This is a genomic window from Vescimonas fastidiosa (assembly GCF_018326305.1).
GTDB classification, from domain to species: Bacteria; Bacillota; Clostridia; order Oscillospirales; family Oscillospiraceae; genus Vescimonas; species Vescimonas fastidiosa.
In genome coordinates, this window is the sequence record NZ_AP023415.1 from 516,764 (window position 1) to 974,913 (window position 458,150).

General features: G+C 54.8%; 457 protein-coding genes, 10 tRNA genes, 1 other RNA gene, 2 pseudogenes, 1 CRISPR repeat array, 3 riboswitches and 3 other annotated features (2 of these 477 running past the window's edge). Of the genes and pseudogenes, 210 read left to right on the top strand and 260 right to left on the bottom strand.

Translation table 11 applies throughout. The features are described 5' to 3' along the window. Together KI236_RS02465 and KI236_RS02470 are read left to right on the top strand one after the other, a co-directional pair. A protein-coding gene (locus tag KI236_RS02465) for a cell wall hydrolase (protein WP_212820596.1) crosses the window boundary here: on the top strand, positions 1–127 show its final stretch. The gene continues 314 nt to the left of window position 1, outside the view; the window shows 127 of its 441 coding nt (coding positions 315–441); its start codon lies beyond the left edge, outside the window; its stop codon occupies positions 125–127. Positions 128–141: 14 nt separating this feature from the next. Beyond that, on the top strand, positions 142–660 hold the full coding sequence (locus KI236_RS02470; RefSeq protein ID WP_212818993.1) for a hypothetical protein: 519 nt from the start codon (positions 142–144) through the stop codon (positions 658–660). Between the two features lie 121 nt (positions 661–781). On the opposite strand, the gene KI236_RS02475 is transcribed toward KI236_RS02470, so the two are convergent. Beyond that, entirely contained in the window at positions 782–1,462 is a 681-nt protein-coding gene (locus KI236_RS02475; RefSeq protein WP_212818995.1) for an RluA family pseudouridine synthase, read from the bottom strand. 60 nt (positions 1,463–1,522) lie between these two features. Continuing rightward, positions 1,523–2,884 carry a D-alanyl-D-alanine carboxypeptidase family protein gene (locus KI236_RS02480; protein WP_212818997.1) on the bottom strand — a complete coding sequence of 454 codons (1,362 nt, stop codon included), beginning with the start codon at positions 2,882–2,884 and terminating at the stop codon, positions 1,523–1,525. A 97-nt stretch (positions 2,885–2,981) separates the two neighbouring features. Here KI236_RS02480 and KI236_RS02485 point away from each other — a divergent pair, with 97 nt between their 5' ends. Genes KI236_RS02485 through KI236_RS02500 form a run of 4 tightly spaced genes read left to right on the top strand, consistent with a single transcriptional unit; the run spans position 2,982 to position 6,310 of the window. Continuing rightward, positions 2,982–3,341 (top strand): ComEA family DNA-binding protein, encoded by a 360-nt coding sequence (locus KI236_RS02485; protein ID WP_212818999.1) that lies wholly within the window; start codon positions 2,982–2,984, stop codon positions 3,339–3,341. Continuing rightward, on the top strand, positions 3,338–4,039 hold the full coding sequence (locus KI236_RS02490; RefSeq protein ID WP_212819001.1) for a response regulator transcription factor: 702 nt from the start codon (positions 3,338–3,340) through the stop codon (positions 4,037–4,039). The genes KI236_RS02485 and KI236_RS02490 overlap by 4 nt, the downstream gene beginning before the upstream one ends. Beyond that, positions 4,017–5,420, top strand: coding sequence for a sensor histidine kinase (locus tag KI236_RS02495; protein WP_212819003.1), 1,404 nt, complete (start codon positions 4,017–4,019; stop codon positions 5,418–5,420). Before KI236_RS02490 ends, KI236_RS02495 begins: the two co-directional genes overlap by 23 nt. Further along, positions 5,417–6,310, top strand: coding sequence for a GerMN domain-containing protein (locus KI236_RS02500; RefSeq protein WP_212819005.1), 894 nt, complete (start codon positions 5,417–5,419; stop codon positions 6,308–6,310). Before KI236_RS02495 ends, KI236_RS02500 begins: the two co-directional genes overlap by 4 nt. A gap of 100 nt (positions 6,311–6,410) precedes the next feature. On the opposite strand, the gene KI236_RS02505 is transcribed toward KI236_RS02500, so the two are convergent. After that, positions 6,411–6,584 carry a DUF6472 family protein gene (locus KI236_RS02505; RefSeq protein ID WP_212819007.1) on the bottom strand — a complete coding sequence of 58 codons (174 nt, stop codon included), beginning with the start codon at positions 6,582–6,584 and terminating at the stop codon, positions 6,411–6,413. Positions 6,585–6,765: 181 nt separating this feature from the next. Here KI236_RS02505 and KI236_RS02510 point away from each other — a divergent pair, with 181 nt between their 5' ends. Next, positions 6,766–7,635 carry a rhomboid family intramembrane serine protease gene (locus KI236_RS02510; RefSeq protein ID WP_228738109.1) on the top strand — a complete coding sequence of 290 codons (870 nt, stop codon included), beginning with the start codon at positions 6,766–6,768 and terminating at the stop codon, positions 7,633–7,635. A gap of 53 nt (positions 7,636–7,688) precedes the next feature. Further along, positions 7,689–8,969 (top strand): GTPase ObgE, encoded by a 1,281-nt coding sequence (gene obgE, locus KI236_RS02515; protein WP_212819009.1) that lies wholly within the window; start codon positions 7,689–7,691, stop codon positions 8,967–8,969. 51 nt (positions 8,970–9,020) lie between these two features. Here obgE and KI236_RS02520 read toward each other — a convergent pair whose 3' ends face one another. After that, positions 9,021–9,638, bottom strand: coding sequence for a single-stranded DNA-binding protein (locus KI236_RS02520; protein ID WP_212819011.1), 618 nt, complete (start codon positions 9,636–9,638; stop codon positions 9,021–9,023). A 136-nt stretch (positions 9,639–9,774) separates the two neighbouring features. Here KI236_RS02520 and KI236_RS02525 point away from each other — a divergent pair, with 136 nt between their 5' ends. Then, the gene (locus tag KI236_RS02525; protein ID WP_212819014.1) at positions 9,775–10,641 is read left to right on the top strand and encodes a radical SAM protein; all 867 of its coding nucleotides are present in this window, start codon (positions 9,775–9,777) and stop codon (positions 10,639–10,641) included. 165 nt (positions 10,642–10,806) lie between these two features. Here KI236_RS02525 and KI236_RS02530 read toward each other — a convergent pair whose 3' ends face one another. Further along, positions 10,807–11,007 (bottom strand): hypothetical protein, encoded by a 201-nt coding sequence (locus KI236_RS02530; RefSeq protein WP_212819016.1) that lies wholly within the window; start codon positions 11,005–11,007, stop codon positions 10,807–10,809. Between the two features lie 381 nt (positions 11,008–11,388). Here KI236_RS02530 and KI236_RS02535 point away from each other — a divergent pair, with 381 nt between their 5' ends. From KI236_RS02535 to rsgA, 31 genes are all read left to right on the top strand, one after another. After that, a complete protein-coding gene (locus KI236_RS02535) occupies positions 11,389–12,045 on the top strand; it encodes a site-2 protease family protein (RefSeq protein WP_228738072.1) in 657 nt (218 codons plus the stop codon). 14 nt (positions 12,046–12,059) lie between these two features. After that, positions 12,060–12,833, top strand: coding sequence for a segregation and condensation protein A (locus KI236_RS02540; protein ID WP_212819018.1), 774 nt, complete (start codon positions 12,060–12,062; stop codon positions 12,831–12,833). A 12-nt stretch (positions 12,834–12,845) separates the two neighbouring features. After that, positions 12,846–13,427 (top strand): SMC-Scp complex subunit ScpB, encoded by a 582-nt coding sequence (scpB, locus tag KI236_RS02545; RefSeq protein ID WP_408059040.1) that lies wholly within the window; start codon positions 12,846–12,848, stop codon positions 13,425–13,427. Between the two features lie 17 nt (positions 13,428–13,444). After that, positions 13,445–14,167, top strand: a complete 723-nt coding sequence (locus tag KI236_RS02550) for a DUF2953 domain-containing protein (protein ID WP_212819020.1) — start codon at positions 13,445–13,447, stop codon at positions 14,165–14,167. Next, positions 14,091–14,483 (top strand): GerW family sporulation protein, encoded by a 393-nt coding sequence (locus KI236_RS02555; RefSeq protein ID WP_212819022.1) that lies wholly within the window; start codon positions 14,091–14,093, stop codon positions 14,481–14,483. Before KI236_RS02550 ends, KI236_RS02555 begins: the two co-directional genes overlap by 77 nt. Positions 14,484–14,526: 43 nt before the next feature. Continuing rightward, positions 14,527–15,348, top strand: coding sequence for a D-alanyl-D-alanine carboxypeptidase family protein (locus KI236_RS02560; RefSeq protein WP_212819024.1), 822 nt, complete (start codon positions 14,527–14,529; stop codon positions 15,346–15,348). Then, positions 15,339–16,079 (top strand): pseudouridine synthase, encoded by a 741-nt coding sequence (locus KI236_RS02565; RefSeq protein ID WP_329958959.1) that lies wholly within the window; start codon positions 15,339–15,341, stop codon positions 16,077–16,079. The genes KI236_RS02560 and KI236_RS02565 overlap by 10 nt, the downstream gene beginning before the upstream one ends. Further along, positions 16,076–16,939 (top strand): MurR/RpiR family transcriptional regulator, encoded by an 864-nt coding sequence (locus KI236_RS02570; RefSeq protein WP_212819026.1) that lies wholly within the window; start codon positions 16,076–16,078, stop codon positions 16,937–16,939. The genes KI236_RS02565 and KI236_RS02570 overlap by 4 nt, the downstream gene beginning before the upstream one ends. Then, a complete protein-coding gene (locus KI236_RS02575) occupies positions 16,923–18,176 on the top strand; it encodes a BaiN/RdsA family NAD(P)/FAD-dependent oxidoreductase (RefSeq protein ID WP_329958960.1) in 1,254 nt (417 codons plus the stop codon). Before KI236_RS02570 ends, KI236_RS02575 begins: the two co-directional genes overlap by 17 nt. A gap of 2 nt (positions 18,177–18,178) precedes the next feature. Beyond that, a complete protein-coding gene (cmk, locus tag KI236_RS02580; protein WP_228738073.1) occupies positions 18,179–18,859 on the top strand; it encodes a (d)CMP kinase in 681 nt (226 codons plus the stop codon). Beyond that, positions 18,856–19,461, top strand: a complete 606-nt coding sequence (locus KI236_RS02585) for a lysophospholipid acyltransferase family protein (protein WP_212819030.1) — start codon at positions 18,856–18,858, stop codon at positions 19,459–19,461. Before cmk ends, KI236_RS02585 begins: the two co-directional genes overlap by 4 nt. Next, complete coding sequence (locus KI236_RS02590) at positions 19,452–21,410, top strand: bifunctional 4-hydroxy-3-methylbut-2-enyl diphosphate reductase/30S ribosomal protein S1 (RefSeq protein WP_212819033.1); 1,959 nt, start codon at positions 19,452–19,454, stop codon at positions 21,408–21,410. The genes KI236_RS02585 and KI236_RS02590 overlap by 10 nt, the downstream gene beginning before the upstream one ends. Positions 21,411–21,526: 116 nt before the next feature. After that, positions 21,527–21,778: a DUF3343 domain-containing protein gene (locus KI236_RS02595; RefSeq protein WP_212819035.1), complete on the top strand. Its 252-nt coding sequence runs from the start codon at positions 21,527–21,529 to the stop codon at positions 21,776–21,778. Beyond that, on the top strand, positions 21,775–22,923 hold the full coding sequence (locus tag KI236_RS02600) for an aminotransferase class V-fold PLP-dependent enzyme (protein ID WP_212819037.1): 1,149 nt from the start codon (positions 21,775–21,777) through the stop codon (positions 22,921–22,923). The genes KI236_RS02595 and KI236_RS02600 overlap by 4 nt, the downstream gene beginning before the upstream one ends. Positions 22,924–23,055: 132 nt before the next feature. Next, the gene (gene cdaA / locus KI236_RS02605) at positions 23,056–23,943 is read left to right on the top strand and encodes a diadenylate cyclase CdaA (RefSeq protein ID WP_228738074.1); all 888 of its coding nucleotides are present in this window, start codon (positions 23,056–23,058) and stop codon (positions 23,941–23,943) included. Continuing rightward, entirely contained in the window at positions 23,936–25,177 is a 1,242-nt protein-coding gene (locus KI236_RS02610; RefSeq protein ID WP_212819041.1) for a CdaR family protein, read from the top strand. The genes cdaA and KI236_RS02610 overlap by 8 nt, the downstream gene beginning before the upstream one ends. Positions 25,178–25,192: 15 nt before the next feature. Continuing rightward, positions 25,193–25,597 carry a SoxR reducing system RseC family protein gene (locus KI236_RS02615; RefSeq protein WP_212819043.1) on the top strand — a complete coding sequence of 135 codons (405 nt, stop codon included), beginning with the start codon at positions 25,193–25,195 and terminating at the stop codon, positions 25,595–25,597. Continuing rightward, positions 25,597–26,502, top strand: coding sequence for a DUF5685 family protein (locus KI236_RS02620; RefSeq protein WP_212819045.1), 906 nt, complete (start codon positions 25,597–25,599; stop codon positions 26,500–26,502). Before KI236_RS02615 ends, KI236_RS02620 begins: the two co-directional genes overlap by 1 nt. Then, positions 26,492–27,166: a J domain-containing protein gene (locus tag KI236_RS12290; protein ID WP_329958961.1), complete on the top strand. Its 675-nt coding sequence runs from the start codon at positions 26,492–26,494 to the stop codon at positions 27,164–27,166. The genes KI236_RS02620 and KI236_RS12290 overlap by 11 nt, the downstream gene beginning before the upstream one ends. A gap of 22 nt (positions 27,167–27,188) precedes the next feature. Next, positions 27,189–28,067: a YicC/YloC family endoribonuclease gene (locus tag KI236_RS02630; RefSeq protein ID WP_212819046.1), complete on the top strand. Its 879-nt coding sequence runs from the start codon at positions 27,189–27,191 to the stop codon at positions 28,065–28,067. Between the two features lie 10 nt (positions 28,068–28,077). Beyond that, positions 28,078–28,344, top strand: a complete 267-nt coding sequence (locus KI236_RS02635; RefSeq protein WP_408059041.1) for a DUF370 domain-containing protein — start codon at positions 28,078–28,080, stop codon at positions 28,342–28,344. Continuing rightward, positions 28,341–28,937 (top strand): guanylate kinase, encoded by a 597-nt coding sequence (gene gmk, locus KI236_RS02640; RefSeq protein WP_212819050.1) that lies wholly within the window; start codon positions 28,341–28,343, stop codon positions 28,935–28,937. The genes KI236_RS02635 and gmk overlap by 4 nt, the downstream gene beginning before the upstream one ends. Before the next feature lie 78 nt (positions 28,938–29,015). After that, positions 29,016–29,240, top strand: a complete 225-nt coding sequence (gene rpoZ, locus KI236_RS02645) for a DNA-directed RNA polymerase subunit omega (protein WP_212819052.1) — start codon at positions 29,016–29,018, stop codon at positions 29,238–29,240. Between the two features lie 26 nt (positions 29,241–29,266). Continuing rightward, a complete protein-coding gene (gene priA, locus KI236_RS02650) occupies positions 29,267–31,690 on the top strand; it encodes a replication restart helicase PriA (protein WP_212819055.1) in 2,424 nt (807 codons plus the stop codon). A gap of 19 nt (positions 31,691–31,709) precedes the next feature. Then, positions 31,710–32,210 carry a peptide deformylase gene (def, locus tag KI236_RS02655; protein WP_212819057.1) on the top strand — a complete coding sequence of 167 codons (501 nt, stop codon included), beginning with the start codon at positions 31,710–31,712 and terminating at the stop codon, positions 32,208–32,210. Further along, a complete protein-coding gene (gene fmt, locus KI236_RS02660) occupies positions 32,210–33,130 on the top strand; it encodes a methionyl-tRNA formyltransferase (RefSeq protein WP_212819059.1) in 921 nt (306 codons plus the stop codon). Before def ends, fmt begins: the two co-directional genes overlap by 1 nt. Next, complete coding sequence (gene rsmB / locus KI236_RS02665; protein WP_212819062.1) at positions 33,127–34,467, top strand: 16S rRNA (cytosine(967)-C(5))-methyltransferase RsmB; 1,341 nt, start codon at positions 33,127–33,129, stop codon at positions 34,465–34,467. Before fmt ends, rsmB begins: the two co-directional genes overlap by 4 nt. A 45-nt stretch (positions 34,468–34,512) precedes the next feature. Continuing rightward, positions 34,513–35,535 (top strand): 23S rRNA (adenine(2503)-C(2))-methyltransferase RlmN, encoded by a 1,023-nt coding sequence (rlmN, locus tag KI236_RS02670; protein WP_212820610.1) that lies wholly within the window; start codon positions 34,513–34,515, stop codon positions 35,533–35,535. Beyond that, positions 35,532–36,263, top strand: coding sequence for a Stp1/IreP family PP2C-type Ser/Thr phosphatase (locus KI236_RS02675; RefSeq protein ID WP_212819064.1), 732 nt, complete (start codon positions 35,532–35,534; stop codon positions 36,261–36,263). The genes rlmN and KI236_RS02675 overlap by 4 nt, the downstream gene beginning before the upstream one ends. Positions 36,264–36,278: 15 nt before the next feature. Next, positions 36,279–38,246, top strand: coding sequence for a Stk1 family PASTA domain-containing Ser/Thr kinase (gene pknB, locus KI236_RS02680; RefSeq protein WP_212819067.1), 1,968 nt, complete (start codon positions 36,279–36,281; stop codon positions 38,244–38,246). Then, entirely contained in the window at positions 38,243–39,121 is an 879-nt protein-coding gene (gene rsgA / locus KI236_RS02685; RefSeq protein ID WP_212819069.1) for a ribosome small subunit-dependent GTPase A, read from the top strand. Before pknB ends, rsgA begins: the two co-directional genes overlap by 4 nt. A 187-nt stretch (positions 39,122–39,308) precedes the next feature. On the opposite strand, the gene KI236_RS02690 is transcribed toward rsgA, so the two are convergent. Next, positions 39,309–40,379 (bottom strand): endonuclease/exonuclease/phosphatase family protein, encoded by a 1,071-nt coding sequence (locus KI236_RS02690; RefSeq protein ID WP_212819071.1) that lies wholly within the window; start codon positions 40,377–40,379, stop codon positions 39,309–39,311. A gap of 79 nt (positions 40,380–40,458) precedes the next feature. Here KI236_RS02690 and KI236_RS02695 point away from each other — a divergent pair, with 79 nt between their 5' ends. Genes KI236_RS02695 through KI236_RS02705 form a run of 3 tightly spaced genes read left to right on the top strand, consistent with a single transcriptional unit; the run spans position 40,459 to position 43,189 of the window. Next, a complete protein-coding gene (locus KI236_RS02695) occupies positions 40,459–41,031 on the top strand; it encodes a rhomboid family intramembrane serine protease (RefSeq protein ID WP_228738075.1) in 573 nt (190 codons plus the stop codon). 16 nt (positions 41,032–41,047) lie between these two features. Beyond that, positions 41,048–41,449, top strand: a complete 402-nt coding sequence (locus KI236_RS02700; protein ID WP_212819074.1) for a Mini-ribonuclease 3 — start codon at positions 41,048–41,050, stop codon at positions 41,447–41,449. Between the two features lie 3 nt (positions 41,450–41,452). Then, positions 41,453–43,189 carry an Rqc2 family fibronectin-binding protein gene (locus KI236_RS02705; RefSeq protein WP_212819076.1) on the top strand — a complete coding sequence of 579 codons (1,737 nt, stop codon included), beginning with the start codon at positions 41,453–41,455 and terminating at the stop codon, positions 43,187–43,189. Between the two features lie 169 nt (positions 43,190–43,358). Here KI236_RS02705 and KI236_RS02710 read toward each other — a convergent pair whose 3' ends face one another. Beyond that, positions 43,359–43,559, bottom strand: a complete 201-nt coding sequence (locus KI236_RS02710) for a DUF378 domain-containing protein (protein WP_212820613.1) — start codon at positions 43,557–43,559, stop codon at positions 43,359–43,361. Between the two features lie 213 nt (positions 43,560–43,772). Here KI236_RS02710 and KI236_RS02715 point away from each other — a divergent pair, with 213 nt between their 5' ends. The 8 genes from KI236_RS02715 to KI236_RS02750 all read left to right on the top strand — a co-directional run bounded on the left by KI236_RS02715 (position 43,773) and on the right by KI236_RS02750 (position 52,484). After that, positions 43,773–45,056 carry a DUF1015 domain-containing protein gene (locus KI236_RS02715; protein ID WP_212819078.1) on the top strand — a complete coding sequence of 428 codons (1,284 nt, stop codon included), beginning with the start codon at positions 43,773–43,775 and terminating at the stop codon, positions 45,054–45,056. 88 nt (positions 45,057–45,144) lie between these two features. Further along, positions 45,145–45,507: a hypothetical protein gene (locus KI236_RS02720; RefSeq protein ID WP_212819080.1), complete on the top strand. Its 363-nt coding sequence runs from the start codon at positions 45,145–45,147 to the stop codon at positions 45,505–45,507. Beyond that, positions 45,504–46,355: a 4-(cytidine 5'-diphospho)-2-C-methyl-D-erythritol kinase gene (gene ispE / locus KI236_RS02725; RefSeq protein ID WP_212819082.1), complete on the top strand. Its 852-nt coding sequence runs from the start codon at positions 45,504–45,506 to the stop codon at positions 46,353–46,355. Before KI236_RS02720 ends, ispE begins: the two co-directional genes overlap by 4 nt. 55 nt (positions 46,356–46,410) lie before the next feature. Further along, positions 46,411–47,043 (top strand): stage II sporulation protein R, encoded by a 633-nt coding sequence (gene spoIIR / locus KI236_RS02730; RefSeq protein ID WP_212819084.1) that lies wholly within the window; start codon positions 46,411–46,413, stop codon positions 47,041–47,043. 138 nt (positions 47,044–47,181) lie between these two features. Continuing rightward, a complete protein-coding gene (locus KI236_RS02735) occupies positions 47,182–49,092 on the top strand; it encodes a nucleoside-diphosphate sugar epimerase/dehydratase (protein ID WP_212819086.1) in 1,911 nt (636 codons plus the stop codon). Between the two features lie 146 nt (positions 49,093–49,238). Further along, positions 49,239–49,326 (top strand) — tRNA-Ser (locus KI236_RS02740). Between the two features lie 17 nt (positions 49,327–49,343). After that, positions 49,344–49,437: transfer RNA gene (locus KI236_RS02745), tRNA-Ser, on the top strand. Between the two features lie 130 nt (positions 49,438–49,567). Then, positions 49,568–49,786 (top strand) — a binding site (T-box leader). Between the two features lie 64 nt (positions 49,787–49,850). After that, positions 49,851–52,484: a valine--tRNA ligase gene (locus KI236_RS02750; protein WP_212819088.1), complete on the top strand. Its 2,634-nt coding sequence runs from the start codon at positions 49,851–49,853 to the stop codon at positions 52,482–52,484. A 154-nt stretch (positions 52,485–52,638) separates the two neighbouring features. On the opposite strand, the gene KI236_RS02755 is transcribed toward KI236_RS02750, so the two are convergent. After that, a complete protein-coding gene (locus KI236_RS02755) occupies positions 52,639–52,863 on the bottom strand; it encodes a hypothetical protein (RefSeq protein WP_212819090.1) in 225 nt (74 codons plus the stop codon). Positions 52,864–53,127: 264 nt separating this feature from the next. On the opposite strand from KI236_RS02755, the gene KI236_RS02760 reads away from it, so the two are divergent. From KI236_RS02760 to KI236_RS02770, 3 genes are read left to right on the top strand one after another with little or no spacing between them, the layout of a single operon-like run. Continuing rightward, entirely contained in the window at positions 53,128–53,448 is a 321-nt protein-coding gene (locus KI236_RS02760) for an STAS domain-containing protein (RefSeq protein WP_212819092.1), read from the top strand. Next, positions 53,438–53,881, top strand: a complete 444-nt coding sequence (spoIIAB, locus tag KI236_RS02765; protein ID WP_212819094.1) for an anti-sigma F factor — start codon at positions 53,438–53,440, stop codon at positions 53,879–53,881. The genes KI236_RS02760 and spoIIAB overlap by 11 nt, the downstream gene beginning before the upstream one ends. Continuing rightward, positions 53,878–54,585 (top strand): sigma-70 family RNA polymerase sigma factor, encoded by a 708-nt coding sequence (locus tag KI236_RS02770; protein WP_212819096.1) that lies wholly within the window; start codon positions 53,878–53,880, stop codon positions 54,583–54,585. Before spoIIAB ends, KI236_RS02770 begins: the two co-directional genes overlap by 4 nt. Here the strand turns inward: KI236_RS02770 and KI236_RS02775 are convergent. Both KI236_RS02775 and KI236_RS02780 read right to left on the bottom strand, forming a co-directional pair. Continuing rightward, positions 54,473–55,339: a TIGR03915 family putative DNA repair protein gene (locus KI236_RS02775; RefSeq protein WP_212819098.1), complete on the bottom strand. Its 867-nt coding sequence runs from the start codon at positions 55,337–55,339 to the stop codon at positions 54,473–54,475. The two genes, KI236_RS02770 and KI236_RS02775, sit on opposite strands and share 113 nt — an antisense overlap. A 4-nt stretch (positions 55,340–55,343) precedes the next feature. Further along, complete coding sequence (locus KI236_RS02780; protein WP_212819100.1) at positions 55,344–56,612, bottom strand: putative DNA modification/repair radical SAM protein; 1,269 nt, start codon at positions 56,610–56,612, stop codon at positions 55,344–55,346. 279 nt (positions 56,613–56,891) lie between these two features. Here KI236_RS02780 and KI236_RS02785 point away from each other — a divergent pair, with 279 nt between their 5' ends. The 13 genes from KI236_RS02785 to KI236_RS02845 all read left to right on the top strand — a co-directional run bounded on the left by KI236_RS02785 (position 56,892) and on the right by KI236_RS02845 (position 72,838). Continuing rightward, positions 56,892–59,345: an ATP-dependent helicase gene (locus KI236_RS02785; RefSeq protein ID WP_212819102.1), complete on the top strand. Its 2,454-nt coding sequence runs from the start codon at positions 56,892–56,894 to the stop codon at positions 59,343–59,345. Between the two features lie 13 nt (positions 59,346–59,358). Next, positions 59,359–60,225, top strand: coding sequence for a ribosome biogenesis GTPase YlqF (ylqF, locus tag KI236_RS02790; protein ID WP_212819104.1), 867 nt, complete (start codon positions 59,359–59,361; stop codon positions 60,223–60,225). Next, complete coding sequence (locus KI236_RS02795; protein ID WP_212819106.1) at positions 60,226–60,861, top strand: ribonuclease HII; 636 nt, start codon at positions 60,226–60,228, stop codon at positions 60,859–60,861. Continuing rightward, entirely contained in the window at positions 60,858–61,223 is a 366-nt protein-coding gene (locus tag KI236_RS02800) for a YraN family protein (RefSeq protein WP_212819108.1), read from the top strand. The genes KI236_RS02795 and KI236_RS02800 overlap by 4 nt, the downstream gene beginning before the upstream one ends. Beyond that, entirely contained in the window at positions 61,220–62,209 is a 990-nt protein-coding gene (locus KI236_RS02805) for a dipeptidase (protein ID WP_212819110.1), read from the top strand. The genes KI236_RS02800 and KI236_RS02805 overlap by 4 nt, the downstream gene beginning before the upstream one ends. A 37-nt stretch (positions 62,210–62,246) precedes the next feature. Continuing rightward, a complete protein-coding gene (locus KI236_RS02810) occupies positions 62,247–62,939 on the top strand; it encodes a metallophosphoesterase (protein WP_212819112.1) in 693 nt (230 codons plus the stop codon). Between the two features lie 91 nt (positions 62,940–63,030). Next, a complete protein-coding gene (tig, locus tag KI236_RS02815) occupies positions 63,031–64,356 on the top strand; it encodes a trigger factor (protein WP_212819114.1) in 1,326 nt (441 codons plus the stop codon). A gap of 88 nt (positions 64,357–64,444) precedes the next feature. Continuing rightward, positions 64,445–65,026: an ATP-dependent Clp endopeptidase proteolytic subunit ClpP gene (gene clpP, locus KI236_RS02820; protein ID WP_212819117.1), complete on the top strand. Its 582-nt coding sequence runs from the start codon at positions 64,445–64,447 to the stop codon at positions 65,024–65,026. Positions 65,027–65,028: 2 nt separating this feature from the next. After that, on the top strand, positions 65,029–66,321 hold the full coding sequence (gene clpX, locus KI236_RS02825) for an ATP-dependent Clp protease ATP-binding subunit ClpX (protein WP_212819119.1): 1,293 nt from the start codon (positions 65,029–65,031) through the stop codon (positions 66,319–66,321). 81 nt (positions 66,322–66,402) lie between these two features. After that, positions 66,403–68,799: an endopeptidase La gene (gene lon, locus KI236_RS02830; protein ID WP_212819121.1), complete on the top strand. Its 2,397-nt coding sequence runs from the start codon at positions 66,403–66,405 to the stop codon at positions 68,797–68,799. Positions 68,800–68,810: 11 nt separating this feature from the next. Continuing rightward, a complete protein-coding gene (gene yihA, locus KI236_RS02835) occupies positions 68,811–69,398 on the top strand; it encodes a ribosome biogenesis GTP-binding protein YihA/YsxC (protein WP_212819123.1) in 588 nt (195 codons plus the stop codon). A gap of 198 nt (positions 69,399–69,596) precedes the next feature. Then, positions 69,597–72,287 carry a selenium-dependent xanthine dehydrogenase gene (gene xdh / locus KI236_RS02840; RefSeq protein WP_212819125.1) on the top strand — a complete coding sequence of 897 codons (2,691 nt, stop codon included), beginning with the start codon at positions 69,597–69,599 and terminating at the stop codon, positions 72,285–72,287. Between the two features lie 14 nt (positions 72,288–72,301). Beyond that, on the top strand, positions 72,302–72,838 hold the full coding sequence (locus KI236_RS02845; RefSeq protein WP_212819127.1) for a nucleoside-triphosphatase: 537 nt from the start codon (positions 72,302–72,304) through the stop codon (positions 72,836–72,838). Between the two features lie 102 nt (positions 72,839–72,940). Here the strand turns inward: KI236_RS02845 and rpmB are convergent, their stop codons facing one another. Further along, positions 72,941–73,129, bottom strand: coding sequence for a 50S ribosomal protein L28 (gene rpmB, locus KI236_RS02850; RefSeq protein ID WP_212819129.1), 189 nt, complete (start codon positions 73,127–73,129; stop codon positions 72,941–72,943). Between the two features lie 238 nt (positions 73,130–73,367). Between rpmB and hprK the strand changes: the two genes are divergently transcribed. Genes hprK through KI236_RS02890 form a run of 8 tightly spaced genes read left to right on the top strand, consistent with a single transcriptional unit; the run spans position 73,368 to position 82,987 of the window. Next, complete coding sequence (gene hprK, locus KI236_RS02855) at positions 73,368–74,330, top strand: HPr(Ser) kinase/phosphatase (RefSeq protein WP_212819131.1); 963 nt, start codon at positions 73,368–73,370, stop codon at positions 74,328–74,330. Beyond that, positions 74,327–75,289 (top strand): ROK family protein, encoded by a 963-nt coding sequence (locus KI236_RS02860; protein ID WP_212819133.1) that lies wholly within the window; start codon positions 74,327–74,329, stop codon positions 75,287–75,289. The genes hprK and KI236_RS02860 overlap by 4 nt, the downstream gene beginning before the upstream one ends. A 10-nt stretch (positions 75,290–75,299) precedes the next feature. Continuing rightward, entirely contained in the window at positions 75,300–76,214 is a 915-nt protein-coding gene (murB, locus tag KI236_RS02865; RefSeq protein WP_212819135.1) for a UDP-N-acetylmuramate dehydrogenase, read from the top strand. Between the two features lie 12 nt (positions 76,215–76,226). Beyond that, positions 76,227–77,084: an RNase adapter RapZ gene (rapZ, locus tag KI236_RS02870; RefSeq protein ID WP_212819137.1), complete on the top strand. Its 858-nt coding sequence runs from the start codon at positions 76,227–76,229 to the stop codon at positions 77,082–77,084. Between the two features lie 12 nt (positions 77,085–77,096). Then, positions 77,097–78,143 (top strand): gluconeogenesis factor YvcK family protein, encoded by a 1,047-nt coding sequence (locus tag KI236_RS02875; protein WP_212819139.1) that lies wholly within the window; start codon positions 77,097–77,099, stop codon positions 78,141–78,143. 8 nt (positions 78,144–78,151) lie between these two features. Beyond that, positions 78,152–79,060, top strand: a complete 909-nt coding sequence (gene whiA / locus KI236_RS02880) for a DNA-binding protein WhiA (RefSeq protein ID WP_212819141.1) — start codon at positions 78,152–78,154, stop codon at positions 79,058–79,060. Further along, positions 79,057–79,506 (top strand): C-GCAxxG-C-C family protein, encoded by a 450-nt coding sequence (locus KI236_RS02885; RefSeq protein ID WP_212819143.1) that lies wholly within the window; start codon positions 79,057–79,059, stop codon positions 79,504–79,506. The genes whiA and KI236_RS02885 overlap by 4 nt, the downstream gene beginning before the upstream one ends. Position 79,507: 1 nt before the next feature. Next, on the top strand, positions 79,508–82,987 hold the full coding sequence (locus KI236_RS02890) for a DNA polymerase III subunit alpha (RefSeq protein ID WP_212819145.1): 3,480 nt from the start codon (positions 79,508–79,510) through the stop codon (positions 82,985–82,987). 62 nt (positions 82,988–83,049) lie between these two features. Here KI236_RS02890 and KI236_RS02895 read toward each other — a convergent pair whose 3' ends face one another. The 3 genes from KI236_RS02895 to KI236_RS02905 all read right to left on the bottom strand — a co-directional run bounded on the left by KI236_RS02895 (position 83,050) and on the right by KI236_RS02905 (position 84,561). Then, positions 83,050–83,238: a ferredoxin gene (locus KI236_RS02895; protein WP_212819147.1), complete on the bottom strand. Its 189-nt coding sequence runs from the start codon at positions 83,236–83,238 to the stop codon at positions 83,050–83,052. Positions 83,239–83,249: 11 nt separating this feature from the next. Further along, the gene (locus tag KI236_RS02900; protein WP_212819154.1) at positions 83,250–83,573 is read right to left on the bottom strand and encodes a cupin domain-containing protein; all 324 of its coding nucleotides are present in this window, start codon (positions 83,571–83,573) and stop codon (positions 83,250–83,252) included. Positions 83,574–83,733: 160 nt separating this feature from the next. Beyond that, the gene (locus KI236_RS02905; protein WP_212819156.1) at positions 83,734–84,561 is read right to left on the bottom strand and encodes a hypothetical protein; all 828 of its coding nucleotides are present in this window, start codon (positions 84,559–84,561) and stop codon (positions 83,734–83,736) included. A 154-nt stretch (positions 84,562–84,715) separates the two neighbouring features. On the opposite strand from KI236_RS02905, the gene KI236_RS02910 reads away from it, so the two are divergent. From KI236_RS02910 to xerD, 27 genes are all read left to right on the top strand, one after another. Further along, positions 84,716–85,240 carry a DUF4364 family protein gene (locus KI236_RS02910; protein WP_212819158.1) on the top strand — a complete coding sequence of 175 codons (525 nt, stop codon included), beginning with the start codon at positions 84,716–84,718 and terminating at the stop codon, positions 85,238–85,240. 106 nt (positions 85,241–85,346) lie between these two features. Beyond that, entirely contained in the window at positions 85,347–86,270 is a 924-nt protein-coding gene (locus KI236_RS02915; RefSeq protein WP_228738076.1) for an ATPase, T2SS/T4P/T4SS family, read from the top strand. Further along, complete coding sequence (locus KI236_RS02920) at positions 86,267–86,752, top strand: hypothetical protein (protein WP_212819160.1); 486 nt, start codon at positions 86,267–86,269, stop codon at positions 86,750–86,752. The genes KI236_RS02915 and KI236_RS02920 overlap by 4 nt, the downstream gene beginning before the upstream one ends. 9 nt (positions 86,753–86,761) lie before the next feature. Continuing rightward, entirely contained in the window at positions 86,762–86,956 is a 195-nt protein-coding gene (gene spoIIIAC / locus KI236_RS02925; protein ID WP_212819162.1) for a stage III sporulation protein AC, read from the top strand. 11 nt (positions 86,957–86,967) lie between these two features. Then, positions 86,968–87,345, top strand: coding sequence for a SpoIIIAC/SpoIIIAD family protein (locus tag KI236_RS02930; RefSeq protein ID WP_212819164.1), 378 nt, complete (start codon positions 86,968–86,970; stop codon positions 87,343–87,345). Beyond that, positions 87,345–88,424 carry a stage III sporulation protein AE gene (locus KI236_RS02935; protein WP_212819166.1) on the top strand — a complete coding sequence of 360 codons (1,080 nt, stop codon included), beginning with the start codon at positions 87,345–87,347 and terminating at the stop codon, positions 88,422–88,424. The genes KI236_RS02930 and KI236_RS02935 overlap by 1 nt, the downstream gene beginning before the upstream one ends. Continuing rightward, a complete protein-coding gene (locus tag KI236_RS02940; RefSeq protein WP_212819168.1) occupies positions 88,421–88,900 on the top strand; it encodes a stage III sporulation protein AF in 480 nt (159 codons plus the stop codon). Before KI236_RS02935 ends, KI236_RS02940 begins: the two co-directional genes overlap by 4 nt. A gap of 5 nt (positions 88,901–88,905) precedes the next feature. Then, a complete protein-coding gene (locus tag KI236_RS02945; RefSeq protein ID WP_212819170.1) occupies positions 88,906–89,400 on the top strand; it encodes a stage III sporulation protein AG in 495 nt (164 codons plus the stop codon). A gap of 14 nt (positions 89,401–89,414) precedes the next feature. Beyond that, positions 89,415–89,960, top strand: coding sequence for a SpoIIIAH-like family protein (locus tag KI236_RS02950; protein WP_212819172.1), 546 nt, complete (start codon positions 89,415–89,417; stop codon positions 89,958–89,960). Positions 89,961–90,056: 96 nt separating this feature from the next. Next, positions 90,057–90,416 (top strand): Asp23/Gls24 family envelope stress response protein, encoded by a 360-nt coding sequence (locus tag KI236_RS02955; protein ID WP_212819174.1) that lies wholly within the window; start codon positions 90,057–90,059, stop codon positions 90,414–90,416. A gap of 25 nt (positions 90,417–90,441) precedes the next feature. Further along, the gene (gene nusB / locus KI236_RS02960; RefSeq protein WP_212819176.1) at positions 90,442–90,891 is read left to right on the top strand and encodes a transcription antitermination factor NusB; all 450 of its coding nucleotides are present in this window, start codon (positions 90,442–90,444) and stop codon (positions 90,889–90,891) included. A gap of 6 nt (positions 90,892–90,897) precedes the next feature. Further along, positions 90,898–92,157, top strand: coding sequence for an exodeoxyribonuclease VII large subunit (gene xseA / locus KI236_RS02965; protein WP_212819178.1), 1,260 nt, complete (start codon positions 90,898–90,900; stop codon positions 92,155–92,157). Further along, the gene (gene xseB / locus KI236_RS02970) at positions 92,154–92,387 is read left to right on the top strand and encodes an exodeoxyribonuclease VII small subunit (protein WP_212819181.1); all 234 of its coding nucleotides are present in this window, start codon (positions 92,154–92,156) and stop codon (positions 92,385–92,387) included. The genes xseA and xseB overlap by 4 nt, the downstream gene beginning before the upstream one ends. Further along, positions 92,387–93,259 (top strand): polyprenyl synthetase family protein, encoded by an 873-nt coding sequence (locus tag KI236_RS02975; protein ID WP_212819182.1) that lies wholly within the window; start codon positions 92,387–92,389, stop codon positions 93,257–93,259. Before xseB ends, KI236_RS02975 begins: the two co-directional genes overlap by 1 nt. A gap of 1,630 nt (positions 93,260–94,889) precedes the next feature. Beyond that, on the top strand, positions 94,890–95,435 hold the full coding sequence (locus KI236_RS02980) for a hypothetical protein (RefSeq protein ID WP_228738077.1): 546 nt from the start codon (positions 94,890–94,892) through the stop codon (positions 95,433–95,435). Positions 95,436–95,450: 15 nt separating this feature from the next. Then, positions 95,451–97,310, top strand: a complete 1,860-nt coding sequence (dxs, locus tag KI236_RS02985) for a 1-deoxy-D-xylulose-5-phosphate synthase (protein ID WP_212819184.1) — start codon at positions 95,451–95,453, stop codon at positions 97,308–97,310. Further along, positions 97,300–98,103, top strand: coding sequence for a TlyA family RNA methyltransferase (locus tag KI236_RS02990; protein WP_212819186.1), 804 nt, complete (start codon positions 97,300–97,302; stop codon positions 98,101–98,103). Before dxs ends, KI236_RS02990 begins: the two co-directional genes overlap by 11 nt. 6 nt (positions 98,104–98,109) lie before the next feature. Continuing rightward, positions 98,110–98,997 carry an NAD(+)/NADH kinase gene (locus KI236_RS02995; protein ID WP_212819188.1) on the top strand — a complete coding sequence of 296 codons (888 nt, stop codon included), beginning with the start codon at positions 98,110–98,112 and terminating at the stop codon, positions 98,995–98,997. After that, positions 98,987–99,439 (top strand): arginine repressor, encoded by a 453-nt coding sequence (argR, locus tag KI236_RS03000; protein WP_212819190.1) that lies wholly within the window; start codon positions 98,987–98,989, stop codon positions 99,437–99,439. Before KI236_RS02995 ends, argR begins: the two co-directional genes overlap by 11 nt. A gap of 17 nt (positions 99,440–99,456) precedes the next feature. Beyond that, positions 99,457–101,127, top strand: coding sequence for a DNA repair protein RecN (gene recN, locus KI236_RS03005; RefSeq protein ID WP_212819192.1), 1,671 nt, complete (start codon positions 99,457–99,459; stop codon positions 101,125–101,127). Positions 101,128–101,180: 53 nt separating this feature from the next. Then, positions 101,181–101,429: a binding site (T-box leader), on the top strand. 67 nt (positions 101,430–101,496) lie between these two features. Then, positions 101,497–102,720 carry a tyrosine--tRNA ligase gene (tyrS, locus tag KI236_RS03010; protein ID WP_212819194.1) on the top strand — a complete coding sequence of 408 codons (1,224 nt, stop codon included), beginning with the start codon at positions 101,497–101,499 and terminating at the stop codon, positions 102,718–102,720. A gap of 118 nt (positions 102,721–102,838) precedes the next feature. Further along, the gene (queA, locus tag KI236_RS03015; RefSeq protein ID WP_212819196.1) at positions 102,839–103,864 is read left to right on the top strand and encodes a tRNA preQ1(34) S-adenosylmethionine ribosyltransferase-isomerase QueA; all 1,026 of its coding nucleotides are present in this window, start codon (positions 102,839–102,841) and stop codon (positions 103,862–103,864) included. 24 nt (positions 103,865–103,888) lie between these two features. Beyond that, on the top strand, positions 103,889–105,022 hold the full coding sequence (gene tgt / locus KI236_RS03020; protein ID WP_212819198.1) for a tRNA guanosine(34) transglycosylase Tgt: 1,134 nt from the start codon (positions 103,889–103,891) through the stop codon (positions 105,020–105,022). 91 nt (positions 105,023–105,113) lie between these two features. Beyond that, positions 105,114–105,572 carry a preprotein translocase subunit YajC gene (gene yajC, locus KI236_RS03025; protein WP_228738078.1) on the top strand — a complete coding sequence of 153 codons (459 nt, stop codon included), beginning with the start codon at positions 105,114–105,116 and terminating at the stop codon, positions 105,570–105,572. A gap of 126 nt (positions 105,573–105,698) precedes the next feature. Further along, entirely contained in the window at positions 105,699–106,124 is a 426-nt protein-coding gene (locus KI236_RS03030; RefSeq protein ID WP_212819200.1) for a hypothetical protein, read from the top strand. Between the two features lie 324 nt (positions 106,125–106,448). Further along, a complete protein-coding gene (locus KI236_RS03035; protein ID WP_212819202.1) occupies positions 106,449–107,069 on the top strand; it encodes a hypothetical protein in 621 nt (206 codons plus the stop codon). A gap of 21 nt (positions 107,070–107,090) precedes the next feature. After that, a complete protein-coding gene (xerD, locus tag KI236_RS03040; protein WP_212819204.1) occupies positions 107,091–107,972 on the top strand; it encodes a site-specific tyrosine recombinase XerD in 882 nt (293 codons plus the stop codon). Positions 107,973–108,046: 74 nt separating this feature from the next. Here the strand turns inward: xerD and KI236_RS03045 are convergent, their stop codons facing one another. The 3 genes from KI236_RS03045 to KI236_RS03055 form a co-directional block, all read right to left on the bottom strand. After that, positions 108,047–108,973: a transketolase family protein gene (locus KI236_RS03045; protein WP_212819206.1), complete on the bottom strand. Its 927-nt coding sequence runs from the start codon at positions 108,971–108,973 to the stop codon at positions 108,047–108,049. A 4-nt stretch (positions 108,974–108,977) separates the two neighbouring features. After that, positions 108,978–109,787 carry a transketolase gene (locus tag KI236_RS03050; RefSeq protein ID WP_212819208.1) on the bottom strand — a complete coding sequence of 270 codons (810 nt, stop codon included), beginning with the start codon at positions 109,785–109,787 and terminating at the stop codon, positions 108,978–108,980. A 146-nt stretch (positions 109,788–109,933) separates the two neighbouring features. Continuing rightward, entirely contained in the window at positions 109,934–110,950 is a 1,017-nt protein-coding gene (locus KI236_RS03055) for a tyrosine recombinase XerC (protein ID WP_329958962.1), read from the bottom strand. A gap of 567 nt (positions 110,951–111,517) precedes the next feature. Between KI236_RS03055 and KI236_RS03060 the strand changes: the two genes are divergently transcribed. Next, positions 111,518–112,846 (top strand): amidase domain-containing protein, encoded by a 1,329-nt coding sequence (locus KI236_RS03060; protein WP_212819210.1) that lies wholly within the window; start codon positions 111,518–111,520, stop codon positions 112,844–112,846. 75 nt (positions 112,847–112,921) lie between these two features. On the opposite strand, the gene KI236_RS03065 is transcribed toward KI236_RS03060, so the two are convergent. Continuing rightward, positions 112,922–113,827 carry a phosphate acyltransferase gene (locus KI236_RS03065; protein ID WP_212819212.1) on the bottom strand — a complete coding sequence of 302 codons (906 nt, stop codon included), beginning with the start codon at positions 113,825–113,827 and terminating at the stop codon, positions 112,922–112,924. A 161-nt stretch (positions 113,828–113,988) separates the two neighbouring features. Here KI236_RS03065 and KI236_RS03070 point away from each other — a divergent pair, with 161 nt between their 5' ends. Continuing rightward, positions 113,989–114,282 (top strand): hypothetical protein, encoded by a 294-nt coding sequence (locus KI236_RS03070; RefSeq protein WP_212819214.1) that lies wholly within the window; start codon positions 113,989–113,991, stop codon positions 114,280–114,282. A 40-nt stretch (positions 114,283–114,322) separates the two neighbouring features. On the opposite strand, the gene radA is transcribed toward KI236_RS03070, so the two are convergent. After that, positions 114,323–115,693: a DNA repair protein RadA gene (gene radA, locus KI236_RS03075; RefSeq protein ID WP_212819216.1), complete on the bottom strand. Its 1,371-nt coding sequence runs from the start codon at positions 115,691–115,693 to the stop codon at positions 114,323–114,325. Positions 115,694–115,695: 2 nt separating this feature from the next. Further along, the gene (locus KI236_RS03080; RefSeq protein WP_212819218.1) at positions 115,696–116,415 is read right to left on the bottom strand and encodes an N-acetylmuramoyl-L-alanine amidase; all 720 of its coding nucleotides are present in this window, start codon (positions 116,413–116,415) and stop codon (positions 115,696–115,698) included. A 153-nt stretch (positions 116,416–116,568) separates the two neighbouring features. Between KI236_RS03080 and KI236_RS03085 the strand changes: the two genes are divergently transcribed. Together KI236_RS03085 and KI236_RS03090 are read left to right on the top strand one after the other, a co-directional pair. After that, positions 116,569–117,039 carry a spore coat protein CotJB gene (locus tag KI236_RS03085; protein WP_228738079.1) on the top strand — a complete coding sequence of 157 codons (471 nt, stop codon included), beginning with the start codon at positions 116,569–116,571 and terminating at the stop codon, positions 117,037–117,039. Next, complete coding sequence (locus tag KI236_RS03090) at positions 117,039–117,635, top strand: manganese catalase family protein (protein ID WP_212819220.1); 597 nt, start codon at positions 117,039–117,041, stop codon at positions 117,633–117,635. The genes KI236_RS03085 and KI236_RS03090 overlap by 1 nt, the downstream gene beginning before the upstream one ends. Before the next feature lie 57 nt (positions 117,636–117,692). Here KI236_RS03090 and KI236_RS03095 read toward each other — a convergent pair whose 3' ends face one another. The 11 genes from KI236_RS03095 to KI236_RS03150 all read right to left on the bottom strand — a co-directional run bounded on the left by KI236_RS03095 (position 117,693) and on the right by KI236_RS03150 (position 129,031). Further along, positions 117,693–118,493 carry a MerR family transcriptional regulator gene (locus tag KI236_RS03095; RefSeq protein ID WP_212819222.1) on the bottom strand — a complete coding sequence of 267 codons (801 nt, stop codon included), beginning with the start codon at positions 118,491–118,493 and terminating at the stop codon, positions 117,693–117,695. Positions 118,494–118,631: 138 nt separating this feature from the next. Continuing rightward, positions 118,632–119,204: a CRISPR direct-repeat array (repeat unit 33 nt; unit sequence ATTTCAATCCACGCACCCCTTGCGGGGTGCGAC). A 263-nt stretch (positions 119,205–119,467) separates the two neighbouring features. After that, positions 119,468–120,358, bottom strand: a complete 891-nt coding sequence (gene cas7c, locus KI236_RS03105; RefSeq protein ID WP_212819224.1) for a type I-C CRISPR-associated protein Cas7/Csd2 — start codon at positions 120,356–120,358, stop codon at positions 119,468–119,470. Continuing rightward, entirely contained in the window at positions 120,351–122,093 is a 1,743-nt protein-coding gene (gene cas8c / locus KI236_RS03110; protein WP_212819226.1) for a type I-C CRISPR-associated protein Cas8c/Csd1, read from the bottom strand. The genes cas7c and cas8c overlap by 8 nt, the downstream gene beginning before the upstream one ends. Beyond that, positions 122,090–122,752 carry a type I-C CRISPR-associated protein Cas5c gene (gene cas5c / locus KI236_RS03115; protein WP_212819228.1) on the bottom strand — a complete coding sequence of 221 codons (663 nt, stop codon included), beginning with the start codon at positions 122,750–122,752 and terminating at the stop codon, positions 122,090–122,092. The genes cas8c and cas5c overlap by 4 nt, the downstream gene beginning before the upstream one ends. 73 nt (positions 122,753–122,825) lie before the next feature. Beyond that, positions 122,826–124,982: a CRISPR-associated helicase Cas3' gene (gene cas3 / locus KI236_RS03120; RefSeq protein WP_212819230.1), complete on the bottom strand. Its 2,157-nt coding sequence runs from the start codon at positions 124,980–124,982 to the stop codon at positions 122,826–122,828. Positions 124,983–125,286: 304 nt separating this feature from the next. After that, entirely contained in the window at positions 125,287–125,475 is a 189-nt protein-coding gene (locus KI236_RS03125; RefSeq protein ID WP_329958963.1) for a PspC domain-containing protein, read from the bottom strand. Between the two features lie 233 nt (positions 125,476–125,708). Continuing rightward, a complete protein-coding gene (locus tag KI236_RS03130; RefSeq protein WP_212819234.1) occupies positions 125,709–126,404 on the bottom strand; it encodes an ATP-binding protein in 696 nt (231 codons plus the stop codon). A 15-nt stretch (positions 126,405–126,419) separates the two neighbouring features. Then, the gene (locus KI236_RS03135; protein ID WP_212819236.1) at positions 126,420–126,953 is read right to left on the bottom strand and encodes a 2-oxoacid:acceptor oxidoreductase family protein; all 534 of its coding nucleotides are present in this window, start codon (positions 126,951–126,953) and stop codon (positions 126,420–126,422) included. After that, on the bottom strand, positions 126,954–127,709 hold the full coding sequence (locus KI236_RS03140; protein ID WP_212819238.1) for a thiamine pyrophosphate-dependent enzyme: 756 nt from the start codon (positions 127,707–127,709) through the stop codon (positions 126,954–126,956). A gap of 1 nt (position 127,710) precedes the next feature. Further along, positions 127,711–128,790 (bottom strand): 3-methyl-2-oxobutanoate dehydrogenase subunit VorB, encoded by a 1,080-nt coding sequence (vorB, locus tag KI236_RS03145; protein ID WP_212819241.1) that lies wholly within the window; start codon positions 128,788–128,790, stop codon positions 127,711–127,713. Positions 128,791–128,809: 19 nt separating this feature from the next. Beyond that, positions 128,810–129,031 carry a 4Fe-4S dicluster domain-containing protein gene (locus KI236_RS03150; protein WP_212819243.1) on the bottom strand — a complete coding sequence of 74 codons (222 nt, stop codon included), beginning with the start codon at positions 129,029–129,031 and terminating at the stop codon, positions 128,810–128,812. 280 nt (positions 129,032–129,311) lie between these two features. Between KI236_RS03150 and KI236_RS03155 the strand changes: the two genes are divergently transcribed. Continuing rightward, positions 129,312–130,043: a helix-turn-helix domain-containing protein gene (locus KI236_RS03155; protein ID WP_212819246.1), complete on the top strand. Its 732-nt coding sequence runs from the start codon at positions 129,312–129,314 to the stop codon at positions 130,041–130,043. 53 nt (positions 130,044–130,096) lie between these two features. On the opposite strand, the gene sigE is transcribed toward KI236_RS03155, so the two are convergent. The 3 genes from sigE to fba all read right to left on the bottom strand — a co-directional run bounded on the left by sigE (position 130,097) and on the right by fba (position 132,736). Further along, positions 130,097–130,801, bottom strand: coding sequence for an RNA polymerase sporulation sigma factor SigE (gene sigE / locus KI236_RS03160; RefSeq protein WP_212820625.1), 705 nt, complete (start codon positions 130,799–130,801; stop codon positions 130,097–130,099). Next, a complete protein-coding gene (locus tag KI236_RS03165) occupies positions 130,743–131,669 on the bottom strand; it encodes a sigma-E processing peptidase SpoIIGA (protein WP_212819248.1) in 927 nt (308 codons plus the stop codon). The genes sigE and KI236_RS03165 overlap by 59 nt, the downstream gene beginning before the upstream one ends. A 128-nt stretch (positions 131,670–131,797) precedes the next feature. Continuing rightward, the gene (fba, locus tag KI236_RS03170) at positions 131,798–132,736 is read right to left on the bottom strand and encodes a class II fructose-1,6-bisphosphate aldolase (RefSeq protein WP_212819250.1); all 939 of its coding nucleotides are present in this window, start codon (positions 132,734–132,736) and stop codon (positions 131,798–131,800) included. Positions 132,737–132,922: 186 nt separating this feature from the next. On the opposite strand from fba, the gene KI236_RS03175 reads away from it, so the two are divergent. Together KI236_RS03175 and KI236_RS03180 are read left to right on the top strand one after the other, a co-directional pair. Further along, a complete protein-coding gene (locus tag KI236_RS03175) occupies positions 132,923–134,161 on the top strand; it encodes a 6-phosphofructokinase (RefSeq protein WP_212819252.1) in 1,239 nt (412 codons plus the stop codon). Between the two features lie 14 nt (positions 134,162–134,175). Beyond that, positions 134,176–134,703, top strand: a complete 528-nt coding sequence (locus KI236_RS03180) for a YcxB family protein (RefSeq protein WP_212819254.1) — start codon at positions 134,176–134,178, stop codon at positions 134,701–134,703. 50 nt (positions 134,704–134,753) lie between these two features. On the opposite strand, the gene KI236_RS03185 is transcribed toward KI236_RS03180, so the two are convergent. The 12 genes from KI236_RS03185 to ruvC form a co-directional block, all read right to left on the bottom strand. Continuing rightward, the gene (locus KI236_RS03185; protein WP_212819256.1) at positions 134,754–135,533 is read right to left on the bottom strand and encodes a type III pantothenate kinase; all 780 of its coding nucleotides are present in this window, start codon (positions 135,531–135,533) and stop codon (positions 134,754–134,756) included. A 104-nt stretch (positions 135,534–135,637) separates the two neighbouring features. After that, complete coding sequence (spoIVA, locus tag KI236_RS03190; RefSeq protein ID WP_212820627.1) at positions 135,638–137,122, bottom strand: stage IV sporulation protein A; 1,485 nt, start codon at positions 137,120–137,122, stop codon at positions 135,638–135,640. Between the two features lie 350 nt (positions 137,123–137,472). Then, entirely contained in the window at positions 137,473–138,207 is a 735-nt protein-coding gene (locus KI236_RS03195; RefSeq protein WP_212819258.1) for a YebC/PmpR family DNA-binding transcriptional regulator, read from the bottom strand. A 13-nt stretch (positions 138,208–138,220) separates the two neighbouring features. Beyond that, positions 138,221–138,997: a Nif3-like dinuclear metal center hexameric protein gene (locus KI236_RS03200; protein WP_212819260.1), complete on the bottom strand. Its 777-nt coding sequence runs from the start codon at positions 138,995–138,997 to the stop codon at positions 138,221–138,223. Then, positions 138,994–139,689, bottom strand: coding sequence for a tRNA (adenine(22)-N(1))-methyltransferase (locus KI236_RS03205; protein ID WP_212819262.1), 696 nt, complete (start codon positions 139,687–139,689; stop codon positions 138,994–138,996). Before KI236_RS03205 ends, KI236_RS03200 begins: the two co-directional genes overlap by 4 nt. Positions 139,690–139,791: 102 nt before the next feature. Then, positions 139,792–139,992: a DUF1858 domain-containing protein gene (locus KI236_RS03210; protein ID WP_212819264.1), complete on the bottom strand. Its 201-nt coding sequence runs from the start codon at positions 139,990–139,992 to the stop codon at positions 139,792–139,794. Positions 139,993–140,128: 136 nt separating this feature from the next. Next, on the bottom strand, positions 140,129–140,407 hold the full coding sequence (locus KI236_RS03215; protein ID WP_212819266.1) for a zinc-ribbon domain containing protein: 279 nt from the start codon (positions 140,405–140,407) through the stop codon (positions 140,129–140,131). 34 nt (positions 140,408–140,441) lie between these two features. After that, complete coding sequence (locus KI236_RS03220; RefSeq protein WP_212819268.1) at positions 140,442–141,053, bottom strand: sigma-70 family RNA polymerase sigma factor; 612 nt, start codon at positions 141,051–141,053, stop codon at positions 140,442–140,444. Between the two features lie 83 nt (positions 141,054–141,136). Continuing rightward, positions 141,137–142,486, bottom strand: a complete 1,350-nt coding sequence (gene glmM / locus KI236_RS03225; protein ID WP_212819270.1) for a phosphoglucosamine mutase — start codon at positions 142,484–142,486, stop codon at positions 141,137–141,139. A 22-nt stretch (positions 142,487–142,508) separates the two neighbouring features. Then, positions 142,509–143,549 carry a Holliday junction branch migration DNA helicase RuvB gene (gene ruvB / locus KI236_RS03230; RefSeq protein WP_212819272.1) on the bottom strand — a complete coding sequence of 347 codons (1,041 nt, stop codon included), beginning with the start codon at positions 143,547–143,549 and terminating at the stop codon, positions 142,509–142,511. 27 nt (positions 143,550–143,576) lie between these two features. Next, the gene (gene ruvA / locus KI236_RS03235) at positions 143,577–144,170 is read right to left on the bottom strand and encodes a Holliday junction branch migration protein RuvA (RefSeq protein ID WP_212819274.1); all 594 of its coding nucleotides are present in this window, start codon (positions 144,168–144,170) and stop codon (positions 143,577–143,579) included. 16 nt (positions 144,171–144,186) lie between these two features. Beyond that, positions 144,187–144,699 carry a crossover junction endodeoxyribonuclease RuvC gene (gene ruvC, locus KI236_RS03240; RefSeq protein ID WP_212819276.1) on the bottom strand — a complete coding sequence of 171 codons (513 nt, stop codon included), beginning with the start codon at positions 144,697–144,699 and terminating at the stop codon, positions 144,187–144,189. A 179-nt stretch (positions 144,700–144,878) separates the two neighbouring features. Here ruvC and KI236_RS03245 point away from each other — a divergent pair, with 179 nt between their 5' ends. Both KI236_RS03245 and KI236_RS03250 read left to right on the top strand, forming a co-directional pair. Continuing rightward, the gene (locus KI236_RS03245) at positions 144,879–146,057 is read left to right on the top strand and encodes a Coenzyme F420 hydrogenase/dehydrogenase, beta subunit C-terminal domain (RefSeq protein WP_212819278.1); all 1,179 of its coding nucleotides are present in this window, start codon (positions 144,879–144,881) and stop codon (positions 146,055–146,057) included. Next, positions 146,054–146,632 (top strand): epoxyqueuosine reductase QueH, encoded by a 579-nt coding sequence (locus KI236_RS03250; RefSeq protein WP_212819280.1) that lies wholly within the window; start codon positions 146,054–146,056, stop codon positions 146,630–146,632. Before KI236_RS03245 ends, KI236_RS03250 begins: the two co-directional genes overlap by 4 nt. Positions 146,633–146,680: 48 nt before the next feature. Here the strand turns inward: KI236_RS03250 and KI236_RS03255 are convergent, their stop codons facing one another. Beyond that, complete coding sequence (locus KI236_RS03255) at positions 146,681–147,118, bottom strand: ACT domain-containing protein (protein ID WP_212819282.1); 438 nt, start codon at positions 147,116–147,118, stop codon at positions 146,681–146,683. A 92-nt stretch (positions 147,119–147,210) separates the two neighbouring features. Here KI236_RS03255 and ytvI point away from each other — a divergent pair, with 92 nt between their 5' ends. Next, positions 147,211–148,281 (top strand): sporulation integral membrane protein YtvI, encoded by a 1,071-nt coding sequence (ytvI, locus tag KI236_RS03260; protein WP_212819284.1) that lies wholly within the window; start codon positions 147,211–147,213, stop codon positions 148,279–148,281. Here ytvI and KI236_RS03265 read toward each other — a convergent pair. After that, entirely contained in the window at positions 148,267–149,592 is a 1,326-nt protein-coding gene (locus KI236_RS03265; RefSeq protein ID WP_212819286.1) for a CCA tRNA nucleotidyltransferase, read from the bottom strand. The genes ytvI and KI236_RS03265 overlap by 15 nt on opposite strands. Positions 149,593–149,716: 124 nt before the next feature. Here KI236_RS03265 and murC point away from each other — a divergent pair, with 124 nt between their 5' ends. The 5 genes from murC (at position 149,717) to KI236_RS03290 (ending at position 155,753) form a co-directional block, all read left to right on the top strand. Beyond that, positions 149,717–151,102, top strand: coding sequence for a UDP-N-acetylmuramate--L-alanine ligase (gene murC / locus KI236_RS03270; protein ID WP_212819289.1), 1,386 nt, complete (start codon positions 149,717–149,719; stop codon positions 151,100–151,102). Between the two features lie 3 nt (positions 151,103–151,105). Next, a complete protein-coding gene (locus KI236_RS03275; RefSeq protein ID WP_212819291.1) occupies positions 151,106–151,642 on the top strand; it encodes a prolyl-tRNA synthetase associated domain-containing protein in 537 nt (178 codons plus the stop codon). A 229-nt stretch (positions 151,643–151,871) separates the two neighbouring features. Continuing rightward, complete coding sequence (gene dnaG, locus KI236_RS03280; RefSeq protein WP_212819292.1) at positions 151,872–153,656, top strand: DNA primase; 1,785 nt, start codon at positions 151,872–151,874, stop codon at positions 153,654–153,656. A 35-nt stretch (positions 153,657–153,691) separates the two neighbouring features. Next, positions 153,692–155,080, top strand: coding sequence for an RNA polymerase sigma factor RpoD (rpoD, locus tag KI236_RS03285; protein ID WP_408059053.1), 1,389 nt, complete (start codon positions 153,692–153,694; stop codon positions 155,078–155,080). Between the two features lie 136 nt (positions 155,081–155,216). After that, on the top strand, positions 155,217–155,753 hold the full coding sequence (locus tag KI236_RS03290) for a hypothetical protein (RefSeq protein ID WP_212819296.1): 537 nt from the start codon (positions 155,217–155,219) through the stop codon (positions 155,751–155,753). Positions 155,754–155,807: 54 nt separating this feature from the next. Here KI236_RS03290 and KI236_RS03295 read toward each other — a convergent pair whose 3' ends face one another. The 5 genes from KI236_RS03295 to murD all read right to left on the bottom strand — a co-directional run bounded on the left by KI236_RS03295 (position 155,808) and on the right by murD (position 165,161). Further along, the gene (locus KI236_RS03295; protein ID WP_212819298.1) at positions 155,808–157,157 is read right to left on the bottom strand and encodes an acetyl-CoA hydrolase/transferase family protein; all 1,350 of its coding nucleotides are present in this window, start codon (positions 157,155–157,157) and stop codon (positions 155,808–155,810) included. Between the two features lie 144 nt (positions 157,158–157,301). Continuing rightward, positions 157,302–160,814 carry a pyruvate:ferredoxin (flavodoxin) oxidoreductase gene (gene nifJ / locus KI236_RS03300; RefSeq protein WP_212819300.1) on the bottom strand — a complete coding sequence of 1,171 codons (3,513 nt, stop codon included), beginning with the start codon at positions 160,812–160,814 and terminating at the stop codon, positions 157,302–157,304. 221 nt (positions 160,815–161,035) lie between these two features. Continuing rightward, positions 161,036–163,006 (bottom strand): NAD-dependent DNA ligase LigA, encoded by a 1,971-nt coding sequence (ligA, locus tag KI236_RS03305; RefSeq protein ID WP_212819302.1) that lies wholly within the window; start codon positions 163,004–163,006, stop codon positions 161,036–161,038. Positions 163,007–163,020: 14 nt separating this feature from the next. Continuing rightward, positions 163,021–163,716, bottom strand: a complete 696-nt coding sequence (yunB, locus tag KI236_RS03310; protein ID WP_228738080.1) for a sporulation protein YunB — start codon at positions 163,714–163,716, stop codon at positions 163,021–163,023. A 59-nt stretch (positions 163,717–163,775) separates the two neighbouring features. Next, a complete protein-coding gene (murD, locus tag KI236_RS03315; protein ID WP_212819306.1) occupies positions 163,776–165,161 on the bottom strand; it encodes a UDP-N-acetylmuramoyl-L-alanine--D-glutamate ligase in 1,386 nt (461 codons plus the stop codon). 132 nt (positions 165,162–165,293) lie between these two features. On the opposite strand from murD, the gene rnpB reads away from it, so the two are divergent. The 4 genes from rnpB to KI236_RS03335 all read left to right on the top strand — a co-directional run bounded on the left by rnpB (position 165,294) and on the right by KI236_RS03335 (position 168,270). Further along, an RNA gene (rnpB, locus tag KI236_RS03320) (RNase P RNA component class A) lies at positions 165,294–165,640 on the top strand. A gap of 286 nt (positions 165,641–165,926) precedes the next feature. Beyond that, positions 165,927–166,739, top strand: coding sequence for a transporter substrate-binding domain-containing protein (locus tag KI236_RS03325; protein WP_212819308.1), 813 nt, complete (start codon positions 165,927–165,929; stop codon positions 166,737–166,739). Positions 166,740–166,836: 97 nt separating this feature from the next. Further along, positions 166,837–167,487 carry an amino acid ABC transporter permease gene (locus KI236_RS03330; protein ID WP_212819310.1) on the top strand — a complete coding sequence of 217 codons (651 nt, stop codon included), beginning with the start codon at positions 166,837–166,839 and terminating at the stop codon, positions 167,485–167,487. Positions 167,488–167,499: 12 nt separating this feature from the next. Continuing rightward, positions 167,500–168,270 (top strand): amino acid ABC transporter ATP-binding protein, encoded by a 771-nt coding sequence (locus tag KI236_RS03335; protein WP_329958964.1) that lies wholly within the window; start codon positions 167,500–167,502, stop codon positions 168,268–168,270. Between the two features lie 317 nt (positions 168,271–168,587). Here the strand turns inward: KI236_RS03335 and KI236_RS03340 are convergent, their stop codons facing one another. From KI236_RS03340 to KI236_RS03365, 6 genes are all read right to left on the bottom strand, one after another. Next, positions 168,588–170,075, bottom strand: a complete 1,488-nt coding sequence (locus tag KI236_RS03340; RefSeq protein ID WP_212819312.1) for a DUF3794 and LysM peptidoglycan-binding domain-containing protein — start codon at positions 170,073–170,075, stop codon at positions 168,588–168,590. A 145-nt stretch (positions 170,076–170,220) separates the two neighbouring features. After that, positions 170,221–170,373, bottom strand: coding sequence for a hypothetical protein (locus KI236_RS03345; RefSeq protein WP_212819314.1), 153 nt, complete (start codon positions 170,371–170,373; stop codon positions 170,221–170,223). A 186-nt stretch (positions 170,374–170,559) separates the two neighbouring features. Beyond that, positions 170,560–180,312 (bottom strand): beta strand repeat-containing protein, encoded by a 9,753-nt coding sequence (locus KI236_RS03350; RefSeq protein WP_212819316.1) that lies wholly within the window; start codon positions 180,310–180,312, stop codon positions 170,560–170,562. Between the two features lie 31 nt (positions 180,313–180,343). Further along, the gene (locus tag KI236_RS03355; RefSeq protein ID WP_212819318.1) at positions 180,344–181,276 is read right to left on the bottom strand and encodes a hypothetical protein; all 933 of its coding nucleotides are present in this window, start codon (positions 181,274–181,276) and stop codon (positions 180,344–180,346) included. A gap of 4 nt (positions 181,277–181,280) precedes the next feature. Beyond that, positions 181,281–181,979: a hypothetical protein gene (locus tag KI236_RS03360; protein WP_212819320.1), complete on the bottom strand. Its 699-nt coding sequence runs from the start codon at positions 181,977–181,979 to the stop codon at positions 181,281–181,283. Positions 181,980–181,985: 6 nt separating this feature from the next. Then, a complete protein-coding gene (locus KI236_RS03365; RefSeq protein ID WP_212819322.1) occupies positions 181,986–182,747 on the bottom strand; it encodes a hypothetical protein in 762 nt (253 codons plus the stop codon). Positions 182,748–182,817: 70 nt separating this feature from the next. Next, positions 182,818–182,898: riboswitch (cyclic di-GMP riboswitch) on the bottom strand. Between the two features lie 239 nt (positions 182,899–183,137). On the opposite strand from KI236_RS03365, the gene KI236_RS03370 reads away from it, so the two are divergent. The 4 genes from KI236_RS03370 to KI236_RS03380 all read left to right on the top strand — a co-directional run bounded on the left by KI236_RS03370 (position 183,138) and on the right by KI236_RS03380 (position 185,861). Next, positions 183,138–184,106, top strand: a complete 969-nt coding sequence (locus tag KI236_RS03370; RefSeq protein ID WP_212819324.1) for an XdhC family protein — start codon at positions 183,138–183,140, stop codon at positions 184,104–184,106. 179 nt (positions 184,107–184,285) lie between these two features. After that, positions 184,286–184,915 (top strand): redox-sensing transcriptional repressor Rex, encoded by a 630-nt coding sequence (locus KI236_RS03375; RefSeq protein WP_212819326.1) that lies wholly within the window; start codon positions 184,286–184,288, stop codon positions 184,913–184,915. A gap of 77 nt (positions 184,916–184,992) precedes the next feature. Next, the gene (locus KI236_RS12215) at positions 184,993–185,115 is read left to right on the top strand and encodes a hypothetical protein (protein ID WP_268978123.1); all 123 of its coding nucleotides are present in this window, start codon (positions 184,993–184,995) and stop codon (positions 185,113–185,115) included. A 128-nt stretch (positions 185,116–185,243) separates the two neighbouring features. Beyond that, positions 185,244–185,861 (top strand): NUDIX hydrolase, encoded by a 618-nt coding sequence (locus KI236_RS03380; RefSeq protein WP_212819328.1) that lies wholly within the window; start codon positions 185,244–185,246, stop codon positions 185,859–185,861. Here KI236_RS03380 and KI236_RS03385 read toward each other — a convergent pair. Next, the gene (locus tag KI236_RS03385) at positions 185,836–186,942 is read right to left on the bottom strand and encodes a YkvI family membrane protein (RefSeq protein WP_212819330.1); all 1,107 of its coding nucleotides are present in this window, start codon (positions 186,940–186,942) and stop codon (positions 185,836–185,838) included. The genes KI236_RS03380 and KI236_RS03385 overlap by 26 nt on opposite strands. Positions 186,943–187,121: 179 nt before the next feature. Here KI236_RS03385 and KI236_RS03390 point away from each other — a divergent pair, with 179 nt between their 5' ends. The 3 genes from KI236_RS03390 to asnA all read left to right on the top strand — a co-directional run bounded on the left by KI236_RS03390 (position 187,122) and on the right by asnA (position 190,384). Further along, positions 187,122–188,036: a phosphate acyltransferase gene (locus KI236_RS03390; protein ID WP_212819332.1), complete on the top strand. Its 915-nt coding sequence runs from the start codon at positions 187,122–187,124 to the stop codon at positions 188,034–188,036. Between the two features lie 21 nt (positions 188,037–188,057). Further along, on the top strand, positions 188,058–189,248 hold the full coding sequence (locus tag KI236_RS03395; RefSeq protein ID WP_212819333.1) for a pyridoxal phosphate-dependent aminotransferase: 1,191 nt from the start codon (positions 188,058–188,060) through the stop codon (positions 189,246–189,248). A 125-nt stretch (positions 189,249–189,373) separates the two neighbouring features. Continuing rightward, positions 189,374–190,384, top strand: coding sequence for an aspartate--ammonia ligase (gene asnA, locus KI236_RS03400; protein ID WP_212819335.1), 1,011 nt, complete (start codon positions 189,374–189,376; stop codon positions 190,382–190,384). A 56-nt stretch (positions 190,385–190,440) separates the two neighbouring features. Here asnA and sfsA read toward each other — a convergent pair whose 3' ends face one another. Then, positions 190,441–191,115, bottom strand: a complete 675-nt coding sequence (gene sfsA, locus KI236_RS03405) for a DNA/RNA nuclease SfsA (protein WP_212819337.1) — start codon at positions 191,113–191,115, stop codon at positions 190,441–190,443. Positions 191,116–191,324: 209 nt separating this feature from the next. On the opposite strand from sfsA, the gene KI236_RS03410 reads away from it, so the two are divergent. Genes KI236_RS03410 through KI236_RS03425 form a run of 4 tightly spaced genes read left to right on the top strand, consistent with a single transcriptional unit; the run spans position 191,325 to position 194,854 of the window. After that, entirely contained in the window at positions 191,325–191,594 is a 270-nt protein-coding gene (locus KI236_RS03410) for an OadG family protein (protein ID WP_212819339.1), read from the top strand. Between the two features lie 17 nt (positions 191,595–191,611). Then, entirely contained in the window at positions 191,612–191,962 is a 351-nt protein-coding gene (locus KI236_RS03415; RefSeq protein WP_212819341.1) for a biotin/lipoyl-containing protein, read from the top strand. Between the two features lie 15 nt (positions 191,963–191,977). Then, a complete protein-coding gene (locus KI236_RS03420; RefSeq protein WP_212819343.1) occupies positions 191,978–193,402 on the top strand; it encodes a sodium ion-translocating decarboxylase subunit beta in 1,425 nt (474 codons plus the stop codon). A gap of 15 nt (positions 193,403–193,417) precedes the next feature. Continuing rightward, a complete protein-coding gene (locus KI236_RS03425) occupies positions 193,418–194,854 on the top strand; it encodes an oxaloacetate decarboxylase subunit alpha (protein ID WP_212819345.1) in 1,437 nt (478 codons plus the stop codon). Positions 194,855–195,007: 153 nt separating this feature from the next. Here KI236_RS03425 and KI236_RS03430 read toward each other — a convergent pair whose 3' ends face one another. From KI236_RS03430 to KI236_RS03455, 6 genes are all read right to left on the bottom strand, one after another. Beyond that, a complete protein-coding gene (locus KI236_RS03430) occupies positions 195,008–195,232 on the bottom strand; it encodes a hypothetical protein (RefSeq protein WP_212819347.1) in 225 nt (74 codons plus the stop codon). A gap of 437 nt (positions 195,233–195,669) precedes the next feature. Beyond that, positions 195,670–196,011 (bottom strand): histidine triad nucleotide-binding protein, encoded by a 342-nt coding sequence (locus KI236_RS03435; protein ID WP_212819349.1) that lies wholly within the window; start codon positions 196,009–196,011, stop codon positions 195,670–195,672. Between the two features lie 15 nt (positions 196,012–196,026). Next, the gene (locus KI236_RS03440; RefSeq protein ID WP_212819351.1) at positions 196,027–196,200 is read right to left on the bottom strand and encodes a DUF4250 domain-containing protein; all 174 of its coding nucleotides are present in this window, start codon (positions 196,198–196,200) and stop codon (positions 196,027–196,029) included. Between the two features lies 1 nt (position 196,201). Further along, on the bottom strand, positions 196,202–198,841 hold the full coding sequence (gene alaS / locus KI236_RS03445; RefSeq protein WP_212819353.1) for an alanine--tRNA ligase: 2,640 nt from the start codon (positions 198,839–198,841) through the stop codon (positions 196,202–196,204). Positions 198,842–198,858: 17 nt separating this feature from the next. Continuing rightward, a complete protein-coding gene (locus KI236_RS03450) occupies positions 198,859–199,503 on the bottom strand; it encodes a CatA-like O-acetyltransferase (RefSeq protein ID WP_212819355.1) in 645 nt (214 codons plus the stop codon). 37 nt (positions 199,504–199,540) lie between these two features. Then, positions 199,541–199,744, bottom strand: a binding site (T-box leader). 40 nt (positions 199,745–199,784) lie between these two features. Further along, a complete protein-coding gene (locus KI236_RS03455; RefSeq protein WP_212819357.1) occupies positions 199,785–199,958 on the bottom strand; it encodes a hypothetical protein in 174 nt (57 codons plus the stop codon). A 133-nt stretch (positions 199,959–200,091) separates the two neighbouring features. On the opposite strand from KI236_RS03455, the gene nrdD reads away from it, so the two are divergent. After that, positions 200,092–202,290 carry an anaerobic ribonucleoside-triphosphate reductase gene (gene nrdD / locus KI236_RS03460; RefSeq protein WP_212819359.1) on the top strand — a complete coding sequence of 733 codons (2,199 nt, stop codon included), beginning with the start codon at positions 200,092–200,094 and terminating at the stop codon, positions 202,288–202,290. A 70-nt stretch (positions 202,291–202,360) separates the two neighbouring features. Next, entirely contained in the window at positions 202,361–202,894 is a 534-nt protein-coding gene (gene nrdG / locus KI236_RS03465; protein ID WP_212819361.1) for an anaerobic ribonucleoside-triphosphate reductase activating protein, read from the top strand. Between the two features lie 84 nt (positions 202,895–202,978). On the opposite strand, the gene KI236_RS03470 is transcribed toward nrdG, so the two are convergent. Both KI236_RS03470 and KI236_RS03475 read right to left on the bottom strand, forming a co-directional pair. After that, complete coding sequence (locus KI236_RS03470; RefSeq protein WP_212819363.1) at positions 202,979–203,545, bottom strand: PduL/EutD family phosphate acyltransferase; 567 nt, start codon at positions 203,543–203,545, stop codon at positions 202,979–202,981. A 4-nt stretch (positions 203,546–203,549) separates the two neighbouring features. Beyond that, positions 203,550–204,113, bottom strand: a complete 564-nt coding sequence (locus KI236_RS03475) for a hypothetical protein (protein WP_212819365.1) — start codon at positions 204,111–204,113, stop codon at positions 203,550–203,552. Positions 204,114–204,269: 156 nt separating this feature from the next. Between KI236_RS03475 and KI236_RS03480 the strand changes: the two genes are divergently transcribed. Next, on the top strand, positions 204,270–205,157 hold the full coding sequence (locus KI236_RS03480; RefSeq protein WP_212819367.1) for a LysR family transcriptional regulator: 888 nt from the start codon (positions 204,270–204,272) through the stop codon (positions 205,155–205,157). A 261-nt stretch (positions 205,158–205,418) separates the two neighbouring features. Here KI236_RS03480 and gdhA read toward each other — a convergent pair whose 3' ends face one another. Then, positions 205,419–206,771, bottom strand: coding sequence for an NADP-specific glutamate dehydrogenase (gene gdhA, locus KI236_RS03485; protein ID WP_212819369.1), 1,353 nt, complete (start codon positions 206,769–206,771; stop codon positions 205,419–205,421). 390 nt (positions 206,772–207,161) lie between these two features. Here gdhA and KI236_RS03490 point away from each other — a divergent pair, with 390 nt between their 5' ends. Both KI236_RS03490 and ade read left to right on the top strand, forming a co-directional pair. Then, positions 207,162–207,722: a phosphoribosyltransferase family protein gene (locus KI236_RS03490; protein ID WP_212819371.1), complete on the top strand. Its 561-nt coding sequence runs from the start codon at positions 207,162–207,164 to the stop codon at positions 207,720–207,722. A gap of 148 nt (positions 207,723–207,870) precedes the next feature. Then, positions 207,871–209,598, top strand: coding sequence for an adenine deaminase (ade, locus tag KI236_RS03495; RefSeq protein ID WP_212819373.1), 1,728 nt, complete (start codon positions 207,871–207,873; stop codon positions 209,596–209,598). 107 nt (positions 209,599–209,705) lie between these two features. Here the strand turns inward: ade and rplS are convergent, their stop codons facing one another. The 5 genes from rplS to KI236_RS03520 all read right to left on the bottom strand — a co-directional run bounded on the left by rplS (position 209,706) and on the right by KI236_RS03520 (position 214,039). Then, positions 209,706–210,047 carry a 50S ribosomal protein L19 gene (gene rplS / locus KI236_RS03500; protein WP_212819375.1) on the bottom strand — a complete coding sequence of 114 codons (342 nt, stop codon included), beginning with the start codon at positions 210,045–210,047 and terminating at the stop codon, positions 209,706–209,708. Positions 210,048–210,194: 147 nt separating this feature from the next. Continuing rightward, positions 210,195–210,857 carry a TIGR03936 family radical SAM-associated protein gene (locus tag KI236_RS03505; RefSeq protein ID WP_212819377.1) on the bottom strand — a complete coding sequence of 221 codons (663 nt, stop codon included), beginning with the start codon at positions 210,855–210,857 and terminating at the stop codon, positions 210,195–210,197. Next, positions 210,850–212,682 carry a TIGR03960 family B12-binding radical SAM protein gene (locus KI236_RS03510; protein WP_212819379.1) on the bottom strand — a complete coding sequence of 611 codons (1,833 nt, stop codon included), beginning with the start codon at positions 212,680–212,682 and terminating at the stop codon, positions 210,850–210,852. The genes KI236_RS03505 and KI236_RS03510 overlap by 8 nt, the downstream gene beginning before the upstream one ends. A gap of 36 nt (positions 212,683–212,718) precedes the next feature. Next, on the bottom strand, positions 212,719–213,315 hold the full coding sequence (locus KI236_RS03515) for a zinc metalloprotease (RefSeq protein WP_212819381.1): 597 nt from the start codon (positions 213,313–213,315) through the stop codon (positions 212,719–212,721). A gap of 7 nt (positions 213,316–213,322) precedes the next feature. After that, the gene (locus tag KI236_RS03520) at positions 213,323–214,039 is read right to left on the bottom strand and encodes a M23 family metallopeptidase (protein ID WP_212819383.1); all 717 of its coding nucleotides are present in this window, start codon (positions 214,037–214,039) and stop codon (positions 213,323–213,325) included. A 345-nt stretch (positions 214,040–214,384) separates the two neighbouring features. Here KI236_RS03520 and KI236_RS03525 point away from each other — a divergent pair, with 345 nt between their 5' ends. Beyond that, on the top strand, positions 214,385–215,569 hold the full coding sequence (locus KI236_RS03525) for an aminotransferase-like domain-containing protein (protein WP_212819385.1): 1,185 nt from the start codon (positions 214,385–214,387) through the stop codon (positions 215,567–215,569). Positions 215,570–216,071: 502 nt separating this feature from the next. On the opposite strand, the gene KI236_RS03530 is transcribed toward KI236_RS03525, so the two are convergent. The 3 genes from KI236_RS03530 to KI236_RS03540 are packed head-to-tail and all read right to left on the bottom strand — an operon-like array spanning position 216,072 to position 217,688. Then, the gene (locus KI236_RS03530; RefSeq protein ID WP_212819387.1) at positions 216,072–216,716 is read right to left on the bottom strand and encodes an ABC-2 transporter permease; all 645 of its coding nucleotides are present in this window, start codon (positions 216,714–216,716) and stop codon (positions 216,072–216,074) included. After that, on the bottom strand, positions 216,697–217,449 hold the full coding sequence (locus KI236_RS03535; RefSeq protein ID WP_212819389.1) for an ABC transporter ATP-binding protein: 753 nt from the start codon (positions 217,447–217,449) through the stop codon (positions 216,697–216,699). Before KI236_RS03535 ends, KI236_RS03530 begins: the two co-directional genes overlap by 20 nt. Further along, complete coding sequence (locus tag KI236_RS03540; RefSeq protein ID WP_212819391.1) at positions 217,446–217,688, bottom strand: AbrB/MazE/SpoVT family DNA-binding domain-containing protein; 243 nt, start codon at positions 217,686–217,688, stop codon at positions 217,446–217,448. Before KI236_RS03540 ends, KI236_RS03535 begins: the two co-directional genes overlap by 4 nt. Positions 217,689–217,825: 137 nt before the next feature. Between KI236_RS03540 and rsmA the strand changes: the two genes are divergently transcribed. Next, positions 217,826–218,689, top strand: a complete 864-nt coding sequence (gene rsmA / locus KI236_RS03545) for a 16S rRNA (adenine(1518)-N(6)/adenine(1519)-N(6))-dimethyltransferase RsmA (protein ID WP_212819393.1) — start codon at positions 217,826–217,828, stop codon at positions 218,687–218,689. Between the two features lie 61 nt (positions 218,690–218,750). Here rsmA and KI236_RS03550 read toward each other — a convergent pair whose 3' ends face one another. Together KI236_RS03550 and mltG are read right to left on the bottom strand one after the other, a co-directional pair. Then, the gene (locus KI236_RS03550) at positions 218,751–219,932 is read right to left on the bottom strand and encodes a peptidase U32 family protein (RefSeq protein WP_329958965.1); all 1,182 of its coding nucleotides are present in this window, start codon (positions 219,930–219,932) and stop codon (positions 218,751–218,753) included. A gap of 38 nt (positions 219,933–219,970) precedes the next feature. Continuing rightward, complete coding sequence (mltG, locus tag KI236_RS03555; RefSeq protein ID WP_212819397.1) at positions 219,971–221,146, bottom strand: endolytic transglycosylase MltG; 1,176 nt, start codon at positions 221,144–221,146, stop codon at positions 219,971–219,973. Positions 221,147–221,250: 104 nt separating this feature from the next. Here mltG and KI236_RS12220 point away from each other — a divergent pair, with 104 nt between their 5' ends. Next, complete coding sequence (locus KI236_RS12220; RefSeq protein WP_268978124.1) at positions 221,251–221,379, top strand: hypothetical protein; 129 nt, start codon at positions 221,251–221,253, stop codon at positions 221,377–221,379. A gap of 49 nt (positions 221,380–221,428) precedes the next feature. On the opposite strand, the gene KI236_RS03560 is transcribed toward KI236_RS12220, so the two are convergent. From KI236_RS03560 to KI236_RS03580, 5 genes are all read right to left on the bottom strand, one after another. Then, the gene (locus KI236_RS03560; protein ID WP_212819399.1) at positions 221,429–222,100 is read right to left on the bottom strand and encodes a dTMP kinase; all 672 of its coding nucleotides are present in this window, start codon (positions 222,098–222,100) and stop codon (positions 221,429–221,431) included. Between the two features lie 348 nt (positions 222,101–222,448). Next, positions 222,449–222,994 (bottom strand): phosphodiesterase, encoded by a 546-nt coding sequence (gene yfcE / locus KI236_RS03565; RefSeq protein ID WP_212819401.1) that lies wholly within the window; start codon positions 222,992–222,994, stop codon positions 222,449–222,451. After that, positions 222,991–224,265: an aminotransferase class I/II-fold pyridoxal phosphate-dependent enzyme gene (locus tag KI236_RS03570; RefSeq protein ID WP_212819403.1), complete on the bottom strand. Its 1,275-nt coding sequence runs from the start codon at positions 224,263–224,265 to the stop codon at positions 222,991–222,993. The genes yfcE and KI236_RS03570 overlap by 4 nt, the downstream gene beginning before the upstream one ends. Positions 224,266–224,326: 61 nt before the next feature. After that, positions 224,327–225,175 (bottom strand): carbon-nitrogen hydrolase family protein, encoded by an 849-nt coding sequence (locus KI236_RS03575; protein WP_212819406.1) that lies wholly within the window; start codon positions 225,173–225,175, stop codon positions 224,327–224,329. 10 nt (positions 225,176–225,185) lie between these two features. Beyond that, complete coding sequence (locus KI236_RS03580) at positions 225,186–225,431, bottom strand: Smr/MutS family protein (RefSeq protein ID WP_212820702.1); 246 nt, start codon at positions 225,429–225,431, stop codon at positions 225,186–225,188. Positions 225,432–225,801: 370 nt separating this feature from the next. On the opposite strand from KI236_RS03580, the gene KI236_RS03585 reads away from it, so the two are divergent. Together KI236_RS03585 and KI236_RS03590 are read left to right on the top strand one after the other, a co-directional pair. Then, positions 225,802–226,266, top strand: a complete 465-nt coding sequence (locus KI236_RS03585; RefSeq protein ID WP_212819408.1) for a metallophosphoesterase family protein — start codon at positions 225,802–225,804, stop codon at positions 226,264–226,266. A 13-nt stretch (positions 226,267–226,279) separates the two neighbouring features. Then, entirely contained in the window at positions 226,280–226,924 is a 645-nt protein-coding gene (locus KI236_RS03590) for a Pr6Pr family membrane protein (protein ID WP_212819410.1), read from the top strand. 78 nt (positions 226,925–227,002) lie between these two features. On the opposite strand, the gene KI236_RS03595 is transcribed toward KI236_RS03590, so the two are convergent. The 21 genes from KI236_RS03595 to KI236_RS03695 form a co-directional block, all read right to left on the bottom strand. Then, entirely contained in the window at positions 227,003–227,671 is a 669-nt protein-coding gene (locus KI236_RS03595) for a 3-oxoacid CoA-transferase subunit B (RefSeq protein WP_212819412.1), read from the bottom strand. Further along, a complete protein-coding gene (locus tag KI236_RS03600; RefSeq protein WP_212819414.1) occupies positions 227,671–228,363 on the bottom strand; it encodes a CoA transferase subunit A in 693 nt (230 codons plus the stop codon). Before KI236_RS03600 ends, KI236_RS03595 begins: the two co-directional genes overlap by 1 nt. 123 nt (positions 228,364–228,486) lie before the next feature. Beyond that, on the bottom strand, positions 228,487–229,017 hold the full coding sequence (locus tag KI236_RS03605) for a cob(I)yrinic acid a,c-diamide adenosyltransferase (RefSeq protein ID WP_212819416.1): 531 nt from the start codon (positions 229,015–229,017) through the stop codon (positions 228,487–228,489). 72 nt (positions 229,018–229,089) lie between these two features. Further along, positions 229,090–229,878 carry a lysine 5,6-aminomutase subunit beta gene (gene kamE / locus KI236_RS03610; RefSeq protein WP_212819418.1) on the bottom strand — a complete coding sequence of 263 codons (789 nt, stop codon included), beginning with the start codon at positions 229,876–229,878 and terminating at the stop codon, positions 229,090–229,092. After that, positions 229,875–231,437, bottom strand: coding sequence for a lysine 5,6-aminomutase subunit alpha (gene kamD / locus KI236_RS03615; RefSeq protein WP_212819420.1), 1,563 nt, complete (start codon positions 231,435–231,437; stop codon positions 229,875–229,877). Before kamD ends, kamE begins: the two co-directional genes overlap by 4 nt. Positions 231,438–231,454: 17 nt before the next feature. Next, positions 231,455–232,705: a lysine 2,3-aminomutase gene (gene kamA / locus KI236_RS03620; RefSeq protein ID WP_212819422.1), complete on the bottom strand. Its 1,251-nt coding sequence runs from the start codon at positions 232,703–232,705 to the stop codon at positions 231,455–231,457. Between the two features lie 96 nt (positions 232,706–232,801). Continuing rightward, on the bottom strand, positions 232,802–233,854 hold the full coding sequence (gene kdd / locus KI236_RS03625; RefSeq protein WP_212819424.1) for an L-erythro-3,5-diaminohexanoate dehydrogenase: 1,053 nt from the start codon (positions 233,852–233,854) through the stop codon (positions 232,802–232,804). A 42-nt stretch (positions 233,855–233,896) separates the two neighbouring features. Then, entirely contained in the window at positions 233,897–234,724 is an 828-nt protein-coding gene (gene kce / locus KI236_RS03630; RefSeq protein WP_212819426.1) for a 3-keto-5-aminohexanoate cleavage enzyme, read from the bottom strand. A gap of 12 nt (positions 234,725–234,736) precedes the next feature. Continuing rightward, a complete protein-coding gene (gene kal / locus KI236_RS03635) occupies positions 234,737–235,129 on the bottom strand; it encodes a 3-aminobutyryl-CoA ammonia lyase (protein WP_212820631.1) in 393 nt (130 codons plus the stop codon). A 103-nt stretch (positions 235,130–235,232) separates the two neighbouring features. Beyond that, a riboswitch (Lysine riboswitch) is annotated at positions 235,233–235,413 on the bottom strand. Positions 235,414–235,540: 127 nt separating this feature from the next. Next, a complete protein-coding gene (kamC, locus tag KI236_RS03640; RefSeq protein WP_212819428.1) occupies positions 235,541–237,001 on the bottom strand; it encodes a lysine 5,6-aminomutase reactivase ATPase KamC in 1,461 nt (486 codons plus the stop codon). Then, positions 236,998–237,933 (bottom strand): lysine 5,6-aminomutase reactivase subunit KamB, encoded by a 936-nt coding sequence (kamB, locus tag KI236_RS03645; RefSeq protein WP_212819430.1) that lies wholly within the window; start codon positions 237,931–237,933, stop codon positions 236,998–237,000. Before kamB ends, kamC begins: the two co-directional genes overlap by 4 nt. Positions 237,934–238,574: 641 nt before the next feature. Then, positions 238,575–240,098, bottom strand: coding sequence for an InlB B-repeat-containing protein (locus tag KI236_RS03650; protein ID WP_212819431.1), 1,524 nt, complete (start codon positions 240,096–240,098; stop codon positions 238,575–238,577). Between the two features lie 80 nt (positions 240,099–240,178). Further along, positions 240,179–242,533: an autotransporter outer membrane beta-barrel domain-containing protein gene (locus tag KI236_RS03655; RefSeq protein WP_212819433.1), complete on the bottom strand. Its 2,355-nt coding sequence runs from the start codon at positions 242,531–242,533 to the stop codon at positions 240,179–240,181. A gap of 93 nt (positions 242,534–242,626) precedes the next feature. Then, positions 242,627–242,998 (bottom strand): hypothetical protein, encoded by a 372-nt coding sequence (locus KI236_RS03660; RefSeq protein ID WP_212819435.1) that lies wholly within the window; start codon positions 242,996–242,998, stop codon positions 242,627–242,629. Between the two features lie 358 nt (positions 242,999–243,356). Next, positions 243,357–244,796, bottom strand: coding sequence for a helix-turn-helix domain-containing protein (locus KI236_RS03665; RefSeq protein WP_212819437.1), 1,440 nt, complete (start codon positions 244,794–244,796; stop codon positions 243,357–243,359). Positions 244,797–245,135: 339 nt separating this feature from the next. Continuing rightward, positions 245,136–245,651: a DUF1003 domain-containing protein gene (locus KI236_RS03670; protein ID WP_212819439.1), complete on the bottom strand. Its 516-nt coding sequence runs from the start codon at positions 245,649–245,651 to the stop codon at positions 245,136–245,138. Positions 245,652–245,784: 133 nt separating this feature from the next. Next, positions 245,785–245,872 (bottom strand) — tRNA-Leu (locus tag KI236_RS03675). A gap of 25 nt (positions 245,873–245,897) precedes the next feature. After that, positions 245,898–245,985 (bottom strand) — tRNA-Leu (locus KI236_RS03680). A gap of 34 nt (positions 245,986–246,019) precedes the next feature. Further along, a tRNA-Leu gene (locus KI236_RS03685) sits at positions 246,020–246,106 on the bottom strand. A 239-nt stretch (positions 246,107–246,345) separates the two neighbouring features. Continuing rightward, positions 246,346–247,716, bottom strand: coding sequence for a citrate synthase (locus KI236_RS03690; protein WP_212819441.1), 1,371 nt, complete (start codon positions 247,714–247,716; stop codon positions 246,346–246,348). A 175-nt stretch (positions 247,717–247,891) separates the two neighbouring features. Continuing rightward, positions 247,892–248,608, bottom strand: coding sequence for an NAD-dependent protein deacylase (locus KI236_RS03695; RefSeq protein ID WP_212819443.1), 717 nt, complete (start codon positions 248,606–248,608; stop codon positions 247,892–247,894). Between the two features lie 43 nt (positions 248,609–248,651). On the opposite strand from KI236_RS03695, the gene KI236_RS03700 reads away from it, so the two are divergent. Continuing rightward, positions 248,652–248,987: an arsenate reductase family protein gene (locus tag KI236_RS03700; RefSeq protein WP_212819445.1), complete on the top strand. Its 336-nt coding sequence runs from the start codon at positions 248,652–248,654 to the stop codon at positions 248,985–248,987. Positions 248,988–249,224: 237 nt separating this feature from the next. Here the strand turns inward: KI236_RS03700 and KI236_RS03705 are convergent, their stop codons facing one another. Both KI236_RS03705 and KI236_RS03710 read right to left on the bottom strand, forming a co-directional pair. Beyond that, positions 249,225–250,394: a cation diffusion facilitator family transporter gene (locus tag KI236_RS03705; RefSeq protein ID WP_212819447.1), complete on the bottom strand. Its 1,170-nt coding sequence runs from the start codon at positions 250,392–250,394 to the stop codon at positions 249,225–249,227. Positions 250,395–250,431: 37 nt separating this feature from the next. After that, on the bottom strand, positions 250,432–251,025 hold the full coding sequence (locus KI236_RS03710; RefSeq protein WP_212819449.1) for a hypothetical protein: 594 nt from the start codon (positions 251,023–251,025) through the stop codon (positions 250,432–250,434). A 150-nt stretch (positions 251,026–251,175) separates the two neighbouring features. Here KI236_RS03710 and KI236_RS03715 point away from each other — a divergent pair, with 150 nt between their 5' ends. The 5 genes from KI236_RS03715 (at position 251,176) to KI236_RS03735 (ending at position 255,807) form a co-directional block, all read left to right on the top strand. Continuing rightward, positions 251,176–251,790, top strand: a complete 615-nt coding sequence (locus KI236_RS03715; RefSeq protein WP_212819451.1) for a TetR/AcrR family transcriptional regulator — start codon at positions 251,176–251,178, stop codon at positions 251,788–251,790. A gap of 105 nt (positions 251,791–251,895) precedes the next feature. Then, positions 251,896–252,051, top strand: coding sequence for a hypothetical protein (locus KI236_RS03720; RefSeq protein WP_212819453.1), 156 nt, complete (start codon positions 251,896–251,898; stop codon positions 252,049–252,051). Positions 252,052–252,304: 253 nt separating this feature from the next. After that, the gene (buk, locus tag KI236_RS03725; RefSeq protein WP_212819455.1) at positions 252,305–253,360 is read left to right on the top strand and encodes a butyrate kinase; all 1,056 of its coding nucleotides are present in this window, start codon (positions 252,305–252,307) and stop codon (positions 253,358–253,360) included. A gap of 82 nt (positions 253,361–253,442) precedes the next feature. Beyond that, complete coding sequence (gene iorA, locus KI236_RS03730) at positions 253,443–255,218, top strand: indolepyruvate ferredoxin oxidoreductase subunit alpha (protein WP_212819457.1); 1,776 nt, start codon at positions 253,443–253,445, stop codon at positions 255,216–255,218. A 1-nt stretch (position 255,219) separates the two neighbouring features. Beyond that, positions 255,220–255,807: an indolepyruvate oxidoreductase subunit beta gene (locus KI236_RS03735; RefSeq protein WP_212819459.1), complete on the top strand. Its 588-nt coding sequence runs from the start codon at positions 255,220–255,222 to the stop codon at positions 255,805–255,807. Between the two features lie 381 nt (positions 255,808–256,188). Here the strand turns inward: KI236_RS03735 and KI236_RS03740 are convergent, their stop codons facing one another. Next, entirely contained in the window at positions 256,189–258,741 is a 2,553-nt protein-coding gene (locus KI236_RS03740) for a transglycosylase domain-containing protein (RefSeq protein ID WP_212819461.1), read from the bottom strand. A gap of 278 nt (positions 258,742–259,019) precedes the next feature. On the opposite strand from KI236_RS03740, the gene KI236_RS03745 reads away from it, so the two are divergent. The 4 genes from KI236_RS03745 to KI236_RS03760 all read left to right on the top strand — a co-directional run bounded on the left by KI236_RS03745 (position 259,020) and on the right by KI236_RS03760 (position 262,939). Then, positions 259,020–259,307 (top strand): DUF1292 domain-containing protein, encoded by a 288-nt coding sequence (locus KI236_RS03745; RefSeq protein WP_212819463.1) that lies wholly within the window; start codon positions 259,020–259,022, stop codon positions 259,305–259,307. 605 nt (positions 259,308–259,912) lie between these two features. Continuing rightward, complete coding sequence (locus KI236_RS03750) at positions 259,913–261,466, top strand: peptidylprolyl isomerase (RefSeq protein WP_212819465.1); 1,554 nt, start codon at positions 259,913–259,915, stop codon at positions 261,464–261,466. A 73-nt stretch (positions 261,467–261,539) separates the two neighbouring features. Then, a complete protein-coding gene (locus tag KI236_RS03755; RefSeq protein WP_212819467.1) occupies positions 261,540–262,265 on the top strand; it encodes a tRNA threonylcarbamoyladenosine dehydratase in 726 nt (241 codons plus the stop codon). Continuing rightward, positions 262,262–262,939 (top strand): DUF554 domain-containing protein, encoded by a 678-nt coding sequence (locus KI236_RS03760; protein WP_212819469.1) that lies wholly within the window; start codon positions 262,262–262,264, stop codon positions 262,937–262,939. The genes KI236_RS03755 and KI236_RS03760 overlap by 4 nt, the downstream gene beginning before the upstream one ends. A gap of 40 nt (positions 262,940–262,979) precedes the next feature. Here the strand turns inward: KI236_RS03760 and KI236_RS03765 are convergent, their stop codons facing one another. Next, a complete protein-coding gene (locus tag KI236_RS03765; RefSeq protein WP_212819471.1) occupies positions 262,980–263,723 on the bottom strand; it encodes a formate/nitrite transporter family protein in 744 nt (247 codons plus the stop codon). Between the two features lie 115 nt (positions 263,724–263,838). Between KI236_RS03765 and proC the strand changes: the two genes are divergently transcribed. Continuing rightward, positions 263,839–264,645 carry a pyrroline-5-carboxylate reductase gene (proC, locus tag KI236_RS03770; protein ID WP_212819473.1) on the top strand — a complete coding sequence of 269 codons (807 nt, stop codon included), beginning with the start codon at positions 263,839–263,841 and terminating at the stop codon, positions 264,643–264,645. A gap of 130 nt (positions 264,646–264,775) precedes the next feature. On the opposite strand, the gene KI236_RS03775 is transcribed toward proC, so the two are convergent. The 5 genes from KI236_RS03775 to KI236_RS03795 form a co-directional block, all read right to left on the bottom strand. Further along, the gene (locus KI236_RS03775; RefSeq protein WP_212819475.1) at positions 264,776–265,939 is read right to left on the bottom strand and encodes an Mbeg1-like protein; all 1,164 of its coding nucleotides are present in this window, start codon (positions 265,937–265,939) and stop codon (positions 264,776–264,778) included. Between the two features lie 170 nt (positions 265,940–266,109). Further along, a complete protein-coding gene (locus tag KI236_RS03780; RefSeq protein WP_212819477.1) occupies positions 266,110–266,526 on the bottom strand; it encodes a CD1247 N-terminal domain-containing protein in 417 nt (138 codons plus the stop codon). A 35-nt stretch (positions 266,527–266,561) separates the two neighbouring features. Next, the gene (gene efp / locus KI236_RS03785) at positions 266,562–267,128 is read right to left on the bottom strand and encodes an elongation factor P (RefSeq protein ID WP_212819479.1); all 567 of its coding nucleotides are present in this window, start codon (positions 267,126–267,128) and stop codon (positions 266,562–266,564) included. 151 nt (positions 267,129–267,279) lie between these two features. Further along, a complete protein-coding gene (locus KI236_RS03790) occupies positions 267,280–268,353 on the bottom strand; it encodes a M24 family metallopeptidase (protein ID WP_212819481.1) in 1,074 nt (357 codons plus the stop codon). A 4-nt stretch (positions 268,354–268,357) separates the two neighbouring features. Then, positions 268,358–268,858 carry a YqeG family HAD IIIA-type phosphatase gene (locus KI236_RS03795; RefSeq protein WP_212819482.1) on the bottom strand — a complete coding sequence of 167 codons (501 nt, stop codon included), beginning with the start codon at positions 268,856–268,858 and terminating at the stop codon, positions 268,358–268,360. A gap of 78 nt (positions 268,859–268,936) precedes the next feature. Between KI236_RS03795 and KI236_RS03800 the strand changes: the two genes are divergently transcribed. Next, entirely contained in the window at positions 268,937–269,689 is a 753-nt protein-coding gene (locus tag KI236_RS03800) for a hypothetical protein (protein ID WP_212819484.1), read from the top strand. 161 nt (positions 269,690–269,850) lie between these two features. Here the strand turns inward: KI236_RS03800 and rpsU are convergent, their stop codons facing one another. Beyond that, positions 269,851–270,036 (bottom strand): 30S ribosomal protein S21, encoded by a 186-nt coding sequence (gene rpsU, locus KI236_RS03805; RefSeq protein ID WP_021859008.1) that lies wholly within the window; start codon positions 270,034–270,036, stop codon positions 269,851–269,853. 435 nt (positions 270,037–270,471) lie between these two features. After that, positions 270,472–272,982: a leucine--tRNA ligase gene (gene leuS / locus KI236_RS03810; RefSeq protein ID WP_212819486.1), complete on the bottom strand. Its 2,511-nt coding sequence runs from the start codon at positions 272,980–272,982 to the stop codon at positions 270,472–270,474. Between the two features lie 1,316 nt (positions 272,983–274,298). On the opposite strand from leuS, the gene KI236_RS03815 reads away from it, so the two are divergent. Together KI236_RS03815 and guaA are read left to right on the top strand one after the other, a co-directional pair. Then, positions 274,299–274,880, top strand: a complete 582-nt coding sequence (locus KI236_RS03815; protein WP_212819488.1) for a xanthine phosphoribosyltransferase — start codon at positions 274,299–274,301, stop codon at positions 274,878–274,880. Continuing rightward, on the top strand, positions 274,877–276,409 hold the full coding sequence (guaA, locus tag KI236_RS03820) for a glutamine-hydrolyzing GMP synthase (RefSeq protein ID WP_212819490.1): 1,533 nt from the start codon (positions 274,877–274,879) through the stop codon (positions 276,407–276,409). Before KI236_RS03815 ends, guaA begins: the two co-directional genes overlap by 4 nt. 95 nt (positions 276,410–276,504) lie before the next feature. Here the strand turns inward: guaA and KI236_RS03825 are convergent, their stop codons facing one another. Together KI236_RS03825 and KI236_RS03830 are read right to left on the bottom strand one after the other, a co-directional pair. Further along, positions 276,505–277,563 carry a site-specific integrase gene (locus KI236_RS03825; RefSeq protein ID WP_212819493.1) on the bottom strand — a complete coding sequence of 353 codons (1,059 nt, stop codon included), beginning with the start codon at positions 277,561–277,563 and terminating at the stop codon, positions 276,505–276,507. A gap of 57 nt (positions 277,564–277,620) precedes the next feature. Next, positions 277,621–277,821, bottom strand: coding sequence for a helix-turn-helix transcriptional regulator (locus KI236_RS03830; protein WP_021858306.1), 201 nt, complete (start codon positions 277,819–277,821; stop codon positions 277,621–277,623). A 922-nt stretch (positions 277,822–278,743) separates the two neighbouring features. Between KI236_RS03830 and KI236_RS03835 the strand changes: the two genes are divergently transcribed. From KI236_RS03835 to KI236_RS03895, 13 genes are all read left to right on the top strand, one after another. Further along, a complete protein-coding gene (locus tag KI236_RS03835; protein WP_212819495.1) occupies positions 278,744–279,799 on the top strand; it encodes a YqaJ viral recombinase family nuclease in 1,056 nt (351 codons plus the stop codon). 67 nt (positions 279,800–279,866) lie between these two features. Continuing rightward, positions 279,867–282,113, top strand: coding sequence for an SF1B family DNA helicase RecD2 (gene recD2 / locus KI236_RS03840; RefSeq protein ID WP_212819497.1), 2,247 nt, complete (start codon positions 279,867–279,869; stop codon positions 282,111–282,113). Positions 282,114–282,178: 65 nt separating this feature from the next. Then, entirely contained in the window at positions 282,179–283,084 is a 906-nt protein-coding gene (locus KI236_RS03845; protein WP_212819499.1) for a hypothetical protein, read from the top strand. 36 nt (positions 283,085–283,120) lie between these two features. Further along, positions 283,121–284,797, top strand: a complete 1,677-nt coding sequence (locus KI236_RS03850; protein ID WP_212819501.1) for a YodL domain-containing protein — start codon at positions 283,121–283,123, stop codon at positions 284,795–284,797. A gap of 88 nt (positions 284,798–284,885) precedes the next feature. Beyond that, positions 284,886–285,641, top strand: a complete 756-nt coding sequence (locus KI236_RS03855) for a PcfK-like family protein (protein WP_212819503.1) — start codon at positions 284,886–284,888, stop codon at positions 285,639–285,641. Then, positions 285,638–287,650 (top strand): PcfJ domain-containing protein, encoded by a 2,013-nt coding sequence (locus KI236_RS03860; RefSeq protein WP_212819505.1) that lies wholly within the window; start codon positions 285,638–285,640, stop codon positions 287,648–287,650. The genes KI236_RS03855 and KI236_RS03860 overlap by 4 nt, the downstream gene beginning before the upstream one ends. A gap of 19 nt (positions 287,651–287,669) precedes the next feature. Beyond that, complete coding sequence (ligA, locus tag KI236_RS03865) at positions 287,670–289,685, top strand: NAD-dependent DNA ligase LigA (protein ID WP_212819507.1); 2,016 nt, start codon at positions 287,670–287,672, stop codon at positions 289,683–289,685. Between the two features lie 69 nt (positions 289,686–289,754). Continuing rightward, a complete protein-coding gene (locus KI236_RS03870; protein ID WP_212819509.1) occupies positions 289,755–289,928 on the top strand; it encodes a DpnD/PcfM family protein in 174 nt (57 codons plus the stop codon). A 16-nt stretch (positions 289,929–289,944) separates the two neighbouring features. Then, positions 289,945–291,288: a hypothetical protein gene (locus KI236_RS03875; protein WP_212819511.1), complete on the top strand. Its 1,344-nt coding sequence runs from the start codon at positions 289,945–289,947 to the stop codon at positions 291,286–291,288. Further along, positions 291,285–292,289, top strand: a complete 1,005-nt coding sequence (locus KI236_RS03880; protein ID WP_212819513.1) for a zinc-binding metallopeptidase family protein — start codon at positions 291,285–291,287, stop codon at positions 292,287–292,289. Before KI236_RS03875 ends, KI236_RS03880 begins: the two co-directional genes overlap by 4 nt. Positions 292,290–292,326: 37 nt before the next feature. Beyond that, entirely contained in the window at positions 292,327–292,560 is a 234-nt protein-coding gene (locus KI236_RS03885) for a hypothetical protein (RefSeq protein ID WP_022177423.1), read from the top strand. A 169-nt stretch (positions 292,561–292,729) separates the two neighbouring features. Next, positions 292,730–293,641: a ParM/StbA family protein gene (locus KI236_RS03890; protein WP_022177422.1), complete on the top strand. Its 912-nt coding sequence runs from the start codon at positions 292,730–292,732 to the stop codon at positions 293,639–293,641. Positions 293,642–293,646: 5 nt separating this feature from the next. After that, complete coding sequence (locus tag KI236_RS03895) at positions 293,647–294,024, top strand: hypothetical protein (protein WP_212819515.1); 378 nt, start codon at positions 293,647–293,649, stop codon at positions 294,022–294,024. 40 nt (positions 294,025–294,064) lie between these two features. On the opposite strand, the gene KI236_RS03900 is transcribed toward KI236_RS03895, so the two are convergent. Both KI236_RS03900 and KI236_RS03905 read right to left on the bottom strand, forming a co-directional pair. Further along, the gene (locus KI236_RS03900; protein WP_022177421.1) at positions 294,065–294,247 is read right to left on the bottom strand and encodes a helix-turn-helix domain-containing protein; all 183 of its coding nucleotides are present in this window, start codon (positions 294,245–294,247) and stop codon (positions 294,065–294,067) included. Next, complete coding sequence (locus tag KI236_RS03905) at positions 294,244–294,636, bottom strand: RNA polymerase sigma factor (protein ID WP_022177420.1); 393 nt, start codon at positions 294,634–294,636, stop codon at positions 294,244–294,246. The genes KI236_RS03900 and KI236_RS03905 overlap by 4 nt, the downstream gene beginning before the upstream one ends. Positions 294,637–295,088: 452 nt before the next feature. Between KI236_RS03905 and KI236_RS03910 the strand changes: the two genes are divergently transcribed. Further along, positions 295,089–295,418, top strand: coding sequence for a helix-turn-helix domain-containing protein (locus KI236_RS03910; protein ID WP_022177419.1), 330 nt, complete (start codon positions 295,089–295,091; stop codon positions 295,416–295,418). 153 nt (positions 295,419–295,571) lie between these two features. Here the strand turns inward: KI236_RS03910 and KI236_RS03915 are convergent, their stop codons facing one another. The 25 genes from KI236_RS03915 to KI236_RS04035 form a co-directional block, all read right to left on the bottom strand. Beyond that, positions 295,572–296,279: a response regulator transcription factor gene (locus tag KI236_RS03915; RefSeq protein ID WP_022177418.1), complete on the bottom strand. Its 708-nt coding sequence runs from the start codon at positions 296,277–296,279 to the stop codon at positions 295,572–295,574. A 26-nt stretch (positions 296,280–296,305) separates the two neighbouring features. Beyond that, positions 296,306–297,043, bottom strand: a complete 738-nt coding sequence (locus tag KI236_RS03920; RefSeq protein WP_212819517.1) for a zinc metallopeptidase — start codon at positions 297,041–297,043, stop codon at positions 296,306–296,308. Positions 297,044–297,065: 22 nt separating this feature from the next. After that, on the bottom strand, positions 297,066–297,755 hold the full coding sequence (locus tag KI236_RS03925; RefSeq protein WP_212819518.1) for a hypothetical protein: 690 nt from the start codon (positions 297,753–297,755) through the stop codon (positions 297,066–297,068). A gap of 1 nt (position 297,756) precedes the next feature. Further along, positions 297,757–299,280, bottom strand: coding sequence for a DUF1538 domain-containing protein (locus KI236_RS03930; RefSeq protein WP_022177415.1), 1,524 nt, complete (start codon positions 299,278–299,280; stop codon positions 297,757–297,759). A gap of 26 nt (positions 299,281–299,306) precedes the next feature. Next, on the bottom strand, positions 299,307–299,780 hold the full coding sequence (locus KI236_RS03935) for a DUF308 domain-containing protein (protein ID WP_022177414.1): 474 nt from the start codon (positions 299,778–299,780) through the stop codon (positions 299,307–299,309). Continuing rightward, positions 299,777–300,766, bottom strand: a complete 990-nt coding sequence (locus tag KI236_RS03940) for an alpha/beta hydrolase (protein WP_212819521.1) — start codon at positions 300,764–300,766, stop codon at positions 299,777–299,779. The genes KI236_RS03935 and KI236_RS03940 overlap by 4 nt, the downstream gene beginning before the upstream one ends. Positions 300,767–300,841: 75 nt before the next feature. Continuing rightward, positions 300,842–302,224 (bottom strand): phospholipase D-like domain-containing protein, encoded by a 1,383-nt coding sequence (locus tag KI236_RS03945; protein WP_022177412.1) that lies wholly within the window; start codon positions 302,222–302,224, stop codon positions 300,842–300,844. 183 nt (positions 302,225–302,407) lie between these two features. Beyond that, positions 302,408–303,541 carry an AI-2E family transporter gene (locus tag KI236_RS03950; RefSeq protein ID WP_212819523.1) on the bottom strand — a complete coding sequence of 378 codons (1,134 nt, stop codon included), beginning with the start codon at positions 303,539–303,541 and terminating at the stop codon, positions 302,408–302,410. A 2-nt stretch (positions 303,542–303,543) separates the two neighbouring features. Further along, positions 303,544–304,248 (bottom strand): phosphatase PAP2 family protein, encoded by a 705-nt coding sequence (locus KI236_RS03955; protein ID WP_022177410.1) that lies wholly within the window; start codon positions 304,246–304,248, stop codon positions 303,544–303,546. A 45-nt stretch (positions 304,249–304,293) separates the two neighbouring features. Further along, positions 304,294–304,809 (bottom strand): glycosyl-4,4'-diaponeurosporenoate acyltransferase CrtO family protein, encoded by a 516-nt coding sequence (locus KI236_RS03960; RefSeq protein WP_212819525.1) that lies wholly within the window; start codon positions 304,807–304,809, stop codon positions 304,294–304,296. A 48-nt stretch (positions 304,810–304,857) separates the two neighbouring features. Next, positions 304,858–305,460 carry a cytidylate kinase-like family protein gene (locus KI236_RS03965; protein ID WP_212819527.1) on the bottom strand — a complete coding sequence of 201 codons (603 nt, stop codon included), beginning with the start codon at positions 305,458–305,460 and terminating at the stop codon, positions 304,858–304,860. Between the two features lie 19 nt (positions 305,461–305,479). Next, positions 305,480–307,285 (bottom strand): ABC transporter ATP-binding protein, encoded by a 1,806-nt coding sequence (locus KI236_RS03970; protein ID WP_022177408.1) that lies wholly within the window; start codon positions 307,283–307,285, stop codon positions 305,480–305,482. Positions 307,286–307,300: 15 nt separating this feature from the next. Continuing rightward, on the bottom strand, positions 307,301–309,061 hold the full coding sequence (locus KI236_RS03975) for an ABC transporter ATP-binding protein (RefSeq protein WP_212819529.1): 1,761 nt from the start codon (positions 309,059–309,061) through the stop codon (positions 307,301–307,303). 39 nt (positions 309,062–309,100) lie between these two features. Next, positions 309,101–309,763: a beta/alpha barrel domain-containing protein gene (locus KI236_RS03980; protein WP_212820633.1), complete on the bottom strand. Its 663-nt coding sequence runs from the start codon at positions 309,761–309,763 to the stop codon at positions 309,101–309,103. A 24-nt stretch (positions 309,764–309,787) separates the two neighbouring features. Beyond that, positions 309,788–310,339, bottom strand: a complete 552-nt coding sequence (locus tag KI236_RS03985) for an HdeD family acid-resistance protein (RefSeq protein WP_212819531.1) — start codon at positions 310,337–310,339, stop codon at positions 309,788–309,790. After that, on the bottom strand, positions 310,336–312,165 hold the full coding sequence (gene ftsH, locus KI236_RS03990) for an ATP-dependent zinc metalloprotease FtsH (protein WP_212819533.1): 1,830 nt from the start codon (positions 312,163–312,165) through the stop codon (positions 310,336–310,338). Before ftsH ends, KI236_RS03985 begins: the two co-directional genes overlap by 4 nt. A 100-nt stretch (positions 312,166–312,265) precedes the next feature. Next, complete coding sequence (locus KI236_RS03995) at positions 312,266–316,507, bottom strand: 2-hydroxyacyl-CoA dehydratase (RefSeq protein ID WP_212819535.1); 4,242 nt, start codon at positions 316,505–316,507, stop codon at positions 312,266–312,268. A gap of 18 nt (positions 316,508–316,525) precedes the next feature. Further along, entirely contained in the window at positions 316,526–317,377 is an 852-nt protein-coding gene (locus KI236_RS04000; RefSeq protein WP_212820635.1) for a phosphatidate cytidylyltransferase, read from the bottom strand. Then, entirely contained in the window at positions 317,370–317,930 is a 561-nt protein-coding gene (locus KI236_RS04005; protein ID WP_212819537.1) for a lysophospholipid acyltransferase family protein, read from the bottom strand. The genes KI236_RS04000 and KI236_RS04005 overlap by 8 nt, the downstream gene beginning before the upstream one ends. A 2-nt stretch (positions 317,931–317,932) precedes the next feature. Then, complete coding sequence (locus KI236_RS04010; protein ID WP_022177400.1) at positions 317,933–318,091, bottom strand: hypothetical protein; 159 nt, start codon at positions 318,089–318,091, stop codon at positions 317,933–317,935. A 32-nt stretch (positions 318,092–318,123) separates the two neighbouring features. Further along, on the bottom strand, positions 318,124–318,708 hold the full coding sequence (locus tag KI236_RS04015) for a CDP-alcohol phosphatidyltransferase family protein (protein ID WP_329958966.1): 585 nt from the start codon (positions 318,706–318,708) through the stop codon (positions 318,124–318,126). Positions 318,709–318,731: 23 nt separating this feature from the next. Continuing rightward, positions 318,732–319,649: a diacylglycerol/lipid kinase family protein gene (locus KI236_RS04020; protein WP_022177398.1), complete on the bottom strand. Its 918-nt coding sequence runs from the start codon at positions 319,647–319,649 to the stop codon at positions 318,732–318,734. A 45-nt stretch (positions 319,650–319,694) separates the two neighbouring features. After that, a complete protein-coding gene (locus KI236_RS04025) occupies positions 319,695–320,093 on the bottom strand; it encodes a glycerol-3-phosphate acyltransferase (protein ID WP_212820637.1) in 399 nt (132 codons plus the stop codon). Continuing rightward, positions 320,051–320,305 carry a DegV family protein gene (locus KI236_RS04030; RefSeq protein ID WP_212819539.1) on the bottom strand — a complete coding sequence of 85 codons (255 nt, stop codon included), beginning with the start codon at positions 320,303–320,305 and terminating at the stop codon, positions 320,051–320,053. Before KI236_RS04030 ends, KI236_RS04025 begins: the two co-directional genes overlap by 43 nt. 49 nt (positions 320,306–320,354) lie before the next feature. Continuing rightward, positions 320,355–320,867 carry a flavodoxin family protein gene (locus KI236_RS04035; protein WP_022177396.1) on the bottom strand — a complete coding sequence of 171 codons (513 nt, stop codon included), beginning with the start codon at positions 320,865–320,867 and terminating at the stop codon, positions 320,355–320,357. Between the two features lie 138 nt (positions 320,868–321,005). Between KI236_RS04035 and KI236_RS04040 the strand changes: the two genes are divergently transcribed. The 4 genes from KI236_RS04040 to KI236_RS04055 all read left to right on the top strand — a co-directional run bounded on the left by KI236_RS04040 (position 321,006) and on the right by KI236_RS04055 (position 324,143). Next, complete coding sequence (locus tag KI236_RS04040) at positions 321,006–321,995, top strand: oleate hydratase (RefSeq protein WP_407701741.1); 990 nt, start codon at positions 321,006–321,008, stop codon at positions 321,993–321,995. 156 nt (positions 321,996–322,151) lie between these two features. Next, a complete protein-coding gene (locus KI236_RS04045) occupies positions 322,152–322,340 on the top strand; it encodes a helix-turn-helix domain-containing protein (protein WP_212819541.1) in 189 nt (62 codons plus the stop codon). A 64-nt stretch (positions 322,341–322,404) separates the two neighbouring features. Next, on the top strand, positions 322,405–323,079 hold the full coding sequence (locus KI236_RS04050; RefSeq protein ID WP_212819543.1) for a response regulator transcription factor: 675 nt from the start codon (positions 322,405–322,407) through the stop codon (positions 323,077–323,079). Beyond that, complete coding sequence (locus KI236_RS04055; RefSeq protein WP_212819545.1) at positions 323,076–324,143, top strand: sensor histidine kinase; 1,068 nt, start codon at positions 323,076–323,078, stop codon at positions 324,141–324,143. The genes KI236_RS04050 and KI236_RS04055 overlap by 4 nt, the downstream gene beginning before the upstream one ends. Before the next feature lie 132 nt (positions 324,144–324,275). Here the strand turns inward: KI236_RS04055 and KI236_RS04060 are convergent, their stop codons facing one another. The 25 genes and pseudogenes from KI236_RS04060 to KI236_RS04180 form a co-directional block, all read right to left on the bottom strand. Further along, a complete protein-coding gene (locus KI236_RS04060) occupies positions 324,276–325,049 on the bottom strand; it encodes an SDR family NAD(P)-dependent oxidoreductase (protein WP_212819547.1) in 774 nt (257 codons plus the stop codon). A gap of 128 nt (positions 325,050–325,177) precedes the next feature. After that, positions 325,178–325,918 carry an MBL fold metallo-hydrolase gene (locus tag KI236_RS04065; protein WP_212819548.1) on the bottom strand — a complete coding sequence of 247 codons (741 nt, stop codon included), beginning with the start codon at positions 325,916–325,918 and terminating at the stop codon, positions 325,178–325,180. A gap of 213 nt (positions 325,919–326,131) precedes the next feature. After that, positions 326,132–326,974 (bottom strand): annotated as a pseudogene (gene mobQ, locus KI236_RS04070) (MobQ family relaxase); the annotation flags it as partial. Next, positions 326,940–327,299 (bottom strand): DUF3847 domain-containing protein, encoded by a 360-nt coding sequence (locus KI236_RS04075; protein WP_015524579.1) that lies wholly within the window; start codon positions 327,297–327,299, stop codon positions 326,940–326,942. The pseudogene mobQ and the gene KI236_RS04075, both read right to left, overlap by 35 nt. Positions 327,300–327,343: 44 nt before the next feature. Further along, the gene (locus KI236_RS04080; RefSeq protein ID WP_005944784.1) at positions 327,344–327,529 is read right to left on the bottom strand and encodes a hypothetical protein; all 186 of its coding nucleotides are present in this window, start codon (positions 327,527–327,529) and stop codon (positions 327,344–327,346) included. A 99-nt stretch (positions 327,530–327,628) separates the two neighbouring features. Next, positions 327,629–329,161, bottom strand: a complete 1,533-nt coding sequence (locus tag KI236_RS04085; RefSeq protein WP_015573038.1) for a hypothetical protein — start codon at positions 329,159–329,161, stop codon at positions 327,629–327,631. Between the two features lie 131 nt (positions 329,162–329,292). Beyond that, entirely contained in the window at positions 329,293–329,577 is a 285-nt protein-coding gene (locus KI236_RS04090; RefSeq protein ID WP_005944778.1) for a DUF6809 family protein, read from the bottom strand. 13 nt (positions 329,578–329,590) lie between these two features. Beyond that, positions 329,591–329,965, bottom strand: a complete 375-nt coding sequence (locus KI236_RS04095; RefSeq protein ID WP_212820639.1) for a TnpV protein — start codon at positions 329,963–329,965, stop codon at positions 329,591–329,593. Positions 329,966–330,683: 718 nt separating this feature from the next. Continuing rightward, positions 330,684–331,649, bottom strand: coding sequence for a DUF5131 family protein (locus tag KI236_RS04100; protein ID WP_212819552.1), 966 nt, complete (start codon positions 331,647–331,649; stop codon positions 330,684–330,686). Between the two features lie 38 nt (positions 331,650–331,687). Next, positions 331,688–332,662, bottom strand: coding sequence for a TRM11 family methyltransferase (locus KI236_RS04105; RefSeq protein ID WP_212819554.1), 975 nt, complete (start codon positions 332,660–332,662; stop codon positions 331,688–331,690). 57 nt (positions 332,663–332,719) lie between these two features. After that, the gene (locus KI236_RS04110; RefSeq protein ID WP_212819556.1) at positions 332,720–333,379 is read right to left on the bottom strand and encodes a YkgJ family cysteine cluster protein; all 660 of its coding nucleotides are present in this window, start codon (positions 333,377–333,379) and stop codon (positions 332,720–332,722) included. Then, entirely contained in the window at positions 333,379–333,603 is a 225-nt protein-coding gene (locus KI236_RS04115) for a helix-turn-helix domain-containing protein (protein WP_212819558.1), read from the bottom strand. Before KI236_RS04115 ends, KI236_RS04110 begins: the two co-directional genes overlap by 1 nt. Beyond that, on the bottom strand, positions 333,604–333,780 hold the full coding sequence (locus tag KI236_RS04120) for a hypothetical protein (protein ID WP_212819560.1): 177 nt from the start codon (positions 333,778–333,780) through the stop codon (positions 333,604–333,606). A gap of 59 nt (positions 333,781–333,839) precedes the next feature. Beyond that, on the bottom strand, positions 333,840–334,070 hold the full coding sequence (locus tag KI236_RS04125) for a hypothetical protein (RefSeq protein ID WP_212819562.1): 231 nt from the start codon (positions 334,068–334,070) through the stop codon (positions 333,840–333,842). Between the two features lie 84 nt (positions 334,071–334,154). Continuing rightward, entirely contained in the window at positions 334,155–334,376 is a 222-nt protein-coding gene (locus KI236_RS04130) for a hypothetical protein (protein ID WP_212819564.1), read from the bottom strand. Between the two features lie 5 nt (positions 334,377–334,381). Further along, positions 334,382–334,921, bottom strand: coding sequence for a sigma-70 RNA polymerase sigma factor region 4 domain-containing protein (locus tag KI236_RS04135; protein WP_212819566.1), 540 nt, complete (start codon positions 334,919–334,921; stop codon positions 334,382–334,384). Positions 334,922–335,020: 99 nt separating this feature from the next. After that, positions 335,021–335,860, bottom strand: a complete 840-nt coding sequence (locus KI236_RS04140) for a hypothetical protein (RefSeq protein ID WP_212819568.1) — start codon at positions 335,858–335,860, stop codon at positions 335,021–335,023. Between the two features lie 46 nt (positions 335,861–335,906). Further along, complete coding sequence (locus tag KI236_RS04145; protein WP_212819570.1) at positions 335,907–336,980, bottom strand: DUF932 domain-containing protein; 1,074 nt, start codon at positions 336,978–336,980, stop codon at positions 335,907–335,909. Positions 336,981–337,014: 34 nt separating this feature from the next. Then, a complete protein-coding gene (locus KI236_RS04150) occupies positions 337,015–337,854 on the bottom strand; it encodes a hypothetical protein (RefSeq protein ID WP_212819572.1) in 840 nt (279 codons plus the stop codon). A 99-nt stretch (positions 337,855–337,953) separates the two neighbouring features. Beyond that, positions 337,954–338,370, bottom strand: a complete 417-nt coding sequence (locus KI236_RS04155; protein WP_212819574.1) for a single-stranded DNA-binding protein — start codon at positions 338,368–338,370, stop codon at positions 337,954–337,956. 369 nt (positions 338,371–338,739) lie between these two features. Beyond that, positions 338,740–340,440: an AAA family ATPase gene (locus KI236_RS04160; protein ID WP_228738081.1), complete on the bottom strand. Its 1,701-nt coding sequence runs from the start codon at positions 340,438–340,440 to the stop codon at positions 338,740–338,742. Between the two features lie 366 nt (positions 340,441–340,806). Continuing rightward, positions 340,807–341,184: a hypothetical protein gene (locus KI236_RS04165; protein WP_212819576.1), complete on the bottom strand. Its 378-nt coding sequence runs from the start codon at positions 341,182–341,184 to the stop codon at positions 340,807–340,809. A 647-nt stretch (positions 341,185–341,831) separates the two neighbouring features. Next, a complete protein-coding gene (locus KI236_RS04170; protein ID WP_147601177.1) occupies positions 341,832–342,575 on the bottom strand; it encodes a DUF6882 domain-containing protein in 744 nt (247 codons plus the stop codon). A 27-nt stretch (positions 342,576–342,602) separates the two neighbouring features. Next, on the bottom strand, positions 342,603–343,403 hold the full coding sequence (locus KI236_RS04175) for a helix-turn-helix domain-containing protein (protein WP_212819578.1): 801 nt from the start codon (positions 343,401–343,403) through the stop codon (positions 342,603–342,605). A gap of 34 nt (positions 343,404–343,437) precedes the next feature. Next, a complete protein-coding gene (locus KI236_RS04180; RefSeq protein ID WP_020225661.1) occupies positions 343,438–343,917 on the bottom strand; it encodes an imm68 putative immunity domain-containing protein in 480 nt (159 codons plus the stop codon). A gap of 375 nt (positions 343,918–344,292) precedes the next feature. Here KI236_RS04180 and KI236_RS04185 point away from each other — a divergent pair, with 375 nt between their 5' ends. From KI236_RS04185 to KI236_RS04205, 5 genes are all read left to right on the top strand, one after another. Beyond that, on the top strand, positions 344,293–344,706 hold the full coding sequence (locus KI236_RS04185; protein WP_212819579.1) for a cysteine-rich VLP domain-containing protein: 414 nt from the start codon (positions 344,293–344,295) through the stop codon (positions 344,704–344,706). A gap of 111 nt (positions 344,707–344,817) precedes the next feature. Further along, positions 344,818–345,213 (top strand): replication initiator protein A, encoded by a 396-nt coding sequence (locus tag KI236_RS04190; RefSeq protein WP_117532792.1) that lies wholly within the window; start codon positions 344,818–344,820, stop codon positions 345,211–345,213. A gap of 183 nt (positions 345,214–345,396) precedes the next feature. Beyond that, positions 345,397–346,338, top strand: coding sequence for a MobV family relaxase (gene mobV, locus KI236_RS04195; RefSeq protein ID WP_118299177.1), 942 nt, complete (start codon positions 345,397–345,399; stop codon positions 346,336–346,338). A 69-nt stretch (positions 346,339–346,407) separates the two neighbouring features. Then, the gene (locus KI236_RS04200; RefSeq protein WP_020225665.1) at positions 346,408–346,599 is read left to right on the top strand and encodes a hypothetical protein; all 192 of its coding nucleotides are present in this window, start codon (positions 346,408–346,410) and stop codon (positions 346,597–346,599) included. A gap of 94 nt (positions 346,600–346,693) precedes the next feature. Beyond that, on the top strand, positions 346,694–348,205 hold the full coding sequence (locus KI236_RS04205) for a recombinase family protein (RefSeq protein ID WP_212819581.1): 1,512 nt from the start codon (positions 346,694–346,696) through the stop codon (positions 348,203–348,205). A 57-nt stretch (positions 348,206–348,262) separates the two neighbouring features. Here KI236_RS04205 and KI236_RS04210 read toward each other — a convergent pair whose 3' ends face one another. From KI236_RS04210 to rimM, 25 genes are all read right to left on the bottom strand, one after another. Next, positions 348,263–348,952, bottom strand: coding sequence for a hypothetical protein (locus KI236_RS04210; protein ID WP_212819583.1), 690 nt, complete (start codon positions 348,950–348,952; stop codon positions 348,263–348,265). Between the two features lie 39 nt (positions 348,953–348,991). Next, complete coding sequence (locus KI236_RS04215) at positions 348,992–349,600, bottom strand: sigma-70 family RNA polymerase sigma factor (RefSeq protein WP_212819586.1); 609 nt, start codon at positions 349,598–349,600, stop codon at positions 348,992–348,994. A gap of 17 nt (positions 349,601–349,617) precedes the next feature. Beyond that, complete coding sequence (locus KI236_RS04220) at positions 349,618–350,022, bottom strand: zinc-finger-containing protein (RefSeq protein ID WP_212819588.1); 405 nt, start codon at positions 350,020–350,022, stop codon at positions 349,618–349,620. Positions 350,023–350,066: 44 nt separating this feature from the next. Further along, the gene (locus KI236_RS04225) at positions 350,067–350,396 is read right to left on the bottom strand and encodes a hypothetical protein (protein ID WP_212819590.1); all 330 of its coding nucleotides are present in this window, start codon (positions 350,394–350,396) and stop codon (positions 350,067–350,069) included. Positions 350,397–350,502: 106 nt separating this feature from the next. Next, positions 350,503–354,567, bottom strand: a complete 4,065-nt coding sequence (locus KI236_RS04230) for an MSCRAMM family protein (RefSeq protein WP_212819592.1) — start codon at positions 354,565–354,567, stop codon at positions 350,503–350,505. A gap of 78 nt (positions 354,568–354,645) precedes the next feature. Next, complete coding sequence (locus tag KI236_RS04235) at positions 354,646–355,455, bottom strand: CAP domain-containing protein (RefSeq protein WP_212819594.1); 810 nt, start codon at positions 355,453–355,455, stop codon at positions 354,646–354,648. Between the two features lie 74 nt (positions 355,456–355,529). Next, complete coding sequence (locus KI236_RS04240) at positions 355,530–356,726, bottom strand: S1 RNA-binding domain-containing protein (protein WP_212819596.1); 1,197 nt, start codon at positions 356,724–356,726, stop codon at positions 355,530–355,532. Positions 356,727–356,740: 14 nt separating this feature from the next. Then, positions 356,741–358,624 carry a VirD4-like conjugal transfer protein, CD1115 family gene (locus KI236_RS04245; protein WP_407701742.1) on the bottom strand — a complete coding sequence of 628 codons (1,884 nt, stop codon included), beginning with the start codon at positions 358,622–358,624 and terminating at the stop codon, positions 356,741–356,743. Next, complete coding sequence (locus KI236_RS04250; protein WP_228738082.1) at positions 358,617–359,738, bottom strand: hypothetical protein; 1,122 nt, start codon at positions 359,736–359,738, stop codon at positions 358,617–358,619. Before KI236_RS04250 ends, KI236_RS04245 begins: the two co-directional genes overlap by 8 nt. Positions 359,739–359,884: 146 nt before the next feature. Then, positions 359,885–360,547, bottom strand: a complete 663-nt coding sequence (locus KI236_RS04255) for a DUF6100 family protein (RefSeq protein WP_212819598.1) — start codon at positions 360,545–360,547, stop codon at positions 359,885–359,887. A gap of 10 nt (positions 360,548–360,557) precedes the next feature. Next, positions 360,558–361,082 carry a DUF5697 family protein gene (locus KI236_RS04260; protein ID WP_212819600.1) on the bottom strand — a complete coding sequence of 175 codons (525 nt, stop codon included), beginning with the start codon at positions 361,080–361,082 and terminating at the stop codon, positions 360,558–360,560. 84 nt (positions 361,083–361,166) lie between these two features. After that, positions 361,167–364,091 carry a VirB4 family type IV secretion system protein gene (locus KI236_RS04265; protein ID WP_212819602.1) on the bottom strand — a complete coding sequence of 975 codons (2,925 nt, stop codon included), beginning with the start codon at positions 364,089–364,091 and terminating at the stop codon, positions 361,167–361,169. Next, positions 364,075–364,230 (bottom strand): hypothetical protein, encoded by a 156-nt coding sequence (locus KI236_RS04270; protein ID WP_212819604.1) that lies wholly within the window; start codon positions 364,228–364,230, stop codon positions 364,075–364,077. The genes KI236_RS04265 and KI236_RS04270 overlap by 17 nt, the downstream gene beginning before the upstream one ends. 14 nt (positions 364,231–364,244) lie before the next feature. Further along, a complete protein-coding gene (locus KI236_RS04275; RefSeq protein WP_212819606.1) occupies positions 364,245–365,651 on the bottom strand; it encodes a C39 family peptidase in 1,407 nt (468 codons plus the stop codon). Beyond that, positions 365,651–366,562, bottom strand: a complete 912-nt coding sequence (locus KI236_RS04280) for a hypothetical protein (protein ID WP_212819608.1) — start codon at positions 366,560–366,562, stop codon at positions 365,651–365,653. Before KI236_RS04280 ends, KI236_RS04275 begins: the two co-directional genes overlap by 1 nt. Before the next feature lie 9 nt (positions 366,563–366,571). Beyond that, positions 366,572–367,282: a hypothetical protein gene (locus tag KI236_RS04285; RefSeq protein WP_212819610.1), complete on the bottom strand. Its 711-nt coding sequence runs from the start codon at positions 367,280–367,282 to the stop codon at positions 366,572–366,574. A 33-nt stretch (positions 367,283–367,315) separates the two neighbouring features. Next, positions 367,316–367,705, bottom strand: coding sequence for a fimbrial protein (locus KI236_RS04290; protein ID WP_456243474.1), 390 nt, complete (start codon positions 367,703–367,705; stop codon positions 367,316–367,318). Positions 367,706–367,932: 227 nt separating this feature from the next. Further along, positions 367,933–368,454 carry a hypothetical protein gene (locus tag KI236_RS04295; protein ID WP_212819612.1) on the bottom strand — a complete coding sequence of 174 codons (522 nt, stop codon included), beginning with the start codon at positions 368,452–368,454 and terminating at the stop codon, positions 367,933–367,935. A 3-nt stretch (positions 368,455–368,457) separates the two neighbouring features. Further along, entirely contained in the window at positions 368,458–369,579 is a 1,122-nt protein-coding gene (locus tag KI236_RS04300; RefSeq protein ID WP_212819614.1) for a MarR family transcriptional regulator, read from the bottom strand. A gap of 385 nt (positions 369,580–369,964) precedes the next feature. After that, a complete protein-coding gene (locus KI236_RS04305) occupies positions 369,965–370,195 on the bottom strand; it encodes a KH domain-containing protein (protein WP_212819616.1) in 231 nt (76 codons plus the stop codon). 15 nt (positions 370,196–370,210) lie between these two features. Continuing rightward, on the bottom strand, positions 370,211–370,450 hold the full coding sequence (rpsP, locus tag KI236_RS04310; protein WP_212819618.1) for a 30S ribosomal protein S16: 240 nt from the start codon (positions 370,448–370,450) through the stop codon (positions 370,211–370,213). A gap of 129 nt (positions 370,451–370,579) precedes the next feature. Continuing rightward, positions 370,580–371,965 (bottom strand): signal recognition particle protein, encoded by a 1,386-nt coding sequence (gene ffh, locus KI236_RS04315; protein WP_212819620.1) that lies wholly within the window; start codon positions 371,963–371,965, stop codon positions 370,580–370,582. A gap of 4 nt (positions 371,966–371,969) precedes the next feature. Further along, positions 371,970–372,335 (bottom strand): YlxM family DNA-binding protein, encoded by a 366-nt coding sequence (gene ylxM, locus KI236_RS04320; RefSeq protein ID WP_212819622.1) that lies wholly within the window; start codon positions 372,333–372,335, stop codon positions 371,970–371,972. A gap of 314 nt (positions 372,336–372,649) precedes the next feature. After that, on the bottom strand, positions 372,650–373,423 hold the full coding sequence (trmD, locus tag KI236_RS04325; protein ID WP_212819624.1) for a tRNA (guanosine(37)-N1)-methyltransferase TrmD: 774 nt from the start codon (positions 373,421–373,423) through the stop codon (positions 372,650–372,652). Then, a complete protein-coding gene (rimM, locus tag KI236_RS04330) occupies positions 373,413–373,919 on the bottom strand; it encodes a ribosome maturation factor RimM (protein ID WP_212819626.1) in 507 nt (168 codons plus the stop codon). Before rimM ends, trmD begins: the two co-directional genes overlap by 11 nt. Positions 373,920–374,283: 364 nt before the next feature. On the opposite strand from rimM, the gene KI236_RS04335 reads away from it, so the two are divergent. Then, positions 374,284–375,417, top strand: a complete 1,134-nt coding sequence (locus KI236_RS04335) for a G5 and 3D domain-containing protein (protein WP_212819628.1) — start codon at positions 374,284–374,286, stop codon at positions 375,415–375,417. A gap of 55 nt (positions 375,418–375,472) precedes the next feature. Here the strand turns inward: KI236_RS04335 and KI236_RS04340 are convergent, their stop codons facing one another. Further along, a complete protein-coding gene (locus KI236_RS04340; protein WP_212819630.1) occupies positions 375,473–376,405 on the bottom strand; it encodes a tRNA dihydrouridine synthase in 933 nt (310 codons plus the stop codon). Positions 376,406–376,504: 99 nt separating this feature from the next. On the opposite strand from KI236_RS04340, the gene KI236_RS04345 reads away from it, so the two are divergent. The 4 genes from KI236_RS04345 to KI236_RS04360 all read left to right on the top strand — a co-directional run bounded on the left by KI236_RS04345 (position 376,505) and on the right by KI236_RS04360 (position 380,072). Then, positions 376,505–377,260 carry a hypothetical protein gene (locus KI236_RS04345; protein ID WP_212819632.1) on the top strand — a complete coding sequence of 252 codons (756 nt, stop codon included), beginning with the start codon at positions 376,505–376,507 and terminating at the stop codon, positions 377,258–377,260. Positions 377,261–377,611: 351 nt separating this feature from the next. Further along, positions 377,612–377,854 carry an AbrB/MazE/SpoVT family DNA-binding domain-containing protein gene (locus KI236_RS04350; protein ID WP_212819634.1) on the top strand — a complete coding sequence of 81 codons (243 nt, stop codon included), beginning with the start codon at positions 377,612–377,614 and terminating at the stop codon, positions 377,852–377,854. Further along, positions 377,854–379,128 (top strand): methionine gamma-lyase family protein, encoded by a 1,275-nt coding sequence (locus tag KI236_RS04355; protein WP_212820648.1) that lies wholly within the window; start codon positions 377,854–377,856, stop codon positions 379,126–379,128. The genes KI236_RS04350 and KI236_RS04355 overlap by 1 nt, the downstream gene beginning before the upstream one ends. Positions 379,129–379,166: 38 nt before the next feature. Then, the gene (locus tag KI236_RS04360; RefSeq protein WP_212819636.1) at positions 379,167–380,072 is read left to right on the top strand and encodes a DMT family transporter; all 906 of its coding nucleotides are present in this window, start codon (positions 379,167–379,169) and stop codon (positions 380,070–380,072) included. 275 nt (positions 380,073–380,347) lie between these two features. Here the strand turns inward: KI236_RS04360 and KI236_RS04365 are convergent, their stop codons facing one another. From KI236_RS04365 to KI236_RS04380, 4 genes are all read right to left on the bottom strand, one after another. Next, positions 380,348–380,986, bottom strand: coding sequence for a trimeric intracellular cation channel family protein (locus tag KI236_RS04365; protein WP_212819638.1), 639 nt, complete (start codon positions 380,984–380,986; stop codon positions 380,348–380,350). A gap of 8 nt (positions 380,987–380,994) precedes the next feature. Further along, entirely contained in the window at positions 380,995–382,536 is a 1,542-nt protein-coding gene (locus KI236_RS04370) for a 4Fe-4S dicluster domain-containing protein (RefSeq protein ID WP_212819640.1), read from the bottom strand. A gap of 120 nt (positions 382,537–382,656) precedes the next feature. After that, entirely contained in the window at positions 382,657–383,349 is a 693-nt protein-coding gene (sigK, locus tag KI236_RS04375; RefSeq protein WP_212819642.1) for an RNA polymerase sporulation sigma factor SigK, read from the bottom strand. Positions 383,350–383,515: 166 nt separating this feature from the next. Beyond that, positions 383,516–383,770: a hypothetical protein gene (locus KI236_RS04380; RefSeq protein ID WP_212819644.1), complete on the bottom strand. Its 255-nt coding sequence runs from the start codon at positions 383,768–383,770 to the stop codon at positions 383,516–383,518. A gap of 134 nt (positions 383,771–383,904) precedes the next feature. Between KI236_RS04380 and KI236_RS04385 the strand changes: the two genes are divergently transcribed. Next, on the top strand, positions 383,905–384,789 hold the full coding sequence (locus tag KI236_RS04385; protein ID WP_212819646.1) for a LysR family transcriptional regulator: 885 nt from the start codon (positions 383,905–383,907) through the stop codon (positions 384,787–384,789). A gap of 192 nt (positions 384,790–384,981) precedes the next feature. Beyond that, a riboswitch (glycine riboswitch) is annotated at positions 384,982–385,075 on the top strand. A gap of 74 nt (positions 385,076–385,149) precedes the next feature. Then, positions 385,150–386,568 (top strand): alanine/glycine:cation symporter family protein, encoded by a 1,419-nt coding sequence (locus KI236_RS04390; RefSeq protein WP_212819648.1) that lies wholly within the window; start codon positions 385,150–385,152, stop codon positions 386,566–386,568. A gap of 337 nt (positions 386,569–386,905) precedes the next feature. Here the strand turns inward: KI236_RS04390 and KI236_RS04395 are convergent, their stop codons facing one another. The 5 genes from KI236_RS04395 to mtaB form a co-directional block, all read right to left on the bottom strand. Continuing rightward, positions 386,906–387,721, bottom strand: a complete 816-nt coding sequence (locus tag KI236_RS04395; RefSeq protein ID WP_228738084.1) for an HAD-IIA family hydrolase — start codon at positions 387,719–387,721, stop codon at positions 386,906–386,908. A 90-nt stretch (positions 387,722–387,811) separates the two neighbouring features. Next, positions 387,812–389,170: a PFL family protein gene (locus tag KI236_RS04400; protein ID WP_212819650.1), complete on the bottom strand. Its 1,359-nt coding sequence runs from the start codon at positions 389,168–389,170 to the stop codon at positions 387,812–387,814. Positions 389,171–389,182: 12 nt separating this feature from the next. Then, on the bottom strand, positions 389,183–389,452 hold the full coding sequence (locus tag KI236_RS04405) for an ACT domain-containing protein (RefSeq protein WP_212819652.1): 270 nt from the start codon (positions 389,450–389,452) through the stop codon (positions 389,183–389,185). Positions 389,453–389,459: 7 nt separating this feature from the next. Continuing rightward, on the bottom strand, positions 389,460–390,032 hold the full coding sequence (gene yfbR / locus KI236_RS04410) for a 5'-deoxynucleotidase (RefSeq protein WP_228738085.1): 573 nt from the start codon (positions 390,030–390,032) through the stop codon (positions 389,460–389,462). Beyond that, positions 390,029–391,318: a tRNA (N(6)-L-threonylcarbamoyladenosine(37)-C(2))-methylthiotransferase MtaB gene (gene mtaB / locus KI236_RS04415; RefSeq protein ID WP_212819654.1), complete on the bottom strand. Its 1,290-nt coding sequence runs from the start codon at positions 391,316–391,318 to the stop codon at positions 390,029–390,031. Before mtaB ends, yfbR begins: the two co-directional genes overlap by 4 nt. A gap of 112 nt (positions 391,319–391,430) precedes the next feature. Between mtaB and KI236_RS04420 the strand changes: the two genes are divergently transcribed. From KI236_RS04420 to KI236_RS04435, 4 genes are all read left to right on the top strand, one after another. Continuing rightward, positions 391,431–392,564, top strand: coding sequence for a cysteine desulfurase family protein (locus KI236_RS04420; RefSeq protein ID WP_212819656.1), 1,134 nt, complete (start codon positions 391,431–391,433; stop codon positions 392,562–392,564). Positions 392,565–392,844: 280 nt separating this feature from the next. Further along, a complete protein-coding gene (locus KI236_RS04425; protein ID WP_212819658.1) occupies positions 392,845–394,236 on the top strand; it encodes an MATE family efflux transporter in 1,392 nt (463 codons plus the stop codon). Next, positions 394,233–395,066, top strand: a complete 834-nt coding sequence (locus KI236_RS04430) for a putative RNA methyltransferase (RefSeq protein ID WP_212819660.1) — start codon at positions 394,233–394,235, stop codon at positions 395,064–395,066. The genes KI236_RS04425 and KI236_RS04430 overlap by 4 nt, the downstream gene beginning before the upstream one ends. Before the next feature lie 110 nt (positions 395,067–395,176). Beyond that, positions 395,177–396,487 (top strand): Na+/H+ antiporter NhaC family protein, encoded by a 1,311-nt coding sequence (locus KI236_RS04435; protein WP_212819662.1) that lies wholly within the window; start codon positions 395,177–395,179, stop codon positions 396,485–396,487. An 82-nt stretch (positions 396,488–396,569) separates the two neighbouring features. Here the strand turns inward: KI236_RS04435 and KI236_RS04440 are convergent, their stop codons facing one another. Then, positions 396,570–397,100 (bottom strand): ECF transporter S component, encoded by a 531-nt coding sequence (locus KI236_RS04440; protein ID WP_212819664.1) that lies wholly within the window; start codon positions 397,098–397,100, stop codon positions 396,570–396,572. Next, positions 397,097–397,678, bottom strand: a complete 582-nt coding sequence (locus tag KI236_RS04445; RefSeq protein WP_212819666.1) for a uridine kinase family protein — start codon at positions 397,676–397,678, stop codon at positions 397,097–397,099. The genes KI236_RS04440 and KI236_RS04445 overlap by 4 nt, the downstream gene beginning before the upstream one ends. A 343-nt stretch (positions 397,679–398,021) precedes the next feature. On the opposite strand from KI236_RS04445, the gene KI236_RS04450 reads away from it, so the two are divergent. Further along, positions 398,022–400,442, top strand: a complete 2,421-nt coding sequence (locus KI236_RS04450) for a diguanylate cyclase (RefSeq protein WP_212819669.1) — start codon at positions 398,022–398,024, stop codon at positions 400,440–400,442. Next, positions 400,439–400,786, top strand: coding sequence for an Hpt domain-containing protein (locus tag KI236_RS04455; protein WP_212819671.1), 348 nt, complete (start codon positions 400,439–400,441; stop codon positions 400,784–400,786). Before KI236_RS04450 ends, KI236_RS04455 begins: the two co-directional genes overlap by 4 nt. Before the next feature lie 180 nt (positions 400,787–400,966). On the opposite strand, the gene KI236_RS04460 is transcribed toward KI236_RS04455, so the two are convergent. Both KI236_RS04460 and KI236_RS04465 read right to left on the bottom strand, forming a co-directional pair. Next, entirely contained in the window at positions 400,967–404,407 is a 3,441-nt protein-coding gene (locus tag KI236_RS04460) for a pyruvate carboxylase (RefSeq protein WP_212819673.1), read from the bottom strand. 344 nt (positions 404,408–404,751) lie between these two features. Continuing rightward, positions 404,752–404,907: a YoaP domain-containing protein gene (locus tag KI236_RS04465; protein ID WP_228738112.1), complete on the bottom strand. Its 156-nt coding sequence runs from the start codon at positions 404,905–404,907 to the stop codon at positions 404,752–404,754. Between the two features lie 131 nt (positions 404,908–405,038). On the opposite strand from KI236_RS04465, the gene KI236_RS04470 reads away from it, so the two are divergent. The 3 genes and pseudogenes from KI236_RS04470 to KI236_RS12225 form a co-directional block, all read left to right on the top strand. Further along, the gene (locus tag KI236_RS04470; RefSeq protein ID WP_212819675.1) at positions 405,039–405,320 is read left to right on the top strand and encodes a hypothetical protein; all 282 of its coding nucleotides are present in this window, start codon (positions 405,039–405,041) and stop codon (positions 405,318–405,320) included. A 167-nt stretch (positions 405,321–405,487) separates the two neighbouring features. Beyond that, positions 405,488–405,940, top strand: a complete 453-nt coding sequence (locus tag KI236_RS04475) for a DUF5104 domain-containing protein (RefSeq protein WP_228738113.1) — start codon at positions 405,488–405,490, stop codon at positions 405,938–405,940. A 692-nt stretch (positions 405,941–406,632) separates the two neighbouring features. Beyond that, positions 406,633–406,779, top strand: a pseudogene (locus KI236_RS12225) (RHS repeat-associated core domain-containing protein); the annotation flags it as partial. A 92-nt stretch (positions 406,780–406,871) separates the two neighbouring features. Here the strand turns inward: KI236_RS12225 and KI236_RS04485 are convergent. The 11 genes from KI236_RS04485 to KI236_RS04520 form a co-directional block, all read right to left on the bottom strand. Then, entirely contained in the window at positions 406,872–408,968 is a 2,097-nt protein-coding gene (locus KI236_RS04485; RefSeq protein WP_212819679.1) for a heavy metal translocating P-type ATPase, read from the bottom strand. A 3-nt stretch (positions 408,969–408,971) separates the two neighbouring features. Then, entirely contained in the window at positions 408,972–409,241 is a 270-nt protein-coding gene (locus tag KI236_RS04490; RefSeq protein WP_177840668.1) for a DUF6110 family protein, read from the bottom strand. Positions 409,242–409,333: 92 nt separating this feature from the next. After that, positions 409,334–410,110 carry a ZIP family metal transporter gene (locus tag KI236_RS04495; protein WP_212819681.1) on the bottom strand — a complete coding sequence of 259 codons (777 nt, stop codon included), beginning with the start codon at positions 410,108–410,110 and terminating at the stop codon, positions 409,334–409,336. Positions 410,111–410,137: 27 nt separating this feature from the next. Further along, positions 410,138–410,839 (bottom strand): L-2-amino-thiazoline-4-carboxylic acid hydrolase, encoded by a 702-nt coding sequence (locus tag KI236_RS04500; protein WP_212819683.1) that lies wholly within the window; start codon positions 410,837–410,839, stop codon positions 410,138–410,140. Between the two features lie 15 nt (positions 410,840–410,854). Next, on the bottom strand, positions 410,855–411,460 hold the full coding sequence (locus tag KI236_RS04505) for a class I SAM-dependent methyltransferase (protein ID WP_212819685.1): 606 nt from the start codon (positions 411,458–411,460) through the stop codon (positions 410,855–410,857). Between the two features lies 1 nt (position 411,461). After that, positions 411,462–412,076, bottom strand: a complete 615-nt coding sequence (locus tag KI236_RS04510) for a class I SAM-dependent methyltransferase (RefSeq protein WP_212819687.1) — start codon at positions 412,074–412,076, stop codon at positions 411,462–411,464. A gap of 683 nt (positions 412,077–412,759) precedes the next feature. Next, positions 412,760–412,891: a hypothetical protein gene (locus KI236_RS12230; RefSeq protein ID WP_268978125.1), complete on the bottom strand. Its 132-nt coding sequence runs from the start codon at positions 412,889–412,891 to the stop codon at positions 412,760–412,762. After that, a complete protein-coding gene (locus KI236_RS12235) occupies positions 412,884–413,015 on the bottom strand; it encodes a hypothetical protein (RefSeq protein WP_268978126.1) in 132 nt (43 codons plus the stop codon). The genes KI236_RS12230 and KI236_RS12235 overlap by 8 nt, the downstream gene beginning before the upstream one ends. Continuing rightward, positions 413,012–413,584 (bottom strand): hypothetical protein, encoded by a 573-nt coding sequence (locus tag KI236_RS04515; RefSeq protein WP_212819690.1) that lies wholly within the window; start codon positions 413,582–413,584, stop codon positions 413,012–413,014. The genes KI236_RS12235 and KI236_RS04515 overlap by 4 nt, the downstream gene beginning before the upstream one ends. Positions 413,585–413,659: 75 nt before the next feature. Further along, positions 413,660–413,785: a hypothetical protein gene (locus tag KI236_RS12240; RefSeq protein ID WP_268978127.1), complete on the bottom strand. Its 126-nt coding sequence runs from the start codon at positions 413,783–413,785 to the stop codon at positions 413,660–413,662. Beyond that, complete coding sequence (locus KI236_RS04520; RefSeq protein ID WP_212819692.1) at positions 413,782–414,057, bottom strand: hypothetical protein; 276 nt, start codon at positions 414,055–414,057, stop codon at positions 413,782–413,784. The genes KI236_RS12240 and KI236_RS04520 overlap by 4 nt, the downstream gene beginning before the upstream one ends. A gap of 299 nt (positions 414,058–414,356) precedes the next feature. Here KI236_RS04520 and KI236_RS04525 point away from each other — a divergent pair, with 299 nt between their 5' ends. After that, complete coding sequence (locus KI236_RS04525; RefSeq protein ID WP_212819694.1) at positions 414,357–414,737, top strand: hypothetical protein; 381 nt, start codon at positions 414,357–414,359, stop codon at positions 414,735–414,737. Between the two features lie 338 nt (positions 414,738–415,075). Here KI236_RS04525 and KI236_RS12245 read toward each other — a convergent pair whose 3' ends face one another. From KI236_RS12245 to KI236_RS04575, 11 genes are all read right to left on the bottom strand, one after another. Continuing rightward, positions 415,076–415,198 carry a hypothetical protein gene (locus tag KI236_RS12245; RefSeq protein ID WP_268978128.1) on the bottom strand — a complete coding sequence of 41 codons (123 nt, stop codon included), beginning with the start codon at positions 415,196–415,198 and terminating at the stop codon, positions 415,076–415,078. 17 nt (positions 415,199–415,215) lie between these two features. Beyond that, positions 415,216–417,288, bottom strand: a complete 2,073-nt coding sequence (locus KI236_RS04530) for a phage tail protein (protein ID WP_212819696.1) — start codon at positions 417,286–417,288, stop codon at positions 415,216–415,218. Positions 417,289–417,299: 11 nt separating this feature from the next. Continuing rightward, positions 417,300–417,737, bottom strand: coding sequence for a hypothetical protein (locus KI236_RS04535; protein ID WP_212819698.1), 438 nt, complete (start codon positions 417,735–417,737; stop codon positions 417,300–417,302). A 57-nt stretch (positions 417,738–417,794) separates the two neighbouring features. Further along, positions 417,795–417,968, bottom strand: coding sequence for a hypothetical protein (locus KI236_RS04540; RefSeq protein WP_212819700.1), 174 nt, complete (start codon positions 417,966–417,968; stop codon positions 417,795–417,797). 29 nt (positions 417,969–417,997) lie between these two features. Beyond that, the gene (locus tag KI236_RS04545; protein ID WP_212819702.1) at positions 417,998–418,474 is read right to left on the bottom strand and encodes a hypothetical protein; all 477 of its coding nucleotides are present in this window, start codon (positions 418,472–418,474) and stop codon (positions 417,998–418,000) included. A gap of 21 nt (positions 418,475–418,495) precedes the next feature. Beyond that, entirely contained in the window at positions 418,496–418,798 is a 303-nt protein-coding gene (locus KI236_RS04550) for a hypothetical protein (protein ID WP_212819704.1), read from the bottom strand. After that, positions 418,773–419,048 carry a hypothetical protein gene (locus KI236_RS04555; RefSeq protein WP_212819706.1) on the bottom strand — a complete coding sequence of 92 codons (276 nt, stop codon included), beginning with the start codon at positions 419,046–419,048 and terminating at the stop codon, positions 418,773–418,775. Before KI236_RS04555 ends, KI236_RS04550 begins: the two co-directional genes overlap by 26 nt. Positions 419,049–419,197: 149 nt before the next feature. Then, positions 419,198–420,499, bottom strand: coding sequence for a replicative DNA helicase (locus KI236_RS04560; RefSeq protein WP_212819708.1), 1,302 nt, complete (start codon positions 420,497–420,499; stop codon positions 419,198–419,200). Then, on the bottom strand, positions 420,489–421,196 hold the full coding sequence (locus KI236_RS04565; RefSeq protein ID WP_212819710.1) for a hypothetical protein: 708 nt from the start codon (positions 421,194–421,196) through the stop codon (positions 420,489–420,491). The genes KI236_RS04560 and KI236_RS04565 overlap by 11 nt, the downstream gene beginning before the upstream one ends. 1 nt (position 421,197) lies before the next feature. Next, complete coding sequence (locus tag KI236_RS12350; RefSeq protein ID WP_212819712.1) at positions 421,198–421,377, bottom strand: helix-turn-helix transcriptional regulator; 180 nt, start codon at positions 421,375–421,377, stop codon at positions 421,198–421,200. Continuing rightward, complete coding sequence (locus KI236_RS04575) at positions 421,377–421,556, bottom strand: helix-turn-helix domain-containing protein (protein ID WP_212819714.1); 180 nt, start codon at positions 421,554–421,556, stop codon at positions 421,377–421,379. The genes KI236_RS12350 and KI236_RS04575 overlap by 1 nt, the downstream gene beginning before the upstream one ends. A gap of 164 nt (positions 421,557–421,720) precedes the next feature. Here KI236_RS04575 and KI236_RS04580 point away from each other — a divergent pair, with 164 nt between their 5' ends. The 3 genes from KI236_RS04580 to KI236_RS04590 all read left to right on the top strand — a co-directional run bounded on the left by KI236_RS04580 (position 421,721) and on the right by KI236_RS04590 (position 424,186). Continuing rightward, entirely contained in the window at positions 421,721–422,404 is a 684-nt protein-coding gene (locus KI236_RS04580; protein ID WP_212819716.1) for a hypothetical protein, read from the top strand. Between the two features lie 60 nt (positions 422,405–422,464). After that, entirely contained in the window at positions 422,465–423,715 is a 1,251-nt protein-coding gene (locus KI236_RS04585) for a tyrosine-type recombinase/integrase (protein WP_212819718.1), read from the top strand. Between the two features lie 222 nt (positions 423,716–423,937). After that, positions 423,938–424,186 (top strand): DUF6061 family protein, encoded by a 249-nt coding sequence (locus KI236_RS04590; RefSeq protein WP_033121501.1) that lies wholly within the window; start codon positions 423,938–423,940, stop codon positions 424,184–424,186. Positions 424,187–424,235: 49 nt separating this feature from the next. Here the strand turns inward: KI236_RS04590 and KI236_RS04595 are convergent, their stop codons facing one another. From KI236_RS04595 to KI236_RS04625, 7 genes are all read right to left on the bottom strand, one after another. After that, positions 424,236–425,261 carry a sensor histidine kinase gene (locus tag KI236_RS04595; RefSeq protein ID WP_055228679.1) on the bottom strand — a complete coding sequence of 342 codons (1,026 nt, stop codon included), beginning with the start codon at positions 425,259–425,261 and terminating at the stop codon, positions 424,236–424,238. Beyond that, positions 425,258–425,935, bottom strand: coding sequence for a response regulator transcription factor (locus KI236_RS04600; RefSeq protein ID WP_055228678.1), 678 nt, complete (start codon positions 425,933–425,935; stop codon positions 425,258–425,260). The genes KI236_RS04595 and KI236_RS04600 overlap by 4 nt, the downstream gene beginning before the upstream one ends. A 19-nt stretch (positions 425,936–425,954) precedes the next feature. Further along, the gene (locus KI236_RS04605) at positions 425,955–428,027 is read right to left on the bottom strand and encodes an ABC transporter permease (protein ID WP_212819720.1); all 2,073 of its coding nucleotides are present in this window, start codon (positions 428,025–428,027) and stop codon (positions 425,955–425,957) included. Continuing rightward, positions 428,017–428,784: an ABC transporter ATP-binding protein gene (locus KI236_RS04610; protein ID WP_033121505.1), complete on the bottom strand. Its 768-nt coding sequence runs from the start codon at positions 428,782–428,784 to the stop codon at positions 428,017–428,019. Before KI236_RS04610 ends, KI236_RS04605 begins: the two co-directional genes overlap by 11 nt. 77 nt (positions 428,785–428,861) lie before the next feature. Continuing rightward, positions 428,862–430,049, bottom strand: a complete 1,188-nt coding sequence (locus tag KI236_RS04615; protein WP_033121506.1) for a sigma-70 family RNA polymerase sigma factor — start codon at positions 430,047–430,049, stop codon at positions 428,862–428,864. A gap of 35 nt (positions 430,050–430,084) precedes the next feature. Beyond that, positions 430,085–430,792: a hypothetical protein gene (locus KI236_RS04620; protein WP_055228676.1), complete on the bottom strand. Its 708-nt coding sequence runs from the start codon at positions 430,790–430,792 to the stop codon at positions 430,085–430,087. Positions 430,793–430,868: 76 nt separating this feature from the next. Next, positions 430,869–431,909: a DUF6076 domain-containing protein gene (locus tag KI236_RS04625; protein WP_212819722.1), complete on the bottom strand. Its 1,041-nt coding sequence runs from the start codon at positions 431,907–431,909 to the stop codon at positions 430,869–430,871. Positions 431,910–432,131: 222 nt separating this feature from the next. Here KI236_RS04625 and KI236_RS04630 point away from each other — a divergent pair, with 222 nt between their 5' ends. The 6 genes from KI236_RS04630 to KI236_RS04655 all read left to right on the top strand — a co-directional run bounded on the left by KI236_RS04630 (position 432,132) and on the right by KI236_RS04655 (position 438,400). Next, the gene (locus tag KI236_RS04630) at positions 432,132–432,752 is read left to right on the top strand and encodes a CHC2 zinc finger domain-containing protein (RefSeq protein WP_033121509.1); all 621 of its coding nucleotides are present in this window, start codon (positions 432,132–432,134) and stop codon (positions 432,750–432,752) included. 1 nt (position 432,753) lies between these two features. After that, positions 432,754–434,100 carry a DNA primase family protein gene (locus KI236_RS04635; RefSeq protein ID WP_117347204.1) on the top strand — a complete coding sequence of 449 codons (1,347 nt, stop codon included), beginning with the start codon at positions 432,754–432,756 and terminating at the stop codon, positions 434,098–434,100. Between the two features lie 394 nt (positions 434,101–434,494). Next, entirely contained in the window at positions 434,495–434,716 is a 222-nt protein-coding gene (locus KI236_RS04640) for a type 2 periplasmic-binding domain-containing protein (RefSeq protein WP_347003522.1), read from the top strand. Positions 434,717–435,062: 346 nt separating this feature from the next. Further along, positions 435,063–436,352, top strand: coding sequence for a plasmid recombination protein (locus tag KI236_RS04645; protein ID WP_033121833.1), 1,290 nt, complete (start codon positions 435,063–435,065; stop codon positions 436,350–436,352). An 18-nt stretch (positions 436,353–436,370) separates the two neighbouring features. After that, a complete protein-coding gene (locus KI236_RS04650) occupies positions 436,371–436,673 on the top strand; it encodes a hypothetical protein (protein WP_033121834.1) in 303 nt (100 codons plus the stop codon). Next, positions 436,673–438,400: a recombinase family protein gene (locus tag KI236_RS04655; protein WP_033121835.1), complete on the top strand. Its 1,728-nt coding sequence runs from the start codon at positions 436,673–436,675 to the stop codon at positions 438,398–438,400. Before KI236_RS04650 ends, KI236_RS04655 begins: the two co-directional genes overlap by 1 nt. Before the next feature lie 76 nt (positions 438,401–438,476). Here KI236_RS04655 and KI236_RS04660 read toward each other — a convergent pair. The 9 genes from KI236_RS04660 to KI236_RS04700 all read right to left on the bottom strand — a co-directional run bounded on the left by KI236_RS04660 (position 438,477) and on the right by KI236_RS04700 (position 441,390). Beyond that, positions 438,477–438,551: transfer RNA gene (locus KI236_RS04660), tRNA-Cys, on the bottom strand. Positions 438,552–438,585: 34 nt separating this feature from the next. Further along, positions 438,586–438,661 (bottom strand) — tRNA-Gly (locus KI236_RS04665). Between the two features lie 3 nt (positions 438,662–438,664). Further along, positions 438,665–438,740 (bottom strand) — tRNA-Phe (locus KI236_RS04670). A 3-nt stretch (positions 438,741–438,743) separates the two neighbouring features. Further along, positions 438,744–438,820: transfer RNA gene (locus KI236_RS04675), tRNA-Asp, on the bottom strand. Between the two features lie 7 nt (positions 438,821–438,827). Then, a tRNA-Val gene (locus KI236_RS04680) sits at positions 438,828–438,904 on the bottom strand. Positions 438,905–438,989: 85 nt separating this feature from the next. Then, entirely contained in the window at positions 438,990–439,883 is an 894-nt protein-coding gene (gene hslO, locus KI236_RS04685; protein WP_212819724.1) for an Hsp33 family molecular chaperone HslO, read from the bottom strand. Between the two features lie 18 nt (positions 439,884–439,901). Further along, a complete protein-coding gene (locus KI236_RS04690) occupies positions 439,902–440,321 on the bottom strand; it encodes an SMI1/KNR4 family protein (RefSeq protein ID WP_212819726.1) in 420 nt (139 codons plus the stop codon). Between the two features lie 17 nt (positions 440,322–440,338). Then, positions 440,339–441,079 (bottom strand): class I SAM-dependent DNA methyltransferase, encoded by a 741-nt coding sequence (locus KI236_RS04695; RefSeq protein ID WP_212819728.1) that lies wholly within the window; start codon positions 441,077–441,079, stop codon positions 440,339–440,341. After that, positions 441,076–441,390 (bottom strand): YerC/YecD family TrpR-related protein, encoded by a 315-nt coding sequence (locus KI236_RS04700; RefSeq protein WP_212819730.1) that lies wholly within the window; start codon positions 441,388–441,390, stop codon positions 441,076–441,078. Before KI236_RS04700 ends, KI236_RS04695 begins: the two co-directional genes overlap by 4 nt. Positions 441,391–441,570: 180 nt before the next feature. Between KI236_RS04700 and KI236_RS04705 the strand changes: the two genes are divergently transcribed. Next, positions 441,571–441,990 (top strand): hypothetical protein, encoded by a 420-nt coding sequence (locus KI236_RS04705; RefSeq protein WP_212819732.1) that lies wholly within the window; start codon positions 441,571–441,573, stop codon positions 441,988–441,990. A 238-nt stretch (positions 441,991–442,228) separates the two neighbouring features. Here the strand turns inward: KI236_RS04705 and KI236_RS04710 are convergent, their stop codons facing one another. From KI236_RS04710 to KI236_RS04730, 5 genes are all read right to left on the bottom strand, one after another. Then, the gene (locus KI236_RS04710; RefSeq protein WP_212819734.1) at positions 442,229–443,809 is read right to left on the bottom strand and encodes a peptide chain release factor 3; all 1,581 of its coding nucleotides are present in this window, start codon (positions 443,807–443,809) and stop codon (positions 442,229–442,231) included. A 153-nt stretch (positions 443,810–443,962) separates the two neighbouring features. Beyond that, positions 443,963–444,721, bottom strand: a complete 759-nt coding sequence (locus tag KI236_RS04715; RefSeq protein ID WP_212819736.1) for a histidinol-phosphatase — start codon at positions 444,719–444,721, stop codon at positions 443,963–443,965. Beyond that, positions 444,714–445,646, bottom strand: coding sequence for a 3'-5' exoribonuclease YhaM family protein (locus KI236_RS04720; protein WP_212819738.1), 933 nt, complete (start codon positions 445,644–445,646; stop codon positions 444,714–444,716). The genes KI236_RS04715 and KI236_RS04720 overlap by 8 nt, the downstream gene beginning before the upstream one ends. A gap of 17 nt (positions 445,647–445,663) precedes the next feature. Further along, on the bottom strand, positions 445,664–447,208 hold the full coding sequence (gene cls / locus KI236_RS04725) for a cardiolipin synthase (RefSeq protein ID WP_212819740.1): 1,545 nt from the start codon (positions 447,206–447,208) through the stop codon (positions 445,664–445,666). Between the two features lie 70 nt (positions 447,209–447,278). Next, positions 447,279–448,727, bottom strand: coding sequence for a nicotinate phosphoribosyltransferase (locus tag KI236_RS04730; protein WP_212819742.1), 1,449 nt, complete (start codon positions 448,725–448,727; stop codon positions 447,279–447,281). A gap of 373 nt (positions 448,728–449,100) precedes the next feature. On the opposite strand from KI236_RS04730, the gene KI236_RS04735 reads away from it, so the two are divergent. Beyond that, positions 449,101–449,646 carry a helix-turn-helix domain-containing protein gene (locus KI236_RS04735; RefSeq protein WP_228738086.1) on the top strand — a complete coding sequence of 182 codons (546 nt, stop codon included), beginning with the start codon at positions 449,101–449,103 and terminating at the stop codon, positions 449,644–449,646. A gap of 80 nt (positions 449,647–449,726) precedes the next feature. Here the strand turns inward: KI236_RS04735 and KI236_RS04740 are convergent, their stop codons facing one another. The 7 genes from KI236_RS04740 to KI236_RS04770 all read right to left on the bottom strand — a co-directional run bounded on the left by KI236_RS04740 (position 449,727) and on the right by KI236_RS04770 (position 455,929). Beyond that, positions 449,727–450,122, bottom strand: a complete 396-nt coding sequence (locus KI236_RS04740) for a hypothetical protein (RefSeq protein ID WP_212819744.1) — start codon at positions 450,120–450,122, stop codon at positions 449,727–449,729. Between the two features lie 19 nt (positions 450,123–450,141). Further along, positions 450,142–450,456, bottom strand: a complete 315-nt coding sequence (locus tag KI236_RS04745; protein WP_212819746.1) for a hypothetical protein — start codon at positions 450,454–450,456, stop codon at positions 450,142–450,144. Positions 450,457–450,786: 330 nt separating this feature from the next. Continuing rightward, on the bottom strand, positions 450,787–451,845 hold the full coding sequence (locus tag KI236_RS04750) for an ABC transporter substrate-binding protein (protein ID WP_212819748.1): 1,059 nt from the start codon (positions 451,843–451,845) through the stop codon (positions 450,787–450,789). After that, positions 451,845–452,693, bottom strand: a complete 849-nt coding sequence (locus tag KI236_RS04755; protein WP_212820656.1) for an ABC transporter permease — start codon at positions 452,691–452,693, stop codon at positions 451,845–451,847. The genes KI236_RS04750 and KI236_RS04755 overlap by 1 nt, the downstream gene beginning before the upstream one ends. Beyond that, positions 452,693–453,505 (bottom strand): ABC transporter permease, encoded by an 813-nt coding sequence (locus KI236_RS04760; protein WP_212819750.1) that lies wholly within the window; start codon positions 453,503–453,505, stop codon positions 452,693–452,695. The genes KI236_RS04755 and KI236_RS04760 overlap by 1 nt, the downstream gene beginning before the upstream one ends. Beyond that, complete coding sequence (gene potA / locus KI236_RS04765) at positions 453,495–454,640, bottom strand: spermidine/putrescine ABC transporter ATP-binding protein (RefSeq protein ID WP_212819752.1); 1,146 nt, start codon at positions 454,638–454,640, stop codon at positions 453,495–453,497. The genes KI236_RS04760 and potA overlap by 11 nt, the downstream gene beginning before the upstream one ends. A 332-nt stretch (positions 454,641–454,972) precedes the next feature. Next, positions 454,973–455,929, bottom strand: a complete 957-nt coding sequence (locus KI236_RS04770; RefSeq protein ID WP_212819754.1) for an RluA family pseudouridine synthase — start codon at positions 455,927–455,929, stop codon at positions 454,973–454,975. Positions 455,930–456,060: 131 nt separating this feature from the next. Here KI236_RS04770 and KI236_RS04775 point away from each other — a divergent pair, with 131 nt between their 5' ends. From KI236_RS04775 to KI236_RS04785, 3 genes are all read left to right on the top strand, one after another. Further along, positions 456,061–456,564: a YceD family protein gene (locus tag KI236_RS04775; RefSeq protein WP_212819756.1), complete on the top strand. Its 504-nt coding sequence runs from the start codon at positions 456,061–456,063 to the stop codon at positions 456,562–456,564. Positions 456,565–456,617: 53 nt separating this feature from the next. After that, the gene (rpmF, locus tag KI236_RS04780) at positions 456,618–456,815 is read left to right on the top strand and encodes a 50S ribosomal protein L32 (protein WP_212819757.1); all 198 of its coding nucleotides are present in this window, start codon (positions 456,618–456,620) and stop codon (positions 456,813–456,815) included. A gap of 492 nt (positions 456,816–457,307) precedes the next feature. Beyond that, positions 457,308–458,150 carry the 5' portion of a DUF512 domain-containing protein gene (locus KI236_RS04785; RefSeq protein ID WP_212819759.1) on the top strand. Its footprint extends 456 nt past the window's final position, so the window shows 843 of its 1,299 coding nt (coding positions 1–843); it begins with the start codon at positions 457,308–457,310; its stop codon lies beyond the right edge, outside the window.

The window sequence follows — 458,150 nt, forward strand, 5'->3', positions numbered from 1 at the left end:
GCTGTGGTTTTACAGCCCTTACGACAGACCCTGCCGAAGCTATTTTCCCTCCCGGGTGGGGCAGTTCGTGGAGCAGATCGGCGGACACTGCTTTTATGTTCCCACGGACGCATATTATGAAACTTGAGTGAGGTGTGACGGATGCTGCAAATACATACGGAGCCACAGGCAGAAGATATGGGCGGACTGTCCGGCGGCATGGCGGGTATGAGTCCCGACTCGCCCGACGGGAGCGGGATGATGGGCCCACGCACCGGGCAAAATGAGGGTGCAGAGACCGGGATGCCCACAGGGACTGGCAGCGGAAGCGTCTCCCTGATCCCCCAGCGCCCCGACCACATAATGCTGCGGCAGGGAGACACGGAGACCATTGAGGGACCGGCCGGCAGCCGGGCGGTGACCAACAGCTCCGTGCGGGGGCTGCTGGCGCGGAATTTGGGCTACTATGTGGTGGCCAGCTTCCTCATGGGTACCCAGCAGGCTGTCCAATGTGAGGGGATTTTGGCCAGCGTGGGGAATGACTATTTGGTCATCTATCAGCCGGACCAGAATCGGTTTGTCAGCGGAGACATTTATTCGCTGAAGTTTGTGGAGTTTCACGAGGACCAGTCTCCCTGCAGGCCGGGCTATCGGCGCAGGGATGCATTTCAGGGGTGGTAAGACCGGTATAAAAACCGACGAAATGTTTGTGCGGATTTTGAAAAAGCACTTCCCCGGGCAGCCGCCTGGGGAAGTGCTTTTTTAGCTGCAGGAAGTGCGAGCGTTATTAGGCAGAGGAAGATCAGTTTTCCAATTCGGGGGCGGTGAAGAGGGTCCAGGGGTATTGATGGGGAGGGGGCTGGGTAATATCGATTTCTTTATGGGTGAGGGGATGGGTCAGGGCCAGACGATAGGACCAGAGGGCGGCGGTGCAATGGGGGTCCTTGCTGCCGTAGCGGATGTCGCCCAGCAGGGGCAGACCCCGGGAGGAAAACTGCACCCGTATCTGGTGGGTACGACCGGTGTGGAGGCGGATGCGGACCAGTGACAAGTCCTCCGTTTCGGCTAAGACCCGGTAGGAGAGCTTCGCTTCCCGGACACCCTTGCGCATCCGCTTTACCACATAGCTTTTATTTTTGGCGGCGTCCCGGAACAGCAGATCCGTCAGCTCTCCCCGGGGGGCATCCGGATGCCCCCGGAGAACGGCCAGGTATTCCTTTTCCACCCGGTGCTCCGCCACGGCGGCGATGAGCTTACCGGTGGCGGCCTTGCTGCGGGAGAAGAGCATGAGACCGCCGGTGATCTTATCCAGGCGGTGGACGGTGGCGATATAGTCCGGCTGATGGAGGGACCGATAATGCGCCCGCAGAAGGGCGGGCATGGAGGCGGCGCTGTCGCTGTCCTCGGACAAGACGCCAACGGGCTTTACACACAGGACCAGGGAGCGGTCCTCATAAAGTACAGTTAAATCATTGTGGGGCATGGGATATCCTTTCTCTTACCGAAAAAAGGCAGACGCTTCGGCGCCTGCCTTGGGGAATTGTTATCTGCGTCTGCCGCGATAATTGCGGGTGCCGCGATTGCGTCTGCCGCGGGAACCGTAACGGCTCTTGGGGCGCAGCATACGCACCCAGACCACCACGGCCAGCACCAGCAGGATCACCACCACGGTGAGGATCTTCACCAGGGGCTTGGAGAAGAACTGAGAGAGGAGGTATTTGCCCTGGAGAAAACGGTTGACACTGACGCTGTCGGCGGCCAGGAGCTTGACGGTGGCATAATCATAGCCGTCGTAGGACAGGGTCATTTCCCCCAGCTCTTGGCCCGCTTCAATGGGGGCAAAGGCTGTGTCACCGTACACCGTGACCTTGCGCTCCAGCATATCCGTTGTAACATCGTTGGGCAGCAGAATATTCACATCCTCGGCGGTGTGGACCAGGACGGCATTGGTCTCCTTGCTCAAAAGCACGGGAATTTCCTGAATAAGGTCATCCTTGGTGAAAACGGTCTGGACGGTGAAATTGTTATAGCCCCAGTCCAGCAGGGTGGCGGAGTCTACAAAGTTCATAAGCCGGGTCTCGCCGTTTACTTCCTTGGTAGTGCAGCCCAAAACCACGGAGATGAGGCGGCGGCCGTCCTTGATGGCACTGGCCAGGAGGCAGCGGCCCGCTTCATCGGTATAGCCGGTCTTGAGGCCGTCGGCATAATCGTAGATATAGCCCAGGGTGCGCCAGTTGGAAATAAGGGCGTTGGTGGAGTGCAGCTCCCGGACATCGGACATATTGGTGGCGGGGACATCATAGGACTTGCTGCCGCAGATAGTCATAAACAGGTCGTGCTTCATGGCCTCCCGGGCGATAAGATAAATGTCCCAGGCGGTGGTGTAGTGCTGGGGGTCGTGGAGACCGTTGGTATTGGCAAAGTGGGTTCCCTCGCAGCCCAGCTCACCGGCGCGCTGGTTCATCAGCGCCACAAAGTCGGCAATAGAGCCGGACACGGCCTCGGCCAGAACATTGGCGGCCTCGTTGGCGGAGACGATCAGCAGGCAGTTGAGCAGCTGCTCTACCGTGAGCACCTCGCCGGCCTCAATGCCGGCGGTGCTGCTGTCCTCGTCGATACTGGTGACAGCCAGGTGGGAGGCGGTGATGGGCTGGGAGAGGGACAGATCACCCCGGTCTACGGCCTCCAGGGTCAGCAGGGCCGTCATGACCTTGGTGATGCTGGCAGGATAGGCCTTTTCCTTTTCATTATGACCATAGAGCATACGCCCGGCGGTCTCATCCATCAGCAGGGCGCACTTGGCATCCAAAACGGGACTGTCCAGTGCGGCTGCCTGGGGCACTAAAAAAAGCGCCGTCAGTAAGACGGAAAGCAAAAAAACAGATAAAAATCGGCGAATTTTCATGGTCGTTCCTCTCCAGTTATGCTATAATACAAAGTAGAACACAAAATAATTATGTGAACCGAATCAATTATAAGCAAAAATAAGGGTGTAGTCAACAGTGAAACACGGAATTCATCTGACAAAAACGGAAATAGCCGTTCTGGCACTGGCGGTGCTTTTTGCGGTGGGGATGCTCCTTTACCGGGCCGGACGCACCGGGGACGGGGCCTGGCAGGTCACCACGCAGAAAAATGCCGGGCAGGAGGAGACCATCACAGCGGTGAATGTGAACACCGCTACGGTGGAGGAGCTTATCGGAGTAGAGGGCATTGGCCCTACTCTGGCGGAGCGAATCGTGGAATACCGGGAGGAGCATGGGCCGTTTCAGTCTGTTGAGGAGCTGGACAATGTGAAGGGCATCGGGCCCAGCCTGATAGAGAACATTCGATTTTTGGTTTGCGTGGAGGACGAGCAATGAAGATACTGGTGGTTGACGACGAGAAGCTGCTTGTAAAGGGCATTACCTTTAACCTGCAGAACGAGGGCTATGAGGTGGAGGCGGCCTATGACGGTGCGACGGCGGTGGAGCTGGCGCGGCGGGGGGACTTTGACCTCATTATCCTTGACTGGATGATGCCCGAGAAGTCCGGCAGCGAGGCGTGCATGGAGATACGCACCTTTTCCGATGTGCCCATTATCATGCTTACCGCAAAAAGCGAGGACAGCGACAAGATCATGGGCTTTGCCTGCGGGGCGGACGACTATGTAACCAAGCCCTTTAACATTCTGGAGCTGAAGGCACGGATCCGGGCCCTACTGCGCCGGGCCTCCGGCAGCCGACGGCAGCAGAAGGAAAGCAGTCTCTTGGAGTGTCGGGGATTTACCCTGGATATGAGCCAGCGGGTGGCGCTGCGGGAAGGACGGGTCGTAGACCTGACGGCCAAGGAATATGAGCTTTTGGAGGTGCTGATGAAGAATCCTCGGCATGTATTCAGCCGGGAAAAGCTCATGGACCGGGTGTGGGGCTACACCTACGCAGGAGATTACCGCACCGTGGATGTACACATCCGGCGGCTGCGGGAAAAGCTGGAGCCGGACCCGGCTCAGCCTAAGTACATTCTGACCAAGTGGGGAGTGGGGTACTATTTTCAAGATGAAGAGCAGTCTGCAGTTTAAGATCGGCCTGAGCTATCTCTCCATTATTGTTATCGTGCTGGCGATTTTGAACACTTATCCGCTTATCGAGTCGCAGAACCTGGTATTTCGGTCCAAGGAATCCACGGTGAGCAGCTGCGTGAAGGTTATGGAGTCTGCCCTGTCGGGGCTCTCCGGCCTGACGGAGGGAAATGTGGAAAAGGCTCTGTCCGGCCTGGAGGAGACCGGCGTCAGCCGGGTGATGGTCACGGACACCGCCGGGCGGGTGCTTTATGACACCCGGCAGCAGGAGAACGCCCGGGGGCAGTATGCCTTTTACACGGAGATCGCCCAGGCACTGGAGGGGAACGATGCCTTTTACTGTACCTTTGACGGAGAGGCTTTTTTGAGCCGGGGAGCGGCTCCGGTAGTGTATCGGAGTCAGATCATCGGGGTGGTATACGCCTATCAGTATGACGCGCAGCAGGGGACGCTGCTGAAGGACCTGCAGAAGAATATTATGACCATTTCCGCGGTAGTGGCGGTGGCGGTTATCGGCATCAGTGTACTGCTGTCGCGGATGTTTACCCGGCGTATCAGCCAGCTTTTGCAGGCCATCGCCAAGGTGCGGGAGGGCTCGTACAGCCACCGGGCGGTGATGAAGGGCTCGGACGAGATTGCTCAGATCGCGGCGGAATTCAACAGCCTGACCGGACGGCTCCAGACAACGGAGGAGGCCCGGCGGCGCTTTGTGTCCGATGCCTCCCACGAGATGAAAACGCCCCTGGCGGGCATCAAGCTGCTGACGGATTCCATCCTACAGACGGAGAACATCGATCTCGAGACAACCCGGGAATTCGTGGCGGATATCGGAGACGAGGCGGCCCGCTTAGAGCGCATTACCGAGGACCTGCTGCGCCTGACGAGGCTGGACAGCGGCGCTATGGAGCCAGCGGTGAAGGTAGCTGTGGGCCCGGTGCTGGAGCGGGCTGTGCGGATGCTGCGGCCTGTGGCCCAGGAGCGGAACATCGACCTCTCCTGGCAGGCGGATCCGGCGGCCATCGTCCTGGCAACGGAGGGGGAGATCCATCAAATTCTCTACAATCTTATGGAAAACGCCGTAAAATATACGGCTCCGGGGGGCTTTGTCCACACGGAGGTGTGCGTGGACGGTGGACAGGTGGTGATGACCGTGGCGGATAACGGCATGGGCATTCCGGAAGAGGATATGAGCCATATTTTCGAGCGGTTTTACCGGGTGGACAAGGCCCGGTCCCGGGAGGTCGGCGGTACGGGCCTGGGCCTTAGTATTGTGGGAGACACCGTACACAGACGGGACGGCCAAATTACCGTTGCGGCCCGGGAGGGCGGCGGCACGGTCTTTACGGTGCGCTTTAAGAAGGTAAGCGGGGTGACGGCATGAGAAAAAAAGGACTGCTTTGCGCCTGCATTCTGCTGGCACTGCTGCTGACGGGGTGCGCCAAGGAAGGGCAGGAGACATTTCAGCTTCGGCTGTTTTATCCGGCGTCGGAGTTCGAGGCCGGCGGGGATGTGCTGCATTCCCAGGCGGTGGACTGGTCAAAGGAGGACAGCAAGGACACGGCGGAGCAGGTGGAAAAGGTGATAGAGCTGCTGCTGAATAATGACAAGGTGTTAGACTTTACATCGCCTATTCCACAAGGGACAAAGCTGTTAAACTGCAAGGTCTCCGGCGGGGAGGCAGTGGTGAATTTTTCGTCGAATTACGGGCGGCTGTCGGGCTTTGACCTGACGGTGGCCAACTACTGTATCACACTCTCGGCCTCCCAGATCCCCGGGGTGCGACGGATTCACATTTTGATAGATGGGGAGAGCCTCTCTGGACAGGATGACGCTCTGAGCACGGGAGATGTGCTGCTCACCAGCTCGGAGGATGTGGTGAAGGCGGTGCCGGTGGTACTGTATTTTCCGGACAGCACGGGCGAATTGCAGCCAGAGAAACGAGAGCTGCTCATTTATGAGGGCGAGAACCACTGCCAGCGGGTGCTGGAGGCACTGACGGAGGGGCCCAACACGGAGGGCCTGTACGCCCTGGTGCCGGAGGGTATCCACATCGCCGGAGTATGGATGGATGGGGACATTTGCTGCCTGAATTTTTCCCTTACGGATTACCGGGCCCTATGTGAAAGCACCGTGGACCAGGGTATGCTGGTGGAAGGACTGGTGAAGTCTCTGTGCAGCCTGAAGGGTGTGGAACGGGTGCAATTCATGGTGAATGGCGCGTACCGAACGAGGCTGGGTGTGGTGGATATTGAGAATCCGATTCGGCCTTGAGGGAAATAGAAGAAAAAGGGAGAGGGGCGCGGGCCTCTCTCCCTTGGTATATTGAGATTTTCGAAAAAACGGCGGGGTTTTCCGGCAAAAGTATTATGGGTTACTGCCTGCGGGCGGTACGGTAGTCATCACCGGGACGCCAATAGGGACAGGCATCGGCACGGGCGGAGAGAAAGCGAACCATTTCGTCCTCATCCAGGTCCATTTCGCAAATATAATCGTCGTATTCCTCGTCATAGGAATAGTACACGCAGGTTTCGCATTTGGTGCTCATGGGAGACCTCCTTTCCGGGCAGAAGCTGTCTGTGGGATCATTATACCCCGCGGCACAGTTGCCGTCAACGGGGGAGGTTTTTCGCAGACGGGAAAAAATTCAAAGAAAAGTAATGACTTTTGTCCGACATTCGGCTACAATAAGGTGAAAATGAAAATAGGAGGACTTCCTTTTGAAGAAAATGTATGATGCGGTGGAGCGATTTTGTGCGCGACATCCCCGGTTTGGCATCCCGAATTTGATGCGGTACATTGTTATCGGCAATGTGGTGGTGTATTTCCTGTCTATGCTCAGCCGCAATACCGATGCGGCGGCGCTGGACTTTTTGGCCTTTAATCTAAACGGTCTGCTTCACGGCGAGATCTGGCGGATCGCGACCTACATCTTTGTTCCGGGATACAGCAGCCCCTTTGCCCTGCTCATCGCTCTGTATTTTTACTACTGGATCGGCTCGACCCTGGAGCGGGAGTGGGGAACGCCTAAGTTTACCTTGTACTATTTGGGCGGTGCGGCCCTGACGGTGGTGGGCGTGATCCTCACCAGCCTTATCAGCGGCAACCACTATCTGACCCTGGCGGGGACGGGGTATGTGAACCTGTCTATGTTTTTGGCTTTTGCGGTGCTGTTTCCGGATATGACGGTGCTGCTGTTCTTCATCATTCCCATCAAAATCAAGTGGCTGGCCATTATCGACGGGGCGTTCTTTGCCATTGAGATCGTGGGAGCTATCCTGTCCGGAAATCTGGTGGGGGCCATCACCCCGGTGCTGGCCCTGCTGAACTTCGCCCTGTTTGCCACGCCCTATATTCACTATATACGCCGAAAGACCCAGTACCGCCACTCGGCGGGAGCCGTGAATTTCCGGCGGACGGTACACCAGGCGCAAAAGCAGCAGCAGAATGCGCCCTACCACCACAAATGCGCCGTGTGTGGTCGCACGGACACAGATTATCCCGATCTGCAGTTCCGCTATTGCAGCAAATGCGCCGGGTACCACTGCTTCTGTCAGGATCATATTTTCTCTCATGTGCATTTCACAGAGGAGCCTTGACGGATATGGCTTTTTTCGATAGAATAGGGTAAATTGTTCTGAGAGGTAGAGCTATGGCTAACGGATTTATTGACAAGGCACGCATCACCGTTCGGGCCGGAAACGGCGGCAACGGGGCGGTGGCCTTTCACAGAGAAAAATACATTGCGGCGGGAGGACCCGACGGCGGAGACGGCGGCAACGGGGGAAGCATCATCGTGCAGGTGGACGACAATATGTCCACCCTGATGGACTTCCGCTATAAGCGCAAATATGTGGCCGGAAACGGTGTGGACGGGCAGGGCGGCCGCAAGAGCGGCAAGGACGGTGAGAGTTTGACCATCCGGGTGCCTCGGGGAACCCTGATCCGGGACGCGGAGACCGGCGAAATTATCAAGGATATGTCGGACAAGGAGCCCTTTATCCTTTGCAAGGGCGGTCGGGGCGGCTGGGGTAACCAGCACTTTGCCACCCCTACCCGGCAGGTGCCGCGGTTTGCCAAGGCGGGACTCCCCGGTGAGAGCCATGATGTGATATTGGAGCTGAAGCTGCTGGCGGATGTGGGCCTGGTGGGCTTTCCCAATGTGGGGAAATCCACGCTACTCAGCGTTGTGAGCAAGGCACATCCGAAAATCGCCAACTACCACTTTACGACCCTTTATCCTAATCTGGGTGTGGTATATGTGGATGACGGGGTCAGCTTCGTCATGGCGGACATTCCTGGCATCATCGAGGGAGCCAGCGAAGGCGCGGGCCTGGGCCACGATTTTCTGCGGCACATTGATCGGTGTCGGCTGCTGGTCCACCTGGTGGATGTGTCCGGCAGCGAGGGTCGGGACCCGGTGGCAGACTTTGATGCTATCAATGACGAGCTGAAAAACTATTCTCCGGAGCTTGCCCGGCGGCCTCAGATCGTGGTGGGCAACAAGACGGACCTTTTGCAGGACCCGGAGCAGCTGGATGCGCTAAAAAAGCATGTGGAGGAGGCGGGCTACACCTTCCTGGAGATGTCCGCAGCTACCCACCAGGGGACCCGGGAGCTGGTACAGACCATTGGCCGGATGCTCTCGCAGCTGCCGCCGGTGGTGGTGTATGAGCCGGAGTATGTGCCCCGGCCTCCGGAGGTGGACACCTCCCAGCCGCTTACCATCCATGTGGAGGACAACACCTGGCTGGTGGAGGGGCCGTGGCTGCAGCGGCTCATGGCCAACATCAATTTCTCCGACTATGAAAGCCGGATGTATTTTGACAAGATGCTGCGCCAGAGCGGGCTGTTTGACCGGCTGGAGCAGATGGGCATTCAGGACGGGGACATTGTGTCCATGTACAATCTGGAATTTGAATATCAGCATTGATACCGTGAAAAAAGATGCGCAGGAGACAAAGCCCTACGCATCTTTTTTTTGCTATTCCGGAGGAAAATCCTCACGGTTTGCCATGTGCATGACAGAGACCTCATAGGCGGTGCGCTGCTGGGTTTCGCCGTCTACTACCTTTAAGTACACCCGGCTCTGGACCCGGCCCTCAGCGCAGAAGCTGTCGCCGGTGGTAAGCTCCGCCGCCTGCCGGGCCAGCAGGCCCCAGCAGATGACGGGCAGGTAATCGGAGCGACCGCAGCGGCGATTTACAGCCAGCAGCAGGTCACAAATCTCCCGGCCCAGAGGGGTGCTGCGCAGAACTGGGGGCTTACACACGGCGCCGCACAGACGAATGTGATTTTTTATCTCTGCGCCGGGGGATTTGACAAGACTGCGGGCAAAGACGGAGAGGACCAGACGCTGCCCGATACCGCTGCGGTTGTTGAAGGAGCGGAGCTGGCCCAGGAGCGTCACGGTGTCGCCGGGGGAGAGATCCGCGGGCAGGAGGCTCTCCCGTACCAGCACCGGCAGCTCGTCATTGAGGCCGGAAAGCCGGGGCACGGACAGCAGGAAGCGATAAAAGGATTCTCCGTGATTGGTGTGAGACGGCTCCGGGGCCGTGAGTACCCCGCCGCATAATTCGACATGATTATAGCAATCCTCCATGGCTTGACCATTCCTTTCGCTTTGACGGTAGATTTCCATGGGACACTATATGCGGCAAAAGAGAGAATATGCTCTTTTCAAGGGGCGCAGAATATTGTATAATAAACGCACTACCAAAACGAAAGGAACGAAAACCGTGCGATATAAAGGAAAGGTATACAGGCCGCCCAGTGAGGCGTACAGCCTTATTGTGCAGGTGACCTACGGGTGCAGCCACAACCGCTGCGCTTTTTGCGACATGTATGACGACAAGAACTTTGCCATGCGTCCTATGGAGGAGATTCGGGAGGATTTCGAGACGGCCCGGCGGCTCTATCGGCACGTGGAGCGGGTGTTTTTAGCAGACGGTGATGCGCTGATGCGCAGGACCGGAGATCTGGTGGAGATCCTGGGGCTGGTGTATGGTCTGTTTCCTGAGTGTGAGCGGGTGACCTGCTATGCTTCGCCCACCAGCATCCAAATTAAGTCCGAGGAGGAGCTGCGGCTGCTGCGGGAAAAGGGCCTGAAAATGGTATACATGGGCCTGGAATCCGGCTGTGATGCCGTGCTGGAGCGTATGGACAAGGGGCACACAGCGGCCCAAATCATCGAGGCCGGGCAGAAGGCCCGACGGTGCGGACTGCAGCTTTCCGTGACGGCTATCTCAGGGCTGGGAAGCCGGGAACTGTGGCGGGAGCATGCGGTGGAGACAGCCCGAGCCTTTAACGCAATGAACCCGGAATATATCGGACTGCTGACGCTGATGGTGGAGCCGGGGACACCGTTGGAAAAGTGGGTGCGGGAGGGCAGCTTCCATGTGCTGAGCCCGGTGGAGGTGATGCAGGAGATGGAGCTGTTTTTGCAGCACATTGACAGCCCCGGCAGCGTTTTTCGTATGAATCATGCGTCCAATTATTTGACGCTGAAGGGAACGCTGAACCAGGACCGGGAGAGACTTTTGCAGCAGGTGCGGCAAGGGCTGGCAGGTCAGGGACTGAAGGACGAATTTATGCGCGCGCTGTGAGGGCGCGTGTGCGGGACAAGAAGTGCCAGGGGCGGGGTAAAACCCCGCCCCTGCACAATTTACAGCGGGCGACCGCAAGGGTCGCCCCTACGAAATGCTGAGACAAATAGGATAAACCGCCGCAGGTGAGACTGCGACGGTTTTTATACTTTTTTATTGCTTTTCTTATGCGGCGGTGTGTTTTTGACCGAAGTAGAGGAGGCCGTAGGCCAGGCACAGGATCAGCACCAGAGCTGCCAGAGCCACAGTACCGATGGCGCACACCGTTCCCACACCGTGAGGCAGGAAGAAGGCAACGACAGCCAGGGCGAAGCAGATCGCCGTCAACAATACGATCAGGTTACGGATGGTTTTCATCTGTTTCATGCTACATTCCTCCTATTTTTATTTTAAAATTTATCAAGGATTAATGGTTTACAAGCGGGTAGGGAGAGCCTCTAAGGCCCGGGCAATTCGTATGAGGGAGTCATTCATTTCCTTGAGGGTACGCAGCAGGGCATCCAGCTCGGCCTGTGACATAGAGGACACTTCCTTTCATGCTTTTTTGATGATTCCATTATAGCAGAGAGAAGGACGGTTTTCCTTACAAGGCCGCAACAAATTGACACAATTTCGGAAACAAAAGTGTTACATTTTTCAAATTTTACTACGGAATTGTAACGAATGGGAAGGGTGACGGATTGCGCTTGAAATGGTGAGCGTTTTTTGCTATAATAAGCTTCTATATGAAGATGGGGGAGTGTTGGCTTGCACTATTTGAATAATTTGTGGGCGGCATTGGATTTCGGCTCACTGTGGGATATGCTGCTGCGGTTGGCGGCGGTGCTTCTGTGCCTGACGGTGCATGAGACCTGCCACGGCCTGGCGGCCTATGCTCTGGGCGACCCCACCGCCAGGCAGGCGCACAGGCTGAGCCTGAATCCCCTGCGGCATATTGACTGGTTCGGCCTGCTGATGATGTTTTTAGCGGGCTTTGGCTGGGCCAAGCCTGTGCCGGTGAACCCCAACTACTTCAAAAAGCCTAAGCAGGGCATGGCCCTGACGGCCCTGGCGGGGCCGATGAGCAACTTTCTATTGGCGCTTATCATGCTGCTGGGGGCCCGCATTTTTTGCGATGTAGCCTCGTATTCGGAGGCAAACCAGCGGATCTTGGATTTCATTTTGATGGTGGCTATCCTTTCCATCGGCTTGGGGCTTTTCAACCTGGTGCCCATCCCGCCGCTGGACGGGTCCAAGGTACTGTTTGCGGTACTGCCGGACCGGGCCTATGATCAGCTTATGCGCTATGAGCGGTATGGGATGCTGGTACTTTTTGCACTGGTGTTTTTCGATGTGGGCAGCAACGCTCTTTCTCAGGCTATTAGTTGGGTTTTTGATCTATTTTGCCGTGTGGTCGGCTTATAAGGGAGAAAAAAGTTTTGGACAATCCGATTTTCAAATTGGAAAAAGTGGTGCAGAGCAAGGCGGCAGAGCCTCTGGAGGATTTTGAGGGGCCCCTTGACCTGATCCTGTTCCTGCTGAGTAAAAATAAAATCGAGATTCAGGACATTCCCATTGCGCTGATCCTGGACCAGTACCTGGCGTACCTGGAAAAGCGGCAGCAGATGGACCTGGAGGTAGCCAGCGAATTTGTGACTATGGCGGCGCACCTGATGTACATTAAGACCCGTATGCTCCTCTCGATTGAGGACGAGGAGGCCCAGAGTGAGATGGACGCCCTGATCCAGTCCCTCCAGGAGCGGCAGCGAGGCGAGTGCTACCAGAAAATTCGCAGGCTTACGGAAAAGTTGGGGCCCATGGGCGAGTTCGGCCGGAATATTTTCACCAAAAATCCGGAGCCTGTGAAGCGGGGCAAGGTTTTTGAGTATGACCATGAGCCCGGGGAGTTGGCCATTGCCATGCAGGAAATGCTGGATCGCCGGGACATGGCCCGGCAGCCGCAGCTGACGGTATTTGAGGACATCGTGAAGCGAGAGCCGTACTCGGTGGAGGAGAAATCCGCTGAAATCGTGCGGCGTGTAAAGCTGGCAGGCATTACACGGTTTTTGCTTTTATTCAAGGGCAGCCGCAGCCGCAGTGAGCTGGTGGCCACCTTTATGGCGGTGCTGGAGCTATGCAGAAAGCATGTTCTGCGTCTGGCCGGTGGGCCGGAGGACTGCATGGTGTCTTGCGAGAAGGACAGCGAGGTGTAAGGGAGCGACTTTATGGAAATACTGGAAATGAATGAAATAGAGGCGGCGCTGGAGGGGATATTATTTGCCTCCGGCGAGCCGGTGCATATTGACCGCATCTGCCTGGCTCTGGACCTGGACCGGACCACGGCGGAGCTGGTGCTGCAAAAGCTGGCGGATTACTACAGCTTTGAGCGCCGGGGAATACGGCTTATCCGCATGGCGGACACCTGGCAGCTCTGCTCGGCGCCGGAGTATGCCGACTGCATACGCCGCGCCTTTGAGATACGCAAGCCTGCCAAGCTCTCCCAGCCGGCGCTGGAGGTGCTGACCATTGTGGCCTATTATCAGCCTACCACTCGCGCCTATATTGACCAAATTCGCGGGGTGGACAGCTCCTATACCGTGGGACTGCTGCTGGAGCGGCATATGATCGAGGAATGCGGCACCTTGCAGGTGCCGGGGCGGCCCCGTCTGTATCGCACAACGAAGGAATTTCTTCGGGCGTTCCATTTGAGCTCTCTGGAGGACCTGCCGGAGATGCCGGGTCTGGAAAACGACGGACAGCTGCGGCTGGAAAACGACGGAACCATCAGCGACGAGACCAACACCTGAGAGAGGGGGCGAGGCCATTGACGGCGCTGTGGATAGTGGGAATCGTGCTTTTCCTCTTGCTGGTCATCTTTTTGAGCCGGGTGGGCGCAGAGATGGTTTTCGGCGAGGAGACCGGGGTGACCCTTCGGCTGGGGCCTGTGCGGGTGCAGGTGTTGCCGAGGAAAGAAAAGGCGAAAAAGCCGAAAAAAGAAAAGCCTCCCAAGAAGAGAAAAGAGGAAAAGTCCAAAAAGAAGATGCCGAAGATCACGGGTCGGGCGATCCTGAGGGGGCTGCCGGAGCTATGGGGCATTGCGAAAAAGGGGCTAAGGATGACCTTTCGGCGCATCCGTATCTCACCTATGGAGATTTCGGCGGTCATCGGCGGGGAGGACCCGGCGGACACGGCCATTCTCTACGGAAAGCTCAACGCCGCCATGTGGACGGTGATGCCGGTACTTACGGAGCTGGTGCAGATGCCGGATGCGCACATACACCTGGAGCCGGACCTGCAGGGCGGCGAGACGAGGGTGCGGGGCAAAGTGGGCATTACAGCCCGGATATGGGACCTGACAGTCATGGGCTTTGCCTGCGGTATACCGCTTATTAAATGGTTTTTACGCTTGAGAAAACAGCCGCAGCCTGCGGCGAAGGGTACAGACAGCCTGCCAAGAAAGGATGAAAAAAATGGAAAACAAGAAAACCAACCTCAGCGAAATGATGGAGACCGCCATGAGCAAGGTGCGGGAGATGGTGAGCAGTGACACGGTCATCGGGCAGCCCATTACCACGCCGGACGGGGTGACCTTGGTACCTGTTTCCCGGCTGAGCTTTGGCTTTAGCTGCGGCGGCAGCGATTTCGGTAAGGTGACCGACGGGAAGAATTTTGCCGGCGGTACGGCGGCAGGCGTGAAGGTGGACCCGGTGGCGTTTTTGGTGGTGAAGGACGGTGTGACCCGGGTGATGCCGGTGGCTATTCCTGCCATGGGTACGGCGGACCGGGTCATTGAGATGATCCCTCAGGTTATGGACCGGGTGGAGAGCTTTATTGACAAAAAGAAGGAAACTACCGAATTTTAACAGCGTATACTGGCACCATCCACAATAAAAAGGGGGAGGGTGCATGAAGGGCAGGCGCGTGGCGGCGGCTGTGCTGGCGATGCTTTTTTTGCTGGCGCAGCGGGCCTGGGCTGTGGACATTTCGGCCACGGCGGCGGTACTGATGGACGCGGACACGGGGCGCATCCTGTACGAAAAGAATCCCGACAGGCGGATGCTGGTGGCCAGCACCACCAAGATCCTTACGGCATTGGTGGTGCTGGAGAGCTGCGAGCTGCGCAGTACGGTCAAGGTGACCCAAGAGCACATGGCAGAGGGGTCGTCTATGTACCTGAAGCCGGGGGAAGAGGTGACGGTGGAGTGCCTGCTCTACGGATTGCTCCTTGCCTCCGGCAATGATGCAGCCCTGGCACTGGCAGAGGCCTGCGGCGGGGTGGAGCCATGCGTTAGGGCCATGAATCGTCTGGCCGGACGCATTGGAATGACGGACAGTCATTTTGAAAATCCCAACGGGTTGGATGGGGAGGCGCACTACTCCACGGCCCGGGACATGGCAAAGCTGGCGTCCTATGCTTCGAAGCAGCCCACTTTTCTGCGCATTTGCTCTACGACGACGGCCCATGTGGGAGGCCGTACCATGACCAACCACAACCGGCTTCTCCGGGAAGTGGAGGGGTGTATGGGCATGAAAACCGGCTACACCAAGGCTGCCGGACGGACGCTGGTATCCTGCGTGGAGCGGGAGGGGCGGACGCTGGTGGCGGTGACCCTGCAGGACGGCAACGACTGGGCCGACCACAGGGCACTGTATGAATTCGGCTTTTCCCGGGCCGACGCGGCAGAGACGGCGGCGGCCTGTGGGAGAAAAGAACGATTTTGGATTTGAAAGCAGGTGACGCGGTGCGCCAGCGGGTGCAAAAGTTAATGGCCCAGGCAGGGCTTTGCTCTCGGCGCACGGCTGAGCAGTGGATGCTGGACGGGCGTGTGACGGTGAATGGTCTGCCGGCCCGGCCGGGAGAGCAGGCGGACCCGGAATGTGACTGCATTGAGGTGGACGGAAAGCCCCTGACAGGTGATGGAGAGAAAGTCTACCTGATGCTGAACAAGCCCCGGGGCTATGTGACTACCCTGAAAGATGAGCTTGGCCGCCGGACTGTCGCCGACCTGGTAGCGGACTGCGGGAAGCGGGTGTTTCCCGTGGGGCGGCTGGATAAGGACTCGGAGGGCCTGCTGCTTTTTACCAATGACGGAGATTTAATGCAGCGGCTCATCCACCCGAAATTTGAGGTGAGCAAGCTGTACCGGGTGACGGTGCAGGGAGACTGGCGGCGGGGCATTCCGCAGCTTCAGACCATGGATACCCTGGAGGGAGAGCCCATCGCCCCGGCGCAGGTGGAGCTGGACCGGGAGATGGGGGAGAGCGCCGTGCTGCTTATCACCATTCACCAGGGAAAAAACCGACAGATACGGCGGATGTGCCGCCAGGCAGGCCTTACGGTCACACGGCTGGAGCGCATCGCGGAGCATGGAATATATTTAGCAGACTTGCCCTGTGGCAAGTGGAGAGCCTTGACAGAGGAAGAACGAATGAGGCTAAAGGAGAGCGAGAAAAAATGAACGACAATGTGCTGCACAGGATCCGTAACGGTATGGATGGATTCTCCAAGGGGCAGAAGCGGATCGCAAACTACATACTCACAGACTGTGACAAGGCCTCCAATATGACGGCCTGCCGACTGGGGCAGATTACCCAGGTCAGCGAGTCCACGGTGGTGCGCTTTGCCTCCCAGCTGGGCTACGACGGGTATCCCGCTATGCAGAAGGCCTTGCAGGAGCTGGTGCGAGGAAAGCTCACCAGCCTCCAGCGCATTGAGGCCTCCGGCGATCAAATCAATAGCGGGGACATTGCCGGAAGCGTCATGCAGCAGGATATGGACACCCTCCGCAGCACCATCGACGGCATCGATCGGACGGAATTTGACCGGGTCGTGGGGAAGCTGGTGCGGGCTAAGCGCATTTATATCCTGGGTGTGCGGTCGTCCTCCTTTTTGGCCGGGTATTTAAATTTTTATTTCCATTTGATTTTTGAAAATGTGACGCTGGTGCAGAGCGCTGCGGGAGAGATCTTTGACCAAATGCTGCGCATCGGGCCCGGGGATGTGCTGCTGGCTATCGGCTTTCCCCGGTACTCTAAGCTGACCATGAGCGCAGTACATTTTGCCAGGGACAGAGGCGCAGAAGTCATAGCTATCACGGACAGTAAAATGTCTCCCCTTTACACCCTTTCAGTGGCCTCACTGCTGGTTCACTGCGAGATGATCTCCTTTGTGGACTCCATGGCGGCACCGGTGAGCCTGCTCAATGCGCTTATAGTTGCGGTGGGCAAGCAGAAGAGCGCGGAGACGGCGGAGACCTTTGCGGAGATGGAACGCGTGTGGTCCCGGTATGAGATTTTCGGGTATGAGGACGATGAGTAAGGATATTGCGGTCATAGGCGGCGGAGCAGCCGGCATGATGGCGGCTATCGCCGCGGCGGAGCAGGGGGCAAGGGTCTGCCTGCTGGAGCCCAACCAGCGGCTGGGCAAGAAGCTGAATATCACCGGGAAGGGACGGTGTAATGTGACCAATAACTGCTCTATGGAGGAGCTGATGGCCCACATTCCCCGAAACGGACGATTTCTATACAGTGCCTTTTCCCATTTCGGAAGCGGGGAGACCATGGCCTTTTTTGAAGGGCTGGGTGTGCCGCTGAAAACGGAGCGGGGAAACCGGGTGTTTCCCGTGTCAGACTGTGCCTTTGATGTGTCCGGGGCCCTGAAGCGGCGGCTGGAAAGGCTGGGCGTGCGCTGGGTGCATGACCGGGCGGTTTCGGTGCTGACGGCCGACGGTGCGGTGCAGGCCGTGGCGGGGGAAAAAGGCGAATATCCGTGCCGGGCGGCGGTCTTAGCCACTGGGGGCGTGTCCTATCCGGGGACAGGCTCCACCGGGGACGGCTACCGCATAGCCGGGGAGCTGGGACATACCATTGTTGCACCCCACGGGTCTCTGGTACCGCTGGTGAGTGATGATACCTGCTGCGGAATAATGCAGGGGTTGGCGCTGAAAAATGTGCAGCTCACGGCGGTGAATGAGAAGAAAAAGACGGTATTCAGTGAGTTCGGTGAAATGCTGTTTACCCATTTCGGTGTGTCGGGGCCGCTGGTGCTGTCGGCCAGCGCCCATTTGCGGGACTGGGACAAGCATACCTATTCGCTGTCTATTGACCTAAAACCGGCTCTTTCGGAGGAAAAGCTGGAGGAGCGGCTTTTGCGGGAGCTGCGGGAGCAGAGCAACCGCAACATGGAGAATGTTCTTTTGTCGCTGGTACCTACCAGCATGGTGCCGGTGCTTTGCACGCGGCTGCATATTGACCCGGAGCTAAAGGCAAACTCCTTTAAAAAGGAGCAGAGACGGGCTCTTTTACAGGAGCTGAAGCATTTCACCCTGTCCGTTTCGGGTCCCAGACCGGTGGCGGAGGCTATTGTTACCTCCGGCGGCGTGAAGGTGGGGGAGGTGAACCCCGGCACCATGGAGTCGAAGCTGATAACAGGGCTGTATTTTGCCGGAGAAATTCTGGATGTGGATGCATATACGGGCGGATTTAATTTGCAGATCGCCTGGTCTACAGGACGGGCGGCAGGATTGGCCGCCGCAGAGGAAGAAGGAGAGAGATGACCGTGAGCAATATTTATTCCGTGGCCGTGGACGGCCCCTCGGGTGCGGGAAAAAGCACCCTGAGCAAGGAGGTGGCCAAGGAGCTGGGCATCGTGTATGTGGATACCGGCGCCATCTACCGCACCATCGGATACTATATTTTTACCCAGGGTATCGACCCTAAGGACGAGAGGGCTGTGGCAGCGGTGCTGCCGGAGGTACAGGTGGATATGCGCTATGGAGCGGACGGCCTGCAAAGAATGTTTCTGGGCGGGACGGATGTGACGGAGAAGATCCGCCTGCCGGAGATTTCCATGTATGCCTCGGCAGTGTCGGCTATCCCGGCAGTGCGGGCTTTCCTGCTGGAGATGCAGCGGGACATGGCCCGGCGCAGCAGCGTTATCATGGATGGCCGGGACATCGGCACCGTGGTGCTGCCGAATGCCCAGGTAAAAATTTTCCTCTGTGCGGATGTACAGGTTCGGGCAAGACGGCGGACTCTGGAGCTGGAGCAGCGAGGAACGCCCAAGCCCTATGAGCAGGTTCTCGAGGAAATGGAGCAGCGGGATTGGGCGGACAGCCATCGCTCTGCCGCCCCTTTGCGTCCGGCCGAGGACGCGGTGGTGGTGGACACCACAAACATGGACTTTGCCCAGAGCAAGGATGCGATTTTGCAGGTTATCAGGAGGCGGACGCAGCCATGAGCAGCAAATTTTACGCCAAAGCTTATGATATTTTGGCCCCTATGGCCACCTTCCTGCACCCCATTGCGGTGGAGGGACTGGAGAATGTGCCTAAGGACGAGCCGGTGGTGCTGTGCCCCAACCACAGCAGCAACTGGGACCCTATTTTGCTTATTTGCGCCCTGGGGCGGGAGGTCAATTTGCGCATTATGGGGAAGAATCAGCTTTTTAAAATTCCCATTCTTCGTTCTTTCCTGCGGAAAATGGGCGTGTTCCCGGTGGACCGGGGCCACTCGGATATCGGTGCGGTGAAAAACTCCATTCAGACCCTAAAGGACGGGGCGATGCTTATGGTGTTTCCAGAGGGGACCCGGGTACGGGGAAAGAAGAATACCGTTCGCCCCAAGGGCGGCATCGCTATGATTGCCATTCGGTCCGGAGCTAAGCTGCTGCCGGTGTATATTGGCGTGAAAAAGCGGCTCTTTGCCAAGGTGCCTATTATTTTCGGCAAGCCCTTTGCCCCGGAGTATACCGGGAGAAAGGGTACGGCGGAGGAATACCAGGCCAACGCGGACGAGGTTATGCGCCGGGCCTATGCTCTGGGAGGTGCGCCATGCAGGTGATGATGGCTGAGAGCGCCGGATTTTGCTACGGCGTGAAGCGGGCCGTGGACATGGCCCGGGAGACGGCGAAAAAATGCCGGCACAGCGTAATGCTGGGAAGCATTATCCATAACGCCAATGTGGTGGCGGAGCTGGAGGCCCTGGGAATGCGCAAGGTGGATTCTTGGGATCAGGTGCGCCCCGGCGAGACGGTGGTTATCCGCTCCCACGGGGAGAGAAAAGAGGTTTTTGAGAGGCTGGCGGCTATAGGCGCGACGTGCGTCAACGCCACCTGCCCCAATGTACTGCGCATTCAGCAGCTGGTGGCGCAGGCCCAGGAGGAGGGGAGAACGCCCCTGATTATCGGGGAGATGCACCATCCGGAGGTGCTGGGGGCGGCCAGCTGGTCGGAGCGGTCGGTGATTCTGCCGGGGCCCCGGGAGCTGGAAAATTGGCTCAACGAGGAGCCTTCCCGCCGGAATATGCCCCTTACGGCGACGGCTCAAACCACCTGTGTACAGGGAATTTGGGAAAGTTCCAAAGAAATTTTAAAAAAACAGTGTACAAATGCAAAAATATTTGATACAATATGTAATGCTACGCATAGGCGTCAAACTGAGGCGGCCGAATTGGCGGCTCAGGTGGATGTCATGGTCGTTGTTGGAGACCGTAAAAGTGCCAATACCAAGCATTTAGCAGAGATTTGCAGGGAGAAATGCGGACGGGTCGTTCAAATTGAGCGGGCCGGTGAGCTCTCGTCAGAACTTTTTGAGGGATGTCTTGTGGCAGGTCTTACGGCCGGCGCGTCTACGCCAGCGGGCATCATTAAGGAGGTATATACAACGATGAGCGAAGAAATCAAGAACATGGAATCCAACGAGGAAAGCTTCGAGGAACTGCTGGAAAAATCTTTTAAGACTTTAAATACAGGAGAGAAGGTAACCGGTATCGTGACGGCTGTCGGCCCCACCGAGGTACAGGTGGATCTGGGCTGCAAGCAGGCGGGCTACATTTCCGTGGATGAGCTGAGTGCTGATCCCAATGTGAAGCCCGAGGATGTGGTGAAGGTAGGCGACGAGATCGAGACCTACATCATCCGCGTGAACGATGTGGAAGGCTACGCTATGCTCTCCAAGAAGCGTCTGGACGCTGTGAAGGTCTGGGAGGACATCGAGGTTGCCCGGGAGAACAAGACCACCCTGGAGGGCAAGGTCACCGAGGAGAACAAGGGCGGCATCGTCGTCAATGTGAAGGGCGTGCGCGTGTTCGTGCCCGCTTCCCAGAGCGGCCAGCCCCGGGGCGCTGACCTCAGCGAGATGATCGGTCAGACCGTTTCCCTGCGTATTACCGAGGTCAACCGTGCCCGCCGCCGCGTGGTTGGCTCCATCCGTGCCGTGCAGTTCGAGGCCCGTCAGGCTGCCCAGGCTGCTATTTGGGAGAGCATCGAGGTGGGTAAGCACTACACCGGCACCGTGAAGTCCATGACCAGCTATGGCGTGTTCGTGGATATCGGCGGTGTGGACGGCATGGTACATATCTCTGAGCTGTCCTGGTCCCGCATCAAGAACCCCGCTGAGGTGGTTTCTGTGGGCGACACCCTGGATGTGTATGTCATTTCCTTCGACCCCGAGAAGCACAAGATCTCTCTGGGTGTGAAGGATCGCTCCTGCAATCCCTGGGATAAGTTCATGGAGACTTATCATGTGGGTGATGTGGCCAATGTGCGCATCGTGAAGCTGATGACCTTCGGCGCTTTCGCTGAGGTAGTTCCCGGTGTGGATGGTCTGATCCACATTTCCCAGATCGCCGACCGCCGCATTGAGAAGCCCGGTGATGTTCTGTCCGAGGGCCAGATGGTGGATGCCAAGATCACCGCTATCGACGAGGAGAAGCAGAAGATTTCCCTGTCTATCCGCGCTCTGCTGGGCAGCCACGAGGACGAGGCCGACGAGGCTGAGGTCGAGGAGTAATTCCTGCATTTATAACGGATCCGGTACCTGATTACGGGTGCCGGATCTTTTGCGCTTTCCGGGGTGTCACCGTAAGCCTGGGATACATAAAATATGGCATGAGGAGGAATGGCACCATGGAATATGTGATCATCATAGCACGCTCTGTCACCCAGGCGCAGCGGATGATGCATCTGCTGGAAAACTGCGGCATTTGGGCGAAAATATTCCGCTCTCCCGTGGGACTGACGGAGTACGGATGCAGCTATGCGGTAAAAATAAGGCGCGAGAAGCTATGGCAGGCGATGGACTGCCTGCATCGGGGAGGTCTGACACCCCTTTCGGTCCACGAAAAACAGGGGGATGGCTACCGCGAGGTGAGGGTATGATCTATCTGGATAGCGGAGCCACAACCTTGGAAAAGCCTCCGGAGGTGGCCAGGGCTATGGCCCGGGCGGTGGGGACTATGTCGTCTCCGGGACGCGGGAATTATCCGGCCTCCCGGCGAGCGGAACAGACGGCCTTTGCCTGCCGGGAGGCGGCAGCGGGGCTGTTTCAGGTTCCGACACCGGACCAGGTGGTCTTTACCTCCAATGCTACCCACGGGCTGAACATTGCCATTCGAAGCCTGGTGCGGCCCGGCGGACGGGTGGCCATCAGCGGATATGAGCATAACGCCGTGACAAGGGTGCTGCACAGCATTCCGGGGGTGGAAATGATTGTGGCGGACGCGCCGCTATTTGCGCCGGAGAAGATACTGGATGGATTTCACAGAGCCCTGCGCCGGGGCGTGGATGCGGTGGTGTGCAACCATGTATCCAATGTGTTCGGGTGCGTGCAGCCGGTGGAGGCGATTGCGCAGCTGTGCAGGCGGTACAATACGCCGCTGATCGTGGATGCGTCCCAGTCCGCGGGGATACTCCCGGTGACGCTTTCGGACTGGGGAGCGGCCTTCGTGGCAATGCCGGGGCACAAAGGCCTTTACGGCCCCCAGGGAATGGGACTGCTGCTGTGCGGCGGGGAGGCAAGCCCCCTGCTTTTCGGCGGAACAGGGAGCGCCTCGAGAATGCAGACCATGCCCTCGGATCTGCCGGATCGGCTAGAGGCGGGGACCCACAATATGCCGGGAATTGCGGGGCTTTTAGAGGGACTTAGGTTCGTGACCCGGATGGGAACGGAGAACATCGCGGACCATGAAATCCGCCTGACCCGCCGGGCAGCCCGGGGTCTTGCGGCACTGCCGGGGGTGGAGGTTTTTACCGATGGGAAGGGGCGGTCACAGACAGGGGTGCTGTCGTTCCGGGTCCGGGGAATGGACAGCGAGCAGATTGGCGAGGAACTGGCACGAAGGCAGATCGCCGTGCGCTCGGGGCTGCACTGTGCGCCCTTGGCCCACCGAACTGCCGGGACCCTGGAAACGGGGACCGTGCGTCTGAGCCCTTCGATTTTCAACACGCCCCGGCACATCGACACTTTCCTGCGGGAGCTTACCGCTATTCTTCGAGAAAACGAAAGCAGTGGGAGCCGGTCCTGATCTTGGATGGTTTTTGGGATGTTTATTTCGATATAACAAAGAAAATCGGATAGTTTTTATTGCTTTTTTCCCGGGATTCTTATATAATAAGTATTACCTATGGAATTCTATTGTACAGGAAAGGAGCAGACTGTGGATTCTATCATTTCTGTGCTGGAAAATATATGGCGATACCTGACGCTGATCCGCATTACGGATGTGCTGGATATTTCCATTATGTCCTTTGCCATCTATAAGCTGCTGAGCCTGGTGCGCAGCACCCGGGCCGAGAATATCCTCAAGGGGATCGTGATTTTCATTTTGGCGCTGTGGCTGTCCTCTTTGCTGAATCTGCGGGGGATCAACTACATCCTCAGCTATGTAGTAGAGTGGGGCGTTTTGGCCCTGTTTGTGGTGTTTCAGCCGGAGCTGCGCAGGGGCCTGGAGCAGCTTGGCAGCAAGAATATCCGACTGCTGCGTTTCCTGACACCGGAGCAGCGGAGCACCGAGCTGGAAAAGGCCATCGACCAGACTGTGGTGGCCTGCACGGAGATGTCCCAGTCCCGTACGGGCGTGCTTATTGTGTTTGAGCGCAGCTTGGTGCTTAACGACATGCTTCGCAGCGGTACGGAGCTGGATGCAAGGGTGTCCAGTGAGCTGCTGAAAAATATTTTCTTCGTGAAGGCGCCTATGCACGACGGCGCGGTTATCATTCGCAACGGGCGTATTTTGGGCGCAGGCTGTATGCTGCCGCTGTCGAAAAATGTGAATTTGAGCCGGGATCTGGGTATGCGCCACCGGGCCGGTATCGGCATGAGCGAGAACTCCGATGCGGTGGTGGTGATCGTTTCCGAGGAGACGGGTTCCATTTCCGTGGCCATCGGCGGGATGCTCAAGCGGCACTTAATGCCCGAGACCCTGTCTAAGCTGCTGAAAAACGAGCTGATGCCCGCTCCGGAGCAGGAGACGGAAGCCCGAAAAGATCCGCCCTGGTTCTTGCGGCGTATCCGTCAGCAGAAGGGAGGCGACGAGGATGAGTAAGAAACGCAAAGTGGTGCGCATCGCTATATCCATTTTGGCCGCCATCGCCATTTGGCTGTATGTGGACCTCGTGCGCCAGCCCAGCGTGCCTATGAAGGTGAAGGACATCCCTGTGGAATTCTCCGGGGAGAGCACCACCTTGGCGGACAAGGGCCTGATGCTGCTGTCGGGCTATGACACCACCATCGACCTGACTCTCAAGGGTCCCCGCCGCCAGCTCTGGCAAATCGACAAGGATGACATTCGCATCGTGGTGGACACCAGTTCCATTACGGAGGTGGGCTCCCAAAGCCTGACCTATCAGGTGATTTATCCCGACGGGGTATCGAAAAACTCTATCACCGTAGACTGGGCCAGCGCATACCGAGTGACGGTGACGGTAGGGGAGCTGTACTCCACGGAGGTGCCGCTGGTGTGCGAGGTCACCGGCACGCCTAAGAAGGATTTTTACGCTGAGGATCCTATTTTGGATACGAATAAGATCCTGCTCCACGGTCAGCGGGATGACCTGATAAATATCAGCTATGCCAAGGTCACCGTAGATGTCACCGGCAGCGATAAGTCCTATGAGAATGCATTGGCCTTTAAGCTCTATGACTATAATAACATCGAGGTGGACAATGCCGCCATTCGGCCCACGGTGAAGCTGGTGCAGGTGCGTGTACCCATTAAGACCACCAAGGAGGTGCCGCTGGAGATGATCGTGCGGGAGTCGGCTGGCTCTACGCGGGATCAGGTGAGCTTCTCTATAGACCCCAAGTCCGTGACACTGGCGGGAGAAAAGGATGTGCTGGACGCCATTCAGAGTATTGCCCTGGATACGGTGTATTTGCAGGATATTTCCGAGACTCAGACCATGTATTATGAGATCCTGGCGCCGGAAAAAACGGAGATCGTGGGCGATAATCACAGCGCGACCGTTACCTTCACCGTGACCGGTGTGACGGAGAAAACCGTTACCGTCAGCCACTTCCAGGTGGAGCGGGTGCCTGATGGCTTTACGGGGATTTGCACCACAGAGAGCATCCAGGTGACCATTCGGGGCCTGGCGGCGGAAATAGAGGCTGTGACCGAGGACAATATCATTGCGGTCATCGACTTCTCCAGCCTTACCGCCGAGGGAGAGTACACCCTGCCGGTGAACATTGTGGTGAACGGATATAAAAATATAAGTGCAAAGGGCACCTATCAGGTGAATGTGAAGCTGGAGAGCGGCACATCCACGACTTATTAGCGAAAGGAACGGAACATGACGCAGATCGCAACAGTGGAAAAAAAATTGGAGCCGGGCTTTGTGGAGATTTCCGTACCCCGGAAGTCTGCCTGCGGACACGACTGTGAGGAGTGCGCCGGCTGTGGCATGACCGGGGCGGCCATCCACGCAAGGGCCAGCGACCCGGTGGGTGTGAATCCCGGGGACAAGGTGGTGGTCCAGAGTGAGACGAAGAAGCTCTTGGGCGTGGTGGCACTGGTGTATTTGCTGCCGGTGATTGCCTTCTTGCTGGGATACTTTCTGTCGGAGGGGCTGGCGGAGTCCACCCGCTATATCATCGCCATTGCTGCAGCCGCCGTGGCCTTTCTCCCCAGTATTTTCTATGACCGCTATGCCAAGCGCCACGAGATACTGACCTATACCGTTGTGCGCCTGTTCTGATGTTCGGATATGTTCATATTTCCCCGGACAAACTGACGGAGGAGGAATCGGCGCGGTACAGGGCCTGCTACTGCGGCCTGTGTCACACCTTGGGCCGGCGCTACGGCCTGGCGGCAAGGATGATTCTAAACTATGATCTGGTGTTTTTGGCTATGCTTCTGTCAGAGGGGAATGTACCCCGATGCGACGAGAAGCGATGCCTGGTTCACCCGATACGCCGTCGATGCTTCTGCCGGGAGACGGCGGCCCTGGATGCGGCGGCGGATGTGAGCGTCCTGCTCACCTGGTGGCAGCTTCGGGACGGCGTGGAGGATCATGGGCTCTTTCGGGGACTTAAATACAGGCTTTCGGCTCTGCTTCTGCGGCCGGCTTACCGAAAGGCACGGCAATTTCGCCCGGATTTGGACAAGCGGATGCAGGAGAGACTGCAATATTTATCCGCACTGGAAAGGGAAAAATGCCCTGTGCCGGACCGGGCGGCGGACGCTTTTGCCCTGCTGCTGCGAGATTTGGCAGACCTGGAGAGTAGTGCCGACAGGCGCCGGGTGCTGGAGGAGCTGCTGTATCATCTGGGGCGGTGGATCTATTTGGTCGATGCCCTGGACGACCTGAAGAAGGATAGCAGGAGCGGAAATTATAATCCTCTTCTGCTGCGCTACGGATCGGCGGACGGGCAGCTATCGGAGCAGGACAAGCAGCGTGTAGCCCAAACCCTGGATGCTTCCGTCCGAGCCATGGCCGCAGCCTTTGAGCTGGCGGACTTCGGCTGCTGGAGGGGCATAATAGAAAGCGTCCTATACGAGGGACTGTATGCGGTGGGAAGTGCCGTACTCAACGGAACCTATCGTAAAAAAGCAAAAAAGACAGAGAACGCAAAAGGAAAGGCAGGACCCGATGATGCGTGACCCCTATGAGGTGCTGGGTGTACCCCGTACCGCTACCGACGAAGAGATAAAGAAAGCTTACCGCAATTTGGCGCGAAAATATCACCCGGATAACTATCACGATTCGCCCCTGGCCGATGTGGCCCAGGAGAAGATGAAGGAGATCAACGAGGCCTACGAGCAGGTGCAGACCATGCGCAAAAACGGCACCGCCGGCGGCTCTTACAGTGGCACCTATGCAGGCAGAGGATACGCAAACCCTTACGGCAATCCCTATGGTAACGCCTATGGTGGCGCCTATGGTGGCGCCTATGGCGGCGACCCGGCTTTTTCCCGGGTACGCATGACCATTCAGCAGGGAAATCTGAACCTGGCCGAGGAGCTGCTCAATGCTATGAGTGACCACAACGCCGAGTGGAATTTCCTCAAGGGTGTCATCTGCTACCGTAAGGGATGGATGGATGAGGCTAAGCGCTACTATGAGACGGCGGTGCAGATGGCACCGAACAACCCGGAGTATCGCCGGGCGCTGGACATTATGGAGGGCCGGGGCAACACTTACCGCCCCCAGGGCTATGGCAACCGTACCACTGGCACATTCGGAAGCGACGAATGCACCAAGATCTGCGGTACACTGATTTGCGTAAACTGTTTGTGCGGAGGCGGAAGAGTGTTCTTCTGCTGACGGGATAGAGGAGGAATGGAAAATGGTCAAAAGCATGACCGGTTATGGACGCGCTCGTCAGGAGCGCAACGGAAGAAACATCACTGTGGAGGTCCGGTCGGTGAACAACCGGTATCTGGACTGCACCGTGAAAATGCCCCGGGCCTATATTTTCGCCGAGGACGCCATGAAGGCCTTGGTGCAAAAGTACATCTCCCGAGGTAAGGTGGATGTATTCGTCACCGTGGATGCCGTGACCGCCGACCAAACGGTGGTACAGGTGAATGAGCCACTGGCCCGGAGCTACTATCAGGCGCTGAGCCGTCTGCGGGAGATGTTCTCCCTGGAGGACGAGCTGAGCGCGGCTACCCTGGCCAGGTTCCCCGATGTGCTGGCTGTGACCAAGGCGGAGGAGGACCTGGAGATGATCTCCGCCGACATCTGCGCCGTGCTGGAGGAGGCCCTGACTGCCCACCGGCAGATGCGCAGTGTGGAAGGGGAGAAGCTGTTTAGCGATATTGCAGGCCGGGCCGACACCATTGAGAGTGTTGTGGCCAAGGTGGAAGAGCGTTCGCCCCAGACGGTCAGTGAATACCGGGCGCGACTGGAGGCGAAGATGCGGGAGGTGCTGCAATCCACAACCATCGACGAGAGTCGCATTTTGACCGAAGCCGCTATTTTTGCCGACAAGATCGCCGTGGATGAGGAGACCGTGCGCCTGCGCAGCCACCTGTCCCAGCTTCGCACCATGCTCTCCGGCGACGAGCCTGTGGGCCGGAAGCTGGATTTCCTCATTCAGGAGGTAAACCGGGAGTGCAACACCATCGGCTCTAAGTGCAATGACCTGACCATCGCTCGGGATGTGGTAAATATGAAGGCCGAGGTAGAAAAGATCCGCGAGCAGGTACAGAATATAGAGTGAGGTGGGAAAAGTGGATCTTATCAACATCGGATTCGGAAACCTTATCTCCGCTCAGCGGCTCATTGCCATCGTCAGCCCCGACTCCGCACCGGTGAAGCGGCTTATTCAGGAGTCCCGGGACAGCGGTATGCTCATTGATGCCACCTACGGCCGAAAAACCGCAGCGGTGCTGATTATGGATAGCGACCATGTGGTGCTGTCGGCCCTCTCTACGGAGAAAATGGCCCCCCGCTTGGGGATGAAGGTAGAAGACTTTACACGGGAGGAATTGCTTTGATTAAGGGTAAGACATTTATTATTTCCGGCCCTTCCGGCGTGGGCAAGAGCACGGTGCTTAACGCTCTGCTTCGGGAGTACCCGGATCTGTATTTTTCCGTATCCGCTACCACCCGGGCTCCCCGGGAAAACGAGCTGGACGGCGTACATTATCACTTCATCGCTCCGGAGGATTTTCATAAGATGATCGAGGAGGAGGCGTTTTTGGAGTACGCCGAGTATGTGGGCAATTTCTACGGAACACCCAAAAAATATGTGGATGCCGCCATGGATGAGGGCCGGGATGTGATACTGGACATTGAGATTCAGGGGGCCCAGCAGGTGTGCGCCAAGCGCCCGGAAACGGTGCGCATCTTCATTGCGCCGCCCTCCTGGTCGGAGCTGGAGCGCCGTCTCACCGAGCGCGGGACCGACGATGCAGATAAGGTGCAAAAGCGGCTCCTGCGTGCCAAGGTGGAGCTGAAAATGGCGGATGCCTACGACTATTTCGTTATCAACGACACGGTGGACAGCGCCGTGGAGCAGCTCAAGGCCATTCTCTTGGCGGAGCACTGTAAGTCCCCTCAGCGTATTGCAAAGCTGCTGGTGGAGTAAATCATTTGTTTGTAAGAAAATTCTAAAAGAATTTTTAACAGTATTTTTCGCCGAAAGGCAGATAGGAAGTTGATTATTATGATGCTGTATCCCGCAATGACGAAGCTCACGGAGCACATTCCCAATCGCTACATGATGGTGAATGTGGTGGCGCGCCGCGCCCGCCAGATCGCCCAGGAGGCCGAGGTAAACGGGGAGCCCCTGGAGGAAAAGCCCGTTACCTTGGCCATCGATGAGGTGGCGGAGGGCCTGTTCGATGCGTCCTCCATTGACACGGGTATCGACACGGACAATAAGAAATAAACCCAAACCCAATGCAGGAGGCGCCCATGGCACAGATCGCTAAAATTGCAATAGAGAATGCCGTCTATGCCATTGACAAGCCCTATGACTACCTGGTCCCTGAGGATATGACCGTATGCGCCGGAATGCGGGTGACCGTTCCCTTTGGCCGGGGTAACCGCCGGTCGGAGGGCATGGTGCTGTCTGTGCAGGAGGGGGCCATGGATCGGCCGCTGAAGGCGGTGGAGACGGTGCTGGACCGGGAGGCACAGCTATCGGCGGAGCAAATCCGTCTGGCGCTGTGGATGTGCCAGCGGTACTTCTGCACCTTTTACGATGCACTTCATGCAATACTGCCCATCGGACTTTGGTATCAGCATAAGGAGCTCTGGCACCTGAAACGGGAGCCGGAGGGTGAGCTGCCGGAAAAGGAGCAGGTCCTGGTGTCCCTTTTGCGGGAGAAGGATAGAGAGCTTTCCCAGCTTCTGGAGGCGCAGCCTAAGGCGAAGGCCATGCTGCAAAAGCTGGAACAGCAGGGAATCGTATCCTGCGCGCGCGCCTCTAACCGGCGCGTTTCAGACAAAACCGACTGGCGTGTGGCCTTTGCCATCACCTCCCAGGAGGCGGAGGAGCTGACCCGAGATAAGATGCGCAGAGCGCCCCGGCAGGGGGCGGCCCTAAGCTTTTTGCTGAAAAACGGAGAGACCTCGCTCCACGACCTCATTTATTACACCGGCGTACAGCGCAAGTGGGTAATGAAAATGGGGGAGGAGGGCGTTTTTTCCCTGTGTGAGCAGGAGATTTTTCGGGTACCCTTGCGCCCGGCGCAGGAAAAAGCGCCGCAGATTCAGCTCAATGATGAGCAGCAGGCTGCCTACAATGATATTTTGGCGCAGATCCACAGCGGAAAGCCCGGGGTAACGCTTTTGCAGGGGGTTACCGGCAGCGGCAAGACGGAGGTGTACATCACTCTGGCGCAAAAGCTGCTGCAAGAGGGCAGAACGGCTATGATCCTGGTGCCGGAAATTGCCCTGACACCCCAAATGATGCAGCGTTTTTCCCTGTATTTCGGCGAGGATGTGGCGCTGCTGCACAGCGGCCTGGGTATTGCCCAGCGGTATGACCAATATAAGCGCATCCGACAGGGGCTGGTGAAGATCGTTCTGGGTACCCGGTCGGCGGTGTTTGCTCCTATAGACAATCTGGGTATGATTGTGCTGGATGAGGAGCAGGAGGGGTCTTACGAGTCGGAGAAGTCGCCCTGCTATCATGCCCGGGATATAGCCAAATACCGCTGTGCCAAGGAGGGCGCCTGGCTGGTGCTGGGCTCTGCTACCCCGACGGTGGAAACGGCTTACCATGCCCGGGAGGGAAATTACCGGCTGACGCTGCTGCGCCGGCGGTTCAATCAAAATGCCCTGCCCGGGGTCTCCCTGGTGGATATGCGCCAGGAGCTGCGGCAGGGGAACTATACCTCTATCAGCCATCCGCTGTATGAGGAGATTCAAAAGAACCTGGAACTGGGTCAGCAGACGATCCTGTTTCTCAACCGTCGCGGAAACAGCCGTCAGGTCATTTGTCCCGGGTGTGGATATGTACCTCAGTGTCCCCGGTGCAGCGTCTCACTGACCTATCACTCAGCCAACAGGCGGATGATGTGCCACTACTGCGGCTATTCAGAGCGGTTTGAGGCGGACTGCCCTCAGTGCGGCGAGGCATTTCGCCCTGTGGGGTCCGGTACGCAGAGGGTGGAGCAGGAACTGCAGGAGCTGTTTCCCGGTGTGCCCATTTTACGGATGGACGCAGACTCTGTGGGCGTGCAGCATGAAAAAATGCTGCAAAAATTTGATAAGGAAAAAATTCCTATCCTTTTGGGGACGCAAATGGTGGCCAAGGGATTGGATTTTGATAATGTGACGCTGGTGGGGGTCCTGGCGGCGGATCAGTCGCTGTATGTGGACAACTACCGCGCCGCCGAACGCACCTTTGTACTTCTGACCCAGGTTGTGGGCCGAGCGGGCCGGGGTGACAAGCCCGGCCGGGCGCTGATACAGACCTACACCCCGGAAAATGAGGTGCTGCGGGATGCGGCCCGGCAGGACTACGAGAGCTTTTACCGACGGGAGATCGGGCTGCGGCATATGCGCCGGGAACCTCCCTTCACGGATGTGACGGTGCTTACCGTCAGCGGCAGCAACGAGGAATTCGTGCGCCGAAGCTGTATGCAGCTGCGGGACGGACTCTGTGCTGCCATGATGCAGCCGGAGTATCGGGATATGGGCTTGGAGGTGCTGGGCCCGGCTCCGGCTCCGGTGGTGAAGGTCAATGGCCGCTTCCGCTATCGCATTACGGTGGTGGGGCGGTGCAGCGGGCCTGTGCGTCGGCTGCTGGCGGCCTTTATGAAGGATTTCGCCCAGCGGAGCGAGAATCGGAATATGAGTATTTTTGCGGAGTATAACCGAATGAACTAAGGAGCAGGAGGAGAATAAAATGGCTCTGAGACGGATTGTTTTGCAGGGAGAGGATTGCCTGACCAAGGTGTGCCGTCCTGTGACGGATTTTGATAATCGCCTGCATATTTTGCTGAATGATATGGCGGACACACTTCTGGATTCCGGCGGCGTGGGCCTGGCGGCGCCCCAGGTGGGGATTTTGCGCCGGGTTTGCGTAGTGCAGAACGAGAACGATGAAATTATTGAGCTCATCAATCCGGAGATTGTCTACACCCAGGGGGAGCAGACGGGCCTGGAGGGCTGTTTGAGCGTGCCGGGAAAGTTCGGCGTGGTCACGCGGCCGGAGGTAGTGCGGGTCCGGGCCCAGGATCGGGACGGCAACTTCTTCGAAGTGGAGGACAGTGACCTTACGGCTCGGTGCTTTTGCCACGAGATCGAGCATCTGGACGGGCACCTGTTTGTAGAGCACACGGATCATCTGCTGACGGAGGAGGAGCTGCAGGAGTACATACGCCGGCAAGAGGAGGACGAGGCGTAATGCGGATTTTGTTTATGGGAACGCCGGAGTTTGCTGTAGAGCAGCTTCGGAGGCTGGTAGAGGACGGACACGATATCTGCGGCGTATTTACCCAGCCGGATAAGCCTAAAAACCGGGGCATGAAAATGACCTTCTCTCCTGTAAAGGAGTATGCCTTGTCACAGGGCCTGTCGGTTTATCAGCCCACGAAAATGCGCGACGGAACAGCCCTGACCCTGGTGCGGGAGCTGAAGCCGGAGCTGATCGTGGTGGCGGCCTACGGACGCATACTGCCGGAGGACATTCTGGCGGTGCCGGATAAGGGCTGCATCAATGTGCATTCCTCGATCTTGCCTAAATATCGCGGTGCGGCGCCTATCAACTGGGCTATTTTGGATGGCCTGAAGGAGACGGGCGTGACCATCATGTACATGGCTAAGGAGCTGGATGCGGGAGACATCATCTGCATCAAAAAGACGGAAATTTTGCCGGAGGAAAATGCCCGGGAGCTGACTGAGCGGCTGGCCCGTTTGGGTGCGGAGGCCTTAGCCGAGGCTGTGGAGCAGATTGGCCGCGGTACGGCGGCGCATATCCCCCAGGAGCATGGAGCATCCACCTATGCGCCCATGCTCAGTAAGGAGCTTTCCCCGATGGATTGGACCCGCCCGGCCCAGGCGCTGCATGACCAGGTTCGGGGCCTTATCCCCTGGCCCTGCGCCAGCACAGAGCTGGCAGGTAAGCGGGTGAAGGTGTTCAAGACGAAGCTGGGACATAAGACGGATGCCCGGCCCGGAGCTGTGCTTACTGCCGGGAAGCAGGGACTTGAGATTGCCTGCGGCGACGGACAGAGCCTGTGGATCCTGGAGCTGCAGGCCGAGGGAGGCAAACGAATGATGGCAGCGGATTATCTCCGGGGCCATCCTATGGATACGGAAAAATGATCGAGAACAGAAAATTTACCGCCCGGGACACGGCGCTGGAGGTTCTGATGCAGATTGAGCGGGCTAACGCCTGGTCCGACAGCAGCCTCAAGCGTACCATTGCCAAAAACGGGCTGGAGGGCCGTGAGGCGGCCTTGGCTACAAGGCTGGCCTACGGCGTGGTGCAAAACCGCACCCTTCTGGACTACTATATTACCTGCTACTGCGTGCAGAAGGCACATAGATTGGAGCCGGTGATCCGCAATATTCTGCGCATCGGCGGCTATCAAATTCTGTTTATGGATAAAATACCCCATCGGGCCGCCGTGAACGAGGCGGTGGAGATGTGCCGCCGAAACGGTCGTCCCAGGGCGGCGGGCATGGTCAATGCCGTGCTGCGGAAATTCGTTGCCAACTGGATGAATATGCCGCCCATTCCTCAGGGAAGTACGGCGGAATACCTCTCCGTTCGTTATAGTCACCCTCGGTGGCTGGTGGAGCGCCTGCTGGAGCTGCTTCCGGCGGAGGAGGCAGAGCAGTTTTTGCAGGGGGATAACGACATTGTTCCCACAACCATCCAAACGAATCTCCTGAAAACCGATGATGAGTCCCTGCTGCAGGAGCTTCGGCAGGCGGGTGTGGATATAGCGCGCCATGGGTGGCTGCCCCACTGCTTCACGGTGTCCGGTACCGGGAGCCTGGAGCGCTTGCCTGCCTTTGCGGAGGGGCGGTTTATGGTCCAGGATGCCGCCGCTCATTTGGTGACGGTGGTGGCCGGGCCCCAAAAAGGCGACCGGGTGCAGGATGTGTGCGCTGCCCCCGGCGGAAAATCCTTTGCCGCCGCCATTGCCATGGAGGGGGAGGGGCAGATCCTCTCCTGTGACATCCATCCCCACAAGCTGAAATTGATTGACTCCGGGGCCAAACGCCTGGGAATCTCCTGCCTGCGTACCATGCTGGCTGACGCACGGGAGCACCATGCAACCTGGGATAGAGCGGCGGATGTGGTCATAGCCGATGTACCCTGCTCGGGTCTGGGTATCATTCGTAAAAAGCCGGATATCCGATATAAGAACCCTGAGGAGCTGGCACAGCTTCCGATTATTCAGAGGGAAATTTTGGAAAATGTTTGCCGATATGTGCGCTCCGGCGGCGTGCTGGTTTACTCCACCTGCACCATCCTTCCGGAGGAAAACGAGCAGGTGACGGAGGCATTTTTGCAGGCGCACCCGGAGTTTGAGCGGACAGCCTTTACCCTGCCACTGCCCATAGGCTCCTGCGACGGGCAGCTGACGCTCTGGCCTCAGCGCCATGGAACAGACGGGTTTTATATCTGCCGTATGCGCAGAAAAGACTGAAAAATACGGAAGGAGGGACAGGCGCTCTTGCTTGACATTAAATCCATGACTATGGTGGAAATGGGAGACTATTTCCGCCAGTTGGGAGAGCCGGCCTTTCGGGCCAAGCAGGTGTTCACCTGGCTGCACCGGGGCGTAAAGAGCTTTGATGAAATGAGCAATCTCTCCAAGAGCCTGCGGCAAAAGCTGGCCCAAAGCTGTCATATTACCGTGCCCCGGGTGGCCAAAAAGCAGGAGTCCCGGCTGGATGGAACCGTTAAATACCTCTGGGAGCTGGAGGACGGCAACTGCATCGAGACCGTTCTTATGCAATATCATCACGGCAATACCGTGTGCATCTCCTCTCAGGTGGGCTGCCGCATGGGCTGCGCCTTCTGCGCGTCTACCGTTGCCGGGCGGGTCCGGGACCTGACGCCCTCGGAGCTGCTGGATCAGGTGCTTTTCACCCAGTTGGATTCCGGCCGGGAGATTTCCAATATCGTGCTTATGGGTATCGGAGAGCCTTTGGATAACCGAGGAAATGTCCTGAAATTCCTGGATCTGGTGAATCATCCCGACGGACTGAACATTGGGATGCGGCACATCAGCCTATCCACCTGCGGCATAGTGCCGGGCATTGATTATCTGGCGGGGCTGCATCTGCAGCTCACCCTCTCGGTGTCCCTCCATGCGCCGGACAGCGAGACACGATCGCGCATTATGCCCGTGAACAAAAAATATGATGTAGAGGAGCTTTTCGCTGCCTGTCATCGCTACTTTAAGACCACCGGGCGGCGCATATCCTTTGAATACGCCATGATTGACGGGGTGAACGACCACGACTGGCAGGCAGACCTTATTGCCAGGAAGCTTGCCGGTATGCCGGGACATGTGAACCTGATCCCCCTGAACGATGTGGTGGAGAGTCCCTTTAAGCCCAGTCATCGGTTATCCGCCTTTCAAAAAAGGCTGGAGTCTCACGGCGTCACCGCCACGGTGCGCCGGAGCCTGGGCGGAGATATAGATGCGTCTTGCGGTCAGCTTCGGCGCAAGGCTATGGAAGAAAAGGAGGATGTCAGCGGAAAATGAGGATATGGAGTATATCGGACATTGGCCTTGTGCGGCATGAGAACCAGGATGCCTGCGGGACTATGCTGATAGAAGACTACACCGCCGCCGTTGTGTGCGACGGGATGGGCGGCACGGCGGGCGGCGCGGTGGCCAGCAGGCTGGCTGTGCAGACCTACCGTCAGCAGCTGGAGAAAAATCTCCGGCGCCATATGACCGCGCAGCAGCTTAGGGAGGTATCCGGCTATGCCATTGCCGCTGCCAACCGGGCTATTCGCCAGAAGGCTCTGGAGGAGCCCTCCGTTCACAGCATGGGCACGACGCTGGTGGCGGCTATCGTCTCCGGAGAGAATGTGCTCATCAGCAATGTGGGCGACAGCCGTGCCTATCTGTTGGGCAGCGGCGGCATTCAGCAGATATCCAAGGACCATTCCCTGGTGGGGTCCATGGTGGAGCAAGGCAACATGACCGAGCAGGAGGCCCGGCGGCACCCTAACCGCAACCTGATCACAAGGGCGCTGGGGCCGGAGGAAAATGTCCTGGATGACGAATTTTCCTGCAAATGGAAACAGGGCGATTACCTGCTTCTGTGTACGGACGGACTGGTGAATACCGTCAGCGATCAGGAATTGCTTTTTGAGATCGTTCACACGGAGGACCCGGAACACTGTTTGAGGCGGCTGGTAGATATTTCCGTGAGCCGCGGCGCGCCGGATAATATAACGGCGATCCTGATGCAGAACATTTAAAGGAGATTTTGGAATATGGATAAATACATAGGAAAAATGCTGGATGGCCGTTACGAGATTATAGAGCTTATCGGCTCCGGCGGCATGGCCAATGTGTATAAGGCCAAGTGCCATCGCCTCAACCGCATGGTGGCCGTTAAGATCCTCAAGTCCGACATGGCGGAAAATGAAGAGATTCGCCGCCGCTTCCGGGACGAGAGCCGGGCCGTGGCACAGCTTTCTCACGCCAATATCGTGTCTGTGTACGATGTATCCAGCAGCGGCGATACGGAGTATATCGTCATGGAGCTTATTGACGGCATCACCCTCAAGCAGTATATGGAGCGGCGGGGACAGATGGATTGGCGGGAGTCCCTGCACTTCATCATTCAGATTATGCGTGCTTTGGAGCACGCCCACAGCCGCGGCATTATCCACCGGGACATTAAGCCGCAGAATATCATGGTCCTGCGGGATGGCAGCGTAAAGGTGGCCGATTTCGGCATTGCCTGCCTGCAGAATAACGCCCAGACCCTGACCCAGGATGCCCTGGGCTCCGTACATTATATTTCTCCCGAGCAGGCCCGGGGCGAGCATATCGACGCCCGGTCCGACATCTATTCCGCCGGTGTGGTGCTCTATGAGATGCTCACGGGTCGTCTGCCCTTTGAGGGTGACACCGCCGTGTCCGTGGCTATCCAGCACCTGAGCTCTGTTCCCTTGGCTCCCAGCGAGATCCGGGAGGATGTGCCGAAGGGCTTGGAGCTTATCTGCATGAAGGCTATGTGTGCCGACATTAATAAGCGCTATGCCTCCGCTACCGCCATGCTGGAGGATCTGGAGAGCTTCCGCAAGAATCCGGATATAGATATGGAGTATATCCGGGAGGAGCTGAAGGAAAAGGAGAACACCGAGGCCACCCGCTACATCAGCAAAAAGGAGCTGAGCGAGGCCGTCCGCAATAAGAAGGAAAAGGAAAAGGACGAGCTGGCTGCCGAAAAGCAGGAGAAAACCGGCATTGCCGGAACCAAGGACGAGAAAAAACGCATGGCCATCATCATCGGCGCCTTTGCCGGAGCCCTGCTGCTGATTTTCCTGATTTTCACGCTGATCTTCAACGGCTTTGGAGGCGGCGGTGACAGCAGCGGCCACAAGGTGCCGGATATTCGCGGTATGACCGTGGAGGAGGCTGAGAAGCTGGAGGGCATCAAGGGCATTTTCACCATTGAAGTGGTAGGCACCAAGGAAAACAGCAAGTATAATGATGGGGAGATCATTTCCCAGGATCCCAGCGAAGGAACTCTGCGCAAAAATAACCTGACCATTCAGGTGTATGTCTGCGCCAAGGTGGAGAAATCCTATATGCCCACGGTGCTGAATATGTCCGAGAGCGATGCAAAGTCCATTTTGAATAATATGAGCCTGGGCCTGAATATCCAGGTGCAGGATAAACCCTCTGACACCGTGGCCAAGGGCCTTGTCGTCGCCACCAGCCCGGCGGCCGGCGCAGAGATCCGTCAGGGCAACACCGTAATTATTTATATCAGCTCCGGTCGGGAGATCAAGCCCGTTACCGTGCCTAATTTCGTAGGTATGACCGAGGAAAAGGCCAATTTGGAGGCTCAGAAGCTGGGCCTGGTAGTGGGAGCAAGCTCCAGCGAGTACAGTGATAAGCCTGCGGGTACCGTCATCCGTCAGAGCATTTCCGCTACTACGGAGGCTAAGACCGGCGACAATATCTACTTTACCATCAGTCTGGGGCCCAACAACACGATGGTGGATGTGCCGGATGTGATCGGTAAATCTCTGAATGCCGCCAAGAGCGAGCTGGAGGCTGCCGGATTTACTGTGGCAGTGCAGTGGCAGGGTCAGGAAGGCGCCAATGAAATCGTTATCGGCTGCAATCCCGACGGCTCTGCGGAAAAGGGCAGCACAATTACCATTACCGTGACCTCAAAGGATGCACAGACTGAGCCCGATCAGCCCGGTCACACGAACGGATGAGAGGACGCATTGAAAAGGCTCTGAGCGGGTTCTACTATGTAAATGTAGGCGGGCAGGTCCTGCAGTGCCGGGCTCGCGGCAAGTTCCGCCGGGAGGGCACCAGTCCCCTGGTAGGGGACTGGGTGCAGGTTCGGGAGCTGGGCGGCGGCGAAGGTTTTGTGGAGGAGATAGAGCCTCGCAAAAGCTGCTTTGCCCGCCCCTCGGCGGCTAACATCGATCAGCTTGTGATCATCGCATCGGGGGCCATTCCGGTGACGGACCCGTATCTTATTGATCGCATCGCCTCCATTGCCGCCCTGAAGGGCTGCGGAGTTCTGGTTTGCCTGAATAAAAGCGACCTGGATCCGGCGGAGGAGCTGTATGCAATTTACGCCCATTCTGCCATTCCCGTGCTGCGCGTCAGTGCCAAAACCGGTGAAGGTATGGAGCAGCTTCGGTGTCATATTCGGGGAAAGCTCAGTGCATTTACGGGGAACTCCGGTGTTGGTAAATCCAGTATTCTCAACTGCCTGTGCCCGGACCTCTCCTTACAGGTAGGAGAGGTGAGCCAGGCCCTGGGCCGGGGCAGGCACACCACTCGACATGTGGAGATGTTTCCGGTGGAGGAGGATACCTGGGTCATTGATACACCGGGCTTTTCCTCCTTTGACACGGAAGAACTGAACCTGGAATTGCAGGCACATCTGCCGGAGACATTCCCGGAGTTTTTGCCTTACCTGGGTCAGTGCCGATTCGTGGGGTGCAAGCACATAAGGGAAAAGGGCTGTGCCGTACTGGAGGCTGTGCGGCGGGGCGATATTCCCTCCAGCCGGCACAGGAGCTATGTACGGCTGTGGGAGGAAGTGAAGGATCTGCGGCCCTGGGATAAAAAGTAGAATTAGCATCGATATGCTCCCTCCGTGACAGGCAGTGAGAAAGCAAGCTGCCTGTTATGGAGGGGGCATTGCTATGTCGGAAAAAAGCAGGCCTTGTACCCTTACAAAAATCCCGGCCGACAGCGTGTGGCTGTCGGCCGGAAAAATAACTATACAGGGGTGTATATTCTGCCATTAAATCCATTGCTTACGGTTGGAGGGTAAAGGTCATGGTGACCGGGTTATGGTCAGAGTAGGCAAAGCCGGTATCAATGACAGTGGCAGAGTTTACGGTCACATTGTCAGACACCAGGAAGCCGTCTACCGTTACCACATACTGGCCCTCGTGGTAAGGCGCATCGGCGTTGCGGCAGCTGGGTACGGGGTTCTCCGGATCCAGAGGCGGCACCAGTGTAATGTTTTTGTCACGGAACAGCTCCTCCGGCAGGGGCTGGGCCCAGGTGTAGTCCCCGGCACTGATGCCAAACACTTCCTCGGAATTACCCAGCAGGTCCTTGTTAAAGTCCCCGCCGCAGATGCAGTAGTTGCCCTTTTCGTACTCGCTCTGCATATCGCTCAGCAGCATTTCCGCCTGCTCATTGGCGATGACCCCGTCAGAGGTGTAGGCGGACAGATGCACAGCGTAGAGCACCAGCTCCTTGCCGTTTTCCATGGGCACCCGGCTGACGGTGTAGCAGCGGTCCAGGTCCACCAGCTTCATGACCCCCGTTTCAATGGGCAAACTCCGGCGCAGGGAGGAGGCGATAGGTGCCGAGGAGAAGGTCATCAGCCCCGACTCCGAGGCCCCGTGGGGCTGGGTCAGCGGCCAAAACAGGAACGGGGAGTCATAGTTCTGCCCCCACACGGAGCTGTACCCCGTGAGAGCCCCGCGCAGGATGTCCGCCTCATTTCTATGGTAGCTGCGGGTGGCATCGGTGTCCACCTCCTCCACGAAGTAAAAGGCCGCGTTCTGCTCCTTCAGAAGTTCCGCGATATTCTTGAGGTTTGTGTCCAGCCGCTCCTTGGACCAGGCCCAAGACTCGGTGCCGCCGTCCATAAAGAAGCTGTAATCCGACTCATAGGCCCCGAAGCCCATGTTGTAGGATACCACAGTGTAGGCAGTGCCGGCCTTGACCTCTCCGGCGGCAGCCCCCTCTGCCGTCAGGGGCAGATTATCCTCGATGCGGTGGTAGTCCAAAAACACATAGGCTACATAGCCTAAAACCAAAATCAGCAGGGCCAGCAGCACGATACCGGCGATCTTCAACGCTTTTTTCATACGGTTCTCCTTATTGGTTTACTTTTTCCTGATTCTATATTATAATTCATTTATACGCATTTGAAAAGAGGAATTTATTTTGAGAAAACTGGTGATTCGATTTAACGCCCCGGCTACGCTGACTTTTGCTCTGCTGGCCTTGGGTGCCCTGCTGCTGGGGCAGACTCTGGGCAGCGGCGTGACCATGAAATATTTCTGCGTGTACCGCTCGTCACTGGCGGACCCGCTGACCTATCTGCGCTTTTTCACCCATGTGCTGGGCCATGCGGACTATTCTCACTATATGGGCAATATGCTGCTGCTTTTGCTGGTGGGCCCGCCTCTGGAGGAGAAGTATGGCTGGAAGAAAATGGCGTGGTTTATGGCCGTTACTGCCCTGGTTACGGGGCTGGTACAGTTTATCTTCTTCCCGCATACCGCCCTTTTGGGGGCCAGCGGGATTGTATTTATGATGATCGTTTTGTCCTCCTTCACCGAGAGCCGGGGCGGCGGTATCCCCGTTACGCTGATTCTGGTGGTGATATTCTATCTGGGCGGGGAGATCGTCGACGGACTCAAGGGCGCGGACAGTGTTTCCCAGCTGACTCATGTGGTGGGCGGCGTGCTGGGTATGATCTTCGGATTTTTGTACCGGGGCAAGCGCCACAGATAGGGGAGAAGGACAGACAATGACAGACTATTTTTCCATAGCCTTGCCGGAGGACAATATCCGCGCCATCAGCAGCATCGGCCTGGCCCACATTGGCGACGGGGTGTATGAGCTGCTGGTGCGTACCTATCTCTGCGCCCACGGCAAGGCCACCGGCAAAGGACTCCACCGGGCCACGGTGGACCTGGTGCGGGCCCCGGAGCAGGCACGCCGGGCACAGAGGATCCTTCCCTTGCTCACGGAGGCGGAGCAGGAGGTTTTTCGCCGGGGCCGAAACGCCCATGTCCACTCCATTCCCCAGCATGCCAGCCGGGCAGAATACCAGCAGGCCACTGCCCTGGAGGCGCTGTTTGGCTGGCTGTATCTGCGGGGACAGCGGGCACGGATCAACGAGCTATTTGTGTGCATGATGGAGGAGTGAGCTATGGCACTGGACGCAATTTGCCTGCAAGCGGTGGTGGCAGAGGTCGCCCCGCAGGTGCAGGGCCTGAAAATTGAAAAAATCCAGCAGCCTACCCGGGATCAGGTGATTCTTCTGCTTCGGGGCAACCGGAGACTGCTTCTGTGCGCCAGCCCCAGCCAGCCCAGGCTGAATCTTACGGCCCTGCTGCGGGATAATCCCAGCCAGCCGCCCATGTTCTGTATGCTGCTGCGCAAGCACCTATCCGGCGGACGGATACTGTCCATGGAGCAGGCCCCCCTGGAGCGGGTGGTGACGCTGCGTATAGAGGCTGTAAACGAGATGGGGGAGATGGGAACATTTTCCCTGATTTTGGAGGCCGTAGGCCGCCATTCCAATTTAATATTGTGCGACAGCGAGGGCCGCATCCTCGACTGCCTGCGCCGGGTAGATTTTGAAATGAGCCGACAGCGACAGGTGCTGCCGGGCCTTTTCTACCACCTGCCGCCCAGGCAGGAAAAGCAGTCGCCCGTGGATATGGAAGAGACGATGTTCCGTGCCCTTATGCAGAAGGCCGGTCCGGAGGTACAGGCGGATAAGTTCCTGCTGGATACCTTCACGGCCCTGTCCCCCCTGTGGGCAAGGGAGCTTGCCTACCGGGCCGGAGGCAGCACCGATTGCCGCCTGGGTCGGGCACAGCGCCTGTGGGAGGTGTTTTCCGCCTGGCAGGCCCGGGTGCGGCAGGGAGAATTCCGCCCCACTGTCATAGAGCGGGGCGGTAAGCCCGCTGACTTTACATTTGACTCGGTGCTGCAATATGAAAATGCCGGGAAGATGCGCGTCTGTGAGAGCTTTTCGGCCATGCTGGACGATTTTTTCCGGGAGCGGGAGCAGGCGGACCGGGTGCGGCAAAAAGGGCAGGATCTGCTGAAAACGGCTACCAACGCGCGAGACCGCCTGTGCCGGAAGCTGGCTATGCAGGGCCGGGAGTACGAAAAAACCCAGGATCGGGACCACCTGCGCATCTGCGGCGAGCTGATTACCGCCAACCTCTACCGCATGGGCCGGGGTATGCGTACCCTGGAGGCGGAGAACTACTATGAGGAGGGCTGCCCCCGGGTGACCATCCCCTTGGATGTGCGCCTGTCGCCTCAGGAGAATGCGGCGAAGTATTTTAAGCAGTATAATAAGGCCAAAACGGCGGAGAAGATGCTCTCCCGGCTCATGGCTCAGGGCCGGGAGGAGCTTACCTATTTGGAGAGCGTGGTCCAGGAGATCGGTCAGGCGGAGTCGGAGCAAGATTTTGCGGACATCCGATTGGAGCTGACCGAGGGCGGCTATATCCGGGGCCGGGGCAAAAAGCAACCGGGCTTTCAGCGCAAGTCAGAGCCCCGTCGCTTCCGCACGGACAGCGGTCTGCTGGTCCTGGTGGGTCGCAGCAACCGGCAAAATGACAAGCTTACCGCTAAAACGGCAGAAAAAACCGACCTCTGGCTGCACACGCAGAAAATACACGGCAGCCATGTGATCCTCTGTACCCGGGGGGCAGAGCCGGATGAGCAGAGCATTCTCCAGGCGGCGAAGCTGGCGGCCTACTTCTCCCAGGGCCGGGGCAGCGGTAAAGTAGCCGTGGATTATACGCCGGTGAAATATGTGAAAAAGCCTGCCGGTTCCCGGCCCGGCATGGTAGTCTACACCACCTATCGCACCGTCCTGGTGGAGCCGGAGGAAGACCTCCCCCGCCGCCTGGCAATAAAATAAGCTAAAAAACTTGTCATTGCGAGACCGGCTCGCAAACTGGTCGTGGTAATCCGTTTTCCCAAAAGGGAGAACGCGGATTCCCACGGTCGCAGCGTTCCCTCGGAATGACAGAAGTGTTCTCAAACTTAAAGCGGGCATCCTATTGGACGCCCGCTTTTCTTCAGCATATTTAATTACTCTCCGAAGATTCACGGAACAGCATTGTGATACACCACAGACCGGCGATGCCTACCAGCGCATAGATGATGCGGCTGAGGGCGGCCAGCTGACCGCCGCAAATAAACGCAACGCAGTCAAAGGCAAACAGCCCTACGCCGCCCCAGTTCAGCGCGCCGATGATGACCAGAATCAGAGCGATGCGGTCAACGATCTTCACGATGGACCTCCTCCTTTTCCTAAAAAATACGCCGATATGTAGTCTGTCCCCGGCGGGCAGAATTATTCCGAAACAAAAAAATTGAGAGAGGCAGAAATATTTTCAGACTTTTGGCGGAAAGTGATTGAAATGGGCGGTGGACTTATGTATAATGCAGAATAGAAGCAAAACTGCTTGATGCAATGTATTTTGAATAGGAGGAAAAACATGAACAAGAAGTTTGAAAAGCTTGGCTTCTATCCTGCCGACATTCTTATGCCGAAGGATTGCGACATGACCAAGTGGGCTGTGGTGGCCTGCGACCAATTCACTTCCGAGCCGGAGTACTGGGAAGCGGTGGAAAAGCAGGTGGGTGACGCCCCTTCCACCCTGCGCCTGATCCTGCCTGAGGCAAATTTGAAGGCTCCCAATGTAGACGAGCTCATCGAGGATATCAACGCCTCTATGAAGAAGTATCTCGCTGACGGCGTGTTCAAGACCCTGTCCGACTCCCTGATCTATGTTGAGCGCGAGCAGTCCGACGGCAAGATCCGCCACGGCCTGGTGGGCATGGTAGACTTGGACGCTTACGACTTCACCCCCGGCTCCGGCGCCCTGATCCGCGCCACTGAGGCCACCGTTCAGGACCGTATTCCTCCCCGGGCCCGCGTGCGCCGCAACGCTCCCATTGAGTTGCCCCATGTGATGCTGCTCATCGACAACCCCGAAAAGACCGTCATTGAGCCTCTTACCGCTGCTGCTGACAGCATGGAGGTGGTCTATGACTTCGATCTGATGCAAAACGGCGGACATATCAAGGGCTATAAGCTCTCCGATGCGCAGATCAGCGCCGTGGCCGACGCCCTCACCGGTCTGTGCTCTGACGAGGCCCAGATGGCCAAGTACAACCTCTCCGGTGCGGCACCTTTGCTGTTCGCCGTGGGCGATGGCAACCATTCTCTGGCTACCGCTAAGGCCTGCTATGAGGAGCAGAAGAAGGGCAAGACCCCCGAGGAGTACCTGGCTCTGCCCGCTCGCTACGCTCTGGTGGAGGTGGTGAACAACCATGATGACGCCCTGCAGTTTGAGCCCATCCACCGGGTGCTTTTTGGTGTGAAGCCCGAGCATCTTATGGCCGAGCTGAAGAAGTTCTATCCTGACTGCTATGAGGGACAGGGCGAGGGCCATGTGTTTGCCTACAACTATGCGGACAAGTCCGGCTTTATCACCATTCCCCATCCCGAAAAGCAGCTGTGTGTTGCCTCTGTGCAGACTTTCCTGGACAAGTATCTCAAGGAGTTTGGCGGCGAGGTGGACTATATCCACGGCGACGAGGTGGTGGATGAGCTGGGCAGCAAGCCCGGCAACTTCGGTATCAAGCTGCCTGCCATGGGTAAGGAACAGCTCTTTAAGACCGTTATGGCCGACGGTGTGCTGCCCCGCAAGACCTTCTCTATGGGGCACGCCCAGGATAAGCGCTACTATATCGAGGCTCGCAAAATCGTAAAATAATCGTGGCATTTGCGCATAAACTGTGCTAAAATAGAGCCGCTGGGAGAGAAGTCCTCCCGGCGGCTTTACTCGATGGGAGGGAGAAGGAGTGCTTTGGATCTGGTGGCCGGGCTTTGTAGTCCCGGCATGTATGGTGCTGGGCGGCCTGGGCTGGAGGTGCATTCGGCAGCTGCCCTACCGCCGAAAAGAGGCGCTGAACCCGGAGCAGCTTCTCTATGCTCGGGAGACTTTTTGCCGCACCCTGTGGCAGTTGGGCCTGGCCCTTGGAGCGCTGATTTTCATGGTTATGCGCTCGGTGCGGCTGCTGGGTATTTTGCCTCAGGAGATTATGACAGGTGTGGCCATAGCGCTGGAGATTTTGTCCGCAAAACTGGTAGAGCCTGCGGTGCAGCGGGCTATGTGCGAAAAATTCGGCGATACATTGTTAAACGGAAAAGAGGATGAAAAATGAAACTGACGGAATTGGCCCCTGCCAAGCTGAATCTTACGCTGGAGGTAGGCGAAAAGCGCAGCGACGGATACCATGAGGTGCAGTCGGTGATGTCCTGCGCAGCCCTGTATGATGAGGTGACCCTGGAGAGCGGCACAAGCGGCGAGATCTCCATGACCTGCGATTGCCCGGGCCTGCCCTTGGACGACACAAATCTTTGTCTCCGGGCGGCAAAGCTGTTCTTCAAAAAGACAGGTATACCCTGCGATGGTCTGCATATTGAGCTTTCCAAGCGTATTCCCATGCAGTCGGGTCTGGGCGGCGGCAGTGCCGATGCGGCGGCAGTTCTGCGAGGCCTGCGCAAGCTCTATCGCCCGGAGATGATGATAAAGGACCTAGAGCGTATGGCCGCGGAGCTGGGCAGCGATGTGCCCTTCTGTGTGCGCAGCGTAACGGCTATGGTCCGGGGTAGGGGGGAGCAGCTTCTGAAGCTGCCTAAGCTGCCCTTATGCTGGTTCGTTATCTGCAAGCCGGAGTTTTCCTTCTCCACGGCGGAGATGTATGCCAAGCTGGATGAAAAAGAGCTGGTTTCTTCCATTGACACCCTGGGCCTGATTAAGGCACTGGAGTATCAGGATATGCAGGAAATCAGCGATCGTCTGGGTAACTGCTTTGAAGGGGTTTTAGAGGCGAGCAGCGAGATTTTTGCTATCAAAAATAGGCTGCTGGCGCTGGGCGCCCGAAATGCCTGCATGAGCGGCTCCGGCTCGGCGGTCTACGGCTTGTTCACCCGGGAGGACAAAGCCAAGGCTGCGGCGGCAGAGCTGCAAAAGATCTATCCCCAAACCTGGTTTGCCGAAAGCGTTTAAAAATCAGAAACACCGTCCATACTGTAAGAAATTCTACATAGGACGGTGTTTTTCTATGGGTAAAAAACAAAACAAAAGCAAGTGGAACGCACTGGAGTGCGCCCTGCTTATCATGCTGGCAGTATGCCTGCTGATGGGCGCAGCGGCTTTGGGTAGACAGGACCGACTTCAGCAAAAAATGATTCGCCTTCATGTGGTGGCAAACTCAGACAGCCAACGAGACCAGGCGCTGAAGCTGCAAGTGCGCGACAAGGTACTTGCCTTTACAGAGAATACCATGCGCACTGCTGCGGACAGACAGGAGGCCAACCGCACCCTTCGAGCGGCCCTGCCCACTATTCAGGCCATGGCGGAGGAGACCCTGCGGGAAAATGGCTGCGCTGACAGAGTGGAGACCCGCCTGGAGCCGGTTGAGTTCCCACTGAAAACCTACAGCGGTTTCCGCTTACCGGCAGGGGAATACCTGGCGCTGCGCGTACTGATCGGTGAGGCAGAGGGGCAGAACTGGTGGTGCGTAGTCTATCCGCCCCTGTGTATGACAGCAGCCGCGAATGTCCGGGAGACGGGTATAGCCTGCGGTATGGAGAGGGAGGATCTTGATTTCATGCAAGAGGAGGGGGAGGAATACCAGGTGAAGTTCCGCTGCGTGGAGCTGTGGGAGCAATTGCGCCAGTGGCTGCATAAGTAATTACCACCTTCATCGAAAATTTGGGAAAGAAATAGTGACAAGCCATACCTTTTGTGTTATAATTATAAAACTTGCAGCGGAAACACTGCATTTTCAAGAGGGTAAATTCCTCTGGCAATACAAAGGATTGGATCTGTCATGAAATTAAGTAAACGGAAAATTGAGCTGATGCTGGTAGACATTGCCATCATCATCTGTGTGTACTATATGACTGCGTTGGTCGGCATTTTGCGCCTGCATTCCATCGTCCTTAACGGGGAGCTGAACCTCATCCGTTTGACTGCCCTGGTGATTATGCTGATGACCGGGCGAATCCTCTGCGGTGTGTACCGAAATGTTTGGCGCTACGCCAATATCGAGACTTATTTGACCATTATGGTTTCGGATTTTATATCCAATTTGATTCTGATGCTCATCGGTCGGGTGTGGTTTGCGGTGAATCTAGGCATTGGCGTGCACATGATCGTGGCCATGGCTATTTTACTGGTGACACTGCTGTCCAGGTACTGCTATCAGCTCCTCTACGCCTACCGCTGCAAAAACGCAGATAAGACCATCGAGGGTAACTCCATAAACCAAATTTATAAAGCGGAAGTGGCCATCGTAGGCGCAGGGAATGTAGGCGCCACCCTGGCAGATGAATTTTTCCGCAACCCCCGATCTCGCTATGTGCCGGTGTGCTTCATTGATACAGACCCGGAGAAAATCGGTCAGACGGTCAACGGTGTGCCCATTTATTCCGAGGACGACAGCACAGCCAACCTTTTAAAGCGCATGAAGGTGCAGGAGATCATTATTGCTCTGCCGGACCTGACTGTGGAGCGCAAGCAGCGGCTATATGAGCGTTATCGCCGCACCGGGTGCTCCGTGAAAATATACGACTATCCCTCCGGAACGGAGGAAAAGTCTACGGCCAAGCGTACCCTGCGCGATTTTCGCATCGAGGACCTGCTGTTCCGGGATCCCATCGAGGTGGAGAATCCTGAGACGAAGGCTTTTTATGCCGGAAAAACCGTGCTGGTTACCGGCGGCGGTGGTTCTATCGGTTCGGAGCTTTGCCGTCAAATTGCGGCCCTGCAACCGAAGAAGCTGGTTATTTTAGATATTTATGAGAATAATGCCTACGATGTGCAGCAGGAGCTGATCCGTAAATACGGGGATAAGCTCAATCTGGAGGTCATCATCGCCTCTGTCCGGGATGTAGAGCGCTTGGAGCACATCTTCCGTGATCTGCGGCCCGAGATTGTGTTCCACGCCGCCGCTCACAAGCATGTGCCGCTGATGGAGCACTCCGGTGTGGAAGCACTGAAGAACAATGTGCTGGGTACATACAATGTGGCGGAGATGTCCGAAAAGTACGGCGTGGAAAAATTCCTGCTCATTTCCACCGACAAGGCTGTGAATCCCACCAATGTCATGGGTGCCAGTAAGCGTCTGTGTGAAATGGTCATCCAGTGCCGGGAAAACAGCAAAACGGAGTTTACGGCGGTGCGTTTTGGCAATGTATTGGGCAGTAACGGCTCGGTAATCCCCCTGTTTAAGCGCCAAATCGAAGCCGGCGGCCCGGTCACTCTTACGGATAAGCGTATCATCCGCTATTTTATGACCATTCCCGAGGCGGTGCAGTTGGTAATGGTCACCTGTGCCATGGCCCACAATGGGGAGCTGTTTGTGCTTGACATGGGTAAGCCTGTAAAAATTCTGGATCTGGCGGAAAATATGATCCGCCTGTCCGGCTTTACGCCCTATAAGGATATCGACATTGTGGAGATAGGCCTGCGTCCGGGCGAAAAGCTCTATGAGGAGCTGCTGATGAAGACAGAGGAGCTGGATAAGACCAGCAATGACATGATCTTCATTGAGCGGGATAAGGGCTTGCCCCGGGAGGAAGTAGAGCGCAAGCTGGACTTGGTGCGCCAGGCCATCGAGACGGAGGAGCAGTCCGCCGTGTTAGAGGTCATCCGCAAGACCGTGCCCACCTACCACGACCCGGCAGAAATTAACGGCAAGGCCGATCAGGCTCGGGAGACCGCTGCGGCTAACGAGTAAGTGTCCCTTTAGAAGCTCCTGCCCTCTGCACAGAAGGCAGGAGCTTCTTAAAAAAGAAGAGCTGAAACAATGAGTTTGTGGTTGACAAAGCAGCGACCCTATGATAAAATAAATCTTGCGTTTGGGTTGAGCGCACTTTCACACACGGAGAGATGGCTGAGTGGTCGAAAGCACCGGTCTTGAAAACCGGCGATGTGAAAGCATCCGTGGGTTCGAATCCCACTCTCTCCGCCAAACCGTTTATAAGGAATGCAGAAGTACCCAAGTGGCCGAAGGGGCTCCCCTGCTAAGGGAGTAGGCGGCTTAAAAACCCGCGCGAGGGTTCAAATCCCTCCTTCTGCGCCATCAAGAGACTACAAAAAAGTTGTAGCCTGCAAAAACCCCGATTTTATCGGGGTTTTTACTTTTTTCCGATTCCGTCGATGCCAAATAGACTTGACTTCCGTCGGAAGATACAGTAAAATAATCTCATATTGAAAAAACAGTGATGAAGAGTAGTACTTCCGGACGCTATGCAAAGAGAGGGAGCGGTAGGTGTGAGCTTCCGTGAGGGCCGGGAGGAAGTCGCTTCGGAGTTCTGCCGCCCAGCGTAAGTAAGCGGCAGCGGCCGCCGCCGTTATCGGCTTTTGAGTGCGAGGGCTTGACCCTCGAACACAGGTGGTACCACGGACTGTATTTATGGTTCGCCCTGTTTTGCTTTTGTGGCAAAACGGAGCGGGCCTTTTGTTTTGCCAAATACCGTGAAGGAGATTTTTACCATGCGAAAAGAATTGCCCAAGGTCTATGATCCCCGGGATGTGGAGCCGCGGATCTATAAAATGTGGATGGACGGTGGATGCTTCAAGGCCGAGCCCAATCCTGATAAAAAACCGTTTTCCATCGTAATGCCCCCTCCCAATGTTACGGGACAGCTTCACATGGGTCACGCGCTTGACTCCACGCTTCAGGACATCCTCACCCGCTTTAAGCGGATGCAGGGCTACGAGGCCCTGTGGCTTCCAGGCACCGACCATGCCGGCATTGCCACCCAAATCAAGGTGGAGGAGGCCCTGCGCAAGGAGGAAGGACTTACTCGCCACGATCTGGGCCGCGAAAAATTCCTGGAGCGGGTCTGGGACTGGAAGGAGAAATATGGCAATCGCATCGTGCAGCAGCAGATGAAAATGGGCGCCTCCTGCGACTGGGATCGCAGTCGCTTTACCATGGACGAGGGCTGTTCTCGGGCGGTGCGGGAGACCTTCTGCGAGTTGTATGATAAGGGCCTCATTTACAAGGGCAGCCGCATCATCAATTGGTGTCCTCACTGCTTGACGGCTCTGTCCGACGCCGAGGTGGAATACACCGATAAGCCCGGCAACCTCTGGTATGTGCGTTATCCCCTTACCGACGGCAGCGGTGACATCGTCATTGCCACCACCCGTCCCGAGACCATGATGGGTGACACGGGTGTGGCTGTAAACCCGGAGGACGAGAAGTTTAAGCACCTTATCGGCAAGACCTGTATCCTGCCCATTATGAACCGAGAAATACCCATCATTGGCGACGAATACTGTGAGATCGGCTTCGGTACCGGCGCCGTAAAGATGACGCCTGCTCACGATCCCAATGACTTCGAGGTGGGCCTGCGCCACAATCTGGAAGTCATCCGCGTTATCGCCGATGACGGCACCATCAACGAAAACGGCGGCCCCTACAACGGTATGGACCGGTACGAGTGCCGCAAGGCCATCGTGAAGGATCTGGAGGAGCAGGGTTACCTCATTAAGGCTGAGCCCTATTCGCACAATGTTGGCACCTGCTACCGCTGCCACAACGATGTGGAGCCCTTGATTTCCGCCCAGTGGTTCGTGAAGATGGCACCTCTGGCCAAGGAAGCCATTCGTGTGGTGGAGGACGGTACGATCAAGTTTGTGCCCGAGCGCTTCACCAAGACCTATATTAATTGGATGGAAAATGTCCATGACTGGTGCATTTCCCGTCAGCTTTGGTGGGGCCATCAGATCCCTGCCTGGTACTGTGATGACTGCGGTCACATCAATGTGAGCCGCCAGGATCCCACAAAGTGCGAGAAGTGCGGCAGCACACACCTGACCCGGGATGAGGATGTGCTGGACACCTGGTTCTCCTCGGCACTGTGGCCGTTTTCCACTTTAGGCTGGCCCGATACGGAGTCCGCTGACCTGAAATACTGGTATCCCACCTCCGTCATGGTTACCGGCTACGACATTATTTTCTTCTGGGTGGCCCGAATGATCTTCTCCGGCATGGAGCAGATGAAGAAAGAACCCTTCAAGACTGTGTTTATCCACGGCCTTGTTCGGGATGAAAAGGGCCGAAAGATGTCTAAGTCCCTGGGTAATGGCATCGATCCCCTGGATATGGCGGAGCAGTACGGTGCCGATGCTCTGCGCTTTAACCTGATTACCGGTAACAGCCCCGGCAACGATATGCGCTTCTTTGTGGAAAAATGCGAAGCTATGCGTAACTTTGCCAATAAGATCTGGAACGCGTCCCGCTTTGTGATGATGAATCTGACCATCGAAAAGGTAGAGCTGCCCGATAAGCTGGAGCTGGAGGACAAGTGGATCCTCAGTAAGCTCAACACCCTTATCCGTGAGATCACGGACAATATGGACGCCTACGAGTTGGGTGTGGCTTCCGCCAAGATTTACGACTTCATTTGGGATACCTACTGTGACTGGTATATCGAGCTGACCAAGACCCGTATGAATGGCGACGACCCGGCTGCCAAGCTGGCAGCCGAGAATGTACTGTGCTATGTGTTGCTGCGTATTCTTGAGCTGCTGCACCCCTTCATGCCGTTTATTACGGAGGAAATCTGGCAGGCTCTGCCCCACGAGGGTAAATATCTCATTTCCGCGCCTTGGCCCGTGTACCGCCCGGAGTTTGACTTCCGAGCGGAGGAGCAGGCCATGGAAGCGGTGAAGGATGCTATTTCCGCTGTTCGTGCCCGTCGGGCTGAGATGAATGTGCCTCCCAGCAAGAAGGCCCAAATGATCATTGCCTCGGACCACGCAGAGGATTACCGCATGGGGGAGCATTTCATTAAACGCATGGCTTACGCCAGTGACATCACCGTGACGGATACGGCGCCCACCGACCTGACGGGGCTTGTCACCGTGGTGACCCATGGGGCCAATGTCTATCTGCCCTTGGCGGAGCTGGTGGATTTCGAGAAAGAACTGGAGCGCATTGCCAAGGAGAGGGAGAAGGCTGCTGAAAATCTGGCCCGTATCGAGCAGAAGCTCAGCAATGAAAAGTTTGTCTCCAAGGCTCCGGAGGCTATTGTAAATGCCGAGCGAGAGAAGGCGGAGAAGGCCCGGGCACTCATTGCCAAGCTGGATGAGTCTGCCGCAGCCATGAGAGGTTAATCAAACAAAGGCTGAAAATAAAAACAGAGAGCGGTACGAAATCGTGCCGCTCTCTGTTTTGCGCAGGGATAGGGGAAAGGGAAAGAGGTCGACACGAACCGTGCCGACCTCTTTCCTGTATTGAATCTTGAGGAGAAAAAGAATGAAATCAAAATCAGACTGCGTGGTGTGCGGAGCGCTTCACACGATGCTCTTCGTAATCCAACTCCAGCAGACCGGCTTTAGTGGCAGCCCAGGTGCCGATAGCACCGAAGAACAGGGGCAGATACATGCCGGCCTGACGGATGGGTTCGTCAGGGGCGGTCATCAAGAAAGCGGTAGCTATGAGCAAAATCAGGGATACGATTGCGGTTGCAATATAAAAATTCATGTTTCTCATGCGGTATTCCTCCTAATTCATGGATGAATATGAAATCATTTCCTTGTTGTGATTGCATAGTAGTATAATTAACAAGAAAAGTAAAGCGATGGAACATTACAGTAAATATTAGAATCACTTACAGCGAGTTGGAGAAATAAGAATATTGAAAATTCGGATTTTTTAACAGAAGGAACGAAATTCGACAAAATATTACTACATAAAAAAGTATAATCACCGTAGAAGACAAGTCTGCGGTGATTTTTAACAGGAAGTGGTGAAAAAATGCAGGTCAAAGCAGAGAGTATCGATCGAAAACTGATCCTACACCTGCGGGGCGAGTTGGATCATCATGCGGCCAGACAACTTATGCAGCACATTGCCCGGGAGCTGGAGTACGCACTGCCGTTGGAGACAGAGCTGGATTTCTCCGGTGTAACATTTATGGACAGTTCCGGCATTGCCGTAGCATTGCACACGATGCAGCAGATGAAGCAACTAGGCGGAAAAATGCGCATAGGGTATCCATCGGCACAGGTGAAAAAAGTATTTACAGCCGCCGGATTGCAGCAACTCATTGAATTGGAGGAAGGACATGAAAAGTGAAAATCAGGTCGTACTGGAGTTCCCCAGCCGCAGCAGCAATGAATCCTTTGCGCGGGTGGCGGCGGCGGGGTTCGCTATGCAGCTGGACCCAACGCTGGAAGAACTGGGTGACATCAAGACCGCTGTCAGTGAAGCAGTAACCAACGCTATTATTCACGGTTATCCCGATTGTATCGGGCGCATCGTCATGAAGCTGCGCATTCGAGAGGGAAATGTGATGGAAATCATTGTAAAGGATTGGGGCGTGGGCATTGCCGATGTAGAGCAAGCACGAAAACCTATGTTTACCACCGGCAACGATGAGCGCAGCGGTATGGGCTTTACCATTATGGAAAGCTTCATGGACACCATAAGGGTGAAATCAGCTCCTCAAAAGGGCACTACGGTTACACTGAAAAAACGAATTTCTACCCGCATGGGTGAGCGAAAATGAGTGAAAACAGGCTGGCGCTGCTGGATAAAGCACAGTCGGGAGACAGCGATGCCTGCGGAAAAATGGTGGAGGAGAACAGCGGCCTGATCTGGGCCGTAGTGAGGCGCTACTATGGCTGCGGAGCGGACCCGGAGGATCTATATCAGCTCGGATGTATTGGATTCATAAAAGCTGTAAAGGGATTTGACATTACATATGGAACACAATTTTCCACCTATGCTGTGCCAAAAATTGCCGGAGAAATACGCCGGTTTCTGCGAGATGACGGGCCTGTGAAAGTGGGACGAACTCTACGAGAGAAGGGACAAAGCGTCTGGTCGGCCCGACAAAGATTGCGCGCTGCATTGGGAAGGGAGCCGAAGCTGTCAGAGCTGGCCGCAGAGACCGGCTGGAGCGCCGAGGAAATTGCCACGGCGGAGCTGGCCACCGCTGCACCGGAGTCGTTGCAGCAGGAGACGGCAGAGGGGCTGACACTGGAATCCACCTTGGGTACAGATGCGCCGGAGGAGTCGCTGGTGGAAAAAATTGCGCTGCGGGAGGCCATCCGGGACTTACCGGAGCGGGAGAGGGAAACCATCTATCTGCGTTTTTTTAAGTGCATGACCCAGGAGCAGGCGGCACGAGTATTGGGGGTGTCGCAGGTGCAGGTATCGCGTCTGGAGCGAAAGGGGGTAGCGCATCTGCGGGAGATGCTTCGGGAGTGACAACTGTCTCGGATTGGAACTCCGTCATGGTGCTGCGATAGCGCTTAGGTAAAAAGGTGTTTTGGCAGCGCTCATTGTGCCGCTCCCGGATTGCAATGGTATCAAAAAAGGTTTTCCACAGCTTTCGGTATTCTGCTTCCCGGGGGCTGGGCGGTGCCAAGGTCAGGGAATCCACGAAGATGATGCGAGAGCGGCCGTCCTTGTAGAGAAGCAGCTCACCATGAGTGCGGTCATAAAGGAAGAAAGCCTCCCCGGCGTATCGGCTGCAAAAATACTGCCGTAGAAAGGGAAGCACTCGATTCTTGGGCGTAATCTCGGCACCCATGATGCCGTCGTAGTCTGAAAAACGGACAAAACCCCGCAGCTTCTCCAACTCACCGGAGAGATGACGCACAGCCTTGTACAGAGGATAGCAGGCACTGTCCGATCGGCAGAGAAGAAACTGAGGGCCGTCGGCGTAGAGCTTTTTCACAAAAGCGTACAGGTATGCTTCTTTATTATCCATGCAGGTATAAAAAGCTCTGTAGAGCAGATGCGCAGCCTTAACGGAAAGGGACGATAGGCTGCGCTGAATACGGTCGCTGTGGTTCAAGTTCGTCTCCACGGCGCGAATAGAATAGAGGGAGAGAACAGGGAATTCCTCGTTGCTTACAAAGGCAATGGGGAATTCTTTGTTTACATAACTCTCGAATATACAGCAGAGAAAGCCCTCGTAGGTGCCGTCGTATTCATAAATCATATCGTTCCAAGACATTCTGTTACTCCGTTGCGTCAAAAAGGGATAGCTGAGGGGCGGCAGAGACAGGCAGAGCATTTTGTTCTACGGCCTGTAATTGTCGAGTTAGCGTTTCGGCAGTGAAGTGCAGACCCGGGCGCATCTGCCCGCCGCATAGGATAAAAAACTGCGCCCGCTTGAGCACAACGCCCATTTTTTGCAGGTCCTCAGAGTGAAGACATCCCGTACGCCGAGCTGATAGGATACGCCGAGCTCCGGTAGGACCGATGCCGGGAACACGCAGGAGGCGGTCCAGATCCGCGGACATGATCTCCACCGGAAACTGGTCCGGGTGAGTAATGGCCCAATAGCATTTAGGGTCCAGGGTAGGGTCGAAATTCGGATGTGCTTCATCCAGCAGTTCTTCGGCCCGGAAGCCATAAAAGCGCATAAGCCAATCCGCCTGATACAGTCGGTGCTCCCGTAGCAGAGGAGGCTTGGTGTGCAGGGCGGGGAGCAAAGAGTTCTCCACCACAGGCACATAGGCAGAATAGAATACACGCTTGAGTCGATAGCGCTGGTATAGGGATTGGGTCAAGTAGAGTATATGTCGATCGCTGTCTTGGGTTGCCCCCACAATTAGCTGGGTACTCTGCCCGGCAGGAGCAAAGGCGGGGGCGTGGCGATACTTCACCAGCTCTTCTTTATTTTCTCGACCTCTGTCGCGGATCAGCCGCATGGGGGAGAGAATAGCGGACTTGGTCTTATCCGGTGCCAGTGCAGCCAAACCCTCCTGAGAGGGCAGCTCAATATTTACGCTGAGACGGTCGGCCAGGTAGCCCAGCTGCTGCACCAGGGCCGGGTCCGTACCGGGAATGGCTTTGGCGTGGATATATCCGTTGAAGCCATAGTCCTGCCGCAAAAGACGCAGAGCTTCGATCATACGCTGGGTGGTGTAGTCCGGATTGCGCAGGACACCGCTGGAGAGGAAAAGCCCCTCAATATAATTGCGCCGGTAGAACTGAATCGTTAGCTCGGCCAGCTCCTTGGGCGTAAAGGCGGTGCGGCGGGTATCGTTGCTGCGGCGGTTGACGCAATACTTGCAGTCGTACACACAGCAGTTGGTCATGAGTACCTTTAGCAGCGAGATACATCGGCCGTCGGCGGAAAAGCTATGGCAGCAGCCGGCAATGGAAGAGGAAGTGTTTCCGATCTTCCCGGGTCTGGATTCACGCCGGACACCGCTGGAAGTGCAGGCGGCATCATACTTGGCCGCATCCGTGAGAACAGCCAGCTTATCCAGCAGGTCCATATCAAGCGGCTTTGCGTCTGCGTCGAGGCTGGTCGACCCGCTCTACCAAACGCATGAACTGCCCGGAAAGGGTAGCGATACCAATGAGAGTGATGATCCATCCGAAAGTAGTCATAGTTGCTTCCTCCAAGTAAAACTTTTGTTCTACTCGCATTATAAATCGAACAATCGTTCTTGTCAATAGAAAATCGAACAAATTTTCTAATTTTGCATTTCTCCGGTTGACCAACGGATGCATTTGTTATAGAATAGGAGTGAAAAACAGAGAGCGAGGATAGCATGAACGAATTAGAAAAACGATTTATAACCGCTCGGCGCGAGGCAATTGCGCTGGATTACAAACGACTCAATCCTATGCAGCGGGAGGGCGTGCTGACCACAGAGGGGCCGCTGCTGCTGCTGGCAGGGGCGGGCTCCGGCAAGACCACGGTGCTTATTAACCGGGTGGCAAACCTCCTGCGCTATGGCCGGGGCAGCGACACGGAAGAAATCACCATCCCCATTTCCGAGGACGAGGTGGCATTTCTGGAGCAATATATCCAGGATCCCCAGGAGGAGATGCGGCCTCTGATGCAGTACCTGTGTGCCGTGCAGCCGGCCCGGCCCTGGGAGGTGCTGGCTATCACCTTCACCAATAAGGCTGCCGGTGAACTGAAGGAGCGCTTGGAGCGGATGCTGGGAGAAGAGGCGCTGGATGTGTGGGCGGCCACCTTCCATGCTGCCTGCGTGCGCATTCTGCGCCGGGATATTGACAAATTGGGTTACGACCGCAACTTTACCATCTATGATACCGATGACTCCAAGCGGGTTATCAAGGACATTCTCAAGGATTTAGGCCTGGAGGAAAAGCAATTTCCCACACGGGAGCTGCTGTCAGTGATCTCCAACGCCAAGGGAGATATGCAGTCTCCGGAGGAGTTCTGCCAACTGTGGGAGCAGCGAGGAGATTGGCGGAAAATCAGGGTTGGTAAAGTATATAAACTTTACAATCAGAAACTCCGGGAGGCCAATGCCCTGGACTTTGACGACATCATTCTGCACACGGTTACGCTGCTGCAAAGCGACCGGGAGGTGCGTGCATACTATCAGAATAAGTTCCGCTACATACTCATTGACGAGTATCAGGATACCAACCACCTGCAGTTTCTCCTGGCGGGCCTGCTGACGGGCGGTCACGGGAATATCTGCGTGGTGGGTGATGATGACCAGAGCATCTATCGCTTCCGGGGAGCAGACATCACCAACATTCTCAGCTTCGAGCAGCGCTATAAGAACGCCCGGACCATCCGACTGGAGCAGAATTATCGCTCCACCCAGAATATTTTGGACGCAGCCAATGCGGTGATTCGCAACAATGAGGGACGCAAGGGCAAGACCCTGTGGACCCAAAACGGCGCCGGGGATCCGGTGACCATCAAGACCTGCTTCAATGAGAGCGATGAGGCAAACTTCGTGGTGGGCGACATTATGAACGGTTATAATCGGGGCGCCAACTGGAGGGATAATGCCATTCTTTACCGCATGAACGCCCAGTCCAACGCTCTGGAATATGCCTTCAAGCGCAACGGCGTACCTTATAAAATCGTAGGAGGCGTAAAGTTCTTCGACCGAGCGGAAGTGAAGGATATGCTGGCGTACCTATGCGTGGTGTGCAATCCGGCGGATGATCTGCGTCTGCGGCGGATCATCAATGTGCCCTCTCGGAAGATCGGCGGGACATCGGTGGAAAAGGCGCAGGCCATTGCGGCGGCAGAGGGGAAGTCTCTGTTTGAAGTCGTTTGCTCTGCCCGAAGCTACCCGGAGCTGAAGTCTGCCGCCGGGCGAATGGAAGAGTTCGGTCAGATGATCTCGGAGCTGCGCAGCCTGTGCGATGAACTGGAGCTGGTAGAATTCTACAGCCAGGTTTGTCAAAGGAGCGGCTATATGCAGATGCTCCGGGATAAGAATGACATGGAGAGCCGTGGCCGACTGGAAAATGTGCAGGAGCTGGCCTCCAGCATCAGCGCCTTTTTAGAAAATGACCCGGATGACCCGTCCCTGGCAGGATTTCTCAACGATGTGGCTCTGTATACCGATCTGGACGGCCAGTCCGACAGTGATAACTGTGTGACCCTGATGACCATGCACAGTGCCAAGGGGCTGGAATTTGACCATGTATATGTCACCGGCATGGACGAGGGTGTGTTCCCCGGAAACCGAGCTATGGGCGAGCAGGAGGAGATGGAGGAGGAGCGGCGGCTGTGCTATGTGGCCATGACCCGGGCCCGCAAGACCCTGACCATGACCAATGTTCGCCAGCGGATGCTCTTCGGTCAGACGGAGCCGAAAATGCCGTCACGATTCCTGGAGGAGATTCCGGCAGAGAATATGCGCTGGATTGGAAAGCCGGAGCCCCGAAAGGCACTTCAGTGGGACGAGGGGTGGAATGACAGCTGGTCCGGTGGCTGGGGAAGTACACCCCGCGGAACCTATAAAACACAGGAAATTAGGCAGCAGACAAGGCATGAGACTTTACAGCATTCTACCACGAACCGGCGGGCACCGTCGGCGGGGTCTACTCAGCTTATGCAATTAAAAGCCGGAGATCAGGTACGCCATAGCGCCTTTGGTCAGGGAATGGTGCTCAGCGTTCGGCCCATGGGTGGTGACGCGCTTATTGAGGTGGCCTTCGACAAGGTGGGCACCAAGAAGCTGATGCTGAAAGCCGCCGGAGTTCATTTGACCAAGCTGTAAGAGGGAGGTAGCCATGCAGATAGAAGGACTGTCCTGGTATCCGGGACACATGACGAAAACAAAGCGGATGATTGTGGCGGAAATGGGCCACATGGATGCCGTGTGCGAGATTCTGGATGCACGGATCCCCATTTCCAGCCGCAATCCTGATGTGGATGAAATGACGGCTGGAAAGCCCAGACTGGTAGTGCTGAATCGAGTGGATCAGGCTGACCCCAAGGAGACAGCCCGCTGGGCGGCGTATTTCCGGGGAAAAGGCTACGCTGTCCTGGAGTCCAATGCCAAAAACGGTGTGGGAACAGCTCAGTTTGCCGCCGCCGTGCGCGAGTTACTGAAGGACAAGCTTCAGTCCTATGCCGATAAAGGTCAGGTGGGCCGTGTGGTGCGGGTGATGGTGCTGGGCATCCCCAATGTAGGAAAATCTACCTTTATTAATAAGGTAGCCAAGCGCAAGACCGCCAAGGCCGAGGACCGCCCCGGCGTCACCCGCAGCAAGCAGTGGGTGCCGGTGGACAGCACCCTGGAGCTGCTGGACACGCCCGGTATGCTTTGGCCGAAATTCGAGGATGTGAATGTAGGGATGCATTTGGCTTACACCGGCGCCATCAAGGACGATGTGATGGACATTGAGGAGCTGGGTAGCTATCTCATGGAGTACCTGGGAAAGCACTACGCTGCGGTTATTCGGGAGCGATACAAGGTGGAGCCTCAGGAGGACGAAATGGGCTACGATTTGCTGACCCGAGCCGGGCGTAAACGGGGCTTTCTCATGCGGGGCGCCGAGGTTGACACCGAGCGTATGAGCCGAGTTCTGCTGGATGAATTCCGGGGTGGCAAGTTAGGGCGCTTTACACTGGAAACAGTGGAGGATGTGAAATAAATGACCGAAAATACAGATCTGTGGCAGATCGAGCGAGAGCTAACGGAGCAGGGGATGGGGATTATTTGCGGCTGTGATGAGGCAGGCGCCGGACCTTTGGCGGGGCCGGTGTATGCTGCCGCGGTGATTTTGCCCCTCTGCTGCCGAATCGAGGGTCTTAACGACAGTAAAAAGCTCACGGAAAAAAAGCGGGAGGCCTTGTACCAGGTCATCACCCAAAAGGCTGTCTGCTGGGCAGTTGCGCGGGTGGAGGCGTCGGAAATCGACGCCACGGACATTTTAAGCGCCCGAATGAAGGCGATGCAGCAGGCCATTGATGCCCTGGACATTCGGCCCGAGGTAGCCCTGGTTGATGGCAACCGTGATAAGGGTCGTAGTGCGGCTATCACCACGCCTCATAAGCTGGTGGTAGGGGGCGACGGTAAGAGTGCCAGCATCGCCGCAGCCTCTATTTTGGCCAAGGTGAGTCGGGACCGCTTTGTGTCTCGGGAGCTGAATGCACGCTACCCGGAGTATCGGTTTGCCATGCATAAGGGCTATGGCACTAAGCTGCACTACCAAATGCTGGACGCTTACGGCCCCTGCCCGGAGCATAGGCGCAGTTTCCTGAAGAAGTGGGAGGAAAAGCGCGCATGAGCCGCAGCGTAGGGACCTGGGGCGAGGCGCAGGTGGCAAATTACCTGCGGCAGAAAAAATTTCGCCTGGTGGCGCATAGCTACCGCTGCCGCTTTGGAGAGATCGATCTCATTGCCATGGACGGAAATACCCTCTGCTTCGTAGAGGTGAAAACCCGGAGCAATCTGTCCGTAGGTCTGCCCCGGGACTATGTTACTGCCGCCAAGCGGGAGCGCATTCGGAAAACGGCGCTGTTTTACCTCAGCGAGAAAAATCTGGACTGCCCGGTCCGCTTTGATGTGGCGGAGGTCTATCGGGGTGCTGACGGCGGCGTGGCACGCATAACCTATATGAAAAACGCATTTGAGGTGGAAGCAAATTGAAAATACCGTATTTTGACGCCCACTGTGACACCATTTATCGCTGCGAGGAGAATGGTGGAGTCGATACAGCTTTGGAGATGGATGCAGACCCGGCGAAGCAGCAGGCTTACTATGCCGCCTGCGGCTGTCTGCGGGAAAACGGTGGACACATTGACCTGGTGCGAGGACGGGATTTTGCCCGGTATGGGCAGTTTTTCGCCCTGTATTGGGATGCGAAAAACGCCCCGGCGGACGGGATGTTCGCCCAGTGCCAAAGACTGCACAAGCGCTTTCTGCGGGAAATGGATGAAAACCGGGACTGCATCACCCATTGCCGCACAGGCGCGGAGGTAGATGAAGCGGTACGCCGGGGAAAGATGGCGGCTCTTTTGAGCATTGAGGGAGCCGATCTGCTGGATTGCGAGGAGCGGAACCTGGAAACAGCCCGGTCTTGGGGTGTGCGGCTCCTGAACCCCGTTTGGAACCGGGCCAACAGCCTCTGCGGCACCAACTGTGAGGAGCCGGACCGGGGCCTGTCCCAAAAGGGAAAGCGTTTCGTGCGTCAAATGGAAGAAATGGATATTTACCCGGATATGTCCCACATCTCCGATGCCGGCTTTTGGGATGTGATAAAAACAGCCCACGGTCCTGTGGTAGCCTCTCACTCCAATGCCCGGGCCCTCTGCCCCCATCCGCGGAACCTGACCGACGACCAGTTCCGGGCTATCCGGGATAGCGGCGGTATAGTGGGGCTGAACCTCTACCGGGATTTTGTGGGCCCACAGGGGACCATGGAGGAGCTTACGGCCCATGTGGAGCATTTTTTGAATTTGGGCGGAGAAAAGACTCTGTGCCTGGGCGGTGACCTGGACGGCTGCGAGGCTCTGGCCACTGGGATGCAAGGGGTACAGGATGTGCCGAAGCTCTACGCAGCCTTGCAGGCCCGCGGCTACGGTGAGACTCTGTTGGAGGATATTTTTTGGAACAACCTGCGGCGTATATTATAATAATAAGGTATTTTTGATAATTCATTAAGGAGTAAGTATGGCGTTATATACCATAGGAGACCTGCACCTGTCGCTGGGCTCGGATAAGCCCATGGATATTTTCGGCGAGGGCTGGAGCAACTATGTAGAGCGGATCCGGGAGGGTTTTTCAGAGCTGGGCAGCGAGGATGTGACGGTACTGTGCGGAGACCTATCCTGGGGCATGAGCCTGGAGGAGTCCATGCAGGACCTGACATTCATCCACGAGCTGCCGGGGAAAAAGATTCTCATGAAGGGCAACCACGACTACTGGTGGAACACGGCGGCGAAAATGCAGCGTTTTTTTGACGAACACGGCTTGGACTCTCTGCAAATTCTCCACAACAACTGCATTTTCTACGGCGATATAGCCCTGTGCGGCACCAGGGGCTGGTTTTACGAGCTGGAGGAGCCTGGCGGCCACACGGAGAAAATGCGCAGCCGGGAAGCCGGACGGCTGGAGACCTCGCTGAAAGCAGCAGGGGAGAGGGAGAAGCTTTGCTTCTTACATTATCCGCCCCTCTACACCGGTTATCGCTGTGAAGAAATGCTGCGGCTTTTGCAGCAGTACGGGGTGAAAAAGTGCTGCTACGGACACCTGCACGGAGGCACAGCCCACGCCCGAGCGGTGCAGGGGGAGCGGGACGGAACAGACTTTTCCCTGGTTTCCGCCGACTATCTTCGGTTCAAACCGAAAAAAATTTTAGAATAGTGCAAAAAAGTGTGGAAATTGTAATTGTTTTCTGTTATCATATAAAATTGCATTGATTCAATTTATTAATGCTGAACGGAGGAAAAACAAAATGAGTGTAAAATCCTGTGAAAAACTGGAAAAAAGCAAGGTCGCATTGACCATCGAGGTCAGCGCCGAGGATTTTGAGGTTGCCATCAACAAGGCATACCTGAAGATGCGCGGCAAAATGAACATTCCCGGTTTCCGCCCCGGCAAGGCTCCCCGCAAGATCGTTGAGAGCATGTATGGCGCGGAGGTCTTTTATGAAGAGGCCGTGAATATCGTTCTGCCCGATGCCTATGAGAAGGCCGTCAGCGATGAGAAGCTGGAGGTCGTGGGCTATCCCGAGGTGGAGCTGGAGAACTGCGGCAAGGACGGCGTGACCTTTAAGGCTACCGTCGCTGTTTATCCCGAGGTGAAGCTGGGCCAGTACAAGGGCCTGGAGGCACCCAAGGCCAATGTGAAGGTCATGGCCGCCGATGTGAACGCCCGGCTGAAGGAAATGGCTGAGCGCAACAGCCGCATGGTGAGCGTGGAGCGCGCCGTAAAGAAGGGCGACATCGCCAACATTGACTTCGAGGGCTTCGACAACGGCGTGGCTTTCGACGGCGGCAAGGGTGAGAATTTTGACCTGGAGATCGGCTCCGGCAGCTTCGTACCCGGCTTTGAAGATCAGCTTATCGGCATGAAGGTAGGCCAGGAGAAGGACATCGATATCACCTTCCCCGAGGACTATACTCCGGAGCTTGCCGGCAAGCCCGTGGTGTTCCACGTGAAGGTCAACGAGGTCAAGGTGAAGGAAGTACCCGCCATTGACGACGAGTTTGCCAAGGATGTGTCCGAGTTTGACACCCTGAAGGATCTTAAGGCAGACCTGAAGAAGAAGATCACCGAGGATCGCAAGACCGCTGCCCAGCACGCCTTTGAGGATGCGCTGATGCAGAAGGTTGCCGACGGCATCGAGGCCGACATTCCCGAGGATATGGTGGTGCTGCAGTCCCAGAGAATGATGGAGAATTTCAAGCAGCAGCTGGCTGCCCAGGGCATCCCCTTCGACCAGTATGTGAAGATGACCGGCATGAGCGAGGACGCCATCCAGAAGGAGTCCATGGAGCCCGCTCTGAAGCAGGTGCGCATGGACCTGGCTGTGGCCGCCATTGTGAAGGCTGAAAACCTGGAGGCTTCCGACGAGGAAGTGGAGAATGAGATGAAGAACATCGCCGAGAAATACGGCATGGATCTGGAGTCCATTAAGAAGTATCTGCCCGCCTCCGAGGTGAAGGAGCAGGTCATCCGGGAGAAGGTCATCAAGACCGTAGCCGACAGCGCCGTGGCCGTGGAGCCCGAGGAAAAGGCTGAAGAGAAGGCCGAAGAGAAGAAAGAGGACAAAGAGTAATCAAGTCTGTTAAAATCACTTACGGGCGGGTATAATTTGTATTATGCCTTGCGATGCAGGGCCCCATTTGAACAGGAGGTATATTTTTATGAGTTTAGTCCCTTATGTTGTGGAACAGACCAATCGGGGGGAGCGTTCTTACGATATTTTTTCCCGTTTGCTCAACGACCGCATCGTCTTCCTGGGCGAAGAGGTGAACGATACAACTGCCAGCCTGGTGGTTGCCCAGCTTCTCTATCTGGAAGCGCAGGACCCCGACAAGGACATTCAGATGTACATTAATAGCCCCGGCGGCTCCGTGACGGCCGGCATGGCTATTTATGACACCATGCAGTATATCAAGTGCGATGTTTCTACCATCTGCATCGGCATGGCTGCCAGTATGGGCGCATTCCTGCTGTCCTCCGGCGCTAAGGGTAAGCGTATCGCCCTGCCCAACGCAGAGGTGATGATCCATCAGCCCTCCGCCGGCACCCAGGGCAAGGTCACCGATATGGAGATCGATGTGGAGCATTTCCTCAAGATCAAGCAGCGGATGAATCGCATCTTGGCTGAGAATACCGGCAAGACTCCCGAGCAGGTGAAGCTGGATTCTGAGCGCGACAACTGGATGATCGCCGAGGAGGCCAAGGAATACGGCCTGGTGGACAAGGTCATTTATAAGAGGTAACTATGTCGGAAAATAACAAAGAGCTGCGCTGCTCTTTCTGCGGCAAAAGCGAAAAGCAGGTACACCGCATGATTCAGGGCCCCGGTGTTCGGATCTGCGACGAGTGTATCCAGCTTTGCAACTCTATTTTAGAGGATGACTACCATGCCGCAGAGGCACAAATAGAAGCACCGGACCATCTGCCCACTCCCCGGGAGATCAAGGCGGTGCTGGACGAGTATGTCGTGGGTCAGGAGACGGCGAAAATCGCTCTGTCCGTCTCTGTTTATAACCACTATAAGCGTATCTTTTACGGTGGCGGCGAGGATGTTGAGCTACAAAAGAGCAACATCCTTATGATCGGGCCCACCGGCAGCGGCAAGACCCTGTTTGCCCAGACCCTGGCCCGGGTTCTGGAGGTGCCCTTCGCCATTGCTGATGCCACTACCCTCACCGAGGCCGGCTATGTGGGTGACGATGTAGAGAACATTCTCCTGCGTCTTTTGCAGGCGGCGGACTTCGATGTGGAGCTGGCGGAGCGGGGTATTATCTATGTGGATGAGATCGATAAAATCGCCCGCAAGAGCGAAAACACATCTATCACCCGCGATGTTTCCGGCGAGGGTGTACAGCAGGCTCTGCTGAAGATTCTGGAGGGTACCGTAGCCAATGTGCCCCCCCAGGGCGGGCGTAAGCATCCCCACCAGGAGTTCATCCAGTTGGATACGCACAATATTCTCTTTATCTGCGGAGGCGCTTTCGACGGCCTGGAGAAGATCATCGAAAAGCGAACGGACCGCAAGGGCATCGGCTTCGATGCCGTTGTGGAGAGTAAGGCTGAGCGGCAGACCGGGGCCCTTCTCAAGGAAGTGCAGCCCCACGACCTGCTGAAGTTCGGTATCATTCCCGAGCTGGTGGGTCGTCTGCCAGTCATCGCTGCGTTGGACGGTCTGACTCGGGCGGACCTGGTGCAGATCCTTACTAAGCCGAAAAACGCACTGGTCAAGCAGTATCAAAAGCTGTTCTCCTATGACAATGTGGAACTGACCTTCACAGAGGATGCCCTGGAGGCCGTGGCCGACAAGGCCATCGCCCGTAATATCGGCGCCCGGGGTCTCAGAGCTGTCATGGAGGGTATCCTGACCAATGTAATGTTCGACATTCCCTCAGACCCCACCATCGAGCGAGTGACCATCACCGCCGACTGCGTGGAGGGTAAGTCCCAGCCGCAGATACTACATGACGAGACCAATGTGCCTCGCAAGGCTAAACGAAAGACCGGCAAGGCAGACGACCTATCTGCACCGGCCTCTTAAATGAGCGATAGGGGAGAGGCGAGGAATCGTCCCTCCCCTTTTTTTCCATGCTGTCCCGTGCAGCCGAAAGGAGCGACCCCTATGGAACAAACAACTATGAATATTCCCGTCCTGGCCCTGCGCGGGCTGACGGTTTTCCCCGGCCAGAACGCCGGGTTTGATGTAGAGCGCGAGATCTCCATGCTGGCGCTGAACAACGCTATGGAGGAGGGCAAGGAGATCCTCCTGGTGACCCAGCGGGAGCTGGCTGTGACCTACCCGGATGAAGAGGATCTTTACACCCTGGGCACCATTGGCCGTGTGCTGCAAATCATAAAAACCTCCGATTCCTCCGTGCGTGTGCTGGTACACGGTCAAGACAAGGGCCGCATTCGCCGTCTTTGGCAGACCAGGCCCTTTCTCCAGGCCAATGTGGTGAAGGTGGAGGACGATTTTCCCGGCAAGATGACCCGCCGCATAGAGGCTATTATGCGCCAGACCTACGCCATTTTCGGCGAGTATCGGGAGATGGTGCCGGATCTGCCGGATGAGGTCATCGCCAAAGTGCTGGACTGTCAGGACCCCGGTGAGCTGGCTAACTACATCGGTTACAGCGTCAACCTTCGCCCCCAGGACCGCCAGCGCATTCTGGAGGAGCTGAATCCTGTGAAGCGCCTGAAGCTGGTGAATGAAATTCTTACCCACGAGCTGGATGTGATCTCCTTGGAAGTGGAGATGGAGAAAAAAGTCCGCGACCGTGTAGGCCGGGTGCAAAAGGACATGATTCTGCGGGAGCAGGTGAAGGTACTGCAGCATGAGCTGGGCGAGGACGGCGATGATGAAATTCAGGAGTATTCTGAAAAAGTTCAGAAGCTGAATGTTTCCGAGGAAATCAGAAAAAAGCTGATGAAGGAGGTTTCGCGCCTGGCAAAGCAGCCCTACGGCAGCGCTGAGGCGTCGGTGATCCGCAATTACCTGGACACCTGCCTGGAAATGCCCTGGGGCAAGGAGACCAAGGAGCGGGCGGATGTGGAAAAGGCTCGGGCCATGCTGGATAAGGACCACTACGGCCTGACCAAGGTGAAGGAGCGTATCCTGGAGTACATAGCCGTGCGCCAGATCCATCCCCAGGCCAAGGGCAAGATCATTTGTCTGGTGGGCCCTCCGGGCGTGGGCAAGACCTCCATCGCCATCTCCGTGGCTAAGGCCATGAATCGCAAGCTTTACCGCATCAGCCTGGGCGGCGTGCGGGATGAGGCGGACATCCGCGGTCACCGCAAGACTTACATAGGCGCTATGCCCGGCCGTATCATTGACGGCCTGATCCACAGCGGATCCATGAACCCCCTGCTGGTGCTGGATGAGATCGACAAGCTGGCCAGCGATATGCGTGGCGATCCTGCCTCCGCTCTGCTGGAGGTGCTGGATAGTGAGCAAAACAGCAGCTTTCGAGATCATTTCCTGGAGATTCCGGTGGATCTGAGCCGGGTCATGTTCATCACCACTGCCAATACCACCGATACCATTCCCCGCCCGCTGCTGGACCGCATGGAGGTTATCGAGCTGGGCAGCTATACCGATGAGGAAAAGGTGGAGATCGCCCGGCAGCATCTTATCCCCAAGCAGCTTAAAGAGCACGGCCTGCAAAAACGGCAGTTGAGCATTTCCGATGATGCTCTGCGCAGCATCATCAGCGGCTACACGAGGGAATCCGGTGTGCGCATTCTGGAGCGAAAAATTGCCGCTATCTGCCGCAAGGCCGCCATGAAAATTGCTACAGAGGGTGTAAAGAAGATTGCCGTTACACCTGCTGATATAAAAGAATTTTTGGGCGTTGTACAGTATACGGATTCTGAGCATATGCACCAAAACGAGGTGGGTGTGGTCAATGGCCTGGCCTGGACTCAGGTGGGTGGCGAAATTTTGGAAGTAGAGGTCAATGTCATGGACGGCACCGGCAAGCTGGAGCTTACCGGCAACCTGGGAACCGTTATGCAGGAGTCAGCCAAAACCGCCCTCAGCTGCCTGCGCAGCCGGGCCGGAGAGTTAGGCATTGAAAAGGACTTTTATAAGACCAAGGATATTCACATTCACTTCCCCGAGGGTGCTGTGCCCAAGGACGGTCCCTCTGCCGGCATTGCTATCACTACCGCCATGCTCTCGGCTCTCACCGGAAAAAAGGTGCGTAAGGATGTGGCCATGACCGGGGAAGTGACCCTCCGGGGGCGTGTGCTGCCCATCGGCGGTCTGAAGGAAAAAACCATGGCCGCCCTGCGTAACGGTATTGAAACGGTTATCATTCCCCGGGAAAATGAGAAGGACCTGGAGGAAATCGACCAGACTGTACGCCGTAAGCTGCGTTTCGTGCCCGTGAGCCGGGTAGAGGAGGTATTTTCCGAGGCCTTGGTAAGTGAGGGTAAAAAAACAGCCGCCCAGCCGGAGGAGATGCCGCTGCTGGCGGTGCAGTCCTGCACTGCCAGGCCCGATTTACGAGTATAAGGAGCGGAATTATGGGTATTAATTTCAATAAAGCGGAGTTTATTCTTTCCGCTGTGCAGCCCGGTGCATTTCTTCGGGACGGTCGTCCCCAGGTAGCTTTTGCCGGCCGCTCCAATGTAGGAAAGTCCTCTGTAATTAACCGCTTGCTGAATCGGAAAAACTTTGCCCGCGTAGGCGCTACTCCCGGCAAAACCACGCAGGTCAATTACTTTCTTATCGACGGAAGGATTTATTTCACCGACCTGCCCGGCTACGGCTATGCAAAGGTCTCTAAGGAGGAGCGGGATCGCTGGGGCCGTCTCATGGAGAATTATTTTCAAGAGCAGGGGCTTATCACCCTGGGCGTCCTCATTGTAGACGCCCGCCACAAGCCTACGGCGGATGATGTGACCATGTGTACCTGGTTCAAGGAGAGCGGCTGTCCGCTGATTGTGGTGGCCAACAAACTGGATAAGCTGAAAAAAAATGAAATTGAGCCCAATCTCCAGCGCATTTGGGACACCCTGGAGCTGCCTGATACGGCAGCGCTGATTCCCTTTTCTGCCGAAAAGGGAATCGGAAAAACGGAGCTTTTGTCCGCTATTGAGCAGCTTTGCTGAAAGATGAAAATAGGCAAAATGGTGTGAAGTGACTTCGCTTCACACCTTTTTTCGCGTATATCATAAAAAAGAAGAATGAAAAGTACTGCTTTTTCTTGCGAATATGGAAAGAATAAAGTATAATAATGATGGATAAATGGATGGACACAGACAGAATGTGTCCTTTACGAATCCTATAAACCGAAGGAGAACACAAAAATGGCTTCTTTTTTTGTCAACGGCCAGGCGGTCACAGCGGAAAAAAACCAAAAACTGCTTCGCTTTCTGCGCGATGAGCTGCGCCTCACCTCCGTAAAGGATGGCTGCAGTGAGGGCGCCTGCGGCACCTGCCATGTCTTGATCGACGGCAAGCCTACCAAGGCCTGCGTCCCTTCCACGGATAAGCTGGAGGGTCGCCATATTCTCACCATAGAGGGCCTGAGCGACACGGAAAAGGAGGTCTATACCTGGGCCTTTGCCAAGGCAGGGGCCGTGCAGTGCGGCTTTTGCATTCCGGGCATGGTCATTTCCGCCAAGGCTCTGTTGGATGTGAACCCGGACCCCACCCGGGAGGAGGCTGCTTTTGCCATCCGCAATAACATCTGCCGCTGCACGGGCTATAAGAAGATTATTGATGCCATTTTGCTGGCGGGCGAGATTTTCCGCAATGGCGGGGAGATTCCCCAGGAAAAGGATTGCGCCCGTGTGGGCCAGTCCATGCCCCGGGTGGACGCTCAGGAGAAGGTCTTGGGCACCGGCAAATATCCCGATGATATTTATCTGGACGGCATGATTTATGGCAGCGCCGTCCGCAGCAAATACCCCCGGGCCCGAGTCCTGGCCATCCACAAGGAAAAGGCTGAGGCTTTGCCGGGAGTGGTGGGTGTGTTTACCGCCGACGATATCCCCGGCAAGGTGAAGGTGGGCCACCTGATGCAGGACTGGGACACCATGATCCCCGTGGGCAAGATTACCCATTACCTGGGCGATGCCATCTGCCTGGTGGCAGCGGAGACCCCGGAAATTTTGGCAGAAGCCAAAAAGCTGGTGGAAGTGGAGTACGAGCCGCTGAAGCCGGTGTTCAGCCCCACCTACGCCGCGCAGCCCTTTGCACCCCAGGTGCATGAGTCCGGCAATCTTCTGTGCGAAAAGCATGTGTCCCGGGGTAACGCCGACCAGGCTATCCGTGATGCGGACTATGTGCTGATGTACCACTACGAAACCCCCTACACCGAGCACGCCTTTTTGGAGCCGGAGTGCGCCGTGGCCTATCGGGACGGGGACGGCGTTTCCATCCTGTCCACAGATCAGGGGACCTATGACACCGCCCGGGAAACCTCCATTATGCTGGGCATCCCCAAGGAAAAGGTCCATGTCACCAATATGCTGGTAGGCGGCGGCTTCGGCGGCAAGGAAGACATGACCGTTCAGCATCACGCAGCGCTTATTGCCTATCTTACGGGCCGTCCCGTGAAGGTGAAACTCACCCGCCAGGAGAGCATCCTCGTCCATCCCAAGCGTCACCCCATGAAGGTGACTATCACCATGGGCTGCAACCGCGATGGTCTTATCCAGGGCGTGAAAGCCGAGGTTATCGCCGACACCGGTGCCTATGCTTCCCTGGGTGGTCCGGTCTTGGAGCGGGCCTGCACCCATGCCGCCGGGCCCTATCACTATGAAAATTTCGAAATTACCGGTCGGGCATATTACACCAATAACCCACCCGCCGGTGCCTTCCGTGGCTTTGGCGTGACCCAGACCTGCTACGCTATGGAGATGACCCTGACGAAAATGGCCCATGAGCTGGGCATTTCGCCTTGGGAGATCCGCTATCGCAATGCCATTCGTCCCGGCCAGACCCTGCCCAACGGTCAAATTGCCCCGCCCTCCACAGGCCTGGTGGAGACGCTGGAGGCAGTAAAGGACATTTGTGAAAATAACAAATATGTAGGTATTGCCTGCGCTATGAAAAACGCAGGTGTGGGTGTTGGCATTCCCGACACGGGCCGCTGCATTGTGGCTGTAAAGGGGGGAAAGCTCCACATCCGCAGCGGAGCCTCCTGCATCGGCCAGGGCCTGGGCACCGTGCTGACGCAAATCGTCGGCACCATGCTCCACTGCGATAGGGAGGACATCGTCTACCAGGCGGCCAACACAGTGGATTCACCGGATTCCGGCACCACTTCCGGCTCCCGCCAAACCCTTGTTACCGGCGAAGCTTGCCGCCGCGCCTGTCAAAAGCTGCTGGCTGCTGCCGGGGCAGATGTAAAGGTATCTGACTATACAGGTATTGCTAATGCAGCAGATTTGAGAGATTTGCCCGGTGAAAATTGCGGCAATGGCCTCGTGGGTACGGAGCTGGCCGAGAATGAGCAGGTAGACTGGAAAAGGCTGGAGGGTCAGGAGTTTTACGGCGAGTATTTGGCAAAGACGGACCCTCTGGGCACCCAGGAAGTCGAGAATCCTGTCAGCCATGTTGCTTACGGCTATGCCACACAGGTCTGTGTGCTGAATGAGGATGGCACCATAAAGGAGATCGATGCCGCCCATTTCGTAGGCAAGGCCATTAACCCGCTGAATTGTGAGGGACAGATCGAGGGCGGCGTAGCCATGGCCTTGGGCTTCACCCTGACGGAACACTACCCTCTCTACGACTGTATCCCCAGTGCAAGGTTTGGCACCCTGGGCCTGTTCCGGGCGCATCAAATGCCGCAGATCAACAGCATTTTGGTGGAGAAGAGAGGCCAGGACATGGCCTGCGGCGCCATCGGTATTGGCGAGATCACCACCATTCCCACGGCTCCTGCCGTGGCCGGCGCCTATTTTGCGCTGGATGGCGAGATGCGCTGCAGCCTGCCGCTGATGAAAACCCCCTATGAGCGGCCTAAGATGCCCCGGTATTGGTGGTAAAAAAGAAGAGCGCTATGAAAAAACACATTTTGCTTCGAGGCGAACGCGGCGTAGGCAAGTCCACGCTGATCCGTCGCCTGCTGGAAGCGTCTGACCTGCAGCCGGGCGGATTTTATACAAAAATGGACAAAAACCCCGGGGAGCTTATGCATCCTATTTATATCTATCCAGCGACGCTGCCTGAAGCGGCGCGCAAGAGGGGAGAGGAGAACCTGGTGGGCCGCTGCGGTGAGCAGGGCCGCTTCAAGGAGATTTTCCCCCATGTGTTCGATACCCTGGGGAGCGCCTATCTGAAGGACACAGCCGCCTGCCGAGTGATCGTCATGGATGAGCTTGGCTTCCTGGAGTCGGAGGCCCAGGCCTTCCGGGCAGCGGTGCTGGGGGTTTTGGACGGAGAGGTGCCGGTCCTGGCTGCTGTAAAAGACCGCATGGATGTGCCCTTTCTGCACCAGGTATGCGCCCATCCCCGGGCGGAGGTGGTGCCGATCGACACGCAGAACCGCGATGCGCTGTTCCATAGGCTGCTGCCCATTGTGAAAAGCTGGAAATAAGCGGCGTAATACTCAGCAGCCATTGACGCGTGGCTATCAGGCATTTTGAAATGAAAAAAAGACCCCGCTCGCATTGAGCGGGGTCTTATGCTTGTCCTGAAATTAGATCGCTCTGGTTACTTTACCGGAACGCAGGCACCGGGTACAAACATATACATGGCGAGGCGTGCCGTTGATGATCGCCTTAACACGCTTAACATTGGGCTTCCAGGGACGATTGGAACGCCGGTGAGAGTGAGAAACCTTAATACCAAAAGTCACGCCCTTGTCGCAAAATTCGCACTTAGCCATCCGTTGCACCTCCTTGCTGTGTGTGACTTACTGCGTTGCTTTCGCAAGCATTTGATAGTTTAACAGATGTCACAGAAAAAAGCAAGTACTTTTGACAAAAAAATGAAAAAATTTCAAATCGAAGGAAACTGTTGCGAAAAAAGGGGCTTTGAGCTATAATATGTTATTAATATTAGTGAACCAGGGCAAAATTTTTGTGACCGCTGCACGACGCCGTTGCGGTCGGAAAGGATCAACCATGGAAAAGGTTAAGCGCACCCCGGCCAAGCTCCCGGAGCTGGTGGCGGAGTTTAACATGGAGGTGCTGAATAAGGCCCCTAATTTTAATATTCAAACCGTGACCATCTCCGATGTCAATCGTCCGGCGCTGCAGTTGGTGGGGTTTTATGAGTACTTCGAGCCCATCCGCCTGCAAATTTTGGGCAAGGCTGAGATGGTGTTCCTCCAGGGTATGACCACCGAGCGTCGCCGAAAAGTGCTGGAGGATCTGCTGCGCTGCGAGATACCTGCCCTCATCATCGCCAGGAATATGGAGGTGCCGCCGGAGCTGCTGGAGCTGGCGGAAAAGCATGGTCGTACCCTGCTGCGCATCGACCGCAAGACCGTGGATGCCACCAGCGAGATTATAGACTATCTCAATAAAAAGCTGGCTCCCCAGATTACCCGCCACGGCGTTCTTATGAATATCAATGGCCAGGGTGTTCTTCTGCTGGGTGACTCCGGTATCGGCAAAAGCGAAACGGCCATTGAGCTGCTCAAGCGCGGGCATCGCTTGGTGGCGGACGACGCCGTGGATATACGACGCATTTCCACCTCGCTTTACGGCACTGCCCCGGAGCTAATTCGCCACTACATTGAGATTCGCGGCGTGGGTGTCATCGATGTGCAGCAGCTCTTCGGTATGGGTGCGGTGCAGTTTGACACGGAGATCGACCTGGTGGTGCAGCTGGAGCAGTGGCAGGACGGCAAGTTCTACGACCGCCTGGGCCTGGGGGAGGAGACCTATGAAATACTGGGTGTGAAGCTGCCCTACATGACCGTCCCCGTTCGTCCGGGCCGAAACCTGGCCGGTATCGTGGAAATCGCCACTATGAAAAACCGCCAAATGAAATACGGCTACAACCCCGCCCGGGACTTTGTGACCCGGCTGGATCAGCACTATGACGCACTGAATGAGGCAAATCGGAGAAAGAGTAAATGAATTACATTGGCATTGACATTGGCGCAACAAACCTGAAGGCCGGACTGGTGGATGACCGGGGCCGCATCCTGGCCACTCAAAAGATGAAGATAGTGCAGATTGAGTCTCCGGATGCCCTGGCCCGGAACCTGGCCCGCATGACGCAGGAGCTGGCGGAGGAAGTGGGTGTTCCCATGGAGGAAATTTTCTCCATCGGTGTAGGCGTGCCCGGCGTGGTGGAAATACGCTCCGGCTCCCTGCAATATAGCTGCAACCTGCCCTTTCGCAGGGTTCCGCTGCGGCGGCTTTTCCACAAGTATCTTAATAAGCCGCTCTATCTGGAAAACGATGGTAACTGTGCCGCTGTTGGCGAGTATTATGCCGGAGCCGGCCGCAGCAGTAAGCGCTTTGTGACTATCACCCTGGGTACGGGCATCGGCGGCGGTATCATACACAACGGGAAAATTTACCATGGCTCTAACGGTATGGCCGGCGAGGTGGGGCACATGAGCATTGAGTATAACGGCCAAAGCTGCCCCTGTGGCCGGAAAGGGTGCTGGGAGCAGTATGCCTCTGCCTCGGCCCTGAAGCGCCTGACGAAGCGGATTATGGACGAGAATCCCGAGAGTGTCCTGCGTCAGGTGGTGGACGAAAATGACGGTCATGTCAGCGGTCAGTCCGCGTTCATCGCCGCCCGCCGGGGTGACCCCATCGGGCAATATGTCTGCAATGCCTACATAGACTATCTATGCGCCGGGATCGTAAACCTGGTGAATATCTTTCAGCCCGATACCCTGGCTATCGGCGGCGGCGTCAGTAACGAACAGGACGAGCAGCTTTTGTTCCCCGTGCGCCGCATCGTAGCGCAGCAGAGCATTCCCTGCGAGCCGGATAAGCGCACCCGCATCGTCAAGGCGGAGCTGGGCTCCAATGCGGGCATCATCGGCGCTGCATTGCTGGGAAAGAAGAAGCGTATTTAAGGAGCGGACTATGACTTGGTTTGAAAAGCTGGACGAAGTGATCGAAAAATATCTGCCGGATCTCCCAATGGAGCAGGATGTGCCCATGAGCCGTCTCACCTCCTTTCACATCGGCGGCCCGGCCCGACGGGTGGCCTATCCTAAAAACCGGGAGCAGCTGGTGATTTTACTTGGCCTGGCCGACGAGTGCGGCGCCCGCCCCTTTGTTATGGGAAACGGGACCAATCTCCTGGCTCCGGACAAGGGCCTGGAGCGTCTGGTGGTGCGCACGGCCGGAGAGATGAACGCCCTGCAGCTCGTAGACGAGACTACTATTGAGGCGGATGCAGGTGTTTCCCTGGCCCGGCTGGCTCTGTTTGCCAAGAATGCCGGCCTCTCGGGCCTGGAGTTTGCCCACGGCATCCCCGGGAGTCTGGGCGGCGCTGTGTATATGAACGCCGGAGCCTACGGCGGTGAGATGAAGCAGGTGGTTGAGGAGGTCACAGCCCTCACCGAGAGCGACATCCGCCGCATTCCCGCGCAAGAGTGTGATTTCGGTTACCGACACAGTGCCTTTTCTGACGGAAAGAGTGTAATTTTGGGTGCAAAGCTGCATCTTTCCAAGGGGAGCAGCTCGGAGATCGATGCAAAAATGGCCGAGCTTATGAATAGGCGGAAGAGCTCCCAGCCCTTGGAATATCCCAGTGCCGGCAGTACCTTTAAGCGTCCTACAGGCTATTTTGCCGGAACACTGATTCAGGAAACAGGCCTGAAGGGACTCACCGTGGGCGGCGCCCAGGTATCGGAGAAGCACGCGGGCTTCATTATCAACATCGGCGGGGCCACCTGCCGGGATGTTTGCACACTGATACAGCAGGTGCAGGAAAAAGTGCGGCAGGCCCACGGCGTCACGCTGGAGCCTGAGGTGAGGATTATAGAAAACTGAAAGGAGCAGGGCATGGAGATATTGGTCATTTCCGGCTTGTCCGGCAGCGGAAAAAGTAAGGCCGCGTCCTTTTTAGAGGACATCGGCTACTATATCGTGGATAATCTTCCGGCTGAGATGATGGTGGTGTTTGCGGAGTTTTGTGCGGCATCCAAGGGCCGATATGACCGGGTAGCGCTGGTGTATGATGTGCGTACCGGGGAGCCGGCTCAAAAGCTTATAGATGCCCTGGAGCAGATGAAGACCGCCGGCATCCACTGCCGTATGCTCTTTTTGGAGGCGGATAATCAGTCCATTATCAACCGTTATAAGGAGACCCGCCGTACTCACCCTTTGGCAGGGGGCGGTGTGAGCGTGGCCCAGGCTCTGCAAAAAGAGCGAGCTCTGCTGCAGCCTGTCCGAGACCATGCAGACTTTGTGCTCAATACCTCGGGCTTTTCCGCCTCTAAGCTCCACTCGGAGATTTTGAATCTCTTCAGTGACGCTTCTTTGGAGGACGGGATGCATGTAAATGTTCTGTCCTTCGGCTTTAAAAACGGCATCCCGGTGGAGGCCGACCTGGTGATGGATGTGCGTTTCATGCCTAATCCCTACTACATTGAAGAGCTCAAGCACAAAACCGGCCTGGACGACGGTGTCCGTGACTATGTATTCAGCTTCAGCCAGACCAGTGATTTTATGCGCCGTATGGAGGAAATGTTGTCCTTCCTCCTGCCCCTGTATAGCGAGGAGGGCAAGACCGTCTTGGTCTTGGCCATCGGCTGCACCGGCGGACACCACCGCTCCGTAGCTGTGGCCCACGCCCTGGCGGAATATATCCAAAATGCCGGCTATCCCGTCACCGAGACCCATCGAGACATCACCCGGTAAAAGGAGCGAACTATGGAAAGCGGCTATTATCATGTCGCCCCGGAAAAAGGCCCGAAGATTGTGGTCATTGGCGGCGGACACGGGCAGTCTACGCTTCTGCGCGGACTGAAGCTGTACAGTAAGAATCTCACCGCTATCGTAGCTGTCACAGACGATGGCGGCGGCTCCGGTGCCCTGCGGCGAGACCTGGATATGCCCCCACCCGGGGACATTCGCAACTGCATGGAGGCTCTGGCTAGTGCTGAGCCCATTATGACGCAGCTTATGAGCTATCGTTTCACCGAGGGCGTCCTGGCCGGGCAGAGCTTTGGCAATCTGCTTTTGGCTGCCCTCAACGGCATCATGCCCAGCTTTGACCAAGCCGTGGCGGGTCTGAGCCAAGTGCTGGCCATTACGGGCCGGGTTTTGCCTGTGACCAATGCCAATATCCGCCTGGAGGCCGAATTTGAAAACGGCAGCCGGGTAGCAGGGGAGTCCAGCATCTGTCGGCAGATGCAGCAGGAAAACTGTCGCCTGCGGTGCGTAAAGCTCCGCCCGGCGCACCCAAAGGCCCTGCCCGATGCGCTGCAGGCCATCCGGGAGGCGGACCTGATCGTCCTGGCCCCCGGCAGTCTCTACACCAGCATTATCCCGAATCTTTTGGTGGACGGCATTGTGGATGCCATCAAGGCCAGCGAAGCCATGAAGGTCTATATTTGTAATGTGATGACCGAGAGCGGCGAGACAGAGGGATATACCGTCAGCGACCATATCCGCGCCCTGTTCAGCCACGGCTGCTACGGGCTTTTTGGTCTGTGCATGGTGAACTCGGCGCCGCTCCCCCGCATCATTGCCCAGCGCTATGCCAAGGAGGGCAGCGCCCCGGTTTTCTGCGATGAAAAGGAATGTGCGCGTCTGGGCGTAGAGATCATTTCACGCCCCATCTGCGCCGTAGAAAACCAAGTCATTCGCCATAATCCCGGCCACCTGGCTGCGGAGCTGATAGCCCTTTACCGCCAGCGCACCATCCGGGTGGTGGAGGATAAGACCGGCCATGCACGAAACCGCATGGAAAAATAGGAGGAAGTATGCAGTCCTTTGCCTATCAGGTGAAAAGTGAATTGTGCCGGGTACCGGTGCAGCGTATTTGCTGCGCCCGGGCGGAGGCCTACGGCGTTTTGCTCTACTGCAACACCTTTAACGCCCGGGAGATCCGAATTATCACCGAAAATCCCGAGTTTGCAAAGCGCCTGCCCAAGCTGTTTCACCGGGCCTTTAGCCTCCGCTTTGACCGGCTGCCCCGGGAGCAGGAGGGCCGGGAAAAGCTCATTTTCCAAATCACCGACCCGGAGAAGCTGGAGCGGATCATCAGCCAGTTTGGCTATGAGGCCAAGCAGACCTTGGCCCTGCACATCAATTTCGGAGTGCTGGAGGAGGACTGTTGCCGCACCTCCTTCCTGCGGGGGGCTTTTCTCTCCGGCGGCAGTGTCACCGATCCGGAAAAGCGCTACCACCTGGAGCTCTCCGGCAACCACCGCCAGGCCAGCCGGGAGCTTTGCGCCCTGCTGACGGAGATGGGCTTTCTGCCTCGCATGGTGACCCGGGGGGCGGCCACGGTGATTTACTTTAAGCAGAGCGAGCACATCGAGGACCTGCTGACTAAGCTGGGCGCCCCGGTGGCCGCCATGGACATCATGACCACAAAAGTGGACAAGGCCATCCGCAACGGCGCCAACCGTGCCATGAATTGCGACATTGCCAATGTGAATAAGATTTTGGAGGCTGCCACGGAGCAGCAGTCCGCCATTGAAGCTTTGGCCAAAAGCGGTCAATTAGACCGTCTGCCGGAAAAGCTTCGGCAAACGGCCCAGCTTCGTCTGGAGCATCCGGAGCTGTCCCTTTCCCAGCTTGCGGAGCTGTGCGACCCGCCGGTCTCCAAATCCTGTATGAACCACCGCATGAGAAAGCTCAACGAGGAGGCAAAGAAACTGCTATGAACAAGATTGATAAATGCAAGGCAGCCCGGGACTATCACACCCACGGCTGCAACTGCGCCCAGAGTATCCTGGCGGCCTTCCACCAGGAAACGGGCCTCACCGAGGACCAGTGCATGGCCCTGGCCGGAGGCATGGGTGGAGGAATGCGCTGCGGCAGCATCTGCGGCGCCATCAGCGGAGGCATTCTGGTGCTGGGAATGCTCTTTCCCGCGAGGCCCGACGAGGGCCCCGATGCCAAGCGCCGCATTACCCGGCAGACCCAGGAGTATATCCGCCGCTTCCGGGCATGCTTCACGGACCGCGACTGCGCCGACCTGCTTAAACGCAAAGATTTGGTGCCCTCCCCGCAGGCCCAAGCCCTGGGCGTAGCGGACCATTGCGGCATTCTCATCGTCTCCGCCGTGGAGATCCTGTGCGACTATATTGCAGAGCTTAAAGGGGAATAATATGTCATTCGTACATCTTCATGTACATACAGAGTATAGCCTTTTGGACGGTGCCTGCCGCATCCGCGACCTGCCGGGGCGGCTCAAGGAGTTGGGCCAAACCGCCTGCGCCATCACCGACCACGGCGTCATGTACGGTGCCATTGATTTTTATCGGGCCTGCAAGGCAGAGGGCATTCATCCCATCATCGGCTGCGAGGTCTATGTGGCCGCCCGTACGCGGTTCGATAAGATCCACGAGTACGATGCCGAGTCCCGCCACCTGGTGCTTTTATGTAAAAATGAGACCGGCTACCGTAACCTCTCCTACATGGTCAGCCAGGCTTTTGTGGAGGGCTTTTATATAAAGCCCCGCATCGACCTGGATCTGCTGCGCACACATTCCGAGGGCCTCATTGCTCTCTCTGCGTGCCTAGCCGGCGAAATCCCCAAGCGCATCCTCCACCGCAACTATGACGGTGCCAAGGAATATGCCCTGCAAATGCAGGAAATATTCGGTCAGGATAATTTCTATCTGGAGCTTCAGGACCACGGTATTCCCGAGCAGACGGAGGTCAACCGCAGTCTGCTGAAAATACACCAGGAGACGGGCATCCCCCTGGTTTGCACCAACGACGCCCACTATCTCCGCCCGGAGGACGCCGAGAGCCACGACATCCTCCTGTGCATCCAAACCGGTAAGACCGTGGACGATGAAAACCGTATGCGCTATGAGCCCCGGAATTTCTATATTCGCTCCACTGAGGAGATGGAGGCTCTGTTTTCTGCCTATCCCGAGGCCGTGGAAAACACCCAGCGCATTGCCGATCGCTGCCAGCTGGACTTTACCTTCGGTAAGTATCACCTGCCGGAGTTCAAGCTGCCCCCGGGCTTCGATTCTCCCACCTACCTGCGCAAGCTCTGCGACGAGGGCTTTGCCCAGCGGTATGGGGTGGAGAAGGAGAGCTATCGCAAGCAGCTTATTTACGAGCTGGATATGATCGAGAAAATGGGCTTTACGGACTATTTTCTTATCGTCTCCGACTTTGTCCGCTATGCTAAGAGTGTGGGCATCCCCGTGGGTCCCGGCCGCGGCTCCGCCGCCGGAAGCATGGTGTCCTACTGCCTGCATATCACGGACATTGACCCCATGGAATATAACCTCTATTTTGAGCGTTTCCTGAACCCCGAGCGTGTGTCCATGCCCGATATTGACATGGACTTCGGAGACACCCGCCGCGAGGAAGTGGTGGACTATGTCCGCCGCAAGTATGGCGATGACCATGTGGCACAAATCGTTACCTTCGGCACCATGGCCGCCCGGGGCGCCATCCGTGATGTAGGCCGGGTGATGAAAATACCCTATAACGAGGTGGATGCGGTAGCTAAGCTTGTTCCCACCACTCTGCACATCACCCTGGATGATGCCCTGCGCCTATCCAAACAGCTTTCGGACCTCTATGCGTCCAATGAGCAGATACACCGCCTGATCGACACCGCCAAGGCCCTGGAGGGTATGCCCCGCCACGCCTCTACCCACGCCGCCGGTGTGGTCATTACCAAGCGCCCGGTATATGAATATGTTCCCCTGGCCCGAAACGATGAGTCTGTCGTCTGCCAGTACACCATGGTCACCTTAGAGGAGCTGGGTCTGCTGAAAATGGACTTTTTGGGCTTGAGAAACCTGACGGTGCTGGACGACGCCATTAAGATGCTGCCGGATAAAAACTTCGATCTGCAGAAGATACCTATGGATGATCCGGAGGTTTTTGGTATGCTAACCCAGGGCAAGACCTCCGGTGTGTTCCAGATGGAGTCCACGGGCATGACCGGCGTTTGCCTGGGCCTCAAGCCCCAGAGCATCGAGGATATCACCGCCATCATAGCCCTTTACCGCCCCGGCCCCATGGAGTCTATCCCCCGTTTTATCGCCTGTAAGCAGGACCCCTCGCTCATTTCCTATAAACATCCGTCTCTGGAACCGATTTTGTCCGTCACCTACGGCTGCATCGTATACCAGGAGCAAGTTATTCAGATTTTCCAGCAGTTAGGCGGCTATTCTCTGGGGCAGGCGGATATGGTGCGCCGGGCCATCTCTAAGAAAAAGGCCAAGGAGATCGAAAAGGAGCGGTATTCCTTCGTCCACGGCGATCCGGAGCGGCACATCAAGGGCTGCATCGCCGGCGGTATCCCCGAAGCCACCGCCGAAGCCATCTACGATGAAATTTACGACTTCGCCAACTATGCCTTCAATAAGGCCCACGCCGTCAGCTATGCGGTGGTTGCTTACCAAACGGCCTATTTCAAGTGCCATTATCCCAAGGAATATATGGCGGCCCTTCTGACCTCCGTGCTGAATAACTCAGATAAGGTAGCTGAGTATATCACCGAGTGCCGGGAGTGCAGCATCCCCGTTCTACCCCCGGACATCAACCACTCTTATGACGGCTTTACGGTAGAGGGGGAGAACATCCGCTTCGGCCTGGTGGCCATCAAGAATATTGGCCGCGGCTTTATCCAGACGCTTATTAAGCGCCGTGACAAGGACGGTCCCTTTACATCCTTCCAGGATTTCTGCCAGCGTATGAATGACGCGGCGGACATGAATAAGCGGGCCGTGGAGAACCTGATCCGCAGCGGCGCCTTTGATTCCCTGGGTGCCAAGCGCTCCCAGCTCATCAAGGTTTTCGAGTCCGTGATGGACAGTGTGGCCCTTTCCTACAGGCAGAACCTGGAGGGGCAAATAGATATGTTCAGCATGGGCCCGGCGATGTCCCAAAAGCTCCAGCATATCCACCTGCCGGACATCCCGGAGTTTTCCGCCATGGAGCTGATGACCATGGAAAAGGAGACCACGGGTCTTTTCCTCTCCGGCCACCCCATGCGTGACTATCGGGAGTTGGCCAAAGCTTCCGGCGCCGTGCCCATTCAAAAGATTTTGGCGGATTTTGAGCAGGAGCAGGGCCCTACCCGCTTTGCCGACGGTCAATCCATCTGCATAGCCGGGGTCGTCACCTCCAGCAAAACCCGCCCCACGAAAAATAATTCCATCATGGCCTATGTGACGGTGGAGGACGAAACCGGCTCCATTGAACTGCTGTGCTTCCAGCGCTCCATCGACCAGTTCGGCTCCTATATGCAGGTAAATCTTCCGGTTATCGTCACGGGCCGCCTGAGCGTGCGGGATGAAAAGCCGCCGCAGATTTTGTGCGATACCATCCAGCCTCTGGAGGGTCAAAAGAGCATCCTCTATCTGCAAGGCAAACGCGTTCCCGAGAAGCAGACCCAAGAGCTTATTCTCAAGGTCCCGGGCCTTGATAGCCGCGAGTTCCGGCATTTGCAGTTGGTTTTCACCATGTTCGAGGGGGATATGCCCGTAAAAATTCGTATGGCGGACACCGGCAAGCTCTTCGGCGCCACCTGCCTGAACCATCCCGCCCTCCTGGAGGAGTGCCAGGAGTGGCTGGGCAAGGAGAATGTGGTGCTTCGTGCCAAAAAATAAAAAAACTGCGGAGGCACACCCCAAAAATGTGTCTCCGCAGCTCTTTTTTCTGCTCCGAGCCGTCAATCCTCCGCCGAAATGGCCTGCACCGGGCAGGCATCTATGGCCTCCTGCACAGCGGCGCGGTTTTCGTCGGTGGTATGGCCGCAGGCCTCCGCTTTGCCGTCTGCGTTCACTTCAAATACCTCCGGCACCGTGCTGATGCACAGCCCGCAGCCGATGCAGGTGTCCTGGTTCACAATAGCTTTCATGGTCTATCCTCCTAAAAAATTACTACCAGCAGCATTTTAAACTGCTCCTTCCCATAAACGGCATGGGGATGCCGTGCGGGCATTACAATGGACTCCCCTTGGTGCAGCTCATACTCCACACCGTCAATGGTGATGCGGCCAACGCCGTCCAGACAGGTGACGAAGGCATCTCCGCCGGATTCATGGGTGCTGATTTCCTCATCCTTATCAAAGGAGAAAAGCGTCACGCTCACCGACTCGTTCTGCACCAGCGTGCGGCTCACCACCTGCCCCGGCTGGTATGCAATCTGTTCCCGCAGTGTCAGCACCTGGGAAAAAGGAATATTTTTCATCATCGTCTTGTCCTCCTGTCCGCATCCATCGGTTTCAGTATCTGCGTTTTTATAGATTTTCATTCCTATCATAAGGCAAAAAGCGATGGATTTATATGGCTTATGCAACAAATCAACAGAAAAAACCGATGGAAAGCTCCATCGGTTTTTCTGCTATATGAGCTCAGTGGCAGGCGCAGTAGTTGCGTGTGCCGTTATAATCGCTGGGCATTTCCACCGTGTTGGGCGGGAAGAATTCATTCACGGGAAAGCTTACATTTTTGAACAGCCCGCAGGGATCCTCCGGGTCGCCGCCGCTGCAGTCCGATTGGGGGATGCAATAGTCGTAGGCCGGGATAAGCAACTGCGTATCTCGCTCCAGCCGCACCAAGGAGAACTGTCCCAGGGTCACAAAATATCGGCGCGTGCCCACAGGCTCCAGCACAATGGGGCTTGCAAAGACCGCCTCGATAGCCGCCGGGATTTCCGATACATTGCCCTCGCATACCCCCGCTGCCGTGCAGTCCTCCACAATTCGGGTGTCCAGAACGATGGGGTCCACGGCCTCAACCACAGCGGTGGGCAATCCGGTCTGGGGTACGATGCTCTCCGGGGTAGTGTCAGAGGAGAAGCTCTTGGCGCTCCCCTCGCTGCCAAAGAGAATACAGCGTTTGTCAAACACGCACAGTCCCTCCACCTCGGTAGACCGGGGCGTGCCCGTGGCCACCTGCAGGGTCACGCGGTAGAAATACCGCATATCGATGGAGTAAAAACCCCGGTTAAAGGTGATCGGCTCCACATCGGTGTATACATACAGCAGCTCCGCGCAGCCACCTTTGATGATCTGCGTGCCGCTCAGCACCTCCTGTGCCGCCTGTGTGGGGTAGAATCGCAGGTCTTCCACGCAATCTTTGTCCCTACACCCGTCCAGGATCTTCTTCGTGTGGATACATACGGACTCTTTTACGCTGCTTAAATCGCAGACCGGGCCCGGCATTCCGTTTTCAGGCATCCAGATAACCTCCTATTAAGTACTGAAAGAAGCCTCTTTCACTCCAGTGTATGCAAAACCGCCGCCGGTGTGCGTCCTCCGCCGAACTGCCGCCAAATTTCGCTGTACAAATGTTTCTTTTTGCGGTATAATAATATAGAGGAGGCGATGGTATATGGACGCAGCATTTATCCATGATAATTTGGAGATCAAATTCCTTATTTTGTATATTGCCGCCCGGGTGTCCCGGCCCATCCCCGTAGAGGGGATGCAGGAGCTGACCCTGTGTGACAGCGGCATTGACTATTTCTCTTTCTCCCAGTGCCTCAATGACTTGGTGCGCACGGAGCATTTGACCCTTTCCGACGACGGCCTCTATGCAATCACGCCCAAGGGCCTGCGCAACAGCGAGATCTGCGAGAGCAGTTTACCTATGTCCGTCCGGCTTTTAACGGACCGCAATGTGGCCGCCTATAACCAAATGCTCCTGCGTAAGGAGCAGGTCCGTGCCCAGGTCACTCCCCGGAAAAACGGCACCTACACCGTCACCCTCCACTTCAGCGACGATGTGGACGAGCTGCTGCACCTGGAGCTTATGGCTGCCACCCGGGACCTGGCTCAGGGCCTGGCCGATCGGTTCCAAAAGAACCCGGAGCAGTTCTACACCCGACTTATGGACACACTGTTTCCCAAGGAATAATTCTATACCTTATTTGTGTGACTCCCACGCCGATCCATCGGCGTGGGATTTTTTTGCATAAAAGCGGACAGCCCCTCATACAGTAGACCAACAAAGAGAAGGAGGCGTGATCGCATTGGCAGAGTGCTACTCGATCAATCAATATGAGCAGGCGGCACACCTGCTGCCCATCCGTTTTCAGCGCATAGCCCTGCATCTACCCGACTGGCAGAAGGAGCAGGCAGAGGAGCTGCGTCTGCGGGCCGGCCACCCCATGACCGTTCTGCTGCCCCGGGGAGAGCAGAGCTTAGGGCCTGAAGCTCTTGTCACCCAGGGAGACCTGGAGCAGCTGTGCGACACCGTCACCGGCTACTCCCGCTATACAGCGGCGGAGACCATGTCCCGGGGCTACATAACCGCCAAGGGCGGATTTCGCATCGGGCTGTGCGGTACCGTGGTGCTGCAAGAGGGGAGAAGCATCAACCTCCGCAGTCTTTCCTCTGCCTGTATCCGTATCGCCCGGGAGATACCGGGTCTGGCGGATGGCTTGGTGGACCGGCTCTTTCAAAACGGCCGCTATTGCAGCACTCTCATCATCGCTCCGCCGGGCCTTGGCAAGACCACTCTCCTGCGTGACCTGGTGCGCTGCCTATCCGATGGCACCGACGCTCTTCCGGCCCACCGGGTCTCCTTGGTGGACGAGCGGGGGGAGGTGGCGGTGATGCTGGAGGGCCAGCCCCAAATGGAAGTGGGCTGCCACACGGATGTAATGGATTCCTGTCCCAAGTCGGTGGCTATCCCCATGCTCCTGCGCTCTGCCAATCCGCAGATCATTGCCGTTGACGAGATCACCCAGGCCCGGGACCTGGCCGCCATGGAGGAGGCCGCTTACTGCGGCGTCCGCTTTTTGGCCACCCTCCATGCTGACTCCGCCGATGACCTGCATAGGCGGCCCCTGCTGCAAAAGCTGCAAAAAATGCACTTGTTTGAAAAGGCGATCACCATACATATGGCGGATACACTCCGCCGCTATACAATCCGCGACCTATGATGGGAAAATTTCTGGGTGCGCTGCTGATTTGCGGCGCAGGAGCCTGGAGCCTTGGGCAGAAATGGCGGCAGGGTAGGGAGGAGGAGCGCTTTTATGCAGACATGGCGGCCTCCTTAGAGCAGGCGGAATCCTCCATCCGCTTCCGCCGTCTCCCCGTGCCGGACATCCTGCGGGAGCAAGCCCAAAGAGCCACTTGTGGATGGATATATTCCCAAGTAATACAGCGCATGAAAAGGGGAATACCTTTACAGGAGTCTTGGACAAGATCAGTAACCGATGTCCCCTATAAGTCCCCCAAAACCATCCTCCAGACCCTGGAATGGAGCGGCGATGAGGACCGTATCTGCCTAAACCTCCGCCGCACTGCCGCCCAGCTTCGGGAGACCCTGAGTCAACTCACCTCCCAGCGCAAGCAGACCCAAAAGCTGTCCCTGGCCCTCACGGCCTCCGCCTGCGGCCTGCTGGTGATTCTTTTACTATGAGGAGTACACATGGATGTTGATCTGATTTTCAAGATAGCTGCCGTAGGAATTTTGGTGGCAGTACTGAACCTGGTCCTGGCTCGCAGCGGACGAGAGGAGCAGGCCATGATGACTACCCTGGCGGGCCTGGTGGTGGTACTGATGATGCTGGTGCGGCAGATCAGCGATCTGTTCGACCTGATCAAGTCGCTTTTTTCCCTGTGATTATGAGTGAAGTGGGAAAGATTGTGGCCCTGTGCCTTATTGGCATCGTGCTGATCCTGCTGCTGCAAAAAAGTCACCCGGAGATTGCCATTCTCCTGGCGCTGTCCATATGCGGTGGAGTTCTGCTGTACAGTCTCAGCGGAATGAAAGCCATTTTGGCCCTGCTGGAGCAGATGTCCCTGGCCGGAGGTCTGTCGGAGGACCTGCTGCGTCCCTTGGTAAAGACCGTGGGCATCGCCCTCGTCAGCCGTGTCGGAGCCGAGCTATGTCGGGACGCAAACCAAGGAGCCTTGGCCACTGTGGTGGAAACCGCCGGGGCTTTCAGCGCCATCGTCGTGGCCATACCGCTTTTCACAGCGGTATGGGAGCTGCTGCGGGGGATGCTGTGATGCGGAAAATTTTCCTTCTGCTTGTGCTGCTCTGGTGCATCGTCCCCGCCTGCGCCAGTCAAATTCCCCGGGAGATTACCGACGCCATCCCCGACAGTGCCCGTCCATTCCTGGAGGATACTGACGAGGCTGATAACTTTACATCCTGGAATAGCGGTCTTTCCACTCTTTGGACTCGTACCTGCAAGCTCCTGGCCAGCACCGTGCAGGAAAGTCTGGGCGGTGTGATCCTGGTAATGTCAGCGGTTCTGCTCTGCTCCGTGGCGGAGGACTGCTTTCATCCCCTGGGCGACGGTAAGCTTCTGGACCCGGTTCCTCTGGTGGGAACTCTGGTCATTCTTCTGGCCGTGGGCAGCAACATGAAAAACCTCATGGGCCTGGGGGAGGAGACTATCCGGGAGCTGAATGTATTCTCCAAGGCTCTGCTGCCCACTCTCTCCGCCGCCACCGCCGCCGGAGGGGGCGCGGTGTCCGCCAGTGTACGCCAGGTAGCTACGGTGTTTTTCTCAGACCTCCTGATGAGCCTTATTCACGGTCTGCTTTTTCCCATGGTTTGGGTATTCGTGGCCTTGTCGGCGGCGGATGCCATCTTGCCGGCCGGTCGTCTGGGCGGCATTGCCCGAGGTTTGCAAAAAGCCGTCACCTGGCTCCTCTCCGGCGGTTTGCTCCTCTTTACCGGGTATCTGTCCCTTTCCGGGGCCTTTGCCACCTCCGCCGACGGCCTGGCTCTGCGTATGGCCCGCTCGGCTATCGGCACCGCCATTCCCGTGGTGGGCGGTATCATCTCCGATGCAGCCGACACCATCCTGGCCGGAGCCGGTGTGCTTCGCCAATCTGTGGGCGTGGTGGGTACTCTTACGGTGCTGGCCATCTGCGTGCTTCCCTTTTTGAAGCTGGGCATTCAATATCTTCTGCTGAAGCTGGCGGCCTTTTTCGCCGCCACCGTGGCCCCGGAGCCGTTGGTGCGGCTGGTCTCCTCCCTGAGTACCGCCTTTGGCCTGGTATTGGGCATGACCGGTGCCGCCGCGCTTTTGCTGCTCATTTCCGTGGCCTCGTCTGTGATGATGGTAAGTGTATGATAGAATCCTTTCGTGTATGGCTCATAGGCCTCCTATCCGTCTCCCTGATCCTTACGGTGCTATCCACACTCCTGCCGGAGGGAAGTGTGAAGAAGATCGCCGGGGTCACCGGTGGCCTGGTGCTTCTTTTGGTGGTCCTGCGCGGTATCGTGAGACTGGACCTGAGCAATATCCGGCTCTCCTACGACAGCTGCGCCCGGGAGATATCGCGTCAAATGGAGCGCTACCGGGAGAAAAACAGATCCCAACTGGAAGAACTCATAGCTCACCGCACCGCTGCATATATATCGGAACAGGCACAGTCCCTGGGTCTGTCCTGCACACCCCAGGTGCAAACGGCGTGGACGGAGGAGGATATTCCCGTCCCCACCGGCGTCATCCTGGACATTCCCTATCATGCAGAGCTGGGAGAGATCATAGAAAGGAACTTAGGAATCAAGGCCGAAAAACAGGTCTGGTCAACATCGGAAGGGTAAAAAAGATGGGAAAGGTAAGATGGAGCGAGCTATGGAAAAAGTACAAATTTGTTCTGCTGGTGGTGCTGGTGGGCGTATTACTGATGGTGCTGCCGGTATCCTCGGAGTCGAAAGAGACGGAGACAAGCGACCTGCAGACACCCCGGGAAACCTTCGACCTGGCGGAGACGGAGCAGCGTATGGAGGCGATATTAGGCAAGATCGATGGAGTTGGGAAGCTCCAACTGATGCTGACGCTGCAAAGCGGGACCCGCCTGACCCTGGCCGAGGACACCCAAAGCGACTCCGGCCGGACGACCCGGGAAACACTCACCCTGAACCGCGGCAGCGGCAGTCAGGAGGTGGTGGTTACAAATCGCTATTATCCCGTCTATCAGGGCGCGGTGGTGGTGTGTCAGGGCGCCGACAGCAGCGCCGTCCGTCTGGCCATCACCGAAACAGTGCAGGCCCTGACAGGTCTGGCCTCAGATCGGATCCAAGTGGTAAAATGGACATCGTAACGGGAGGACATGGAATGAAAAAAGTATGGAAAAAGCGAGCCGTGGTGGGAGCGGTGCTCCTGTTTGTCTGCGCTGCGGTCTATATGAACTGGCGCTACGCCGGATCTCTGGAGAATACCTCCAAGGTTCTGGGCGAGTCCACCCTGGTCAGCGGTGAAAATCAGCCGGGCGGCCAAACGGACGCCGCCCCCACCCAGGCCACCGCCGCCGAGGATGATTACTTCGCCACCGCCCGCCTCAGCCGCAAGCAGGCCCGGGACAATGCCATCAGTATGCTTAAGGATGCCTCCGTGGACGAAAACGCAGACCAGTCCGTGCTCAACGAGGCCTCCCAGACCCTTCAGGTCCTGGCGGCCTACACCGTGGCCGAGTCTCAAATTGAGAATCTGGTCACAGCCAAGGGCTATGCCGATTGCGTAGCCTTCATGGGCGCCGAGAGCATCAGCGTTGTGGTGGACGATGCCGACGGTCTGGACGCCAAGGATGTGGCCCGGATCGTTGACATCGTGGTCCAGGAGACCGGTTATACCCCCGATCAAATCAAGGTCATGGAGTCCTGACTGCCCCCTCATAAAAAAAGGTTGTATTTTCCCGCGGAGGATGGTATACTTCTATAGAATAGGAAAAAACCATACTTTGCAAGGAGCATAGATCTTATGGCTGAGAATAAAGAATATATCACCCAACAGGAAAATACCGGCTCCATTCTCATTTCCGAGGATGTAGTCGCCTCCATCGCCACAGCGGCCGCCCTGGAGACCGAGGGCGTCAGCGCCATGCTCAGCGCCGCCGGCGGCGACCTTAAGCCCTCCCGCAAGATGTCGGCCAAGGGCGTGGTTATCGAGCCGGAGGACGACGGCCTGCGCATCACGCTTTATGTGATGATCCGCTATGGCTATGTTTTGGCCGAGGTGGCCGGCAAGGTCCAAAAGACCGTCCTGGCCGCCCTGCAGGATATGACGGGCTTTACCATCCGCAGCGTCAATGTTATGATTGGCGGCATCTGCTTCGACTGAGTTCACAAAAGAGAGGAATATCCGTATGACACGAAACACAGCGAGAGAGATAGCCGTACATCTGGCCTACGAGTGGAGCTTTTCAGACCTCCCCGTGGAGGAGTTTCTGGATCAGCAGCTCAGCGCAGAAACTTTTTCCGATCTTGCACCGGAATATGAGCTCTATAACGAGATGCCCAATGAGAAGCAGCTGCTTTACATCCGCCGCCTTGTAAGCGGGGTCAGCGAACATGCTGCCGAGCTGGACTCTTACATTGAGAAATACGCCCAGGGCTGGCGTTTCGAGCGAATCAGTCTGGTGGCCTCGGCCATTATGCGTGTAGCCATGTTCGAGATGCTCTATATGCCCGATATTCCCCACGGCGTAGCCATCAACGAGGCCGTGATCATCGCCAAAAAATACGATACGCCTCAGGTGGCGAAATTCGTTAATGGCATTCTGGGCAGCTTCCTTCGCGAAGAGATCAAGGAATAAGCGTTTATGGCAGGCAGAGCAAATGCGCTCTGCCTGTTTTTGAGCAGAGGTGATGATTTGCAGCAGCATATATACCGCGTCAGCGAGGTCAACCAGCATATTAAGCAGCTTATCGATGCTGACCCCGGCCTAAATGCACTTTTGGTCCGTGGTGAGATTTCCAATTATAAGGTTTACCCCTCCGGCCACCACTATTTCACCCTCAAGGACGGAGAGAGTGCCCTGCGCTGCGTCATGTTTGCAGGTATGGCCAAATACCTCCGTTTCCGCCCTCAAAACGGCATGAAGGTGGTGGCCTCCGGCAAGATCAGCGTCTATCCTCGAGACGGCGGCTATCAGCTTTACTGTTCCCGATTGGTCTCTGACGGCCTGGGCGACCTGCACATCGCCTTCGAGCAGCTTAAGGAGCGCCTGTATGCCCAGGGTCTTTTTGATTCCGAGCATAAAAAGCCCCTTCCGGCCTACCCATGGCGCATCGGCGTGGTCACCAGTCCCGCAGGAGCGGCCGTTCATGATATGATCCGCATTCTCCGCCGCCGTTTTCCCCTGGCCAAGGTCCTGCTTCTTCCGGTCCGTGTGCAGGGGGAGGAGGCCGCCGGGGAAATTGCCGATGCCATTGCCTATGCAAACCGCTATCACCTGGCCGATGTCCTCATCGTGGGCCGGGGCGGCGGCTCTGTGGAGGACCTGTGGGCTTTTAATGAAGAAGTGGTCGCCCGTGCCATTTTCGATTCCCGCATCCCGGTCGTTTCCGCCGTAGGCCATGAACCGGATGTGACCATTTCCGACTATGTAGCAGACTGTCGGGCCGCCACGCCCTCCCATGCCGCGGAGATCGTCGTGCCGGATCAAATGGAGCTGCGCCGCAAGCTCCGCACCCTCTCTGTCCGCCTGGCCCAGAGCCAGCAGCACGCCATAGATATATGCACCCGTCAGCTCCGGCAAATGCAAGAAAAGCGTGTTCTTACAGACCCTATGGCCTTTTTGCAGGACCGGGCCGTGCAGCTCGACTATACCCGGGAGCGGCTTGCCTCCGCCCTGGAGCGCATTTTGGAAAAGCACACCCGCCGCTTCACCCATGCCGCCGCGTCCTTGGATGCCATGAGCCCTCTGCGGGTCCTGTCCCGGGGCTACTGCGTGGCTCAAAAGCAAGGGGGCACCGTTCTGCGCAGCAGCGACCAGGTGGAAATAGGGGAGGCCATCACGCTGCGCCTGGCCCGGGGCGGCCTGGAGTGTACCGTAACGAAAAGGGGAGAAGAGCCATGAAAAAACAGAGCTTTGAGGAAAATATGGATCGCCTGGAGGAGATCGTCTCTCTCCTGGAGCAGGGGGATGCTACCCTGGGCGAGTCCCTGACGCTATTTACCGAGGGCAGCAAGCTCCTGGCCGCCTGCCAAAAGGAGCTGGAAACCGCCCGGCAAAAGGTGGTCAAGCTCACCAAGGGTCCCGATGGCGCCCCTGTGGAAGAAAATTTCGTAATGGAGGACGAGGAATAATGGACTATCAGCAGCAATACAGCGCCTATCAGCAGGCTATTGAGACCTATTTAGACGGCATTTTTACCGCCGAGGGAAAGCCCTATGGACGGCTTCAGGAGTCTATCCGCTACAGCCTCCTGGCCGGCGGAAAGCGCATCCGCCCGGTGCTGACGCTGGAGTTTGCCCGTCTGGGCGGCATTGACTGGCATTTGGCCTTGCCCTATGCCTGCGCCCTGGAGCTTGTGCATAATTATTCGCTGATCCACGATGACCTGCCCTGCATGGACGACGACGATCTGCGCCGCGGAAAGCCCACCAACCATAAGGTCTACGGCGAAACCCTGGCTGTCCTGGCCGGGGATGCCATGCAGCCGGAGGCTTTCCGTCTCATTCTCCAGGCCCGTGGTCTTTCTGCCGACAACCGCATTGAGGCGGCCCTGCTTCTCGCCAAGGCCTGCGGCGCTGACGGCATGGTGGCCGGTCAGGTGCTGGACACTCTGTGCCATGTGGAGGACGAGGAGGGCCTCACCGGTTTGAACCGTCTCAAAACCGGTGTTATGATCTCCGCCGCCGCAGAGCTGGGCTGCGTTGCCTCCAATATGCCCGCCTATTGGCGCCAGCAGGCGGTAAAATATGCTGACCAGCTGGGCCTTGCCTTCCAAATTCGAGATGATATGCTGGATGTCATGGGTGATGAAGCCGTGTTTGGCAAGCCCATCGGCTCCGATAAGGACGAGGGAAAAATCACCTATGTAAATCTCAAGGGCCTGGACGGCTGTGCCCAAGAGGTTGAAAAGTGTACCGTCGCTGCCAAGGAAGCCATCCGCGACATCCCCGATCACGACTTCCTTTGGGAGCTGGCTGACCGTATGGTAGGCCGCAATAAATAAAGAAAGCCTTTTGAACGGACCCCCTGCTTCACACGCAGGGAGTCCATTTTTATACCCCACCGTAGGGGCCGGCGGTTGCCCACCGTCGCGCCAGCCGACTGACGGCCACTGTTGTGGCCGCCAATCGGGGCACTTCCTCGAAACCGGCTCGCTTCCTCTGCCACTGGCAGCGCTTCGCCGATTTCCCCGACGGCCCGTAAGCACTCCTTGCAAATTCCGTAGGGGGCGATGCCTACATCGCCCCGCACCCTGTACTACTTGTAACCCTCCGTAGGGGCGACCCTTGCGGTCGCCCGAGGGAGGGGCAGAGCCCTTCCCCTACGCACGCCACATGGAACCGACCACACTGGGCTGACAGAATCGTCCGCCCCTACAAGCCGTTCCGTAGGTGCCGATGCCTACATCGGCCCGAACCGGATTTTTCCCGCACCTGCGGCAGGGCACGCGGGCCCTGCCCTACAAAAAACTTGTAGGGCGGCACCCATGTGTGCCACCGACCACCGCACTTCTTGTAATATGTCATTGTGAAACCAGCGCGCACGCTGGTTGTGGCAATCCGCATCCCCCGTCCCCAAAGGCCCCCTCGCCTAAAGGGCCCTGGTACGGCGAAGCCGTGACTGGGGGATTCCACGCAGGCACTTTCTTGTCAAACCTCCGTAGGGGCCGATGATCCTGTTGCGGTGCCCAAAATTTTTGCGCTGCCTTACGGCGAACGCTTAAAATTTTGACCGCGGCCACTCGCTCACTTCGCTTCCTCTGCCACTGGCAGCGCTCAGTTCGCTCCCCACATCGGCCCGCCCATCGCACTACCAATAATCTCTCCGCAGGGCGTGGTGCCCTCCCTCCGTCTCCTACGCCCGCCTTTCCACTTGTCCTCTCCGTTCCGTTTCTGTTCAATTTGTATATTTCTATTGAAAACATGAATAAAGTGTGGTAAAATAATAAATCACTGAATGACGGTGCAGTATCCTAGTCAGATCTGCCGCCTTGTAAGAGGGGCCTAAAAATCCCTTTAAGGGCACAACTGTGAAGTCTCTGGTGCTTGCTTCTTACGCCCAGTTTGGGGTGGGTGCTGGAGGGAGGTGTGGCCAAATACCACACCTGCGGATTCAGGGCGCCTTCCAATGGCATGGAAGTCCCGACCCTGCTTTCGTGGAGACCTGCTCTTGTGCATAGGCGTACTCCCCTGGTGGTAAGCGACCTGTGTACGAAGCAGATTGAGAACCTGCAATGCGGTGCTACCCAGCCCTCGTGCTGTGAACGCTGTGTGCAGAGTAGCCTGCCTTGCGTGGAGTGGGTGAATGAGGGAGCCAAGCGGAAGCGTCCCCGGCCAGGGATGCTGTCCGATATTCCTCTGAAACCCCCTCTGCAAAAGAGGCTAAGAGACGGTTTGACTGCAGTGGAAATCACCTAGGCTGTCCCATAAAGGGCACCAGTGGGGTTGCAGTGCGGACTAAGTGGCAGTCGGGTCCTGCGGAGGGTAACACCGCAGCGCGGAGTTTAATGGGAAACCGCCTGATCGGCAACGAGAGGTAAGCCGCGGGGAAATCCAACCCGTACCTAAGCCGTAAGATTTACCATTGGTGCTACCGTCATTCAGCTTTTTATTCTTAATAAGTGAGGGATATTTTTGGCTGACCCAAATAAAAACAAAAAGTCCAAGGACCGGTGGCCCCTGCGCGTTTTTCTGATCGCGGTGGCCCTTTCTGCCGTTATGAGCTTTTGCTCCTCGGCGGTATTGGAGGACAGCGGCCTCTGGATTCCCATTCTGGTTCTTGTCATTTTCATTCTTCTCGGTATTGTTTTTGATATGATCGGCGTAGCCGTCACGGCGGCGGATCCCAAGCCCTTCCACTCCATGGCAGCCCACGGGGAGAAGGGTGGACGGGAGGCCATCCGCCTGCTGAATATGTCCAACCGTGTCTCCTCCCTCTGTAACGATGTGGTGGGTGATATCTGCGGCATCGTCAGCGGTTCTACGGCGGCGGTGATCGTGGTGGAGCTGCAGCAGAGCTTTAACCTCCGCAGCATTCTCGTCTCCATCGCTGTCACGGCACTGATTTCGGGCCTCACCATCGGCGGCAAGGCCGCCTGCAAGCCCATCGCCATCAACGACAGTACCAAGGTCGTATACCGTGTGGCGCGCATTATGAATGCGCTGCATCTGTTCCGTTAACGGGGGTAATTAGCCTTGATTTTAGAAAAGATCCGTGATCCGGAAGACATAAAACTATTGAATAGTGCCCAGGTGGACCGGCTTTGCCGGGAGCTTCGGGACTTTCTGGTGGAAAATGTGTCGAAAACCGGTGGTCATTTGGCCTCCAACCTGGGTGTTGTGGAGCTGACGGTGGCTATCCATCGGGTGTTTGACACCTCCAAGGACCGTCTGGTTTTTGATGTGGGACACCAGTGCTACTGCCATAAGATTTTGACCGGGCGACAGTCGCTGTTTCATACATTGCGGCAGTTGGGCGGTCTTTCGGGTTTTCCCAAGCCCTATGAGAGCGAGCATGATGCTTTCGTCGCAGGCCACGCTTCCAACTCCGTTTCTGTAGCCTTGGGTATGGCCCACGCCCGAACCTTGCTCCACGAGGATTACAGCGTTATCGCCCTGATCGGTGACGGTGCCATGACCGGCGGCCTCAGCTTCGAGGGGCTTAACGATGCCGGCGCCTCCGGGGAGCCCATGATCGTTATTCTCAATGACAACGGTATGTCTATCGACGCCAATGTGGGCGGTCTCAGCCGCCACCTGTCCCGCCTCCGCTCTGAGGAGGGATACAATAATTTCAAACGATGGTATAAGGATAAGCTTCAGGGAGACTCACCCGCCAAAAAGCATCTGTACAATGCCAGCTCCCATGTGAAGCACTGGCTCAAGAGCAATCTCCTGCCTGAAAGCACTATGTTTGAAAAAATGGGCTTTTCCTACATGGGCCCTGTAAACGGTCACGATGTGCAGAAGCTGACCCAGATGCTCACCTGGGCCAAGGAGAAAAACGGGCCCGTGCTGCTCCATGTGCTTACAGAGAAGGGTCGTGGCTACTCCTACGCCCGGCAGGACCCGGAGCGGTTCCACGGCACGCCGCCCTTTGACCCGGCAACCGGCAAGCCGCTGCGTCAGAGCAAGCCCTCTTTTTCCTCGGTTTTCGGCGAAGCCCTTGTGGAGCTGGCCCGGGAGGATAACCGCATTTGCGCTATTACCGCAGCCATGACCTCCGGCACGGGTCTGTCCCGATTTGCCAAGGAATTTCCCGATCGTTTTTTCGATGTGGGTATCGCAGAGGGACATGCGGTGGCTATGGCGGGCGGCATGGCCAAGCAGGGTCTGATCCCGGTTTTTGCTGTGTATTCCAGCTTTTTGCAGCGGGGCTTCGATATGCTCATTCACGATATTTCCCTGGATAATCTCCACGCGGTTTTCTGCGTGGACCGGGCCGGTTTGGTCGGTGCAGACGGGCAAACACACCATGGCTGCTTTGACCCGGCGTTCCTCTCCCAGGTACCGGGAATGACGGTTTTATGCCCCTCAAGCTTTAGCGAGCTAAAGGAAATGCTGCATTTTGCCCTATTTTCGGTGACAGGACCGGTGACAATTAGGTACCCTCGCGGTGCAGAATCGGTGTACAAAGGGTGCAGTTTGCCGGTGCAATTTACACCGCTCCGGGAGGGTTCGGATTTTACCGTTTTAACCTATGGCATTTTGGTAAATGAGGCACTGAAGGCGGCGGATATTTTGGAAAAATCCGGAATCTTCATACGGGTACTGAAGCTCAACCGCATTGCGCCCCTTTCGGCGGATGAAGTTTCCGCTATGCTGAAGGGGACCACCCGGCTTTTGGTGCTGGAGGACTGCCTTGACGCCGGGTGCGTTGGGCAGCGAGTTGCGGCTCTGGCTCTGGAGGCCGGGGTAAAGCTGGACAAGCTGATTTTGAGAAACTGCGGCTCGACTCTGCCCACCGAGGGCAGCGTAGAGCAGCTGTACAGCTCACGGAAGCTGGACGGGGTCGGTGTGGCCGCGTCTATTGAGGAGGCGCTGCATGAGCAATAAGACTCGGCTGGATGTTTTGCTGACGGAGAGGGGACTTCTGGATTCCCGGCAGAAGGCTCAGGCCACCATCATGAGCGGCATCGTGTTCGTGAATGGACAGAGAGTGGACAAGGTAGGTACGGCGGTTTCCAATGACGCCCTGATCGAGATTCGCGGCACCACCTTACCCTATGTGAGCCGGGGCGGTCTGAAGCTGGAAAAGGCTATGCAGACCTTTCCGCTGACTCTTACAGGCAAGATCTGCGCCGACATCGGTGCTTCCACCGGCGGCTTTACGGATTGTATGCTGCAAAACGGCGCAAAGAAGGTATATGCCGTGGATGTGGGCTACGGGCAGCTGGATTGGAAGCTGCGCAATGATGCGCGGGTGGTATGCATGGAGCGGACCAACGCCCGATACCTGACCCACGAGGAGATTCCGGAGGAACTGGACTTTGCCTCCGTTGATGTATCCTTTATCTCCCTGAAGCTGATTTTTCCCGCGCTGTATGGGCTTTTGCGGGAGGGGGGCGAAATCGCCTGCCTGATAAAGCCGCAGTTTGAGGCCGGCCGGGAAAAGGTGGGAAAAAAGGGTGTTGTCCGAGACCCCGCCGTGCATTTGGATGTGCTGGAGCACTTTCTGATCCATGCAAAGGAAAATCACTTTACAGTGCTTGGAATTACTTATTCTCCCATACGAGGGCCCGAGGGAAACATCGAATACCTGGGCTTTTTGCGCAAGAGTGAGGAGCCGGATGCGGCGGTGGATCTGCAGGCTATCGTGGAGGCATCTCACACAGCCCTGAAGGAGTAAACGAATATGAGTAAGCCGAAGAAAATCATCCTGTGCCCCAATCCTTACAGGGACAAGGATATGACGGTGGCCGCCCGGTCTAAGGAAATTCTGGACCAGGAGGGCTTTGAGACCGTGGTGTGCCTGCCCTTTCAAAAGGAGGGGTATGGCGCGGAGCTGGGTGTTCCCATCCAGCAGCTGGACCGGGAAATTAAGAGGGCAGACCTGCTCATTGCCTTCGGCGGCGACGGGACCATTCTGCACCTGGCCAAAACGCTGGCCATGAACCGGGTGCCGGTGCTGGGCATCAACCTGGGAAGCCTGGGCTTTATGTCTGAGCTGGAGCCGGACGAATTGGAGCGGCTAAGAGACCTGAAAAACTGGGATCTCTCCATTGAGAACCGCATGATGCTGGATGTATCCGTGGTGCGGGACGGTCGTACGGTGTATAATACCATTGCCCTGAACGACGCGGTCATCTCTAAGGGCTCCATCGCCCGGGTGGTGCGGCTGGAAATTTACACGGAGGAGGGCTTTCTGACCTGGGTGGGAGGCGACGGCGTCGTGATCTCTACGCCTACCGGCTCCACCGGCTACTCTATGGCCACCGGCGGCCCCATTGTGGAGCCTACGGCCCGGAACATTCTCATCAGCCCCATTTGCCCGCATTCCACCCGTTCCAGCAGCTATGTGCTGGATCCGTCCCATGTGATTCATGTGAAGGCCCCGGATGCCAACAGGAAATTCGTATACCTTTCCTCCGATGGCAGCAAGGCCTTTTCCCTGAAAAACAACGACACGGTGCAGGCAAAGCTCTCCAGCCACTCTATGAAGCTGGTGCGCCTGTCAAAAAAGAGCTTCTGCGAGATCCTGGATAAAAAAATGGCTATGGAGGCTGCAAAATATGAAAAATGACCGTCAAAAAACGATTCTTTCCATCATTGCCGAGGAAACGGTGGAGACCCAGGAGCAGCTTCTGTCGCTGCTGCTGGAACGGGGCATTGTGGCAACCCAGGCAACGATTTCCCGGGATATTAAGCAGCTCCACCTTGTCAAGGCTCCGGCAGGGCAGGGGAAGTACCGCTATGCGGTATCCGACCATGGGTCAAAAATCCATGTGGCGGATAAATTGCAGACCATTTTCCGAGAGAGCATTGTAAATGTGGATTACGCGCAAAACCTGGTGGTCATCCACACCATGTCGGGTCTGGCTAACGGGGCGGCGGCTGCCCTGGACGGCATGGAGATCGACCAGCTTATCGGCACCCTGGCCGGAGACGACACGGTGCTGATCATTATGCGTGACAATGAGAGCGCCGCGGAGCTGGCCACCAGCATCCGAACGATGCTGCACTGAGACGAAGGGAGCACAATATGCTTGATCTGCTGCATATTGAGAATATTGCCATCATTGAGCAGGCGGACATCGCCTTTCGGCCCGGATTCAACGCCCTGACGGGTGAGACGGGCGCGGGCAAGTCCATTGTCATTGACGCCCTCAGCGCTGTTTTGGGGCAGAGAGCATCCCGGGAGCTGATCCGCACCGGGGCGGATCATGCCTTTGTGAGCGCAGTGTTTTCCCATATCCCCGAGGGGTTGGGAGAGGACCTGGGCGTAGCGGACGCCCAGGAGTGGCTATTGCAGCGGGAGATCTACACAGACGGGAAAAATGTCTGCCGCTGCAACGGGCGGCCCATGACCGTGACCCAACTGCGCACCCTGGGCAGCCGCTTGCTGAACATCCACGGTCAGCACGACGGGCAGCAGCTTCTGGACGAAACGCAGCATATTGTATACCTGGATCAATACGGAAGGTATGAGCCTTTACAGTCGGCTTACTCTGCGCAGTTTTCTGTGCTGCAGGATATCCGAAGGAAGATATCCGACCTGGAGATGAATGAGGCGGAGAAGGAGCGGCGGATGGACTCGCTGCGGTTTCAAATTGCCGAGCTGGAGCGGGCTAAATTGCAGCCGGGTGAGGACGAGGAGCTCAGTGAGCGGCGAAATCTGCTGCGCAACAGCGAGAAATTCATCTCTGCCTTACAGGGGGCTGACTTTTGCCTGAATGGCGGAGACAACGATGCAGGAGCTCTGTCGCTGCTGCGACAGGCGCAGGAGCATCTGGCCTCGGTGCGGAACCTGAGTGATAGCTTTTCGGAGCTTCACGACCGCCTGGAGGGAATTTACAGTGACCTGTATGACATTGCCTACACGGTACAGGACAAAAAGGAAGAATTTGAGTTCACGCCCGGAGAGCTGGATGCCGTGGAGGGCCGATGCGACCTGCTGTACCGGCTGAAAAAGAAATACGGCGCTACAGTGGAGCAGATGCTGGAATACTTGGATAAGTGCCGGCAGGAGCTGGACGAGATGACCTGCGCCGACGACACCCTGGCGCACCTTAAAAAGCAGGAGGAAAAGGCCCGGAGGGAGGTCATGGCGGCGGCCGGTGAGCTGTCCCGACAGCGAAAGGCCGTAGCTAAGGAGCTGGAGCAGCGGATCTTAACGGAGCTGCGGGAGCTGAACATGGGCTCCATCCGGTTTGAGGTGGCCTTTGAGGAAAAGAAGCCGGATGCCAGCGGCATAGACGAGGTGCGGTTTTTGATGTCGGCCAATGTGGGCGAGGACCTGCGGCCCATTCAGAAGATCGCCTCCGGCGGCGAACTGGCCCGGATCATGCTGGCTATGAAGAATGTTTTTTCCAGTCAGGAGCGCATCGGAACCATGGTATTCGACGAGGTGGACACCGGCGTTTCCGGCCGGGCGGCCCAAAAGGTGGCGGAGAAAATGGCGCGCATCTCCCGGGAAAAGCAAGTGCTGTGCGTGACCCATCTGCCTCAGATCGCGGCCATGGCCGACACCCATTTCTCCGTGGAGAAGGGGGTAAGCGATGGGCGTACCTTTACAAAGGTGCAGGAGCTTTCCCGGCAGCAGCGCCGGGAGGAGCTGGCAAGGCTCACCGGCGGCGAGCAGCTCTCCCAGACCATGCTGGACGGGGCCGAGGAGCTGCTGGCAGCGGCGGAGAAGTTCAAAAAAACCGTGTGAGAAACGGTTGACAAATGCGAAACCGTTTAATATAATGGTAAATAATTTCATATACCACAGTGCTGATGGGAAGAAGTAGCGCTTTTTGACCCCTGCCAAGAGAGACTCCGGGCGGTGCGAGGAGGAGAGGGGAGAAGCGGTGAATACATCCCGGAGCTGCCTTCCAAACGGACAAAGATCTCAGTAGGAATGTGTCGGGTGCGCCCGTTACAGCGTTTGGGTGTCTGACACCCAGTGAGGCCGCTGACCGTGAGGCTGCGGCGAATATGAGGTGGTACCGCGATTTTTACATCGCCCTCTGTCTATGGAGACAGGGGGCGTTTTTTCTCCTGTCGGAACAAAATTCACAGAAGAAAGGAACAAAGAGACATGGGTATTTATGAGGAATTGGTTGGCCGGGGGCTCATCGCTCAAGTGACCAACGAGGACGAGATCCGTGAAATGGTGAACAACGGAAAGGCAACCTTCTACATTGGATTTGACTGCACAGCGGATTCGCTGCATGTGGGGCATTTTATGGCCCTGTGCCTGATGAAGCGGCTGCAGATGGCCGGAAACAAGCCCATCGCCTTGATCGGCGACGGCACCACCATGATCGGTGACCCCTCCGGGCGGACGGATATGCGCAAGATGCTGACGAGAGAGGACATTGTTCACAACGCTGAGTGCTTTAAGCGGCAGATGGAGAAGTTTATCGATTTCTCCGATGACAAGGCACTGATGCTGTATAACTCCGAGTGGCTGATGCCGCTGAACTACATTGAGCTGCTGCGGGAGGTAGGCGCGTGCTTCTCTGTGAACAATATGCTGCGGGCGGAGTGCTACAAGCAGCGCATGGAGAAGGGCTTGAGCTTCCTGGAGTTCAACTACATGATCATGCAAAGCTACGACTTCTACTACATGTTCCAGCACTATGGGTGCAATATGCAGTTCGGCGGAAACGACCAGTGGTCTAATATGCTGGGCGGCACAGAGCTGATTCGCCGTAAGCTGGGTAAGGACGCCCACGCCATGACCATTAACCTCTTGCTGAACTCCGAGGGCAAGAAGATGGGCAAGACCGCCTCCGGCGCCGTGTGGCTGGATCCTAACAAGACCAGCCCCTTTGAGTTCTATCAGTACTGGCGGAATGTGGATGACGCGGATGTTATTAAGTGCCTGCGGATGCTGACCTTCCTGCCGCTGGAGGAGATTGACGCTATGGCCGACTGGAAGGATGCCAAGCTCAACGAGGCCAAGGATATTCTGGCCTACGAGCTGACGAAGCTGGTACACAGCCAGGAGGAGGCAGACAAGGCCCGAGAGGCGTCTCGGGCACTGTTCTCCGGCAAGGGGGACGCCACGCATATGCCGGCTACCCAAATTGCGGCAGAGAAGCTGGCAGACGGCAAGATCGGCATTATGGCACTGCTGGTGGAGTGCGGACTGTGCGCGTCCAACAGCGAGGCCCGGCGCTTGGTGCAGCAGGGAGGAATCAGCGTGGACGAGACAAAGGTGGAGTCCATCGATGCAACCTTTGACGCAGAAGCTCTCAGCGGTGACGGCGTTATCATCAAAAAGGGAAAGAAAGTGTTCCACAGAGCATTTATCTGAGATTTGACTAAATCGGGCTCTTCGCCGCGGCGGGGAGCCCTTTTTCCTTGAAATTGAACACGGGATATAGTATAATGGCATGGAATAAATTCCATATGAGGAACCGGGATGAAACAATATGAAAACAAGTGATTTTAATTTTGAACTGCCCCAGGAGTTGATTGCACAGACGCCTATTGAAAAGCGGGATGCATCTCGTCTACTGGTGCTGGATAAAAACAGCGGTGCTTGGGAGCATCGGCATTTTTATGATCTGCCGGATTATCTGCACAAGGGAGACTGCCTGATTTTGAACGACTCCCGTGTGCTGCCGGCACGGCTTCTCGGGCAGCGGCTGCCGGGAGGCGGCGCCTGCGAGGTGCTGCTGCTTATTGACCGAGGTGATAAGACCTGGGAATGCTTGGTTCGGCCCGGGAAGCATCTGCGCCGGGGAGCCAGGCTCAGCTTCGGTGACGGAGAACTGACAGCGGAAGTGACCGAGGTTTTGGAGGGCGGAAACCGGCTGGTAAAGTTTAACTATGAGGGGATCTTTCTGGAGGTGCTGGACCGGCTGGGGAAAATGCCCTTGCCGCCTTACATCAAGGAAGAGCTCCAGGACCGGGAGCGGTATCAGACGGTATACTCTAAGGTAGTCGGCTCGGCGGCGGCACCTACGGCGGGGCTGCACTTTACGGAGGAACTGCTGCAAAAGGTGCAGAAGATGGGCGTGAAGGTAGGTTATGTAACGCTCCATGTGGGGCTGGGTACCTTTCGGCCTGTAAAGGAAGATGACATTACAGACCACCTGATGCATAGCGAATACTGCGTGATCCCCCAGGAAACTGCGGATCTGATCAATGAGACGAAGAAAAATGGGGGCAGGGTTATCTGCGTAGGAACCACCTCCTGCCGAACGGTGGAATCCTGGGCCGGAGAGGACGGTACCATGCGTGCCTCGGCAGGATGGACCAACATTTTCATCTATCCGGGATATAAGTTCAAGGTCTTGGATGCACTTATTACCAATTTTCATTTGCCGGAATCTACACTTATTATGCTGGTATCGGCTCTGGCGGGCCGCGAAAATGTATTGCGTGCTTATGAAGAGGCCGTACGGGAGAGGTATCGGTTTTTCTCCTTCGGCGATGCGATGTTTATTCACTGAATTCTGAATCAAGGAGTTTATTCCATGTTTAAGGTCATTAAAAAAGAGGGAAGTGCCCGGCGGGGCGAGTTTCAGTGCGCCCACGGGGGTGTAGTACAGACGCCGGTTTTTATGAATGTAGGCACCCAGGCGGCTATCAAGGGAGGGCTCAGTGCCTTTGATCTCAAGGACATCGGCTGCCAAATCGAGCTGTCCAACACCTATCATCTGCACCTGCGGCCCGGGGACGATGTGGTGCGACAGATGGGCGGACTGCACCGGTTTATGCGGTGGGACGGACCCATCCTGACAGATTCCGGCGGGTTTCAGGTGTTTTCCCTGGCCAGCCTGCGCAAAATCAAGGAGGAGGGCGTGACCTTTGCCTCCCATCTGGACGGACATCGCATTTTTATGGGACCGGAGGAGAGTATGCAGATCCAGTCCAACCTGGGCTCGGATATCGCTATGGCTTTTGATGAGTGCGTGGAAAATCCGGCGACCTACGAGTACGCCAAGGCCAGCTGTGAGCGGACGCTGCGGTGGCTGGAGCGGTGCAAAAAAGAGCATGACCGTCTCAACGGGCTGCCGGGCACCGTGAATCCGGGGCAGATGCTATTCGGCATTAACCAGGGGGCTACCTTCCCGGACCTGCGCATTTGGCATATGCAGGAGATCGCAAAGCTGGACTGCGACGGCTATGCAATCGGGGGTCTGGCTGTTGGTGAGCCTACGGAGACTATGTACGAGATCATTGAGGCGGTGGAGCCATATATGCCCGCAGACAAGCCCCGGTATCTTATGGGTGTGGGCACGCCCAGCAACATCATTGAGGGTGTGGCAAGGGGAGTAGATTTCTTTGACTGCGTGATGCCGGCTCGAAACGCTCGACACGGAAAGCTCTTTACCTGGCAGGGGACGCTGAACATCAAAAACGCCAAGTACAAGCTGGACGACGGCCCCATTGACCCGCAGTGCGACTGCCCGGTGTGCAGGCAGTTTAGCCGGGCTTATGTTCGGCATCTGTTTGCAGCGGAGGAGATACTGGCCATGCGTCTGGCGGTAATGCATAACCTGTATTTTTATAACAAGCTGACCCAAAAAATCCGGGATGCACTGGATGAGGGACGGTTTGCGGCATTCCGAGCGGAGTACAGCGAAAAGCTTTCACAAAAGATATGAAAAGAATCCGTGAACAGACCGAAAAGGTCTTGCAAAATTCCCGGTGATTCTGTATAATACAGTCATATTGTAAAAAAGGAGATTATGTCCCATGTTTGAAATCGCATATGCGTCCAGTTCCGGTACCGCCGCCGGTGGTAGCGGAATGACTTCCATCCTGATGATCGTTGTCATGCTGGCCATTTTCTATTTCCTGCTGATCCGTCCCGAGAATAAGCGCAAAAAGCAGGCTGAGGAAATGCGCAGCTCCCTGAAGAAGGGCGACTGGATCACTACCATTGGCGGTGTGTATGGCCGCGTGGTCACCATCACGGACCGCACTGTTGTTATTGAGACCAGCGAGGATCGGGTTCGTGTGGAGTTTTTGAAGTCCGCCATCGGTTCCGTGGGTACCCTGGATGAGCAGGCTGCCGCTGCCGCCGCTCCCCGCCGCGGTAAGAAGGCCGCTGAGCAAGTGGAGGAGGAGGCTCCCACTGCTGAAGTGGAAGCACCTGCCGAAGAGGAGACGACCGCTGAGGAAGCTGCTCCCGCCGAGGAAAACAAGGAATAATCCCAGCGTGTCGAAAAATTCTTTTCGCCTTGCTGCCTAAGTTTTTGAAACTTTGAAATAGCTTCAAACATAAATTAAAACCTCTCCCAATATGCTGAAACAGCATGAGTTGGGGGAGGTTTTTTTATGCGCATCGGGACATGGATCAACAAGAGGGTAGGGCTGGGTCTGCTGCTCAGTGTGTTGCTGTGCGTGGCGGGTGCGGCACTGGGGGCCCTGCTGGAGAGTAAAGAACTATTGCAGGAGAGCCAGGAAGGTGTGTGGATGTGCGTCACCTGGGCCGTGGCGGCCTTCGTAGGCTGCCGCTTTTCTCTGCAAAATACGGAGGGGAGGCTGGCTCACATCGCCGTGCAGGGCGCGCTGCTGTATCTTGCAGTGTGGTGCGGAGCGCTGGCCGCCGGAACCGATATGCAATTTAGAACGAACGGGTGGTATATTACAGCCTGTATATGGGGCGGGGCGGTGGTCTCTGCCATACTGCCGGAGGGAAAGAAAAAGAAAAGAAGAAGCAGAACGGCCGGAAAACACAGGGGCAGGAAGGGCCGTCAATAGACAAATCCTCCAAAAATACGCTTAGGACGATTATTTTTAAAGAGAGAGCCGTTATTCGACGGACTTCGATTGGCGGCGCAAGATGTTGTGCCGACGGGATGGAGGTGCGTCCATATTTGGATGGAAGCGGGTGCGAGAGAGGCGGTTTTTTGTCCGGTTTCGTTTGTTTACATAATTCAGTTTACATAACTTTTTGGCATAAATGGAGAAAAAAGAAAATATGCCGCAAAAGCCTTGCTCTTTTTGTTTTTTTGGCTTATAGTATAGATGTTTTCTTCTAAAAGGTGCGCTTGTCTCATAGGTATAGAGAGAGGTGAGCGCTACATGAGAGAGAACCGCTTAGCAAAACGAGTCGGTCGGACGAGGGGACGGCTTGCCCCGGAGCTGCTGCTATTAAGTGTGGCATATGGGCTGGGGCTGACCGCCGGGCACTTTATCGGGCGGGCTGCCGGAGCAGATGCGGAGATCCGCACCTATTTAGCTGCATATGCCCAGGCTCTCGAGTCCGGCAGCACCGTGACGGCGGCATCCCTTTTGGGCGTGGCTATGGCATACTATCGGATGCCGTGCGCTGTTTTTTTCTGCAGCTTTTTACGCAATGCAAATTATTTCTTTTGCGGGATATTTTTACTGGAGGGCTTTCTGCTGTCCTACGCCGTCGCGTGCTTTTCCGGTGCGCTGGGGCAGCAGGGAGTTTTGATTTCCCTGTGTACGCTGGGGATTCGGGCAATGTTCGTCCTCCCGGTATCGCTGTTTTTGGCTTTGCACAGGCGAAGGTCTGCGCCGGGAATTGCCGGACGGCGGGCGACCAAGCAGCTGTCTCTGCAGCCGGGTCGGGTGGGCCGATTCTTATTTTTGATCCCGGCGCTGCTGGCTTTGGGTGGGCTGTGCGAGTTGACCTTTGTACCGAAGCTGACGGCACTGGCACTGAAATTCATTGCATGATTATCGGAAAGGAGTGAGGGTGTGACGGATTATCTGGCGCTGTACTGCAGCTATTTGACAACGGAAAAGCATGTGTCCGCTAACACCATCAGCTCCTATATGCGGGATCTGACCCAGTACCAGCAGTGGCTGCAGCAGAAGAAATCAGACCTCAGGCGGGCGAAAAATGCAATGCTGCAGGAGTATTTGACAAGACTGGAGCAGCTGGGAAAATCGCAGGCTACCATGAGCCGGTTTATGGCGTCGTCCAAGTCCTTCTACGCCTATATGTTTGCCAAGGGTTACATAAAAACAAACCCCACCGCTGCCCTGAAAGCGAAAAAGGTGCAGCGAAAGTACCCGGAGATCCTCACCAACAAGGAAGTAGAATTGTTTTTGGAGCAGCCTAAGTGCGTGGATGAGAAGGGATTCCGGGACCACGCTATGCTGGAATTGCTGTATGCCACAGGCATCCGCGTCTCGGAGCTTATCAGCCTGGATGTGGACGACCTGAATTTGCCTGCCGGGCTGGTGGTCTGCCGCAGCAAGGGTAAGGAGCGGAGTATCCCGCTATATCCCGGTGCGGTGAAGGCACTCCAGGATTATGTCGCGCACATCCGGGAACGGATCGTAACCAGCGACGAGGAAAAGGCGCTGTTTGTGAACATGAACGGAGAGCGCATGACGCGGCAAGGCTTTTGGAAGATCATAAAGTATTATCAGGAGAAGGCAGAAATCAAAAAGGACATTACGCCCCATATGCTGCGCCACTCCTTTGCTGCGCATTTGCTGGAAAACGGGGCAGACCTGCACTCTATTCAGGAGATGCTGGGCCACGCAGACATTTCCTCCACACAGATCTACACACATATTGTAAAAAAGCAGCTGAAGGATGTTTACCAAAAGGCCCATCCTCGTGCATAAAAATACATTTTTATATACAAAAATCCCGACGGAAAAACTCCGCCGGGATTTGATTTTTAAAGAATAAATAGAGGTTACAGTGCGGATTTGATAGAGGCCGCGATCTGGTCGAAGGTGAGACCGTATTCCCTGAGAACATCCTGCGCCTTGCCGGACTGGCCGAACTGATCGTTCACACCGATCTTCTTGAACTTGCAATCGACCTCGCCCATGAGCACCTCGGCTACGGCGTCGCCCAAGCCGCCGATGACACTGTGCTCCTCCACAGTGACCACCTTGCCGCACTTCCGGGCGTACTCGGTGACGCAAGCAGCGTCAATAGGCTTGATGGTGTGTACATTGATGACAGCGGCATCGATTCCGTCGGCGGCCAGAAGCTTGGCGGCCTCCAGGGCCTCGGCAACCATCAGGCCGCAGGCAAACACAGCCACATCCTTACCCTCCCGGAGTACATTGGCCTTGCCGATCTCGAAGGGGTAATCCTCCTCGAACACGGGGGTGGCCAGGCGGGCGGTGCGCATATAGGCGGGACCCCGGAACTCAGCCAGGGCCAAGGTGGCCTTGCGGGCTTCCTTGGCATCGGCGGGGACAATGACCGTCATGCCGGGAATCAGGCGCATGAGGCCGATATCCTCCAGGCACTGGTGACTGCCGCCGTCTTCACCCACGGATACGCCGGCGTGGGAGCAGCAGATCTTCACATTGAACTTGGGATAGGCGATAGAGTTGCGGATCTGCTCATAGGCACGGCCTGCGCCGAACATGGCAAAGGTGGAGCAGAAGGGAATAAGGCCCATGGTGGAAAGGCCAGCGCCGATATCCATCATGTTGCACTCGGCAATACCGCAGTCGAAGAAGCGGTCGGGATAAGCGGCTTTGAAATGCTTGGTCATTGTGGCGCCGGCCAGGTCAGCATCCAGCACCACAACCTTATCATTGGCGGCACCCAGCTCTACCAGAGCCTTGCCGTATGCCTCGCGGGTCGCAATTTTTTCACTCATGGTCTCAGTCCTCCAATTCCTGCAAAGCCTGCTGACGCTGCTCGGCGTTGGGCGCCTTGCCGTGCCAGCCCACTTGATTCTCCATAAAGGAAACACCCTTGCCCTTGACGGTGTGGGCCAAAATACACTTGGGCACACCGGGGGTGTGGGGCGCAGCCAGAGCTTTTTCGATGGCATCCAGGTCATGGCCGTTGATCTCATACAGGTCGAAGCCGAAAGCCCTTACCTTGGCGGGCAGATCACCCAAAGACATGACCTCATCGTTGGTGCCATCGATCTGCAGGCCGTTGTTGTCGATAATAACAGTGAGATTATCCAGGTGATAGTGGGCGGCAGACATGAAAGCCTCCCAGATCTGCCCCTCCTGACATTCGCCATCGCCCAGGAGCGTGAACACCTGCGTATCCTTGCCCAGTTTCTTAGCACCCAGAGCCATACCTACGGCAATGGAGCAGCCCTGGCCCAGGGAGCCGGTGGAGGCGTCCACGCCGGGGACCTTCTTGCAGTCCGGGTGACCCTGGAGAATGCTGTGAAGCTGACGGAAGTTGGCGTACTCGCTGCGATCGATGAAGCCAAGACTGGCGAGGACAGCATAGTAGCAAGGAGCGCTGTGGCCCTTGCTCAGGACAAAACGGTCCCGATCCTCCCATTTAGGATTTTTAGGGTCCAGGCGCATATGATTATGGAAAACGCTGGTCATAAGCTCCACGGCTGACAGGGAGCCGCCGGGGTGGCCACTGCCGGCATTGGCCGTCATGTTGATGATGTCACGGCGAACCTGGCGACAGATTTTGGAAAGTTCGGCTGTATTCATATGAGACCTCCATTTAGTGAAATACACAGTCTTTATCGTACATCATTTGGTACATAAAGTCAAGAATCGGCAGGGATTTGGATCGCGAAAATCAAACAAAGGGCAGGGAAGGGAGTAGGGAGGAGGACATAAAAGAAATACCGGGATCAATCCTCAATTTTCCCTTGTATTTTAACCTTTGACAAGGGATTTGCCTTTGCAGCTACACGCAGAGATTCGTTATCAATATGCGTATAAATTTCGGTGGTATTCAAATGCTCGTGGCCCAAAACCTCCTGGACGGCCTTTACATCCACCCCGTTTTGCAGCATAAGGGTGGCGGCTGTATGGCGCAGCTTGTGGGCGGAGTATTTTGTGCTGTCCAGACCGGCATCGGACAGATGTTTTTTTACAAGATTATGGACTGTGGCGCGGCTGATACGCTGGCGGTTGCGGGAGACAAACAGCGCATCCTGATCTTTGCCGCCCACCACCGGACGAACCTGTAAATAGCGGTCTAAGGTGTCCTTGCAGGCTTGATTCAGGTAGACAATACGGACCTTATTGCCTTTGCCCAGAATACGGAGGGCATCATCCTGAATGTCGGAGCGGTTGAGTCCGATGAGCTCGGAGATGCGCAGACCGCAGTTGAGAAACAGGGTCAAAATGCAGAGATCGCGCTCACGGTTAGGGCCGCCGACACCTTGCAGGAGGCGGACACTCTCATCCAGCGTCAGGTAGCGAGGCAGAGTTTTCTTGATTTTGGGTGAGTCGATATCCTTAATGGGATTATCAGGCAGCAGATGGACCTTGTTACAAAGATAGTTAAAAAAAGAACGAAGTGTAGCCACTTTTCGGGCACGGGTAGAGGCAGAAAGTCCTTTCTCAGAATGATCGCTGTTAGGCCGGTTCAGACGATCTCGACTGAGGTAGGCCAAGTAGCTGTAGACATCCGTAAGGGTGATGGAGCCGATGAACTCGATGCCAATGTCGCGTATGTCGATCTCATCCAGAGGACAGTCCGCAAGAGCCGGATCTCGGAGCTGCTTCATATAGCGGAAGAAATTGCGCAAGTCCAGATAATATTCATCAACGGTTTTTTGAGAATGGGCTTTCACCGTTTCGTGGTAAGACAGAAACTCCAACAGGATCTTTGGTGAGTCCGCTCGGTAATTCATGGCCATGATATAGCACCTCACTTATAAATTCAAATATATCGCATATCAAAAGGATTCGCAAGAGCAGAAATGGGGGCCGAGAGGTATTTATAGCTGCGGACGGCAAAATCCGTCCACTCAATTAAACAAAATTTTTATTTTGTTTAATTGACAGTGTGAAAAGAAACAGGGGCTGCTGTGGCTCCCCCGGCTGGATTCAATTCTACCATGCAGCTTTCCAAGCGTCAACTAAGCAAAATAATTGTCTTGTTGAGTTTGTTATTTATTTATGGTGGCCTACGAACTCCGTGGGTCTACCGCAGCAGTTACGCATTGATGGTCAGATTCTATTGAAACCACCGTGTGTGCCTGTGTACACACACGCTGGTTTTCTTTACCGCACTCAGACTGCGCGAAAGGCACCTCTTTTTCCTCCCCCCCTCAACGAGCTCTTGGTGGGTTCAATAGGCAGCATTGTAAACTCCAACCTGGCAAATGATTCAAAAAAGCTTGCATTATAACCTGTAAATTGGTATAATTGTATAGGACAGTGCGAAAAATGGCAAATTTTGACAGAGGAAAGGATCAGAAATCATGAGACTGAGAAAAATAGCAGCGTTTCTCATGGCTGTGCTTATGGCGCTTTCACTGCTGGCTTGCGGATCGGAAAATGAAACAAATCCCGCCACTTCCAACGAAACATTTATCCCCGAGGAAATCGTCGAAAACACATCCGCAGGCGAGTCGGAGCACGAGGACAAGGAGAATGTTGACCGCTCCGACAGCGCTGCCGGGGCACCTACATCCGCACCCGCTTCTGAGCCTCAACAGGAAACCAAGGTTATTGAGACTTCGAAACCACAAAGCAAGCCAATGCCTAAAGACACCTCCGCCAAAAGAAGTGACGGCTTGACTGAAAATCAGTATAGCAAAATTACAGATTATCTTGATTCGTTTTATTCCTCTATCGGTGACTTTAGTGTTAGCGTAAAGCCCGACTTATTTGCTTCAGACAGTATTGAGAAGTTAGAAACGACAATTTGGAATAGCATGATCGCTGTTCGCGAAAGATCTCTCATTGACTTACATATAAATTATTACAATTTTAGCTTAAGAATAGCGGACATTCGTACTCTCTCTCCCTCAAAGGTCGAGATCGAAGTTTGGGAAAGCTGCGATCAGCAATATGCGGGACTGTCTGTGCTATCCAGAGAGTTTGATATTGAGCATCACTTTACCCTGGAGCTTGGGGATGACTCCATATGGCGGATCAGCAACCACAAATCTGAGTGCAACCCCTTTTATGTATTCAAATATGATGCGAGCAGTAACTCCGATGTTAAAATCGGTACTGTTTTAAGCAACATTGGAATGCGGAATGCACAATATGGCGGCGAAATCAAGGAGGAACCGGCCTGCGATCATCCGTACAACAGAGCCACTGCAGTGGAGTATGCCCGTCAATGGGTAAACGCAAGGAATCCAAACTACAAGGCATATGACGCGCTCGGTGGTAATTGCATGAATTTTGCGTCCCAGGTGCTGCACGCGGGTGGGATCCGGCAAACGGATGGTTGGTTTTTTGAAAGTCCAAAGAGATTTTACAGGTCGTGGATCAATGTGGATGGGTTTACAGCCTATGCCACATCGGCTTCGCCCGACAAGCTGCTTTGCGATGTAAATGCAAACTATTATTCCGGGCAGCCGGGGGATCTTATTTTGATGGGCATTGACAGCCCGACCAATCATGCCACGATTATTTGCGATGTTGTAAAAGACGGTGACGGCAGGACGGTGGATTATCTGCTGTGCTCTAACACATCGAATCTTGAAAACTTTCCGGCCAGCGCCTACTATTATACCAACCAACGATTGGTTCAGATTTTCGGCTGGAACGATGTGCCTGCAGAAAAATTGCCCTGACGCGAATGGGACTTCTCCCCTTTTTGCACAAAAATACCGGGAAGCGGCTTGCCTCCCGGTATTTTCATCTTAAATTCAGCAGCCCTTGATGCAGCGGAGGACAGCCATGAGGATGGAATAATACTTGCTGTCCGGGGTATCGGCACGGCTGGTGATGACCACCGGGCAGGAGGCACCGCAGATGGTGCTGGCCATGGTCTTACCGGCGATATAGGTACAGGCCTTATAAAGCACATTGCCGATCTCGATGAAGGGGACCAGCAGGATATCGGCCTGACCGGCTACGGGGTCGTGGATGGCCTTATGCTTCACAGACTCCATGGAAATAGCACCGTCCAAAGCCAGGGGGCCGGAGATGATGCAGCCCGGAACGCCGCGGCGGGCAATCTCGGCAGCGGTAACGGTGCTGGCCATCTTCTCGGTGACATTCTCCACAGCGGAAAGAACGGCCACCTTGGGGCAGTCGTTACCCAGGGCCTTTGCTACAGGCAGGGCATTTTCGACGATGCCGATCTGGGTGTCCACATCAGGATTGATATTGATGGCGGCGTCAGTGATCATGACAAAGCGGCCTTCATACTCGAAAATGCCGCACTGGCTCACCAGTCGGCGGCCACTGGCGGGGACAAGGCCGGTCTCACGGTTAAGAATGGCGCGGGCAAAGTTGGATGTCTGCAGGATGCCCTTCATGGGTATGTCGGCCTTCCCCTCCTTCACCAGCTTAATGGCGATCTTAGCGGACTCCAGCTCCTCGCCATCGAAGTCGATGATTTCATAGTCAGCCTCACTCTCACCCATGTCGTGGAGCATCTGAACGATCTCGGCCTTTTTCCCGATGAGGGTGCCCTCCACCACACCTCTGCGCTTGGCATTTACCACGGCGCTGAGGGCGGGCTCGTCATGGGCGTTGGCCAGAGCGATGCGCTTTTTCATATTCTGTGAGAGAACATAGGACTCGATTTCCTTAAAGGTTGTAAACATACTTATTCCTCCCTGTATGCAGGTTTAATACGGCTCTATTATACGCCCAATTTTTAGCAAAAACAACAGGAATTCTTCCCTTTTCGCGGGTTTTAAGATTTGCCTTGTAATTGGCGGCGCTATGCGGTATACTGAAGTTACTATTTGTGGAGGTATGGGGTATGTTTTGGACGATTCTTTTTTATGCGGTATGCGCTGTAGGCGCACTGCTGTTTGTGGGACTGCTTTATTACCGCATCGACTGGGCCCGGCATCCGGAAAAATATAAGGACCTAGAAAACGATGAAAAGAGCGAATACTGGGAGAAAAAGAAAAAGGATCAGCAGCTACGCGAAAAAAAGGCCAAGGACAAGGCAAAGGCCATGAAGCAGCAGCGGCGGTTGGACAAGGTCAACCACTATCGGGCTGTGGCCGGAAAGAAACCGCTGGATCAAAATTTGAAAGAGAAAAAGTAAAGGAAAAGTCCTCCGTGCAAAACGGAGGGCTTTTTTGATATTAAAGGTCGTCGTGAGCCAGAAGGCGCAGGACTTGTCCGATGTTTTTAACGGGTAGGAGGCGCAGGTCACCGGGAGCGCGGAGCTTATGGGCCTGCTGGGACGGGACGATACACTGGGTGAAGCCCAGGCGCTGCACCTCGGCTAAACGCTGCTCAATATGGTTGATGCTGCGCAGTTCACCGGAGAGGCCCACCTCCCCTACGGCGGCCAGCTTGGTGGGGACAGGCTTATCCAAATAGCTGGAGGCAATGGCGGTCAGAACGGCCAGATCGGAGGCGGGCTCGTCCAGAGTCAGGCCGCCGATGATGTTAAAATAGGCGTCGCACTGGGAGACCTTCAGGCCGCCGCGCTTTTCCAGCACCGCCAAGAGCATGGCGGCGCGGTTAGAATCCAGACCATTGCAGGTGCGGCGGGGATAATTGGCGTTGGACGGGGCTACTAGGGCCTGCACCTCGGCCAGGACCGGGCGGGCACCCTCCATCACACAGGTAACGCAGGAGCCGGGGGCATCCTCCGGACGGCCGGAGAGAAGCATCTCAGAGGGATTCTCTACCTCCCGCAGACCACTGTCCAGCATCTCAAATACGCCGATCTCGTTGGTAGCTCCGAAGCGGTTTTTGGCGGCGCGCAGGATGCGGTAAGTCATGTGCTGATCGCCCTCAAAGTAGAGCACACAGTCCACCATGTGTTCCAGGACCTTTGGCCCGGCTATAAAGCCCTCTTTATTCACATGGCCGATGACAAAAATGGTGATATTTCCCTCTTTAGCCAGCTGCATAAGCTTCATGGTGCAGTCCTTAACCTGACCGATACCGCCGGCGGGAGAATTGATCTCCTCGTTATACAGAGTCTGAATGGAGTCCACAATGAGAATGTCCGGCTGTTCGGTCTGAACGCACTCCAGCACATCGCCCAAATTCGTCTCCGAGAGGACGAAAAGATTTTCACTTTCTGCGTGCAAACGCTGCGCCCGGAGCTTGAGTTGGTGGACGGATTCTTCGCCGGAGACATAGAGAACCCGGAACTGCTCACCCAGTCTTTTACAGATTTGCAGCATGAGGGTGGACTTACCGATGCCGGGAGCTCCACCCACCAGCACTAGAGAGCCTTTCACCGCGCCGCCGCCTAAAACCCGATCCAGCTCACCCATACCGGTGGAAAATCGAATCTCCTGATCGGTGGACATATCTGTAATGGCACTTGCCTTTACAGGTCCTTTAATAGATGAACGAGTGCCCTTTTTAACAGACGCCCTTATATCCGGCTGCTCCACGATGGTGTTCCAGGCGCCGCAGGAAGGGCAGCGCCCCGCCCACTTAGGTGTTTCGTTGCCGCACTGGGTACAATAGAATAGAGTTTTGGCTTTCATGGCTATTCGTTCTCCGTTCTGCTTTGTAGATACCCGGACACGATGGCGGTAGACAGACGAAGCTGGTGGCTGTCCGTCTGAAGAATCTCCGCTTCTTCTGCGTGGGACAGAAATCCACACTCCACAAGGATGCCCGGGCGCTGAATATTATTCATTAAAAAGATGGATTCATCGATTTGCTTGGCATTTTTTCGGTTGTTACCGTTAATGCCGCTGTTAAGCGCCTGTTGCACGGAGACAGCGGCGTCTTTAGCGGGGGCTACAGCGTTATAAAACACCTGGGCGCCCTGGGCCTTGGTGCCCGGGAGACTATTTTGATGGATGCTGATCAGAAAGCCACGGGGTGTTTGATTTATCATCTCCACGCGGTTATTCAGATCAGAAATTTTTTTCTCCCGAAGGGTTTTGGCATCGCCGGAATAGATGGCGTCCGGGCCGGTGCGCGTGAGGGTAGTGCTCTCCCCTACAAAGGTGAAAAGCTGCTCCATCTTTTGCACGATCTGCAAATTGATATGACTCTCCGGCACTCCGGCTGCGGAGACCGCTCCGCCGTCCTCCCCACCGTGTCCGGCATCCAGGACCAGAATCTCTGCGGAGGGCATCGGCCTTACGGTGGACATGGCCGGCTTGTCCCGGGAAATATACAGGGCACACACCGCCCCAATAGCCAAGATTATGGCTCCGCAGACCGACAGCAGAGTCCTTTTTTTCAGCAACACCATCACGACGCCTCTCCCCTTTCGGGTCATTGTATGCGCCGTGTTCCCGATTCATTCTATCACATTTTACCGCAAATGAAAATCCCCTGTCCCCTTTTCTTTTTCCGCTGCATAAAATGGAGTGTTCCGTGCGGAACAAAACCCTATGAGGAGGAAATGAAATTGTATACGGAAAAATCTGCCGCGGGCATGGAGTCGGCGTCCTGCCCCACACAGCAGGGCTCACTGCCCGGCGTATGCGCACCGCTGGCTTTTCCTTATATTCCCATGCAGTGCAAGAACCCTAAACAGTATGACCGCCGGGAGGCGCTACAGCAGGGAACGCTATTTCCGGGGTTGGACCTGCCCTTTCAAAAAGAGCTGAAAAGTCGCTTTCCGGCCGTAAACAGCGCTCTATCCGAACTGATGGCCCTGGACTTCGCCGTGGATGAACTGGGGCTTTACCTGACCACCCATGCGGATGACCGGGAGGCTTTGGAGCTGTACTGGAGCTATATTGCCCTGGCCCAGGAGGGACGCAAGCGCTACCAGGAGACCTACGGCCCGATTCTGCAGACTGACACCACACCCGACGGCTACCGCTGGCTCAATGATCCGTGGCCTTGGGACGAAGGAGGAAATAGCTGATGTTTGTATATGAAAAAAAACTGCAATATCCCGTACGCATCGCCAACCCAAACCCGAAGCTGGCGGCGGTGATTATCAGTCAGTACGGTGGTCCGGACGGCGAATTAGGTGCATCCCTGCGGTATTTAAGTCAGAGGTACGCCATGCCCTATGCCGAGCTAAAGGGCTTACTGACGGACATCGGAACGGAGGAGCTGGGTCACCTGGAGATGATTGGCACCATTGTTCACCAGCTCACACGGAATCTTTCAGAAAAGGACATCAAAACGGCAGGCTTTGACGCCTACTTCGTGGATCACACCACAGGCGTATATCCGGCGGCAGCCTCCGGCTTTCCCTGGAATGCCGCATCTATAGCCGTAACGGGAGATGTGATCGCGGACTTAACCGAGGATCTGAGTGCCGAACAGAAAGCCCGGGTAACCTATGACAACATCCTGCGGCTTTCCGATGATCCGGATGTGAACGATGTCATTAAGTTTCTGCGGGCCCGGGAGGTTGTCCACTTCCAGAGATTCGGAGAAGGACTCCGCCTTGCTCGAGAGAAAATGGACCAAAAGAATGTGTACTTCACCAATCCTGCCTTTGACAAGTAAATAAAATCAGCCGCAGACCGAGGTTTGTCCGATCTGCGGCTGCATTATTGTAGCTTTTTATTCCTCCTCCACCGGCAAGACAAGGCGGGAGCAGTAGCGTTGGGCATTGATCTCCCGGCCTGTGTAGGGAGCTACAATGCCCAGTACACGGGGCGGGGCATTGGGCTTCAGACCCCGAGCCTTTACCTCTCTGCCCAGGGTCAGCCACGCCTCGTCCATGCCGCCGTATTCGCCGTAGTAGAGTACCGAGAGCGCCCGGCACTCCGGTAACACCACAGCCTCGGCCGGGGCTTTATCCGCCCGCAGCGGAACGCAGACATCAAAGGAAAAGGGATCCTTGCCGATATACCCCTCCAAAAAATCTTTTCGGTCTGAGATAGTAAAAAGCGGATCATCTGACAGTATATAGCCCTTTCGTATACACTCATGGTACAGGGCGTACATGGCGTTGTACTTTTCCTGGCCGGTGTGTCCCCAGTAGCGACGCATGATGCAGGTAACAGCAGGCAGCGTTATTACTTGTACGGACATACCGGCCTTTTCCCGTACCCGCAGACGAAGCTCCTCCACGCTGCGTTGAAAATCGTGCAAATGCTCCACCAGAGTTGCGAGTATATCGGTGGCTTCTCCGCCCCGGACGAAGTAGTTGATAATCTGCTCATTACTTATGCCCATGGACTTGAACTTCTCTATTTGCATGATACGGGCCACATTATGATTGTCGTAGTAGCGGCGGCCGCTGTCAGGCGCGATGTAGGCCGGGGTTAACAGTCCCTTTTCCTCCATGCGCAGGAGCGTGCTGCGGGAGAGACCGCAGGCCCGGGCAGCCTCCGTAATTTGGAAAAGTTCTTTTTCCATTCCCATTGCAAAAACCTCCAAAAAAGCGCTTGCTTCGTTCATAGGTGAACGGATTATAATACTATTATAGAAAATAGGTTTTGAGATTGTCAAGCTCTATTTTTTGCAGGCGGGGCGCGCTTGGGTGTTCCCGAGCCCATTTCAATCCGCGCACCCCTTACGGGGTGCGACCTCCGGTCAGCTCATCAAGATAGCGGCACTTCATATTTCAATCCACGCACCCCTCGCGGGGTGCGACTGCCATAGATTCACCTCACCCTCATGGCTTCGTCATTTCAATCCACGCACCCCTTACGGGGTGCGACCACCCGGCTCGATGCAGTAGCAGGCAGGGCCATCATTTCAATCCACGCACCCCTTGCGGGGTGCGACCCTGGTGACGCTGGTGACCTGTACGCCCTTTGGGGTATTTCAATCCACGCACCCCTTGCGGGGTGCGACGTTGCTCCTTTCCATGCCCGAGTCGGGCACACACATTTCAATCCACGCACCCCTTGCGGGGTGCGACAGCGGGAGCAGAACTTCTTGCGGTTCCTGGTCTCATTTCAATCCACGCGCCCCTCGCGGGGTGCGACTTCGTCAGCGGCGGCGTTCTGACCGTGCTGGGCATATTTCAATCCACGCACCCCTTGCGGGGTGCGATGGCTCCTCACCCAGCAGATCACTGACAGTGCATCCATTTCAATCCACGCACCCCTTGCGGGGTGCCCGTTTTTCCCCGGCGGAATTCCAACACATCGCAGGCGCCGGACACACCCAGTGTCCGGGAAAAATGCGCATATCCCGGGTGACGAGGAGGTCTCCCCGGCTCTCGGTAAATCCACCGTTGTGGGCGTTTTCGTGAAGGATCGCTCCATCGGTGGTGCGGAAATTTTCCGCCCACTGGTTCTCGATATAGATAAGCGCCCACTGGCGGCGGCAGAACTTGAAGTGCTGCAAACCGGAGAGTTGGAGGAAATCCTCCTCGGGATAAATCACCCCATCCGTGTGCAGATTACGCCCTCCGGCAGTTTCTCTTCGTCCACGGTGACGGCATAATCGTCATAGCATCTAGGCGTAGTCACACCGTCCTTTCGTGCCGCCTTCACCAGTTCAAAGAGCTTATGGGCAGGGGCACAGCCCAGCTCACAGTCATGCTTGAAAACGATCAGTTCCCGGACGGCCATCTTGCCCCGCGCGGCGGAGTGGTCATTTTCAAACATATTCAAAATGGCAGTCCACAGCAGGTCAAGATCCTCCTGAGAAAAGCCGGTGGTCTTACGGGCGAGGTTGGCGGAAACATAACCCTCCACGCGATACAGGCCGTAGGGTACGATGTACTTGCGGCCCATCTCCGTGCCCTTCTTCTCCGCGTCCGCCTCGGTAGTGATGGCCACGCGGGTGATGGTCACCTCCTGCGGCAAAATAGGATCGACGCTGCGGGCAAAGCCCAGCTGCACTGGTCCCCGCACCTGACCGCAGTTGAGGGCCCCCTTCACAAAGGTGGTCATCACCGCGCCGAAGGTGCGGATATCGTAGAAGTTGGAGCACATGAAGTCCCGGAGCTTTTCATCCAGATGCTCGTCCTTTTTCTTTGCATCCTTCAGCTTGTCCGGATCAACCCCTACATAGGCGCAGGCTTCCTTGTCGCTGGTGTTCAGAGGAACGCCGTCCTTGATATAGATGCGATAGCCGCTCTCCCCCTCCTTGGCGGTCTCCACATAGTTGCGGATCTTGCGCTTGAGGCACACATCCGTCACAAGGCCGTAGCCGGTCTCGGGGTCCACGCGGGGCATATTGCCCGCATCAGGGTCGCCGTTTGGATTACCGTTCTCCACATCGAACAGCACCACAAATTCATACCGGTTCTTGATGGGTTCAGACATTGTTCTCTTCCTCCTTTTTTGTAAATCGCTTCTGTGTTTGATGATAGTAACCGAGGTCAAAAGCCCCCTGCTGTGCCAGCGTCATGCGAGCAGGGTAGCTTTCACCTAAAATGCCCTTGAGCGCCATAACCTGCTTGTCATAGTAAACACGCTGTCCGCCCTCCAGCTTGCGCAGATGCTTCTGGTACAGGTTGTTCAGCACAGGGAAAATGCTGGCGGGCATCGCCGCCGCGGAGTTGAAATACTTATCCTTGATGGTCGCATTGATACCGGGATTCGCGGTCTGCTGTACCGCCTCGTAGACGGAAAACAGGCGGCCCAGCGTATAGGCAGTATTGGTACTTGCTTCATTGAGACTCACGGTCAAAACCTCCTTCGGACAGTCCTCGTGTGGATTTTTCAGATAATAGGCCTTGATGATCGCCGCCCGTCCCCATGTGATATGGCGCTCCGCCCGGATACGGAGCATCGTTGCCTCCAACAGAGAGGCGGTATAGCGTCCGCCGGAAAAAATGGCCCGGGCCGTCGCGCCGGCCATAATGGGAGAGGGCGCTTTATCGCGGGAATTCAAGTTCACCGTCTCCCGCAGCAGCGCCCACAACGGCAGATAAGTGAATTTTTCATAGGAAGGACGAACGATCTCCATACGCTCATAGTGGTCGTTGACATTCTTCATCAGCGCCCCGAAGCTGTCCCGCAGGAAAAAGCGGACGGAGAGCCGAGCCGCGTTGGGAGCCAGCCCCAAAATGTAGAACGGGCGGTTGGGGTCAATGCCCAGGTCGTCACAGGGTAAACCGTTTGCTAAGCGCTTGAGGGCTGCCCGAAGGTCATCGTCCGACAGCCCCTCTTTTCCACCGCCGAACAGCGCTGCCACGCCGAAGGTCTGGTAGATGTCCTCCGCACCCTCCGCCCAGCAGACTACGGTGGTATCGCCGATGGTCTGCACATTTTCCTTATCGGCAAGCAGATGGTTCAGTGCGGCGGTATAGGCAAAGGCGGCGTATTTCCCCACCGGGGCGTTGAAGCTCTGCTCGTGTCCGTAGGAACAGAACGCTGGAGCATTGAAGGATACAAGCGCCGCACCGCTGGACTGCGCGTCCCGAACACCCTTCACCGACGGATGTACGGCGGTGATCTCATCCTCCCTGCCTGTTACAAGGCACTGCATTCGCACCGCATCCGTACCGCCGCTCTCCCGATACCGCTGCCATGCCTCTCGGATGGCGGCATCCTCCTGCGGGTAGATCCCGGCAGCGCGGAACAGGAGATTTCCGCCTGATATTACCTCATCAAGCAGTCCGGCAAGGGCCGGGTGCTCCGCCGCATTTTCCGGTTTCCAGTTGTCGAAAAATGCCAGAATCGAGTGGGCCACAGGGGAATCAACACCGTCCAGAACCGCGTGGTGCAGCTTCGCTGCTGCGGCGAAACAGTTTCGGCTGCGCTCGGGCTTACCTTTTTGGTCGATACCGAACAGATAGGAAGAGTTGTCCCACAAGAAATTCGCGGCGATACCCACCGTGCGCTTCACAGCTGCAGGCAGCGCCATAGACTGCGGCTGTTGGACGGTTTTCTTTCCCTTCGTCACATCCTCCATTGTGGGAACGACCTGCGTCAGTCCGCCGTTTTCATCCAGATACAGTGCAAAGCTAATCTTCGCAGGGGCCCAGCCGGGAGCGTCGATCTTTCCCTGTGCAAGCAGATCCTCATAATACCGCGTCAGTGCCTGCAGAATCATCTCCTCACCTCCCCGCTATCCGGCGGCGGAACCGTCATCACGCCGTTGACCAACTCCGCCCGGAAGAATATAGGCGTGATGTTTTCGGGGTCACGATAGTCCATATCCCAGAGTATCCACCCCAAATCCTTTGCGCCCTTCAGCTCGTCGGGACAGGGCGGCAGAGCGGCACAGCGGCGGAAATGGGCGGGAAATTCCCGTGTACCGAGGTAGGGCATACTGTAACACTGTCCTCGTTCCAACCGCCGCTTGATAATGTCCTGAAATTTTCCGTGGTTGTCCCCCGGTGCGGCGGCAGGCGTCATCTCAAAGTGGGCATCGATGACATAATGGACATCCCGCAGCACCATAGCCGCCCGTTGCTGGATGCTCTCCGGGGTAGCCAGATACAGTTCTCCCACCCCGCCGTTCATCACTGCTTTCACTTTATTAGCGCTGATGATGTCCTTCACCTCGTTACGGCGGATATTGGTGAAGCGGATGGGACTGCACACATGGATGCGGTCGATCACCCATCTGAGACCAGGGTGCCAGTAAATGCTCTCCAACAGCCCTCGCGCTGCCGAAGGCGTCATCACATCATAACTGACGCGCTCCGTCTTCATCTCTGGCCGCGTGAAGCATGCGTAGTCACCCCAGACCTCCACTTGGATTGGCATTGGATCACTCCTCTCTTCCCTCTTACCTTGGTTTTAATATCAGTATAGGTGGTACTGTATCCTATAGGACACCTCATATTAAATCAGCTCTTCCTGTCTCTGGTTCCAGCGCAAGTCCCGTACGCTCGTCATATAATGTCAGATCGGCGAGAATGGCGCTGTCCTCGTCCAGAGCGGGAATGTCCCGCGCAGTCAGCAGCGCACCGGCGGCATACAGCGCCTTGAAATGCTGGTCATATACAGAAACGGCATACCGGCCCAGCTTGCGATAGAGGTTCTTGGAGCATTTTCCTTCCCTTAGTTGCTCAATGAGCGCTGCACCCTCGCCAACGGGCACATAGACCGTATATGTATTTTCATCGATGAAGTGAAAATGCTCTGCCACGGTGCGCAACGGCAGACTGTAGCCGCTGATGCCCATTTCAAGGGCTTTGACAACGCCATACTTGTCAAGCGTTTCCCCGCTCAAGGTCCGCAGTTCACGAAAATAGCGCTGCATGGTCTCCTGTGCGGCAGGGTCACGCCCGCCATCCAGTGCATGGCGCGTTGCGCCCACAGCCGTGCGGAACAAAAGCGGCGGAAGCTCCGTCCGCTCGAAGACCGTTACGATACTCTCATCTGCCGCCCGCTTTCCCTCCCGGTTGCAGCGCCCCGCCGCCTGCAGAATGGAATCCAGTCCAGCCAGCTCACGGTAGACTGTAGGAAAATCCACATCTACACCCGCCTCAATAAGAGATGTAGACACCACACGGCATGGTTCGCCGTCCTTCAATCTCTGCCGAATTTCCTCTAAAATTGCCTGTCTCTGCGTAGGGATCATCAGGGTAGAAAGATGGAAACATCCCTCTTTGGGCAGGCGGTCAAAAATCCGCTGCGCCGCCCTGCGGCTGTTGACCACGCAGAGTACCTGTCTGTGATTGCTCAATCGCTCCGTCAGCGCATCATCCTCCAAAACCCCGGCCTGCCGGAAGGTCACACGGCGAAAGCGATCATATATCTCCTCTGTTTGGGGGCACAGCTCCATCACGGTATGCCCTGGCGCATAGGTACGCAGTAAATCACTCAGGGACGGCTGCGTAGCGGTACACAGCACCAGGGTGGAGCCGACATACTCTGCCAGCGATGCCATTGCCGCCACACAGGGACGCAGGTGGCACAGGGGCAGCATTTGCGCTTCATCAAAAATGATGACGCTGTTTGCAAGGTTGTGAAGCTTGCGGCATTTGGAGGAGCGGTTGGCGTATAAGGAATCGAAAAACCGGGCCGCCGTTGTCACCACCACCGGCATATCCCAATTTTCCGATGCCAGCGCCCGGCGTATCTCCTCGGGCGACGCGCCATCGGAGAGGTCAAACTCAATGCCGGAGTGGTGCTCCAGCACATTGCCGCCGCCCAGAATATTCCGAAACACCTCCGCATTCTGCTCGATGATAGAGGTGTAGGGAATGATGTAGATCACTCGCTTCATGCCGTGAGTTACTGCGTGACGCAGGGCAAACGCCAGCGATGTAACCGTTTTTCCGCCGCCGGTCGGCACGGTAAGCGTGTAAATGCCTTTCGGTTTACACCCCGCCTCTATGCAGGTATTCAGCATTTTGCATCGGAGATGGTTCAGTTCCGTTTTCGGATTTTGCCACAGTGCGATATAGGCCTCCAACCGCTTGAGCAGCGTCGGCAGGTCGTCGTAACCGCCACGGCCCTGCTCTCCGTTCATAAACCGCTCCGTGTCCAAAAAATCCGCGTCCACCAAGCAGGAATAGAGCATTCGTGTCCGGAATGACAATTTCCACAGATCCCGCTCCGGCGTTTCCGGTGGGATCCGCGGTAGCGCTACACCACTCTCACCGCAGCGATCCAAATACCGCTCCTCCAAGCCCTTTTTGAGTCGTCCGTAAAGGGTTGCATCCCCTGCCTGATCGGTTCGTGGGTTTCCGAAATCAGGAAGTCCACTATGATGCCCCGCTACACAGGCAGCAGCACATGTGCGTAAAAGCCGTGCGCAGGCCACTGCACCGGCGGTGGCGTGATCCACAATGGGACCGCCCTCCAGTAAGCGTTTTTGGAAGCCATCGGTGCATTTGCCAATATCATGGGCAAGACCCATCAGCTCTCCCTCTGCCTCTGCTCCGAACTCGCCTGCGAATGAGCGGCATAGCGCAGCGGTTCCCGACAGATGCTCTGCTATCATCTGTCGGCGGCCATCGTCTGAAATGTGAGCATAATAGTCCATTTCATTTCCTCCAAAAGAAAAAAAATCAGCCCTGTAATTATTACAGGGCCAGTTCCAAAGACGGCCGAAAAACAGCCCTTACTCTGTCAATATAATACAATTCATTAGCAAATATCACAATGGCAAAATATCCGCCTGTACACCTATAATATAGCACATAAATCGTTTATTCGTCAACAGTTTTTTGAGTATTGCACTTAAAATGGGGCATATGAAACGGTTCTATCGGTTAAAAGATAGTGGCGGCTACCATTTCTGATAGCCGCCACAGATGCTGCCGTTAAGCGTATAGAGTGTGTCCCATTTATTCATCCATAGGTTTATTGGGGAAAATAAGGGTGCAAATAATATAAGCCAGGACGCCGCTGCCGCCCAAAGCGCAGAACAGCACCCAGGCCAGTCGAATCAGAGTTGGGTCAACAGAAAAATACTCCGCGATACCCGCACAAACACCGGCTAATATCTTGTTATCGGATTTATACAGCTTTTTCATGGTCAATTTCCTCCTTAATATCTCTTTTCTTTGCAATTTTACTGCCTAAAAGCGTTCCCAGCAGCATACTCCGGCCCGAAAGAATCCAGGGCAGCGCTGTCTACTCGGATTGACTTACGGGATATTCCCCCTTTTTCTGGGTCTATGATAGGCCTATATTTCACATTTGTCAATGAAAAAGCACACGAAAAAGGAGCCCCTGCCCTTGCAGGCAGAGGCTCCCACGAATTCGTTTACTTTCTATCCAGCCATGTGGGCCGCATATAGAGCTTGATGGGATAAATGACCATATCGTCCAGGCCCTGCTCGGCCTTGGCCTTTTCCAACTCCGGCACCAGCTTCTCAACGCAGGTGGTATAGGTGATGGGAATACCTGTCTCCCGGGAGATGTCCCGGCAGAGCTGATAACCCTTCAGAATATCCTCCACCTTAGTCTCACGAAGCAGATGTGTGTTGCTGATAAGGCCCTTCACCTTCAGTCCGGTCTCGGCCTGGATGGTCTGAATGTGATACAGTGCGCCCTCCAGGGTGTCCGTTTCCGGTCGGTTGGCATTCACCACGATAAGCATTTCGCAGTCCGACTCATCCACAAAGTACTTCTTGAACTGGTTCAGCACCCGTGCGCCGGCGTTATCGCCGCCCACATCGGCCACCACCATATAGTCTTTGTTTTCCAGCGGAGCTTTCATGCAGGCGGAAATGGCCGGTAGATCCTCGGTGATGTCGTAGCCAAAGGAATTGAAGTGAATGGCGATGCCCATATCCTCCAAAAACTCCTGCCGCTCTCTGCTGCGGAAGTAGGGGTTGGCAATGTCCATATCCAGGATGGCTACTTTATCGTACTGCTTCTTCAGGTTGATGACATGGTTCACGGAAAACTCTGTTTTGCCGCTGCCATAATGGCCTACTATAAGCGTAATTCGTTTCAAGGCAATTCTTCTTTCTTACTCTTTCCAAGCAGACAGAGCTGTCTTGTTGGCGGGGATGAGGGCGGCCTTCTTGCCGGTCATGGTCTTGGCCAGGACCTTGTCCATGATGTCCAGGCTCACCACGCCGGAAGCGCGGATGATGGCGCCCAGCATGACCATATTGGCGGTCTTGCCATTGCCCACTTCGTGCTCGGCAATATGAGTGCAGTCCACATAGTGAACATTTACATCGGTGCGGCGAGCCTTATAATTGATAACAGAAGCGTTCACAAACAGGTGGCCGCCGGGAACCAGCATATCCTCGAATTTATCCAGAGAAGGACCATTCATAGCCACCAGAACATCACAGGTAGTGACCAAGGGAGAGGCAATGGGCTTATCGGAAATGCAGACGGTGCAGTTAGCCGTACCGCCGCGCATCTCGGGGCCGTAGGAGGGCATCCAAGTGGCCTCTTTGCCCTCGTACATTGCAGCGTAGGCCAGCATCTGGCCGATCAAAAGCACACCCTGGCCGCCGAAGCCGGCCACAAAAACTTTTTTAGTAGCCATTTACTTTACCTCCTTGACTTCCTCGGGGCACTTGAACTGCTTCACAGGATAGTAAGGCATCATGTTCTCCCGCAGCCACTCCATAGCTTTAGGAGCGGTCAGGCCCCAGTTGGTGGGGCAGATGGACAGGAACTCAACAAATGCGAAGCCCAGCTTCAAATCCTGCACCTTAAAGGCACGGCGGATAGCGGACTTAGCCTTGCGCACATTGGCGGGGGAATCCAGAGAAACGCGCTCCACATACACGGCGCGATCCTGGCAGGAAATCAGCTCGCACATACGCATGGGCATACCGGCCTGCTCCACGGTACGGCCGTCCACGCAGGTGGTGGTCTTTTGGCCGATCAGAGTGGTGGGGGCCATCTGGCCGCCGGTCATACCATAGATGGCATTGTTGATGAAGAAGGTGCAGAACTTCTCGCCGCGCTCAGCAGCGTGAATGATCTCGTTGGTGCCGATGGAGGCCAGGTCACCATCGCCCTGGTAGGTAAACACAGGGGAGTTGGGATGCACGCGCTTGATGCCGGAGGCAACAGCGGGGGCACGACCGTGCGGAGACTCCATCATATCAACATTCATGTACTGGTGAGCCACAATGGAGCAGCCCACGGGGGAAACGGCGATGCAGTTACCCAGGTCACCGCGCTCCTCCAGCACTTCCATAATCAAGCGATGAGCAATACCGTGCGTGCAGCCGGGGCAGTAGTGCAGCTCGGTCTCACGCATACCTTTTGTATATTCAAATACGGGCTTCAACTTACTTCACCTCCATAATCTTCTTGGTCCGGTCAACGATCTCCTGGGGATCCAGCAGCATACCACCGACGCGGTTGATGAGGCTGACGGGCAGCTTGCACTCCACGGCCAGCTTCACATCGTAGATCATCTGACCCTGGGACAGCTCCACAGAGATGATGTGCTTGGTGGTGTTGAAGTCGATCTCCTTAAAGGCATTCACGGGGAAGGGCCAGAGGGACTTGGGACGGATCAGGCCGACCTTGATGCCCTCGTTTGCCAGCATCTCCATAGCCTCCATAGCGATACGAGAGGTGGAACCATAGGCCACAAACACGACCTCGGCGCCGGCAAGATTACGGGACTCCCAATCCTGCAGCTCGCGCTCGGCCTTTTCGTACTTGGGCCAATATTCATTGATGTAGTTCTCCAGCAGCTCCTGCTTGAGCCACACGGAGTTGATGGCGTGACGGTCTCTCTTATTCTTATGGCCGGTCAGCGCATAGGGCTTAGCCACGGGGATCTCGTCCTCCGTGAGAGCAGCCTTGGGCTCGGGCATCACAACAGGCTCCATCATCTGGCCCAACATACCGTCGGCGGCGATGATGACGGGGTTTCTGTATTCATCAGCCAGGTCAAAGGCCTTGCCGATCATATCGATGGCTTCCTGGATGGAGTTAGGAGCCAGAACGATGGTGTGATAGTCGCCGTTGGAGCCGCCGCGGGTGACCTGGTTATAGTCGGCCTGACCGGGCTGGATGGAACCGATGCCGGGGCCGCCGCGCATAACATTGATGATGACCACAGGCAGCTCTACGGAGCAGAGCAGACCGATGGACTCCTGCATCAGCGCGATACCGGGAGAAGAGGAGGTGATCAGCACACGACCGCCGGCAGCGGATGCGCCGTAGGCCATGTTGATGGCGCCCAGCTCAGACTCAGCCTGGATGAAGGCGCCGCCGTTCTTCTTCAGCTCTCTGGACATATACTCGGGAACCTCGCTCTGCGGGGTGATGGGGTAACCGAAATAGTATCTGCAGCCGGCGTTGATAGCGGCGGCAGCGAAGGCTTCGTTACCCTTCATTAATTTCTTTTCTGCCATTTCTTTGTTACCCTCCTACTTATTCCTCAACATAGACATTGATGATGCCGTCCGGACACATCAATGCGCAGCTGGCACAAGCAATACACTTGTCAGGATCCGTTATGCTGATGGGATGATAGCCCTTTCTATTCACGGCCTCATCATCAAGCTTCAGGATCTTCATAGGACAAGCGTTCACACACAGCTCGCAGCCCTTACAGCGGTCTGTTCTGAAAACCAATTTTCCTTTTTTTGCCACTTGACTCACTTCCTTTTCTGTTTTCCGGTGGAAAACCCACTTCCACCCGATAAATGTATTATAACGAAAAATGTTGCAATAGTCAACGGATTATGCCCGTTTACCATTGTTAAATTCTAGATTTCATCCATTTCATTAAAAATGCAGAGTAATTTTGTGCATATTTTTTTTGCGTTTATTTTGCTGAAAGTATAGAAAGAAACGGTTTCATTTTGTGAAACAAATTGTTGACTTTACGGGAAATAATTGGTATAATGAAGCGGCATAGGAGGTGTGTCGAATGAGTTCATTTGGTTACCATGTGGGCCAGCGCATAAAAAAATACAGAAAAAGCCGCGGATACACCATTGAGAAGTTCTCCGCCATGATCGGCAAGAGCAAGGCCACCGTGTCAAAATACGAAAACGGGACCATTACCATTGATATTGAGACCCTGTACGATATTGCACAGAAGCTGGATATTGATCTCAAGTGCTTCATTGACTATCATCCCCCGGTGATGCACTCGGAGCCGGTTCTGCCGAAGAATTATTACTTCAATCAGCCCAGGGCCTATATGTATTACTACGATGGACGCGTGCGGCAGATCGTCCGCTCTCTGCTGTGCTTCTCCCCTTCTACGGCAGGGGAGTCGGTGGATGTGATGCTCTATGTGGGCGTAGAGGATTTCTCGAATCCTGACCGCTGCCAGCACCTGTTTACCGGTGAAATGAAGGCTTACGACACCATTACCCACATGGTGCTCAACAACCAGATCAACGAGGCGGAAAAAATGTACATCTGTATGCTCAACCCCATGCAGACTCGGACGCCCGCCATCGGACTTCTCTCCGGCATCGGCAGCAGCCCCTTCTTCGCGCCCATTGCCGTGAAAACCCTGATCTCCAAGGAGCCTCTGGAGGAAAGCGACCGCCTGCTCAATACCATTAAACTGGATAAGGACGACTACCATCTGCTGAAATACTATAATATGATGGTAGTCAACCGTCCCGCAGCCCTGTTTTTGGAGTGAGGGCAGGGTACATATATCGTATAAAAATGCCGGATCACACGATCCGGCATTTTTTAGCTCATTTTAAGTATTTCACGCTTCAGACGCAGGATAATCCGCTTTTCAAGGCGGGAAATGTAGGACTGGGAGATGCCCATTCGGTCAGCCACCTCCTTTTGGGTCATTTCCTTTTTCCCTCCCAGGCCGAAGCGCAGGGTTATGATATCCTGCTCCCGGGAGGAGAGCTTACCCACCGCATCCCGGAGCAGCTTACGGTCCACATCCGCCTCAATGGGTCGCATCACCGTGTCACCATCCGTGCCCAGGACATCGCTGAGAAGCAGCTCCTTGCCGTCCCAGTCTGTGCTCAATGGCTCATCGAAGCTCACCTCTGTCCGCTGGGCGGCGTTTTTACGCAGATACATGAGAATTTCATTTTCGATGCACCGGGAGGCGTAGGTGGCCAGCTTGATATTTTTATCCGCTCGGAAGGTATTGATAGCCTTAATAAGACCGATGGTTCCGATGGAGATGAGGTCCTCCATGTTGATCCCTGTATTTTCAAAGCGTCGAGCCAAATATACAACCAATCGAAGATTGTGCTCAATAAGAGTCTGGCGCACGGCGAAGTCTCCTCGACCCATCCGGGCGATAAGCTCCGCCTCCCTTTCCCGGCTCAAAGGCTGCGGCAGCGTATCGCTGCCGCCTATGTACATGACCTTATCCGGCCTGGCCAGACGCAGAAGACTGCGCCAGATCCGCAGTATCAGCTTCTTCAGCGTTCTCCCCCCTTTCCATGGCGCCGCCCCACAGGGCACAATATCCTCCGCCGTCGCTTACCGGCCCCGGCGAAAGGGCTATGAGTGTTCGGGGCATCCGCCTGCGGTGCAGGGCTATATAGTCACTGCGCACAGCCAAAAGCAGCCCCGACTCCGTTCCCACGCTGCGAAAGGGCAGCAGGGTAAAATGGAGCCGGCTCCCTCCGTCATAAAGTCTCGCCATGGCCGCCTCTGGAGCAGAATTCTCCCGCAAAATAGCGGCATCCCGCTCCGGCAGCAGCTCCAGCACCGCCGCCTGTTCCGCCACCAACACCGGCCGCCCATTTACCGGGTCGCGCAGGGTGTTGCCCGTATCGTGCAGGGCGGTGAGTTTGCGCACATGGCCGCCTATGGCTACCTGAACTGTCATCAATTCCCCTCCTCCATGTCTTGCTCCCTGCCGAAACAGCAGGTGCAGCGCCGCACTCAGCGCCACCGTGCCGCCCAACAACAGCCTCCAGTCGATCTCAGCCCGATAGATCCGCCCCAGCAGCAGACCCGGCGCACCTACACAAAATCCCGCAGCCAGGATTATACCAGCCAGTGCCCCGGAGAGAAGGAAAAACAGGCCTATCAGCCTCCAGCGGCTGCGCTCCGGCGCAAACGCCGCCAGTGCCATGGCTGCACCGGAGACCACCTTGCCTACAGGATGTGCCAGCCAGCCAAGTCCCGGCAAAAACACAACCGCCGCGTACAGACCGCCTCCGGCGGCACACAACAGCAGCCGCAACCGCCGCAGCGGAATACCCGCCAGCCGCGCCGCTGCCAGCAGGAGCAGATAGTCCACTGCCAGGTTCAGCAAAAACACACGGTCGATATAAATACGCAACAGCCTCCCCCCTCTCCGCTATGATTATATCCCCACGGAGATGAGAATCCCGTCATATCCGGGCGCAAAAAAATGTACCCCGCCAAAAAGATGGGGTACATTTTTCGATACTTATTTGTGCTGAAAGCTTAGAACGCCTTGCCGTCGCAGCCCAGCACATCCACGATCTTATGGGCCACCATGTCATGGATGGCCTGACGGGCAGGCTTCAGATACTGACGGGGATCGAAGTGATCCGGATGCTCAGCCAGATACTCGCGGATAGAGGCAGTCATAGCCAGACGCAGGTCGGAGTCGATGTTGATCTTGCAGACGGCCATGGAGGCAGCCTTCCGGAGCTGATTCTCGGGTACGCCGATGGCACCGGGCATATTGCCGCCGAACTTATTGATTTTCTCCACGAATTCCTGGGGCACGGAGGAGGAGCCGTGCAGCACGATGGGAAAGCCCGGCAGCTTCTTCTCCACCTCCTCCAGCACATCAAAGCGCAGCTGGGGCTTGGTACCGGGCTTGAACTTATAAGCGCCGTGGCTGGTGCCGATGGCGATAGCCAGGGAATCGCAGCCTGTCTTTTCCACAAACTCCTGTACCTCCTCGGGGCGGGTGTAGGAGGAGTCCTCGGCGGAAACATTCACCTCGTCCTCAATGCCGGCCAAGGTGCCCAGCTCCGCCTCTACCACCACGCCGTGGTCGTGGGCATACTCCACCACCTGACGGGTCAGGGCGATGTTCTCGGCAAAGGGCTTGGAGGAGGCGTCGATCATCACGGAGGTGAAGCCATCGTCAATGCAGCTCTTGCACAGCTCAAAAGTGTCGCCGTGGTCCAGATGCAGACAGATGGGCAGGCCCGTGTCGATGACGGCGGCCTCTACCAGCTTCATCAGATAGGTGCGGTTGGCATAGGCCCGGGCGCCCTTGGACACCTGCAAAATAACCGGGGCCTTCAGGTCGGCGGCGGCGCCGGTGATGCCCTGAATGATCTCCATGTTGTTCACATTGAATGCGCCGATGGCATAGCCGCCCTTATAGGCCTTTTCAAACATTTCCTTCGATGTTACCAGAGGCATAGTTATGATCTCCTTTACATTATAAATTCAAACTCTATATCGAATGGCACTCTTGCCATAGATTTTACCACATAAATCGGAATTTGCAAGGGTTGGCCGTTTACTTTATGCAAATCTCATGGTAGAATAGGGTAGCTGATTCCGAAAAAATATTCCACATACATCATCGCAGGAGGTATTGATTCCATGAATGTACTGAAAGGCGCCTGTATCATCGGCCAGTCCGGCGGGCCTACATCCGTTATCAACGCCAGCGCCTACGGCGTTATCGACACAGCGCTGAAAAGCGGCGTTATCACCCGGGTGCTGGGCGCGGAGCACGGCATCAAGGGTGTGCTGAATGACAGGCTGTTCGACATGGGCCAGGAGGACCCCGAGGAGCTGCGTCTGCTGAAATACACCCCCTCCTCCGCCCTGGGCTCCTGCCGCTATAAGCTGGCCGACCCCGCCGTGGACGACACGGATTTCAAGCGCATCCTGGAGATTTTCAAGAAATACGATGTCCGCTACTTCTTCTATAACGGCGGCAACGACTCCATGGACACCTGCAACAAAATCAACCAGTACATGCAGTCTGTGGGCTATGAGTGCCGGGTCATGGGCGTGCCCAAGACCATCGACAACGACCTTTACGGCACGGACCACTGCCCCGGCTACGCCTCTGCCGCCAAGTACATTGCCACCTCCTTTATGGAGGTGTATCTGGACTCCCATGTGTATGACACCGGTATGGTGGTGATTATGGAGATCATGGGCCGCCATGCTGGCTGGCTGGCCGCCGCCTCCGCTTTGGCCAGTGAATACGGCGCCGGCCCGGACCTCATCTATTTGCCGGAGACGGACTTTGATATGCCGAAGTTTATTAACGATGTCAAGGGTGTCTACGCCAAAAAAGGCAACTGCCTGGTGGCAGTATCCGAGGGCATACACTACGCCGACGGCGGCTTTGTCTCCGAGGCCAAGGTGGAAAAGACCGATGGCTTCGGCCACGCTCAGATGGGCGGCCTGGCCTCTATCCTGGCAGAGGTCATCAAGGAGGAGATGGATGTAAAGGTCCGTGGCATCGAGCTGAATCTTCTGCAGCGCTGCGGTGCGCATCTGGCCTCCGAAACGGACATTGAGGAGTCCTTCATGGCCGGTAAGGCCGCGGTGGAAAACGCCATTGCCGGTATCAACGGACGCATGATCGCCTTTGAGCGGGGCATCCAGAACGGACGCTATGCCTGTAAGACCAAGCTGGTACCCCTGATGGAAGTAGCCAATGTGGAAAAAAAGATTCCCCGCTCCTGGATCAACGAGGATGGCACCGGCGTAAATCATCAGTTTATTGAGTATGCTCTGCCCCTGATCCAAGGTGAGCCGGACCTGCCCAAGCAGGACTCCCTCCCCCGCTTTGCCAAGCTGAAGAAAGTGCTGTCGAAGTAAAGGAGGTTTTCGTTATGGTCAGGTGCAGCATTGAGGTTGGAAAAAAAGAACAGGAAATTCTGAAGCAAATTGTCTTGGCCGGGAGCAAAAATGTAAAAAAACGAAAATTGGCCGCAGGCATTTCGGCAGTTACATCCTTTATCATGCTGGCGTATATCATTCTGATTTTCCCATATGGCCATATTGGACAAGTCGTGTTCGGTGTGCTGCTGTTTGCTTTCTTTCTGTGGCTTGCTATAAAAGGGGTGGCTGTCATTCAAAAAAAGGTGCTGGACATAGCACTGTCTAAGCTGGATGATAAACTGACCTCCGGAAAACGGGAGTACTGTTTTGACGTAGACGGAATTCAAATCAGCTCCGATTTCGGCAGTGGTACACATCTTTGGAACGCCTTTACATGCTGGGGAATCTTTCAGAATTACATATATATCCGAATGCTGAGGGATGAATTTATTCTTGTTGACCAAAACAGCTTATCAGAAAGTAGCAGAGATGAATTGAAACTTATTTTGACTCAGAATTTAAAACAAGAATCGCTTTGATCTTTTAACCTGAAAGGATCAGAGGCCCATGGGCCTCTGATCCTTTCAGATTATTTCTCTTTATTCTTCAGATAAATCAGCTGTAAGCCCTCCATGAGCAGGTACTTATCGTAAATGATCTGATTGCGGCAGTAACGCACGATGACAGGCGCGTTGCCGCCGGTGGCCACGATGGTAGGTTTTTCACCGGGGATGGTCTCTCTGATACGGTCGATGATACCGTCCAGCATTCCCGCCGAGCCGTAAACGATACCGTTGCGCATGCAGTCCTCGGTGTTTTTCCCTATGAGGTTCTTAGTGGGATGCTGCAGGGCCACATTTTGCAGCAGGGCCGAGTGCTCGGACAGCGCATCCAACGACAGCCGTACCCCCGGGAACATCATGCCGCCCTCATAGGTGCGCTGGCGGGAAATGTAGGAGATGGTGGTAGCCGTACCCATTTCAATCATAATAATGGGAGCGGGATATTTTTCCAATGCCGCCACGGCATTGGCCACCAGATCGGTGCCCAGTTGATTGTGTACCTCCATACGAATATTCAGTCCTGTCTTGATGCCCGGTCCCACTACCATGGGCTCTTTGCCCAGCAGACGGGTCAGTGCCTTGTGCATCATAAAGTTGATGCCCGGCACCACGCTGGAGAAAATAGCCCCGGTGACCTGGCGGATATCGTAGCCATAGAGAGCAAACAGATTCATCAGGTCAATGCTGATCTGGTCCGCGGTCTTACGACTGTCTGTGTCGATGGAGGCCAAGAATTTGAGATCCCGGCCCTCTCCAAAGAGGCCAACACTGATGTTGGAGTTCCCAATGTCAATAGCAAGCAGCATACCGGCTCTCCCTTCCGCTTTTTCTTTATCATAACACGCTTTTTTTCAAAAAACAAGACGGATGCTCTGCGCAACCGTCTTATTCTTTGTAATGGCATTCCCCTTTACAGAATTATGCAGATAAGGCCTCCGCTGCCTTCATTGATGATGCGCTCCAGAGCCTCACGCATTTTTTTCTGAGAAGGCTCCGGCATCCGTTTGAGCTTGGCCTGCAGGTCATCGCCTACGATCTCATTGAAGCTGCGGCCAAAAATATTGGACTGCCACAGTTTTTGCTTGTCGCCCTGGTACTGCTGGAGAAGGTAATTTACCATGTCCTCCGACTGCTTTTCGTCGCCGACTATGGGGGAAACGGTGGTCGCAATGTCTGCCCGGATCATATGAATGGATGGCGCACTGGCCTTCATTTTCAGACTGTACCGTCCCCCCTGCCGCACGATCTCCGGATCCTCCAGCTTCAGCTCTCCCAGCTCCGGCGTCACGATTCCATAGCCGGTGCTGTAGGCCGCCCGGAGGGCCGGGGCCACCTTATCATATTCCCGACGCACCTTAGAAAGATCCGTGAGTAGATCCATCAGGTCGCCGTCATCCTGCACTGTAAAGCCCGTTTCCTTGCCAACGGTTTCGTAAAACAGCGCCCTGGGCGGATCCATTTGCAGCGCAGCGCAGCCCAAGCCCAGGTCCATTTGCCGCAGCTTAACGCACTCGATCATGTCGCTCTGCTCCAGCTCCCGGGCCACGGCATCCATCTGCCGCATATGGGTCAGGCGCCCTCCCTCCCGGGCAACCAGCTCCACCATGGTTTTTTTGATGGGATGCTCCTCCGGCAAGACCTCCACCCAAGACGGGAAAAACACATCCAGCTCCTGCAAGGGAAACTCGTACAATAAGCTTTGGATGATCTCCTGTATCTCCCCCTCGCTCAGACGCAGGCAGTTCACCGGCAGGCATTTAGCATCATACTTTCTGCTCAGGCTTTCGGCGATCTCGGTCGCCTCGGCGCTATCGGGCTGGGCGCTGTTTACCAGAACCACAAAGGGCTTTCCGATGGCCTGCAGCTCCCGGATAGCCCGCTCCTCCGCCTCCAGATAATCCTCCCGGGGAATTTCCGTCACCGTACCGTCGGTGGTAATGACGATGCCTACGGTTGCATGCTCGGATATGACCTTGCGGGTACCGATTTCCGCCGCCTCTGCCAAAGGTATCTCATGATCCAGCCACGGAGTCATCACCATACGAGGGGCCAGGTCCTCAAACTGTCCCATAGCGCCCGGCACCAGGTATCCCACGCAGTCCACCAATCTTACGCCAAATTCTGCACCATTAGGCAGGCGTAGCTGCACCGCTTTCTCCGGGATAAATTTGGGCTCTGCGGTCATAATGGTGCGCCCGGAGCCGCTCTGAGGCAGCTCGTCAATGGCCCGGTCCCGGCTGAAGTCATCGTTCATCCGGGGCAGCACCTGGGTCTGCATAAAGCGCTTGATAAATGTGGATTTTCCCGTGCGCACAGGCCCCACCACGCCGATATAAATATTGCCGTCCGTTCGCTGGGCCATGCTCTCATAAATATCTGTGACCTGATTCGTCATTTCCAACCATTCCTTTCTCCTGCAAACGGCAAGGCCGTCACTGTCGTTTGCTCTACTGTATGAAAAGGCAGGCCGGTTTAGACGAAAAAAAAGCACCCCGAATGGGGTGCGTTGAGACTGTCGAAAAACCCTCTGGGTTTTTCCGACAAAAGGTTTGCGGTCTGCTGCGCGCATAATTTGTCCGTTTGTAACGGACAAATTCCACACTGGCAGCCTGAGAGGTATTTTCTCTCACGCACATGTCGCGAGAGAAAATGATTTCATTTCTTTGCCGCCTGCGGGCGGCAAACTCTGCGAGGCTTTTTTGACACACTGAAGCAACCCGGATGGGGCGCAAGATCAGCTAAAAATCAGTCCTGCTGCCAGTTGTGCCACACATTCTGGACATCCTCGTTGTCATCCAGCATATCCAGCAGCTTTTCCATGTTCTTTACATCGTCCTCACCGGTCATGGTGACATAGTTCTGGGGGACCATCTCAAGCTCGGCGCTCTCGAAAGTATAGCCCTTCTTCTCCAGCGCCGCTACCACATCGTTGAAGGCGTCGGGGTCCGTGGTAATTTCAAAGACAGGGCCATCGGCGGAGAAATCCTCTGCGCCGGAGTCCAAAGCGTCCATCATCACGGTATCCTCGTCCAGCTCCTCATCCTCGTTGCTGATGACGATGACGCCCTTGCGATCAAAGCTCCAGCTAACGCAGCCCTGAGCGCCCATACCCTTGCCGAACTTATCAAAATAGTGGCGAATTTCCGGGGCGGTGCGCTGACGGTTGTCGGTAAGGGCCTCCACAATGACGGCCACGCCGCAGGGACCATAGCCCTCGTAAGTAACGGACTCGTAGTTATCGGTGTTGCCTGCGCCCAGGGCCTTATCGATGGTGCGCTTGATGTTATCGTTGGGCATATTGGCAGCCTTGGCCTTGGCAATAACGGTGGCCAGGCGGGAGTTATTGGCAGGATCGCCGCTGCCCCCCTGCTTCACCGCCACAATGATCTCCTTGGCGATCTTAGTAAAGGCAGCGCTGCGCTTGGCGTCAGCCGCGCCCTTGGTTTTTTGAATATTGTGCCACTTGGAATGTCCTGACATAGTTTACTCTCCTTCAAATGCAGTATTGGATGACCTCGCTTTTATGCGAGATCGAAGTGGAAACGGAAACTGCGGAAAATGTTGCCTGCAGCCGCCGACATAACTCGGGAACAATGACCTGCTCCGTGGGGAAATGTCCGGCGTCAATGAGGTTCAGCTCTTTTGTATCCAGAAAATCGTGGTAACGAAGATCGGATGTCACAAAGGTATCGCAGCCCAATGCAATAGCCTGCGCAATATAGTCGCCGCAAGCGCCGCCGCCCACCGCCACGCGGTGTACGGCCTTGCCGCAGTCGGTAAAGCGCAATCCATTGCATCCTAATAATTCTACCACAAACCGGGTGAAGTCCACAAGGGGTAATTCACATTTTAATGTGCCCACCCGGCCAATTTTTTCCTCTGTAAGCGGTTGTGTGTCCAAAAGGCCCAGTTTTTCGGCCAAAACATCGTTCACGCCGCCCTCTGCCGCATCCAGATTGGTATGCATACAGATGGCAGAGATGCGATTTTCCACCAACCCGGTGAGAATGCGGCCCTGGCGGTCATCGGAGCGCAGCGTCTGAACCGGATGCCAGGCACAATTCATCACCGGATGATGCGAAACGATGAGATCAGCCCCGGTTTGCACGGCCTCCTCCACCACGGACTCGGTAATATCCAGGGTTGTGAGAATTTTTTTCACCTCCCGGACCGGATCGCCTACCAGCAGGCCCACATTGTCCCAACTCGCTGCCAGGCCGGCCGGGGCCCAGGTATAAAGGAAGCTTTCCACATCCCGCACGGTTATCATAGCTGTGCCCTCCTCTCCATAAGTACTTGCTTGATTCTTCCCAGCTCCCGGGCCCGTCGGCGGTTTTCATCTCCGCTGCTTTTCGCAAGTCCCTGCTCCGCCTGTTCCAATCGGCGGATACGCTGGGTAAGGTATTCCCCTGCCAGAGGGTCCACCTCAATATCTATACCCCCGTATATCTCCGCCACGGAAAGGGACGGCTGAGGTCCTCCGTAGACGGTGAAAATGGGGTATAAGTAGTCCTTGTCCTGCACCAGCCGCTCCGCGCACTGGGCATAGCCGTTTTCATTGAGCCAGCGGCGCAGAGGCTCCTGCTTAGTCATGGGCTGGAGCAGCAAAAGTGTTTCACCCGACCGAGTCCAGGGAGCTTGGGACAGGATACGGATGATCGTCTCACCGCCCATCCCGGCAATGACCACTGTGTCTGCATCCTCCGGGCTGATGCCGCAAAGGCCGTCGCAGCACAGAAAGCGCAGGCCGCACTCTACGCCGTATTGCTCCGCTGTGCGGCGGGCGTGATCCAGAGGCGCCCGGCCAATATCGGCGGCAATGGCGGAGGCGATGCGGCCCCGCTGCAGCAGATAGACCGGCAGATAACCGTGATCTGTCCCTATATCCGCCAGGCGGGCACCCTGGGGCACCAGATCAGCCAAAAGCCGTAAGCGCGGCTGCAATTGCAACTGTTCCGTCATTTTTTTACCTCCGGCAAGGATAAAAGGATCGTTCGACGCACTGCCTATTTATAGACAGACTGAAGCGCATACGGTCAGGGCCGTATGCGCTTACTGATTTGCTTACTTGTTGGCTTCTTCGTTTACCAGAGCCAGCAGCTTCTCGCAATCCACGCCATGCACCATGCAGGCCTCCTCCACGGTCTCGCCGCGAGAGGAAGGGCAGCCCAGGCAATGCATACCGATGGACAGGAAAATAGGAGCGGTCTGGGGCGCAACATCCAGAATATCACCGATAATGGTGTCTTTGGTAATTTCAATCATGGTAATTGACCTCCACTTAATCTTTGGTTTTCTTATTATAACCCGTTTACCGACTTTTTTCAACAACAATTTTTATTCCCATAGAAAAACCGGCGCAGCAAGCTGCACCGGTTTATTTCTATTATTCAGCAAAGAATCAGCCGTTCTCTCTCATCTTGGCGAAGCAGTCGCTGCAGTAAACAGGACGGTCGCTCTTGGGCTCAAAGGGAACCTTGGCCTCGCCGCCGCAGGCAGCGCAGGTAGCGGTGAAATACTCACGGGGACCGCGGGCAGCGTTCTTGCGGGCGTCACGGCAGGCCTTGCAGCGCTGGGGCTCATTCTGGAAGCCTCTCTCTGCATAGAACTCCTGCTCACCGGCGGTGAACACGAACTCGTTGCCACATTCTTTGCAAACTAAAGTCTTATCTTCGTACATGATTTTACCCTCTCTTTTGAGAAATATATTGCGCTCAGCCATTGCTGATATCGCCGGAAGAAATTTGCCGCGCTACCTTGCGGCGGATACGCTGAACGGCATTATCCACGGATTTATAGGGCTTGCCCACCGTGGCTGCAATCTCGCCGCAGCTACAGCCGTCCAGATACAGATCCAGAACCCGGATCTCCAAATCGGAAAGCTGACTGCGCACTCGATTCAGTAGCGCCGCAGCCTTTTCCCGGTCGATCAGCAGATCCTCGGGGTCTAATTGACTATACTGTGGCTGCGCATCAAGTAAAAATGCATTCAGGGGTACGGATTCGTTTAACGGACTATGCTTACCGGCCAGAGACGCCCGTATTACCGAATACAGCCGTCTGCGAATGCAGACCTCTGCAAAGGTTTGAAAGCTGGCTTCCCGGTCCGGCCTGAACTCGCGCATGGCCTTTACCAAGCCGAACATACACTCCTGCAGCAGATCCTCGCTGTCGCCCCCGGCTAAAAAATAGGGGTGGGTGCAGCTGCGGACCATTCTGCTGTAGCGATGGACCAGTATTTCCTCTGCATCGGCGTTGCCGCTCTGCAGTGCCTGGCATAGCTCCTCGTCTGAGAGCCGCTCCAGCTCACTATACTGTTTCTGCATATATCCGTCCATCCGTTATTATACCTTTTCTATGAATTAATTGTCAAGCAATCCGTAAAATTTTGTTAATACTATGCAAAACCTTATATGTTTTTTATGAAATCAGCCAAAGCCTGCGCCACGGTATGAGCCGTCTCGACAGTCTTCGCCTCAACCATGACCCGAATGAGGGCCTCCGTACCGGAGGGACGGACCAAAATACGGCCCTCTCCGTGCAGCGCATCCTCGTGCTTACGCACCTGCTCCCACAGGCGTTCATCGCCCATAATACGCTCCTTGGCCCCGCCCACGGCGGATACCGGCACATTAATGAGCTCCTGGGGGTACTGGGCGCAGCAGGATACCAGCTCGGACGCCGGGACTCCCGCCTCGCAGTAGGCCTGGATAAATTGCAGAGCCGTCAGCTCGCCGTCGCCGGTGGTAGCAAACTCCCGGAAGATCGTGTGGCCCGACTGCTCACCGCCGATCATGTAGCCGCACTCGATCATCTTCTCCAGCACATGGCGGTCTCCCACATCGGTGCAGACCAGCCGATAGTCTCCCTTGCGGCAAAACTCATGCAGACCCAGGTTGGACATAACCGTGGCTACAATGGCATCACCGTTGAGGATGCCCCGTCTGCGCATGGACCGACCGCACACGGCCAACACCTTGTCGCCATCAATGACGCTTCCCTTTTCGTCTACCAGCAGGCAGCGGTCGGCGTCGCCGTCAAAGGCGATACCCAAGTCGTACTTCCCTGCCACTACGCCCCGGCACAGAGTCTCCATATGGGTGGAGCCGCAGCCTCTGTTGATGTTTACACCGTCGGGTTTATCGAAAATAAAGTCCGCATGCAGGGGCAGCTTGCCAAACAGATCCGGCGCCGTGGCGGAGGATGCGCCGTTGGCACAGTCCACCAACACCCGCAGGCCCCGCATATCGCAGTCTACGGTGGAAAGAAGATGGCTGATATAATCCGATTTCATCTGGCGCATACCGTGCAGACGCATACCGATCTGGTCGTGGGTCTTAACGGGCAGTGTCTCCCCGGAGAGAACGATGTTCTCCACCTTTTCCTCCATCTCATCGGAGATCTTGTAGCCCTGGCCGCCGAAAATCTTAATGCCGTTATGCTCATAGGGATTATGGGAGGCGGAGATAACGATACCCGCATCCGCCTCCTCCTGCACCGTGAGAAATGCTACCGCCGGGGTAGGGATGGTGCCGAAGGGCATAACGCTGCCGCCCATGGAGCAGATGCCGGCCATCAGCGCAGACTCCAGCATGTCCGAGGAAATGCGCGTGTCCTTACCGATGCTGATGATGGGCGCGCCGCCCTTTTGCTCTGTTAAAACAATGGTGATGGCCTGGCCCACACGGTAGGCCAGCTCCGCTGTAAGTGTCTCCCCTACTACACCGCGAATGCCGTCGGTGCCGAAAAGTTTACCCATTTCAATTATTCCTCCAAAATTCTTATAGTGAAAGCTGCTCCTGGTCCAGGTAGGCAAGGTGCAGATGGTCGTATGCTTTTTTGGTGACGCAGCGCCCCCGGGGCGTACGGGTCAGAAAGCCAAGCTGCATCAGATATGGCTCGTACACATCCTCCAGGGTAACGGATTCTTCCCCGATGGTGGCTGCCAGGGTCTCCAATCCCACCGGACCGCCGCCGTAGTTTTCGATGATAGCCCGGAGCATGCGACGGTCCACCGGGTCCAGGCCCAGGTGGTCGATTTCCAGCGCCTGCAGCGCCTGATCTGCCACCGCATCGGTGATGACGCCGTCTGCCTTCACCTGGGCAAAGTCACGCACACGGCGGAGCATACGGTTGGCGATACGGGGTGTGCCCCGGGAACGCCGGGCGATCTCCATGGAGCCGGAGGGCTCAATAGGTACCCGCAGGATGCCCGCGCTGCGGGTAACGATCTGAGCCAGCTCCTGGGGGGAGTAAAGCTCCAGACGCAGTGTTACGCCGAAACGGTCGCGCAAGGGTGCAGAAAGCTGGCCGGCCCGGGTGGTAGCCCCGATAAGGGTAAAATGAGGCAGGTCCAGCCGGATAGAGTTAGCCGATGGTCCCTTGCCGATGATGATGTCGATGGCGTAGTCCTCCATGGCGGGATAGAGAATTTCTTCCACGGAGCGATTCAGGCGGTGAATTTCATCCACAAACAGGATGTCATTTTCCTGTAAATTGGTCAGCAGTGCCGCCAGGTCGCCGGGCTTTTCAATGGCCGGCCCGGAGGTAATGCGAATGTTTACGCCCATCTCTGCGGCAATAATACCCGCCAGGGTGGTCTTGCCCAGGCCGGGAGGGCCGTGGAGCAGCACATGATCCAGCGACTCAGCCCGGCGACGAGCCGCTTCGATAAAAATGGAAAGATTTTCCTTCGCTTTGCTTTGGCCGATATATTCGTTTAAGGTATGCGGGCGCAGGGAAACCTCCCCGCTGTCCTCGGGCTGAAGAGTGGTGGACACCAGGGAATCGTCAAATATATCGTTGCCGAAATCAATACTCACGCTTCATTCTCCTTTGTGCGCCGCACCTCAGCGGGCCATCTTTTTCAGGGCAATGCGGATCATTTCCTCCACAGGCAGTGCCGCATCCACGCCCTTAAGAGCAGCGGAAATCTCTTGGGACGAGTAGCCCAGCACCGCCAGCGCCGAAGCCGCCTCCTGGGTCTTGCCCCCGGCGGGAATCGGCGACAGGGGGCCCATCCTGGCGTCAAATCCGGTCTGCTCCTTGGCCAGCTTGTCTTTCAGCTCCAGAATGATGCGTTGGGCAATCTTTTTGCCGATGCCCGGAACACCCGTAAGGGACTTCTCATCTCCGGTAACGATGCTCAGAGCCAACTGGTCCGGCGTTCCCGAGGATAAAATAGCCAGCGCCGCCTTGGGTCCCACACCGGAGACCCCCAGCAGCATCTTAAAGCTGCTCAGCTCCGCCTGGGTAGAAAAGCCATACAGGTCAAAAATCTCCTCCCGCACATGGAGGTAGGTGTAAAGCTTGGCCTGCTCTCCCCTCTTGAGCTGGGCCAAGGTATAGTTGGTGGTAGCGCAGGCATAGCCAACCCCACCGCAGTCGATGACCGCCAGATTCGGGCCGATTTCTGCCACCGTTCCATTCACATAATAATACATAGATTCTTCTCTTTTCTTACACAGTCTCCTTCACGCCCGGGTCTGTACGCCGCAGCAGGCTGGTGGCACTGCGGGCATGACACAGAGCAATCGCCAAGGCATCAGCGGCGTCGTCGGGCCGGGGCACAGCCTTCAGCTTCAGCAGCCGACGGGTCATGTCCATCACCTGCTTCTTGTCCGCCAGTCCATACCCCACCACCGCCTGCTTCACCTGCATGGGCGTATACTCATAGATGGGCAGCTTGTGCTTTTCTGCCGCACAAAGGATGACCCCTCTGGCATGGGCCACGGCGATGCCCGTGGTGATATTTTTGGAAAAAAACAGCTCCTCAATAGACATTTCATCAGGCTGGAAAGATTGAATCAGCTCCTCCATGTCCCGGCTGATCTGCAAAAGACGCGCAGCAAGGGGCTGACCGGCGGGGGTTGTGATGGCGCCGTATTGCAGCATCCGCAGGCTACCCCGGTCAGACTCAATAAGCCCGAACCCCACAATAGCAACCCCCGGATCAATGCCCAGAATACGCATAGCAAACCTCCGCCAATTAATCCGTTTCAGTATAGCAGATTCTACTGCAAATGGCAAGTCTTACAGCCGATTCTTTCGGGAATTGTGCCGGAAAAAAGTTTCATTCGTTCAATAAAAAAGGGGCTGTTGCTTTACGCCCAGCGAGGTGGTATAATAGGGAAAAAATCGGAGGTACGGCCATGATCTCTACCGCGTCTGCCCATCTTGCACCCAAAGAGCACTGCACCGGCTGCAGCGCGTGCGCCAGCGGCTGCCCTCGGGGCGCTATCAAAATGGTTGCCGATAAGGAGGGGTTTCTCTATCCCCAGGTGACGGATGCCTGTGTCCACTGCGGTCACTGCACCCATATATGCCCGGCTTTGAAGCACCGGGAGCAGCGGCCTGAGCCCACAGTATTTGCTGTTTGGAATGAGGACGAGGCCCAGAGGCGGCTGTCCACCTCCGGCGGTGCGTTTGCCGCCATTGCCGGCTTTGTGCTGGAGTCCGGAGGCGTAGTATTCGGCGCGGCCATGGACGGAGATATGCGGGTGGTCCACACAGCTATCCAAAGCAAAGAGGATCTGCCGCGGCTCATGGGCACAAAGCTGGTCCAAAGCGACATGGGTGAGTGCTTCCAGCAGGTTCGCTATTATCTGGATCGTGGTACCTTTGTTTTCTTTACAGGCACGCCCTGTCAAGTTGATGGCCTTTACAGATATTTAGGGGAATCTCCGGAGCTTCTTCTCACGGCGGACACCCTTTGCAGCGGTGTTCCCTCCCCAGGGGTGTGGAGCAAGGTGGTGGATGCCATGCACTACATCAAGCAGCGTCGGGTCACCGCCGTGCAGTTCTGCAAAAAGCTCACAGGCAGCGAATCTCGCTTTGTGGTGGACTTTGAGGGCGGCGGCCAATATGACGCACCTCTGGGTAAATCTGACTACGGTCGGGGCCTGTTTCGGGGGTTATTTCTGCGCCCGGCCTGCTACCACTGCACCTGCTGCAGCACGAATCGCGTGGCCGACCTGACCTTTGGCTCCTTTAAGGGGCTGCCATCCGACTTTTATCCCCAGCAGCAGAAATTAGGCGTTTCCATGCTGCTTATCAACACCGTCAAGGGTGCGCACATCTTTGATATGATCCCCCTGCATCGTGAGAAACGGACTCTGGCGGAGGCGGTGGCCGGAAACCCGGCTCTCAGTCATCCTGCAGCCTTCCCCAAGGAGCGTGCCGCCTTCTTTGACGCCTTTATCAACCAGCCGTTCCACAAGGTCTATCACCGCTTTTTCTCTATATCCGATTGGTCGTACCGGGTGGCGAATGAGGGAAAGCTCCGCAATTTCATTCGCCGCATTCAATCCGGAAAGAAGGATGAGAAATGACCAAAACTCTGCTGCACACCTGCTGCGCCCCCTGCTCCGTCTCCTGTGTGGAGCAGCTGCGCACCGAGGGCATTGAACCGGTTTCCTACTGGTTTAATCCCAACATCCATCCCTATCAGGAGTATAAGGCCCGCCGGGACACCCTCATCGGCTATGCCAAACAGATAAATATGGAGCTGATCGTGCAGGAGGACTACGGCCTGCGAGAATTTACCTGCGCTGTGGCAGAGGATATTGACCATCGCTGCGGAACATGCTATGAAATGCGTTTGGACCGGGCCGCTGAATTCGCTGCGGAAAACGGGTTTGACTCCTTTACCTCCACGCTGTTCGTCAGTCCCTATCAGCAGCACGAGCGCATGGCCCAGATTGCCGAGCAAGCGGCCCGGAAATGGGGCGTTTCCTTCCTCTACCGGGACTTTCGTCCGGGATTTCGCAGCGGTCAGCAGCAGGCCCGAGAGCTCGGACTCTATATGCAAAAATACTGTGGCTGCATTTTCAGCGAAGAGGATCGCTACGCAAAGCAGATTCTTCGCGATCAGCAGGAGCCGCTGAAGCACTTTCAAAACCGATAATTTCAAAAAATTTTGGGAGCCTTTCGGCTCCCCTTTTTTTATTCGCATTTATCCCGCTAAAACCTCGAATTTCAGCACGCCGAAGGCGCCGGAAATACCGGCCATCATCTCCTCCAGCCCCTCCTTCATTTCGCTGGTCTCGGCAGAGATAGTCACGCCCGCGCAGCCATTGGTGGGGATAGTCTGATTAATGGTCAGTATATTTGCGCCGGAATTGGCAAAAATAGACAGGTAGTTGCTGAGCACACCGGGGTTGTCCTTCAGTAAGGCGTAAAAAGTAATGATACGTCCGGCCTTCATGTCCTGAAACGGCTGCACCGCATCCTTATACTTATAAAAGGCGCTGCGGCTGATGTTCATAAGCCGGGCGGCCTCACCAACATTCTTTGCCTCCCCCACCTGCAGCATCCGCTTAGCCTCGGCCACTTTAATAAAGATGTCCGGCAGCGCATCCTCGGACACAATGTAGTACTTCTTCTTGCTCATAGCCGCATCCCCCAAAGCCTATCGTTATTCACTGTTATTTTAGCATATATTAGTCCTGTATGCAAGGCAATTCAATCCGCCGGAGGTCCAGTATGTCGGATAAATACCGCAACTTCATAACCTTGGCACTGTACTGGGGTCTTTTGCTTCTGCTGTGCTGGATCGGGGTACGGTATGTGCTTTTGTGGCTGCTGCCGTTTCTTATCGCTCTGGGCGTGGCATACATCATGGAGCCCATGGTGTGCTATCTGCGGAAAAAGCTGCGCCTACGCCGCGGGTTTGTGTCGGCGGTACTCTCCTTCGTGCTGCTGGCACTGCTTTTGACGGCGCTTACCGTGCTGTGCCTGAATCTATTGCAGCAGTCCGTGCGGTTGTTTAAGGCGCTGCCCCAATATCTCGCAGAGCTGCCCGTATATTTTTCCGCCCTACAGGAGCGGCTGGAGCAGTTTTGCAGCTCCTGCCCCAAAAGCCTGCAGTCCTGGCTGCAGCAGGTCCTGTCGGACAGTTCTCGGGAATTATCCGCTTGGTTCGCCCGTTTTTCTGCCCAATGCGTCTCCACCGCCGCCGAAGCGCTGAAGGATATACCCTCCGTTTTCCTTTTTACAGCAACCACTGTACTGGCCGTATTCTTTACAGCGGCGCGGCTACCGGCCATCCTGGATTTTCTCCGCCGCCAGCTCCCGCCCCAAAGGCAGAAGCAGGTCGGCGGTGTGAAGGACAATCTTCTCAGCACCCTGAGCAAATGGTTCAAAGCTCAGTGTATACTCCTGGGCGTCACCTTCGCGGAGCTGCTGGCGGGGCTGCTGCTCATTCGTCAGCCCTACGCTCTGCTTTTGGCCGCCGCCATCGCCCTCATAGACGCTCTGCCGGTATTCGGCACAGGGACGGTACTGCTGCCCTGGGCGGCGGTGTGCCTGCTCTTGCAGCATACGCCCAAAGCCTTCTCCCTTGTGGCTATTTACGCAGTCATTACCCTGGTGCGCAGCTTCCTGGAGCCCAAGGTCATGGCGGCCCAGGTGGACCTGCCCCCACTGGCGGCGCTGATGGCCATGTACATCGGCTTTTGCACCTTCGGCGTGGGAGGAATGATCTTCTTCCCCCTGGCGCTCCTCTTCCTAAAGCAGCTCCATGACGCAGGCTATCTGCGGCTATGGAAGCAGTAAATTCTTTTTCGCCAGGGCAGCCAGCAGTGCATCCCGTTTATTATCCATTTCCCCGGCAATAACGCCCTCCAGCAGCCACTCTAAAGCCGCGCCGATCTCTCGCCCCTCATAGCCCAAAGCCAGCAGGTCGTTTCCGTTCACAGCCAGATCCTTCAGACACAGGCATTGCTTTTTTCGCAGAAGCTCCTCTAATATTTCCTCTGCACGGTCGACTTTTTGGCAGACCCAGCGATATTCCGGGGCCTGAGCCCGGTTGTCGGCCCGCTTTACCGCCAGCAGTCGCCGGAAATTCTCCTCACCCAGTGCCCGGACGGCAGATCCGATGCCCTTTTCCGTCACAGGAATGTCCCGATCATGCCAGGCAATCAGCGTCACAATATCCTCCCGGTCCTTTTTTCGCATCCGCAGGCGAGTGCAAATATCCTCCGCCATGGCGGCACTGACCTTGGGATGCCCGTAAAAATGCATCTGGCCCCGCTCATCTTCTGTAAAGGTGTTTACCTTGCCAATATCATGGAGCAGCATGGTCCAGCGCAAAACCGGCTCCGCCGCCACACTGTCTACCGACAGGACTGTGTGGGTGTATAAATCATAGCAATGATGGATATTTCGCTGGTCGAAGCCCACACAGGGCAGCAGCTCCGGCAGGAACACACCCAGCACATCCGGGTATGCAAGCAGAATTTCCCGGCAGCCTTTGCCGCAAAGGAGCTTATTCATCTCGGCCAAAATGCGCTCCGCTGCCACTCTTTCCAGCAGCCGTGCCTCCCGATGGATGGCGTCTGCTGTGGACGGCTCTATGGCAAAGCCCAGGGTTGCGGCAAAGCGCAGCGCCCGTAAAATGCGCAATGCATCCTCCTCAAAGCGTATCCGGGCATTCCTCACGCAGCGGATGGTTTCACCCTTTAGGTCGCTGATTCCGCCGTAGAGGTCAAGAATGCGCCCGCCTTTCTCCATGGCCATGGCGTTGATGGTGAAGTCCCGGCGGGCCAAGTCCTCCCGGATGCTCCCTGCAAAGGTCACCTGATCCGGGTGCCGTCCGTCGGAATACCGCCCGTCTGTGCGGAAGGTGGTTACCTCAAAGGCTTCCCCGCCGCTTTTCACTGTAACGGTTCCATGCTTACACCCGGTGGGCAGGGCATCTGCGCCGAAAAGTGCCATCACCTGCTCCGGCCTTGCAGCGGAGGCAATGTCCCAGTCCTCCGGCTCTCGGCCCAGCAGCGTGTCACGCACACATCCGCCAACAAAATAGGCCGGAAAGCCCGCTTTTTCCAGGATCTCAATGATTCTTGTCGCCTGCTCTCGGCCCATGTCCATCCCTCCGTCAAAATGAAAGTGCGTTTTCCCTGTTGCACTTCCGTCTGATTCGTATTATAATATAGGTTATAAAAAAATGCAATTCCAAGGCAAAACCGTCTTTAGGAGGCTACCTGAAATGATGCATCCCACTGTGGATTTCAAAGAATATCTGCGCCCCGGTGTCCGGGTCCATCTGTCCGGCATCGGCGGCGTTTCCATGTGTCCTCTGGCCGAGGTGCTGCTGGGCATGGGCCTGCGTGTGCAGGGGTCCGATATGTCCGAAAGCGACACCGTGCGCCATCTGCGTTCCCTGGGTATTCCCGTGGCTGTAGGCCATTCAGCAGACAATCTGCAAAACGCCCAGCTGGTTATTCGCACCGCCGCCATCCACGATGATAATCCCGAGGTCTCCGGCGCTATAGCCCGGGGTATCCCGGTCTATGAGCGGGCCCAGGCCTGGGGTGCCATCATGCAGCGGTATCAGAACGCTCTGTGTATCTCCGGCACCCACGGAAAGACCACCACCACCTCTATGGCCACCCATATCTTCATGGCGGCCCAGGCGGACCCTACGGTTATGATCGGCGGGACGCTCCCCATGCTCCACTCGGGCTACCGGGTGGGCCACGGTGACACCATCATTTTGGAGTCCTGCGAATATTGCAACTCCTTTTTGAATTTCTTCCCCACGGTAGCTGTAATTTTAAATGTGGAGGCCGATCACCTGGACTTTTTCAAGGATCTGTCGGATGTGGAGCATTCCTTCCACGCCTTTGCAGACCTGGTCCCCCAGCGGGGCTATGTTATCGTCAATGGTGACGACGCCGGGGCCATGGATTCCGTAAAGGGACTGTCCCACCCGGTGTTCACTTTTTCCGTACGGGACGGCGGCGCGGATTGTCGGGCCGACAATGTAGCATTTCACGATGGCTGCGGTGAGTTCGATGTGCTGATCCATGGCGAGTTTTATGCCCACATTGCCCTGGCCGTTGCCGGCAAGCACAACATTTCCAATGCCCTGGCGGCAGCCTCAGCGGCCTATGTGCTGGGTCTCAGCGGAAAGGCCGTGGAGGAAGGCCTGCGTACCTTCCACGGAGCCGGACGGCGGTTTGAATACAAGGGCAGCTATCACGGCGCTGCAGTGTTTGACGACTATGCCCATCATCCCGGTGAACTCCACGCGTTGCTCACCACCGCCCGTTCCATGCCCTATAAGCGCATCATCTGCGCCTTCCAGCCCCACACCTATACCCGCACCCAGGCGCTGTTTGAGGATTTTGTTCGGGAGCTGAAGTTGGCGGACATTGCTGTTCTGGCAGAGATTTACGCCGCCCGAGAGAATAATGACATCGGTATTTCCTCCAGTCAGCTGGCCAAGGAGATTCCCGGGGCCATCTACTGCTCTACCCTGGACCAGGTGGCCGATACCTTGGCCCGTATTGCCCGGCCGGACGACCTGATCCTCACCGTAGGCGCAGGCGATATTTTCCGTGCCGGAGAAAAACTGCTGGCAAAGGAGTAAGCTATGACTATTTCCCCCGTCTATTCCGGCCGTCCGGACACCCTGCGAGAGCCGGTGGAGCAGCGGGTCTATGAGCTGCTGGATGCTCTCCATATCCCCTACCAGCGCGTGGATCACGAGCCTGCCTATGACATGGACGCCTGTGCCGGGATCAGTGAGGCCTTGGGTATTACCATCTGCAAAAATTTGCTGCTCACACCTCGCAACCGCAGCGCCTTTTATCTGCTGGCCATGCCTGCGGACCTGCCTTTCCGGACCGCAGATTTTTCCAAAAAAATCGGATCTTCCCGCCTGAGCTTTGCTTCCCCCGAGGATCTGCAGGCACTTTTAGGCGTGCAGCCAGGCTCTGCCTCGGTGCTGGGGCTTATGAACGACACCGAGCATCGGGTCACTTTGGCTCTGGAGCGGCGTGTAGCCGAGGCGGAGTGGTTCGGCTGCCATCCCTGCCGCAACACCAGCTCTCTGCGTCTGAAAACAACGGACCTGCTCCATGTATTCCTGCCTCACATCGGTGTGGAGCCCATCATTGTAGACCTGTAAAAGCCCTATATAATTGGAATCAGTAGTTTTTAAAACCCCGAAGCGGTTTCAAGGTTTCAAAAACTTAGGCAGCGGGGCGAAAAAACCTTTTCGTCCCGCTGAATTATCCTGCCGCACCGGGCGGGATAATTTTTTTGCAGGAAAAAAGGAATTTCGATTTTTTATTCGTATAAAATAGTTGAAAGCATGTTGCACAGTGCTGTGCAAGGATGCGGAAAGGAGGGGGAAAATGGCATTTCCGCAGAGCTTTTTGGACGAGCTGGCCGCCCGAAACGACATTCTGGATGTAGTGGGGAGCTATGTGTCCCTGCAGCCCAAGGGCGGAAGCTACTGGGGCTGCTGTCCGTTTCATAATGAAAAAACACCCTCCTTCCATGTTTTGCAGGACAAGCAGTACTATCACTGCTTCGGCTGTAAGAAGGGCGGCGGCGTCATCAATTTTATTATGGACATTGAAAATTTGTCCTATCCCGATGCCGTGCGTTTTTTGGCCAAGCGGGTGAATATGCCCGTGCCGGAGGATCGGGAGTCCGATGGGGCCGACCGCCTGCGCCACCGTCTGCTGGACCTGAATAGAGACGCCGCTCGGTACTATTATGAGGTGCTCCAGTCTCCGGACGGGGCCGCCGTACAGGCGTACCTGAACCGGCGTCAGATTCGACGGGGCATCGCCGTGCGCTTTGGCATGGGCGCCGCCCGGGATGGGTGGGACCATCTCCTGCGGGCCATGACCGAAAAAGGTTATACCAAGCAGGAGCTTTTGAAGGCCGGACTTATCGTGCAGAATAAATCCGGCGGCTTTTACGATAAATTCCGCAACCGTCTTATTCTCCCGGTGGTGGATGTGCGTGGAGATGTCGTGGGATTCGGCAGCCGCGTAATCGACAAATCCGAGCCCAAGTATATGAACACCAGCGAAACACCGGTATACAGCAAGCGCAGGGTGCTCTATGGGCTGAATTTAGCCAAAAAAACCAAGCGTCCCAACATCATTCTCTGTGAGGGCAATCTGGATGTGGTAACGCTGCACCAGGCTGGTTTTGACAACGCCGTGGCCTCTATGGGAACGGCTCTCACCGTAGAGCAGACCCGACTTTTAAGCCGCTACACCAAGGAATTGATCCTTTGCTACGACAATGACAATGCCGGGCAGCTTGCCACCCAGCGGGCTTTGGACATTCTGAAAAATTCCGAGTTCACCGTGCGGGTCTTGCAGCTCCCCCGCCGCCTGGTAGACGGCAGCTACATAAAGCAAGACGCCGACGACTTCATTAAATTTCAGGGGCCCCAAGCCTTTGAGCGGCTCCTAAGCGGCAGTGAAAACGGTATCGAGTTTCGTATGTCCCAGATAGCTGCTAAATACGACCTAAAAAATGATGCCGACCGCATTGCCTATGCCGCCGAGATCAGTCAGGTCCTCTGCACTTTGGACAGTGCCGTGGAGCGTGAGATTTACACCGTGCGGGCCGCCGAGGTGGCCGGGCTCACCCCGGAGGCTATGCGCAATGAGGTCAGCCGCACTTACAGCAAGCAAAAGCGCAAGGAGCAGTGGGCTGAGACCCGCCGAGAGATGAACCCCGTGGCCACACTCCAGCCCCAGGCCCGAGCCTTCCGCTATGCCAATCTACGCAGTGCTATGGCCGAGGAGGGTGTCATTCGCCTGATGATGCGGGACGATGACCTCTACGATAAGCTCTGTGTCCTGCGCCCGGAGGAGTTTTCTTCCCCGCTGCTGGGAAAAATATACTCGCTTTTGTGTGCAGACCGGGAGGCGGGCCGTCCCCACAGCATGGCTGCCCTGGGAGGCATCCTCTCCCCGGAGGAAATGAGCCATTTCACGGCGATCCTGCAAAAGCCGGAATCTGTTTCCGGCGCAGAGCAGGCTCTGAGCGACTACATACGCATCATCCGAGAAGAAGCAGACCGGCAAATCGGCGGTGACGAGCTTGACCCGCTGCTGGCCGCACAGGAAAAATATAAATTCAAAAAGGGATACGGAGGAAAGAACCTATGACAGAGACAAAATACACCGAAAAACAACTGCAGGAAATGGCCGACGCTCTCCTGAAGGAGGCCGACCAGCAGCAGCGTGAAATTGAAGAGGAAGTCATCAAGAGCAACAAGGGACAGTTGGACGACAAGACCATCGCTTCCCTGCCTGCCGCTCAGCTGATTCAAAGCAACGAGCGTCTGAAGGAGCTTTTCATCAAGGGTAAGCGCCACGGCAAGCTGGAGAGCAGTGAACTCTCCGATGTGCTTGACGGCATGGATCTGGAGAGCGAGAAGCTGGATATGATCTATGATTCTCTGGAAAAACTTTCCATCGAGATTACCACCGAAGCCTTCCTGCCGGATGTCAACGCCGAAATCGACCCTCCTCTGGAGGAAATCGCCGAGATTGAGGAGGAGGAGCTGGTAGATCCCAATGCTCTGGTAGACAGCTTCAATATCGACGACCCCGTCCGCATGTACCTCAAGGAGATTGGCAAGGTCTCTCTGCTTTCCGCAGAGGGTGAGATAGAGCTGGCCTCCGCTATTTCCGCCGGGAACAAGGCCAAGGCCACACTCATTGCCTGGGAAAAGGCCAATGGCCAGGCTGTGGAGCCGGTGCTGGATGCCGAGGATCCCGTGGGTGAAATTGAGGTTCCCGAAGAGGAAGTGGCCAATCTCACCGAGAAGGATCTGGAAGAGCTGCGCAAAACCGTGAAGGCCGGTGAAAGCGCCAAGCAGAAGCTGGCTGAGGCTAACCTGCGTCTGGTGGTATCCATTGCCAAGCGTTATGCCGGTCGCGGAATGCTGTTTTTGGATCTGATCCAGGAGGGCAACCTGGGCCTTATCAAGGCTGTGGAGAAGTTCGACTACACCAAGGGTTATAAGTTCTCCACCTATGCCACCTGGTGGATCCGCCAGGCCATCACCCGCGCCATCGCTGACCAGGCCCGCACCATCCGCATCCCCGTCCACATGGTGGAGACTATTAATAAGGTCATCCGCGTTTCCCGTCAGCTTTTGCAGGAGCTGGGGCACGATCCCACCCCGGAGGAGATCTCCGCCCAGATGAATATGCCCGTGGATAAGGTCCGGGAGATTCTGAAAATTGCTCAGGAGCCTGTATCACTGGAGACCCCCATCGGCGAGGAAGAGGACTCCCACCTGGGCGACTTCATCCCTGATGAGGGCGCATCCGAGCCCTCCGAGGCCGCCAGCTTCACCCTGCTGAAGGAGCAACTGGTGGATGTGCTGAGTACCCTCACCCCCCGGGAGGAAAAGGTTCTGAAACTGCGCTTTGGCATTGAGGACGGACGCACCCGCACTTTGGAGGAAGTGGGCAAGGAGTTTAATGTCACCCGAGAGCGTATCCGTCAGATTGAGGCCAAGGCTCTGCGTAAGCTCCGTCACCCCTCCCGCAGCAAAAAGCTGAAGGATTTCCTCAACTGATCGTATGCCTGTTCTTGCAAACTTATTTCGCGATTTTCGTCGCACATCCAGCGATCTGCCCGGCCTGTTCAGCGGTGACTTTCATGTCATGCTTCTGCCGCTGTTGCCGCTTTTTCCTGCTGAGAAGCAGATTTGTGTGCCTGGCTATTACAGCGATCAAACCTATTACTGCACCCTGCGGAAAGAATATGCGGACCCCCTGGCCCCCTACCGCTGCAAAAAACAGCTGAAAGCCGGTCGCTGCATGATCCTGGAGGTCAATGGACTGGGTAGCTTCGTTTTCACCAACCACCGCCGCTCGAACTTATTTCTCAACCTGCAGCGGAAATTTCCCGGCGTTACCAGCTATGTGTTTGCCTCCGACGGCCCCGGCGGCTACTTCAAAATTCTGAAGGATGGCCGCATTCAGCGTAAGATCGCCAGTTACATGTGGTCCGAGGGCATAGGCAGCTATGCCGAGACCCGGGGTGCTCCCTGCACCTATGAACTGGAAACCGGGCACATTTTTAAGATCGATCCCAAAGCCCAACATCTTCGGGAAATGATGCCCGATTTCACAAAGCGGGAGGTTTTGGATCTGTTTGACTACTATGTGGGTCTGGATCGCTTCAAAAGCGCCAATCTCCGGCGCGTGTTGGTCTACGACCTGGAAAGACCCGCAGCGAAAAAGTAATACATAACCGCAAAAAAAGCCGCGACAGGTGTCGCGGCTTTTCAAAACATACATTTACCGTCTGTTGGAGCGGATCCAAATGCCCTGCTTCTCCGCCGCAGCGATAAGCTCATCCCGGAAGGCCGGATGCGCCACGGAGATCAGCCGCTCGGCCCGCTCCCAGGTGCTGCAGCCCACCAAGCTCACGCCGCCGTACTCGGTGACGATATAGTAGGCTAAGCTTCGGGGATCGGTGACCACATCACCGGTGACCAGGGTGGGATTGATGCGGGAAACCATCTCCCCCTTTTTATTGGTGAAGGAGGAGGTCAGGCAAATGAAGGCCTTGCCGCCACGGGATACCGCCGCCGCCTCCAGGAAGTCAAGCTGGCCGCCGGTGCCGCTGATCTGGCGGGTACCGGAGCTCTCGGCGCAGATTTGACCATACAGGTCCACGGAAATACAGTTGTTTATAGACACAAAGTTATCCAGCTTACCCACAACGGCTGCATCGTTGCAGTAGGAAATGGGGTAAGTGACCACACCCGGGTTCTCCCGGATCCAGTCGTACAGGTCCTGTGAACCCAGGGCCAGACCGAAAACACTCTTGTAGCGGTCGATGGCCTTCTTATTGTTGGTGATCTTTCCCGCCTTGTACATATCCAGGTAAGAGTCACACAGCATTTCCGTATGTATACCCAGGTCCTTCAGGTCGCTCTTGGCGATCATCTGGCCCACGGCGTTAGGCAGGGAGCCGATACCAAGCTGCAGGGTACAGCCATCTGTCATGTTCTGCACCACAAACTCCGCGATCTTCATCTCCGCCTCGGAGGCCTCTCCGGACTTTACATTGGGCAGCGGGCCATGCTCCCCCTCCACGATCATGTTCACATCACTGATATGGATGCACTCGTCCAAACCGCCATAGACCCAGGGCAGATTCTCATTTATCTCCAAAATAACGATATCCGCCTTGTCCAGCACAGCCCGGGCCGAGGCATTGCTGACGGAGAAATTAAAATACCCGTGCTCATTCATGGGTGTCACGCACATCATGGCCACATTCACCGTAAGGAACTGCGTGTAATACCAGCCCAGGTTCCGGAACACCATGGGGCTGAAGTTGCACAAGCCCCGGTCGCACAGCTTACGCTCATACCCGGACATATGCCAGCTGTTGTAAATAAAATGCTCCCGCGTGGGGTCGCACTCCACCATTTGGATGGGCTGAGAAATGAGGTATCCCCGCACCTTCACACCCCGCAGCTCATCCTTGCGGCGTGCAACGGCGGCGTCCATCAAGGACGGAAAGGCTCCGCCCATAGAGATGTCGATCCAGTCACCGCTCTTAACAACTCTCGCTGCCTCGTCCGGAGTGCAGAGCTTACGCTTATATTCGGCTGTATAATCAAACGGAATGGCCATAGCTTCCTCGCCTCTCTCTACTATTATTCCTTTGTTAATTTTATCACTTTTCTATAACTTTGTCAATGCTTTAACAGGAATTCTCAGGAAAAGCGGGCGGGGTTTTTGCGCCCCGCCCGCAGCGGTTTTATTATGCAGCGTCCGTTAGTCCTCAGACTTACGCTTATAGTACTCGTACTTCTCCTTGGCGGCCTCTTCCGCGTCGGCAAACAGTACCTTGGCATTCTCCGGGAAGCTCAGCTCCAGGGAAGCGTAGCGCACCTCGCCCTTCATGAAGTCATACAGAGGCATGGTGGGCTCCTTGGAATCCAGAGTGAACTTCTTGGTCTCGGGGCTGTAACGGTACAGGTTCCAGTAGCCGGAAGCCACCGCATTCTTCATCTCCTGCTGGACATTGTTCATACCCTTCTTGATGCCGTGATTGATACAGGGTGCATAGCAGATAACGATGGACGGGCCCTTATGTGCCTCGGCCTCCTTGATGGCCTTGATAAGCTGGTTGGGATTGGCGCCCATGGAGCACTGCGCCACATAGACATTGTCGTAGGTCATCAGCAGCAGGCCCAGGTCCTTCTTGCGGGTCTTCTTACCGCTGGCCTGGAACTGCGCCACGGCGCCCACAGGGGTGGCCTTGGAGGACTGACCGCCGGTGTTGGAATACACCTCGGTGTCCACCAGCAGCACATTCACATCCTCGCCCATGGCGAACACATGGTCCAGACCGCCGTAACCAATATCGTAGGCCCAGCCGTCGCCGCCGTACATCCACATGGTCTTTTTGGACATATCCTTCCGGCGCTTGAGGATCTCGCTAACCACAGCCTGCTCCTCGGCGCTGAACTGCGTGCTCTCCAGCACGGCCAGCAGCTCATCGGTAGCCACAGAGGAGGCATCCAGATCGTCGTAGACCTCCAGCCACTTGGCGATGGCTGCCTTCACAGCGGTGTCTTGGGTCATGCCGTCCAGCTGCTTTACAAATTCCGTCACGGCAGCGCGGAGCTGCTTTACAGCCAGGCACATACCGTAAGAGAACTCGGCATTGTTTTCAAACAGGGAGTTAGACCATGCCACGCCCTTGCCGGCCTTATTCTTGCAGTAGGGTACACAAGGCATAGCCGCGCCCCAGGCCTGGGTGCAACCGGTAGCGTTGGCCAGGTACATCTTGTCGCCGTAAAGCTGGGTCAGGAGCTTGATATAGGGTGTCTCGCCGCAGCCGGCACAGGCACCGTTAAATTCCACCAGGGGCTGGCGAAGCTGGCTGCCCTTGAGGGTGAACTTGTCGATGCGGTCGTTCTTCTCAGGCAGCGTCTGCAGGTACTTCCAGTTTGTCTGATCCAAAGATACCTCGTGGGTAGGAACCATCTTCAAGGCCTTCCCGCTCTTGGGGCAGGAGGAAACGCAGCTGCCGCAGCTGGTGCAGTCCAGGGTAGACACACCCATGGTGTACTTCAGGCCTTCCATCTTGGGGCCCTTCGCATCCACCAGGATCATCCCGGCAGGGGCATTGGCCGCTTCCTTCTCGTCCAGCAGATAGGGCCGAATCACGGCGTGGGGGCACACGAAGGAGCACATATTGCACTGGATGCACTCGTCTTGATTCCACACGGGCAGATGCGTGGCGATGCCGCGCTTTTCATACTGAGAGGTACCCAACGGCATGGTGCCGTCCTCCATTCCCTTGAAGGCAGAAACCGGCAGCAGGTCGCCCTTCTGGGCGTTGATGGGCACCAGGATGTTCTTAATGATGTCGGGAACATTGTCCGCAGCGGGCTGGATGGCGGCGCCGGAGAGATTCTTCCAGCTCTCCTTCACCTGCACCTGCTTCACAGCGTTGATGCCTGCATCCACGGCGGCAATATTCATATTCACGATCTTCTCGCCCTTGAGTCCGTAGGTCTTTTTCACCGCAGACTTCATATGCTCCACGGCATCCTCCACGGGGATGACCTTGGCCAGCTTGAAGAAGGCAGCCTGCAGCACCATGTTGGAGCGGTTACCGAGGCCCAGGGACTGGGATTCCTTATTGGCGTCGATGATATAGAACTTGATATCATTTTCCGCAATGTACTTCAGGATGTCGCCGGGCATCTTCTGCTCCAGCTCATCCTCGCTCCACTCGCAGTTGAGCAGGAAGCTGCCGTGGGGCTTCAGCTCGGAGATGATGTCGTACTTGGTCAGATAGGTCTGGTTATGGCAGGCCACAAAGTCAGCATTGCTCACATAATAGGTGGAGCTGATGGGCTTCTTGCCGAAGCGCAGGTGACTCTTGGTAATGCCGAAGGACTTCTTGGTGTCGTACTCAAAGTACGCCTGGCAATACATATCGGTGGTCTCGCCGATGATCTTAATGGAGTTTTTGTTGGCGCCCACGGTACCGTCGGAGCCCAGGCCCCAGAACTTGCAGGAGATGGTGCCCTCGGGCTCGCAGTTCAGGGCAGGACCCATGGGCAGAGACAGATTCGTCACATCATCCACGATGCCGATGGTGAAGTGATTCTTAGGCTCGGCCAGCAGCAGATTATCGTACACCGCCTTGATTTGGGCGGGAGTAGTGTCCTTGCTGGACAGGCCGTAACGGCCGGCAAAGATCTCGGGACGGTCCTTATCATTGATGTAAGCGGCGCAGATGTCCTCATACAGGGGCTCACCGATGGAGCCGATCTCCTTCACGCGGTCCAGGACAGCCACCTTTTTCACGGTCTTAGGCATAGCCGCCAGCAGGTGCTTGGCCGAGAAGGGACGGAACAGGTGTACCTGCAGGAAGCCCACCTTCTCGCCCCGGTCATTCAGGTACTTCACCGTCTCCTGAATGCAGCCGGTAACAGAGCCCATGGCCACGATGACCCGCTCCGCGTCGGGAGCACCATAATAATTAAAGAGGTGATACTCCCGGCCCGTCAGCTTGCTGATTTCGGCCATATAGTCCTCAACGATGTCGGGGAGCTTGTTATAGTCGCTGTTGTTGGCCTCGCGAAGCTGGAAATAAATGTCGGGGTTATCCACCAGAGAACGCATCCGGGGATCCTCGGGATTCAGCGCATTGGCGCGGAACCGGGCCAGTGCGTCATAGTCCACCAGCTTGGCCAGGTCGCTGTACTCCAGGGCCTCCACCTTCTGAATCTCATGGCTGGTGCGGAAGCCGTCAAAGAAATGCAGGAACGGGATGCGGGCCTTGATAGCGGACAGATGTGCCACACCGGCCAGGTCCATGATCTCCTGCACGCTGCCGGAGTTGAGCATAGCAAAGCCGGTCTGGCGGCAGTTCATCACATCAGAGTGATCGCCGAAAATAGAAAATGCGTGGGTACCCACCGTACGGGAAGCCACATGCAGTACGCCGGGCAGACGCTCACCGGAGATACGATGCATGGTGGGGATCATCAGCATCAGGCCCTGAGAGGCGGTGAAGCTGGTGGCCAATGCGCCGGCCTCCAATGCACCGTGGCAAGCGCCGCAGGCGCCGGCCTCCGACTGCATCTCCACCAGGCGGACAGGCTGATTAAAGATGTTCTTTCTTCCCTTTGCGGACCACTCATCCGTGTGCTCCGCCATGGGAGAAGACGGGGTGATGGGGTAAATCGCCGCCACCTCGGAAAAGGCATACGCCACATATGCCGCGGCTTCGTTACCATCGCAGATCTTCATGATCTTACTCATTATATTTCCTCCTCATTGCACTTTTTTGCTTGCAGGCTTGATCAGCCCATGATCCTAATCTGTTTCGCTACAATACAATTTATATTTTAGCACTTTCTTTTTCTGCGTCAATGTGAAGCCATAAAATTTGTAACTATTCATAACATCGCTTCTCATTTTTGTTGAAAAAAGATATAAAATTACCGTACCAAAACGGTACGGTAATTGTTGACTATAAAAAATTATATTAGTGCTAAAAATTCCTCCTCACTCAGCACCGAAACCCCTAGCTCCCCGGCCTTTTTCAGCTTCGATCCGGCATTCTCTCCGGCTACCACATAGGTGGTTTTTTTCGACACCGAGGAGGACACCTTGCCGCCCCGCAGCTCAATCATCTCTCCGGCCTCTTCCCGGGTAAATCGAGTCAAGGCTCCGGTGAGCACGAATGTCATTCCCGCAAAGCGTCGGTCCACCAGCTCCTGGTGACACTCCATGTTCACCCCGGCCTTCTGCAGCCGCGCCAGCAGATCCTCCGCCTGGTCGCTCTGCATCCAGTGGGTGATGTAGTCTGCCGTCACTGCGCCCACATCGTCAATCTCCGTCAGCTCCTCCGCCGTGGCCCGGCGGAGTCCATCCATGCTCCCGAAATGGGTCGCCAGTATCTTAGCTGCCTTGGCTCCCACCTGCCGGATACCCAAGGCGAAGATCAGCCGCCACAGATCGTTTTCCTTGGACCTGGCAATGGCATCTACTGCGTTTTGAGCGGACTTTTTCCCCATGCGGTCCAGTCCCTCCAGCTGCTCTGCTCGGAGGTCATATAGATCTGCCGGATTTGACACCAGCCCGCTCTCTATAAGCTGCTGCAGCACCGCCGGACCCACGCCGTCAATGTCCATGGCGTCCCGGGAGGCAAAGTGTATCATGTTGCGCAGAAGCTGGGCCGGACACTCCGCCCCGGTGCAGCGAACAGCCGCACCGTCCGGGTCACGCAGCACCGCCGCCCCGCACACCGGACACTTATCCGGCAGATGATAGGGCTTCGTACTCTCCGGTCTCTTTTCCTTCACCACCGACACGATCTCCGGGATGATTTCTCCCGCCTTCTGCACCACCACCGTGTCGCCGATTCGAATATCTTTTTCCGTGATATAATCCTGGTTGTGCAAGGTGGCATTGGTAACGGTGGTGCCTGCTAAGCGCACCGGCTCCAGCACAGCCTTAGGGGTCAGTACTCCCGTGCGCCCCACCTGCACGGCAATGTCTGCCACCCGGGACTCCTTCTGCTCCGGGGGGTACTTATACGCTACCGCCCACTTGGGGCATTTGGCCGTGCTGCCAAGGATAGAACGATCTGACAAGTCATTCAGCTTTACAACCGCACCATCAATATCGTAGGGGAAATCCATGCGGTTATCGCCTAGCTTTTGAATCTGCTCCAAGATTTCCTCCGGGTCACGCAGCACCGTGTGGGGAATCACCGGGAATCCCTGCTCCCGCAGGTAGTCCAGCGTCTCGGAGTGGGTGGCAAACGACCGTCCCTCCACCAGCTGCAGGTTGAACACCGCAATGTCCAGCTGCCGCTTGGCACACACCTTAGGATCCTTCTGCCGCAGGGAGCCCGCCGCCGCATTTCGGGGATTAGCCAGCAAGGGTTTCCCCTCCAGCTCCAGCTCCTCATTGATCCTATCAAATACGGATCGAGCCATGTACACCTCTCCCCGTACAATGAGCCTGGGAAGCTTCTCCGGCAGGTTCTTTGGGATAGAGCGGACCGTGCGCAGATTCCCCGTCACATCCTCTCCCACCCGGCCATCGCCGCGAGTGGCTCCCTGGTAAAAACGGCCGTCCCGATACTCCAAAGCAACAGACAGGCCATCCACCTTAGGCTCCACGCTGTATTCTGCCCGGGGCAGCGTCTCCAGCACCTTGGACAAAAAGCCCTTCACCTCGTCCCCGTCGAATACATCCTCCAGGCTCTCCAAGGGCACCGGATGTCTTACCTCGGCAAAGTCGTTGAGCACAGCGTCTCCCACCCGCTGGGTAGGTGAGTCGGGGGTGATCTCCTCCGGGTGGGCTGCCTCCAGCTCCTGCAGCCGGCGGTACAGCCGGTCATACTCATAGTCGGACATGGTAGATGCGTCCAGGGTATAGTAAAGCCGGGCATTCTCATTGAGTTTTTCCCGCAGCTCCTTGATTTCTCCGCGATAGTCCATAGTTGCGCTCCCTTTTATCCGTTGTTCATAATGTATTCGCTGGCATAATCCCCGATCTCATCATCGGCGGTACTAAGATAGGTATAGGTGTCCGGCACAGTGCCCACGATCACCGTCTCCGCCACGCACAGCTCATTGTTCACCTGCACTGAAGTGGCAAAGCCCGGCAGCAGAACCGTCACATATACCTCCACATCCAGCAAAACCTGGTGCTTGGTCTGGTTGATACCCGCCGCCGTCAGCGCGTTTCGCAGCTTGGCCGTGGCCGAGCCCACCGACTGGGTGCGCACATGAATATACGGCCCTCGGCCTGCCAGCAGGTTTGAACCCGTCAGAGTCCCCAGGGGGATGGCCAGATCCGAGGATGTCATCTGCGACAGTCTCGCCAGCACCGTATCCGAAATCAGGGATTGCAGCCGGTTAAACTCCGTCATGTTGCTGCGAAGGGCCGTCACCTGCCCGCTGCTGTCCTTTTCAAACAGAATCAGCGACGAGCAATCCACCTGTCCGCTGGCTACCGCATCGCTGACAGCATCGGCCACGATGCGGTTGACCCGGTTGGTGGTGCGGGACTCCGTGAGCCTTGTTACAATGGGCCGTATACGCACCACGAGCACCGCCGCAACCGCCAGCAGTAGGATCAGGATGATGCTCACCCATATTACAGCCTTTTGCCTGCCCGTCAGCCGAATATAACGAAGCCTGCCCACAGCACACACCCCCTTCATACCAGTGTATGCGTGGTGCGCGCAGGCGGTGCGTGTCCGTGTTATTCCTCCCAGCCGTTTACGATTGACTTAAAAGTTTTACCCCGTTCCATGAAGTTTTTAAACTGGTCAAAAGCCGCGCAGGCCGGAGAAAGGGTCACCACATCGCCGCTTTGGGCCCGGTCTCGGGCAAACTCCACCGCTTTTTCAAAGGGCGTCACCTCAACGATTTCAGGGCAGCCCACCCGGTAACCCGGCGCAGCCTCCACCGCAGCGCGTATCTTCCCTGCTGTGGCGCCGCAAAGCACCAGCAGCTTCACATGCGCGACCACCTCCGGGCCCAGCACATCGAAAGGAATATGCTTGTCGTATCCACCGGCAATGAGGATGACCTTCTCCTTAAAGGATCGCAGCCCCGCAATGGTCCGGGAGGGACTGCTGGCAATGGAGTCGTTGTAAAACCGCGCCCCGTGATAGGTCCGCACCAATTCGATGCGATGCTCCACACCGTTAAATTCCCGGGCGAATTTCTTAATGATCTCGTCCGGCACCAAGCCGTCCACCGCAGCGATGGCGGCCATGTAGTTTTCTACATTGTGCAGCCCCGGCAGCCGAATGTCCTCCGTGGTCATAATGACCCTTTCTCGGCCGTCCATGCGGCTTATAATATCCTGCCCCCGGAGGAAAACACCCTCTCCAGGCTCCTCCCGACGGCTGAAATACCGTACTTGCCCCGGAGCTCTGCCCCCCTGCTCCCGGGTGATATCATTGTCCAGGTTAAATACGGCCACATCCCCGGCGGATTGGTAGCGGAAAATATTCTCCTTGGCCGCCACATATTCCTCCATACTCTTGTGTATATCCAGATGGTTAGGGGCCAGATTCGTCACCACCGCAATATGGGGGCTCTGCTGCATGGTCATAAGCTGGAAGCTGGAGAGCTCCAGCACCGCATAGTCCCCTGCCTGCATTTCGTCTGCCTGACACAGCAGAGGATTGCCGATATTCCCGCCCACATGAACGGTGTTCCCGGCGGCCTTCAGGAGCTCTGCGATGATGGTTGTGGTGGTGGTCTTGCCGTCGGACCCCGTCACCGCAATCAGTGTACAGGGGCACACCTTAAAAAATACCTCCATCTCCGAGGTAATCTCACTGCCCCGCTCCGCAGCTGCCAGCAGCTCCGGTACATCGGGTCGCAGCCCCGGCGTGCGAAAGATCACATCCTGGTCCAGGCCCCGGAGATAGTCCTCCCCCAACTGCAAACGGCAGCCATCCTTTTCCAGCTCCTCCGCCAGCGCCCCCAGGGCGGCTCGATCCCGCTTGTCACAGGCCGTGACCCGGATCTTTTCCCGCAGCAGAAGCCGCAGCAGCGGTGTGTTGCTCACCCCAATGCCGATGACGGCCACAGTCTTATCTTTCAGCGAATCTAAATACTCCCTCAGTGTCATATCTTCAGCCTCCACGACATTTTTATCGATAGGCTCATTATATCCCATATTATGCCCCAGTTCAATTCTTTTTTCCAATGAAATCTTCCCGTCCCCGTTGACTTCCCCCGCAGAATACTATATTATATTGTGTGAGTAGGTCGGACGGTCGCGGGGACAAAGGCGAAAGCCTGTCCATGAGGAAAGTCCGGGCTCCGCAGGGCAAGGATAACGGGTAACGCCCGCCGAAGGCGACTTCAGGAAAAGTGCAACAGAGATATACCGCCTCGTTTTCGAGGTAAGGGTGGAAAGGCGAGGTAAGAGCTCACCCGGCGGCGTGTGAAAGCGTCCGCCGCTGTAAACTCTATTCGGAGCAACACCGGTATGGGAGCAATAGGCCGGCCCGGCTGCTCCCGAGGTGGCTGGAGCGCACCGGCAACGGTGCGCGTAGATAGATGACCGTATGACAACAGAACCCGGCTTATAGACCTGCTCACTCAATATGCAATCGGCTGCTTAAACTGCAGTCGATTGCTTTTTTACTGCACCATCGGTTGACAGGGGCAGAATCGCTTCCTTCCCACTGTTACTGGATGCCCATTTCGTTGTCAGTCTACCTATCTTGCGTATTCCTTGTGCATATCTTACAATCCAATTTCCTGAATTTGTGCATGATTTGTAATTTTTACTTCTTTACATTATCACGCTAAAGTGGTAGTATGATAGTGCAATAAGAAATCGGTCGGATGCACCGGCCCCATAAAAAGAAAAAAGGAGAACGAATCAATGAAAAACCTGAAGAAAGCTCTGTGCCTGCTGCTGGCAGTGCTGATGACCGTTTCCCTCCTGGCCGCCTGCGGCAAGAAGAACGATGACAACGCCGACGGCAAGAAAGTCTTTACCGTTGGCATCGATGCCGAGTATCCCCCCTTCAGCTATCTGGGCGATGACGGCAGCTACACCGGCTTCGACATTGAGGTAGCCCAGGCCGCCTGCGACCTGCTGGGTTGGGAGATGAAGGTCTTCCCCGTCAACTGGGATCAGAAGCTGACGCAGCTGGATGCTAAAGAGTGCGATTGCATCTGGTCCGGCATGACCATCCTCGACAGCATGAAGGAAGCCGGCTACACCCTCTCCGCCCCCTACTATGACAACACTCAGGTCATCATGGTCAAGGAAGGCAGCGACATCAAATCCTCTGCCGATCTGGCCGGTAAGGTCGTAGCCGTGCAGCTGGGCACCTCCGGTGACACCCTGCTCAGCGAGGGCGGTGATCTGGAGTCCCTGACCGCCACCTTTAAGTCCCTGATCCGCAGCGATAGCTTCCTCAAGTGCTTCACTGAGCTGAGCGGCGGCGCCGTGGATGCCGTCATCGTGGATAAGCCTGTTGCTACCGCCTATGCCGATAAGAACGCCGGCTTCACCATCCTCTCCGAGGAGCTGGGCGCCGAGCAGTACGGCATCGCCTTCCGCGCCGATGATAAGGAGCTGTGCGCCTCCATCGAGGGTGCCGTCAAGACTCTGGTGGATAACGGCACCTATGCCAAGATTGCCGAGAAGTATCCCGACATCGTCAACAACCTGCTGTTCCTGAACTAATAGGGTCCATCCCCTTGAAAAAGTAAAATCTACGCACCTCCCGGAGGCTCCCAAGGGGCTTCCGGGAGCGCGCGCCTAAAAAAATGAGGAGAAACCAATGACATTATCCACCATGATCCTGAAAATGAGCGAGGGTCTCGGCAATACCTGTGCCATTTTCTTTCTGACCCTGCTGTTTTCCCTGCCCCTGGGCATGATTTTCGCCCTTCTGCGCATGAGTAAGAGCAAGGCCGTGTCCTCTGTGATGCGCTTTATCATCTCCGTTCTGCGCGGCACGCCCCTGATGCTCCAGCTTTTGGCGGTCACCTATGGCCCGCACTATCTGTTTCCGGACATGGGCGTGGCCCGAAATAAGCTCATTCCCGTGGTCATCGCCTTTGCCATTAACTACGCCGCCTACTTCGCGGAAATTTACCGCGGCGGCATCGAGTCCATGCCCGTGGGGCAGTACGAGGCCGCCGGGGTCCTGGGCTATACCAAGGTTCAGACCTTTATGCGTATCATTTTGCCCCAAGTGGTCAAGCGCATTATGCCCAGCATCACCAACGAGGTGGTCACCCTGGTGAAGGACACCTCTATTGCCTTCTGCGTGTCCTATGAGGAGCTGTTCACCATCGGCAAGCAGATTGCCAACTCCCAGACCAGCTTCATGCCCTTCCTTATCGCAGGTGTGTTCTACTTCCTGTTCAACGGCATCGTGGATGTGGTCATGGGCCGCATCGAAAAACACATGGATTATTATCAATAAGGGGGCGCGGATATGAATATTTTGGAAATCAAAAATGTAAAAAAGAGCTTTAATGACTCCACGCTCCATGTCCTCAAGGACATCAGTCTCACCGTAGCCCAGGGCGAGGTGGTGGCCATCATCGGCCCCTCCGGCAGCGGAAAGTCCACCCTCCTGCGCTGCGCCACCCTACTTACGAAGATGGACAGCGGTGACCTGCTCTATTCCGGAGACTATGCCGCCAAAACCAATGAGCAGGGCGTGTCCGTCTATGCCGACAAGCAGCAGCTCAAGAAAATCCGCAGCCGCTTTGGTTTGGTTTTTCAAAACTTCAACCTCTTCCCCCACTTCTCCGTGCTGAAGAACCTCACCGACGCGCCCATTCAGGTGCTGGGCCGCAGTAAAGAGGAGGCGGAAAAGAAAGCCATGGCTTTGCTGGAAAAGATGGGCCTGGCGGATAAGGCCGATGCCTATCCCTGTCAGCTCTCCGGCGGTCAGCAGCAGCGGGTGGCCATTGCCCGAGCCCTGGCTATGGAGCCGGAAATTCTCTTCTTCGATGAGCCCACCTCCGCCTTGGACCCGGAGCTGACCGGTGAGATTCTCAAGGTCATACGCCAGTTGGCCGAAGAGCACATGACCATGGTTATCGTCACCCACGAAATGAGCTTTGCTCGGGATGTGGCAGACCGCGTCATCTTCATGGACGGCGGCGTCATCGTGGAGCAGGGCGACCCCAAGGAGGTCATCTCCAACCCCAAGGAGGAGCGCACCCGTCAATTTCTCTCCCGCTTTGCCCAAAACTGATTCATTCTTTCTTCTTTTTTCCATACCCCACGCCCGGCAGAAATCCCCGCCGGACGTGGGCTTTTTTATAACCAACCGTAGGGCGGGGTACCCTCACCCCGCCGCCCGGAATTGTACCGCACTGCTTATAAAAGGTGTCATTGCAAGACCGATTCGCAAACGGGTCTCGCAATCCGCGACCCACGTCCTCAAAAGCCTCCCCTGCGTAAGGTGCGATGCCGGAAGGGTCCTCTCCGCGTCATGCACTCCACCCCCATTTCCCTCACACGCAAAAACGGGCGGGGTCCACCCCGCCCGTCCTAATATGTAATCGATTCCTACTTTCGCAGCACCGGAATCAGCAGCATTCCCTCCGGCAAGCTGTCATCCTCCATGTGATTGTACTGCCGTATGGCTTCTTCGCTGCTGCCGTGCTGCTTGGCCATGTCCCACAGGCATTCACCGCACTTTGCCCGCCGCAGCACCAAAGAAGGCCTTGTCTCTTGGCTTTCCTCGGACTCCTTCACCGCCGTCACGGTTCGCAGCTCTGTTTCTTCCCCGGTCAGGCCGTAAAAGCATACCGGCACACGCACCTGGCAGGTCCCCGCGCTTCCCCGCAGCTCTGCAATGCCGCAGGAAAGCCATGCCGCGTCTGGGGTAGCCTCCACTGTAGTGCTCAATTCCCGGCTCCGCTCTGCCGTAACCGGTGCGCCGCTTTCGTCCTGGTAGAGAATTCGCATACGCACGGTAGTGGAAAGCTCTGTTCGCCCCCCGTCACACCGGGCAATGACTCCGCCGCAGTCAAAGGCCGTCACATAGGCAAACAGTGTCCCCCCTCCGGATTCAAGAAGCTCCTCCGCCCATTCCCGGGCACACACCGGGCTGCAGCGCCGGCTAAAGCGTACCGTCTCCGTCTCCGCTGTCAGAGCCTGACAGGTGCTATACAGGTCCGTTACATAGGAAATCTCCCGCTTCTGGTAGGCAAACACCCGGAAGGTGATCCGTGCCGTTAGACCCATGCGGCAGCCGCCCTCGCTGCGCACCAGCCGCAGGTCCCACTCTGCCGTCTCTGCCTCCACCTGCCAGGTGCCGTTCTCCACTGCGGTAAAGCCATCCAATATTTGGGAAAATGGCACCGTCTGCACCGTTTCCCGGAGCTTTCTGTCCGCCAGGCGCAGCATAGCCGACACGCACAGCTCTCCCTTCACCGCCAGCTTACTGCCGATCTGCTGGCAGCCGGTGATGCTGGGAACCATCCGGCTCAGAAGAATTTCCTCCACCTGGTCTGCCCCGCCGTCAAATTCCTGGGCCGTGGTGCAGCTTCTTTCCTCCGCCGCCGCCAGCAGGCAAAGCTCCTGCCCTCTTTTTCGCACCTGCAAGCCTTTTCCCCGGGCCTCACAGCAGAATCGGAGCTGCTTCTGCCCGAAGCCCAGGACCGTCAGCTCCGGGATCACACGCAGGTAGAGCCTTCGCCCGGTGATGGGTTTCGCCTCACATAAAAGCAGCCGGCTATGTACCTGCAGCATTTGGCACTCTCGCAGCTTAGGGTCGCTGAGCTCACAGGTAAAGGGTACCGCCACCGTCACGCTTTGCAGCCCCTCCGTCTCCTCAGAGAGATAAAGCACCGTCACCCGGGCTTCGCCCCGGACTATTCCCTCCGATGCCTGCTTTTCCCGCACCAAGAGTTGTCCCGCAGCCTCCAGTATCCTTGACGCCGTGGCGCAGTAGTCAGGCAGAGTTGTCTCCGTTGTCTCCTCGTGGGTCGTTACCGCCTTGGCCAGTAAGTCATAGCAAGAGATCTGCTCAAAATTCAGTTCCGTGTCCACTTCAATCACCCTCTCATATTGTGTCCTGTAAGCATTCTATGAGAGGGCGGTTTCCTCTATTCCTTTCCGCAGAATAAGCAGCGCAGAATGCCCCGCAAAAATGCCGGCGCTTTCCAAACGATGATGCGCATTTTCTTCCCTCCCTTCACTGCCGCAAGCAGCACAGCCCGCAGGCGATCAACAAAAATGCCACAATAAACATCAGGCATCCCACCGGAAAAATGGCGGCAATGAGGATGCCCACACCCAGGGCCAGCGCACAAATGCCCACGCCCCGCCCGCAATTCCACCGTCTCATAATAACCCTCCTCTACTGCAATATACGCACCTTTGCGTCCCGGTGTTCCGCCCGGATCCATTGCCGCGCCATAGGCATGACGCAAAAAAGTGCCGTCTCGGGATCACTCCCGAGACGACACTTTTTCATTGGGGTGCAGAAGGTATTTATCCCCTGTCTATTTAGGGGCACTCTGCGCCTATGCCTTTATGCGCCGATCTGGTTATCAATGTCGCACAGCAGGAACACGAAGTAGCTCTCCGCTGAATACGCCACGGGCCTACCGTTAGCGTCCAGGCCCGTCACCTTCGCCATAAGGCGATAATTGGACAGGATACCCTGGTAGTCCGTTTTCATTTGTTTCAGCACATAGTCCAGATTTACAGACAGCGTGTACTGCCCCGTTGCCTTCCAGTCCGTCGTCAGAGGCAGCACTGTTCTTCCGTCGACATCCACCGTTCCGAGGGTCCCCAGCAGATTTTTTTTGCTGTAAACATGCTTCCCGGAATCGGCATCATACTGCTTCTGATAGAGGAAAAACTCCACCTTGGCCGACTTAATATTCTCCCGATCCGTCACCGGCACGGCGCTGAAATCCGCCACCAGATCAAACAGAATTTTACCGCTGTCGGTGCTGTCTTTCACGCCGCCCATGTTGATAGCCTGGCTTTTACGGTCCACCGGGATCACCGTCAGCTTCACCGGCACAGCCGTTTTTGCCGTAAAACTGAGCGCTTGCCCCTCTATTTTGCTGCCGTTGGTGTAGTGAGCCCGATCGCTGGAGATGTAGAATTCATCCTGCAGCGTATAAAGGCCGCCATCGGCAAATACCCCGCTAAAATCCGCAGGCGACACCTCCGAGAAGTCCAGCGTAAGTACAAAATCATCCGTCAGGCTGTCGCCTGGGGCCAAGGACACTATGTTATCCAGCTCATAGCGCACCGTAGAGGTAGGCGTTGTGACGCGAGTAGCCAGCAAAGTCTTACCGTCCTTGCCCGTCAGGAGCGCCTTTGTCCCGGCAGGCAGAGAAACAGCCTTATTGCTCGCATCCATGATCCTAAACACATGGGTCCCGTAGATGTCCCGGTCATGCATGGCAGAGATATAGTTGCTGGGGAAATTCACCTGCACATGGGCATTCACCACCAGCTCCTTACCAACCACATTGGAAAAGGTCGTGGCAGGCGTTTCCAGTTTCATTTTGCCTGTGGCCTTGCCCCACACATTCACGGAGCATGCTTCCTTATGATCCCGAACAATGATGTTCTTGTCATTTTCCGCCACCGTAGCCCGCAGTGTGTACTGCATCAGCGACTCTGCCGTCTGAGGAATCACCATCAGGAGATACCGCTCCACATGGCCGTAGTTCGCATCCTTGCACAGGTGGTCTTTCTTTCCAAGCAGATTCTTCACCACCTCCGGCAAGAGCTTCACGGTAAAGGGTTCTCCTGCCTCACTCTGAAAGCTGCTGAAGTCCAATGTGTAGGTGTCTTTATCAGCGGTGTAGTAGTAGCTCTTATATCCATAGGCCCCGGGGCTATTCAGATCCACCAGCACGAATTTGGTCCCGGCGGTAAAGGCGTTCTTCTTGTCGCTGGAGCTGCCATCCGGGGTGCCGGACTCGATCCGCTTGTCAAAATTGAAGTTTTCGATCTTCTTAGCCGTGTCATTATACGCATACTCCACATACAGGGAGTATTTACTGCCGGCAGACACATTAATGAAGTTCTTCGGAGCCGTCAGGAAAGAGCTGAGCTGGTATACCTCGCCCTCCAAAGCGGATATATTGGACGTGTATTCCAAAATCTGCGGGTAATATACCACCACATTCATGGAGTAGGTCTGTGTGGGGACGGCACTGGACTGGAAAGTCAGTGTCAGCACCGTCAGGGACTTATTCTCCGACTCCAGATCATCGTACTTACCGGCGGTGAACTTCTGCCCGTCATACAGCACGCTCCCGTCCCCTTTTGCCTGCGGGGAAAGGGTACCGTCGTTTCCGAGGGTATAGCGGTCCGCCTGAACCGTAAGCGTATAGGCACTTCCCATAGCGCCGAACCCGCCGCCTGTAAGCAGATTCAGGAAAGAGGACATGGTCTGCTGGGTAGCCCCGTTGATGGAAAGCACGGGGAGGTCTGTATTCTGCGTGATTCTCAGCTTATCCGCTGTCAGGACAGACAGGGTTTTTATGCCCGTATCCTCCAGCTTCACGGTCTTGTCCTTCCAGGCCGCCCAGCCTTCCAGGTTGGCATTGAGATAGTCGGGCGTGGCACTGCCCTGCGTCTTAGTCACCGCGTCGCCGTTGAGCTTGCCCGCCGTCACAGGTGTTACGCCATGATCCGCCAGCGCCTGCGCCGGGGTGTAAGCCGTGTTGTTTTTGTCGAAATGCTCCGTCTCAAACACCGACGGCGCACCGTACCCGGCAAAGATCACCGTGGCCTTTCCGCTGCTCTCTGTAACAAACCTTTCCTGCTGATTGATATTTGTTCCGGCCTCGCTACTGAAAGCAAGGATATTAGCTGTCCCGGTATTCTTGTACCCGATCAATCCGACACTCTTGTAATCCGTCCCAGTCACACCGGAGGGCTTCGTGGTCGTCATCTTCAATATATCGGCAATCGTTTTCGCAGAACCGGTAAAGGCCATGTCATTGTTCTTCATCAGGATATTGCAGCCGTTCAGCACTCCTTTTTCGCTGATGGTATCCACGATGCCGCCTGCCTCTTTTTTATCTTTAAACCCGCTGCGGAGCATATTGTCCGCAAAATACAGGCCATCCAGCGACACAGGCTTCCCGACCGTGTTGAAGATTCCGGCCAGCGAGCTATTCGTCGATTGTATGTAATTGCCGAATACCTTTATGTTCTGTAGAGAAGTGGATGCGCCATTAAAGCCCCGAAGAACACCGGCCGCCCTACTCCCCGCAATGATGCAGTTGGAAACCTCTGCGTCTGTCACATCCACGGAAATCTGGTTCACATGCCCCAAAAGTCCGCTGGCAAACACATCGCCGCCTGAATTCTTGGTCGCCAAAATATACACCGGAGCAGACGCACTGCCGGACACCTTTACCCTCTTTGCAACGACAGCATTTGCGCTGTCGCCTTGCTCATGCCACGGGATCAGTCCCGCCGAGCAGGAGCGACCCATGATGTAAAGGGGATGATTCGTTGTCTGAACGCTGAGATTCGTGAAGCTGTAATTTGCTCCGCGCTTACCCTCGCCCACAACGCCGCCGCCATTGTTGTAGCCCAATATCGCTGTGGGTGCCGTGTCGGACTTTACCACGCAATTCGTGTATGTATTAGCCTGTGCGGTTACGCCCACAAATCCGCCCGCATTTCCGGCAGCATCCGTGCTGCTGCTGAGGGCATAGGCCAGCGCATTCTTCGTCCCGTCAGAGATACCGCTCACATCCACGGTCGATGTCGTATACTCCGTGGGATAGGTGTTCCCATTGTACCCGGAGCAGGACACCACCTCCGCCCCGTCCAGGGTGCAATTGCTAAAGGTCACGCTGGCCCTGCTTGTCCCAATAAAGCCGCCGGCGTTTCCGTTATACGAAGAGCTCGTCGTTTTTTTTGATACAAACTGCACGCTCGAGCCGCTGACCGACGAATCTGTAACCGAAATAGTCCCGTTCATAATACAGCCGATCAATCCACCCGTAGCCGCATTGTAAGTATCGTTGTTTGCGTCAGAGAATTCAGATACCTTTGTCTGGACCTGTGCATTCGTCACTTTCACATTGGAAAGCTGCGTGTTGCTGCCCGCCCGAAGGAAAGCGTACACCGCCCCGGTGCTCTGCAAGCCTTCCAGCTTCACACTGTCTATAACACATCCATTTACAGAAGAACCATTTTGATTGTGCTCACTGGCGACAAGACCACCGGCCCAACCGGGAGAGTGGATAGTCAAATCTTTCAGCGCCACATCCGTGAATTTTGCTCCACCGGAATAGCCCAAAAAGCCGCCCAAGCAGAACAGCGTTTCCTTATTATTGCTTCCATCCAGCTTCAACCAGTGGCTCATTTTCTTCGTCAGCTCTGTGTTATTGGCAATGTCATATACAGAAAGGGAAATTGTGCCGCTCACAGTTATATTAGAGATCAAGACCGGTCCACCGCCGGTGGGCTCCATCACCAAGGCCATATTGTGAACAGAGTCGGGCTCATATTTGCTGCTCGCCTGATAGCAATACTGTTTCAAAGACGCATTGAGTTTGACCAAAGTCCCAGTGGCTGCTCCATGTACCTCCAGCACATTGTAGCACTCCGTACCTAAATAGGGGCTGCCAAGTCCACGAAAGGCATTGCCGAACTGGCTCATATCATATTCTGCGCCTGTCAGGGTCGCGGTAATTTTCCCTTTTCTGCTTATCCCGGTTCCCGCCGGAATACCGAAATACCTCCGAATCAGGTTATCCCCGTCCGTCCGCGCATCCTCGGCATAGCGCCCGGCGGTAATGGTCACATCCGGGTGGTTCGTCTCACCCACATACGCATAATTCCCACTGCGGGATAATACATCTGCGCCATACGACAGTGAGTTCGTCTCGTCCGACAGGGCCCCACTGTACATGGAGTACCCCAGCATCATCAGGTCCGCCGCATTATCCAGCGTGAACGCGCCGCCCTGATCTCCCTGCGCTGTGAATGTCCCGGTGGTCTGCTTCGCCGCAATATAGGCGATGGAGGCATACTTCGGTGTATTTTTATATTCCTGATCATCCGAGATAGCATAGCCGCAGAACGCCTTGCCCACATAGGGCGCATAGTAAAAATACTGGGAATTCTCCGCAGTCTCGACCTTGTCAACGCCCGGGCCCAGGCTCCGCACCGTGACACCGCCGCCGGAAATCAAGCCCACATAGCCGCCGAAAACCGAGGTCTTATGCCCCGCCGTCAGGGAATTCACACGGACGGTCACATGGTCCAGCACATTGTCTCCGCCGACGATCCAGCCGATAGCGCCGCCGAAATGCGCCACACTCGTGGCAGCCCGCTTAGTCGAAAAGGCTCGGCTGGTCGGGCTGTCCCAGCTGCTAAAGCTCCCCGACAGTCCTACTTTTTCATAGCTCAGCTCCAGCCCGTACACCGCGCAGCCGTTGGCCACATTGATAAATCCACAGTAGCCCGTGTTGCCCACATTCGTGTTATCCGGCAGCTTAATAACGGTCCCATTGCCCGCAATGACCCCGTGGAAGGGATATTGCTCCGTTCCGATGCCCGTAAACTCGCTTGAGAGCTCCATAGGCGCAGAAATCTTGTAATACGCTCCCCGCAGATACTCCCGCAGCGTCTCCGCCTTCAGGGTCTTCGTCCCGCTCATCAGCTTGCCCGAGGCCGATGCGGTGTATACATCACAGTCGGTATAGTCCAAGGCGGTGCCGCTGGCCTTGGGATAGTTGATGATCCACTCCGACTGGAACGAGTACGAATCGATCATACTCACCAGCTTCGTCAGTTCCTCCAGCTGTGCGGCTCTTTCGATAATATAAGGATGCTCGTATGTGCCCCAACCAATGTCAAAATTCACACTCTTGCGGTTTACCCGCAGGCTGGTGCCGCCGTCCATGGTGGTAAGCACATAGGGCATATATCCGTTGGAAAACGCCGTGTTCGTGCCGCCATGTTGGGTCGGTTGCGTATTGGGGTCCACCAATATCTCCTGGTCGTAATACTCGTACTGCTTGGGGTTGGTAGAAATTTCCGTACCGTAGGTCACGGCGTTCTTGTGTCCGCCGTCCCAGTCCTCCGCCAGGTTGAAGTTATAGATGTATGCGCCCGTGCCGTTCACGCAGTTAATAGCCTCAAAGTAGCTGGCCTTGGTGAAGATGGACTTCCCTTTCTCCGCCGCAAAAACGATGTTTTTGAAAGTCACGGAGATGTTGGAGGAGGCCGTACTATTGTTTTCCTTAGCCACGCCGCCCCTGCCGATCAGCGCACTGGCCGCCTTAGCCGTGTAAGCGGTCGTCTTATTGACCTCCTCATAAGTGCCCTGTGTATACTGAGAAACGGAGGTCAGGGCTCCGGTGACATTGCTGCCAATGGTGTCTATCAGCAGCGGCGTGGCCGCGCCGTCCACCGTCAGCCCGTCAAAGAACACCTTTTCCACCTTGAAATTGGCGTCCGCCGTCACAGTGGCGGTCCGATTGCCCACCACCTTACCGCAGATGAACGCGCCGGAGCTACTGCTGTTATTGTTGTTTACCGGGAAAATTTTCCCGCTCAGGGTAATATTCGTAAGCGAAGCGGTGATACTTTCGTTTGTGGCGATCACATCGGACAAAATACCGCTCTGAATGCCGAACATCTGCCCTGTCTGGGGCAGGCCCGCCACAGTATAGCCAAAGGTCAGCTTCTTCCCGCTGAAGTCAAAGGTCACCCCCTCCTTCTTCGTGGGATAGAAGGAGTAATTGGTCATGTCGATGTCCTTGTCGGCCCCGGTGATGTCTGTGATGGCCGCGGGAAAGCTCTTCTCCCGCACATAGTCCGGCAGCGCCCCCTGCACATAGTCGTACACATGCCAGTAGATCACATCCGCCGGAGTCTTAGCTGTTGTGCTGGGCGTATAATCTCCGTCTGTATAATCCAGCTTGGCGATGTTGAAATAATATCTCGTATTGCTGTTTTGCCGGGCGGAGATCATGCTATACCAGCCGCTGGTGTCAGGAATTCTACCTATATCTGCATCCTCAGTTATCCCCGTCTCCACCGTCACCAGTCCGCCGGTGGCAGCAACGCCCATAGACGCACGGGAAGCAATATTCTTTCCCACAAACAGATCAAATCCGTCCGCCTTAACGGTCTGGAACCCCGACGGGTCGCAGTTGACCACAACAAACGCCTGGGTGCCCTCGGCCACCAAAATGCCCTTGGTTTCGCCTTTTGATGTAAAGGTAGAGCCATTTACAGAGAAGCCGCTATTTACCGTCAGCTTGCCGTCCAGGTCGTAAATAAGTCCGCCCACGGACGCATTGCCGCTGCTGACCGTACCCTGCCAGGCCCCATCCAGCACCAGCTTGCACTTCTGCACCGTGTGACCGATCAGGCCCCCGGCAGAGGCGCTGGACGCAGAGGTCACAGACGCATTGACCGCCTTGGTACCGGTCATGTCCACATTGATGTAGTTGTTGCATATCAGGTCGCCGAAGCACCCGCCCACATGAGCGTTGGTCGCATTCACATTTTGGGTAATTGACGCGCTGATTGTGTTGCCCGTAAACGCAATGTCCTTACTGGTATTGGTGCTCACTTTGCCCACCATACCCCCAAGATAAACGGCCTCAATGCCATAGCTCCCATTCAGCAAGCTGATCTTCGCTGTGGTAGTGCTGTCTGTGATGCTGATAGCAGTATTACTTTGGATGGAACCTAAAAAACCACCTATATAAATGCTCATGCGCGTGAAACCCTTACCTTTATCCAAGGTAATATTCAGATTCGTCGTGCAGTTTTGGATGGTGATAGAATTTCCCGAAACATACCCCCCAAAGCCACCGAGGAAAAAGCCCTTCGGCGCATCTGCATAGTGCATCACTTCACCGTCCACGGTGAGATTTTCCACCGACGCACCGGCTATTGCGGAAAAAGCGCCCATCCAGCAGCGATTATTGACCGAATTGACCGAAGAAATATCCGCCAGTACACCCACATTGGCAGATTCCGCTCCTTGCGTCCGGGCACTCTCACCGATAGAGAGGGTCAGCGTATGACCACCGCCCACTATCTTGCCGGAGAAAACGGTATAGGGATCATTGGATGGCGTAAACTGCTCCACGCCGCTGCCCCGCAGGTCAATATCCCCCGTTAGGGTAATGGTGACAGACGAAGAAAGCAGATTTTTATATTGATTGCCCTGAATGCCCTTTACCCCGCTGACCGCGCCGTGGGTGTGCAGCGTCAGGGCCAGCTTAGCCGCATCCGCCGCCGAGCTCAAGGTAATATTGGTCGAAAAAGTCAAAGGATTCTGCACAGACACTGTATGACTTGCGGCATCAAAGTTGAGAATATGCAGCTTATCATTGCGCAGAATCTGCCCGTAGTTGCCCACATCGTTGCTGGCAAGTGTCCCGGTGCGGGCAAAGGTGTAGTCGGTATCTGCGTACAGCAGCGATTGGTTCTGGGTGCGCACGATATGTCCGGAGCTGGCAGAGCTGTCCGTGATAGCCCCGGCCAGGCGCAGCACCGTCCCGACTCCGGTGGCGGAAACCAGAACCGATGCCTGCCCATTATTCGTATATGTGATGCGGCCTACATCCACAAGCGCTTTATCCGCAGCCTGCCCCACCAGGTCGCCGACGCCCGCCTGCAAAGCGGCGTTCATGGTGTTATTCAGCGTGAGGTTGTCCAGCTTGCAGTAAGCCCCCTGCTTCACGCAGCCCACAGCGCCGCCCAGGGAGCCGGAGAAGCCGCCGCTCGCAAAGGTATTCGTCACCGTCATGCCCCCGCCTACCGTCACAACGGAGTTAGCCTTCACCGTGCCGATAACGCCGCCATAACTGCCCGCCGTCAGGGAATTAAATGTAAAGGCAGAAGCCTTGCCATTTGTAAGCGTCACAGCATTTTTACCCGAAATCAGGCCGAAATAGCCGCCCACACTGTGGTCTGCCGCGCCGGTTCCGTTGAAGGTGGCGCCGGTCACGGTCACATCGGTGAAGTTCGCCGCTTTCTCGGCGGTAAAGCTGCCTATAAAGCCGCCTATATTACCACTTTTGTCAAATGTGTTCCCGGACAGGACAAAGCTGCCCACCGGAGCCGCCGTGGCCTGTCCCACCGCGCCCCCCAGCATCGGCAGGGTAGCCGCCGAAGTAAAGGTGCTGCCTGAAACGGTGCAGGTTTTCCCCGTTTCCACGGTGATCTTGCCGTCGGATTTGCCCGCTACGCCGCCTACATACGCGCCCGTAGCTGTAAAGGCGTTCACCGTTACACTCTTAGCAAAATTAACTGTTCCCGTATTCGCGTTCACGCCCACCAGGCCTGCGGCGTAGTCAGCCGCCGCCGTAGCGCTGCCTGTATAGGTGCTTTCGCTGCTCACGGTGAAAGTGCCCTTGTTTTCGCCCACCAGCAGACCGGCATTACCCGCACCGGCACTGGAAACCAGGATATTCAGGTTCCCTGTGGTCACGGAAACCGACGCATCTTTCTCAATCATGCCAAACAGACCGCCTGCGCTGCCGCCGGCCGTCTCCAAGGCGTACTGGGCTCCGTCCTTGAAGCAGGGACTCAGATCCACGGCGCAAGTGCCACTGCCCGTGACCTTACCCGCCACCAAGCCCGCCGTCTTATTCCCTTGCACTACACCCTTTACGCTTCCGTCACTCTGCACCTCTCTGGCCGCAAAGCGGAATGCGCTGATATCCAGGGCATGGCTATCCTTTGTAATGGTGAGCGTATCGCACAAAGCAAAGGGCGCATTAATATCCGCACACAAGTCAATTTTATCAGTTTCTTTGGTAATAGACGCCTCATTGGACAGATTGTTAAACAGCACATTCCACCCACTAATCTTCAGGTAGGTCGATCCGGGCACTTTGGCCATATAAATTTTGCCCTTAAAGGGATGTTCGTCGTTGCCGATACCGTAAAAACTTTTCTCCAAATCCCCCGCATCTACCGTCAATTCCCAAGTATCACTTGCAAAAATTTGGAAGGTATATCCCTCCAGGCTATTCGACTGAGACACTCGGGCCAGCGTAACGAAGCCCTGAGCCCCGGTAATGCCGAATTCCTTATCCCCATTGCGGGTAATACCCCCATAGGAGCCGTTGTCAGCAAGGTTCAAAATTTTGCTTGCATCCAGAGCATATCCGGCCGGTATCTCCGCCGCATAGGCCCGGCTCCACCAAGTCAAAGCGATCACCACCACCGCCGCCAAAGCTGTGAAAAGGCATACGGCGGACCGCACCGACAGTACGCCCGCTCTCCCCTTTTTATTTGTTTGCAATCTACTTTTCATACACATTCACCTGTTGTCTGTATGTGTGTCCTTATGGCAGCTGCTGCCACTTTACAAAGCTCTCCAGATCCGTCCAGTTATAGCTATTGTTCTTCCAGGGATTGTTCTTCTCATCTTCTATCCCCTGCACCCGCATGAAGGAGAGCCGGCCATAGTAGTCCGTCTCCTGGGGAATATAGATATATTTGTCGAATCCGTCCGTTGGATTTTCCACATTCCGCGCCTTGAAATCATTATGCTCCATCAGCGTCAGCCGGTCCGACCGCCACAGCACCCGCAAAACACCGTTCTTCGGCGGCTCACCTACCATGGAGATTCCATAGATAAACGCTGCGTAGTCCTCTATATCCACATTTCCTTCGGTTTTTTCAAACCCGCAGTCCACATGGAAGCCCTCTGACCGGGACGGCACGATGCACGCCCCCAGCATCCGGCTGGCCATATATCGGGGCGTATCAGGCACAGCCACCATCAGCAACTTAGGGAAGGTAGTCAGGTCTTCGTTTGCATTGGCGTTAAACTGCACCGTTATGGCCAGCTCCGAGGCCTTTTTTCCCTTGAGTGTGGCGGTAAATATCGGTGTATCATGGGTCGTGCTGTTCACCGTCTTACCCGTCGTAGTACCATAGGAAATGGTATAGGCCCGCCCGGTATCGTCCTTGTCCAGCCAGGCATACACGGAGAAGGTCACATCAAAGTCGTTATACTCCCCCGTAGAGCGGTCATAGTTATAAAAGCTGATGCTCTTGGCCGCCATACCCTGGGGCCGCACCACATTTTTATCCGCCTCCTCAAACCTGGAAACGCTGCTGAGCACATCGCTGGAAAAGGAGTGCTTCCGATTCACGAACACATCCTTAAAGTTGCCCTTGCCATAGTAGGCTGCCAGCACCAGCGTGGCCGACAATGCCAGCACCAGCACCGCCCATAGGGCCGCAGGGAGCTTCTTTTTTCTTAGTCTCATGCCGTCACGCCCCCCTCTTGGTGCCGCCCTGGGTCACGATGTACACCACATCCGTCTCTTTCTCCAGCTCCGCCTCGGAGATATTCTCCTTCCAGGTCACCTGCAGCACATAAAAGCGGTAGGCTTCCGTGTCGTTGAGCTTGGCATAGATGTCTGTTCCCTTGGCAGTATAATCCTTAAACTCGTCGCTGTATGTCTTATATACGCCCCGGTTCAGGTGCGTCTGGTCCTGCGTTTCATCGTCTACTCTATCCTTGGTATATTTGACCGTTGCTTTCCAGCTCGCATCCGAAGTGGTATAGTTAAAATAGCAGTCCTGCCCTTCCAAAGTCCGCTTCTCGTACTCGCTGCCTTTGGCCGCATCGGTGATGTTCTGCACCGGGTACAGGTTAATGACCATGCCGATGTTCTCCGTGTAGATCACGCCCAAATCAAAGTCCTTCACCGCCCCCTCATAGGCCGGAGCCACGCAGAACAGGGCGTTATAGGTCTTATTGATCTGCAGGCCGTCCAGATCGAAGGAGGTCATCTCCCGCAGATTGTCGTCCTTGATGTAAATGATGGGTGGCATTTCAATTTCCAAGTCCCCCGACCGGCTTCGGTTGGCCAGCGCAAACCAGGCAACGGCGGAGATCATCAGCACCCCCGCCATCACCAAGATCAGTAGCATTTTCTGTGAAATTTTCCGTTTCCCGGCTTGCATCGTCTTTTACTCCTCCTGCACGGTCAGGTCAAAGCACATATGCCGCAGCGTGGTGCCGATGATGTAGTCGGCCTTGTTGTAGCCGTCCCCGGACTTTTCGCCGCTTTCAAACATCTCTGACAGGTGTTCCTTGCTGCCGTAATATGCTGCAATATCCGCCCGGTCTTTCTCGGCAATGAGCGCGCCGCTCGCAAAAATATCGCTGTACCAGGGCACCCACACCCAGTACACCGTCACCGCCTGCTCCTGCGCAGTGGCTTTCACCTGCTCCGACTGCCCACCGGGTATCCACCCGGAGTAAGTACCGTCCGTATTTTTCTCCCGGAAGAACAGCAGATGTGCGTTGATGTGCTGCAAGGCCTCCTTCTGCATAGCCTCCGTTGTATCGGCGTAGAACCCTTTGTTCTTCGTATCGCCCGGAAAGAATTCGTTGTTCGTCACCGTCAGCACATAAGAGAAGGAAAAGTCCGCCCTGTCCGGATTGTACACATAAAAGGTGAAGCTCCCGGATTCCCCGGGCCGAATGCGTGTCAGGTTCGCACCGCCGAAGTGCTTCATATCAGCGGAGGGCTGCATCACGGCGATATTCGTCCCGTCGCTGACGGCTCGTATTTCCAGGCTTCCCTTGGCCGACACGCTCATGCCGGTGGCAGACGCCCCAACGCTGTTTGTAAACCAGCTAAAGCCGACACTAGCTGCGAAAATGGCAAAGGCGATCATGGCCGCTGCCAGCAGCAGGCCCACAAAGGCCGATGTTTTCTTTGACACAGGCGTCCCTCCTTTCCCCGTAGGCCGCACCGGTTTTTCTAAAAAAGACAAAACGCCGCAATATCCAGGATATTGCAGCGTGGCTGACTTTTCGAAAAAAGTCCCGATAGCTTTGCGTCACCGCCTCACGACGGTTTTGCCTAAATCATTCAGTTGAATCACCCCGTATGCTCGCCCCCTGGGTCAGCTCCGGCTATGGTAATTCGGTTTTGCCTGAAAATTGTAACACATTTCCATCCCTCTGTCAATGCTTTGTTCCCTATCGCAGCAGAATAATACTTTTTTCCTATTTCCTCCGCAGCTCACAGAGCTGCGTATTGCATTTTTCAGAATAACGGCGTAAAATGAAGCAAAATAGATTTCCCGAAAACATACAAAGGAGAATCGACCATGCAATCTATCTTTGCCAAGCTCCTCTATGAAATGGAAAAGCATCACGACACCGTCCTGGTCACCATCATCCGCGAGTCCGGCTCCACCCCTCGGGGGGAGGGCGCTCAGATGCTGGTAGGGGCACAGGGTCCTCTGAGCGGCACCATAGGCGGCGGGAATGTGGAAAATCTGTCCATTCTTCACGCCCGGGATCTAATCGCCCAACGCTGCAGTGACCTCCATGAATACCCGCTCCATCGCAGCGATACCGAGGACATCGGCATGGTCTGCGGTGGGGATGTCACGGCCCTATTCACCTTCATTCCCGGCACGGACGCCGCCTGGGCCGCCCTGGCCGCCGACCTGCTGCAGCATATTGCAGACCGCCGACCCGGTTACCTGGCTCTGCCCTTGGATGGCACGGTTGGCTTTCTTACGGACGATCCGGAAAAGGAAAGCTCCTTCACCATGCCTCTTTCCATAGGGGAGCGGGCCATACTTTTTGGTGCGGGTCACTGTTCCCTGGCCCTGACCCCGGTGCTGCGTTCCGTGGGCTTCCGCGTCACGGTGTTCGACGACCGGCCCGAACTGGTCACCCCAGAGCGTTTCCCTGCCGCCGAGCGCCTGATCTGCGGCGATTTCAGCCACATAGACCGCTACCTGAGCTGCAGCGCCGAGGACTATATCGTGGTGATGACCAGCGGCCACACCCATGACTTTATCGTCCAGGAGCAGATTCTCCGCCGAGACTTCGCCTATGTGGGCGTCATCGGCTCCCGGGCTAAAACCGCCTCCGTCAATGCCCGCCTCCGGGCCGCCGGAGTCCAGGAGACCGCCATTGCCAGTGTTCACACCCCCGTGGGCATAGCCATCAAGGCCGTCACCCCGGAGGAGATCGCCGTCTCCATCGCCGGCGAAATGATCTGTGAGCGTGCTCTGCGCCGGGAAAAAGACGGCCCCCGGCACCACGGCTGCCCCATGCACTGAGCAACGGCTGCACTAAAAATGGGGTTGGCCATTCCCGGTCCTAATGCACACCCAACATACTTATTTTAAATAATCTTATAGTTTTTTTTAAAAACATTGTTAAAAAAGTTGACAACTCATGTTTTCTGCGGTAAACTATTTCCTGAAATTAACGCCAATGAAAAGGACCGATCCTATACATGAAAAAGCAAAAAGTCTCCGACGCTGTCATCCACCGTCTCCCCCGTTACTACCGCTATTTAGACGACCTGTATAACAAGGGCGTTGTGCGCATCTCCTCCAACTCCCTGGGCAGCAAAATGGATATCACCGCCTCCCAGATCCGCCAGGATTTGAGCTGCTTCGGTGAGTTCGGTCAGCAGGGCTATGGCTACAATGTGGCCGAGCTTCGCTCCGAGATCGGGCATATCCTGGGCATCGACAAGGGCCACCGCCTTATCATCATCGGCGTAGGCCATTTGGGCCACGCTCTGCTGCAGAACTTCGACTTTGAAAAGGTCGGCTTCCATGTGGACACCGCCTTTGATGTCTCCCCCGACCTCATCGGCACCAGCATCCATGCTGTCACCATCCGCTCCATGGACGAGCTGGAGCAGTATATTGTCGACTATCGGCCCGATGTGGCGGTGCTTACCGTTCCCCAGCATGTGGCCCAGCCCATGGCCAGCCGCCTTATCGACCTGGGTATCAAGGGCTTTTGGAACTTCACCAATGTGGAGCTGAGCACGGATAAGCCCGATGTTTTCTTCGAGGATGTTCACTTTGTGGACACGCTCCTGACCCTAAGCTATCGCATTTCCCGACCCTGACGCACCTTTCCTCCCGCCGCGCATACTATGGATTGAGGCCAGCGACATGGCCGTAAATTTCATAGGGAGGTCACATTATGTGCAATCAGGGGAATAGCTGCTGGATCATCATCTGCGTCATCATCCTGTTCCTGTTCTGCGGCAACGGCTGCGGCTGCGGCTGCAACAACAACCAGAACGGCTGCGGCTGCGGCTGCTGACCGGCGAAACTCCACAGCTAAATAGCTAAATAGCTGAATTATCCCCTCATCCGTTACGGGTGAGGGGATTTCTTTCTTTTAAGTCCGTGCAAAATATGCTATACTTTCAGAAAATGGAGGGCTCGCCTATGGACATACACACACTCAAATCCTATTACAGCCATCATACCCCTACCCTGCAGGATGCCTCCGGTGCCTACGCCGTACTTGTTCCCCTGCTGGAGAAGGAGGATGGGCTTCACCTGCTCTACGAGGTCCGCGCTTCCTCCCTGCACCATCACCGCAGTGAGGTCTGCTTCCCCGGCGGACATATGGAGCCGGGAGAAACGCCCGCCCAGTGCGCCCTGCGGGAAACCAGCGAGGAGCTGGGCATCCCGCCGCACCGGATACAGCTTTTTGGCCCGGCGGACTTTCTCTACCTGCGCTCCGAGGCCCTCATGTACCCGGTGGTGGGTCTGCTTCCTCCCCGGTGCGAGGAAAATCTGACCCTGAATCCTCCGGAGGTCAGCACGGTTTTCACCGTGCCCGTCGCCTGGCTCCTGGAAAATCCCCCTCAGCTTTTCCGCTATCCGCTCCGCCCGGAGGTCGGGACGGATTTTCCCTACGATGCGGTACACACCCCGGCAGACTACGCCTGGGCCCCCGGCAGCATGGAGGTGCCCGTATACCGGGGCCTCCCCTATCCTCTCTGGGGCTTGACCGCCCGGATTACAAGGAAATTTATTGAGGTCTATCAGTCTCTGTAATGTTCTTTACTTTTACAACCTTTTTCCGCCGCAAGCACTGTGCATAGTGGATGCAGATACACACGATAATGCCGATGCCGATGTAGCCGAACACCGGGAACACCGTTCCCACCAGGTTGCCGAAGCCTGCCAGACTGGCCGCCCACACCAGCACCATCAGCACCGCCATGGTGCTCTTTCGGTGTGTATTCAGCACACGAATGTTGCTGTTCATGTACTCCATAAAGGCCACCAACGACGCCAGCGCATTGCTGAACATTCCGAATAGCAGCAGCATCCCGTACACGATGCCCAGAGCCGGGTTCAGCCGGGAGGCCAGGGCCACCATGGGCATCTGGGCCGCCGTGGCGTCCAGGTAGCCCGAGAGCGATGTCAGTACGCTCCCGGCCACCACCGCCAACAGCAGCCCGCCCAGGGCGATGCCGAAAATCGCGGTCTTTCTCCCCTTCAGATACTTTCCCAGGGGCGCCATAATGCCGATGGCCCCCAGCAGATTATAGGCCACATAGGTCAGCGCCGCCACGAACCAGGTGGGCATCAAGGGGTTATTATGCGCCTGCTCCGGCAGGGTCAATATCCCCTCCGTGCCGAACTCCACCCAGCTCATCACCGCGAAGCCCAGGGTAGCAATGACGATAATGGGCACCAGGGCGGAAAACACCTTCATCATGCCCGAAACGCCCAGCAGGGCCACCACGCCCAGCAGTACCACGAACACAGCCGACGCCAAAGCCGACGGCACGGACAAAAGCTGCTCCATGGCCGCGCCTACCCCGGCGGTCATGATGATGACCACACCCAGAAGGAATACATTCAGGATTACCCCGGAGAGCCGCCGCAGAATCGGCACATTCCACGGAATCATGACCTCCTCCACATTTTCCAGCCCCGAAAGCTGCAAAAGCCGCATCATCACAATGCCGAAAGCCACCAGCAGCCCGCAGGCTATCAGCAGCCCCACATATCCCTTCACACCGAATTCGCCGAAAAACTGCCATAACTCTTGGCCGGACACAAACCCGGCCCCCAAGAAACATCCCGCATAGGCCGTGGCCAGTGGGATGATTTTTATTTCCTTCATCTCTCTGCTCCTTAAACAAATTTTAACAGACATTGTATACTATAACAAAGCATTTCTCTTTCGTCAACCCACCTGCCCCGACACTTTCTTGACATATTTTTTACCAAATCATTCGGTAAAATTTATTGACGCCGTCCCTGAAATACTATATAATCGCCTTGATAAGGAGGCTGATTTTCATGATTAACACCATTCAGGGCATCGTAGACGCCGCCAAAGGCGGTGCCAGCGGTGTCATCGCCGTAGCGGCTGCCCACGATGAGCCCGTCATTGAGGCCGTGGTCGCCGCCCGCCGGGAGGGCATTGCCACTCCCATTTTGGTGGGCCATGCTGACGAGATTCGCCGTATGCTCCGGGAGCAGCACGAGGATCCCGATGCCTATCAGATTGTTCCTGCCGACTCGGATACCGACTGCGCCGCACAGGCCGTGTCTCTCTGCGCCCAAGGCAAGGCTAACTTCCTGATGAAGGGCATCCTGGGCACAGCGGACCTGATGCGCGCCGTATTCAATAAGGAACAGGGCCTGCGTACCTCCCACCTAACCACCCACTGTATGTTCTATGAAATTCCCGCCCTGGGCAAGATGCTCATTCTCACTGACGGTGGCGTGAACACCTTCCCCGACCTGGAGAAAAAAGCGGAGATTCTGGAAAATGCCGCCGCTGTGCTTCAGGCCCTGGGCTATACTTCCATCAACGCCGCCTGCATCTGCGGGGCGGAGCAGGTGAATCCCAAGGTCCAGTCCACCGTGGATGCCGATGCCCTGACCAAAATGACGGACCGCTGGGCCAAGTACAATATGCAGGTCTGCGGCCCTGTGGCCTTGGACCTGGCCGTAAGCAAGGAGGCCTGCAAGCATAAGCACTTTACAGCCCCCGGCGCAGGCGATGCCGACATCCTCCTGGTTCCCAACTATGAGGTGGGCAACGGCATTGGCAAGGCCGCCTCTCTCTTCGGCGGTGCCAAGAACGCAGGTATCATCCTGGGTGCGAAGGTCCCCATCGTTCTGGTCTCCCGCAGCGACAGTGCTGAGTCCAAGCTGGCCTCCATCGCCGCCGGCAGTGTGCTGGCTCAGCGGATGCACCTGGCTTAATTTTGAAAAAGGAGAATTCGCATGGTCAATCAAACCTTTTATAACTTGGGCACAGCTCCCTCTGTGATCCGTCAACTCTTCGCCTACGGCCTGGAGCAGGCAAAGCTGGTGGGCCCCGAGAATGTTTTCGATTATTCCCTGGGAAACCCCAGTATTCCCGCACCGAAGAAGGTCAACGCATCCATCCACAAAATCGTGGACGAGACCGATTCCATCCATCTCCACGGCTACTCCATGGCCCCCGGCTTTGAGGAGCCCCGCCAGGCCATCGCCGACGATCTCTCCCATCGCTTCGGCCTGCCTGTAAAGGCCAGTGAACTCTTTCTCACCTGCGGTGCAGCTCCGGCCCTCATTTCCGTCATCAAGGCCCTGGTGGTGGACGGTGACAGCGAGATCATGGTTATCGCCCCGTTTTTCCCGGAGTACGCTCCCTTCATCGCCGCCAACGGCGGTAAGATGGTGATGGTCCCGGCGGACACCGAGGCTTTCCAGGTACATTTGGACCAGGTGGAGCAGCGCATCACCCCCCACACCCAGGCCATCATTGTCAACTCCCCGAATAATCCCTCCGGCGTGGTCTATACCGAGGAGACTCTCCGGGGTCTGGCCGCCCTCTTAGAGCGCAAGAGCAGTCAATACGGCCACCCCATCTACATCATCGCCGATGAGCCCTACCGTGAGCTGGTCTACGGTGGTGTAAAGGTGCCCTTTATCCCCAATCTATATAAAAATACCATTGTCTGCTATTCTTACTCCAAGTCTCTGTCCCTCCCCGGTGAGCGCATCGGCTATGTCTATGTTCCCTCCTTCGCCGAGGACAGCGCTGCCGTTTACGCCACCGTCTCCGGTGCCGCCCGGGCCATAGGCCATGTATGCCCGCCCACGCTGATGCAGAAGGTTGTGGGTCTGTGCGCCCGGGAGCAGCCCGACCTGCAGGCCTACGATGAAAATCGCACCCTGCTGTATAACAGCCTCCGGGAAATGGGTTACGAATGTGCCAAGCCCGACGGTGCCTTTTACCTGTTTGTCAAGGCTCCCGGCGGCGACGCCAATGCCTTCTCCGAAAAAGCCAAGCGGGAGCATAATCTCCTGGTGGTTCCGGCCGACGGCTTCGGCTGCCCGGGCTATTTCCGCCTGAGCTACTGCGTCTCCAATGATATGATTCGCCGCTCCCTCCCGGCCTTCCGGGCCATGATGAAGGCCTACTGTTAAAACGAATAGGAAAAAACTGCCCGCATTCTGCGATTTCGGCACGAATTTGGGCAGTTTTTTCTTGCTTTTCCCGGCGGTACATATTATAATTAATCAGTTATTTTTATAGAAAGGTGATAACCAACATGAGCAAAATCGTTATTCCCGAAGGGTACAAAACACCGCTGTCCGTGTATGAAATGCAGCGCGCCATCGAGTTCATCAAGAGCAATTTCCAGGTCAACCTCGGTCAGGCACTGAATCTGCGCCGAGTGTCCGCCCCTCTGTTCGTCGATGAGAATTCGGGTCTGAACGATAACCTCAATGGTGTAGAGCGCCCCGTCTCTTTCGATATTCCCGATGTGGGCACCACGGCCCAGGTGGTACATTCCCTGGCCAAGTGGAAGCGTCTGGCGCTGAAGAAATATGAGTTCAATGTGGGCAAGGGCCTGTTTACGGATATGAACGCCATCCGCCGTGACGAAGAGGTGGACAACACCCACTCCATCTATGTGGACCAGTGGGACTGGGAAAAGGTCATCTCCCGGGAGGACCGTACCGAGGGTTATCTACGCCAGACCGTACGCGCTATCGTAGGTGCCGTGTGTGAGACCAACGACGCCCTGCAGATCGCCTTCCCCAGCCTGCACACCAAGCTGGACCGGGAGGTTTATTTCGTCACCACCCAGGAGCTGGAGGACCGCTGGCCCGATAAGACTCCCAAGGAGCGGGAGGACGCCATTTGCCGGGAGCATCACACCGTTTTCCTCATGCAGATCGGCGACAATCTTAAGCGCTCCGGCAAGCCCCACGATGGCCGCGCTCCCGACTATGACGACTGGGCTCTGAATGGCGACATCCTCATGTGGAACGATGTGCTTCAGCGCAGCTTTGAGATTTCCTCCATGGGCATCCGCGTAGACGAGGACTCTATGCGCTATCAGCTGAAAAAGCGCGGCTGTGAGGAGCGCAGTGCGCTGCCCTTCCACAAGCTGCTGCTTAGCGGCCAGCTCCCCCTGACCATCGGCGGCGGCATCGGCCAAAGCCGCCTGTGTATGCTGATGATCGGCACCTGCCACATCGGCGAGGTCCAGGCCAGTCAGTGGGATAAGGACACGGTAGACGCCTGCCAAAAAGCCGGCATTCTGCTGCTGTAATACTCTGTTAATTGTTGAGCGAGACGATGATTCTATCGTCTCGCTCATTTTTTATTCTATAAAATCACCGGTATCTCCCGATCTATCTCCATTTCCTCCGGTGTAACCCGGCAGCAAAAAGCCCGCACCTGCACTCCCGCCTTCGCCGCCTGGCGCAGAGCCTGGCCAAAAGCCGGATGCGTCTCGTCGTTGGGTGCAAAATCCAGCACATCCCCCATCTGCACCACGAAAAACACCGTCGCCCGGTATCCCTGCTCCACTGCCCGTATCAGTGTGTGCAAGTGCCGCACCCCCCGCTCCGTAGGCGCATCGGGAAAATACACATGTCCGCCGCTCTCCAATGTCACGCCCTTCACCTCTACATAGTGCTTTCCCCGCTCTGTCTCCAGCAAAAAATCCAGCCTGCTATCCTCAAAAAACACCTCCGGCCGCACGCTCACGATCCCCGGCTCCAGATTTCTCGCCCACTCGCCAAAGGCCCGATTGGGCGCCTGCGCATCCATGTTCACCAGCCGCTCGCCCTTCTGCACAGCGATGAGGTCCCAGGCCGTTTTCCGTTTGGCCCCTCTCCCCTTTTCCAACCAAACCTGCCCACCGGGTCGCAGAAGCTCCCGGCACCGGCCGGTGTTTTTCACATGGCAGACTACCTCCTGCCCCTGCAAAAGCACATGCGCAATAAATCGATTCGGCCGAGTCAAAAACACCGCCGACTGTACTTCTTCGTATCGCATTGGGAAAAAAACCTCCGTATTATTTGCATCTAATAGGGTCACTATAACATAAGATTCTTTAAAAGAAAAGACTTTGTTATTTTTCCAGCAATATCTAAAATTTTTTTAGCTATTCTGTTGAATTTTTAGTCTGTTTCTTTGCAGCTATTGAATTTGCACAAAATTTTTGCTACAATGGTCTCAAATTTCGATGTAGGAGGAAATTGCCCATGGACTATTCCAATCTTTTCGTATGCTTAATGGGCATCGGTACGGTGTTTGTCGGCCTGGTCTGCATCATTCTGCTGGTAACACTGATGAGCTATGTCTGCCGCAAATCCGACGCCAAGTCTGTCGCCCCGGCCCCCGTGGCCGTTCCGGCCGATGCGCCTAAGCCCGCCATCCGGCCGGAGCTGATTGCCGCTGTCTCCGCCGCTATCGCCGAGGATATGGGCACCGACATTTCAGCCATCCGTATTATCTCTATGAAACAAATCTGATTTGGAGGATATTATAAATGAAAAAGTACAGAGTGAATGTAAACGGCACCGTCTACGAAGTTGAGCTGGAGGAGATCACCGGCTCCACCGCGCCCATAGCAGCCCCCGCTGTCGCTCCCGCCCCTGCCGCGCCCGTTTCCTCTGCCCCCGCCGGCGGTGAGCAGATCACTTCCCCCATGCCCGGCAACATCCTCAGCGTGAATATCTCTGCCGGCGATACCGTGAAAAAGGGTCAGGTCCTGATGATCCTGGAGGCTATGAAAATGGAAAATGAGATCATGTCTCCCTGCGACGGCAAGGTAGTTTCCGTCAGCGTTTCCAAGGGCGCTGCCGTGGAGTCCGGAACGCTGCTGTGCGTCATCGGTTAAGCGGAGGTCCGCTGTATGGAAGCTATTGCCAATTTCCTCACCAGTACCGGATTTTTCCAATTTACCCAGGGAGATAACTGGAAATGCCTGGTTATGATTTGCATTTCCTGCGTTCTCCTGTTCTTTGGCATCAAAAAGAAATATGAGCCGCTGCTGCTGGTGCCCATTGCCATCGGGATGCTGGTGACCAATCTGCCCGGTTCGGGTATGTTCCACGAGATCCTCTTTGCCGGCGGCCATGTCCACTGGGATATTTTTCAGGGCGAGCCCATCACGGCCAGTTTCCTGTCCGAGATGCTGAGCAGCGGTGTTTCCGCCGATGTGCTGCAGCCCTATGTGGACTCCCTCTGGACCGCCGCTCAGAGCCTCTTTAATGCTGACACTTTGAGCCAGGCCGCCACTCAAATCGCCGCCTCTACCGGCGACGCGGTGACCTCCCTCTCCGTCCAGGTCCAGACCCTGGTGGCAGCGGAGCAGTTCGCCGCCGCCAGCGGTGTAACGCTCAGCAGCGTTACTGTCTCCGTGGGCCTCATTGATGTCCTGTACCTGGGCATCAAGCTGGGCATCTATCCCTGTCTCATCTTCATGGGCGTGGGTGCCATGACTGACTTCGGCCCCCTGATCGCCAATCCCAAGAGCCTGCTGCTGGGCGCAGCCGCGCAGCTGGGCATCTTCATCACCTTCATCGGCTGCCGTCTCCTGGGCTTCACCGGTGCGGAGGCCTCCTCTGTTGGCATCATCGGCGGTGCCGACGGCCCCACAGCTATCTTCGTCACCGCCATGCTGGCCCCGGCTCTACTGGGCCCCATCGCCGTGTCAGCCTATTCCTACATGGCCCTGGTCCCGGTGATCCAGCCCCCCATCATGAAGGCTCTGACCACGGAAAAAGAGCGGCAGATCGTTATGAAACCCCTGCGCCAGGTAAGCAAAAAGGAGAAGATTTTCTTCCCGGTAGTGGTCACCGTGTTTGTTGCGCTGCTGGTCCCCTCTGCCGCTCCCCTGATTGCCTGCCTGATGCTGGGCAATCTGGCTAAGGAGTGCGGCGTGCTGGACCGCCTCAGCAAGACCATGCAGAATGAGCTGATGAACATCGTCACCATTTTCCTGGGCATCTCTGTCGGCGCCACCGCCACCGCCGCCACCTTCCTCAGTCCTAAGACCCTGGGCATCCTGGGCATGGGCGTTGTGGCCTTCGCCTTCGGCACCGCAGGCGGCGTGCTGCTGGCTAAGTTTATGAACCTGTTCCTGAAGGAAAAGATCAACCCCCTTATCGGCTCCGCCGGTGTTTCCGCCGTCCCCATGGCCGCCCGTGTCTCCCAGAAGGTGGGCCAGCAGTATAACCCCGGCAACTTCCTCTTGATGCACGCCATGGGCCCCAATGTGGCCGGTGTCATCGGCTCGGCCATCGCTGCCGGCGTGCTGATCTCCCTGTACGGTTAAAGGAGGTAAATCACTATGGAATTTTTATCCAATAAGCCCCTGCTGATCACCGATACCATCCTCCGGGATGCCCATCAGTCCCAGGCGGCCACCCGCATGACCATTGAGGATATGCTGCCCGCCCTGGAGGTGCTGGATTCCATCGGCTATTACTCCCTGGAGTGCTGGGGCGGCGCCACCTTCGATGCGTGTATGCGTTTTCTCAACGAGGATCCCTGGCAGCGCCTGCGCACCCTAAAAAAGGGTCTGCCCCACACCAAGCTGCAAATGCTCTTCCGGGGCCAGAATATCCTGGGCTACAAGCACTATGCCGACGATGTGGTAGATGCCTTCTGTCGCAAATCCATTGAAAACGGCATCGACATCATCCGTATTTTCGACGCTCTGAACGATGTGCGCAACCTGGAGCAGGCCATAAAGTCCACAAAAAAATATGGCGGCCAGGTGGAGGCCACCCTGTCCTACACCATCTCCCCCATTCACAACGAGGCCTATTTCGTAAAGCTGGCCAAGGAGCTGGAGCAGATGGGCGCTGATGCCATCTGCATCAAGGATATGGCGAACCTTCTCCTGCCCATGGACGCCTATTCCCTGGTCAAGGCTCTGAAGGAAACCGTTTCCGTCCCCATCCACCTCCATACCCACAATACCTCCGGCACCGGCGATATGACGCTGCTGATGGCGGCCTACGCAGGCGTAGACATCGTGGATACGGCCCTCTCCCCCTTGGCTAACGGCACCAGCCAGCCCGCCACCGAGTCTTTGGTAGCCACGCTGAAGGGCACTGTCCGTGATACGGGCCTGGACCTGGGCAAGATGAGCGAAGCCGCTGTCCATTTCCGTAAGGTGGCCCAGCGTCTCCAGGATGCAGGTATCCTGGACCCCAAGGTCCTGCGGGTGGACACCAATACGCTGCTGTATCAGGTGCCCGGCGGTATGCTTTCCAACTTGATCTCCCAGCTGAAGCAGGCGGGCAAGGAGGATAAATATTACGATGTGCTGGCGGAAATTCCCCGGGTCCGTAAGGACTTCGGCTACCCGCCCCTGGTGACGCCCTCCTCCCAAATCGTGGGCACCCAGGCCGTTATGAATATCATCATGGGCGAGCGCTATAAGGTTTTCCCCAAGGAATCCAAGGCCATGCTTCGTGGCGAATACGGCAAGCTGCCCGGCCAGGTCAATGAAGAGGTCAGGGCTAAGGCAGGCATTGCCCCCGAGGATGTCATCACCTGCCGCCCGGCGGACCTACTGGAGCCGGAGCTGGAGAAATACAAAGAGGAGTACAAGGACATTGCCAAGAGCGAGGAGGATGTCCTGTCTCTGGCCCTCTTCCCTCAGGTGGCGCCCAAGTTCATCGCCAACCGCGATAAGCCCGCCGCCCCGGCCGCTCCCGCAGTCGTCCCCACAGACCCCAGCACCCCCCGGGAGCTGTATGTGGAGTATAAATTCTAAATCTCACTTCTTTCCAATTTTTCATCTTTCACCCCCCCAATAGCCCAAAGCCGACTTGAATTTTCAAGTCGGCTTTGGGCTTATATAAATAAAGAAACAGGAGCAAGGCACCGCCGCGCCCTGCTCCTGCTAATCGTTATATTTGAAATTCGCTTATACTTTTTTCCTAAAAATCCAGGGAAGCGCGCCGACTACAAGTGCAGCCACAGCCGACACCGCCGCTTTGAACCCGACCATGTGGGTAATGCATGCAATGAAATATTCTCTCGGCTCTGCGTCCAACTTAAGTCTCATTCCGGGGATCAAAAAACAAACGATCAGATATGTACCAATAAACACAACTAAAAACAACACAGCGGATAAAATCATTCTTTTCATATGATCACACTCCGTTTCCAAGTTTTCGTTTGATACGGACACTAAAAATACGGAATCTTCCAGTACATATATCGTACAGCATTTCCCCGTTTTTTGCAAGGGACAGCCGCATTTATACTGTAAACAGGCTGTAAATAATCCCCTAAAATTGCGTTCTCCGCACCATCAATCAACGCACCCGTAGGGGGCGGCGTCCCCGACGCCCCGCTTCCACGCACCATCATGTCATCCGTAGGAGCGGGGTTCTACCCCGCCCGGTCTTGCACCATGCATCTTGTCTCTATGTAGGGGTGGATGCCTCTGTCCGCCCGGTCTTGCACCGTACCATCAATCAACGCTTTCGTAGGGGCCGATGCCTACATCGGCCCGCCCCACCGCACCCCCACAAGAAAAGAGGACGGCCCGCAAGCCGTCCTCTTTCTATTCTCATCCACTTTTTAGCCCGGAGGCCAGGTCATATCCCGGCCGGACAGCACATGGAAGTGCAGATGATGCACGCTCTGGCCGGCCTGTTCACCAATGTTGGACACCACCCGGTAGCTCTCCAGTCCCAGCTCCTTGGTCACCTTGGCGATGACCTCAAAGATGTGGGCCACCACAGCGCTGTTATCTCCGCTGACCTCCGCCACGGAGCCGATGTGGCTCTTGGGAATCACCAGGAAATGGGTGGGCGCCTGGGGTGCAATGTCATAAAAGGCATAGCACAGGTCGTCCTCATACACTTTGTTGGACGGGATCTCCCCCGCCGCAATAGCGCAGAAAAGGCAATCGTTCTTCATAGGGTCTGCTCCTTTCTATTTAAATTGATTCGTTTTTTCGTTATACGCATAGCCCAGAGCCTTCAGCCGACGCTCCAGATCTTCCCGGCTCACATCCAGGGCACCGCATAACTCGTCCAGGTCGCTAAACTCATCCCGCAGCTTCATATTCACGAAGCTCAGCAGCATCACAGGGTCATTCGGTATCATCTCAGCCCAGCTTTTCCGACACAAAGTCATCTACCGCCGCCAGAGCATCGTCTACCTTCAGCGGGTCGTTGCCGCCGCCCATAGCGCTGTCGGGCTTACCGCCGCCCTTGCCGCCGCAGATGCCGGACACCATCTTCACCAGGTCTCCGGCCTTTACACCCTTCGCCACGGCCTCCTTACCACACACCGCCAGGAAGGTGATCTTCTCTCCGGAGATGCTGGCCAGCACGCCTACCACCGCAGGGTCTTTATCCCGCAGGAAGTCGCCCATCTTGCGCAGAGCATTGGCATCCAAGCCCTCTCGGGTAGCGGTAAGCACATGCAGGCCCTTCACCGTTTTAGCCGCCGCCAGGAACTGCTTGGCCTCCCCTAAGGACGCCTCCGCCTTGAATTTATCTACCGCCTGACGCAGCTGCTTCATCTCGCCGGCCTGCTGCTCCATGCGTTCCAGCAGTCCCGCAGGGGCGGTCTTGAGGAACTGGGCCGCCTTGGACAGCACGCTGTGGCTCTTTTCCATACTCTCCAGGCTCAGCCGCCCGCAGGTGGCCTCCATACGCCGCACACCGGAGGCAACGCTGCTCTCGGATTTGATGCGGAAGGGCCCTGCCTTGGCGGTGTTATCCAGGTGCGTGCCTCCGCAGAACTCCATGGAAAAGTCGCCCATCTCCACTACGCGCACGGTCTCGCCGTACTTCTCGCCGAACATAGCCACCGCGCCCTTTTTCTTCGCCTCCTCAATGGGTAACACCTCCGTTACCACGGGATAGCCCTCCAAAATGGCGTCGTTGACCATCCACTCTACCTGGCTCAGCTGCTCCGGCGTAATGGCCTCAAAATGGGTAAAGTCAAAGCGGAGTCGGTCCGGCTCCACCAAGGAGCCCGCCTGATGCACATGGTCGCCCAGCACTTTTTTAAGCGCCGCATCCAGCAGATGAGTGGTGGTGTGGGCCCGGCAGATGGCCTTGCGCCGCTGGCAGTCAATGGAAGCCTCCACGCTGTCGCCTACTGCCAGCTCACCCTCGGCCAGATGTCCATAGTGCATGAACTTTCCGCCCTTATTCTTTTGCACATCCGTAACTGTAAAGGTCATTCCCTTCGCAGTAATAACGCCGTGGTCTGCCACCTGGCCGCCCATTTCTGCGTAGAACGGAGACTGATCCAGCACCACAATGCCATCGCTTCCGGCCTCTATCCGGCCGCACAGCTCATCCTCACGCACCAGGGCCACCACCGTAGCCTCGCAGCTTGTCCGGTCATAGCCCACGAACTCCGTAGACGGCACATCCTTACCGAATTCCACACCGGCCCAGCCCAGATCGCCCAAAGCCTTCCGAGCCTCCCGGGCCCGCTCCTTCTGCTCCTGCATCAGTCGGCGGAAGGCATCCTCGTCCACCGTCAGCCCCTCGTCCGCAGCCATCTCGGCCGTCAGATCAATGGGGAAGCCAAAGGTATCATACAGCTTAAAAGCGTCTGCACCGGAGAATACCGTCTCCCCCTTGGCTTGGTGCTCGGCCAGCATCTCTGCAAAGATGCGCATACCGCCGTCGATGGTCCGGGCAAAGCTCTCCTCCTCGGTGCGGATGACCTTGGTGATATAGGTCTGCTTCTCCCGCAGATCACCGTACTGGCACTCGTTTTCATGGACCACCGTGTCCACGATCCGATACAGGAACGGCTCATTCACGCCCAAAAGCTTTCCGTGCCGGGCCGCCCGCCGCAGCAGCCGCCGCAGCACATAGCCCCGTCCCTCATTGGAGGGCAGGATGCCGTCACAGATCATAAAGGTAGCTGCCCGGATATGGTCTGTGATGACCCGAAGTGACACATCCCGCTTCTGGCTTTGGCCATAGAATGCCCCGGTAAGCTGGGAAACCTTGTTGGTAATGTTCATCACCGTATCCACATCAAACAGGGAGTCCACATCCTGGCACACCACTGCCAGCCGCTCCAGACCCATGCCGGTGTCGATATTCTTCTGCTTCAGCTCCGTGTAGTTGTTGTGTCCGTCGTTATCGAACTGAGAGAACACATTGTTCCAGATCTCGATATACCGGTCGCAGTCGCAGCCCACGGTACACCCGGGCTTACCGCAGCCGTATTTCTCCCCCCGGTCGTAGTAGATTTCCGAGCAGGGACCGCAGGGACCGGAACCATGCTCCCAGAAGTTATCCTCCTTGCCGAAGCGGAAGATTCTTTCCTTGGGAATACCGACCTCCTGATTCCAGATGTCAAAGGCCTCGTCGTCGCTCTCATATACGGAGGGATACAGCCGATCCTCCTCCAGCCCTACCACCTTGGTCAGAAACTCCCAGCTCCAGGCAATGGCCTCGTGCTTGAAGTAGTCGCCGAAGGAGAAGTTGCCCAGCATCTCAAAATAGGTGCCGTGCCGGGCTGTGTGGCCCACATTGTCGATGTCGCCGGTGCGAATGCACTTCTGGCAGGTGCAGACCCGGTGCCGGGGCGGCTCCTCCTCCCCCTTGAACCAGGGCTTCATGGGTGTCATACCGGCGTTAATGAGCAGGATAGACTTGTCGTTTTGGGGCACCAGCGAAAAGCTGGGCAGGCGCAGATGGCCCTTGCTCTCAAAGTAGCTCAGGAACATTTCCCGCAGCTCATTGAGGCCATGATAGGGATGACTCATAGTTTTTTGCTCCTTTATTATGAATTTTTAATTTGCTTAACAATTTCAGCGAGTTCTTGGTCCAAATTTTCATAAAACCGGGCTATGTGCAGTCCGTCCGCCAAAGCGTGATTCACGAAGATCGTCACCGGCATCGTTACCCGTCCGTTCATCTCCGTGAATTTCCCCCAGGAAAACCGCGGATTCGTATCCTCCGGCCCGGTCACAGGGTGCTTGAGCTGGGTGTAAGCCAGCCAGGGCACGCAGGAGACAAAGAAGTTGCTCAGCGGATCGCCGCTTTCTGCCAGCCCCTCCCCCTTCAGTGCCTCCGCCTGCCGCCGCTTGCCGTCGGCCAAAAAATCCTCATAGGGTAAAAGCCCGCTGTCTACCAGGCAGTATACATACACACCGCTGTCCTTCATGGCCGTGTAGGAGGGACAGCATCGGTCAAATTCCACCACCTGCCCGTCCAGCAGCCGCCGCCGCAGCTCCGGCACGGCGTTGGCCGCCCGGGTCAGGGCATAAAGGAAGCTGAGAAAAAAGGGTCTGCCGTCCAGGGCGGCGTGAAACTCCGTAATGTCCACCTCCACGGTAATGCCCGCCCAGGGGTCTGCCATAGCTCGGAAGTAGGCAAACTGTCCGCTGCGGGGGTCCTCCTCCATATTCACGATTCGATATGCCACTTGACCACCTCATAAAAAATAAAAACTCCGCCCCACACATAGGGGCGAAGTTAAACTCCACGGTACCACCCTAATTCGGCAGAAAGCTCTGCCCTCTTAGCCATCCTGTAACGGGGATGCACCGTCCGGCTCCTCACCGGCCGCTCCGAAGTGGCACACAAACGCCTGCATCCAACGGGCTTTCACCTACCCCCGTCTCGCTTCGGACCGGCTATTTGCTTTACTTCCTCTCAGCATTTTTTCTTATTTTATCACAAATTCCCCGCTTGTCAATACATTCTCTACCCTCTCTCCCCATTTTCTTCCTTGCCTTTTTCCATCTGATTCCCTCCGCTATATAAATCGGCCCCCCCTATGGCAGCACTCTTTTTCCGTTCCACCTTTTTCATACTATATTTTGTGTCTGATCCAGGCATATAATTACCACATTTTTTGCCTTTTGTTTGTTCCTCCAAAATTCACCTCTTAAATTTGGCACAGATTCTCCCCATATTTTGTGCATTGCACCCTTGCAAACCCACAATATATAGTGTACGATAAGTACACGCACAGAATATATATGCCCGGAGGGCAGAGGAGGATATAGAAATGAAGATCATCAAGCGCAACGGTTCCGAGGTGGCCTTCGACATCACGAAGATCATCGTTGCCATCACCAAGGCCAACGACTCCGTGGAGGAAGTGGACCGCATGACCCCCGTGCAGATCCAGCGCATTGCCGAGTCCGTGGAACTCCAGTGCCAGAAGATCGGCCGCGCCCCCACTGTGGAGGAAATCCAGGACATGGTGGAGCATTACATCATGGCCCACGGTGCCTTTGAGGTGGCCAAGCATTACATCACCTATCGCTATACCCGCTCCCTGGTACGCAAGTCCAACACAACCGACGACAAGATTCTCTCCCTCATCGAGTGCAATAACGAGGAGGCCAAGCAGGAGAATTCCAATAAAAACCCCGTTGTTAACTCCACCCAGCGGGACTACATGGCCGGTGAGGTCAGCCGCGACCTCAGCGAGCGCATTCTGCTGCCCCCGGAGATTGTCGAGGCCCATCGGGAGGGCATCATCCACTTCCACGACAGCGATTATTACGCCCAGCATATGCACAACTGCGACCTGGTGAATCTGGATGATATGCTGCAAAACGGCACTGTCATCACCGGTACCCTCATTGAGCGGCCCCACAGCTTTGCCACCGCCTGTAACATTGCCACCCAGATCGTGGCTCAGGTGGCCAGCAACCAGTACGGCGGCCAGTCCATCAGCCTCACCCATCTGGCTCCCTTTGTAGAGGTCAGCCGTCAGAAGATTCGCAAGATCGTCCAAGGGGAGATGGCTTCCATCGGTGTGGATCCCGGCGAGGAGAAGATCAGCGAGCTGGTAGAGACCCGTCTGCGGGAGGAGATCCGCCGCGGCGTTCAGACCATCCAGTACCAGGTGGTGACTCTCCTGACCACCAACGGCCAGGCCCCCTTCATCACCGTTTTCATGTATTTGAATGAGGCCCGCAATGAGCGGGAAAAGAAAGACCTGGCTATGATTATCGAGGAGATGCTCCTCCAGCGCTACCAGGGCGTGAAAAACGAAAAGGGCATCTGGGTCACGCCTGCCTTCCCCAAGCTTATTTACACTTTGGAGGAGGATAACATTCACGAGGACTCCCCCTACTGGTATCTCACAGAGCTGGCCGCCAAGTGTACCGCCCGCCGCATGGTGCCCGACTATATTTCCGAGAAGAAGATGAAGGAGCTCAAGGGCGATGTTTACACCTGCATGGGCTGCCGCTCCTTCCTGACCCCCGACCGCTTCACCGACGCCGGAGTGGGCAATATCGCCAATGCCGGTAACTATGAGCCCGGCAAGCACAAGTACTACGGCCGCTTTAACCAGGGCGTGGTCACCATCAACCTGCCGGATGTGGCCCTGTCCTCCGGCGGCAATATCGAGAAGTTCTGGAAAATTTTTGATGAGCGCCTGGAGCTGTGCCACCGCGCCCTCCGCTGCCGTCACGACCGGCTGAGGGGCACCACCTCTGATGCCGCCCCCATCCTCTGGCAGTACGGCGCCCTGGCAAGGCTAAAGAAGGGCGAGGTCATCGACAAGCTCCTTTACGGCGGCTACTCCACTATCTCCCTGGGCTACGCAGGTCTGTATGAATGCGTGAAATACATGACCGGCAAGAGCCACACGGACCCCGCCGCCACTCCTTTCGCCCTGTCCATTATGAAAAAGATGAACGAAAAATGCCTGGAGTGGAAGACCGCCGAAAATATCGACTATTCCCTCTACGGCACGCCCCTGGAGTCCACCACCTATAAGTTTGCCAAGTGCCTGCAAAAGCGCTTCGGCGTCATTGAGGGCATCACCGACAAGGGCTATATCACCAATAGCTACCATGTCCATGTCACCGAGCCCATCGACGCCTTTACCAAGCTGGAGTTCGAGGCCCAGTTCCAGCACCTGTCCCCCGGCGGCGCCATCAGCTATGTGGAGGTCCCGGATATGCAGAACAATATTCCCGCCGTGCTGGAGGTAATGAAGTTCATCTATGACCACATCATCTACGCCGAGCTGAACACCAAGAGCGACTACTGCCAGGTCTGCGGCTGGGACGGCGAGATCGAAGTGGTGGAGGAGGACGGCAAGCTCATCTGGAAGTGTCCCCAGTGCGGCAACACCGACCAGGACAAGATGAATGTGGCCCGCCGTACCTGCGGCTACATCGGCACCCAGTTCTGGAATCAAGGCCGCACCCAGGAGATCAAGGATCGGGTCCTGCATCTGTAATTCTCCCCTGTAAAAATCGGCGGGGCAGGCGCAGCCTGCCCCGCCTTCACAGAAATGAGGTTGAGAAACCATGTACTATGGTGAACTGAAAAAATGCGACATAGCCAACGGCGAGGGTGTCCGGGTCTCCCTGTTCGTCTCCGGCTGCCGCAACCGCTGCCGGGACTGCTTTCAGCCGGAGACCTGGGACTTTTGCTTCGGCCAGCCCTTTACCCAAGAGACGGCCCGGGAAATTTACGTCGAGCTGGAAAAGCCCTATATATCCGGGCTGACCCTCCTGGGCGGCGATCCTTTGGAACCGGAGAACCAGCGGGCCCTGCTCCCGCTACTGCACCGGGTCCGAAAAAGCTACCCCCAAAAAAGCATCTGGTGCTTCACCGGATATACACTGAAAGATCCCCAAACCTTCACCAAAATTCACCCCAATTGTGAGGTTACCGAGGACTTTCTCTCCTGCATAGATATTCTCATAGACGGGCCCTTTATCCCGGAGGAGAAGGATATTTCACTCCAATTTCGTGGCAGCCGTAACCAGCGTATTATCGACATGGACCGCAGCCGCCAGGCGGGAAAAATCGTTCTCTGGGATAAGCTCCGCAAATAAATGAAACATGATAAAAGGGCATCTTCATTACGGAAGATGCCCTTTATCTGTATTGCTATTGATTTTATTGATCTTCTCAGCAAATCAGCCGCGGAAGATCTCGCCCTCGGTGGGGGAACCGGCAGCCTGTGCCTCGTCGGTATCGATGTGCATGGTGGTAGCGCCGTCCTTGTTCACACGAACCACTACATCATCGAAGATCAGCTTGCGGCCCTCGCCGCCGCAGGCCACGCGAATAATCTCGCCGTTCTTAATGCCCATCTTTTCCGCATCGCTCTCCAGCACATGCAGGTGACGCTTGGCGATAATGACGCCCTCCTTCAGCTCCACCTCACCGGCAGGCCCAATGAGCTTGCAGGCGCCGGAGCCTTCCACATGGCCGCTCTCGCGGACAGGGGCATCAATGCCCAGAGCCCGGGCATCGGAGCCGGAGACCTCCACCTGGTCGGCCTTACGCACAGGGCCCAGGATAGAGACATTGGCCATTTCCTTCTTGGGACCCACCAGGGTGACCCGCTCATTGCAGGCAAACTGGCCGGGATAAGACAGGTCCTTGCGCTTGGTAAGCTGATAACCGGCACCAAACAGCTTCTCTACAGTTTCCTGCGTCAGATGAATGTGACGGGCAGATGTTTCAACCATGAATTTCATTTTGTTATTCCTCCTGTTTTGTATGATCTTCCGTTTTCGGTGCATCCGAAACGGTCAAATCCTCTTTATCGGTCGTCAGACGAATCTCCTCCACTGCATCAATGAAGAAGTACTGCCGGTGATTGGCATTGATAATACCGGTTGCGGCCAGCAGCTGTCCCTTTTTCCAGTTTTGCAGCTGCTCCGGGCGCACATGGATCATCAGTCCAAAGCCCGTGTCGATGTCGCCATTTTCATCCAAGCCGCAGTACGGGAAACGGACGATGACCTTTCTGCCGGCGTATTTTGACCGCTGTCCGTGGACATACTCCGCCTTCACCTGCTCAAAGGTCATCGGATAGATCTCGCCATCCGGCATATGGAAAAACAGCGCTCCGTATAACCGCCCCAAGCACTTGCGCCGGTTTCCGCTTCTGGCCACGACCAAGGCACAGATAATCAGCAGAAAAATCAATCCGAGGGATGCTTGCTTCATAAAAATAGACACAATGCACAGAATAAAGCCTGCCACCAGCAGAATCTGGTTCATCATGTCCTGTCTTTTCCAAATGCTTATGATCCTCTTCATAAAAAACTCCTTTTCAGAACTTTTTTTATGATACCACTTTCCCATCCATTATGCAAGGGTATAAAAGAAATGCTTGCAATTTTACGGAGAGCTGGTATAATTATTACAGATATTTTATTGAAGATCAATTATTAGCTCTAATATCGAGGTGACGAAATGGCTGTAAAACTGGAATTATACCGCGTTTTCAAGGAGGTTGCCGAGGCCGGCAACATCACCGCAGCGGCACAGAACCTATTCATTTCCCAATCCGCCGTGAGCCAATCTATCAAGCAATTGGAGTCTGACCTGCAGTCCCGGCTCTTTGCGCGCAATTCCCGAGGCGTGTCCCTGACCCCGGACGGCAAAATGCTCTATGAGTATGTCCGCAGCGCCATGGGTCTGCTGGAAACGGGGGAGGAAAAGCTGTCCCAGTCCCGGCAATTACAGGTGGGGCACCTGACCATCGGCGCCAGCGACACAGTAACCAGCCAGTTCCTCCTCCCCTATTTAGACCGCTTCCACCGCCAGTACCCAGGCGTACACATTCAAATCATATCCGGCCGCAGCCACAAGGTCCTGGGACTGCTGCAGTCGGGGAAGGTGGACATCGCCTTTGCCAGCACCCCCCAGGACGCCAGCTCTCTGAGCACCTTCCGCTGCTTTGATACCCACTCCATTTTTGTGGCGGCGGCAGACTACGACTGCAATTTTGACCACATCTACACCCTGGAGGAGATCATCCGATTCCCGCTGATCCTGTTGGAGCGTAAGGCTTCCAGCCGCCTGCATCTGGACAAATTCTTCCTGCAGAACGGACACCATCTGAACCCGGAGATCGAGCTGGGAGCCCGGAGTCTGCTGGTGGATCTGGCGGCCATTGGCTTCGGTGTAGCGGGGGTAACAGAGGAATTCGTAAAGAACGAATTGGCTTCCGGCAAGCTGCGCAAGCTGCAAACGGACTTTGCCATTCCGCCCCGGAGCGTAGACCTGTGCATCCTGCGGGATGTGCCCCAAACCTCCGCCGCGCAGAAATTCATGCAGTTTGTGCAGGCAAATTTGTGACTTGTAAATAGCGCAGAGCAGAACGAACGGGCGGGGTGAGGGCACCCCGCCCTACGCAATTATTAAAATCTTTGTAGGGCGGCACCCATGTGTGCCGCCGCATGAACACTGTACCAAATCGGCGGGCGGGATAGAACCCCGCCCCTACGGAGGCAAAATCGAATCGTTACGGGCACGGTGCGCCCTCGCAATGGCAGGTACGGGAAAAGGGGAGAAGCCTTTCGGCTTCTCCCCTTTCAGGTTTACAAGTTTTCAGCTTAATTAGAAGCAGCCCTGCTCCATCATAGCCTCAGCGACCTTCTTGAAGCCGGCGATGTTGGCGCCAGCCACCAGGTCATAACCCAGGCCGTACTCGGCAGCAGCCTCGGCAGACACCTTGTGGATGTTCTCCATCATCTTGTGCAGCTGATGGTCAACTTCCTCGGCGGTCCAGACCAGACGCTCGGAGTTCTGAGCCATTTCCAGAGCGGAAACGCCCACGCCACCGGCGTTAACAGCCTTGGAGGGAGCCACGATGATGTGCTTCTGCGCACGCAGATAGTTCAGAGCATCGTTGGTGGTGGGCATATTAGCGACCTCGATGTAGTACTTCACGCCGGAAGCAGCGATCTTCTCAGCGGACTCCATCTTAACATCGTTCTGCATGGCGGCGGGCATATACACATCCACATCCTTGACGCCCCAGCACTTCTCGCCGGCGACGAACTCGCAGCCGAACTTATCGGCATAGGGCTTGCAGTGCATAGGATCCTTGGCGCGCATCTCCAGGATGAAGTTCAGCTTCTCGTCGGTGATGACACCGTCGGGATCGTGAACATAACCGTCGGGACCGGCAAAGTAAGTGACCTTAGCGCCCAGCTGCGTAGCCTTCTTCATGATGCCCCAGCCCACATTGCCGTAGCCGGAGATAGCGATACGCTTGCCCTCGATGGTGTCGTTCTCGTGCTTCAGCACTTCCTGCAGATAGTACATAGCGCCGTAACCGGTGGCCTCGGGACGGATCAGGGAGCCGCCGTAGCTCAGGCCCTTACCGGTGAGCACGCCATTCTCCCACACGCCCTTCAGGCGGCGATACTGGCCGTACAGGTAGCCGATCTCACGGCCGCCCACGCCCATGTCACCGGCGGGAACATCGATATCGGGCCCAATATAACGATAGAGAGCAGTCATGAAGCTCTGGCAGAAGCGCATGACCTCGGCGTCGGACTTGCCGGCGGGATCGAAGTCGGAGCCGCCCTTGGCACCGCCGATGGGCAGGCCGGTCAGGCTGTTTTTGAAGGTCTGCTCGAAGCCCAGGAACTTGATAATGCCTTCATAGACATTCTTCTGGAAACGCAGGCCGCCCTTGTAGGGGCCGATAGCGCCGTTGAACTGGCAGCGCCAGCCGCGGTTGGTGTGCCACTGACCGTTATCATCGCACCACACAACACGGAAGGTGAACATACGCTCGGGCTCTACCATACGGCCCAGCAGGTCGACCTTCTCATACTCGGGGTGCTTCTCGATGACAGGCTCCAGAGAGGACAGAACTTCCTCAACGGTCTGCACGAACTCAGGCTCGTTGCCGTGCTTGGTCTTTACGCTCTCGAGCACGCTTGCCAGATAAGCATTCATAAAAATTGCCTCCTCAAATATGTTCCAATTTGGAATGTTTATATGACGGGCTCTCATGTCCCGTTCATAATGATGATAACACCAAACCCGGCTTTGCACAAGGGCTAACGGCGGAAAAAGTATTTGATTAACTGTAAAAAATAACTTGGCTTTTTTGTGCAAAGTGCAAATTATTTTTCAGTCGGCCATAAAAATTTTTGAAGCGCCGGTTCACCGGGGATTTAATATTGACTTTTGGGGATTCTGTACTATAATATGTAGGGAGGAATTTTTTCCCGCACACCTGATTAAAAAAACGCCTCATGCGATGATGCGCTCCTCTGCTGCCGCTCCCCTTTCCGGGTGGGCTTTTGTTATGTCGGGCGCTTTTGGGGCAAAAGGAGTTATTTTATGCATACATATTCGCTGAAAGTAGCCGGTTTGCAGCGGGAGCTGCCTATCTGCAAGGTAACAGACGATCTGCACATTGGCGCCTTTATCTGCTTTGGCGACGCTGAGTTGACTGTGGCCTGTGCCAAAGCCATGCTGGACCTGCTGGAGCCCGACAGCTACGACTATCTCTTCACTGCCGAAGCCAAGAGCATCCCCCTCATCCACGAAATGGCCCGCCAGTCCGGCGCAAAGAAGTATTTCATCGCTCGCAAAGGCCAGAAGGTCTATATGCCCAACCCCATCCATGTGGAGGATAAATCCATCACCACCGTTGGCACCCAGCGCCTGTTCCTGGGCAGCGACGACGCCGCCCTCATCCGTGGCAAGCGCATTGTGCTTATGGACGATGTGATCTCCACCGGCGGCTCCCTGCTGGCCATGGAGCATCTGGTAGAGCTGGCTGGCGGCACCGTGGTAGACCGCATCGCCGTTCTGGCCGAGGGCGCAGCTGCCCAGCGCAAGGATATCAAGTTCCTGGCCCCCCTGCCGGTGTTCAACGCCGACGGAACGATCAAGTAAAAATTTTTTTGAGATGGCTGCTGAAAAAGCGGCCATCTTTTTACATTTTTTTATGGACATTTGAGATAAGCTGTGATAATATGAGAAATTAATAAAACAAATAGCAATACGCCATTTTTGACCTATGAATGTGAAAGGAGACCTACATATGTCTGTGAAAGAAAGCTATGCCGGAAAAATCAACCGTAAGCTGAACAAGAAGCTCCATGTCATTGATGTGGCTGCCGGGCGTGTGCCCGCCGATCTGGTGCTGAAAAACGCCACCTATGTCAATGTCTTTTCCAATGAGCTGTGCAGCGGCGACATTGCTGTGGCCGAGGGGCTCATTGTGGGCATGGGTGAGTACCACGGCAAGGTGGAGCTGGATGTCACCGGCAAGATTGTGCTGCCCGGCTTCCTGGATGCCCACATCCATCTGGAGAGCTCCCTGGTGAGCCCCACGGAGTTTGCAAAGGCCGTTCTGCCTCACGGTACCACCACCGTCATCACCGACCCCCACGAGATCTCCAATGTCATGGGCACCGACGGCATTGAATATATGCTTCAGGCCACCGAGGATCTGCCTGTGGATGTGCGCTTTATGCTCCCCTCCTGCGTGCCCGCCACACCTCTGGATGAGTCCGGCGCCATTTTGGACTACCGGGCCATCGACTCCTTCTATGACCATCCCCGGGTCCAGGGCCTGGCTGAGATGATGAACTTCGTAGGCACCGTCAACGGCGACCCCCAGGTGGTGGAGAAGATCGTAGCCTCCCAAGCCCACCACAAGAAAATCGACGGGCATGCTCCGGGTCTCTCCGGCAATGACCTCAATGCCTACATCGCCGCCGGTGTATACTCCGACCACGAGTGCTCCGACCTGAACGACGCCCTGGCCAAGCTGGAGCGGGGCCAGTTCATTATGATCCGCGAGGGCACCGCCGCGCGGAATCTGGAGGCTCTGGTGCCGCTGCTGTGCAGCAAATATGTGGACCGCTGTATGTTCTGTACCGACGATAAGCACCCCAACGACCTGCTGGAAAAGGGCCACATCGACTACATCGTGAAGAAAGCCATCTCCCTGGGCGTAGACCCCATCATCGCCGTGAAGGCCGCCTGCCACACCGCCGCCCGATATTTCCTGCTCAACAACCGCGGCGCCATCGCCCCCGGCTACCTGGGTGACTTCGTCATCATCGATAACTTCAACGATTTCAATATCAAAATGGTCTTTAAGCGGGGCGAGCTGATGTATGACGGTCAGCTCCGCGACTTCCCCACGCCGGAAATCGATCCCTATCTGGTCAAGCGCGCCCACGACACCTTCCACCTGACCAAGCTGACGGCAGAGGACTTCAAGGATGGCCGTCCCCACGCCATCATCGGCCTGGTACCGGGTGAAATCATCTCCGAGGACGCCGGCTACATCGACCATATTGATGTGGAATATGATATTCTCAAGGTGGCCGTTATCGAGCGGCATAAGAATACCCATCACATCGGTCTGGGCTATATCAAGGGCTACGGTCTGAAGTCCGGCGCCGTGGCCACCAGCATCTCCCACGACTCCCACAACATCATCGTAGTGGGAACCAATGAGGAGGAGATGGCCGCTGCCGCCAACCGTATCGTGGAGAACCACGGCGGCATCACTGTGATGGAAAACGGCAATGTCTTGGGCGAGGTGACCCTGGCCATTGCGGGCATCATGAGCGACGATCCTTTGGTCATGGTCAACAGCGCTCTGGAAAGCGCCAAAGACGAGGCATTCCGTCTGGGTGTCTCTCGGGACATCGACCCGTTTATGACCCTGAGCTTCATGGCTCTGCCGGTGATCCCCACCCTGCGCATCACCACCCGGGGCGTGTTCGATGTGAATACCCAGCGGTATATCTGAATCTATGCACAAAGAGACAGCAGGCGCTTACCGTCTGCTGTCTCTTAATTTTTTAGATAGAAGAACCCGCCGACACGGAAAAATGTCGGCGGGTTTCGGATCGCTGCTTACAGCTTCTCTCTGACCTTGGCGGCCTTGCCGACGCGGTCACGCAGATAGTACAGCTTGGCACGGCGGACAAAACCGCTGCGCACGGTCTCGATCTTCTCAATGGAGGGGGAGTGAACGGGGAAAACCTTCTCCACGCCCACGCCGTAGGACAGGCGGCGGACGGTGATGGTTTCCTCGATGCCGCCGTGCTTCTTAGCAATGACGGTGCCCTCGAAGACCTGGATACGCTCACGGGAGCCTTCCTTGACCTTGACATGTACCTTGACGGTATCGCCAACATTGACCTGGGGCTTTTCAGCCTGCAGCTGCTTCTCGTTGAGAGCCTTGATAAGATCCATGGATAATTCCTCCTAAAATATAGGTGTTCATGCCGCCATTTTGCGGCGCCCGTCACACTTTCGGAGCGCCGGCGACAGAGGACCGCCCTTTTTACGCCATTATAGAATACCATATTTGTGCCTAAGACGCAAGTATTTTTTTCGTTTTCACCGGAAAATTTTTCCCTCCGCATCCAGCAGCTCCAGACGGCGGACCCGGGTAAAGTCCGGTGTCAGCTCCGGGGCATACCGCTCCACAGCCTTTTCCAGCAGCTGGGGGTTCAGCCCCGGGTTTTGGGCCTGGACCACGACGGTGCCCACCAGGGCGCACTTCTCCGCCCGCCAGTCCGTCCGCAGGATCATGGGGGCTATGTCCACATCCGCCAGGTCCTTGCGCTTGGTACGCTTTTGGATGATAAGCTCCCGGCGGCTCAGCAGCTCTTGCAGCCGTCCGGCGGCGTTTTCCGGCACGCCGCTGTCATATTCAAATGTGACCTCTGCCTGCAGCACAGCCAGCTCCCGCACCGGGCGCTTAGCCTCATAGCACTCCAGCACTCGCAGGCCCTCGGGCATCCCCTCATTGAGCTTTTCGGCGATGCCGCGGCCATCCGTATCCTGGGTCACCTCGAAATCCAGCAGCTCACACCGGCTGCTCTGCCCCACCGGCAGGGGCAGAACAATGGAGATGATGGGGTGCGGATGATACCCGTTGCTGTGCTTGATCTCCAGCTCCGTCCGGGGAAAGGCCCGCTGCACCGTGCGCAGCAAGTCCAGGTGGGAAATGTAGGCCGCCGGCCCCTCCTTGATGAATAGCAAACGCAGTTTAGACATGGCAAGTCCCTCCTACCATGTGATTGGCCCCGCAGCCGTTGCAGTGGGTACGGCAGTCCGGGGTAGTCACCCCCGCCTCGGCCCGCTGCAGCTCCCGCCAAAGGTATTCCTCCGTGACGCCGCTGGAGATGACGCTCCAGGGCATGATCTCATCCTTTTCCCGCTGGCGGTTGGCGTAAAAATGCGGGTCCAGGCCACACTCGGCAAAGGCTTCCAGCCAGCGGTCCAGGGAAAAATACTCCTCCCAGGCATCAAGCTTAGCGCCTTTACGCCATGCGGCCTCCAGGACCTTACACATTCTTCGGTCGCCTCGAGCCAGCACAGCCTCCAGGAAGCTGGTGTCAGCGTCGTGCCAGTTATAGGTAACGGTCTTGGTGGTGATAGCCTCCCGCAGGAGCTTCACACGGCGCTGATATTCCTCTTTAGAGATCTGGGGCTCCCACTGGAACGCCGTGTGGGGCTTAGGCACAAACCAGGAGGTAGAGACTGTGATGCGCACGCCCCGCTGCTTATTGGACGCACTCTCCCGCCAGGCGTGCATGACCCGGGCGGCCAGGTCGGCAATCCCCAGCACATCCTCGTCGGTTTCCGTGGGCAGGCCCAGCATAAAGTAGAGCTTCACAGCACTGTAACCTCCGGCAAAGGCCGTGCGGCAGGAGGCTAACAGCTCCTCCTGGGTCACATTTTTGTTGATAACATCCCGCAGGCGCTGGGTACCAGCCTCCGGGGCAAAGGTCAGGCCGGACTTGCGTCCCTTGGCCAGCCGCTGCATAAGGCTCATGGAAAAATTATCCGCCCGGAGGCTGGGGAGCGACAAATTCACATGGCGCGCCCGGCAGAATTCCTCCAGATCGTCGCACAGCTCTGTCAGCTGTGGATAGTCGCTGGTGCTGAGGGAGGAAAGGGTCACCTCCTGATAGCCGGAGTCATTGCAGGCCTCCTCGCCGTAGCGCACACACAGATCCTTGCTGCGGTTTCGCACCGGGCGGTACACATAGCCCGCCTGGCAAAACCGGCACCCCCGGATGCAGCCGCGAAACAGCTCCAGGGTCACCCGATCCTGAACGATCTCCGTGGAGGGAACGATGGTCTTCGCGGGGTAATAAGACTTGTCCATATCCTCCACAATGCGCTTGCGCACCACCCTGGGCGCGCCGTCTCGGGGAACGATCTCCTTTACGGTGCCATCAGGGTTATACGCCACCGTATACAGACTGGGCACATACAGACCCGGCACCCGGGCAGCTCTACGGAGGAATTCCTCTTTACTCCACCCTTCTCTCCTGGCCTTTCGGTGCAGCTCAATAAGCTCCACCGTCACATCCTCTCCCTCGCCCAGGCTGACGATGTCCACAAAGTCGGCAATGGGCTCCGGGTTATACATGGCGGTGCCGCCGGCTACGACCAGGGGCGTAAGGCCCGTGCGGTCTGCGCTGTGCAGGGGTATACCCGCCAGGTCCAGCATATTTAATAGGGAAGAGAACGCCATCTCGTAGCCCACGGAAAAAGCCACTATATCAAAATTCGTGATAGCCTCGCCGCTCTCCAGGGCGAACAGGGGTATCTGTGCTTTGCGCATCTCCTCCTCCATGTCGCCCCAGGGGGCAAACACCCGCTGACACCACACGCCGTCCATGTTGTTCATCACGCCGTATAAAATGCGCATACCCAGGTTGGACATACCGATCTCATAGGTATCCGGGAAGCAGAAAGCAATGCGCGTATCCACCTGCGCCGGATCTTTTTTTACCGCATTGTATTCACCGCCGGTGTACCGGGCCGGTTTCTGTACCCGGGGCAAAATGCGCTCTAATCTTTTATCCAATGTATACTCTCCCAATTATGTATAATTTCTTATATTCTACCCCCTATTGCCCTGATTGGCAAGCATAAATTCCCGTACCGTGCAGCAGGCCGCCCCCGCCACACCCACCAACAAAAATCCCGACCGATGCCGCAGCCACAGAACCACGCCCAGGGCTATCAGGGCCAGAAGCACCGCCAGGGTCACCGCCCGGCACGCCCTGTCCGCCAAAAAAGGGTCCGTTAAACAGGCTATCCCGATCCACAGAAGCCGTCCGCCGTCCAAAGCCGAGAGCGGCAGCAGGTTAAATGCGCCCAAAACAAGCTGCGCCCCGGCGAAGAGATAGGCACTCTCGCAGTAGGCTCCGGCCAAACTCAGAAGCCACCACAGGGCTGCGTTTACCAAAGGCCCCGCCAGTACGCACAGAGCCTCCCGGCCATAGGAAAGCCGCTGCCGGTCACGAATACGCATCTGTGCCCCGAACGCCGAGACGGACACCCCCTCCAGCCGACCACCGCACAGCCGCAGGGCCCCATAGTGCCCCAGCTCATGGCACAGGGCCGCCAGCAGTACCGCTCCCAGGCACAGAGGCGATGCCGCCGCTACAAACACCGCTATAAGCAGCAGCGCCGTAGGCGACACCCGAATCTCCACCCCCCTGCTACGCCACATAATAAATAGGATTAATGTACTCCCGGCCCCGGTGCAGCTCAAAGTGCAGGTGCGGCCCGGTGGCAGATCCGGTCTGCCCCACCTCCGCCAGCAGGTCGCCCTGGCGAACCGTCTGTCCGGCGGAAGCCGTAACGCTGCGGCAGTGGGCATAGAGGGTACTGAATCCTCCGGGATGGTCCACCGTCACATAGTTTCCCAGGGTGCTGCTCTGCCCCACTACAGCTACGGTGCCCCGGGCAAAGGCGTGGATGGCCGAGCCCTCAGGGGCATCCAGATCCACCCCATAGTGAAACAGATCCGTCTGCGAAATGGGATGGATGCGATAGCCAAACCCGGAGGTCACCGTCCCCTGTAAGGGTGCCCCATAGGCAAAGCCCAGCACCTGTTGCTCCAGCTTCACCTCCTCCGGCAGATTCTCCGGCCCATACACCCCCGAGAAGATCTGCGCCTCCGTCTGGGCCGGTGCTGCCGCCTCCTGGGGCTCCTTTTCTCCGAATACCGCCACATAGGCATCCTCCAGGGTGTCCCGTATGCCCCCCTGGCCGGAGAAAGCCCGCCCCACAGCGGAAAACGCCGCCACAAAGTCTGTATTCTCCCCCATAAGGTGCAGTATTTTTTCCCGGTACTGCCCCATTACATCCGGCATCAGCAGCTTCACGGCCACCACCAGCACCAGCAATACGCCGCTGACCGTCAACCGAAGCAATCGTCTCCGCTCCCGGCGAGTCATAGGCTTTTCCGTTTTGCGGGCTGGCTGGCGTCTAGTATTTTGATATTCCGTCACAGTTCCGCCCCCCTTTCAAAAAAATATATGCACCGCCGCCTCCCGATAGTCCGAATCAGGCAACAGTCAAAATGCCAAATGTTCCCCATACAATTTTAGTGATTCATCCAAAAATGCCGAATTCCTCGGCAAATAGGCTGTTTTTTTCATTTCATTTGTTTACTTTTGGGAAAATTTATGCTTAAATAGGAGAGGATCAAGTATACGGAGTTCGCTCCGCTTCTTGCAACTTAGGAAATGGAAAAGTAATTTAGGAGGAAAAGTTTTATGGTACAGTTTGCATCCAGAATGGACCTGTTGAAAGGCTCCGAGATCCGCGAGCTTCTGAAGCTCACCGCCCGGCCCGACATCATCTCTTTCGCCGGCGGTATGCCCGCCCCGGAGCTGTTCCCCGTGGAGCAGATGATGGAGGCCTCCGTAGCCGTTCTCAAGGAAAACGGTCGCGCCGCCCTGCAGTATTCCACCACCGAGGGCTTCCCCCGTCTGCGCGAGCAGATTGCCGAGCGTATGCTGGCTAAGAACAACATTCACACCGACGCCGACCACATCCTGATCACCTCCGGCTCTCAGGAGGGTCTGGATTTTTCCGCCCGCGTGTTCCTGAATCCCGGTGATGTCGTTCTGCTGGAAAGCCCCTCTTATCTGGGCGCTGTGAACGCTTTCAAGGCCTGCGAGCCCAAGTTTGTGGAAGTGCCCACCGATGACGGCGGCATGATCATGGAGGAGCTGGAGAAGATTCTGGCCACCACCGAGCGTGTGAAGATGATCTATGTCATCCCTGATTTCCAGAACCCCACCGGCCGCACCTGGGACCTGGAGCGTCGGCACAAGTTCATGGACATTGTGAATAAGTACGAGATTCCCGTGGTGGAGGATAACCCCTACGGCGAGCTGCGCTTTGAGGGCGAGTTCCTGCCCGCGCTGAAGAGCCTGGACACCAAGGGCCTGGTTATCTATCTGGGCACCTTCTCCAAGATCCTGGCTCCCGGCTACCGTCTGGGCTGGGTCTGCGCCGATGATGAGATTTTGGCTAAGTACAACTTCATGAAGCAGGCTGCTTCCCTGCAGGCTTCCACCATCGGCCAGATGGAGACCTCCAAGTGGATCGATATGTTCGACCTGGATAAGCATGTTGCCACCATCCGCGAGTGCTATCGCAAGCGCAGGGCCGTGATGCTGGAGACCCTGGCCAAGGAGCTGCCCGAGCCCTGCACCTTCACCCGTCCCGAGGGCGGTCTGTTCGCCTGGGTGGTCCTGCCCGAGTACATGGACGCCAAGGAGCTGCAGATGAAGTGCCTGGAGAAGAAAGTCGCTTTCGTTCCCGGCGGTTCCTTCTTCCCCAACGGCGGCCACGAGAACACCCTGCGTCTGAACTACTCCTGCATGCCCGAGGATAAGATCATTGAGGGTATTACTGCCCTGTGCCAGACCATCCGCGAGAACCTGCACTAATCCTCATAAGCTACATAAGGCACTGATTTGGTTCACGCACTGAACCGCTCCCTCTTAGAAGGGTACTGAAAAGATTATTGTTTTCCCGTCCGGCAGCCAAGCGCTGCCGGACGCTTTTCATTTGCCCAGGAATACTCTGCCTGATAATATAGCCGCTCCCTCTATGCCCGGCAGCTTTCCGCTGTCATCCATAGAGGGAGCCTATCGTCACGGGCACAAGGCCGTTTCATATTTTTTTCGCAATTTGTTCTTAGTTTGTTTTTATTATTTTTAGATTTCTTTAAGATTTCACCTGTATAGTAAGGACAAGCAAAAGGAAATCAAAGCTTTCCAAGGAAAGCCCCGGGTCGCTGCCCACCCGTTTCTCCAAGCGGCAGACTACCCGTCCAGCCGCAAGGCTTTTTCATAGATAACACACTTTCTTCTTTTTCATTCTTTTCTCTCTTTTCGGTAAAAGCGGAGCCCATCTAAGGCTCCGCTTTTACTGTATAGTTTTATTGCTTTACAGGTCTACTCTTTCATAAAGTCGGGCTGAACGGCGATAGGCCAGCATCGTCAGGACAGCAAACACCGCTATGCCGAAAAGCAGAATGGGTATTTGGCGCAAATTTGCCTGGGCATCCACCCGATTCAGCCACATGAGGGACGGAAAATGCGGCAATGCCTCGGCCAAAAGCATCATCGGCCACAGGGCCAGATTCGCTTTCAGATATGCTGCCCCCACCTTATAGCCGCTGCGGTACAGGCAGACGAAAAACACCAGGTTGAACACGCCGTAAAGCACAAAGCCCGCGCCCAGGAGCATGAGGTTGGCGTCCATACCCACGGCGTTATCCTTGCCGGGCTGCAGCTTTGCCGACAGCAGGCAAAACAATGCTGTGATGACCACCGACAGCAGCTCCACCAACACCGTGAACGCCACCGCAGCGCGCACCGTGTCCCGCTTGCGAAGGGGGAGCAGGGCCGAGTAATAGATGTCCTTTTGCTCCCGCATATTCAAAAATGTAAAGAAAAGGCCCAGGGTAACATAGAAAAATGCCACCGAATAAGGATAGTTGGGAATCAGCAGCATGATCCCGGATAGGCAGAACACCGGCGTCATAGGGTGGCACGCCAGCCGAAGCTGCTTATACAATAGCGTTTTCATCCAGGGGCCTCCTCTCTACGGCAACAATGATATCCTCCAATGTCATAGGCGCATCCCCCTGCCGAAGATAGGCGTAGTGCGCCCGGAAGCCGTCCATAGTGCCGGTATACTGGATCTGTCCGTCCTTAATAAAGGCAATGTGGCTGGCGCATTTTTCCAAGTCAGAGGTAATATGGGTGGAAAAAAGAACACTGCGTCGCCCATCGGCTGCGATCCTACCCAGCAGCTCCGTCAGTTCATCCCGAGATACCGGATCCAGGCCGCTGGTAGGTTCGTCCAGGATCAGGAGCGCAGCGTTGTGACTCAGCGCCAGGGCAATCATGTATTTCACCTGCATACCGCTGGAAAGCTGGTCCACCCGCTTCTCCTCATTGATGCCGAAAAGGTGCAGATAGTGGCGATATTTTTCCTGGTCCCAGTTGGTGTAAAAGCGGCGGGTCACATCCGTAAGGACGGCAATTTTTTTCTTGGGATAAAAGTCGATGCCGCCCAGAACCACGCCGATATTCTCCTTAATGCTTTTTTCCTCTGCGGAAAAACTTCGGCCCAGGATCTCCACCTCTCCGGCGTCGGGATGCACCAGACCCAGCATAGACTTGAGTGTGGTGCTTTTACCCGCACCGTTGCGGCCTATGAAGCCCATTACCGCCCCCTGAGGCACGGAAAAGGACACATCCTGCAGAGCAAAAGTCGGATATTTTTTGCAAAGGCCCCGGATATCTATGGCATTCATTCCTCTGCCTCCTCTGCTTCCTCTGCCTCCGTCTCCTCAAATACCCGGCGCATCATAGGGTTGAGCTTGTCCGTGGTTTGCAGGGCGATACCCTTTTTGCGATCTGCCAACAACACAAGCTGATCTCCGGCCTCCAGGCCGAACATCTCCCGAACGTCCTTGGGTATCACGATCTGACCCTTGGGTCCCAGGCGCACAGAGGCCATATAGTAGCGCTCGTTATTCTTTTTAAATCCCATTTTGTCCTCCTATTTTAGTATAACTTTTCTTACTTTTCCTATATGGTATATCTTTTCTCCGCATCTGTCAATAGGCTTTTTCCTTTACGGAGGGCGAAAACTATGGTATACTGAGAAAAAAATCAGGAGGTACAGGGATGGATCTGTGCAACCGAAATGACATACAGGCACTGCTGCTGCGGCACGGCTTTCGCTTCAGCAAGAGCATGGGGCAGAATTTTCTCATTGCGGACTGGGTGCCACGGAACACTGCGGAGGCCAGCGGCGCAGACAAAAACAGCGGTGTATTGGAGGTAGGCCCCGGCATTGGGCCGCTGACCCGAGAGCTGTGTCAGCGAGCCGGGAAGGTCGTCTCCGTGGAGCTGGACCACCGACTCTATCCGGTGCTGGCGGAGACACTGTCCGAGTATGACAATTTCACATTGGTGAAGGGGGACATTCTAAAGCAGGATCTTTCAACCCTGGTCGCGGAGCATTTTGCGGGGCTTCGGCCTATTTTGTGCGCCAATCTTCCCTATAACATCACCACGCCCCTTCTCACCGCCTGCGTAAAGGCAAAGTGCTTCACATCTATAACCGTACTGATTCAGAAGGAAGTCGCCCAGCGCATCTGCGCCCAGCCAGGAACAGCGGACTACGGCGCCTTTACCCTCCTGATGCAGTACTACACGGAGCCGGAGCTGCTGTTCACCGTACCCAACACCTGTTTTCTGCCCATGCCCAAGGTGACCTCAGCGGTGATACGGTGCATTACCCGGGAAAAGCCTCCGGTTGCGGTGCAGTCAGAAGCCATGCTTTGGCGAACGGTAAAGGCTGGGTTCGCCCTGCGGCGTAAAACCTTGGCCAACTCCCTGCAAACAGGCTTCCCCCTCTCTAAGCAGGAGCTGACGCAGATCATAGCGAGCTGCGGTCTCCCCGGGGATATCCGGGGCGAGCGGTTGTGTTTAGCGGACTACGCCAGACTGGCCGATGCGCTGTATGCCGCTACCGATGAAAACTGAAAAAGTGCAAAAAGGCAGCGTGTGCAAAGCTCGCACACGCTGCCTTTTTTCATGCTCAATTTTATTTTCCGCTCAGGTCCACCCCATGGCGGACAAAGCTCATGGGCGGCACCGGCCGAGGCAGACGCATCTTAAACTCCATTTGCGGCGTTCTTGGCTCCTCCAGGGGCAGCCCGTCGGTATCCTCCATCAGGGGGACAAGCATCTCAAATGGCTTTAGGTCCGGGCCCACAATCTCCACCCTATCCCCTGCCTTAAATTTATTGCGCAGACTTAAGGTGGCAAGGCCATCCGCTTCACAGCTTAAAACCACAGCGCAGATCTGCCACTCCCGGATATACCGGGAATTTTCAAAATACTGGCCCGGCTGTCCGTAGAAGAAACTGGTAGAGTAGTGCCGGTGGCTCACATGCTCCACCTCGTCTCGCCACACCGGATCTGCGGGCCGTCCGGCAGCTATGTCGTCCAGCACATGACGATAGGCCCCGGCCACAATGGCAGCATAGTATGCCGATTTGGCCCGTCCCTCAATCTTCAGGCAGTCCACCCCGGCGTCTATAAGGTCGGGAAGATGGTCTATCATGCACATATCCCGGGAGTTAAGGATGTATGTGCCCCGCTCATCCTCAAAAACAGGGAAATATTCACCGGGGCGCTTTTCCTCCATAAGAGTATACTGGTAGCGGCAGGGCTGGGCGCAGGCGCCCCGGTTGGAGTCGCGCCCGGTCATGTAGTTCGACAGTAGGCACCGCCCGGAATAGGACACGCACATAGCCCCGTGGCAAAAGACCTCCAGCTCCAGCTCCGGAGACACCCTCTCCCGTATGGCGCATATCTCCTCCAGGCTCAGCTCCCGGGCCAGGACCACACGGGTGGCCCCCAAGTCATACCAAGCCTGGGCGCAGATGTGGTTAGCCACAGACTGCTGGGTGCTGATGTGCCGCTGGCAATGGGGGGCGTACCTCCCTGCCAAGGTAAAAGCGCCTAAGTCCGCCAAAATCAGGGCATCCACCCCGGCATCGTCCAGCTGCTCCAGGTAGGCAGGCAGCTTTTCTGCCTCATTCCAACGCGGCATGGTGTTCACCGTGGCGTGGACAGCTACGCCGTGGTCATGGGCAAAGCGCACCGCTTTGGGCAGCTCCTCCGGCGTGAAATTCCCGGCAAAGGCGCGCATTCCGAAAGACGAGCCCGCCAAATATACCGCATCCGCCCCGTACAGCACAGCCATTTTCAGCTTTTCCATGTCCCCCGCCGGGACCAAAAGTTCAGGTTTCTTTTTCATCATCCCGGGGCATACATATCGCTGTTCACAAAGGACAGATGCTCGTTGAAGGTACGGAAGAAGTGGCTCACGCCGTCCTTTCCGTAGGCAAAGTAGTAGTAATCCGTGTCGTTGGGATTCACCGCAGCCCGGATAGAGGCCAAGCTGGGGTTACAAATGGGTCCCACAGGCAGGCCGCCGTGGAGATAGGTGTTGTAGGGGCTGTCCAGGTCGGTGGAGAAGTCCTTGTCCTCCAGGCCCATGAGGGCCATGGCGTAGTGGATGGTGGCATCGGACTGCAGGGCGTTGCCCACCTCACCGTTGTCCCCCTCCAGACGGTTGTGGAACACGGAGGAGATATTGGCCCGCTCCTCATAGTCGCCAATGGCTTCCTTTTCGATAATAGAGGCCAAAGTGACGATCTCCTTGAGGGAATAGTCGCTGTTTTGTATCTCCGCCAGCAGGTCGCCGCTGACGCGGTTATTGAAGTTGGTGAGCATGGTGTCTATGGCGTACACCGCTGATTTCTCCGTGGAAAACTCGTAGGTATCCGGGAAAAGGTAGCCCTCCAGGCGGTTGATTTGTCCGTTGAGACTACTGTCGATAAAGGGGTACTCCTCGCCAAAGTCAAAGTTGGATACGGCGTCGATGAGCTCCTCCTTAGTGGAGATCTTGTTCTCCGCCAGAAGATCTACGATCTGCTGAACCGTATAGCCCTCTGGAATCGTGAGAAGCACCAAGCCCTCCTGGGCCCGGCGACGGGCATCGGGGTCGTACATATTATTCACCAGGCTGCGATAGTCCATAGAGGTATTCAGCTCATAGGTGCCGGGGTCGATGTCTTTCTTTGCGCCGGTGAAAATTTCATACAGAACGAAAAATCCCTTCAGCTCGATCAGCCCCGCCTTTTTCAGCTTAGAGGCGATCTTAAAAACGCCGTCGTCCTCCTCGATGGTCACGGTGTAGGTGTCGTTGCCCTTGTCCAGGGCGCAGAGGTCATTAGCCAATATCCAGCCCAAGCCTGCCAACAGCATAGACCCCAGGACCACCGCCGCAATATAAATCTTCCAGTTGAATTTGCGGTGCTTTTTCTTTTTGGAGCCGGTCTCAGCGCCTGCATCCACCTCGCTTATGATCCGGCGGCGCACCGCCTCGGTATCCCAGCCCTGTGTATCGGGCCGCTTATTCTCACTCATGATTGTCTGTCCTTTCTGTATTTTCTCCGCAATATAAGCCGGACAAGTTACACTTTTCCTCATTCTCACATAGAATGTACCATCCGATAAGTGAGGTGAAAAAAATGTGCTTTGACAACAGCAACTGCTCCTGCATCTGGCTCATTGTGATCCTGCTTCTTCTGTTCTGCTGCTGTGGTAACGGCAACAGCCGCGGCTGCTCCTGCGGCGGCGACTCGTGCTGCTCCTGCTGAGAACATACGGGGGAAATCGGGGACCTGCGTCCCCCCTTTCTCGTCCTCTTTACGGGACAAGCAGGTCCTCCACCCGCTCCATAACCTCCCGGTGGATGTCCTCCGCCGCACGCATTTCGCCGCCCCGGCTGCAGTCGATCTTTTCCCAGCCGCACAAAGCGATGGTCAGCTCCGCGCTCTCCCGGCAGGCAGCCAAATAAGCCTCGTCCCGCTCATGGATGTCCGCCCGAGTGTGGGTCTGCTGCTCCCGGCGGCGCATCATCCGCTCAGAAATTTCCGTGGGGAGATCCAAATATAGCACCCGGTCCGGCTTTGGCAGTCCCAGGAGCCGATATTCAAAGTCAAATAGCCACTCCAGGTAGCCGCGACGCTCCTCCGGAGGGAGCTTTGGCGTCTGGTGAACGGCATTGGAGGTGGTGTAACGGTCCGCGATGACCAAGCCTCCCGCCTCGTAGTACGCACCCCAGTCCTGCCGATAGCTGGCAAAGCGGTCCACAGAATAAAAGGTGGCGGCAGCGTAGGCGTTCACATCATTGGGACGGCTGCCGAAGGCACCGGAGAGGTACAGCCGGATCAGCGCCGAGGACTCCTCCTTATACCGGGGGAACTCCAGGCGGCGGTAGGCAATGCCACGCCGGTCCAATTCCTGACACAGCAATGCGGTTTGCGTGGCCTTGCCGGAGCCGTCTGTCCCCTCAAACACGATGAGTCTGCCCTGCATAGCGTGCCCTCCTTTTATGCTGCACAAAAATTCATTTTATTATAGCACATCTGCGTCTGTTTGTCACGCAAAAGTAATGCGCGGTTCATTCCAAATAAATGGGAGAGAAACGGTTCTCCCTGCATTTTTTCTTAATTCCGCCAGTAAAGCAGGATTACTGCCAAACACGCCTGCGGCCGATGGGCGTTCCCTGCTCCGGCAAATATGCAAAAACAGCGGAGTTTTTACGCTCCGCTGTTTTTTCGACTGTTGAAAAAAGTATTTGAGGGTCTTTCCGGTAAAAACTTACCGTCTACTGCGCGCATAATTTTGGTGCAGAGCGCCAAAATTCCACACTGTCAGCCTTATTCAGAACATATACCGATGATATTCTGTGCCGTCCAGTTCCTTGAACACGGCTCCGGTATCGTCCAGCAGGATGTAGCCCTTGCGCTTCTGCTCATCCTTAGGCAGGGACACAGAGCCGGGATTCAGATATACAAAATCCGGATAGATGTCGCAGGCGGGCACATGGGTGTGACCTGTCAGCAGGATGCCCCCCTTGGCCAGGGGCGGTAAATGCTCCGGGTTATACATATCGCCGTGGGTGGCAAAGATGCGCCTGCCTCCCAGTTGCAGCAGCATATAATCCGCCATCACAGGGAATTGCAGCACCATTTGGTCCACCGCCGCCTCGCAGTTCCCCCGCACGGCGGCGATATGGTCCCGGTACTCATTAAGCATCTGCACGCACTGCTTAGGGTCGTGGCCCTCCGGCAGCGGGTTCCGAGGCCCGTGGTATAAAAGGTCGCCCAGCAGCAAAAGCCCGTCCGCCTTTTCCCGCACAAAAGCATCCAGCACACGGCGGCAGGCAGTGGCGCTGCCGTGGATATCAGACGCAACCAGCCATCTCATACGCCCAGCTTCTCCAGAGCAGCCAGCTTCACGCAGATGCAGAAGATGGCAATAGCCTGCTGCAGCTCCTCCACAGGAGGCAGCGAGGGCGCAATGCGGATGTTGCTGTCCCGGGGATCCTCGCCATAGGGGAAGGTTGCCCCGGCGCCGGTCATGGTGACACCCGCCTCCTTGCACAGGGCCAAAGCCCGCTTGGCAGTACCGGGCATGGCGTCATAGGAGACGAAATATCCGCCCATAGGCCGCTTCCAGGTGCCGATACCCAGCGGCGCGATCTCCCTGTCCAGAGCGTCCAGCACCGTGTGGAACTTAGGCCGCAGAATGGCAGCATGGCGCTGCATCAGGGCCAGCGTATGCTCCTTGTTTTTGAGATATTTCACATGGCGGAGCTGGTTGATCTTGTCATATCCGATGGTCTGGATGTTGATAATCGGCTTCAGATATGCCAGGTTCGCCTCACTGGTAGCCATAACACTCACGCCTGCACCGGGGAAGGTCACCTTGCTGGTAGAGGCAAACTCATAGACCATGTCGGCGTTGCCGTATTCGGCGCAGAGGGACAGAATATCCGCAAAGGGCACAAAGTCGCCCTCAAACTCGTGGATGCAGTAGGCATTGTCCCACATGAGCATAAAGTCCGGGGCTGCGGGCTTCATGGAGGCGATACGGCGGATAGTCTCGTCGGAATACACCACGCCCTCGGGGTTGGAGTACTTGGGTACATTCCACATACCCTTCACGGCGGGATCCTGAATAAGCTCCTCCACCCTATCCATGTCGGGTCCGTCAGCAGTCATGGGAACGGTAATAAGCTCTGCCCCGAAGGTCTGCGTCACCTTAAAATGCCGGTCATAGCCCGGTGCCGGGCACAGCCACTTCACCTTCTCCAGCTTGCTCCAGGGCTTCTCGGAGTGAAGCAGGCCGTGGGTATACGCCTTGGAAATGGCATCATACATAAGCTGCAGACTGGCATTGCCGCCCACGAAGCACTGCTCCGGCTTGCACCCTAAAATATCTGCAAAGAGGGCCTTGGCAGCAGGCAGACCGTCCACATTACCATAGTTGCGGCTGTCGATACCGTCAGAGACGAAGTCCTCGGGCTTGACCAGGACGCTGCACATATCCATAACCATGTTCAGCTGCTCCGTGCTGGGCTTGCCCCGGGCCATATTCAGCTTCAGCCCCAAAGCCTTCTGCTTTTCGTAGTCCGCCAGCACAGCGTCGTATTCCGCCTGGCGCTGCCGGGCGGTCATCTCGGTGTATTTCATCATATTTACTTCCTCCTCACAGAGTTTTATTGATTATAACATGGGAGAAAAAGTACCGCAAGAGCTAAATAGCACAGTCTTTTTTACCCTTTTGTCCTATGAAATAGACATCTTCACGCCGGGCGGATAAAATGGGCAGCTGCTGCCGCACCGCCTCCACCCGGGTAAGGTCCACCGTGGTGACGGCCACCTCCTCCCCCGCCCCGCACTGATGCAGCACCGTGCCCCAGGGATCGCAGACAATGGAGTGACCCCAGGCCACATAGGTCTCCTGTTCATTGCGGGCTGGGGAAGTGCCAAAGGTGAAAAGCTGATTATCCACCGCCCGCTGGCGAAACAGCAGCTCCCAGTGGGCGGGGCCGGTGGTCATGTTGAAGGCAGCCGGGACAAAAATAGCTCGGACTCCCTGCAAAGCCATTACCCTTGCCAGCTCTTCAAACCGCAGGTCAAAGCAGATGCAAAGCCCCAGCTTCCCCCAAGGGCTGTCAAACACCGTAATATCGTTGCCCGGAGACAGAGTATCGGACTCCCGAAAGCTCTGTCCTCCCTCCACACGGATGTCGAACAGGTGCATTTTGCGGTGTCGGGCCACCTGCTGCCCGCCCGGGTTGTAGACAAAGCAGGTATTATACACCCGCTCCCCCTCCAGCTCCGGCACGGACCCGCCCACGATCCAAATTTTCTTCTCCCCAGCCAGGGCAGAAAGGGCCTGCTGTGCCGGGCCGCCAAAGGTCTCGCCATAGGGACGGAAGGCGCTGTTTTCATAGGGGCAGCAGAACATCTCCGGCAACATAACCAGCTCCGCCCCCTGCGCAGCCGCCCGACGGATCAGGCGGCAGGCAGAGGCGATGTTTTCAGCCTTATTCCGCACAACCTGCATCTGCACCTGGGCCACGGTCAGTGTGTTTTTCATAGCCCCCTCCTTATAGCTCCCGCAGCACCAGATCGGTGGTGCCGCCGTTTATCCCTGCCTCCAATCGGATCACCCGGGGGTGCCGGGCGTACTCCCGGCGGATCATGTCCCGCAGCACCGTTCCGCCGTGGCAGCCGTGAATACAGCGGATGCGGTAGGTACCGCCCTTGGCTCGGCCCAGAGCCGCATCCAGCGTGACACGCGCCTGATATTCGTTTTTTCCGTGCAGATCAATTTCCATAATGCCCGCGTACATGGCCCACCCCCCTTTTCTCCTATTGTAACGGGAAAATATTGAATTTTCAACCTTTTCCTGCTATAATCGGAGCATACCATCGGTTGACAAGGGCAAACATGGTTTTGACGGGCAGAAATACGCCCATACCGCGTCAAGCCCCTTGGAAATACGGCAAGTATTCCCTGCGGGTCTTTCCTTGTCTGGACACATTTCTGCGCGGCAAAACTGCTTCGCACCTGCCAGCGATGGATTTCCGAGCGATTTTTGGCTTTTGAGCCGCAGGCGGGCTGGTGCCCGCCAAGGGGAGAAGGACAAAAAGCGCCGCAAAGGCGCGCTGGCAGACGTGTCTGCCCTTGTCAATCGATGGCACTATTTTTAGAGGTCACAAATGCGTATTTTGGTTTTATCGGATTCCCACGGAAATGTGGAAAATATGGCCCGCTGTGTGGAGCTGACCCAGCCGAATGCTATCTTGCACCTGGGCGACTGCCAGCGGGACGCCGAGGCTCTGCACAGGCTCTATCCAGCCATCCCTCTGCAGGGCGTCCCGGGCAACTGCGACTGGGGCGCTGTGGACAGCCCCGAGGTGCTCACGGAATACGGCGGGGTGCGTATCCTGCTGATGCACGGTCACACAAGGAGTGTAAAGGCCAGCACCCTATCAGCTATTTATACCGCCAAGGAGATGGGCGCGCAGATCCTGCTCTTCGGTCACACCCACCGTCCTTTGGTGGACTACGATGGCTCTCTGTGGGTGATGAATCCCGGCACCATTGGCCGTGGCAGCCCCTGCACCTACGGCATCATTACCATCTCGGGCGGCAAGGCGGACTGCTCCACCTATCGAATATAAGGGAGGTCGCAAAATGTCCGGCTTACAGCTCTCGGCGCTGTTTTTGTTTCTGCTGAATACCCTGGGCCTGCTGCTGCACTCCCAACTGATCCCCAGAGGACGCATCCGGGCGGGGATGTTCTGCTTCTATACCAACCAAAGTAACCTCTTGCTTACGGTTTATGAGCTGCTTCTCTTCTGCGCAGGCTTTTACCCCGGTGGAGGACTATGGGCGGCTCTTACGGATGTGCGTGTCTCCTGCGCCATGGCCCTTTGCATCTGGGTGACACACCTTATTTACCAGTTTGTCCTGGTGCCCTATGAAAAGCGTAAGGGTCTGAAATTCGCCGACTTCGGCGGCAATTTTGGCAATCTCTGTGTCCACTATTTTACGCCCCTGCTGGCGGTCATGCAGTGGCTTCTTTTCGCGCCAAAGGAAAACATATCCATTCTCTGTGCCGTGTGGTGGCTGATCCTGCCTCTGAGCTATACCGTCTTTGCCCTGCTCCGGGCCAGCGGGGGAAAGCCCATCGGCCACACGGGCCTGCTCTACCCCTACCCTTTCATGGACCTGCAACGCCTGGGCTGGGGAAAGCTCCTGCGCAACGCCGCAGTGCTTCTGATCCTATTCTTCCTCCTGGGCTGCGTGTTAGTAGGACTGGGATTCTTAGTCGGATAAATGATGACCTACACGAAGCCCCCGGGTGCAATGCACCCGGGGGCTGTGGTTCTATATTCTGATTACAGCGGGGTTAAATCAGTCGATCATGCTCTTGAGGTTCCCGGAAACGGTGATGGGGGCAGCGGTAGCAGCCTTCACCTGATCCACGGTGAACTCGGGGTTGATCTCGGTCATGAGCAGGCCCTCGGGGGTAACCTCCAGCACGCACATCTCGGTGATGATCTTGTTAACGCAGTGGGAGGCGGTCAGGGGCAGACGGCACTTCTCGAAGATCTTGGGGTTGCCTTTGGCGGTATGCTCCATGCAGATGATGCAGTGCTTGGCACCCACGCACAGGTCCATAGCGCCGCCCATACCGGGCATCTTCTTGCCGGGGATGATCCAGTTGGCCAGATTGCCCTGGGCATCCACTTCCAGAGCGCCCAGGAAGCAGGCGTCCACATGGCCGCCGCGGATCAGGCCGAAGTTGGTAGCGGAATCAATGAAGCCGCCGCCGAAAGCCACGCTGGCAACGCCGCCGCCGGCGTCGATGACGTGGTAGGGATCATAGTTAGCATCGCCCTCTTTGGGGGTAGCACCGGCAGAGACGATACCCAACTCAGCGTGGATGATCAGCTCAACGCCCTCGGGCAGGTAGGAGGGGATCATGGTGGGCAGGCCGATACCCAGATTGACGACATCGCCGTCCTTCAGCTCTTTTGCGCAGCGCTTGGCAATAAAGGCTTTGATTTCAGACTTTTCCATTACTTTCTGTCTCCTTCCACGATGTAGTCAACGCACATACCATAGGTATGAATGTTCTCGGGCTCGATATCGCCCACGGGGACGATGTACTCGCACTCGGCGATAACGGTGTCAGCGGCAGTGGCCATAACCACATTGAAGTTGCGCATGGTGCCCTTGTACCAGCAGTTACCGAACTCATCGCACTTATAGGTGCCCAGCAGAGCAAAGTCAGCATGGATGGGCTTCATCTTCAAATACTGCTTGCCGTCGATGGTCTCCTTGCCCATGCAGAAGGGGCTCTCCTCGATAAGGGTATCCACGCCCACGGGAGTCAGCACACCGCCCAGACCGGCACCGCCGGCACGGATGCACTCAGCCAGAGTGCCCTGGGGCAGCAGGTTCACTTCCAGGGTGCCCTCGGTGTTCTGCTGGCCCACCTCGGGGGTCATGCCCACATGGGTAGCGATGACGCGCTTGACCTGGTGGTTGTGGATCAGCTCGGCGATGCCGAAGAACTCCTCACCCTTGGGGCCGGTGGCGCGACCCATATCGTTGGCGATAAGAGTCAGGTCCTTGGTGCCCAGCTTCACCAGCTCCTTCACGATGGCACGGGCCTGGCCGCAAGCCAGGAAGCCGCCGCACATAATGGTGGCGCCATCGGGAATCATTTTTGCTGCCTCAGCGGCAGTCAGTACAGGTTTCTTTGCCATTTCTATTCCTCCTTATTAATGTAAGGGTCTTCAACAATGGATTAAAAATACGAACGGTTCATTATAGCATAGTCTGGGGGATGAATGCAAGGAAATCGGGGAGGCCCCGCCGTGTATCCGCAATCAGAATTCCACGCCTTGACGGGCATTGAGCCCCTTATCAAAGGGGTGGCGAACCTTCTGCATACGGGTGATATAGTCAGCCAAAGGATCGGTACAGGGTGTGGGGGCACGGCCCGTCATCACCACCTCCAGGTCCGCCGGCCGATTCCTCAAAAAGTCGGCCAGCTCTTCATCGCTGAGCATACCCATAGCCACTGCGTCCAGCACCTCGTCCAGCACCAGGAGCTTGGCGTGGTATTTCTCCACCGCCTCCACCGTGTCGGCAAAGTGCCGACGCACCTGACGGCCATAGTCGGCCTTTTCCTGCTCAGTCATCTGAAAAATGAACTTGCAGGTGGTCGTGGGGGCGGGGATATAATGATAGTCGGGCAAGGTGCGAAGAACATTCAGTTCTCCGCTGGTAGAGCCCTTCAAAAACTGGCTCAAAACCACCGGCCAACCCCGGCCGCAGGATCGCACGCTGAGGCCAATGGCCGCTGTGGTCTTTCCCTTTCCGTCGCCGCAGTAAATATGGACCTTTGCCTTTTCCATTTGCTTTTCTCCCTCTTTTGCAGATAAGACGGCCATGAAAGTCCTCTCTCATGGCCGTCTGCTTTCATGATCTTATTTCATGCCACGCTTGACCATCTCGGTCACAGCGAAGGACGCCACATCGTCAGCATACTTGCCAGCGCCGAAGCCGGCATCATAGCCCAGCTCCTTGGCCAGCTCATGGGTAATACGGGGACCGCCGCAGCAGACAACGAACTTGTCACGCAGGCCCTCGGCCTCCAGCAGCTCAATGAGGTTGGTGAGGTTCTGGATATGAACATCCTTCTGTGTAACGGTCTGAGAGACCAGCAGCACATCGGCGTGCAGCTCCAAAGCCTTCTTGATGAAGTCCTCATTGGGCACCTGAGAGCCCAGGTTATAGGCCTCGATCATCTCGTAGCGCTCCAGGCCATAGTGACCGGCGAAGCCCTTACGGTTCATGATGGCGTCGATACCCACGGTGTGGGCATCGGTGCCGGTGGAAGCACCCACCATAACGACCTTGCGGCCGATATGCTCACGGATATAGTCGTTGGTATCTTCCATGCTCATAACATCGGACTCCACGGTGATAACATGGATGTCCTCATAGTTCACGGAATGCACGCAGCTACCGTAAACCACATAGAAGGTAAACTCCTTATCCAGAGCGTGATGGTAGGCCACGTTAGGCTCTTCCAGACCCATCTTCTTGGCGATCTGACGGGCAGCCTCTTCGCCGCGCTCGTCATCCTTGATGGGCAGGGTGAAGCTGGTCTGCACCTTGCCGTCGTTCATGGTATCGCCATAAGGCTTCAGGCGGGTCAGATCCAGTGTGGTATCGAAATCGATCTTATGGGTATTATACAGTCCGCTACTCATTCTGCTGCCACCTTGCCTTTCATGACTTCAATGAAGGGATTGAAGTATTTGTCGTCCTTGACCACAACACCGGCCAGGCCCTTGCCGCCGTCCTTAGGACGCTTTACATCGGCGAAGATACCCTTCTCAATGGTGGTGAACAGGCCCAGCTTCTCGATCTCAGCCAGCAGGTCGGTGGCCTTGGTCAGCACCTCGTTGGCACGGTTGCGGATAATGCCGTTCTCTTTGTAGGTCAGCTCGCTGCCCAGATCCTTCATAGTACGGAAGATGTACTGTGCGTTTTCAATGGACAGAGCGCGGTCGGACATGAACGGCGTATGGATGGCCTCGGTCATCATGCCCAGCAGGCACAGCCGCTGGTTGGTGAGGATGGTGACCATGTTGAACAGAGCATCCTGGATGTGACCGCGGAAGATATTACCGGTCATGAACTTGGTGGGGGGCATATACTTCAGCGGCGCATTGGGGAAGATCTCCCGGGCCATCTGTGCCTGTGCCAGCTCATACAGGAAGGTATTCTCCACAGAGGGATCCATCTCGAAAGCGTGGCCCAGACCCATCTGCTCCTCGCGCATACCGGCATCCTTGGCAAAGGCCTCGTTCAGGAACTGGGAAGCCAGAACCGTGTGAGCGGCGGTAATAGCATCGTCGGTGGTGAGGTAGTTATCCTCGCCGGTGTTGATGATAACGCCGGCATAACCGTTGATAACACGGGAGAAGTACTGGTCAACGATGGTACGCTGCATATTGATGTCGCGGAACAGGATGCCGTAGAGAGCATCGTTCAGCATAACATCCAGGCGCTCCAGAGCGCCCATAGCGGCGATCTCGGGCATGCACAGGCCGGAGCAATAGTTGCACAGGCGGATGTAGCGGTGCTGCTCCTCGCCCACTTCGTCCAGAGCGGCGCGCATCAGGCGGAAATTCTCCTGGGTGGCGTAGGTGCCGCCGAAGCCCTCGGTGGTAGCGCCGTAAGGCACATAGTCCAGCAGCGACTGGCCGGTGGTACGAATCACAGCGATGATGTCGGCACCCTGCTTGGCGCCGGCCTTGGCCTGGATAATATCCTCATAGATATTACCGGTGGCCACGATGATGTACAGGTAGGGGCCTTCCTTGTCGCCCCACTCCTTGAGGTAAGCGTTGCGCTTGGCAACATTCTTGTTAATGCGCTCCACGGTGGCGTTCACCACGGGGGTGATGGCCGCGCGGATCTCACTGTCAGAATGGGCGGGGAGCTTAGAAAGATCCAGCTCGCCGCTGTCCACAGCCTCTGCCACGCCCTGGGGGTCCTTACCAGTCTCCACCATTGCGTTACCCACGGCCCAAGCGGCGCCGGCAGGCAGCAGAGAGTTTGCCAGCAGATGGTCCACCAGCACATTGGGCATGGGGACATCCATCTCATTCACGCCATCGATGCCCAGCAGACGGCAGACAGCGCGCTCCACGGTGACCGTGGTGTGCTGGTCAATAAAGCCCTGCACATCCGCTGCCACATTGGCAGCGGATGTACGAGCCTTTTCGACCAGATCAAAATTCAAGCCGAGTTTGCTTTCCATATTTTTACCTCTTTACCTTACTTCTTCACATGACGCTCGTTACGCAGCAGCTTGGTGGGCTCCAGATAACGCTGCTTGGTGCCCTCGGCGACCCATGCAACACCGGTCTTCTCCACCTTCTTCTTGCCCATGCAGACATCGCAGTGGCAGTTCTGCACATAGTGCTCAGGCTGGGTGTAAGAGGTGATGACACCCTCGAAGTTACGCAGGATAACCTTGCGGGGAGTCTCGGAAATCAGGTAGTTGGGCATGACGGGAGTCTTGCCGCCGCCGCCGGGGGCGTCCACCACGAAGGTGGGGATGCAGTAGCCGGAGGTATGGCCGCGCAGAGCTTCCATGATCTCGATACCCTTGGAAACAGGGGTACGGAAGTGGCTCAGGCCCAGGGAAGGATCGCAGGCATAGATGTAGTAGGGACGCACGCGCATCTGCACCAGGCCGTGAACCAGATCCATCATCACATGGATGCAGTCGTTCACGCCGGCCAGCAGCACGGACTGGTTGCCCAGGGGGATACCGGCATCAGCCAGCATAGCGCAGGCCTTGGCAGCCTCGGGGGAGAACTCCTTGGGGGTGTTGAAGTGGGTATTCAGCCAAATGGGATGATACTTCTTCAGCATTGCGCAGAGCTCCGGAGTGATACGCTGGGGGCACACCACGGGGGTGCGGGAGCCCAGACGAACGATCTCCACATGGGGGATGGCGCGCAGGCGCTTGATGATGTACTCCAGGTTCTCATCGGAGACCATCAGGCAGTCACCGCCGGACAGCAGAACATCGCGAACCTCGGGGTGAGCGGCCACATAGTCGATGCACTTGTCGATCTGAGCCATGGGCACTTCGCAGTCGTTCTGACCGGCGAAACGGCGACGGGTGCAGTGACGGCAGTACATGGAGCACTGGTCGGTGATGAGCAGCAGCACGCGGTCGGGATAGCGGTGAGTCAGGCCGGGGGTGGGAGAGTCAGTATCCTCGTGCAGGGGATCGGCGTCCTCATAGTCGGCATACTCCAGCTCCTCAGCCCGGGGAATAGCCATCTTGCGGATGGGATCAAAGGGATCGTCCAGGTCGATCAGGGACAGATAGTAGGGAGTCACTGCCATGCGCAGCTTGCCCAGGGTCTTGGCAACGCCAGCCTCCTCATCGGGAGTCAGGGTCATGTAGCGCTTCAGATCCTCAACCGTCTCAGCGCGATTGGCGACCTGCCAATGCCAGTCGTTCCACAGATTTTCGGGAACATCGGCAAACAGACCGTTACGAGTCTTCATATTTGTATCTCCTTTAATTCTGAATAGTAATTATTATTCGGGGATAGGCCGAAGGCAGGGGGCGCAAAAGCCCCCCTGCACTCGGCATTTATGAACTTAGCAATACTTCTCGTCGAACAGCTTGCGCAGCTTGGGATTCTCGCGCAGAACATCCAGGGTGATGTTGGCGTGGTTCTTGGTGTAGCCATTGCCGATGATCATGGTGACATCCTTGCCGATACCCTCAGCGCCCAGGGCAGCCTTGGTGAAGGAGGTAGCCATGGAGAAGAAGTACACCAGGCCGTCATCGTGGACGGGCAGGATGGCGGACATCTCGCAGGACTCGATGTTCACGCAGCAGATGGACAGATCGTACTCCTTGCCATCGTTGGCAGCCAGAGCAGCCTCCATAACCTCAACGGGCTTGGTGCAGTCGGCCACGATAACATCGGTGTAAACGCCCAGCTCCAGGAGGCCCGGAACCTGCTTGGGATTGCGGACAACGCCCACAACCTTGCCCTTGGGGCCGACCTTCTTCATAGCTTCCCAGCCGCACAGAACGCCGGACTTGCCGTTGGCGCCCAGGATCAGAACGCTGTCGCCCTCCTTGGGCAGCTTGCGGGCCTGAGCGGGTGCGCCGGCCACATCCAGAGCGGCCAGGGCCAGAGGCTCGGACATATCCTCGGGCATCTTGGCATACAGGGCGGACTCGAACAGGATGGCCTTACCCACGATGTCAACGCGGTCGATATCCTTGTGGATAGCCAGGATCTTATCGATCTTCAGGGGGGTCATGGACAGGGAGACCAGGGAGACGATCTTGTCGCCTTCCTTCAGGTCGAAGCCGGGCTTCTTCTTCAGGTCCTCGCCGATGTGAGCGACGACGCCCTTGAACATACCGCCGGAACCGGTGACAGGATTCTGCTGCTTGCCGCGCTCAGCGACGATGCCCAGGATCATTTCGCCGATCTTCTTCTCGTCGCCGCCGCAGGCCTCGGAGATCTGGGTGAAGGAAGCGGAGTCGATGTTCAGGGAAGTGACATCGCAGACGATCTCGTTGGAATAAACCTTGGTCATGTCGTTGTCGACCTTCCAAGCAGCCTGGGTCAGAACGCCCTTGGGCTCGATAACGCGGTGGGTACCGTACTTGTTGCCTTTCAGTTCAGCCATTGTAAAATTCCTCCTAAAAATTATGTAAATGTTTTTTTGCGATTACTTCAGGGGCTTGAGGCTCAGGATCTCGCGGGCCTCAGCGGGCGTTGCGATCTCGCGGCCCAGCTCCTTGGCGATACGGACGACCTTGGCCACCAGCTCACCGTTGGAAGCGGCCTTCTGGCCCTTGCCCAGGTAGATGTTGTCCTCAAAACCAACGCGGACATTGCCGCCCATGGCGATGGCCGCAGCGGCCATGGTCCAGGCAGCCCGGCCTACGCCGGTCACAGTCCAGGTGGAGCCTGCAGGGATCTTGCTGACGAAGAAGGCCAGGTTCTCCACGGAGGCGGGGGTGCAGCCGTGCACGCCCAGCACGAAGTTAAACTGCATGGGATAGGCGGGCACCTCACCCTTCTTGGCCATGCCAAGGACGGTGTCGATGTGGCCCAGCTCGAAGCACTCGTACTCGGGCTTGATGTTGTTCTCCAGCATACGCTTACCGAAGGCGCGCATGGTGGGCATGGTGTTGTCAAAGATCTCGTCGCCGAAGTTGCAGGTGCCGCAGTCCAGGGTAGCCATCTCGGGGAAGAGCTCGGTGGGCTGCAGACGCTCCTCGGGGCTCATGCCGGTGGCGCCGCCGGTAGAGGGGATCATAATGACATCGGGCAGCTCCTTGCGGATGGCATCCATAACGACCCGGAAACGCTCACGATCCTGGGTGGGGGTGCCGTCGTCCTCGCGAACATGGATGTGCAGGATAGCTGCGCCGGCATCATAGGCGGACTTGGCCTCGCGGACCATCTCCTCCACGGTATAGGGCACGGCAGCGTTCTGCTCCTTGGTGACCTCAGCGCCGCAGATAGCAGCGGTAATAATCAGCTTTTCCATATCCTCAGCTCCTTACTTCTCGATCTTGTTGCGCTGGCAATCCTTGGGAGTAACGCAGGTGCCGTGAGCGCGGCAGACCACAACAGGCTCGGCCAGAACATCGGCAGCGGAAGCGCTGATGTCGGGACGGGACACGATGACCTTGCGGGCCTCAAACTTCATGGTGCGGGAGGTGTTGCCGATCTTCTCGATCTCGCCGTAAGCCTCGATGTAATCGCCGGCATACACGGGAGCCAGGAACTCGACATTGTCATAAGCGCAGAACAGGCCTTCGTCACCGTCGCACTTGATCAGCAGCTCAGTGGCGACATCACCGAACAGATGCACCATATGGGCACCGTCCACCAGGTTTCCGCCGTAATGAGCATCCTTGGCGCTCATACGCAGACGCAGCAGAGAAGTCATCTTTTCCATGATAAAATTCCTCCTAAAATATTTTTACAGAGTTTCTTATAACGCCGGCCAAGCGGCGCCTTTGGGCATGAAAAAGGCGCTATTGGTCAAGTCGATGACCAATAGCGCTCCATGTCTGCAATACGACATGACAGTTGTGCAGCTTACACGGCACCCCCAGGAACGCGCCACAGGAGGAGCGCGCACCTTCGGCAAAAAACCCCTTCACCGACCTCCATCGAGCCCCCTGCAGCTCCGAAGTCGATTACCCTGTTTTTTGCACCTCTATTGTCTGTTATATGGAATTCTGCACTTCAAATTATAATACTTTTCAGCAGTTTGTCAAGCAACATTGTGACGAAAATGACAATAACTTTTTCGCAGTGCTGAAAAATTTTATTCTCGTTTCTCAGGGTGAAATTTTCAGTAGTTTTCTTCAATAAGATGCAGGATTTCCGGCTTCAGCGACAGCATCCGGCAGATGTTCAGCGCGTCTCGGGGACAGTCGGACCGACCCTCGACCCGGTACAGGCCGTAGTTCATGTGCCGGGCGATGACCCGGATGCCGTCCTCCCCGCTGACAGCCAGCTCCCGGCGGATAGCCTCCGGGTCAATGTCCCGCAGGCCGATGATCTGGTAGTGAGCCTTTCCGCAGTCAGCCACCTTGTCATAGTGGGTGGTGAGCAGGGAGATGGCGTTGACCCCGTTGAGGTATTTCGTCACCGCCTGGACGATCACCGCGCCCTCGTCAGGATTGGTGCCCCGGGCAAACTCGTCCAGCAGGAACAGGGAGTAGCCCTGCTCCACCTGTGCAAGGGCCTTCTGGAACTGTACGATCTCCGAGCCGAAGCCGGAAAGGCCCGACTGGATAGACTGCATATCCTCAAACAGCATGAGGACGCTCTCAAACAGCGGCATCTTCGCCTCCTTGGCGCACACCAGGAAGCCCGCCTGCATCAGCAGCACATTCAGTGCCACGGTTTTCATGGCTACGCTCTTGCCGCCCATGTTGGCGCCGGTAATGACCGTGGCGCCCCGGTCCAGGGAGATGGACACCGGCACAAAGCTGCGGCCCTGCTCGGAAAGCAGATCGCACAGCTCCGGGTTCACCATTTCCGTCAGCTCCAAGGTCCCATCGGTGATCTGGGGCATTACGCCGCCGTAGCGCACGGCAAACAGAGCCTTTTGGATAATGAAATCCAGCCGGCCTGCGCTCTCGGCGTCCGCCAGCATAGCCTCCGCCAGGGGAGCCAGACGGGCGCCCATGTCCCGGCGGATCTTCGTTTCCTCGCTCTCCTCCTCGGCGCAGATGCGGGTGCGCTGCAGACGCAGCTCGTCCTTCTGCGCATCGGTCTTGGCCTCGTGGAGTTTTTCCTCCAGCTCCTTCTTGCTCCGGCGGATCTGGCGGAGCTTTTCCGTCATGCTGTCGGGGATGTAAAAGCCTCGGGAGCGGGTGTTGTCCGGGTCCAAAATATCCAAGGCAGGCTTGGGATCGTGGAATGCAAGGCCCCGCAGCGGAGCCGTATCGCTTATCTGCTGGTACAGGGGCAGCAGGCTCTCCAGCCGCTGCAAATAGCCCTTTATTTCAAACAGCTCCACATGATCCGGCACCTCCCCGTCCCGGCAGCGGCGGATGGAATTGCGAATGTCCTTCATCTGGCACAGCAGAATGCAGATTTTATCGTATACACCCTTGAGCTCCTCCGCATGGTTGGCCGCCTGCTGCACATTGTATAGCTCCTCCTCCAGCTCTGCCCGCTCTGCCGGGGTATAAAACCGCAGGCGTCGGATCTTCTCCTGGCCAAAGGGGCTGCACCCGTGGAGCGTCTCCAGGGCGTACTGCAAGCCGATCTGCTGCTTTTCTTCAAACCGAATGGAAATCATGCCAGCTCCTCCTTCACATTGATGACCGGCACCTTCACACTCTGGCGCATCCGGTCGATAAACACATCCTTGTCAAATTTCCAGCCGTAGGCCGACACGGGATTCACCGTGACACACAGGGTCCGGGCAGCATCCTTGGTCTCCAGAGCCACCTCCCGCACCGATAGCTTATCCAGGGTGTCGGGCTTTAGGAGTACCTTACTGGGGTCGGCCACCACCAGGCGTCCCCCCCGCAGCAGGCCACTGCGCAGAAGCGGAATGACCATGCTGTCCGTCAGGGCCCCGGGGATATAGGCCTCCCCATGCTCCTTCAAACACTTCTCCAACCCATCCGCCGCCTCCGGGGGCAGGGTCTCGGCCTTGGGCAGGTCCATGAGGCGGCAGAAGTTAGCCGTGTCCTCAATGACCTTTTCCATGCTCATATTATAAGATGCGCCGGTACACAGCACGATGCCGTCAGCCACATTCCGGGCCCCCAGGGATTTGCGGCCCAGGGCGCCGTCGATGATAGACTGGGTGGCGCCCAGGTCAAAGAACATCCTCGATACCTCCCGAAGCTGTGCCGTGATGGACGGCCCGGCCAGCTGCACATAGCCGTCGCTGCGGGCGCGCATGATGATGACCTCGCCCAAGGGGGTGGGAATACCGGTGGTCATCAGAATTTCCAGCGTCACATCTCCCAGGCGCAGCATATCCTTGGCGGTGGCGATAAGCGTACCCGCCGGGACAAAGATGCTGGGCTTTTCCGTACCCGTGACCACATCGGTGCTCTCGCCGTCCCGGCCGATGGAGGTCAGGCCCAAAACCTGCCTGCGGCCCGTGTGGGCCAAAAGCCAGTTGAGCATGGTGGTCTTGCCGGCGTTTTTGCACATACCCACGATGGACATACTCTTCACCTGCTGTATCTGCTGAACCAACTCTGCTGTTGTCATATTCTCTCTCCTTCCAGGGAAAAATGCCGTTTATTTTTGATTATACCGCAAACGGAGCAAAAAAGAAAGGGGAAAGTTTTAGGGCTTGGTTGGGGCGCGGAAAGTGACCGGCAAAGGGGAAATCGGCCTTTTTTCCGCAAAGGGCCCCCGTTTTGGCAAAAATTCCCCGCTTTCCTCTACTGAAAGCGGGGATAAACGGTGAATATAGCAGAAATGCGATCCTTGGTTTACAAGGGGAAGCCACACCCACCGGTGGGCTTGCCGATTATATTCTAAATGCCGGAAGTGGTCTTTTTATCCTTTGCCGCCCTTTTTCCGCCGCAAAACCACTGCCAGAATGCCTACACCCATTACCGCTGCGGCGGCAACGGCTATGCCCCACCAGGGGAAGGCTGTCCCGGTGTCCTTTTCCGGAGACAGTGGCTCCACATCCTTTTGAATCGTATTTTTATCCCCGGTGCTCTTGTCCTTATCTGTCCCGGCACTATTATTGGTGCCATCGCTTTTTTCGGGGCTTGCGCTGTATTTTACCGACTCCGTCCTCGTTGCCTTGCACACAAGGCAGCTATAGTCAGATGTAACGGGAAGCGGCGTTTGTCCGCCGCTTCCCGCTTCTATAGCTTTATTGGCCTTTTTCCCTGTTATTGGGCGCTGTGGTCCTTTTTTCTGTTTTTGGAGATGCCAAACACGGTCAGAGCGCCGACACCGCTGATGCACAGAATCGCCAGCCACAAAACGGAGCTGCTGTCACCGGTCTGGGGAGTTGCTCCGCTGCCGGTGTTTGTCCCAACGATTCCGTACTGACTCAAATGGTTTGTCTCAAATACAATATAACCGTTTTCTACCGCAGCAGGCAAGGTCTCTTTAATTTCATCATTTACAATGTAAACGACTTCGTATTTGTCATACCCCTTCAAATCTTCCGGCAGAGCAATTCTGATCTTCATTTTGGTGTTGCTGATCTTCACAACATTGTTGTTTCCGTCCAGCACATTGATGTCCGCAACGAATTTCACATTCTTATCTGCCAATTCCTTCTTGACCTCGATGGACTTGATATCCAGCTTGTAATCCTTGCTGACCTCTGTTGCAAATTCGATTTTTGCCTTTGTCTCCCCCGTGCTTTGGAGTTCCTTCACCGTGTCCTTACCGGGATTTCCCGGCTCTCCGGAGGCTTTCGTCCAGGAGGCGTACAAGGTCACATTTTTATACCGCACATAACCGTTGTCTTCTGTAATCAAGGTATCCTTATCATATTTCTTATTGGTCTCCTCGTTATTGTCCCAAATTCTCCAATAAATATACGTCTCCATAGTACCGCTGCCGTCGCTTTTGGTGTTCCAGCCGTTAAAGGTATACCCCTCTCTTACGGGAACATAGGGCAAAAGTGACATTAATGCGCCGGAGTCTCTGCCGCCTACATAGTCGTATGTGTTAGACTCCTTACCGTTGAGCTGTCCGCCGTTAGCATTGAGAGTTACTACGATACCGTCGTTGTCAAAGGTGTTTTTGGTATAGGTTGCGAGAACCGTCACAGCATCCTTTTCTTTGAAGCAATCCGCCGGCACGGAGGTTACAAACTCGCCGTTCAAAGCCCAGCCGACAAAGGTATAGCCGTCTCTTACGGGGGTGTATTTCGTCAGGTCGACTGTCTGATAAGCACTGGAGCTGCTTGTCAGGGTCATTTCATACTTGCCGTTTACTTTGCCGCCGACGCCGTCAAGCGTCAGGTAATATGTGCCTGTTCCCTTTAACGGTTCCTCGGAGAAGGTCGCATAAATCGTAAGACCGTTGGTGTATGCCACCTCACCGTCCTTTGCCCAAAATGTACCCTCCGAATTGAAATCCGACAAAGGTATATCCTCTGCGACTTTTGTTTTGCCTGTCCAATCCGTTGCCCAATAGGCGAATTTGGTGCTGCCGTTGAACGGAAGAACGCCCGCAGTCAATTCGGATAAGCTTACCGTTGTGTCGCCGTCGGCAGCATCAAACTTTATTATTTTTGCATAATCGCCGTCGACCTTGCCGTCCATGCCGTTAAGGCCGCAGGTGAGTAGCAGCGTATATTTTCCGTCGTCCTTGACCGTGACGGCATTCGCAGTCACGATTCTGGAAACGCTCAACACCGTCACCAGCAGCATCAAAAGCACCCTTTTCAGTTTCATACTGACCTTCCCTCCTGACCTTCCGTTTTGGGTTTTTGCTGTTTTCATAAGAGCTCCTCCTTATTTATATTTGCCTGATTTCAAGGCATTTTTTTCTTGCCTGCAACGCCAAGCACGCCCAGCACACCGCTGATGCACAGAATCGCCAGCCACAAAACGGAGCTGCTGTCACCGGTCTGGGGAGAGCCGGTGCTGCCGGGCTTCGTGGGCTGACTGGCCGAGCCGCTTCCGGAACCGGTCGCGGGAATTTCAACAGTCGCTTTCTTATAACCGCAGACGGAGCATTCCTCGTGCTTAGAGCCCTTCTCGGTTGCGGTGGCTTCCTTGTCGGTAACCCACTTGAAGGTGTGCGCCGCCGTGTCTGCTTTGTCCCCGCAGGCACATTCATGCCAGTGATTTGTTCCGTCACACTTCCACGCCGTACCGTAACTATGCGTATGGGAAGCTGCCGTCGGCGTAATCGTTTTAACATTGGGGAGACTCAGGTATCCGTCTGTGCCGGGAACCGCTGTCACCGTGCTTCCGTTCACCGTAGCGGCGACTTCTCTGGCGAAGTCATAACCCCTTTCCGGCAGCAGCAAAATGGAATATACATATTTTTTCCCGCTTTCAAACGCAGTAATGGTCGGCAAGGTGCTGTATATCCCGTCGTCGGAATGCCATATGGCAACGGGCTCATCGTTTTCATTTAACTCTTGCCACCATTCATCGGCAATTCGGTATTTGCCCTGATCGGCGGCTGCTACGGCAGCCGTGGCCCGGGGCGCATCACCCGGCTGATAGTCGAGTTTCACATTCGCAACATCGACGGTCGTAATAGCGGTGCTTGCTGCCGCAGCCGCAATTTTTACGGGAGCGGTTCCCAACTGGTGGTGGCTGCTGTCGGCGCCGGTCTCTGCCATGCCATCACCGATGGTAAGTGTGCCCTTGATCAGCAGGGCGGTGTTCCCGGCCTTGCCGGTATCCAGGGTGGTAGTGCCGCCGGTGAAGGTGGCCGTACTGCCGCTTCCCGTCATCTCCACCAGGGAGTCGGCGTAGCCGTAGTAGGTATTTACAGGGAACACAATGGGCGTGAACTCACCCCAATCCCAGGCTGCATCCAAGGTGCCGCCGCTGACAGTGAGCGTATTCACATCCAAAGCGGGGCGGACCAGCAGATTGTCATAATTCGGGTTCTTGCGCACCGGTTCCCGAATGGTCAGTGAGCCTGCGGACAGAGTCAGTGCCTCCGCTTCGATACCCTGGGTCTGCATGGTGCCGCCGGAAATATCCAGCTTTTTAGGGCCGTACAACTGGCCTCTGTTCACGATGGTGCCGCCGGTAACGGTGAACAGGCTCTGATTCCCCGTGGCACCGATCGTGGACATACGGATATCGCCATTCACGGTTTCCAGCGTGCCGCCGCTGACGGTGATGCTGCCGGAATCGGCGACTTGTTTATTCAAATCCATATCCATATCAATGGCACAGCCGAGATTGCCATTGTCATCGGCCGTTTGGGTGCTTACTGCGGTGAGGCTGCCGCCGTCCAGCCGGAGGCTGCCGCCGGAAATATATGCGGCATAGGCACCAGCCACAGCTACCTCAGCGGAATTCGCCACGGTCAGGTTGCCCGCGGAAATATACAGGCCGTTGGACATGACGGTTGCTTCTGCCATCTCCCCCACACTCTCGGCGCGCAGCTTGCCGCTGCCGGACACGATGACATTGCCCCGGAACATCTCCACGCCACGGGAGAACGACGCTCTCTTGGTGCCGCCCTCCTCCAGCTCATACGCCTCGTCGGCGATGGCCGTGAGGGTGCCGCCGGTGACCAGCAGGGCCTTATTCTTGGTATCGCTATCCATCTTGACACCGAAGGAGAAGCAGCTGCCGTCGGACTCCGCACAGCCGCCACGGGCCGTGACCCGGCCGCCCTTCACGGTGAAGTCACCGTCTACGCTGATACCGGACGAATAAACCCAGCCATCGCCGCTGTTTTTAAGCTTGCCGGCGAAGACGCTCAGTGTGCCCGAGCCTGCGGTACCGCCCTGAATGGTGAGGCTGCCCACAGCGTCCAGAGCGTTGACATAGGCTTCATTCGAGTAGTCGCCGCTTACCCTCAAAGTAACCTCGCCGCTTTGAATGGTATTGGTTGTTCCGTCCTTGAGGACGATGGTGGACCCGGCGGGCAGCTTCACCGCCGTTTGGGCGGTAGTGGTGAAGTCAACGCCCCACAAAGTCAGAGTCTTGGCGGTATTATCCCAGAGGGACTCCGCCGTGCCGGTCTTGTACTGATTGAGCAGCGTTATGGCCTCTCGGCCTTGCCCGACGGTGAAGTCTGCTGTTTCTGTTGCCGGAGTTGCCGCAAATACCGACAGCGGCACCAGCGACAGTGCCAAACATAACGCCAGCAGGATTGCTGTCAGTTTTGATTTGTGCATTATGTTCTCCATATTCTCACATTCCTTTCTTATTTTCCGGTACATCGGTACCGTTTGTAACCGTATTTTTCCGCAAAAGGCCTCCCGGCTTTTCAGCGGTGGCGCTCACTCGGTCTCCGCTTCGGGGCAGCGATAGATTTTGCTTATCACAAGCTCGTTTTCCAGATGCTGCGCGATGCTGTCCGTCACGGCGGTTATGGCTCTCTTTATCCCCTCCTCCGAAATTCCCTCGCATGGCCGGGCCATGGTTACGCGCAGCTCCGTTTCCCCCTCTTGCTCCTTTACGGAGATGGAAAACCGGCTCAGATTCCCGTAAACCGCTATCTCCGCCGCAATAGTCGATGCATCTGCTTTTTCATATTCCGCGTTGTTTTTATCCAGCACCTCATAGACTGCCAGGAGCACATATTGCCGGTTGTACGGCAGCGTCCTTTTCCCCGTGTTGCCGTTCTGGGCAGTGGCATGCTGCGCCCTCATTTTCCGACCTCCCTTCCGCATTCTTTGTAAGCCCCTCTTGCACCGCCGCCGCGCTTCCCTGCGGCACGCCGTGGTTTGTTAAAATTATAGTGAAGAGTGTGCCGCCTTGTATATAAGGGAAGTCCGCCAATGTGGGGAAAACAGGGTGGCGGACATCCGCCATTTTTTTATGGCCGCCAAAATACCCCCCGTTTTTCAAAAAAATCGCAAAAAAATCCTCCCACACAGGTGGGAGGTTGTAGCGAGGCGAAAAATCTGTCATTGCGAGCCGGTCCGCAGACTGGCGTGGCAATCCGTTTCTAAAGCGCCTGATTTCCGCCTTTTTGCCCCGCTGCTCGGTACTCTCAACGGGTGCCCTTCACAGGGAGTTATAAAGAGATACCAGTCCTATACGGGATTTTGTGCCGGTTTTTTCATAGATGGCGGAGACATATCTCTCCAGCGTTCGTCTGGAGACATACAGCCGGTCGGCGATTACCTGCAGGCCGTCATCGGTATGCACCAGCAGTCCGATTACCTCGGCTTCCCGGGGTGTCAGTGAAAACTGCTCCGCCATCTTTTGCAGTCTTTCTCCGTCACGGAGCTTAGCATCGCTCTTTGCATTCAGTTTCTTAAAGAAGGCCTCTCTCTGATTCGTATAAACGAATGCGGCAACACTGGTAAGAACGAACAGCAGCAATTCAATAACCGTAATGGCAATCATATTGCCGGAATCCAGCAGCATAAGGGAGCCCCCTGTGATAGCCACGGCAACAAGATTATTGACGGCTCTGCCCAGCCCCGCCCACAGCTGCGGCGTCCGGGTATAGCGTGCGATTTCCATAAAGGAGGTGGTGAAGAAAACGGCGAAAAAGCCGGCGGAAAGATAAAATATAATCAGGCCCACCGTAAACGGCCCGGCAAATTGCAGCACAACCAGGCAGGTCGTAGACAGGATCATGATGCAGTACATGATCATGCTCATATATTTTCTGCCAGCCGTGTCAAACAAAAAGCCCGCCAAAACTCCGCTGAGCGCAAGCAGCACCCTTGCCCACTGTCCGATGTTCACCTCGCCGCTTGCGTGATATAGGGTCACCGCATTATCCAGCGTGCTGAAAATGCAGGTCATCATCGCCACAAAAAGGGCCAGAATGATCCCGATTTTCATGCTGCTTCTTCCGATTTTCTCGGTTTCCTCCTGCGGGGCATCCTTTGAAAAGGCGGGAACGATGCTGCTCTTCTCTGCGCGTATCAGCATCACAGCCAGCAGCAGAATAAAGGCCGATAGGATCACCGCTTCCAAAATATCCGTGTGGATCAGGTTATTATTTGCAATTTGGAGCAAGACCCCCAGCATATAGGAAATGCCCACCAGCCGCGCCGTGTAGGTGTTGTCCTCCAGCAGGCACAGGGCTTTATAGAACACGGCGCTCCCAAATGCCCCCAGGAGCAGAAACAGCACAAGCCCCATGCCCAGCGTCAGAGCGTAGGTGCTGTGGCGGCATATCAGAAAGAGGCATCCCACCGACACCATCGCCGCCCCCAGGGAAACCGCCGACTGCACCCTCCCCCTGCAAACCCGGCAAAAAAGAGGATACAGCACAAAGCCGACGGCACTGACCCCCAGCGCATAGTTTTGAGAGGCCACCGACTGATTGCCCGATACGGTACGGGAAACCATATTTACGAACAAAAACTCCGCCCCTAAAAAAGTGAAGGTAAACAGGCTCATCAGCACAATCGCCTTCACGAAAGGACCTCGATTTTCCTTATTAAAGGCATCGCTCAGCCTGATTTTTTTCAAAATGCCGTCCATGCTCTCATCCTCTTGCTCGCTATCGGGCCCGAATTTCAGAATGCCGCCGGGTGTGCAGCGTAATGCCGTGCAGATTTCCCCCACGGCCCCCGCCCTTGCCTATATGCCAGTAGCATAGCATATTTTCTGAAAAAACACAACGCCTTGCAGGGCGTTAGATTTATTCAGCGTGGCAAAAAACTTGCAGCGTTCGCTTTTCTCCACCCCCCCACAGGAAAGAAAAGACGGGCTGCTTTTTACAGCAGCCCGCTCTCAGTGAATTTTTCTTTGTGATTCCCTTTTGCATCCGCGTGTCAAAAAAGCCTCCCGGAGCCCCCGTATAGCGACCGCCCCGGGCGCTTACCGGGACCTTTCCGCATCCTTTTTACTCTCCGCCCGCAGCAGCTTTTCCAGCTCCGACTGCTTGGCCAGGATCGCATTCACCTTATCATATAGATCCTCGATCATGATCTCGGTTTTCAGGTTGACCTTATAATCGTTTTCGGCTCTGCGCCGGTCCTTCTCCTCCTGGCGATTCTGGCTCATCATGATAAGCGGTGCCTGGATCGCCGCCACGCAGGACAGCACCAGATTCAGCAGAATAAACGGATACGGGTCAAAGGCCTTGGACGCCAGCAGCGCATTCACCACCATCCACAGAATCAGCACGCCGGTAAAGGAAAAGATAAACGCCCAGCTTCCGGCAAATTTTGCAATAGCATCCGCCGCCCGCTGCCCCAGCGTATACTTATCCTTCTCCGTTTCGGGCTTTACGGAGATTTTGCTGTCAGCCAGCAGATTCAGCACCTCTTCATCGCTCATATCCCGGCGAATATCCTTGAGGACTTCCTTCAGCAGCTTTCTGTTTTCCTTCATAGGGGCTTCTCCTCTCTGCAAATAGGTGCCGTACCACACCGAGCCGCGACTCTGTCTCTGCATTTTTCCGTATAAAATGGCGAAAACCCCGATAAAATCAGGGTTTTCATCAGCTATATCTATAGCCTCTTGATGGTGCGCGAGGCGGGACTTGAACCCGCACGCCCGTAATGAGCACTAGAACCTGAATCTAGCGAGTCTGCCAATTCCACCACTCGCGCGCATTATAAAGTTGAGGAAAAGAAGTGGTGCGCGAGGCGGGACTTGAACCCGCACGCCCGTAATGAGCACTAGAACCTGAATCTAGCGAGTCTGCCAATTCCACCACTCGCGCATATCGTTCTTCTTTTCCGTCTCAAGAGAGAAACTGGTGCGAGTGATGGGACTTGAACCCACACGTCCAGTCGAACACAAGCACCTCAAGCTTGCCTGTCTGCCTATTCCAGCACACTCGCAAATGGATCTCTCAACCTGAGACTTGCTTATTATAGCACACAGGCAAAAAAAGTCAAGGGCTTTTTCCACCAAAATCCATCTTTTTTGCAGGGCACTTTGCGCGGCGAAAAAACCAACTCCAGAAGTCCATCCCTCCCCATCACGCAGACAGCCGCCGAGGAAATCCCCGGCGGCTGTCTGTGTGTTTTTGTGTTGTTTGTGTGTTTTTTTGTGTATTAGCAGCGGCTGTTCGCCGGTGTTATCTTTCGTTCATAGGCACATAGGGACGGCGCTTTTCAATGCACTTGCAGGCAGGGCGGATGATCTTGCTGCTCTCCACCAGCCCCTCCATGCGGTGAGCGCTCCACCCGGCCATACGGGCGATGGCAAACAGAGGGGTGTACAACTCATAGGGCAGGCCCAGCATTTTATACAGGAATCCGCTGTAGAAATCCACATTCACCGCCGTGGGTCTGCCGGAGTGCTGGGAAATCATCTCCGTAGCCACCTTTTCTACCGTCTGGTATATGTCCATCTCCTCCGTCAGGCCCTTTTCCTTGGAAATGCTCTGCACAAAGGTGCGCAGCACCTCGGCTCGGGGGTCCGACAGGGAGTACACCGCATGGCCCATGCCGTAGATGAGTCCCTTGCCGTCCAGGGCCTTCTTGTCCAGCACATTTTGCAGATACTCCCGCACCTGGCTCTCGTTGGTGGGATCGTCCACACTGGCCTTCAGGTCATCCATCATCTGCACCACCTTGATGTTAGCGCCGCCGTGGCGCGGCCCCTTCAGGGCGCACAGGGAGGCTGCGATAACGGAATATGTGTCGGTGCCGGAGGAGGAGACCACATGGTTGGTAAAGGTGGAGTTGTTGCTGCCGTGGTCGGCATGGAGGATCAGGGCGGCGTCCAGGGCCCGGGCCTCCAGCTCCGTGAAGCTCTTATCCTCCCGGAGCAGATAGAGAATGTTCTCCGCCATGGAAAGCTCCGGCTGCGGTCTGTGCAGATACAGTCCGTCGCCCCGTGCGCTGCGGTAGGCCAGGTAGCTGTAAATGGCAAGCTGCGGCGTATTTACCGTCAGCTGCAGGCACTGGCGCAGCACATTCTCCGGGCTGGTGTCGTTGGCCCGGTCATCGTAGCAGTACAGGGTCAGAATACTCCGGGCCAGGGTGTTCATCATGTCACTGGTGGGCACCTTCATCACCACATCCCGCACGAAGTTCTTGGGCAGGTGCCGGTACTCATTGAGCATTTCCCGGAACTCGTCCAGCTGCCCCCGGGTGGGGAGCTTGCCGAACAGCAGCAGATACACCGTCTCCTCAAAGCCAAACCGCTTCTCAGACAGCACACCCTTCACGATCTCCCGCACATCGTAGCCGCGGTAGTACAGCACACCCTCGCAGGGAATGGTATCGTTGTCGTCCACGGTGTAGCCCTTGACCTCGGAGATGCGGGTAAGGCTGGCCAGCACGCCACGGCCATTGGCATCCCGCAGGCCGCGCTTGACATCGTATTTCTGATACAGCGCCTTGTCTATGCTGGCGTTTTCGCTCCAAAGCTGGGTCAGCCGCTTAAGCTCGGGGTCGAGATGACTGTAATCGTTTACAGTGGAGGTAGTAATAGTAGCCATAGAGTCCTTTCTTCCTTTCTTTTCCTCGAATGCAATTATAGCACCTCAAACTTGCATATGCAATAGTATTTTCCATAAAATATCCGTCTTTTTTGAAAGTTGCCAGTGTAAATTATGCAAAATTATCGCGCAGCACCCGGCCTTGTGCTTCGGCGGGAGATGTGGTATACTCCCCTTAGAGCTGCCCCAGCACCTGGCCGATGGGGGCGCTGATGCAGAGCCTGGCGGCGCTGTCCATCCCCGTGGCATCCCGATTGATGACCACCAGCTTGTTTCCCCTATAATAGCGCACCAGTCCCGCCGCGGGATATACCACCAGCGAGGTGCCGCCGATAATAAGCACATCGGCCCCGGCGATGTAGTCCAGCGCCTTTTCCATCACCTGCTCGTCCAGGCTCTCCTCGTAGAGCACCACATCGGGCTTGATAACGCCGCCGCAGGTACACCGGGGAATGCCTGTGGATTCCGCCACAGCCTCCACGCCGTAGAATTTTCCGCACCGGAGGCAGTGGTTGCGCAGGACGCTGCCGTGGAGCTCCAGCACCTCCCGGCTGCCCGCCTTCTGGTGCAGGCCGTCGATGTTTTGGGTGATGACGGCCTTCAGCTTTCCCTCCCGCTCCCACTGGGCCAGCTTTTTGTGGGCGGCGTTGGGCTGGGCGTCCGGGGCCAGCATCTTGGTCCGGTAAAACTCGTAAAATTCCTCCGTGTGGCTCTCATAAAAGCTGTGGCTGAGTATGGTCTCCGGCGGATATTTGAACTTCTGGCGGTACAGGCCGTCCACACTGCGAAAGTCCTTGATCCCCGACTCCGTGCTCACTCCGGCCCCACCGAAAAACACGATGTTGTCGCTCTCGTCCACCAGCTTCTTCAGCTGCAAAATAGCATCGGTCATGATTTTATCCTCCGTTCTCATATTAAATATAAGGAGTGTTTCAATGAATATCCAAATCTTCGGCTCCAAAAAGAGCAACGACAGCAAGAAGGCCGAACGCTGGTTCAAGGAGCGGCGCATCCCATACCAGTATATCGACCTCTATGCCAAGGGTCTGTCCCTGGGAGAGTACCGCAGCGTCAAGGCGGCGGTGGGCTTCGACGCCCTCATAGACACCCGGTGCGACGCCTACGAGGACCTGGGCCTGCCATATGTGCCGCCCCAGGCGGTGGATGCCCGGATAGCCGACTGCCCGGCGGTGTTCATCGCCCCCATCGTCCGCAACGGCAAGCAGGCCACCGTGGGCTACCACCCCGAAATTTGGCAAGATTGGAAATAAACCTGGCGAAAAATCTTCGATTTTTCTGCCAAAAGGCTTGCAGTCTGCTGTGCGCATAATTTTGCCGCAAGCGCCAAAATTCCACACTGGCAGCCTGAGAGGTATTTTTCCCCACGCGCATGTCGCGGTGAAAAATGATTGGAGTTTTCGCGTCTGCGGACGCGAACTCTGCGAGGCTTTTTTATTCTATTTAAGTTTTTGCAAAATGCCCTCGGCCAAGTGACCGGGGGCATTTTTTCACAGTACATAGCTGTTGTCGATCTGCACCACGGCAAAATACTGCTCCCCCAGCTCCCGCACCAGCTCACCGATGCGTTTTTGCACCTGGACCCGATCCAGCTTCACCCCGTAGGGCACCACCGTGTCAAAGATCAGGTTGGTGTGGGTAGGACCGGGTACGATGCGAAAGTCGTGGATGGTCAGCTGCGGGTCAATGGTTTTCACCTTTTCTGCCACAGCCATACGCAGCCGCTGGGTCTCCGGATCGTCGGTAACAATGGGGTCCATGTGGATCACCGCCACACACCCCAGCTCCTTTTGCAGCCTGTGCTCGATGTTGTCGATAACATCATGAAGCTCCAGCAGGTTGCCGCTGGCAGACACCTCCGCGTGCAGGGAGATTATCACCCGCCCCGGGCCGTAGTCGTGTACGATCAGGTCGTGAACATTCTGCACCTCCGGGTACGACAGCACGATCTCCTGGATATGCTTCACGAATTCCGGGTCCGGCGTCTGTCCCAGCAAGGGCGAGAGGGTGTCCTGGGCGGACTTGTAGGCAGAGTACAGGATAAACAGCGCCACCAGTAGGCCCACCCAGCCGTCGATCATCAGCCCCGTAAACTGCCCCACCAGGGTTGCCACCAGCACGGCGGCGGTAGAGACGGCGTCGGAAAGGCTGTCCATTGCGGTGGCGCCCATAGCCGTGGAGTGGATCTTCTTCCCCACCGCCCGGTTATAATAGAACATATACAGCTTCACACCGATGGATATGGCCAGGATGGCCAGCACCAGCACAGAGGAGGTCACCTCCTCCGGATGCAGGATTTTCTCCAGGGACGATTTCCCCAGCTCCACGCCCATAAGCAGGATCAGCCCCGACACCACCAGACCGGATATGTACTCCATGCGCCCGTGTCCGAAGGGATGCTCCGGGTCCGGCTTGCGTCCCGCCAGGCGGAATCCCAGCAGCGTCACCAGCGAGGAGCCTGCGTCGGATAAGTTATTGAAGGCGTCGGCGGTGATGGCAATGGACCCGCTGACAGACCCGGCAAAAAACTTCACTGCAAACAGCAGCAGGTTCAGCCCGATCCCCACCGCGCCGCACAGCTGCCCATAGGCCTGCCGCAGCGCACTGGGGGACAGGCTCTCCCGTCCCCGGATAAACACCCGGGCTAAAAACTCGATCATAATTCTTTCTCCCTCTCCAAAGTCTCTTTCGCCGGTTTTACATTTTGTGTATAACCAATTTCATCTGACAGCAAAGCCTATCTAAATCCTCGTCCGTGGCGGCAGGCAGCCGAAGCCTCCCCCCGCAGTCCTTACAGATAAGGTCCACGGCCCCTCGGTGTACGGCAATGGAGTAGTCCTTACACCCGCAGGAGCAGCTTATGCCGCCCCGGGCCGCAATGTCCTTCAGCTCCGAAAGCACCTCATACATAATAACATTGTCCGTAAATGCCTCCGGCTCCTCGCAGCGGTCCTTTTCCGCCCGCAGCTCCAGCTCCCGGGCGGCCTTCTCCACCTCTGTCCGGTCCCCGGCATAGCAGCACAGCTGCCGGGTCTTGGGGCAGGCCAGGCCCACGCCCCGGCCCTCCAAAAGGGCCTGGTTACTCACCTCCGCCTGGTGGGTCTCCCCGCAAAGGCCGCAGGGCACCCACAGGCGAAACCGCATTCCGTCGGTCTCCGCCCGCAGCTCGGATTTTTCGCAGTCACATTCAATGCGTACGGCGGCGGCGCTGAGGGCAAAGCGTGTGCGCTGGGCCAGCACGATTTTTTTACAGTTGGGGCACAGGTAAGCAAAGCTGCGCATATCTTCCATGGGAAGGCTCCCCTTTCGGTTTATATTCAGCTTATTATACCAGCTTTCCGCGCAAAATGCCACCCCCCGGCGCAAGTTTTCCCCGCCCCCTTCTTGACATGCTTTTTCCAATCGGTTATGATGAAAAAAAATCAGTAAGGACCGATGACTATGAAAAAAGAACCCACCCCCCGCCAGCGGCAGGCGCTGGAAATGCGCGCCAAGATCCAGAGCGCCGCGCTGACCCTGTTCAACCGGGAGGGCTTTGAAAATGTATCCGTGGAGGAGATCGCCCAGACGGTGGGCTGCTCCGTGGGCAATATTTATCACTATTTCAAGAGCAAGGACGAGCTGGCCATCCGGGTCACCCAGATGGTGGACGAGGCCTACACCGACCTGGAGCAGAGCTATCTCGCCTCCGCCGTCCCCGGCCGGGAAAAGCTCCTGGACTTCGTGGGCCGCTCCCTGGAGATCAGCGCCCGGGACGAAATGCTCTATAAGGCCTTCATCCACGGCCTGCGCTACCCGGAGCAGGCGGTGCTGAAAAAGAATGATACGCGCGTATATTTCCGGCTTTTGCGGGAGCTGGTGGATATTTGTCAAAAGGAGGGGAGCATCCACCCGTCCTACGACCCGGATGCACTGGTGGAGGACCTGGTGGTGCTGCACCGGGGCACCCTCTTTGAGTGGCGCATCTATCAGGAGGGCTTCGATGTAGCGAAGCAGGGCCGCCGCATGGCCGCCGCCCTCCTCCGGGGCTGGCAGACCCCGCCCGCAGAAACCTAAACCTATAAAATGTGTCAAAACGCTCGAAATACCGGTGAAATTATGCTACAATTTAGTGCAGTATAACAAGAAAGAGCGAACAGAAAGCGTGAGGAGGTATTTTGTGTGGAAATTTTGCTGACGATCGTGTTCTTCTTTATCGGGTTCGTGGCCACCATATTTGGAGAGAGTGTGCATTTTCCGGAGATAGGTATTATAGCAGAAATGGCAGTTATCGGCGGCGTTATCCTGTGGAGAATGCGTAAGAATAATAAAAAATAAGACTCGTCCAGCGGATCGATAAAGGTCCGCTGTTTTTTTACCCTTATACCATCGATTAACAAGGGCAAACACGCCTGCCCTTGTCAATTGATAATAATTTCGTTAAAGATAAAAACCGGCGTAAAAAATCCGCCCGCAGCCATTGACAACCCCCTCTCCGGAGATTATAATAAAATCGTTCATTAAATTATTCGGTGAAACATTCGGTGTTTTTGCACCGACCAGCAAGAAAGAAGCAAGGGAGGATCAAGCTTTGAAGGTTCTTATCATCAACCCCGGCGCCACCTCCACCAAGATCGCCGTGTTCGACGAGGACAACCAGATCTTCAAAAAGGGCATCGACCATTCCGCCCAGGAGCTGGACCGGTTCGACCGGGTCATCGACCAGGCCGACTTCCGGCAAAAGGCCATTCTGGACGCTGTGGCCCAGGGTGGCTTCCGTCTCACGGATTTTGACGCCGTCTGCGGCCGGGGCGGGCTGTATCGGCCCATTCCCTCCGGCACCTACGCCGTCAGCGATGCGGTGATGCGGGATGTAGAGCAGGCCCCCTATGGCGAGCATCCCTCTAACCTGGGCGCTTACCTAGCCCGCCGCATCGGCGACATGGTGGGCATCCCCGCCTTTTTTGTGGACCCCGTCTGTGTGGACGAGATGACCGAGGTAGCCCACTACACGGGCTTTGCACCCTTCCGCCGCCTGTGTCAGTTCCACGCCCTGAATCAAAAGTCCATTGGCCGCAAGGCCGCCGGTCTCCTGGGCAAGAAATACGAGGAGACCAACCTGGTGGTCTGTCATCTGGGCGGCGGCGTATCCGTGGCCGCTCACGAGCAGGGGCGTGTGGTGGATGTGTTCAATGTGAAGGATGAGGGCTCCATGGGCCTGGACCGGGGCGGTGCGCTGCCGGTAAACGCCCTCATTAACTACTGCTTCAGCGGCAAGACCAAGGACGAGGTGAAAAAGACCCTGGGCCGCCAGTCCGGTATGTACTCCTACCTGGGCACCACGGATTTCCGGGTCATCTGCGCCAAGGTGGTGGAGGGCGATGCCAAATTCACCGAGGCCTACCGGGCCCTGGTCTACCAGCTCTCCAAGGACATCGGCGCCATGGCCGCCGTGCTGCACTTCGATGTGGATGCCATCGTCTACACCGGCGGCATGGCCTACGAGGAGTTCTTCTGTAACGATATAACCAAGTTCGTGGGCAAGATCGCCCCCGTCCTCCGTCTCCCCGGCGAGGAGGAAATGCGCTCCCTGGCCGAGGGTGCCCTCCGGGTCCTCCACGGTCAGCAGCAAGCCAGCGTATATTAAAAAGCCTCGCAAAAAGACTGCAAACTCTTTGTCGGAGAAAACGAAGTTTTCTCGACAGTTTATGTGAAAGGTGGAAAAAGCTATGAAGCATCTCATGTCCGGCAACGAGGCCACCGCCCGTGGCGTCTATGAAGCCGGTATCAAGGTCTGTTCCGCTTACCCCGGAACCCCCAGCACGGAGATCCTGGAAAACATGCCCCAGTACGGCGAAGATGTCTACTGCGAGTGGGCTCCCAATGAAAAGGTGGCCACTGAGGTGGCCTACGGCGCGTCCGTGGCCGGGTCCCGCTCCTTCTGCACCATGAAGATGGTGGGCCTCAATGTAGCCGCCGACCCCCTGTTCACCGCCGGCTACATGGGCGTGAACGGGGCCTATGTGGTGGTCACCGCCGACGATCCCTCCTGCCACTCCTCCCAAAATGAGCAGGATAACCGCCACTATGCCCGCGCCGCCAAGATCGCTATGGTGGAGCCCAGCGATGCCCAGGAGAGCAAGGACTTCGTGGCCCTGGCCTGTGATATTTCCGAGCAGTTCGACACCCCCGTCCTCTACCGCACCACCACCCGGGTCTGCCACAGCAAGGGCCTGGTGGAGTTCGGTGAGCGTACGGAGCACACCGCCCCGGCCTACGCCCGCAACACCCGCAAGTACATCTGCGCCCCGGCCAATGCCTACTTAAACCATCCCCTGGTGGAGGAGCGGCTTAAAAAGCTGGAGGAATACGGCTGCACCACCGCCCTGGAAAACGGCCTCAACAAGGTCGAGCTGGGCGACGGCCAGGTGGGCGTTATCACCGCCTCCATCAGCTACCAGTACGCCAAGGAGGTGTTCCCGGAGGGGACCTCCTTCCTGAAGCTGGGCCTGACCTATCCCCTGCCTATGAATTTGATCCGGGATTTCGCCTCCAAGGTGCAGAAGCTCTATGTTATCGAGGAGCTGGACCCCTTCATGGAGGAGCAGATCAAGGCCGCCGGTATCCACTGCGTGGGCAAGGAGCTCACGGGCAATATGTATGAGCTGAATACGGAGCTGGTCCGGGAGCGCGTATTGGGCGTTAAGACCGACTTCACCCCCATTACCGAGGTCCAGCCTGCCAAGCGGCCCCCGGCCCTGTGCCCCGGCTGCCCCCATCGCGGCTTCTTCTATACCCTTTCCAAAAATAAGAATTATGTGGTCACCGGCGACATCGGCTGCTATACCCTGGGCTTTGCCCCCCCGCTGAACTGCATGGATGTGTGCATCTGCATGGGTGGCGGCTTCTCCGCCGGCATGGGCATGGCCAAGAGCTTTGAGCGGGAGGGCGTCACCGATAAGGTGGTGTTCGGTGTCATGGGCGACTCCACCTTCTTCCACTCCGGCATGACCGGTGCCGCCGAGATCGTGTATAATAAGGGTCGTATGATCCCCTGCGTCCTGGATAACCGCATCACCGGCATGACCGGCCACCAGGATAACCCCGGCACCGGCTATACCCTCATGGGTCAGGAGACCAACATGATCAGCGTGGAAAAGGTCCTCTCCGCCTATGGCTTCGATCCCATCTTCACCGTAGATCCCCAGGATCTGGCCGCCATGAAAAAGGCCGTGGAGAGTGCTGTGGCCGCTCTGCAGGAGGGCCGTCAGCCCGCCATCGTCACCCGCCGTCCGTGCCTGCTCATCAAGCGTCAAAAGCCCCAGGTGGGCATGTGCGTAGTAAACGCCGATAAGTGCCGCAGCTGCAAGAGCTGCCTCAAGGTGGGCTGCCCCGCCATCTCCATGGAAAACGGCAAGGCCTTCATCGACCGCACCCAGTGCGTCGGCTGCACTGTCTGTGCCCAGGCCTGTCCCTTTGACGCCATCGAAAAGGAGGAGAAATAATATGTCCAATGTAAAAAGTGCGCTGCTGGTGGGTGTTGGCGGCCAGGGTGCCATCCTCATTTCCAAAATCATGTCGGGCGGCTTCATGCAGGCCGGCTACGATGTCAAGCAGAGCGAGGTCCACGGCATGGCCCAGCGGGGCGGCAGTGTTTCCACCCAGGTCCGTTGGGGCGATAAGGTCTATGGCCCCGTGTTTGGCCGGGGCGAGGCGGACATCATGGTGGCCCTGGAGAAGATGGAGGCCGTGCGTTATGCGGAGTTCCTGAAGCCCACCGGTGTGGCCGTCATCAACGACTATGCCATCAAGTCCACCACCATTGCCTCCGGGCAGGAGGCCTATCCCCAGGGCTGCATTGAGGCCATGGAGAAGCATTTCAGGACCATTGCCGTCCCCGCCAGCGATATAGCTCTGGAGCTGGGCAATGCCAAGTGCATGAATGTGGTCCTCTTCGGTGCCATGTGTGACAGTCTCGGCTGTCCCGAGATCGACTGGGAGCAGGTGGTAGCGGACACCGTTCCCGCCAAGGTCAGAGACCTGAATATCAAGGCCTTCCGCGCCGGTCGTGCCGCCGCTCAAGGAGCTAAATAAGAAAAAATAGACATACGGCAGGATGGAGCTATTCCGGCTCCACCCTGCCGTATCCGTTTTTTAGCCAAGCAGTAAATCCCCCTCCGACAGCAAGCCGGAGGGGATCAGCGTGTCAAAAAAGCCTCACAGAGTTTGCCGCCCGCAGGCGGCAAAGAAATAAAATCATTTTCTCTCGCGACATGTGCGTGAGAGAAAATACCTCTCAGGCTGCCAGTGTGGAATTTGTCCGTCTGCGACGGACAAATTATGCGCGCAGCAGACCGCAACCCTTTTGTCGGAAAAACCCGGAGGGTTTTTCGACAGTCTCGCCCCCCTCCGACATCAAGCCGGAGGGGGGCATAATTTTGATTTCTACTAATTCAATTCCCATTACAGGGCCGCTTACGGATGCAGCCACGAGCGAGGCTTCTCCGCGTCATCCAAGCTGCTCTCATTCTTCGGCTGCTGCGGTGTGTCCACGGTCACCGTGCCTCCATGCACCGGACACGGACCGCTGGACAGCACCTGCACCCGGTACGCATCGTCGGGCACCGTGATATCGTGAACGGTCTCCCGGGCATAGTCCAGGGCCGCCACCTGCATCACAGAGGACGCAGGGCAGCTTGCGGTAGCAATGTGCTTTCCGTCCTTGCAGTAGGACACCATCTTGTGCATCTCGCAGCTCTTGGTGGGTGCGGTATCTGCCGCCACCTGCACCGTCTTGACGCGGCTGCCCCGGAAGTCCGCCGCGCAGGCCTCGGTGGCCAGCTGGCCGCTGTCAGCACACACGGTCACATCCACCAGCCCATCACAGCTGTGGAAGCCCGGGTTCTCCAGGCCCTCGTGGATGCGGCTCATGACCCTGCGGAACATAGCCGAGCAGGGGTTGGTGTCGGAATACACCACCTCATTGGACTTGTAGCCGCTCCAGGCCGCCGCGCAATAATAGGGGGTAAAGCCCGCGAAGTAGCGGTCCCGTGCGTCATCCGTAGTACCGGTCTTGCCGCCGATGGACATACCGGAGAAGTATGCGCCGCCGCCGGAGCCCCGGGTCACCACATCCTGCAAAATGCTGCGCATCAGGTAAGCGGTGGTCTTTTTCATCGCCACATGGGACTCGGTATTGTTGTCAATGATCACATTGCCCTGGGAATCCTCCACCCGGGAATAGGTCCGGGGCGTTGTGTATACGCCGTCGTTGACAAAGGTGCTGTACGCCGCAGCCATCTCCAGGGTGGTCACACCGTTTTCGAAGCCGCCCAGGGCCATGTTACCCGCCTGGGTAGAGTCCGTCTCCGTCAGGGTGGTAAAGCCCAGCTTCTCGGTCATAAACTTGTAGGAGTTGTAGGTGCCGTACAGGATATTCGTGCGCACGGCGCAGGTGTTCAGTGACTGCACGATGGCCTCGCGGACACTGGTCAGGCCGCTGTAAATCCGGGTAACATTCCGGGGCCATGCGCTGCCGTTGAGATCGATGGGATAGTCGTCAATGATAGACGCGGCGGTGATGGTGCCGTTATCCATAGCCGGCGCATAGGTGCTGATAGGCTTCGCCGCCGAGCCGCAGGGCCGCACCTCCGTGGCCCAGTTCCAAGACCGGTCCGCCGTCTTAACACCTGTGCCGCCCACCATAGCCACCACATCGCCGGTGTAAGGGTCCATCACCGTCATGGCGATCTGCAGAGGCTGGTCGTAGGAGTCCGTCTGCTCCTGATAGTCCGTGGTCTCAAACTCCTCCTCGGCGATCTGCTGATAGGTAAGATTCTGGGTGGTATAGATCTTGTATCCGCCGCTGTACACCATGCCCACCGCCCGCTCATAGGCGCTGATGACATTGCCCTCGCTGTCGGGCTTGCTGTCCTGCAGCTCGTATATCTCCACAAATTTCCGGGCCACATCCTCAATGACCTGGTCGGTGAAATAGGAATTGTTGGCCTTGGTGACCTTTTCGCCGGTCTCCTCGGCATCCTCCGCCGGAGCCTCGTAGCCCTCCACCAACTCACCCAAACAGGTGTAGCCGTTGGTAAAGGTCACCTTCTCCTCGCAGGCAGCCTCGTAGGTCTCCTTCTCCTCAATAAGCCCCTGCTTGTACATGTTTTCCAGCACCCGAAGCTGCCGCGTGCGGTTGTTGGCCAGCGTCCAGTCGCTGATAAGGGGGTCATACATAGAGGGGTTGTTGGTAATGCCAATGAGGCTGGCACACTCGGCCAGAGTCAGATCCTGGGCATCCTTACCGAAATACATCCGTGACGCCGTCTGGGCGCCGTAGCAGGACTCGCCGAAATAGACGGTGTTCAAATAGGTGTTGAGTATCTGATCCTTGTCATACTGCTTTTCCAGCTGCAAGGCCCGGTAAATTTCCGTCACCTTGCGCTTGACGGTGGTTTCATCGTTTCCGGTGATGTTCTTGATAAGCTGCTGGGTGATGGTAGAGCCGCCCTGCACGCCGCCGCCGGTAACGGTGCTCATCACCGCCCGGAGCGTGCCCTTCCAGTCCACGCCCTTGTGCTTGTAAAAGCGCTTGTCCTCAATAGCCACAGCGGCCTTGCGCAGATTCTCCGGAATCTGGTCCGCCGTAAGGAGAATGCGGTTCTCGCCGTCGTAGAGGGTCTGGTACATCTTCCACTCGTCGCTTCCCTTTTCCTTGGCATACATCTCCGTAGCCTGGCTGAGGTCGTAGGCGTTCAGGTTCACCTCCACCTTGTTCTTCATGGTCCGGTTAATATACATAGCGAACAAAATGGAGAAAAAGATCATCGTCAGCACCAGCACCGCAAGGACGGTACCGATGATAAACCCTGCCTTGCGCCGCCGGGCCTGGATCTCCCGGGGACTGCGGCTGGCACGGGCCTCTTTTCGTTTCTGCAGCGCATTTTGTGCGCTCTTTTTTATAACATCCGCCTCGTGCTTCAGATTCTGCTCCAGGCGGCTTTCCTCGCGCTTGCCATTGCTCACAATATGCACCTTCCTTTCTTCCGTATTTTCAACGGGATCGGTCATAAACCACTAAAAACCCAATATAAGTTATATTTTACCATACTTGTCAACTCCAAAAAAGAAACTATTTTCTTCAAATCATTCGCAAATCTAATGTAAATCAAAAATTACCCGCATTTTAATGCCCTATTTGTTTCCGTTTTCCCGATTTTTGTCTCCAAACCCGCCTTGCAATCCGCTTCGAACTACTATATTATAGGGGCCAGAACAGAACATTCATAAGGAGGTAACCCCCCATGAGCGAAGAATTTGGCCCCAATTTCATTACCATCACCGACGAGGACGGCAATGACATTGAGCTGGAATATGTCGATGCCCTGGAGCACAACGGCACCACTTACATGGCTTTTTTCCCCACAGCCGACACCGAGGAGGAGGCTGAGAGCGCCCAGGATTTCGGCCTGGTGATTCTAAAGTCCGTTGTGGAAAACGGCGAGGAGTTTCTGGCCACCCCGGATACCGATGAAGAGCTCAACGAGATCTTCGATCTCTTCACCCAGCAGCTTCTGGAGGACGAGGAATAACGGGGTGTTCCAAAAAACCCCTTTCTTTTTTCCTTCCCATCTGTTACAATAAATTTGCGGGCCCTCCGAGGCCCCGTAGATCCCGCCCGGCGGGCAGCAGTCTGTTTATCCTCACATTTTGTTATAGGGGATGCCGGATCAATGTGTGGACCGCAGGCCTCCCGGCTGCCTTTTGCGGCTGGAAGTTGGAAGCAACGAAGCGTGTTGGAGGCAACCCACCTGCTGATTAGGTGCAGGTTATAACTTGGCTGCTGCCCCCTGGGCGGGATCATTTTATTTGCGATCTAAAATTTTCAACACCCTGTTGGAGCGGACAACGCTGTCCGCTCCTTTTTCATTCCCCCACCTACATTCATCCGCCCACCGTACCCATGTAAAACTCCCGTGTCCTTGCGAGGCCAGTTCTCACACTGGCTGTGGCAATCCGTCTCCCCCGTCCTCAAAAACACCTTCTCTTTTCACTCTTCACGCCTCCCTCTTCCCTCATTTTTCCCCTCATTTCCTTTTTCCTCTTGCAAAAGTCACGCAAAGCCTATATAATGGTCAGGAATGTTACTGTCATTGACCCGAACGGTATATCATCAAACGAGAGGAATGAACCATCCATGAGTGCATCCAGAGAAAAGAAAAACCGCCAGACCTTTGCCGCCAGCGGCGCCGTTGACCCCAAGGCCGTCCGTGCCGCCGAAGAGAAGGCCAAGCAGCGCAAGTCCAATATCCTCTATATTTCCGTGGCCGTGGCCTTTGTGCTGGTGGCCGCCTTCGTCCTGATTTGGAACTCCGCGGCCCTCCAGCGCAGCAAGACCGCCCTCACCATCGGCGAGACCAAGTATACCACCGCTCAGGTGCAGTATGCCTACCACGCCGCTTACAACGATGTCCGCTCCTCCAGCTATGTCAGCTATATGGGCCTGGACACCAGCAAGTCCCTCAGCAGCCAGACCCTGTCCGACACGGCCAAGGCTCTTCTGGGCGTTACCGACCAGGGCTCCCTCACCTGGAGCCAGTATCTGCTGAATAAGGCCAAGTCCGACCTTCAAGCCACCCAGTCTCTCCAGGCCGCCGCCGATAAGGAAAACTACACCTGGACCGACCATATGCAGGCCGAGTATGACAAGCTTGTAGACACCGTCAAGTCCTCCGCCAAGAACGCCGGCTATTCCTATAAGAATTATATTAAGGCCATGTACGGCAGCCTGGTCACCCCCGGCGTGTTCGAGGACATGACCAAGACCTCTATTCTCCTGTCCGACTATCAGAATGATTACAAGGACTCCCTCACCTACACCGACGAGGAGATCAGCCAGTATTACGAGGATCATAAGTCCACCTTCGATGTAGCCGCCTATGACTACATCCGCTTCACCGGCTCCGCCACCTCCACCAAGGATGCCAGCGGCAACACCGTTGAGCCCACCGACGAGCAGGCCCAGGCCGCCAAGGATACCGCTAAGGCCGCTGCCGACGCCGCCCTGGCCCGCTTCCAAAACGGCGAGGACCTGGAGACTATCTCCAAGGACTACGACATCGCCTCCTTTGTCACCCAGGACGAGGGCTCCAACGGTACCGACACCGTTTCCGCCTGGGTCTTTGACATCACCCGCACCCCCGGCGAAAGTGCTGTCATCGACGATGGCACCAACTATTATGTGGTCCACTTTAAGTCCATGAGCCGTCAGGAGTACAACACCATTGATGTCCGGCACATCCTGGCTCGTGTGGACTACTCCTCTCTGGACAAAAAATCCGACACCTATGAGCAGGATCTGGCCGATCTGAAGGCCCAGAAGAAGGCCGAAGCCGAGAAGATCTATCAGGAGTGGAAGGATGGCGACGCCACCGAGGAATCCTTCGCCGCCCTGGCCGATAAGTACTCCGCCGACTCTCCCGAGGGCGGCCTGTACACCCAGGTCTATCACAATATGATGGTCACCGAGTTTAATGACTGGTGCTTCGATGCCGCCCGTCAGCCCGGCGACACCGACATCGTAGAGACCACCTACGGCTACCACATCATGTATTTCGTAGGCCAGGACCTCCCCTACTGGAAGGTCCGCGTCACCAACACCCTCAAGACCAACGATTTTAACGACTGGTACAAGGGTCTGCAGCAGGATTACACCGTTACCGAAGGCTCCGGCATGAAGTTTGTCGGCTGAGCCGCTCCTCGTTTGCGAACCAACAACAGGTCGGCGAAGTGATTCGCCGGCCTGCTTTTTTGAGGTTTTTACTATGAATGATATTTTTCTTCGCACCCGTATGCTCTTAGGCGATGACGCCATGGACCGCCTGGCCAGCAGCCATGTGGCGGTGTTCGGTCTGGGCGGCGTGGGCAGCTATGCCGTGGAGGCCCTGGCCCGCTCCGGCGTAGGAGAGCTGACCCTGGTAGACCGGGACACCCTCAGCCCCTCCAACATCAACCGCCAGCTCTACGCCCTCCACTCCACCGTGGGGCAGCCCAAGGCGGAGGTAGCCGCCCGCCGCTGCCTGGACATCAACCCTGCCCTCCGGGTCCATACCCTCTGCGAAACCTACGATGCCGACCACCGGGAGGCGTTTTTCACCGCAAAATATGACTTCATCGTCGACGCCATCGACCTGGTCTCCTGTAAGCTGGACCTGATCTCCCAGGCCCTGGCCCGGGGCATCCCCATCATCAGCGCCCTGGGCACCGGCAATAAGCTGGACCCCTCCCTTCTGTGCGTATCCGACATTTCCAAGACCTCCGGCTGCCCCCTGGCCCGGGTCATGCGCCGGGAGCTGAAGGATCGGGGCATCCGCCACCTGCCTGTGGTGTTCAGCCCCGAGCAGCCCGCCGAGACCCGCCAGCTGGACACCCCCGACCCCGGCCGCCGCAGTGTCCCGGCCAGCGTCTCCTGGGTCCCCTCCTGCGCGGGGCTTATGCTGGGCGGCTATGTAGTCCGGCAGCTTTGCGCGGAAAAGGAGGCTGAAGTATGATCCTCTTAGGTGCCATTGTCAATAGTGCCGCCATCCTGGTCTGCGGCGCGGTGGGTCTGTTCGCCGGAAAGCTCCTCTCTCCCCGCATTCAAAAGGCCGTCACCAGTGCCCTGGCTCTGCTGGTCATGAGCGTAGCCATCCCCGGCATCGACGACTCTCAGAAGCCCCTGGTCCCTATTTTCTCCATGGTCCTGGGCGTGCTTATAGGCGAGCTGCTGGACCTGGATAAGGCCGTGAATCGCTTTGGAGACTGGCTCCAGCGCAAAACCGGTAGCCGGGGCCGCATTACCGAGGGCTTCGTCACCGGCACCATGGTCTTTGTCATCGGGGCCATGTCCATCATGGGCTCTCTCAGCAGCGGCCTCAGCGGCGACCATACCATTCTCTATTCCAAGTCGGTCCTGGACGGCGTGTCCGCTCTGATTTTTGCCTCCACCATGGGTGTAGGCGTCCTCCTTTCGTCGGTGCCGCTGTTTCTTTGGCAGGGTGGCATCGCCCTCCTGGCCGCCCTCCTCTCCCCCTACCTGGCCGCAGATGTGGTAGCGGAGATCAACGCCGTAGGCTCCCTGCTCATTATGGCCATCAGCCTGAATATGCTGGGCGTCACCAAAATTCGCGTGCTGAATCTGGTCCCGGCCATGCTCCTGCCTATTCTCCTGTGTCGTTTTCTCTAAAAAATTTTTGAGGACAGCCCCAACGGACTGTCCTCCTTTTTTATCTTCTTTTTTCGCCGTATAAATAATAAAGTATCACGCCCAAGCCGCAGCCGCCCACCATGTTTCCCAGGGTCACAGGCACCAGGTTTCGGAGGAAGCCGCCCCAATCCACCTGGCTCCCGCCGGAGAGGAAAATCCCCGCCGGGATATAGTACATATTGGCAATGCAATGCTCAAACCCGCACAAAACGAACAGGAAAATAGGCCCGTACAGGGAAACCACCTTCCCCCCGGCGGATTTGGCGCAAAAGGCCATCCACACCGCCAGGCATACCAGGAAGTTGCAGAGGACCCCCCGCAGAAAGGCTGTCCCGAAAGAAAGGCTCGCCTTCCCCGCCGCCGTGGCAATCGCCGCCTCTGCAATGCCGTCCAATACGCCGCACCCGGTCACCAAAAGCGCCACCGCAACCGCCCCGACCAGGTTTGCTAAATACACAGCGATCCAGCACCGAGCCGCGTCCAAAGCCCTGCATTTTCTCCCCAGCACAGGCAGGAGGAACAGGCAGTTTCCCGTAAATAATTCGCTGCCCCCCAGGATGACCATAGCCAGCCCCATAGGGAAAACCGCCGCCGTGGCCAGCTTGCCGCCCACCGTCCCGGCGATGGACGCCGCCACCCCCGCAAAGGCAATGAACGCCCCGGCCAAAACGCCCAAAACCAGCATTTTCCCCAGGCTCTGTCCCACTCTTTTTTCCACTCCCGCGCAGTATTCCGCCGCTGCCTCGGCAAATGTTCGCAGCATTTTTTCTCCCCCGTTTTCCGTGTTTTTTTCTTATTATAACAGAAGTCATACTCGGTTGCAATTCTCCCTTTTTCATGGTAGAATTTCCACTATAAAATAGAAGGAGGACTGTCCTATGAAATATGGATTTATCGGCACCGGCAACATGGGCGGCGCCCTGGCCACCGCCTGCGCCAAGGCTGTGGAGCCGGAGAGCATTCTGCTGTCCAACCGTAGCCCGGAAAAGGCCCGGGCCCTGGCGGAGAAACTGGGCGCGTCCTGCGCGGATAATGAGACCATCGCCCGGGACTGCGATGTGATCTTCCTGGGTGTGAAGCCCCAGACCATGTCCCGGATGCTTCAGCCTCTGCAGCCCATCCTGGCCGGGCGCCGGACGCCCTTCGTGCTGGTGTCCATGGCCGCAGGCGTGACCATAGAGGCTCTGCAGGCCATGGCCGGCGGATGCTATCCCGTCCTGCGTGTCATGCCCAACACCGCCTGCGCCGTGGGGGCGGGCATGACCACCTACACCTGCTCGCCGGAGGTGACAGACAGCCAGCGCCAGACCGTGCTGGACTCCCTCTCCGCCTCGGGGCTTTTGGAGGAGATCGAGGAGAATTTGATGGGCGCCGGCAGCGCCGTAGCCGGTTGCGGCGGCGCCTATGCCTGCCTGTTTATGGAGGGTCTGGCAGACGGCGGCGTGCTGTGCGGTCTGCCCCGGAAAAAGGCGCAGCGCATGGCCGCGCAGATGCTTTTGGGCATCGCCACCCAGGCTCTTTCCACCAATGAGCACACCGGCGCTCTGAAGGATGCCGTATGCTCCCCCGGCGGGTCCACCATCGCCGGCGTCCGCAAGCTGGAGTCCCTCTCCTTCCGCTCCGCCGCCATGGAGGCCGTCATCGCCGCTTGGGAGCGGGATAAGGAAATGCAGCGTCAAAAGTGATCCCCCGTCGGATCTTTACTTGCAAAAACCGCACCAACCTCTTAAAAAAATTTCACTGCAAATCCGTGACCGCTAAAACCACTCGCCCACTCCGCTTCATGCGGGGTGGGCGAGTTCGACACATTGGGCCTTATATATCCGATTTTTTTCGTCCTATATTTTTCAGGAATCCCTTGGCCTGCTTCAGTCCGTCCTGGGCAGAGGAGGCCATCTCCTCCCCAATATCCACGGCCAGGCGCTTGAACACCTCCGTTAAAATCCGTCGTGTCTTTTCGTCTGACACGGCAAATTCCTTCACCAGGGCCACCGCTCCGCTCAGGCCCATTTCCTGCACATCGTCCAGTGTCTTGGCTTTGCCGCCCATGCTGAGAATGTTGAAAAAGGCATCGGTGAACTCCTTCCGCTCCCGGGGCGTCATAGACCCGACCCAGTCCCGCAGCACATCGTCCGAGCGCCGGCCCAGGGCCGACCGCTCCTCCAGATGGATGAATCGATTCCGCTCCGTACACCACGACAGTGCCTCGTGCTGCATGATGGACTTGGCTGTGCTGGCGATGACCGTGTAATCCTCGCAGTGCTCCAGCAGCACGCCCACGATGGAGGACTCCGGGATGAAGGTGTGCATTTTCTCCCGGAGCAGCGCGTACTCCGGCAGCTCCGTCATGCTCCGGTTGAACCCCGGCCCGTCGTTGTTGTATACATCCATCAGCCGGTCATACACCTTGCGCGGCAGGTGCAGTCCCGCCCAGGCCGCCAGGTTTCCGCCCTTGGAGTGTCCGCCGATGCGCAGCTTGTGCCAGCGGCAGATCCGGGCGATCTCCGCCGTGTATTCCGCTGCCCGGACCTGGGCCGGCACCGCCTCCAGGTAGCTCATGTTAAAGTCCTCTTTCCAGCCCACCAGGGAGGTATCCGTGCCCCGGAACGCCACAAAAACCGACTTATCCGGCAGCAAAAAGGACACCGCCGCAAACTGCGTCTGCGCGTCGCTGCGGTCCTCAAAGGCAAACATTCTCGTCCCGGCAAACCGCTCACACACCGCCGCCTGCTGGGCCACGGGAATATAGCTGAGCTGGGAGAGTCCCAGCTGGTCATCCGCCTCCGTAAGCCGGGCGCAAATGTCCTCCAGGGCCGCCGCTTCCTTGGGATTGCGGGTCAGCAGCTCCGGAAACCGGCTAAAATCCAGATAGGAAATGATGCACAGCACCAGATTATCCACCTCGTTAAAGGGATCCACGGAAAAGGGGATGTCCCCCCGCCAGGTCAAATAATCCGTTACAGTGGTGGTATATTTCATGGTATCCTCCTCCGGGAACAAAAGATTTCTTGCATCTCGTGTCCGCCCCCCCGCGCAGGGATATGCGCGCAGCAGGCTGCAAGCCCTTTGGCATAAAATTCCAAAGGAATTTTATGCCGGGTCAGAAAAAAGGAGAGGCGCGGCAGCGTCTCCCCTTTTCATGCAGTCGGTCAGTCCTCGTCGTTGTAGTCGTCCTCGGCCTGGGCCAGATCGCTGAGGTCAAACTCCAGCTTCTCGCCGCAGTTGGGGCAGCGAATCTCGCCGCTGTCCAGGGTGTCCTCGTCAAAGACGATCTCCTCCTGGCAGACAGGGCAGGTGGTCTCGAAGTACTCGGCGTCGTCGTCCAGCTCCTCGTCGTCCTCGTCCATCTCGTAGAGGGCCTCCTCCACCTCGGACAGGTCATCGCTGACGGCATCCAGGCCGTCCTCCAGGTCCACCAGGTTGTCGTCGATGTCCTCAAAGCGGATGCTCATTTCGTCCAGCACATCAATGATGGCGGCAATGAGCTTGCCCTCCTTGGTCTCGGTGTCCAGAGCCAGGCCCTCGGCCAAACCCTTGAGATATGCGACCTTCTGGGAAATTTCCATGTTGCGCTCCTTTCTGAACCGCTAAAAGCTCCTGCTTACTTTGCCCGGGACAGGTATTCACCGGTGCGGGTGTCAATGGTGATCTTGTCGCCGATGTTGATGAACAGAGGCACCTTCACCTCCGCGCCGGTCTCCACGGTGGCGGGCTTGAGGGTGTTGGTAGCCGTGTTGCCGGCCAGGCCCGGCTCGGTCTCGGTGACCTCCAGGTCCATGAAGTTGGGGCACTCCAGGCCGAACACATTGCCCTTGTAGCTGAGGACCTTGCACACAGTGTTCTCCGTGATGAAGCGGAAAGCGTCGCCCAGCAGGTCCTTGCCCAGGGGGATCATGTCATAGGTCTCCTGATCCATGAAGTAGTACAGGTCGCCGTCGTTGTAGCTGTAGGCCATATCCTTGCGCTCCACGAAGGCTTCCTCGAACTTGGCAGTGGGGTTAAAGGAAGTTTCGGTGACGGCGCCGGTGACAATGTTCTTCATCTTGGTGCGCACGAAAGCAGCGCCCTTGCCGGGCTTCACATGCTGGAATTCCACCACCTGCATGATTTTGCCGTCCATCTCGAAAGTCTTACCGTTTCTGAAATCGCCTGCGGTAATAGTTGCCATAGTTTTTTCCTCCTATGTATGAGGAAATTTTCCTCTCATTTCCTCGAAATTATATTATGCGCCAAATAGGCCGTATATATTCTATATGAAAATCTCGGTTTTGGCAAGTGCTTTGTTGCATTTTTTCCGTTCTTTTCCCGAAAAAGGATGCTCACAGGCACAAAAGGGCCTTGTCCGCCTTGGTAATGTCCCGGCAGCCCCCCTCCTCCAGCACGATCACATCCTCAATGCGCACGCCGAAGCGCCCGGGCAGATAGATGCCCGGCTCGGCGGAGACCACCGCCCCGGCGGGCATAGGCTCGTGATTGCCGGGGCTGGCGTTGGGGCCCTCGTGGATCTCCACTCCCACGCTGTGCCCGAAGCTGTGGCCGAAGTAGTCGCCGTACCCGGCCCGGCGGATGACCTCCCGGGCCGCTCCGTCAATTTCCGCTCCGGTGACCCCGGCCCGGGCAGCAGCGATGCCCGCCAGCTGCGCCTTCAGCACCGTTTCGTACACCCGCTCCATCTCCTCCGTGGGCCTCCCCACGCATACGGTGCGGGTCATGTCGGAGCAGTAGCCCCCGTACACGCAGCCAAAGTCCATGGTCACAAACTCCCCGGACTGAATGGGCCGGTCGGTGGGTACCGCATGGGGCATGGACCCGTTGGGCCCACTGGCCACAATGGGGTCAAAGGACATCTTTTCCGCCCCGAAGCAGAGCATATGGTACTGAAGCCGGGCAGCGATTTCCTTTTCCGTCACCCCGGGCCGAATCTCCGTGAGGATCTGCTCCAGAGCCTTTTCCGCTATGCGCTGGGCCTGCTCCATCCGCTCCAGCTCCTCCGGGTCTTTCCGGGCCCGCAGAGCGTGCAGCAGGGCCGAGGCCGGCACCAGCTCCGCCTGCAGATTTTTCCGGTAGCGCTCATGGTCCGCCACGGTCATGGTCTCGTCCTCAAAGCCGATGCGCTTGGCTCCGGAAAGCTCCAGTGCCTCGTTGAGCCAGGCTATGTAGCCCTTGTCGCTTTCCGTCATGCCGATGGCCGCGTCCGAAACCTGCCGCTCCGCCGCCTCAATGTAGCGGCTGTCGGTAAAGTAAAAGTTACCCTTTGTGGTCACCAGGGCCACGCCGTCGCTGCCCATAGAGGCAAAGCCGCTGGCGTAAAATCGGTTATGCTCCCCCGTGAGCAAAACGCCGTCCAGCCCTGCCCCGGGCAGAGCCTCTGCGATTTTTTTGAAATGATTCATGCCCTTACTTCCTTTCTTTACACCGGGCCTTAAAGGGCTTCTGCAAGCCGTGGAGTATATGGTTCCACATCCCTTTCGGCCCGCCCATAGGCTCCACCATCACCGCCAGCACGCCGCTGCGGTTGGCCCCTAATACATCGGTGAGGAGCTTATCGCCCAGCATGGCGGTCTGCTGCGGCGTGACCCCGGCCTTTTCCATGGCCGCCCGAAATCCCTTGGATGAGGGCTTCCCGGCGTGTCCCACATAGTCAATGCCCAGATCCCGGCAAAACCGCTCCACCCGCACGGGGCTGCGGTTATTGGAGAGGATCATCACCCGGATACCCGCCTCTCCCATGGCCGCCAGCCACCGGTGCAGGGCCTCGTCCGGTCCCGGCACATATTTGGGCGCCAGGGTATAGTCCAGGTCGCACAGCAGCAGACGGATACCCCGCTCCCGGAGCATCTCCGGCGTCAGGCTTCCGTACCCGGGCAGCAGCATTTGCGGGATCAGGGAAAAGGACATATCCCATCGGCTCCTCTCATACAATAAATTAAAGTTGATTTTACCATTTTTCAAGCGGTAATGCAAGGGGGCACCACAATGGAACTGTATTTAGCCACCGACGGTCAGCGTCTGCAAACAGCCCTGCAAAGCACGGCTCAGCTTGCCCACATGAGCTATCGCATCGGTCCGGAGGGGACGCTGCTGTCCTCTCCCCTGCCCCCGGCCCTCCGGGGTGGCCTGCTGATGCTCTCGGATGAAGGCGGGCAGTACCCGGATGCGCCGCAGAGCCTGTGCCGGGCCCTGACCCGGGAGTGTCTGCACCGGCGCTACGCCGGGGTCATCGTGGACGGCACACCCCCGGAGAGCTTCTGCCGGGCCTTGGATGAGGCCCTGACCGGACAGGGCCGAAGGCTGTTTTTGCCCGAGGCGGCAGCGGAGCTTGCCCCCCACGCCCTGGCGGTGGTGTGTACGGCCCTGACCTCCGGCTCCCTGACCCAGCGGCTCACCCGGGCCGCAGAGCGTTGGGGTCCGGAGCGCTTGGCCCTGGATCTCCAGCGGATGATGGCGGACTTTCCCCTCTCCGGCCCCGGGGGTGGCATACCCCTCACCGTGTCTCGGCTCCGGGAGCTGGCCCAAGGTCGGGCCACCTATTTCAGCCGCCCCCTCTGTGCCCGCTATTTTACCTACCGGGACGGCGGCGACACCCGCTTCGTCCTCTTTGACGACGGCCAAACTCTGAAAAGCAAGGTGGAGGAGGCGGAGAAGCTGGGCATCGGCTTCGGCTTTTTCATGCTCCCGGAGGTGGAGGATTTGCTTACGGTGCTGTTTGCCCCGCAAGCTGCACCGTAAGTGTCCCCTTTTCTTCACCGAATCGGCACCGTTTTCTTCACCGAATCGGCACCGTTTGTCACCAAAAATACAGCCGAAAATTTAGTTTTTCAGGTCATAAAAAAACATGGTTTCGCATTACGGCGAAACCATGTTTTTTACGATTCTTTTTGCGGCAGAGATCAATAATATCTCTTGTTTCTGTTCTTGCGGGCCGCCTCGGACTTCTTGCGGCGCTTGACGCTGGGGCTCTCATAGCACTCGCGCTTACGCACCTCCGCCAGGACGCCGGCCTTCGCGCAGCTTCTCTTGAAACGCTTCAGAGCGCTGTCCAGGCTCTCGCCTTCCTTGACATGAACTTCGGACATCTATTTTCCCTCCCTCCGATGCACCCGGCTTCATCCAGGGTGCTCTTTAAGAGCCATTAACATGACTAACGGCTGTATTATACCCGGAACGGGATGGATTGTCAAGATGTTTTTATATAAAAGGCGAAATAGGGAGAATAAAAGCAAAAACCAGAATATTCGGAATATTATAGAAAAAGGGACGGCCTTGGCCGTCCCTTCAGTGTGTCAAAAAAGCCTCGCAGAGTTTGCCGCCCGCAGGCGGCAAAGAAATAAAATCATTTTCTCTCGCGACATGTGCGTGAGAGAAAATACCGCTCGGGCTGCCAGTGTGGAATTTGTCCGTCACAGACGGGCAAATTATGCGCGCAGCAGACCGCAAACCTTTTGTCGGAAATACCCGGAGGGTTTTTCGACAGTCTTAAAGGGACGGCCGGGGCCGTCCCTTTTGTGAGTTTACTTGGCGGGCTTGACGATCAAATTGACCAGTTTGTTCTTTACCAGGATGGTCTTGACCACCGTCATGCCTTCGGTGGATTTTTTCACTTTTTCCAGCTCCATAGCGGCGGCAACCACGGTCTGCTCGTCGGAGTCGGTGGGGACCACTACGGTGCCCTTGAGCTTGCCGTTTACCTGCACGGCCATTTCGGCGGTGGCATCGATGGTCTTGCTCTCATCGTAGCCGGGCCAAGGCATCTGCATACACATCTTGCCGTACTTTTGAGCGTAACCCATGAGCTCCCACATCTCCTCCACCATATGGGGAGCGAAGGGGCTCAGGAGCTTCAGCAGTGCCTCCAGGTCACCCTTGGAAAGACCCTTGGCATAGAAATCATTGACCAGGGCCATGAGGGCGGCGATGGCGGTGTTCATCTTCAGCTCGTCAATATCGTTTGTGACCTTTTTGATGGTCTTATGGACGGCGGCCATGTTCTGCTGGGAAATCTCAGGATCGTCCGTGACCCTATCCATCAGATTCCAGCAGCGATCCAAAAAGCGCTTGCTGCCCTTGACGGCCTCATCGGACCAGGAGGCGGTCTTTTCAAAGTCGCCGATGAACATGATATAAAGCCGCATGGTATCCGCACCGTAGGCCTTAATAACATCATCGGGATTGACCACATTGCCCAGAGACTTGGACATCTTCACCGCCGGACGCTCGGCCTGGGCGCCGTATTTCTCCCGCAGGGCCTGCTTCTCCTCCTCGGTCTTGGCGTTGCCCACATAGTGGGGGTTCTTACCCAGGATCATGCCGTGGCTGGTGCGCTTGGCATAGGGTTCCTTGGTGTGAACCACGCCGATGTCATAGAGGAACTTATGCCAGAAGCGGGAGTAGAGCAGGTGCAGCGTGGTATGCTCCATGCCGCCGTTATACCAGTCCACGGGGCCCCAGTACTCCTCGGCCTCCTTGCCCACCAGCTCCTTATCATTGTGGGGGTCCATATAGCGCAGGAAGTACCAGCTGGAGCCGGCCCACTGGGGCATGGTGTCGGTCTCGCGCTTGGCGGGGCCGCCGCAGCAGGGGCAGGTGGTATTGACCCAGTCGGTCATCTTGCTCAGGGGGCTTTCGCCGTCGTCGGTGGGCTCATAGCTCTCCACCTTGGGCAGCACCAGGGGCAGATCACTCTCGGGGATGGCCACCCAGCCGCACTTCTCGCAGTTGACCAGGGGGATGGGCTCGCCCCAATAGCGCTGGCGGGAGAACACCCAGTCACGGAGCTTGAAATTTACCTTTTCCTTGCCCCAGCCCTGCTCCACGGCGTACTTCTTCATGGCGGGGATGGCTTCCTTCACGGTCATGCCGTTGAGGAAACCGGAGTTGACCATGATGGCCTTATCGTCCTTGGCCACGAAGGCTTCCTTGGTCACATCGCCGCCCTTGACCACCTCCACGATGGGCAGACCGAACTTCTTGGCGAAGTCCCAGTCGCGCTGGTCGTGACCGGGCACGCCCATGACGATGCCGGTGCCGTAGCCCATGAGGACATAGTCGGACACGAACATGGGCAGCACGCCGCCGGTGACGGGGTTGATAACCTGCACACCCTCCAGGCGCACGCCGGTCTTGTCCTTATTCAGCTCCCCGCGCTCAAAGTCGGACTTGCGGGCAGCGGCAGCCTGATACTCCTCCACCTCGGCCCAGTTGGCGATCTGATCCTTCCACTTCTTCAGCAGGGGATGCTCGGGGGAAATGACCATATAAGTCGTACCGAAAAGGGTATCGGCACGGGTGGTGTAGACAGTGACATCATCGCCCATATTGGTCTTGAAGGTGACCTCGGTACCGGTGGAGCGGCCGATCCAGTTCTTCTGCTGGATCTTCACACGCTCGATGAAATCCAGATCGTCCAGATCGTCGATGAGGCGGTCGGCGTACTTGGTGATACGGAGCATCCACTGGCTCTTTTCCTTGCGGACCACCTCGCTGCCGCAGCGCTCGCACACGCCCTCCACCACTTCCTCATTGGCCAGGACGCACTTGCAGCTGGTACACCAGTTCACGGGCATGGTGGTCTTATAGGCCAGGCCGTGCTTAAAAAGCTGCAGGAAGATCCACTGGGTCCACTTATAATACTGGGGGTCGGTGGTGTCTACGCAGCGGTCCCAATCGAAGCCGTAGCCCAGCATCTTAAGCTGGCGGGTGAAGTTCTTGATGTTTTCCTGGGTGACCACGGCGGGGTGAACATGGTTTTTGATGGCGAAGTTCTCCGTGGGCAGGCCGAAGGCATCGAAGCCGATGGGGAAGAGGACATTATAGCCCTCCATGCGCTTTTTGCGGGTGACTACATCCAGCGCCGTGAAGGGGCGGGGATGACCCACATGGAGGCCCGCCGCGGAGGGGTAAGGGAACTCGATGAGGCCGTAAAACTTTTTACGGGTCTTGTCGCCGGTGACGGCGCGATAGGGCTTGGTTTTTTCCCAATTGTCCTGCCATTTTTTCTCAATGGCCGCAAAATCGTACTGCATACTGTTTCTCCTTTATCTGAATATCATTTTGCACATAATAAAACACCCCGGACCGCATGAAGCGGTCAGGGGCGTGAAAAAACGCTATACCACCCTGATTCGGCTGCGGATCGCTCCGCCGCCCTCAGCAGCTCCTCCTGCAAGGAGCGTCCTCTGTAACGGGAGGACCCGTCCTGCCCTACCCCAACGGAGGCTCAGGCAGGCAACTCCGAGGCCAGTACGGCAAGGCTCCCCCATCGGCTCGCACCGGCCGCCGACTCTCTTTGGGTGGGACTGTCCCCGCCTTTTCCCCATCGCTGTCTTTTGCTTGATGATGAAAAACTTACAGATATTTTAGGATTATTTTTCGGATTTGTCAAGTGTTTGTTTTTTAGTTGGACGGGGATGCGGATTGCGAAGCCGGTGTGCGCACCGACTTCGCAATGACAGAGTTTTTGTAAGGGGCACGGTAGAGCGGGCGGACAGGGTCGTCCGCCCCTACGGGTGGGTTGCAAGTAGTGTGGTAGGGCGGGACGATGTGGGGAGCGAACTGAGCGCTGCCGGTGGCAGAAGCAGCGAAGTGAGCGAGTGGCCGCGGTCAAAATTTCCAGCGTCCGCCGTAAGGCAGCGCAGAAATTTTGGGCACCGCAACAGGATCATCGTCCCCTACGCACCGTTTACCGACAGTATTTCGTAGGGTGCGATGCCCAGCGCCGCACGGTAGACATAGGGGGTCAGCCCGTTCGGACGGGCAGCACAAGCGCGGAACGCGTTGCGGTGGGCAGGCGCAGGGACAGTGCGAAAGCACGGGACAGGTTTGCACCGTTTAATTCGCGGGGGCAAAAGGTCCCGATGTTCACCGCACCACGCCCGCGCAAGGAATCCAAAACCATTGGTTTTGGCGGCGTTCTTTGGGTACTTTCTGTCGCTGGTGACAGAAAGTACCCCCGCCGGAGGCATTTATAGGCAGAAGGGGTGTGCTGGAAGGAATCCCCCAGTCACGGCTTTGCCGTGGCCTTGGGGACGGGAGTTACGGATTGCCGCGGGCGCTGCGCGCCCTCGCAATGACAAGGGTTTTGCAAGGAGTGCGGGTGCATTATTGATGGTGCGCCGGGTGGGCAACCGCAAGGGTCGCCCCAGCGGAAAATACGGGTGATTTTTCGGGATTTATTAAGGGGGCTTATTGCTGGGATAAGCCCGGATGGGGCGGTTGTGTAAAGAGTCTATAAATCCATGGGGAACAGTGGAAAATTCAGCATCTTTTTCTCTTGCTTTTTTCGGCGTTTTTCGGCAAAATAAGGTGCAGTATCTTTATTTTTATTAGGAGGATAGACAGGATGAAGCAGCTGCAGGATCGGATCCGTCGGGAGGGCCGCGTGCTGCCCGGCAATATCGTGAAGGTAGACGGGTTTTTGAATCATCGGGTGGACACAGCGCTGCTGGGCCAGATCGCCGACGAGTTCGCCCGTGTTTTTGACACGGAAAACATCACCCTGGTGCTGACGGCGGAGGCCAGCGGCATCGCCTTGGCCACCGTGTGCGCGGAGAAATACGGCGTTCCCATGATTTTTGCCAAGAAGGCCAAGAGCGACAACATCGAGGGCGGCCTGTATCAGAGCGAGATCTTCTCCTATACCTATAAGAAAAAAGTGACCCTGCTGGTGGCCCAGGAGTGGCTCAAGCCCGAGGATAAGGTCCTCATCATCGACGACTTTATGGCCAAGGGCTACGCCGTACACGGCCTTATCGACATCGTGGAAAAGGCCGGGGCTCAGCTCATGGGCATCGGTATCGCCGTGGAAAAGGGCTTCCAGCACGGAGGCGATGATCTGCGGGAAAAGGGCTACAATATCCATTCTCTGGCCATCATCGACAAGGCCGAGCCCGGGCACATCGTGTTCAGGGGGGAAGAGGAATGAAAAAGGTTCTGATTTTGGACTTCGGCGGGCAGTACAATCTGCTGGTGGCCCGCCGGGTACGCGAGTGCGGCGTGTACTGCGAGCTGAAATCCTTTCGCATTTCCATGGACGAGGTGCGCTCCTTTCAGCCGGATGCACTGATTTTTACCGGAGGACCTGCCACGGTATTTGAAGAGGGCGCCCCCACGGTGGATGCAGGGCTGTTTTCCATGGGTATTCCGGTTTTGGGCATCTGCTACGGAATGCAGCTTATGATGCACCTTTTGGGCGGCCAGTGCCGCAAGGCCATCACCCGGGAATACGGCAAAACGGAGCTGACGGTGAACACCGCCTCTCCCCTGTTTGCAGGGGTGCCGGAGAAGGCCGTTTACTGGATGAGCCACGGGGTGGAGGTGGAGACCGCCGCGCCGGGCTTCACGGCCATTGCCCACAGTGACGGCTGCCGCCACGCTGCGGTGGAGTGCCGGGAGAAGAAGCTCTACGGCGTGCAGTTCCACCCGGAGGTGGTACACACAGAGTACGGCACGAAGATCCTGGAGAATTTCCTCTACGGCATCTGCGGCTTCAGCCGGGAGTGGACCATGGAGTCCTATGTGGAGACCGCCCTCCGGGAGTGCCGGGAGAAAATTGGCGACAAGCGTGTGCTGCTGGCCCTCTCCGGCGGCGTGGACAGCGCCGTGGCCGCCGCCCTGCTGCAAAGAGCTGTAGGCGACCGCTTAACCTGCATTTTCGTGGACCACGGCCTGCTGCGGCTGAACGAGGGCGACGAAGTGGAGCGGGTGATGAAGGGCGAATTCCATGTGGATGTGCGGCGGGTAAACGCCCAGGACCTGTTCCTGTCTAAGCTGGCCGGGGTGACAGAGCCCGAGCGCAAGCGGAAGATCATCGGCGAGGAATTTATCCGGGTCTTTGAGGCCGAGGCCAAGAAGATCGGCAAGGTGGATTTCCTGGCACAGGGGACCATTTATCCCGATGTGGTGGAAAGTGGTCTGGGCGGCGAGAGCACCGTGGTGAAGAGCCACCACAATGTGGGCGGGCTGCCGGACTGTGTGGATTTCGAGGAGATCATCGAGCCGCTGCGCAGGCTCTTTAAAGACGAGGTGCGGCAGCTGGGACTTACCCTGGGTCTGCCGGAGAGCCTGGTGTGGCGTCAGCCCTTCCCGGGGCCGGGTCTGGCCATCCGTATTATCGGGGAGATCACCCGGGAGAAGCTGGATATTCTGCGCAAGGCCGACGCTATCTTCCGGGAGGAGATGGCCCTGGCGGGTCTGGACCGCACCGCCAACCAGTATTTTGCCGCCCTGACCAATATGCGCTCCGTGGGCATTATGGGCGACGAGCGGACCTACGACTATGCTATCGCCCTGCGGTCGGTGCAGACCCAGGACTTTATGACCGCCACCTGGTCAAGGCTTCCCTACGAGCTGCTGGACAAGGTCAGCGGACGGATCGTGGGCGAGGTGCCCCACATCAACCGGGTGCTGTACGATGTGACCTCTAAGCCCCCGGCGACGGTGGAGTGGGAGTAATCGCCACTTACCCGAAAACCCTTTATTTTCAAGGGTTTTCGGGTTTCTTTTTTGCTCCGGGTACATGAAAGGTACACGGCGGGTACACGAAAAATTTATGCGAAAGCCTCCAAGCGGTCTGCAACTTCCCCGTGTTTTGTCGGGTACAGGTGGGAATAAATCTCCAAAGTTGTCGTTACGCTCTCATGCCCGAGGCGTTCGCTGATCAGCAGCGGTGCAAAACCGAGTTCAATCAGCAAGCTGGCGTGGCTGTGACGAAGATCGTGCACCCGTATCTCCCGGAGTCCGGTCTTCTTGCAGCCCCTTTCCATTTCGTGCTTCAAATAATGCTTTGTTACTTCAAACAGTCTATCTGACGGATCGTAGCCGTACAATCTGTCGGCATAATCCTTTACCAAATCGCAAACGAATTGCGGCAAGGTAATTTTGCGATTGCTTTTTGGCGTCTTTGGGTCAAGGAATAAGTCCTCGCCGTCTATACGCGCATAGTTTTTTGTAATGGAAACCGTCCGTTCCTCAAAGTCGAAATCGTTCAGGGTCAAAGCTAGCATTTCTCCGGATCGCATTCCTGTCCAGTAAAGCAGATTAAAGATGACCTTGGACTGCAGCTTATCACTGACAGCATCAATAAAAATCTTGAATTCGTCCGCTGTCCAGATCTGTTCCAAGCCAGAATTCTTTTTACCGATAGTTCCGCTTTTTTGTACCGGATTGCTGCCGAGGCCGTAATACTTGACTGCAAAATTGAAAATCGCAGACAACTGGCTGTTCAGAGTTCTCAGATAGGTTGGCTTATAATTCTTCTGATTGTTCATCAGCTCGGTTTGCCAGCGACGCACATTCATCGGCTGGATCTCATTGACTTTCAAATTCTTGAAATACGGCATAATATGTACCGCAATGATGTCCTCTTTCCCTTTGTAGGTAGTCGGTCTGATTCTGGCTTTGCAGTCATCCATATAGATCTCTACCATATCACTAAAAAGCATATCGCAGGAATTTGATGTCTTGCTCAGAAAATCCAGTTCATACTGCTTGGCCTCTTTTTGCAGGCGAAAACCTTTCTTCTTTTTCTGCTTTTTGGTGCCTGTCCAATCTGTGTAAACAAATTTACAGTACCATAACCCTGTCTTTTCGTCTTTGTAGGTCGGCAATGATTTCACCTCCGATCTGTAAAAGTTTCATCGCCCGGATACGGTTTCCCTCGTCACTTACAGGTAGGTATTCTCGTAAAAATATTTGGCAGATACCTTGCCCGCCACAGTCAGCTTTCCGGCTTTTTCCAGTTCACTGTTAAGCCGCTTGATAATGCGGTATGCCGTACTGCGGGAAACACCGAGTAATTCGGCAACATCCGTTGCTGTCAAGTATCTTTTGCTCGTCTGTAATGCTGTCGGTTTGTATTCCGCCATGTTTTCCTCCTTTCTGACAGCCTGCAGCAATGGAGTATCCTTGCGATATTGTCATTATACTACTTTTCGCAAAAGATCCCGTGTGGGGCTGTCCGCATATATTTATATTTAGTTTGTGTTCAAATTAAAAACGCCTGTCCGCCGGGCCATTTCCTGCGCCCATTTCAGCCGCGTATTGGCAGGCTGCCGCTATACGGCAATTCTTCTGTGGGCACGCTCCGAATCGATCATCGTGGCATACTGTCCGCAGATCCTGTATAACTCCCGCCGGAAGGATATTCGGTTTTCAAGGTGCATAAGCGGATAGAGCTTCTTCCTCTATCCGTTCACTAATAAACACGGGGGTATACCCGCCTTTTCTGCAATCAAAATTCAAAAAAGCGAAATTTCCTTTTCCGTATTGCCACCCGCATAACTATATATAGTTTCTAAATTCTTGACAAACACGATATATTGTGCTATACTTCTTCTGTAATTGATTTTTGTGCGTTGTCCGTAAGGACCAGCAGTACGCTTCTGCATTGCACATATCGTTAAGTTTGCAGTATGTCAGTAGTATAACTGTGCCGTGAGGCCGGTTATGTACTGGCATTTTTTATTTTTTAAGGATATTTATATCCTCTGCGAGAATGACACCTGTTCGTAATTCATTACGGACATGAATGCCTGAAAAGGCATCGGCTGTTGTTCTCGCTTTTTTTATGCCCAAAAAGCCTTCGTGCTTTTGGAATACATTTTTAGAAAGGCGGAAATCGAATGAAAAGACGAACCCATCGGCACTCGCACAGAAGAGTGTCCAGACCTGCTGTGTTCAAGCAGCAGGTAAAAAGAAAGGAGGCAAGAAAGCTTGCAAAGTACCCGCTGAAAACGGTATATGTCTCTCGCACAAGGCTTTATCAGCCTCAGAATCGAGGTGCATAATATGCCGAACACAACGAGTACCTACGAACCGCTGGTTTTGGTTGACACGGCAGATCTGCCGGAGGAGGAATGGCTGGAATATCGCCGCAGAGGAATCGGCGGAAGTGACGCCGCTGCCATTTTAGGTGTGTCCCCATTTGCGACCGCCCGCGACCTCTACTACGACAAACTCAAAGTCGTATCGTATGAGGACGGCGAAAGCAACTGGGTGCAAAAGAAGGTCGGGCATTTGCTTGAGGATCTGGTCGCTGAGATTTTCCATGTGAAAACAGGTTTTGAGATCTATCAGGTGAAGAAGATGTTTTATCACCCGGTCTACACCTATATGCTGGCAGACATTGATTACTTCATCCGATTGCCAAACGGCAAAACGGCGATCCTTGAGATCAAGACCACAAACTACAACGCCAAGGATCATTGGTGGTGCGACGGACAGGAGATCGTTCCCGTCAACTACGAGATCCAGGGCCGCCATTATATGTGCGTGATGAATATGGATGAGGTGTACTTCTGCTGCCTTTACGGCAATAACGAAAATGAAGTCATCATCCGGCACATTGAGCGTGACCCGGATTACGAGGCGGAAATGATCGCTCTGGAGGGCAACTTCTGGAACTACCATGTTCTGACACAGACACCGCCGCCGTACACAGAGGACGGTGAGCTGACGCTTGAAAGCGTTCGGCGTCACTTCGGCCCTGCCGACGAAAACGCCCCTGAGATCGAGCTGAGTGTGCCGCTGGCAAGCAGTCTGGTGCGCTATACCGAGCTGCAGGCGGAAAAGTCGGAATTGAACCGTGAGGTCAAGCGGGTCGAAAACGAGATGAAACGGCTGCAAGGGCGCATTGTGGCGGAAATGGGACGAAGCTGCACGGCTACGGCAAACAGCGGCGGCGTTTCCTATTCCATCAGCTACAAGCCTACGAGAAAGCCCGACATCGGCAAGGAAAATCTGATACGGCTGAAAGCACAGCATCCCGATATTTATGAGGATTATGTGACGGTATCGGAAAGCCGCCGCTTCTATGTAAAGCGCAAATTTGACGAGGCGGCATAAACGGAAGAAAGGATGGTGCAGATGAAAAACGATGCACAGAAAGAAAACGAGAAAGGAGTGGTGAACCGTGGGGTATGTCGGGACTTATGACCGGACGATCTTCTATAATCCGAGCAATAAGTATTGCATTATCAGCGTGAAAACCTCCGACCAAAGCGTACCGCAGCAGGCACGAAGTGCTTACCATCACCGGGACAATATGATCCGGTTTATCGCCGTCGGGTATGAATTGCCTCAAACCGATAAGGTGAGCATGATCCTGGACGGCGAATGGGAGAACGGAAAACACGGTGTTCAGCTGCAGGTCGATAAGTGCGAGGAGATCGTGCCGCAGACCAAAGAGGGCGTATACGGTTATCTTTCCTCCCGGCTGATCAAAGGCGTCGGTGAAAAGACTGCCGCATTGATCGTAAACCGCTTCGGTGCCGACGCATTGCGTGTGCTGGAAAACGAGCCGGAGCGACTGCTGGAGATTCGAGGAATCACCCCGGATAAGCTGGAGGACATCAAAGCCTCCTATGCGGAAAGCCGGTGCGTGCGGGATCTGATGATCCTGCTGACCCCATTTAATGTCACGCCGGTAACGGCCATGAAGATTTATGAGCATTTCGGCTCCCGCAGCGTAGACATTCTGCAAAAGAACCCCTATGAATTGTGCCAGGTATCCGGATTCGGATTTAAGAGAGTCGATGCCATCGTCCGCAAGGGCGATCTGCCGCTGAATTCTCCTATGCGGATCCACGGCGCCGTATTTGCGGCATTGGATACGGGGCGCAACGAAAAAGGCCATCTTTTTCTGGAAGAAGATGCGCTTGCGAAAACGGGTGTGAAGCTGCTCAATGAGAATATTACCGATGGACAGGTCAAGGTCACGCCCGAGGAAGTGGACGCCGTTGTTCAGGATATGATCCTCAAGGGTGAGATCGTTTCAAGCAACGGCAACATCTATCAGAGCAATGTTTTCGTGCAGGAGGATGAAACCGCCCGGAAAATTGCGGAAATGCTGGCTGTACCGCCGGTCACGCTGGATATATCCGAATCACTCGAATATGTCCGCAAAAACCTCGGTCTTGCCCTTTCACAAAGGCAAAGCGAGGCGGTGTATATGGCTTTTCGCAGTAATCTGTCTATCATCACAGGCTCTCCCGGTACCGGTAAAACCACAGTCTTGCGGGCGATCATAGAGGTCTTTCAGATGCTCTACCCCAAAGGGAAGATCTTGCTTGCCGCTCCGACCGGACGAGCCAGCCGAAGAATGGCAGAAAGCACGGGTAGAAACGACGCCAAAACGCTGCACAGCCTTTTAGGGCTTCTGGGCGACAGTGGACCGATCCAAAAGGATAAGCAAAAAGAACCGCTTGACGCCGACCTCATCATCGTGGACGAAAGCTCCATGATCGATATGTGGCTGGCAAGGCAGTTCTTCAGCCGTGTCCGTATGGGTACGAGAGTTATCCTGGTCGGTGATGTGGACCAGCTGCAAAGCGTGGGTGCCGGTGATGTCTTCCGTGAGCTGATTGACAGCGGACTTATCCCCGTTACGGTGCTCAACGAGATCTTCCGTCAGAAAAAAGGAAGTCTCATTGCCTATAACGCAAAGCGCATCAATGAGGCAAATATCGACCTTCAGTACGGCGAAGATTTTCAGTTTGTAAAGTGCCAGACGCAGGAGGAAGCCGCTGACCTTATTTGCAGGATCTTCTGTGAACAGGTCGCTTTGCACGGAATTGAAAAGGTGCAGATACTCTCCCCGTTCCGTTCGGAAGGGCCGGCTTCGGTCGAGCAGCTTAACGCCGCCATCCGTGAGCTTGTCAATCCGGCGAGAGATGAGTTTGCCGATCTGAAGGTCGGCAGCCACTACTTCCGTGTGGGCGACAAGGTGATGCAGACGAAAAACAATGCGAAGGCGTCCAACGGTGACATCGGCTATATTCGCAAAATGGGGCGCAATGCAAAGAATGAAATGGACGTGACGATTGAATTTTCCGGCGACCGCATTGCCGAATACGGTATGGAAGAAATGAGCCATATGGAATTGGCTTATGCGACTACCGTGCATAAGGCGATGGGCTCGGAATTTGATATTGTAATCATGCCTATTCTTCGCAGCCATTACATTATGCTGAATCGGAACATCGTCTACACGGCGATCACCCGTGCGAAGGAGCAGGTCATCCCGGTCGGTCAGAAGAAAACGCTGATCATGGCGATTCTCAAAAAGGCCACCGGAAAACGAAATACGCAGCTTGGCGAGCGTATCGGCAAATATCTGAAAGCCTTTACCCGCCAAAATGAATTGAAAAAGGTCAGTTGATACGAAGCGGCTTGCAGAAAAGTGCAGGAGTGCTTCGTGTTTATTTATGAAAGGAGATTTCCCGTATGAATACAAATCAAAGTGCAACGATGTATGAATCTGTCCCTGTGGTTTCCGAACTGAACAAGGTGCAGGGCTTTGACCCGCTCAAATTTCTGCGCAGAACGACCAAGGGCGAAAAGGTTCTTGACCTCAAATACAAAAAGCTCTGGTTCCGCCTGAAATATCCGAACGGCAGGATCAAGCTGTCCTCCCTCAAGATTACGGATCAGCTGGCGATCATCGAGGCCCGTGTGTATTTCGACAAGAACGACGCACAGCCGAGATCCAGCTTCATTGCCCAAAGAGAGGCGAAAGCCACTCTGGGCGGTCTGTATATTGAGTCGGCGCAGCACGCTGCCATCGACCAGGCATTATCGGACGCTGGATTTGGCGTGCAGTTTTCTGCTGCCGCACCTGCAGTGAACGCAGAGAAAGCAGCCGAAACCGTCAAAGAGCAGACGACAGTAGCGGAAACCGCTACGACGGAGCAAGTCACCCCAGCAGCACCGGTTACGGTTGCTGAGGTAGCTACAGAAGTGAACAACGAGCCTGCGCAGGAAGCCCTGGCTGTTCAGGAAACCGTTGCAGAAGTTCCGACCGCAGAGGTCATGGAACCTTTGGCTCCGGTCACGGAAGAAGCCGAGGGTGAAGAAATTGAGGAAGAAACCGCCGATACCGATACGGCAGCGCCGACTTATTCTGCGGATATGCCGGTCGATGCGATCTGCTCCATGATGACCTACGAAGAAGCCGGCAATGTGATCGTGCCGCTTGGCACCTGCAAGGGCTGGGCAATGTCGCAAGTAGCTGACCGCCGCCCTGCGAGCCTGAAATGGTACATCAACGGCTATTCCGGCAATGATAACATTCTTCGTGCGGCAGCAACGATTATGCAGGCATCTTTGGATGAAATGCAGAGAGCAAGCTGACTTTCACCGATATTTCTTTAGAAAGGAGGCTTGTTCATGAGCCAGCCGCATGATTTTCCGTTCGACATAACGGATGTGGCGGAACTGCTTCACTTGCGGATACGGCGGCCGAGCCCGCAAGGGTTTTATGTGGATTGTCCTATCTGTAATGACAAGCGAGGGAAAATGCACATCAACACGCAGACCGATACCTGGCGGTGCAATTACTGCGATGAAAGCGGCGGTATGCTGGCTTTATACGCAAAGGTGCATAGCATCAGTACGAGCGCTGCCTATCGGGAAATCAGCGATGCGCTGCTCAACGGAGTAAACCTTTCGGATCATGCGGTCAAGTACCCGGATAAGCCGAAGGAAACGCCCGCCGAAGCTGCGCCTGTTGCCGATATTGCCGTGCGCCATAAAACCTATACCGCACTTCTTGCTATGCTGACGCTATCCAAGGAGCACCGTGCGCATCTGCAAACGGTCAGAGGCTTGCCGGACGAACAGATTGAGAGGTTGGGCTACAAGAGTATGCCTCCCTTCTATATGTGCCGTTCATTGGCAAACCGGCTTCTGCAAAACGGGCATCAGCTGGATGGCGTGCCGGGATTTTATCAAAAAGACGGTCAGTGGACGATTGCAAGCTCCACCTATACCGCCGGCATTATGATCCCAGCACGGACAAGGCAAGGTCTTATCAGCGGCTTTCAGATCCGTTTGGATGTGCCGCTGAAGAATGAGGATGATCCACCGGAAAAGGACGGAGCCAAATACATCTGGTTTTCGTCTGCCGGTAAGCCGAAAGGCACCTCCTCCGGAAGCCCTGCGCATTTTGTCGGTGATCCGAATGCAGGCGTGGTCTATGTGACGGAAGGACTTTTGAAATCCGACATTGCCCATTATCTGATGAACCGTTCCTTTGCCGCTACGGCCGGCGTCAACAATATGGCGCAGCTGGAGTTTCTGCTGAAAGAACTGGCGGAGAACGGTACGCATACGATTATTGAATCGGAGGATATGGACAAATATCGGAATGAAGCAGCCTGCAAGGGCGCCTTGAAGCTGCACGAATTGGCAAGGAAATACGGCATGGTGTGCCGTGGACTTAACTGGAATCCGAATTATAAGGGCGTTGACGACTGGCAGCTTGCCTTAAAGCGAAATGCCCACACAAAGGAGGATAGCAGGAAGAATTTCAGGCAAAGATTTATGTACGGTCTTTGTGACTTTGATGCGATCGACGATGATATTGCACAGTGGCACGAAAGCACGGAATGTGCGTGCGAACTGCATGAATATCTCGGACTGACGGAGGAAGAGTATTCTTTATTCGTCAGAAGCTCCGACGAGTTTGAAGGTCGGTTGCTGTCGCAAAGGCAGGAGCAACGGTTTCGGATATACCAGTTGGAGGTCAGTCTTTACAAGGTCATTCCCTTTGCCTTCGGCGGAATAAAAGAACTGCAAAAAGCAGGTCACGAATACCCGCCGGCGGCGCAATATAGTCTGATACATGACGGTATGCTGCATTGTGAGGAAACGGAGAGTGATACAGGGCGGCTCACACGCATTGCCGAGCTTTTCGGAGATGTTCTGCCGAAGGATTACCGTGGCAGGAGTGTCGCCCCATCCGATGTGATAGAACTGTATGACGACACGGGACGGCGTTATTTCTACCGTGACACAGACGGTTTTTGTCCGGTGAAGTTTTCTCCGATGCTCGCAAAGAAATAGGAACAGCCGGAAACGGCTATAGGTCAAGAATGGGATACAGCGTGGGTAAAACTGCGCTGTATCCCTATTTTTATAGGAGGAACATTTTATGAGTGTTGATACCAACAATACGGAATTGAAAAAAGGCGCCGATCTGGCGACTATCGCGGAACAAAGAGATGATCAGCGGCAGCAGGCGGAAGCCGAAGCTGCACAGGAAGTGCTTCAGCGAATGCAGGATACTGCAGCCGAGGACGAAAAGCGCCGTGCTCACGAGGAGGCCGAAGCCAAGCGCAAAGCCGAATGGGAGCAAAAACAGCGCAAAAAAGCCGAAGCTGAACAGGCTGCCTGGGAAAACGCCGTAGCTATGGGTGATGATGAGGTCATGATAGCTTCGATGAAGCGTGTCGGTGATGACGCCGAGCGACTGACCCGCCGCAATATGAAGCAATGCGTGACCGAGCATATTCAGACTAAGTGCCTCAGCGAACCGGAGTTTGCCCGGCAGGTCATGCACCCCCGCAAGAATATGATCCGTTGTTTCCGTTACATTACCCGCAAAGCCAAGGAGTTTGCCGAGCAGGAAATGAAGGACAACGACGAAAAGCCGATCGCAGGCGGTTATGGCTGTGATGTGCCAGATGATATGTGCTATCTCTGGGCCGAAGAATACTTTATGGATATGGACGCAGAGGAAGACAAGGAAAAGGAGGAAAAATTCGTTCCGAAGCCCTATCCCGGAAAGCCGGCTCCGAGATCCAATAAGAAAGCCGACAAGAAAAAGTCGGCTCCCCTAAAGGAGCCGCCGGCAGAGGATCACCCGAACGATAGCACGCAGATGAATTTGTTTGAGGTGGGCGCATGATGAATAAAAGAGTCTTGCGCAAATTTGCAATACCGAGCAACAGTCCTAACCCGAAAAACGGCATTTTCTGTGCCGATCAGGTGAAGTATGTGGTGCGCACGGCGATCAAAAACATCGACCATCAGCGCACGCTGGTACTGTATATCTACGCAAAGGAAAGTGTGCTGGCCGGAAATCATACCCCTCGTTGGACAATGTTTCAGCAGAAAGGCGGCTATATCACCTTATGCACCGATGATAAAGGCACACGCTGGCAGCAGTCTATGTTTGAGAACCTCGGAAAGGATTACTTTTTCAGGGACAAATGCTCTTTCTATTCCCAGGCCGACGAGAGACGGGTCACGAGATATTGTCAGTCCGAAAAGCAAAAAGGATTTGAAAGCCTCTGCCTGTTTCAGTTGGATCTGCTGCGGAAAAAGCAACGGGAAAATGAACTGAAAAAGCAGCGCAGGATTATCGAGCGGATGAAACCGGTAGGCGCATTACCCAGGGACATCAAAGGCTTTATGCACAGAGAGACCCTGCCGCATTATATCTTCTATGATTATGCCAAGGGAAAAGCGCCGAAAAACGCATACTGTACTGCCTGCAAGCATAATGTATCGGTCGCTGAAGCCAAGCACAACGGCGAAGGCGTTTGCCCACACTGCAAGAGGAAAATCACCTTTAAGAGCCGTGGGCGCCGCGGATATATAGTTGACCGTTCTACTGCACAGGTTATTCAGCGGCTGGGTAGCAACGAAATGATCATTCGTTTCGTAAAAGCCTATCGCCGTTATCCGAAAAGCGACACGTCGGAGTTTCATGTTTATGAAAACGCACGGTTGTTTCTTCAATGGGACGGCAGCAAGATCATAGCCAGTGAAAGCTACTATTACGGTTATTCCCGGGATCGCATTACACCGTGGCATCCGGGCGACAGGCCGGTATTCAGCCGGTGGTACTACAATTTTGAGGCAGACTGCTGCGGTTATCTCTATCATCGGAATCTGGACAGTGAACTGAAAGGAACGCCGTGGCAGTATTCCGCACTGAAGGAATATTATGCAGGAGATCCCACGCCTTTGTATGCCGGGCAGTATCTGCAGAAGTATTTACGCTATCCTATGCTGGAGTATTTGGTAAAGCTGAAGCTCTATCGTCTCGCAACCTATGTTGCTTACGGCGATATAGGCGGGGCTCGTTACTATGACGACAGCGTGCTCAACAGCAAGGGCAAAACCGTAACAGAGGTTTTGGGTGTCGGTAAAAAATATATACCGCTTTTGCAGACAATCGACCCCGGGCCGAACCAGCTTACGATGATCAAAGCATTTCTGCGGGATAATATCCGACCGGATCTGGAACTGATGAAATGGTGCAGCAAAAACGACATCGGAGAGGAAGCGTATATTACGGTTCCCTTGCGCTATATGACGCCCCATAAGCTGATGCGGTATGCTACGGAACAGTTTGCCACACACCGAAAGACCTCTTATTACGCCCCCGGTTATTATTCCATGCGTGAGATGATGTCCGACTATAAGGATTACCTTTGTATGTGCGAACTATTGGAGCACGATATGAAAAGCAGCTTTGTCCTGTTTCCGAATGATTTGAAGGCGGAGCATGACCGGGTAAATGATATGTCCCGAAATGATGTGTCGCAGGCGTATGATCGGAGAATTGCCAAAATGTTTGAGGGATTGCAGCACCGTTACGGATACACCCAAATGGGGTTTGTTGTTATTCCTCCGCATTCCGCAAAAGAGATCACACAGGAGGGCGATAAACTGCACCACTGTGTCGGACGCTATGTGAAAGATGTGGTAAAAAATAATACCACGATCCTTTTCATCCGAAAAGCGTCCGCACCGAAAAAGCCGTATTGTACGGTAGAGGTGAAGCATGGGGATGTCATTCAGGCAAGGATCCAGAACAACGTTGTCCCGCCGCCCAAGGTGAAGAGATTTATCGAAAGCTGGAAAGAAAATGTGCTATACGCACCTGCTCTTGAACGGGCAGCATAACGAGAAAGGATGATATAGAATGAAAGAAAGATTGATACGGCAGCGTGAACTGACCGCCCGGCTCAATACATATCGGGACGAGTATTACAACCAAAATGCTCCGTCAGTATCGGACGCTGTATATGACCGGCTCTTTGATGAGCTGACTGAACTGGAGGAAGAAACCGGCGTGGTGATGTCCAATTCACCGACGCAGACCGTGGGCTACCCCGTTGTGTCGAGGCTGCCGCAGGCAAAGCACGATATTCCGCTGTTATCGCTGGATAAGACAAAGCTGATAAGCGAGCTGCTTGCATTTCAGGACGGCCGCACAGTGGATTTCTCACTGAAGCTGGACGGACTGACGACCGAGATCATTTATGAGGGCGGCCTTCTGCAACGGCTCTCTACCCGGGGCGACGGCGACATCGGTGAGGATATTACCCACAACGCCGAAGCCATCGAAGGAATACCGGTGCAGATCCCGTACAAGGAAAGACTGGTCGTTGCCGGTGAGAGTTTTATTCACTGTAACGACTTTGAACGGCTGCGCCAAAAGCTGGTTGACAGTACGGGAAAGCCGTACCGAAACAGCCGCAATCTTGCCGCTGGCTCCGTCCGTGCTTACAATTCTGCGGTATGCGCCAAGCGGTGCGTCCACTTTTTGCCCTTTGCGGTCATAGAGGGACTGCCGGAGATCGAGGCCGAGACGGACAGCAAACGCATGAAGCTGGCAAAGCTCACTGAATTCGGCTTCGGCAGAGTGCGCTCTATTCAGTTTGCAACGGCAAATAACGATATGATGGATCTGCACATTAAGGTACTGCGGGACAAAGCGGCCGAGGAAGATCTGCCGATCGACGGACTGGTCATGACCTATGACTCCATTTCCTACTCCCGCACCTGCGGACGGACAGGGCACCATTTCAAGGATGGTCTTGCCTTTAAGTTTGAAGACGAGCTCTTTGAAACAAGGCTCGACCACATTGAGTGGACGCCGACCCGTTCCGGTGAGATCTCTCCGGTAGCTGTTTTTGACACGGTAGAGATCGACGGATGCGAGGTGTCCCGTGCAACGCTGCACAACCTCTCTTTTATTGAGGGGCTTGAGTTGATGCCGGGCAACCGCATTCTGGTGAGTAAGCGGAACATGATCATCCCTCAGGTCGAAGAAAACCTTGACCGTGGAGATTTTTCAATGGAAGTGCTGGTTCCGTCTCTCTGCCCCTGCTGTGGGTATCAGACGATGATCCATACTACACAGAAGCGGACCGACGGTGAGCAGAAGCTGACGAAAACACTATTCTGCCACAATCCGAATTGTGCATCGCAGAATCTGAGGAAATTCGTTCACTTCGTCGGAAAGAAAGCGATGGACATTGATGGGCTGTCAGAGGCGACGCTGGAGCAATTCATTGCCCGTGGCTGGCTTCAGGATTTTACGGATATTTACCGGCTGGATAATCACCGGGACGAGATCATCCGTATGGACGGTTTCGGAGAAAGGTCCTGGCAGCGGTTGTGGGATGCGATTCAAAAAAGCCGCAATACCACATTTGAACGCTATCTTATCGCAATGGATATTCCGATGATCGGCAACACAGCCAGCGCTGCGCTCGGTCGATGCTTCGATCAGAGTCTCCGTGCCTTTGAGGTAGCGGTCGATTCCGGCTATGATTTTACGCAGCTTCCCGATTTCGGAGAAACGCTGCATAACAACATTCACGAATGGTTTTCAGTTGAAGAAAACCGCATTTTATGGGAGGAATTAAAGCCTATGGTAAACATTGAAAAGAAAGAAACCGCTATGTCCGTCGTACAGGACAACCCCTTTGTGGGGAAAACGCTTGTGGTTACGGGCAAGGTCGAGCCGTACACCCGTGACGGCATCAATGCGAAGATATATTCTTTGGGTGCGAAAGCCGGAAGCTCCGTATCCAAGAATACCGACTACCTGATCTGCGGCGAAAATGCCGGCAGTAAGCTCGCCAAGGCGCAAGCGCTCGGCGTTGCCGTACTGTCTCCGGCAGAGTTTTTCCGTATGATCGGAGAGTAAATAATCAATAGAATGACGGGCGGAGAGGAAGTTTTTCTTCTCCGCCCTTGTCGGATCGGAGGAAATGCTATGGCAAAGAAATATAGGGTCACCATAACCGAAACGCTGAAACGAACGGTCGATGTGACGGCAGAAAGCAAAGAGGCCGCTGAGCAGATCGTCGGCGACGAATGGTACAGCGGCAAGCATATTCTGACTGCCGATGATTTTATCGGCGTTGAATTTGAAGCAAATACTATTTAGGAAAGGACTGAAACGAATGGAAGAATTAAAAAAGGCCTTTTACGAGGTCATGTATAAGTATGAAAAATCCTTTGGCGAAACCGGCGTTATGACAAATCTGAACTTATGGGCACAAGAAAAAGCAGGATTGCTCGAATTGCTGCGCCGCCATCCGAATTGGGATGAGGACGCAAAGGCAATCGTGTTTTCCTTTGACGAGGGACGCGGTATTCAGCGTGATGTCGTGGACGAGATTGCTTTTACTATGGAGGATCTTGCCGCCGAGCAGATCAATGAAGAACAGCGTTTGGAGGATTTCCGCATTGCTCTGCGTGCCGCTGTCAACGAGTACAGCAGCACGCTGTCCGAGCAAACGCTGGAGATCATCCGTACCCGTGGCGGTATAAAATGCGCCGAGGGACAGAAAACCAGCCGGATCATCGGCAAGCTGTGCCGCAGTTTCGGTGTGGACGGGCATGAGCGTTATAATGCGGTATTTGCCCAGCTTTCCGATTCTCTGAATCCTCTGCAAATGCTCAAAACGGCGCTGTTATCTCTGCACCCGTGTGATTTTCTCGAAATGTCTAACAAGGACAACACCTGGACTTCCTGCCACAATCTCGAAAGCGGCAGCTATCAGGCCGGTACGCTGTCCTATATGACTGACGATGTGAGCATGATCTTCTTCACGGTTGACCCGGAAGTGAAAGACCATTATTACCGTGCGCCGAGACGGTCACGGCAGATGTTTTTCTACAAGGATCAAACGCTGTTTCAATCAAGGCTCTATCCGAGCGATTTGTCGGAGCAAATGGATCTGTACCGCAGTATCGTACAGAAAGCGATTGCGACCTGCCTCGGTGTGCCAAATCGTTGGGTGCTGAAAAAGAAGCGTGAGGATGTGAACGAGTGCTGCACCAGCGGCGAAGGCAGCCGTCAATATCCCGACTATAATTACTACGGGAATCTGTCGATGCTAAAAACCGCTGCCGCACCCAGTCATTTCGTCATTGGAGGCCCATCACTCTGTGTTTGCTGCGGCCAAGCGTACCATTCGGGTCACTTGAAATGCCGATGCGAGGATACCGTTGTCTGCAAGGATTGCGGCAATACTGTTCCCAAGCAAAATGCAAGATATATTGAAGGAGTCTATCACTGCCATGCGTGCCTGCATATCTGCGGCTCGTGCGGTGAGATGATCCACGGAACAATGTATCCGGCATACGACCGCAGAGGCCGGTTGGTAGAGATATGCGAAGCCTGCTACCGGGCATCGCTTGAGCCGTGTGCGGCCTGCAGCGTTTGCAGCATCTGCCGCATCATCGGCAATGCGTTCTGCCACAGGACTTCGGTCACAGCTGCGGAAGGCGGTGCGAGATGATTCGATTTGATGATATTCTCCGTATGCGGCAAAAGGAACTGAAGCATTATCTGGCCGGTCACCTGAAGAAACTTGGCTATGAGACAGTCAAAAAGAAAGGCTTCCTCTATGCCGAGGGCACAGTGCCGGTGCTGTTGGTCGCCCATTTGGACACCGTACATAATGAGCTGCCGCATATCATCTGCCGATCCGAAGACGGGCGCTATATCATGTCCCCGCAAGGGATCGGCGGCGACGACCGGTGCGGCGTATATATGATCTTACAGATCATTAGCGAAGTACGCTGCCATGTGCTGTTCTGCGAGGATGAGGAAACCGGCGGACAGGGCGCCAAAGCGTTTGAACGGAGCGGGATCCAGATCGATGTGAATTACATTGTAGAGGTGGACCGCCGTGGGAACAACGACGCTGTGTTTTACAACTGCGACAACCCGAAGTTTTCTGAGTTTGTCTGCTCCTTCGGTTTCCGTGAGGCAATGGGCTCCTTCAGCGACATTTCCGTTGTTGCGCCATATCTCAAAACAGCAGCGGTAAATATTAGTGCCGGTTACTACAATGAGCACCGATTGCACGAAGTGATCGACTGGTCTGCCATGCAGAACAATGTCGAGCGCATCAAGCAGATGGTGCAGACGGAAACCGGCAAGTATCCTTACAGAAAGCGAAAGCTATATGCCGGCTCCTATTTCGGGCAGCAGACGCTGTTCGACATAGAGCCTGCCGGCAGAGATAAGGAAAAGCTGCTGATGGAGCTGCCGGAAGGAACGCGGCTTATGATGAACGGGTGCGAGGTCACACCTTCTTTTCCGTATCTTATGGATAACGAAGGCAATGTGTACGCCGGCATTCAGGAGCTTGACGCTGCAGTTTTATCGGAAAATTCCATTGCCTGCGACGAGAATGGGGAGCTTCTCTCCTTTTCGGTGTTTGACGCCAAGCGGATGAAAGTTCTCTCTATGGAGTCGGCAATGGAACAGTTAGGAATGGATATTGGGTGGTAGGCTCCTCTGCTCACCCAAGCATTAGAAAGGAGTTGCCATGAGAAAGATCACCGTTCTCGACTTTTGCAGTCGGATCGGAATTGCCAGCGATGAGATACCAGTCGTTGTAAAGGCCGGGATCAATATAGTAGGTCGCTACCGCAGTTTATATAAACTGACGGCACAGGCTATGCCCGACTTGCTGGAGGCTAAGGTGCAATCTGTAACCTCGACACGAGAAGAAGTCATCCTTCAAATTACTTTCAAGGACTTCAGCACGAAACGACCATAATCGTATATGAGCGAATAGCACCTCACGGGATTTTTCCCCGTGAGGTGCTTTGTCTTATCACTATTTTTTACTTGCGGGACTATTTTGCCCCTTTGCGGAAATCTGTTGAAATAACACGCATTAAAGTCGTAATTAAAGAGTATAAACCAAAAACAAAGGAGATTTTACCATGCTAATCAGTATCGACCACGGGAATAAACAAATCAAAACCAACCACAGGACCTTTGTGTCCGGGCTTCGGGAAAGCGACACAAAGCCGCCCTTCGGAAAGGATGTTCTGTTCTACAAGGGCAAGTATTATACCCTCACCGATCAGCGCATCCCGTATATGCGGGACAAGACGGCTGACGAACGGTATTTTATCCTCACGCTGTTTGCCGTTGCCTTTGAGCTTGCCGGAACCGAGTACCGCAAGGACGAGATCGTAGATGTGCAGCTTGCGGTAGGCCTGCCGCCTGCCCATTACGGAGCGCAATACGAACGGTTTGAAAACTATTTTCTGAACCGGGATATTATTGACTTCCAGCTCGACGGCAGACCGTACTCTGTATTCATCAGCACGGCGATTTGCTTTCCGCAGGCTTACGCTGCCATTATGCCGATCTATCAGCGGATCCATTCGTATTCAAAGGTTGCAGTGCTGGACATTGGCGGTTTTACTGCCGACTATCTGCTGGTGAAAAACGGCGAGGCGGATCTGTCTGCCTGCGACTCACTGGATAACGGCGTCATCACTCTTTACAATGGAATCAAATCCAAGGTCAATGCGGATTTTGACATCCTCCTGGACGAGTCGGACATTGATGCTATCTTGAAGGATACGCCTACCGATTTTGACGAAAGTGTGATCCGTATCGTGCAGGAGCAGGCGCAACAGTTTATCAACGATCTTTTCGGCAAGCTCAGAGAGCGGATGATTGATTTGCGCTCCGGCAAGGCTGTGTTTGTCGGCGGCGGTTCTATCCTACTGAAGAAACAAATCGAAGCGTCCGGCAAGGTCGGCGCACCGATTTTTGTCGATGAGATTTCCGCCAATACAAAGGGCTACGAGCTGTTGTTCAAGGCCGCTTGTATGGGGTGATGTGAATGGCGAAGAAAGATATTTACAAGTTCACTATTCAATTCAGCGGCGGAGATCCGCAGCATCAGCAGGTTGCGGAAATACTCAATCAGCAGGGGCGCCGGAAAGCACAGTTTCTTGTAAACACAGTTCTGCACTACATTCATTGCTCCGAAACGCCCGATATTCCTCAGCCGTCACCAGTTAATACCGACGCCATTGAAGCAATCGTGCGGCGCATTATGGAGGAATACTCAGAAAAGCCCACCCCAAAAGATGTCGGACAGGCGCCGGAGAAAAAGACGGTCAAATCCGAAGAGATCGCCTTTGATGACGCTGCCGAACTGCTGGGAGAGGATGGTATGGCGGCAATCAAAAATACTATGGCAAGTTTCAGAAGATGAGTAAGGGCGGCAGGAGCAAAACTCCTGCCGCCCTTTTATTTTATGGGTCAAAACGGTCTATGCAGCGCATAAACACAATGCAAAGCTCCTGGTACAGATCCTCGTCAAGAATTCCGTCTATAATTGATTCTTTCAGTAGCAAGGGCTGATATAGCATCAGTAATTCTGTTGTGGCTGTTCTGTCTCCGAATTTTGCTTGCAACAGTAACTCTTTGAAATTCATTTTGATTCACCTTCTTCCATAAATCGGCGGAGCTTCTTTATTGCACGGTAATACAGTGAGGCTACAGTCTTATAGGACATACCGAGTTCATCCGATAATTGCCCGAAGCTTTTTTCCTCAATGATTCTTTCAAGGACGATCCGCCGTTCGTTTTCCTTGATTGACCGAAGCGCTTGCCGCACGGTCTCATGATCCGTGATCTCCTGAATGATGTCCGTTGTATCGAACAGGAGATAGTCCAGGTCAAAAAGCGGTGTTTCAAAGCGAAACTTGCGGCTTTTCTCGGTCAAAAATTGAATTCTCCGATTATGGACTGCCTTTTTCACATAGGCCGAAAACTGGTTTTGCAATATTTCCTGCTCAGTTGAGCCATTATTCTTTTTATACATATAAAACCCTCCGTGTTTCTTGTCTGGCGTATGGGAGCAGACAAACACGGAGGAGAACGGCACCCGGGGCAATGACAGTTAAAACAAAAGAAAGCGCATTGACGGACATGAAAATCCGAAAATGCGCTTTCCTCTGCGTATATACAAGTGTCGTTATGATAATATGTGCCGGGCGGTGTGTCCCAAATAATTGAGAAAAGCAGTTGCAATACATAAGAAACGAGCTGCAACTCATATTCGTGAGTGCAACTCGTTTTAGGTGTCCAAGTATTATGCTCTAAGAGAAGTAAAAATAGACTTCGTCTTCCGCCGTTAGCTTAAATGAACCTCCTCATATGTACCATAGTGCTCCTTTCACACATAAAAAGCGAACCACAACTCACTAAATGCGAGCCGTAAGGATATTTATACGAACTGTAGCTCACACTAAAATATATATGAGGTGAACTACAGTGCAAAATGTATTAGATACCTTCGCTGCGGAAGTGCTCCGAAAGCGCAAGGCGATTGGCTACACACAGAGGCAGCTGGCGGATAAGCTCCATATGAGCATCCGTACTATTCAGGATCTGGAACACGGAATCAGCAATCCAAAAGCCGAAACCATCTTGCTTATTGCGAGAGAATTGGATATCAGTATTGATGCGATCCTGTTTCCCAATATTGTGCGAGGGCATATTTCAAAAACCGCTATGGATTTCTTCGCCGGAAAGAGTGAGGCAGAGGTTCAAAAGTATGTGTCCTTGTGTCAACAAGCAGATAAGCTGAAAACTGATAAATGAGCAGCCGTTTACAAAGATAAGCGGTTGCTTCTTTTTTCGATATATTGTTTGTCTTTTGACCTGCCACAACAAAAATCCCTATGTTCCTGCTATTCTAAGGATAGCAAAACATAGGGATTTTTTAGGGAATATATCGGGAAGAATTCGGTAGTTTTATTTTCTGTTGTAACAAAATCGGTAGCCGACACCCCAAACATTTTTTATCTGGACCGAATCGTCATCGGACAGTTTCTGCCGGAGTGATTTTATATGAGCTTTAACCACCTCATCAACATTATATGCAGTCTGCTCACTCCACAAGAGATCATAAAGCTGATCACAGGTAAATACTTTGTTTGGATTCTCGGCAAACAGAAGCAGCAGGTCAAATTCCTTTCGTGTCAGCATAATTTCCTTTTCGCCAAGGAACGCTTGCCGACTCTCCGGAGAAATACGCAGCCTTCCGGCCACTGTCATTTTGCATGAGCTATTTTCCTCTTTCCGTGTTTGCATGTGTGGCGAATACGCCTGTATGAGGGCTTGCGCTTGCGCAAAGCATTCTTCCATCGAATACGGCCGACACAGATATGCGTGCGCACCTGCCCGCAGAGAATTGAGGCGTTCTTCCGCATCCGCCGTATCGGACCCTAAAACTAAAATGGGAACGCCCTTTACTTTGCGTAGAGCATCCAGAAACCGGTGGTCGTCCTCTGCTGAAAGAGCGACATCTAAAATGGCTAAGCAAAAATCCCTGTGTACAACATGATAAAGTAAATCCGCTATGGTTTTCGGCCATATGACTGCATAACTTCTCGCTTCAAAATAGCTGCTTATCCTCTCTGCCTCGTCTATATTTCTATCCAACAGCAAAATATTGCTCATTCTATAATCACGCTTTCCTCCGCCGGTTACATCCTGTCGTTGCGTCTGCCGAATAAGGTTAAAACATAGAGGAAAAAGCGCAGAAAATAAACGAGAGAAGTCATAAGTGAAGCCAGGTAAGTGAGAGCAGCAGCGGACAGTACTTTCTTTGCTCCCGGCATCTCATCTGTCGTCAGTATTCCTTCCTGCAAAAGCATTTTTCCTGCACGGCGGCTTGCATTGATCTCTACCGGCAGCGTAACTAAAGTAAAAAGGAAGGATGTTCCGTACAAAATCACGCCGATCATTGCGATGTGAAATCCCATCTCAGGATCGGCACTGATCACAAAGGCGTCAAGCAAAAGCCCGATCAACACCAATGGCAATGCCAGCCTTGATCCGAAATTCACTACAGAAACCAGTGCTGTGCGGAATCTGTAAAACCAATAGCCTTCCTGTTTCTGCATGACATGTCCCATTTCGTGGGCAGCAACAGCTACGGATGCCACCGAGCTGTTGCCGTAAGTGCTTTCGGAAAGATTGACAACGCCTCTTCTCGGGTCATAGTGGTCGCTCAGGTTTCCTTTTACACGCCCGACGGATATTCCGTTTACCCGATTCGACCACAATAATTGGGCGACGGTATCATATCCGGTCTTTCCCGAACGGCACCGGACTTTAGAGTATTTTGAAAATGCCGAATGAACCTTTCCGCTTGCAATCGCAGAAAATAAGGTGCAAAACAGCATAGCGGTTATAAACCATATATAATCATTCCAGTACATAGCATTTCTCCGATCTGCGTACTTAAATGCCGGCGACGGAATCTATCGGCATGGACATGACAATCCCCTGCGCCTCACTGTGCATACCGCAGCTTTCTCCGATACACTTCATAAGCGCCACCTTGTTTGCGGACTCCGTCAGAATCAGAACGATTTCCTTTTCGTCCTGGACGCTCAAGCCCCAAAAGTTGGTCACATCCTCATTTCCGATGCGCCGACTGTGAATCACAGTGCCACCTTTGGCACCGGCACCACGAACGGTTTCCATCACATCACCGCTGAAGCCCCGGTTCACGATTGCCGCAACAAGAGAGTATTTTGTTTCAGACATACTGTTTTCTTCCTTTCCTCCGATATTCAATACTTCCTTTCCCGTATTCTGGGCAAGGATACGCAAAATCAGGTTGTTTGCTCCGTTCAGCGGGATCGTAAATGCAATACCGCTGTTTGCCATGTTTAACTGCAGCTCCGAGCGCAACTTATCCATCAGGACATCGGATAGTTCTTTCGGGATCATGCTGATCAAAACGCTTTTATCGATGCTGCCGAGACCGAGCATGTCCATGATCTCGCTGGAGGCGGTGCCTTCGGCATTGAAGCGATATTGCAGCGGCAGTGCACCCTTTTTGAACATTTCCGCTGCCTTCTCGGCAAGCTTTGGCGTGGTGATCAGCGTTAATAGCTGAAAAGATACTTTTTTCTCATAATCCATTTTACTCACCCTCCTCAAGGTCAACGATCGCATCGCAATCGTCGGCAATTTCAGCCGTTCCCGTCGATGTCCTCTTTTCAGTCTTCAGTTTATATACAAGACCCATAAGCTGAATGGCGATCAGCGGTGTCAAAGCAACCAGCGCAACCACGCCGAACGCATCAGTCATCAGATTTCCGCCAAGCGCCTCACAAACGCCGATGCTGAGAGGCAGCAGAAATGTCGAGGTCATCGGGCCGCTGGCGACGCCGCCGGAGTCAAATGCAATACCGATAAAAATATCCGGAACAAAACGGGACAGCACCAGAGCGATGAGGTATCCTGGGATCACAAACCATTGAATAGAGATCCCGGTAAGAACACGAAGCATTGCCAGCCCCACGCTCACGGCTACACCGATCGACATGCAGCGGTTCATCATTTTTACGGAGATAGCGCCGTTTGTAACAGTCTCTACCTGATGGTTCAGCACTTGGATGGCAGGTTCGGCCTTTACGATATAATAACCGATCAGCATACCGATGGGGATCAAAATCCAACGGAAGGACACCCCGGTCAGCTCTTTGCCGAGATAGGAGCCGAGCGGTGCAAAGCCGACATTGGCTCCGCAAAGGAACAGCACCAGACCGATGTATGTATACGCAAAGCCAACGGCAATGCGCTTGATCTGCCGCTTTTGGTAACGGCGGGTCATCATTTGGAAAATCAGAAACACCGCAATGATCGGCAGCAGCGATACAAGGACTTCTTTGGCATACAGCGGTAGACCTTGTGCAAACACACGGGCAACATCCTGGGTGGTGACGACAGTCGCCACATCGGTGAGCGTATACGCAGCCTCAGTCGGTTTGTAGAAACAACCGAGGATCAAAACGGCGAGAATCGGCCCGACACTGGAAAGCGCAACCAATCCGAAGCTGTCGCTGGCTGCATTTTTATCGCTCCGCACAGAGGCAAGCCCGACGCCCATTGCCATAATGAACGGTACGGTCATAGGACCGGTGGTAACGCCGCCCGAATCAAATGCCACAGCCAGAAACTCCTTCGGCACGAACAGCGATATAAGGATGAGCGCCGCATAGCAGATGATCAGCAGCAGGGGCAAGCTGATCTTATAGCGGATACGGACGATTGCCAGCGCAAGAAACAAGCCGACGCCGATTGCTACCGTCATAATCAGCACGGCATTGGGAACGGAGGGCACCTGACCGGCAAGGACCTGCAGATCCGGCTCGGATACGGTAATGATGACGCCCATAACAAAGCCGGTCAGCAAAACCGTTATAAGCTTTTTCATTTTCGAGATCTGCACGCCGACGCCTTCTCCGATCGGCGTCATCGCCATCTCTGCGCCGAGCTGGAAAAATCCCATTCCGACGATCAGCATGACCGCTCCGGTAAGGAACATAACAATGCTGCCAAGCTCCATCGGAACCAAGAAAATACTGAGCATCAGAACAATTCCGGTGATTGGAAGAACGGCGGAGAGTGACTCTTTGATTTTTTCTTTCAGTTTCAGATTCAATTTTGTGCTCTCCTTTTAACAGAGAGTTATTTTTTGCATTCCGCAAGCATCATAATGCCCTCAGCGATGAAAACAATACCGGTAAAGATGAACACCCAGGAGACGGTACCGCCTTGGTTCAGCAGGAGACAGATGCCGGCAGCAAGACCGATGACCGGCTTTGCATAGGTGCGAAGCTTTTGCACAGTACTCATGGAATAGCCATCTGTTTTCAAAGAGGAAACCAAATTCATCAGGCAATAGAGGATCATCAATGCCGCCACAATATAGAGCGTGATACTGACAAGCGTCCATCCGAGCAGCACGGTCACAAGGCCGGCGACAATTTTCACAGTGCCACTTTTACTGTCTTTTTTTGCGGCGTCCAGAATACCCATAACGATCAACGCTGCGCCGAGAACAGTAAATGCAATACTCAGCACGTCCCCTTTCAGCGCAATAAACAGGACACCCACAACGATTGCTGCGATTGCAGTAATCAGCTTATCATTGAATTTCATGCTTCGCACCTCGGTCTATCATATTTTGCCCAGAACGCCTTTACGGCATTTTCATACTTTTCCGGTTCCATAAAGTAGCTCATACCGTGATCGGCACCCGGAACAATCAGCAAATCCTTCGGTGCCGTACAGGCAGTGTAGTTCTCGTAGGTCATCTCTACCGGAACAAAATGGTCATCGGCGCCGTGGACAAGAATAACGGGAACATGGGTATGTTTAAGAGCTTCTACCGTCGAATGCTCCTTTGAGCCGACCTGTATTTTCCGACGACACATCCTGTCGGCAATCGCACTGCGTATGCCGAATCGAATGTGGAGGTTATCCTTAGCAATATGCTCCCATATCGCATTGGCCGATGTAAAACCGCAATCCGCCATGATCCCATGTACGTTGGGCGGCAGCTGCAGTCCGGCAGCCATCAGTACGGTGGTAGCCCCCATGGAAACACCGGCAAGGTAAACAGGAATATCGCTTCCGCAGCGTTCAATCTCCCAATTCAGCCAGTCCAGACAGTCAAAGCGTTCGGTAAGGCCGAAGCCCATATATTCGCCACTGCTGTTATTCTGCCCACGCTGCTCAACATAGAGCACGCTGCAGTTGTTTTTGTACCAGAAATCGGAGATCATCCCAAAATCCCGATGCCACGATGAACGCCATCCGTGGAAAGCAATAATCACTCTTTCCGGCTTTTCGCAGGGAAAATAATGTCCGACGAGCTTTTCTCCGTCATGAGCAATGATTTCAACCGTTTCATTCGGCTGTACGGCAAGGCTTTCAGAGGCACTCTCCATCCGGTTTGTGAACTCGTCGCTGCTTTTCTCTCCGGAGATACGCTTATCTGCTTTTTCCATCACCTTTGGCATTTCCCGATCAAGTGCTGTATCGATCAGGGCTTTTATTGTGACATATGCGTACAGCGATGCAACGGCAGCTGTTCCGGCTGCGATTCCTGCCGCTGTTACGATTTTCTTTGTATTCTTTTTCATACTACAACTTCCTTTCTGCTAAGGGATATCTTTAGTGCGCCGATTAAGACAGACGCACCTCCGGATTCGGATCATTCACAACAGATACCGGAAGAGGCCGGTGAGGAGTCGTAAAAGGAAATAACCGGCTTTCTTATAAAACGGCATTTCTCCTTGAAAATCCGGCCCTTCGTTCTCTGTTCCATCGGGCAGCACATGTCTGCTTTGCTCTGCCTTGACAGATGCGTTTTCCCGTAGGCATTGATTCAGCTCCGGGCAGTCGATCACCAGCATGAGCTCCGTGTCCAGATAGGTGCTTCTCAGGTCAAGATTATAGGAGCCGATCATACTGATGTGATCGTCCACCAAAATCGTTTTGGTATGCAGGGACTGCCCGCAGGACACTTCAAAGACCTCACTGCCGGTTGCAAGAATGTTTTTCTTCTCGTTCAGGTAGTCTGTGCAGCCAAAGGGGTTTGCTCCGCTTTCAATGGCATTGGTCATGATTTGGACCCGGCGACCGCCCTCACAGAAGCCTGCCAGTGTTTCATACATACCGTTATTGCAGATAATATAAGGAGTCTCAATCAAAATGCTTTCGCCGTTCTTCATGATGCCGCTCAATTGCTCCCAGAGTACAGGTGCTTTGTTTTCCGGCGAGGTTGGGTTGGAGAGAAGTGTGATACTTTTGGCTTCCAGCGTCTCTCTTTCCAAATCCACCGGCAAATAAGCCTCGGCATACGATCCCTGTAGTTCTGTATAATGCGTTCGGAGCGTTTCCTGTGCCTTTTGGAGGTTTCTCCGGTTGCCGGAGATTTCCTTGTTACAGGGCAAATCCCATATCTTCGCAAAATATGCTGTCAAGGCCTCGGTCGAGCTGTTCGTCCCATCAGAGCAGACCAAAACTTCTCTGTCAATGTTGCGGTCTTCCTTGTCCTTATATTCTCCGAGGAACAAATCGTTTGTGTTTCTTCCGCCTAATAGGTATTGCTTTCCATCCACGATCAGGTATTTGTCGTGCAGGCGGTAATTGATTTTCCAAGGAGTCATAAGATTGATGGGGTTATACAGCTTGATTTGTACATTCGTATTAGCCGCCAATGCACCGATCAGCCTGTTGCAGCGCAAATACATATCTCCGGAAATTCCGTCAACGAGTATTTTGATATTCACCCCACGCTCGGCAGCCTCATTCAAGGCCGCTATCATATCTTTCCCGCTGTTATCCACCCGAAAATCGAATGTTGACAGAATGATCTCGTTTTCGGCCCTGTCTATCAGTCGAAGACGCCAGATAAGCGCTTCACGGTTATCGTCAATACACAGAACCCGTTCTGTCACACCTGTACCGGCGAACTCGGCTCCTTCGAGCTCTATCGGTTCTTTTTGGAATATCGGCGGGACGATCAGGCTGATCAGTATGTAAAGCACAAACAGAATAGCCAAGGCCTTTATACCCTTAAAGATAACGTTTTTCATCAGCACCTTTCCTTTTATCCAGATTTGCAGAAATTATAATGTCCTTTTCTAAACTGAAACGAAACAAAAGGGAATTTGCTCAGGATCATAGTATTCCCGTTTGGATCTGAGAGAACGAGCATAATTAAAGAACGGCGCAGCCTTTTTTCGGCTGCGCCGTAACCATATCATTTGTTGAAGTGCTCAGTCAGATTTTTGGATGAGGTCGTTTTTCTTTAGCTTCCGCACAGCCAAACGGTGTTCAATATTCTCATGCAGTAATTGTGAGATCACCGCCATCAACGGGATAAAGAAGATGATACCTAAAACGCCAAACATCTTCCCGCCCAAAAGGACGGCGAGCAAGGTCCAAAACGGAGATAGCCCGACACTGCTTCCCACAACATGAGGGTAAATAAATTGGTTTTCAACGAACTGTGCCGCCTGATAGACGATCAGGCATAGGATCACCTTGTTTGGCTCAGCCAGCAAAGTCAGCAACATACCGATTGCACAGGACAAGAACGCTCCAATGTATGGTACAAAGGCAAAAGCTGCGGTCAAAACCGCCGTCAGCCCGGCATAAGGGATCCGGAATATAGAAAACGAAAGGAAAATCAGCGTACCAAGTATCAGCACCTCTACACATTGACCTGAAAGAAATTTGGCATAGGTATCGTGAGACAGCTTTGCGATATGGCAGACCTTATCTGCGACAGATTCTTTGCAATAAGCGTACAGCGCCCGTCTTGTTTGTTTGCCAAGTTCCTGCTTTCCAACCAGAACATAAAACATGATCACGAGCGAAACGGCTGCGTTGACAACAGTAGATATTGTAGAGCCGGCAACACTGACAACGGAGCCTATTACTACGCCTGCTCCGTTCATTGCCTTCTCGGCAATGGTTTTCCAATCCAACTTGTTGAGATATGCGCTGATCTCAGCGGTATCAAAGCCATAATTGCGCAGCACCGCTGCCCAGTCGGGCCACTTTTCTTTAATAAGAGAAATGATACTTTTTACGGAGGCTATGAGCTGAGGAATCGCAATGACACATAGTAGCACGATAATAGCGACTAAAAGCAACAATGTAATAATCAAACTTAAAACATTGATTGTGCGCTCGCTTGCTTTGGGCATAAGGCGAGAAAGACGCTTGCCGATCCCGCGCATCGGAACGCTCAGGATAAACGCCATGAGCAACCCTGCAAATACAGGGGTGAGCAATTCCGCACACACATGTAAAAAGTCCGAAATATAGTTCAAGTTGTTTAATGCTGTGAATAGAGCAACGCCGAAAGCAATCAAGCCAAGCTGTTGCTTAAATTTTTTATCCATATCTATTTCTCCACTGCAGAGGTCTGAGCTGATGCTTCTTTCTTTCCGTAACCCAGCCACCAGCCCAAAGCGCACACAGGCAATGCAGCTATGACATCCACAGCAGAATGTTGTTTCATAAAAACAGTCGAAAGGCTGATGCATACTGCGATGATGCCGAACACGATCTTCCATGCAACATTTTGAAAGCGTTTGCAATCCCACAGGGCAAACATAGCGGCAAACGAGCCGATAACATGGAGAGAAGGACAGACATTCGTGTTGGTGTCAAATGAATAAAACCCCGTTATAAAATCAGTAAGTATATTGGGTTCATCGAAATGCTCCGGTCGTAATTCCTGGCAGGTCGGAAATACGATGTAAATAAGCAATGTGATGCCGTATGTAACGATAACAAAGTGCATCATTCTTCGGAAGGCTCTTGTGTCAAAGAAAAAGGTATAGATAAGTGCTCCGATGAGAAAAACAAACCACAGAAGATACGGGATCAGCGCCCATTCCCAGAATGGGATCAAGTCGTCCAGCGCACAGTGTACAACGTAATAATGTCTTTCCGGCTGAAACCGTTCAAGAAACATAAACATCAATCCGAAAAACGGCCAAAACAGCAGCAACTTAACATGTGAAAACTCCGGCGTATTCATTTTTTTGAAACGAAACTGGCGGTAGTCCACCTCCGGTTTGATTTTTTTCGTGCTTCTTTGCATAACATTCCATCCATTCGTAACGTGCGGCAAAAGCGAGATAAGGGTTTACGGTGCTATCGTCGTTAGTAGCTGCTCCTCATATCGTGGTAAGTTCCGAATTTGCATATTGCGCTGTTGCTTTAAGAGTAATTTTTGTAAGCGAGGCCGGTTGAAACGCTGTACCACAATAAATGGCAAATTGCCGAGCAAAATGTAAACGGCCGTCATGCAAATACCTCCTATACCAGGCCAGAACCATAGCATTGCAAGCCCTGCAATCGATAAGATACCGTGTGTCCACTCTGCAACACAGGTTTCTTGGATCATTCTGGGCAAATCGGAAAGCGTTTGTCGCTTTAGCTTTTTTGCCGGCATGATATTTGTAAAAATACGGCTCATATCCGGCACCTTTGCCTGCCACTGCTTCACACGCAGCGCTTTCCATATTGCTTGTTCATATGAATAGCACCGCCACGGGAAATGATCCGCTTTGAACCAAGACTTTGGTACTAACCGTCCGACTACAAAAAACACAACACCCAAGGCCGCTATGTAAAGCAAGCAACGCAAAAAATGTTTCATAAGTTTGATACCTCTTTGATTTGCATAGCGGCCGTTGGAAATGCTGAATTACTTCTGTGGCTGGCCGCTTATCGCAGCAAGAAGCATTTGGGCACATGCCTCCGTGGACACGCCGGATGTATTCAGCAGAATATCGTAATTGCTCTTATCTGCCCACTCCTTCTGTGTCCAGAAGTGGAAATAGTTTTTCCGATCCCTATCCTTTTTCTGCATCAGATATTTTGCGTCAGTCTCCGAAACATTTTCCGTTCGGATAATGCGTTCCACCCTTTTCTCGGTATCGGATGAATAAATAAATGATTTCAGAACACGAGGGCTTTCCCCGAGGATCACCGTGGAGCATCTGCCAATAAAAACAGCAGGGCCTTTCAGCTCGATGTTTACCATTGTCCGACGAATTCCCTCGAACAGCTCATAGACTGTGTTCTTCCGGTTACGTGCGTAGTCCGAAAAAGCAGCAATGTCATACAGAAAGCTACCTGTACGCTGCTCGTCGTAGGTTTTCAGCAGTTCGATAGATACACCCTGGGCTTCAGCGGCTTTGATCAGCAACTCACCGTCATAGTAAGGTATTCCTGCCAATTCGGCAACACGCATACCGATCTCACGGCCGCCGCTTCCGAATTCTCTTTCGATTGCCAAGGATTTCATGGTTGTCTCTCCCTTCTGATTAAGATGCTTTGTCAAACTGGCTGTTGTATAGGTCAGCATAGAAACCGCCCTGTGCCAGCAGTTCCTCATGCGTGCCCTGTTCGATGATGTCGCCTTCCTTCATCACAAGGATCAGGTCAGCGTTTTTAATGGTAGAAAGCCGATGAGCGATCACGAAGCTGGTTCTGTGCTCTGTCAGCGTATCCATAGCCTTCTGCGTCATCAGCTCCGTCCGTGTATCGACCGAGCTGGTCGCTTCGTCCAGGATCATCATTGGGCTGTTTTTGATCATGGCACGAGCAATGGTAAAGAGCTGCTTTTGCCCTGCGGAAATGACCACATTTTCTCCAAGCACGGTATCAAAGCCATTCGGAAGCGTCTCGATAAAGTGATAGATCCCACACGCACGGCAGGCCTTTTCAAGTTCTTCGTCCGTAACCCCTGTTTTGTTGTAAACGAGATTTTCACGCACGGTTCCGTCAAACAGCCAGGTGTCCTGCAGCACCATGCCAAACAGCTCGTGGATGTTTTCTCGTGTCAAATCGGAGGTAGAAATACCGTCAATGCGGATATCGCCGCCGACCAGATCAAAGAACCGCATCAAAAGGTTGACCATTGTTGTCTTACCGGCACCTGTAGGACCGACGATAGCGACTTTCTGCCCCGGCTTGATGTGAGCAGAAAAATCTTTGATAATGATTTTGTCCGGATTATCCGGATAGCTGAAGCGAACATGGTCGAATTCGACCTCGCCATGCACCTCGGTCAATTTCTCGGTCTTATAGCTTTCATCCGAAAGTTCTTCCTCCTGCAGGAAGTCGAATATCCGATCTCCGGCGGCAGCTGCCGTCTGCATCTGCGTCATACCCTGTGCCAGTGTGCTGAGCGGGGAGGTAAACAAGCGGACAAACATGATAAATGCCGTGATTACGCCAAAGGTGATCTGCCCATCCATAACCAAAGCCGCACCGATCACACAGACCGCTACATAACCGAGATTGCCGATCACATTCATCAGCGGCTGCATAACGCCGGATAGAAACTGACTTTTCCGGTTTGCATCGTAAACCGCACGGTTCATCCCGGCAAAGTTCTTTTTGATCTCGTTGTTGGCACGGGAAATGCGTACAACATCATGGCCGGAGTACATTTCCTCCACATAGCCGTTGAGCTTACCGAGACTCTGCTGACGGGCGACGAAGTATTTTTGAGAACGGGACATGATTACCGCCATTACAACGAATCCAATCAGCGTAATGGCGATCGCTGCAAGCGCCATTCGCCACTCCGTCACAAGCATCATAATCAGGCAGCCTACGAATTGGGCAACTGCACTGATCATCGACGGAAGGCTGTTGGAAAGTGCCTGCTGAAGCGTGCTGACATCATTTGTCACACGGCTCAGAATATCGCCGTGCGAGATTTTCCCAAAGCACTTCATAGGGACCTTATTGATTTTATCGGAAAGATCCCGCCGCATTTTCTTGGACAGATCCAGCGTAACGGTAGCCATGATATATTGCTCAATATATCCGCACACTTCACCGATCAGATAGATCGCCAGCAGGACGCCTCCCACCTTTGCAACGGCAGAAAGGTCAATGCCGGTCATCAGTCCGTCTGAGATCAGATCCGTGATACGACTAAGCTGGTTTGGCCCGATGATCGTCAAGACAGCGCCGATCATGGAAAACACAAACGCAATGATCATTGGCAGCCGCAATTTTGAAGAATAGGTAAACAGTTCTTTCAGAACGCCCTTTATTCCTCGTTTACTTTTTTCGGGCACGCCTGTTCGGCGCCCCATCATTTGATTTCCGTTCATTTACAGAGCACCTCCTTATGCGCCCAGTTCTTCGGCGGACAACTGCGACATGGCAATTTCTCGATAGACAGCACAATTCTTTATCAGTTCCTCATGCGTACCGATCCCAACGGCCTTGCCTTCATCCAGAACGACGATCTTATCGGCGTTGCGGATCGTACCGATTCTCTGGGCAACGATCATGCAGGTAACGCCGCCGAGCTTTTCGGCAAGACCTTTTCGCAGCGCTGCATCGGTTTTGTAGTCCAATGCGGAGAAGGAGTCATCGAAAATCAAAATCTCGGGATTTCTCGCCAACGCACGGGCGATTGCCAAACGCTGCTTCTGTCCGCCGGAAACATTGGATCCGCCCTGTGAAATCGGTGCATCTAATTTGCCGGGCAGTTTTTCGACAAATTCACTTGCCTGGGCAAGTTCCAAGGCTTTCTGTGCGTTTTCGTCGGTAGGAACTGCGGCGCTTTCACCGAACAGCACATTATCCCGGATGTCACCGGCAAACAGAACCGCTTTCTGCGTTACATATCCGATACGGTCGTAAAGGGCGTCGAAGGTGTATTCTTTTATATCCTTTCCGTCGATCAGGACCGTGCCGGAGGTCGTGTCGTAAAAGCGAGCTGCCAGGCTGATGAGCGTTGTTTTACCGCTGCCGGTCGCACCGATAAATGCAATGGTTTCACCTTTATTCACCTTAAAGCTGATGTTTTCCAATACATCCTTATCCGAGGTGGGATAGTGGAAGGAAACATCCTTGAACTCGACTGTGCCCACTTCGGGAGCGTTGTCCGATTTTCCTTCCCGTAAGGTGATTTTTGCATTCAGCACCTCATTGATACGCCCGGCAGAAACCTGGGCCGAAGGGAAGAACATTACAATCATGACCATCATCATAATGGACATGATGACATAGGTTGCATAGGTGCCGAATACCATAATGTCACCGAATGTTGCGATCCTCGCTGCGACATCTGTAAGTGCGACCTTTTCCACGATAGATGCGCCTACCCAATAGACGGTCAATGCCAAAGTATTCATAGCGAACGAGACAGCCGGCATAAGCATCGCAAATCCGTGCTGATTGAACAGCTGCGTTCTCATCAATTCGTCGTTGGCCTGCTCAAATTTTTCCGCTTGATATTTCTCGGCATTATAAGCGTGCACCACATTGATGCCCGTCAGATTTTCACGGGATACACGGTTGATGTTATCCGTCAATTTCTGCACACGGCGGACACGCGGCACGATCACCGCAATGACGATTGCCATCATGGCAAGCAGCGCCACGACAAAGCCGGCGGTGATAACAGACAGCGTCCAGCTTTTGTTGATGATCTTTATGACCGCCCAAATCGCCATGATCGGAGATTTGATCATAATTTGCAGGCCCATTGCCACAAGCATCTGGATCTGCGTGATGTCATTCGTCGTGCGGTTGATCAGGCTCGGAACAGAAAACTGCTGCATTTCATACTGACCGAAATCCGCCACCTGATTAAACACCTTTTCACGGATTGTATAGCTGAAGCCTGCGGCAGTCTGCGCTGCCAAGTATCCGCAAATTACCGCAAGCAGAGCGCTTGCGAGCGTGCAGCCGAGCATTTCAAGCCCTGTTTGCCAGATGTCACTCATTGCGCTGCCAGGGGTCTTGATAAGTACTGTCAGGTCGCTCATATAGTCCGGCAGGCGCAGATCAAAATAGATCTGACCCAATACCAGAATGGCGCAAAGCCCGGCAGTCAGCCACTCCTTGCGTTTCATTTTCTTTAATAGCTCAAACATATTGGTTTGCTCCCATAATCTTTGTTGTTTATAATACCGTTAAGTTCGATACTTTGCCATCAGTTCCTTAAACAATTCCTGCGTCGAGGGCGGCGTATAGGTAATAGCGTTGGCCCCGGCCACGATTGTCTCATAGATGCTTTCGTTGGTTTTCCCACCGGATGCAACCAGCGGAACATTCGGAAACTCCGAGCGGATTTTTCGTACAACATTCGGAGTCTCTTTTCCGCAGGCGATATTTAAGATCGCAGCGCCATGCTGCAAACGGCTGGCAATGTCCGTGCCCTCATGCGTCACCGTGATAATCACCGGAATATCTACGGCGTTGCTTACAGCCAGAAGATTCAGATCGGAAATCGGTGCATTCAGCACAACTCCCATAGCACCTTGCGACTCCACGTCCTTCGCCAAGGATACCGTCCTTATTCCCTTGGTCGTCCCGCCACCAACGCCGCAGAACACCGGGATATAAGAGGAGCGAATGATTGCATCGCTGATCGCTTGCTGCGGAGTAAAGGGATAGACCGCAAACACGGCATCGGCGTCACAATTCCGAATAATTGCAAGATCGGTGGTAAAGACAAAGCTTTTGATCCTGCGTCCGTTGATGATAATTCCGCTGGCTTGGAAAACCGCCTCCGGGATCTTCAGAATATGCTGCCGCAAACGGCTGCCGATCTGAGGGATCTGCTCCTTTTTCATTTCTTCCATACTGCATCTCCTGTATTACCAGTCGGAGTTTCTGCGGGCAAAAGCCGCAATAATGCTTTCGATGCCGAACAGGATCAGATAGATTGCCACCATATAGCAGATCGCTCTGAGCGTTACAAAGGAAAGCGCCGGACTAAAGATCATCACAAATCCGAGCACAAGCCCGAGAATGTTCAGAATCAGTGAGAAATAGTAATAAAACGGATTTCCAATCAAACGAATCAGGTTTGTCCTTGTCAGCTCGGATATGCAGTGGGCGATAAACCAAATCGGGAGAAGAATCGTCAGTGCCCATTTCCCGACATTGGGATTGGCGATCAGCATCACGCCGCACATAACGCTTAAAATCCCAGAGATCAACGACAGCATCGGACCGAAGCTGATAAAGCGGGAAAGCCGGGCATATACCACGAGATCTTCAATGCCCATCACAATGGCGATCACGCCGTAAATAACGACCGCTCCCGTCAGCATGCTTTCCGGGCGGATAAAGGCAAAGATGCCAAGCAGGATCAGGAGCACGCCGACGATCAATTCGCTCCATCCAAAGCCGTTTTTTCTTTTCATACCGCATTCCCATCCTTTCTGTTCAAAATCGTCATGAATTCGCTGCCCGTAATGGTCTCTTTCTCGTAAAGATAGCTTGCAAGTTCATCCAACTTCTTGCGATTGTCTGCCAGCAGACGGCGAGCCTTTTCATGCTGCTTTTTGACAGTCTCCACGACCTTCTGATCGATTTCTTTTTGTGTATCCGCCGAGCAGGCAAGCGAGGTATCGCCGCCGAGGTACTGGTTGCTGACCGTCTCCATCGCAACCATATCGAATTCATCGGTCATACCGTAGCGGGTAATCATCGCACGGGCAAGTTTGGTTGCTTGCTCGATGTCATTAGAGGCACCGGTTGTAATCTGCCCGAATACGATCTCCTCCGCCGCACGGCCACCGGTCAGCGTGGCAATTTTGTTTTCCAGTTCTTCCTTGGTCATCAGAACCTTATCGTTCTGCTCGACCTGCATGGTGTAGCCCAGTGCGCCGGAGGTTCTGGGGATGATCGTGATCTTCTGCACCGGTGCGGAAGCCGTCTGCAAAGCAGCGACCAGCGCATGGCCAATCTCATGGTAGGCGACGACCTTCTTTTCATCATCGGTCATGATGGCGTTTTTCTTCTGATAGCCGGCGATGACGACCTCAATGCTTTCCTCCAGGTCTGCCTGCTCTACGACTGTGCGCCCACTGCGCACCGCACGGAGGGCAGCTTCGTTGATGATGTTCGCAAGCTCTGCGCCGGAGGTTCCGGAGGCCATACGGGCGATGGTATGGAAGTCCACATTGTCCGCCGTTTTGATCTTCTTCGCATGGACCTTGAGGATGGCTTCACGACCTGCGAGGTCAGGCAGCTCCACGGGAACACGGCGGTCAAAGCGGCCGGGGCGGGTCAGCGCCGGGTCAAGGGACTCCGGGCGGTTGGTCGCCGCCAGAATGATGACGCCGTTGTTGCCTTCAAAGCCGTCCATCTCGGTCAGAAGCTGGTTAAGCGTCTGTTCACGCTCATCGTTGCCGCCTATCTGACCATCGCGCTTTTTACCGATGGCATCGATCTCATCGATAAAGACGATACAGGGCGCTTTTTCCTTGGCCTGCTTGAACAGGTCACGCACTTTTGATGCACCCATACCGACGAACATCTCCACAAATTCCGAGCCGGACATGGAGAAAAACGGAACACCGGCTTCGCCTGCAACAGCCTTAGCCAGCATCGTTTTGCCGGTACCCGGAGGGCCTACAAGCAATACGCCCTTGGGCATAGATGCGCCGACATCGGAATACTTCTTGGGATTATGTAGGTAATCGACGATTTCGGCAAGATTTTCCTTTGCTTCATCCTCACCAGCGACATCGGCAAAACGGATGCCGTCCGTGGACGGAACGTAGACCTTGGCATTGCTTTTTCCCATACCGAACGCCATCGCATTTGGGCCGCCTGCCTGGGACATCATTTTCTTCGCCATATACTGTCCGAGGGCAGCAAAGATCAGGATCGGCAGAATAAATGTCAGGAAAAAGCTGAGCAGCGGAGACATGCCTTTTTCAATATTCCGTGTGAATTTAGCTCCCGATGCATACAGCCGCTCGGTCAGGGTGGGGTCGTTCATTTCGCCAGTCTTGTAGATCTGGGTATTGTCCTTGTCTGTGAATACGATCTCGGAATCGGCAACCTCTACGCTGCCGATATCTTTATCCTCGATCATCTTCATAAAGGTACCGTAATCAACCTCTTTCACTCTGGCATTTGCAAGCAACGGAGAGATGACCATGTTGAAAACCAGAATGACCAACAAAACAATGCCGTAATAATAGATCAGGGGTTTTCTCGGTGACTTAACTTCTTTCATACTTACCCGACTCCTTTTCGTTCATTGTGGTGAGTATACTGTCCATTTCTAAACTGAAACGAAACAAACCGGAGAAAAAACTCCGTTTTGCTTCATTTCGTCAGCCATCGAGACCTATGTTTTTCTTTGCTGTGGACAGCATAAGCTTGATGCGGTTCAGCTGATTGACCTCGCTGGCACCGGGGTCATAATCCACCGCAGCAATATTGCTTTGCGGGTATGCTTTTTTCAGCGCTTTGATCACGCCCTTGCCTACAACATGGTTTGGAAGACACGCAAACGGCTGAATACAAACTACATTCGGCGTGCCATGTGTGATCAGTTCGATCATTTCTCCGGCTAAGAACCACCCCTCACCGTATTGATTGCCCAAAGACAAAAAGGGTTTTGTCATTTCAGCAATCCGGTAAACAGACAATGGGGCCTCAAACCGTTTGCTTTCGTTCAGCGCATCAGTTGCCGGTTTGCGCAGAGCGGCAATCAGCCTTATTGCCGCCTTGGATACGATGACCGAAGATTTTTTGGTGCCGAGGTATTCCGCCTTGTATTGGGAGCCGAAAACACAGTAATTGAAGAAGTCCAGCAGATCCGGAACAACAACCTCGGCACCTTCCCGTTCCAGCAGTTCCACCAAGTGGTTGTTTGCCAGCGGCATATACTTCACAAGGATCTCACCGACAATGCCGACCCTCGGCTTACGGATCGTTTCATCGATGGTGAAGCTGTCAAACGCATTGACGATTCCACGGCATACTTCCTTATAGGTGTACTGCGTTTTTGAATTTATGAGTGAGTCGATGCAAATATCCTGCCACTTTTTATGGAGCGCATCGGCAGAACCGGGTATGACCTCATACGGTCGCACACGGTACAGGCAGCGCATAAAAAGATCTCCGTAGACGATCGTTTTTGCGGCATCCGTGACTAAACCGGCGGACAGGCTGAAACCCTCATTTTTCTCCATCCCGTTGGCGTTCAGGGAAATGACCGGAATATGGGAGTATCCGGCCTTATCCAAGGCGCGGCGAATGAAGGATACATAGTTGCTGGCACGACAGCATCCGCCGGTCTGTGTCATAACGATTGCCAAACGGTCGGTATCATATTTGCCGGAAAGTACGGCATCCATAAATTGTCCGACCACCGTAATAGAAGGATAGCAGGCATCGTTATTGACATATTTGAGTCCCATATTCACAGCACTGCGATTGTCATTGTCCAGAACAACCAGGTTATATCCGTGCTTGCGGAACACGGGCTCCAAAATATCAAAATGGATCGGACTCATTTGCGGCGCAAGAATGGTATACCCCTTTTCCCGCATTTCTTTGGTGAACTCTGTTCGGTGATACGCCACAGGCTTTGCCGTCGCCCTGCTTTGATCCTGCTTTCGCATAGCCATAGCAGAGAGCAAGCTGCGGATTCGGATACGGACAGCGCCGAGATTGGCGACCTCGTCGATCTTCAAAAGCGTATACAGCTTGCCGGAAGCCTCCAGAATCTCGCTTACCTGATCTGTCGTTACGGCATCAAGTCCGCATCCGAAAGAATTGAGCTGAATCATCTCCAATTTATCATGTTGGCAGACAAATTCCGCTGCATTGTACAGCCGGGAATGATATACCCACTGATCCACAACACGCAAGGGCCGGGACGGCTCAAAATCGATGGGAAGACTATCCTCAGTAAAAACCGTCAGACCGTAGGAGGCAATCAGTTCCGGGATCCCGTGGTTGATTTCGGGGTCGATATGATACGGCCGCCCCGCCAGCACGATTCCGCACTCGCCGTTATGCTTCATCTGATTGAGCAGGCGCTTGCCTTCCGTACGAATATCTGCCTTGACCCGCTGCTGTTCTGCCCATGCCGCTTTTACTGCCGCATGCACCTCCGGTGCGGGAATATTCCATTCCTCACGGCAGAGCTTTACCATGCGGTCAGCAACCGTCTTTTCATCGGTAAACGCCATAAATGGGCGTATGTAGCGCACGGCTCCATTGGTAACGGCTTCCACATTGTTTTTGATGTTTTCAGGATATGAAACAACAATGGGGCAATTAAAATGGTTCTGTGCTCCCAGCGTTTCCTGGTGTTCGTAGAATACGCAGGGGTGAAAGATCGTTTTGATGCCTTGGTTGATGAGCCACTGTACATGGCCGTGCGCCAGCTTTGCGGGGTAACATTCCGATTCGGATGGGATTGACTCCATCCCAAGCTCGTAGATCTTTCGGCTTGAAAAGGGGGATAAGATGACCCGGAAATGCAGCTGTTTGAAAAAGGTTGCCCAAAACGGGTAGTTTTCATATAGGTTCAGCACCCGGGGAATACCGATCGTCCCCCGTGCGGCAGCTGACTCTGCAAGCGGCTCATAGCCAAATATGCATCGGCGCTTGAATTCAACCATATTGGGTGCAGCTTTTTTCCGCTCGGCATTGCCGACCATCTTTTCACAGCGATTTCCTGTGATGTGGCGGCGCTCTCCGTCAAAAACATTTACCGTCAGCATACAATGGTTGGCACAGCCGCCGCAGCGTCTTGTGAAAGAGGAATAGGTCAGCGCCTCGATCTGCTCCAGTGAAAGCATCTTAGTCGGTGTCGGTGCTCCGGTGTAATTGCGTCTGGCGATCAATGCGGCACCGAAAGCACCCATCACGCCGGAAATATCCGGGCAAATCACTTCTGCACCGGCAATTTCTTCAAACGCCCGCAAGACAGCCTTGTTATGAAAAGTACCGCCCTGCACGACGATATGGCTGCCAAGCTCCTCCGCCGAGGACAGCTTGATGACCTTATACAAAGCGTTTTTGATCACGGAATAGGCAAGGCCGGCGGAAATATCCGAAACCGAGGCACCTTCTTTTTGTGCCTGCTTGACATTGGAATTCATGAAAACCGTGCACCGGGTACCGAGGTCAACCGGGTGTTCGGCAAATAGTGCGGTTTGTGCGAACTCTTCTGCAGTATATCCTAAAGAGTTTGCAAAGTTTTCAATAAAGGAACCGCAGCCAGAGGAGCAGGCTTCGTTAAGCATGATACTGTCCACAGCACCGTTTTTCAGACGGATACATTTCATATCCTGACCGCCAATGTCCAGCACACAGTCCACTTTTGGATCGAAGAAAGAAGCGGCCGTACAGTGAGCAATCGTTTCCACTTCTCCGTCATCCAGAGAAAAGGCAGCCTGCAGCAGTGCCTCTCCGTAGCCGGTAGAGCACGCCCGGACGATTTTTGCATTCCCCGGCATTAGCGTTTGCAGTTCGTGGATACCCTTTTTTGCCGCCTCGATTGGGTTGCCGTTGTTGTTCGTGTAGTAAGAATACAGCAGTTCACCGTTTTCCCCGATCAGCGCCATCTTGGTTGTCGTAGAACCAGCGTCGATTCCCAGATAGCAGTTCCCTCGATAGGCGGAAAGCTCACCACGGGCAACGGAAGCCCGAGCGTGTCTGCAGCAGAACTGCTCATATTCTGCGTGACTTTCAAATAGAGCCGGAAGCCGGGGCATTTCAAAAGAGATCGAGACGCCGTTTTTCAGACGCTCGATCAGGGTGTCGATTGGGACAGTGTCTTTTTCCGTGCTTTCCATTGCAGCGCCCATGGCGGCAAACAGATGGGAGTGATCCGGATCAACAGTCGTTTCCGCTGTCAAACCAAGAGTCCGTACAAATGCCTTTTTCAGTTCCGGCAGAAAATGCAGCGGACCTCCGAGAAATGCCACGCATCCCCGGATCGGCTTTCCGCAGGCAAGACCGGAGATCGTCTGGTTCACGACTGCCTGAAAAATAGATGCTGCAAGGTCCGCTTTGGTTGCCCCTTCATTGATCAAGGGCTGAATATCTGTTTTCGCAAATACGCCGCAGCGTGCTGCGATCGGGTAGATCTGCTTGTACTGCTCAGCCTCTCTATTCAGTCCGGCGGCATCCGTTTGCAGCAGCGATGCCATTTGATCGATGAAAGAGCCGGTTCCGCCGGCGCAGACACCGTTCATTCGCTCCTCTAATCCGCCGGTAAAGTATATGATCTTAGCATCCTCGCCGCCAAGTTCAATCGCCACATCCGTCTGCGGCGCACATTTTTTCAGGGCTGTAGCGACGGCAACGACCTCCTGGACAAAGGAAATATCCAACGCTTTCCCCAGATTGATCGCACCGGAGCCGGTAATGCAAACCTGCAGTTCACATTCCCCAACAGATTTCTTGGCTTCTTCCAACAAAGTGGATAGGGTTTCCTGCGTGTGGGCCTGATGCCGTCTGTATTCTCCGTAAAGGATCTCATCGGCGTCATCAAGTACCACAAGCTTTACGGTCGTGGAGCCGATGTCGATCCCGGCACGGTATTTTTTCATAGATGATTCCTCCTGCGCTTATAAAAAGAAGCCGCCTGCGTATGTGCAGAAAAGATAAGTAAACGGAACGGCAAATAAATGACTGTCAAACCTGTCCAGTATACCGCCGTGTCCCGGCAGCAGATTGCCATAGTCTTTGATGCCGCAAATACGTTTGATCACTGACATAGACAGATCACCGAACTGGCCGACAACGGAGGTCATAAGCGCCCAAAGTGCCAGCGTTCCGTAATTTACTTCAATCTTTACAAATTTCTCAACAACGATCCCGCCAAGCAGTGCCAATAGCACCCCGAACAATAGGCCGCCAAGGGAGCCTTCTATGGTCTTATTTGGGCTTACCTTCGGCATTAGCTTATGCCGTCCCAAACCTCGCCCGATCAGATAGGCGGCGACATCCGTGACAAAGCACAATGTGACAGCAAAAATCAGATAATACAGTCCGCTATTCAGGCTTCTCAGCTCCGGAATGGCTTTAAAGAGCACAATGATCAGGAGCACAATGAAAAATGCCTTGACGGGAGAGTCCAAGCTGCAATGTTTTTGCCGTATCATCAGCCAAATGGATGCTACAGTTGCAAAAATAAATGCCACCGTCAGTACGATCTCGGAACGGGGAATGTGTACGAAAGCAGCCAAAACGGCAATGAGCATAGAAACAGTAAACATCACTTCATTTTCGATTGTGCCGGTTGCGCGGTATATTTCATACACCGAAAAGGCGCAAAGGATGGCGGTAGCCACCAAAATGACCGCCGGTATGTAAGAATAGAATAGGATTAAGTAAACGGCGGCTGTTATAAACGCACCGGTTATCGTTCGCTTGAGTATGGTTGTGACCCCTCGTAATAAAACTACTGTATTATTTATCTTTTATACTATCGAGCAACATATTCCGTATTTCTGCGCCGATCGTATGTGTGGTTCCGTTTTCCACATCGCTTGCAGGAATCACCTGCACGATGTCCAAATATACATCGGAATGCCGGCGTAGGACATTCTTATGGATCTGTTCCGTTCCCCTGATGGACATAACGACAATCGGTGTGCCGGCCTTTTTGGCAATGTGGAAAACACCGTCGTGAAACGGGAGCAATTCTCCGGTTTTGCTTCGGGTGCCCTCCGGATATACACCGATAGAGACCTCGCCGCTCTGAAGCAGATCAGAAGCTTTATTGATCGTCCTCAATGCCTTTCGCGGGTTCTCCCGGTCGATCGGCATAAAGCAGCATTTCCGAATAATTCGTCCGAAAAACGGAATCTTAAAATTCTCGCCTTTTGAGATAAACGCAATATCCCACGGTTTCAGCACAAGCCACTCAATGATCGGGTCAAAATTGGAGCGATGGTTTCCGACAAACATCAGCTTTTGATTCTTAGGTATCTTCTCCAGTCCGCTTGTATATACTCTGATTCGCAGCACCTTCAAAGCAGCGGCAGAAGCGCTGTAAGCAGTGTGCGGTAAAAACGGCTGTTTTTCTCATATTCTTTTTTCGGATCGACGCATAGGCTGCAAATTGCAAGGAAGCAAATATAGAGCAGCAGGACGGCGAGAATGCCAAGCAGTATGTAAACAACAACCATTTTATCCCTCCTTGGATCTGTGGTTTGCTGATTCAGTTCGTGCGGAACAGATTCAGGTAAAACCGTATGTACAGCGTAAGGGACATAAGCATAACGCAAATGCAAATTCCGATCAGAACATTTGCCACCGTTTCCGATATACTCGGGAACAAGATAAGGCACGTCATAACCAGATACAGAACCACGGTGTTGAGCTTGCCATACCATTTTGCGCTGTTAACAACATCTTTCTTTTGAATTGCCATATACCCGAGCACGGCCATAATGATCTCCTTGACCACAAAGAGAACAATCAATCCGCGCATCCAGCGATATTTCACCGTCAAGCAGAGGATCACCGTAGCCTGCGTCAGCTTGTCTGCCACGGGATCCAAAATCTTTCCGAGGTCTGACACCATATTGAATTTGCGGGCGATGAATCCGTCAATAATATCCGTTGCACCGGAGATTAAAATCACAGCCACTGCAGCAGAATATTCCTGCTTTCCTATATATAGCCACACGATCAGCGGAATCAGCGCCAAGCGTATCACACTTAATAAATTCGGTATCGTCAATACCTGATCTTTTCTGAATATCCTATGCATATGTAATATCTCCCATCGGCCTGTCGCCATTATAATATCGTTTATCTTCGCATTTATACAGCTGCCATTTCACTGTCCTGTTTTGCTTTTTCTGCCGGTGAAACGCATGACCGAACCGTATATTCCATGACTTCCGGTACAACTTCGCCGTCGATCTGAAGCGGTGCCGGCTCATTATATTTCACTTGAATGGTCTTTCCTTCCAGAATCGTCATCTGATTCGTATACTTCAGATGCTTGCCGCTGAAAATCGACGGAAAGATCATTAGTCCACGCAGTTTGCCGACATCGTGGAATATCAGAATGGATACCTTTCCGTCTTCACGTAATCTGTACTGCTCCGGCGTCGGCATCATACCCCCGCCATAGAACCTGCCGTTCATGACAGAGGCAAGCCACACTTTTTTATATTGATAGCGTTTGCCGTCAACAACGACGGTCACATTCTTGGGCTTATAGTGAAACAGCAACCCGGTGATGGCGATCTTCGTATAATTTACCGGCTTGGGCTTTTTCCTCTTCTTGTTTTCCTCTCGGAGCTTTTCTCCAACCTCACAACAATAACCGTCAATGCCGAAACCGACATTGTTCAGGAACAATTCAGACTTTCCTTTAACGCTTACACGAGGTAGCCGTTCAAAATATGGGTTGAGGCAAACCGTTGGATCCGAAAACGGTTTTTGCCCGACATCCCTCGCAAAATCGTTGCCGGTTCCCGTGGGGTAGTAGTAGAGCTTATTGGGAATGTTCATTCCGTTAACATCGTTGACAAAACGATTCAGGGTGCCGTCTCCGCCGCATAAGATCACAGTGTCATTCGGGTCTAATCCGTTAAAAAAAGTCTTATAACTGATGATGCGGCAAATATTGATCGCCACAGCCCCTTCATTGGCATCCTGCAAGGCTTTTACGGCTTTCTCGGTCTCCGGACCGCCTGCACAGGGATTATAAAGAATATATTTTTCAGACATAAGTTCATTACCTCCTCGAAGCATCGTCCCTGTTCTGTAAATTTATCAGTGCGTGCTTAATGTAAACTTTGATTCTGTTCCGGCTTTCAAGCGCCTGAAGTTTTCCTTATGCCGCAGCGCCACAAAAATAACGATTGCAGCGTCTATCAAAATTACGGATACAGGTGCTTTGAACAGCAGCAGAAGCAATGGGCTGCAGAGCGTCGCAGCAACAGTAGCAAGCGACATATATTTTGTGGTAAGCAGCAGTACAACCATCATTCCGGTCACGATCAGACCGACCCGCCAGTCTGTTACCCAAATCGTTGAAAGACTGACGAGAAATCCTTTGCCGCCTTTGAAGCCGTACCAGATCGGATAGGCATGTCCAAGAACAGCAAAAAGGCCTGTATAGACAGCCCCTAACTGATAAAGCCCCAGATATTTTTCAAACAGCTTTTGAATTTTTCAACGGAAACCTGCGCTGTCGTGATACGCTTTCCGCCACGGATCGTCTCGTAAAGTCTGTGTGCTTCTGCGGGTGTCCATGTGAGAAGCGCCGGAGACTCTTTGCCATCCTCGATCGTGGACATTCTGGCGTAGTCGATGTCGTATTTTTCGAGTTGCTCTGCGCTCAGGTCTGCGCAGGAATCGGTGATGATCTTAACTTTTCTCATGGTAAAAACTCCTTTTTATGTAATGAATCTTTGAAATGCTGCTTGCCGGTTAGAAAGAATCAAGCTTTTCCCGGATAAACCTCACTGCGTTTTCCGCATCCGTTTCATCGGGATGCCCCTCGGACAATTTTGCCTCGGAGATCATTTTTTTGATGGCAGGATCGTCTGGTTGCTGTGCGAACTGTCTTTGGATTTTGCTCAGCACCTCCTCCGCTATCTGACCTCGACACAGCAAAATGCCGCAATAGTCGCATTCGTCCGGCAGAAAAGGTTCGATCTTGCGCTCGATAAGCCGCTTGTATTCCTCACTTGGCTCTATGCCGCAGGTCACAAACAGGAATATCTTCTTTCCGGCCAGCCGGTCCAATGCGTCCATGACTTTTAGCGGGACTGTACCGTTGTTTATGCCGAATCCTACTAAATACACATCGGCCGCAAGGGTAACTTCTTCCTCTTGCAGGTTCGTCAAAAAAGCTTGATTTTCCGGAAGACGCTTTGCAATGCCGTATGCCAGCTTTTCTGTATTGCCTGATAAACTGTAATAGGCTATTTCATAGTTCAAGTCTGTCACTCCCTTAAAAACCGTTATTTCGACATTTTCTGCGGAGAGTGTAGCAAGCAATTCTAAACTGAAACGAAACTGCCCGGATTTTCAAAAGTTTCGTTTCAGTTTAGAATTTGAATATACGATAATGGTACTATGAAACACGGAAAGGGAAAAATCTCTATCGACCTCATCGAGGACGATCTGGTGTTCATCACCAACGGCTGCTGCACCGATACCTCCTGCTATGGCGACCAGACTCATGCACCCGATCTGTCCGGCATTGAAAACGGCAAGGGCGATTCCTGGGATATGTGGAAAGCTATCGCTGCTCAGGCCGAGCACGGCGAGTACGGCAACCCGGACAAATTCTGCTCCGATGTGGATGCCACCAACTGGATGAGCGCTACCGTCGCCACTTCCAATGAAGAGATCATTCAGCACATTATGAATGTTTGCAAGCGTGACCCGCGCTCCGGCAAGGTAACCACCGGCGGCATTGTCACCGTCAAGGACAGCACCGACAACTGGTATCTCTCCTGGACCATTAACCGCCAGCCGCAGTTCAAGTCCCAAGATAAGAACATGGTGCTTGTGTGGTTGTATTCTCTGAACACCAATAAGGAAGGCAACTATGTAAAGAAGGCCATGCGGGACTGCACTGGCGAGGAGGTCTGCCGTGAGTGGCTGTACCACATCGGCATGCCGACCGAAAAGATCGATGCGCTGGCACACGATGCCTGCAACACCACCACCTGCTTTATGCCGTATATCAATTCCTTCTTCCAGCCTCGTAAGGAGTCTGACCGTCCGAAGGTCGTGCCCGATGGCGCTGTGAACTTCGCCTTCATCGGTCAATTTGCCGAGACGCCCCGTGACACCATCTTCACCACCGAGTATTCCATGCGTACCGGTATGGAGTCGGTCTACACGCTGCTTGACATCGACCGCGGCGTGCCGGAGGTCTGGGGCAGCAAGTACGATGTGCGTGAGATCCTGCGTGCCTGCTACTACGCCATCGACAAGAAGCCGATCAGTGAGGCACCGCTGTCCTTCAAGGAGAAGGAAATGCTCAAGGTGGTCCTGAAAAAGGTTAAGGGCACAGATATCGAGATCCTGCTGAGAGAAAGCGGACTCATCGAGTAAAAAATACAGAACCAATGGGCGGCTGCCGATGCACAAAAAGCGTCGGCAGCCGCTTTTTTCATTATGCGAGGAACATTTCAGCCGGCATTGACACGTCGGGCGTGATACTGTAAAATATATATAGTTCGCAGAAACGAATACAAGCGGAGGAAATGTATGGATTATATCTCTGTAAAGGAAGCTGCCGAGCAGTGGCAGGTTTCGCAGCGCTGGGTGCAAAAGCTCTGTAAGGAAAACCGGATAGACGGGGTGCTGCGTTTCGGACATTCTTATATGATTCCGAAGGATTTGAAAAGGCCTGTCGATCTTAGATACAGCATCAACAAACCTGCGAAAAAGGAATAAGTTTATTTTCAGTTGATTTTGCAGCATTATTCTATGGGAGATAATTTAGCCGAGGAGGATATTTATGTTTCACATTCTCGTTGTAGATGACGATAAGCATACCAGGAAGCTGCTCCGTGCCGTGTTGGAAAATGCCCATTACACCGTAACAACGGCAACCAACGGAGAAGAAGCGCTGGAGGCTCTGGACAAAGAGCATATTGATCTGGTTGTACTGGACATTATGATGCCGAAAATGGACGGATATGAATTTACACGGTTTGTTCGGGAAACAGATAATGCGCTGCCTATATTGATGGTAACGGCAAAGCATTTACCGGCAGATGAGAAAAAGGGATTCCTTGTGGGAACCGACGATTATATCACAAAACCGATCGACGAGGAAAAGCTGCTTTTGCGTATCAAAGCATTGCTTCGGCGTGCGCAGATCGTCAGCGAACAGAAAATCACGATTGGTGATGTTGTTTTGGACTACAATGCCTTTACGGTCACAAAAAATGGTGAAACGCAGGAGCTACCGCAGAAGGAATTTATGCTCCTGTATAAGCTGCTTTCTTATCCCGGTCAAATTTTCACCCGTATTCAGCTGATGGATGAGATATGGGGGACGGATAGCGAAACCGGTTGGGAAACCGTCACCGTTCATGTCGGGCGCTTACGCAAACGCTTTGAAGGATGGAATGAATTTGAGATCGTTGCTGTTCGTGGGCTTGGTTATAAGGCGGTGAAGAAGGTATGAATAAAAGGAAGCGAACAGGGCGGATCGCTTTGGCACTGCTGATCTCCGGCATTGTTTTTCTTACCAACACGATCGCTATGCTGCTGACGATCGTAGCTATCTATGGACTGGCCCGACTCGGAGTCATTGAAACGACCGGAGGACAGGTAGGATTACCGGAGCTTTTGAGGTTCTTCTTTTACACCAGTCTGGTTATTGGATTTCTTCTCGCCTCTTTGACAGGAAAAATCATTCTAAAACCAATCAAGCGTATTATCGATCAGCTTGACCGGCTGGCAAGCGGCGACTTCAAGACGAGACTGCATTTCGGCAAGCCTATTGCCGACCATCCCACCTTCAAGCAGGTAGAAAAAAGTTTCAATCGGGCGGCAGAAGAACTGGATTACACAGAAATGCTGCGCAGTGATTTTATCAACAACTTCTCTCATGAATTTAAGACACCGATCGTTTCTATCGCAGGCTTTGCAAAGCTTTTGCGTCGCGGAAACCTTACGGACGAACAAAAAGAAGAATACCTTGAAGTCATTGAAGAGGAATCGCTTCGGCTTTCTGCCATGGCAAACAATGTATTGAATTTGACTCGGGTGGAAAACCAGACGATCCTGACAGAGGTTACAAGATTTAACCTTTCTGAACAGATTCGTGGAGCCGTCCTGCTGCTTGCAGAAAAATGGACGCCCAAGAACCTGTATATGGATATGCAGTTCGGTGAGCATATGATATGTGCAAATGAAGAACTGCTGAAGCAGGTATGGATCAATCTGCTGGATAATGCAATCAAGTTTTCGGATCCGAACGGCACGGTATCTGTCGATATTTCCGACGGGAGCGAATGCCTTTCAATCTCTGTTTCCAACCACGGCAAAGACATCCCAAAGGACCGTATTGCCCATATCTTCAATAAGTTCTATCAGGCGGATGAGTCACATTCGTCGGAAGGAAACGGCATTGGTCTTGCCGTCGTGAAAAAAGTATGTGAGTTGCACGGCGGTGCGGTATCGGCAAAAAGCGAAAGCGGAACAACGACCTTTACTGTTGTGCTACCGAAACAGCAGAATATGTGATATTGCTATATAACAACAGCCGGAATATTCCGGCTGTTTCCTTCTACGAGCATAAAAATACCACCGGGGATTGCTCCCTGGTGGTTGATAGATGATTAAGCTACTGATTAGAGCAAACAGCGATTGCACTCATTATCCATTGACCTTCATCATAAATCTTCTGCACACACTTCTTGGCAGCAGCCGTGCAGCGATGCTCACCGTGTGAGTTGGCCAGCCACAATAGCGAAGAGTTTTTCCCTTCTGTGCAGCACGGAAACCTGCCTCTGCAACAGCCGCTGCGCTGGCAGGCTTAAACATGGAGAACATATGGGAGTTTTTCATCTGTGCGGCCTGTTCAAATCCCGTGGCAGTTGGGCCGGGGCAAAGCGCAGTCACTGTAACGCCCGTACTGCGCACCTCCTCGGCAACGGCTTCGCTGAAGCTGCGTACAAATTCCTTAGAGGCATAGTATAGGCACATCCTCGGCCCGGCACTGAATGCTGCGACCGAAGATAGATTCAGCACACTGCCATGTCTGCGCTCCACCATACCGGGCAGAAAATACCGCGTAAGCTGCACCAGCGTCATGATGTTGACTTGCAGGAGATCGGTCTGCCGCTGGGCGTCCACCTCCCAGAAGTTGCCGAAGTCACCGAACCCGGCGTTGTTGACCAGTGCATCAATGGTGATATTCTTCTCTAAGGTGTAATTGAATACTTCATAGGCGGCGTCTGGCTGAGACAAGTCCTGCGCCAGCACCCATACATGACAGTCATACTGCGTCTCCAGCTCGCTTTTCAGCTTATAGAGCTTCCCCTCGCTGCGGGCAACTACAACAAGATCAAAACCCTCTCTTGCGTATATTCTGGCAAACTCCAAACCCAGTCCGCCGGATGCGCCGGTGATAAGTACTGTTTTTCTCATATTAGCCACCTCACAATTCGATGATGTGCGGCTGCACATCGGGGTCGTGGTTGGCAAGAGACTCTACGCAGTTTGCGTTTAGGCTTTGCTCTCGTATCCATTCCAGTGACTTTTTCTGTGCCGCCTTGTCATCTGCAATGCCGGATGTGATCAGCTGCTCCCACGATTTTCGGGCGTAACCGCCATCGGCGTAGAAGTAGTATGAACCGCCCGTCAGAACCAGTAATCTTTAGCGCACATAGCCCTTTGGAATGACCAGGGATATTGACCATAACGAGGCTTTCATCCCCAAATACATCGTAGGATTTTCCCGCAAGGCCTTCCGTACCGTTCCAGTCGAAGGTCTGCATTTTCGTGCTGCGCCACCAATCCGCATTGTAGCGGATGCGGTTGACGGGCGTTTTGTTCTCCGCAAAAAGCAGCTCGTCTTTCGACACAAGGATCTGCTTTGCGTCGGCCACCAGATTCAGACCGTTGGTGTGGTCGCAATCCAGATGGGACAGCAGCACCAAATCCAAGTCGGCAGGATGAATGCCCAGCGCCGCCAACTGCTCGTCGATGGCTAAGCCTTTTTCAATTCGTCCTTGATTTGTTACATACAGCGGCAGCGAACCGAGGGACTTGATCTGCGCTTTTTTATCAAACACACCATCGGGGCTCATATTCCGATGCCATCCGCAGTCAAAGATTATCTTCCCGTGGCTGCACTCAATAAGATAGGCTGACACAGGCAGCCACAACCGTTCCGATTTCTTTGCAAACGCGCCGGATGCCTTGATCGTGCTGCAATGCTCGCCGCCAAAGGGCAGATCCGGTGCTACGCATGCCTCGCCGGTGTGGAACACATGAATTTTGATCTCTGCCATCATACATCTCTCCTTGTCTCTGATTTGATTCCATCATACAAGAGACAGCGGATAGATGGAACGACACATTTTCAAAAAGTGTCCGGGCTTGGACGCAAAAAAGCTGCGGCACTGCCGCAGCTTTTTTAGATGATCTGTTCTACGGAGGAGAGCATCTGCACACTGATGTCCGCCAGCTTTTGCGTGTCCACCTCATCAGGATGCTCCATCCAGTACGGCAATCCAATCAAACAGGAGAGCGATTTTCTTCTTGATGTCCCGGATAACGGCATTGGTTGCTCTGATCCAGCGGTTGAACTCGCCTTTCTCGGTGCGTATGCCTTTCTTCTCCATTGCCCGGACGGTTGCGCCCTCATGGACGGTGGGAAGAAGCTCCACGCCCTGACGCTCATAGCTTCGGTGGTCGATACGAACATCAAGCCCTTTCTCCGCAAACTTGGCGTTGCATAGTTCCGCCCATGTCTGCCGCCAATGTTCCAGCGTTTCGGGACTGCCCCAGTCGGTAGTGGGAACGGCATTGAAAACATACTCGCCGTTCTGGTCTCTGATACGATTTCCGTCCTCGTCCAGCTCGTACACTCGTCGTTGCTTTAGCCCCCATTTACCGTCCTGCTCGATGGGGCGGATGGGACAAAGCACATGGAAGTGTGGGTTTGGTATGCCGCCGTCCTCCCGGTCTGGCTGGTGTACGGCGAAGTCAACCACCATGCCACGGCTCACAAAGTTCTCCAATAAAAATCGCCTTGCAAGAGCGATGTTTTCCTCAAGGGAAAATTCATTCTGCAAGGCAATGTCAAAGCTGTATGCAAGCTGGGCGTTCTTTCCACGCTCGGCTTTTTCCACGGCGTTCCATAGGGTCTGGCGGTCTGCGTATTCTGGCGGTGCATGGGACGGCAAGAGAATGTCAGAGCAGATCACGCCGCCCTTGCGGGTGTAGTCGCTGTATTCGCCGTAATACTCGCTATACAATCGCTCCCCGGCACGGTAGGCGGCAGAAGCAATAGCGGACTGTCCTGCGCTTCGCTTAGTCTGCGTGACGCTCAGATGAAATAGTGCCATCGGCTTTCAACTCCTTTTCTCTGTTCGCTTGGTTGGTGTGAGTAATCGCCATGTGACGGACGGCTCGCTGGACTTCGGACAGAGAAAAGATGTACTCCATCAGCTCTGTCATTTCGGTGCGTGTGAGATCTTTGACCTCCGGGGCAAGGCTCTCAATCGTGCCGCCCAGATTGCAAAGACGATGGGTGCGTTTCTGCCTTTCGCCTTTCTCCAGATATTTCTTTCTGTTCTCAAGACGGTTGAGCTTGTGCTTCTCCTGTGCAAGCTGCGTCTCGGCTCGTTCCTTTTCGGCTCGGAGCTGTTCAAGGGTTTTCGGTTTTGTCATTGTGATTGACCTCCTTTTTTGATTTTTGGGATAAAAAAAGACCGTCAACTTTTCGCATAGTGCGACCAGTCAACGGTCAGTTTTTCGGTATTCAGTTTTTCAAACTTGCTGGCGGCGAACAGCATTTTATGCTGTTTGCGGACGGCAAGTCCACAAGGGATAGCCGCTTTAGCGGCGCAAGGGGGTGTAGCCACCTTGACGGAACGAAGTGACGCAACATTCTCGGTCAAGCAGTTTTCTTCTGCTGACGGAGAATGAAGCTCCGCAGGACGCACGATACTCCCGATAGGAGAGTATAGAAGTGCGCCCTTAGAGTTCTAAGGGTATTTTTAGATAATTGGGAATGTTTCTTTGTCAAACTGCGTAACATTGAACACGATACGCCACTCGACATCATCACCAACCGGTTCAAAGTGCAGAGCAGAACAAGCAGCATGAAGTTTTTCTTGTGAATTTGTTCCATATATAACTGCTGTCGGACCATCTGCACCACCAATAACACCAACAACAAAACAGGAACTACTGCCAACTGGACGGAACGAATGATCGTCTGGTGTAACTTCTATCGGTCTATCGCCTTCATCACAGTCAAAAACCGAAATGTTCTCCATCGGTTCAGGGGTAAGTGTATAACTCATGGCAATATAATGTGTCGGATAAATCCAGCGATCAGAACCAAAACTATTTTGAGGAACTGTCTGCTGTTCTATTTCCTGCACGGTCAGTGTATGGGTTATTCCGCTAACAGGATGGGAAAACATAAATGAATCTCCGGGTGCGTGAACTTTGAAATGTGAGCCTGGAACTTGTCCTGGTTGCTGCTCCATTGTAAGAAAAAGTTTATTGATTTCAGGGTGATGCTTGGTTCCCCAAGGAAATACGTCTCTGCATATGACCCAGCCATAAGTACTATCCAGCCCATAATGGTCGATTGCCCATTTTGCTTCCAACTCATTGATAACGCCATCTGGCAGACAAGGATTAAAGCTCACAGCGCAGCCATGGGTTGTCTGTAATATTTTCTCGTTTAACTTCAAGCAAGGTTTGAAGTTAAAACAAAGTGGGTTTTCCCATTCCATCTGCATCTGTTGCTCACGGGTAAAATTTTCACATGAGTCATTTTCCCAGTCCAGATTCCATTTTTTCATGAAGTCACGGATGCTTTCTGAATCAACTCGCATACAAAAATCAACGACAAGTCCTTTGCTACATGAATAAGCTGCCGGAATTACCCAATGATATCCAGCCCAATCGAATTGTTTATCCAGCTTGATCTCTTTTCCGGCACGGTCTTTACCTCGATGTCCCCAGAAATCTCCATCAAAGTAGACCTTCCATTCAGGGGCAACCAATTCTGCCTCTGAAGTCATATCATTATCGTAATAATCTTCTGTGTATTTAATCTGACTGTAATCAAAGGAAGATTGCAGGTTTTTGATATATGTCCACGGTTGTTCCATAGGCAACAAATTCATCTTCTCTGAAATTTCCGATAAAGTTTGCTGTTGTTCCTGGGTTGTAGGGTTTTCATTGAGAAAGGCTTCAAACTGTGCTTCGTTCCACATCCACGCTTGTTCCACTGCCGCCACATCACCACAAGCCAGTATAAGCCGCAGAAAGTCGGTAAAATTTTCAGCTACTGGATGAACATAATCAGGAGAAGTATTCATGGGGCTGACAGAGAAAACCATCTCTCCAAATCCACGAATGAAACAGAAGTGGATACCATCTATCCCTGCCCATCCAAAAACCGATGCCCCTTTTGGGGTACAAAAATAATTTGTATTATCCTCACGGAGTTCAACTCCCACAGGACTTAAATCGACACCCCGCTGTAAAAATTTTTTCAAAATTCTATTCATTAAGCATCCCCCCATAAAATTAGTGCTATCACGCTCTTTATTGTAGTAAATTTTATCACAAGAGTGTGAATAAATCTACTGGCGAATGCTGAAACCGCCCGAACAGTTTCTTTCTGCTCAGGCGGCTTTCTTCATCTATTTTTCTTTCTTCTGCTGCACTTGTTCATGGGCTTCCTGCTGAACATCAGCCCAGCGGAAAAGCCATACTTGAAGTGACTTTCACTTTCTTCACATTGGGCGATTGCTGTCTGCGCCCGGAGTTCCTGCACCAGCTCATAGTCCTCTTTGCTGAGCCGCTGGGACAACTGCTCCATGAGCTTTTCACAGGCTATGACTGCCTTTCGGTATTCCGGTGATGTAGGTACAACTGTCTCGCAGGGATAAAACTCCCCATTATACATGGCTTCCAAAATCATAGCTTTACCTCTCTCAACAGTAGATTAGTTCCGTCTTGATGATTTCCTCTGCCCGGCAGCGGATGGAGTTCATTGACTGCACCCATAACATCTGATTTTCCGCTTTCATGGCTTCGGTCACGCCCTCGGCTTTCATCATCTGCCGGATAATCAAGTCCAGCCTGTCTGCCGCCTGCTCGTTCAGATCGGCAACGACGGTGTGGAGCCTGCCGGACAAAATTAGCTCGTTGTAAAGCATGGGACGGTGCAATTTCAGATAGGACTGGTGCAAGCGTCCCCAATGCCCAATAGGTCGGCGTTCCTCCGGCAGCTTCAAGTCCGGCACATAGTAGTCGCCCACCAACACATAGGTATACGCACCAATAACTGCCGAGGCGATGACTTCCATGATAAGCCCGCGGTTTGGCACAGCATCTTTCTCTGGGAACCGGAGCCTGAAGTGATATTTGATGGCATCCTTCCATTTGGCGATATAGGCAAGATTCGGCTGTGCCACCAGAAAGGCATAGTTTTCCTCCCAATGGGACTTGATATAGTCCAATGTCTGAGCGAAGAACACATTCAGATTCATCTCCACAAAACTGCCTCCGGCGGTTGCTTTTGCAATTTTTAGAATGCCACCAATCAACTCGTCCTCGATTTCCGCTTTCAGCGTACCGAGATTGTCATAGTATTCATAAAATGTTGTCCGAGCTACCGGTGTCTGCACACACAGCTCCTTAACATTCATTTGGTCATAGCTTTTTTTACGGTAGAGATCAATAAAAGTGGTTTGTATTGCTCGCTTTGTGCTGTTCATAATATTCCGATTATCTCCAGTTTAAAGTTCTGATTTTAGGATATTATAGCATACTTCTGCGAAGTTTTCTACTGCTTGCACAGGAATGACCCGGTGTGGGTTTTACTCATGCCGATAATGGCTCATAGTTCGATTATCGGTAAACACGGAGTGCAAAGTAGAATAGCATAATAGCATAATAACATAACAACAGCCGGAATGGATCTGATCCATTCCGGCTGTCTTTCCCTTTTAACGATTTGAGTCTGAATGGCAGATTTTTGCCTCTGTCAGATAGCCGTGAGTTTCCGGATTAGTGTAAAGGCACTTATACACGCTTCGTGAACCTCCAATTCGTTTCCGGTCGCTTTGGACACCACTGCGGCGAAACTGCGGCATAGCGTCCTAGTATATGCCGTCCGCCGGAATCCTTATCCTGACGAACAATTTTATAATGTCGGCAAGCTCTCCACAGTCCTCGTTTTCCTTGCCGCACCGAATAGCAATACTTGCATTCGCTGCAATGCGGCAGCGTCTTTTCTGCAGGGCGGTAAAGCAACGGCGGATATTCCTGTATGAGCGGAGCACGCCAAACATCCTTGAATAGTTTGCTTCCGATCATAAATACAGGGATGTTTCCTTTTCGTTCCATAACACTTTCAATCCAACTGCGTTTTAGTTTACCGTACCCGCCGAGTAGGATCCATTCCACATTTGGAATCTCCATTCTCTCTGCAAATAACCGCATTGGTTCAATGCAAAGAAATGTATGATACCCGTCAGCAGTAAACACATTGCCCCGCTCGGTCAGGCGAGTGCCATACCAGAAGTTATCCGTCGGCATCAGCACTCCTGTTTCAAGCAGTTCTTCATAACGGTTAGGATTCATCGTCAAAAACATATAATTGTGCCACGGTGCCTGCTTTGCCGCTTCAAACACCTGCAAGATCCACTCGGTCGGTATCCATTCGCCAAACAAGTCACCGGAATGGCAGACCCAAATATTTGCCGGCTTGATCTTCTGTATGACCTGCTGCAAACGGTACGGATGTAATGTGGGATAAAAACCTGTGGGTGCAGGAACAGATGAGCCGTTTTTGGCAAGCGGCGTTGTTATCACATACAGGCTGCGTTCTTCATCTATATGAATACGCTCATCGCTGAGATGAAAGCGTATATCCCCCTTGAAATGAGAAAGCCGCTTTCTGCTCTCGCAAAATGAGCAATCATTTCTGCATCCGGTAACCGGGTCCCAAGTGAAATCGCACCATTCAATATTACTTTTCTTCATCATGTGCAAGTCACTCCTTTCTTCAGAATATTCTGATTCTGTCAGGCCGCTTTATCCACAACCAGGACAACCGTATGTACACCGGTCATTTCAAATTTGGCACCGCATTCGTCAATGGAGTGGGTATGTTCTGACAGCCAATCACGGAATTGCTCATACTTGCGTGTGCTTTTCCACTGAATACTGCTTGAACAGACCGCCACAAGACTGCCGCCGGGGCGAAGGAAGTCAAATGCCCTTTTAATATGCTCACATTCTTCGCTGAACGGCGGATTCATCACAACAGCGTCATAGATCGGTGCTGTTTCAGCCGTCAACAAATCGTTTCCGATCACATTGTGCTTTTTCAGCTTCAGGATCTCGCAAAAGTCTGTCATACGCTCAATGCAGTCCACATGGTCCGTTACTTCCTTTGCGACGTCGGCAATGTTGCCGATCCCGGCCTCCGGCTCCAGCACACGGCTGTCTTTACGGACACCGGCCAGCGCCACAAGCTCTTTTGCCAGCTCCGGGGGCGTGAACTGAATATCTCCCTTTTGATACATCTTCGCCCGATAAAGCATATCCCGTAAACGGATCGCATTCGGATCCGGCGGTATAACAGCCGATTGCAGGAGCGTATCAAAGCACTCGACCGCTGCGGCCAGTTCGTCGGTATCGGTGATGCCTGCCTTTTGCAAACGCTTCGTGCGGACATCATCGGGCTTGGGATACTGAAATTTGCAGTAGGGATTGTCCTTGCAATATTTCTTAGAGGCAGAAAAACAGCGCATATCCTCATAAAAGGCAGCAACTGTCAGGTTCTGCTCAAGCAGCGTCAGCGTATCGGTTTCCGATTTCTGTTTCAAAAACTGCAATACCTGAATCTGCGAGTGATACATTTCCTTTTTTCTGTCTCGTTCCTGCTGTTCACGCTGGCGCTTCCATGTGTTTGTCAGATAATTCCCGCTGAGGGCGTCTATTTTGCCTTCCAGGGCAGTGATTTGGCGTTCAATCTTTTCTGTGATATTTGCCATTCTGTTCTTCCTTTCCTATGTATGGTCTTTGCTGATCGCAGCGATGCGGGTGATTTGCTAAGCCAGCTTTTCCAGCATTGCCTTCAAAAACAGCATATTGTCCCTGTACTGCGGCAGAAACGGCTGATCAAAGTCGTAGGCCAGATAACGATACGCCACAATCAGCTGTTCGGCACGCTGAAAATTGTTTTCCGGCACACTTCGCAGCAACTTGCCGAGCTCCGGCAATATACGGCATTCGTCAAACCAGAAAGCCTCATCTTCATCGGACATATTTTTTCTTTGCCATTCCCGTGCAGTGACGGAGCCTAAGCCAAAGTGATGGGGCTGCTCCGTACACAAATACCACTTGATACGATGCTCCTCCGGGCAAGGCTCCGCCGTAAATGGGTACAGTCTGCAGGTGTGCGGGCGCACGGAATAGATCGTACACCGATCATCCCGCAGCATACCGCACATACCGCTGTCATTGACTGTTCTCAGCACGAATACATGGAAGCCGGGAGATAGTTCCTTCAGCTCAGCCATATTCCAAAGAATATCATCGGCAGAATCGGTGCAGCCGTTTTTCTGCTTATCCCGAACAATGCGGTAAGCATCCAACGGCTCCAGCACGATACTGTCCCGTACATTTTTGCAGCAGACGCCGCAAGCACGGCACTTGAATGCGATTGGCTGGCGATTCGTGACCAGCACGGCATTTCTAAAAAGCTGCACTACGCAACCCTCCGTTCGTTCAATACATACGGTTGCGGCTTCATCAGCTCCGCACCGCCATAAAAACGATCCGCAAAATATTTCTTGCTGACCTTTCCCGATACGGTAATATAGCCTTTGTTTTCAAGTTCCTGATTCAGCCGTTTAATGATTCGATACGCTGTTGAGCGGGAAACGCCAATCGCTTCAGCCACCTGGTCAGCGGTAAGAAATTGTATTGCCATTTAATCATCCTCCTTTTTTCGTTTCCAATTAGTGGAGTCGCCTGCACAGTTGAAATTCTCTTTTATTTCCGCAGTCAGTTCATTTGAACGACCGGTTTGGATATAGCGCACGAATATGCTCATAGAGCGTTTCAAACAGGTGCTTTTTACAGCGCAGTTTACGCAGCTTCGTTCCATAAAACATTCCTCCTGTAAACAGGGACACCGCAGCAAACCGCTACGATGTCCCAAAAATCTTATGCACACATTTTTAGAAAGGTCGGGAGCGTTACACGGGCAGGAACCGGTTGAAGGCGCACCTTATAAACCGAGTTCAATGTCTCAAAGCAGGCGTAATCCGTTCTTTCTTCCATAATCTCAACGACAAGCGAAGTATAGATGAGTCTGTTGTCGGTTAAAATAACGGCTCGGTAGCCTTCCTCCAGCGGAAACACGATCCGACCGTTTATGCTCACTTCTTTTTTCATACGGTATCTGATCCTCCTTTGTCTTCCGAAAAATAGCATCGCTTGTTTTTACAGCTTCTTGTGCGGTTGCACTGAGCCTCTTCCTCATAATAAATAAGGCCAACAGGTCTGTTTGCCGCTGCGCTCCAATTCTTCTTGTGCCGACTCAATAATCGGCGCAATGATTGCCATATCCCAGGGCAAGACCTCTTCATCGGTCTGATCGGGATGTGTGCGCAGAAGCGCCACAGCGAGGGCATAGGCTGCGTTGTCGATCTCGTCACCCTTACATTCCAGATAGCGTTCAAAATCATTTTTACAAGCCATAAGAATTACCCCCATAATACGCTGATGACCGTCGGATAGCAGCGCTCCAGCGCCTGATTGATCTGGCGGAAGGTCATTCGCTCACGCTTTGCAATGTCGTGCATACGGTCGCCTCGGACCTTCATACGAATGATCCGCATTTCACGGCGTGGCAGTCGAGCCGTCAAAGCGTGCAGGCACATCTCTGCCTCCAAACGCTGAAACAACTCATCCTGTCGGCTGATAACCTCCTCCCAGTACAGACCGCCCTCGTCTCCGATCAGCTCGCTAAAGCTGACAACTGGGGCGTTTCGTTTGGGTCTGGAAAGACACTTATAGTAGTTTGACAGTGAGCTGCGCATACGCTGAAAAGCAAGCGTGGAGAACTTAAAGCGGTGCAGAGCCTGCACCTCGCAGTATTCCTGCACGGCCTTCAGGTAGCCGAAGATCACAACATCATAAAACGCCGACTCCGGCAGATCCTTTTGATTCAAAAATGTAAAGACCAGGTGATGGTTTTCCTCTGCAAATCGGCGTTGTTCTTTCGTTAATGGTCGTATATCCATTTCATACGATCCTCCTTTCGCAAAAAAGAGGGATACCGCCGGCGTTTTGCCGACAGTATCCCTAAACTCTTGGCTCACGGCAGGCCGTGGGCGTCATTCTTACATCGGCAGATCCTCGTGATCGCCGTCAATAGGTGCTTCGGTGATACAGAAATGCTCGCCGTCATCGGTCGAGTGATAGCTGCTGTCCACCGCATCGCAGATCGGCTCGTTGTTGCCGAGCTCTGCTTCCATTGCACGCTGTTGATTCATGGCTTTGATCTGCTCACGGAAACCGTCCGCATACTGTTTGATCTGCAGAAGGTCGTTGCCCTCAAATCTCTGCACCAGGCGGAAGGTAGCCACACTGTAGGTGTTGCTTCCGTTGTCCACACGCTTGAGGCCGATCTGCACCACACCGCTGTAAATCGGACGGCGGCGGGTCGCAAAGGCAGCCGTGATGAAATCGGAATAGGGGCGAAGGCTCGTAGGCGGAAGAGAGAGCAGCATAGGCATGTGCTCACCGCTGCGAAGAATATACAGATTGCGCATATTCTTGCAGGCCTTGCCTTTTCCTTTCTCCACGGAGCCGTACTGGTTGAGCGCACAGGTCGCACAAACACCGCCGGGGGCACCGTAACCCGTCTTGCCGTCAACGGACGAACAAAGCGGCGTTACATTGTCGTCATACTCCGATCCCTCCGGCCAGTAGGCGCAGGTGTCATGATTGTAGAGGATCACGCCCTCGATATACTTGGTATAGTCGGGGTTCTCCGGGTCATCGCTGGGGATCTCAAACTGCAGGCTGCCGCCTCCAGGAATCTTCACACGTGGGAAGCTCAAACGAAGCCCCTCGTAATCCTCGGATACATCCACGGAGATACAGTCGTCCTCGACCATAGCGGGCAGAATGAAATCCTTTTTGGTCTCCATCATGGCGTTTTCATTGTTGTAAGTCATAAATTCGTTCCTCCTAAATTTTTTTGATATGCGGAGCCGGACAGCCTTATGCGGCTATCTGGTTGATCCTGGTCCATTGTCTCGGCGGCATGGATAAGATGTTAAATCCGATGCCCTCCAAGTCTGTGGCACGGTCATAGCTTTCAACATCCTGACTGTGCCGTGTCACTGCATTTGCGAGCCCGTAAAGACTCAAATCGTCACTTTCAATGAGGCGCTGCAAAACACCGTTTTGCTCGGTATCGGTGATACCGAAGTCGCGGCCTGCCGTATGTACGACAGCCGGAATATCGGCGGTGTTCATCGCTTGATGCTTTGCGCTTTGCATCAGTGTGACGATCTGCGAGAACTGTTCTTCATCGGTTGCCGAACGGACAGTTTCCTGCAGTTCGGTCAGAAAAGTGCGGTCTGCTTCGGTCAAGACTTCTTGTGAAGCCAACATAAAATGTTCTTCCGCAGAATTGACTCTTCCTCGATGAATCCGTTTTGTCGTTGCTCCGGCCACTGCGATACCGTTGCCGTCAAGCTCACGATAAATCAGCGGCTGCACACTGACAGAGCCGAGTCCCACTTCGCTGTTGCTGATCACAACACCCGCTTTCACGGTGTCGCCTGGTGCGACCTCTGCCGTCAAATGCGGATCAACTGCTTTGATATACATACGGTTGTCCGTAATGTGGCAGCTGACGAATTGTACATCGGGTATCTCACCGATAACGGGAAGCACAGAGGCGAATATTTCATAGTGATCCATTCGCATATAGCTGTTGCTCAGATAGGCACGCACCTTCCCGTCAAGGACTCTCAGCATACGCTCGGTCGGCTCCCGTTCAAACCATGCGTTCACATTGGTTACCAGCAGGTCGGGATGCTCGGTCAGCATTTTTCCGTAGTATTTCGCCGGGATACCGAGACGGGTGCCGATCTGGCGATGGGCAGTATCTGCAATATCCAGCGGCTCAATGCGGTCAATATGACTGTCATCCAGCACACGCAGAACAAGCTCCGTACCGCAATGCTCCATTGCAAGCATGGAAGTGTTTACGATGTAGTCTGCTTTGGCATCTTTCTGACGCATGACCTCGGTTGCCAATTCTTCGATCGTCAATCCCGCTTTCATGCTCATTCACTCCTTTCCGTGGCTGTATCCTGCATTACCAAGAAAGCAGGATGCCGCCATCTGTAATATTTGCCGCCATACCTTCACGCTCAAAGACCTTGCAAAGCCTTGCCCAATAGGGCTTTTCCGGGACGCTTTCAAAGGCAGTCCTGACCTTTTCGCTGTCGGCCTGCTGAATCGCAATATCGCCGTTTTCACGAATGGTCAGGCTGTTATATCCCCGGGAATGAAGGTCGGTAATCAAGGCTTCCAGCACCTTGCGGCCCTGTACCTCATACCACACCTGCGGATCGACCGGATCCGGCTGCTTCGGCATAGCTGCCGGAGCTTCAGCGGTATCCTCAGTATCGGACACAGAGGGGTGTGGGGCATTCGGCTGCTTCAACGGTACGATATTCACAAGCGCACAGTTGATACCGCCATTCTGGTCAAATGTCACATCAGCAAAATTATAACCGTCCACCCCGAACAGCTTGACTCGTCCGGTGCCGCCCTTTGCTATGATCCGTTCCGGGAATTCCTCACGCCACTCCCAGGTTGCGTTGGGGTATACCGATTGCAGATAGGCTGAAATGCGATAATTGGCATGGCGAAGCAGTACCTGCTCCACAGGGTCGGACACTTCGGGGATAATGAATCGGTCGAAGGCCGCATCCTGCTTTTCGCATTTTCTGCGGATGCGCTTTGCCTCCCGCCTGTGGAACTCCTCCTTGATATACGGAACAAGGAAATAGCAGGTTGCCCATACCGCCCAAATGACAAAGGCTGCGGCAAGAAGCCACGCCTGCGCATTTCCACGGATAAAGGCTGTGATGACCAGCACTGCGACAATAAGTATCGAAACGCCGGACCATAGGTTTTTCTTTTTTCTCATTCGGTTCATCCTTTCTTTGTTGTTCTCTCTGAAAATAAAAAAAGAGGAACCGCTGCATTTTCTTCCTAAAAACACAACGATTCCTCTCGGCGCCGGAAATTATCCCGGCAATGCGTCTCTTTCTCCGTCAATACCGTCATATTCCTGTTTTGGCGGTATTTTCGGCTCGGGCGGTGTCGGCTCCTGCTTTGAGGATCCGCCTCTGCCGACGGGAACAAAGCCCCAGTTATCGAGCAATATTTTCATACGCTTATCTATGGAAATACCGTCACGCTTGGTGTACGGCTCAAGCTCCAGCGAGCCTGTCACCCAGATAAGGCTTCCTTTTTTTGCATGGGCTTTCATCAGCCTGTTGGCGTCCTCACCCCATGCACAAACCTGAAAATATTGTGTATGCAGGGCCTGACGGCTGCCGATATTCTCGGCAATGTCAAAGCGTACATACGGGTTGCTCTTTTCACTGGTCTTCAGCTCCAGATCGGCAGTTATCCGACCGATAACATTTACCTGTGCCATTCTTCTCCTTTCTGCCTTACGGCTGAAATATCTATATAAAAAAGTGCCGGCAAACGATTCCTTCGCCCATAAGGGCAGAACCGTACTGTCGGCACTGAATTACAAACTTAACGCTCTGTGCAATGTGGCACTGTACCACGATACTCCTTACGGAGAAACGCACAAAAATCAATTACAAGGGTATTATACCACTATATATTGTGATTGTCAAGTCTGTAAAGTCTATATATAGATATTTCGGGTTTTGATATGCTTGAAACTACCGGTTATTCCCATGCGTCGGGGCACACCGAAGTATTCTTTATACGCAAAATTGACTTCCACGCTTATTCTGAAAGATAAATTAAGCATGGAAGTCAATCGCGTAGCTTATTCGGTGTCGCTCAGCAATTTGACATGCTTCTTGTAGAAGGAAACACCAACCTTGAAGAAATGGGTAATGCCTTGCTGCTTCATCGCCGTAACATATTGCTGTCTTTCAATCTGTGCCAGGGCCTCCTTGGCGGAAGCTTCAAGCTCACTGTCAATGCGAGATTCGGCAACGCCGTCCTTTAACACCTTGAGTTCTATGATAATACCCGGCATTTTCTTGTCGTAAGGTCTTAGCTGAATGTCGTATCTGCCGTGGCCAGATTCTCTGTTGGAGTCCACACGATAGAGGTTATTCATGATTGCACAGATCCCGAGGATAAGTCCGTGATAGAAATTCTCATGGGCATAGTCAAAGGAACTGATGGAATTCAGCAGCAGCTTCTGCAGATTATCCTGCAGTTTCGGAACATCCTGCTTTATAATGGCCTGCTGGATCGCAATAGCGGTTGACTGGGAGATCACATTCGTCAGTGCAGAAAGGATCTCCTTTTCATAGACATAGAAAATCTCTTTATTCGGTATGGCAATGTCGCAGATGGCATTTCCATCGTGCAGTTCATCCTTTTTTACGACCTTCAGATAGCCGGCAGAAAGCAGGAAGCTGTAGATCGTTGTCGGATTATTCCTGATTTCGGGATAGATAACAGAGGTGTCCACATAAGAGGAAACCATTTGTCCCTGCATCAATTTGCGGAGATTGTCTGCAGTCTCATCGTCTGCCTCCGCAACGATCTGTCGGATGATGCTGTTATCTCCCGTGGATTGCCAATAGGCTTTTGCCGAGCAATTCTCATCCATATAATTGAGAACGGACCAGGGATTGAAAATGTCCGTATCGCCAAAGCGATAGCCGTCATACCACTCGCAGATCTCCTCATACTTATCCGTTCGGCCGTAATACTCCATGATGTCTCGGATCTCGTCTTTGGTAAAGCCGAAATATTCACTGTAGCGGTCTTCGAGAATGGAGTTTACCTTCAAGTTGTTGAGACCGCTGAAAATGCTTTCCTTTGCCACACGAAGAATGCCAGTTAGGAATCCATAGGAAAGGTTCGAGTTATCTTTGAAGGCGCCGGACAGAAGATTACGCATAAAGCCGGTGATCTGTTCGTAGTATCCTTCCGTGTAGCCCTGCTGGATAGGCGTATCATATTCATCAATGATAATGACAGCGGGACGGCCATAATGCTTATTGAGCATGTGCGAAAGCTCCAGGAAAGCTCTTGCCATACTGACTTCCGTGATCGTTCCGTCAACGACCTTACGGAAATAGTCCTTTTCAAAATCATTGCACTTGTCACTCGTCAGCAAAACATCGTGGCGCAGATACTCATTTGCAATGATCTCACGAATCGCCGTATAGGTCTGTTCCCATGTTGCAAACTTAATATCCTTAAAGGTAACGAAGATGACCGGGTATTTTCCTTGCTCACGACGGTACTCCTCGCCGCAGCTCCAAATCTTTTTATTCTTGAAATACTTGGAGGTATCCGTGTCGCTAACCTCGAAGAAGGTTTTCAGCATATCCATTGCCAATGTTTTTCCGAAGCGTCTTGGACGGGTAAAAAGAGAAACCTTGGGCTTGGAATCGATAAACTCCTTGAGCATCAGGGTCTTATCCACATAATAGTATCCCGAAACCAATTCCTTGAAATCGGACACACCAATGGGTAAAGGTAATTTGGCGGTTGTTTTCATAGCTCGTGAAGACTTATTTCTGCGGCCGTCCGCTGGTTTTTCAGCGTCGTCAGGAATAAGCCATAAGCCTCCTTCCTTTTTCGCACCCGCAATGCGTCCGTCTCTGCAGAGCGTGGTAATTCTTCTTTCGGTCAATTCCCAACGGTCAGCTGCAGTCTTAACATCCATATAGCTCACAAAAGATTCCTCCGTTCCTACTATATCATGTCAACATTATAGCAGAGATCAAAGTAGATGTCAAGATAAAAAGAACAATACAATCGGTGCGAAACTTGATATTTTGAGTCGAATTTGCGGTTTTAATATAACATTCAAATGAGGCGCTTCTAAATGTGTCAATGCTATTACAGAAGCGCCTCCGTGGTATTATTCAGTTGCTTCGGCCGTAAACTCACCCAACTCCTCATACCCGAGGAAATGATCTGAGGACATAGCGGAATTGAGATACTCGCTGCCGAGAGAAATATGCTGCGTTTCCTTGAAATAGAACCGATATCGATAGCCGATCTTCACCTTTGATTGCTTACCGAGCAGCATAGTAGACTCGTTACCGTCGCCGTCCATAATTTTGATCTTACGGTATTTGCGCAGCGGCTTAGGGACGACCGAAACGCAGACGCCCTCGACGGTCTCGTAGCTTTTATCGGTGATGATGCGGTAATAGCTCAGCGCCCTGCCGGCGCTGGCCACAAATACCGCAAGGCTCAGAAACAGCATGATCCGGTCCTTCAGTATGAAACACATTGAAACACCAATCAGCAGGCATCCGGCTCCGATGATCCCGGTAAGGAACAGCTTCCGCTTGAGCGGCGCCGGTGCGCCTTTTATTTGACCCATGACTTAGGTCAGTTTACAAGGAACTACACGCAGACCACGAAACGGGGGCTGCTGACAACAAATAAAGGCTGAGTATCAAGCATCGGGAAAGTGCGAGATATTCAGCCTGTTTTGTTGTCTGGGGTTTCCAAAGGGGCTTACCCCTTGGCACACGACTTTGCTTGCAAAGTGTAGTGTGTTATACGCTCTGTCGGCGTTGCTGCGAAAATGCGGTTGCCACCAGGGAGGGCAAGGGCATTTGAAACGGCAGGAAAACAGGGCTGTGATTGCGTGGCGTGGAGCCGCAAGCGCAGGACTGGTTTCATCAGCAGACAGGGCGTATATGAAAGCCCCCGTCCCTCGTCCTGCGCCGAACTATGGGACAAAGTGTCCCAGACAGATAGCCACACTTACGAAAAAGCAGACGGATTTTCTTTTCAAAATTGAAATGGGTGGGAAGCCATTTTAGGGCTTTCCCGTCTTGATTGCCCATCAGCAAAGACGGGCAGGACTGTCAACGGCGGCACATAAAATGTGCCGTTCATCTTGACCGTTGACTGGCTCGGCTGGCTTTGCTATTTTCCAGATAAAATGGTATTCATAGCGCAAATACGCCAAAAATTATTTACTTGTTCAAAGTCAATTTTCAAATCTTGCTGAAAATGAGCGAGTAATGTTTGATTGTTCCATTCATATTGCGTATTGTTCCACGAGAGAAATCCCTCCACAAAAATTTTGTGATCAATATGAAATTGTTGAATACATTGCGTCGTTATAGATACGAATTTTTGAACATCGATGGAGGCAAACACACTATCAGGAACACCTGAAAATGCAACAAAAATTGCTCCACCAGAATGTGGACCTCTGTAATAACAATACTTATCAACTAAGCCGCAAGTTACGATAGACAGGTTATGCCCGTTGAATGTATCGTCCAATGTAAATTCTGCTGTCGTTAGTGGCTCTAAATTCCAGCGTTCCCCCACTACTTTTGCGTGTGTGGCTACCTGAATAATTTTCTCGGAAAATCCATTGACATTTTCCCACCCCCACAGCCATGTGTTACTTGATGTTGCCTCGCTTCCGATGAATTGAAGCGGATACTTTTGATTTCCAAAAAGTATTACGCCCTCTGAAAAATCAACATTCCAGTCCTGCCCCTTTACCACCTGCTCACTACAAGCAGTCTGTATTGCTATCATTTTACCTAAGCAAGCTGAAAACACTTGAAACCAATTTCCTGTATCAATATTGAGATGCTCAATCCAAATATTTTTTCTGTTATCCTGTTTTCTGTCTTTGCCCCAAAATCTCATCTGTATTTCCTCCGTAATATATTTCTTTTATTTCCTCCCCCGCTGGGGATTTGGATTTTTCAGCAAGTCCGACTTCTGTGCAATCTTTTTCAGCCACTTCTTTTCTTCTTCGGACAACTTCTTCAAATTCAATTTGAGCCGCTTACAGATAAACGCCAAAGCCGCTTGCTCCGGGTCGCTGCCCTCGCTGGCGACTTCATCTGCGGTCTGTAAAAAATCTTCCAGCGGGTTGTCCTCCGGGACGCTGAAAAAATCGTCCTTATGTGCTTCCCGCAGGTCAAGAGCTATCTTGTTTATGTCCTGCTGTATCACATAGCGGCAAAAACTGTCATCGTCAATATGGGCGGCGATAAGCTGCCTTAACTGCGAGTCGGTCAGGCCGGGATTGTGCTGCTTCATAATCGTTGCGCTCATGGTATCTACTATGGCGTTTGCGGCCTGCACCTGCTTCACCGCCACGCCGTTCACATAGATTTCAAGGTCAGCCATGAGCCGGGGAAAATCCGGGTGTGTCGCCAGTTCACACAAGAGAGAATTGTCCATCAGCCCGCTTTTCAGCAGCTCAATCATATCATCACTCAAACGCAGGTCTGCAAGCTCGGCGTTTGGGTGATTTTTTGTTTTAGAGCGTCCCAGCAGGTAATCAACGGTCACTTCATAAACCTTTGCCAGATGGATAAGGGCATGGTGGCTGATGTCCTTGAGATCGTCCCCCTCGTAACTGCCTAAAGCAGATTTGGAAAGGTGGGTTTCCTCCGCAAGCTGTTCCAGCGTCAGCCCTCGTTCCACACGCAGGTCTTTCAATCGTTCTTGTATGGATAGTTCCATACTCTCCCTCCTTGTCTGCTTGATAATCTGAAAGTTATTCGCACAATTCCTTACGGATATTTTCGCAGTCTTTCGCCATTTCCAGCATATCTTCATCATCTACCATTTCATGAAGATCATATTCGAGCGGAGAAGCACAGAACTCTGCTAAAGCCCGATTCATTGCTTGATCCTCCTCTGGCGTAGTTATGATTTTTACAAACCTATCTCGTTTTTCCCCATCAAACAGATTTTTTATATTGAACCCACCACTTTTCTTACTCTCAAGAATAAGTGCTGCCAAATCAGTTGCCAAATCAATAGCATAATAAAATTCGTGACATTGTCCCTCCGAATCAATGTATTCTAAATTGGGTGAGATATGGAAATTCCAGTTTAGTTTGCTAAGGCCAGTATCATTGAATATCTCACTCAGAGGTATTTCAGTTTTGCCTTTGTCATAGAGGTAGTCCACCAAGGTCAGGCTATCGTCTGTGCCACCGATATAGTTATACCAATATTTTTTAATATACATTTTATCTCCTCCTTATCACTTCCGCTTTGTCGTTCTGTTTTTTTATTATATCACAATTCCGAGAGCGAGGAAATAGCTTGTTTTCCGGGCTGATTTCCTACCTTTCGGACATACGGCACAGGCAATCAAAAAAGTATACACTTGAGATAGTTCATCGATGGACAGCACCTTGAAAACCAAATGACCGTCCGAAAAGGAATACCCCGGCAGGGGAAGCACCGCAAGGAGCCGACTTCTGGACACTTTGTCCAGAGGTCACTTCGGGAGAACTTGTCCCGAAGCTGTGGGGAGCGTGCCAACGCCGGAACACGCCGCAGGAATGGGGCAGGAAGCCTTTTCGGGGAGAACGGCAAAAGCGAAAAATGGAGGGAACGCATGAGAGATAACCCCTATAAAGACTTGCCACCGCTGGAACGCAGGCCGGACGGTTCCCTTTACCGCATGACACCGGCGCAGAGGAAACAGGCGGCCAGCCTGATACGCCGGAAGTGCTGCTGCTGTGAGGACGGCAACTGCATCGTTCTTGACGATGGGGACACCTGCACCTGTCCGCAGACGGTTTCTTTCTCGGTCTGCTGTAAGTGGTTCCGCTGGGCGGTTTTGCCGCTGGACGGGACGCTGAAAGCGGAGATTTTCCGGGATAAGGACTTGAAACGCTGTGCGGTCTGCGGCAGAGTGTTCGTCCCAAAATCCAACCGGGCAAAATACTGCCCCGGCTGTGCCGCCAGCGTTCACAGGCGGCAGAAAACAGAAAGTGAACAGAAAAGGAGGTCTGCTGTGGACAGTTAGGAGTGAAAAAAGCCTTGATTTATCAGGCTTTGCAAGCCCCAAAACGGGGCAGGTGGTATAAAGTATCGTCCACCCCCGGAAATGCCGTTCTAACTGTCCACAAAGCACACTATGACAAACACGATTTATATTCATCAGCCGGAGAAATCGGTCAGCTTCACCCGGCTCCCGAATTTCCTCTTTGAAGCACCTACATTTACGCCCCTGTCCAATGAAGCGAAGATACTGTACGCCTTTATCCTGCGCCGGACAGAACTATCCCGGAAAAACGGCTGGGCGGACGAATACGGGCGCATTTTCCTGTATTATCCAATCTGCGAGGTGGTCGCCCTGCTCCACTGTGGGCGGCAGAAAGCCGTCAACACCCTGCGGGAATTGCAGTATGCGGAGTTGATTGAGATTAAGAAGCAGGGCTGTGGAAAACCCAACTGTATTTACCCAAAATCCTATGAAGCGGTTTCAAACACCGACTTCAAGAAATCCCGTTTTGGTACGCCGGAGGGCTGAAAAGCGTACCTGACAAGTACGAAAATCAATCCTCTTGAAGTACGAAAACCGGACGGTATATAGAAATACAAAGATAAAAAGATTGATTTATATTCTATCCATTCCAATCCTATCCGAGATATTTTCTGCGGGATTTTCCTGTGGAAAAGTCCCGGAAAGGAACGGAATGGGGAAAGGAGTTTCATGGCACAACACGCAATTTTGCGGTTTGAGAAACACAAGGGCAACCCGGCAAGGCCGCTGGAAGCCCATCACGAACGGCAGAAAGAGCAATACGCCAGCAACCCCGACATTGATACCAGCCGAAGCAAATACAATTTCCACATCATCAAGCCAGAGGGCAGGTACTATCATTTTATTCAAAACCGTATCGAACAGGCCGGTTGCCGTACAAGGAAAGACAGCACCCGGTTTGTCGATACGCTCATTACCGCCAGCCCAGAGTTTTTCAAGAAGAAGTCGCCAAAGGAGATACAGGAATTTTTCCAGAGGGCGGCTGATTTCTTAATCGGGCGGGTAGGCCGGGAAAATATCGTGTCGGCGGTGGTACACATGGACGAGAAAACGCCCCACCTGCATTTGACCTTTGTTCCGCTGACAAAGGACAACCGCCTGTGTGCAAAGGAGATTATCGGCAACCGGGCAAACCTGACAAAGTGGCAGGACGATTTTCACGCCTATATGGTGGAGAAATATCCTGACTTGGAGCGTGGGGAAAGCGCCAGCAAGACGGGCCGGAAGCATATCCCCACCCGGCTTTTCAAACAGGCGGTTTCCCTCTCCCGGCAGGCCAGAGCCATTGAAGCCACGCTGGACGGCATTAATCCGCTGAATGCCGGAAAGAAAAAAGAGGAAGCCCTCTCCATGCTGAAAAAGTGGTTCCCACAGATGGAGAATTTCTCCGGGCAGTTGAAAAAATACAAGGTCACAATCGATGACCTGTTAGCGGAAAATGAAAAGCTGGAAGCAAGGGCAAAAGCCAGTGAAAAAGGCAAGATGAAAGATACGATGGAACGGGCAAAGCTGAAAAGCGAACTGGACAATTTACAGCGGCTGGTTGACCGTATCCCGCCGGAAGTGCTGGCGGAGTTGAAGCGGCAACAGCGGCACACAAAGGAAAGGTGATTTTATAAGCAGATTTTTACGCCGTCCCTGTGCGGCATTGTACCTTGAAAATTGAATACAGGAGGTTCTATGGAGCATATCAGATACAAAAAAGAAACAGAGGTCGTGACTTTTCAGGGAAAAGAAATCACGCTGGAAAACCTCTCCCCGGTGTTCACGCCGGAACAGGAAGTGGCCAAACGCCGGGAACTGGAGCAGCAGCTTTATGAGGTGTTCCGCAAATATGCCGATAAGCGGCAGAAAGAGGAAGCCGGGGCGTAAGGTTTTCCGAAGCCATCGTTGATTTACGGGGCTGCTGGCGGTATAATAGAACTGTCAGCAGCTCCGTTTCTTTTTTAAGAAAAGGAGCGACAAAATGAATAACAGAATAGACGCAATCTATGCAAGGCAATCGGTAGACAAAAAGGACAGCATTTCCATTGAAAGCCAGATTGAGTTTTGCAAATACGAATTGAAAGGCGGGAACTGTAAGGAATACACAGACAAAGGGTACAGCGGCAAGAACACAGACCGTCCGAAGTTTCAAGAACTGGTGCGGGACATTAAGCGGGGCTTGATAGCAAAGGTCGTGGTTTACAAGCTCGACCGTATCAGCCGTTCCATTCTGGACTTTGCCAACATGATGGAGTTGTTCCAGCAATACAATGTGGAGTTTGTGTCCTCTACGGAAAAGTTTGATACCTCTACTCCGATGGGGCGGGCTATGCTGAATATCTGTATTGTGTTCGCCCAGCTTGAGAGGGAAACGATACAGAAGCGGGTGACGGACGCTTACTATTCCCGCAGCCAGCGAGGGTTTAAGATGGGTGGAAAAGCCCCTTACGGCTTCCATACAGAGCCAATCAAGATGGACGGTATCAACACAAAGAAGCTGGTGGTAAACCCAGACGAAGCGGCAAATATCCGGCTGATGTTCGAGATGTACGCCCAGCCCACAACCTCCTACGGGGACATTACCCGGTACTTTGCCGAACAGGGAATTTTATTCAACGGCAAGGAACTAATACGCCCCACGCTGGCGCAGATGTTACGCAATCCTGTCTATGTGCAGGCAGACCTTGATGTGTACGAATTTTTCAAAAGTCAAGGGACAATCATTGTCAATGACGCTGCCGACTTTACGGGGACAAACGGCTGTTATCTGTATCAGGGACGGGATGTGAAGCCCAGCAAGAAAAACGACTTGAAAGACCAAATGCTGGTGCTGGCTCCCCATGAGGGCATTGTCCCGGCGGATATATGGCTGGCCTGCCGCAAGAAGCTGATGAACAACATGAAAATCCAGTCCGCCCGGAAAGCCACCCATACATGGCTGGCGGGAAAAATCAAATGCGGGAATTGCGGGTATGCTCTTATGAGCATTAACAATCCTGTGGGAAAGCAATATCTCCGCTGCACAAAACGGCTGGACAATAAAAGCTGTGCCGGGTGCGGGAAAATCATCACTTCGGAGCTGGAAACGGTTGTTTATCAGCAGATGGTAAAGAAACTGGCAAGCTACAAGACGCTGACGGGCAGGAAGAAAGCGGCAAAGGCAAACCCGAAAATTGCCGCCCTGCAAGTGGAACTTCTCCATGTGGACAGCGAGATTGAAAAGCTGGTGGACAGTCTGACGGGTGCAAACAATGTTCTGCTCTCCTATGTGAATGTGAAGATAGCGGAACTGGACGGGCGCAAACAGGAACTTGTGAAGCAGATAGCCGAGTTGACGGTGGAAGCCATCAGCCCGGAACAGGTCAGCCAGATTTCCGGCTACCTCGACACATGGGACAATGTATCCTTTGACGACAAGCGGCGGGTGGTAGATTTGATGATTACCACCGTTGCCGCTACAAGCGACAGCTTGAACATCACATGGAAAATCTGACGGGCGGCGCACCTCCCGTCAGACCGTTACCCTGTGTAGTCCCTTGTAAACTGTACTTTACATCCTTTCAAAAATGATTTGTTTTCGCAGGTACAGGTTGGCTACGGAAGTGATGACTGGACGGCACTGGGGCAGGAAGCGAACGCTGTGGGCGATGTTTTCGCTTGTCGTGTATTCGTCGTGATAAAGCGTATCGATCAATTCATCCTCGCTGTCGAACGCAAAGGTGTTTAACTCCGCACACTTGATCATTTCCGCCGTGGAAAGCATCGCTTGGTTTGCAAGCAGCATGACCTTCTGTTCATCACTGTTCCGCTTATCTCTGCGGAAGATCTGCTTGGTGACAGCATACGGGATATGCTCAAACACCGTCAGTCGAATAAAGGAGATCAGCCGCAGGATCGGGCTTTCCGAAATCGGCACAACATACAGGCCGGAAAGCAAATTGAACAGTGCGTCCGCACCGAGCTCGCCTTCGCCCTCGGCAACCAGGCCGCGCCGTACCAGCCGCTGCATACATTCCGCAGCAGAACGGTGCGTCATATAGCCGGTTTCCTGTGCTTTGTTTTCATACAGCGTTTTGATCTCATCATCAGAGAGGATACGCCAGTTCAGAATTGACCAAATCATCATTTCCTGGATGTCCAGAATGTATTCCTTGTTATTCAGAAGCACCATCGGGCAGCGCATATCCCGGTTTCTTCCTTTGAACTGCATCCGTCCGACTGCGGTATATAATTTCTTCATGAAACCACCTCATTTTTCCGTTTATTCTTCTTATACGACTTACGAGCTGTCCATTTCAACAGGGCGGTCAAAATACTGCATGAAATCACGGTTTTGCTTTAACCGTCCGGCAGCTCTGGAGATCCACGCACCCACAAGATTCGGCTTGACCCCATACATTTTGGCGATCTCTGCACCGGACAAGCCCTTGACCTTCCATTCGATCGCTTCAATACCGAGGCGGGCAGTGCCGGCATACTGCCGCTTGCAGTTTTGCAGCAGCATACAGATGTCCTGCTCCTCAAGCAACCTGTCCAGCGTATCGTCCGCACTCGACAACTGCTCCATGGAAAGCCCGTCCTCCTCCGGCTCACTTTGGACCGGAAGTGAAATATGATGCTTTTGCTTGCCGCACATCAGGCGGCAGTATGTACGAAGTCCGTTGGTAACGACCTTTTCGGCGTAGGTCGCAAATTTGATGTTGCGTGTTTCATCAAAGCTGATGGCCGCCTTGCACAGCCAGATGCAGCCCTCCTGGTACAGATCGTCATATTCAAAGCCGTAAAGGCTGTCGTTGACGATGATGTTTTTGTGGATAGCGTGCCGGACGACGCTTAGATTTTCCTCCACAAGCCGTTGCTGTCGGCTGTTTAGAGTCAGGTTTTTCATTTGGACTCTCACTCCTTTCAAGCGGCGATTCTTTGGTTTTCCAGTGCCCTGTTGCACTCAATGATCAGGCGGTCACACATATACTCGCTGAATTTAGCGATATGCGCCTGCTCATCCGTCAGTGCCAGCTTGCCCTGCATCCACTTGTAAGCCTGCCACTTTGTCATAAGCCCGGACTTCCACATCCAGTCGAACGCTTTGTGTGCCTGGATCCGTTTGTTGCGCAGATCACCGTTGGCGAGCGTCCCCATCGGCTCCTTTGTGCGCTTATGGGCGCCTACATAGGAATCGCAGCGGGGATAGCGGTCGCATACATACAGGTAGCTGTCCGGCACCTTTGTTGCCGTGCCGTAAACTGCGGAAGCAGGGCGAAGCGATGCTTTGGCACCGCAATAGGGACAGTGGATTTGTTTCTTTTTCATTCGGTTCAACCTCCAATACTTTCTTTTTGCGGACATAACACGCATTAGGTACCCTGATCCTCCGGAATGGTCTGTAAAATGCTGCAGGTGTTCGGGTCAGTCACATTCCAGACCAGCCAGCTATGAAACAGCTTTTCAAATGCCTCTTTTGCGATGATGGCAGCGCACTCAAACTTATCTACCTTGTCGCCGGTCATCTTTTCAAAGAGCAAGACCGGCAAAAGAAGCGGAGTTCCCTCGGCATCGGCAGTGAGCAGATGACCGCCGCAATCGGTTCGGCCATAGGGGCACTCGATACAATCTACATAAAAGGCATTTCGCCATGAGCCCTGCGTTGATTGCAGGAACTGATATAGTGTTTTTGAATTCTGCATATTTGTGTCCTCGCTTTCAATATACTACTTTCCAATAAAGATCCCCCTGGAGGGTAGATAAAGCAAAAGCGGCAGACACCGCTTAGGATGTCTGCCGCCGGTTAAGTCAAAGCGCTTTCCGCTTTTTTCTGCTTACAATGCTCACGGTAATGAGCACGGTCAAAGACCCGCTTGCCAGCAGGATCCAAAGCCAAAGCTTTGAATCGTCGCCGGTTTTGGGAGAGTCAGGGTATTCGGGTGTCGGAGTCGGAATCGGTTCATTGGTAAAGCCCACGCCGATTTCATTTTCCACGATGACCGTTTCACCGTCTTTTTGGATCCGGAAATAGAAGTAGCGGTCATCCTTTGTAAAGCCGTCGGGGGCCTTCGTTTCGAGCAGCAGATAGCCGCCGTGCTTCAGACCGCCAATCTCATATACGCCGGTATCAGCCTCGGAAAGCTCGCCGTACAGTGTGTCAATGTCCGGATCATAGGCCTTGTTGCCGTTTACATCCAGATAGAGCACAAATTCTGCGCTGCTGAGCAGCTTATCGTGATCCTTGCTGCTGACCTTCCTGACCTGCACCTTGCCGGTCAAGAATTTGTTGACGACCGTGATCTCGATGATCTGATCCATCTCGGATACCGTTACCTTGTAAGCTTCCTCTGAAAGCACCAGATGCGCCGGGCAGGACAGCTCACGGACGATCCAATCGCCATAGGGGATATTTTCAAAGACGAACACACCGTCCTCACCGGATGTTGCCGTTGCCAGCGCATTTTCCTCTGTGAACTCGGTCTCATTCGCCTTGAAGAGTCCGAACACAGCTCCGGACACGGGCGTATGATCCTCATCCACCTTTAAGCCGTGAATGCTGCCTCGGATGATGGTATTTTCGATCACCTCACCGTTGTTGATAACCAACTGAATGACCGCAACGGAAGCGTCTTCGTAATCAAAGGCAACGGGATAGACCGCATCCGACAGAAGATAGTGTGCGTCTGTAGCCACTTCCTTGACATAGAGCTTGGCACCGGCCGGAACATCCACCGTAAATACGGCAAGTCCGTTTTCGTCGATGCCCACGATCTCAAGCAATCCGTCCTGCGGGATCTCCGTGCCGTCCGCAGCGGTCAGGGTTTCGGCAGCATACAATCCGAAGCGAATGTTCTTGTATTCCTCACCGAGTCCGACACCGTAGGTATCATCGGATTCCAGCTTTTTAAGCAGGCTGATCACGACCTTCTGCCGTTCATTGACGGCGGTTTCGGAAACAGTCGTGATCTTAACCTGTTCACCGGCATAGGTAAGCTCCGTTTGTACCGGCTCCTTTAAGAGCACCATACCGTAAGGCGCCTTTTCCTCACGCAGCTCAAACTTTCCGAGGAACAGCGGCTCACTCGTTGCCGTGCCGTCTGCCGCAGTGGTGAGAGTCGCCACCTTTTCTCCGGCGGAATAACGCTTTGTGCCGTCTAAGGTATAGGTATCCTCCACTGCATATACGCCGAACACAGCGCCGGTCAAGCCCTGCATTTCATAATGCGGAGTATAAATGCCGTCCTGCTCGGTGACTGTGGAGAACACCTCGCCGCGCTTCAGAATCGTGATCGTTCCCATCTGCGGCTGGTTGTATTTTTCCACAACGACTACTTCGGCGGAGCCGTCCACCTTGAATTTCACGGGTGTGCTGTCCAGCACATAGCCTTCCGCGCCGCCGACGGTCTGCTCGATCAGCTCATATTCGCCGTAGCTAAGGGGTTCGGGCAGGCGCAGGCGTCCCGTGTTATCCGTATAGAAGACATCAATATCCATCGGCGTGGGGTAGTTGATCCGCTGGGTGATGAAATCACCGCTTTGCAGGTCACGGAGCTTAAAGCCGATACCGGCGGCGGGGATCACCTTGCCGGTCGTGGCGTCCTTTTTCACCACATCGATCAGGGCGGTGATGGGTGCGTTGTTGATGATATAGCTGTAAATATCCGCATGAGTCTTGATGTAGACTTCAAAGGCGGGCAGCAGCTCCGCACCTTCTTTGCCGGAGATCTGTTCTACGATATAGGTGCCGTAGGGCAGGTCCCTGGATACGCCGAAGCCGTGCGCGTCAATGGTAATGAGATCACGCTCCGTTTCATCGGCGGCATCATAGGAGCCGGACGATTTGAGCCAGATCTTAAACTGTGCGCCCGCTTCCGGCGTTTCGATCTGCGTGTCGCCATTGTCCGAATGCTTCACAAGCACGATATTGCTTTTAATGGGTGTTTCATACAAATCCATCGTCAGCGTGTTATACTCGACGGAATACTTTTCGGGATAGGCGCCCACCGGGTAGATCGTATCATCCAGCAAATAGCCTTCGCTCGGTGTGATCTCACGGATCGTCCAGCCGTCTCCGCAGGGGAAATAGTCGGTCAGGATATATCCGTCTTTATCGGTCGTGTAGGTCTTCACCAGCTCGCCGTTTTGATACACGCCGTAAACAGCGCCCTCAAGCGTAGCGTCTCCGCGGGTGTAACCGTAGGGATAGCCGAGATCTTCCGCGCTTTTGTATTCGTAATCATCGGCTGCCATCAGCTTCGGCATTGCCGATTGGTCGTTGCAGTCAGCGTGTTCGGCATCCAGCTTGTAAATATCCGCACGCCATTTTTTCAAGGTGTTGTCTACGGCGGCTTCGGCTGTTTCTTTCCATGTGACCGTTACGGTCTGATCCTCCGGAATAACATAGCGGGCAGCCGTGTTTTCTTCGGAAAGTGTGTAGGTACCTACGGGCACATCCTTGAAGGTTGCCTTTCCGCTGCTGTCAGAAACAGCGTACATATCCACCTGCTGTCCCGTAGTAGAAGTCCCGTACAAGCGGAACTCATGGCCCTCGACCAAGCCATCCTCGGATGTTTTCGTCACAACAAGATTGCCACGCTGCAGAAGATTGCTGAAGGTTACGATGGAAGTGCCGCCGGAAACGACGGTGACGGCCTGCGGCGGCTGCGGCACATAGCCCTCATATTCGTATTCGGACACGGTATAGGTGCCAGGCTTCAGGTTCTTTACGGTAATGCCGCCGTCAGAGCCGGTGACAACATCCTCGTTCACGCCATTGCCGGAGATATTCAGCCGGATACCGCTGATCTTGCCGTCCTCGGACTCCTTGACGATCTTCACATTTCCGGGAATTTCCTCATTCACAGCGGTAAATTTGACAACGCCGTTATTGGCGGCGCTGACAGTGACTGTCCACTCGGTCTGCCCGTAGGCACGGTAGTTTGCCGGGAATACCGTTTCCTTTACCGTGTACTGCCCATAGGGGATGCGCTCGATGCTGGAGCCGTGACCGCCGGCGTCGGTCGGGCCGATCAGATACTGTGTGCCGTCTTTCTGTGATGTTGCAACGAAGTAGGCTCCGGCAAGGCCTTTGCCGTTGGTATCGTTTTTCTGCACTTCAATGGACCCGTAGGCCTCTACAAATTCCGGTACGACGACCTGCACGACCGCCTCGGGGTAATCGCCCTTGCTCATACCGACGATGGTAGAAAATTCAGGGCCTCGGTCATTGCCGACATGGGTGACGAAGTGTTTGCCGTTATAATAGCCTGCATAGATTGCCACATGGGCAATGCTGCCCGTCGGGATATGCTTGAAGACGATCAACGACCCGATGGGGATTTCCTCGGAAGGATTGAAGTTACTTCCGTCCGAGCTTTGCGTAAAGCTGATGCGTCTGGCCTTGCCGCTGTCTACCCAGCCGTTCGCCGCAGTGTTATAGGCGGTTGCCGATCTCGGGTTGGATGGGCAAGGCACAGTGGCGGTATTGATATGCGCCACATTCGGCATATAGTTGTAATAAACATAGCTGACATAGGAGGCACAGCAGAGTCCGTGTGAACGGAATCTGGCAATATCCGGTACGCCGCCGGAATTGGTTTCAAAGCCGGACGGGCCTGTGCCGTAGCCGATACCCGAACGAATTGAGGCGGACACCGAGCTGCCGGTCTTTATAAAGATCGTGCCATCGTCCTTTTGGGCCTGAACATTGTAGCCGGTATAGGCGAGGGCATCCAGATAGACATTATCCAGCATATTCGCCGGGATTCCCGAAGCGGGCGCCGCAAAGGCACTGATGGGCAAAGCGGCCACCAGCATTACGGCGGTCAAAAGCATGGACAGCCATTTTTTGAAGCTAAGCTTTTTCTTTGTCATGATGGTTCTTTCCTTTCTTGAAAGAGAAAAGACTCCATCGCATAGGCAATGAAGTCTTTTGGCTTTGATTATTCTGTTTTATCCGTAGTTGTCTTTGGTGAGCGCCACATCGCAGTACCACATTCCGCTTTCGTAGGTGATGCCGACACCGATATACCGATATTCGCCGCTTCCTATGTAAGACCAGTGATCGGGGCTGTTTCGTATCAGGCGAGCCAAAGAGCTTGCTACATAATCGACAGTGCCCGCATATCCGGCCTTGGCGATCGCTTCGCCCGCGCAGGCGGTATAATATGGCTCTCCATCCATTCCGTATGCAGAAGGATCCACATACAACCCGTAGGACAGTGCCGTTGCCGCCGCCCGTTCATCCATGGTGTTGTGTGAGAAGTCCGAGATAATCTGGCGGCTGCGGTATTCGGCATATCCTGTGAGACCGGACAGCCGGGTGACGGCAGCAGTGCCTTGCGCCGTGCGGTAGTCGTTCAGATACTGTGCGACCAGCTCTGCGATTGCTCCGGCATCGGAAGCCGAAGCATTGGGCACGGTCGGTGTCGTTTCCGTCGGCTCTGTTGGCGATGTGTTTTCTGCCGGAGCCGTCTTTTCAGTAGGCTCAGTCGGTCCGCCGGAAGGTGTGTTTTGTTTCGGCTCCTTTACGGAACTGTCGGAAGTACCGCTTTCCGCCTTGGATACAGCGGTTTCTTCCGGCACTTCGGTAGTTTTGGCAGGCTCGGAAGAGGGCACCGTGCTTTGTTCCGTTTTTTCCTCAGTGGGAGATGTGATATGAGTATCCTCCGAAGGTACAGAGGATGTTTCCGGCAAAGCCTCTTTGCCGCAGCCTGCAAGAGTCAGCAGCAAAGCGAGCAAGACGAAGATGATTTTACGCATAAAAAGCCCCTCCTTGTTCGGAAATTTCCGCCTTGCTCTTTTTATACGACCTGCGCTCACCGTTTTTCAACAGACTACAGATGCTGCTTGATAATACGGGTGATGATTCCGACCGCCACGCCACGGTCTTCATCAATGTGCGTCACGGCAAAAGAAACATCGTCTTTCTTGCCGGGCGTGCGCCGGTCGAGGCAGGTGTGAGCAATGGCGTTGGCTCCGTTATTCAGTCGGACATACACCACGCCCTTATGCACATCTGTCACCTTGCCGGCATACTTGCTTTGCACCCGACACTGCTTCAGATAGGTGCGGTTGGTGTTCTCGGATACACTTTTTACATCGGCACGGATGGAAAGCTCCTCCAAGCTATCACGGTTGACCTCCAGAATACGGACGAGGATCTGATCCCCGACAGAAAAACGGTCGTTGGCATCCCCGATCCAATCCCAGGACAGGTCCCGTGCCATGATCGAGCACTCCACGCCGAAGGCTTCGATGCGTACTGCCTTTTCCGCCACGGCAATCACACGGGCCTGCACGGTGCGTCCCTCATAGATGCGGTATGCGCCGGAGGTATCCTGATTCATGTAAAAGACCTGCCGCTTTTTGAGCATCGCTTCCTTGCGGCTTGCCACAACGGTGCGTGTCTTCTGATCCACGCCCTTTACAATGAAGTCGATCTCGCAGCCCAACATATTGCTGAGCAGCTTGTTCTGGCGGCGGATCATTTCGGTATACTCTGTGCCTTTGAGGTTCTTTTCCAGCTTCACAAGCATTTCCTTTAGCGGGATGACTACACGAAAGCCCTTGTAATCTACAACGGCGAGCGTTTTCCCGGCTTCCGTTTCTTCCACGCCGCCGAGCATTCCGGTCAGGATGCGGTGCGAGCGGTTGGAAGTCAGGATCTCGTGCCATGCGGCGTCCATCTCATGTGTCTCGGTCGTAACTTCACCGCCGACTTCCAGCGTCAGAATAGGATCTGCCTTCGGCTTATTCTGCCGATCCGCTGCGGCGGTTTCTTTTTTCTTTGCGGCGGTCTCCTTGGGGGCAGCCGGTTGAGGCTCGGGTAAAGCTTCCTCATCCACGGCATCCGTTTTCTTTTTGCGGGTGCGTTTGGGCTTCGGTGGCTCTTCAGCTGCCGGCTCGATCGGCTCGGCAGATACTTCGGCGGCAGGTTCGACGGGAACGGGCTCAATATCGGTCACCTCCGCAGCGCTTTCGGTCGTTTCCACCGCAGCGGCAACTTCCGGCTCTTCTTTTTTCTTAGGCATAGGTTGTTCCTCCTTTAGTTTTTGGACATGATACTGTCTTTGTCGGTCGGCACCACATTGGATGCCGGCGTTTTTTTCTTTCTGCCCGGTTTTTTGATCGGCGCAGGCGATACTTCTTCCACCTCCTTCGGTTGCTGTTTTTGCCACTCAGGTATATGTGCAGAAGCCTTGCAGGAGATCATCTTTTTGCTTTCCGGGTGCTCTGTGTAATCGCATTTGTCTACCTGCAATAGCTTGCGGCCTCGAATAATGATGAGCGCCTTGCTGATCGGCAGCCGCAAGACCTCATCCATCGTCAGCAGCTTTCGCTTGCCGACGCCGCTGGTCTCTCTGTATTCCGGTGTGTAGTTGGAAATCCGCCAAGTGCCGAGCTGCTTTGCCTTGCTCTGCACATGCACGGAAACCTCGCCGGAGCGGTCGCTGATGTACTTTGCCGTCAGCTCATCCACGCAGCCGAGAAAAAGCTGCACATCACTGTTGCCGAGGATCTCCTGCCATTGGTTCAGCGGGTATCGGTTCTGAAGTCCGGCAAGGTTCTGGAACACGCAGCTCATGCTGATGTTTCGGGAGCGTATCACGCTGATTTTTCGGCTGAGGTCTGGAATAACGCCGCAGGCCGTCAATTCTTCACCGAGCACATGAACGGGGATAGGCAGCTTGCCGCCCTCGCAGTTTTTGTCTGCATAGCGCACCAGCTTGATAAAAACAAAGGACAGAAACAACGATGATAAAAAGTCGAAGGTACTGTCCTGGTCGCTGGTAATACAGAAATAAGCGCAGGGCTGCTGTCCCGGCAGCTCCATATCGATCTCGTCAAAGGCAGTCATATTGCAGATGGATTTGTTCTGGAACACCTGCAGTCTTGAGCCAAGGCCGATAATCACGCCGCTGCGCACGGTGTCGGACGCCTGCTGAAAAATGGCGTAAGGGGCTTTCGCCGGATGTGAGGACGGCAGCATATTGAACAGGCTGTTCAGCTCTTTTTCGTCACAGTGGGTCAGCAGCCGATAGACCTGCCCGATATTCTTCCGCTCGGGCAGATACCCTTGTTCCACATAAAGGACCAACGCTTTGAGCAGATTCATTTCGGCGCTGTCCCAGAAGTGGTCGCCCCGTTCCGAGCCGGTGTTTTTAATAATGACATCGCAAAAGCGCTGTGCCATCAGTTCATCGCCCTCGATCTCCGCAAGGCAATTCCACGAGTCTGAATTTTCAGGGCACACCAGATTGAACACCTTAACGGTATGCGTCTTGCGCAGCAGCTCGCTGGTCTTTTCGTACAGCTCGGATTTCGGGTCGCAAATGATCAGCGATTCCATTTTTCCGTCCTTGTTCGGAACGGTCGCCTGCAAAATGCGGTTGATACAGTAAGCCCTCGTTTTCATGCTGCCGCTGGCACCGTACACCGCCACATTTTTGTTGAGCATACTTTCCTCCGGCATACACACATACCGCCCGTTCAGCAGCCCGAAGATCGTGCCGTTATGGTTTTTAAGGCTCGTCCGTAAGTCAAATATCTCCTCGGCTTCCTTTTCGCTCATAAAGCCGGATGTGCCGTAGGTGCCCTTCTTGGAATAGATGAAGTTACGGTCCTTGTCGTATTCGCCGGTTTCACTGTAGCCCATACGCATGACCATAACGATGAGCAGCACCAGCGCTCCCACGCAAATGAGAATGCCGACTATGCCGTATGGCATAGTAAAAATGGCACGCAGGCACTCGCTGACAGCAAAGGACGGCACGGTGGGTGAAGTTCCGTTGCCGGGCGTTCCGCCGGCAGCCTCCCACTCATGATAATTGCGCATAAACTGGGCAATATATCCGCCGCCGTAGAGCAGTCCCAGCAGAAGCGGCGGAAGCGCCAGCAATATGCCAAACAGTCTTTTCTTCTTACTCAAAAAAGCTCCTTTCCCATTTCTCAAAGTCAATGGTCTGAAATTTTACCCGGTCGCTGCAATAGCGCTCCAGCGCCTCCCGTTGGGAGTCAAAGCAGATCAGCGTGCCGCACTTGTTTTGCAGCTGCAACGCCGTGTCAAATCGCTTGATACGGGGCAGATCGCAAAAGAAAGAGAGCAGCACCGGCTCGCCGTCTCGGTCGGCGGCGTCGCATTCCAAGTTGCCTGCAAAATCACATTCGTACAGGTCAGCATACAGAATATCCGTGAGCTGTTCTGTCAGCGCCCTGCTGCATAGCAGGCTCAACAGCCGTTCTCCCTTGCGGTCGTTTGTGAGAAAATAGAAATGCTCATAATTTCCGTCAAGGATAAAATACTGCCGTCCCTCGTTCTCTTTGAGAATGTCATAGGCTTGCTCCATACTGTCTGCCAGCAGAAGTCCCTGTACCGCTTCGGGCGGATACTGGTGCGGCAGGCGCTCCCGGCACAGCACCGTTTTCATCAGCGCCTTTGTCCTCATTTCGGATTTGTACTCCCATTTCATCAGAGAATTGCCGAGGTCATAGACCACGAACACATCGGCCGGGGTGAGTAGCACGCCAACCGAACGGGCGCCGCGGATCTTAGCAAATACCGTTCCCATCTCCTTGATCTCCCGCGAGGTATAAAATGCCGGAGCCGTTATGGAGAGAGAATCGGTTTTCTCCCATTCGGGAGAAAAGACATCCGGCTTTTCGTCTCGAAAAATCAGCACACCGGCATTTTTCATTGTCAGTGTCGCTTCAGCCACACGGTGAAGGCGCAGGCGGCGTGTGATCTCGCTTTTCACCAGATTGGTCTCAGCCGAGCCGGACAGCGAAAAGGAAAAGCGTTCGGGAACATCACGGCAAAGGGCTTTCTTGGCCGAGGCCGTCAGCCTGTATCCACGCACACCGTCACGGTAATAAGTCCGCAGCAGCTTTTGCGATTTGAGAGCACGGACAACATTCAGCTTATAACTGTCGCCGCCCGGGAGTCGGCAGAGTTGATTGGCCGGAAGCTCGCCGGATATGGCAACAAGTTCAAGCAGCGTGTAGCCCACCGTCTGCTTATCCGGCAGACCGTTTGTGCAGCGCATAGCGCACCACCTCCTTTTGCTTTGAATATTACCGAGGTTGCTGATAACCCGGGTAGTTTTTCGGCTTTGGCACGGCTGAAAAAGCCTTGATTTACGGGCATTTTTGTCTTGCCGCACCGTATCGTGAAATTTTCGCCCACCAACCGCTAAAAATCCGATATGGTTTTCAGGCTCTTTTCCCGTTCATTCAGCCACTTCGGGAAGTCCTCTTTTGCCATTACGGAAATGCGGGTGCAATCTGCTTCACCGATCTCCGTTGTGTTATAGGCATCTACCAAAAGGCCGGTATCGTCTACCATAATGAAAGTAGACAACACATCCAAAAGCTGTTTGAGCTCCAGGTTGTCGTAGTCCCGTACCCGGCGGTTATGGAATTTCTCACTGTAAATATGCGAAAAACACACAACGCACTGCCGGAACTTCGGCAGCTCATTGTTGTCCGAATACTGGCTCAGGGTGAAATACAACGGGTCGATCAGAAATTCCGTGCTTTGCCGCTGCTTTCGTTTAGGCAGCAGGCACGGCAGCGTGATCTCCAGCATATTCTCCTGCGCCTTAATGCGGATACCTTGCACCACACCGGCAGAGGCGAGATAGGTTTCCTTCCGTGTGGCCGTTGAGCCGTATAACAAATGCCGCATACGGCAGGCGATAAGTTCGCTGCGTAATGCGGCATCGGTAGTCAGCATAGCGTAATTGTCTGGATAGTTTTCTATATCCGTCTTTTCGATGGCACAAAGGGTGTTTGACAGCTTTTCTATGTCGCCCTTGATGCTTCCGATTCGTCTTGAAATACTTGTTCTATCCAATGCGGTCCTCCTATTCCTGCTTATAATACTGAACAGCGCCGGTGTTCATATCCACGGTGCAGTACGCCGTCACATCGGGGATGTTCAGCTTGCCGATCTGCTCGGCGCTTTCTACGATGACGATGCGTTTTTCTGCATCGTCCGGCTGCTTGGCAACGGCGTGCTCGATCAGGGCCTCGCCGCCTGTTTCTACATAGATGACCTCGTACAGTTCGCCGTCGGCAATAAAAATCAGCTTTACCGGAAAGTCCGTGGAAGAGTGGTAGTCCACCCGGTCGATAAAATCCGTCAGCACCCAAAGCGCCGCCAGCATTTCCTTGTCGGCGTGGGCTTCGGTGCCATCGTGATATAAACCGGAATGTTCATCCCGAAAGATTCGTCCCTGCCTTAGAAAGAAGGACAGAAGATTATCAATTTTTTCTTCCTTTCCCGGATAGAGCCGCAAAAGCTGATCGTGCCGCATATAGTGATAGGTCGTGATATTCCGCAGTATATCTGCAGCCTCTTTGCTGTATATCTCTCCTCGCGTTTTCATTTTGGTCTCCTTTCTATACGCATTAAAAGCGTATTAAATCCGCAATGACACCTTAATGCGTATAAATTCCGTATTCGGTCGGTATTACCGTTTTTTCTGTTCGACCAGTTCCTGCAGCTCACGGCGGTCGGTCGTGATCAGGCTTTTCTCCAAGTCACTGCACCGAAACTCGACCGTGATATTATTGTTGTTGGTGCTAATCAGCCCGTTGCCACGCTCAAAGTGCGTGATTTCCATGACCTCCGCCTCGGACAGATGTAAAATACTCTGTACCCGCTGCGCCTCCTCGTCTTCAAGATTGAGGACGATTTTGGTCTTGCAGTTGTTGATGATGCCTTTGCCGTATTTTCCGTCGTCGAGAGCAAAGAAATCGTTGAGGTCCTGCGTAGCAAAAACGGCGCTGCCGCCATAGCCACGGATGATCTTGGCGATTTCCAGAACAAAGTTTGCGGCAAGCCGGTTGGCAGAGCCGCCGATCAGCGCCCAGCATTCGTCGATGAAGATGGTCTTTTCTACGGTGCGGTTTTGCTTTGCCTTATCCCACACATAATCGAGTGCAACGAACATTCCCGCCGTCAGCAGATCACCGGACAGCTCGGAAATATCCAGCACCGTGTATTTATTATCCAGGTTGACATTGGTGCGCTGGTTAAAGGTGCTGGCCGAGCCGTGTACCAAGCGGTTGAGGATATTTGCCAGACGTTTGGTTTCGGGTGCGATCAAGAGAATATCATACAGGTCACCCAAAATCGGCATTTCTCTGTAACGGTCGGGATTGTCTGGGTCTTTGAGCGTGTCATTGTCATGGGTGATCCCCTTGGCATTGTAGGTCTTGATCAGGGCTTCATCCAAAAGCTGCCGTTCTTCGTGAGTGATGTCGGGGATCAGCAGGCTGAAAAAGATGTGCAGCTGCTGAATTTTGGCGGCAAGCTCCGATTTCTCAATCGGAGCGCCGTCCAGCAGTTCATCCACCGACCGATCGGTCTTGCGTATCTCCATGACATTGATGCAGTTTTTCGATGCCGGAGAGATCTGAATGAACTCGCCGCCCGTATTGCGGCAGGCACGCAGAAATTCGTGCCCTTTCAGCGGAGCAATGATGAATACCTGGGTGCCTTTTCGCCGCATCCGCAATGCCATCAGCTGCAAGGTGAAGGTTTTGCCTGCGCCGCTGGTCCCCATGATTGCAATGTTGGCGTTCTTATAGGCTGCGGAATTGAAAATATCCACGATCACAAGGGAATTGTTATATTTGTTGACGCCGAGCAAAATGCCATTGTCATCGCTCAACTCATAAGCGGTAAAGGGATAGCAGCTTGCAGCCCCGCTTGTCAGCACATTGCGCTTGGAGCGCTCATACAGATGCTTTTCCAGATTTGTCAGCGGCAGCGATGACAAAAAGCCTTGTTCTTCCCGAAATGAGCAGGACACGATATTGAGATCCTGCGAGATAAGCAGCTTCCGCATTTCACACTCACGCCATTCCAGATCCTCGGCGTTGTCGGCGGTCATCGTAATGAGGATGTTCATATAGTAAAAATCCTCGTTGTTGGAAAGCCCCTCCTTCAAAAAGTACCCGCTGCGGATAGCGCCGTCCAGATCGTCAAAGTCGCTGTTGGTATCACTGGCTTCTCGGATTTTGGAACGGTTGATACGAAGCTGCTGACCGAGCTTGTTCACCATACGCTCCTTCGGCTGACGGGTCAGAAACAGGTCGATGTCGATCCCGTCGCCGGCATTGACAAGCAGGCTCAGCCAACCGGCCGCCACTTGTGATTTGTAGCCGTAGGATGGGATCAAAAGATATGACCGATATTGCCCGTCCACGCAAATGTATTTGGCGTGGGTAAAGTCCAGCGTCTGCGGTGCAAAAAACTCCGTACACGGAATGGCGTCCGTATCCTTTCCTGCCGCAATATAGCTTGAAACGACATCCTGCACTCTTTGCGGAAGAGGAATGTCCGAGCTTTCCTGGCGGCAGAGGATGTTATACAGCACATCCACTGTGAATTCGTCTTCGTTTTCCGGCGTCAGCACCTCATTGCCGCATTGCTTCAAATAGTTTGCCGCCGTCCTTGCGGCGGTTTGCAGCGAGGCAATGGCATCGGCCTCTTCATTGCTGCTGCGCCGCCCGACCTGCTCATATTCAAAAGCGACAAAGAAGCGGCGGGTTGTCGCCTCACGGGATCCGATCTGATTGATGAGCTTTAGGTAATCCTCCTGTAAGACCCGACAGTTTGGATCGGTTTCAGCTTCCATTTCACGATGCACGATCTCGGTGTGTTTATTGAGGTCCGCACGCTTTGTCAGCACCTTAAACTGGATCTTGACCGGGCTGATCTTCAGATAGCTGATAAAGGAGTAGATAATGCTCCGCTGTTCTCTGGCACTTCGGAGCAGAAAATTGATCGGTACCACCTCAATCAGCTTGATATACCGGTGATCCTTGGTGTAGATAATGCCGTTTGCAATCTTTTCAATCGGCAGATACTCCGCTACGGGGTTGAGAAAGGGCGAGTCCGCTTTGCTTCTGCGGTGCGGCTTCTTCTGTTTCGGTGTTTCCGCCGCCCGGGGTTCCTCGGTATGCTTTTTCTTTGCCGACTGCTTGCGGATAACACCGGCGATCTCCGATAGCATCGACTCGTTTTCCGGCGCAGGCTGCTTTTCTTTTTTCGGTTTCGGCTTCTTCCTTTCCTCTTTCGGCTCCGTCTTACCGACCACACGGCGGTTCTTGAGCCACTTGAAAAAGGCAATGATATACGAAGAAAGCGGCTCGCCAGCAATGCCCATCAGCGCAAATAAGGCGAGCGGCAGTGCCGTCAGGCAAAGAATGATAATACGGACGGTGAGCGAAAGGTCAAGGGAGAATACCGGCACACCTACCGCTGCGGCAAGTACGCCGGCCTCGATCACATTCCGTATTTTGAACATCCCTCCGAATAAGGTGCTGCCCTCGATAAAATTCGGAGGGATGATGTAGGTATCGTGATGTTCACTGTTTTTGCTCATCAAAGCCTCCTTCTTGTTTTCCCGATTCTTTATCGGTGATACGGTATTCTTCCTGCGCCTCGTGCCAATTTATCTGAAACAGGCACATGAACACGCAGCCAACTGCACCTCCGATAAGAAACGCTATTGTTGTCCACATGATTTTCCTCTTTTCTATCCAATGATCCAAAAAGGTCCGCCGGCTCCGGCGTGGGTGCTTGCCTCATTCAGAATGATGGACAGATCCCACTCCATACTGCTTCGGTCGTAACTTGCCGGATCGGCTACAAGTATTTTCCCGTCCTTTACGCCACGCAGGACGATAAAGTGGCCGGAGCTTGTGAAATGTCCCTTCAGCATAATGGCAACCACTAATTTACCGTCAGCCAGAGCGTCTGCAATTTTCTGCCCGTCCGAAGCCGAGCAGCCTTCAACATTCAATCCCCATGCTTTTGCGGCAGCAGGGATCAGCGCATGATAAGAGCCGCTGCCCGAACACCAATAGCCGTTTTCATACGACCATCTTGCCATCTCGATGGGGTCAACGGTATCGTTTGCCAGCGAGGATACAACGATCGACATCGCCGTAGGCCCACAGCCGTAGCCGCCGATATTGTCAGTGCCATACGGTTGCCCCGCATAACGTTCGTCCAGCTGATTGAAATAGACGACTGCGGTTTGTCCGTCCGTAAAGCGGATATTGCCAAGCGAAGAAACTGTTGTATACCCGGCAGGAAGCCCCTGGAACATACTGTCTCCGAGGAATAGGCTGAGGTTATACGCATAATCGTCAGCAAGGTCTTTCTGCTCGGCGGTCAGATGGAATACCTCATCGGCAAAGTAGGCTTCGCCGTTGTAGGAAACCGTATAAATGATCCACTTTTCCGTGGTTGTCGTTACGGTCTCCGTTGTTGTTTCTTTGCCGGTCGAGGCATCCACCGTTACCGAGGTCGTGACCGTTTCAACTGTGCGTTCTTCTTCCTTTTTGGTATAGGAATAGAGCTTGTCCTTGCCGCTGCGCAGCATGGATTCCATATCCGACACAGACACAGCGGCATAATCCTCATTCTTTGCCGCACAGTATTGTCCGACAAACAGATTGGCGTTAAAATTCGGTGAGCTTTCATAAGGGTTTATGACCTCTTTGCCGTCAGCGGTGCAGGCAGCATAATCGTTTTCTATGGCGGTCAGCGTATCGGTAAGCGCCTCGGACAGCACGCAGCTCACGGCAGTAGAGATCTCGACCAGATTACTGTCGATTGCCGCACTGCTGTTCATGATCGGCGTATCGGGGTCGGCCGGAGAATGAGAATTGCCGAAGCCTCCGAATATGATTCCGGGGAGCATACACAGAATAAGGATCGGGATCATCAGCACGGCGGTCGCCGCAATGATGACCTTCCCGACAAACTTCCGATTTTCCCAAGCAAAGCCGGCAACGGCACCCCACACGCCTCCGGCAGCTGCACCTTTGGCGGCACCGGCAATGGCTTTTCCGGTTTTAACAGCACCTCGCACCGCTTGTGCGGCCTGTGCGCTTTTCTGCAACGGTTCAGCAACCGGACGACTGTTATCCGCCATCAGATCTTATCCTTTCGCCAGGGAGCCTTCGGCAGCCTTTTGACAAGGCTTTCCTCATAGACGATACTGCCGTCGTCTGCTTTGTGTGGCTTTCTCTCTACGGTATCCGTTGCATATTGCTTATACCAAGAGGTGCCGTCCGCAGCCGTGACGGTCGTGTATTCTCCTTCGGGCGGCATATACTGGTCGGTGTGATACATTCCCATAGCAATGCCCTCCGGGTGCTCGTCATTTGTTTCGGTTGCGAAGATATGTCCGCCGCCGATCTCTACATCTGAAAAGGATGGAACACTTTCCGCATCCGGCCCGAGCGCCGTATATCCCATATAGGACATAAGAGAGTCTGCAGCGCTTTCACCGGAAATAGAGCCGGTAGAAGAAATATTACCGGTTGCGATCTTGCCGATCACGCTGTTGGCAAAACCGCCGCCCTTACTGAGCGAGGAATTGAATGCCATACCGCCGAGACCGCCGCTTTTTGAGCCGTTTGCATTGTTGATAGCGGTGTTTGTGACCTTTCGGCTTACAACGCCGGAAAGCCCGCCTTTCATAAAGGTGTTGCCTCCGCCACTACCGGAGGAACTTCCGCCGGAACCGCCTCTACCGGCAAAAGTCCTCGCCGTTCCGATTCCACGCATAGCGATCATCGCCTCAGCCAGCATAGAGCCGCCGGTGTGTCCGACATTGATGCCGAGGGAAGACATAAAGCTGTCGATTTTCTGCGATACCTTCAAAAAGGCAATCGCACACAGAAACCACACGAAGAGGTTTCCGGTAACAACTTCTTTCCCGACGGCGTTTACCTGATCCTGCACTTCGCTTTCGGTCAAAGCAAACGCCGGAACAGTTGTAAGCGAAACGGTCACGGCAACGGCAAGCAGGGTAATGAGTATTTTATGTTTTCTTTTCATCGTTCCTCCTTAAAGTGCCAAAGGGTTGGAGAGGAACTGTCCCACCATACTGGTAAAGAGCCGCAGGCACCAGGCGTTCATCAGCAGCAGAAATACCTGGCCGCCGAACATACGGCACCAACTCTTAAAGATATTGGAAGTGGTCTGCGATGCGCCCATGGCAAAGGCAACCGGTGCGGTAAACACCAGCACACCGAGCAGCACATAGCGCTCCGCCGCTTCAAACAGCAGTTTGATGTAATTCCAAGCCAGAATCAGTATGAGGATCAGTGCAATCAATGCCACCGTGCCGCTTGCACATACGCCGAGTATCGTCAGGAAAACGGAATTGAAGCTGGCAAAGTCAAGCGGCGGTAATTCGGAATTGAGTATCCACTGATAGGGTGTTCCTCCGATTTTCAGTATGATATTTACGATCTCGTCCGCAAAGTAGGCAAGGAGAATAAAGAGTATTGAACGGATGGAAAGTTTTACGGGATCCTCCGCTTCAATGCCGGCGGAAAGTCCGTAATTCTTAAAGAGCTGCCACACCCAATTAAGCAGGATAAGCCCAATCGCCAGAGCGACGAATATTTTATACATCGTCTCTGCCGCAGGAAAATACCGATTGAAGGTGCTCATATTACAGCCCAGTGCGCCCAAAACTGAGGTGTTGATAAGGTCCAGTCCGTTCATGACCTGTTCTGCGATCCACTCTACGATTCCGTCAAGTATGCCCAAGACATCGACCTCCTTTCATTTTGGCGGGAACGATTACCCGTTCCACTTGCCGCCGGAGAAGAAGGGAGTGATATAGGCCATAATGAAGCCGAGACCGTTAAGGATCGCCCAGGTGATGATGATACGCTTCAGCCAGGCACGGGCTTCGTCAACCGTCCGTCCCGATTTGGAGAAATTCATCATCAGAAGTGCGATAGCGGCGGTCACAACGGCGGCAATGGTAGAGATCGTGAGAATCTGCGTATACACATCCTTCATGATCTCGTTTGCCTTTTCCCATACCGTTGTCGCCGCAAAGGCGGGCATCGTGTTTGCCGCCAGCATCGTGACGCTGAGGAACCCGGCAAAAAGAAAACGCCCCCAGTTGATATGGCGGCGATCCTTTCGGTCCTTCGGCTTTGTGGTTTTCAGTTGATTTTTCACTGTGTACCTCCTTGAAAAAATACTAAGCCGCCCCGAGAAATGGGGCGGCTTGTGCGGTCGTGCCAATCAGGGCAACAAAAAAACACCATCGAAAAAATGGTGTCTGTTTTGCCCTTGTCGGCACTTGATACAGTTTTGAGCATACACATTATAGCACATACGGATTTGCGCCACAATAGCAAAACACTGCCAATATACTGCCATTGACCGCCGATTTGCTGCCAACGCTATTTATCGGGAAAAAATTGCTCCATAAGACTCAAACTATCCCGGGAAGTATAGCCCCACAAGATTGAAGAAAGAGCCTCCACAGCATTCTTTCGCCTGCGGAAAAAGGTGCGTTCGCTGATGTCGGACACATGGGGTCGGATCATTTCAATAATCTCATCAACGCTCCGATACTGCTGGGGCGAAAGGTAGCTGTAATAAAGCAGCCAATAATACATCTCGCCGTGTTTATGCTTGTTTCGCATGATATTGACCGAGACTTCCAGCAACTTCAGCATTTGATAGCTTTTTTCAATGCTTCTGGCCTGTTCTTCGATGCCGTTATCCGAGAAATCCACACCGGCAAGGTAGATGGACTCCAAAAAGTCCTCGATACTGCTGCCAACCTCCATCTGAAACCGTCGTTTGACCTGCTGCACCGACAGCTCCAAACCCCACACCACATCCCGGTATTTTTTCAGAAGCAGGTAGGTATCGTGAAATCTTTGGTCTTCCGGCATCTGTTCCGGTTGCTTTTTCATCGGTCACACCTCCTTCACGGTTACGGGCGACAGCCGTACCTCAAACTGGAATATCTCTGTGGAATCCTTGCACGACAGCACAAGCAAATAGCGATAGTCTTTCAGCTTCCGGAGATCACAGACATGAATAAATGCTTTCCTGCAATCGTCGGATAAGGGTAATAACTTACACTGGAGCCTTGGGCATGAAAAGCAAGGAAAGCCTTGTGCAGCAAGGATTTTTGCCGCTTTTTGCAGAATAATCTCCGTGTGCGATTTTGAAACGCCGGAACTGTTTTCTGACACGCTACCTTCCTCCGTTTCTTCGTCCATCTGAATATGGATATTAAGCGACATTGCCACCTCATCTTTGTCGATCATCACATCGGAAATCTGGAACATGGTCGAAAGATATTGCTTGAGGTAGATAGCCGTGCCGTGCGTTCCGGGGAATGCGACCATAGATAGATAGTCGAGCTCCTGCATTTTGCGGAGATAGCGTCCTGCCGTCGCCTTGGACACGCCCCAGCGCTGTGCAAGCTCCGCATACCCGATGAGTGGGCTTCCGGTGCCGTTTCTCATATACACGACGGGACCGACCTCTGAGCCTTGCACCTGCGTGTCGTTGTATACGGTGTTGATCCACAGATCCAGCATAGCGTCCATTTCCGAACAGCGGCCGGCGCTGACCAATTCATTGGCAACCGAGATCGGCAGAAAGAAGAAGCCAGTATCCTTCTGGCACGGGGCGTTGTACTCTAAAACTCTGTTGTATTTGCACCATCCTTTGATTTTGAATTTCACCAGCCTGCCCCGGCCGAGCAGCGTATAGGTGATAAGGTGTCTGTCCTGCAGCTCCCTGAGAATGGCAAGTGCCTGATGCTGAAAGCGAGTGCGGAACCACTCGGTTAGCTCGCTCACACGGCAGAGCCATTCGCCGGGATAGATCGTGTAGCTGATTCCATCGATCCGTTTATAGGAAGTACGGAAGTTTGCAAAGCAGGACAGCACCGTGAAATGGTAAAGCCCCGATGTGCCGCCGACACGGATGCTTTTATCCTTCATCAGCAGCCCGATAAATTGCCGGTAGATCCGGCAGCGTGGGTAATCCACGATTTGTTTTAATTCTAATTGATACTCTGACATGGTTGTTTCCTCCTTGAAACAGGAAAAGCGGTGCAGAACCAAATGGAACTGCACCGCTCAGGCAGCAAACTATTGATTTTTGCGCCTTTTGTAGTATAATATTCATATAGCCTATAGAGAAACAAGGTTGTTCCTCTGTTGCCAACAAATATTGATACGAGTGAGATACCTGATTTTGAGGTACACGACGGGTACACAAAAAAGTTTTTCTCGCAAAATCAGACTGGTAACGGAAGGAATAACCGCCGTATAAGATACCTATGACACTCATTTTTATGGGTGAGGAGATATTCAAAACGGAGTGGGAATAAAACAAGGCCCCGATACAGGGCAAAAACAAAGCCGAAAAGCGATAGTGCTTTTCGGCTTCGTTTTTGTGCTATTATCAATCGACGATGTCCACGGAAACTTTCACGCCGGTGCGCTGGGCATAGGACCGCACGACGGTGCGGATCTCCTTGGCGATACGGCCCTGGCGGCCGATCACCTTTCCCATATCCTCGGGTGCCACACGCAGCTCCAGCGTCAGGTCATCCGCCTCGCCGACCTCCGTGACCGACACTTGGTCAGGATGATCCACCAGGTTTCTGGCGATGTAGAGCAGCAGTTCCTTCATGGCCGCACCTTCTTATTAAAGAACATCGACCTTCTTCAGCAGGGCACGAACGGTGTCGGTGGGCTGTGCGCCGGTCTTGATCCACTCACGGGCACGGTCTGCGTCGATGCTGATCTCGGCGGGGGACACGCAGGGATTGTAGGTGCCGATCTCCTCAATGAAGCGGCCGTCACGGGGATAGCGGGAATCGGCCACCACTACGCGGTAAAAAGGAGCCTTCTTAGCACCCATTCTTCTCAGTCTGATCTTAACCATGGTCTTTTTCCTCCAAAATATTAAATAAATTTTTTATGATAAATGCAGTCGCACTTATTTATGATTTTATGATGCTGGCAAAAAGGCTTGCAGCCTGCGGACGCGAACTCTGCGAGGCTTTTTTTGCCCTTACTTAAACCGCTTTTTCCGGCCGAAGCTGCGCATGCTGCCGCCGCCGAAGCCGCCCATGCCGCCCATCATGGCACCCATGCCGCGCATCTTGCCTTTGGTCATGGCCTTGGTCATCTGCTGCATGGCCTCAAAGGCCTTCAGCAGGCGGTTTACATCCACCACCTCCAGGCCGCAGCCGGCGGCGATACGCCGCTTGCGGGAGGCATTGAGGATCTGGGGGTTTTCCCGCTCCTTCACCGTCATGGACTGGATGATGGCCTTGCTGTGGGCCATCTGCTTCTCGTCAATCTGGCTGGCGTCGAAGCTCTTGCCCAGGTTCCCGGGAAGCATGGAGGCGATCTGGCTCAGGTCGCCCATTTTTTGCAGCTGCTCCAACTGATCCAGGTAGTCCGAGAGGGTCAGCCGGTTTTTCCGCAGCTTCTCCTCCAGCTTCTTGGCCTGCTTTTCATCGTACTGCTGCTCGGCCTTCTCGATGAAGGTGAGCATATCGCCCATGCCCAAAATGCGGGAGGCCATACGCTCCGGATGAAACAGCTCGATCATGTCCAGCTTTTCTCCGGTGCCCACAAACTTGATGGGCTTGCCCGTGGCCGCCCGGATAGACAGGGCCGCACCGCCCCGGGCGTCGCCGTCCAGCTTGGTCAGCAGCACCCCGTCAATGCCCAAGGCCTCGTCGAAGGCGGTGGCGGCGTTGACAGCGTCCTGGCCGGTCATGGCGTCCACCACCAGGAGGATCTCATGGGGATGGATGCTTTCCTTGATATTCTTCAGCTCGTCCATGAGCTGCTCATCAATGTGCAGGCGGCCCGCCGTATCCAGGAACACGATGTCGTTTCCGTGGTCTGAGGCGTACTTCAGCGCCTCCCGGGCAATCTGCACCGGGTCGCCCTGTCCCATTTCAAAAACGGGAATATCCAGCTGCTGACCCACCACCTGCAGCTGGGTGATGGCGGCGGGACGGTACACATCGCAGGCCACCAGCAGAGGGCGCTTACCGTACTGGCGGCGCATAAGGCCCGCCAGCTTTGCGCAGTTGGTGGTTTTACCGGCGCCCTGGAGACCGACCATCATCACAACGGTGGGGCCCTTGGACGCGGTGGCAATGCGGGCGTTGCTGCCGCCCATGAGCTCGGTAAGCTCCTGGTTGACGATCTTGACGATCTGCTGGGCAGGGGTCAGACTCTCCAGCACATCGCTGCCCACGCAGCGATCGGTGACCTTGGCGATGAAGTCCTTGACCACCTTGTAGCTGACATCCGCCTCCAGCAGAGCCAGGCGCACCTCCCGCAAGCCGGCCTTGACATCACTCTCGGTGAGCCGACCCTTGCCCCGCAGGCGCTTGAAAGTTTCATTTAATTTTTCGCTCAGTCCCTCAAAGGCCATGGTGTTACTCCTTCAGTGCGGCGGCGCAGGAGAGAATCTCCCCCGCCAGACGCTCCAGCTCCGGGTTTTCGTACTGCCGATAGTTGAGCTTGCGAATGTCCTCTGCCGCGGACTCGATGGAATCGATCTTCTCCCGCAGGCGCATAAAGCGCTTGAGCAGGCCGGTTTTGTCCTCCAGCTCGTTCATGGCGGCCTCGGCCCGGACGATGGCGTCCCGGACGCCCTGACGGCTGATGTCGTAATTTTCGGCGATCTCCGCCAGGCTCAGGTCCTCGTTATAGTACAGGTCAAAGAATTCTCTCTGCCGCTGGGTCAGGATCTCGCCGTAAAAATCGAGAAGCATGGTCATGCGGTAAGTCTGGTTTTTCACGGTTCGCCCTCCTTCTGTAAAGTGATTCAGCTTTACATCCTCGCTTATGATACCGCATTTTGGGGCAAAAGTCAAGGGGAAAATGGGGGCGGAGGGGGATTTTTTTAGGGCGGAGACAGAGGTAGAGCCCCTCCCCTGCGCGTAACCGAGAATGTAATCGTTATCGGGCGGGGCGATGAGGGTATCGCCCCCTACGAAAGGCTTTGGGGAAATCGTGGTATTAGGGATCATCACACCCGTTTGTACCCCGGCTTTGCCAGGCAGCTAAACGGCAGGGATGCACTCTGCATCCCTGCCGTTTAGCTGTAATAATATTATTCCTCATTCTCCTGCTGGGCGGCGAATTCGTCCTTGGCCTGCTGGAGGATCTTTTTATCGTGCTTGGTTTTTATGGCGGACTGGTCGAAGCGGGCCCAGAGATCCGGGCGGCGGGCCATGGTGCGCTTATAGCTCTCTTTCCTGCGCCAATCATCTACGCCGCCGTGGTTGCCGCTGAGGAGGATGGCCGGGACCTTGCGGCCATGCCACTGCTCGGGGCGGGAATACTGGGGATACTCCAGCAGTCCGTTCCAGTGGCTCTCGTCGGTATAGCAGCTCTCCTCGGGCAGCACCCCCTCCTCCATACGGAACAGGCAGTCCGCCACGGCCATGGCCGGAATCTCGCCGCCGGTGAGGACGAAGTCACCCATGCTCAGCTCCTCGTCCACGCACTCGTCAATGAAGCGCTGGTCCACCCCCTCATAGTGTCCGCAGACCAGGAGGATATTTTCATGCGCGGCCTTCAGCTCCTTGGCTACCTCCTGGGTAAAGGTCCGGCCACAGGGGGACATATAGATCGTGTAGGGCCTCTCCCCTACCTCCCCGCAGACATGCTCCCAGCAGCGGTACAGGGGGTCTGCCTGCATCACCGCACCCCGACCGCCGCCGTAGGGATAATCGTCCACCTGCATCTGCTTATTGGTGGTATACTCCCGAATCTGGTGGGTGTAGAGCCGGATAAAGCCCCGGTCCCGGGCCCGGCCGATGATGGACTGGCCCATCATGGCCTCGATAGCATCGGGAAACAGGGTCATAATGTCAATTCTCATCGGTGTCCAATCCTTTCATATTGTGTACGCGCAGGGTGCCGCCGTCTACATCCACGGAGGCGATGAACACGCCGGGAACGGCGGGGATCAGGTACTCCCGTGGGCCCCGGACCTCGTAGACCTTATGGGCGGGATAATGGAGGACCCGATGGAGCTTGCCCAGCTCCGCCCCGGTGGCATCGTCCAGAACGGTGAGGCCCTCCAGCTCAGCGTCGAAATACTCCCCCGCCGGGAGGTGGGCGTCCTCTCGACGAATGGAGACCTCCCGGCCCTTCAGCGCCAGGGCGGCGTCCATGTCCTCTACCCCGGGCAGAGTCAGAAGCAGGGTGGACTTATGGACCCGGCGGCTTTTGACCCGAACGGGCTCCCCATTTACATAGAGCGTATCAAACACCGCCACAAACTCCGGGGTGAAGCCCTCCGGATTCAGCTTCAGCTCCCCCTTGATGCCGTGGGCATTGACGATATGGCCGACGGGGATATAGACAGGACGCACAGCGCTCCCTCCTCTTTACCTTAAATTACCGACTTTATTATAGCGGAACTTTCTCCCGCAGGCAACACCTGATTGGATCGTTCGGGGGGCAAATTTCGGTAACAATTTTGTATCTTTTTTGACACGATTGCGTCGTTTTTCCCGGCTCCGAAGGCGAATAAATCCAGCAATTTCCGGAAAAACTTGACATATGGCTAAGAAAGTGCTATACTCCAATAAAATTTGTTTTTGTAACAAGTGTTACATTTCGGTTACAAACGAGATTCATTTCATTAACTTTTTGAGTTAATTTTATCCAGTCTATACCGAAAGGAGCCTCTCGGTTTTGGCAGGCTATACGCCGAAACGGGAGGGTTACGATCTCATGAAGAAAAGCTTTTTATCCCTTTTTGGCGGACAGCAGGGACAACCTGCCAACCGCCGCAGACTGCTGGCTCTGCTGGCACCGCTGACGGTGCTGGGCCTGGCCGTATGCATCTGCATGAGTCCCGCTCCGGCGGACGAGAGCGTGTATATGCTCATTGACAGCGAGTCTATCCACACCGTTACCGCCGACTCGGGCCTGGACTACGACAGCAGCGCCCTCTATGCCGCCCCCCACAGCGCAGGTGCGGCAGATGTGCAGCTGATCCTGAACAAGGGCCAGCAGGTACAGGTGAGCAATGCCGTACAGGGGGTGTCCGCCTCCGCTAAGCGCAGCAGCAACGGTGTGCAGCTGCTGGCCGCCTCCGTGGACGGCCAGGAGGATTCCTCCGAGGAGGAGACCACCCTGACCTCCCGCCACGAGACCGTGGCCAACCTCCTGCGCCGCAGCCATGTGAAGGTGAGCGAGGGCGAAATGGTGGTGGTGGACCTGTCCTCCGGCAGCCCGGCCATTACCGTGTGCCGGCAGTACACCCATCTGCGCAATGTGCCGGCGGAGACAGCCTTTGACGAGGAGCGCATCGCCGACCCGCTGATGGCCAAGGGCACGGAGAAGATCATCACCCCCGGCGTGCCCGGCCTGGTCACGGAAACCTATCTGGACACCTATGTAATGGGCAAGCTGGAAAAGACGGAGCTGGTATCCACCACGGCGGACAACTCCGTGACACAGGTGGTGGAATACGGCACCCTGGTGGACTCCGTTTCTCAGGACGACACGCTGGTGTCCGTGCATCGCAATGACGACGGCAGCGGATACCTGACCTTTGCCTCCGGCGACACCATGGCCTTCTCCTCTCAGGTTACCTGCAACGCCTCCGCCTACGCCATTCACGGCCGCACGGCCTCCGGGCGGCCCACGGCTTACGGAAATATCGCCGTGGACCCCTCGGTGTTCCCCTACGGGACCCGGTTCTATATCTACACCGATGACGGCTATATGACCTACGGCATGGCCACCGCCTCCGACTGCGGCACCAGCATCAAGGGCTACAAGCTGGATCTGTGGTTTGACGAGTACAGCCAGGCCTGCGCCTTCGGGCGGCGGAACTGCACGGTGTTCGTGCTGAACTGATTTACAAAAAGCTGCCCTTTCGGAGTACATCCGGGAGGGCAGCTTTTTTATTGCTTTATTCTTCGGACAGCCGGGCTTGGGCGAAAAAGGCCCGGGCGGCTTGGTCGTAGGCAGAGAGCGTCCGGGCCTTGCGGACGGCCCGGAGAAAGGCATCCGTGTCCCGGAAGCTGCCGGACAGGTAGCTCCAAAGCTCGCGCATACGGTGCAGCACCGGCGTATCGCCGCTGTAATCCCGGCGGTAGGCGGCGCAGAGGGCATCGTGGTAGGCCTGCAGCTGCGCGGCGGTGGCCCGCTCGCCGCCCCGGAGACGGCGCAGCAGGGACGGATCATGCTGAAGGCCCCGGCCCAGCATCAGAGGGAGCGCCGGCGCGGCGGCAACATCCGCAGGGGTAAACAGATCGCCGTTATAGCACAGAGGCAGGCGTGTGTTTTCCTGTGTCCAGGCGAACACCTCCCGGTGGATGGCGCCCTTATAAAACTCCGTGCGCAAGCGGGGGTGGACAATGAGCAGGGCGATGGGATAGTCATTGAGAATATCCAGCAGAGCGGGCCACTGAGCGGGATCGTCCCAGCCGATACGGGTCTTGACGGAGATTTTCAGGTTCGGGAGCGCGTCGAAGATGCCGTCCAGCAGCTCTCGCAGCAGGTCACTTTCCCGAAGCAGGCCCGCACCCTTATTTTTGCCCGTAACGGTGCCGGAGGGGCAGCCCAGATTCAAGTTCACCTCACCGTAGCCACGGCTTTGACACTCCTTGGCCGCCCAGATAAAGTATTCGGCCCGATTTGCTAAAATTTGAGGCACCACGGGGAGATCCTGATTATTCTCCGGAGCGATCTCCTGCAGCTCCTTGGTTTGAAACTCGAAATTGGCGTTGGGAGAGAGAAAAGGTGTATAGTAGCGGTCTGCGGCGCCGAACAGGGCGGCGTGGACCTGCCGCCAGCGCCAGCCGGTGAGGCCCTCCATGGGCGCGGCATAATACTCCTGCATGGGCATCCCTCCTTTCGGATCATCTTATCATATTTACGGGCGTCTTGCAATTCCCCGCCGGGTGTGGTACAGTTTGGGGGTGGAAAGCGAGGAGAAACTATGACACTTTTTGAATACTATCTGCAATATATGACGCGCATTTGCGAGGGCAGTCTGGAAGCACCGGAGGGCATTACCCTGACAGAGACGGACGAAGTGCGGCAGGCTATGGAGTTGCAGCAGCAGGTCGGTGCCATGGGCATTCCCGCCTTTGTACGGGTCTGTGCCGCCGCAGCCGGAGACGAGATCCCCCGGGAGGCTTACGACAATTTTTCCATGGACGATGCGCTCTCCGCCGCCCGGGCCCTGACAGAGCAGGCCCGGGAGGAGCCGAAGGAGCCGGAGCAAAAGGAGCCGGACCCGGATGCGGGGAAGCACGCCTTCGAGGTTTTTTTGGACTGCATCGCCCTGGACGACGGACTGGTGCAGTACCTCATCGAGGTACTGAAAAAGAAGGACTGGCAGGAATTTTACAAGCTGAGCCGGATCACCACCAAGCTGGACCTGGACCCCAATGAGTTTCTCTACTGGCTGGGAAACAAGGAGCAGTATGCCCCCCGGGAGGAGCAGGTGTGCGCGGCGGTCATGGACGCGTGCCTGGCCCGGTTGGCGGAGGAAGAGCGGATGGATGTGGCGGCGGCGCTGCTCTCGGGTGACCGGAAAACCTTTGAGCTGTTCCGCTGCGAGGCCCCGGAGCTGCTGCACCTGCCGGAGGCCACCTTTGACTGGTACTGCCGGAACTACCTGGACAGGGACTATCCCCTGCGGATGATCTTGCGGCTGAACGGGGTGGAGTTCCCGGAGAGGCTGGAGTGAAAATTGCATTTTTGGGGCGGGGTGAGCCCCCGCCGGAGGCTGTATTTTCTCTCACGCACATGTCGCGAGAGAAAATGATTTTATTTCTTTGCCGCCTGCGGGCGGCAAACTCTGCGAGGCTTTCTTGACACACTGGGGCGGGGTGAGGACACCCCGCCGTTTTTTCTCAGTAAGGCGTGCGGTGTGCGGGGTGATATGGCTTCGCTATGGCAGGAGGAATATAGTTTGAGGCCTATATTCTTTGGAATAGGCGGCTTTTCCCCGGAAAAAGGGGTTGCATTTTTCGATAGGTGTGGTATACTGCCATCTGTCACACAAATATGAAAAAGATGATTTTTGTGAGGTGAGGTCATGCCCCAGGGCAAGCATATTTTGGGCCGGGCCCCTACCCGGCGGGTATTCGGCACCGCCAAGGTGGGTGACCGGGGTCAAATCGTGATCCCCAAGGAGGCCCGGGAGTTCTTTCATATTCGGCCTGGGGACACGCTGCTGATTTTAGGCAGCGAGAGCCAGGGATTGGTGGTCTCCCGGCCGGAGGTATTGGACCGGGTGGCCCAGGAAATTCTGCAAAACACGGAGGACAGTGAATCATGATGAACGAAATGTATCGGCAGTTGGGGGTCTCCCAGGCCGTTTATGAATTTGGCGAGAGTATTCTCGGAGGGCTTACGGAGCGGTTCCGGGAGATCGACGCGGTGGCGGAGTACAACCAGTGCAAGGTGCTTGCCGCCATGCAGAAAAACCGGGTCAACGCCACCCATTTCGCAGCCACCACCGGCTACGGCTACGACGACGAGGGCCGGGACAACCTGGAGCGGGTTTACGCCGACTGCTTTCACACGGAGGCGGCCCTGGTGCGGCCCCAGATCACCTGCGGCACCCATGCCCTCACCGTGGCCCTCAGCGCCAATCTGCGGCCCGGGGACGAGCTTTTAAGCCCTGTGGGGCGGCCCTACGACACATTGGAAGAGGTCATCGGCATCCGACCCTCCCCCTGCTCCCTGGCAGAGTACGGCGTAAGCTACCGGGAGGTAGAGCTGCTGCCTGACGGCACCTTTGACTACGAGGGTATTCACCGGGCCATTACGGAGAAAACCAGGCTCATCACCATCCAGCGCTCTAAGGGATATGCCACAAGACCCACCTTTTCCGTGGAACAGATCGGGGAGCTGATCGCATTTTGCAAAAAATGCAAGCCCGATGTGCTCTGCATGGTGGATAACTGCTACGGCGAGTTTGTGGAGATGCGGGAGCCCTCAGACCTGGGGGCGGACATGATCGTAGGGAGCCTCATTAAGAATCCCGGGGGCGGCCTGGCCCCCATCGGCGGCTACATCTGCGGCACCAGGGAATGCGTGGACCGCTGCGCGTATCGGCTCAGCGCACCGGGCCTTGGGCAGGAGGTGGGCGCAAATCTGGGGCTGATGCCCGCCTTTTACCAGGGGCTGTTCCTCTCGCCCACGGTGGTGGCCTCGGCGGTGAAGAGCGCTGTATTTGCCGCCGCCTGCTACGAAAAGCTGGGCTTCCGGGTGGTGCCCGGCTCTGGCGAGAGTCGACACGACATCATTCAGGCCGTGGAGCTGGGCAGCAAGGAGGCCATGGTGGCCTTCTGCAAGGGTATCCAGTCCGCCGCCGCCGTGGACAGCTATGTGACCCCGGAGCCCTGGGCTATGCCCGGCTATGAGAGCGAGGTCATTATGGCCGCCGGAGCCTTCGTCCAGGGCAGCTCCATTGAGCTTTCCGCCGACGGGCCCATCCGCCCCCCCTACGCGGTCTACTTCCAGGGCGGTCTCACCTGGTTTCACGGCAAGCTGGGCATCCTTTTGAGTATGCAAAAGCTGGCGGACACCGGAATCATTAAGCTTTGATATTTAATATAATAATATAATAAGGAGTATTTTCATCTATGTGGTTTTGGTTTTCTGTGATCGCGCTTCTGTTTTGGAGCGGATCGGATCTGTTTTCTAAAATCGGCTGCCGGGATGCCGACGACAAGTACGCCCACCTGAAAATGGTCATGGCCGTGGGCGTGGTCATGGGTCTGCACGCGGCTTACGAAATCTTTATCGGCGGGACGGAAATTAATCTCTCCATCATCCTCACCTATCTGCCGGTGTCGCTGCTGTACATCGTGTCCATGGCCCTGGGGTATGTGGGGCTAAGGTACATTGAGCTGTCCATTTCGTCCCCCATCTGTAACTCCTCCGGCGCGATGGTGGCTATCCTGAGCATCATCACCGGCTCTGCCCTGCTGGCTCCGGCCCAGTACGCAGCTATGGCCCTGGTGTGCGTAGGCGTTATCGGCCTGGGCATTGTGGAGGCCCGGGAGGACGAGGAGCTGCGCCTTCTGCGGCAGGAGGCGGGAAACTACAAGTACGCCAAGTCCGCCCTGGCCCTGGTGCTGCCCATCCTCTACTGCGTGCTGGACGCCCTGGGCACCTTCGCCGACAGCAAGGTGCTGGAGACGCTCAATGAGGACAGCGCCAACTGCGCCTACGAGCTGACCTTCCTGGCGGCGGGCATTGTGTGCTTTGTATATGTGGTGCTCATCCGCAAGCAGAAGCTGGTGCCTAAGCGGGAGGGGCCCAAGTACCTGGGCGCTCTGTGCGAGACGGCAGGCCAGTTCGCCTACATCTACGCCCTGGCAGACTCGGAGCATGTGGCCCTGGCGGCTCCCATCATCTCCGCCTACTGCGTGCTTTCCGTGGTGTGGAGCCGGATCTTCCTGAAGGAAAAGCTCTCCTGGAAGCACTATCTGATGATCGCCCTGGTGGTGGCGGGCATTGTGATCCTGGGCATTTACGACGAATAACAGTATAAAAACTCCCCCGTTTGCAAACGGGGGAGTTTTTGAGACTGTCGAAAAACCCTTCGGGTTTTTCCGACAAAAGGCTTGCGGTCTGCTGCGCGCATAATTTGTCCGTATGTGACGGACAAATTCCACACTGGCAGCCCGAGCTGTATTTTCTCTCACGCACAGGTCGCGAGAGAAAATGATTTTATTTCTTTGCCGCCTGCGGGCGGCAAACTCTGCGAGGCTTTTTTTGATACGCTGAAAAAACCTCCGTTTGCAAAACGGAGGTTTTTTTATTCTTCCGGTACCTTGGCCGGGGGCAGGCTCCAGCGGAAATGGGCCGCCAGAAAACGAATGACCATGACCACCGTGCTGCCCAAAAGCAGGGCCGCCGTATCGTTTAGATACAGGTGGCACAAAATCCACACCACCGCACCGGCCAGGGCCGCCAGGGCATAGATATGCTTGCGGAAGATGTAGGGCACATCTCTGACCAGGACATCCCGCAAAATGCTGCCGCCTACGCCGGTGACGGTTCCCAAAAACGCCACGGCGAACCACTTTCCCTCCGGCAGGTTCTGAAAGGCCAGCTGGGTGCCCACCACCACAAACAGGCCCAGGCCCACGGAGTCCGCCGCCAGGAGGAGCTTTTCAAACAGGATAGTGCTGCGCATGAGCCAGCGGCAGACCGGGGGCAAATAGGCCGCCACGGACACCGCCACCGCAATGCTCACGGACAGCGGATCGTCGAATATCTTAGGCGGGGTGATCCCCAACAGCAGATCCCGCAGAACGCCGCCGCCCACAGCGGTAATCAGGCCCAGGACCACCACGCCCAGGGGGTCCAGGGACCTGCGCAGGGCCGTCATAGCGCCGGACACGGCAAAGGCCGCCGTGCCCAGCAATTCCAGAAAAACAAGAAGCTCTTCCATAGCGCTCCTTAGTGCCGGCCCACGAAGGACCAGTCGTCCTCGCCGCCGTGGAGCAGGTAAAGATCCTCTTTATAGTCAGAATCCAGGGGATTACCCTTGGGGGCGCTGGCCTTATACTGCTCCAGGACCCGGCGAGACTTCTCCGGAGGCTGGATGGTGCCTGCGCCGGCAATGCAGCCGCCGGGACAGGCCATGCCCTCCAGGAGGTAGCCGTCGTATTTGCCGGTGCGGGCGATGCGCAGCATCTTACGGCACTCCCGCAGACCCTCGGCGTACACGGTTTTTACCTCCCTATCCGGCTCCAGGCGGTGGATGACATCCTCCACGGCCTTGGCAACACCGCCGGAGGCGGCAAAGCCTACGCCGGGGGCAGAGGCCTCATAATTGGCGGGCACATCGGAAATCTGCGTAAAGTCGATATCCTTGGCCTCCATCATGCCGCGCAGCTCCTCAAAGGTCAGCACGAAGTCCACATCGCTGCGGACGGAGCGGCGGCAGGCCTCCAGCTTTTTGGCGGCGCAGGGACCGATGAAGGCCACCTTGCAATCCGGGTCGCGCTTTTTCTGCAGCCGGGCCGTGAGGACCATGGGGGTCATGGTCATGGATATATAGGGGGCGGCGCCGGGGAACTCCTTCTTGGCCATTACGGACCAGGCGGGACAGCAGGAGGTTGCCATATAGGGCTGCTTGGCAGGCACGCAGGCCATGAACTCCTCCGCCTCCTCGATGGCGCACAGGTCCGCACCGATGGCCACCTCCTTCACGGACTGGAAGCCCAGGATCTTCATGGCCTCCACGATCTGACCGGGGGTGACATTCTCACCGAACTGGCCCCAAAAGGCAGGGGCGATGACGGCGACGACCTTGTCGCCGCCTCGAATGGCGTGGATAAGCTGGAAAAGCTGGCTCTTATCCACGATGGCGCCAAAGGGGCAGTTCACCAGGCACATACCGCAGCTGACGCACTTATCATAGTTGATCTCCGCCCGGCCATACTGATCCTTGCCGATGGCGTCCATACCGCAGGCCTCCTGACAGGGGCGCTCAAAACGGATGATGGCCTGGTAGGAGCAGGCGGCCTTGCACTTGCCGCACTTGATGCACTTATTCTGGTCGATCTCCGCCCGGCCATGGAGAAAGCTGATGGCACCCTTGGGACAGGCGTTGGAGCAGTGCCGGGCCAGGCAGCTCTGGCAGGCGTTGCTCACCTCGTAATGGGTGTCGGGGCAGGCATGGCAGGCGTACTTGATGATATTGATAAGGGGCGGCTCATAGTAACGCTCCCGGATGGCGGTCTTGTCTGCCGCATCGGACAGGGGTTCCTGGTGGGAGGCGGAGCGCAGGCTGTGGCCCATGGCCAAGCGGATGCGCTCGGCTACAATGGCCCGCTCCAAAAAGATGGAATCTCTCTCGTTGCCCGGTTCATCCGGCAGGATCTTATGGGGCAGCTTATCCACGCGGTGATAATCCCCGCCCTCATAGGCCAGCCTTGCCACCTCGGCAAAGACCTGCTTGCGCATATCCGCGATCCCACAGTAAATGTTTCTCATGGTGTTTCCTTTCCTTGTCTGCTTGCTATAGTATAGCCTTCTGTGATTTTTCAAGCTATTATAACATCTCATCCTCTGTCCTTGCAAGAGGTGTTTCGCTATTTTTTATCGTCGCAAAAATTATTTATCATCCCTTAGCGCCGCCTCCAGCTTAGAAAGGGCCCGCTTCTCAATGCGGGAGACATAGCTGCGGCTGATGGAGAAGGCGGCGGCTACCTGGCGCTGGGTCTGGGGGAGGTCTCCGGTGAGGCCGTAGCGGCGGCGGATCACCTCCGCCTCCCGGTCGGTGAGGCAGGTGTCCACCAGGTGGCGGATGTGCTGCTGCTCCTCCCGGTCGGCCATGTCCGAGAGCATGGTGTCGTCGCTGCCCACCACATCCATAAGGCACAGGGCGCTCCCGGCGTCATCGCCGTCGATGGTGTCGGACAGGGACATCTCCCCCTGCAGCTTTTTGCGGCTGCGAAAGTACATGAGCACCTCGTTTTCAACGCAACGGGAGGCGTAGGTGGCCAGGCGTATCTTACGCTCCGGGCGGAAGGTGTCCACAGCCTTTATGAGGCCGATGGTGCCGATGGAGATCAGGTCCTCCTGCTCGGCAGACTGGGTATAATACTTTTTTATAATGTGGGCAACCAAGCGCAGGTTGTGCTCCACCAGGATGTTGCGGGCCTCCAGGTCCCCGGCCAGGCTGCGCTCTAAATACATTTGCTCCTCCTTGGCGCTCAGAGGCTTTGGGAAGGAGCCGGGATTTCCCGTAAGGCGCAAGGTCAAAAACAGGCTGTTGGCCAGCAAAAGCAGTGCCGCAGACAGCATATGTCCATCTCCCCTTTCCCTGCCATCCTATGCAGGAACGGGAAGTCCGTATACACGGGGCACTTCGGTAAACGCAGCGGGCCCCGGCTGCCGGGTCTGTGGCAGTCGGGGTCCGCCTGAGGGGGTTCCTTATGGAAAAGAGGGGGTTATTGGAATATTTATCGTATCAGAACTGCAGACGATCCTCTTTGGTCCAGGTGGCCAGGTCCAGGCGAGGATAGCGGCGGCGCAGATCGTCCATCTTGCCCTCGGTATCGCCCTGCATGGCGATGCGGTTCACGGCGTTCAGGTCCGCCTGGGGCATGGGCTCAGCGCTGTCCTTGCCGCACACGGGGCAATGGTACAGGCCGGTAGCCTCGCTATATACCACTTCACTGCTGCCGCAGAATGCGCAGCGATTCATCTTAGAAATCAATGCCATAATTTTTGTCCTCCATTCTTTAATCTTTAAGCTGGATTTATCATAGCACAGAAAAATATATTTGTGAAGCGCATGTTTGTTCTTGAAAGTATGAGAAGTTGTATGGTATAATGGTAGCGATAGGAGGGAGTCTTATGAGTATTACAAAATATCAGATTTTCCTGAAAACCGCGGCTTGTGGCAGTTTTTCCAAGGCGGCGGAGGCTATGAATTTCACCCAGTCGGGCATCAGCCACGCCATCAACTCTCTGGAGGCGGAGCTGGGCGTCACCCTTCTCAGCCGCAACCGGGGCGGCGTTGTGCTTACGGCGGATGGCCGGGCCCTGCTGCCCCAGGTGGAGAAGCTCTGCGCCGCCCACCACAGTATGATGCAGACGGTTGAAAGCCTCAAGGGCATGGACAGCGGCCTGGTGAAGGTGGCTACCTTTTCCAGCGTCTCCTTTCAGTGGCTGCCCCGGATCCTCAAGAGCTTTGGCCAGCTCTACCCCAACATCGAGTTTGAGGTGGTCACAGGGGATTTTTACGACCAAATCGAAAATTGGATCGTCTCCGGGGCGGTGGACTGCGGCTTCTTCCGCCTGCCGTCCACCAAGCACCTGCAGACCTACTCCCTGTATCGGGATGAATTGCAGGTGGTGGTGCCCTGCGACCACCCCCTGGCCCAGGCGGACCCCTTCCCGGTGGAGGAGCTGGCCGCGGAGCCGTTTATTCTGCTGGAGGAGGGCGAGGACTACGAGATCATGGCCGCCTTCGACAAAATGGGCATCCGGCCCCAGGTGAAATACACCGCCCGGGAGGATCGGACGATCTTGGCCATGGTGAGCGAGGGACTGGGCATCAGCCTGCTGCCCCGGCTGATGGCGAAGCACAGTCCCCTGCCCGTGCAGATCTGCCGGGCGCCTATGCAGTTTGACCGGCCCATCGGCATCGGCGTGAAGGACGAAAAGGCCCTGTCCAAGTCCACCAAGCTGTTTGTGAATTATGTGCGCACCTGGGTGGCGGAAAACGGGGACGAATAAGGCTTTTCCGGCGGATTCCCTCCGGAAAGCGGGATAAATGCCGCAAAGCCGGGCCGGTCTACGGGAAGTTTTATGCCGAAAGCCTTCAAAAATCGCAAATTTCCTCTTGCATTTTTCTTTTTTCCATGCTATACTATGCCCACATTTTATATGGCCCTGTGAACCGTTAAGAATCCTCAGGAAACTGAACGGGGAGGGGACTCTGGAGAATCCCATTGACTTGGGTGCCGAAGGTGTAAGGCCCGTTTGGGCCGAATCTCTCAGGCAAAAGGACAGAGACGGGCTTGGTTTTTACCGTGTCCTCTGCCTTCTTCGGAGTCGCTGTGCAGCGGCTCTTTATTTTTTGAAGGAGAGAAAAAAATGATTGAAGAAGTATTGTACCCCATTGTAAGCAAAATCAACGAATACCTGTCAAACTACATCCTGGTGTTCCTGCTCATCGGCGTGGGACTGTGGTACTCCATCCGTACCCGCTTCGTGCAGGTGCGCTGCTTCGGTGAGGCCATGCGGAAAACCTTCGGCGGCCTGAGCCTCAAGGGCGGCTCCCAGAAAAGCGGCATGACCTCCTTCCAGGCTCTGGCCACCGCCATTGCCGCTCAGGTGGGTACCGGAAACATCGTGGGCGCTTCCGGCGCCATCCTCACCGGCGGCCCCGGGGCCATCTTTTGGATGTGGCTCATCGCCTTCTTCGGCATGGCCACCATCTACGCGGAGGCCACCCTGGCCCAAAAGACCCGCATAGTTGACAAGGACGGCACCGTCCACGGCGGCCCGGTGTACTACATCACCACCGCATTTAAGGGTGGGTTCGGCAAGTTCCTGGCGGGCTTCTTCGCCGTAGCCATCATCCTGGCCCTGGGTCTTATGGGCAGCATGGTGCAGTCCAACTCCATCGGCTCCACCTTCAACACCGCCTTCGGCCTCCCCGCCTGGGTCATGGGTATCGTGCTGGTCGCCATCTGCGCCATCATCTTCCTGGGCGGCGTGCAGCGTCTGGCCGCCGTCACCGAGAAGCTGGTGCCCATTATGGCCGCCATCTTCCTGCTGGGCGCGCTGGTGGTCCTGGTCATCCGCATCCGGTATATCCCCGAAACCTTCGGCATGATCTTTAAGTATGCCTTTAATCCCAGTGCCATTATCGGCGGCGGCATCGGCTACGCTCTGAAAACCGCCATCAGCCAGGGCGCCAAGCGGGGCCTGTTCTCCAACGAGGCCGGTATGGGCTCCACCCCCCACGCCCATGCCCAGGCCAATGTGGCCCACCCCCACGACCAGGGCGTGGTGGCTATGGCCGGTGTATTCATTGACACCTTTGTGGTGCTTACCCTGAACGCCTTGGTCATTATCTCCACCCTGTACACCCCCGGCGGCCCTCTCCACGAATGCGGCGCCGCCGCTGCCAACACCGTGCTCAACAAAACCAACCTGGCTCAGGCCGCCTTCGGCACCGTGTTCGGCGAGACCTTCGGCAATATGTTTGTGGCTGTATGCCTGTTCTTCTTCGCTTTCTCCACGGTGCTGGGCTGGAACCTCTTTGGGCGCATCAATGCCAACTATCTCTTTGGCCGCAAGAATAAGAAGCTCTGCAACACCGTTTACACCATCATCGCCCTGGTGTTTATCTTCTTGGGCACCCTCACCGGCAATGACCTGGTGTGGGAGCTGACGGATATGTTCAACAACCTCATCGTCCTGCCCAACGCCCTGGCCCTGTTCGCCCTGACCGGCATGGTGATCACCATGCTGAAGGAGGGACAGGCGAAGAAGCTGAAGGTTTGAGATTCGGGAAATTAAAAATTTACAGTTTATAACGGAAAGACATCCGGCAAGGGCCGGATGTCTTTTTGTGTATTTGGGAAACGGAGGGGCAGGGATGCGGATTGCCACAGCCGGTGTGCGCACCGGCTTCGCAATGACATCTTTTGCAAGGAATGTGGTAGGGCGGCTCGTCCAGGAGGCCGACCCCTACACACCGTTTACCGATAGAATTTCGTAGGGGGCGGCGTCCCCGACGCCCCGTCACCTCCTATGTTGCGGGCGACCGCAAGGGTCGCCCCTGCGGAATTACAGCAAGGAGCTGGTAGAGCGGGTCGATGGTGGTCGGCCCGCCGGGAGGTTATTTTTCTTTTGCCGCTTTTGCCAGGGCGGGAATATCCCCCACCCCGTCAAGGACGATACTGGGACGGTAGGCATAGGTTTGAAGGGTCTCCCGAGTGGAGACCCCGGAGAGGACCAGCACCGTAGACATACCGCTCTCCAGGCCGGAGATGACATCGGTGTCCATGCGGTCGCCCACCATCACCGCCTCGGCGGAATGACAGTGGAGCATCCGCAGGCCCGTGCGCATCATCAGGGGATTGGGCTTGCCGCAGAAATAGGCCTGCTTGCCCGTGGCCATCTCAATGGGAGCGATAAGCGCCCGGCAGGCGGGGGCAATGCCGTTTTCGATGGGGCCGGACACATCGGAATTGGCGCCGATGAGCTTGGCCCCGGCCATGACCAGGTTGGTGGCCTTGGTAAGGGTGTCCAGGGAGTAGGTGCGCCCCTCCCCTACCACTACATAGTCGGGGTTCACATCGTTCATAGTCAGCCCCGCGTCATACAGGGCGTTGAGCAGGCCCGCCTCACCGATGGCGAACACGGAGCAGCCCGGAGCCTGTTCCTTGAGAAACGCCGCCGTGGCCAGGGCGCTGGTGTAGAAATGCTCCTCCGGCACATCCAGTCCCATGCGGGCCAGCTTCTGATTCAGCTCCCGGGGCGTATAGCCGCTGTTATTGGTGAGGAAGAGATATTCCTTCTCCTCCTCGTGGAGCCACTGGATAAACTCGGCCACCCCGGGCAGGATACGGTTGCCGTGATAGATCACACCGTCCATATCACAGATGAAACCCTTTTTTTCGTTGAAATCCATTTTATAGGATGCCTCAAGCATAGCGCCAACTCCTTTCTCATTTTCAGGTACAGTATACCACGGCAAGCAGGGGCATTCCACCACGGGAATGTTAAATTCACATTAAGTTTGTCAGTTTTTCAGGCTCTGGAGGGGGGCGGGAATGCGGCCGCCCCGGGCGATGAAGGCGGCAGAGGAGGCACTGTGTACGGGCATCACCGGGGCCGAGCCCAGGAGGCCGCCCATCTCCACCATGTCGCCTACTCGCTTACCCTCCACGGGGATGATGCGCACGGCGGTGGTCTTGCTGTTGACCATGCCCACCGCCGCCTCATCGGCAATGATGGCTGAGATGGTCTCGGCGGTGGTCTCTCCGGGAACGGCGATCATATCCAGGCCCACGGAGCAAACGCAGGTCATAGCCTCCAGCTTGTCCAGGGTCAAGGTTCCGCTGAGGGCTGCGGCGATCATGCCCTCATCCTCGGACACGGGGATAAACGCACCGGACAGCCCCCCCACATGGGAGGAGGCCATAACGCCGCCCTTTTTCACTGCATCGTTCAGTAGCGCCAGGGCCGCCGTGGTGCCATGGGTGCCGCAGGTCTCCAGGCCCATTTCCTCCAGGATCCGGGCCACACTGTCGCCCACCGCCGGGGTAGGAGCCAGGGACAGGTCCACGATGCCGAAGGGCGTCCCCAGGCGGCGGGAGGCCTCGGAGGCCACCATCTGACCCATACGGGTGATTTGGAAGGCGGTCTTTTTCACTGTCTCCGCTACCACATCGAAGGGTGCGCCCTTGACGCTCTGCAGGGCGTGGTACACGACCCCCGGGCCGCTGACGCCCACATTGATGACACTGTCCGCCTCGCCTACGCCGTGGAAAGCACCGGCCATGAAGGGGTTATCCTCCACGGCATTGCAGAACACCACCAGCTTGGCGCAGCCCAGGCCCTCCTGCTCTCTTGTCAGGTGGGCCGTCTCTTTGATGATGCGGCCCATGCGGGCCACGGCGTCCATATTGATGCCCGCCCGGGTGGAGCCCACATTCACGCTGGAGCAGACGAAATCCGTCTCGGTCAGGGCCTGGGGTATAGCCCGCAGCAGCAGCTCATCGCCCCGGGCAAATCCCTTTTGCACCAAGGCAGAAAAGCCGCCGATGAAGTTCACGCCACAGGCCTTGGCCGCCCGGTCCATGGTCAGGGCAAAGGGCACCAGATCCTCGGTGTCGCAGCTACCTGCTACCAGGGCCATAGGCGTTACGGAAATGCGCTTATGCACGATGGGAATGCCGAGCTCGCTCTCGATGTCTTCCCCGGTTTTCACCAGGTTCTCGGCGTATCTGGTGATCTTATCGTAAATCTTGTCGCAGCAGCGCTTGGGGTCCTCGCTTACGCAGTCCAGCAGGGAGATGCCCATGGTGATGGTGCGGATGTCCAGGTGCTGCTTGTCGATCATGTTGATGGTGTCAAAAATATTATTCAGACTCAGCATAGTTACACCTCATCACAGCTTGTGCATGGCGTTGAAAATATCCTCCCGCTGGACGCGGATGGACAGGTCCCGGCTCTCACCATAGTCCTTCATGCTGCGGCCCAGCGCCTCAAAGGCCGTGTCGCACAGGGTCAGATCCACCACCATCATCATGGTGAAATACCCCTCCATGACAGTCTGGCTGATGTCCAGAACATTGATATTGTACTGGGCCAGACGGTTGCAGACGCCGGCGATGATACCCACCTGGTCTTTTCCCACTACCGTTACGATTGCTTTCATTTTTCAGTCACTCCATTTCATCCAAAGTCAGGGCAAAGCTGCCCAGGAAATTCTCGCAGAAATACCGCAGCTCCGGCAGGTCCATTTTATCCAGGGCCGCCCGGGTCTGCTCCGCCGCCGCCCGAAATTCGCCGTTGCCGGCCTTCAGCTCCTCCAGGCACTTGATATGGGCGGAGAGCTTGTCCGCCGCCTTCACCAGCTCCTGCACCTGCTCATCGGAGGGGCGCAGGACCTCCTCATAGTCCCCCTGCAGCTCCCGGGGAAGCATACGGAGCAGCTTGTCCTCCGCCACATGCTCCACCTGCTTGTAGGAATCCCGAATTTGGGGATTGTAATATTTAATAGGTGTGGGCAGGTCGCCGGTGAGGATCTCCGGGGCATCGTGATATAAAGCCGCTACGGCCACGGCGCCCTCATCCACGCAGCCGCCGAAGCAGCGGTTTCGGATGACGGCCAGGGCGTGGGCCAGCACCGCCACCTGATGGCTGTGCTCCTGGATATTCTCGGTATAGCTGTTGCGCATAAGGGCCCAGCGGTTTATGAAGCGCATACGGTTGATATAAGCAAAAAAATGGCTCACGGCGCAATTTCTCCTTTCAAAACGCTCCCCTCCACAGCGGTGATGCGCACCGGGCGCAGGCAGTTGTGGAGGTTTTCACCCGGGGCGGAGACCTCCATATAGTTGGGGGCGTGGCCGGTGTAAAAGCCCGGCGCACCGGGCTGCTCAAACAGCACGGGAACTATCTTGCCCACGCAGGAGAGCAGGTATTTTTTGTGGAGGGCGGCGGCAACCTCGCCTGCACGGGCGGTCCGCTCCTCCTTTATATTTTTAGGCACCTGCTCCATATCCGCCGCCTTGGTTCCGGGGCGGACGGAGTAGGGGAAAACATGAATTTGCGCGAAGCCGCAGCGGCGGATAAAGTCCAGGGTAGCGGAAAACTCCTCCTCCGTTTCCCCGGGAAAACCCACGATCAGATCCGTTGTCAGGGCGCAGTCGGGGAAGAAGCGGTGCAGCAGGCAGGCAGATTCGGTGAAGCGGGCAGTATCGTACCGGCGGTTCATGCGGCGCAGGGTCGCATCGCAGCCGGACTGGAGGGAGAGGTGGAAATGGGGGCAGAGATTTTTAAGCGCCGACGCCCGGCGGCAGAACTCCTCCGTAATGGTACGGGGCTCCAGACTGCCCAGGCGGACACGCATAGCCCCGGCAGCGGCGGACACCGCCTCCAAAAGGTCGATGAGGCTCTCCTCCCCCGGCAGGTCCTGGCCCCAGGAGGAGATCTCGATGCCCGTGACCACCACCTCCCGATAGCCCTGGCGGGCAAGCTGCTCCGTCTGCCGGGCCGCCTCCTCCAAGGGCAGGGAGCGGACCGGGCCCCGGGCAAAGGGAATGATGCAGTAGGTGCAGAAATTGCGGCAGCCGTCCTCCACCTTCAGCATGGCGCGGGTGCGGCTGTGCTGCCCGCCGGCAGGGAGAATTTCAAAGTCGTGGCGGTGGAGGGCATCGTCCACCAGGACCCGGGTCTTGCGCTCCTCTGCGGCTGTAAGAAGCTGGTGCAGAAACTCCATGCGCTGCCCGGTGCCGCCGATAAGATCGATGCCCAGGGACTTTGCCTCGTCGGTATGGGTCTGGACATAACAGCCGCAGGCGGCTATAATGGCGGCAGGGTTTCTCTTTTTGGCCCGGCGGATCATCTGCCGGGACTTCTTATCGCTGACGGCGGTGACGGAGCAGGTGTTGATGATATAGGCGTCCGCCGCCTGCTCAAAATCCACCAGCTCGTGGCCCTGAGCCGCCAGCTCCTGCTCCATGGCCTGGGTCTCGTATTGATTGACCTTGCAGCCAAGGGTGTAGATGGCGATTCGCATGGGGTTTTTCTCCTTGCACTTTACGGATTTATCCACTATAATATATGGTTGTATTATAATCTATCATCCGCCGACTGGCAAGGGTCTGGCGGAGGAAATGAGGTATTTTTTCGTGCATTACTTGGATAACGCCGCCACCACGCTGGTGCCGGAGGAGGTCATTGCGGCTATGGCTGAGACATTGCGCCATCACAGCGGCAATCCCTCCTCCCAATATCCCTACGGGCAGGACGGGAAGGCCGTGGCGGAAAAGGGGCGGGAGACCATCGCCCGGGCCCTGGGCTGCCCTAAGGAGCGGCTGTTTTTCACCTCCTGCGGAACGGAGAGTGATGTGTGGGCCATTCGGGGCGCCGTGTGGCACGGCCGGCACAGGGGAAAGCACATTGTCACCACCGCCGTGGAGCACAGCGCCGTGCTGGAGAGCTGCCGGTGGCTGGAAAGCGAAGGGTATCAGGTGACTTATCTGAAGCCGGACAGCACCGGGATGATCTCGGCCCGACAGGTGCTGGATGCGGTGCGGGCAGACACGGTGCTGGTGAGCATGATGCTGGTGAACAACGAGACCGGGTGCGTATTCCCGGTGGCGGAGACGGCCAGGCTCCTGCGGGAGGCAGGCAGCGCCGCCCTGCTCCACTGCGACGCGGTGCAGGGCTTTTTGAAGGTTCCCTGTGACCCGGCGGGCTGGGGCGTGGACCTGATGAGCCTATCGGGTCACAAGCTGGGCGGGCCTAAGGGCATCGGAGCCTTATATATCAGCCCCGGGCTACGGAATTTCCGTCCCCTCCTCCCCGGCGGCGGCCAGGAGATGGGACTGCGGTCCGGTACCGAGGCCACGGCACAGATCGCGGGCTTTGCCAAGGCGGTGGAGCTGCGGATGGAAAACTACGACGAAAAGCTCCGGCACATGGCGGACATGAAGGCCCTGTGCCGGGAGAAGCTGCTGACCATTCCCGGGATGGTGACGGTGGGCGGCGGCACGGCGCCGCATATTCTGGCCATGTCCCTGCCGGGGTATCCCAGCGGCAATATTGTCAGTGACCTGGGCAGCCGGGGCATTTGCATCTCCGCCGGGTCCGCCTGCCACAAGGGAAAAAGCAGCCATGTGGTGTCGGCCCTGGGGCTTCCCAAGCGCACGGCGGCAGGGGTAATACGCATCAGCTTCGCTCCGGAGACCAGCCCGGAGGACATCCAGGCGCTGTATGAGGCGCTGCGCTCCCACCAGGCAGAGCGGTGCGGAATGCTGTGATAAGAGGAAAGTTGAAAGTTGTGAGGGTGCGGGAGACGGATTGCCACACCAGTGGCATCGGTCACTATCTCGCAATGACACGGAGACAAGAAGTGCGACCGTTATCGGGCGGGCCGATGTGGGGAGCGAACTGAGCGCTGCCAGTGGCAGAAGCAGCGAAGTGAGCGAGTGGCCGCGGTCAAAATTTCCAGCGTCCGCCGTAAGGCAGCGCAGAAATTTTGGGCACCGCAACAGGATCATCGGCCCCTACGGATATTTTTCTATTTTCTAAGGAGAGTTTATGGCTATTTTGATTCGACGGGAGCAGGGGTTTTATAGGCGGCTGATGAAGCTGAGTATGCCTATCGTGCTGCAAAACCTTATTACCTTTTCTTTAGGTCTCATTGATACCTTTATGGTCAGTCAGCTTGGCAACACTGAGATGGCGGCGGTGACGGCGGCCAATGTGCCGGTGTTTCTGCTTATATCCATTGTGTTCGGCGTTCAGAGCGGACTGGGGATTCTGGTAAGCCAATACTGGGGAAAGCAGGACATGAAAAGCATCAGCCGCTCCATCGGCGTGGCCGCCTTTGTGGGCGCGGCGGTGGCGACTGTACTGGCGGCGGTGCTGTTTTTTTGGCCGGTACAGATCATGGATCTGCTGTCGAACAACCACCAGCTGTCCATTCTGGGCGCGCCGTACCTGAAAATCATCGGCATTTCCTACATCTTCAATATGCTGTCCTCGGTGTATGCCAGCGCCCAGCGCAGCGCCGAGAATCCCAGCTTCGGCATGAAGCTGTTCGGCGCGTCCACGCTCATCAACACGGGACTGAACTACCTGCTTATTTTCGGCAAGCTGGGCTTTCCCATGCTGGGCATCCAGGGTGCGGCCATCGCCACTCTGTGTGCGCGTATCTGCGAGTTCATCATCTGCTCGGTCTACGCCCTGCGGGATAAGCGCATTCGTGTGCAGTGGGCCGCCTTTGTCCGGCCGGGCTGGGATATGCTGCGCAGGTTTCTGAAATATGCCTCCCCGGTGGTGCTGAACGAGGCCGGCTGGGGCCTGGGGACAAGCATGCTGACGGTGATACTGGGCTACACGGAAAACTCCGTGGAGATGCTGGCGGCCAACGCCGTGATGGGAAACCTGGGGCGGCTGTTTTTGGTGTTCTGCTTCGGCCTGGGCGCCGCCACGGCGGTGCTGGTGGGCAAGGCCATCGGCGAGGGGCAGAGCGAGGAGGATATCATGTCCCTGAGCAAGGCCCTGCTGCGCTTTACCTGTGTATCCGGCACGGTGCTGGCGGCCATTGCTCTGGTGCTGCTGCCCACGCTGTTTATGCCGGTGGTGTTTCCGCTGTTTAAGCTCTTCGGCGAGTCCGCCGCTATTGCGACGGCCCTGGCCGTGACCAGCTTCGCCTCCATTCCCCTGCACGCCTACACCATCTCCAGTATCACGGGCGTTTTGCGCTCCGGAGGCGATGTGCTGTGGAGCGCGGCCCTGGACCTGGGGCCCCAATGGATCGTGTGTCTGCCCCTGACGGCCCTGTGCGCTCTGGTGCTGAAAACCGGTATCTGGCCCATTGCCCTGGCCATGCAGACGGAGTCTGTCGCCAAGCTCCCCCTGTGCCTCTACCGGGTGCGCAGCCGAAAATGGATACATGATGTGACGGCCAACAAGGAGATGCTATGAAAAGTCTTTTCGTCTGCCCGGTGTGTGCGGAGGCTCTGCAGCGAGAGGAGCGGCGCTATATCTGCCCGGCGGGGCACAGCTTCGACCGGGCCAAGGAGGGGTACTGCAACCTGCTGCCGGTGAACCGGAAGCACTCCAAGGAGCCGGGGGATGACAAGGGCATGGCGGCGGCCCGGGAGAGATTCCTGTCTAAAGGGTACTACGAGCCGCTGCGCCGGGAGCTGTGCCGCCTGGCAGTGGACTGGACCGGGGATGCGCCCACGGTGCTGGACGCCGGATGCGGCGAGGGCTACTACACCAGCGGCATTTACCAGGCTTTGCGGGAGAGCGGAAAAACTCCGCGCATGGCCGGGACGGACATCTCCAAGTTCATCCTTCGGCGGGCAGCCAAACGGGAAAAGGATGTGGAATTCGCCGTGGCCTCATCGTACCACCTGCCGATGGCAGCCCGGAGCGCGGACCTGATCCTCAACTGCTTTTCACCCATGGCGGCAGAGGAATTTCACCGAGTTCTGAAAGAGGGCGGCGGGCTTCTGTATGTGGTGCCGTCGGAAAAGCATCTGTGGGAGCTGAAGGAGATCCTCTATGACCGGCCTTATATAAACGAGGTAAAGCAGGTGCCCTACGAGGGCTTTGACGAGGTGGAGGTGCGGCATGTAGAGGAGGTCATTCACCTGCCCTGTAAGGAGGACATTTTGGCCCTGTTTCAAATGACGCCCTATTTCTGGAACACCCCCCGGGAGGGGGTGCGGCGGCTGGAGCAGCAAGAGACGCTTACCTGCCGCATCAGCTTCGACATCCATGTTTTTCGCAAAAGCGGAAATAAATAGGGGAAATTTGTTGTATTTACAGGAAAATTGTGCTATTCTGTATGCGCTGTGCTGTTTGAGGGGCGCAGCGAGTGCTTGTATTCGGAAAAAATTTGAGGAGAGAAAAAGCAATGAACGAGAAAAAGACGCCCCGGGCAGTGGCTCTGCTGCCCATTGCGGTGTTCCTGGTGCTGTATCTGGGGCTGGGCATCGTGCTGGAGTATGTGCTGAAGGTGAAGATGGGCTTTTACCAGATCCCCATTGTGGTGGCCTTTATGGTGTCCATTTTGGTGGCGTGCCTGCAAAACCGGAGCATTTCCTTTGACGAAAAGCTGACCCTCATGGGCCAGGGGATCGGCGACAAGAACATTGTGACCATGATCCTGATTTTCCTGGCGGCGGGCGTATTTGTAGGTGTTACCGGGCGCAGCAGCGCCGAGGCGGTGGCTTACTTCCTGCTGTCCATTACGCCGGCGAAGCTGGCGGTGGCAGTGCTGTTTGTGGTGGCGTGCTTCGTGTCCATGGCTATGGGCACCAGCGTGGGCACCATCACACTGCTGACGCCTATCGCCGCGGCGGTGGCCAAGGACTCCGGGTTCAGCCTGCCGCTGTGCGTGGCCTCCGTCATGGGCGGCAGTATGTTCGGCGACAACCTGTCCTTTATCTCCGACACCACCATTGCCGCCTGCTCCACCCAGGGGTGCCAAATGAAGGATAAATTCCGTGCGAACTTTAAGATCGCGCTGCCGGCGGCTCTGGTGACCCTGGCGGTGATCGTGGTGATCTCCCTGCAGGCGGATGTGGCCCGGACTCCCTCCGGCGATCACAATCTGCTGCTGCTTATCCCCTATGTGCTGGTGCTTATCGGCGGCATCGTGGGTCTGAATGTGTTTGCGGTGCTGCTGGTGGGCATTGCCGCCGGAGCTGCCATTACCCTGGCCACAGGGCAGGTAACGGCCATGGAGCTGATGACCAACATGGGCTCGGGCGTCAGCGATATGTTTGAAACGATCCTGGTGACGCTGCTGGTGTCCTCGCTGTGCGGGCTTATACGGGCTTACGGCGGATTTGACGCCCTGCTGGCGGCCATTCACAAAATGTTCCGGGGCAAGCGCGGCGGGCAGCTGGGTATCGGCATTCTGGTGGGCCTGATGGATATTTCCACCGCCAACAACACCGTGGCCATCGTTATGGCCGGTCCTATCGCCAAGGAAATCGCCACGGAATACGGCATCAGCCCCAAGCGGTCGGCCTCCCTGCTGGACACCTTCTCCTGCGTGTTCCAGGGCATTATCCCCTACGGCGCACAGATGCTGGTGGCCATTTCCGCCTGCACCACCCTGGGCTTTACCGTGAGTGCCTTCGAGATTATTCCGCTCCTGTTTTACCCGATGCTGCTGTGCCTGTCCAGCTTGCTGTTTATCCTATTTGATAAGAAGTAAAAAAATCAGTGTGTCGAAAAAATTCTCCCCCGGAAAAAACCGGGGGAGTTTTTATGCAGTCACACGAATTGCCGGGATGCTATTACAGCTTTCCGGCTTTTTGCAGGGCCAGGACGATGGGCGGGATCAGGAGCAGATGCAGAATGATACCGGGAAGAGCGGTGACGAAGGCACCGGAAACGAAGGCCTCCCAGGTGTAGCTGCCGCCCAGCAGCAGAAACATGGCAATGCCAAAGGACACACGGCCAATGAGCATAGCCCCCGCCAAGGCGCCGTAGACACCGGCGACGCGGTGAGGAAGCAGGCGGTAGAGCAGCCCCGCACCCAGGCCGCAGGCCGCCAGCTCAAAGGACATGGCTGTGGCCATGGGAAACAGGGCCGGGGAGCTGAAGAGCAGTGACCGCAGCACCGGAGCGATAAGCCCTACCAGAGCCGCCCACCAGGGGCCGCAGAGGAAGCCACCCAGCAGCACCGGGATATGCATGGGGCTCAGGGCCTTGCCCACCTGGGGTATCTGCCCGGTGAGAAAGGGCAGCAGCAGGCACAGGGCCAGGCATACGGCGGAATAAACCAGCCTGCGCAGAGAGATTTTTTTTGTGTTCAGGGTGTTCATACAGGGTCCTCCAAAATAAGATCGCACCGGGCATCCGGGCAGAGCTGCTGAAAATAAATCTGCTCCAGCGGGATCCAGCGGTGAAAGAATTGCTGGGCCTTCTCCGGGGTACAGCGGCACAGAATGCGCCGGCGCTGCTCCTCCGGGGAAATGCGAAGAAAGACGGAATAGGTATAATACGGAGCCAGCTCCGGGTGCAGGCAATAGGTGCCCTCCACCACCTGAAAGGGGGCATAGGGAACGGTCACCGGAGGGGTAAGCGCCATGGCGCCGCAGTCAAACCGGCGGAAGGTAACATCCTCGCCCCGGGACAAGGGCAAAAGCACCTCCTGCAAAAAGCGCTCCCGGTCCATGTTGCCCCCGGGCTGGGAGAGACGCTGGGGCGTGCGCTGGTGAGCCTGAAGAAAAAAATCGTCGGTGTGGAAAACCGGGCAGCCGTACTTTTCCTGCAGCTGACGGGCCAAGGTGGTCTTTCCGGCGGCGGAGCAGCCGTCGATGGCCAGGGTCAGGGGCTGACCGGCGGACAGGCGCCGCCGGATAGCCTGCAATAGTGGCGCAGGCAGGGTAAATTCGGGCATGACGCTACTCCTTTCATGGCAGAGGGCGCTATAATCGGCGGGCCAAAAAAAGCCTTTCGGTTTTCCCGGACACACCCGCTTACCGCTGCCGCATTATTTCTTACATTATTTTACTATATCATAATTTTCGAGCGGTGTAAACCGGAGAAACGGGCTAAGGTCGTGGGAAAACCTCACCATTTTGGACAGAGTCTCCCGTTCTCCGGTCTTGACACGGTTACTCGGCTGTGATAAACTTTATTTATTTACTTATGCGTCATTTTATGGCGTTTTTTTCACGGTCTTTTGGGGATTTTATAGAAAACTTTCCGGGGGGCTGCTGAATTTGAGGGAGAATGGGCGTATGGAAAAGCTGCAACTGATTCATTCCTTGAAGCACTGGTGCGACCTGATATGGGAGTATAACCAGGCCATCGAAAAAATCTATGTGTACCGTGACAAGCTGGCGATCAAGCTGGAAAATAACTGGTACGACCCCGCAGAGCTGGACCGGATCGTCCGGCAGGAATACCACTTTGAGATCAACCGCTCCAGCTCCTCCTTCATCGCCGATAGCCTGCCTAAAATGGTGCAGAAAAACACTCGGCTCAAGGAGTTTGACCTCTGGTTCTGCCAAAATAACAGTGATCTGATCTGGTACAATATGCGCATGGAAAAGCTGGACCAGGACAGCTGGATCATCACCGGGTACAACAAGTCCACGGAGATAAAGGAGCGCTCTATGTACAGGGCTCTTCGTAACTCCTTCGAGTCCATCCTCAGCACGGATGTGAAAACCCGGCGCTATCTTGTCAGCTACTCCATCTTTCCCGTCCCGGACCGGCTGCAGGAATATGACTACGACAGCTCCGTCTCCGATTATGTGCGCAAGTATGTTTATGACGAGGACAAGGAGCAGATCATCCGGGCCCTGTCCCTGGACACCGTTATGGAAAAGCTCCGGACCCAGGAGGACTATTCCGTGTTCATCACCGTGCGGCAAAGAGATGGGTCCCTCTCCTATAAGCGCGTCATACATAACTACTACGACGATACCCACCAGCGCATTACCACCTCCCGGCTGGACATCAGCGCCATCGTCAACCGCTACGAGGCGAAGATAGCGGAAATTCGCCAGGAGAACTCCATTGACGCCCTTACGGGGGTATATAACCGGAATTATTACGAGAAAAATATACGGGGCGCCTCCCTGCAGGGGTTCGTGGCCATGCTCGACCTGGACAACCTGAAGCTGTGCAACGATCACTTCGGTCACGGCGCCGGAGACAGCGTTCTGAAAAAGCTGGCCGAGGTTATCAAGGCGGAGCTGCGCAGCGGCGACAAGCTCATCCGCTTCGGCGGCGACGAGTTCCTCCTTCTGGCCCAGGACTGCCCGGACGACGAATTTGAGCAGCTTCTGCTGCGCATACAGACTAAGGTCTCCGAGGCGGCTGTGCCGGGCTTTCCGGGGCTGTCCCTCTCTGTGAGCATCGGCGGCACACGGGTGGCCGGGTCCTCCTCGTCCGAGGCGGTGATGCGGGCCGACCAGATGATGTACATGGCAAAGTCCCACAAGAATCTGGTGGTTACGGACCGATTCATGCTCCAAAACGGGAAGGATGGCATTGAACGGCTTAAAAAGGAGCAGGTGCTCCAGCAGATCCTTATTGTGGACGACTCGGATATGAACCGGGCCATGCTGCGGGAAATTCTGAAGGATAATTACAGTATTCTTGAGGCCGGCAACGGCGCGGAGTGTCTCTCCTGCGTGAAGCATATGGGCAGCAGCCTGTCGCTGATCCTGCTGGACCTGAATATGCCGGAAATGGACGGCTTTGAGGTGCTGGCGGAGCTATCCAGGCTGGGGTATATGGACGATATACCCGTTATCATCATCTCCGGCACCGACTCCACCGCCGACATCTGCCGGGCCTACGACCTGGGGGCTACGGACTATATCCACCGCCCCTTCAACACCCAGGTCATCTACCGGCGGGTGTCCAACACCATCACCCTCATGGCCAAGCAGCGGCGCATGGCCGAGCTGGTGAATCGGCAAATCGACCGCGCCACCAAGCAGCAGGAGCTCATGGTAGACTTCCTCAGCCGCATCATCGGCTACCGCAGCGGGGAGAGCAACCCCCATTTTGCCAACATCAGCACCCTCTCTGCCCTGCTGCTGCAGGCTCTGCAAAAGCGGAAGAATCACTATGGCCTCACCGAGCATGATTGCCAGCTCATTGCCACCGCCGCCGTCTTTCACGATGTGGGCAAGATCGGCATTCCCGAGTCCATTCTCCTCAAGCCCGGAAAGCTCACCGCCAAGGAGTTTGAGGTGATGAAAACCCACACTCTCATCGGCGACAACCTGATTAAGAGCCTGGAAATTTATCATGACGAGCCACTGCTGCAGATGGCTGCGCAAATCTGCCGCTGGCACCACGAGCGCTACGACGGAGGGGGCTACCCCGACGGGCTCAAGGGGGAGGAGATCCCCATATGCGCCCAGGTGGTGTCCATTGCGGATGTCTACGACGCGCTGACGAGCGCGCGGCCCTACAAGCCCGCCTTTTCCAGCGAAAAGGCCATTCAAATGATCTTAAACGGCGAGTGCGGCGTGTTTAACCCTGTTTTAGTGGACTGCCTTTTGGAGGTCGTCAGCCAGCAGAAAACGGGAAAGGAGGGCACCCCCCCCGAAAAATTTATCCACAGCCCCGGGTGGTTCGGTCCTAAACACTCTCACCTTTTCGGGCTCGGTGATGTAAGAAAGGAGCCTCCGGTATGACCCTGAAAAATCTGTATGACGCTATCGGTGCCAGCTATGACGACACCATTGAGCGCCTTATGAGCGCGGATTTTCTCCTGCGCTTCGTGCGCAAATTTCCCGATGACCCCAGCTTCGCCGCCCTGAAGGATGCCCTGGCCCGGGGCAGCACAGAGGAGGCCTTCCGGGCAGCACACACCCTCAAGGGCGTGTGCGCCAACCTGGGCTTCACCCGGCTTCGGGAAACCGCCGGACAGCTGACCGAGCTGCTGCGCGCCGGGACCCTGGAGGGCACGGAGTCCTTGTTTTTAAAGCTCAGTGAGGAATATGCCCACCTGCTTGGGCAAATTGCGCTGCTGGACTGAGGCAGCCACCGTAAAAGCACTGACTTTCCCGGAAAAGGAAGTGCAGGCCGCTTCGCAAGACCACTCATTACCAAAAAACGCCCAAAATCGCCCCGAAAGCGGGACAAAGCAGCTCTATCCCCTATCCATTTTAAAAAAATCAAAACCTCCGGCTAAGCCAGAGGTTTTGATTTTTTTAATTTAATTCTGCGGTGCGGCCTCAAGCGTCATCAGCAGCTCCTTGGCCTTGACGGGCTGCCCCTCCTTGACCCGGATGGTCTTGACCGTGCCCGCGGTACGGGCGGTAATGGCGGTCTCCATCTTCATGGCCTCAATGACGGCCAGTACCTGGTCCTTTTCCACCCGGTCTCCCTGCTTGACGCAGAGCTTAGACACCATGCCGGGAATGGATGTGCCCACCTGCAGGGGATCGGACTCATCGGCCAGCGTCGCCTGGCGGGTTTGCTCCGAGGCATGGGGGTCACGGACGGTGACCTCCCGGCGCATACCGTTCAGCTCAAACTGCACATTGACGGTGCCGTCGCTGTTCCGGTCGCCCAGGCCCAAATACTTGATGACAAGGGTCTTGCCGTCCTCGATATTGATCTTATTGGTCTCGCCCAAGGCCATACCGTTAAAGAACACATGGCTGCCCATGCGGGTGATGTAGCCGTACTCCTTCCGGTGGCGGCAGAAGTCCTCGTAGACCTTGGGATACATGGCGTAGGAGATGAGATCCTTCTTCTCCGGAGCCTCACGGAACTGCTCCACCTCCTGCTGCAGCTGCGCAAAGTCCACAGGGGGCAGCAGCGCACCGGGGCGGCAGGTGATGGGCTCCTCTCCCTTGAGCACCACCCTTTGCAGGTCCTTGGGGAAGCCCCAGGCAGGCTGACCCATCATGCCCTTAAAATAGGACACCACGGAATCCGGGAAGGCCAGTGCCTCGCCGCGCCGGACGATATTCTCCGGCGTCAGGTCGTTCTGCACCATGAAGATGGCAAGATCGCCCACTACCTTGGACGACGGCGTAACCTTCACCGGGTCGCCCAGCATATCGTTGACGGTCTTGTACATCTCCTTGACCTCTTCAAACCGGTCGCCCAGGCCCAAAGATTCCACCTGCGGGCGGAGATTGGTGTACTGGCCGCCGGGTATCTCATAGCGATAGATGTCGGTGGTGGAGGATTTCAGACCGTGATCGAAGCTCTCGTAGCGCAGGCGCACATCGGACCAGTAGTTGCTCAGCTCCTGGACACGGCGCAGGTCCAGGCCGGTGTCACGCTCTGTGCCATGGAGGGCGGCCACCACCGCGTCCAAAGAGGGCTGGCTGGTGAGGCCCGCCATAGGCGCGCAGGCCACATCCACCACATCCACGCCGGCTTCAGCGGCCAAGAGCAGTGCGGCCACCTGGTTGCCGGTGGTGTCGTGGGTATGCAGATGGATGGGCAGCCCCACCTCCTGCTTCAGGGTGGACACCAGCTTCTTGGCGGCATAGGGCTTCAGCAGGCCGGACATATCCTTGATGGCCAGCATATGTGCGCCCCGCTTTTCCAGCTCCTTGGCGAGGTTTACATAGTATTTTAAGGTATATTTGTCCTTCGTCTCGTCCAGAATGTCGCCGGTGTAGCACATGGTAGCCTCCAGCAGCTTGTTCTGCCGGAGCACCTCCTCCATGGCTACCTCCATGCCCGGAACCCAGTTCAGCGAGTCGAAAACACGGAACACATCAATGCCCCGCTGGGCGGCCTCCTCCACGAAAGCACGGACCAGATTGTCGGGATAGTTGGCGTAGCCCACCAGGTTGGAGCCGCGCAGGAGCATCTGGAAGGGGATGTTGGGGATCTTCTCCCGCAGCAGCCGCAGCCGCTCCCAGGGAGACTCATGCAGGAACCGGTAAGCCACATCGAAGGTGGCTCCGCCCCACATCTCCAGCGAGAAGCAATCCCGGAGAATGTCGGCCATGCCCTCGGCGCCCTTTACCATGTCCCGGGTACGCATACGGGTGGACAGCAGGCTTTGGTGCGCATCGCGCATGGTGGTGTCGGTGAGCAGCAGCTTTTTCTGATCCAGCACCCACTGCTTCACCGCATCGGGGCCCTTTTCGTCCAGAATCTGCTTCAGGCCGGGGCCAAGGGGCTCCTTCGCCTCCGGGAAGCGGGGAATGTCATACTGGTGGCGCTCGGCGTTGGGGTTGGCCACCTGAATTTCGGAGATATAGCGCAGGACACGGGTAGCCCGGTCACGGGAGTCCACCAGCTCAAACAGCTCCGGCGTCTCATCGATAAACTTGGTGTGGCACCGGCCTGCGATGAAGGTGGGATGTGCCAAAATATTGGTGACAAAGGGGATGTTGGTCTTAACGCCCCGGACGCGCACCTCGTTGATGGCCCGGGCCGACTTGCGGCAAGCAGCGGGGAATGTGCGGTCCCAGCTTGTTACCTTCACCAGCAGGGAGTCGTAATAGGGAGAGATAACGGTGCCCACACCCACATTGCCGCCGTCCAAACGGACGCCGAAGCCGCCGGGGGAATGATAGGCGGTGATCTTGCCGTTATCGGGGGCAAAATTGTTAGAGGGGTCCTCGGTAGTCACCCGGCACTGGATGGCGTAACCGTCGAAATGTACATCCTCCTGCTTTGTCAGGCCGATTTCCGGGCAGTCCAGGGGGAATCCGGCAGCCACCAGCAGCTGGGCGCGCACGATGTCAACGCCCGTGACCATTTCGGTAACGGTGTGCTCCACCTGAATGCGGGGATTCATCTCGATGAAGTAGTAGTTGCCGGACTTGTCCACCAAAAACTCCACCGTGCCGGCGCTGACATAACCCACGGACTTGGCGATCTTCACGGCGTCGCGGCGCAGAGCCTCCACCGTCTCCTGGGGCACCGACCAGGCAGGGGCAAACTCCACCACCTTCTGATACCGGCGCTGAAGAGAGCAGTCGCGCTCACCCAGGTGGTAAACATTGCCGTATTTATCGGCTAAGATCTGCACCTCAATGTGCTTCGGCTCCACCAGATATTTCTCCATAAAGATGTCGCCGCAGCCGAAGGACTTTTCCGCCTCGCTGTGTACCAGCTCGTAAGCGGTTTTGACCTCCTCAGGGCTGTCGCAGCGGCGCATACCGCGCCCGCCGCCGCCGGCGGAAGCCTTTAATATCACCGGGAAGCCGAAGCTGCGCGCCTTCTCCAGCGCATCATCGGCATCCCGCAGCGGCTCGGTGCAGCCGGGGATGATGGGCACCCCGCATTTGATGGCGATCTCCTTGGCGCTGAGCTTATCCCCCATTTGCGCCAGCACCTGAGACGACGGCCCCACGAACAGAATGCCGTTTTCCTCGCAGGCCCGGGCAAAGTCGGCGTTCTCAGAGAGGAAACCGTAGCCGGGATGGATGGCGGTAACGCCCCGGCGCCGGGCCAGGCTGATAATGCCGGGAATGTCCAAATACGCACCCAGGGGGGACTTTTTTTCTCCCACCAGATATGCCTCGTCCGCCTTAGTGCGGAACAGCGAATAGGTGTCCTCATTGGAATAGATGGCCACGGTGTGTAGGCCCAGATCGTAGCAGGCGCGGAATATGCGCACGGCGATCTCACCGCGATTGGCCACCAGGACCTTTTTAATTTGTGTGATCTGCTGCATACGGCTATCCTTTCATTTATAAAATGATATATTTAATACCAATATACACTTTTTTCCCTCATAGCGCCATATGCAAAATAACTAAAATGTCCGTAAGTACTGGCCAGATGAGGCGCAAGAGTGCCAACGGCATAGAGCAGATTCCGTGTACCGCCCCCTTCTAGCAAGTACCTGCGACTTTCACAATATCATATATGTAAATTTTTTCCGTTAACCCCGAATTTTTACAGTGCTATTTTTTCAGAAAAAGGCGTTATAGATCCATTGGATCGAAGCTGTTAAAGACTTCATGCATGCTCGACTTTTAGCATTTCCGTATCCCCCGGCTAATTTTGCTGCTCAAATCAGCCTCCCTGACCTGCCAGCGCCAGAAATTTTTTATCTGACTGAATCCCCTGTGTCAGAAACCGACCGTCCCGGAACAGGGCATAGGTCGTGACCGGCGCAGGCACATTCTGCGCAGATTCTTTGTCAGTGATATGGATGACCTTGAGCGGGATACCATATCTCCCTGCGCATTATTTTGGTTTACGAATGCAATGCAAATGTGGTATACTTTGATGGGGTGCAGCTATTTAACACCTATGCAATTAATAACGACCGGCGTATTAAAAATTATGGGAGAGTAACAATGGATAAGCCAGCTTTTCTAAAAAAGCTCTGTGAATATGGCATTGATACAAACATTGTTTGTTTTAATGACTCTGCAAAAGATGATGTGTTTTGTGTAATAAACAACCATGGCTACACCGATGTGTTTTACCGTGAAAGAGGCTGCGAATACGATAGGCATAGGTTTCTATCTCAGCCAGAGGCTCTACAATATCTCCTAAATAAAATCCTTACAATAGCAGGGATATGCAGCAAAAACAATTCATTTTCTGATGAATTAACAGATTCATCCACGGTTTAATCATCAAGTTAGGATTGTTGCCTAATAAGGGGGCCGTGTATACAGCAGCATATACTTTTTAACTTTATGAGGTAATTATTATGAGAAAAAATTGGGGATTATTATCACTCACCACCTTAATACGGTTACTCACATCTTGTTCAATAGGAAACTCTAATATGCGAAAAATGTTTTTTGCAAGGAACAACAATCAAATTGCAAATGAACAACTTGAAGCATTGTTAGAGGCAATTCAATCGAAAAATGCCCAAGCAGTAAAAGAACTGTTTTCCGATAACGCATGGGCGGAATCAGGAAATATGGAGAAGTCTATCCTGGTACTGTTTGACTACTTTCAAGGGGAGTTGGTCTCCTATAAAAGCTGGGCTGGGCCCAGTGTTCACGCCACCAAAAATCATGGTGAGTATTGGAAAAGCTACGACTGCACTTATGACTTCGAGACAACGCAGGATAAGTATCGCCTCGCCATGGAGATCATAACGGTGGACACTACGGACGCGGACAATATAGGAATACGGTCGTTGTATATCATTCGATTTGAGGATGACACAGACCAGAATTGTGCGTACTGGGGCGACGGAGAACATACACCGGGTATCAACATTGGCAAGACTGAATAAAATGGCAATTTAGGTGCATCGAATGGACTTGTGAGAGGATGGCAAAAGCTTAATCTATTCCCGGATGCGCTCACCTGGCAGCTTGGAAATTTGGTAGTTTGCAATAGGAGTTGAAATGAATTGAGTGTGATTATCAGTTTTTTCTGCTTGTCCCTATTATCGTCTGTGGCGCTCAAGAATCTCTCGACATTCGAAATTGATAGATTTGGGACAAACCTCCATCCCAAAAATACCAAATGGTTTGTCTCGCCCCCCACATGGATGCGAAAAACTTTCAAAATTACTAAGTGGGCGTTCATTCCACGGTATTTGTATTTTAATTTATTCTTATCTCTCTTTTTTGCCGCTCTCGCTCCTATCAGTTCCATAATTTATATAACTTCTGACTGCAATCCGATAATTGCCAGATTGCTGATATTTGTACCTTGCTGCTTGGGCATAATAGATATTATTTTCACTACTATTATGACAGCTATCGCAAAGAAATATTAACGCATTTCGCAGCAGGCAGTTCAACTAAAGGGGGCACCGCGTGGTATACGCGGTGCCCTTTTCATGACTGGCAGTATCTGTCCATGCGGGTGGCGGCGAAGACGGCCTATACCTCCCTGCGCATTATTTTGGTTTATGAATGCAATGCAAATGTGGTACACTTTGATGGGGTGTAGCTATTCAATACCTACGGCCCGTGGGGCGAAGCTTGCGGCATGAGCGGGACACTTGCCTCCACCTTGGGAGTTATAAATCCCCTCCGCTACCGGGGCTATGTCTACGATACCGAGACGGGGCTGCATTACCTCAATAGCCGGTATTATAATCCCGTTTGGGGCAGATTTATCAGTGCATATCCGCCTACCTTAACGCTGAACACACGATGCCTGCAAGGAGCAGAGAAGCACCTTGCCGCCTCTCTGCTCCCTCACTTGCTTGTTTATTTTTGGGTATTTTCTTCATCGTCCAGCAGGTCGGCCATATTCCGCAGGCTGATGCCCAGGGTGGACCCGTTGTGCAGCAGTGCCGAGGTGGCAGGTGGCAGTACACCCGCCACGCCCAGTGCGATCAGCGTCAGGTTGAAGCCCACGATGAAGCGGTAGCTGCCGTGGATACGCGCCATCAGTGCCTCACCGAGCCTGCGCAGCGTTACCAGCGCAAACAGATCCTCCGAGGCAACGGTGATGTCGGCAATCTCCCGGGCGATAGCCGCGCCGGTGGAGATGGCGATGCCCGCGTCCGCCTCCGACAGTGCCGGGGAGTCGTTGACTCCGTCGCCCACCATGATAACGGTGTGGCCCTTCGCCTTTTCCCGCCGGATAAACGCGGCCTTGTCCTCCGGCAGCACCTCGGCGTACACAGCGTCCACGCCCACCTCGGCGGCCACGGTCTCCGCCGTGCGGCGGTTGTCGCCGGTCATCATCACCACATTGGTAAAGCCGCTCTCGTGCAGCGCTCTTACCGCCTCCCGTGCCTCCCGGCGCAGGGGATCGTGGATGCAGATCACCGCCGCCAGCTCCCCGTCTATGCAGAGGTACAGGTGGGAATACGCGGCGGGCAGGGTGTCAAATTTCGCCTGTTCTCCCTCCGGGATGCAGCAGCCCTCGTCCTCAAAGACAAAGTGTGCGCTGCCGATGATGACCTTCTTGCCCTCCACCATGCTGGAGATGCCGTGGGCCACCACATACTGCACCTGCGAATGATACTCCTCGTGGGTGAGCCCGTGCCGCTTTGCCTCCGCTACCACGGCGTTTGCCATGGAATGCGGGTAATGCTCCTCCAGACAGGCGGCAAGCCGGAGCATTTCCGCCTCGTCATGTCCGCCGAAGGGGACGACCGCCGCCACGGTGGGCGTCGCATAGGTCAGTGTGCCGGTCTTGTCGAACACAATGGTGTCCGCCTTGGCCACCGCCTCCAAAAAGCGTCCGCCCTTGACGGAGATGTGATAGCCGCTGCTCTCCCGCATGGCGGACAGCACCGCGATGGGGATGGCCAGCTTCAGGGCGCAGGAGAAGTCCACCATCAGCACCGAGAGCATTTTCGTCACATTCCGGGTCAGAAGATAGGTCAGCGCCGTGCCGCCCAGCGTGTAGGGCACCAGTCTGTCCGCCATCCGGGAGGCTTTGTCCTCGGCGGTGGATTTCAGCTTCTCCGACTCCTCGATCATGCGAACCACCCGGTCATACCGCCCACTGCCGGAGGATTTCTCTACGGAGATGACGCACTCGCCCTCCTCCGCCACCGTCCCGGCATAGACGGGACTGCCGGGATGCTTGGCCACGGGCATAGACTCGCCGGTGAGGGAGGCCTGGTTCACCATGGCCTCTCCCTCCACTACTCGGCCGTCCAGCGGGATCATGCCGCCGGTGCGGATCACGATACGGTCCCCCGGCTTCACATCGGTGATTTTCGTCAGCACCTCGGTGCCGTTTACCTGCTGCCAGACGCTGTCCACCCGCAGGCTCATGGCGGAGGCAAGGTCGGCCACGGACTTTTTGTGGGTCCACTCCTCCAGAATTTCGCCCAGATGCAGCATGAACATCACAGAGCCGGCGGTGGCAAAGTCTCCCCGTACCATGGACACCGTGACGGCGGTGGCATCCAGCACGGCGACAGACAGTTTGCCGTGCCACAGTGCCGAAAGCCCCTCCCGGATGTACTTTACGGAGCGGAACAGTGCCAGTGCCGTGGTGATGGGCGCAGGCAGAAACAGCTTGGAGATGCATCTGCGCATAACGGCAACTGCCAGCTTGTCCTCAAACTCCCGGTTCAGGGCCCGGGAGGTATGCTCCGGCACCAGCTCCATAGCTTCCGCCTTGGCGAAGGAGAATGTCGCCAGCGCTCGAATTATACTTCCGCGCTCCGCCTCATAGAGCACCACGGCGTCCTGCGTCCGGTCGTAGACCTTGACCGCCTGCACGCCGTCCTGGGCGCGCAGATAGTATTCCAGCACATCCGCTTGGGATACTGTCATCCGCCCGCAGCACAGGTGTACCCGCAGCCGTCCGGTCGTTTCATGTAGGATCGTACACTTCATGGATCACTCCGCCTTGCTTTCCTCCGCAGAAGCGTCCTCCACCACAGCAGCAGCCTCCGCCTCTGCGCGGCATTCGTTGATTGCCTTCGCGTCGGCGTAAACATCCTCCGCACCCTCACGCACCGCCGTGACCGTTTTCATCACGCCCTCCTTGGCACGCAGTGCGGCGGCAGTGGTGTGGGCGTAGACCTTCTTGGCGTCCTTGCTGCCCAGCAGCTTGATGCCTGCCGTTCCGAACAGCACGCCTGCTGCAAATAAACCGAGTTTTTTCATAATGATTGTCCTCCTATATAAAATATATATGTCAAACCGATGGCCGCGATGGCGGCATCGGAATGATCTTACTGTTTCTTCTTCCCGAAATCCTATCCCAGCGCCACATCCAGCACCATCATCACGCTGAAGCCTACCGCAAAGAACACCGTTCCAAGATTCGAGTGCCGCCCCTGCGACATTTCCGGAATCAACTCCTCTACCACCACATAGAGCATGGCGCCCGCTGCAAAGCTCAGCAGATACGGCAGCGCCGGGATCACAAGCTGCGCCGCGAGAAGCGTCAGCACCGCGTCGATAGGCTCGACAACGCCGGAAAGCACGCCGCCGAGAAACGCTCGGCCCTTGTGTTCCCCCTCCGCCCGGAGCGGCATGGAGATGATCGCCCCCTCGGGAAAATTCTGAATGGCAATGCCGAGGGACAGCGCCAGTGCGCTTGCCGCAGTAATCTGCGTATTGCCCGAAAGAAAGCCTGCATACACCACGCCGACTGCCATTCCTTCCGGGATATTATGTAAGGTAACAGCCAGCACCATCATGGTGGTGCGCCCGAGCTTGCTTTTCGGACCCTCGGCCTGTTCACTTCCCACATGAAGATGGGGAATCAAACGGTCAAGCAGGAGCAAAAACAGCACGCCGACCCAAAATCCGATAAAGGCGGGGAGAAAGGACAGCTTCCCCATATCCTCCGACTGCTCAATGGCGGGGATCAGCAAGCTCCAGATGGACGCTGCCACCATCACGCCGGCGGCAAAGCCCGCAAGGGCGCGCTGCACCAGATCGCCAAGGGATTTTTTCATAAAGAACACGCAGGCCGCGCCCAGCGTTGTACCCAAGAAAGGGATCATGATTCCAAGAAAGGTTTCCATTTGTCTCACCGCCTTTGCATTGCGCTTTTATTTGTTTCTCCTGAAGCCCGCCTCATCCCGATATTCGGGATGTTCTTTTACATACGGGTCCTGATCGCCGCAGATGGTATAATCGCATCGGCAGCCATCCACGCAGGTAGTCGTCCGCACCAGCCTTGCGTGGAGCAGCTCCATGGACGCATAGTCCACATTGCACAGGGCGGGCATAATATCCGTAAGGCCGTGCCGGATGGCAAACTCCGCCGCCGGACACGATGTAAATTCATAATAAATAGGCTTGTCGGTTTCATAAGGCGCAACCGACATCTCGTAATCGTGCCATTTGTCGCAGCCGCTTTTCGCCCGCACAAACGCCTTGTACATCAGTTTCCGCCAGAACGGCTTGTTGCAGTCCACGAATTTCAGCTTGCGGAAGGTCGGCAGGATCAGATTTTCCTCCATCTCTTCAATTTCACGGAATGAAGTAGCGGCTTTGCAGACTGTGTAATAGCTCATGATGGCGATGCAGTCGTAGGTGCCGCCTACGCCGTTGTGGAAGTTCTTTTTGCCGCCCAAGTCGGTGCGCCAGTCGGAGAGGAAGTCCACATACTGCCGCTGCACCTGTTCCCATACTGTCTCCCGCTCTGCTTCCGGATAGTGCAGGGCGATTTTCGCCCGTATCTCTTTCTTGCAGGGCTTGGAATACAGCACATGGCATTTGCGGTCAAATAGGAGCTTCTTGTCCTTCATCTGTCTGCTTTTTCCTCACTTCCGCGCCGTGACGCAGAGCCAGCTTTTCTTTTTGTGTATCTGCACCTCGTGAAAACCCGCCTGCTCCAGATATGCCTTCAGCTCGGCGTCCTTGTAGATGGTCATGCCGCCGATGATCTCCGTCCACTTCTCGTCCTTGTCCGTGTCGCCACTGCTCTCGTTGCAAATGAGAAAGGTCCCGCCGACCTTCAGCACCCGGTAGACCTCCCGGAAGCATCGGGGCAGATCAGGCCAGAAATAGACGGTTTCAAAGGCTGTAACCGCATCGAACCAGTCATCTGCGAAGATCATATCCGCCACGCTGCCTTGCAGAATGGCACAGCGACCCTCCGCGATGGCGGCCTCGTTGACCTTTTTGGATTTCTCCACGCTGACGGAGGAATAGTCAATGCCCTTCACAATACCCTCCGGGCATTTTTTCAGCAGTCTCTTGATGTTCGCCCCGCCGCCGCAGCCGCAGTCCAGCACCTTGGCGTCCGGAGTAAGCTCCAAAAAGTGAAGTCCCCACCGTGCCACAGGACTGTGGCCCAGGTTCATCATGGCGACCATGAGCTTCCCGCCAAAGCCCACGGGCTTGCGGGTATTTTCAAAGAATGACATATCACACCTCCGTTTTTACACATTCCGCATAGGTTAGCGGGAAGGATGCCTTCAGAACAGCGCTTTTCCGCACCGTCCAGCCGTTTTGCTGCAGGAAGCGAAGGTATTCCTTGCTGGTCCACTTGCTGTGGAGAGGAAAGCCCGCCAGCTTCATGAAAAAAGCCTTGGCCCTGCCGGAAAAAGAGTTTCCCGCGTGGGTGAAGGTCGGCGCGATGAGCGTGCCGTCGTCTTTCAGTACCCGCTTGATTTCTTGCAGAGCTTTCTCCGGCTGCGGCACGATGTGCAGCGCGTTGGACACGATCACTACATCAAAGGACTGGTCCGCATAGGGCAGGCGGAACATATCCTGCACGGAAAAGTGCAGCTTCGCCGAGTGATTGTCCCGTTTCGCTTCTGCGATCATCTCTGCGGAGGCGTCCGTCGCCTCGATGTGCGCCGCCGCATTTACGATGTGTTTTGCGATCAATCCCGTGCCGGTCGCCAGCTCCAGCACCGTTTTATGCCGTACAACCGGCCGGATCAGCTCATACATCTCGTCATACGCCGCCCGATCCTTTCGCATAAAGCGGTCGTACCGACCGGCATTTTTGTCCCAGAAATTCTTATGATCTCTCATGTCTGTCATTCTCCTCATGGTGGGAATCCGGCCCGCTGCTACTTGGCGTATACCAGCAGTACATCGCACACCGGACAGTATTCCTCGCCCCCTTATCCCCTGTACACCCTGGCAATACCGGCGCACCGTGAAGGTGGCGGTCTCTATTTTCTTTTCGCCTTTAAGTTAGTCAGCCCTAACCGTTTGGTAGAAGAAAAGGCAGGCTATTCATAAACCGTCCCGTGTACACCTCCGCAATACAGGCCGCATGGCTGACAATTCCGATTTCTGTTCCTTGGTCAAGTGCGGGGCCCCTTCCGCTTTGCATTTCGGTTAGTCTCCTCTAATCGCTTGTTAAAAGAAAAGGCAGGACATCTGTGTACAGTCTGCCAGAGCTTATTCTTTCGTCCCTTATTATATCCATATCCTTCTTTTTGTCAACTACAATTAATGGTTTTGTCATTTTTTCATCTAACATGCGGTTTGGATATATAACAAAACCCCGTAATCAATGAGATTACAGGGTTTTTTGTTGGAGGTGACACCCGGATTTGAATTGCATCGAGTGTGTAAAATGCTGTAAACTGGTGTAAAAAAATCAAGCAATTTCAAGGCTTTCCGGGTTTGAGTGTAAAATGCTGTAAATAATTGTTAAAGCTGTAAGGGGTAAACTAAGGGGTAGAAAAGGGGTGCTTTTTAGTGCGTCAAGCCGTTTCCGAGCCATTCAACCGGCATTCTTCCATGACCTCGCGCAATTGCTCGTCACTGAGCTGCCTAACAAGCCGCTGGGCTTCTTGGAGAAGTTCCTCCATGCTGAGATTATCCATTTCATCCATTATGGCCCGCCTCCTTTTGATCTTCATTCATTTCTTTATTGGCAAGAAGTTCCTCCACGTGCTTAATAACATAGTCCAGCTGCTCGTCAAGTTCATTTAGCCGGTGCATAGTTTCTTCTTTCATGCTTTGCCTCCTGCGGATCTGCGCTTTCTCCGTGGCGCGGCCTTTTCTGCTCTGCGGCCTTCCGCAAACCCGTAATGATACCCGGACATAAAGCAGCCATAGCCGCTCCCGCGATGATACTTTTTAGCCGCAAAAGCATAGCCCAAGTTTGGCGCATAGTAAGTTTCGAGAGGATCATGCGGAAATTTTTCTTCAAACTCGCGCCAGTCTTTCAAGTCAACCTTTTCCTCTGCGTCTAAGCTGCGGACAATACCAATAACGACGCCGGTTACGCGCAATTCATCCAAAGGGATTGTTTCATTTTCTTCTCCGTCTGTGGGATCGCATACAAGGACGGTTTGCCCCTCGATAAAAAGGCGCTGGTATAAGTCTTTCTTTTTTGAGGGGGAGTACATAAGGCAAATACGCCCGTTATAATCTTTACTTTCGGTGTCAATCAAGCAAATATCGCCATCCATGAGAACGGAAAGCTCCGGCCCTTTGCGCCCGCTTGTAGTGCTGGTTCCGTCTGCTTGGCCGATGATTTTAAACAGTCTCTTTACGGAATTTTGCATAAATAAGAAACTCATTCTGTTTTTCCTCCTTGCTTTTATTTGCGGGAGGCGGTACACTATATGTACCGTCCTCCCTGCGGTGGTTGGTGGTTACGGCTCTCTGTGCCTTGCTTTGGTCGGCGGTGGCGCAGAGGGCTTTTCTAATGCTTCAATGAGAGCCATAATGCAGCGGGTGAGCTGCACAGCTCCGGCTATGGCTATGATTGTCTCCATCATGCGATACAAAACCTTCTCGCCGTGGTGGTCTTGCTGAACCGCTCCACCACATCAGGCAGAGCCTTTTTCAATGCGCTGGTGTCGATGCGGGAGGAAGTCACGGCCTTATAGGTCACTTTCCAATCCGTGCCGCTGATGGTGTCCACGCCCTCCGCGTCCATGTGGGTCTTGATGCTGTCCGTGATGCTCTCGATCTCTCCGGCCAGCTCGTCCGCCATACGGCGCAGCTCCCGCAGCTCCTTGATCTTGCTGTCCATTTCGTTGCTACTCATTATCTTTACCTCCTAATTTTGCGGGGAACTCCGGCGGCGGGGGGCGTTGCGGATTAGCGTTCTTCTCAGTGCATCTCAATCTCCCGCATCCCGATCCGCTCTTGTAGGTGTTCTTTGCATCCACCTTTGCCGGTGTCTTGGCTGTTTTCGTTTGTTCCCTTGCTATGGTCTTATTATAGCATATAGATATCTATATGCAAGTGGTAAAGTGCATAAAGATATCTATATTTATTTGGCGATTTTGCATATAGATATCTAATTCATTTTAATATATAATCTGTTGCAAGGAGGTGAAAGCATTGGGCGGAAAAAATAGTTACGAAAGCATCAAGCGATATGAAGACAAGGCATACGACAAAGTTCTTGTGCGGATGCCAAAAGGCCGGAAAGATGAAATACAGACATTCGCAGCGCAGACCGGCGAAAGCGTAAACGGCTTTATCAATCGCGCCATTGGTGAAGCTATGGGAGAAAGCCCACGGCAGCCCGCAGGAGCGCCGCAAGGCGAGGGGGCTATCCTTACCCCTGCCGCACTTAAAACGGCTCAGGAGGCCGCACAGAGAGCCGGGGAAACGGTTCCCGCGTTTGTTAGCCGTTCGGTTGAAACGCAGGCGCAACGCGACAAGGTTATGCAAGCAATGAGGACGAAAGAAAAAGCCCCGGAGGAATCCGAGACTTGACAAGGCGGGGAAAACCGCTATAATGGAAATAGAAAAAGGGTGCTGCGACAAGCGGTTAGCCCGGAGGATCTACAAGTTTACCAAAATGGAAACCGTCACCCTGCCCGGTGGCGGTTTCTGCTTTTCACAATGATCGTCACGGTGAACCGTCCGATATGTAGTGTGATACGCATAGACAGCACCCCCTTTCGGGTGGTGTGACTAACCGCCTGCCGTTCGTGCAGCACCCAGCCCATAAAGGGCTATCGACAGAATAGCACGGAAAGCAGCGAAAAGCAAGAAATATTATCTGCAAGCAAAAGGCTCACAGGATCGCCCTGTGAGCCTTTTTCGGTGGGTCACTCTGCGTCGTCCGCAGTATTGCTTTCCTCTGTGTCCTCTACGGCGGATGCCGTTACATCGATCACCTTACCCACAACATCATCCACACGCTGCTTCATAATATCGAACAAGCTGGCCATATTCTCACCTCCTCCCCTTATACCTTCAGCGGGCTTGCGCCCGTTGCGCGAATTACAGAGTTATTCTCCCTCACGATAGTGTCGAACAGCTTCTTTCCGTCCACGCTGTCAAGCACGATTGTTACATGAGTGTCACCGCCGGAAGTTTTTCCGACTTCCTCCCGGACGATTTGCCGGATCAAATCTGCGGGAGCTTCGATGTTCGTGCCATGCTTCTGATCGCCCAGCACCGCCAAAAACTCGCGGTTTGCGGGGAGGACTGCACCTCGCGCAAGGCGGGGAATCTGGAACTCCTTCAGCGGCTTAATGTTGGGATTGATCCCTTTCCCGCCTATGAACGGCACCCAATCGGGAACCGATATGTCGATTTTGTTGATTTGGGCAATGATCCAGTTTATGGCGCGGATGATGACATTCAGCACACTGGCGAAAACCCCGGCGATGGCTGTCGCAATGCCGGTAAACACTCGCTTGATGCCGTTCCATGCCCGTTCCCAATCGCCTGTAAAAACGCCCGCGATAAAATCGATGATCCCGCCCAAAATCTCTTTAAGGGTCGCAAAGGCTGCTCCGGCTAAATCCCTCACAAAGCTGAAGAGCCAGCTAAATTCTGTTTTGATAAACTCAATGATCCCGTGGAACTTGCCGCCGGTTTTTTTGTCCAGCCATGTCATAAACTTGTCTATGATCCCCTTCGCCCCGTCAATCAGCGAAAAGAGCATATCCTGCGCATTTGCCAGGAACGAGGACAGGGACTTGCTTAGCTGCTCGAAATCTCCCATGAGCAGCGCGGAAATGAATGTTGCTTCGTCCATGACCATGTTCTTGATCGCCGTTAGAGCATCCCCGATAGGTGTTCCGGCAAGATTGAATTTCTCAATCACCCAATCGATGATGCCGCCTACCGCTTCGCCCACGAAAAGCACCATCTCGGAGATAAGCTCCCGGATGTGGCCGTCGATCTTCACCACCTGATCCAGGACGCCGCCCAAATCGCCCGACAGGAGCTTTTCAAACAGTCCCTTCACATCTGTAAATATATCCCCCACAATGGTGCCGATGGTTTGCAGCTTGCCCGACAGCACATCCAGCAGCGGCGAAGCACTTTCCATGCCGTCAAAGCTCGGAGTAATCGAACCTCCGCCGCCCGCGCTGTCCGCGCTGTCCGCGCCGCTCATAACCGTTAGCTCGTCAAACGGGGCAAGATATTTGTTTGCGTTCTTTGCGGACTTCCCGACGGAATCGATGGCCTCCGACTGCTCATACAGCCCCGCCGCGTTTTTGCTCATCTGGGAAAAGGACTTGCCAAAAAGCGCAGAAATGAGCCTTGCCGCCACATTGATGATCTTCGCAATAATATTTGCAAGTGCCGTAAATACCGGGAGGATGACCTCGATAACGGGCTGGGCGAGGGTGAGCAGCGCACCGCGCAGCCGCCCAAAGGCCGCCGACGCTTCGTCGTTCTGCTTCACAGCCGCACTCATAAGATCCTTCAGCTTTCGGAAAGCTGCCGCAATCACCGAGAACACAAGGGCACGCTTTGCGATGTTCTTTATGCTTGCGCCCAGCTTTTGGGCATAAACGGACGCTTTCTCCAAAACGCTTGTCCCGCGTAGCTTTGAAACAGCGGCGCCCGCCTCCTTTTTCACCTGCGCAAGGTTTTCGGCGGCTTTCTTCGTGGATTGCTCAATATCCCTATATTTTTTATCCAGGGTTTCCGCCTCTTTGCTCTGCTTTTTCTGCAGCTCCTCCATTTCCGCGATCTGTGCCTTGCACTGTGACAGCACCTCACTGCGCCGGATGAACTCCTCCGGGCCAAGATTTTCCGTGGATGTATATGGGTTCAGCGAGCTTTCGAGGCTCTTTGTCTCGTCCCGAAGCCGCTGCATCGTGCGCTCCGTTTCTGCCAGCTCCTGCCGCTTGCTGTCCAGCGCGGCTTTTGCCGCGTCCCGCCGGGATGTTTTGTCGGAATAGGCATCCTCCGCTTTTTTAAGCTTCTTTTGTAGTCTTTCCAGCTCTTTGCCGGCATCTTTTGTGTCACACTTTACGGAAATTACAACCGCTCCGTCCGTGTTAGTTTGTAGCTGCATAGCTTACCACCTCATAGCGTTCTCCTGTATTTTTTCAGATACTTCTCCAGCCGGGGATTGGAAAGCTTACGCTCCCGCTGGTAAGCTTTGTCACAGTCCTCCATCAAAGAAAGCAGGAAGTTTGCCCACACGGGAAATCCATCCACCAGGGCATAAGTGCTGACACTCCCAAAAACCTGCTCGGAAACGCCCTCACCCAGCAGATCATCGATGGTCTGTCGGGTTTTCCCGTCCATCTTGCGCATACCGCTGACAATCTGCTTCAGGTCATCGCTTTTCATATCCTCTTCCACGGTGTCGCCGCGGTTTTTCCACATTCCGTTCAGCGTTTCAAACGCGTCGGACAGGCGGCCGATAAACTCCGTGTCCGTGGGATTGATGCGGAACACATCCTCCACGCCGTTGACGGTGTATTTCTGTACGCCGGTATCAAATGTAAGCTCTCGCATAGAAAAATTCTCCTTTTTGTATTTTCTGCCGGAGCTGTCAAAACAGCCCCGTGCTTTTTATTTTGTGATTTGGACAAGCTCAACGGGAATCCGGTATTCCCGGCTTCCATCCCGGTATTGCGCAATCGGCTTGCCGCCGTTGCCCTCGATCTGTGCAATCAGCCGTGGATCGCAGGTGGAAACATCGGCGCATTTTTCATCATTCATCCAATGGATCGTTGTTTCTCTCATTTATTGATTTCCTTTGAAATATGTTCTTGTTACATCTGCCCGCGCAACATGGCGTTGAAAAGGGTATTGCTGGCCTTGCTGTCCTTTTTCTTCTCGCTCAGATCACGGGCGTACTGCTCAATCGTTGCACCCAGCGCAGAAGCGGAAATGCGTCCGGCTGCGAGGTCGCGGCGGGCGAGGTCTGCGGCCTCCGTGTCGATGTTCTTCTGATCTACGCTGTCGAGGCTCACACTGGCACGGATCGCCTTGTATGCCTCGCCTTGCGCTTTGCGCTCCTCCTGCTCCGTGCGCTGCCGCAGTTCAGCTTTCAGGCGGCTGCGGATAGATCGGTATTCGGGATTGCTTCTTTCCAGCTCGGCCTTTGTAGCCGCGTCCAGATATGCCTCCTCGCTGTCATAGTCGCTACGGCTCACAAGGTCAAGGGCGCTGCTCAAGTCAAGCCCCAAAGCGGCCTTTGCCTTTTCTCTCACACTCTCGGCGGTTTCGATATTTGCGTTAATGTTCATGGTAAAATAATTCCCTTTCTGTTAATTTTTTCTTCCCGCTGGGATCGTCAAATCAAGCAGCAGGAGGTCGGACGACACCAGCGAATATTTCTTGCGCCAGTATTCCTCCATCTCCCCCACAAAGACCTTTGCCGACTCTTTATCGGGGAAGGTGTATGTTTTTGTGTGGCTTCCATCTCGTGCGCTGCCCGGTACACCGTTCCACTCGTGGACTTCCAGTTTGTATTCGTTTTCCCGGCCAGTTAGGAGCAGAATGTGCGGTTTCCACGAAATCCGCCGGGCATCCTGCATCAACCGGTCAACCCTGCGCTTTAAATTGCTCATTTTCGCACCTCCATCGTTCAAGTGATTGAAGCTGGTCAAGAATGTCGGTTTGCTCGCACAACTTCATTGCGTATTCCAAAATTGACCGGGCGGCGGTAATGCGAGCGCTTGCCTGTTCCTCCCTATCCTCCATGATCTCCCGCAGGGTGGAGAGGGCCGGGCTTAATGTCTGCTGCGCCTGCCGTGTGGCATCGGCAACCATGCCCCCGAACGCCTGATTGTACCGCTCCGTAAACTCGGCATCTTTCATATACTCCCGCAAGGTGCTTTCCCCAATTCCGGCGGCCTTTGCCGCCTCTGCCCTTGTACGGCACACAAGGAGGGCTTGCAGGGCTTTTTCTTTGCGCGGTGTCAATATATCACCCCTTTCTTTCGGCGGTTTCTGTGACTTTTTGGCGGTTATAGAACCCTGCCCATGACTCGATCATAGGCGGCGGAACGTGCGGGGCAAGGCTCCACATACTCGCCATTGCACATAGGCCAAAATCGCATGTGTGCCCCTTCAAATCGCAACTGCACCGCGCCGGTCTTGCCCCGTCGGTTCTTGGCGACGCTGCAGCCGATGATGCTCCTCCCGGCGTCGACTTTCCAAAGGAATAGGATCTTATTGGCAGTTTGCTCTAATTCGCCGGAGTCCCGCAAGTCCCGAAGGGTGGGCTGCTCGGTCTCATCCCTGCCTCGGTTCAGTTGCGCCAATGCGATCACCGGCACCCGCAGCTCGGCGGCCAAGTTCTTCAAGTCTCGTGAAATTTGACCCAACTCAAGGTTGCGGTTGTCATTCCGGCGGTCGGGTCTCAACAGGCCCACATAGTCGACTATGATACAAGACAAATCTTCCTGGGCCATAGCTTGGGCCCGAATGCGAGAAACCGTCATATTCGGCGCGTCACAAATGCGGATAGGGAGGGCGGACAGCTCGGAGGCGGCGTCAGCCAGCTCCTGCCAAAGGGCCTCACTTTGCGTCTGCCCGTTTACCAGGTCGGACAGCGTGACATGGTCCGTGTGCCGCACTTGCAGCCGCTCGGCTACCTCGTCGGCGGACATCTCCAGGGAATACAGCAGCACCGTGCCATGCTTCGCGGCGGCCTCCGCCAGTGATAGGGAAAATGCGCTCTTGCCCACGGCTGGGCGTGCGCCCACCAGTAACAGCTCCCCGGCACCCAAGCCCATAAGCAGCGCATCCAAATCATTGAAGCCCGTATGTAGCCGTGTTTGCGGTGCTGTCAGACCGTTCAAGTAACCTGTCAGAATGCTGGATAAGTCCGCCGGATGGGCATCTATCTTGCGCTCTAGGGCGGCCTTGCAGACGGCGGTGAGGGCTTCGGCGGTGTCCTCTCGGTTGGGGTCAGCAAGAATGTTTTCCACTGCCCGCCGCAGCTCTCGATCAACGGCGGCCTTGTGCAGCAGCTTTGCGTGGACCTCGGCATTGGCCGTGGTGGGGGCGCTATCCATGCAGAGAGCGACAAAGCTCCCGGCGGCTTCGTACTCCATCTGATCGGTCAAGGCTGTGATGGCCAGCGCCTCGTCAAAGCCCTGCCCCTTGTCCTGCGCCTGGACTGCGGCGGCGTACAAGGCAGCGCAAGGATCAATGCTGAAGTCCTCGGCGGAGAGCAAGGGACGCACCACACGCAGTACCCGCCGGGTGTCCTTCAGCACAGCACCGCAGAGTGCGTATTCGAGTTCTGTTACATCACGATGCATTGCGATTCACTCCCTCCATCCGTGCCATGAGCTGCGTAAACTGTCGGCGAAACTTTCCGGCGGAGAGGATCACGGTGTTCCAAAAATCGTCCCGCTGGGAAAAGTCCAACACTTCTGCAATAGTCTCCCACTCGTATCCGTCGATGCGGTGGAGCTTGTCCATCTGATCCGCCCATTTTTGCAGGATGGCCTCCGTTTGTGGCTTTGATTTAGGGAGCCGCTGGTGGATCTTCTTTGCCAAAAATAAAGCGCACCTGTATGCCTCGCCGTCGGGCGAGAAAGATTTCTTGTAATTCTTTTCATTCTTGTTTGTGGTCATCTGCTGGTCATTTGTTGGCCGGTTATCGGCTGTTTTGCTGGTCACTTTTTCTTCTCCACCTTGAAAAAAGTCCCAGTTTTCAATGGTTACGAGGGTAAATTTGTTGGTCGGGGTGATGGTCACATTTCCGGCAAGTTCCAGCTTATTTATCAAACGCCGAATTTTGCTTTCATCCAGCCCCAAATCCCGGCCGATTTTCTTGCGCCCTGTCACCAGTTGCCCCGGCTTGAGACGGATCATCTGATTGCCCACCATGATGTCGACCTCCGTATGCGCCGCATGCATCAGCAGATAGACCCATAGCCGCAGCAGCTCCGCATTCGAAAATATCGGCGAATCCAGCATGGAACGATGCAGTTTTACCCAGCCTTCCGCCATGTTATGCCCCTCGTTCCCGCACCCAAATTTTTAAGTCGTCCACCAACACTCTGGTACACCCGCCTAATTTAACCACGGGAAACCCATCCATCTTCGCCCAGGTATAGACCGTCGGCCGGCTGACACCCAAGAGCTGGGCAGCCTCGGCCATCGAGACCGCAATGGGAGCCGTTGAGCCCATTATTCCACCTCCTGGCTGAGAATAGAGATAGCCTGCTCAATTCTCGCCCGCTTGTCTTCCGACAAGGGGAAGCGCATCCAGCGTGTGATTGTGGGCTCGCTAACGCCAATTTGGGCTGCAATTTTCCACAGGGGTACACCGTTTGCCCGCGCCAGCCTCCGCAATGCAATGTTCTCCATTTTCAATACCTCCTTGACATGCATAATTTAATATGCTATTATCGGCTTGCTGATGATTTAATTATACTTTTCGTCGAGCGCTTGTTCAAGTATAATAAAGTAAAATTTATTCAACTTTAAATTAGTATTGGTATATTTTGCTGACAATATTACTGGAGGAGATTATGAATCGAAAAGAACAATCTTTTGAAATGGCTCGGAGGTTGAAGAAGCTGCGCAATTCAAAAAAACTATCTCATGCCAAGTTGTCAGAAGAACTTTTGCGCATATACGGCATTAAGATCAGCCGCGCAAGTCTAATGAATTACGAAATTGATGACGAATACCACAGTAGGGCGGAATCCTGCGCCAATCTTAAAATGAATGCCGAATATTTGAATTGCTTTGCAGACTTTTATGGTGTATCCACTGACTATCTTTTGTGTAGGACGGATTTAACTACCTCCGATGTAAATGCACTTGCAGTGTGCAAAGAATATGGTTTAGCTGAATCATTCTGCGAATGGCTTAAATGTTTGGAAGAATATGAGCCTACTATAAAACCTATAGTTTTAAATGGGTTAAGGTTACTATATGAAAGGGAATCGTTTGAGCAGATTTGTATTGCAGTAAACTCTTTATTTAAAGCGCACAAAGACTATCAAAAATCTCTTTTGGCGCAATATGAAATCGGTACAGATATGGCCCGAGACCTTGAAAGGCTCCGGCAAGATATGGAAGACATTGTGGAAGAAAAAAGCGGAAATCTATTCGTTGTTTTGGATCGAATTGGATGGATCGATTCGCTTAGGGCGGAAATAGAGCGCGAATTTTCCCGAATGCTTGATGAGTTGGGCCACATTGAGTAAATAACCGCCCCGGTGCCGACGCACCGAGGGCGGTTTATACAGAAAACAGGAGGAGATACAATGCCGAGAAAATCAAATACCAGGGCCGCCCAGGGGGCTGGGAGCATCCGGCAGCGGGCAGACAGCACATGGGAGGCCCGCTTTGTGGCCGGTCATGATCCCGGCACCGGAAAACCCATCCGCAAATCCGTTTATGCAAAGACCCAAAAGGAGGCCCGGCAGAAGCTGGCGCAGGCTGTGGCGGCGGTGGACAATAAAGCCTATCGGGAGCCGTGCAAGATGACGCTGGGGGAGTGGCTGGACATTTGGACGGACACCTATTTGGAGGGCGTGAAGCCCCGCACCGTTAAAATTTACAAGGATGACATACGGCTGCATATCAAGCCATATCTTGCGGCGGTCAAGCTGGAGGAGCTGGACACCCACACGGTGCAGAAGTTTTTCAATACCCTACTTACCAGCGGCAAGAAGGTGCCGAAGAGGGACGCAGACGGCAAGGCCATCCAAAGGGGAGGGGAGACGGTCTACGAATCCGCGCCGCTGTCCCCTAAGACCGTGAAGAATGTCCACGGCGTTCTGCATGGGGCGCTGCGGCAGGTGGTCGTAAATCGTTATATACCGTTGAATCCGGCGGATGGTGATTTTTGCAAGCTGCCCAAGATCCAGCGCCAGGAGATCAAGCCCCTGGACGAAACGCAAATAGCTGACTTCATGCAGGCAATCCGGGACACCCCGTTTGAAGATGCTTTCCTTGTGACCCTGTTCACCGGCCTGCGGCAAGGGGAATTGCTGGGCCTAACCTGGGACTGCGTGGCCTTTGGCACCGGCACCTTGACCATCAACAAGCAAATGCAGCTGCACCAGGAGGCGGGGATGTCCGCCTATCAACTGATCCCCACAAAAAACAGTAAGACCCGCACCATCACCGCAGCCCCATTCGTTATGGAACGGCTGAGGCATCGGAAAATGCAGCAGACAAAACACCAGCTTATGGCCGGGGCGCTATGGCAGAAAAGCGACCTTGTATTTACGGATGACCTGGGGCGGCATTTGACAAAGCCCACCCTTTACAGGGCATTCAAGCGGGCCGCCGCGTCCATCGGCAGGCCGGACGCTCGCTTTCACGATCTCCGCCATAGTTATGCCGTCGCCGCCATCCGTTCCGGAGATGACATCAAGACCGTGCAGGGCAATCTCGGACACGCCACCGCCGCCTTTACCCTGGATGTTTACGGCCATGTGACCGAGCAAATGAAGCAGGCCAGCGCCGCCCGAATGGAGCAGTTTATAAAGAGCGTTTCCGGCTCCTAAATGGGGTATAAAAATCTGTAAGGGGTAAACTAAGGGGTAAACGCCCTAAAAATGGCATAATAAAAACCCTGTAACCGTTGGCTTAACAGTGATAAGGAACTAATTTACTTATCAACTGTTAGCTGACGGTTTCCGGGGTGCATACGGACAAATCCCGTCTGATTTCTAACAGGAAGTCAGACGGGATTTTCGCTTTATATTACGAATTATGGAGGACATACCATGAAAACCTTAATATCTTGTGCCTACAATATGGATAATTGCTGTGTGGAAGTGAAATTCAGCGACGGCAGTATGATTGCGATTGACACTATCGTCGTTGAGAACGAGATTGCTGACAATATGTATCAGCGGTCAGAGCTGGATTATTTGATCTACAACGCTCCTTTGGAGTATGCAGACCTTATCTTGAACGGCGATCCCGAAACCTATTTGAAAACTGTAACAGAATACAAGCCTTGGGATAGCTGACAACACGCTGCCCGCAGGAGAAAATCCTGCGGGCGTTTTTCTGTTTATATTATTTCCCTCCGTTGGATCTCAATTTAGGAAAGAAGATGACAATCTTGAAGCTCTTTCCCCACTGGGAAGCTGCTTCCAGATGAAGATTTAGATCGTCGGCCATCTTCTTAACCAGGTAAAGTCCCATACCGGTAGCCTTCTTTCTGCTGTCAGTAGAATCCCCGGTAAAGCCCTTTTGAAAAATGTACGGCAGATTATATTTTTTTACGCCAATGCCGTTATCTTCAACAGAAAGGATATCTGCAGTCTCCGAATGTATCACGGAAATTGTAAGCATGGGACTATCGCTGCTATATTTGATGGCATTGCTAACGATTTGTCCCAACATAAACTGAAGTCCTCTACGGTCTGTATAGACTGTTTCAGATTGCAGTTTGTTGAGAATGACAAAATGCTTCTCTTCAAGAAGTGGGGCATAGTCCTCCAGAACTTCACCCAAGCAGTCATTCAAATTGACATCCTCAAATCGGTAATCCTTTGTACTGCTCTTCAACCGGGCATAGTACAGCATCTGCGTGACATCCTCCTGAAGCTGACTGCGGACATAATCCAGCTTTGCTTGCAGGGAAGGAGAGATTTCATCGTTCCGGTTATCCAAGAGCATGGTCAGCAACGATAGGGGCGTTTTCGCTTCATGTGCCCAGCCCTCCACGTATTCTTCATAGTCCCGTAGGGCATCCGCCATATTGTTACTCTCGTTTTTGTATTCCCGTAAAACCGAAGCCAAAAATCGGACAGATTCTCCTTCTTTCTGACTAATGGCACTGAGCAGCCGTTCTTCATTGCAGATGGTAGGATCACTGAGGAAATCTCGGAACAGTTCCATGTGGGTGTTCTCCCTCTTGTTTAGTACAAACAGAATCGCTGAAAACAAAAGGATGCTCGTCAGAACTACTAACCCGATCAAGGTTTGAAATACCTGAATGTCAGAAATCCAAAGAATGACAGCGCAAAAGCAATCCACGCCCAGCAGCAACAGAAGCCAGGGGTAGTACCGTTCTATCATGTGCCAAAGCTGCTTCATAGAGACACCTCCGCTTCCAAACGGTAGCCCATTCCTCGAACTGCAACGATTCGCTGCTTCATTTCAAGGGCGGACATCGTTTTTTTCAGCCGGGTTAGGTTAACCTGCAAGGCATTTTCATCTATGTATTCCGTGGTTCCCCATAGTGCCATGCAAAGCTGCTCCGTCGTGACCAGAGCATCGCCGCCGGACAAAAGAGCGACCAACAGTTTTCCCTGATTTTTTGGAAGCACCACAGAGGTATTATGAATATAAAGCGTGTAGGTCTGCTGGTCTAACAGGAAATCTGGTCCCTCTATGAGATTGGTACGGCCTTCATACCTTTTGAGAATATTGGATACCCTGGCAAGAAGTCGATCTTTTCTGCACGGCTTCGTCAAATATTCATCGGCACCCAACTGGAACGCTTGCAGTTCATCCTTTACCTGATCTCTGGAAGTCAGCACCAGGACGGGGATAGCAGTTTTATTCTTTAGCTCCTGGCAGATTTGAAAGCCACTGATCTCCGGCAAGTTCAGGTCTAAGATCACAAGGTCAGGGCGGAGGGCTGCCAAGAGCCGAGCGGCATCTTCAAACTCGGTAATTGCCTCCACAAGATAGCCGTCCTTTTGGAGCATATCGCAGAGTTCTTCCCGCATATAGACTTCATCTTCCACAACAGCAATTCTTTTCATGACAGCACCTCCTTCCAAATTATTCTTCTCTCTGCGGCTGCATCAGTGTCAGCAAATACCGATCACTGGAGCGCTTGACCACTCTCATATAAATATATTCTATCACGCAAAGTAGTAAAATCATAGCAGCAGATACAAGCAGCATTGCAGACACTGTCCCACGGGTTCGGGACGAGAGTATCCCTGTAAATAACGCCCTGACTCCAAACAGACTGCTGACAGCCGCAACCAATACAGGAAGTCCCATAAACCAGGTAATTTGCTTTCCAGCAGACTGGCAAAGGGTTTCGTAAGTAGCTCCCAGGCGGATCAGGGTCTGGTATCTGCGCCCGGTTTTCTGCTGACTCATCAGGAACTGAACACCCACGATGGTGTTGGCAACTACCAGGAAAACAATCGCAAGATAGAGGGTAATATAACTGGATGCTATGGTGTAGAAAAGCTGACGACCTATATTCTGAAGATAGCTTTCATATTCAATGCCAGTTTCGTCCAGCTTCTCGTTCAAATCCAAATATGCAGTCATAAGGCTATTTCCATCCAGAGCCTGCTCACTGAGCACCGCATTGACATAGGTATCATACATTCCCTGGCTATAATATAGGAATGCTTCATCCGGAAGAATCAATGCAAAGGACAAGGTTATAGAACGGTCCGTGACCAAATTCACAGACTGAACCTCTCCTGTAAGATGAATCGGACTACCATCCAGTTCCACCTTGGGCTGTCCGGCCAATACTTGGTTCAGCATTGCGGTACGACTTACCGTAGTAAACTCTGTATCAATATAGACAGCGGCCTCCTTTTCGCCTAATTGGAGAGCCGGTTTGCCGGACAATTCCAACAAACGATTATAGTCCGATAAACAAATCAAATATGGGTATGTGGCATAACCAAGATTGTTCAGAAGGACATCCCGGTCTTCCGACTGGGGCAGGCTCCGAAGAGAGTCCATAACAGCGTCCATGCTGTAGGCATTATCATAATCTTCTGTGGTGCGAATACGCCCAACCCTCATTTCAAAAAGCTCTGAAAATTGATTTTCCAAACCGTTTTCTTTCAGGGCTGCCTTTATATTCGGAAGAACCTGCGATGAATCTTCTGCAGTATGATCTTCAAAAGTATAGTCGATTACATGGCCAGAAGACAGGCTATTCGTTCCTGCAATTCCTACGCCCGCACCAAAACAACACAGCGCCGCCAGAATCAGCAGGGAGCTGATGGCCATGGAGGTTGACTGATGAATAACATTCTCCTGAATCTGCCGGAAGGTAAATACATGAAGCTGCTTATTTCCTTTTCCTTTCTTAACAATCAAAGCAATCAGCGCACGCATCCCATAGAAAAGCAGCATCGTACCAACTATGCCCAACAGCAAAGTCAGTCCCATCATACTTACCTTTGTCCATGCAATTCCCTGAATCGCCATGTAGTAAGCCACTGCCAACATCACACTTCCGCATATAGCAGCCAGTCCATAGATAACAGATGGCATTTGCTTTTTGGGGCGGTTCGTTGGCTGGGATAGCAAAGTACCGATCTCCTGGCGGCTGATTCGTCCACTCAAAATCAGAAGTGCCGTCAGCTTAATTGCCAGAAATCCTGCCAGCGTCCATTCAATTGCAGACCAGGATAAAGAAAACTGATGACCGATGATCCCCATGCCTACCAGCTTGGCGGTGACAAGACTGACAATTTCTGAAAGCACCACAGCCACAGGTAAGCCTATGAGCATGGCAAGAATACTGGTCAGGAAATCTTCCGCCAGAAGCATACCAAACAGTTTACTTCTACGCATCCCCAACATTAGATAAACACCAAACTCATGCCGTCTGCGCTCGAACTGATACTTGCAGGCAAAATAGATCAAAAAGAACAGAATACCGAGGGTCATCCCATAAAACGCAGGAATCAGAAGCAGGAGTTTGTCAACTGCGTCACTCTCCATTTTCTGCAAAAAGAGCATCACATCTTGAGTGGAGATGGAAAGAATCATGTAAAAGGCAACAATAGAAATCACCAGGGAGCTGAAAAACAGACCGTTTTCCTTTCGGCTGCGGTGGCTGTTCCGAAGAATGAGATTAGAGAACATTTGCGCTGCCCCCTCCCAGTTGCGCCATCACCTTCAGGATGCGCCCGTAGAACTCCTGCTGGCTTTCGTCTCCACGCCGAAGCTCATGAAAGATCACGCCGTCCTGGATGAACAGAATGCGCTTGCAAAAGCTGGCGGCATTGGAATCATGGGTTACCATCAGGATCGTAGCTTGTTCGTCACGATTCAGGCCGGACAGCTTCTCCATAAGACTTCTTGCGTTCTTAGAATCCAGCGCACCCGTCGGTTCATCGGCAAGGATCATTTGGGGATGTAAGATCAGAGCCCTTGCTGCCGCAACACGCTGACGCTGGCCGCCGGACATCTTGGACGGAAACTTATCCAGAACATCAGTGATTTCCAGATAGTCAGCCAACTGCTTCAGCCGCTGGCTGCTTTCTGCTTCGGATACCCCATGCAAGGAAGTCGGGAGCAGGATGTTTTCCCTGCCAGTCAGGTTGTCCAGCAATTCAAAGTTCTGGAATAGATAACCAACTTTTTTGCCACGGTACTCTGCAAGAGCCTTTCCCTTGAGGGATTGCAGAGTATCGCCTTCCACCTGAATGCTTCCACCTGTGGGTTGAATCACAGTCGCAATACAATTGAGCAGTGTGGATTTACCGGAACCGCTGCTTCCCATAATGCCGAGAAACTCTCCCGGCATCACCTGGAAGGTGATCCCATTCAGTGCCTTTGTTTGACTTGGCACATTGCCATAGATTTTTGTTAAATTTTCAATATTCAAAATGGGTTTCATGTGAATACCTCCTATCATTTGTAATAAAATGATAGCATGGGAACACAGCAAATACCACTTACAGTGGTTGTAAGGATTCAAGATATAAGTGGCGGCTCAAGGGGGACGAGCATATATTTTGTAAGAGCATCAGGCGACAATGATAAAATATACCGGATCGCCTCCTTGGCAAACCAGTTCGTTTTAATTGTATCCCAATCAGCAAGTCGGATAATCTCTGCTGTGCCGTTCTCAAAATCAACTGAAATTTCGCCCCATTCGCCGTCGCAGTCTGCTTGATATTCGTAGATTGCGGCGGCGATTTTCTTTTTGCGCTTGGTTTTGGTTTTCTGTTTCAGCCGGACAGCATGGAGCGCACCTTCGGCAACCAGCAGTTCTGTCAGTTTGTCCACCGCTTTCCGGTAGGCTCGCTCTGCACCGCTGGCTGTGCTGCCCTCAAACATAATCGCCAATTCTTCAAAAGTGGGGCGGTTCTTCCATGAGCCAACTCGCCCGCAGGTCATACAGATTGCTAACCGTTTTTCGAGCAAGGTCTGTTCCCGGTAATTCAGCTTCTCAAATGCCCGCTGTACCTTTTCTGCTTGTATGCCGTTCCAGAGGATGTCGGTATAGTTCCAGCTATCGTCAAGGGCTATATCCTCGCCTGTTTCCTCGCCGTCCTCGTCCGTTATATAGAACGGCTGCTGGTTGCGGATTCCACGGACAACTTTCAGATATTCTTCCGCAAGAGCAAGGTCGCAGTTATACTTCTTGGAAAACTGGTTGACCGCATCTTTGGTGTTATGGTACAGCCACGCCATTGATCGCACCATTTTGTAATTGGTCAGAGAGGATACCGACCATTTTTCTTCGCCCATGCGGAAACGGAGCATAGAATCCCAGATGAACGGATAGATGTATGTAGCATACTCCGCACCCTTGGCAGGATCATAGTCCATCAGCTTTTGGAGCATTTGCTCCCGGCAGGAGATCTTTATATCGATAAATCGGTCTGTGTCGTACAGATTGCCGCCGTCCACACTGAGAAAGCCTTTGATGCGCTTGTTGAGCTGCGTTTCGTAGTGGTGCAGAAAGAACGAAAAATATAGCAAATTCTTTTCCCGCAAAGCAGACAGGATATATTCATTCAGACTGTCCACCGCTGGCGGTTCCGGTTCCAGTTGGAAGATGCGCTCTGCCACATAGGGGATGATGCCGTCACCGTGTGGATTAACTTGGTGCTTCGGTATGTATCCGGTCATGTTCCACGAAAAATCATTTAGCATAGCGCACCTCCCTTCTAAGTAATCAGCGGGAATAATTAACCATAATTCCAAGTTTGTCTTGCAGCATTTATATTATCCAGAAGAACAGATGCAGGATTTGCCTCGTAATAGTACGTGCTCATATCCAAAATGCCTTCTTCCATTTCACCCCACTCTGCTGTGCGAGAAACAAAGATTCTATTATATACACACCAATCGCATGTGGTGGTGAAAGCAGCAATATCTGCAAAGTCTTTTGGAAATACAATTCTTCTTCCATTTGATGTTGGCTTAAGATAGTTCTCCATTATTTCTTTGAAATTCTTCAGATCATAATCCGTAGCGTTTTCCAAAGCTTTACAGACAATCAATTCTTCGTGCGTGAATTCTGTAAGTGTTTCTAAATGGTTTGCAAGAATTAGACCATAAATAACGCAAACCTTTGGGCATTCTGCATTTACGGTTTGTTTGAACAGATTGGCTACGATAATAGCCTTTTCCGGGCTGGAGTTTACATAGTTGTAAAGCTCGTTCAATCTTCTTTCGAGATTAAAGCCAGATGCAAGACCGTTCAGTAGATGGCCGAGTTTGAAGGTATTGTATTCAGATAGAAGATCATTTCCTATTCCGCCTACAATTCCCGCAACTGGGTTTACTACGCCCAACACACCAATAGAGCCAGAACGGATTATTTTGGTCATAGGATTGTCCATAACCCGGCTAAGCGCATTCCCAATATCAGTTAAATCATATTTCTGTGCCATTACATATTCCTCATTTCGTCCGTAATTTTGCTTCTTTCTTCAAAGCAGCCTGTCCCATCTCTTTTTCGTAATCACCTTAGGCATAGGCGACATTGCTCAGCGCTCGAAGCATTTTATCCTTTGCCAGCTTTTTCATAACCTCTGCAAGATCAGCGTCCAGAGTACCACGCTTCACATAGCGGTTTATGGTGTTCAGCCGTTTCTCATAAATCTGTTTCACCGGATGATCGTCCGCAAGCTCCCGTTGTTCTCTGCCTTTCAGGTTGCCGATCTGTCGGCAAGTGCGGTGCAGCTTGTCCCCCGGTGCATAGCCGCCGCAGTATTTGGTGTGCCTTGCGTTGGTGGTGAGGAACCACTTGCCGCAGATTTTGCATTTTTTCGGGGCATGACCAACACATAAGCCCTCAAAAAGATCAGACCGGAACATCCCTACAAAGGATACATAGTGCATCCGCTTGACCAGCTTCGCAACTTTTTCGCCGGGACGGATGACCGATATATACTGAACGGAATTATTCAAAGTAGACATCCAGGCATTGCCCTCCGTGATAGAGAACTCCGGCGGAAAATAGTCGCCGAACATTTTTGCAAAACCCTCTGCGGTGCGTTCTGCTTCATTGCCGTCTGATTTTTCTGCAAAATCAAGCATGGCCGTTTGGTATTCCCCAAGGGAGTATGCCAGATGCCCGAAAACTGCGGTATAGCGTTGGAGCATCATCGCATCGGCAAAGTTCTGGATTTCTTCAAATTGCAAAGAATTGGTTGCGGCTTTTATGGCAAACTCCACATATTTCAGCGCATTGTCCACAGTAAAGACTTTTTCAATCCGTTCTCTGTGCTTTGAGATATTCATATAGGAGAACGGCGGTGTTTGACTGAGAATATCAAGCATCGTCAGAGCAGCTTCCGTTGCAATAGGACAGAGTGCAGAAGCATCCTGTCCGGCGTTTAATATTCCAAGCAGCAGATTGATTTTCTCGCATTGCTCGTTCATCTTTGCGATGGTATCCGCAGGGACATTCAGCGCATCACAGGCAAGAGCGCCGACAGGAAGTGTTTTTCCCTCATATATGACCGTATCCTGCCAAAAATCCAATGTCATCAGTTCTTGGTTCATGCTTGCCCCTCCTGTCCTGTTTTTTCATTTTCTTAATTCTATCATGCTAATGTAAAGAAATCTACATCTATCCATAAGTTGTCCTGTTTTTTGAAACGGGGTTGTCCTCCGATTAGCCTGTTTTTTGAAAAATCCGGCATAACCATAGTAGAAGGAGCCAAACCCCTGCCAATCACGGCGGGTGTTTCGTGCTTTCTAAATACTATGAACGGAGGTTTTTCTATGACAATCTATGAAATCATCAAGGCGGCAATCAGCGTAAAGCAAGCCGCAAAACACTACGGGCTGAATGTCAACCGCAATGGTATGGCTTGCTGCCCGTTCCACAACGACAGGCATCCGAGCTTGAAGCTGAACGAGGATTATTTCTTCTGCTTCGGCTGCGGAGCCAAGGGGGATGTAATCGACCTTGTGGCAAGACTGTTCGATCTGAGCAGTTATGAAGCAGCGCAAAAGCTGGCTGCGGACTTCGGGCTTGACCCGAAACCGCCCACTGCCGCAGCTATGGTCAAGCCAAAGCGTCCCTATATCCGTCAGTTCCGGGAGAATGAAATGCTGTGTTTCCGGGTGCTGACGGATTATCTGCATCTGCTGGAAGATTGGAAAATACGATACGCACCCAAGACACCGGAAGATGCTCTGGATGACCGTTTTGTGGAAGCCTGCCAGATGCACTGCTATATCGAATATATGGCAGATGTGCTGACGGTGGGTGATCTGGAAGAACGGGTGGCATTGGTGGACAAGCTGATGCAGGACGACAAAATTGCTTTTCTGCAAGAGTATACCGCACGAAAGAAAAAGGAGGTGGCGCACCGTGGCGAAGAACCGGAAAACGCCTAATATGAATTTTCCTGTCTGGTTTGACGGGCAGAACATCAACGAAGCTCTGTTTTGTGAAGAATTTCTGCATGAGCGCAGAATCATCTTCGCAAACGGAGCTTTTTTCACGCCCGATGGTCGAGTGACGGATGACCTTCCTCTGCGTGGGGAGATTTACGACAAGCTGAAATTTTGTGCCGTGAACAACATCCCACGGAAGATCACCAACATTCTGGAAGTGCTGAAACTGGAAGCGCAGGTGTCTGACTTCCCTCCGGAGCAGGATCGCATCCATGTTGCCAACGGTACGCTGCTCTTGAACGGCACTTTCACCGAAGGCAGACCGGCTATCGTGCGAAGCCGTCTGCCTGTCGGCTATAATCCCGATGCTCCTGCACCGGTGATCTGGCTGAACTTTCTGGATGGGTTGCTTTACGCCGAGGACATTCCAACTTTGCAGGAGTTTATCGGCTATTGCCTGATTCCCTCCAACAAGGGGCAGCGCATGATGGTGATTAAAGGCAACGGTGGCGAGGGTAAATCTCAAATCGGTGCGGTGCTGTCCACCATCTTCGGCACGAATATGAAAGACGGCAGCATCGGGAAGATTTCTGAAAACCGTTTTGCCCGTGCCGATCTGGAACACATCCTGCTGTGCGTGGATGATGATATGCGGATGGAAGCTCTGCGTCAGACCAACTATGTAAAATCCATCGTGACTGCACAGGGCAAAATGGACTTGGAACGCAAGGGCAAGCAGAGTTATCAGGGCTGGATGTTTGCCCGGTTGCTGGCATTCAGCAATGGTGATCTGCAAGCCCTATATGATCGCAGCGATGGTTTTTACCGCAGACAGCTTGTGCTGACCACCAAAGAAAAGCCCATGGACAGAGCCGATGATCCTGACCTTGCAGAGAAGATGAAAGCTGAAGCCGAGGGTATCTTCCTGTGGGCATTTGAAGGCTTACAGCGGCTTGTTGCCAACAACTTTAAGTTTACGGAGAGTGACCGTATCCGGAAAAACCGGGAAGCGGTCAAGCGTGACAACAACAATATCTTTGATTTCATGGAGTCGGAGGGATACATCCGATTGAAAGCGGATGCTTCCATCAGCTCTAAGGATTTCTATGAAATCTACCGGATGTGGTGTGAGGAAAACTCCCTTGCACCGCTGAAAGCCCGTAGCTTCAGCGATGCCATGATTGCCAATGCCGGGAGATTCAATCTGGAGCATTGCAACAACATCACCAACTCTGCCGGACGGCGGGTGTGGGGCTTTATGGGCGTGGAAGCTGTGGCAAGACCTCATATAAATGGATTTTACGATGTTTCGCCGTGTACGTACGTACCGGAGGACTGGCGGGATTGATTTTGCCAGTCATGCTCTGTACGTATGTACGCAGCATTTACCCCTGTTTTCTTCCGTTATAGGAAACAGCAGCTTTCAAAGCTGACCTGTTTTCGGGCATTAAAAATCAATGGTAATGGAAACAGCAAAGTTTTTGACCGCAGGACGAAACTATTTCACGAAATCGTGCTTCTCTGAACCGTGTACCCTGTTCACGGAACAATGGGTGTTTTCACTGTTCCAGACCAAACCACACAAAACGGCAAAGTGGGATATGGTCATATATGGACAGGACATCACAAGCGAAATTCTGAACGGATTTCGGAGATTGCAGATTTTTCACTGTTCGGTGCATCCACTCCACCTTGGAGCGCAGAGGTTGCACCGACACATGAACTGAATTATGGAGGATTTTATCAATATGAATATACGCAACGAAATAAAGGCACAGATCATCCGTGCCGGGATGACCATGCAGGAAGTTGTTGACCTGCTCTCGGACGAGTACGGATGGAGCGACAGCGTTTCCAACCTGTCCGCAAAATTACAGCGGGAAAGTATACGATACAAGGAAGTATTGGAGCTTGCCGCTGTGCTTGGTTACGACATCGTATGGCAGAAAAGACGGGAGAAGTGATACCCCGGCAACAGCCCTCCGCATCTCCCGTCCCCATAGGCGCACCGCAGTGCTGCCCATGGACAGGCAGTGAAAGATACGGTTTTCGCTGCCATCGTCTGCAAGAAATGTTCCGCAGAACAGCTTCATGCAGACGGGCTGACCAAGGTAAAAGGCGCAGACATTTTGCCTTGGTCAGCAGAGGTCACCGCAGTGACCGCATTCCCCCTCGGGAGAGCCCTCGGAGAGCCCACGGCACTTTGTAGCCAGCATGGATGAAAGTGTAATAGTGGGTTATTACACTTTGAAAAAGTGCCGTTCCTCAGCCCTCCGCTGTCTGCAAATCTTAAAGAAAGGACAAAAATCTATGGCAAGAAATGATGGAATTGATCGTACCTTAGCCAGAAATCAGGACTTGGAAACTCCGGATGATGTGACAAAAGTACAGGAACACAATGAGCGTGAAAAAGACCGTTATTCCAATGTGGACATCGTGCCGGAACGTACTGCGCTGAATGTTCACTTCAAGTCTCCCACTGACGATTATGTAAAAATGTTTGAGCAGATGGAGCAGGACAAGATCATCTCCACCAGAGGGCTGAAACCGGATGCCGTCAAATATGGCGAGTTGGTTTTCGATGTGAACTCCGCTTATTTCTACAACCACGGCGGCTATGAGTTTGCAAAACAGTTTTATGCCGATGCCTATAAAGCCGCCGTGGAGATCGTGGGCGGTGAGCAGTATATCCTCTCCGCTGTAATGCATGCCGACGAGCGCAACCGGGCAATGTCGGAAGCTCTGGGTGAGGATGTGTACCACTATCACCTTCATGTGGTTTATATCCCGGTGGTGGAGAAACAAATCCTGTGGTCGAAGCGATGCAAGGATGAATCCCTCCGGGGAACGGTAAAGGAAACGATCACACAGGTCAGCCGCAGTAAGAAGTGGGAATCCAAACCCGTTCTTGATGAAAACGGAAATCCTATGTTGAACGCAAAAGGGAAAAAGATTTTGAAGTCGTCCTACAGTGTGCTGCAGGATGACTTTTTCAATTTCATGCGAAACGCTGGTTATACCGATGTAGAGCGTGGAGAATGTGGCAGCACCGAAGAACATCTGACGGTGACACAGTTCAAGGTACAGGCCGAACAGCAGCGTTTGGAAGCTGTGACCGGACAGGTGGCACAGGCCGAGCAGAGCTTAGCGGATGCCAAAGCTGCCACGGAGAAGCAGAAAAAGAAACTGGAAGCTCTGAAAAAGGAAACTCAGGCTGCTAAGTCTGTTGCTATGACTGCACATGAGATTGAGTCGATGGGCAAGAAAAATCCCATTACGGGAAATGTTACCATGACGGCGGATGAGTGCCGCACGCTAAAGGATTATGCGGTCAGCAGCTTTGCGGAAAAGTCTGAGAAGCTGAAATACAAGCAGAAATTCGAGCAGGCAGATAAAAACGCAAAGATATGGAAAGACCGTTTTGAAAAACTGAACAAAGACTATGAGGAGCTGAAACAAAAAGCCCAGCCTTTCCTGGATGCGATTGAGATTGCATCTGAAAAGGTCTGGGCTTTTATCAATGCCATCCTCGCCAGGGGAAAGGAACTGTATGAACACAAACACCCTGCCCGCAATCGTGGACAGGACATGGAAATTTAAGAAAGGAACTATTTGCCTATGAAGAAAACCGTAGATGAAATTAACAAGATGATTATGGAAGATGCCCCGATGGAAGAAATCAACGATGCCATCGGCTATATTGATATTTGCTCCTGCTTCGATCCGATTTTTGAGCCGCCTATTGATTTTCTGGAAGAATGCCGCAAGCGTTGGGAAGCGGCACAGTCCTCTTTCTGCAAAACCATTGAGTGCAAGATCGGAAACACATGGTATGTGATTGAAACGGAGTGTGATGGAAATGAGCCACTTACCGACAAGGTAAAACGGCTCATTTTTTCTGACAAGGGGGTGATTTGTTAATGACTGCGACACAAAAGCATGATATAATTCCAATATGCACAACGGTACTGTCGGCTGACCAACCACCGAAGGAGGATATTATGTTGGATCAGCAGAAAATTACCATTCTCTATTGCCGTCTGAGCAACGAGGATGCCCAGGAAGGCGAGAGTAACAGTATCGCAAATCAGAGAGAGTATTTAACCCGATATGCCCGTGACCACGGGTATACAAACCTGAAAATTCTGGTGGATGACGGTTATACGGGGACGAACTTCAATCGTCCCGGTGTGCAGGAAGGCTTTGAGCTTGTCAAGCAGGGGCTTGTGGGCTGCTGGCTGGTCAAAGACCTCAGCCGCTTTGGTCGTGACTATCTGACTGTTGGACAATATACGGATATTATCTTTCCGAGTTATGATGTCCGCTTTATCGCTATAAATGATGGCGTAGACAGCAACCGGGGAGACAGCGAGGGCTTCGCCGCAATCCGTAATCTGTTCAACGAGTGGTATCCCCGTGATACCAGCAAGAAAGTCCGTGTCAGTTTGCGGCAGAGAGGAACCAGTGGGAAGCACATGGGCAAACCGCCCTACGGATACCGCTGTGACCCGGAGGACAAGGATCACTGGATTCTGGATGAAGAAGCGGCTCCGGTAGTCAAGCTCATCTTCGACCTTTGCATTGACGGCAAAGGCCCGGAGCAGATTGCAAGGATTCTGGAAGAAAAGCAGATTATGACCGCAAAGGCACTCTATGCCAAGCGAAAGAAAAAGCCGATGCCGGAAAGACCGTACCACTGGGGCAACCAGTCCATTGCAGGGATTTTGGAACGGCAGGAGTACACAGGCTGTACCTGCAACTTCAAGACTTATTCCAAGTCCTACAAGCTGAAAAAGCGGATTCCCAATGAGCCGGAGAATATGTTTTATCTGCCGGACACACAGGAAGCGATTGTATCTCAGGCACAGTTTGACAGGGTGCAGGAACTGAGGAAAAACAAACGCCGCCCCGCAAAAGCGGAACGGCAGGGATTGTTCTCCGGGCTTCTGTTTTGTGCCGATTGCGGCGGCAAGCTCCACTTTGCCACAAGCAAAAGCTTTGAGGGCAAGCAGGATCACTACGTCTGCAACAACTACAAGAGCAACCGTGGTACTTGTACTGCCCACTATATCCGGGAAGATGTGCTTCGTGAAATCGTTCTGGAACGCATCCGGGCAGTCAATGAGTATATCCGAAGCGATGTGGACGGTTTTCAGGAGGAATGGCTGCAATGCCGCAGGACTGACCAGGAGCGCAGCATCCGGGATGACAAAAAGAAGCTGGAACAGGCAAAGAAACGCCTTGCCGATCTGGATGTCATCATCGCCCGGCTGTACGAGGACTATGTTCTTGGAAATCTCAATCAGGACAGATACAGAAAGATGTCTGCGGACTATGAAGCGGAGCAGGAACGGTTAAAGCTCGAAATTGAAGTTATCGAAGAATGGGTGGAACAGCGGGAAGAAATGAACGACGGTCTGGATGCCTTTATCGCCCTGACACAGAAATATGTGGATGTGGAGGAGCTGACACAGACCATCGTGAACGAGTATATCAAGAAAATCATCGTCTATGCCCCGGACAAATCCAGCGGCAAGCGCAAGCAGAAAGTGAAGATTTTCTTCAACTTCGTGGACGATGTAGATATTCCCGTTATTTCCGAGCCTATCATCACGCAAACAACCTATGAACACAGAAAAACGGCGTGACCTTCGGGTCACACCGTTCTCTGCGACAAAATAGTTACTTGTCACTATTAAGCCTTGAGATTACAGGGTTTTTCGTTGGAGGTGACACCCGGATTTGAACCGGGGAATGAGGGTTTTGCAGACCCTTGCCTTACCACTTGGCTATGTCACCGAATGACAGAGAGAACCGAAGTTCTCTCTGTATTTGGAGCGGGCGACGAGGCTCGAACTCGCTACCTCGACCTTGGCAAGGTCGCGCTCTACCAGATGAGCTACGCCCGCAAATGGTGCCTCCGGTCGGAGTTGAACCAACGACACGCGGATTTTCAGTCCGCTGCTCTACCAACTGAGCTACAGAGGCATATGGCGACCAAGATGGGGCTCGAACCCACGACCTCCAGCGTGACAGGCTGGCGTTCTAACCAACTGAACTACTTGGCCTTATTTTTGGTGGGAACAACTGGACTCGAACCAGTGACCCCCTGCTTGTAAGGCAGGTGCTCTAACCAGCTGAGCTATGCTCCCGCTTCAGCCGCTCCATTCGTAACGACAGGGTTTATTATACCGAAAACAAGTCCTGTTGTCAACACCAAAAATCATATTTTACCAATTATTTTTTCTTCTCCAGGTCATCGATCAATTGCTGCAGCTCCGGGCCGTCAAACCTGTATACCGCGTCACAGAACTGGCAGGTCATCTGGCAGGAGCCCTGCTCGGCGAGAATGTTCTTCAGCTCCTCTGCGCCCAAGGAAATGAGGGCCCGCTCCACCCGCTCACGGCTGCAATAGCACTTATATTCCACCGGGTCGGACTCCAAAATCTTTACATCGAAGTCGGACAAAACGGTTTTCAGCAGATGCTCCGGGTCCGGGTCCTTGTCCAAAATGGCGGACACATTTCCCGCCGCCAGGACGCCCCCCTCCACCTTGGTGATGGTGTCCTCGTCGGCACCGGGCATCAGCTGAATGAGATAGCCCCCGGCAGCCCGGACGCTTTGGTCCCGTTCAATGAGCACTCCCAGCCCGCAGGCCGTGGGGATCTGCTCTGACTCCACAAAATACCCGGCAATGTCCTCGGCGATCTCGCCGCCCAGCAGGTCCACGGTGCCAACATAGGGCTCCTTCATGTTCAGGTCTTTAATAACGGTCATGGTGCCGCCCTGGGCGCCCACCGCCGTGCCCACATCCAGCTTGCCGTCGGGCCGCAGGGGCAGGTCCACCTGAGGATTGGTCACATAACCCCGGACATTCCCCGCCGGGTCGGACACAGCCAGAATCGTGCCCAACGGTCCGGTACCTTTGATTTGCAGGGTAAGGCTAGCGCCCTGGCCCTTCAGGGCGTTGCCCATCATAGCGCAGCCGGCCAAAGTACGGCCCAAAGCCGCCGTGGCCACCGGCAGAGTCTTGTGGATCTGCCGGGCGCGCTCGGTAAGATCGCGGCTGCTGATGGCTGCCGCCTGGACCAGGCCATCGGAGGTGATGGCTCTGACAATTCTATCGCTCATAGCTTGAAAATTCCTTCTTTATAAATTATCTATCGCGTCATTCGCTCTGTCCTGCAAATAGGCCTCGAAATCAGAGTAGCTTTCTCTATAATCATTTCCATCTTCTATCGACCAAGAAACTACCCGCTGAGACTCGTTTTCAATGCAGTAAAACCATTCGTCACAATCTTCGATGGCTATAAGGTTTTTAGGCATTCCCAATGTGCGCAGCTCCAATGTTGTATCAACAACAACCATTCGTCCATTTTTGGCAATGCCCAATGTTTCAATGCCATCCAAACCGCCAAATCCAAATTCTAATAAAAATTTCTTATATGCTTCCGTCAGTTTTGCACCCAGCCTTTCTTCGGCTTCCTTTATCATCTGCTGGGTTACAGAGGAGTGCGCAAAATCGCCCTTTTTCTCATATTTTCTGAGCAAATCAAATACCGAATCCATTTTTCAATATTCCTCCGTCACTCCCGCGTGCAGCAGAAATAAATTCGCTGCTCGCCGTCCTTAGGCCGGCGCAAGCGGCAGTCGCCGTACACGCGGATATTTCCGAACCCGGCTTCCCGAAGCCAGCCGGCCAGCTCCTCCGGGGCATAGTACCGCTGCCGGTGCAGCTCGGTATCCCGGCGGTAGCGCCCGTCCGTCCCTTTGCGGAACAGATCCACCCAATACGAGCAAATGCTCCGCCGAAACTCCGTGCGCCACACGCAGTAGCTCTCCTCCGTTTCATCCAAAAACACCTGGCCGTCCAGGCTCTGAAACTTATCCAGGGTGTTCACATCGAAAATAAGCTCCCCGCCCGGGGCGATGAACAAATGCAGCCGCTGAAAAGTCCGCTGCACATCGGCGGGAGAGGTGAGGTAATTGAGGCTGTCCAGGCAGCAGATGGCGGCGTCCACGGTGCCGTACAGGTCCAGCCTGGGCATGGACTGGTGCAGGAAGATAGGCGCGATGCCCTCCACGCTGCCGCTTTTCATCATGGCGGCGGCCAGCATCTCCTCGGAGGCGTCCGCGCCGATCATCTCGTAGCCCCGGCCGGTGAGCAGCCAGGTCATGGTGCCGGTGCCACAGGCAAGATCCAGCACCGTGTGTACCGGGATGCGGCTGCGGGCAAAGAGCTTTTCCAGATAGTCCGCCCGCTTTTCATACGCCACATCCCCGGTGAGGGAGTCGTAGGCCCCGGCCAGGCCCTGGTATGCGTTCATTCCTCGCCGCTCTCCTTCATCTTCTCCAGAATGCTCTCATAGCCCCCGGCTCCATTGAGGAGGGACCGATTCACCCGGCTGATGGTGGCGCTGGAGGCCCCGGTCTTTTCCAATATCTCGTTATAAATCATGCCATTATTCAGCAGCGTAGCCACCTCAAAACGCTGCTCCATGGAGCGCATTTCGGAGATGGTACATAGATCCTGGAAAAAGTTGTAGCACTCCTCCTCGGTCTCCAGCTTCAAAATGGCCTTGTATAGCAGGTCACTCTTCTGTTTGGTGGCAATTTTCGACTTGGCAGGATGCAGCATAGCGTTCGCCCTCCTTTATAATTCCCTTTCATTTTACCATTTTAGTTCGTGAAAGTAAAGCACCGAGGGCAAAATAATTCGTAACAAATTTGTAAACTTTGTGGAATTACCCTTTACCTGTCGTGTGTTTTCCTGTAAAATAATGCAGATGAAAACCCCCATAGAAATCGAGGCTATACTATGAGTTTCTTCCAGAAAATGGGTAACGCATTTTCCCGCTTTATGTACGGACGCAACGGCGTCGATTCGCTGGGCTGGGCCTCTTTGGTGGCCGTCCTGCTGCTGGATACGGCGGAGCTGATCGTCCGCAGCAAAAACGAGACGGCCCAGACGATCCTGGCCACGGCAAGCTTTCTCCTGATGGTGTGGACCCTGTTCCGTATGTTTTCCAGGAATCTTCCCAAGCGCCGCAGCGAAAACGCCTGGTTCCTCACGAAAATCGTGAACCCCCTGAAAAGTCAGCGAGCCCGCAGCAGGGATAAGGACCACAAATACTTCACCTGTCCCCAGTGCCGCACCGTCTGCCGTGTCCCTCGGGGTAAGGGAAAAATCATCATCACCTGTCCCAAGTGCGGCACCTCTATCCACGGGAAGACCTGAGCTTTTCATCCACTCCCGACCTGTGATTTTGAAAAAGATTTTTGACCTGCCGCTTCTGCTTCGGCTACGCTTTATTTGCAGCTCTCACCCCCGGGTGAGGGCTGTTTTTTTCATAAAAATACCCCGGCAAATAGCTGAATTTGCCGGGATATTCCTGACTTTAGATTTCAGTTGTGAGGGATGGCCTTCCTTGCCGTTACCGCAAATTCTACCACTTTATCGACAGTCTGTAGAACTTTTACACACTCAGTTGGTCGTCCAGCACCAGACCGGGGTTGTGCTTGGTGAGGAAGCCCAACGACCATGCGCCGCAGTAGGCGATGAAGTAGCGGTCCCGAAGGTCCTGCAAAACCCGGGAGTCGGTACACAGGGTCATGTCCCGGTAGTCACCCTCATAGCCCTTAATGCGGATCAGATGGCTGTACGGCAGTCCCTCCATCCGCAGCTCCACGCCGTATTCACTGCGCATACGGTACTCAAACACATCAAATTGCAGAGCGCCTACCACGCCTACCACGATGTCCTCATAGCCGCTGCCGGGGAACTTAAAGATCTGTATGGCACCCTCCTGAGCGATCTGCTGCACGCCCTTAATAAACTGCTTGCGCTTCATGGTATCCTTGGGGGACACGGAGCGGAACAGTTCCGGCTCAAAGGACGGGATGCCGGAGTAGCGGAACTTCTTACCCGGCACCGTAACGGTATCGCCGATGGAGAAGATGCCCGGGTCGAACACGCCGATAATATCACCGGCATAGGCCTCGTCCACAATCTCTCGCTCGGCAGCCATCATGGCCTGGGGCTGCGACAGGCGCATTTTTTTGCCCGACTGCACATGGTAATACTCTGCCTCTCGCTCAAACTTCCCGGAGCAGATGCGCATAAAGGCCAGGCGGTCCCGGTGAGCCTTATTCATGTTGGCCTGAATTTTGAACACAAAGGCGGAGAAATCCGGAGAGAAGGCATCCACCAGGCCCTCGTCGCTTTGGCGAGACAGGGGCGGTGGGGTCATACGCAAAAAGGACTCCAAAAACGGCTCCACGCCGAAATTCGTAAGGGCCGAGCCGAAGAATACAGGGGAGAGCTTGCCGCACCGCACAGCCTCCAGGTCAAATTCCGCCCCGGCGCCCAAAAGCTCCACATCGTCCCGGAGGATGTCCGTGAGCTTCTCGCCGATAAGCTCCGGCAGGGCGGGATCATCCAGCTCCGCCTCGGTGACGGCGGCTTTTTGGGCGTGCCCCGCATCGGTGAAGTGAAGGATGCGCTTTTTCTCTCGGTCATACACCCCCTTAAACTCTCTGCCGCAGCCGATGGGCCAGTTCATAGGATAGGTGGCGATCCCCAGCTCCCGCTCTACCTCCTCGCACAGCTCCAGTGGGTCCCGAGTCTCCCGATCCATCTTGTTCACAAAGGTGAAAATGGGGATGTGCCGCAGGGCGCAGACCTTGAAGAGCTTGCGGGTCTGGGGCTCCACACCCTTGGCCCCGTCAATGACCATCACCGCACTGTCGGCAGCCATGAGGGTGCGGTAGGTATCCTCGGAAAAGTCCTGGTGGCCGGGGGTATCCAGGATGTTGATGCAGAAGCCGTTATGGCGGAACTGCATCACCGATGAGGTAACGGAAATACCGCGCTGCTTCTCGATCTCCATCCAGTCGGAGGTGGCGGCTCTGGCCCGCTTGCCCTTGACCTCGCCCGCCTGGGCAATGGCCCCGCCATAGAGCAGGAATTTCTCCGTTAATGTAGTCTTACCGGCGTCCGGATGGGAAATAATCGCAAAGGTCCGCCGCCGGGATATTTCTTCTTTCAATGAGGCCATAGTTTCCTCCTCCTAAGTAAAACGCAGAATCTTAATTATTATATACAAAACCGGGAGAAAAGTCTATAAATCTTCAAAAATTTTTCCCGACTCGAAGCATCCTTTTGCAAAAAATACCGTTCGATGCATTTGGGGTGCAGCGAACGGTGAAGTTCAGTCCAGCCAAGGGGCGTACTCCTCGAAGCCAAAGAGCAAATTCTCCCGGCTGTGGCAGTCGGAGGAGAGGATGCGCTTGATGCCCCGGCGGCGCAGCTCCTCCAGGATCCACCGGGCGGGATAGGGCTCTGTGCGGTAGCCCCGGGAGATGGCGCCGGTATTGATTTCAAATACCACCGGGGCAGCGCACAAGGTATCCAAAGCCCGGAGAACAGCCCGGCGGTAGCGGGGATGGTCAGTGGAAAAAAGCGCATCCGCCTCATTGAACTTGGTCACCAGGTCAAAGTGTCCCACCACCCGGCAGCGGGTTTTTTCGTAGACCCGGGTCAGAGTATCAAAATAGTCCTCCGTGAAGGCGTACCAGTCCCCGCCGTAGTGCTGCTGCACCGCTTGTTCCTGGGCAGCCCGGGAGGCATCCACAGGCAGATATTCGCCATCCTTATACAGGTAGTGGACGCTGCCGATAACATAGTCATACCCCTCCGTGGAGGCAGGGGAATAAAAATCCTGCTCTATACCCAGGTAAATACGGATCTGCCCTGCGTATTTTTCCTGCAGCCGGCGAATTTCGGTCTTATATTCCTCCGTCCCCGCCGGGGACATACAGTAGTCCCCGTCATAGGGGGCGTAGGCGTGGCCGCTGAAGCCCAGGGCCGGGCAGCCCAGGCGCAAGGCCTCCTGCACCAGGTCCTCCGGGCGGTCCTTGCCGTCACAGAGGCAGGTGTGGGTATGAAAATTAGAAAACTGCTCAGCCATGGTTATAGATCTTCTTATCAATGGCATAAATTTTCCCGCTAAAGGTGCCTGCGGGCGTATTCTCCAGATTCTCCGTGTAAATTTCCATACGGCTGTCGATGAGGTCCAGGTAGCTCAAAAGCTCCGCTTCAATGCACATAGGCCGCACCGCCGCGCCGAATTCCGGCTCACCGTGATGGGAAAGAATCATGTGCTGCAGCAGCACAGACTTCTCCTCCGGCGTTCCCAGGGCAGCCGCCGCCCGGCTTACAGCCTCGGCGCCCAGGACCAGGTGTCCCAGAAGCTGCCCCTTCACCGAATACTCCGCCACCAGGCCCAGAGGCGAGGTGACAAACTCCTCGCACTTGCACAGGTCGTGGAGCAGAGTGCCCGAAAGCAGCAGGCTGCGATCCAGCGCCGGATAAAGCTTGGCGTAGAAGCAGGCGGCCCGGACCATGTAGGCTGTGTGCATAAGCAGCCCTCCCACAAAGCCGTGGTGCATACTCTTGGCCGCCGGAATGAGCCGAAACTGCTTGCCATAGCGGCTCAGCATCTCCTGACAGAGGGCCCGGTAGTCCTCATCCTCCATGGAATTCACCGTTTCCTTCAGCCACTCCCAGGTCTCGTCCATCTGAATGGGCGCCGTGGCCACCAAGTCGCTGACCCGGTAGTCATCGTTCTCCTCCGCCAGGCGGATACGGTGGACCGTCACCTGGGGCGCCCCCCGGTACTCGGAGGCCAGACCCGCGATCCAAGCCACCTTACCCACATCGCTCTGGCTGATGGGTCCCGTGTAGTCCCACACCTGGGCCGTGACCGAGCCGCTGCGATCCACCAGGTTCAGCGTCAGGAAGGGCTTTCCCGCCGCCGTGGTGCGCTGGGCAATGTTCTGCAGAATGTAATACCCCTCAAACCGGTCGCCGGTGTTCATATCGTGTATCAGCATTATTCTCTCTCCTTTTCTTACATCCACATGGCAAAGGGCCGCAGCACAGTGCCCAGTAGTCTTACATACCATTTACGCTCTCTCCAGCCCTGCAGCGTCACCCGCTCGCTCTGGGCCATGACCCGGTCCATATCCTCCTGCACCGCCGTCACAGCGCTGCCGGAAAACAGCACGCCGCATTCAAAATGCAGCTGAAAGCTTCGGTAGTCCATATTCACGGAGCCCACGAAGCCCACATCCCCGTCGGCTACCACAGATTTCGCGTGCAGCAGGCCGGGTGTATAGGTAAATATCTTTACATCATGCTCCAGCAGCTCGCCGAAATAGGACAGGGCCACCATGTAGGCAAATTTGTGGTCTGGGATGCCCGGGAGCATCAGGCGCACATCCACACCGCTGTCTGCGGCGATGCAGAGCGTGCGGATCATGGGCTCGTCAATGGCCAGGTAGGGGGTCGTGATCCAGATATAGCGATTGGCATTGGAAATAAGCTGCTGAAAAGTGTCCTCAGCGGTGTTGACCGGGTTATTGTCCGGGCCGTCCACCAGGGGCTGACAGAATTCGCCACCTTCCGGAGCGGTACGGGGCCGATAGCTGTCCCAAGACTCCCGCAGCTCGCCGCCCATACGCAGCCACAGATACATAAACTGCCGGGTTAAGCCCCAGGCCCCCTCCCCTTCCAGGCGGATGCCGCAGTCCTTCCAGTAGCCAAAGCGGACGATGAGATTGGCGTATTCATCGGCCAGATTTGCCCCGCCGGTGTAGGCGATGTCCCCGTCGATGACGGCTATTTTCCGGTGGTCACGATAGTTGAAATACAGGCGGTTCACATAGCGGTGGACGGGGTTGAACATCTGCACCCACACGCCCCTTTTGCGCAGGGCGCTGATCTCCTCCGGAGGCATGGTCATCATGCTGCCGAAGTCATCCAGGATCAGGTTCACCTCCACCCCGGCGGCAGCCCGCTCAGTGAGAACAGTGCAGATGCGGTCCCAAATTTCACCCTCAGAGGCGATGTAATACTCCAGGAAAATAAAGCGCCGGGCCGTTTTCATCCGCTCCAGCAGATCCTCCAGGTATTCCTCGCCTGTGGGGAAATAGGTCATATCGGTGTTTTCAAACAGGGGCATATCCTGCCGCCGCAGGTACGCCGCCAACCGCCCCCACCGGGGCCAGCGGGCCGAAAGGTTCTCCTGGGCGCTTTGGCTGCGCCGCTTCACCTCCTCCGTCTCCGGAGGCATGGGGATGGGCTTCAAATCCAGCTTCTTTTTAACCTGGTTTCCGTTCCAGAGGAAGTACAGTATCAGCCCCACAACGGGGACCAGCATAATGAGCACGATCCAACCGGGCTTATAGGTGCTGCTGCCCGCCCGCATATAGATGCGCACCACACACAGCACCGCGATTATCTCCAGCACGGAGTAGCCGATGTACATTTTCTGCCGGAGCACCTGGGTCAGAGCGATGACCAGCGCAATTTGCAGCAGCAGCAACACCGCCACCAGCGCCAGGCGCAGGGCGGCCGCTATCCGTCGCTCTGTTTTCCGCTGAAGATGTTTCATGGCGGCATCCTTTCTTTTTGAAAATATGGGCAGGACTGCTCTTGCCGGGCAGTCCTGCCGAAAAAACGGTTCAGCGCTTAGCGCGCAGCAGGTCCTGCTGGATCTGCCACAGCTTTCGGGAGAGGTCCACATAGTATTTGTGGGGATAGTCGAAGCGCTTCACCTCGTCCCAGAGGGTATCCACCTGCTGGCGGCAATACTCCCGAATTTGCTCCAGGGAGGGGCGCTCATACACGCACTTACCCCCCAGGAAAATGGGCACCTGCAGCTCCCGGGCGGTAAAGTTATACACAGTCTTGGTCTTCCAGGTAGCCTCAGGGTCAAAAAGCTCCATGTCGCCGGTGTCGTCCACCTGCTCGTCATACACGGTCATGTAGTCGGCAATGGCCTTGCCGGTGTCGCGGCCATAGAAGCGGTAGAGCTTCTTAAAATGGGGCACGGTGATCTTGCCCACATTTTCGCTGACCTTGATTTTGGGGATAATATTCCCCTCCTCGTCCTCCACAGCGGCCAGCTTGTACACGCTGCCGAACACCGGCTCGCTCCTGGCGGTGATCATCCGCTCACCCACGCCGAACATATCGATCTCCGCCCCCTGGATCAGCAGATCCTGAATCAGATACTCGTCCAGGGAATTGGAAACGGATATTTTACAGTCGGTCCAGCCGGCATCGTCCAGCATTTTCCGGGCTTGGCGGCTGAGGTAGGTCATGTCGCCGGAGTCCAGGCGAATGCCGCACTTGGTGATGCCCAGGGGCTTTAAGACCTCGTTAAAGGCGCGGATGGCGTTGGGCACGCCGGACTTCAGGGTATTGTAGGTATCCACCAGGAGGGTAGCATTGGTGGGATAAATCTCGCAATAGGTCTTGAAGGCCTCGTACTCCGAATCGAACATCTGCACCCAGGCATGGGCCATAGTGCCCCCGGCGGGGACACCGTACATCTCATCGGAGATGGTGCAGGCAGTGCCGTGGCAGCCGCCGATATAGGCAGCCCGGGCACCTACGATAGCCGCATCCGCACCCTGGGCCCGGCGGGAGCCGAACTCCAGCACCGTGCGGCCACGGGCAGCCCGCACGATGCGGTTGGCCTTGGTGGCAATAAGGCTCTGGTGATTGATGGTAAGAAGCGTAAAGGTCTCAATGAGCTGGGCCTCAATGGCCGGAGCGCGCACCGTGACCAAGGGCTCCCGGGGAAAGACCGGGGTGCCCTCGGGGATGGCGTAGATATCGCCGGTAAAGCGGAAATTCTCCAAATAGGTCAGGAAGTCCTCGTCAAAGAGCTTGCGGCCCCGGAGATACTCGATGTCCTCCTTGGTGAAGTGGAGATTCTCAATATAGTCAATGAGCTGCTCCAATCCCGCCACGATGGCAAAGCCGCCCTTATCCGGTACAGAGCGGAAAAACACATCGAAATAGGTGATACGATCCTTGTAGCCGTTTTTGAAATAACCGTTGCCCATGGTCAGCTCATAAAAATCGCAGAGCATGGTCATGTTCAGTTTTTCCTCAGTTTTCATTTCATACCTCAACATCGTTATGTAATAGGGGTAAACTTAATTTATTATAGCACCGTTGGATGGTTTTATCAACAGGAAAAGAGGAAGGGGCTATCTAAAATCTGATGTGGGATTTTTTTGTTTTAGAGTTTTTGAGAAAGGGGATTGCTCTAAAGTTTTTTGTGGGTTTCCTGCGTTCAGCACATCGTGGAGAAAGGCGGTCGCTGTAAAGTTTTTTGTGGGATTTCGCAGAAGAATGTAGTTTCCCCCCAAAAACACCTCCATCTTGAGTGTGACCTCACAGGGGCATCTTTCTATAATTCGCTGTTGTTGAATTGCCTTCGAGTTTGTCGAAAAGAATTTGCAAAACCTACTTAACCACACGAAAAACGCAATGCAAAAAGTAAATTGCTTTACTTTGCGCTGTTTTTCTTACATAATAGTAGACAAGAAGCAAGGTCGTAGTAAATTCTTTTCAGAGAGGGAGTTGGTGCTGACCATGAGCATAGGAAATCAAATATCAGCAATTCGTAATGAGCAGCAATTAACGCAAGAACAGTTTGGTGAGTTATTCCATGTTACAAGACAGACGGTTTCGAATTGGGAAAATGAAAAGAGTTATCCGGATTTACAGATTCTCATAGCAATGAGCAATCAATTTAATGTATCGCTTGATACATTACTGAAGGGGGATTCCAAAATGGTAGAAGCTATTGACAAGGAGCGCGTATTGGGAAAAATAAAGCATGAGAAATCACTCGTAGGCTTCTTTACGAGTGCTGGTACAGGACTTGTTGCCTCTTGCTTTCTCTCGTCAGCGTCAACAATTAGGACTGTAGTAATGATTGTTGGCTTTGCCATGATAGGCATTGGTTGGTATAAAAGGGCTAAATCCGATAAAGAAGTGTTTAAGTATATGGAGGAGCACAGACAGGAGTGAGTTTATATAAGCATTTCTCTACTGTGCCATTAAAAAGATACCCCTGTGAGGATTGACCTCACAGGGGTTCTCTTTGTTCTTCAGGCACCAAGCGTGCCGCTGCGTAGTGCCTCCACCAGCGGCAGCACCTGCCACTTGGGGATAGTGTACTCGTTGCCATCCAGCAGCAACAGCCAGTATACCTGCCGCTCCAGTAACAGGGGCTTGTCCGCGTTCCATCGCTTGATGCCGACCTCATAGACGCCGTCTCCCGGCAGCTCCACATCGAACCGTCGGCCTTTCGGTGTCTTTGGCGGCCACTGATATCGCAGGAACTTGCGGGCAAAGCGGTACTTGGGGTCTGGACCCATGATGCGGGACACATAGGGATACGCCCGCGTGTCGGGGATATGCGGCACGAATATGGAGTAGCCCCAGTACCAGATGTCATCGTCGTCCTCACACGGAGGAATATTGTTTCTGTGGCTCGTGTCCATCAGGGTTGCCCTCCGCCGCCTACGACTCAAACCCCGGCGGCGTCAGCTTCCGCAGGATTTCCGCCGCTTCCTCGGCGGTGTAGTGCTTGTAGAGGCCTGCTGATGGATTACTCTTTTCCTCATAGAGTATGTTTGCGATTTCAAGGTTTTCCTCGTCACCCATGTTACGAGCCTTGTTTCGCAAGCGTCCCAGTTCACGAAGCTCTACATCTTCAACGGGGAGCTCACCAGAAAGGATTGCTTTTTGCCTGTCGCTGTAAAACGGCGCGAAGGGTGCCACATAGTCTGGACTATCCTTATTCGTGTAAAGGAAATGCGGCGTGCCTTTACTCATAAAAACACCTCCTGTCATAGAAAATTCTACAACAGGAGGTGCGTGCTTTGTAGCACATAACTTTGAAAATGCAGTCTTTCTTTTTTTGATGCTGAAAACACAATCATTCACTTATGGAACGACCACGCTTCCTTCCCCCAATCCCACATCAAATCTTAGATATCCAGAGGAAGGAGTTTTTCAAGGGGAAAGATGAAAATGGAAAGCGGAAAGATGGGCGGGTGCCGGAGGGGAAATGCGTAGGGGCGACCCTTGCGGTCGCCCGCAGATTTTTTCACGGCAGCAAAAGAGCGCATGACTTTTCCGTCACGCGCTCTTTTGTTGTGATTCTCAATACTTCACCTTAGCCAGGCAGATGCGGATCCATTCGTGGTCGTAGAAGGTCAGGGTCTCCTCCGGCAGGCCGCCGAAGATCTCGGCCTTATTGAGGATGTCCTCGCCGGGATAGGCCACCGGGTCGGTAGCCATTTCCTCGTCCATCTCCTCCAAGGCAGTGGCGGAGGGGCTGGAATACCCCGTTTCATCGCAGTTGCGCAGGACGATGTCGTCTCGGCACATAAAGTTGATGAAGGCCAAAGCGTCCTCATAGTTCTTAGAGCAGGTGGGAATGCACATGGCATCCGCGAAAAGATTGCTCCCCTCCTCCGGCTGCACAAAAGCCAGGTCCGGGTTTTCCTCCACCATGGTCAGATAGTCGCCGGCGTAGTAGGTACCCATGGCGGCCTCGTTATTGATCATCTTGTCGAAGATCTGGTCCATAACATAGGCCTGCACGATGCCGTCCTCCTTCTGCTTAATAAGCAGGTCTGTGGCCTCGGCAATCTGATCCTTATCGGTAGTATTAACGGAGTAGCCCAGGGCTATCAGGGCCAGGCCGATGCAGTCCCGGGGATTGTCGAAGATCAGCACCTGTCCCTTGAGGTCGGTGGTGAACAGATCCATCCACGAGGTAGGGGCCTTGTCCACCATGGTGGTGTTATAGATGATGCCGGTGGTGCCCCACATATAGGGCAGGCTGTACTTCTGCTCCGTGTCGTAGGCGGGATTCAGGTAACGGGGATCGATGTTCTCCGCGTTGGGGATTTTGCTGTAGTCCAGCTCCATCAGCAGCCCCTCCTCCCCCATTCGGGCCACCATGTAGTCCGAGGGGATGATCACATCATAGCTGTTGCCGCCGCCCTTGATGGCGGAGTAGAGCATTTCGTTGTTGGCGAAGGTCTTGTAATTGACATGGATGCCCGTCTCCGCCTCAAAATCGTCGAAGATGGACTCGTCGATATATTCGCCCCAGTTGTACACATTGATGCTGTGCCCCGTCTGCCCGCCTTGGCAGCCCGTCAGAGGCAGAGCCAGCAGCAGGGCCAGAAGCAAAATAGCGATTTTTTTCATCACCGGGTCCCTCCCTTCACGCCGTCCTTTTGGAGGGCCTTGTCCCGCTTTTCCGCCTGCTTGGTCTGGTGCATCTCCCGGAAGTTCACAATGAGCAGAAGGGTCAGTACCACCACAAACAGGATCGTAGACAGGGCGTTGACCTCGGGGCTGATGCGCTTGCGGGTCATGGCGTAGATCTGCATAGCCAGGGTAGACACCTCGGACCCGGCGGTAAAATAGGAAATGACAAAGTCATCAATGGAGAGGGTAAAGGCGATGAGCAGGCCGTTGAGGATACCGGGCCGCAGCTCAGGCATGAGCACCTTCCAAAAGGCCTGCCAAGGCGTAGCGCCCAGGTCCATGGCCGCCTCCCCCAGATTGGGGTTCAGCTGCCGCAGCTTAGGCAGCACCGCCAAAACCACATACGGAATATTAAAGGTGATGTGGGCCACCAGCAGCGTGCCGAAGCCCAGGGAGAAGCCCAGCATATTCCCCGTAAACACGAACAGCAGCATCAGGCTCACGCCGGTGATGATGTCGGCATTGGTCATGGGGATGTTGTTGATGGTCATAAGCAGGTGCCGGGGCCGCCGCTTCATAGCGTGGAAGCCGATGGCAGCCGCCGTGCCCAGAACCGTTGCAATAAGCGCCGCCAGCACAGACACCGTGAGGGTGGTGCTAAATGCGGAGAGTATCTCCTCGTCCTGGAACAGCTCCTGATACCAGTGCAGGGAGAAGCCCGACCAGACCGTGCGGCTCTTGGAGTCGTTAAAGGAGAAGATGATCAGCACCGCAATGGGCAGGTACAAAAACAGGAACACCAGTACATTGAGCACCTTGGCGATAACAGGATTCCGATTCTGCATCACATCATCACCGCCCCTTCTTCTCCGTCGCCGAAGCGATTCATAATGAGCATGGCAATAATCACCAGCAGCAGCATCATAAGCGATATGGCGCTGCCCAGATGGGGATTATACGCCGAGCCCAAAAATTGCATTTCGATCAGGTCACCCAGCAGGAAGCTCATACCACCGCCCAGGAGCTTGGAAATCGCAAAGGTGGAGATAGATGGAATGAACACCATCATAATCCCGCTGATGACCCCGGGAACGGACAGCGGGAAAATTACCCGCCGAAAAACCTGCATCTTGCCCGCGCCCAGGTCCTGGGCCGCCTCAATATAACGCCGATCCAGCTTCTCGATCACCGAGAAAATGGGCAGGATCATAAAGGGCAGGAAGTTATACACCATGCCCAAAATCACCGCCGCGTCGGTATTGATGATGTGCAGGGGGCCGATGCCCACCAGGGCCAGGATCTGGTTGAGAAAGCCGTGGTTTTCCAGAATGGACATCCACGCATAGGTACGCAGAAGGAAGTTCATCCACATGGGCAGCATGATAAAAAGCATGGCTACCTTCCGCGTAGCAGGGCCCGTCTGGGCCAGGAAATAGGCAAAGGGATAGGCTATGAGCAGGCAGATGAGCGTGGCCACCGCCGCCAGGTACAGGGAGTTGCCGCACACCTGGAGGAAAACATCCAGGTTGGTGAAGTTCTCCAGGGTGAACTTGCCGTCGTAATTGGTGAAGGCGTACACCACAATGAGCAGCAGCGGCACCACCACAAACACAGCCATCCACACCACATAGGGAATGGCGGGGGTCTTAGTTTTCATCGTCAGCGTCCTCCTCATCCTCCTCGGCAAAGTCGGGATCGTTGATCTCGTCATACTCCGCCGAATAAGAACTGTAGTCGCCGAACTGGCCCGAGTACTCGCTCTTCTTCATAATATGGATGTCGTCAGGATTGAGGATGATGCCGATGACCTCGCCTACCTCGTGGTAGTCGGTGGTCTGAATAAGCCACTTGTAGCCCTTGAAGTCCACGATGGTATCATAGTGGACGCCCTTGAAGGTGACGGAGGTCACCGTACCCACCAGGCGGCCCTTGTCGGCCGGGACGATCTCAATATCCTCGGGCCGGATGACCACATCCACCGGCTCCATGGGGGCAAAGCCCTTGTCCAGGCACTTAAACTTGCGGTTGAAGAACTCCACCACATAGTCCTCATGCATGACGCCGTCGAGGATGTTGCTCTCGCCGATAAAATCCGCCACGAAGGCGTTTTTCGGCTCGTTGTAAATGTCCTCCGGTGTGCCGATCTGCTGGATGCGGCCCTTGTCCATCACCACCACGGTGTCGGACATGGTCAGTGCCTCCTCCTGATCATGGGTAACATATATAAAGGTAATGCCCATCTGCTGCTGAATACGCTTCAGCTCGTTCTGCATATCCTTGCGCAGACGCAGATCCAGTGCGCCCAGGGGCTCGTCCAGCAGCAGGACCTTGGGCCGGTTCACCAATGCTCTGGCAATGGCCACCCGCTGCTGCTGGCCGCCGGATAGCTGATCCACGCGCCGCTTTTCAAAGCCCTTAAGGCTCACAACGCCCAGCATCTCCGTAACCCGCTCACGGATCTCCTCCTCCGGCACCTTGGCAATGCGCAGGCCGAAGGCAATATTTTCAAACACATCCAGGTGCGGGAACAGCGCATACTTCTGGAACACCGTGTTGATCTGCCGCTTGTGGGGCGGGACATCATTGATCCTGACGCCGTCAAAAATCACATCACCGCTGGTAGGGGTGGTAAACCCGCCGATAATACGCAGTGTGGTGGTCTTGCCGCAGCCGCTGGGGCCTAAAAGCGTCAGGAACTCCGAATCATTAAAATACAAATTGATGTTATCGAGAACCTGCTCGTCGTCAAACGCCATGCAGATATTCCGCAGGCGAATCAACTCTTTGGACATTTATCCTCCTCCGTTCACACAAAAAAATATACGCCGCATCCCGGCGAAAAACGGTTTCTGTTCCATTTTCCCCGTAAACCGTCAGGATTTGACAGATACAATATAGTAAGAAACCCCCCAAATGTCAACAGGTTTTTTTCTTATTTATATATTGTGCTTTTTCCTCCAAAAACGCCCCCGAAAAAACGCCTCCGCTATGTGAAAAGAGACTGCCGACAAAGTGGTAAGATTGCAATAAAGAAAGAGCGAGTGAGGAAAACCCAAGAAGGGCTTCCCTCACCAGTAAAATCAATAGTTTTCGGAGCTTTTTCAAAGACGGAAATTCAATACGCTCAGCCGAAATATTTCTCCCGGAACGGCACCTGCTCCACCTGGAAGGTGCGGCCCCGGAGGTAATTTAATATCCCTGCATCCGTAGGCAGGTCAAAGGTGAGCTGATAGGAATAAAGGGCCTGGCGGGTCTCCCCGTAGCCACGGTTTTTCTCTCCGTTTCCGTACTTGCCGTCCCCCAGGAGCGGGCAGCCCAGGTCTGCCATGGTGGCGCGGATCTGATGGGTACGGCCCGTGAGCAGCTCCACCTCTACCAGAGCCAGCTCTCCCCGGCGCTGAAGGGTCTTATATCGGGTCACGGCGGTTTTGGCCCCGGACACAGGCTTATGAAACACAAATACCTGCTTTTTCTTCTCGTCCTTGCGCAGGAAGTTCTCCACCTCCCCCGCCGGTGGCCGGGGTGCGCCCAGGGTGATGCAGAGGTAACGCTTGGTCAGCTCGTGGTCACGGATTTTATCGTTGATGATGCGCAGGGTCTCGGCATTTTTGGCGGCGATAACGATGCCGCCGGTATTGCGGTCGATGCGGTTGCACAGGGCCGGGGTAAAGGCGTTTTCCCACCGGGGATTCCACTCCCGCTTTTGGTAGAGATATGCCTGAATGTGGTTTATAAGGGTGTTCACCTTCTCCGTTTCGTCCGCATGGACCACCAAGCCCGCTTTCTTATTCAGCAGCATAAGGTTCTCGTCCTCATACACGATGTCAAGGCTTGGCTTAAAGAGGGTGAGGAACATATTTTCCTCCCGGGGCTGGTCGAAAAACTCATCATTTATATACAGCTGCAGCACATCCCCCTGGCTCAGCCGCTGATCCCGGGCAGCCCGCTGACCGTTGACCTTGATGCGCTTTAAGCGGATGTATTTTTGCAGCAGGGCCGGGGGCAGCAGGGGCAGAGACTTCCCCACGAACCGATCCAGCCGCTGTCCGGCGTCATTTTTCCCCACGGTAAGCTCACGCATTTGATCTCCCCCTCCGGCAGTATAGGGTTATTGTAGCGGATTTTTGAAAAAAGTCAATTTTTTAGCAGAAAATGTTTGACAAGCCGACTTTCTTCCTCTATAATACAATTCGTGTCATTGTGAGGTGTGCCATGCGTTTGAATGTAAACAGAGTACTGCATACCCCGGATGCCGGTGAGAATTTCCACTTTGAGATGGACCTTCAGGACCTGGAATTCGGCGGAGAAAAGCCTGTTATAAACCCGGTTGTTGTGGACGGTCGGGTGCAGAACAAGGCCGGCGTGCTGCTGCTGGAGCTTCAGACATCCACAACGCTTCGTTGCCGGTGCAGCCGGTGCCTGGAGCGCTTCGACCTGCCGAAAACCACAGACTATTCCTGTGTTTTGGCGGAGGAAAAGCAATTTGAGGACAGTGACGACATCGTTCTTCTGGACCACGACGAGGTGGATCTGGACGACCTTGCCCGAACGGCGTTTATCCTTGACATGGACACAGTCGTTTTGTGTTCCCCCCACTGCAAGGGCCTGTGTCCCGGCTGCGGTGCGAACCTTAACCGGGAGACCTGCCGCTGCAAAAAGCAGGTAGACCCCCGGCTGGCCGCTTTGGCAAAGCTCCTGCCCCGGGAGGACGCATAAGCGCTATTAATAAATTCACTGCTCAGGCAGTATAAGACCAAGGAGGTGTCAACATGGCAGTACCTAAGGGAAAAGTTTCCAAGCAAAGACGCAATAAGAGACGCAGCTCCGTGTGGAAGCTGGCGGCTCCCGGTCTGGTGGCATGCCCCAAGTGCGGTGCGCTGCATCTGCCTCACAGAATGTGCCCGGAGTGCGGTACCTACAATGGCCGTGAGGTCAAGGTCGTCAAGTCCGTGGCTGCGGATAAGTAATTTTGTGTCCTTGCAGGAGGGAAGCGTGGCTTCCCTCTTGTTTTTTTGCGTGAAAACGGCGGCGTGAGGGCACGCCGCCCTATGCATATATGCGGGCTGGTGCAAACGGGGCGTCGGGGAAATCGGCGAAGCGCCGCCAGTGGCGGAAGAAGCGAGCCGATTTCCCCGCCCGCCGGGAGGGGCAGAGCCCCTCCCCTACGCATCCCTTGAACACTTCCGTAGGGGTGGACGCCTCTGTCCGCCCGCCTGGGCTTGTACTGCACCTCTTGCAAATCCCTGTCATTGCGAGGGCGCACCGCGCCCGTGGCAATCCGTAATCCCCTACTCCCCCATTCCTATTTTTCATCCAATCCATAAAAATGATTCGTTTTACTTTTGCATCGGCATCGGTTATACTATTCTGCGGAAAATACTTGCGTCCCGGTGTAAAAGCGGCTATAATTGTATAGTTAATATGTGGCAGTATGCCGTTTTTTCGGGAGAGACACATCTATGAGCACCATCATCACCTCCATAGACCCCGGCAGTCCCGCTATGCGAGCCGGTCTGCAGCCGGGGCAACAGCTTTTATCCATCAACGGTCACACCGTGGTGGATGTGCTGGACTACCGGTTCTATGGCTACGACCCTGTAAGTCACCTATCCTTGAAAAATAAAGACGGCTCCACCCAAAAGCTGACCATCCATAAGGCTGAGGGGGAGGACCTGGGGCTGAATTTTGATTCCTATCTCATGGATGAGATGCGCTCATGCGCCAATCACTGCATCTTCTGCTTTGTAGATCAGATGCCCCCGGGTATGCGCCAGACCTTATACTTTAAGGACGATGATGCCCGGCTCAGCTTCCTCCAGGGCAACTATATCACCCTCACCAATCTCACGGAGCGGGAGGCTCAGCGCATCATTGACCTGCGCATCAGCCCCATCAATGTCTCCGTTCACACCACGGACCCCCAGCTCCACTGTACCATGCTGGGAAACAAAAATGCTGTGCGCAGCCTGGACTATATCCGTGCCTTCTGTAAGGCGGGCATCGTGATGAACGGGCAGATCGTGGTCTGTCCCGGCTGGAACGACGGCGACCAGCTTCGCCGCACCCTCCGGGACCTGACGGAGATGGAGTTCTCCTCCTGCTCCTTGGTGCCCGTGGGCATCACCAAATACAGAAAGGGTCTGGCAAAGCTGAAGCCCGTGGACGCCCGGTGCGCCGGAGAAATTCTGGACATTGCCGACCAATTCGGTCAGGAAAATCTGCGCCGCTTCGGCACACGGCGCTTCTTCTGTGCGGACGAGCTTTTTCTCCGGGCCGGGCGAGAGCTTCCCGGGGAGGACTAC

Excerpts from the sequence above, each read along its gene's own strand:
- KI236_RS02470 (WP_212818993.1), top strand. The coding sequence starts at position 142 with ATGCTGCAAATACATACGGAGCCACAGGCAGAAGATATGGGCGGACTG.
- KI236_RS02475 (WP_212818995.1), bottom strand. The coding sequence starts at position 1,462 with ATGCCCCACAATGATTTAACTGTACTTTATGAGGACCGCTCCCTGGTC.
- KI236_RS02480 (WP_212818997.1), bottom strand. The coding sequence starts at position 2,884 with ATGAAAATTCGCCGATTTTTATCTGTTTTTTTGCTTTCCGTCTTACTG.
- KI236_RS02490 (WP_212819001.1), top strand. The coding sequence starts at position 3,338 with ATGAAGATACTGGTGGTTGACGACGAGAAGCTGCTTGTAAAGGGCATT.
- KI236_RS02495 (WP_212819003.1), top strand. The coding sequence starts at position 4,017 with ATGAAGAGCAGTCTGCAGTTTAAGATCGGCCTGAGCTATCTCTCCATT.
- KI236_RS02500 (WP_212819005.1), top strand. The coding sequence starts at position 5,417 with ATGAGAAAAAAAGGACTGCTTTGCGCCTGCATTCTGCTGGCACTGCTG.
- KI236_RS02505 (WP_212819007.1), bottom strand. The coding sequence starts at position 6,584 with ATGAGCACCAAATGCGAAACCTGCGTGTACTATTCCTATGACGAGGAA.
- KI236_RS02510 (WP_228738109.1), top strand. The coding sequence starts at position 6,766 with ATGTATGATGCGGTGGAGCGATTTTGTGCGCGACATCCCCGGTTTGGC.
- obgE (WP_212819009.1), top strand. The coding sequence starts at position 7,689 with ATGGCTAACGGATTTATTGACAAGGCACGCATCACCGTTCGGGCCGGA.
- KI236_RS02520 (WP_212819011.1), bottom strand. The coding sequence starts at position 9,638 with ATGGAGGATTGCTATAATCATGTCGAATTATGCGGCGGGGTACTCACG.
- KI236_RS02530 (WP_212819016.1), bottom strand. The coding sequence starts at position 11,007 with ATGAAACAGATGAAAACCATCCGTAACCTGATCGTATTGTTGACGGCG.
- scpB (WP_408059040.1), top strand. The coding sequence starts at position 12,846 with ATGGAAATACTGGAAATGAATGAAATAGAGGCGGCGCTGGAGGGGATA.
- KI236_RS02555 (WP_212819022.1), top strand. The coding sequence starts at position 14,091 with ATGGAAAACAAGAAAACCAACCTCAGCGAAATGATGGAGACCGCCATG.
- KI236_RS02560 (WP_212819024.1), top strand. The coding sequence starts at position 14,527 with ATGAAGGGCAGGCGCGTGGCGGCGGCTGTGCTGGCGATGCTTTTTTTG.
- KI236_RS02570 (WP_212819026.1), top strand. The coding sequence starts at position 16,076 with ATGAACGACAATGTGCTGCACAGGATCCGTAACGGTATGGATGGATTC.
- KI236_RS02575 (WP_329958960.1), top strand. The coding sequence starts at position 16,923 with ATGAGGACGATGAGTAAGGATATTGCGGTCATAGGCGGCGGAGCAGCC.
- KI236_RS02585 (WP_212819030.1), top strand. The coding sequence starts at position 18,856 with ATGAGCAGCAAATTTTACGCCAAAGCTTATGATATTTTGGCCCCTATG.
- KI236_RS02590 (WP_212819033.1), top strand. The coding sequence starts at position 19,452 with ATGCAGGTGATGATGGCTGAGAGCGCCGGATTTTGCTACGGCGTGAAG.
- KI236_RS02595 (WP_212819035.1), top strand. The coding sequence starts at position 21,527 with ATGGAATATGTGATCATCATAGCACGCTCTGTCACCCAGGCGCAGCGG.
- KI236_RS02600 (WP_212819037.1), top strand. The coding sequence starts at position 21,775 with ATGATCTATCTGGATAGCGGAGCCACAACCTTGGAAAAGCCTCCGGAG.
- KI236_RS02610 (WP_212819041.1), top strand. The coding sequence starts at position 23,936 with ATGAGTAAGAAACGCAAAGTGGTGCGCATCGCTATATCCATTTTGGCC.
- KI236_RS02615 (WP_212819043.1), top strand. The coding sequence starts at position 25,193 with ATGACGCAGATCGCAACAGTGGAAAAAAAATTGGAGCCGGGCTTTGTG.
- KI236_RS02620 (WP_212819045.1), top strand. The coding sequence starts at position 25,597 with ATGTTCGGATATGTTCATATTTCCCCGGACAAACTGACGGAGGAGGAA.
- KI236_RS12290 (WP_329958961.1), top strand. The coding sequence starts at position 26,492 with ATGATGCGTGACCCCTATGAGGTGCTGGGTGTACCCCGTACCGCTACC.
- KI236_RS02630 (WP_212819046.1), top strand. The coding sequence starts at position 27,189 with ATGGTCAAAAGCATGACCGGTTATGGACGCGCTCGTCAGGAGCGCAAC.
- rpoZ (WP_212819052.1), top strand. The coding sequence starts at position 29,016 with ATGATGCTGTATCCCGCAATGACGAAGCTCACGGAGCACATTCCCAAT.
- priA (WP_212819055.1), top strand. The coding sequence starts at position 29,267 with ATGGCACAGATCGCTAAAATTGCAATAGAGAATGCCGTCTATGCCATT.
- def (WP_212819057.1), top strand. The coding sequence starts at position 31,710 with ATGGCTCTGAGACGGATTGTTTTGCAGGGAGAGGATTGCCTGACCAAG.
- fmt (WP_212819059.1), top strand. The coding sequence starts at position 32,210 with ATGCGGATTTTGTTTATGGGAACGCCGGAGTTTGCTGTAGAGCAGCTT.
- rsmB (WP_212819062.1), top strand. The coding sequence starts at position 33,127 with ATGATCGAGAACAGAAAATTTACCGCCCGGGACACGGCGCTGGAGGTT.
- rlmN (WP_212820610.1), top strand. The coding sequence starts at position 34,513 with ATGACTATGGTGGAAATGGGAGACTATTTCCGCCAGTTGGGAGAGCCG.
- KI236_RS02675 (WP_212819064.1), top strand. The coding sequence starts at position 35,532 with ATGAGGATATGGAGTATATCGGACATTGGCCTTGTGCGGCATGAGAAC.
- pknB (WP_212819067.1), top strand. The coding sequence starts at position 36,279 with ATGGATAAATACATAGGAAAAATGCTGGATGGCCGTTACGAGATTATA.
- rsgA (WP_212819069.1), top strand. The coding sequence starts at position 38,243 with ATGAGAGGACGCATTGAAAAGGCTCTGAGCGGGTTCTACTATGTAAAT.
- KI236_RS02690 (WP_212819071.1), bottom strand. The coding sequence starts at position 40,379 with ATGAAAAAAGCGTTGAAGATCGCCGGTATCGTGCTGCTGGCCCTGCTG.
- KI236_RS02700 (WP_212819074.1), top strand. The coding sequence starts at position 41,048 with ATGACAGACTATTTTTCCATAGCCTTGCCGGAGGACAATATCCGCGCC.
- KI236_RS02705 (WP_212819076.1), top strand. The coding sequence starts at position 41,453 with ATGGCACTGGACGCAATTTGCCTGCAAGCGGTGGTGGCAGAGGTCGCC.
- KI236_RS02715 (WP_212819078.1), top strand. The coding sequence starts at position 43,773 with ATGAACAAGAAGTTTGAAAAGCTTGGCTTCTATCCTGCCGACATTCTT.
- ispE (WP_212819082.1), top strand. The coding sequence starts at position 45,504 with ATGAAACTGACGGAATTGGCCCCTGCCAAGCTGAATCTTACGCTGGAG.
- spoIIR (WP_212819084.1), top strand. The coding sequence starts at position 46,411 with ATGGGTAAAAAACAAAACAAAAGCAAGTGGAACGCACTGGAGTGCGCC.
- KI236_RS02735 (WP_212819086.1), top strand. The coding sequence starts at position 47,182 with ATGAAATTAAGTAAACGGAAAATTGAGCTGATGCTGGTAGACATTGCC.
- KI236_RS02750 (WP_212819088.1), top strand. The coding sequence starts at position 49,851 with ATGCGAAAAGAATTGCCCAAGGTCTATGATCCCCGGGATGTGGAGCCG.
- KI236_RS02755 (WP_212819090.1), bottom strand. The coding sequence starts at position 52,863 with ATGAGAAACATGAATTTTTATATTGCAACCGCAATCGTATCCCTGATT.
- KI236_RS02760 (WP_212819092.1), top strand. The coding sequence starts at position 53,128 with ATGCAGGTCAAAGCAGAGAGTATCGATCGAAAACTGATCCTACACCTG.
- spoIIAB (WP_212819094.1), top strand. The coding sequence starts at position 53,438 with ATGAAAAGTGAAAATCAGGTCGTACTGGAGTTCCCCAGCCGCAGCAGC.
- KI236_RS02770 (WP_212819096.1), top strand. The coding sequence starts at position 53,878 with ATGAGTGAAAACAGGCTGGCGCTGCTGGATAAAGCACAGTCGGGAGAC.
- KI236_RS02775 (WP_212819098.1), bottom strand. The coding sequence starts at position 55,339 with ATGTCTTGGAACGATATGATTTATGAATACGACGGCACCTACGAGGGC.
- KI236_RS02780 (WP_212819100.1), bottom strand. The coding sequence starts at position 56,612 with ATGGACCTGCTGGATAAGCTGGCTGTTCTCACGGATGCGGCCAAGTAT.
- KI236_RS02785 (WP_212819102.1), top strand. The coding sequence starts at position 56,892 with ATGAACGAATTAGAAAAACGATTTATAACCGCTCGGCGCGAGGCAATT.
- ylqF (WP_212819104.1), top strand. The coding sequence starts at position 59,359 with ATGCAGATAGAAGGACTGTCCTGGTATCCGGGACACATGACGAAAACA.
- KI236_RS02795 (WP_212819106.1), top strand. The coding sequence starts at position 60,226 with ATGACCGAAAATACAGATCTGTGGCAGATCGAGCGAGAGCTAACGGAG.
- KI236_RS02800 (WP_212819108.1), top strand. The coding sequence starts at position 60,858 with ATGAGCCGCAGCGTAGGGACCTGGGGCGAGGCGCAGGTGGCAAATTAC.
- KI236_RS02810 (WP_212819112.1), top strand. The coding sequence starts at position 62,247 with ATGGCGTTATATACCATAGGAGACCTGCACCTGTCGCTGGGCTCGGAT.
- tig (WP_212819114.1), top strand. The coding sequence starts at position 63,031 with ATGAGTGTAAAATCCTGTGAAAAACTGGAAAAAAGCAAGGTCGCATTG.
- clpP (WP_212819117.1), top strand. The coding sequence starts at position 64,445 with ATGAGTTTAGTCCCTTATGTTGTGGAACAGACCAATCGGGGGGAGCGT.
- clpX (WP_212819119.1), top strand. The coding sequence starts at position 65,029 with ATGTCGGAAAATAACAAAGAGCTGCGCTGCTCTTTCTGCGGCAAAAGC.
- lon (WP_212819121.1), top strand. The coding sequence starts at position 66,403 with ATGGAACAAACAACTATGAATATTCCCGTCCTGGCCCTGCGCGGGCTG.
- yihA (WP_212819123.1), top strand. The coding sequence starts at position 68,811 with ATGGGTATTAATTTCAATAAAGCGGAGTTTATTCTTTCCGCTGTGCAG.
- xdh (WP_212819125.1), top strand. The coding sequence starts at position 69,597 with ATGGCTTCTTTTTTTGTCAACGGCCAGGCGGTCACAGCGGAAAAAAAC.
- KI236_RS02845 (WP_212819127.1), top strand. The coding sequence starts at position 72,302 with ATGAAAAAACACATTTTGCTTCGAGGCGAACGCGGCGTAGGCAAGTCC.
- rpmB (WP_212819129.1), bottom strand. The coding sequence starts at position 73,129 with ATGGCTAAGTGCGAATTTTGCGACAAGGGCGTGACTTTTGGTATTAAG.
- hprK (WP_212819131.1), top strand. The coding sequence starts at position 73,368 with ATGGAAAAGGTTAAGCGCACCCCGGCCAAGCTCCCGGAGCTGGTGGCG.
- KI236_RS02860 (WP_212819133.1), top strand. The coding sequence starts at position 74,327 with ATGAATTACATTGGCATTGACATTGGCGCAACAAACCTGAAGGCCGGA.
- murB (WP_212819135.1), top strand. The coding sequence starts at position 75,300 with ATGACTTGGTTTGAAAAGCTGGACGAAGTGATCGAAAAATATCTGCCG.
- rapZ (WP_212819137.1), top strand. The coding sequence starts at position 76,227 with ATGGAGATATTGGTCATTTCCGGCTTGTCCGGCAGCGGAAAAAGTAAG.
- KI236_RS02875 (WP_212819139.1), top strand. The coding sequence starts at position 77,097 with ATGGAAAGCGGCTATTATCATGTCGCCCCGGAAAAAGGCCCGAAGATT.
- whiA (WP_212819141.1), top strand. The coding sequence starts at position 78,152 with ATGCAGTCCTTTGCCTATCAGGTGAAAAGTGAATTGTGCCGGGTACCG.
- KI236_RS02885 (WP_212819143.1), top strand. The coding sequence starts at position 79,057 with ATGAACAAGATTGATAAATGCAAGGCAGCCCGGGACTATCACACCCAC.
- KI236_RS02890 (WP_212819145.1), top strand. The coding sequence starts at position 79,508 with ATGTCATTCGTACATCTTCATGTACATACAGAGTATAGCCTTTTGGAC.
- KI236_RS02895 (WP_212819147.1), bottom strand. The coding sequence starts at position 83,238 with ATGAAAGCTATTGTGAACCAGGACACCTGCATCGGCTGCGGGCTGTGC.
- KI236_RS02900 (WP_212819154.1), bottom strand. The coding sequence starts at position 83,573 with ATGATGAAAAATATTCCTTTTTCCCAGGTGCTGACACTGCGGGAACAG.
- KI236_RS02905 (WP_212819156.1), bottom strand. The coding sequence starts at position 84,561 with ATGCCTGAAAACGGAATGCCGGGCCCGGTCTGCGATTTAAGCAGCGTA.
- KI236_RS02910 (WP_212819158.1), top strand. The coding sequence starts at position 84,716 with ATGGACGCAGCATTTATCCATGATAATTTGGAGATCAAATTCCTTATT.
- KI236_RS02920 (WP_212819160.1), top strand. The coding sequence starts at position 86,267 with ATGATGGGAAAATTTCTGGGTGCGCTGCTGATTTGCGGCGCAGGAGCC.
- spoIIIAC (WP_212819162.1), top strand. The coding sequence starts at position 86,762 with ATGGATGTTGATCTGATTTTCAAGATAGCTGCCGTAGGAATTTTGGTG.
- KI236_RS02935 (WP_212819166.1), top strand. The coding sequence starts at position 87,345 with ATGCGGAAAATTTTCCTTCTGCTTGTGCTGCTCTGGTGCATCGTCCCC.
- KI236_RS02940 (WP_212819168.1), top strand. The coding sequence starts at position 88,421 with ATGATAGAATCCTTTCGTGTATGGCTCATAGGCCTCCTATCCGTCTCC.
- KI236_RS02945 (WP_212819170.1), top strand. The coding sequence starts at position 88,906 with ATGGGAAAGGTAAGATGGAGCGAGCTATGGAAAAAGTACAAATTTGTT.
- KI236_RS02950 (WP_212819172.1), top strand. The coding sequence starts at position 89,415 with ATGAAAAAAGTATGGAAAAAGCGAGCCGTGGTGGGAGCGGTGCTCCTG.
- KI236_RS02955 (WP_212819174.1), top strand. The coding sequence starts at position 90,057 with ATGGCTGAGAATAAAGAATATATCACCCAACAGGAAAATACCGGCTCC.
- nusB (WP_212819176.1), top strand. The coding sequence starts at position 90,442 with ATGACACGAAACACAGCGAGAGAGATAGCCGTACATCTGGCCTACGAG.
- xseA (WP_212819178.1), top strand. The coding sequence starts at position 90,898 with ATGGCAGGCAGAGCAAATGCGCTCTGCCTGTTTTTGAGCAGAGGTGAT.
- xseB (WP_212819181.1), top strand. The coding sequence starts at position 92,154 with ATGAAAAAACAGAGCTTTGAGGAAAATATGGATCGCCTGGAGGAGATC.
- KI236_RS02975 (WP_212819182.1), top strand. The coding sequence starts at position 92,387 with ATGGACTATCAGCAGCAATACAGCGCCTATCAGCAGGCTATTGAGACC.
- KI236_RS02990 (WP_212819186.1), top strand. The coding sequence starts at position 97,300 with ATGAGCAATAAGACTCGGCTGGATGTTTTGCTGACGGAGAGGGGACTT.
- KI236_RS02995 (WP_212819188.1), top strand. The coding sequence starts at position 98,110 with ATGAGTAAGCCGAAGAAAATCATCCTGTGCCCCAATCCTTACAGGGAC.
- argR (WP_212819190.1), top strand. The coding sequence starts at position 98,987 with ATGAAAAATGACCGTCAAAAAACGATTCTTTCCATCATTGCCGAGGAA.
- recN (WP_212819192.1), top strand. The coding sequence starts at position 99,457 with ATGCTTGATCTGCTGCATATTGAGAATATTGCCATCATTGAGCAGGCG.
- tyrS (WP_212819194.1), top strand. The coding sequence starts at position 101,497 with ATGGGTATTTATGAGGAATTGGTTGGCCGGGGGCTCATCGCTCAAGTG.
- queA (WP_212819196.1), top strand. The coding sequence starts at position 102,839 with ATGAAAACAAGTGATTTTAATTTTGAACTGCCCCAGGAGTTGATTGCA.
- tgt (WP_212819198.1), top strand. The coding sequence starts at position 103,889 with ATGTTTAAGGTCATTAAAAAAGAGGGAAGTGCCCGGCGGGGCGAGTTT.
- yajC (WP_228738078.1), top strand. The coding sequence starts at position 105,114 with ATGTTTGAAATCGCATATGCGTCCAGTTCCGGTACCGCCGCCGGTGGT.
- KI236_RS03030 (WP_212819200.1), top strand. The coding sequence starts at position 105,699 with ATGCGCATCGGGACATGGATCAACAAGAGGGTAGGGCTGGGTCTGCTG.
- KI236_RS03035 (WP_212819202.1), top strand. The coding sequence starts at position 106,449 with ATGAGAGAGAACCGCTTAGCAAAACGAGTCGGTCGGACGAGGGGACGG.
- KI236_RS03045 (WP_212819206.1), bottom strand. The coding sequence starts at position 108,973 with ATGAGTGAAAAAATTGCGACCCGCGAGGCATACGGCAAGGCTCTGGTA.
- KI236_RS03050 (WP_212819208.1), bottom strand. The coding sequence starts at position 109,787 with ATGAATACAGCCGAACTTTCCAAAATCTGTCGCCAGGTTCGCCGTGAC.
- KI236_RS03055 (WP_329958962.1), bottom strand. The coding sequence starts at position 110,950 with ATGGCCATGAATTACCGAGCGGACTCACCAAAGATCCTGTTGGAGTTT.
- KI236_RS03060 (WP_212819210.1), top strand. The coding sequence starts at position 111,518 with ATGAGACTGAGAAAAATAGCAGCGTTTCTCATGGCTGTGCTTATGGCG.
- KI236_RS03065 (WP_212819212.1), bottom strand. The coding sequence starts at position 113,827 with ATGTTTACAACCTTTAAGGAAATCGAGTCCTATGTTCTCTCACAGAAT.
- KI236_RS03070 (WP_212819214.1), top strand. The coding sequence starts at position 113,989 with ATGTTTTGGACGATTCTTTTTTATGCGGTATGCGCTGTAGGCGCACTG.
- radA (WP_212819216.1), bottom strand. The coding sequence starts at position 115,693 with ATGAAAGCCAAAACTCTATTCTATTGTACCCAGTGCGGCAACGAAACA.
- KI236_RS03080 (WP_212819218.1), bottom strand. The coding sequence starts at position 116,415 with ATGGTGTTGCTGAAAAAAAGGACTCTGCTGTCGGTCTGCGGAGCCATA.
- KI236_RS03085 (WP_228738079.1), top strand. The coding sequence starts at position 116,569 with ATGAAATTGTATACGGAAAAATCTGCCGCGGGCATGGAGTCGGCGTCC.
- KI236_RS03090 (WP_212819220.1), top strand. The coding sequence starts at position 117,039 with ATGTTTGTATATGAAAAAAAACTGCAATATCCCGTACGCATCGCCAAC.
- KI236_RS03095 (WP_212819222.1), bottom strand. The coding sequence starts at position 118,493 with ATGGAAAAAGAACTTTTCCAAATTACGGAGGCTGCCCGGGCCTGCGGT.
- cas7c (WP_212819224.1), bottom strand. The coding sequence starts at position 120,358 with ATGTCTGAACCCATCAAGAACCGGTATGAATTTGTGGTGCTGTTCGAT.
- cas8c (WP_212819226.1), bottom strand. The coding sequence starts at position 122,093 with ATGATTCTGCAGGCACTGACGCGGTATTATGAGGATCTGCTTGCACAG.
- cas5c (WP_212819228.1), bottom strand. The coding sequence starts at position 122,752 with ATGCCAATCCAAGTGGAGGTCTGGGGTGACTACGCATGCTTCACGCGG.
- cas3 (WP_212819230.1), bottom strand. The coding sequence starts at position 124,982 with ATGGACTATTATGCTCACATTTCAGACGATGGCCGCCGACAGATGATA.
- KI236_RS03125 (WP_329958963.1), bottom strand. The coding sequence starts at position 125,475 with ATGAAAAAGCTGTATAAATCCGATAACAAGATATTAGCCGGTGTTTGT.
- KI236_RS03135 (WP_212819236.1), bottom strand. The coding sequence starts at position 126,953 with ATGGCTACTAAAAAAGTTTTTGTGGCCGGCTTCGGCGGCCAGGGTGTG.
- vorB (WP_212819241.1), bottom strand. The coding sequence starts at position 128,790 with ATGGCAGAAAAGAAATTAATGAAGGGTAACGAAGCCTTCGCTGCCGCC.
- KI236_RS03155 (WP_212819246.1), top strand. The coding sequence starts at position 129,312 with ATGAGTTCATTTGGTTACCATGTGGGCCAGCGCATAAAAAAATACAGA.
- fba (WP_212819250.1), bottom strand. The coding sequence starts at position 132,736 with ATGCCTCTGGTAACATCGAAGGAAATGTTTGAAAAGGCCTATAAGGGC.
- KI236_RS03175 (WP_212819252.1), top strand. The coding sequence starts at position 132,923 with ATGAATGTACTGAAAGGCGCCTGTATCATCGGCCAGTCCGGCGGGCCT.
- KI236_RS03180 (WP_212819254.1), top strand. The coding sequence starts at position 134,176 with ATGGTCAGGTGCAGCATTGAGGTTGGAAAAAAAGAACAGGAAATTCTG.
- KI236_RS03185 (WP_212819256.1), bottom strand. The coding sequence starts at position 135,533 with ATGCTGCTTGCTATTGACATTGGGAACTCCAACATCAGTGTTGGCCTC.
- spoIVA (WP_212820627.1), bottom strand. The coding sequence starts at position 137,122 with ATGACGAATCAGGTCACAGATATTTATGAGAGCATGGCCCAGCGAACG.
- KI236_RS03195 (WP_212819258.1), bottom strand. The coding sequence starts at position 138,207 with ATGTCAGGACATTCCAAGTGGCACAATATTCAAAAAACCAAGGGCGCG.
- KI236_RS03200 (WP_212819260.1), bottom strand. The coding sequence starts at position 138,997 with ATGATAACCGTGCGGGATGTGGAAAGCTTCCTTTATACCTGGGCCCCG.
- KI236_RS03205 (WP_212819262.1), bottom strand. The coding sequence starts at position 139,689 with ATGACGGAACAGTTGCAATTGCAGCCGCGCTTACGGCTTTTGGCTGAT.
- KI236_RS03210 (WP_212819264.1), bottom strand. The coding sequence starts at position 139,992 with ATGATTGAAATTACCAAAGACACCATTATCGGTGATATTCTGGATGTT.
- KI236_RS03215 (WP_212819266.1), bottom strand. The coding sequence starts at position 140,407 with ATGTACGAAGATAAGACTTTAGTTTGCAAAGAATGTGGCAACGAGTTC.
- KI236_RS03220 (WP_212819268.1), bottom strand. The coding sequence starts at position 141,053 with ATGCAGAAACAGTATAGTGAGCTGGAGCGGCTCTCAGACGAGGAGCTA.
- glmM (WP_212819270.1), bottom strand. The coding sequence starts at position 142,486 with ATGGGTAAACTTTTCGGCACCGACGGCATTCGCGGTGTAGTAGGGGAG.
- ruvA (WP_212819274.1), bottom strand. The coding sequence starts at position 144,170 with ATGTATTATTATGTGAATGGAACGGTGGCAGAAATCGGCCCGAATCTG.
- ruvC (WP_212819276.1), bottom strand. The coding sequence starts at position 144,699 with ATGCGTATTCTGGGCATTGATCCGGGGGTTGCTATTGTGGGGTTCGGG.
- KI236_RS03245 (WP_212819278.1), top strand. The coding sequence starts at position 144,879 with ATGATCTCTACCGCGTCTGCCCATCTTGCACCCAAAGAGCACTGCACC.
- KI236_RS03250 (WP_212819280.1), top strand. The coding sequence starts at position 146,054 with ATGACCAAAACTCTGCTGCACACCTGCTGCGCCCCCTGCTCCGTCTCC.
- KI236_RS03255 (WP_212819282.1), bottom strand. The coding sequence starts at position 147,118 with ATGAGCAAGAAGAAGTACTACATTGTGTCCGAGGATGCGCTGCCGGAC.
- ytvI (WP_212819284.1), top strand. The coding sequence starts at position 147,211 with ATGTCGGATAAATACCGCAACTTCATAACCTTGGCACTGTACTGGGGT.
- KI236_RS03265 (WP_212819286.1), bottom strand. The coding sequence starts at position 149,592 with ATGGGCCGAGAGCAGGCGACAAGAATCATTGAGATCCTGGAAAAAGCG.
- murC (WP_212819289.1), top strand. The coding sequence starts at position 149,717 with ATGATGCATCCCACTGTGGATTTCAAAGAATATCTGCGCCCCGGTGTC.
- KI236_RS03275 (WP_212819291.1), top strand. The coding sequence starts at position 151,106 with ATGACTATTTCCCCCGTCTATTCCGGCCGTCCGGACACCCTGCGAGAG.
- dnaG (WP_212819292.1), top strand. The coding sequence starts at position 151,872 with ATGGCATTTCCGCAGAGCTTTTTGGACGAGCTGGCCGCCCGAAACGAC.
- rpoD (WP_408059053.1), top strand. The coding sequence starts at position 153,692 with ATGGCCGACGCTCTCCTGAAGGAGGCCGACCAGCAGCAGCGTGAAATT.
- KI236_RS03295 (WP_212819298.1), bottom strand. The coding sequence starts at position 157,157 with ATGGCCATTCCGTTTGATTATACAGCCGAATATAAGCGTAAGCTCTGC.
- nifJ (WP_212819300.1), bottom strand. The coding sequence starts at position 160,814 with ATGAGTAAGATCATGAAGATCTGCGATGGTAACGAAGCCGCGGCATAT.
- ligA (WP_212819302.1), bottom strand. The coding sequence starts at position 163,006 with ATGGACTATCGCGGAGAAATCAAGGAGCTGCGGGAAAAACTCAATGAG.
- murD (WP_212819306.1), bottom strand. The coding sequence starts at position 165,161 with ATGACACTGAGGGAGTATTTAGATTCGCTGAAAGATAAGACTGTGGCC.
- KI236_RS03325 (WP_212819308.1), top strand. The coding sequence starts at position 165,927 with ATGAAAAACCTGAAGAAAGCTCTGTGCCTGCTGCTGGCAGTGCTGATG.
- KI236_RS03330 (WP_212819310.1), top strand. The coding sequence starts at position 166,837 with ATGACATTATCCACCATGATCCTGAAAATGAGCGAGGGTCTCGGCAAT.
- KI236_RS03335 (WP_329958964.1), top strand. The coding sequence starts at position 167,500 with ATGAATATTTTGGAAATCAAAAATGTAAAAAAGAGCTTTAATGACTCC.
- KI236_RS03345 (WP_212819314.1), bottom strand. The coding sequence starts at position 170,373 with ATGAGACGGTGGAATTGCGGGCGGGGCGTGGGCATTTGTGCGCTGGCC.
- KI236_RS03350 (WP_212819316.1), bottom strand. The coding sequence starts at position 180,312 with ATGAAAAGTAGATTGCAAACAAATAAAAAGGGGAGAGCGGGCGTACTG.
- KI236_RS03355 (WP_212819318.1), bottom strand. The coding sequence starts at position 181,276 with ATGAGACTAAGAAAAAAGAAGCTCCCTGCGGCCCTATGGGCGGTGCTG.
- KI236_RS03360 (WP_212819320.1), bottom strand. The coding sequence starts at position 181,979 with ATGCAAGCCGGGAAACGGAAAATTTCACAGAAAATGCTACTGATCTTG.
- KI236_RS03370 (WP_212819324.1), top strand. The coding sequence starts at position 183,138 with ATGCAATCTATCTTTGCCAAGCTCCTCTATGAAATGGAAAAGCATCAC.
- KI236_RS03375 (WP_212819326.1), top strand. The coding sequence starts at position 184,286 with ATGAAAAAGCAAAAAGTCTCCGACGCTGTCATCCACCGTCTCCCCCGT.
- KI236_RS12215 (WP_268978123.1), top strand. The coding sequence starts at position 184,993 with ATGTGCAATCAGGGGAATAGCTGCTGGATCATCATCTGCGTCATCATC.
- KI236_RS03380 (WP_212819328.1), top strand. The coding sequence starts at position 185,244 with ATGGACATACACACACTCAAATCCTATTACAGCCATCATACCCCTACC.
- KI236_RS03385 (WP_212819330.1), bottom strand. The coding sequence starts at position 186,942 with ATGAAGGAAATAAAAATCATCCCACTGGCCACGGCCTATGCGGGATGT.
- KI236_RS03390 (WP_212819332.1), top strand. The coding sequence starts at position 187,122 with ATGATTAACACCATTCAGGGCATCGTAGACGCCGCCAAAGGCGGTGCC.
- KI236_RS03395 (WP_212819333.1), top strand. The coding sequence starts at position 188,058 with ATGGTCAATCAAACCTTTTATAACTTGGGCACAGCTCCCTCTGTGATC.
- asnA (WP_212819335.1), top strand. The coding sequence starts at position 189,374 with ATGAGCAAAATCGTTATTCCCGAAGGGTACAAAACACCGCTGTCCGTG.
- sfsA (WP_212819337.1), bottom strand. The coding sequence starts at position 191,115 with ATGCGATACGAAGAAGTACAGTCGGCGGTGTTTTTGACTCGGCCGAAT.
- KI236_RS03410 (WP_212819339.1), top strand. The coding sequence starts at position 191,325 with ATGGACTATTCCAATCTTTTCGTATGCTTAATGGGCATCGGTACGGTG.
- KI236_RS03415 (WP_212819341.1), top strand. The coding sequence starts at position 191,612 with ATGAAAAAGTACAGAGTGAATGTAAACGGCACCGTCTACGAAGTTGAG.
- KI236_RS03420 (WP_212819343.1), top strand. The coding sequence starts at position 191,978 with ATGGAAGCTATTGCCAATTTCCTCACCAGTACCGGATTTTTCCAATTT.
- KI236_RS03425 (WP_212819345.1), top strand. The coding sequence starts at position 193,418 with ATGGAATTTTTATCCAATAAGCCCCTGCTGATCACCGATACCATCCTC.
- KI236_RS03430 (WP_212819347.1), bottom strand. The coding sequence starts at position 195,232 with ATGAAAAGAATGATTTTATCCGCTGTGTTGTTTTTAGTTGTGTTTATT.
- KI236_RS03435 (WP_212819349.1), bottom strand. The coding sequence starts at position 196,011 with ATGAAGAACGATTGCCTTTTCTGCGCTATTGCGGCGGGGGAGATCCCG.
- KI236_RS03440 (WP_212819351.1), bottom strand. The coding sequence starts at position 196,200 with ATGATACCGAATGACCCTGTGATGCTGCTGAGCTTCGTGAATATGAAG.
- alaS (WP_212819353.1), bottom strand. The coding sequence starts at position 198,841 with ATGAGTCATCCCTATCATGGCCTCAATGAGCTGCGGGAAATGTTCCTG.
- nrdD (WP_212819359.1), top strand. The coding sequence starts at position 200,092 with ATGAAGATCATCAAGCGCAACGGTTCCGAGGTGGCCTTCGACATCACG.
- nrdG (WP_212819361.1), top strand. The coding sequence starts at position 202,361 with ATGTACTATGGTGAACTGAAAAAATGCGACATAGCCAACGGCGAGGGT.
- KI236_RS03470 (WP_212819363.1), bottom strand. The coding sequence starts at position 203,545 with ATGAAATTCATGGTTGAAACATCTGCCCGTCACATTCATCTGACGCAG.
- KI236_RS03475 (WP_212819365.1), bottom strand. The coding sequence starts at position 204,113 with ATGAAGAGGATCATAAGCATTTGGAAAAGACAGGACATGATGAACCAG.
- KI236_RS03480 (WP_212819367.1), top strand. The coding sequence starts at position 204,270 with ATGGCTGTAAAACTGGAATTATACCGCGTTTTCAAGGAGGTTGCCGAG.
- gdhA (WP_212819369.1), bottom strand. The coding sequence starts at position 206,771 with ATGAATGCTTATCTGGCAAGCGTGCTCGAGAGCGTAAAGACCAAGCAC.
- KI236_RS03490 (WP_212819371.1), top strand. The coding sequence starts at position 207,162 with ATGCATACATATTCGCTGAAAGTAGCCGGTTTGCAGCGGGAGCTGCCT.
- ade (WP_212819373.1), top strand. The coding sequence starts at position 207,871 with ATGTCTGTGAAAGAAAGCTATGCCGGAAAAATCAACCGTAAGCTGAAC.
- rplS (WP_212819375.1), bottom strand. The coding sequence starts at position 210,047 with ATGGATCTTATCAAGGCTCTCAACGAGAAGCAGCTGCAGGCTGAAAAG.
- KI236_RS03505 (WP_212819377.1), bottom strand. The coding sequence starts at position 210,857 with ATGTCTAAACTGCGTTTGCTATTCATCAAGGAGGGGCCGGCGGCCTAC.
- KI236_RS03525 (WP_212819385.1), top strand. The coding sequence starts at position 214,385 with ATGGTACAGTTTGCATCCAGAATGGACCTGTTGAAAGGCTCCGAGATC.
- KI236_RS03530 (WP_212819387.1), bottom strand. The coding sequence starts at position 216,716 with ATGAAAACGCTATTGTATAAGCAGCTTCGGCTGGCGTGCCACCCTATG.
- KI236_RS03535 (WP_212819389.1), bottom strand. The coding sequence starts at position 217,449 with ATGAATGCCATAGATATCCGGGGCCTTTGCAAAAAATATCCGACTTTT.
- KI236_RS03540 (WP_212819391.1), bottom strand. The coding sequence starts at position 217,688 with ATGGGATTTAAAAAGAATAACGAGCGCTACTATATGGCCTCTGTGCGC.
- rsmA (WP_212819393.1), top strand. The coding sequence starts at position 217,826 with ATGGATCTGTGCAACCGAAATGACATACAGGCACTGCTGCTGCGGCAC.
- KI236_RS03550 (WP_329958965.1), bottom strand. The coding sequence starts at position 219,932 with ATGGAAAAGCTGAAAATGGCTGTGCTGTACGGGGCGGATGCGGTATAT.
- mltG (WP_212819397.1), bottom strand. The coding sequence starts at position 221,146 with ATGAGTGAGAATAAGCGGCCCGATACACAGGGCTGGGATACCGAGGCG.
- KI236_RS12220 (WP_268978124.1), top strand. The coding sequence starts at position 221,251 with ATGTGCTTTGACAACAGCAACTGCTCCTGCATCTGGCTCATTGTGATC.
- KI236_RS03560 (WP_212819399.1), bottom strand. The coding sequence starts at position 222,100 with ATGCAGGGCAGACTCATCGTGTTTGAGGGGACAGACGGCTCCGGCAAG.
- yfcE (WP_212819401.1), bottom strand. The coding sequence starts at position 222,994 with ATGAGATGGCTGGTTGCGTCTGATATCCACGGCAGCGCCACTGCCTGC.
- KI236_RS03570 (WP_212819403.1), bottom strand. The coding sequence starts at position 224,265 with ATGATGAAATACACCGAGATGACCGCCCGGCAGCGCCAGGCGGAATAC.
- KI236_RS03575 (WP_212819406.1), bottom strand. The coding sequence starts at position 225,175 with ATGAAAAACACACTGACCGTGGCCCAGGTGCAGATGCAGGTTGTGCGG.
- KI236_RS03580 (WP_212820702.1), bottom strand. The coding sequence starts at position 225,431 with ATGTACGCGGGCATTATGGAAATTGATCTGCACGGAAAAAACGAATAT.
- KI236_RS03585 (WP_212819408.1), top strand. The coding sequence starts at position 225,802 with ATGCGTATTTTGGTTTTATCGGATTCCCACGGAAATGTGGAAAATATG.
- KI236_RS03590 (WP_212819410.1), top strand. The coding sequence starts at position 226,280 with ATGTCCGGCTTACAGCTCTCGGCGCTGTTTTTGTTTCTGCTGAATACC.
- KI236_RS03595 (WP_212819412.1), bottom strand. The coding sequence starts at position 227,671 with ATGGAAAAGTCTGAAATCAAAGCCTTTATTGCCAAGCGCTGCGCAAAA.
- KI236_RS03600 (WP_212819414.1), bottom strand. The coding sequence starts at position 228,363 with ATGGCAAAGAAACCTGTACTGACTGCCGCTGAGGCAGCAAAAATGATT.
- KI236_RS03605 (WP_212819416.1), bottom strand. The coding sequence starts at position 229,017 with ATGGAAAAGGCAAAGGTCCATATTTACTGCGGCGACGGAAAGGGAAAG.
- kamE (WP_212819418.1), bottom strand. The coding sequence starts at position 229,878 with ATGAGTAGCGGACTGTATAATACCCATAAGATCGATTTCGATACCACA.
- kamD (WP_212819420.1), bottom strand. The coding sequence starts at position 231,437 with ATGGAAAGCAAACTCGGCTTGAATTTTGATCTGGTCGAAAAGGCTCGT.
- kamA (WP_212819422.1), bottom strand. The coding sequence starts at position 232,705 with ATGAAGACTCGTAACGGTCTGTTTGCCGATGTTCCCGAAAATCTGTGG.
- kdd (WP_212819424.1), bottom strand. The coding sequence starts at position 233,854 with ATGGCTGAACTGAAAGGCAACAAGTACGGTACCCACCGCGTTATCGAG.
- kce (WP_212819426.1), bottom strand. The coding sequence starts at position 234,724 with ATGGAAAAGCTGATTATTACCGCTGCTATCTGCGGCGCTGAGGTCACC.
- kal (WP_212820631.1), bottom strand. The coding sequence starts at position 235,129 with ATGACTTCTCTGCTGCGTCTGCGTATGAGCGCCAAGGATGCTCATTAC.
- kamC (WP_212819428.1), bottom strand. The coding sequence starts at position 237,001 with ATGATTTCCATTCGGTTTGAAGAAAAGCAGCAGATCGGCTTGCAGTAC.
- kamB (WP_212819430.1), bottom strand. The coding sequence starts at position 237,933 with ATGACAACAGCAGAGTTGGTTCAGCAGATACAGCAGGTGAAGAGTATG.
- KI236_RS03650 (WP_212819431.1), bottom strand. The coding sequence starts at position 240,098 with ATGAAACTGAAAAGGGTGCTTTTGATGCTGCTGGTGACGGTGTTGAGC.
- KI236_RS03655 (WP_212819433.1), bottom strand. The coding sequence starts at position 242,533 with ATGGAGAACATAATGCACAAATCAAAACTGACAGCAATCCTGCTGGCG.
- KI236_RS03660 (WP_212819435.1), bottom strand. The coding sequence starts at position 242,998 with ATGAGGGCGCAGCATGCCACTGCCCAGAACGGCAACACGGGGAAAAGG.
- KI236_RS03665 (WP_212819437.1), bottom strand. The coding sequence starts at position 244,796 with ATGGACGGCATTTTGAAAAAAATCAGGCTGAGCGATGCCTTTAATAAG.
- KI236_RS03670 (WP_212819439.1), bottom strand. The coding sequence starts at position 245,651 with ATGAAGGAAAACAGAAAGCTGCTGAAGGAAGTCCTCAAGGATATTCGC.
- KI236_RS03690 (WP_212819441.1), bottom strand. The coding sequence starts at position 247,716 with ATGGCTACTATTACTACCTCCACTGTAAACGATTACAGTCATCTCGAC.
- KI236_RS03695 (WP_212819443.1), bottom strand. The coding sequence starts at position 248,608 with ATGACCGATGCTATTTTGCAGCTGAAGAAGCTGGTGGACGAGAGCGAC.
- KI236_RS03700 (WP_212819445.1), top strand. The coding sequence starts at position 248,652 with ATGAATATCCAAATCTTCGGCTCCAAAAAGAGCAACGACAGCAAGAAG.
- KI236_RS03705 (WP_212819447.1), bottom strand. The coding sequence starts at position 250,394 with ATGATCGAGTTTTTAGCCCGGGTGTTTATCCGGGGACGGGAGAGCCTG.
- KI236_RS03710 (WP_212819449.1), bottom strand. The coding sequence starts at position 251,025 with ATGGAAGATATGCGCAGCTTTGCTTACCTGTGCCCCAACTGTAAAAAA.
- KI236_RS03715 (WP_212819451.1), top strand. The coding sequence starts at position 251,176 with ATGAAAAAAGAACCCACCCCCCGCCAGCGGCAGGCGCTGGAAATGCGC.
- iorA (WP_212819457.1), top strand. The coding sequence starts at position 253,443 with ATGAAGCATCTCATGTCCGGCAACGAGGCCACCGCCCGTGGCGTCTAT.
- KI236_RS03735 (WP_212819459.1), top strand. The coding sequence starts at position 255,220 with ATGTCCAATGTAAAAAGTGCGCTGCTGGTGGGTGTTGGCGGCCAGGGT.
- KI236_RS03745 (WP_212819463.1), top strand. The coding sequence starts at position 259,020 with ATGAGCGAAGAATTTGGCCCCAATTTCATTACCATCACCGACGAGGAC.
- KI236_RS03750 (WP_212819465.1), top strand. The coding sequence starts at position 259,913 with ATGAGTGCATCCAGAGAAAAGAAAAACCGCCAGACCTTTGCCGCCAGC.
- KI236_RS03755 (WP_212819467.1), top strand. The coding sequence starts at position 261,540 with ATGAATGATATTTTTCTTCGCACCCGTATGCTCTTAGGCGATGACGCC.
- KI236_RS03760 (WP_212819469.1), top strand. The coding sequence starts at position 262,262 with ATGATCCTCTTAGGTGCCATTGTCAATAGTGCCGCCATCCTGGTCTGC.
- KI236_RS03765 (WP_212819471.1), bottom strand. The coding sequence starts at position 263,723 with ATGCTGCGAACATTTGCCGAGGCAGCGGCGGAATACTGCGCGGGAGTG.
- proC (WP_212819473.1), top strand. The coding sequence starts at position 263,839 with ATGAAATATGGATTTATCGGCACCGGCAACATGGGCGGCGCCCTGGCC.
- KI236_RS03775 (WP_212819475.1), bottom strand. The coding sequence starts at position 265,939 with ATGAAATATACCACCACTGTAACGGATTATTTGACCTGGCGGGGGGAC.
- KI236_RS03780 (WP_212819477.1), bottom strand. The coding sequence starts at position 266,526 with ATGGAAATTTCCCAGAAGGTCGCATATCTCAAGGGTTTGGCCGAGGGC.
- efp (WP_212819479.1), bottom strand. The coding sequence starts at position 267,128 with ATGGCAACTATTACCGCAGGCGATTTCAGAAACGGTAAGACTTTCGAG.
- KI236_RS03790 (WP_212819481.1), bottom strand. The coding sequence starts at position 268,353 with ATGAATCATTTCAAAAAAATCGCAGAGGCTCTGCCCGGGGCAGGGCTG.
- KI236_RS03795 (WP_212819482.1), bottom strand. The coding sequence starts at position 268,858 with ATGTCCTTTTCCCTGATCCCGCAAATGCTGCTGCCCGGGTACGGAAGC.
- KI236_RS03800 (WP_212819484.1), top strand. The coding sequence starts at position 268,937 with ATGGAACTGTATTTAGCCACCGACGGTCAGCGTCTGCAAACAGCCCTG.
- rpsU (WP_021859008.1), bottom strand. The coding sequence starts at position 270,036 with ATGTCCGAAGTTCATGTCAAGGAAGGCGAGAGCCTGGACAGCGCTCTG.
- leuS (WP_212819486.1), bottom strand. The coding sequence starts at position 272,982 with ATGCAGTACGATTTTGCGGCCATTGAGAAAAAATGGCAGGACAATTGG.
- KI236_RS03815 (WP_212819488.1), top strand. The coding sequence starts at position 274,299 with ATGAAGCAGCTGCAGGATCGGATCCGTCGGGAGGGCCGCGTGCTGCCC.
- guaA (WP_212819490.1), top strand. The coding sequence starts at position 274,877 with ATGAAAAAGGTTCTGATTTTGGACTTCGGCGGGCAGTACAATCTGCTG.
- KI236_RS03830 (WP_021858306.1), bottom strand. The coding sequence starts at position 277,821 with ATGGCGGAATACAAACCGACAGCATTACAGACGAGCAAAAGATACTTG.
- KI236_RS03835 (WP_212819495.1), top strand. The coding sequence starts at position 278,744 with ATGCCGAACACAACGAGTACCTACGAACCGCTGGTTTTGGTTGACACG.
- KI236_RS03845 (WP_212819499.1), top strand. The coding sequence starts at position 282,179 with ATGAATACAAATCAAAGTGCAACGATGTATGAATCTGTCCCTGTGGTT.
- KI236_RS03850 (WP_212819501.1), top strand. The coding sequence starts at position 283,121 with ATGAGCCAGCCGCATGATTTTCCGTTCGACATAACGGATGTGGCGGAA.
- KI236_RS03855 (WP_212819503.1), top strand. The coding sequence starts at position 284,886 with ATGAGTGTTGATACCAACAATACGGAATTGAAAAAAGGCGCCGATCTG.
- KI236_RS03860 (WP_212819505.1), top strand. The coding sequence starts at position 285,638 with ATGATGAATAAAAGAGTCTTGCGCAAATTTGCAATACCGAGCAACAGT.
- ligA (WP_212819507.1), top strand. The coding sequence starts at position 287,670 with ATGAAAGAAAGATTGATACGGCAGCGTGAACTGACCGCCCGGCTCAAT.
- KI236_RS03870 (WP_212819509.1), top strand. The coding sequence starts at position 289,755 with ATGGCAAAGAAATATAGGGTCACCATAACCGAAACGCTGAAACGAACG.
- KI236_RS03875 (WP_212819511.1), top strand. The coding sequence starts at position 289,945 with ATGGAAGAATTAAAAAAGGCCTTTTACGAGGTCATGTATAAGTATGAA.
- KI236_RS03880 (WP_212819513.1), top strand. The coding sequence starts at position 291,285 with ATGATTCGATTTGATGATATTCTCCGTATGCGGCAAAAGGAACTGAAG.
- KI236_RS03885 (WP_022177423.1), top strand. The coding sequence starts at position 292,327 with ATGAGAAAGATCACCGTTCTCGACTTTTGCAGTCGGATCGGAATTGCC.
- KI236_RS03890 (WP_022177422.1), top strand. The coding sequence starts at position 292,730 with ATGCTAATCAGTATCGACCACGGGAATAAACAAATCAAAACCAACCAC.
- KI236_RS03895 (WP_212819515.1), top strand. The coding sequence starts at position 293,647 with ATGGCGAAGAAAGATATTTACAAGTTCACTATTCAATTCAGCGGCGGA.
- KI236_RS03900 (WP_022177421.1), bottom strand. The coding sequence starts at position 294,247 with ATGAATTTCAAAGAGTTACTGTTGCAAGCAAAATTCGGAGACAGAACA.
- KI236_RS03905 (WP_022177420.1), bottom strand. The coding sequence starts at position 294,636 with ATGTATAAAAAGAATAATGGCTCAACTGAGCAGGAAATATTGCAAAAC.
- KI236_RS03915 (WP_022177418.1), bottom strand. The coding sequence starts at position 296,279 with ATGAGCAATATTTTGCTGTTGGATAGAAATATAGACGAGGCAGAGAGG.
- KI236_RS03920 (WP_212819517.1), bottom strand. The coding sequence starts at position 297,043 with ATGTACTGGAATGATTATATATGGTTTATAACCGCTATGCTGTTTTGC.
- KI236_RS03925 (WP_212819518.1), bottom strand. The coding sequence starts at position 297,755 with ATGGATTATGAGAAAAAAGTATCTTTTCAGCTATTAACGCTGATCACC.
- KI236_RS03935 (WP_022177414.1), bottom strand. The coding sequence starts at position 299,780 with ATGAAATTCAATGATAAGCTGATTACTGCAATCGCAGCAATCGTTGTG.
- KI236_RS03940 (WP_212819521.1), bottom strand. The coding sequence starts at position 300,766 with ATGAAAAAGAATACAAAGAAAATCGTAACAGCGGCAGGAATCGCAGCC.
- KI236_RS03945 (WP_022177412.1), bottom strand. The coding sequence starts at position 302,224 with ATGAAAAACGTTATCTTTAAGGGTATAAAGGCCTTGGCTATTCTGTTT.
- KI236_RS03950 (WP_212819523.1), bottom strand. The coding sequence starts at position 303,541 with ATGGATAAAAAATTTAAGCAACAGCTTGGCTTGATTGCTTTCGGCGTT.
- KI236_RS03955 (WP_022177410.1), bottom strand. The coding sequence starts at position 304,248 with ATGCAAAGAAGCACGAAAAAAATCAAACCGGAGGTGGACTACCGCCAG.
- KI236_RS03960 (WP_212819525.1), bottom strand. The coding sequence starts at position 304,809 with ATGAAACATTTTTTGCGTTGCTTGCTTTACATAGCGGCCTTGGGTGTT.
- KI236_RS03965 (WP_212819527.1), bottom strand. The coding sequence starts at position 305,460 with ATGAAATCCTTGGCAATCGAAAGAGAATTCGGAAGCGGCGGCCGTGAG.
- KI236_RS03970 (WP_022177408.1), bottom strand. The coding sequence starts at position 307,285 with ATGAACGGAAATCAAATGATGGGGCGCCGAACAGGCGTGCCCGAAAAA.
- KI236_RS03975 (WP_212819529.1), bottom strand. The coding sequence starts at position 309,061 with ATGTTTGAGCTATTAAAGAAAATGAAACGCAAGGAGTGGCTGACTGCC.
- KI236_RS03980 (WP_212820633.1), bottom strand. The coding sequence starts at position 309,763 with ATGAAAAAGGAGCAGATCCCTCAGATCGGCAGCCGTTTGCGGCAGCAT.
- KI236_RS03985 (WP_212819531.1), bottom strand. The coding sequence starts at position 310,339 with ATGAAAAGAAAAAACGGCTTTGGATGGAGCGAATTGATCGTCGGCGTG.
- ftsH (WP_212819533.1), bottom strand. The coding sequence starts at position 312,165 with ATGAAAGAAGTTAAGTCACCGAGAAAACCCCTGATCTATTATTACGGC.
- KI236_RS03995 (WP_212819535.1), bottom strand. The coding sequence starts at position 316,507 with ATGAAAAAATACCGTGCCGGGATCGACATCGGCTCCACGACCGTAAAG.
- KI236_RS04010 (WP_022177400.1), bottom strand. The coding sequence starts at position 318,091 with ATGGTTGTTGTTTACATACTGCTTGGCATTCTCGCCGTCCTGCTGCTC.
- KI236_RS04015 (WP_329958966.1), bottom strand. The coding sequence starts at position 318,708 with ATGGCGACAGGCCGATGGGAGATATTACATATGCATAGGATATTCAGA.
- KI236_RS04020 (WP_022177398.1), bottom strand. The coding sequence starts at position 319,649 with ATGTCTGAAAAATATATTCTTTATAATCCCTGTGCAGGCGGTCCGGAG.
- KI236_RS04030 (WP_212819539.1), bottom strand. The coding sequence starts at position 320,305 with ATGAGAAAAGTTAAGATCATCACCGATTCCTGCGCAGACCTGAGCGCA.
- KI236_RS04040 (WP_407701741.1), top strand. The coding sequence starts at position 321,006 with ATGAAACACGGAAAGGGAAAAATCTCTATCGACCTCATCGAGGACGAT.
- KI236_RS04045 (WP_212819541.1), top strand. The coding sequence starts at position 322,152 with ATGGATTATATCTCTGTAAAGGAAGCTGCCGAGCAGTGGCAGGTTTCG.
- KI236_RS04050 (WP_212819543.1), top strand. The coding sequence starts at position 322,405 with ATGTTTCACATTCTCGTTGTAGATGACGATAAGCATACCAGGAAGCTG.
- KI236_RS04055 (WP_212819545.1), top strand. The coding sequence starts at position 323,076 with ATGAATAAAAGGAAGCGAACAGGGCGGATCGCTTTGGCACTGCTGATC.
- KI236_RS04060 (WP_212819547.1), bottom strand. The coding sequence starts at position 325,049 with ATGAGAAAAACAGTACTTATCACCGGCGCATCCGGCGGACTGGGTTTG.
- KI236_RS04065 (WP_212819548.1), bottom strand. The coding sequence starts at position 325,918 with ATGATGGCAGAGATCAAAATTCATGTGTTCCACACCGGCGAGGCATGC.
- KI236_RS04075 (WP_015524579.1), bottom strand. The coding sequence starts at position 327,299 with ATGACAAAACCGAAAACCCTTGAACAGCTCCGAGCCGAAAAGGAACGA.
- KI236_RS04085 (WP_015573038.1), bottom strand. The coding sequence starts at position 329,161 with ATGAATAGAATTTTGAAAAAATTTTTACAGCGGGGTGTCGATTTAAGT.
- KI236_RS04090 (WP_005944778.1), bottom strand. The coding sequence starts at position 329,577 with ATGATTTTGGAAGCCATGTATAATGGGGAGTTTTATCCCTGCGAGACA.
- KI236_RS04095 (WP_212820639.1), bottom strand. The coding sequence starts at position 329,965 with ATGGAAGTCATCGCCTCGGCAGTTATTGGTGCGTATACCTATGTGTTG.
- KI236_RS04100 (WP_212819552.1), bottom strand. The coding sequence starts at position 331,649 with ATGATGAAGAAAAGTAATATTGAATGGTGCGATTTCACTTGGGACCCG.
- KI236_RS04105 (WP_212819554.1), bottom strand. The coding sequence starts at position 332,662 with ATGGCAAATATCACAGAAAAGATTGAACGCCAAATCACTGCCCTGGAA.
- KI236_RS04115 (WP_212819558.1), bottom strand. The coding sequence starts at position 333,603 with ATGGCAATACAATTTCTTACCGCTGACCAGGTGGCTGAAGCGATTGGC.
- KI236_RS04120 (WP_212819560.1), bottom strand. The coding sequence starts at position 333,780 with ATGGAACGAAGCTGCGTAAACTGCGCTGTAAAAAGCACCTGTTTGAAA.
- KI236_RS04125 (WP_212819562.1), bottom strand. The coding sequence starts at position 334,070 with ATGAAAAAAGAAGTGAGCATAAACGGTCGGATCGTGTTTCCGCTGGAG.
- KI236_RS04130 (WP_212819564.1), bottom strand. The coding sequence starts at position 334,376 with ATGGCTTGTAAAAATGATTTTGAACGCTATCTGGAATGTAAGGGTGAC.
- KI236_RS04135 (WP_212819566.1), bottom strand. The coding sequence starts at position 334,921 with ATGGATATACGACCATTAACGAAAGAACAACGCCGATTTGCAGAGGAA.
- KI236_RS04140 (WP_212819568.1), bottom strand. The coding sequence starts at position 335,860 with ATGACTTACAACAATGAAAACGCCATGATGGAGACCAAAAAGGATTTC.
- KI236_RS04145 (WP_212819570.1), bottom strand. The coding sequence starts at position 336,980 with ATGAAAGCGGGATTGACGATCGAAGAATTGGCAACCGAGGTCATGCGT.
- KI236_RS04150 (WP_212819572.1), bottom strand. The coding sequence starts at position 337,854 with ATGAGAAAAAAGAAAAACCTATGGTCCGGCGTTTCGATACTTATTGTC.
- KI236_RS04155 (WP_212819574.1), bottom strand. The coding sequence starts at position 338,370 with ATGGCACAGGTAAATGTTATCGGTCGGATAACTGCCGATCTGGAGCTG.
- KI236_RS04160 (WP_228738081.1), bottom strand. The coding sequence starts at position 340,440 with ATGAAAACAACCGCCAAATTACCTTTACCCATTGGTGTGTCCGATTTC.
- KI236_RS04165 (WP_212819576.1), bottom strand. The coding sequence starts at position 341,184 with ATGTGTTTCATACTGAAGGACCGGATCATGCTGTTTCTGAGCCTTGCG.
- KI236_RS04170 (WP_147601177.1), bottom strand. The coding sequence starts at position 342,575 with ATGAGATTTTGGGGCAAAGACAGAAAACAGGATAACAGAAAAAATATT.
- KI236_RS04175 (WP_212819578.1), bottom strand. The coding sequence starts at position 343,403 with ATGGAACTATCCATACAAGAACGATTGAAAGACCTGCGTGTGGAACGA.
- KI236_RS04180 (WP_020225661.1), bottom strand. The coding sequence starts at position 343,917 with ATGTATATTAAAAAATATTGGTATAACTATATCGGTGGCACAGACGAT.
- KI236_RS04185 (WP_212819579.1), top strand. The coding sequence starts at position 344,293 with ATGAGAGATAACCCCTATAAAGACTTGCCACCGCTGGAACGCAGGCCG.
- KI236_RS04190 (WP_117532792.1), top strand. The coding sequence starts at position 344,818 with ATGACAAACACGATTTATATTCATCAGCCGGAGAAATCGGTCAGCTTC.
- mobV (WP_118299177.1), top strand. The coding sequence starts at position 345,397 with ATGGCACAACACGCAATTTTGCGGTTTGAGAAACACAAGGGCAACCCG.
- KI236_RS04200 (WP_020225665.1), top strand. The coding sequence starts at position 346,408 with ATGGAGCATATCAGATACAAAAAAGAAACAGAGGTCGTGACTTTTCAG.
- KI236_RS04205 (WP_212819581.1), top strand. The coding sequence starts at position 346,694 with ATGAATAACAGAATAGACGCAATCTATGCAAGGCAATCGGTAGACAAA.
- KI236_RS04210 (WP_212819583.1), bottom strand. The coding sequence starts at position 348,952 with ATGAAGAAATTATATACCGCAGTCGGACGGATGCAGTTCAAAGGAAGA.
- KI236_RS04215 (WP_212819586.1), bottom strand. The coding sequence starts at position 349,600 with ATGAAAAACCTGACTCTAAACAGCCGACAGCAACGGCTTGTGGAGGAA.
- KI236_RS04220 (WP_212819588.1), bottom strand. The coding sequence starts at position 350,022 with ATGAAAAAGAAACAAATCCACTGTCCCTATTGCGGTGCCAAAGCATCG.
- KI236_RS04225 (WP_212819590.1), bottom strand. The coding sequence starts at position 350,396 with ATGCAGAATTCAAAAACACTATATCAGTTCCTGCAATCAACGCAGGGC.
- KI236_RS04230 (WP_212819592.1), bottom strand. The coding sequence starts at position 354,567 with ATGACAAAGAAAAAGCTTAGCTTCAAAAAATGGCTGTCCATGCTTTTG.
- KI236_RS04235 (WP_212819594.1), bottom strand. The coding sequence starts at position 355,455 with ATGCGTAAAATCATCTTCGTCTTGCTCGCTTTGCTGCTGACTCTTGCA.
- KI236_RS04240 (WP_212819596.1), bottom strand. The coding sequence starts at position 356,726 with ATGCCTAAGAAAAAAGAAGAGCCGGAAGTTGCCGCTGCGGTGGAAACG.
- KI236_RS04250 (WP_228738082.1), bottom strand. The coding sequence starts at position 359,738 with ATGCGCTGCACAAACGGTCTGCCGGATAAGCAGACGGTGGGCTACACG.
- KI236_RS04260 (WP_212819600.1), bottom strand. The coding sequence starts at position 361,082 with ATGAAAACGCGAGGAGAGATATACAGCAAAGAGGCTGCAGATATACTG.
- KI236_RS04265 (WP_212819602.1), bottom strand. The coding sequence starts at position 364,091 with ATGAGCAAAAACAGTGAACATCACGATACCTACATCATCCCTCCGAAT.
- KI236_RS04270 (WP_212819604.1), bottom strand. The coding sequence starts at position 364,230 with ATGTGGACAACAATAGCGTTTCTTATCGGAGGTGCAGTTGGCTGCGTG.
- KI236_RS04275 (WP_212819606.1), bottom strand. The coding sequence starts at position 365,651 with ATGGCGGATAACAGTCGTCCGGTTGCTGAACCGTTGCAGAAAAGCGCA.
- KI236_RS04280 (WP_212819608.1), bottom strand. The coding sequence starts at position 366,562 with ATGAAAAGAAAACATAAAATACTCATTACCCTGCTTGCCGTTGCCGTG.
- KI236_RS04295 (WP_212819612.1), bottom strand. The coding sequence starts at position 368,454 with ATGAAAAAGCAACCGGAACAGATGCCGGAAGACCAAAGATTTCACGAT.
- KI236_RS04300 (WP_212819614.1), bottom strand. The coding sequence starts at position 369,579 with ATGTCAGAGTATCAATTAGAATTAAAACAAATCGTGGATTACCCACGC.
- KI236_RS04305 (WP_212819616.1), bottom strand. The coding sequence starts at position 370,195 with ATGAAGGAACTGCTGCTCTACATCGCCAGAAACCTGGTGGATCATCCT.
- rpsP (WP_212819618.1), bottom strand. The coding sequence starts at position 370,450 with ATGGTTAAGATCAGACTGAGAAGAATGGGTGCTAAGAAGGCTCCTTTT.
- ffh (WP_212819620.1), bottom strand. The coding sequence starts at position 371,965 with ATGGCCTTTGAGGGACTGAGCGAAAAATTAAATGAAACTTTCAAGCGC.
- trmD (WP_212819624.1), bottom strand. The coding sequence starts at position 373,423 with ATGAGAATTGACATTATGACCCTGTTTCCCGATGCTATCGAGGCCATG.
- KI236_RS04335 (WP_212819628.1), top strand. The coding sequence starts at position 374,284 with ATGAAGAAAAGCTTTTTATCCCTTTTTGGCGGACAGCAGGGACAACCT.
- KI236_RS04340 (WP_212819630.1), bottom strand. The coding sequence starts at position 376,405 with ATGCAGGAGTATTATGCCGCGCCCATGGAGGGCCTCACCGGCTGGCGC.
- KI236_RS04345 (WP_212819632.1), top strand. The coding sequence starts at position 376,505 with ATGACACTTTTTGAATACTATCTGCAATATATGACGCGCATTTGCGAG.
- KI236_RS04350 (WP_212819634.1), top strand. The coding sequence starts at position 377,612 with ATGCCCCAGGGCAAGCATATTTTGGGCCGGGCCCCTACCCGGCGGGTA.
- KI236_RS04355 (WP_212820648.1), top strand. The coding sequence starts at position 377,854 with ATGAACGAAATGTATCGGCAGTTGGGGGTCTCCCAGGCCGTTTATGAA.
- KI236_RS04360 (WP_212819636.1), top strand. The coding sequence starts at position 379,167 with ATGTGGTTTTGGTTTTCTGTGATCGCGCTTCTGTTTTGGAGCGGATCG.
- KI236_RS04365 (WP_212819638.1), bottom strand. The coding sequence starts at position 380,986 with ATGGAAGAGCTTCTTGTTTTTCTGGAATTGCTGGGCACGGCGGCCTTT.
- KI236_RS04370 (WP_212819640.1), bottom strand. The coding sequence starts at position 382,536 with ATGAGAAACATTTACTGTGGGATCGCGGATATGCGCAAGCAGGTCTTT.
- sigK (WP_212819642.1), bottom strand. The coding sequence starts at position 383,349 with ATGCTGTCTGCGGCACTGCTTTTGCTGGCCAACAGCCTGTTTTTGACC.
- KI236_RS04380 (WP_212819644.1), bottom strand. The coding sequence starts at position 383,770 with ATGGCATTGATTTCTAAGATGAATCGCTGCGCATTCTGCGGCAGCAGT.
- KI236_RS04385 (WP_212819646.1), top strand. The coding sequence starts at position 383,905 with ATGAGTATTACAAAATATCAGATTTTCCTGAAAACCGCGGCTTGTGGC.
- KI236_RS04390 (WP_212819648.1), top strand. The coding sequence starts at position 385,150 with ATGATTGAAGAAGTATTGTACCCCATTGTAAGCAAAATCAACGAATAC.
- KI236_RS04395 (WP_228738084.1), bottom strand. The coding sequence starts at position 387,721 with ATGCTTGAGGCATCCTATAAAATGGATTTCAACGAAAAAAAGGGTTTC.
- KI236_RS04400 (WP_212819650.1), bottom strand. The coding sequence starts at position 389,170 with ATGCTGAGTCTGAATAATATTTTTGACACCATCAACATGATCGACAAG.
- KI236_RS04405 (WP_212819652.1), bottom strand. The coding sequence starts at position 389,452 with ATGAAAGCAATCGTAACGGTAGTGGGAAAAGACCAGGTGGGTATCATC.
- mtaB (WP_212819654.1), bottom strand. The coding sequence starts at position 391,318 with ATGCGAATCGCCATCTACACCCTTGGCTGCAAGGTCAATCAATACGAG.
- KI236_RS04425 (WP_212819658.1), top strand. The coding sequence starts at position 392,845 with ATGGCTATTTTGATTCGACGGGAGCAGGGGTTTTATAGGCGGCTGATG.
- KI236_RS04430 (WP_212819660.1), top strand. The coding sequence starts at position 394,233 with ATGAAAAGTCTTTTCGTCTGCCCGGTGTGTGCGGAGGCTCTGCAGCGA.
- KI236_RS04435 (WP_212819662.1), top strand. The coding sequence starts at position 395,177 with ATGAACGAGAAAAAGACGCCCCGGGCAGTGGCTCTGCTGCCCATTGCG.
- KI236_RS04440 (WP_212819664.1), bottom strand. The coding sequence starts at position 397,100 with ATGAACACCCTGAACACAAAAAAAATCTCTCTGCGCAGGCTGGTTTAT.
- KI236_RS04445 (WP_212819666.1), bottom strand. The coding sequence starts at position 397,678 with ATGCCCGAATTTACCCTGCCTGCGCCACTATTGCAGGCTATCCGGCGG.
- KI236_RS04450 (WP_212819669.1), top strand. The coding sequence starts at position 398,022 with ATGGAAAAGCTGCAACTGATTCATTCCTTGAAGCACTGGTGCGACCTG.
- KI236_RS04455 (WP_212819671.1), top strand. The coding sequence starts at position 400,439 with ATGACCCTGAAAAATCTGTATGACGCTATCGGTGCCAGCTATGACGAC.
- KI236_RS04460 (WP_212819673.1), bottom strand. The coding sequence starts at position 404,407 with ATGCAGCAGATCACACAAATTAAAAAGGTCCTGGTGGCCAATCGCGGT.
- KI236_RS04470 (WP_212819675.1), top strand. The coding sequence starts at position 405,039 with ATGGATAAGCCAGCTTTTCTAAAAAAGCTCTGTGAATATGGCATTGAT.
- KI236_RS04475 (WP_228738113.1), top strand. The coding sequence starts at position 405,488 with ATGTTTTTTGCAAGGAACAACAATCAAATTGCAAATGAACAACTTGAA.
- KI236_RS04485 (WP_212819679.1), bottom strand. The coding sequence starts at position 408,968 with ATGAAGTGTACGATCCTACATGAAACGACCGGACGGCTGCGGGTACAC.
- KI236_RS04490 (WP_177840668.1), bottom strand. The coding sequence starts at position 409,241 with ATGAAAAAACTCGGTTTATTTGCAGCAGGCGTGCTGTTCGGAACGGCA.
- KI236_RS04495 (WP_212819681.1), bottom strand. The coding sequence starts at position 410,110 with ATGGAAACCTTTCTTGGAATCATGATCCCTTTCTTGGGTACAACGCTG.
- KI236_RS04500 (WP_212819683.1), bottom strand. The coding sequence starts at position 410,839 with ATGAAGGACAAGAAGCTCCTATTTGACCGCAAATGCCATGTGCTGTAT.
- KI236_RS04505 (WP_212819685.1), bottom strand. The coding sequence starts at position 411,460 with ATGTCATTCTTTGAAAATACCCGCAAGCCCGTGGGCTTTGGCGGGAAG.
- KI236_RS04510 (WP_212819687.1), bottom strand. The coding sequence starts at position 412,076 with ATGAGAGATCATAAGAATTTCTGGGACAAAAATGCCGGTCGGTACGAC.
- KI236_RS12230 (WP_268978125.1), bottom strand. The coding sequence starts at position 412,891 with ATGGATGAAATGGATAATCTCAGCATGGAGGAACTTCTCCAAGAAGCC.
- KI236_RS12235 (WP_268978126.1), bottom strand. The coding sequence starts at position 413,015 with ATGAAAGAAGAAACTATGCACCGGCTAAATGAACTTGACGAGCAGCTG.
- KI236_RS04515 (WP_212819690.1), bottom strand. The coding sequence starts at position 413,584 with ATGAGTTTCTTATTTATGCAAAATTCCGTAAAGAGACTGTTTAAAATC.
- KI236_RS12240 (WP_268978127.1), bottom strand. The coding sequence starts at position 413,785 with ATGATGGAGACAATCATAGCCATAGCCGGAGCTGTGCAGCTCACCCGC.
- KI236_RS04520 (WP_212819692.1), bottom strand. The coding sequence starts at position 414,057 with ATGAGTAGCAACGAAATGGACAGCAAGATCAAGGAGCTGCGGGAGCTG.
- KI236_RS12245 (WP_268978128.1), bottom strand. The coding sequence starts at position 415,198 with ATGGCCAGCTTGTTCGATATTATGAAGCAGCGTGTGGATGATGTTGTG.
- KI236_RS04530 (WP_212819696.1), bottom strand. The coding sequence starts at position 417,288 with ATGCAGCTACAAACTAACACGGACGGAGCGGTTGTAATTTCCGTAAAG.
- KI236_RS04535 (WP_212819698.1), bottom strand. The coding sequence starts at position 417,737 with ATGCGAGAGCTTACATTTGATACCGGCGTACAGAAATACACCGTCAAC.
- KI236_RS04540 (WP_212819700.1), bottom strand. The coding sequence starts at position 417,968 with ATGAGAGAAACAACGATCCATTGGATGAATGATGAAAAATGCGCCGAT.
- KI236_RS04545 (WP_212819702.1), bottom strand. The coding sequence starts at position 418,474 with ATGAACATTAACGCAAATATCGAAACCGCCGAGAGTGTGAGAGAAAAG.
- KI236_RS04550 (WP_212819704.1), bottom strand. The coding sequence starts at position 418,798 with ATGAGCAATTTAAAGCGCAGGGTTGACCGGTTGATGCAGGATGCCCGG.
- KI236_RS04555 (WP_212819706.1), bottom strand. The coding sequence starts at position 419,048 with ATGAAAGATGCCGAGTTTACGGAGCGGTACAATCAGGCGTTCGGGGGC.
- KI236_RS04560 (WP_212819708.1), bottom strand. The coding sequence starts at position 420,499 with ATGCATCGTGATGTAACAGAACTCGAATACGCACTCTGCGGTGCTGTG.
- KI236_RS04565 (WP_212819710.1), bottom strand. The coding sequence starts at position 421,196 with ATGGCGGAAGGCTGGGTAAAACTGCATCGTTCCATGCTGGATTCGCCG.
- KI236_RS12350 (WP_212819712.1), bottom strand. The coding sequence starts at position 421,377 with ATGGGCTCAACGGCTCCCATTGCGGTCTCGATGGCCGAGGCTGCCCAG.
- KI236_RS04575 (WP_212819714.1), bottom strand. The coding sequence starts at position 421,556 with ATGGAGAACATTGCATTGCGGAGGCTGGCGCGGGCAAACGGTGTACCC.
- KI236_RS04580 (WP_212819716.1), top strand. The coding sequence starts at position 421,721 with ATGAATCGAAAAGAACAATCTTTTGAAATGGCTCGGAGGTTGAAGAAG.
- KI236_RS04585 (WP_212819718.1), top strand. The coding sequence starts at position 422,465 with ATGCCGAGAAAATCAAATACCAGGGCCGCCCAGGGGGCTGGGAGCATC.
- KI236_RS04590 (WP_033121501.1), top strand. The coding sequence starts at position 423,938 with ATGAAAACCTTAATATCTTGTGCCTACAATATGGATAATTGCTGTGTG.
- KI236_RS04595 (WP_055228679.1), bottom strand. The coding sequence starts at position 425,261 with ATGAAGCAGCTTTGGCACATGATAGAACGGTACTACCCCTGGCTTCTG.
- KI236_RS04600 (WP_055228678.1), bottom strand. The coding sequence starts at position 425,935 with ATGAAAAGAATTGCTGTTGTGGAAGATGAAGTCTATATGCGGGAAGAA.
- KI236_RS04605 (WP_212819720.1), bottom strand. The coding sequence starts at position 428,027 with ATGTTCTCTAATCTCATTCTTCGGAACAGCCACCGCAGCCGAAAGGAA.
- KI236_RS04610 (WP_033121505.1), bottom strand. The coding sequence starts at position 428,784 with ATGAAACCCATTTTGAATATTGAAAATTTAACAAAAATCTATGGCAAT.
- KI236_RS04615 (WP_033121506.1), bottom strand. The coding sequence starts at position 430,049 with ATGCTAAATGATTTTTCGTGGAACATGACCGGATACATACCGAAGCAC.
- KI236_RS04620 (WP_055228676.1), bottom strand. The coding sequence starts at position 430,792 with ATGGCACAGAAATATGATTTAACTGATATTGGGAATGCGCTTAGCCGG.
- KI236_RS04625 (WP_212819722.1), bottom strand. The coding sequence starts at position 431,909 with ATGAACCAAGAACTGATGACATTGGATTTTTGGCAGGATACGGTCATA.
- KI236_RS04630 (WP_033121509.1), top strand. The coding sequence starts at position 432,132 with ATGACAATCTATGAAATCATCAAGGCGGCAATCAGCGTAAAGCAAGCC.
- KI236_RS04635 (WP_117347204.1), top strand. The coding sequence starts at position 432,754 with ATGAATTTTCCTGTCTGGTTTGACGGGCAGAACATCAACGAAGCTCTG.
- KI236_RS04645 (WP_033121833.1), top strand. The coding sequence starts at position 435,063 with ATGGCAAGAAATGATGGAATTGATCGTACCTTAGCCAGAAATCAGGAC.
- KI236_RS04650 (WP_033121834.1), top strand. The coding sequence starts at position 436,371 with ATGAAGAAAACCGTAGATGAAATTAACAAGATGATTATGGAAGATGCC.
- KI236_RS04655 (WP_033121835.1), top strand. The coding sequence starts at position 436,673 with ATGACTGCGACACAAAAGCATGATATAATTCCAATATGCACAACGGTA.
- hslO (WP_212819724.1), bottom strand. The coding sequence starts at position 439,883 with ATGAGCGATAGAATTGTCAGAGCCATCACCTCCGATGGCCTGGTCCAG.
- KI236_RS04690 (WP_212819726.1), bottom strand. The coding sequence starts at position 440,321 with ATGGATTCGGTATTTGATTTGCTCAGAAAATATGAGAAAAAGGGCGAT.
- KI236_RS04695 (WP_212819728.1), bottom strand. The coding sequence starts at position 441,079 with ATGAACGCATACCAGGGCCTGGCCGGGGCCTACGACTCCCTCACCGGG.
- KI236_RS04700 (WP_212819730.1), bottom strand. The coding sequence starts at position 441,390 with ATGCTGCATCCTGCCAAGTCGAAAATTGCCACCAAACAGAAGAGTGAC.
- KI236_RS04705 (WP_212819732.1), top strand. The coding sequence starts at position 441,571 with ATGAGTTTCTTCCAGAAAATGGGTAACGCATTTTCCCGCTTTATGTAC.
- KI236_RS04710 (WP_212819734.1), bottom strand. The coding sequence starts at position 443,809 with ATGGCCTCATTGAAAGAAGAAATATCCCGGCGGCGGACCTTTGCGATT.
- KI236_RS04715 (WP_212819736.1), bottom strand. The coding sequence starts at position 444,721 with ATGGCTGAGCAGTTTTCTAATTTTCATACCCACACCTGCCTCTGTGAC.
- KI236_RS04720 (WP_212819738.1), bottom strand. The coding sequence starts at position 445,646 with ATGCTGATACACGATATGAACACCGGCGACCGGTTTGAGGGGTATTAC.
- cls (WP_212819740.1), bottom strand. The coding sequence starts at position 447,208 with ATGAAACATCTTCAGCGGAAAACAGAGCGACGGATAGCGGCCGCCCTG.
- KI236_RS04730 (WP_212819742.1), bottom strand. The coding sequence starts at position 448,727 with ATGAAAACTGAGGAAAAACTGAACATGACCATGCTCTGCGATTTTTAT.
- KI236_RS04735 (WP_228738086.1), top strand. The coding sequence starts at position 449,101 with ATGCAAAAAGTAAATTGCTTTACTTTGCGCTGTTTTTCTTACATAATA.
- KI236_RS04740 (WP_212819744.1), bottom strand. The coding sequence starts at position 450,122 with ATGGACACGAGCCACAGAAACAATATTCCTCCGTGTGAGGACGACGAT.
- KI236_RS04745 (WP_212819746.1), bottom strand. The coding sequence starts at position 450,456 with ATGAGTAAAGGCACGCCGCATTTCCTTTACACGAATAAGGATAGTCCA.
- KI236_RS04750 (WP_212819748.1), bottom strand. The coding sequence starts at position 451,845 with ATGAAAAAAATCGCTATTTTGCTTCTGGCCCTGCTGCTGGCTCTGCCT.
- KI236_RS04755 (WP_212820656.1), bottom strand. The coding sequence starts at position 452,693 with ATGCAGAATCGGAATCCTGTTATCGCCAAGGTGCTCAATGTACTGGTG.
- KI236_RS04760 (WP_212819750.1), bottom strand. The coding sequence starts at position 453,505 with ATGAAAACTAAGACCCCCGCCATTCCCTATGTGGTGTGGATGGCTGTG.
- potA (WP_212819752.1), bottom strand. The coding sequence starts at position 454,640 with ATGTCCAAAGAGTTGATTCGCCTGCGGAATATCTGCATGGCGTTTGAC.
- KI236_RS04770 (WP_212819754.1), bottom strand. The coding sequence starts at position 455,929 with ATGCGTGAGCTTACCGTGGGGAAAAATGACGCCGGACAGCGGCTGGAT.
- KI236_RS04775 (WP_212819756.1), top strand. The coding sequence starts at position 456,061 with ATGCGTTTGAATGTAAACAGAGTACTGCATACCCCGGATGCCGGTGAG.
- rpmF (WP_212819757.1), top strand. The coding sequence starts at position 456,618 with ATGGCAGTACCTAAGGGAAAAGTTTCCAAGCAAAGACGCAATAAGAGA.